The sequence below is a fragment of the Novosphingobium sp. 1529 genome (assembly GCF_040544855.1).
In the GTDB taxonomy this organism is placed as follows: Bacteria; Pseudomonadota; Alphaproteobacteria; order Sphingomonadales; family Sphingomonadaceae; genus Novosphingobium; species Novosphingobium capsulatum.
This window is the reverse complement of sequence record NZ_JBEPKW010000001.1, coordinates 512,213-972,188: the sequence shown is the minus strand read 5'-3', so window position 1 is coordinate 972,188 and position 459,976 is coordinate 512,213. Positions and strand designations below refer to the sequence as shown.

General features: G+C 65.9%; 407 protein-coding genes, 4 tRNA genes and 1 riboswitch (2 of these 412 cut by a window edge). Of the genes, 248 read left to right on the top strand and 163 right to left on the bottom strand.

The features are described 5' to 3' along the window. Positions 1–926, top strand: partial view of a type III polyketide synthase gene (locus tag ABIC78_RS04370; protein WP_169041088.1) — the 3' portion only. Its footprint begins 124 nt before the window's first position; the window shows 926 of its 1,050 coding nt (coding positions 125–1,050); its start codon lies beyond the left edge, outside the window; the stop codon is at positions 924–926. Continuing rightward, positions 923–1,426: an isoprenylcysteine carboxyl methyltransferase family protein gene (locus ABIC78_RS04365; protein ID WP_169041089.1), complete on the top strand. Its 504-nt coding sequence runs from the start codon at positions 923–925 to the stop codon at positions 1,424–1,426. Before ABIC78_RS04370 ends, ABIC78_RS04365 begins: the two co-directional genes overlap by 4 nt. On the opposite strand, the gene ABIC78_RS04360 is transcribed toward ABIC78_RS04365, so the two are convergent. From ABIC78_RS04360 to ABIC78_RS04350, 3 genes are all read right to left on the bottom strand, one after another. Then, entirely contained in the window at positions 1,416–1,679 is a 264-nt protein-coding gene (locus ABIC78_RS04360; protein WP_028657822.1) for a hypothetical protein, read from the bottom strand. The two genes, ABIC78_RS04365 and ABIC78_RS04360, sit on opposite strands and share 11 nt — an antisense overlap. A 74-nt stretch (positions 1,680–1,753) precedes the next feature. Continuing rightward, positions 1,754–1,933 (bottom strand): SANT/Myb-like DNA-binding domain-containing protein, encoded by a 180-nt coding sequence (locus tag ABIC78_RS04355; RefSeq protein ID WP_054130888.1) that lies wholly within the window; start codon positions 1,931–1,933, stop codon positions 1,754–1,756. 706 nt (positions 1,934–2,639) lie between these two features. Next, the gene (locus tag ABIC78_RS04350; RefSeq protein WP_054130610.1) at positions 2,640–3,806 is read right to left on the bottom strand and encodes an aminotransferase class I/II-fold pyridoxal phosphate-dependent enzyme; all 1,167 of its coding nucleotides are present in this window, start codon (positions 3,804–3,806) and stop codon (positions 2,640–2,642) included. A gap of 95 nt (positions 3,807–3,901) precedes the next feature. Between ABIC78_RS04350 and ABIC78_RS04345 the strand changes: the two genes are divergently transcribed. Beyond that, on the top strand, positions 3,902–5,647 hold the full coding sequence (locus tag ABIC78_RS04345) for an amidohydrolase (protein ID WP_054130609.1): 1,746 nt from the start codon (positions 3,902–3,904) through the stop codon (positions 5,645–5,647). Between the two features lie 31 nt (positions 5,648–5,678). On the opposite strand, the gene ABIC78_RS04340 is transcribed toward ABIC78_RS04345, so the two are convergent. From ABIC78_RS04340 to ABIC78_RS04310, 7 genes are all read right to left on the bottom strand, one after another. Beyond that, on the bottom strand, positions 5,679–6,224 hold the full coding sequence (locus ABIC78_RS04340) for a hypothetical protein (RefSeq protein ID WP_054130608.1): 546 nt from the start codon (positions 6,222–6,224) through the stop codon (positions 5,679–5,681). Positions 6,225–6,235: 11 nt separating this feature from the next. Next, positions 6,236–6,784 carry a methylamine dehydrogenase light chain gene (locus tag ABIC78_RS04335; RefSeq protein WP_022676185.1) on the bottom strand — a complete coding sequence of 183 codons (549 nt, stop codon included), beginning with the start codon at positions 6,782–6,784 and terminating at the stop codon, positions 6,236–6,238. A 37-nt stretch (positions 6,785–6,821) separates the two neighbouring features. Beyond that, positions 6,822–7,424 (bottom strand): thioredoxin domain-containing protein, encoded by a 603-nt coding sequence (locus tag ABIC78_RS04330; RefSeq protein ID WP_062786331.1) that lies wholly within the window; start codon positions 7,422–7,424, stop codon positions 6,822–6,824. A gap of 6 nt (positions 7,425–7,430) precedes the next feature. Further along, positions 7,431–8,009, bottom strand: coding sequence for a MauE/DoxX family redox-associated membrane protein (locus ABIC78_RS04325; protein ID WP_231627517.1), 579 nt, complete (start codon positions 8,007–8,009; stop codon positions 7,431–7,433). Further along, positions 8,006–9,208 (bottom strand): amine dehydrogenase large subunit, encoded by a 1,203-nt coding sequence (locus tag ABIC78_RS04320; RefSeq protein WP_054130606.1) that lies wholly within the window; start codon positions 9,206–9,208, stop codon positions 8,006–8,008. The genes ABIC78_RS04325 and ABIC78_RS04320 overlap by 4 nt, the downstream gene beginning before the upstream one ends. Before the next feature lie 178 nt (positions 9,209–9,386). Beyond that, complete coding sequence (locus ABIC78_RS04315) at positions 9,387–10,073, bottom strand: TetR/AcrR family transcriptional regulator (RefSeq protein WP_054130605.1); 687 nt, start codon at positions 10,071–10,073, stop codon at positions 9,387–9,389. Positions 10,074–10,213: 140 nt separating this feature from the next. Next, positions 10,214–12,637, bottom strand: coding sequence for a TonB-dependent receptor (locus tag ABIC78_RS04310; RefSeq protein WP_171794709.1), 2,424 nt, complete (start codon positions 12,635–12,637; stop codon positions 10,214–10,216). A gap of 497 nt (positions 12,638–13,134) precedes the next feature. Here ABIC78_RS04310 and ABIC78_RS04305 point away from each other — a divergent pair, with 497 nt between their 5' ends. After that, positions 13,135–15,240, top strand: a complete 2,106-nt coding sequence (locus tag ABIC78_RS04305) for a tetratricopeptide repeat-containing sulfotransferase family protein (protein WP_354488000.1) — start codon at positions 13,135–13,137, stop codon at positions 15,238–15,240. A gap of 21 nt (positions 15,241–15,261) precedes the next feature. On the opposite strand, the gene ABIC78_RS04300 is transcribed toward ABIC78_RS04305, so the two are convergent. Then, on the bottom strand, positions 15,262–15,702 hold the full coding sequence (locus ABIC78_RS04300; RefSeq protein ID WP_169041095.1) for an organic hydroperoxide resistance protein: 441 nt from the start codon (positions 15,700–15,702) through the stop codon (positions 15,262–15,264). 196 nt (positions 15,703–15,898) lie between these two features. On the opposite strand from ABIC78_RS04300, the gene ABIC78_RS04295 reads away from it, so the two are divergent. Continuing rightward, a complete protein-coding gene (locus ABIC78_RS04295) occupies positions 15,899–16,366 on the top strand; it encodes a MarR family winged helix-turn-helix transcriptional regulator (RefSeq protein ID WP_054130885.1) in 468 nt (155 codons plus the stop codon). A 66-nt stretch (positions 16,367–16,432) separates the two neighbouring features. Here the strand turns inward: ABIC78_RS04295 and ABIC78_RS04290 are convergent, their stop codons facing one another. Beyond that, the gene (locus ABIC78_RS04290) at positions 16,433–17,857 is read right to left on the bottom strand and encodes an aldehyde dehydrogenase family protein (protein ID WP_169041096.1); all 1,425 of its coding nucleotides are present in this window, start codon (positions 17,855–17,857) and stop codon (positions 16,433–16,435) included. Between the two features lie 150 nt (positions 17,858–18,007). Then, positions 18,008–18,157: a lmo0937 family membrane protein gene (locus ABIC78_RS04285; RefSeq protein ID WP_022676155.1), complete on the bottom strand. Its 150-nt coding sequence runs from the start codon at positions 18,155–18,157 to the stop codon at positions 18,008–18,010. 199 nt (positions 18,158–18,356) lie between these two features. Here ABIC78_RS04285 and ABIC78_RS04280 point away from each other — a divergent pair, with 199 nt between their 5' ends. Next, positions 18,357–20,648, top strand: coding sequence for a putative bifunctional diguanylate cyclase/phosphodiesterase (locus ABIC78_RS04280; RefSeq protein ID WP_051146316.1), 2,292 nt, complete (start codon positions 18,357–18,359; stop codon positions 20,646–20,648). A 287-nt stretch (positions 20,649–20,935) separates the two neighbouring features. Here ABIC78_RS04280 and ABIC78_RS04275 read toward each other — a convergent pair whose 3' ends face one another. From ABIC78_RS04275 to ABIC78_RS04255, 5 genes are all read right to left on the bottom strand, one after another. Continuing rightward, positions 20,936–21,454: a CHAP domain-containing protein gene (locus tag ABIC78_RS04275; RefSeq protein WP_022676153.1), complete on the bottom strand. Its 519-nt coding sequence runs from the start codon at positions 21,452–21,454 to the stop codon at positions 20,936–20,938. 205 nt (positions 21,455–21,659) lie between these two features. Beyond that, positions 21,660–23,069, bottom strand: coding sequence for a type I glutamate--ammonia ligase (glnA, locus tag ABIC78_RS04270; protein ID WP_022676152.1), 1,410 nt, complete (start codon positions 23,067–23,069; stop codon positions 21,660–21,662). Between the two features lie 160 nt (positions 23,070–23,229). Continuing rightward, on the bottom strand, positions 23,230–23,568 hold the full coding sequence (locus ABIC78_RS04265) for a P-II family nitrogen regulator (protein ID WP_022676151.1): 339 nt from the start codon (positions 23,566–23,568) through the stop codon (positions 23,230–23,232). A gap of 292 nt (positions 23,569–23,860) precedes the next feature. Then, entirely contained in the window at positions 23,861–24,691 is an 831-nt protein-coding gene (gene map, locus ABIC78_RS04260; RefSeq protein WP_054130601.1) for a type I methionyl aminopeptidase, read from the bottom strand. Positions 24,692–24,973: 282 nt separating this feature from the next. Further along, on the bottom strand, positions 24,974–25,834 hold the full coding sequence (locus ABIC78_RS04255; protein ID WP_354487995.1) for a PdaC/SigV domain-containing protein: 861 nt from the start codon (positions 25,832–25,834) through the stop codon (positions 24,974–24,976). 56 nt (positions 25,835–25,890) lie between these two features. Here ABIC78_RS04255 and ABIC78_RS04250 point away from each other — a divergent pair, with 56 nt between their 5' ends. The 3 genes from ABIC78_RS04250 to argC all read left to right on the top strand — a co-directional run bounded on the left by ABIC78_RS04250 (position 25,891) and on the right by argC (position 28,665). After that, positions 25,891–27,288 carry a leucyl aminopeptidase family protein gene (locus ABIC78_RS04250; RefSeq protein ID WP_054130599.1) on the top strand — a complete coding sequence of 466 codons (1,398 nt, stop codon included), beginning with the start codon at positions 25,891–25,893 and terminating at the stop codon, positions 27,286–27,288. Positions 27,289–27,370: 82 nt separating this feature from the next. Continuing rightward, positions 27,371–27,739 carry an SH3 domain-containing protein gene (locus tag ABIC78_RS04245; RefSeq protein ID WP_054130598.1) on the top strand — a complete coding sequence of 123 codons (369 nt, stop codon included), beginning with the start codon at positions 27,371–27,373 and terminating at the stop codon, positions 27,737–27,739. Continuing rightward, positions 27,736–28,665 (top strand): N-acetyl-gamma-glutamyl-phosphate reductase, encoded by a 930-nt coding sequence (gene argC / locus ABIC78_RS04240; protein ID WP_054130597.1) that lies wholly within the window; start codon positions 27,736–27,738, stop codon positions 28,663–28,665. Before ABIC78_RS04245 ends, argC begins: the two co-directional genes overlap by 4 nt. A 75-nt stretch (positions 28,666–28,740) precedes the next feature. On the opposite strand, the gene ABIC78_RS04235 is transcribed toward argC, so the two are convergent. Next, a complete protein-coding gene (locus tag ABIC78_RS04235; RefSeq protein ID WP_022674665.1) occupies positions 28,741–29,046 on the bottom strand; it encodes a 2Fe-2S iron-sulfur cluster-binding protein in 306 nt (101 codons plus the stop codon). 127 nt (positions 29,047–29,173) lie between these two features. Here ABIC78_RS04235 and ABIC78_RS04230 point away from each other — a divergent pair, with 127 nt between their 5' ends. From ABIC78_RS04230 to ABIC78_RS04080, 31 genes are all read left to right on the top strand, one after another. Continuing rightward, entirely contained in the window at positions 29,174–29,791 is a 618-nt protein-coding gene (locus tag ABIC78_RS04230; RefSeq protein WP_022674666.1) for a DNA-3-methyladenine glycosylase family protein, read from the top strand. Then, positions 29,788–30,591, top strand: coding sequence for an SDR family oxidoreductase (locus ABIC78_RS04225; RefSeq protein WP_054130596.1), 804 nt, complete (start codon positions 29,788–29,790; stop codon positions 30,589–30,591). The genes ABIC78_RS04230 and ABIC78_RS04225 overlap by 4 nt, the downstream gene beginning before the upstream one ends. Before the next feature lie 4 nt (positions 30,592–30,595). Continuing rightward, the gene (ccmA, locus tag ABIC78_RS04220) at positions 30,596–31,210 is read left to right on the top strand and encodes a heme ABC exporter ATP-binding protein CcmA (RefSeq protein ID WP_054130595.1); all 615 of its coding nucleotides are present in this window, start codon (positions 30,596–30,598) and stop codon (positions 31,208–31,210) included. Beyond that, entirely contained in the window at positions 31,207–31,869 is a 663-nt protein-coding gene (gene ccmB, locus ABIC78_RS04215; RefSeq protein ID WP_054130594.1) for a heme exporter protein CcmB, read from the top strand. Before ccmA ends, ccmB begins: the two co-directional genes overlap by 4 nt. A gap of 62 nt (positions 31,870–31,931) precedes the next feature. Then, on the top strand, positions 31,932–32,930 hold the full coding sequence (locus ABIC78_RS04210) for a cysteine synthase A (protein ID WP_022676166.1): 999 nt from the start codon (positions 31,932–31,934) through the stop codon (positions 32,928–32,930). Between the two features lie 29 nt (positions 32,931–32,959). Next, entirely contained in the window at positions 32,960–33,295 is a 336-nt protein-coding gene (locus ABIC78_RS04205; protein WP_233253890.1) for a hypothetical protein, read from the top strand. Positions 33,296–33,696: 401 nt separating this feature from the next. Continuing rightward, on the top strand, positions 33,697–34,197 hold the full coding sequence (locus ABIC78_RS04200; protein WP_022676168.1) for a division/cell wall cluster transcriptional repressor MraZ: 501 nt from the start codon (positions 33,697–33,699) through the stop codon (positions 34,195–34,197). Further along, positions 34,194–35,198 carry a 16S rRNA (cytosine(1402)-N(4))-methyltransferase RsmH gene (gene rsmH, locus ABIC78_RS04195; RefSeq protein ID WP_231627515.1) on the top strand — a complete coding sequence of 335 codons (1,005 nt, stop codon included), beginning with the start codon at positions 34,194–34,196 and terminating at the stop codon, positions 35,196–35,198. The genes ABIC78_RS04200 and rsmH overlap by 4 nt, the downstream gene beginning before the upstream one ends. After that, the gene (locus ABIC78_RS04190) at positions 35,195–35,992 is read left to right on the top strand and encodes a hypothetical protein (protein WP_171794707.1); all 798 of its coding nucleotides are present in this window, start codon (positions 35,195–35,197) and stop codon (positions 35,990–35,992) included. The genes rsmH and ABIC78_RS04190 overlap by 4 nt, the downstream gene beginning before the upstream one ends. Further along, the gene (locus ABIC78_RS04185; RefSeq protein ID WP_107715874.1) at positions 35,989–37,728 is read left to right on the top strand and encodes a peptidoglycan D,D-transpeptidase FtsI family protein; all 1,740 of its coding nucleotides are present in this window, start codon (positions 35,989–35,991) and stop codon (positions 37,726–37,728) included. Before ABIC78_RS04190 ends, ABIC78_RS04185 begins: the two co-directional genes overlap by 4 nt. Beyond that, entirely contained in the window at positions 37,725–39,191 is a 1,467-nt protein-coding gene (locus ABIC78_RS04180; protein ID WP_171794706.1) for a UDP-N-acetylmuramoyl-L-alanyl-D-glutamate--2,6-diaminopimelate ligase, read from the top strand. Before ABIC78_RS04185 ends, ABIC78_RS04180 begins: the two co-directional genes overlap by 4 nt. Beyond that, positions 39,188–40,693, top strand: a complete 1,506-nt coding sequence (locus ABIC78_RS04175) for a UDP-N-acetylmuramoyl-tripeptide--D-alanyl-D-alanine ligase (protein ID WP_354487988.1) — start codon at positions 39,188–39,190, stop codon at positions 40,691–40,693. Before ABIC78_RS04180 ends, ABIC78_RS04175 begins: the two co-directional genes overlap by 4 nt. Further along, positions 40,694–41,758: a phospho-N-acetylmuramoyl-pentapeptide-transferase gene (mraY, locus tag ABIC78_RS04170; protein ID WP_022675968.1), complete on the top strand. Its 1,065-nt coding sequence runs from the start codon at positions 40,694–40,696 to the stop codon at positions 41,756–41,758. It begins immediately after the preceding gene. Next, positions 41,755–43,050 carry a UDP-N-acetylmuramoyl-L-alanine--D-glutamate ligase gene (murD, locus tag ABIC78_RS04165; protein WP_171794704.1) on the top strand — a complete coding sequence of 432 codons (1,296 nt, stop codon included), beginning with the start codon at positions 41,755–41,757 and terminating at the stop codon, positions 43,048–43,050. The genes mraY and murD overlap by 4 nt, the downstream gene beginning before the upstream one ends. Before the next feature lie 80 nt (positions 43,051–43,130). Continuing rightward, positions 43,131–44,282 carry an FtsW/RodA/SpoVE family cell cycle protein gene (locus tag ABIC78_RS04160; protein ID WP_028657776.1) on the top strand — a complete coding sequence of 384 codons (1,152 nt, stop codon included), beginning with the start codon at positions 43,131–43,133 and terminating at the stop codon, positions 44,280–44,282. Continuing rightward, complete coding sequence (gene murG, locus ABIC78_RS04155) at positions 44,279–45,481, top strand: undecaprenyldiphospho-muramoylpentapeptide beta-N-acetylglucosaminyltransferase (protein ID WP_171794703.1); 1,203 nt, start codon at positions 44,279–44,281, stop codon at positions 45,479–45,481. The genes ABIC78_RS04160 and murG overlap by 4 nt, the downstream gene beginning before the upstream one ends. Further along, the gene (gene murC, locus ABIC78_RS04150; protein ID WP_022675972.1) at positions 45,478–46,902 is read left to right on the top strand and encodes a UDP-N-acetylmuramate--L-alanine ligase; all 1,425 of its coding nucleotides are present in this window, start codon (positions 45,478–45,480) and stop codon (positions 46,900–46,902) included. The genes murG and murC overlap by 4 nt, the downstream gene beginning before the upstream one ends. Before the next feature lie 101 nt (positions 46,903–47,003). Next, entirely contained in the window at positions 47,004–47,912 is a 909-nt protein-coding gene (gene murB, locus ABIC78_RS04145) for a UDP-N-acetylmuramate dehydrogenase (protein WP_502915624.1), read from the top strand. Further along, positions 47,909–48,874, top strand: coding sequence for a D-alanine--D-alanine ligase (locus ABIC78_RS04140; RefSeq protein WP_354487984.1), 966 nt, complete (start codon positions 47,909–47,911; stop codon positions 48,872–48,874). The genes murB and ABIC78_RS04140 overlap by 4 nt, the downstream gene beginning before the upstream one ends. Positions 48,875–48,876: 2 nt before the next feature. Further along, on the top strand, positions 48,877–49,818 hold the full coding sequence (locus ABIC78_RS04135) for a cell division protein FtsQ/DivIB (RefSeq protein ID WP_054130586.1): 942 nt from the start codon (positions 48,877–48,879) through the stop codon (positions 49,816–49,818). A 7-nt stretch (positions 49,819–49,825) separates the two neighbouring features. Beyond that, on the top strand, positions 49,826–51,109 hold the full coding sequence (gene ftsA, locus ABIC78_RS04130; protein WP_054130585.1) for a cell division protein FtsA: 1,284 nt from the start codon (positions 49,826–49,828) through the stop codon (positions 51,107–51,109). Positions 51,110–51,327: 218 nt separating this feature from the next. Continuing rightward, the gene (gene ftsZ, locus ABIC78_RS04125; protein WP_054130584.1) at positions 51,328–52,791 is read left to right on the top strand and encodes a cell division protein FtsZ; all 1,464 of its coding nucleotides are present in this window, start codon (positions 51,328–51,330) and stop codon (positions 52,789–52,791) included. Between the two features lie 153 nt (positions 52,792–52,944). After that, positions 52,945–55,002 (top strand): SPOR domain-containing protein, encoded by a 2,058-nt coding sequence (locus tag ABIC78_RS04120; protein WP_171794701.1) that lies wholly within the window; start codon positions 52,945–52,947, stop codon positions 55,000–55,002. A gap of 214 nt (positions 55,003–55,216) precedes the next feature. Continuing rightward, positions 55,217–55,720: a type III secretion system chaperone family protein gene (locus ABIC78_RS04115; protein ID WP_028658410.1), complete on the top strand. Its 504-nt coding sequence runs from the start codon at positions 55,217–55,219 to the stop codon at positions 55,718–55,720. Positions 55,721–55,738: 18 nt separating this feature from the next. Further along, a complete protein-coding gene (locus ABIC78_RS04110) occupies positions 55,739–56,545 on the top strand; it encodes a pyrroline-5-carboxylate reductase family protein (protein WP_062786386.1) in 807 nt (268 codons plus the stop codon). A gap of 130 nt (positions 56,546–56,675) precedes the next feature. Then, positions 56,676–57,419 carry a Bax inhibitor-1/YccA family protein gene (locus ABIC78_RS04105; RefSeq protein WP_054130581.1) on the top strand — a complete coding sequence of 248 codons (744 nt, stop codon included), beginning with the start codon at positions 56,676–56,678 and terminating at the stop codon, positions 57,417–57,419. 226 nt (positions 57,420–57,645) lie between these two features. Beyond that, positions 57,646–58,422: a hypothetical protein gene (locus ABIC78_RS04100; RefSeq protein WP_171794700.1), complete on the top strand. Its 777-nt coding sequence runs from the start codon at positions 57,646–57,648 to the stop codon at positions 58,420–58,422. 103 nt (positions 58,423–58,525) lie between these two features. Then, positions 58,526–58,601, top strand: a tRNA-Ala gene (locus ABIC78_RS04095). Between the two features lie 179 nt (positions 58,602–58,780). Further along, positions 58,781–59,836 (top strand): GTPase ObgE, encoded by a 1,056-nt coding sequence (obgE, locus tag ABIC78_RS04090; RefSeq protein WP_028658298.1) that lies wholly within the window; start codon positions 58,781–58,783, stop codon positions 59,834–59,836. Positions 59,837–60,072: 236 nt separating this feature from the next. Further along, positions 60,073–61,206 carry a glutamate 5-kinase gene (gene proB, locus ABIC78_RS04085; RefSeq protein WP_171794261.1) on the top strand — a complete coding sequence of 378 codons (1,134 nt, stop codon included), beginning with the start codon at positions 60,073–60,075 and terminating at the stop codon, positions 61,204–61,206. 25 nt (positions 61,207–61,231) lie between these two features. After that, positions 61,232–62,167 carry an NAD-dependent epimerase/dehydratase family protein gene (locus tag ABIC78_RS04080; RefSeq protein WP_082349707.1) on the top strand — a complete coding sequence of 312 codons (936 nt, stop codon included), beginning with the start codon at positions 61,232–61,234 and terminating at the stop codon, positions 62,165–62,167. 18 nt (positions 62,168–62,185) lie between these two features. Here the strand turns inward: ABIC78_RS04080 and ABIC78_RS04075 are convergent, their stop codons facing one another. After that, positions 62,186–63,199: a Rieske 2Fe-2S domain-containing protein gene (locus tag ABIC78_RS04075; protein WP_354487979.1), complete on the bottom strand. Its 1,014-nt coding sequence runs from the start codon at positions 63,197–63,199 to the stop codon at positions 62,186–62,188. 59 nt (positions 63,200–63,258) lie between these two features. Between ABIC78_RS04075 and ABIC78_RS04070 the strand changes: the two genes are divergently transcribed. Next, positions 63,259–63,888: a TetR/AcrR family transcriptional regulator gene (locus ABIC78_RS04070; protein WP_216643474.1), complete on the top strand. Its 630-nt coding sequence runs from the start codon at positions 63,259–63,261 to the stop codon at positions 63,886–63,888. A gap of 19 nt (positions 63,889–63,907) precedes the next feature. Here the strand turns inward: ABIC78_RS04070 and ABIC78_RS04065 are convergent, their stop codons facing one another. The 6 genes from ABIC78_RS04065 to cobA all read right to left on the bottom strand — a co-directional run bounded on the left by ABIC78_RS04065 (position 63,908) and on the right by cobA (position 69,382). Next, the gene (locus ABIC78_RS04065) at positions 63,908–65,311 is read right to left on the bottom strand and encodes an MFS transporter (protein ID WP_197279193.1); all 1,404 of its coding nucleotides are present in this window, start codon (positions 65,309–65,311) and stop codon (positions 63,908–63,910) included. 123 nt (positions 65,312–65,434) lie between these two features. Beyond that, positions 65,435–66,235: a phosphoadenylyl-sulfate reductase gene (locus ABIC78_RS04060; protein ID WP_022674676.1), complete on the bottom strand. Its 801-nt coding sequence runs from the start codon at positions 66,233–66,235 to the stop codon at positions 65,435–65,437. Positions 66,236–66,239: 4 nt separating this feature from the next. After that, on the bottom strand, positions 66,240–66,680 hold the full coding sequence (locus ABIC78_RS04055; protein WP_054130576.1) for a DUF934 domain-containing protein: 441 nt from the start codon (positions 66,678–66,680) through the stop codon (positions 66,240–66,242). After that, positions 66,673–68,307, bottom strand: coding sequence for a nitrite/sulfite reductase (locus ABIC78_RS04050; RefSeq protein ID WP_022674674.1), 1,635 nt, complete (start codon positions 68,305–68,307; stop codon positions 66,673–66,675). Before ABIC78_RS04050 ends, ABIC78_RS04055 begins: the two co-directional genes overlap by 8 nt. A 2-nt stretch (positions 68,308–68,309) precedes the next feature. Next, positions 68,310–68,606, bottom strand: coding sequence for a DUF2849 domain-containing protein (locus ABIC78_RS04045; RefSeq protein WP_028657417.1), 297 nt, complete (start codon positions 68,604–68,606; stop codon positions 68,310–68,312). 8 nt (positions 68,607–68,614) lie between these two features. Beyond that, entirely contained in the window at positions 68,615–69,382 is a 768-nt protein-coding gene (gene cobA / locus ABIC78_RS04040; protein ID WP_054130575.1) for a uroporphyrinogen-III C-methyltransferase, read from the bottom strand. A gap of 167 nt (positions 69,383–69,549) precedes the next feature. On the opposite strand from cobA, the gene ABIC78_RS04035 reads away from it, so the two are divergent. The 9 genes from ABIC78_RS04035 (at position 69,550) to ABIC78_RS03995 (ending at position 76,489) form a co-directional block, all read left to right on the top strand. Then, complete coding sequence (locus tag ABIC78_RS04035) at positions 69,550–70,014, top strand: EF-hand domain-containing protein (RefSeq protein ID WP_054130574.1); 465 nt, start codon at positions 69,550–69,552, stop codon at positions 70,012–70,014. Between the two features lie 54 nt (positions 70,015–70,068). Then, entirely contained in the window at positions 70,069–70,626 is a 558-nt protein-coding gene (locus ABIC78_RS04030) for an RNA polymerase sigma factor (RefSeq protein ID WP_082349705.1), read from the top strand. Further along, positions 70,619–71,011 carry a hypothetical protein gene (locus tag ABIC78_RS04025; RefSeq protein ID WP_156306353.1) on the top strand — a complete coding sequence of 131 codons (393 nt, stop codon included), beginning with the start codon at positions 70,619–70,621 and terminating at the stop codon, positions 71,009–71,011. The genes ABIC78_RS04030 and ABIC78_RS04025 overlap by 8 nt, the downstream gene beginning before the upstream one ends. Then, positions 71,008–71,445, top strand: a complete 438-nt coding sequence (locus tag ABIC78_RS04020) for a periplasmic heavy metal sensor (protein ID WP_054130572.1) — start codon at positions 71,008–71,010, stop codon at positions 71,443–71,445. Before ABIC78_RS04025 ends, ABIC78_RS04020 begins: the two co-directional genes overlap by 4 nt. A gap of 98 nt (positions 71,446–71,543) precedes the next feature. Further along, a complete protein-coding gene (locus tag ABIC78_RS04015; RefSeq protein WP_171794696.1) occupies positions 71,544–73,037 on the top strand; it encodes a DUF1800 domain-containing protein in 1,494 nt (497 codons plus the stop codon). Between the two features lie 2 nt (positions 73,038–73,039). Next, complete coding sequence (locus ABIC78_RS04010) at positions 73,040–74,185, top strand: DUF1501 domain-containing protein (RefSeq protein ID WP_054130571.1); 1,146 nt, start codon at positions 73,040–73,042, stop codon at positions 74,183–74,185. A gap of 97 nt (positions 74,186–74,282) precedes the next feature. After that, positions 74,283–74,531, top strand: a complete 249-nt coding sequence (locus ABIC78_RS04005; RefSeq protein WP_022677932.1) for a GCG_CRPN prefix-to-repeats domain-containing protein — start codon at positions 74,283–74,285, stop codon at positions 74,529–74,531. Positions 74,532–74,688: 157 nt separating this feature from the next. Next, positions 74,689–75,021 (top strand): hypothetical protein, encoded by a 333-nt coding sequence (locus ABIC78_RS04000; RefSeq protein ID WP_054130570.1) that lies wholly within the window; start codon positions 74,689–74,691, stop codon positions 75,019–75,021. Between the two features lie 39 nt (positions 75,022–75,060). Further along, positions 75,061–75,149: riboswitch (Fluoride riboswitch) on the top strand. 38 nt (positions 75,150–75,187) lie between these two features. Beyond that, positions 75,188–76,489: a chloride channel protein gene (locus ABIC78_RS03995; RefSeq protein WP_354487968.1), complete on the top strand. Its 1,302-nt coding sequence runs from the start codon at positions 75,188–75,190 to the stop codon at positions 76,487–76,489. On the opposite strand, the gene ABIC78_RS03990 is transcribed toward ABIC78_RS03995, so the two are convergent. The 4 genes from ABIC78_RS03990 to ABIC78_RS03975 form a co-directional block, all read right to left on the bottom strand. Next, entirely contained in the window at positions 76,457–77,407 is a 951-nt protein-coding gene (locus tag ABIC78_RS03990) for a mechanosensitive ion channel family protein (RefSeq protein WP_054130568.1), read from the bottom strand. The genes ABIC78_RS03995 and ABIC78_RS03990 overlap by 33 nt on opposite strands. After that, positions 77,404–78,636, bottom strand: a complete 1,233-nt coding sequence (metC, locus tag ABIC78_RS03985) for a cystathionine beta-lyase (RefSeq protein ID WP_171794695.1) — start codon at positions 78,634–78,636, stop codon at positions 77,404–77,406. The genes ABIC78_RS03990 and metC overlap by 4 nt, the downstream gene beginning before the upstream one ends. 95 nt (positions 78,637–78,731) lie before the next feature. Further along, a complete protein-coding gene (sseA, locus tag ABIC78_RS03980) occupies positions 78,732–79,589 on the bottom strand; it encodes a 3-mercaptopyruvate sulfurtransferase (RefSeq protein ID WP_022675168.1) in 858 nt (285 codons plus the stop codon). A gap of 137 nt (positions 79,590–79,726) precedes the next feature. Further along, positions 79,727–81,073 carry a hypothetical protein gene (locus tag ABIC78_RS03975; RefSeq protein WP_171794694.1) on the bottom strand — a complete coding sequence of 449 codons (1,347 nt, stop codon included), beginning with the start codon at positions 81,071–81,073 and terminating at the stop codon, positions 79,727–79,729. Between the two features lie 130 nt (positions 81,074–81,203). Here ABIC78_RS03975 and queF point away from each other — a divergent pair, with 130 nt between their 5' ends. The 3 genes from queF (at position 81,204) to ABIC78_RS03960 (ending at position 82,501) form a co-directional block, all read left to right on the top strand. Then, a complete protein-coding gene (gene queF, locus ABIC78_RS03970) occupies positions 81,204–81,683 on the top strand; it encodes a preQ(1) synthase (RefSeq protein ID WP_054130565.1) in 480 nt (159 codons plus the stop codon). 214 nt (positions 81,684–81,897) lie between these two features. Next, complete coding sequence (locus ABIC78_RS03965; RefSeq protein ID WP_022678626.1) at positions 81,898–82,080, top strand: Flp family type IVb pilin; 183 nt, start codon at positions 81,898–81,900, stop codon at positions 82,078–82,080. A gap of 238 nt (positions 82,081–82,318) precedes the next feature. Beyond that, positions 82,319–82,501, top strand: coding sequence for a Flp family type IVb pilin (locus ABIC78_RS03960; protein WP_054130878.1), 183 nt, complete (start codon positions 82,319–82,321; stop codon positions 82,499–82,501). A 145-nt stretch (positions 82,502–82,646) separates the two neighbouring features. Here ABIC78_RS03960 and ABIC78_RS03955 read toward each other — a convergent pair whose 3' ends face one another. Continuing rightward, the gene (locus ABIC78_RS03955) at positions 82,647–83,696 is read right to left on the bottom strand and encodes an aldo/keto reductase (protein ID WP_171794693.1); all 1,050 of its coding nucleotides are present in this window, start codon (positions 83,694–83,696) and stop codon (positions 82,647–82,649) included. A gap of 240 nt (positions 83,697–83,936) precedes the next feature. Between ABIC78_RS03955 and ABIC78_RS03950 the strand changes: the two genes are divergently transcribed. Both ABIC78_RS03950 and ABIC78_RS03945 read left to right on the top strand, forming a co-directional pair. Next, on the top strand, positions 83,937–84,920 hold the full coding sequence (locus tag ABIC78_RS03950) for a GAF domain-containing protein (RefSeq protein ID WP_054130564.1): 984 nt from the start codon (positions 83,937–83,939) through the stop codon (positions 84,918–84,920). 187 nt (positions 84,921–85,107) lie between these two features. Then, complete coding sequence (locus ABIC78_RS03945; protein WP_054130563.1) at positions 85,108–85,551, top strand: c-type cytochrome; 444 nt, start codon at positions 85,108–85,110, stop codon at positions 85,549–85,551. 210 nt (positions 85,552–85,761) lie between these two features. On the opposite strand, the gene ABIC78_RS03940 is transcribed toward ABIC78_RS03945, so the two are convergent. From ABIC78_RS03940 to ABIC78_RS03920, 5 genes are all read right to left on the bottom strand, one after another. Continuing rightward, a complete protein-coding gene (locus ABIC78_RS03940) occupies positions 85,762–87,843 on the bottom strand; it encodes a glycoside hydrolase family 97 protein (protein WP_054130562.1) in 2,082 nt (693 codons plus the stop codon). Positions 87,844–87,850: 7 nt separating this feature from the next. Next, positions 87,851–89,476, bottom strand: coding sequence for an alpha-amylase family glycosyl hydrolase (locus ABIC78_RS03935; RefSeq protein ID WP_054130561.1), 1,626 nt, complete (start codon positions 89,474–89,476; stop codon positions 87,851–87,853). After that, positions 89,473–91,344, bottom strand: a complete 1,872-nt coding sequence (locus ABIC78_RS03930; protein WP_054130560.1) for an alpha-amylase family glycosyl hydrolase — start codon at positions 91,342–91,344, stop codon at positions 89,473–89,475. Before ABIC78_RS03930 ends, ABIC78_RS03935 begins: the two co-directional genes overlap by 4 nt. Next, positions 91,341–92,861, bottom strand: coding sequence for a tryptophan halogenase family protein (locus ABIC78_RS03925; RefSeq protein ID WP_354487962.1), 1,521 nt, complete (start codon positions 92,859–92,861; stop codon positions 91,341–91,343). Before ABIC78_RS03925 ends, ABIC78_RS03930 begins: the two co-directional genes overlap by 4 nt. A gap of 118 nt (positions 92,862–92,979) precedes the next feature. Next, entirely contained in the window at positions 92,980–95,811 is a 2,832-nt protein-coding gene (locus ABIC78_RS03920; protein WP_354487960.1) for a TonB-dependent receptor, read from the bottom strand. 384 nt (positions 95,812–96,195) lie between these two features. Here ABIC78_RS03920 and ABIC78_RS03915 point away from each other — a divergent pair, with 384 nt between their 5' ends. Further along, complete coding sequence (locus ABIC78_RS03915; RefSeq protein WP_022678614.1) at positions 96,196–97,230, top strand: LacI family DNA-binding transcriptional regulator; 1,035 nt, start codon at positions 96,196–96,198, stop codon at positions 97,228–97,230. Positions 97,231–97,438: 208 nt separating this feature from the next. Further along, positions 97,439–98,902, top strand: coding sequence for an MFS transporter (locus ABIC78_RS03910; RefSeq protein ID WP_354487957.1), 1,464 nt, complete (start codon positions 97,439–97,441; stop codon positions 98,900–98,902). Here ABIC78_RS03910 and ABIC78_RS03905 read toward each other — a convergent pair whose 3' ends face one another. The 3 genes from ABIC78_RS03905 to ABIC78_RS03895 form a co-directional block, all read right to left on the bottom strand. Then, a complete protein-coding gene (locus tag ABIC78_RS03905) occupies positions 98,903–99,985 on the bottom strand; it encodes a serine hydrolase domain-containing protein (RefSeq protein ID WP_354487955.1) in 1,083 nt (360 codons plus the stop codon). It lies immediately after the preceding gene. Positions 99,986–100,018: 33 nt separating this feature from the next. After that, positions 100,019–100,474: an Lrp/AsnC family transcriptional regulator gene (locus ABIC78_RS03900; RefSeq protein ID WP_354487953.1), complete on the bottom strand. Its 456-nt coding sequence runs from the start codon at positions 100,472–100,474 to the stop codon at positions 100,019–100,021. 68 nt (positions 100,475–100,542) lie between these two features. Next, positions 100,543–101,280 (bottom strand): DsbA family protein, encoded by a 738-nt coding sequence (locus ABIC78_RS03895; RefSeq protein WP_354487951.1) that lies wholly within the window; start codon positions 101,278–101,280, stop codon positions 100,543–100,545. Between the two features lie 164 nt (positions 101,281–101,444). Between ABIC78_RS03895 and modA the strand changes: the two genes are divergently transcribed. The 3 genes from modA to ABIC78_RS03880 are packed head-to-tail and all read left to right on the top strand — an operon-like array spanning position 101,445 to position 103,564. After that, positions 101,445–102,233, top strand: coding sequence for a molybdate ABC transporter substrate-binding protein (gene modA / locus ABIC78_RS03890; RefSeq protein ID WP_171794014.1), 789 nt, complete (start codon positions 101,445–101,447; stop codon positions 102,231–102,233). A 10-nt stretch (positions 102,234–102,243) separates the two neighbouring features. Then, positions 102,244–102,936: a molybdate ABC transporter permease subunit gene (gene modB / locus ABIC78_RS03885; RefSeq protein ID WP_354488129.1), complete on the top strand. Its 693-nt coding sequence runs from the start codon at positions 102,244–102,246 to the stop codon at positions 102,934–102,936. Further along, positions 102,926–103,564: an ATP-binding cassette domain-containing protein gene (locus tag ABIC78_RS03880; RefSeq protein WP_354487949.1), complete on the top strand. Its 639-nt coding sequence runs from the start codon at positions 102,926–102,928 to the stop codon at positions 103,562–103,564. The genes modB and ABIC78_RS03880 overlap by 11 nt, the downstream gene beginning before the upstream one ends. A gap of 59 nt (positions 103,565–103,623) precedes the next feature. Here ABIC78_RS03880 and ABIC78_RS03875 read toward each other — a convergent pair whose 3' ends face one another. After that, the gene (locus ABIC78_RS03875; RefSeq protein WP_354488127.1) at positions 103,624–105,579 is read right to left on the bottom strand and encodes a potassium transporter Kup; all 1,956 of its coding nucleotides are present in this window, start codon (positions 105,577–105,579) and stop codon (positions 103,624–103,626) included. A gap of 158 nt (positions 105,580–105,737) precedes the next feature. Between ABIC78_RS03875 and ABIC78_RS03870 the strand changes: the two genes are divergently transcribed. From ABIC78_RS03870 to ABIC78_RS03860, 3 genes are all read left to right on the top strand, one after another. Beyond that, positions 105,738–107,282: a DUF4118 domain-containing protein gene (locus ABIC78_RS03870; RefSeq protein ID WP_354487947.1), complete on the top strand. Its 1,545-nt coding sequence runs from the start codon at positions 105,738–105,740 to the stop codon at positions 107,280–107,282. After that, positions 107,279–107,998 (top strand): response regulator, encoded by a 720-nt coding sequence (locus ABIC78_RS03865; protein WP_354487945.1) that lies wholly within the window; start codon positions 107,279–107,281, stop codon positions 107,996–107,998. The genes ABIC78_RS03870 and ABIC78_RS03865 overlap by 4 nt, the downstream gene beginning before the upstream one ends. 118 nt (positions 107,999–108,116) lie before the next feature. Next, positions 108,117–109,634: a methyl-accepting chemotaxis protein gene (locus ABIC78_RS03860; RefSeq protein WP_354487943.1), complete on the top strand. Its 1,518-nt coding sequence runs from the start codon at positions 108,117–108,119 to the stop codon at positions 109,632–109,634. Between the two features lie 28 nt (positions 109,635–109,662). Here the strand turns inward: ABIC78_RS03860 and ABIC78_RS03855 are convergent, their stop codons facing one another. The 5 genes from ABIC78_RS03855 to ABIC78_RS03835 form a co-directional block, all read right to left on the bottom strand. After that, positions 109,663–111,189, bottom strand: a complete 1,527-nt coding sequence (locus ABIC78_RS03855) for a TolC family protein (RefSeq protein WP_354487941.1) — start codon at positions 111,187–111,189, stop codon at positions 109,663–109,665. Between the two features lie 116 nt (positions 111,190–111,305). Next, complete coding sequence (locus ABIC78_RS03850; RefSeq protein ID WP_171795744.1) at positions 111,306–112,658, bottom strand: HlyD family type I secretion periplasmic adaptor subunit; 1,353 nt, start codon at positions 112,656–112,658, stop codon at positions 111,306–111,308. Continuing rightward, positions 112,655–114,379 (bottom strand): type I secretion system permease/ATPase, encoded by a 1,725-nt coding sequence (locus tag ABIC78_RS03845; RefSeq protein ID WP_354487939.1) that lies wholly within the window; start codon positions 114,377–114,379, stop codon positions 112,655–112,657. Before ABIC78_RS03845 ends, ABIC78_RS03850 begins: the two co-directional genes overlap by 4 nt. 134 nt (positions 114,380–114,513) lie before the next feature. Beyond that, a complete protein-coding gene (locus ABIC78_RS03840) occupies positions 114,514–115,497 on the bottom strand; it encodes a sensor histidine kinase (RefSeq protein ID WP_022674795.1) in 984 nt (327 codons plus the stop codon). Between the two features lie 128 nt (positions 115,498–115,625). Next, on the bottom strand, positions 115,626–116,000 hold the full coding sequence (locus tag ABIC78_RS03835) for a hypothetical protein (RefSeq protein ID WP_354487936.1): 375 nt from the start codon (positions 115,998–116,000) through the stop codon (positions 115,626–115,628). Positions 116,001–116,206: 206 nt separating this feature from the next. Here ABIC78_RS03835 and ABIC78_RS03830 point away from each other — a divergent pair, with 206 nt between their 5' ends. Continuing rightward, entirely contained in the window at positions 116,207–116,614 is a 408-nt protein-coding gene (locus tag ABIC78_RS03830) for a protocatechuate 4,5-dioxygenase subunit alpha (RefSeq protein ID WP_197279213.1), read from the top strand. Further along, positions 116,611–117,456: a class III extradiol dioxygenase family protein gene (locus ABIC78_RS03825; protein ID WP_022674798.1), complete on the top strand. Its 846-nt coding sequence runs from the start codon at positions 116,611–116,613 to the stop codon at positions 117,454–117,456. Before ABIC78_RS03830 ends, ABIC78_RS03825 begins: the two co-directional genes overlap by 4 nt. Before the next feature lie 114 nt (positions 117,457–117,570). On the opposite strand, the gene ABIC78_RS03820 is transcribed toward ABIC78_RS03825, so the two are convergent. After that, positions 117,571–118,197, bottom strand: a complete 627-nt coding sequence (locus ABIC78_RS03820) for a response regulator (protein WP_022674799.1) — start codon at positions 118,195–118,197, stop codon at positions 117,571–117,573. 13 nt (positions 118,198–118,210) lie between these two features. Continuing rightward, entirely contained in the window at positions 118,211–119,872 is a 1,662-nt protein-coding gene (locus tag ABIC78_RS03815; RefSeq protein ID WP_354487933.1) for a sensor histidine kinase, read from the bottom strand. Positions 119,873–120,110: 238 nt separating this feature from the next. Here ABIC78_RS03815 and ABIC78_RS03810 point away from each other — a divergent pair, with 238 nt between their 5' ends. The 4 genes from ABIC78_RS03810 to ABIC78_RS03795 all read left to right on the top strand — a co-directional run bounded on the left by ABIC78_RS03810 (position 120,111) and on the right by ABIC78_RS03795 (position 122,183). After that, a complete protein-coding gene (locus ABIC78_RS03810; protein WP_171795749.1) occupies positions 120,111–120,659 on the top strand; it encodes a helix-turn-helix transcriptional regulator in 549 nt (182 codons plus the stop codon). Positions 120,660–120,725: 66 nt separating this feature from the next. After that, complete coding sequence (locus tag ABIC78_RS03805; RefSeq protein WP_231627512.1) at positions 120,726–121,124, top strand: hypothetical protein; 399 nt, start codon at positions 120,726–120,728, stop codon at positions 121,122–121,124. A 38-nt stretch (positions 121,125–121,162) separates the two neighbouring features. Next, a complete protein-coding gene (locus ABIC78_RS03800; RefSeq protein WP_022675070.1) occupies positions 121,163–121,609 on the top strand; it encodes a hypothetical protein in 447 nt (148 codons plus the stop codon). A gap of 91 nt (positions 121,610–121,700) precedes the next feature. Beyond that, positions 121,701–122,183, top strand: coding sequence for a MarR family winged helix-turn-helix transcriptional regulator (locus ABIC78_RS03795; RefSeq protein ID WP_233250899.1), 483 nt, complete (start codon positions 121,701–121,703; stop codon positions 122,181–122,183). 71 nt (positions 122,184–122,254) lie between these two features. Here ABIC78_RS03795 and ABIC78_RS03790 read toward each other — a convergent pair whose 3' ends face one another. Next, positions 122,255–122,938, bottom strand: a complete 684-nt coding sequence (locus ABIC78_RS03790; protein ID WP_054130542.1) for an energy transducer TonB — start codon at positions 122,936–122,938, stop codon at positions 122,255–122,257. Between the two features lie 519 nt (positions 122,939–123,457). Here ABIC78_RS03790 and rpsL point away from each other — a divergent pair. The 41 genes from rpsL (at position 123,458) to ABIC78_RS03585 (ending at position 153,069) form a co-directional block, all read left to right on the top strand. After that, positions 123,458–123,829: a 30S ribosomal protein S12 gene (gene rpsL, locus ABIC78_RS03785; RefSeq protein ID WP_022675067.1), complete on the top strand. Its 372-nt coding sequence runs from the start codon at positions 123,458–123,460 to the stop codon at positions 123,827–123,829. Positions 123,830–123,934: 105 nt separating this feature from the next. Next, positions 123,935–124,405, top strand: a complete 471-nt coding sequence (gene rpsG, locus ABIC78_RS03780) for a 30S ribosomal protein S7 (RefSeq protein WP_022675066.1) — start codon at positions 123,935–123,937, stop codon at positions 124,403–124,405. A 104-nt stretch (positions 124,406–124,509) separates the two neighbouring features. Next, positions 124,510–126,582 (top strand): elongation factor G, encoded by a 2,073-nt coding sequence (fusA, locus tag ABIC78_RS03775; RefSeq protein ID WP_028657518.1) that lies wholly within the window; start codon positions 124,510–124,512, stop codon positions 126,580–126,582. Between the two features lie 89 nt (positions 126,583–126,671). After that, complete coding sequence (tuf, locus tag ABIC78_RS03770) at positions 126,672–127,862, top strand: elongation factor Tu (protein ID WP_022675064.1); 1,191 nt, start codon at positions 126,672–126,674, stop codon at positions 127,860–127,862. A gap of 146 nt (positions 127,863–128,008) precedes the next feature. After that, positions 128,009–128,320: a 30S ribosomal protein S10 gene (gene rpsJ / locus ABIC78_RS03765; RefSeq protein ID WP_011444906.1), complete on the top strand. Its 312-nt coding sequence runs from the start codon at positions 128,009–128,011 to the stop codon at positions 128,318–128,320. A gap of 329 nt (positions 128,321–128,649) precedes the next feature. Further along, the gene (rplC, locus tag ABIC78_RS03760) at positions 128,650–129,375 is read left to right on the top strand and encodes a 50S ribosomal protein L3 (RefSeq protein ID WP_022675063.1); all 726 of its coding nucleotides are present in this window, start codon (positions 128,650–128,652) and stop codon (positions 129,373–129,375) included. A 3-nt stretch (positions 129,376–129,378) separates the two neighbouring features. Then, positions 129,379–130,002, top strand: a complete 624-nt coding sequence (gene rplD / locus ABIC78_RS03755; RefSeq protein ID WP_022675062.1) for a 50S ribosomal protein L4 — start codon at positions 129,379–129,381, stop codon at positions 130,000–130,002. Then, complete coding sequence (locus ABIC78_RS03750; RefSeq protein WP_022675061.1) at positions 129,995–130,300, top strand: 50S ribosomal protein L23; 306 nt, start codon at positions 129,995–129,997, stop codon at positions 130,298–130,300. Before rplD ends, ABIC78_RS03750 begins: the two co-directional genes overlap by 8 nt. 16 nt (positions 130,301–130,316) lie before the next feature. After that, positions 130,317–131,153 (top strand): 50S ribosomal protein L2, encoded by an 837-nt coding sequence (gene rplB, locus ABIC78_RS03745; protein ID WP_022675060.1) that lies wholly within the window; start codon positions 130,317–130,319, stop codon positions 131,151–131,153. 6 nt (positions 131,154–131,159) lie between these two features. After that, the gene (gene rpsS, locus ABIC78_RS03740; RefSeq protein WP_022675059.1) at positions 131,160–131,438 is read left to right on the top strand and encodes a 30S ribosomal protein S19; all 279 of its coding nucleotides are present in this window, start codon (positions 131,160–131,162) and stop codon (positions 131,436–131,438) included. After that, on the top strand, positions 131,438–131,815 hold the full coding sequence (gene rplV, locus ABIC78_RS03735; protein ID WP_022675058.1) for a 50S ribosomal protein L22: 378 nt from the start codon (positions 131,438–131,440) through the stop codon (positions 131,813–131,815). Before rpsS ends, rplV begins: the two co-directional genes overlap by 1 nt. 3 nt (positions 131,816–131,818) lie before the next feature. Beyond that, complete coding sequence (gene rpsC / locus ABIC78_RS03730) at positions 131,819–132,514, top strand: 30S ribosomal protein S3 (protein WP_022675057.1); 696 nt, start codon at positions 131,819–131,821, stop codon at positions 132,512–132,514. A gap of 22 nt (positions 132,515–132,536) precedes the next feature. After that, positions 132,537–132,971 carry a 50S ribosomal protein L16 gene (gene rplP, locus ABIC78_RS03725; RefSeq protein ID WP_022675056.1) on the top strand — a complete coding sequence of 145 codons (435 nt, stop codon included), beginning with the start codon at positions 132,537–132,539 and terminating at the stop codon, positions 132,969–132,971. Between the two features lie 9 nt (positions 132,972–132,980). Beyond that, positions 132,981–133,187 (top strand): 50S ribosomal protein L29, encoded by a 207-nt coding sequence (gene rpmC / locus ABIC78_RS03720; protein ID WP_022675055.1) that lies wholly within the window; start codon positions 132,981–132,983, stop codon positions 133,185–133,187. An 11-nt stretch (positions 133,188–133,198) separates the two neighbouring features. Next, the gene (gene rpsQ, locus ABIC78_RS03715; protein ID WP_022675054.1) at positions 133,199–133,468 is read left to right on the top strand and encodes a 30S ribosomal protein S17; all 270 of its coding nucleotides are present in this window, start codon (positions 133,199–133,201) and stop codon (positions 133,466–133,468) included. Positions 133,469–133,556: 88 nt separating this feature from the next. Further along, the gene (rplN, locus tag ABIC78_RS03710; protein ID WP_022675053.1) at positions 133,557–133,925 is read left to right on the top strand and encodes a 50S ribosomal protein L14; all 369 of its coding nucleotides are present in this window, start codon (positions 133,557–133,559) and stop codon (positions 133,923–133,925) included. Further along, complete coding sequence (gene rplX, locus ABIC78_RS03705; protein WP_022675052.1) at positions 133,925–134,242, top strand: 50S ribosomal protein L24; 318 nt, start codon at positions 133,925–133,927, stop codon at positions 134,240–134,242. The genes rplN and rplX overlap by 1 nt, the downstream gene beginning before the upstream one ends. Then, a complete protein-coding gene (rplE, locus tag ABIC78_RS03700; RefSeq protein ID WP_022675051.1) occupies positions 134,235–134,816 on the top strand; it encodes a 50S ribosomal protein L5 in 582 nt (193 codons plus the stop codon). The genes rplX and rplE overlap by 8 nt, the downstream gene beginning before the upstream one ends. A 28-nt stretch (positions 134,817–134,844) precedes the next feature. Then, positions 134,845–135,150, top strand: coding sequence for a 30S ribosomal protein S14 (gene rpsN, locus ABIC78_RS03695; protein ID WP_022675050.1), 306 nt, complete (start codon positions 134,845–134,847; stop codon positions 135,148–135,150). Positions 135,151–135,162: 12 nt separating this feature from the next. Next, positions 135,163–135,558, top strand: coding sequence for a 30S ribosomal protein S8 (gene rpsH, locus ABIC78_RS03690; protein WP_022675049.1), 396 nt, complete (start codon positions 135,163–135,165; stop codon positions 135,556–135,558). Beyond that, a complete protein-coding gene (gene rplF, locus ABIC78_RS03685) occupies positions 135,558–136,091 on the top strand; it encodes a 50S ribosomal protein L6 (RefSeq protein WP_054130540.1) in 534 nt (177 codons plus the stop codon). Before rpsH ends, rplF begins: the two co-directional genes overlap by 1 nt. Then, entirely contained in the window at positions 136,091–136,441 is a 351-nt protein-coding gene (gene rplR, locus ABIC78_RS03680; RefSeq protein ID WP_022675047.1) for a 50S ribosomal protein L18, read from the top strand. The genes rplF and rplR overlap by 1 nt, the downstream gene beginning before the upstream one ends. Positions 136,442–136,443: 2 nt before the next feature. After that, positions 136,444–137,163 carry a 30S ribosomal protein S5 gene (gene rpsE, locus ABIC78_RS03675; protein ID WP_022675046.1) on the top strand — a complete coding sequence of 240 codons (720 nt, stop codon included), beginning with the start codon at positions 136,444–136,446 and terminating at the stop codon, positions 137,161–137,163. Positions 137,164–137,169: 6 nt separating this feature from the next. After that, positions 137,170–137,346 (top strand): 50S ribosomal protein L30, encoded by a 177-nt coding sequence (gene rpmD, locus ABIC78_RS03670; protein WP_022675045.1) that lies wholly within the window; start codon positions 137,170–137,172, stop codon positions 137,344–137,346. A gap of 281 nt (positions 137,347–137,627) precedes the next feature. Next, a complete protein-coding gene (gene rplO, locus ABIC78_RS03665; RefSeq protein ID WP_168351692.1) occupies positions 137,628–138,107 on the top strand; it encodes a 50S ribosomal protein L15 in 480 nt (159 codons plus the stop codon). A gap of 189 nt (positions 138,108–138,296) precedes the next feature. Continuing rightward, complete coding sequence (secY, locus tag ABIC78_RS03660) at positions 138,297–139,664, top strand: preprotein translocase subunit SecY (protein WP_054130538.1); 1,368 nt, start codon at positions 138,297–138,299, stop codon at positions 139,662–139,664. A 32-nt stretch (positions 139,665–139,696) separates the two neighbouring features. Then, positions 139,697–140,341 carry an adenylate kinase gene (locus ABIC78_RS03655; protein WP_022675042.1) on the top strand — a complete coding sequence of 215 codons (645 nt, stop codon included), beginning with the start codon at positions 139,697–139,699 and terminating at the stop codon, positions 140,339–140,341. Positions 140,342–140,445: 104 nt separating this feature from the next. Beyond that, positions 140,446–141,480 (top strand): SRPBCC family protein, encoded by a 1,035-nt coding sequence (locus ABIC78_RS03650; protein WP_354487919.1) that lies wholly within the window; start codon positions 140,446–140,448, stop codon positions 141,478–141,480. Positions 141,481–141,818: 338 nt separating this feature from the next. Then, positions 141,819–142,187 carry a 30S ribosomal protein S13 gene (gene rpsM, locus ABIC78_RS03645; RefSeq protein ID WP_022675075.1) on the top strand — a complete coding sequence of 123 codons (369 nt, stop codon included), beginning with the start codon at positions 141,819–141,821 and terminating at the stop codon, positions 142,185–142,187. Between the two features lie 57 nt (positions 142,188–142,244). Continuing rightward, complete coding sequence (rpsK, locus tag ABIC78_RS03640) at positions 142,245–142,634, top strand: 30S ribosomal protein S11 (RefSeq protein WP_008065643.1); 390 nt, start codon at positions 142,245–142,247, stop codon at positions 142,632–142,634. A gap of 121 nt (positions 142,635–142,755) precedes the next feature. Next, positions 142,756–143,817: a DNA-directed RNA polymerase subunit alpha gene (locus ABIC78_RS03635; RefSeq protein WP_022675076.1), complete on the top strand. Its 1,062-nt coding sequence runs from the start codon at positions 142,756–142,758 to the stop codon at positions 143,815–143,817. Positions 143,818–143,969: 152 nt separating this feature from the next. Beyond that, positions 143,970–144,395 (top strand): 50S ribosomal protein L17, encoded by a 426-nt coding sequence (rplQ, locus tag ABIC78_RS03630; RefSeq protein ID WP_022675077.1) that lies wholly within the window; start codon positions 143,970–143,972, stop codon positions 144,393–144,395. 202 nt (positions 144,396–144,597) lie between these two features. Beyond that, a complete protein-coding gene (locus tag ABIC78_RS03625; protein ID WP_354487916.1) occupies positions 144,598–144,972 on the top strand; it encodes a hypothetical protein in 375 nt (124 codons plus the stop codon). Between the two features lie 80 nt (positions 144,973–145,052). Continuing rightward, positions 145,053–147,224 carry a prolyl oligopeptidase family serine peptidase gene (locus ABIC78_RS03620; protein ID WP_354487914.1) on the top strand — a complete coding sequence of 724 codons (2,172 nt, stop codon included), beginning with the start codon at positions 145,053–145,055 and terminating at the stop codon, positions 147,222–147,224. Positions 147,225–147,288: 64 nt separating this feature from the next. After that, positions 147,289–149,607, top strand: coding sequence for a prolyl oligopeptidase family serine peptidase (locus tag ABIC78_RS03615; protein WP_354487912.1), 2,319 nt, complete (start codon positions 147,289–147,291; stop codon positions 149,605–149,607). 67 nt (positions 149,608–149,674) lie between these two features. Beyond that, positions 149,675–149,998 (top strand): DUF1476 domain-containing protein, encoded by a 324-nt coding sequence (locus ABIC78_RS03610; protein ID WP_022675081.1) that lies wholly within the window; start codon positions 149,675–149,677, stop codon positions 149,996–149,998. Next, entirely contained in the window at positions 149,998–150,231 is a 234-nt protein-coding gene (locus tag ABIC78_RS03605; RefSeq protein ID WP_354487910.1) for a BolA/IbaG family iron-sulfur metabolism protein, read from the top strand. Before ABIC78_RS03610 ends, ABIC78_RS03605 begins: the two co-directional genes overlap by 1 nt. 25 nt (positions 150,232–150,256) lie before the next feature. Next, positions 150,257–150,580, top strand: coding sequence for a Grx4 family monothiol glutaredoxin (gene grxD, locus ABIC78_RS03600; RefSeq protein WP_022675083.1), 324 nt, complete (start codon positions 150,257–150,259; stop codon positions 150,578–150,580). Between the two features lie 334 nt (positions 150,581–150,914). Then, entirely contained in the window at positions 150,915–151,736 is an 822-nt protein-coding gene (locus ABIC78_RS03595) for an NUDIX domain-containing protein (protein ID WP_354487907.1), read from the top strand. A 226-nt stretch (positions 151,737–151,962) separates the two neighbouring features. Continuing rightward, on the top strand, positions 151,963–152,163 hold the full coding sequence (locus ABIC78_RS03590) for a hypothetical protein (RefSeq protein WP_354487905.1): 201 nt from the start codon (positions 151,963–151,965) through the stop codon (positions 152,161–152,163). A 135-nt stretch (positions 152,164–152,298) separates the two neighbouring features. Then, the gene (locus ABIC78_RS03585) at positions 152,299–153,069 is read left to right on the top strand and encodes a sugar transferase (protein WP_354487903.1); all 771 of its coding nucleotides are present in this window, start codon (positions 152,299–152,301) and stop codon (positions 153,067–153,069) included. 121 nt (positions 153,070–153,190) lie between these two features. Here the strand turns inward: ABIC78_RS03585 and ABIC78_RS03580 are convergent, their stop codons facing one another. After that, entirely contained in the window at positions 153,191–153,337 is a 147-nt protein-coding gene (locus tag ABIC78_RS03580) for a hypothetical protein (RefSeq protein ID WP_157088941.1), read from the bottom strand. Between the two features lie 762 nt (positions 153,338–154,099). Between ABIC78_RS03580 and ABIC78_RS03575 the strand changes: the two genes are divergently transcribed. The 4 genes from ABIC78_RS03575 to ABIC78_RS03560 all read left to right on the top strand — a co-directional run bounded on the left by ABIC78_RS03575 (position 154,100) and on the right by ABIC78_RS03560 (position 158,068). Continuing rightward, a complete protein-coding gene (locus ABIC78_RS03575; RefSeq protein WP_354487901.1) occupies positions 154,100–154,969 on the top strand; it encodes a glycosyltransferase family 2 protein in 870 nt (289 codons plus the stop codon). Between the two features lie 4 nt (positions 154,970–154,973). Next, entirely contained in the window at positions 154,974–156,077 is a 1,104-nt protein-coding gene (locus tag ABIC78_RS03570) for a glycosyltransferase family 4 protein (RefSeq protein ID WP_354487899.1), read from the top strand. 8 nt (positions 156,078–156,085) lie between these two features. Then, complete coding sequence (locus ABIC78_RS03565; protein ID WP_354487897.1) at positions 156,086–157,582, top strand: oligosaccharide flippase family protein; 1,497 nt, start codon at positions 156,086–156,088, stop codon at positions 157,580–157,582. A gap of 93 nt (positions 157,583–157,675) precedes the next feature. Then, complete coding sequence (locus ABIC78_RS03560; RefSeq protein WP_354487895.1) at positions 157,676–158,068, top strand: DUF4279 domain-containing protein; 393 nt, start codon at positions 157,676–157,678, stop codon at positions 158,066–158,068. A 105-nt stretch (positions 158,069–158,173) separates the two neighbouring features. Here ABIC78_RS03560 and ABIC78_RS03555 read toward each other — a convergent pair whose 3' ends face one another. The 4 genes from ABIC78_RS03555 to ABIC78_RS03540 all read right to left on the bottom strand — a co-directional run bounded on the left by ABIC78_RS03555 (position 158,174) and on the right by ABIC78_RS03540 (position 162,163). Next, a complete protein-coding gene (locus tag ABIC78_RS03555; RefSeq protein ID WP_354487893.1) occupies positions 158,174–159,643 on the bottom strand; it encodes a S41 family peptidase in 1,470 nt (489 codons plus the stop codon). 111 nt (positions 159,644–159,754) lie between these two features. Next, a complete protein-coding gene (locus ABIC78_RS03550) occupies positions 159,755–160,297 on the bottom strand; it encodes a hypothetical protein (RefSeq protein ID WP_354487891.1) in 543 nt (180 codons plus the stop codon). A gap of 191 nt (positions 160,298–160,488) precedes the next feature. Then, positions 160,489–161,103 carry a hypothetical protein gene (locus ABIC78_RS03545; RefSeq protein WP_171797951.1) on the bottom strand — a complete coding sequence of 205 codons (615 nt, stop codon included), beginning with the start codon at positions 161,101–161,103 and terminating at the stop codon, positions 160,489–160,491. Between the two features lie 70 nt (positions 161,104–161,173). Next, positions 161,174–162,163, bottom strand: a complete 990-nt coding sequence (locus tag ABIC78_RS03540; protein WP_354487889.1) for a sterol desaturase family protein — start codon at positions 162,161–162,163, stop codon at positions 161,174–161,176. A 301-nt stretch (positions 162,164–162,464) separates the two neighbouring features. Here ABIC78_RS03540 and ABIC78_RS03535 point away from each other — a divergent pair, with 301 nt between their 5' ends. After that, complete coding sequence (locus ABIC78_RS03535) at positions 162,465–163,244, top strand: SDR family oxidoreductase (protein ID WP_062785407.1); 780 nt, start codon at positions 162,465–162,467, stop codon at positions 163,242–163,244. Positions 163,245–163,295: 51 nt separating this feature from the next. On the opposite strand, the gene ABIC78_RS03530 is transcribed toward ABIC78_RS03535, so the two are convergent. Continuing rightward, positions 163,296–165,170 (bottom strand): ABC-F family ATP-binding cassette domain-containing protein, encoded by a 1,875-nt coding sequence (locus ABIC78_RS03530; protein ID WP_171793996.1) that lies wholly within the window; start codon positions 165,168–165,170, stop codon positions 163,296–163,298. Between the two features lie 27 nt (positions 165,171–165,197). Next, positions 165,198–166,013: an SDR family oxidoreductase gene (locus ABIC78_RS03525; RefSeq protein ID WP_022674727.1), complete on the bottom strand. Its 816-nt coding sequence runs from the start codon at positions 166,011–166,013 to the stop codon at positions 165,198–165,200. A 191-nt stretch (positions 166,014–166,204) separates the two neighbouring features. Here ABIC78_RS03525 and ABIC78_RS03520 point away from each other — a divergent pair, with 191 nt between their 5' ends. The 4 genes from ABIC78_RS03520 to mdoH all read left to right on the top strand — a co-directional run bounded on the left by ABIC78_RS03520 (position 166,205) and on the right by mdoH (position 172,027). Further along, positions 166,205–167,329, top strand: coding sequence for a hypothetical protein (locus tag ABIC78_RS03520; protein WP_354487886.1), 1,125 nt, complete (start codon positions 166,205–166,207; stop codon positions 167,327–167,329). After that, positions 167,311–168,510 carry an efflux RND transporter periplasmic adaptor subunit gene (locus tag ABIC78_RS03515; RefSeq protein ID WP_354487885.1) on the top strand — a complete coding sequence of 400 codons (1,200 nt, stop codon included), beginning with the start codon at positions 167,311–167,313 and terminating at the stop codon, positions 168,508–168,510. The genes ABIC78_RS03520 and ABIC78_RS03515 overlap by 19 nt, the downstream gene beginning before the upstream one ends. Positions 168,511–168,593: 83 nt before the next feature. Beyond that, positions 168,594–170,144, top strand: a complete 1,551-nt coding sequence (locus ABIC78_RS03510; protein WP_354487883.1) for a glucan biosynthesis protein — start codon at positions 168,594–168,596, stop codon at positions 170,142–170,144. Further along, on the top strand, positions 170,141–172,027 hold the full coding sequence (gene mdoH, locus ABIC78_RS03505; protein WP_354487881.1) for a glucans biosynthesis glucosyltransferase MdoH: 1,887 nt from the start codon (positions 170,141–170,143) through the stop codon (positions 172,025–172,027). Before ABIC78_RS03510 ends, mdoH begins: the two co-directional genes overlap by 4 nt. A 433-nt stretch (positions 172,028–172,460) precedes the next feature. Here the strand turns inward: mdoH and ABIC78_RS03500 are convergent, their stop codons facing one another. The 4 genes from ABIC78_RS03500 to ABIC78_RS03485 form a co-directional block, all read right to left on the bottom strand. Then, the gene (locus ABIC78_RS03500; protein ID WP_354487879.1) at positions 172,461–173,969 is read right to left on the bottom strand and encodes a hypothetical protein; all 1,509 of its coding nucleotides are present in this window, start codon (positions 173,967–173,969) and stop codon (positions 172,461–172,463) included. A 49-nt stretch (positions 173,970–174,018) separates the two neighbouring features. Then, on the bottom strand, positions 174,019–174,729 hold the full coding sequence (locus tag ABIC78_RS03495; RefSeq protein WP_168351711.1) for an acyltransferase: 711 nt from the start codon (positions 174,727–174,729) through the stop codon (positions 174,019–174,021). A 65-nt stretch (positions 174,730–174,794) separates the two neighbouring features. Beyond that, positions 174,795–175,832, bottom strand: coding sequence for a glycosyltransferase (locus ABIC78_RS03490; protein ID WP_354488125.1), 1,038 nt, complete (start codon positions 175,830–175,832; stop codon positions 174,795–174,797). 259 nt (positions 175,833–176,091) lie between these two features. Further along, positions 176,092–178,296 carry a GumC family protein gene (locus tag ABIC78_RS03485; RefSeq protein WP_062785417.1) on the bottom strand — a complete coding sequence of 735 codons (2,205 nt, stop codon included), beginning with the start codon at positions 178,294–178,296 and terminating at the stop codon, positions 176,092–176,094. 490 nt (positions 178,297–178,786) lie between these two features. Here ABIC78_RS03485 and ABIC78_RS03480 point away from each other — a divergent pair, with 490 nt between their 5' ends. Further along, the gene (locus ABIC78_RS03480) at positions 178,787–179,413 is read left to right on the top strand and encodes a polysaccharide biosynthesis/export family protein (protein ID WP_233250895.1); all 627 of its coding nucleotides are present in this window, start codon (positions 178,787–178,789) and stop codon (positions 179,411–179,413) included. Between the two features lie 132 nt (positions 179,414–179,545). Here ABIC78_RS03480 and ABIC78_RS03475 read toward each other — a convergent pair whose 3' ends face one another. The 5 genes from ABIC78_RS03475 to hutI all read right to left on the bottom strand — a co-directional run bounded on the left by ABIC78_RS03475 (position 179,546) and on the right by hutI (position 185,878). Further along, positions 179,546–180,505 (bottom strand): transferrin-binding protein-like solute binding protein, encoded by a 960-nt coding sequence (locus ABIC78_RS03475; protein ID WP_354487876.1) that lies wholly within the window; start codon positions 180,503–180,505, stop codon positions 179,546–179,548. A gap of 168 nt (positions 180,506–180,673) precedes the next feature. Then, entirely contained in the window at positions 180,674–182,341 is a 1,668-nt protein-coding gene (gene hutU / locus ABIC78_RS03470; RefSeq protein ID WP_354487874.1) for a urocanate hydratase, read from the bottom strand. A gap of 2 nt (positions 182,342–182,343) precedes the next feature. Continuing rightward, positions 182,344–183,138, bottom strand: a complete 795-nt coding sequence (gene hutG, locus ABIC78_RS03465) for an N-formylglutamate deformylase (protein WP_354487872.1) — start codon at positions 183,136–183,138, stop codon at positions 182,344–182,346. Beyond that, on the bottom strand, positions 183,138–184,667 hold the full coding sequence (hutH, locus tag ABIC78_RS03460; protein WP_354487870.1) for a histidine ammonia-lyase: 1,530 nt from the start codon (positions 184,665–184,667) through the stop codon (positions 183,138–183,140). The genes hutG and hutH overlap by 1 nt, the downstream gene beginning before the upstream one ends. Next, a complete protein-coding gene (gene hutI, locus ABIC78_RS03455) occupies positions 184,664–185,878 on the bottom strand; it encodes an imidazolonepropionase (protein WP_354487868.1) in 1,215 nt (404 codons plus the stop codon). The genes hutH and hutI overlap by 4 nt, the downstream gene beginning before the upstream one ends. Before the next feature lie 63 nt (positions 185,879–185,941). On the opposite strand from hutI, the gene ABIC78_RS03450 reads away from it, so the two are divergent. Next, the gene (locus tag ABIC78_RS03450) at positions 185,942–187,315 is read left to right on the top strand and encodes a formimidoylglutamate deiminase (RefSeq protein WP_354487866.1); all 1,374 of its coding nucleotides are present in this window, start codon (positions 185,942–185,944) and stop codon (positions 187,313–187,315) included. Positions 187,316–187,322: 7 nt separating this feature from the next. On the opposite strand, the gene ABIC78_RS03445 is transcribed toward ABIC78_RS03450, so the two are convergent. From ABIC78_RS03445 to ABIC78_RS03430, 4 genes are all read right to left on the bottom strand, one after another. Then, positions 187,323–187,724 carry a hypothetical protein gene (locus tag ABIC78_RS03445; protein ID WP_354487864.1) on the bottom strand — a complete coding sequence of 134 codons (402 nt, stop codon included), beginning with the start codon at positions 187,722–187,724 and terminating at the stop codon, positions 187,323–187,325. 84 nt (positions 187,725–187,808) lie between these two features. Then, a tRNA-Asn gene (locus tag ABIC78_RS03440) sits at positions 187,809–187,883 on the bottom strand. A gap of 54 nt (positions 187,884–187,937) precedes the next feature. Further along, positions 187,938–188,012: transfer RNA gene (locus tag ABIC78_RS03435), tRNA-Asn, on the bottom strand. Between the two features lie 99 nt (positions 188,013–188,111). Continuing rightward, positions 188,112–188,915 (bottom strand): NAD kinase, encoded by an 804-nt coding sequence (locus tag ABIC78_RS03430; protein ID WP_043609077.1) that lies wholly within the window; start codon positions 188,913–188,915, stop codon positions 188,112–188,114. Positions 188,916–189,160: 245 nt separating this feature from the next. Between ABIC78_RS03430 and ABIC78_RS03425 the strand changes: the two genes are divergently transcribed. Then, positions 189,161–190,441, top strand: a complete 1,281-nt coding sequence (locus ABIC78_RS03425; RefSeq protein ID WP_354487862.1) for an EAL domain-containing protein — start codon at positions 189,161–189,163, stop codon at positions 190,439–190,441. A gap of 20 nt (positions 190,442–190,461) precedes the next feature. On the opposite strand, the gene ABIC78_RS03420 is transcribed toward ABIC78_RS03425, so the two are convergent. From ABIC78_RS03420 to ABIC78_RS03410, 3 genes are all read right to left on the bottom strand, one after another. After that, entirely contained in the window at positions 190,462–191,046 is a 585-nt protein-coding gene (locus ABIC78_RS03420; protein WP_354487860.1) for an outer membrane protein, read from the bottom strand. 250 nt (positions 191,047–191,296) lie between these two features. Next, complete coding sequence (gene mfd / locus ABIC78_RS03415) at positions 191,297–194,800, bottom strand: transcription-repair coupling factor (RefSeq protein WP_354487858.1); 3,504 nt, start codon at positions 194,798–194,800, stop codon at positions 191,297–191,299. Positions 194,801–194,969: 169 nt separating this feature from the next. Beyond that, positions 194,970–195,269, bottom strand: coding sequence for an FAD assembly factor SdhE (locus ABIC78_RS03410; RefSeq protein ID WP_062785435.1), 300 nt, complete (start codon positions 195,267–195,269; stop codon positions 194,970–194,972). Between the two features lie 64 nt (positions 195,270–195,333). Between ABIC78_RS03410 and recG the strand changes: the two genes are divergently transcribed. From recG to ABIC78_RS03395, 3 genes are all read left to right on the top strand, one after another. Then, on the top strand, positions 195,334–197,391 hold the full coding sequence (recG, locus tag ABIC78_RS03405; protein WP_354487856.1) for an ATP-dependent DNA helicase RecG: 2,058 nt from the start codon (positions 195,334–195,336) through the stop codon (positions 197,389–197,391). Positions 197,392–197,562: 171 nt separating this feature from the next. Beyond that, positions 197,563–200,232, top strand: coding sequence for a TonB-dependent receptor (locus ABIC78_RS03400; protein ID WP_354487854.1), 2,670 nt, complete (start codon positions 197,563–197,565; stop codon positions 200,230–200,232). 113 nt (positions 200,233–200,345) lie between these two features. After that, on the top strand, positions 200,346–200,750 hold the full coding sequence (locus ABIC78_RS03395; RefSeq protein ID WP_354487852.1) for a DoxX family protein: 405 nt from the start codon (positions 200,346–200,348) through the stop codon (positions 200,748–200,750). Between the two features lie 101 nt (positions 200,751–200,851). On the opposite strand, the gene ABIC78_RS03390 is transcribed toward ABIC78_RS03395, so the two are convergent. The 3 genes from ABIC78_RS03390 to ABIC78_RS03380 are packed head-to-tail and all read right to left on the bottom strand — an operon-like array spanning position 200,852 to position 205,455. Beyond that, positions 200,852–201,976 (bottom strand): glycoside hydrolase family 53 protein, encoded by a 1,125-nt coding sequence (locus ABIC78_RS03390; RefSeq protein WP_354487850.1) that lies wholly within the window; start codon positions 201,974–201,976, stop codon positions 200,852–200,854. A 20-nt stretch (positions 201,977–201,996) separates the two neighbouring features. Next, a complete protein-coding gene (gene galA, locus ABIC78_RS03385) occupies positions 201,997–204,516 on the bottom strand; it encodes a beta-galactosidase GalA (protein WP_354487848.1) in 2,520 nt (839 codons plus the stop codon). A 3-nt stretch (positions 204,517–204,519) separates the two neighbouring features. Continuing rightward, complete coding sequence (locus ABIC78_RS03380; RefSeq protein ID WP_354487846.1) at positions 204,520–205,455, bottom strand: Gfo/Idh/MocA family protein; 936 nt, start codon at positions 205,453–205,455, stop codon at positions 204,520–204,522. 249 nt (positions 205,456–205,704) lie between these two features. On the opposite strand from ABIC78_RS03380, the gene ABIC78_RS03375 reads away from it, so the two are divergent. Together ABIC78_RS03375 and ABIC78_RS03370 are read left to right on the top strand one after the other, a co-directional pair. Continuing rightward, the gene (locus ABIC78_RS03375) at positions 205,705–207,432 is read left to right on the top strand and encodes an IlvD/Edd family dehydratase (protein ID WP_502915635.1); all 1,728 of its coding nucleotides are present in this window, start codon (positions 205,705–205,707) and stop codon (positions 207,430–207,432) included. Continuing rightward, positions 207,419–208,324, top strand: coding sequence for an SMP-30/gluconolactonase/LRE family protein (locus ABIC78_RS03370; protein WP_354487844.1), 906 nt, complete (start codon positions 207,419–207,421; stop codon positions 208,322–208,324). The genes ABIC78_RS03375 and ABIC78_RS03370 overlap by 14 nt, the downstream gene beginning before the upstream one ends. Before the next feature lie 18 nt (positions 208,325–208,342). Here the strand turns inward: ABIC78_RS03370 and ABIC78_RS03365 are convergent, their stop codons facing one another. After that, entirely contained in the window at positions 208,343–209,104 is a 762-nt protein-coding gene (locus tag ABIC78_RS03365) for a FadR/GntR family transcriptional regulator (RefSeq protein WP_171794366.1), read from the bottom strand. A 65-nt stretch (positions 209,105–209,169) separates the two neighbouring features. Here ABIC78_RS03365 and ABIC78_RS03360 point away from each other — a divergent pair, with 65 nt between their 5' ends. The 3 genes from ABIC78_RS03360 to ABIC78_RS03350 are packed head-to-tail and all read left to right on the top strand — an operon-like array spanning position 209,170 to position 212,276. Further along, positions 209,170–210,759 (top strand): sodium/sugar symporter, encoded by a 1,590-nt coding sequence (locus ABIC78_RS03360; RefSeq protein ID WP_354487842.1) that lies wholly within the window; start codon positions 209,170–209,172, stop codon positions 210,757–210,759. Then, positions 210,743–211,636 (top strand): 2-dehydro-3-deoxygalactonokinase, encoded by an 894-nt coding sequence (locus ABIC78_RS03355; RefSeq protein ID WP_107715800.1) that lies wholly within the window; start codon positions 210,743–210,745, stop codon positions 211,634–211,636. The genes ABIC78_RS03360 and ABIC78_RS03355 overlap by 17 nt, the downstream gene beginning before the upstream one ends. A 31-nt stretch (positions 211,637–211,667) precedes the next feature. Next, complete coding sequence (locus ABIC78_RS03350) at positions 211,668–212,276, top strand: 2-dehydro-3-deoxy-6-phosphogalactonate aldolase (RefSeq protein ID WP_028657614.1); 609 nt, start codon at positions 211,668–211,670, stop codon at positions 212,274–212,276. 214 nt (positions 212,277–212,490) lie between these two features. Here ABIC78_RS03350 and ABIC78_RS03345 read toward each other — a convergent pair whose 3' ends face one another. Beyond that, the gene (locus tag ABIC78_RS03345; RefSeq protein WP_354487840.1) at positions 212,491–214,824 is read right to left on the bottom strand and encodes a TonB-dependent receptor; all 2,334 of its coding nucleotides are present in this window, start codon (positions 214,822–214,824) and stop codon (positions 212,491–212,493) included. Between the two features lie 348 nt (positions 214,825–215,172). Here ABIC78_RS03345 and ABIC78_RS03340 point away from each other — a divergent pair, with 348 nt between their 5' ends. After that, positions 215,173–216,258, top strand: a complete 1,086-nt coding sequence (locus ABIC78_RS03340; RefSeq protein WP_354487839.1) for a TauD/TfdA family dioxygenase — start codon at positions 215,173–215,175, stop codon at positions 216,256–216,258. A gap of 170 nt (positions 216,259–216,428) precedes the next feature. Here the strand turns inward: ABIC78_RS03340 and ABIC78_RS03335 are convergent, their stop codons facing one another. From ABIC78_RS03335 to ABIC78_RS03320, 4 genes are read right to left on the bottom strand one after another with little or no spacing between them, the layout of a single operon-like run. Further along, the gene (locus ABIC78_RS03335) at positions 216,429–217,631 is read right to left on the bottom strand and encodes an MFS transporter (protein ID WP_354487838.1); all 1,203 of its coding nucleotides are present in this window, start codon (positions 217,629–217,631) and stop codon (positions 216,429–216,431) included. Next, entirely contained in the window at positions 217,628–218,443 is an 816-nt protein-coding gene (locus ABIC78_RS03330; protein WP_169048979.1) for a TauD/TfdA dioxygenase family protein, read from the bottom strand. Before ABIC78_RS03330 ends, ABIC78_RS03335 begins: the two co-directional genes overlap by 4 nt. A 17-nt stretch (positions 218,444–218,460) precedes the next feature. Then, on the bottom strand, positions 218,461–219,834 hold the full coding sequence (locus ABIC78_RS03325) for an amidohydrolase family protein (protein WP_354487836.1): 1,374 nt from the start codon (positions 219,832–219,834) through the stop codon (positions 218,461–218,463). Position 219,835: 1 nt separating this feature from the next. Further along, positions 219,836–220,654 carry a DODA-type extradiol aromatic ring-opening family dioxygenase gene (locus tag ABIC78_RS03320; RefSeq protein WP_354487834.1) on the bottom strand — a complete coding sequence of 273 codons (819 nt, stop codon included), beginning with the start codon at positions 220,652–220,654 and terminating at the stop codon, positions 219,836–219,838. Between the two features lie 319 nt (positions 220,655–220,973). Here ABIC78_RS03320 and ABIC78_RS03315 point away from each other — a divergent pair, with 319 nt between their 5' ends. Beyond that, positions 220,974–222,242, top strand: coding sequence for an MFS transporter (locus ABIC78_RS03315; protein WP_354487832.1), 1,269 nt, complete (start codon positions 220,974–220,976; stop codon positions 222,240–222,242). Then, positions 222,242–223,138: a ribokinase gene (locus tag ABIC78_RS03310; protein WP_354487830.1), complete on the top strand. Its 897-nt coding sequence runs from the start codon at positions 222,242–222,244 to the stop codon at positions 223,136–223,138. Before ABIC78_RS03315 ends, ABIC78_RS03310 begins: the two co-directional genes overlap by 1 nt. 173 nt (positions 223,139–223,311) lie before the next feature. On the opposite strand, the gene ABIC78_RS03305 is transcribed toward ABIC78_RS03310, so the two are convergent. Continuing rightward, positions 223,312–224,403 carry an acetamidase/formamidase family protein gene (locus ABIC78_RS03305; protein WP_354487828.1) on the bottom strand — a complete coding sequence of 364 codons (1,092 nt, stop codon included), beginning with the start codon at positions 224,401–224,403 and terminating at the stop codon, positions 223,312–223,314. A gap of 200 nt (positions 224,404–224,603) precedes the next feature. On the opposite strand from ABIC78_RS03305, the gene ABIC78_RS03300 reads away from it, so the two are divergent. The 3 genes from ABIC78_RS03300 to ABIC78_RS03290 all read left to right on the top strand — a co-directional run bounded on the left by ABIC78_RS03300 (position 224,604) and on the right by ABIC78_RS03290 (position 228,924). Continuing rightward, the gene (locus ABIC78_RS03300) at positions 224,604–225,089 is read left to right on the top strand and encodes a VOC family protein (RefSeq protein WP_107715791.1); all 486 of its coding nucleotides are present in this window, start codon (positions 224,604–224,606) and stop codon (positions 225,087–225,089) included. Positions 225,090–225,274: 185 nt separating this feature from the next. Next, positions 225,275–226,465 carry an aromatic ring-hydroxylating oxygenase subunit alpha gene (locus ABIC78_RS03295; protein WP_022676433.1) on the top strand — a complete coding sequence of 397 codons (1,191 nt, stop codon included), beginning with the start codon at positions 225,275–225,277 and terminating at the stop codon, positions 226,463–226,465. Positions 226,466–226,593: 128 nt separating this feature from the next. Then, positions 226,594–228,924, top strand: coding sequence for an acetamidase/formamidase family protein (locus tag ABIC78_RS03290; protein ID WP_354487825.1), 2,331 nt, complete (start codon positions 226,594–226,596; stop codon positions 228,922–228,924). Between the two features lie 145 nt (positions 228,925–229,069). On the opposite strand, the gene ABIC78_RS03285 is transcribed toward ABIC78_RS03290, so the two are convergent. Then, on the bottom strand, positions 229,070–229,912 hold the full coding sequence (locus ABIC78_RS03285; RefSeq protein WP_054130856.1) for an oxidoreductase: 843 nt from the start codon (positions 229,910–229,912) through the stop codon (positions 229,070–229,072). A 218-nt stretch (positions 229,913–230,130) separates the two neighbouring features. Between ABIC78_RS03285 and ABIC78_RS03280 the strand changes: the two genes are divergently transcribed. From ABIC78_RS03280 to ABIC78_RS03265, 4 genes are read left to right on the top strand one after another with little or no spacing between them, the layout of a single operon-like run. Next, positions 230,131–231,261: an LLM class flavin-dependent oxidoreductase gene (locus ABIC78_RS03280; RefSeq protein ID WP_107715788.1), complete on the top strand. Its 1,131-nt coding sequence runs from the start codon at positions 230,131–230,133 to the stop codon at positions 231,259–231,261. Beyond that, positions 231,254–231,928, top strand: a complete 675-nt coding sequence (locus tag ABIC78_RS03275; RefSeq protein WP_354487822.1) for a cysteine hydrolase family protein — start codon at positions 231,254–231,256, stop codon at positions 231,926–231,928. The genes ABIC78_RS03280 and ABIC78_RS03275 overlap by 8 nt, the downstream gene beginning before the upstream one ends. Then, entirely contained in the window at positions 231,925–233,334 is a 1,410-nt protein-coding gene (locus ABIC78_RS03270) for an amidohydrolase family protein (protein ID WP_354487820.1), read from the top strand. Before ABIC78_RS03275 ends, ABIC78_RS03270 begins: the two co-directional genes overlap by 4 nt. A gap of 56 nt (positions 233,335–233,390) precedes the next feature. Then, entirely contained in the window at positions 233,391–234,602 is a 1,212-nt protein-coding gene (locus ABIC78_RS03265) for an MFS transporter (protein ID WP_354487818.1), read from the top strand. A 101-nt stretch (positions 234,603–234,703) separates the two neighbouring features. Here the strand turns inward: ABIC78_RS03265 and ABIC78_RS03260 are convergent, their stop codons facing one another. The 5 genes from ABIC78_RS03260 to rpsA form a co-directional block, all read right to left on the bottom strand. After that, positions 234,704–235,165: an Lrp/AsnC family transcriptional regulator gene (locus ABIC78_RS03260; protein ID WP_354487816.1), complete on the bottom strand. Its 462-nt coding sequence runs from the start codon at positions 235,163–235,165 to the stop codon at positions 234,704–234,706. Between the two features lie 8 nt (positions 235,166–235,173). Beyond that, a complete protein-coding gene (locus ABIC78_RS03255; RefSeq protein ID WP_022676426.1) occupies positions 235,174–236,199 on the bottom strand; it encodes a LacI family DNA-binding transcriptional regulator in 1,026 nt (341 codons plus the stop codon). A gap of 28 nt (positions 236,200–236,227) precedes the next feature. Beyond that, on the bottom strand, positions 236,228–236,989 hold the full coding sequence (gloB, locus tag ABIC78_RS03250) for a hydroxyacylglutathione hydrolase (RefSeq protein WP_354487813.1): 762 nt from the start codon (positions 236,987–236,989) through the stop codon (positions 236,228–236,230). An 86-nt stretch (positions 236,990–237,075) separates the two neighbouring features. After that, positions 237,076–237,651 carry a biliverdin-producing heme oxygenase gene (locus tag ABIC78_RS03245; protein WP_354487811.1) on the bottom strand — a complete coding sequence of 192 codons (576 nt, stop codon included), beginning with the start codon at positions 237,649–237,651 and terminating at the stop codon, positions 237,076–237,078. Between the two features lie 279 nt (positions 237,652–237,930). Further along, positions 237,931–239,631: a 30S ribosomal protein S1 gene (gene rpsA / locus ABIC78_RS03240; RefSeq protein WP_022676423.1), complete on the bottom strand. Its 1,701-nt coding sequence runs from the start codon at positions 239,629–239,631 to the stop codon at positions 237,931–237,933. 301 nt (positions 239,632–239,932) lie between these two features. On the opposite strand from rpsA, the gene ABIC78_RS03235 reads away from it, so the two are divergent. After that, the gene (locus tag ABIC78_RS03235) at positions 239,933–240,478 is read left to right on the top strand and encodes a GNAT family N-acetyltransferase (RefSeq protein ID WP_354487808.1); all 546 of its coding nucleotides are present in this window, start codon (positions 239,933–239,935) and stop codon (positions 240,476–240,478) included. Between the two features lie 52 nt (positions 240,479–240,530). Here the strand turns inward: ABIC78_RS03235 and ABIC78_RS03230 are convergent, their stop codons facing one another. After that, complete coding sequence (locus ABIC78_RS03230) at positions 240,531–241,961, bottom strand: glutamate ligase domain-containing protein (protein ID WP_354487806.1); 1,431 nt, start codon at positions 241,959–241,961, stop codon at positions 240,531–240,533. A 461-nt stretch (positions 241,962–242,422) separates the two neighbouring features. Between ABIC78_RS03230 and ABIC78_RS03225 the strand changes: the two genes are divergently transcribed. The 6 genes from ABIC78_RS03225 (at position 242,423) to ABIC78_RS03200 (ending at position 248,664) form a co-directional block, all read left to right on the top strand. Then, positions 242,423–243,256: an LD-carboxypeptidase gene (locus ABIC78_RS03225; RefSeq protein WP_354487804.1), complete on the top strand. Its 834-nt coding sequence runs from the start codon at positions 242,423–242,425 to the stop codon at positions 243,254–243,256. A 32-nt stretch (positions 243,257–243,288) separates the two neighbouring features. Next, complete coding sequence (gene fabD, locus ABIC78_RS03220) at positions 243,289–244,227, top strand: ACP S-malonyltransferase (protein ID WP_354487802.1); 939 nt, start codon at positions 243,289–243,291, stop codon at positions 244,225–244,227. 164 nt (positions 244,228–244,391) lie between these two features. Next, positions 244,392–245,156, top strand: coding sequence for a 3-oxoacyl-[acyl-carrier-protein] reductase (gene fabG, locus ABIC78_RS03215; RefSeq protein WP_169041136.1), 765 nt, complete (start codon positions 244,392–244,394; stop codon positions 245,154–245,156). Next, positions 245,156–245,686, top strand: a complete 531-nt coding sequence (locus ABIC78_RS03210) for a hypothetical protein (protein ID WP_354487800.1) — start codon at positions 245,156–245,158, stop codon at positions 245,684–245,686. The genes fabG and ABIC78_RS03210 overlap by 1 nt, the downstream gene beginning before the upstream one ends. A 241-nt stretch (positions 245,687–245,927) precedes the next feature. After that, positions 245,928–247,046: a DNA polymerase III subunit beta gene (dnaN, locus tag ABIC78_RS03205; RefSeq protein WP_054130484.1), complete on the top strand. Its 1,119-nt coding sequence runs from the start codon at positions 245,928–245,930 to the stop codon at positions 247,044–247,046. Positions 247,047–247,230: 184 nt separating this feature from the next. Further along, positions 247,231–248,664: a globin-coupled sensor protein gene (locus ABIC78_RS03200; protein ID WP_354487797.1), complete on the top strand. Its 1,434-nt coding sequence runs from the start codon at positions 247,231–247,233 to the stop codon at positions 248,662–248,664. Positions 248,665–248,681: 17 nt separating this feature from the next. Here ABIC78_RS03200 and ABIC78_RS03195 read toward each other — a convergent pair whose 3' ends face one another. Next, the gene (locus ABIC78_RS03195; RefSeq protein WP_231627500.1) at positions 248,682–249,482 is read right to left on the bottom strand and encodes an alpha/beta fold hydrolase; all 801 of its coding nucleotides are present in this window, start codon (positions 249,480–249,482) and stop codon (positions 248,682–248,684) included. Positions 249,483–249,677: 195 nt separating this feature from the next. On the opposite strand from ABIC78_RS03195, the gene ABIC78_RS03190 reads away from it, so the two are divergent. From ABIC78_RS03190 to ABIC78_RS03180, 3 genes are all read left to right on the top strand, one after another. Next, positions 249,678–252,350, top strand: coding sequence for an EAL domain-containing protein (locus ABIC78_RS03190; protein ID WP_022676412.1), 2,673 nt, complete (start codon positions 249,678–249,680; stop codon positions 252,348–252,350). 206 nt (positions 252,351–252,556) lie between these two features. Next, the gene (gene lepA / locus ABIC78_RS03185) at positions 252,557–254,359 is read left to right on the top strand and encodes a translation elongation factor 4 (protein ID WP_022676411.1); all 1,803 of its coding nucleotides are present in this window, start codon (positions 252,557–252,559) and stop codon (positions 254,357–254,359) included. A 93-nt stretch (positions 254,360–254,452) separates the two neighbouring features. After that, a complete protein-coding gene (locus ABIC78_RS03180) occupies positions 254,453–256,066 on the top strand; it encodes a mechanosensitive ion channel family protein (protein WP_354487794.1) in 1,614 nt (537 codons plus the stop codon). Here the strand turns inward: ABIC78_RS03180 and ABIC78_RS03175 are convergent, their stop codons facing one another. Beyond that, the gene (locus ABIC78_RS03175; RefSeq protein ID WP_354487792.1) at positions 256,067–257,635 is read right to left on the bottom strand and encodes an ABC1 kinase family protein; all 1,569 of its coding nucleotides are present in this window, start codon (positions 257,633–257,635) and stop codon (positions 256,067–256,069) included. An 83-nt stretch (positions 257,636–257,718) separates the two neighbouring features. Here ABIC78_RS03175 and ABIC78_RS03170 point away from each other — a divergent pair, with 83 nt between their 5' ends. The 6 genes from ABIC78_RS03170 to ABIC78_RS03145 all read left to right on the top strand — a co-directional run bounded on the left by ABIC78_RS03170 (position 257,719) and on the right by ABIC78_RS03145 (position 263,920). Continuing rightward, a complete protein-coding gene (locus tag ABIC78_RS03170) occupies positions 257,719–258,645 on the top strand; it encodes a CmcJ/NvfI family oxidoreductase (RefSeq protein ID WP_022676408.1) in 927 nt (308 codons plus the stop codon). Positions 258,646–258,811: 166 nt separating this feature from the next. Next, a complete protein-coding gene (cysD, locus tag ABIC78_RS03165) occupies positions 258,812–259,729 on the top strand; it encodes a sulfate adenylyltransferase subunit CysD (protein WP_022676407.1) in 918 nt (305 codons plus the stop codon). Next, positions 259,729–261,648, top strand: coding sequence for a sulfate adenylyltransferase subunit CysN (gene cysN / locus ABIC78_RS03160; RefSeq protein ID WP_354487789.1), 1,920 nt, complete (start codon positions 259,729–259,731; stop codon positions 261,646–261,648). The genes cysD and cysN overlap by 1 nt, the downstream gene beginning before the upstream one ends. 23 nt (positions 261,649–261,671) lie before the next feature. Then, on the top strand, positions 261,672–262,406 hold the full coding sequence (locus tag ABIC78_RS03155; protein ID WP_107716667.1) for a 3'(2'),5'-bisphosphate nucleotidase CysQ: 735 nt from the start codon (positions 261,672–261,674) through the stop codon (positions 262,404–262,406). Between the two features lie 38 nt (positions 262,407–262,444). Then, complete coding sequence (locus ABIC78_RS03150; protein ID WP_022676404.1) at positions 262,445–262,936, top strand: flavin reductase family protein; 492 nt, start codon at positions 262,445–262,447, stop codon at positions 262,934–262,936. 285 nt (positions 262,937–263,221) lie between these two features. Beyond that, positions 263,222–263,920, top strand: a complete 699-nt coding sequence (locus ABIC78_RS03145; protein ID WP_022676403.1) for a Crp/Fnr family transcriptional regulator — start codon at positions 263,222–263,224, stop codon at positions 263,918–263,920. Between the two features lie 101 nt (positions 263,921–264,021). Here the strand turns inward: ABIC78_RS03145 and ABIC78_RS03140 are convergent, their stop codons facing one another. Beyond that, positions 264,022–264,810, bottom strand: coding sequence for a PPC domain-containing protein (locus tag ABIC78_RS03140; RefSeq protein WP_082209120.1), 789 nt, complete (start codon positions 264,808–264,810; stop codon positions 264,022–264,024). A gap of 267 nt (positions 264,811–265,077) precedes the next feature. Beyond that, entirely contained in the window at positions 265,078–265,770 is a 693-nt protein-coding gene (locus ABIC78_RS03135; RefSeq protein WP_054130475.1) for an OmpW/AlkL family protein, read from the bottom strand. 259 nt (positions 265,771–266,029) lie between these two features. Between ABIC78_RS03135 and ccoN the strand changes: the two genes are divergently transcribed. From ccoN to ABIC78_RS03075, 12 genes are all read left to right on the top strand, one after another. Further along, positions 266,030–267,682, top strand: a complete 1,653-nt coding sequence (gene ccoN, locus ABIC78_RS03130) for a cytochrome-c oxidase, cbb3-type subunit I (protein ID WP_354487785.1) — start codon at positions 266,030–266,032, stop codon at positions 267,680–267,682. Between the two features lie 28 nt (positions 267,683–267,710). After that, complete coding sequence (ccoO, locus tag ABIC78_RS03125) at positions 267,711–268,457, top strand: cytochrome-c oxidase, cbb3-type subunit II (protein WP_022676399.1); 747 nt, start codon at positions 267,711–267,713, stop codon at positions 268,455–268,457. Continuing rightward, on the top strand, positions 268,454–268,615 hold the full coding sequence (locus tag ABIC78_RS03120) for a CcoQ/FixQ family Cbb3-type cytochrome c oxidase assembly chaperone (RefSeq protein WP_022676398.1): 162 nt from the start codon (positions 268,454–268,456) through the stop codon (positions 268,613–268,615). Before ccoO ends, ABIC78_RS03120 begins: the two co-directional genes overlap by 4 nt. Continuing rightward, positions 268,608–269,534 (top strand): cytochrome-c oxidase, cbb3-type subunit III, encoded by a 927-nt coding sequence (gene ccoP / locus ABIC78_RS03115; protein ID WP_169041142.1) that lies wholly within the window; start codon positions 268,608–268,610, stop codon positions 269,532–269,534. The genes ABIC78_RS03120 and ccoP overlap by 8 nt, the downstream gene beginning before the upstream one ends. A gap of 8 nt (positions 269,535–269,542) precedes the next feature. After that, on the top strand, positions 269,543–271,051 hold the full coding sequence (ccoG, locus tag ABIC78_RS03110) for a cytochrome c oxidase accessory protein CcoG (protein WP_354487782.1): 1,509 nt from the start codon (positions 269,543–269,545) through the stop codon (positions 271,049–271,051). Positions 271,052–271,066: 15 nt separating this feature from the next. Then, complete coding sequence (locus tag ABIC78_RS03105; RefSeq protein ID WP_354487780.1) at positions 271,067–271,564, top strand: FixH family protein; 498 nt, start codon at positions 271,067–271,069, stop codon at positions 271,562–271,564. Next, positions 271,561–273,711, top strand: a complete 2,151-nt coding sequence (locus tag ABIC78_RS03100; protein ID WP_502915620.1) for a heavy metal translocating P-type ATPase — start codon at positions 271,561–271,563, stop codon at positions 273,709–273,711. The genes ABIC78_RS03105 and ABIC78_RS03100 overlap by 4 nt, the downstream gene beginning before the upstream one ends. Further along, on the top strand, positions 273,708–273,869 hold the full coding sequence (gene ccoS, locus ABIC78_RS03095; protein ID WP_062785522.1) for a cbb3-type cytochrome oxidase assembly protein CcoS: 162 nt from the start codon (positions 273,708–273,710) through the stop codon (positions 273,867–273,869). Before ABIC78_RS03100 ends, ccoS begins: the two co-directional genes overlap by 4 nt. Continuing rightward, positions 273,866–274,159: a hypothetical protein gene (locus ABIC78_RS03090; protein ID WP_107716663.1), complete on the top strand. Its 294-nt coding sequence runs from the start codon at positions 273,866–273,868 to the stop codon at positions 274,157–274,159. The genes ccoS and ABIC78_RS03090 overlap by 4 nt, the downstream gene beginning before the upstream one ends. Before the next feature lie 52 nt (positions 274,160–274,211). Then, positions 274,212–275,552 carry an oxygen-independent coproporphyrinogen III oxidase gene (hemN, locus tag ABIC78_RS03085; protein WP_354488119.1) on the top strand — a complete coding sequence of 447 codons (1,341 nt, stop codon included), beginning with the start codon at positions 274,212–274,214 and terminating at the stop codon, positions 275,550–275,552. Between the two features lie 139 nt (positions 275,553–275,691). After that, complete coding sequence (gene eda, locus ABIC78_RS03080; RefSeq protein WP_022674609.1) at positions 275,692–276,309, top strand: bifunctional 4-hydroxy-2-oxoglutarate aldolase/2-dehydro-3-deoxy-phosphogluconate aldolase; 618 nt, start codon at positions 275,692–275,694, stop codon at positions 276,307–276,309. A gap of 87 nt (positions 276,310–276,396) precedes the next feature. Beyond that, entirely contained in the window at positions 276,397–279,183 is a 2,787-nt protein-coding gene (locus ABIC78_RS03075; RefSeq protein WP_354487777.1) for a phosphoenolpyruvate carboxylase, read from the top strand. A gap of 12 nt (positions 279,184–279,195) precedes the next feature. Here the strand turns inward: ABIC78_RS03075 and ABIC78_RS03070 are convergent, their stop codons facing one another. From ABIC78_RS03070 to ABIC78_RS03060, 3 genes are all read right to left on the bottom strand, one after another. Further along, a complete protein-coding gene (locus ABIC78_RS03070; RefSeq protein ID WP_354487775.1) occupies positions 279,196–281,046 on the bottom strand; it encodes an FUSC family protein in 1,851 nt (616 codons plus the stop codon). A 73-nt stretch (positions 281,047–281,119) separates the two neighbouring features. Then, entirely contained in the window at positions 281,120–282,235 is a 1,116-nt protein-coding gene (locus ABIC78_RS03065; protein ID WP_354487773.1) for a potassium channel family protein, read from the bottom strand. Between the two features lie 62 nt (positions 282,236–282,297). Then, positions 282,298–282,885, bottom strand: a complete 588-nt coding sequence (locus ABIC78_RS03060; RefSeq protein ID WP_022677308.1) for a TetR/AcrR family transcriptional regulator — start codon at positions 282,883–282,885, stop codon at positions 282,298–282,300. A 180-nt stretch (positions 282,886–283,065) separates the two neighbouring features. Between ABIC78_RS03060 and ABIC78_RS03055 the strand changes: the two genes are divergently transcribed. Next, positions 283,066–286,494 (top strand): acyl-[ACP]--phospholipid O-acyltransferase, encoded by a 3,429-nt coding sequence (locus tag ABIC78_RS03055; protein WP_354487771.1) that lies wholly within the window; start codon positions 283,066–283,068, stop codon positions 286,492–286,494. Positions 286,495–286,600: 106 nt separating this feature from the next. Then, positions 286,601–287,248, top strand: coding sequence for a YceI family protein (locus tag ABIC78_RS03050; protein ID WP_169049012.1), 648 nt, complete (start codon positions 286,601–286,603; stop codon positions 287,246–287,248). Between the two features lie 59 nt (positions 287,249–287,307). On the opposite strand, the gene ABIC78_RS03045 is transcribed toward ABIC78_RS03050, so the two are convergent. From ABIC78_RS03045 to pdeM, 3 genes are all read right to left on the bottom strand, one after another. Then, a complete protein-coding gene (locus ABIC78_RS03045; protein WP_354487769.1) occupies positions 287,308–289,026 on the bottom strand; it encodes a hypothetical protein in 1,719 nt (572 codons plus the stop codon). A gap of 208 nt (positions 289,027–289,234) precedes the next feature. Beyond that, positions 289,235–289,759, bottom strand: a complete 525-nt coding sequence (infC, locus tag ABIC78_RS03040) for a translation initiation factor IF-3 (RefSeq protein WP_022677304.1) — start codon at positions 289,757–289,759, stop codon at positions 289,235–289,237. A gap of 143 nt (positions 289,760–289,902) precedes the next feature. Next, complete coding sequence (gene pdeM / locus ABIC78_RS03035; protein ID WP_354487766.1) at positions 289,903–290,610, bottom strand: ligase-associated DNA damage response endonuclease PdeM; 708 nt, start codon at positions 290,608–290,610, stop codon at positions 289,903–289,905. A gap of 74 nt (positions 290,611–290,684) precedes the next feature. Between pdeM and hemF the strand changes: the two genes are divergently transcribed. From hemF to ABIC78_RS03010, 5 genes are all read left to right on the top strand, one after another. Continuing rightward, a complete protein-coding gene (gene hemF / locus ABIC78_RS03030; RefSeq protein WP_169041149.1) occupies positions 290,685–291,548 on the top strand; it encodes an oxygen-dependent coproporphyrinogen oxidase in 864 nt (287 codons plus the stop codon). 4 nt (positions 291,549–291,552) lie between these two features. Then, positions 291,553–292,182: a GNAT family N-acetyltransferase gene (locus ABIC78_RS03025; RefSeq protein ID WP_354487764.1), complete on the top strand. Its 630-nt coding sequence runs from the start codon at positions 291,553–291,555 to the stop codon at positions 292,180–292,182. A gap of 329 nt (positions 292,183–292,511) precedes the next feature. Continuing rightward, positions 292,512–293,438, top strand: coding sequence for an HTH domain-containing protein (locus ABIC78_RS03020; protein ID WP_354487762.1), 927 nt, complete (start codon positions 292,512–292,514; stop codon positions 293,436–293,438). 80 nt (positions 293,439–293,518) lie between these two features. Then, positions 293,519–294,925: a hypothetical protein gene (locus tag ABIC78_RS03015; RefSeq protein WP_354487760.1), complete on the top strand. Its 1,407-nt coding sequence runs from the start codon at positions 293,519–293,521 to the stop codon at positions 294,923–294,925. 224 nt (positions 294,926–295,149) lie between these two features. After that, positions 295,150–297,240 carry a RelA/SpoT family protein gene (locus tag ABIC78_RS03010; RefSeq protein ID WP_054130459.1) on the top strand — a complete coding sequence of 697 codons (2,091 nt, stop codon included), beginning with the start codon at positions 295,150–295,152 and terminating at the stop codon, positions 297,238–297,240. 23 nt (positions 297,241–297,263) lie between these two features. Here ABIC78_RS03010 and ABIC78_RS03005 read toward each other — a convergent pair whose 3' ends face one another. Further along, positions 297,264–298,205 (bottom strand): peptidylprolyl isomerase, encoded by a 942-nt coding sequence (locus ABIC78_RS03005; RefSeq protein WP_354487758.1) that lies wholly within the window; start codon positions 298,203–298,205, stop codon positions 297,264–297,266. Between the two features lie 75 nt (positions 298,206–298,280). Here ABIC78_RS03005 and ABIC78_RS03000 point away from each other — a divergent pair. From ABIC78_RS03000 to ABIC78_RS02950, 10 genes are all read left to right on the top strand, one after another. Then, positions 298,281–298,371 (top strand) — tRNA-Ser (locus tag ABIC78_RS03000). Positions 298,372–298,557: 186 nt separating this feature from the next. Next, the gene (locus tag ABIC78_RS02995; protein ID WP_354487756.1) at positions 298,558–299,817 is read left to right on the top strand and encodes a tyrosine-type recombinase/integrase; all 1,260 of its coding nucleotides are present in this window, start codon (positions 298,558–298,560) and stop codon (positions 299,815–299,817) included. A gap of 464 nt (positions 299,818–300,281) precedes the next feature. Next, the gene (locus ABIC78_RS02985; RefSeq protein ID WP_022677295.1) at positions 300,282–301,181 is read left to right on the top strand and encodes a LysR family transcriptional regulator; all 900 of its coding nucleotides are present in this window, start codon (positions 300,282–300,284) and stop codon (positions 301,179–301,181) included. Between the two features lie 425 nt (positions 301,182–301,606). Continuing rightward, positions 301,607–303,742 (top strand): TonB-dependent receptor, encoded by a 2,136-nt coding sequence (locus ABIC78_RS02980; RefSeq protein WP_158271894.1) that lies wholly within the window; start codon positions 301,607–301,609, stop codon positions 303,740–303,742. A gap of 17 nt (positions 303,743–303,759) precedes the next feature. Next, positions 303,760–305,292: a dienelactone hydrolase family protein gene (locus tag ABIC78_RS02975; RefSeq protein ID WP_354487753.1), complete on the top strand. Its 1,533-nt coding sequence runs from the start codon at positions 303,760–303,762 to the stop codon at positions 305,290–305,292. 5 nt (positions 305,293–305,297) lie between these two features. Next, the gene (locus ABIC78_RS02970) at positions 305,298–306,596 is read left to right on the top strand and encodes an alpha/beta hydrolase (protein ID WP_354487751.1); all 1,299 of its coding nucleotides are present in this window, start codon (positions 305,298–305,300) and stop codon (positions 306,594–306,596) included. Beyond that, positions 306,593–307,675, top strand: a complete 1,083-nt coding sequence (locus ABIC78_RS02965; protein WP_237741076.1) for a hypothetical protein — start codon at positions 306,593–306,595, stop codon at positions 307,673–307,675. Before ABIC78_RS02970 ends, ABIC78_RS02965 begins: the two co-directional genes overlap by 4 nt. Before the next feature lies 1 nt (position 307,676). Then, complete coding sequence (locus tag ABIC78_RS02960; protein ID WP_354487749.1) at positions 307,677–308,858, top strand: cytochrome P450; 1,182 nt, start codon at positions 307,677–307,679, stop codon at positions 308,856–308,858. A gap of 43 nt (positions 308,859–308,901) precedes the next feature. Then, the gene (locus ABIC78_RS02955; RefSeq protein WP_168351762.1) at positions 308,902–309,903 is read left to right on the top strand and encodes a LacI family DNA-binding transcriptional regulator; all 1,002 of its coding nucleotides are present in this window, start codon (positions 308,902–308,904) and stop codon (positions 309,901–309,903) included. Between the two features lie 146 nt (positions 309,904–310,049). Further along, the gene (locus ABIC78_RS02950) at positions 310,050–310,388 is read left to right on the top strand and encodes a hypothetical protein (protein ID WP_354487746.1); all 339 of its coding nucleotides are present in this window, start codon (positions 310,050–310,052) and stop codon (positions 310,386–310,388) included. Positions 310,389–310,409: 21 nt separating this feature from the next. Here ABIC78_RS02950 and ABIC78_RS02945 read toward each other — a convergent pair whose 3' ends face one another. Genes ABIC78_RS02945 through ABIC78_RS02925 form a run of 5 tightly spaced genes read right to left on the bottom strand, consistent with a single transcriptional unit; the run spans position 310,410 to position 312,981 of the window. After that, positions 310,410–310,856, bottom strand: a complete 447-nt coding sequence (locus ABIC78_RS02945) for a PepSY domain-containing protein (RefSeq protein ID WP_054130451.1) — start codon at positions 310,854–310,856, stop codon at positions 310,410–310,412. Continuing rightward, positions 310,742–311,146, bottom strand: coding sequence for a PepSY domain-containing protein (locus tag ABIC78_RS02940; RefSeq protein WP_231627489.1), 405 nt, complete (start codon positions 311,144–311,146; stop codon positions 310,742–310,744). The genes ABIC78_RS02945 and ABIC78_RS02940 overlap by 115 nt, the downstream gene beginning before the upstream one ends. Continuing rightward, the gene (locus ABIC78_RS02935) at positions 311,143–311,727 is read right to left on the bottom strand and encodes a hypothetical protein (protein WP_354487744.1); all 585 of its coding nucleotides are present in this window, start codon (positions 311,725–311,727) and stop codon (positions 311,143–311,145) included. The genes ABIC78_RS02940 and ABIC78_RS02935 overlap by 4 nt, the downstream gene beginning before the upstream one ends. Further along, positions 311,724–312,413, bottom strand: a complete 690-nt coding sequence (locus ABIC78_RS02930) for a TonB-dependent receptor domain-containing protein (protein ID WP_354487742.1) — start codon at positions 312,411–312,413, stop codon at positions 311,724–311,726. Before ABIC78_RS02930 ends, ABIC78_RS02935 begins: the two co-directional genes overlap by 4 nt. 43 nt (positions 312,414–312,456) lie before the next feature. Further along, positions 312,457–312,981, bottom strand: coding sequence for a hypothetical protein (locus ABIC78_RS02925; protein WP_354487740.1), 525 nt, complete (start codon positions 312,979–312,981; stop codon positions 312,457–312,459). A gap of 241 nt (positions 312,982–313,222) precedes the next feature. Between ABIC78_RS02925 and ABIC78_RS02920 the strand changes: the two genes are divergently transcribed. Then, on the top strand, positions 313,223–313,972 hold the full coding sequence (locus ABIC78_RS02920; protein WP_354487738.1) for a FadR/GntR family transcriptional regulator: 750 nt from the start codon (positions 313,223–313,225) through the stop codon (positions 313,970–313,972). Next, positions 313,962–315,038 carry a hypothetical protein gene (locus tag ABIC78_RS02915; protein ID WP_354487736.1) on the top strand — a complete coding sequence of 359 codons (1,077 nt, stop codon included), beginning with the start codon at positions 313,962–313,964 and terminating at the stop codon, positions 315,036–315,038. The genes ABIC78_RS02920 and ABIC78_RS02915 overlap by 11 nt, the downstream gene beginning before the upstream one ends. Before the next feature lie 24 nt (positions 315,039–315,062). Here the strand turns inward: ABIC78_RS02915 and ABIC78_RS02910 are convergent, their stop codons facing one another. From ABIC78_RS02910 to ABIC78_RS02880, 7 genes are read right to left on the bottom strand one after another with little or no spacing between them, the layout of a single operon-like run. Next, on the bottom strand, positions 315,063–317,138 hold the full coding sequence (locus ABIC78_RS02910) for a beta-galactosidase (protein ID WP_354487734.1): 2,076 nt from the start codon (positions 317,136–317,138) through the stop codon (positions 315,063–315,065). 31 nt (positions 317,139–317,169) lie between these two features. Further along, the gene (locus tag ABIC78_RS02905; RefSeq protein WP_354487732.1) at positions 317,170–318,222 is read right to left on the bottom strand and encodes a Gfo/Idh/MocA family protein; all 1,053 of its coding nucleotides are present in this window, start codon (positions 318,220–318,222) and stop codon (positions 317,170–317,172) included. Then, positions 318,219–319,412, bottom strand: coding sequence for an extracellular solute-binding protein (locus ABIC78_RS02900; protein WP_354487730.1), 1,194 nt, complete (start codon positions 319,410–319,412; stop codon positions 318,219–318,221). The genes ABIC78_RS02905 and ABIC78_RS02900 overlap by 4 nt, the downstream gene beginning before the upstream one ends. After that, complete coding sequence (locus ABIC78_RS02895) at positions 319,412–320,521, bottom strand: ABC transporter permease (RefSeq protein ID WP_168351767.1); 1,110 nt, start codon at positions 320,519–320,521, stop codon at positions 319,412–319,414. Before ABIC78_RS02895 ends, ABIC78_RS02900 begins: the two co-directional genes overlap by 1 nt. Then, positions 320,518–322,026: a sugar ABC transporter ATP-binding protein gene (locus tag ABIC78_RS02890; RefSeq protein ID WP_354487727.1), complete on the bottom strand. Its 1,509-nt coding sequence runs from the start codon at positions 322,024–322,026 to the stop codon at positions 320,518–320,520. Before ABIC78_RS02890 ends, ABIC78_RS02895 begins: the two co-directional genes overlap by 4 nt. Further along, complete coding sequence (locus tag ABIC78_RS02885; protein ID WP_354487725.1) at positions 322,023–323,033, bottom strand: sugar ABC transporter substrate-binding protein; 1,011 nt, start codon at positions 323,031–323,033, stop codon at positions 322,023–322,025. The genes ABIC78_RS02890 and ABIC78_RS02885 overlap by 4 nt, the downstream gene beginning before the upstream one ends. A 4-nt stretch (positions 323,034–323,037) precedes the next feature. Beyond that, on the bottom strand, positions 323,038–323,490 hold the full coding sequence (locus tag ABIC78_RS02880; RefSeq protein WP_354487723.1) for a MaoC family dehydratase: 453 nt from the start codon (positions 323,488–323,490) through the stop codon (positions 323,038–323,040). A gap of 120 nt (positions 323,491–323,610) precedes the next feature. On the opposite strand from ABIC78_RS02880, the gene ABIC78_RS02875 reads away from it, so the two are divergent. From ABIC78_RS02875 to ABIC78_RS02855, 5 genes are all read left to right on the top strand, one after another. Then, positions 323,611–324,726 (top strand): type 2 periplasmic-binding domain-containing protein, encoded by a 1,116-nt coding sequence (locus tag ABIC78_RS02875; RefSeq protein ID WP_354487721.1) that lies wholly within the window; start codon positions 323,611–323,613, stop codon positions 324,724–324,726. A 122-nt stretch (positions 324,727–324,848) separates the two neighbouring features. Then, entirely contained in the window at positions 324,849–326,450 is a 1,602-nt protein-coding gene (locus ABIC78_RS02870) for an alpha-L-fucosidase (RefSeq protein WP_354487719.1), read from the top strand. Positions 326,451–326,507: 57 nt separating this feature from the next. Next, positions 326,508–329,102: a TonB-dependent receptor gene (locus ABIC78_RS02865; RefSeq protein WP_054130438.1), complete on the top strand. Its 2,595-nt coding sequence runs from the start codon at positions 326,508–326,510 to the stop codon at positions 329,100–329,102. A gap of 66 nt (positions 329,103–329,168) precedes the next feature. Then, positions 329,169–332,645: a glycosyl hydrolase gene (locus ABIC78_RS02860; protein ID WP_354487717.1), complete on the top strand. Its 3,477-nt coding sequence runs from the start codon at positions 329,169–329,171 to the stop codon at positions 332,643–332,645. Next, complete coding sequence (locus tag ABIC78_RS02855; RefSeq protein WP_354487715.1) at positions 332,645–335,443, top strand: family 78 glycoside hydrolase catalytic domain; 2,799 nt, start codon at positions 332,645–332,647, stop codon at positions 335,441–335,443. Before ABIC78_RS02860 ends, ABIC78_RS02855 begins: the two co-directional genes overlap by 1 nt. A gap of 21 nt (positions 335,444–335,464) precedes the next feature. Here the strand turns inward: ABIC78_RS02855 and ABIC78_RS02850 are convergent, their stop codons facing one another. Continuing rightward, positions 335,465–336,682, bottom strand: coding sequence for an SGNH/GDSL hydrolase family protein (locus ABIC78_RS02850; protein ID WP_354487713.1), 1,218 nt, complete (start codon positions 336,680–336,682; stop codon positions 335,465–335,467). An 8-nt stretch (positions 336,683–336,690) separates the two neighbouring features. Then, on the bottom strand, positions 336,691–337,656 hold the full coding sequence (locus tag ABIC78_RS02845) for an IclR family transcriptional regulator (protein ID WP_054130434.1): 966 nt from the start codon (positions 337,654–337,656) through the stop codon (positions 336,691–336,693). A 213-nt stretch (positions 337,657–337,869) separates the two neighbouring features. On the opposite strand from ABIC78_RS02845, the gene ABIC78_RS02840 reads away from it, so the two are divergent. The 3 genes from ABIC78_RS02840 (at position 337,870) to ABIC78_RS02830 (ending at position 339,583) form a co-directional block, all read left to right on the top strand. Beyond that, positions 337,870–339,069 carry a CaiB/BaiF CoA transferase family protein gene (locus ABIC78_RS02840; RefSeq protein ID WP_253941606.1) on the top strand — a complete coding sequence of 400 codons (1,200 nt, stop codon included), beginning with the start codon at positions 337,870–337,872 and terminating at the stop codon, positions 339,067–339,069. 4 nt (positions 339,070–339,073) lie between these two features. Then, complete coding sequence (locus ABIC78_RS02835; protein ID WP_022678519.1) at positions 339,074–339,349, top strand: hypothetical protein; 276 nt, start codon at positions 339,074–339,076, stop codon at positions 339,347–339,349. 78 nt (positions 339,350–339,427) lie between these two features. Then, positions 339,428–339,583, top strand: a complete 156-nt coding sequence (locus ABIC78_RS02830) for a hypothetical protein (RefSeq protein ID WP_156306329.1) — start codon at positions 339,428–339,430, stop codon at positions 339,581–339,583. Positions 339,584–340,059: 476 nt separating this feature from the next. Here the strand turns inward: ABIC78_RS02830 and ABIC78_RS02825 are convergent, their stop codons facing one another. Next, positions 340,060–341,004, bottom strand: coding sequence for a LysR family transcriptional regulator (locus ABIC78_RS02825; RefSeq protein ID WP_231627483.1), 945 nt, complete (start codon positions 341,002–341,004; stop codon positions 340,060–340,062). Positions 341,005–341,257: 253 nt separating this feature from the next. Here ABIC78_RS02825 and ABIC78_RS02820 point away from each other — a divergent pair, with 253 nt between their 5' ends. Continuing rightward, positions 341,258–342,622 carry an aminotransferase gene (locus tag ABIC78_RS02820; protein WP_022678521.1) on the top strand — a complete coding sequence of 455 codons (1,365 nt, stop codon included), beginning with the start codon at positions 341,258–341,260 and terminating at the stop codon, positions 342,620–342,622. Positions 342,623–342,711: 89 nt separating this feature from the next. Next, positions 342,712–343,899: an MFS transporter gene (locus tag ABIC78_RS02815; RefSeq protein WP_354487709.1), complete on the top strand. Its 1,188-nt coding sequence runs from the start codon at positions 342,712–342,714 to the stop codon at positions 343,897–343,899. A gap of 124 nt (positions 343,900–344,023) precedes the next feature. Here ABIC78_RS02815 and ABIC78_RS02810 read toward each other — a convergent pair whose 3' ends face one another. Beyond that, on the bottom strand, positions 344,024–344,827 hold the full coding sequence (locus tag ABIC78_RS02810) for an SDR family NAD(P)-dependent oxidoreductase (protein ID WP_168351776.1): 804 nt from the start codon (positions 344,825–344,827) through the stop codon (positions 344,024–344,026). 34 nt (positions 344,828–344,861) lie between these two features. Then, the gene (locus tag ABIC78_RS02805; RefSeq protein WP_022678524.1) at positions 344,862–345,632 is read right to left on the bottom strand and encodes a 2-keto-4-pentenoate hydratase; all 771 of its coding nucleotides are present in this window, start codon (positions 345,630–345,632) and stop codon (positions 344,862–344,864) included. 209 nt (positions 345,633–345,841) lie between these two features. On the opposite strand from ABIC78_RS02805, the gene ABIC78_RS02800 reads away from it, so the two are divergent. The 14 genes from ABIC78_RS02800 (at position 345,842) to ABIC78_RS02735 (ending at position 359,174) form a co-directional block, all read left to right on the top strand. Further along, positions 345,842–347,368, top strand: coding sequence for an aldehyde dehydrogenase family protein (locus ABIC78_RS02800; RefSeq protein WP_354487706.1), 1,527 nt, complete (start codon positions 345,842–345,844; stop codon positions 347,366–347,368). Between the two features lie 62 nt (positions 347,369–347,430). Next, positions 347,431–348,465: a WD40/YVTN/BNR-like repeat-containing protein gene (locus ABIC78_RS02795; RefSeq protein WP_171794636.1), complete on the top strand. Its 1,035-nt coding sequence runs from the start codon at positions 347,431–347,433 to the stop codon at positions 348,463–348,465. Next, the gene (locus tag ABIC78_RS02790; protein WP_354487704.1) at positions 348,452–348,931 is read left to right on the top strand and encodes a VOC family protein; all 480 of its coding nucleotides are present in this window, start codon (positions 348,452–348,454) and stop codon (positions 348,929–348,931) included. The genes ABIC78_RS02795 and ABIC78_RS02790 overlap by 14 nt, the downstream gene beginning before the upstream one ends. Positions 348,932–348,993: 62 nt before the next feature. Next, on the top strand, positions 348,994–349,599 hold the full coding sequence (locus ABIC78_RS02785) for an amino acid synthesis family protein (protein ID WP_022678528.1): 606 nt from the start codon (positions 348,994–348,996) through the stop codon (positions 349,597–349,599). Positions 349,600–349,601: 2 nt separating this feature from the next. After that, positions 349,602–350,534 carry an alpha/beta fold hydrolase gene (locus ABIC78_RS02780; RefSeq protein WP_054130428.1) on the top strand — a complete coding sequence of 311 codons (933 nt, stop codon included), beginning with the start codon at positions 349,602–349,604 and terminating at the stop codon, positions 350,532–350,534. Between the two features lies 1 nt (position 350,535). Beyond that, positions 350,536–352,140, top strand: a complete 1,605-nt coding sequence (locus ABIC78_RS02775; protein WP_354487701.1) for an acetolactate synthase large subunit — start codon at positions 350,536–350,538, stop codon at positions 352,138–352,140. Next, positions 352,137–352,925 (top strand): SDR family NAD(P)-dependent oxidoreductase, encoded by a 789-nt coding sequence (locus ABIC78_RS02770; RefSeq protein WP_022678531.1) that lies wholly within the window; start codon positions 352,137–352,139, stop codon positions 352,923–352,925. The genes ABIC78_RS02775 and ABIC78_RS02770 overlap by 4 nt, the downstream gene beginning before the upstream one ends. A gap of 26 nt (positions 352,926–352,951) precedes the next feature. Beyond that, complete coding sequence (locus ABIC78_RS02765) at positions 352,952–353,521, top strand: cytochrome b (RefSeq protein WP_054130425.1); 570 nt, start codon at positions 352,952–352,954, stop codon at positions 353,519–353,521. Between the two features lie 26 nt (positions 353,522–353,547). After that, entirely contained in the window at positions 353,548–354,975 is a 1,428-nt protein-coding gene (locus ABIC78_RS02760) for an NAD-dependent succinate-semialdehyde dehydrogenase (protein WP_054130424.1), read from the top strand. Between the two features lies 1 nt (position 354,976). Continuing rightward, complete coding sequence (locus tag ABIC78_RS02755) at positions 354,977–355,414, top strand: carboxymuconolactone decarboxylase family protein (protein WP_168351782.1); 438 nt, start codon at positions 354,977–354,979, stop codon at positions 355,412–355,414. Positions 355,415–355,561: 147 nt separating this feature from the next. Then, positions 355,562–357,628: a TonB-dependent receptor gene (locus ABIC78_RS02750; protein ID WP_354487698.1), complete on the top strand. Its 2,067-nt coding sequence runs from the start codon at positions 355,562–355,564 to the stop codon at positions 357,626–357,628. 124 nt (positions 357,629–357,752) lie between these two features. Then, complete coding sequence (locus ABIC78_RS02745) at positions 357,753–358,217, top strand: DUF6644 family protein (RefSeq protein ID WP_022678536.1); 465 nt, start codon at positions 357,753–357,755, stop codon at positions 358,215–358,217. Between the two features lie 53 nt (positions 358,218–358,270). Further along, on the top strand, positions 358,271–358,774 hold the full coding sequence (locus tag ABIC78_RS02740) for a DUF6644 family protein (protein ID WP_354487696.1): 504 nt from the start codon (positions 358,271–358,273) through the stop codon (positions 358,772–358,774). A 25-nt stretch (positions 358,775–358,799) separates the two neighbouring features. Continuing rightward, on the top strand, positions 358,800–359,174 hold the full coding sequence (locus tag ABIC78_RS02735; RefSeq protein ID WP_022678538.1) for a DUF6152 family protein: 375 nt from the start codon (positions 358,800–358,802) through the stop codon (positions 359,172–359,174). 55 nt (positions 359,175–359,229) lie between these two features. On the opposite strand, the gene ABIC78_RS02730 is transcribed toward ABIC78_RS02735, so the two are convergent. Further along, a complete protein-coding gene (locus ABIC78_RS02730) occupies positions 359,230–360,729 on the bottom strand; it encodes an aldehyde dehydrogenase family protein (RefSeq protein WP_354487694.1) in 1,500 nt (499 codons plus the stop codon). 31 nt (positions 360,730–360,760) lie between these two features. Next, positions 360,761–362,215, bottom strand: a complete 1,455-nt coding sequence (locus tag ABIC78_RS02725) for an APC family permease (protein WP_354487692.1) — start codon at positions 362,213–362,215, stop codon at positions 360,761–360,763. Positions 362,216–362,421: 206 nt separating this feature from the next. Here ABIC78_RS02725 and ABIC78_RS02720 point away from each other — a divergent pair, with 206 nt between their 5' ends. Beyond that, entirely contained in the window at positions 362,422–362,988 is a 567-nt protein-coding gene (locus ABIC78_RS02720) for a Cif family virulence factor (protein WP_133726792.1), read from the top strand. A gap of 25 nt (positions 362,989–363,013) precedes the next feature. Here ABIC78_RS02720 and ABIC78_RS02715 read toward each other — a convergent pair whose 3' ends face one another. The 7 genes from ABIC78_RS02715 to ABIC78_RS02685 all read right to left on the bottom strand — a co-directional run bounded on the left by ABIC78_RS02715 (position 363,014) and on the right by ABIC78_RS02685 (position 370,892). Beyond that, a complete protein-coding gene (locus ABIC78_RS02715) occupies positions 363,014–363,796 on the bottom strand; it encodes a cyclase family protein (protein WP_171793513.1) in 783 nt (260 codons plus the stop codon). Continuing rightward, on the bottom strand, positions 363,793–365,049 hold the full coding sequence (locus tag ABIC78_RS02710) for an SDR family oxidoreductase (RefSeq protein ID WP_354487689.1): 1,257 nt from the start codon (positions 365,047–365,049) through the stop codon (positions 363,793–363,795). The genes ABIC78_RS02715 and ABIC78_RS02710 overlap by 4 nt, the downstream gene beginning before the upstream one ends. After that, entirely contained in the window at positions 365,046–366,227 is a 1,182-nt protein-coding gene (locus ABIC78_RS02705; protein WP_309805202.1) for a thiolase family protein, read from the bottom strand. The genes ABIC78_RS02710 and ABIC78_RS02705 overlap by 4 nt, the downstream gene beginning before the upstream one ends. After that, positions 366,224–367,867 (bottom strand): AMP-binding protein, encoded by a 1,644-nt coding sequence (locus ABIC78_RS02700; RefSeq protein WP_354487686.1) that lies wholly within the window; start codon positions 367,865–367,867, stop codon positions 366,224–366,226. The genes ABIC78_RS02705 and ABIC78_RS02700 overlap by 4 nt, the downstream gene beginning before the upstream one ends. Positions 367,868–367,907: 40 nt before the next feature. Further along, the gene (locus tag ABIC78_RS02695) at positions 367,908–369,179 is read right to left on the bottom strand and encodes an NAD(P)/FAD-dependent oxidoreductase (RefSeq protein WP_231627479.1); all 1,272 of its coding nucleotides are present in this window, start codon (positions 369,177–369,179) and stop codon (positions 367,908–367,910) included. A gap of 35 nt (positions 369,180–369,214) precedes the next feature. Beyond that, entirely contained in the window at positions 369,215–369,637 is a 423-nt protein-coding gene (locus ABIC78_RS02690; protein ID WP_022678547.1) for a Rid family hydrolase, read from the bottom strand. A 67-nt stretch (positions 369,638–369,704) separates the two neighbouring features. Then, a complete protein-coding gene (locus ABIC78_RS02685; RefSeq protein ID WP_354487684.1) occupies positions 369,705–370,892 on the bottom strand; it encodes an ornithine cyclodeaminase family protein in 1,188 nt (395 codons plus the stop codon). Between the two features lie 135 nt (positions 370,893–371,027). Here ABIC78_RS02685 and ABIC78_RS02680 point away from each other — a divergent pair, with 135 nt between their 5' ends. Beyond that, entirely contained in the window at positions 371,028–372,137 is a 1,110-nt protein-coding gene (locus ABIC78_RS02680) for an AraC family transcriptional regulator (RefSeq protein ID WP_354487683.1), read from the top strand. Positions 372,138–372,164: 27 nt separating this feature from the next. Here ABIC78_RS02680 and ABIC78_RS02675 read toward each other — a convergent pair whose 3' ends face one another. The 6 genes from ABIC78_RS02675 to ABIC78_RS02650 form a co-directional block, all read right to left on the bottom strand. Beyond that, positions 372,165–372,614: a MarR family winged helix-turn-helix transcriptional regulator gene (locus tag ABIC78_RS02675; protein ID WP_107716619.1), complete on the bottom strand. Its 450-nt coding sequence runs from the start codon at positions 372,612–372,614 to the stop codon at positions 372,165–372,167. A gap of 116 nt (positions 372,615–372,730) precedes the next feature. Then, complete coding sequence (locus ABIC78_RS02670; protein ID WP_354487681.1) at positions 372,731–374,299, bottom strand: indolepyruvate oxidoreductase subunit beta family protein; 1,569 nt, start codon at positions 374,297–374,299, stop codon at positions 372,731–372,733. Beyond that, positions 374,299–376,473 (bottom strand): thiamine pyrophosphate-dependent enzyme, encoded by a 2,175-nt coding sequence (locus tag ABIC78_RS02665; protein ID WP_354487679.1) that lies wholly within the window; start codon positions 376,471–376,473, stop codon positions 374,299–374,301. The genes ABIC78_RS02670 and ABIC78_RS02665 overlap by 1 nt, the downstream gene beginning before the upstream one ends. 81 nt (positions 376,474–376,554) lie before the next feature. Further along, positions 376,555–377,874, bottom strand: coding sequence for a glycoside hydrolase family 183 protein (locus ABIC78_RS02660; RefSeq protein WP_354487677.1), 1,320 nt, complete (start codon positions 377,872–377,874; stop codon positions 376,555–376,557). A gap of 75 nt (positions 377,875–377,949) precedes the next feature. Next, positions 377,950–378,756, bottom strand: a complete 807-nt coding sequence (locus tag ABIC78_RS02655; RefSeq protein WP_354487675.1) for a hypothetical protein — start codon at positions 378,754–378,756, stop codon at positions 377,950–377,952. 89 nt (positions 378,757–378,845) lie between these two features. Continuing rightward, on the bottom strand, positions 378,846–379,226 hold the full coding sequence (locus ABIC78_RS02650) for a DUF6152 family protein (protein ID WP_168351794.1): 381 nt from the start codon (positions 379,224–379,226) through the stop codon (positions 378,846–378,848). A 331-nt stretch (positions 379,227–379,557) separates the two neighbouring features. Between ABIC78_RS02650 and ABIC78_RS02645 the strand changes: the two genes are divergently transcribed. Then, positions 379,558–380,931, top strand: a complete 1,374-nt coding sequence (locus ABIC78_RS02645; protein ID WP_354487673.1) for a hypothetical protein — start codon at positions 379,558–379,560, stop codon at positions 380,929–380,931. A 102-nt stretch (positions 380,932–381,033) separates the two neighbouring features. Continuing rightward, positions 381,034–382,521 (top strand): serine hydrolase domain-containing protein, encoded by a 1,488-nt coding sequence (locus tag ABIC78_RS02640; RefSeq protein ID WP_354487671.1) that lies wholly within the window; start codon positions 381,034–381,036, stop codon positions 382,519–382,521. 11 nt (positions 382,522–382,532) lie between these two features. On the opposite strand, the gene ABIC78_RS02635 is transcribed toward ABIC78_RS02640, so the two are convergent. Further along, positions 382,533–383,180: a flavin reductase family protein gene (locus tag ABIC78_RS02635; RefSeq protein WP_354487669.1), complete on the bottom strand. Its 648-nt coding sequence runs from the start codon at positions 383,178–383,180 to the stop codon at positions 382,533–382,535. Beyond that, the gene (locus tag ABIC78_RS02630; protein ID WP_354487667.1) at positions 383,177–384,154 is read right to left on the bottom strand and encodes a carbon-nitrogen hydrolase family protein; all 978 of its coding nucleotides are present in this window, start codon (positions 384,152–384,154) and stop codon (positions 383,177–383,179) included. Before ABIC78_RS02630 ends, ABIC78_RS02635 begins: the two co-directional genes overlap by 4 nt. Positions 384,155–384,283: 129 nt before the next feature. On the opposite strand from ABIC78_RS02630, the gene ABIC78_RS02625 reads away from it, so the two are divergent. Then, positions 384,284–385,411, top strand: coding sequence for a cupin domain-containing protein (locus tag ABIC78_RS02625; protein ID WP_169049057.1), 1,128 nt, complete (start codon positions 384,284–384,286; stop codon positions 385,409–385,411). Positions 385,412–385,439: 28 nt separating this feature from the next. Further along, positions 385,440–386,360 (top strand): fumarylacetoacetate hydrolase family protein, encoded by a 921-nt coding sequence (locus ABIC78_RS02620; protein WP_354487665.1) that lies wholly within the window; start codon positions 385,440–385,442, stop codon positions 386,358–386,360. Positions 386,361–386,411: 51 nt separating this feature from the next. On the opposite strand, the gene ABIC78_RS02615 is transcribed toward ABIC78_RS02620, so the two are convergent. From ABIC78_RS02615 to ABIC78_RS02605, 3 genes are all read right to left on the bottom strand, one after another. Further along, a complete protein-coding gene (locus ABIC78_RS02615; protein ID WP_022678563.1) occupies positions 386,412–386,831 on the bottom strand; it encodes an acyl-CoA thioesterase in 420 nt (139 codons plus the stop codon). After that, entirely contained in the window at positions 386,828–387,364 is a 537-nt protein-coding gene (locus ABIC78_RS02610) for a MarR family winged helix-turn-helix transcriptional regulator (RefSeq protein ID WP_022678564.1), read from the bottom strand. Before ABIC78_RS02610 ends, ABIC78_RS02615 begins: the two co-directional genes overlap by 4 nt. A gap of 93 nt (positions 387,365–387,457) precedes the next feature. Then, a complete protein-coding gene (locus tag ABIC78_RS02605; protein WP_354487662.1) occupies positions 387,458–388,684 on the bottom strand; it encodes a helix-turn-helix domain-containing protein in 1,227 nt (408 codons plus the stop codon). A 645-nt stretch (positions 388,685–389,329) separates the two neighbouring features. Here ABIC78_RS02605 and ABIC78_RS02600 point away from each other — a divergent pair. Next, positions 389,330–391,750, top strand: coding sequence for a TonB-dependent receptor (locus tag ABIC78_RS02600; RefSeq protein WP_168351803.1), 2,421 nt, complete (start codon positions 389,330–389,332; stop codon positions 391,748–391,750). Continuing rightward, the gene (locus ABIC78_RS02595; protein WP_179563189.1) at positions 391,750–392,529 is read left to right on the top strand and encodes a hypothetical protein; all 780 of its coding nucleotides are present in this window, start codon (positions 391,750–391,752) and stop codon (positions 392,527–392,529) included. The genes ABIC78_RS02600 and ABIC78_RS02595 overlap by 1 nt, the downstream gene beginning before the upstream one ends. A 147-nt stretch (positions 392,530–392,676) precedes the next feature. Here ABIC78_RS02595 and ABIC78_RS02590 read toward each other — a convergent pair whose 3' ends face one another. Both ABIC78_RS02590 and ABIC78_RS02585 read right to left on the bottom strand, forming a co-directional pair. Beyond that, on the bottom strand, positions 392,677–393,258 hold the full coding sequence (locus ABIC78_RS02590) for a cytochrome c (protein WP_354487659.1): 582 nt from the start codon (positions 393,256–393,258) through the stop codon (positions 392,677–392,679). Positions 393,259–393,480: 222 nt separating this feature from the next. Then, positions 393,481–394,695, bottom strand: coding sequence for an acyl-CoA dehydrogenase family protein (locus tag ABIC78_RS02585; protein ID WP_354487657.1), 1,215 nt, complete (start codon positions 394,693–394,695; stop codon positions 393,481–393,483). Positions 394,696–395,040: 345 nt separating this feature from the next. Here ABIC78_RS02585 and ABIC78_RS02580 point away from each other — a divergent pair, with 345 nt between their 5' ends. The 3 genes from ABIC78_RS02580 (at position 395,041) to ABIC78_RS02570 (ending at position 399,916) form a co-directional block, all read left to right on the top strand. Beyond that, positions 395,041–397,473, top strand: a complete 2,433-nt coding sequence (locus ABIC78_RS02580) for a TonB-dependent receptor (protein WP_354487655.1) — start codon at positions 395,041–395,043, stop codon at positions 397,471–397,473. Continuing rightward, entirely contained in the window at positions 397,470–399,077 is a 1,608-nt protein-coding gene (locus ABIC78_RS02575; RefSeq protein WP_354487653.1) for an alpha/beta hydrolase domain-containing protein, read from the top strand. The genes ABIC78_RS02580 and ABIC78_RS02575 overlap by 4 nt, the downstream gene beginning before the upstream one ends. 491 nt (positions 399,078–399,568) lie before the next feature. Beyond that, entirely contained in the window at positions 399,569–399,916 is a 348-nt protein-coding gene (locus ABIC78_RS02570) for a DNA-3-methyladenine glycosylase I (protein WP_354487651.1), read from the top strand. A gap of 113 nt (positions 399,917–400,029) precedes the next feature. Here ABIC78_RS02570 and ABIC78_RS02565 read toward each other — a convergent pair whose 3' ends face one another. The 7 genes from ABIC78_RS02565 to ABIC78_RS02535 all read right to left on the bottom strand — a co-directional run bounded on the left by ABIC78_RS02565 (position 400,030) and on the right by ABIC78_RS02535 (position 405,065). After that, positions 400,030–400,509 carry a group I truncated hemoglobin gene (locus tag ABIC78_RS02565; RefSeq protein WP_054130404.1) on the bottom strand — a complete coding sequence of 160 codons (480 nt, stop codon included), beginning with the start codon at positions 400,507–400,509 and terminating at the stop codon, positions 400,030–400,032. Positions 400,510–400,537: 28 nt separating this feature from the next. Next, complete coding sequence (locus ABIC78_RS02560; RefSeq protein ID WP_157088954.1) at positions 400,538–401,542, bottom strand: DUF3034 family protein; 1,005 nt, start codon at positions 401,540–401,542, stop codon at positions 400,538–400,540. Positions 401,543–401,720: 178 nt separating this feature from the next. Then, the gene (locus tag ABIC78_RS02555; RefSeq protein ID WP_022675877.1) at positions 401,721–402,281 is read right to left on the bottom strand and encodes a fasciclin domain-containing protein; all 561 of its coding nucleotides are present in this window, start codon (positions 402,279–402,281) and stop codon (positions 401,721–401,723) included. 287 nt (positions 402,282–402,568) lie between these two features. Further along, entirely contained in the window at positions 402,569–403,279 is a 711-nt protein-coding gene (locus tag ABIC78_RS02550) for an anti-sigma factor (protein WP_354487648.1), read from the bottom strand. Continuing rightward, a complete protein-coding gene (locus tag ABIC78_RS02545; RefSeq protein WP_354487646.1) occupies positions 403,266–403,799 on the bottom strand; it encodes a sigma-70 family RNA polymerase sigma factor in 534 nt (177 codons plus the stop codon). Before ABIC78_RS02545 ends, ABIC78_RS02550 begins: the two co-directional genes overlap by 14 nt. Before the next feature lie 165 nt (positions 403,800–403,964). After that, a complete protein-coding gene (locus tag ABIC78_RS02540; protein ID WP_354487644.1) occupies positions 403,965–404,705 on the bottom strand; it encodes an EthD domain-containing protein in 741 nt (246 codons plus the stop codon). Positions 404,706–404,804: 99 nt separating this feature from the next. Next, positions 404,805–405,065, bottom strand: coding sequence for a hypothetical protein (locus ABIC78_RS02535; RefSeq protein WP_354487642.1), 261 nt, complete (start codon positions 405,063–405,065; stop codon positions 404,805–404,807). Between the two features lie 38 nt (positions 405,066–405,103). On the opposite strand from ABIC78_RS02535, the gene ABIC78_RS02530 reads away from it, so the two are divergent. The 7 genes from ABIC78_RS02530 (at position 405,104) to ABIC78_RS02500 (ending at position 414,239) form a co-directional block, all read left to right on the top strand. Further along, positions 405,104–407,557, top strand: coding sequence for a TonB-dependent receptor (locus tag ABIC78_RS02530; protein ID WP_354487640.1), 2,454 nt, complete (start codon positions 405,104–405,106; stop codon positions 407,555–407,557). Between the two features lie 117 nt (positions 407,558–407,674). Next, positions 407,675–408,796 carry an FAD-dependent monooxygenase gene (locus ABIC78_RS02525; RefSeq protein ID WP_354487638.1) on the top strand — a complete coding sequence of 374 codons (1,122 nt, stop codon included), beginning with the start codon at positions 407,675–407,677 and terminating at the stop codon, positions 408,794–408,796. A 79-nt stretch (positions 408,797–408,875) separates the two neighbouring features. Then, positions 408,876–409,832, top strand: a complete 957-nt coding sequence (locus tag ABIC78_RS02520; protein WP_354487636.1) for a LysR family transcriptional regulator — start codon at positions 408,876–408,878, stop codon at positions 409,830–409,832. Positions 409,833–409,985: 153 nt separating this feature from the next. Next, complete coding sequence (locus tag ABIC78_RS02515; RefSeq protein ID WP_169049070.1) at positions 409,986–410,981, top strand: ornithine cyclodeaminase family protein; 996 nt, start codon at positions 409,986–409,988, stop codon at positions 410,979–410,981. Between the two features lie 4 nt (positions 410,982–410,985). Continuing rightward, positions 410,986–411,996 (top strand): dihydrodipicolinate synthase family protein, encoded by a 1,011-nt coding sequence (locus ABIC78_RS02510; RefSeq protein WP_354487633.1) that lies wholly within the window; start codon positions 410,986–410,988, stop codon positions 411,994–411,996. Between the two features lie 11 nt (positions 411,997–412,007). Next, a complete protein-coding gene (locus ABIC78_RS02505; protein ID WP_354487631.1) occupies positions 412,008–413,477 on the top strand; it encodes an NAD-dependent succinate-semialdehyde dehydrogenase in 1,470 nt (489 codons plus the stop codon). Between the two features lie 105 nt (positions 413,478–413,582). Then, positions 413,583–414,239 carry a FadR/GntR family transcriptional regulator gene (locus ABIC78_RS02500; protein ID WP_171795846.1) on the top strand — a complete coding sequence of 219 codons (657 nt, stop codon included), beginning with the start codon at positions 413,583–413,585 and terminating at the stop codon, positions 414,237–414,239. 36 nt (positions 414,240–414,275) lie between these two features. On the opposite strand, the gene ABIC78_RS02495 is transcribed toward ABIC78_RS02500, so the two are convergent. The 4 genes from ABIC78_RS02495 to ABIC78_RS02480 form a co-directional block, all read right to left on the bottom strand. Next, the gene (locus tag ABIC78_RS02495; protein ID WP_354487628.1) at positions 414,276–415,826 is read right to left on the bottom strand and encodes an FAD-binding oxidoreductase; all 1,551 of its coding nucleotides are present in this window, start codon (positions 415,824–415,826) and stop codon (positions 414,276–414,278) included. Further along, a complete protein-coding gene (locus ABIC78_RS02490) occupies positions 415,823–416,314 on the bottom strand; it encodes a hypothetical protein (protein WP_309805227.1) in 492 nt (163 codons plus the stop codon). Before ABIC78_RS02490 ends, ABIC78_RS02495 begins: the two co-directional genes overlap by 4 nt. Continuing rightward, positions 416,311–416,709, bottom strand: a complete 399-nt coding sequence (locus ABIC78_RS02485) for a c-type cytochrome (protein WP_354487626.1) — start codon at positions 416,707–416,709, stop codon at positions 416,311–416,313. Before ABIC78_RS02485 ends, ABIC78_RS02490 begins: the two co-directional genes overlap by 4 nt. A 157-nt stretch (positions 416,710–416,866) precedes the next feature. Then, positions 416,867–417,955, bottom strand: coding sequence for a Rieske 2Fe-2S domain-containing protein (locus ABIC78_RS02480; RefSeq protein ID WP_354487624.1), 1,089 nt, complete (start codon positions 417,953–417,955; stop codon positions 416,867–416,869). A gap of 101 nt (positions 417,956–418,056) precedes the next feature. Between ABIC78_RS02480 and ABIC78_RS02475 the strand changes: the two genes are divergently transcribed. After that, a complete protein-coding gene (locus ABIC78_RS02475) occupies positions 418,057–418,986 on the top strand; it encodes a LysR family transcriptional regulator (RefSeq protein WP_354487622.1) in 930 nt (309 codons plus the stop codon). Positions 418,987–419,011: 25 nt separating this feature from the next. Here the strand turns inward: ABIC78_RS02475 and ABIC78_RS02470 are convergent, their stop codons facing one another. After that, a complete protein-coding gene (locus ABIC78_RS02470) occupies positions 419,012–420,031 on the bottom strand; it encodes a helix-turn-helix domain-containing protein (protein ID WP_354487620.1) in 1,020 nt (339 codons plus the stop codon). A 91-nt stretch (positions 420,032–420,122) separates the two neighbouring features. On the opposite strand from ABIC78_RS02470, the gene ABIC78_RS02465 reads away from it, so the two are divergent. After that, on the top strand, positions 420,123–421,142 hold the full coding sequence (locus ABIC78_RS02465) for a Rieske 2Fe-2S domain-containing protein (RefSeq protein WP_169049078.1): 1,020 nt from the start codon (positions 420,123–420,125) through the stop codon (positions 421,140–421,142). Between the two features lie 26 nt (positions 421,143–421,168). Here ABIC78_RS02465 and ABIC78_RS02460 read toward each other — a convergent pair whose 3' ends face one another. Continuing rightward, a complete protein-coding gene (locus tag ABIC78_RS02460) occupies positions 421,169–422,113 on the bottom strand; it encodes a LysR family transcriptional regulator (RefSeq protein ID WP_171795853.1) in 945 nt (314 codons plus the stop codon). A gap of 99 nt (positions 422,114–422,212) precedes the next feature. Between ABIC78_RS02460 and ABIC78_RS02455 the strand changes: the two genes are divergently transcribed. Next, a complete protein-coding gene (locus ABIC78_RS02455) occupies positions 422,213–423,262 on the top strand; it encodes a Rieske 2Fe-2S domain-containing protein (RefSeq protein ID WP_354487617.1) in 1,050 nt (349 codons plus the stop codon). An 87-nt stretch (positions 423,263–423,349) separates the two neighbouring features. On the opposite strand, the gene ABIC78_RS02450 is transcribed toward ABIC78_RS02455, so the two are convergent. Further along, the gene (locus tag ABIC78_RS02450; RefSeq protein ID WP_158271890.1) at positions 423,350–423,754 is read right to left on the bottom strand and encodes a DoxX family membrane protein; all 405 of its coding nucleotides are present in this window, start codon (positions 423,752–423,754) and stop codon (positions 423,350–423,352) included. A 44-nt stretch (positions 423,755–423,798) separates the two neighbouring features. Then, positions 423,799–425,898: a TonB-dependent receptor gene (locus ABIC78_RS02445; RefSeq protein ID WP_022677571.1), complete on the bottom strand. Its 2,100-nt coding sequence runs from the start codon at positions 425,896–425,898 to the stop codon at positions 423,799–423,801. Between the two features lie 418 nt (positions 425,899–426,316). On the opposite strand from ABIC78_RS02445, the gene ABIC78_RS02440 reads away from it, so the two are divergent. From ABIC78_RS02440 to ABIC78_RS02430, 3 genes are all read left to right on the top strand, one after another. Further along, the gene (locus ABIC78_RS02440) at positions 426,317–427,369 is read left to right on the top strand and encodes a Rieske 2Fe-2S domain-containing protein (protein WP_022677572.1); all 1,053 of its coding nucleotides are present in this window, start codon (positions 426,317–426,319) and stop codon (positions 427,367–427,369) included. Beyond that, complete coding sequence (locus ABIC78_RS02435) at positions 427,366–428,448, top strand: amidohydrolase family protein (protein ID WP_354487614.1); 1,083 nt, start codon at positions 427,366–427,368, stop codon at positions 428,446–428,448. Before ABIC78_RS02440 ends, ABIC78_RS02435 begins: the two co-directional genes overlap by 4 nt. Before the next feature lie 128 nt (positions 428,449–428,576). Next, a complete protein-coding gene (locus tag ABIC78_RS02430; RefSeq protein WP_354487612.1) occupies positions 428,577–430,973 on the top strand; it encodes a TonB-dependent receptor in 2,397 nt (798 codons plus the stop codon). A 13-nt stretch (positions 430,974–430,986) separates the two neighbouring features. Here ABIC78_RS02430 and ABIC78_RS02425 read toward each other — a convergent pair whose 3' ends face one another. Continuing rightward, positions 430,987–431,931 carry a LysR family transcriptional regulator gene (locus tag ABIC78_RS02425; protein WP_354487610.1) on the bottom strand — a complete coding sequence of 315 codons (945 nt, stop codon included), beginning with the start codon at positions 431,929–431,931 and terminating at the stop codon, positions 430,987–430,989. Between the two features lie 146 nt (positions 431,932–432,077). Between ABIC78_RS02425 and ABIC78_RS02420 the strand changes: the two genes are divergently transcribed. From ABIC78_RS02420 to ABIC78_RS02410, 3 genes are all read left to right on the top strand, one after another. After that, positions 432,078–433,016, top strand: coding sequence for a VOC family protein (locus tag ABIC78_RS02420; RefSeq protein WP_082209229.1), 939 nt, complete (start codon positions 432,078–432,080; stop codon positions 433,014–433,016). A gap of 38 nt (positions 433,017–433,054) precedes the next feature. Further along, on the top strand, positions 433,055–434,131 hold the full coding sequence (locus ABIC78_RS02415) for a fumarylacetoacetate hydrolase family protein (protein WP_054130384.1): 1,077 nt from the start codon (positions 433,055–433,057) through the stop codon (positions 434,129–434,131). A gap of 252 nt (positions 434,132–434,383) precedes the next feature. Then, positions 434,384–434,836, top strand: a complete 453-nt coding sequence (locus ABIC78_RS02410) for an Lrp/AsnC family transcriptional regulator (protein WP_022677578.1) — start codon at positions 434,384–434,386, stop codon at positions 434,834–434,836. Positions 434,837–434,870: 34 nt separating this feature from the next. On the opposite strand, the gene ABIC78_RS02405 is transcribed toward ABIC78_RS02410, so the two are convergent. Continuing rightward, positions 434,871–437,210 carry a thiamine pyrophosphate-binding protein gene (locus tag ABIC78_RS02405; RefSeq protein WP_354487607.1) on the bottom strand — a complete coding sequence of 780 codons (2,340 nt, stop codon included), beginning with the start codon at positions 437,208–437,210 and terminating at the stop codon, positions 434,871–434,873. A gap of 342 nt (positions 437,211–437,552) precedes the next feature. On the opposite strand from ABIC78_RS02405, the gene ABIC78_RS02400 reads away from it, so the two are divergent. Both ABIC78_RS02400 and sigJ read left to right on the top strand, forming a co-directional pair. Beyond that, positions 437,553–438,005, top strand: coding sequence for a carboxymuconolactone decarboxylase family protein (locus ABIC78_RS02400; RefSeq protein ID WP_028658206.1), 453 nt, complete (start codon positions 437,553–437,555; stop codon positions 438,003–438,005). Further along, positions 438,002–438,844 (top strand): RNA polymerase sigma factor SigJ, encoded by an 843-nt coding sequence (sigJ, locus tag ABIC78_RS02395; protein ID WP_354487605.1) that lies wholly within the window; start codon positions 438,002–438,004, stop codon positions 438,842–438,844. The genes ABIC78_RS02400 and sigJ overlap by 4 nt, the downstream gene beginning before the upstream one ends. A 66-nt stretch (positions 438,845–438,910) precedes the next feature. Here sigJ and ABIC78_RS02390 read toward each other — a convergent pair whose 3' ends face one another. Then, positions 438,911–439,666, bottom strand: a complete 756-nt coding sequence (locus ABIC78_RS02390; RefSeq protein WP_354487603.1) for an SDR family NAD(P)-dependent oxidoreductase — start codon at positions 439,664–439,666, stop codon at positions 438,911–438,913. A gap of 121 nt (positions 439,667–439,787) precedes the next feature. On the opposite strand from ABIC78_RS02390, the gene ABIC78_RS02385 reads away from it, so the two are divergent. The 7 genes from ABIC78_RS02385 to ABIC78_RS02355 all read left to right on the top strand — a co-directional run bounded on the left by ABIC78_RS02385 (position 439,788) and on the right by ABIC78_RS02355 (position 451,045). Then, the gene (locus ABIC78_RS02385) at positions 439,788–440,675 is read left to right on the top strand and encodes a LysR substrate-binding domain-containing protein (RefSeq protein WP_022677583.1); all 888 of its coding nucleotides are present in this window, start codon (positions 439,788–439,790) and stop codon (positions 440,673–440,675) included. A gap of 93 nt (positions 440,676–440,768) precedes the next feature. Further along, entirely contained in the window at positions 440,769–441,665 is an 897-nt protein-coding gene (locus ABIC78_RS02380) for an ABC transporter ATP-binding protein (protein ID WP_354487601.1), read from the top strand. Between the two features lie 20 nt (positions 441,666–441,685). Further along, positions 441,686–445,279: an aminopeptidase gene (locus tag ABIC78_RS02375; RefSeq protein ID WP_354487599.1), complete on the top strand. Its 3,594-nt coding sequence runs from the start codon at positions 441,686–441,688 to the stop codon at positions 445,277–445,279. Positions 445,280–445,426: 147 nt separating this feature from the next. Then, positions 445,427–446,041, top strand: coding sequence for a hypothetical protein (locus tag ABIC78_RS02370; RefSeq protein ID WP_354487597.1), 615 nt, complete (start codon positions 445,427–445,429; stop codon positions 446,039–446,041). Between the two features lie 87 nt (positions 446,042–446,128). Beyond that, a complete protein-coding gene (locus ABIC78_RS02365; protein WP_354487595.1) occupies positions 446,129–446,341 on the top strand; it encodes a hypothetical protein in 213 nt (70 codons plus the stop codon). Between the two features lie 158 nt (positions 446,342–446,499). Continuing rightward, entirely contained in the window at positions 446,500–448,644 is a 2,145-nt protein-coding gene (locus ABIC78_RS02360) for a catalase (RefSeq protein WP_354487593.1), read from the top strand. Between the two features lie 121 nt (positions 448,645–448,765). Further along, complete coding sequence (locus tag ABIC78_RS02355) at positions 448,766–451,045, top strand: FdhF/YdeP family oxidoreductase (protein ID WP_354487591.1); 2,280 nt, start codon at positions 448,766–448,768, stop codon at positions 451,043–451,045. Between the two features lie 21 nt (positions 451,046–451,066). Here the strand turns inward: ABIC78_RS02355 and ABIC78_RS02350 are convergent, their stop codons facing one another. The 4 genes from ABIC78_RS02350 to ABIC78_RS02335 are packed head-to-tail and all read right to left on the bottom strand — an operon-like array spanning position 451,067 to position 455,926. Beyond that, positions 451,067–452,164, bottom strand: a complete 1,098-nt coding sequence (locus ABIC78_RS02350) for a catalase family protein (RefSeq protein WP_354487589.1) — start codon at positions 452,162–452,164, stop codon at positions 451,067–451,069. A gap of 14 nt (positions 452,165–452,178) precedes the next feature. Next, positions 452,179–454,431, bottom strand: coding sequence for a molybdopterin cofactor-binding domain-containing protein (locus tag ABIC78_RS02345; protein ID WP_354487587.1), 2,253 nt, complete (start codon positions 454,429–454,431; stop codon positions 452,179–452,181). A gap of 5 nt (positions 454,432–454,436) precedes the next feature. Then, positions 454,437–455,408, bottom strand: coding sequence for an FAD binding domain-containing protein (locus ABIC78_RS02340; RefSeq protein WP_054130376.1), 972 nt, complete (start codon positions 455,406–455,408; stop codon positions 454,437–454,439). After that, complete coding sequence (locus tag ABIC78_RS02335; RefSeq protein ID WP_054130375.1) at positions 455,405–455,926, bottom strand: 2Fe-2S iron-sulfur cluster-binding protein; 522 nt, start codon at positions 455,924–455,926, stop codon at positions 455,405–455,407. Before ABIC78_RS02335 ends, ABIC78_RS02340 begins: the two co-directional genes overlap by 4 nt. Positions 455,927–456,074: 148 nt before the next feature. Between ABIC78_RS02335 and ABIC78_RS02330 the strand changes: the two genes are divergently transcribed. Further along, positions 456,075–457,469, top strand: coding sequence for a nicotinate phosphoribosyltransferase (locus ABIC78_RS02330; RefSeq protein WP_054130374.1), 1,395 nt, complete (start codon positions 456,075–456,077; stop codon positions 457,467–457,469). 114 nt (positions 457,470–457,583) lie between these two features. On the opposite strand, the gene ABIC78_RS02325 is transcribed toward ABIC78_RS02330, so the two are convergent. The 3 genes from ABIC78_RS02325 to ABIC78_RS02315 form a co-directional block, all read right to left on the bottom strand. Then, positions 457,584–457,868, bottom strand: a complete 285-nt coding sequence (locus tag ABIC78_RS02325; RefSeq protein WP_133726790.1) for a hypothetical protein — start codon at positions 457,866–457,868, stop codon at positions 457,584–457,586. 92 nt (positions 457,869–457,960) lie between these two features. Beyond that, positions 457,961–459,265 carry a nicotinate phosphoribosyltransferase gene (gene pncB, locus ABIC78_RS02320; protein ID WP_054130373.1) on the bottom strand — a complete coding sequence of 435 codons (1,305 nt, stop codon included), beginning with the start codon at positions 459,263–459,265 and terminating at the stop codon, positions 457,961–457,963. Positions 459,266–459,343: 78 nt separating this feature from the next. Then, positions 459,344–459,976: the end of an aldehyde dehydrogenase (NADP(+)) gene (locus ABIC78_RS02315; RefSeq protein WP_374709427.1), read on the bottom strand. 921 nt of this gene lie beyond the right edge of the window; the window shows 633 of its 1,554 coding nt (coding positions 922–1,554); its start codon lies off the right edge, out of view; the stop codon is at positions 459,344–459,346.

The window sequence follows — 459,976 nt, the reverse complement described above, 5'->3', positions numbered from 1 at the left end:
CTGCGGTCTATACCAACGCTGGCGTCCACACCCGCCAACTGGCGCGGCCGGTGGCCTGGTATCGCCAGGAACGCAGCTTTGCCGAACGCAGCGCGGTCTATCTCGAGGTGGCGCTCGATCTGTGGGTCGCGGCGGCCGAACGGGCCTTGGCCGAGGCCGATCTGCGTGCCGACCAGGTGGATACGATCGTGACGGTATCGTCCACCGGCATCGCCACGCCCAGCCTTGAGGCGCGGGCCATGGCGCACGTGCCGTTCCGCACCGATGTGGTGCGCGTGCCGGTGTTCGGCCTGGGCTGCGCCGGGGGCACCACCGGGCTGGGCCTGGCCAGCAAGCTGGCCCGCGCCGCGCCGGGATCGCATGTGCTGTTCGTGACGGTGGAACTGTGCAGCATGGCCTTGCGCACCGACCGGGCGGACAAGGCCGATATCGTGTCGACCGCGCTGTTCGGCGATGGCGCGGCGGCCTGCGTGCTGCGCAGCGGCGAGGGCGGCTTTGCGCAGATTACCGCCAGCGCCGAAAAGACCTGGCCCGATACGCTCGACATCATGGGCTGGCAGGCAGAGCCAACCGGCCTGGGCGTCGTGCTCAATCGGGCCATTCCCGCCTTTGCCCGGCAGGAAATGCGCCAGGCGATGGAGGAGATGCTTGCCCCGCAAGGCTTGCGGATCGAGGACGTTGACCGCTTCATCTGCCATCCCGGTGGAGCCAAGGTGGTCGATGCATTGGAAAGCGCCCTTGCTCTGAACCAGGGCGCACTGGTCAAGGAGCGCGAGGTTTTGCGGGATCACGGCAATATGTCTGCACCAACGGTGCTGTTCGTGCTGGATCGCTATCGGCAAGAGGGGCTGCCGCCGCTTTGCGTGATGAGCGCGCTGGGGCCGGGGTTTACCGCGTCGTCGCTCACGCTGCGGTGTGCGGCATGAACGCGGCCTATGCCATCATGGCCTTTGTCACGCTGCAACGCCTGAGCGAGCTGGTGATCGCGCGGCGCAACACCGCGCGGCTGATGGCGGCCGGGGCGCGCGAAGTGGGCGCCAATCACTATCCGGTGATGGTTGCCATGCACACCGCATGGCTGGCGGTCTTGTGGTTCACGGTGGGTGACCGCCCGATCTTTCTGCCGCTGCTGGCGGTATTTGCCGTGCTGCAGCTGATGCGGGTGTGGGTGCTGGCCACGCTGGGCCCGCGCTGGACCACGCGCATTATCGTCACGCGTGACGCACCGCTGGTAAAGCGTGGGCCGTTCCGTTTCGTGCGCCACCCCAACTATATGGTGGTGACCGCCGAAATCGCGGTGTTGCCGTTAACGTTTGGCCTGGTGTGGGTGGCGCTGCTGTTTACCGTGCTCAACGCCGCCATGCTGACGGTGCGGATCAGGGCGGAGAACAGCGCGCTCTACGGCAACGCCGGAATCAGCGCTTAGCGGCCGCCTGGCGTTCTGCGCGGATGCGCAGCATCGCGGCGTGGCACACGGGGGAAGTCTCATTGATCTTGGCGATCATGCAGGCTTCCACCTTCTTGCGGCTCAACGATTTCATCTCGGCCGGGCACAGCCGCCGCGCTTCCTGCACGCAGGCCTTCTTGCCGGGATCAGCCTCGGCCAAAGCGGGCGTCTGGCTCATGCCGATCAGCATGGCACCAAGACCCAGAATAACGCTGGCAGCACGTGCATTCATGAACGGTTTCCTTGCAAACAGGGTGCGGTTGCGACGGCCCACCGTATTGATTGGACTGCCTGAACCCAAGCTTGTCAACGCAGCTTGGCAATGCTCAGGCCATCGGCCTTGGCCCGGTCCTTGACCGATTCCTCGGTGCGGGTGAGCGCCTTGGCAATGGATTTGAGGCCCATGCCCTTTTTGGCGAGGGTGTGAAGCTTCTGGAGTTCAGCAGGAGTCCAGGGCTGGCGATGACGTTCGAACTTTTCGGCCATGGCCGCGCGGTAGGGCATGGCGGCGCCGCTGTCCAAGGAAACGGCAAGCCAGATAAAACGGGGGCCGGCATCGCTGCCGGCCCCCAATGCGCCTGTGGCCGATTGATTCGGCGTTGTGTTCGGCCAGAGCCAACGGGCTGCGGGCGGGGGCCGTTCAGGGCACGAAGCCCCTGGGCCGTCGGCGGCATCTGGCAAGGCCAGGCGGCGCCAAAGCTCCCGTGCGTGGTCCGTATCGCCCGCTCGGGGAAGAGCGAGGCCCGACCTGCTGCGCAACGCCGCTTGCGGGCGGCATCACGGGCGTGGCCTTTGCCTCGAAGCACCGCTCCCACGCGCGCCGATCATGAACGCACGGGACGGACCCCGCCGGGGCAAAGGACAGGCATATGGTGGTTGCGAAACAGTTCCAGGCCGCGTGTCCAGACACCAGCCAAGGCGGAATTGCTGCGCACAAAACCATTGCCGCAAGCCCCCTCGCGGGCGCCGTCACACCCGCTCACCATGCCGTGAAGGCACGAGCGGACATGGCCGGTGTTCCGTTTGGCAAAAGGCTTGCACTTCAAGAAAATAGCGCCGTAAATCATCGGCTTGTACCAGCTGATCGGCGGCACGTTTTCCTGTCGATAAAGGGATGCTGCGCCTGTCTTTCGAGTCGCGCAAGAGGGAATTTTGCGGATGGTTTGACAGGCGGGACGAGCGGTTCAACCTGTCACAAACCATCGCGCCACGCGGCGAGCTTTCCCACGGCGGCGCGCAGCATGGGCGGCGGCTTGCAGTGGCACAGCCGCACGATATGGCGCGGCGCGGGCGGGCCTTCCCACAGCGCGGAAAGCGGAATGGTTGCCACGCCCGCTTCGGCGACGGCGCGCGTGGCGAAGGTGCGATCATCCAGGGGCACGCCGCTCTGCGCCAGATCGATGCACGAAAACCAGGTGGCGCTGCCGGGCAGGGTGGCAAAGCCATGGTGGGCCAGCGCTTCCAGCAGCGCCTGGCGCGATGCCGCCCAATCGGCCACCTGGGCATCGATCAGCGCATCATCGGTCAGCCCTTCTGCCACGGCCCATTGCAGCATCGGCGGCGTGGTAAACGTCAGGAACTGGTGCGCGCGCGCAACCACCGTGGCCAGTGCCGGATCGGCCACGAGCCAGCCCACCTTCCACCCCGTGGCGCCAAAGATCTTGCCGGCCGATCCCACCTTGATCGTGCGCGCGGCCATGCCCGGCTCTGCCATCAGCGAGGCATGGCGCAGGCCATCGAACCGCACCACCTCCCACACCTCGTCACAGATGGCGATCAGGTTGGCGGAAACGCAGAGCTGCGCCAGCGCCGTCCGCTCTGCCGCGCTGGTCACCGTACCGGTGGGATTGAGCGGATCGTTGAGGATCAGCGCGCGGGTGCGCGGCGTGATCGCGGCGCGCAGCGCATCGATCGGCATGGCCCAATCGGGCGGCGCCAGGCCCACGAACACCGGCACCCCGCCAGCGCGGCGCACCAGCGGGGCATAGGCGTCATAGGCCGGCGCCAGCACGAGCACCTGGTCTCCGGCGCGGACAGTGGCAAGGATCGCCGCTGCCACCGCCTCCGTCGCGCCCGACGTAACGATGGCATGCTCGCGGCCCAGGGCCAGGCCCTGCCGCCGGGCATAGAACGCGGCGACCGCATCGCGCAGTTCGGGCACGCCGGCCATCGGGGGATATTGCTGCGATCGTTCCGCCATGGCCCGCGCGGCGGCTTGCGCCAGGGCGAGCGGCGGCGGGCCATCGGGAAAGCCCTGGCCGAGGTTGATCGCGCCATGCTCCCGCGCGAGGGCCGACATCGCCTCGAAAATCGTGGTGGGCATGGTGGCATAGAGCGGGTTCAGCGGAGGCGCGGTCATCCAGCGATCTTAGGCACCCGATGCGCCGACGCAAAGCCCGTTGCACTGAGATCACAATTTGCTAGCCTCTTTCAGGCGAACCGGGGGGCAAGGCAATGCGCAAGGCTTGGCAGGCAGGCGTGGCGGGATTGGCACTGGTGCTGTGCGGCGCCAGTGGGGCGCAGGCGCGCCAGATGGCAGACCTGATCCTGCACAATGGCCAGGTGCTGACGGTGGACAAGCGTTTTGCCGTGGCGTCGGCTGTGGTGGTGCGCGGCGATCGTATTGTTGCGGTGGGCGGGGAAGGGCTGCTCAAGCGCTTTGCGGCGCGCGATGTGGTCGATCTCAAAGGCCGCACCCTGATGCCCGGCTTCATCGATACGCATCTGCATCCCGCGCCGATCAAGCCCAGCGACATTGCCGTGGCCAGCGCCACCAGCATGGCACAGGTGCAGGCCATGCTGCGCGACAAGGCCCGCGCGCTGGGGCCAGGGCAATGGATCACCGGCTATGGCTGGCAGGAAGCCAACCTGGCGGAAAAGCGCAACATAACCCGTGCCGATCTCGATGCGGCCGTGCCTGACAATCCCGTGCTGCTGGTGCGCGCCGGATCGCATTCGGCCGTGGCCAACAGCCTGGCGCTGAAGCTGGCAGGGATCGACCGCAACACGCCCGATCCCGCCGGTGGGCTGATCGAGCATGATGCCAGTGGCGAGCCCAACGGTATCATCCGCGAAAGCTATGGCGCGGTGCTGCGCCTGATCCCCCAGCCCGGCTGGGACGTGATGAAGCCGGCAACGGTCACCTGGCTCCGCTCCATCCTGGCGCTGGGCATAACCAGTTTCCACGATGCCAGCGGATCGATCGACGACGAGCCCTATGGTGCGGGCGGCCCGGCGCCCGGCGAGCAGGGGCTGGACCTGCTGGGCGCGGGAATGACCTTTCGCCGCGCGCGCGAACTCTATGCGGAAATGGGTGACCGCCTGCCGCGCGTGACCATGTACATCAGCTATCCCGGCGCCGCGCGGCTCAAGGCCTTCCCGCATCACACCGGTTATGGTGACAATCATGTGCGCCTGGGCGCGATTGGCGAGAACGCGGTGGACGGCGGCTTTACCGGCCCCACCGCGTGGCTGCTGGCCGATTACAAGGGGCAGCCTGGCTTTCGCGGCAAGGGCCGCTTCACCGACGCGCAGCTTCAGGAGATGGTCGATACCGCGGCCGCGGCCGGCTGGCAGATGGGCCTCCACTGCATTGGCGACGCGGCCATCGTGCAGACCGTCAATGCCTATGACATGGCGCTCAAACGCCTGGCGGCGCAGGGCAAGATGCCGGCTGACCACCGCTGGTTCACCGATCATTTTACGATCATGCCGCCCGATGCCACGATGCAGACTATGGCGCGCGACAAGGTGATGATCGCCCAGCAGCCCAATTTTCTCTACAACCTGGAAGACCGCTACACCCAGGTGCTGGACGATTGGCGTCTGGCGCATAACAATGCGGTGGCCACGCCGGTAAAGAAATTCGGCCTGTTCATGGCCTTTGGTAGCGACAACCTGCCGGTGGGGCCGCTCGTCGGCCTCTATGCCGCGATCACCCGCAAGGGGCCCAGCGGCGTGGTGCACGGCGCGGAAGAAGCCGTTTCACGTGCCGAGGCGATTCGCATGTACACCGCCAATGGCGCCTATCTGTCTTGGGAAGAAAGTCAGAAGGGCACGCTGGAACCCGGCAAGCTGGCCGACATGATCGTGCTGCCGTTCGATCCGCTGACCGCGCCACCCGAAGCCCTGCTCAAGGGCAAGGTGGATATGACGTTCGTGGGTGGCAAGCTGGTCTACGACAGCCGCCTGCGTCGCTGACGGGCATCGGCCCTGCGCCGATCGGCGCGAGTCAGTGCGCCGTCGCGGGATTGTAGCCAGGATAGAGCAGCTTGATATCCTGCGGGGCATGGCACTGCTTTACCGCAGTCGTGGCATGGCGCAGCCGCTCTGCGGTGAGCGAGGCGTTGGACAGCGCATGCTGGCGCTCGCGGCCCACTTCATCGGCGGTAAACGGACGGGTGCCGGCCGGCACGCTATGCCCGCCCAGCACGAAGACCACATAGTTCATCAGATCGGCCAGCTCGGCATTGTCGCGGATGCGGCTGTGCGCGACGTTGGGCAGGCGCAGCAGATAGGCACGGCTATCGGGCGTGCACATGAACCAGCCGACGCGGCCCAGCAGTTCGGGCAGTTGCGCCGGCACCGTGCTGCCGTTCACGCCGTGGCAGCCGCCGCAATTCTCGATATAATCCACCCGCGCCTGGTTGGGATCTTCCATCACCGGTTGCGCTAGAGCGGGGGCGGGCGCGGCATCGTGCGCGGCGCTCAGCCGCGTGGCGAGGCTGGCGCTGAGCAATGCCGTGGCCGCCAGCAGGGAAAGACGCGCGATCTTCATGGCCGCTGCGCTCAGGCCGCGCCGACCAGCACGGCGGTGGAGCAGTGGTATTCCATGCTCTGCGTACCGAAGCACCAGATGATATCGTTGTTGAGCTGCGGCACATAGATCTGCGTTTCGCGGTCGGCATTGTCGCAATTGCACTTGTTGCAATAGGATTTACCGCAGCAATCGCGATAGGCGATCAGGTACGACTTGCCGTCTTCGGGATTGACGCAGGTGCCCACCCACGACACCGGCGAGGGTTCGGCCCCGGCCGGGCAGGTGTGTACCCCGCCGCCGCAGCAGGTGCACAGCGCGCCGTCGATCGCGCAATAGCGCCAGTAATCGCACTTGGTATTGTCAGTTACCTGCGCGCCACGGGCAAAGGTGGTCTTCGCCTCTGGCCCGCGATCGGGCTTGGCCGGCGCGGCATTGGCGCGGCTGACCGGCAGCACGGGGAATAGCGGCGCGGCTACCAGTGCGGTGCCGAGCCGGGCCAGAATGCCCCGGCGCGACGTGCCGCCGGCAAAGCGCCGCAAGACCTTTTCGCCCAGGCTGTCAGCATCGAAATGGATCATGATCGTTGCCCCTAGAACTCTTCTCGTAGCGTTTGCGTCAGGCCACCGCGCCATGCATGCGGGCGACATAGTCCTGCACCGAGTGAACCCCCATTTCGTGGGCAATCACCAGGCTTTCGAGGTGCTCGCGGCTGTTGACCAGCCCCTTGGACAGGACCACGCCCTGGTCATCGAGCAGCACGGCAAAGGGCAGCTTGCCCACGGCAAAGGCCTGGCCCACTTCCGGCCCATTGACGAAGGGATAGGCTTCCAGGCCATGGCGGGCGATCATCTCGCGCTGAGCGTCCACCGTATCGTCGCCCACGAAGGTCAGCGCCACGCGCTCGTCGCGGGCGAAGGACTTGGCCATGGGGATCAGGTTCTTGCACAGCGGGCAAGAGGCCGAAACGAACATCAGCAGGCGCAGCGGCGTGCCCGGGGCCGCGCCGCCCACGCTGATCGCCGCGCCATCGAGCGTGTGGCTGGCCACGGCCTGGCTGGCCGCACCCACCGCCGGGCCGCCCGCCGTGGTCAGCGCGCCGGCCGGGGCCACGCGCATGTGCAGCACGCCCACCTGGCGGGCCAGGGCCAGCAGCGCCACCACCAGCAGTGCGATGATCACCCAGGAAATGCCTTGTGAAACGATCAGAGCCGTCATCATCGCCCGCTACCCTTTTCGCGCCGGGGCCAGCGGAGAACCCGCCAGGGCCACGATCGCATTGAACAATTGCACCAACAGAAACAGCACGATTCCCCCAGCCGCGCCCAGCAGCCAGGCCTGCCCCGGCAGTGGCGCCGTGGCCAAGGCCGGCAGCAGCAGCGCGGCTAGCACCACGTTGCGCATGACCAGCGGCCAGGCCAGCGGCTGGCGCAGCGCGGCATGGCCGCAGCCGCAATCGATATGCCCACGCCCGCGCCGCAGGTTGACCGCCATGGCCCAGGCGAAAATGCCCAGCAGCAGCGCGGCAACGGCGGCTGCTGGCGGCGTCATCAGGCCAGACAGCAGCCAAGCGCCCAGGATCAGTTCTGCCACGGGTAGGGCGCTGGCCACAGGCGCCACCAGGGCCGGCGGCAAGAGGCGGTAATTGGCGATCACGCCGGGTAGCAAAACCCGATGGCGCAGCTTGCCCGCTGCCGCAGTAAGGAACACCAGCCCCACGCCCACCGTGGCAATGCGCCCGGTCAGCGCCACGGCCATCAGGCCGATCGCCGCAGAGGCCGCATCCGGGGCGCCGAGCGCGATCACTGCGGCTGCGCCACCGTGATCACACCATTGCCGGCATGATCCAGCTTCCACGCCTGCTTGCCGGTGGCCAGGTCATAGACGTAGACCGTCTCGTCCTCGCCAGCAAAGACCAGGTGGGGGGCGGCTTCCTGCGTCACGGCAATCATGCGCGGTTCGCCGGGCACGGCCATGCGCTTGACCACCTTGTGGCTGGCCAGGTCGAGCTGCCACACTTCGCTCGCGCCGGCTTTGTGCGACCAGAACTCGCCCATGTGCATCAGGATATAGACCTGGCCGGTGGCGCGGTGCAGGGCCATCTGTTGCACCCCGCCCGGATACCAGTTGACCTGGTTGGGCGCGGCCGATCCGGCCGGCACGCCGGCGGCTTCCTGCAAAGAGAACGGCGCGGCAATCACCGGCTTGGCCCCCAGCGTAGCGGTATAGACCTTGCCGGTATAGCTCAGCATCACGATCTGGTTGTGCCCGCGATCGACTTCGAAATTGTCGAAGATCGGATCGTCGGTGGCGGAAAAGAACGGATCGCTGCGGGTGATCTGGCTTTTCCCGCCGGCCAGGCTCAACGTGGCGAGCGAGCCATCGGAGCACAGCGCCGACAGGCCCACGCCGGGCACCGGAACCAGGCTGGCGCAGCCGGGCAGTTCCACCGTCTTGACGAACTTGCGCGCCGTCAGATCGATCACGTTGACCGACGAGGCCGGGCTCATGTTGTAGACATAGCCGAACTTGCCATCGGGGCTGACCACGAAATTGTTCATCCGGCCGCCCACCAGCAGCCGGCCCGGCATGGCAATATCTGCCTGAAGCTTGAGATCGACGCTGTCGAACACCGAGACATAGTCCTGCCGCGTTCCGCGCAGGCCCTTGGTCCACAAGGTGGACGACACGTAATAGAACTTGCCCGCAGGATCGAGCGCCAGGTCGGTCAACTGCGGGGTTTCGACGTGGCCGATCAGCTTGCCACTGACGGTATCGTAGATGACCGAGGAATTGGACGTGAACCCGCCGTTGATGAAGAACCAGCTGGTCTTGGGCGGCGTCAACTGCGCCACGTCAGACTGTTCGGGTTCCACCGACGCGATCGGTGCGGCGACCGGGGCCGCCATGGCCGACGGCGCCAGCGCCCCAGGCAGGCCGCCGGCCAGCGCCACGGCCAGTGTTGCAGTTGCGAGAAAACGCCCCTTGATGGCAGCAAACGTCATCGTGGCCGGCCCCTGTTCGAATGTGACAGCCCGTGGTGATCGCGGCATTGGCAAGGGCGCGAAGGACCGGGTGTTTGCCCGAGTCCGGCATGCCCCCACATGCCATTGCGATCACAAGTTTTGACGAATGTCCTATTTCAGTCAAGCGACATTCGCAGGTGCCGCAAAACTTTTCTCGCTATCTGGCATCACATGGATCGCGGGTGGGCATGCCCAGCCCGGCAATGTCGTCCGGGGTGATGGTACAGGCCAGTTCCACCAGCGCCTTGCCGGCGATTGCGATGAACGCCGGCATGCGATCGGCCCAGGGCTTGCGATAGCCGAGAAAGGGTGTCGCCCCTTCCATCGAGGCGCTGATGTAGAGCGCCACGGTCTGGGTTTCGGCCGCAGACAGCGCGGGGTTCAGCGCGCTGACATATTCGCAGATAACCCCGTGGACGCGGGCATAGAACTGCGCCACCCGCTCTGCCACCACGGCGTTGTGGTTGGCCATGGCCCACAGTTCGGTAAACAGGCGCGTGGTGCGCATGCCGGCAATATCTTCCAGGCACAGCGCGATCACCCGGCGCAGCCGCTCCTGCGCGGTAAGGCCGGGCTGGCGCACCTCGTTATCGAGTACCTTGTCATAGCTTTCCAGCATGTCGTCGAGCATGAGCTGGACCAGCATTTCCTTGCGCGGGAAATGATAGCTGACATTGCCCACCTTCATCCCGCATTCGGCGGCGATACGGCGCACGGTGAACTGCGCGGCGCCTTCCTCGATCAGCACCTTGTGCGCGGCCTTGACGATGGCTTCGGCCGTGGCCGCGCCACGGGCATAGCCACCGGGACGCGGGGTGGTGATGGCACGGTCTGCTGGTGTCATTCCCGCCAGGCTACCACGGGCAGAGCGAAACGGCCAGTTGTCCGTGGCAGCTGCGCCGGCAGATAAAACGACCCCCGCCGCGCCGGGGCGCGACGGGGGCAAGGGTGGAAAGTGCTCTGGCGGTTGGCGAGAGCGCCGCGTCAATAGCGCATGGAATATTTCAGCCCGAAATACTGAGGCTTGATCGGCATGGTGCGCGAAGAGCCCGAGCAGTATTCGATCGCGCAGAACGTGTTCTTGGACAGCTCGCCACGGCGATCGAACACGTTTTCGATGAAGGCCGTCAGCGTCCAGTTGTCCTTCGATACGCCGGTGGAGAAATCGAAGCTGACGAAGCCCGGCGTGTTGCCCAAGAGGCTGTTCTTGTAGGTGTCGAGGTTGGAGGTCGACAGCGTCTGGGCGTGCATGGTCACTTGCGCGAAATCGTTGAGCGAGCCCAGATCGCCTTCATACCGCGCCGAAAGCTGGCCCTTGAAGCGGGGCTGGCGCGGCAGGCGCGTGCCCTTGGCGGCGGCGATCTCGTCTGGCTTGCCGGTGCAATCGCTGATCGGGGTGAGGGTGGCAGGGTCGAGCACGCAGAAATCCTGCGTCAGCTTGGCATCGTTGTATGACCCGGAACCGCTGATCGTGAACTGCCCGAGCTTGAGATCGAAATCGGATTCGATGCCGAACACTCGCGCCGCACCAGCATTGACCGTGCCGCCGTTGCCGAAATATCCCAACGGGATGACGGTGTATTGCACACCGGTCCACTTTTCATAATAGACCGCCGCGTTCCAGCGCAGCTTGTTGTTCCAGCTGGTCTTGACGCCCACTTCGTAATTGGCCAGCCGATCGGCCTTGTAAGTGCCCATCTCTGGCAACTGGTTGGTGCCGCCAGGGCGGAACCCGGTGGAATAGGTGGCATAGACCATCTTGTCGGACGTGACCTGCCAGGTCACGCTCACCTTATGGGTTTCGCCGGTCTCGTTGTAGGCCGGCTTGTTGTTGTTGACGCAGGAAAACCGCTGGTCGGCCGGGAACGGCACGGTACAGCCAAGTTTAAGCGCCTGGCTGGCGACGCCGCTGAATCCATAGACCGAGTTGTTGGCCTTGAACACGCGGATGCCGCCGGTCACCTTGATCTGCGAGGTGATCGGCACGGTGCCTTCGGCAAACACCGCATAGTCGCGGAATCGCTGGTTGAGATCCTGGTTGTAGAACGCGTCGCGTTTGATCGCCGGGTTCCACTGGCAGCCATCGGCGCATGAGGTGGCGAGGTCGATCTGGCTCAGGCCGGGGATCTGGTAATCGTCGTCCTGGGCCATCTTCTGGAACTGGAAGAAGCCGCCTACGGTCAGGTCGAAACCCCATTCCTTGGGCACCGAAAGGCGCAGTTCCTGCGTCACCTTGGTCTGGGTCAGGCGGCCGATATAGGACTGCGTCGGGTTGATGAAGTTGCCGCTCTTGTCACGGAACTTGAGATAGTTTTCATAGCCCGGACCAAGCTGGTCATAGTGGACCGAGTAATAGGTATAGTCACTGGTATTGTGAATCTTGCGGCGGAAATAGCCCGACGAAGACACCAGGTCGAAATCGCCGATCTTGCCCTGGATCGTCAGCGAGGCCTGGACCCACTTGTCGATATTCTCGGTCGGGCTGTAATCGTGCACCTGCAGATCGCCGACGCGCGGATCATAGTTGAAGAAGCCCTTGGCATCGAGATACTGATAGGTGACGGAAGGATAGAGCTTCCAGTCGCCCGCCTCGATCGTGGCATTGACGCGACCGCCATAGCTATCGACCGGGTTGTAGTTCTTCTGCACCAGCGTGGCGTTGTCCACGGTATAGGTCGTGTTGGGATCATCATCGCCCAACTGATAGGTGTACGTGCCGTGGGTGTTGTCGATGTAGCCGCCCTCGTGATCGTAGAAGCCCATCATGCGCACGGCGATGTGCTCGTTCACCGGGATGTTGACGAAGCCTTCGACCATCGCGCCGGCCGCGCCCTTGCCATAGGCATCGACCTGGACATCGGTGCCGGCCTCGAACTTGCCGATCTTGGCCTTGTTGGTGATGATGCGCAGCGTACCCGCCAGCGAGCCGGCGCCATAGAGCGTCCCTTGCGGGCCCGACAGCGCCTCGACCCGCTCGATATCGTAGATGTGCACTTCGGGCATCCGCCCCGGCTGCGAAATCGGCACGTCATCGAGATAGGTGCCGCTGGTCGACAGTGCGCCACCATCCACGGCAATGCCGCGGAAATAGACTTCGCTCTGCCCTGGCCCGAGCCCGGAAAAGCTGACCGAGGGCAGCATGCTGGCGTAATCGGCAAACGTGCTGACCTGGTGCTGTTCCAGCTTTTCCGCGCCCAGCGCCTGGATCGAGATCGGCACCTTCTGCACGCTTTCGGCCTTGCGCGTGGCGGTGACCACGATTTCGCCAAGGCCGCCGGTGCCATTGTCTGCAGCGGCCGCATCGGGGGCCGGGGCGGGCGCTGGTGCCGACTGGGCCAAGGCCGCAACCGGCAGCGCCATGCTGGAAAGGACGGTCGAGGCGCCGAGAATACCCAGTGCACGCCTCATCTGCGACCGTTGTTCAAACACCATTGTTCATGCCCCCTGATGGCCTGAAGTTCTTTTTCTGCCGTCTTCCTGCGAACGCTTGTTTTTATGATTGTCGTTTGGTGATGATCTTGGCGGCGGTGTTGTAATTATGCCGCTTTTTGTGCAGTCGCCGTGCCGATTTGCGCACCGGTGCGATCAAACCCTTGTGGCGCCCGATTGCCGTGGCGCGCCATGCCGCTAACAGCGCGAGTGATCTGCGGCATTGCAGCGCAGCGATTGCAAGCTGTTGATTCTACACAATAGTGCCGCGATGCGGCGCGGTCTCAATCACTATCTTGTTGCGGATAGTGCCAGCAAAACGCCGGCTGTCAACAAAATTCAGCGATCTGGCATCGCAGATTGTGCAGGCGATTGAGCCGGCCTGGGGGAGGAGCTGTTCGCAGTTGCGTAATCGCGCGGGCATGTCATGTTTCCGGTCATGGTGATCGGGGCAAAACCGCAAGGCAGGATCTGTGATGGCAAATGACGTGGCCGGCCGGCATGGCGTGGGAACCGCACCTGCTGATGCGGGTGGTTCGGCCAGCGGAACGGTTGATGCAGCGCTGGGCCATGCGGCCCGCCTGATGGCGCGCCAGCCGGCGCTGGCCCTGGCCCAGGCGCGCGAGATCCTGCGCGCGGTGCCGGGCCACCCTCACGCCCTCCTGCTCGAAGGCCAGGCCCTGCGCGTGCTGGGCCACCTGGCCGAGGCGCGCAGCGTGCTTGCTGCGCTGGTGGCGAGCCAGCCGCGCGCGGCAGCTGCGGCGGCCGAACTGGGGCTGACGCTTGCTGCCTTGGGCGAAGACGCCGCAGCGATGGCGCAATTGCGCCGGGCCGTGGCGCTCAAGCCTGATCTGGCCCATGTCTGGCAGGCGCTCGCCACGCTGCTGCGCGCCAGCGGTGACGAAGCCGACGCCGGCCAGGCCGAAGTTGCCGGTATCGAGGCTGCGGCCAAGGACCCCGTGCTGCTGCGGGCCGCCCTGGCCATGGGAGAAGGGCGGCTGGACGAGGCGGAAACCCATGTCCGCGCGCGTCTGGCGATGATCCCCACCGATCCGGCGGCGCTGCGCCTGCTGGGCGAGGTGCTGTGGCGGCAGGGAGAGATCGAGGCGGCGCTGCCGCTGCTGCGTGCCGCCGTGGCGCGCGCGCCGGCGTTCGTGGCGGCACGCGAATTGCTGGTGCGCATCCTGGCGATGGGGCCCGATGTGGCCGAGGCGCTGGACCATGCCAGCCGCCTGGTGGCCGATGACCCCGAGCATGGCGGCCATGCCATGCTCAAGGCCTCTTTGCTGGTGCGCATCGGTGACCAGGAGGGCGCGCGCGATCTTTACCGGGCGATCCTGGCGCGCGATCCGGGGCGACCACGGGTGTGGCTCAATCTCGGCCACGTGGAAAAGACCATCGGCAACCAGGCCGCCGCGATCGAGGCCTATCGCCGCGCCGCTGCGCTCGATCCGGCAACGGGAGAGGCGTGGTGGAGCCTGGCCAACCTCAAGACCGTGCGACTGGAACAGGCCGATATCGCCGCGATGCGCGCGGCCCTGCCTCACGATGCTGTGGGGGATGAGCGTGCCGAAGATGTGGCGCAGATGCACTTTGCCCTGGGCAAGGCCTTTGAAGACCTGAGCCGCGACGATCCCGCCGCTGCCGAAAGCGCCTTTGCCCATTATGCGCGCGGCAATGCCCTGCGCCGCAGCGTGCTGGATTATGATCCAGCGCGCACCGCCGCCGCGGTCGATCGCCATGCCGCCCTGTTCACGCCCGCCTTTTTGGCAGAGCGGGCCGGCTGGGGCTGCCCGGCCGCCGATCCCATCTTCGTGGTGGGCTTGCCGCGCAGCGGATCGACGCTGGTGGAGCAGATCCTGGCCAGCCATTCGCAGATCGAGGGCACGATGGAACTGCCCGACATGATGCTGATTGCCGACCGCCTGCAATCACGGGTGGATGCCAATGACGGCGAAGGGGGCGAGTTTGCCGACATGGCAGCGCTGCTCGCCGCGCTTGGACCGGACGATTGCCGCCGGATGGGCGAGGAATATATCGAGCGCACGCGCATCCACCGCAAGACCGATCGTCCCTACTTCGTCGACAAGATGCCCAACAATTGGCAGCATGTGGGGCTGATCCGCCTGATCCTGCCCAATGCGACGGTGATCGATGCGCGGCGCCATCCGCTGGGCTGCTGCTTTTCCGGGTGGAAGCAGTATTTCGCCCGCGGCCAGGTGTTCAGCTATGACCTGAGCGAGATCGGCCACTATTACGCCGCCTATGTGCGGCAGATGGCTGCGTTCGATCGCGCGATACCCGGCGCGGTGCACCGTGTGATTTATGAAGCAATGGTGGCCGATACGCCGGGCCAGGTGCGGGCCTTGCTGGGTGCGGTGGGGGTGCCGTTCGAAGAAGGTTGCCTGGCGTTCTGGCAAAATCGCCGCGCGGTGCGCACCGCCAGTTCGGAGCAGGTACGCCAGCCGATCTATACCGATGCGGTGGAGCACTGGAAGCGGTTCGAGCCCTGGCTCGATCCGCTGCGCGCGGCGCTTGGCCCGGTGCTCGACAGCTATCCCGACGTGCCGGCGGGATGGTGACCCCGCCGGCCGCCGTGCACATCAGGCGACGCTGAGCGTCACATCGATGTTGCCGCGCGTGGCGTGGCTGTAGGGGCAGATTTCATCGGCCTTGGCCACCAGCGCTTCGGCTGCGGCGCGGTCTACACCGGGCAGGTGCACGGTCAGGGCCACGGTCAGGCCAAAGCCGCCATCGCTGCGCGGGCCGATGCCGACGGCCGAATCCACCGCGATGTCAGCCGGAACGCGGGGCAGGGCCTTGTCCTGGCTGGCGGCGAACTTCATCGCGCCGATAAAGCAGGCGGCATAGCCGGCGGCGAACAGCTGTTCGGGGTTGTTGCCGGCGCCATTGCCACCCAGTTCCTTGGGAGTGGCCAGCGTAACGTCGAGGCCATTGTTCACGCCGTCTTCGGCAATCGTGGCGCGGCCATCGCGGCCACCAGTGGCCTTGGCATGGGCGGTGTAAAGCGGCTTGATCGACATGACAGAGTTCCTTTCGCGGTTTAATATCGAAAACGATTAAATCGTGTGCGATTTAAATAGGTGAGTCGCGCGGAAAGGTCAAGCACTTGCGATTTGATCGCACGCGATTTATCTTGTCGATATGGAACAGACCCCGTCAGACCCGCTCGATACCGCGCTTTCCGGCCCCCAGGCGGCTGCCGAGCTGGCGGCACAGATGGCGGCCGGCGGAGCACCCTTGGCCACCGGCACGGCTGACAAACCCTTTGCCAACATGCTGTGCTTTTCGGTCTATGCGGCGCAACTGGCGTTCAACCGGCTCTACAAGCAGCTGCTGGCGCCCCACGGCCTGACCTATCTGCAATATCTGGTGCTGGTGGCCCTGGCCCAGGCGGAAGACCGCACCGTGGGCGAACTGGGCGAAGTCCTGTTCCTGGAATCCAACACGCTCACGCCGCTGCTCAAGCGGATGGAGGCTGCCGGGCTGGTGGTGCGCCGGCGTGACGCGGAGGATGAGCGCGTGGTTCGCGTGGCGCTCGCTCCGGCCGGCGCAGAGGTGGTGGCCCAGGTGGAATGCGTGCCGCTCGATGTGCTGTCCGCGCTCGACATGCCCTTGGGCGATTTGCAGCAGATGAAGGCGGCGATCGACCGGCTGGGCAGCGAACTGCGCAAGTCCACCACCTGAAATCGCCGGCCGGTGTTGGCATGGCCAGAGCCGCACGATCACGCGTGGCTCTGGCCGGAATGCAGATTACGCAGGCAAGCCGCTGATCGCCTTCATTTCCATGAAGTCCTTCAGGCCATAGAGCCCGCCTTCACGGCCATTGCCCGATTGCTTGTATCCGCCGAACGGGGCGCCGGGGGTGGGGCCCCAGTTGTTGATCGCCACCATGCCGGCGCGCAGGGCGGGAACCACGTCTGCCGCCTTGGCCGGATCGCCGGTGATGCAGGCCGAAAGGCCATAGCTGGTGTCGTTGGCGATCTCGATCGCCTCGTCCAGGCTGTCATAGGGGATGATCGTGGCCACCGGGCCAAAGATCTCTTCCTTGGCAATGCGCATGTCCGGCGTGACATTGGAAAACAGCGTGGGCGCAATGTAATAGCCACGGTTGACCTCGGCCGGCAGGTCAGGGCCGCCGCATTCCAGCGTGGCGCCTTCGTCGATCGCCGACTGGATCAGGTCGCGGATCTTGTCGTGCTGCGCCTTGTTGACCACCGGGCCGAGGTGGCTGCCTTCCTCCAGTGGGTTGCCGACCTTGGCGGCGGAATACATTGCCTTGACGAACGCGGCGGCCTCGGCCTGGCGTTCACGCGGGACAAGGATGCGCGTGGGGGAGATGCAGCTTTGCCCCGAATTGACCAGCGGGCCAGAGGCGGTCGCCGGCAGCTGGCTGGCAAAATCGGCATCGGGCAGCACGAGGTTGGGCGACTTGCCACCCAGTTCCTGGTGCACGCGCTTGACCGTGTCGGCCGCCGCCTTGGCCACCATGATGCCGGCGCGGGTTGAGCCGGTGAAGCTGACCATGTCGATATCGGGATGGCTGCTGATCGCCGTGCCCACACCGGGGCCATCGCCCTGAACCAGGTTGAACACGCCTGCCGGCACGCCGGCGGCGTCCATGATTTCAGCGAGAATGGCGGCGCAGGTGGGGCATTCTTCCGAAGGCTTGAGCACCATGGTGTTGCCGGCGGCCAGAGCTGGCGCCACTTTGAGCGCGATCTGGTTAAGCGGCCAGTTCCATGGGGTGATCAGGCCGACCACGCCGATCGGCTCGTGGGCCACCTTGAAGGCGCCATTGTCTTCCACGAACTGGAAGTTCTTGAGGGCCGCGATGGTCCCCATGAAGCCACCGATTCCGGCGCCAACCTGGGCCGTGCTGGCAAAGCTCAACGGCGCGCCCATTTCCTCGGCCATGGCGTGGGCCAGATCGGGGATGCGCTTCTTGTATTCCGCAACGACGCGGTCGAGCAGCGCAAGGCGCTCTTCGCGAGTCGTCCGGCTGAAGGTCTTGAAGGCGCGGCGCGCGGCAGCCACGGCGGTGTCGACATCTGCAGCAGTGCCGAGCGTGATCGCGGCGCAGGGTTCTTCCGTCGCCGGGTTGATCACCTCGTGGCGGCGGCCGCCCTGGCTGTTGACCCATTGGCCATCGATATAATGCTGAAGGCGTTCGCGCATCGCGCTTCTCCAATCAATAAGTTAGGTAAGCTAACTTTTAGGGAGCGCAGGCGGCGATGGCAAGCGGAGGTATTGTGCAGAATGGATAGGGTTTCGCGCCGTGCACGACCAAACGGTTGTGCACGGCGTGAAACCCGAAACGCGCGTCCGTTAGACGGTTCGGCGGCCGGTAAACAGCTGCACCAGACCGATGATCAGGGCGAGCACCAGCAGAATGTGGATGACGCCGGCGGTCACCTTGAAGGCGAAGACGCCCAGCGCCCAAAGCACGAGCAGAACGAGAGCGATGGTCAAAAGCATGGCGGGGCTCCTGGAACGGGTGGCGCCCCGCCTGTGGCGGTGGCGCGGATTGGCATCCTTGTGTGGCTGGTAAACGGTGCACCAAAGGGCTGGTTCCCGAATTTGAAAATCGCCGGGAATAGGCGATTCACCGTAGGTCTGGGGCGGGCGCTAACCATTTATTGGTAATATTCCTCCACGCTTCCCAAGTGGTTGGTGCGTGACGCGCCAGATCCACGGGCCGGGGGACACGAGGTTGAGCGAGGAACAGCGCACGGGCTGGATTGTCGGTGCCACGTTCGCGGCACTGCTGGCCCTGTCGGGCGCGCTAATGGCAGCGCTCAATCATTCCATCCATGTGGCCGATGCCTTTACCCGCAAGGATGAGCGCGAGATGGTCGCGCGCTATCTCGATACGCGGGTGCGTACGGTAATCATCGGCCAGACCGGGCAACTGGTGTGGGATGATTCGGTCCAGCATGCCGTGCGGCACACTGATCTGCCATGGATGGACCGCGAACTGGGCGTGTTCCCGTGGACCAACCAGGGCGCCGAAGAGACCATGCTGGTCGAACCCAACGGCACGCTGGTGCGCGGCTGGCGGCATGGCCAGGTGATGCCCGACTATCCCTATGCCAAGGCGCGCTGGCAGGTGGAATCGGTTTTGTCCCAGGCGCGCAGCAACCGCCGCGTCTATGGCCAGGTGGCGCAGTTTCGCCGCGTGGGCGGGGCGCTGTGGCCGTTCGATGCGCGCGGCGCGCCGCTTTCACGGTGGGGGTCGTCGCTGGTTTGGCATGACGGCCGGCTGATGCTGTTGACCGCCGCGGCCATCGTACCCGATCGGAACTATGCCTTGCTCACGACCGAGCCGCGCTATCTCGTTTCGCTGCGCCTGGTCGATGATCGCGTGCTGCACGCGCTGGCGGCCGATCTGCTGCTGCCCGATTTTCACTTCGTGCGCACGCTGCCGCCGCTGAGCACGGTCAATTCCCTGCCGCGCTTCAGCGCCGATGGCACGCGGGTGGGCTTCTTCGTGTGGACCCCGCAATTGCCTGGGCCAGCCATCTGGCGTGGCACGGCGCCGCTGCTCGCCACCTGGATTTTCCTGTTCCTGGCGGTGTTGGCCGGTGGCGTGATGATCGTGCGGCGTATGCGCGCCACCACGCAGCATCTGCAGTTGAGCGAAGCCCAGGCGCAATACAACGCACTGCATGATCCCATGTCTGGCCTGGCCAATCGCCTGCACTTTGCCGAACGCCTGCGCGAGGAACTGGCCGATGCCAACCGCCAGCGTCAGGCGGGCGGCCAGGGCGACGTGTTCGTGGGCTATATCGATCTCGATGCGTTCAAGACCGTGAACGACACGATGGGGCACCATGTGGGCGACGAACTGGTCACCCAGGTGGCGCAGCGCCTGCGCGACGGATTGCTGCAGACTGATCTCATCGCACGGTTTGGCGGCGACGAGTTCGTGGTTCTGCGGCGCACCACGGGCGGGCTGGGTGCGGCCAATGCGCTGGGGCGGCAGATCGTGGGCCTGATGGCCGATCCGTTCATCATCGCCGGGCACAGCCTGGGCGTGACATGCTCATGCGGGATCAGCTGGGGGCCGGGGCAAACCGACGATGCCGCCGAACTGCTGCGCCGTGCCGACATTGCGCTCTATCGGGCCAAGCAGGGCGGCCGCGCGCGCTATCGCTGCTATACCAACGGCATGGACGCCACCGAGCGGCTGGCGCGCGAACTGGAGCTGGAACTGCGCCGCGCCATCGCCAACGACGAACTGGAGGCGCACTTCCAGCCGATCGTCGATCTCGCCACGTGGCAGATCGAAGGGTTCGAGGCGCTGTTGCGCTGGCCGCACCCCGAGCGCGGCGATATCGGGCCGGGCGTGTTCGTGCCGATTGCCGAACAATCCGGGCTGATGGTGCCGCTGGGCACCTGGATGCTGCGCCGTGTGTTCATGCAGTGCCGGCACTGGCCTGCCGCCGATATCTCGATCAATCTTTCGCCGATCCAGATCATGGCCCAGGGCTTTATCGAAACGATCGCGGCGTTGGTGCAGGAAACCGGCATCTCGCCGCAGCGAGTGATCCTGGAAGTGACCGAGGGCGTAATGCTCGATCGCAGCGACCATGTGGCGCAAACGCTCACGACGCTTCAGGACATGGGCTTCCGCATCGCGCTCGATGATTTCGGCATCGGCTATTCCTCGCTGAGCTACCTGCGCTCGTTCCAGTTCGACCGCATCAAGATCGATCGCTCGTTCGTGCAGAACATCGAAAGCGACCTCGATGCGCAATCGATCCTGGGGGCAATCGTCGCGCTGGGGCAGACCCTGCGCATGAAAGTGGTGGCCGAAGGGGTGGAAACCGAGCTGCAACGCCGCCTGGTCCACGCCGCCGGGTGCGAGTTCGTGCAAGGGCATCTGTTCTGGCCCGCGCTGCCGGCCGATCAGGCCTGCGCTCTTTTGGCCCGCAACGCCGCCCAGCACATGCAGCAGGCGATCTGACACCCCGGATCCTTCCTCACACCGTGGGGGAGGTGGCGGACCGCAGGTCCGTCGGAGGGGGAGTGCAGACCATGCGCTTTTCTGTGCCAAGGGCCAGTGGCTGGCGCAGAATAGCGGGACCCCGGATCAAGTCCGGGGTGACGGTAAGTGTCTAGCGCCTATGTGAATTTCGTCACCCTGGGCCTGATCCGGGGTTCCGCTGCTTGATCGTTCCACACCCAACACCCCGGCCAACAAAAAACCGCCCGAAACGGGCGGCTTTGTTGCTTCGGCGTAGCGCGGAGCGTTCAGCCCTGCGCCTTGTCCACCATGGCCAGTTCGATCGCGGCGGTCTGGGTAACCGGGGCGGCGCTGGCGGGGGCGCCGTGGGGGTAGATGAAGCCGAAGGCGGGCGAGGGGCGCATGCCGAGCGATTGGGTCGGGCCGTACCATACGCGCACTTCCGACCAGTCACCAGCGGCCGACACGTCAACCGCCATCACGCCGCGTTCGACCATGCCAGGGCGCGACCAGTTGGCATGGTTGATCATCACGTGGCGGGCATCGACCACCTTGCTGACCACGGCGACGTGGCCATAGGGCATGGAGTGTGAAGCGCGGAATGCGAGGACGGCACCGGCCTTGGGCTCTTGCCCGCGGGCATAAGTGCCAGCCGCATTGCCCCACCAATCGCGCGCATTGCCCGAAAGCTGAACGTCGGAAACCTGGCGGGCATAGGTCACGCACTGGAGCCGGGCATGGGCCACGTTCGGCAGTGCAGCAAGCGAAGCGAAGGCGGCCAGGGCGGTGAGTGCGGTGCGAAGCATGGCCTGCACCTTAGGGTTTGCGGCGGATTCTGGAACCGGGGGTTCCCACGCTTCACCGCTCGCGCCGGGCCGTTTATCCTGCATTCATCCTGGCTGTGGATAACTTTTGCAATGCAGCATGGCGGACACGAAAAACGCCCGGACCGCTTGGGTCCGGGCGTCTGTCTTTCGTGCCTGCCGCATCGCTGCGGCAAGGCCAACTCGCTTACGAGCTGTAGTACATGTCGAATTCGACGGCCGAAGGCGTGGTTTCCCAACGGAACACTTCGGGCCACTTGAGTTCGATGTAGCTTTCGATCTGGTCCTTGGTGAACACGCCGCCATCGAGCAGGAAGTCGTGGTCAGCGGCCAGCGAGTCCAGCGCTTCGCGCAGCGAACCGCACACGGTCGGCACGGCGGCGAGTTCGGCCGGCGGCAGATCGTAGAGGTTCTTGTCCATGGCTTCGCCCGGGTGGATCTTGTTCTTGATCCCGTCGAGGCCAGCCATCAGCAGCGCGGCATAGGCGAGGTAGGGGTTGGCCATCGCGTCGGGGAAACGGAATTCCACGCGCTTGGCCTTGGCGCCGGCGCCATAGGGGATGCGGCACGAGGCTGAACGGTTGCGGGCCGAATAGGCCAGCAGCACCGGCGCTTCATAACCCGGCACCAGGCGCTTGTAGCTGTTGGTGGTGGGGTTGGTGAACGCGTTCAGCGCCTTGGCGTGCTTGATCACGCCACCGATGAAGTACAGGCACATGTCCGACAGGCCGGCATAGCCATTGCCAGCGAACAGGGGCTTGCCCGAATCCCAGATCGAGATGTGGGTGTGCATGCCCGAGCCGTTGTCCTTCATGATCGGCTTGGGCATGAACGTGGCCGTCTTGCCATAGGCCTGCGCGACCTGCTGCACGACGTACTTGTAGATCTGCATGCGGTCGGCCGTCTGCACCAGGGTGCCGAAGGTCAGGCCCAGTTCGTGCTGCGCGGCGGCCACTTCGTGGTGGTGCTTGTCGCAGGGCAGGCCCATTTCGAGCATGGTCGAAACCATTTCGCCGCGGATGTCGACGCAGCTGTCGACCGGGGCAACGGGGAAGTAGCCACCCTTGGCACGCGGACGGTGCGCCAGGTTGCCGGCTTCGTAGTCCTTGTTCGAGTTGGTCGGCAGCTCGATGTCGTCGATCTTGAAGCCGTTGCCGTCATAGCCGTCATAGAACTTGACGTCGTCGAACAGGAAGAATTCCGCTTCCGGGCCGACATAGACGGTGTCACCGATGCCGGTCGACTTGAGGAAGGCTTCGGCGCGCTTGGCGGTCGAACGCGGATCGCGCGAATAGAGTTCGCCGGTCGACGGTTCGACGATGTCGCAGTTGATGATCAGCATCGGCGTGGCCGAGAACGGATCGACATAGACCGAGTCGAGGTCGGGCTTGAGGATCATGTCCGACTCGTTGATGGCCTTCCAGCCTTCGATCGACGAGCCGTCGAACATCAGGCCGTCTTCCAGTTCGTCTTCGCCCAGGACCGACGACACCATGGTGAGGTGCTGCCACTTGCCCTTGGGGTCGGTGAAGCGGAGATCAACCCACTCGATTTCCTCTTCCTTGATACGGGCGAGGATGTCCTTTGCACTTGCCATCGCTGGTCCTTCTGTTTGCCCGCTGGATAAAGACGCGGGCTTCAGGGGTGGTTGGAAAAGGAGGCCGCCCGTCCCAAGGCCACCCCCGCTTCACCCGCCGCACCGCCGGTCTGCCCTCCACCCAGGGTGGAGACCAGGCGCACGCTGCGGCGAAATTCGTTCAGATCGCGTCGTTGTCGCGTTCGCCGGTGCGGATGCGCAGGGCGCTTTCGATGGGGATCACGAAGATCTTGCCATCGCCGATGCGGCCGGTCTGTGCAGCAGCCGCCACGGCTTCCACCACGCGCTCCACCAGGGCGTCGGCCACGACGACCTCGAGCTTCACCTTGGGCAGGAAATCGACGACGTATTCCGCGCCGCGATAGAGCTCGGTATGGCCCTTCTGGCGGCCGAAACCCTTGGCTTCGGTCACGGTGATGCCCGAAACGCCGATTTCGTGCAGCGCTTCCTTCACTTCGTCGAGCTTGAAGGGTTTGATGATCGCTTCGATCTTCTTCACCGGTTCCTGACCCCTGCACCTGATGCCGCGCTGCACCACGCAAGTGTGGGCAGGCGCATGTTCCTCGTGTCCGCAGACCCGATCCTAACAAGAATCGTGCCACTGTTAAGCACAGTGCCCTAGGCCATTGCCGCCCGGTGCGAAAGCGGGAAATTCAGGGGGAAAGAAAGAATGCAACCCAACCCTGTGCAAAATCATGCGGGTTGTTGCGCAGATGCGACGGAAAAATGCTTAAATAAAAGGCAGGGGTTGCCTGTTTTTTGGGCAGCCCCTGCCTGTGCAGCGCAGCGGATCAGGCGGCGTAGGGCGGCTTGTGCAGGCCTTTGGGGCTGGTGGTGAAAATCTCGCAGCCGTCTTCGGTGATGCCGATCGAATGTTCGAACTGAGCAGACAGCGAACGGTCGCGCGTCACGGCCGTCCAGCCATCGTCGAGGATTTTCACGGCGGGCTTGCCCAGATTGATCATCGGTTCGATCGTGAAGAACATGCCGGGCTTGAGCACCGGGCCAGTGCCGGCGCGCGCGGCGTGCACCACTTCGGGCGCATCGTGGAACAGGCGGCCCAGGCCGTGCCCGCAGAAATCGCGAACCACGCCATAGCGCTGCTTTTCGGCATGGGCCTGGATCGCCGCGCCGATATCGCCCAGCCGCGCGCCGGGCTTGGCCTGCTCGATGCCGATCATTAGACACTCATAGGTCACGTCGACCAGGCGGCGCGCCTTCAACGGCACGTCACCAACCAGATACATCCGGCTGGTATCGCCGTGCCAGCCATCGAGCAGCGGCGTCACGTCGATATTGACGATGTCGCCGTCCTTGAAGGTCTTGTCCGACGGAATGCCGTGGCACACCACATGGTTTATCGAGATGCAGCACGAATGCGCATAGCCGCGATAGCCCAGCGTCGCCGGCACCGCGCCGGCGTCGAGCGTCATCTGCCGCACGACATCGTCGATGGCGGCAGTGGTCACGCCGGGCTGCACCAGCGGCGCCACGGCATCAAGGATTTCGGCCGCCAGGCGCCCGGCCTTGCGCATGCCCTCGAACCCGGCGGGGCCATGGAGCTTGATCGTTCCGTCGCGCAGGACGGTTTCGGTGTCGTCTACGGTCACATATTCGGTCATCGCCACGATATAGCGGGGCGCGCGCGAAATTGCGAGGTTGGATCGTGCGGCGCAGGCTGCCCAGCTGGCAGGATATCTTCACACGAAGGCACGAAGATGGCATTTCGCTACGTGGCTTTGTGCGCGAAGATCGCATGAGGCTGGCAAAGCAGATAGCTGGACCCCGGATCAAGTCCGGGGTGACGAAGAAAAAATCACCATAAAGACTATCGTCACCCCGGACTTGATCCGGGGTCCAGCTTCTTTGTCGGCGCAACAAACCCCGTAGTCGCGAGCCGCACTTTACTGCACAGCAAAAGCCCCGCGCCATTCCGGCTTCACGGCCGCCAGCACCGCCGGCGTGACCGGCAGCGTCACTTCATACGATCCCTCGGCATAAGGCCCGGCTTCATAGGGCGCGATCAGGAAGCCGATGCGGTCGAACGCCTTCTTGCCGCGCGAGCCCAGGATCACCGTCTGCGCCAAGGGATCGACGCAGGCGTCAAAGCCACTGTCGCCGCCCAGGCTGGCATGGCCGCCGCGCTTCTTGGCGCGTTGCGCGTCCAGTGCCTTGCAGAAATCGGCGTGGATCGCGCCGGTGAGCGCGGCGCGGGCGGTGAACAGGTCTAGCGCATTGCGGGCCTGGCCGGCGCGCTTGTCCCACAGGATCGCGGCATAGCCATAGTTGGGATGGGCGCCGCCGCTGTCGTTGCCGACCAGGCTCGACAGGCTGAGCCAATCGGGCAAGTCGGCGACAACCTGCCATTCCTGCCAATGGCCAAAGGCATGGAACGGATACTTGTCGCGCGCCGCTTCCTTCTGCCCCTGCTCGGCATCGTGCTTGAGCGTGGCGCGCTGGGCGGCCTCGTCTGCCGCCAGGCGGGCGCGCAGGGCGGGCTGGGCATCGGCCGCAGCAGGCCAGGAATAGCTGAATTCATAGGCATCGGTGCTTTCCTTCACCGCATGCCCGGCGGTGGAAGATTGCGTCGCCTGGGCGCTGGCGTGGCTGGTGGTGGCGCTGGCCGTGGTCGTGGTCGTGTCAGGCGGCGCGGCCTGGCTGGCCGGGGCGGGCGTTGCCGGCTGGCGGTTGCAGGCGGCAAGCATGGCCAGGGTCATCAGGGCAGGCAGCAGGGCAGAGTGGCGGGGGGCTGGCATAAGGGGCATCGCGGGGCATTTTCCTCTCGATCTTGGCGCCGTCCTGCGCCAAGGTCTGGTCCAAGATGACCGACAAGAACGCGTTGATCCAGCCCGATCGCGACCAGAGCGCGATTGCCCTGCACATTGTCGACAAGGCAGGCCTGCCCGATTGGCTGCGCGCCCGCAGCGGCCAGGCGCGTGCCCTGCTGACGGCACAAGCCTTTGCTGGCGCTGCCGGCGAGGTGGCCGTCGTGCCCGAGGGGGATGGCGATGGCTGGATCGCGGTGGCGGGCGTCGCCGATCGCGCCAAGCTCGGCACCTGGTGCCTGGCCCGCGCGGCAGAGCGGCTGCCTGCCGGCACCTATCGCCTGGCCGGCGTGGGCGATGCTGCCCCCGCGCTGCATGGGTGGGTCACCGCGCAATACCGGTTCGATCGCTATCGCAGCCAGGGCAGCGAGCCCGGCCCGCGCGTGCTGCTGACCAGCGCGGTGCGCGCCCTGCCGCTGGCCCTGGCCGAAGCGGCGGCGGTCACCATGGTGCGTGATCTGGTCAATACCCCCGCCGAAGACATGGGCCCGGCGCAATTGGAGGCCGAAGCCCGCGCCCTGGCCAAGGCGCACCACGCCACGATCCATGTGATTGCCGGCGACGTGCTGGAGCGGGACTATCCGATGGTCCATGCGGTGGGCCGCGCCGCCGCGCGCAGCCACGCCCCGCGCCTGATCGAGCTGGAATGGGGGAACCCCAGCCATCCCCGCGTGGCCGTGGTGGGCAAGGGCGTGTGCTTTGATTCCGGCGGCCTCGATATCAAGCCCGCTTCGGGCATGGCGCTGATGAAAAAGGATATGGGCGGCGCGGCCCATGCCCTGGCGCTGGCCGGGCTGATCATGGGGCAAAACCTGCCGGTGCGGTTGCATCTGCTGGTCCCGGCAGTGGAAAATGCCATTTCCGGCAACGCTTTCCGTCCGGGAGACATTCTGCGCACGCGCCAGGGCTTGAGCGTGGAAGTGACCAACACCGATGCCGAAGGGCGCCTGGTGCTGGGCGACGCGCTGACCCGTGCGAGCGAGGCCAAGCCCGAACTGGTGATCGACTTTGCCACGCTGACCGGCGCAGCGCGGGTGGCACTGGGCCCCGATCTGCCGGCGATGTTTGCCCGGCGCGACGAGACGGCGCAGGCTCTGCTCGCCGCCGGGATCGGGCGCGATGATCCGTGCTGGCAGTTGCCGCTGCACGATGCCTATCGCGAGTGGCTGAAATCCGATGTCGCCGATCTGCAGAATTCGCCCAGCAATGGTTTTGCCGGGGCCAGCGTGGCGGCGCTGTTCCTCGATCGCTTTGTCGGCGAGGGGATCGATTGGCTGCATTTCGATACCTTTGCCTGGCGCCCGGTGGGCAAGCCGGGCCGGCCCAAGGGTGGTGAAGCGCTGGGCCTGCGCGCGGCCTGGGGCCTGCTGCAGGGGCGCTACGCGGCGGGCTGAACGCGGCGCGGATGGCGCAAAACTTGAATCCCGGGGCAAGGGCGGCTAAGCGCGCGCCTTTGCGAATGTCCGGGAACCCGCCTTGTCTGCCGAATCCGATCTTGCCCTTGTCGTTTCCCCGGCCGTAGCGCCCGAGGGAGAACTGGCTCTGTCCGGCCCTTCGGCCAAGGTCGATCCGCTGCGCCTGCCGGTTCGTGGCGATCTGGCGCATGTCCGCCTGGCTGGCCGCGTCTTCGTGCCGCACTATGCCGTGCCGATGCCGCACCGCGTGGTCGCTGAAACGGCCCTGCTCAAGGCCGGGCGCAGCGATGCCGAGGCCATCGCGCAACTGCCGGCGGGCGAAACCTTTGCCGTGCTCGACATGGCCGGCGGCTGGGCCTGGGGCCAGGCATCGGATGAAGGCGGCCTGGTGGGCTATGTGCCGCTTTCTGCGCTGGAGTTGGTAGCATGACCACGCAGGTTTTCATCGATGGCGCTGCCGGCACGACCGGCCTGGAAATTGCCGAGCGGCTCGCCGGGCGTAGCGAATTTGCGCTGATCACGCTGGACGAAGCCCGCCGCAAGGATGATGGCGCCCGGGCCGAGGCGATCAACGCCGCCGACGTGGTGATCTTGTGCCTGCCCGACGATGCCGCGCGCGCGGCCGTGGCGATGGTCGCCAACGATACCACGCGCGTGATCGATGCCTCCACCGCGCACCGCGTGGCCGAAGGCTGGACTTATGGCCTGCCCGAAGTGGTCGGTCGCGATGCCGTGGCCAATGCGCGCCGCGTGTCCAATCCCGGCTGTTATCCCACCGGCTTCATCGCCCTGGTCGCGCCGCTGGTGCGCGCTGGCCTGCTGCCGGCCAACTGGCCCTATGTGGTGCACGCCGTTTCGGGCTATTCGGGTGGCGGCAAGGCGCTGATCGCCCGGTTCGAAGACGATACCGATATTGCCTGGCGCGGCTATGGCCTGGCCTTCGGGCACAAGCACGTGCCGGAAATGACTGCCTATGCCGGTCTTTCGGTCGCTCCGCTGTTCAGCCCGGCGGTGGTGCCGGCGCTGCGCGGCATGGTGGTGGAAGTGCCACTGTCATTGCAAGCGATGCCCGGCGCCGGTTCGGCAGAGGCGATGTTCGCGGCGCTGGACGCGTTCTATGCCGGCAGCCCGATCGTCAGCGTCAAGCACGGCGCGCCGGCCGAGGGCGAGTTCCTGATGCGCCGCAGCGCCCAGGCGTGGGACGGCCTCGCGCTGAGCGTGATTGGCAGCAAGGATGGCACCCAGGTGCGCCTCGTCGCCCAGCTCGACAATCTGGGCAAGGGCGCCAGCGGCGCGGCGGTGCAGACGCTCAATCTGATGGCAGGCCTACCGGAAACCGCGGGTCTGTCGCTGTAATTCGCGATCCTCATCCGCAAAAAAAGGCGCCGGAGCGATGCCCCGGCGCCTTTTTTTGCGTCAACGCGCGAAAGATCAGTCTTCCGGCGCGATGGTGACCTTGAGGCCATCGACGACCGGCAGCTGGCACGACAGGCGCGACGTGGCGGTGCGGTGGTCCGAGCTGTCGAGCAGGTCGTTCTCGTCTTCGCTCATCGTCGGCAGCGCGTCGGCGCCATCATCGACATAGACATGGCACGTGGCGCACGAGCAGCACCCGCCGCACAGGGCAAGCAATTCGTCAAAGCCGTTATCGCGGATGGCTTCCATCACGGTAAGGCCGCTATCCACTTCGATGGCCTTTTCGGCACCGGCACGATCGACGACAACAAGCTTCGGCATTGTCTAAAGCTCCTCATGGTGGGCGGGATTCGCATCGATCTCTGTTCGCCCTTCGTCCCGGCTGCTAATGCCCTGGGAAAATATTGGCCAGAAAAATTTGAGCATGTGCGAAGGGATGCAGCGCCGAATGGGACTTTCTAACCAGGCGATCACGGCGGGACTGGATCATCTCGCCACGCAGAACCCGGCTTTTGCCGCAGCTTTGGCCAAAGTCGGCTATCCCGAACCGCGCATTCGCGAAACCGGCTACCGTACGCTGCTGCGCACCATCGTCGGGCAGCAGGTGAGCGTGGCGGCAGCCGCATCGGTGTGGGCGCGGCTCGAAGCGCTGCTGGGTCCCGACATGCCGCCGGCCGATCTGCTCGCGGCCGATTTCGATGCGCTGCGCAGCTGTGGCCTGTCTCGCCAGAAGCAGGGCTATGCCCGCTCGCTGTGCGAACTGGTGGTATCGGGCGCGCTCGATCTGGCGGCCTTGCCCGATGATGATGAGGCGGCCATTGCCCAACTGGTGCAGATCAAGGGCGTGGGCCGCTGGTCTGCCGAAATCTATTTGCTGTTTGCCGAAGGACGGCCCGATATCTGGCCAGCAGGAGACCTTGCCGTGCAGGTTGGCCTGGGCAAGTTGCTGGGCCTGCCGGAACGGCCGAGCGAGAAGGAAACGCGCGCCCTGGCCGAGCCCTGGCGCCCGCATCGCGGCGCCCTCGCGCTGTTTACCTGGCATTGCTATGCCAATCCCGCGCTATGACGAAATGCATCTTCGTCACCGGTGGCGCGTCGGGCATCGGCCGGGCCATCGCCATCCGCTTCGCCCGGGAAGGCTGGTTTGTGGCGCTGGCCGATGTCGATAGCGCCGGCATGGCCCAGACCGGTGCGCTGCTGCCGGCCGGGCGCTGGTCAGCTCACCTGCTCGACGTGCGCGATGCCGCTGGGTGGGACATTGCCTTGGGCTTGGCCGCAGCGGCAGGGGGCGGCGTGATCCATGTCGTCGCCAACAACGCCGGCGTGCCGCTGGGCGGCGCCTTGGCGCAGTGCACGGTGGACGAAATCGAACGGGTGATCGCGATCAACCTGACCGGCGCCACGCTGGGCGCACGGGCGGCCTATCCCTGGCTCAAGGCGGCCGCGGGGCAGGGCGCCTGCCTGCTCAACACCGCCAGCGCGGCTGCGCTCTATGGCACGCCGGGCACGTCGGTCTATGCTGCCACCAAGGCGGGCCTGCGCGCGCTGACCGAGGCGCTCGACGCCGAATGGGCGGGCGATGGGATTGCCGTGCGCAGCCTCATGCCTGGCTTCATCGCCACGCCGCTGCTCGAACACGCACCCAATGCCGCCACGCCCGGCACGATCACAGACGCAGTGGTGCGCCAGGGGTTGGAGATCGGCACGCCCGATGCCGTGGCTGAGGCGGCGTGGCAGGCGGTGCATGGGCCGCGCCTGCATATGCTGGTCGGCCCCACGGCGGGGCGCCTGGCCTTTGCCGCGCGCTGGCTGCCGGGCACGCTGCGCCGCCGGTTGCGGCGGGGCGGTGGCACGGCTACGGCTTGATCACATGACCGCGCCCCATCTTGCCGCCCATGACCTTGCCTGTCGGCGTGGCGATCGCGTGTTGTTTCGCGGCGTGGGCTTTGCGCTGGAAGCGGGACAGGCGCTGCATCTGGCCGGCGCCAATGGCATCGGTAAATCCAGCTTGATCCGCATCCTGGCGGGGCTGATGCGGCCCTTTGCCGGCAGCGTGGAGCGCGCTGGCAACGTCGCCCTGGTCGACGAGCGGCTCGCGCTCGATCCGCATCAGCCGCTGGGCCGGGCGCTGGCGTTCTGGCATGCGATCGATCGCACCGTGCCCACGCGGGATGATCCCTTCGGCCTGGCTGATCTGGCCGATGTGCCGGTGCGCTATCTTTCCACCGGGCAGAAGAAGCGCGCCGCGCTGGCGCGCCTGGCTGCGGCGCAGGCGCCGATCTGGCTGCTCGACGAACCGCTCAATGGCCTCGACACGGCCTGGGCGGCCAGGGCCCAAGCCGCGATCGAGGCGCACCGTGCCGCGGGGGGCCTGGTGATCATCGCCTCGCACCAGCCGCTGGCGCTGGCCGGGGTGCAGACCCTGGCCATGGCCGATCACGTGCCCGCGCTACAAAGCGATGATGGCGATGGAGACTGGGCATGATCGCGCGCATCTGGCCGATCTTCCGCCGTGATCTGGCGCTGCTGCTGCGCGGCGCGCAGGGGCGGGGCGGGGCTGCGCTGCCGCTGCTGTTCTTCCTGGCCGTGGCGATGCTCTATCCCTTTGCCGTGGGGCCGGATGCGCGCCTGCTGGCTCGCACCGGGGCTGGCGTGATCTGGGTCGCGGCGCTGCTGGCCGCGATCCTGCCGCTTGATCGGCTGGTAGAGCCCGATGTCGAAGCCGGGCTGTTCGATCAGTGGGCGTTGCGCGGCCTGTCGGAAGAAGTGCTGCTGATGGTGCGGATCGTGGCGCACTGGATCAGCTTTGGCGTGCCGCTGCTCCTGGCAGCGCCCGTGGCAGCCGGGCTGCTCTCGCTCGATGCCGGGCAACTGGCCATGGTCGAATGGGGTCTGCTGCTCGGCACGCCGGGGCTTGCGGCGATTGGCGTGACGATCGCCGCGCTCACTGCCGGCCTGCGCGCCGGTGCGGCGCTGGGCGGGCTGCTGGCCATTCCGCTGACGGTGCCGCTGCTGATTTTCGGGGCTGGTTCGCTGCAACCGGGAGGTGAGGGCGGGCTCGGCCTGCTGGCGGCGTGCAGCCTGGTAGCGCTGGCCGTGGCGCCGTTTGCCGGGGCAGCGGCGATCCGGGCGGCGCGCGAATAGCTTTGCCGGCCCCAAGCGCAATTGGGTTGCCGTTTGCGTCATGGCGCCTTACCTCGCAAGGCATGACTGCTTCCGCGATCGTCCCTGACAGCCTCTCCTTGATCGGCAACACTCCGCTCGTGCGCCTGGCCGGCCCGAGCGAGGCGGCTGGCGCCGAAATCTATGGCAAGTGCGAATTTGCCAACCCCGGTGCCTCGGTCAAGGATCGCGCCGCGTTGTGGATCGTGCGCGATGCCGAGGAACGCGGCGCGCTGCAGCCGGGCGGCACCATCGTCGAAGGTACGGCGGGCAACACCGGCATCGGCCTGGCGCTGGTCGCCAATGCGCTGGGCTACAAAAGCGTGATCGTCATGCCCGAGACGCAGTCGCGCGAAAAGATGGATACGCTGCGCGCGCTGCGGGCCGAGCTTGTGCTGGTGCCGGCGGCGCCCTTTTCCAATCCCAACCATTTCGTCCACACCTCGCGCCGCATTGCCGAGGAAACCGAAGGCGCGATCTGGGCCAACCAGTTCGACAACATTGCCAACCGCCGCGCCCATATCGAAAGCACTGCGCCCGAAATCTGGGCGCAGATGGATGGCCGCGTCGATGGGTTCATCTGCGCGGCGGGCACCGGTGGCACGATCGCCGGCACCGGCATGGGCCTCAAGGCCTTTGACGAAAAGATCACCGTGGGCCTGGCTGATCCCCACGGCGCTGCGCTCTACAACTATTACGCCCATGGCGAACTCAAGGCCGAAGGGTCTTCTGTCGCCGAAGGCATCGGCCAGGGCCGCATCACCGCGAACCTGGAAGGCGCGCCGATCGATACCCAGTTCCGCATTTCCGACCAGGAAGGGCTTTATTGGGTCGAGCGCCTCTTGGCCGAGGAAGGGCTGTGCCTGGGCCTGTCGAGCGGGATCAACGTGGCAGGCGCAGTGGCGCTAGCCAAGCAACTCGGCCCTGGCGCGCGGGTAGCCACGATCCTGTGCGATACCGGCTTCCGCTATCTCTCGTCGCTCTACAATCCCGAATGGCTGCGCGCCAAGGGGCTGCCCATCTTCCCGTGGCTTGAGCAATAAGCTATAGCCGCGCGATGGCGCTGTTCCGATTGCATCGCGAACGCAAGTTGACCCCGTTCGGGGCCGCATCGGCTGCGCCGATCGCGCCGGTGCATCATGTCCCGCTTTCGCCCCGTGAACTGCGCGCGCAGGCGGTCTATCGCCTGCAAGTGGGGCTGTTTGGCCTGGGCGGGATCATCCTGCTGATCAGCCTGGCCAATGTCGTCATGGAGCGGGTGACCCTGGCCAACCGCGCGGCCGCACTCGATCCCACGGTGGAAGCGAGCGCCACGGCCGCCAACGACCCGCTGGTCGACATGGGCGTGGCCCCCGAACTGCCGGTGGGCGCCGCCCCCGCGCAACAGAACCCCAGCCAGCAGCACTGATCCGCCGCACTGCGGATTGCCCCCAGGTGGCAAATCCGCCCTGTTCGGGGAAAGCACGGGCCAAACCGCCGATCATTCCCGTTCGTTCACGGGAAAGCGCGGGAAAAACCATCTCCATTACGGGCGTGATTCGGAAACTGGCGGGATTCCAAGGGCTTCAATGTGAAACATAAAGTGAACATATCTATGGTTAAGCGTAAAATACCATAAAAAACCTCAATCGAATCAGCTTCTGACCGTTCTTTCCCGCAATTTCCCCTTTTCGCCCGGGGCGTCCCGCGATAGCATGGCGCCATCGGGACAAACTTTCATGTCGCATCCGTGGGGGATGGTTCGGCTGGTGTGCGCACATCAGCCGTCGACGGGGAGCTTTTGTCCGGCGGGCAAGGTGGTGACGGGACGTGGCGGGAGCACCGTCAAACTATTGGGGGCAGGGCTTCTCGCCGCGTGGCGAGAAGAACCGCTTCGTCCTGCCCGCAGACTTCCGCGCCACCGTGAAAGACGCTTCGCAGGGCCAGCGCCTGCTTTGCCTCGATCGCCATCACAAGTTCCCCTGCCTCACCGGTTTCGGGCTGTCCCGCGTGGAAACCTTTCCCGCCCGCATTGCCCGGGAAGAGGAAATGGCCTTCAAGCGCGGCGACGACTTTGACCCTGACACCCGTGCCGCCCAGCTTTATGGTTTCCTGCGTGCCAGCTTTGACGAATCCGGTCGTTTCATCCTGCCCGATCACCTGGGGGAGCAGGCCAGCGTGAACGACGCGCTCTATTTCCATGGCGGCGGGGAATTTTTCACCATCTGGGCACCCGAGGTGCTGTTCACGATGGACAGCGGCTGGGACAGCGCCAAGGCGACCTGCCGCGCGCTGATGGCCGAAGCCGCGCAAAAGGCGAAGCGCAAGTGAGCGCGCAGTTGCCCACCGACCTGCCGCCCTCGGCAGCTGTGCCCGCGCAGGCCCCGCACATTCCCGTGCTGCTCGATGAAGTGATCGCCGCGCTGGCGCCGCGGCCGGGCGAGGTGATCGTCGACGGCACGTTCGGTGCGGGCGGCTATACCCGCGCGATCCTGGCTCAGGGCGCTACGGTCCACGCCTTTGATCGCGATCCCGATGCGATCACCGCTGGCCGCCTATGGCCCGAAACCCAGGGCGCCGCGCCCACCCTCGTGCTCCATCCGCGCCGGTTTTCGGAAATGGCCACCGCCCTGGCCGAAGCCGGGGTGGGCCAGGTGCAGGGCGTGGTGCTCGATATCGGGGTCAGCTCGATGCAGCTTGACCAGCGCGAGCGTGGCTTTGCCTTTTCCAGCGATGGCCCGCTCGATATGCGCATGTCGCAGGACGGGATGAGCGCGGCCGATTTCCTGAACGAGGCCGACGAGGCCGAGATCGCCGATGTGCTTTATATCTACGGCGAAGAGCGGCAATCGCGCCGCGTCGCCCGCGCCGTGGTCGCGGCGCGCCCGCTGACCACCACCGGGCAGTTTGCCGCCGTGGTGCGCAAGGCGCTGGGGTATCGCCCGGGGGCGGCCAAGGATCCGGCCACGCGCAGCTTCCAGGCGGTGCGCATTCACGTGAACGGCGAACTGGATGAGTTGCGCGCCGCGCTCGATGCGGCAGAGCGCCTGCTGGCGCCGGGCGGGCGGCTGGCCGTGGTCAGCTTCCACAGCCTGGAAGACCGCATCGTCAAACAGTTCCTGCGCGAGGCGGCGGGCGCCACGCCTGCGGGCTCGCGCCATCTGCCGCCCCAGGCGCAAGCCTTTGCGGCCGTGTTCGAAAAGCCATCGGCGGCGATCCGCCCTGGCCCGGAAGAAGAGGCGCGCAATCCGCGCGCCAGGTCTGCCACCTTGCGCTGGGCGGTGCGAACCGCTGCCCCGGCGCGCGCGCTTGCGGGGAACCTGTCGGCATGATCCTGTCTGCTCAACGCCTGCGTTCGATCGGTTGGCTCGCCCTGCTTGCAGTGTGCGGCGCGCTGGTCATGATCCTGTCGTTCCGGGTCAATGCCCTGCGCAGCCAGGTGCATCGGGCCGAGGGCCAGATCGTGGCGCTCAAGCAGCAGAAGATGTACCTGGAAACCGAGTTCGAAACGCGCGCCAACCAGCAGCAGCTCAAGGCGTGGAACGATCTTGAATTCGGCTATGTCGCCCCGGTCGCCGGGCAGTATCTGGAAAACGAACGCCAGCTGGCAGTGTTGAGCAAGCCTGCCGAACCTGATGCACCCGCCCCGATTCGCGTGGCCACGGTGGATGACAGCGTGATTGCCGCTGCCGCGTTCCCGGCGCTGTCGGGCGATCATCCGACGGTGCGGCCGCTGTCGGAAACGCACGAGGCGGAAAGCGATGATGCTGGCGCCGGCAAGCCGCGCAGCCGCCCGCTCGACCATGCCCAGGCAACCGCCACGCTGGCCGAAAAGCTCGGTACGCTGCATGCGGCCAGCACCCATACGGTGGCGGCGCGCGACGAAAAGCGCGAAAAGCACGACAAGACCACCGCCAAGCACACGGCAGGTGTGGAGAAGACCGCGTCCAAGGCTTCCCGCGAGGCCGCCGCGCGGACTAAGGCTGGCACCAAGTCTGCCCGGGCAGACGCCAGGGATGGTAAAGGCGGCAAGGACAAGGCGAAGGCCAAGGCCAAGCCGCCGGTCAAGACTGCGCAAAAGAGTGCCCGCGGGGATCGCAAGACAGGAGTGAAGACGAGCCGGTGAACCAGCTTACCGCCTCGGCCGCCATCGCCACCGGCCGCGTCCAGCTGGCCAGCGTGCGCCAGCGTTCGCTGGTCACTGCCAAGGTTCGCGTCCTGGTGGTCGCGGTGGGCTTTGTCTTCCTGACGCTGACGGCGCTGGTGCGCCTGACGCAGCTGGGCCTGTTCGAACAGGCGCCCGATCGCCGCTCGCTGGCCGAGGCGCTGCTGCCCCCGCGTGGCGAGATCACCGATCGCAACGGCGTGCCGCTGGCCCGCGCGTTCCCGTCCTATTCGCTGTGGTTCAATCCCAAGGCGCTGGGCGAAAAGGGCAATCCCCTGGTCAAGACGCCCGAGGAAGTGGCCCGCGCCTTGATGCAGATCTTTCCCGATGCCGATTACAAGGATCTGGTGGCGCGGCTGAAATCGGGCAAGGGCAGCTATCTGCGCAAGCGCGTACTGCCCGAGGAAGCCAACCGTGTGTTCGCGCTGGGCGAACCGGCGCTGGAATTCCCGCGCGAGAACCAGCGGTATTATCCGCAAGGCTCGCTCGCGGCCAACGTGCTGGGCTATGTCGATGAAGAGGGCAAGGGCCACGTCGGGATGGAGCAGGTGCTCGAACCCCGCCTGCTCGATCCGGCGCAGCGCGGCACCCCGGTGGAACTCTCGCTCGATTCGCGCGCCCAGGGCGCGCTGGAAGACGAGCTGCTGCGCGGCATGCAGGAAAGCAATGCCAAGGGCGCGGCCGGCATCGTGCTAGACGTCGATAGCGGCGAAGTGATCGCGCTCGCCTCGCTGCCTTCGTTCAACCCCAATCGGTCAGACCGCGCATTCAACGACCTGGTGTTCAACCGCGTGTCGAACCAGGTGTACGAGCTTGGCTCTACGTTCAAGCCGATCACGATTGCCGCAGCGATCGATGCCGGCGTCGTCACCGACCTGTCGGTGCGTTATCCGACCGCGCCGCTGCACATTGCCGGGCGCACCATCCACGACAGCCACAACTTCGGCGCCTCGCTAAACGTGCCCGAGGCGCTGATCCACTCGTCGAACATCGTGACCGCGCAAGTGGCCGACAAGCTGGGCGGCCCGCTGCTGAGGCAGACGATGATGGCGCTGCACATGAACCAGCGCCCCACGATCGAGCTGCCGGCGCGCGGTTTCCCGCTGTGGCCGCACGGCGAAAACAAGGCTGGCGACTGGAGCCGGATCACCACCATGACGGTCAGCTATGGCCACGGCATCGCCGTCACGCCGCTGCACTTGGCCTGCGCCTATGCCGCGCTGGTCAATGGCGGCATCTGGCGCCCGGCCACGTTGTTCAAGGTCGATCCGGCGCACATTCCCGCCGGCACCCGCGTGTTCAAGGCATCGACCAGCGCGCGCATCCGCCAGTTGCTGCGCATGATCGTGGCCGATGGCACGGGCCGCAAGGCCGATGCCTCGGGCTTCCGCGTGGGCGGCAAGACCGGCTCGGCCGAAAAGCCCGGCAATGGCGGCTATCGCAAGACCTCGCTGGTCGCGACCTTTGCGGCCGCGTTCCCGATGGACAAGCCGCGCTATGTGGTCATCGCCATGCTCGATGAACCGCAGGGCACGGCGGCCACCTCGGGCCAGCGCACCGCAGCCTGGAACGCGGCGCCGATCGTGGGCCGCGTGGTGCCGCGCATTGGGCCGCTGCTGGGCGTGGTGCCCGACGGCAGCCGCGACGTGGATATTTCGGATCTTTCGCCGTTGATCGGCAGTGGAGAAGGTGAATGAAGCTGGGTGTGCTGGCACGGTCTGCCGGCGTGGCGCTGCCCGAGGCAGCCGCTGACATCAACGTAACCGGCTTTGCCATCGACAACCGCAAGGTGGCGCCGGGCACGGTGTTTGGCGCCTTTGCCGGCGCGCAGGTGAATGGCGAAGACTTCATTCCCGCCGCCATCGCCGCTGGCGCCGTCGCGGTGGTCGCCCGGCCAGAGGCGCGCGTCGAAGGCGCCGTGCACATCGCCGATGCCAACCCGCGCCGCTTGTTTGCGCATCTCGCCGCGCCGTTCTTTGCCCCGGTACCCGAAACCGTGGTGGCCGTCACCGGCACCAACGGCAAGACCTCGACCGTGGAAATGACGCGCCAGCTGTGGCGCATGGCCGGCCATCCGGCCGCCTCGATCGGCACGCTGGGCGTCACCACCGCCGATGAAAGCGTCTCTACCGGACTGACCACGCCCGATATCGTCACGTTCCTCGCCAACATGCATGGCCTGGCCCGCGAAGGGGTGAGCCACGTTGCCTATGAGGCGTCGAGCCATGGCCTGTCGCAGTTCCGCAACGAAGGGCTGCGCGTGGTGGCGGGCGGCTTTACCAACCTGAGCCGCGACCATCTCGATTACCACGAGACCATGGACGCCTATTTCGCGGCCAAGATGCGCCTGTTCGACGAAGTGGTGGCCGATGGCGGCACGGCGGTGGTCTGGGCCGACGATACCTGGAGCGACAAGGCCCTGGCCCATGTCGCCGCGCGCGGCCTCAAGGCGCTGACCGTGGGCGAAAAAGGCGAGGCGATCCGCCTGGCTGGCCGCACGCCGACGCAGCTGGGCCAGGTGCTGGAACTGGTGCACGATGGCGCCGCGCGCAAGGTCACGCTGCCGCTGATCGGCGCCTATCAGGCAGCCAACGCGCTGGTGGCGGCCGGGCTGGTCATCGCCAGCGGCGGGGCGGCGGCGGCAACGCTCGATGCGCTGGCGCGCCTGCAGCCGGTGCGCGGCCGGCTGGAACGCGCGGCGATCAACCGCGCCGGGGCGCCGGTCTATATCGACTATGCCCACACCCCCGACGCGATCGAGGCGGCGATTGCCGCGCTGCGCCCGCATGTCGGCGCGCGGCTGATTACCGTGATCGGTGCGGGCGGCGATCGCGATACCGGCAAGCGCGCGCCGATGGGCGCGGCGGCCTGCGCCGGGTCTGATCTGGTGATCGTGACCGATGACAATCCCCGTGGCGAAGATCCCGCCGCGATCCGCGCCGCCGTGATGGCCGGGTGCGATGGCCGCGCCGTGGAAGTGGCTGATCGCCGCGCCGCGATTGCCCATGCCGTGGGCCAGGCGGGCAAGGGGGATATCGTGCTGGTGGCCGGCAAGGGCCACGAACAGGGACAGATCGTGGGGCGTGGTGAAGCCATGCGGGTGCTGCCGTTCGATGACGTGCAGGTGGCCCGTGAATGCGTGGGAGAGATAACCGGATGACCGCAGCCGCCGCCCTGATCGATTGGCCGCTTGAGGCCGAGGACGACACCCCGCTGGCCCTGTGGACAGCGCAGGAGATCGCGGCGGCAACCGGCGGCAAGGCCTCTGTCGCGTTTGCCGTGGGCGGCGTGGCGTTTGACAGCCGCGAGGTGATGGAGGGCGACCTGTTCCTCGCGCTGCGCGGCGAAAGCGCCGATGGCCACCGCTTTGTCACCGGCGCATTCGGCAAGGGTGCTGCCGCTGCGGTGGTGGAGCATTCGGTGCTGCATCCGCATGTGCTGGTTGACGATACCACCGCCGCGCTCGATGCCCTGGGCCGTGCGGCGCGTGCGCGTCTGGCGCCCGAAGCGCGGGTGATCGGGGTGACCGGATCGGCCGGCAAGACCTCGGTCAAGGAAGCGCTGTTTGCCGCGCTCGATCGCGGCAGCCGGGGGCGGGCGCATCGCTCGGTCAAAAGCTACAACAACCACGTCGGCGTGCCGCTCAGCCTGGCGCGCATGCCGGCGCGCACCCAGTTCGGCGTGTTCGAGATGGGCATGAACCATGCCGGAGAGCTTTCGGCGCTGACGCAGCTGGTGCGGCCGCACGTTGCCATCGTCACCACCATCGCGCCCGCGCATATCGGCCACTTTAGCGGCGAGGAAGCCATCGCCGATGCCAAGGGCGAAATCTTCGAAGGGCTGGCGCCGGGCGGTATCGCCATCATCCCGGCCGACAGCCCGCATTATGAACGCCTGCGCGCCAAGGCGGCCCAGCATGCCGGCGTGATCATCGCCTTCGGCCGTGCGGCCCATGCCGATGTGCGCCTGCTCGATGTGGTGCCGGCGCCTGGCGGTGGCTCGCTCGTCACGGCCGACCTGGGTGGTTTCGGCGAAGGCGGTGGCAAGTTGTGCTATACCGTGGCGCAGCCGGGCGATCACTGGGTGATCAATTCGCTGGCCGTGATGGCCGCCGTGCGCGCCGTCGGTGGAGACCTGGGTGCGGCCGGCCTGGCGCTGGCGGAAATGGCCGGGCTTGCCGGGCGCGGCGCACGCCATCAGGTGGCTGCCGATGGCGGCGATGGCAGCGGCACCGCGCTGGTGATCGACGAAAGCTATAATGCCAATCCTGCCTCGATGGCCGTAACGCTCGCGGGCCTGGGCGCCACGCCTGCGGCGCGGCGCATCGCTGTGCTGGGCGCGATGCGTGAATTGGGCGCCGATGAAGATCGCTATCACGCCGAGCTGGCTGGGCCTGTGCTGGCCGCCGGCATTGCCCATGCCGTGCTGGTTGGCCCCGAAATGGCGGCATTGGCCGCCGCATTGGGGAAAAGCGAGGGAGCCGCGCTTGCAGCGCCCCTGCAAGTCGATCATGTGCAAACGAGTGCCGAGGCAGCAGACGTGCTGGCGCGGATCGGCATTGCGGGCGGGGACGCCATCCTCGTAAAAGGTTCGAATTCGGTTGGTCTGGGCGCGCTGGTTGACCTGTTGGGGTCAGGGCGCTGGCCTGACAAGGAACGGTGAATGCTCTATCTCCTGGCTCACTGGCTGCATTATGAAGGCCTGACCAATCTCTTTCGCTATCAGTCGTTCCGGGCCGGGGCGTCGCTGCTGACCGCGCTGTTGATCGGGCTGATGATCGGGCCGCGCTTCATCAACATGCTGCGCATGCGCCAGGGCAAGGGCCAGCCGATCCGCGAGGATGGGCCGCAAAGCCACCTGGCCAAGCGCGGCACGCCGACCATGGGCGGGCTGATGATCGTGACGGCGCTGGTGCTGGGTCTGCTGCTGTGGATGGACCTGTCGAGCCGCTATGTCTGGGCCTGTCTGATCGTCACGCTCGGTTTTGGCCTGATCGGCTTCATGGACGATTACGACAAGGTCACCAAATATGCCCACCAGGGCGTGCCGGCCAAAGTGCGCCTGCTGCTGGAATTCGTGATCGCCGGGATCGCCGCATGGTTGGTCGTGACCGAAACCAATCTCTACGTGCCGGTGTTCAGCAACCTCTATATCCCGCTTGGGCCGTTCTATTTCGTGTTCGCCGCGTTTGTCATCGTGGGCGCGGGCAATGCTGTGAACCTGACCGACGGGCTCGATGGGCTGGCGATCATGCCGGTGATCATCGCCTGCGGCACCTTTGCAATCATTGCCTATCTGGCTGGCCGCGCCGACTATGCCCATTACCTGGGCATTCCCCATGTGCCGGGCGCGGGCGAACTGGCGATCTATTGCGCCGCCGTCATGGGCGCGGGCCTGGCGTTCCTGTGGTTCAATGCGCCGCCGGCCGCGGTGTTCATGGGCGATACCGGCAGCCTGGCGCTGGGCGGCACGCTGGGCGTAATCGCGGTGGCTGCGCACCATGAAATCGTGCTGGCGATAGTCGGCGGGCTGTTCGTGATGGAAGCCGTTTCGGTGATCGTGCAGGTCTTCGTCTACAAGCGCACAGGCAAGCGCGTGTTCCGCATGGCCCCGATCCACCACCATTTCGAGCAGCTGGGCTGGAAGGAATCGACTGTGGTGATCCGCTTCTGGATCGTCTCGATCGTGCTGGCGCTGCTTGGCCTTGCCACACTGAAGGTGCGATGATCGTCTCGCCTGCCTTTGCTGGAAAAAAGTATGCCGTGCTCGGCCTGGCGCGCTCGGGCATGGCCACGGTGGAATGCCTGCTGGCCAGCGGCGCACTGGTCACCGCGTGGGACGCGCGCGAGGAACCGCGCGCCGCGCTGGAAGGGCGCGTGACCTTGGCCGATCCGCTGGCGATCGACCTGGCTGGTTTTGCCGGGATCGTGGTTTCGCCCGGCGTGCCGCTCAACCGCCATCCGATCGCCGCCCATGCCCGCGCCGCTGGCGTGCCAGTAATCGGCGATATCGAACTGTTTGCCCAGGCGCGCGGCGATCTGCCGCCGCACCGTGTTGTGGCGATCACCGGCACCAACGGCAAATCCACCACCACGGCGCTGACCCATCATCTGTTGCAGCAGGCTGGCGTACCTACGCTGATGGGCGGGAATATCGGCAAGCCGATCCTGGAACAGCAGCCGCTGCCCGCTGGCGGCGTCTATGTGCTGGAACTGTCGAGCTATCAGATCGACCTGACGCAGCGGCTTGATGCCGATGTCGCGATCCTGCTCAATCTCAGCCCCGATCACCTCGATCGTTACGACGGCTATGATGGCTATGTCGCGTCCAAGGCGCGGCTGTTTGGCATGCAGGCGCCGGGCCACCTCGCGCTGGTGGACATGCGGGCAGAGCTTGACGACGACGTGCTGCGCTTTGCCCCGGAAGGCGCCAACTTCACATTCATCAACGCGATCGATCTGCCCGGCGATCCGGCGCAGTGGCCATCGCTGCAAGGCCCGCACAACCGCGCCAATGCCGCCGCTGCGGTGGGCGCGGCGCGCTATCTCGGGCTGGACGAGCCGACGATCGAGGCGGGCCTCGCCAGCTTTGTCGGTTTGCCCCACCGCATGGAACGCGTGGCGCAAAAGGATGGCGTGCTGTTCGTGAACGACAGCAAGGCCACCAATCCGGCTTCCACCGCGCCGGCGCTGGCCGCGTTCCCGCGCATCCACTGGATCGTCGGCGGCCTGCCCAAGGGCGATGACCTGGACGAATGCGCGCCGCATTTCAGCCATGTCGTGCGCGCCTATACCATTGGCGAGGCGGGCCCGCGCTTTGCCGAAATCCTGGAGCCGGTCTTGCCGGTGACGCGGGCCGAAATGCTGGGCGATGCCGTGCGCGCCGCCATGGCCCAGGCCGTGCCGGGCGATGTGATCATGCTCTCGCCGGCCTGTGCCAGTTTCGACCAGTTCCGCGATTTCGAGGCGCGCGGCGAATGCTTCCGCCAGATCGTCGCCGCTCTCACGGCAGGGAACTGACCGGCATGGCTTCCGGCGGCCCCGTCCTGCCCCCGGCATCGGGCACCGCGCCTGCCGCCACGGCGGCTTCGGCCTCGGCGATGCAGCGCTTCCGGCGCACGCGGCGCAGCGAACTGGTGATCTGGTGGCGCGAGATCGATCGCGTGCTGCTGGGCCTGATCCTGGTCTTGATGATCGTGGGCGCGATTGCCGTGGCCGCGGCCTCTCCGGCCAGCGCGCATCGCCTCTCCACTCATCAAAAGGCACTGGGCGATCTCTATTTCTTCTGGCGCCAGCTGGAAATGCAGGGGCTTGGCCTGCTTGGCATGTTTGCAGTGTCGCTGCTGCCCAAGGATACCGCGCGGCGCGCGGCGATCATGCTCGCGGGCGTGATGGTCGTGGCCCTTATCCTGGTGCCGATCATGGGCACCGAGGTAAAGGGCGCCAAACGCTGGGTGCTGGGCATCCAGCCATCCGAATTCCTCAAGCCTGGCTTTGCCATTGCCGTCGCGTGGATCCTGTCGTGGAAAGTGCGCGATCCGCACATGCCGGTGATCCGCCTGTCGATGGTGCCGATGCTGGTGGTGGCGGTGCTGCTGATGGCGCAGCCCGATTTCGGCTCTACCGTGCTGTTTGCCGGGGTGTGGTTCGTGCTCGTGCTGCTGTCGGGCCTACCGCTGGCGCGGGTGGGCTGGGCGATGGGCGGGGCAATCGTGGCGGTGATCCTGGCCTATCTCTTCTATCCCAACGCCACGCACCGCATCGACAACTTCCTGTCGGGCGGGGCAGAGTTCGACCAGGTGGACCTGGCCATGCGCACGCTGGTGGCCGGCGGGTGGAGCGGCACTGGCCTGTGGCTGGGTGCGCGCAAGAACGCGCTGCCCGAGGCGCACACCGACTATATCTTTTCGGTGATTGGGGAAGAGTTCGGCCTGATCTCCTGCGCCATCGTGGTGATCCTCTATTGCGCCATCGTGCTGCGGGTGCTGCTGCGCCTGGTGGACGAGGAAGACCTGTTCACCGTGCTGGCAGCCACCGGCCTGACCGCGCAATTGGCGGGGCAGGCGTTCATCAACATCCTGGTCAACCTGCAACTGTTCCCGTCCAAGGGGATGACGCTGCCACTGATCAGCTATGGCGGTTCGTCCACCATCGCGCTGTTGCTGGGTGTCGGTTTCCTGCTCGCCATCACGCGCCGCAACCCCTATCTGACGCGCGAAACCTTCCATCTGGGCGAATTGACGCGCAAATGACTGCACAACCTCAACCCGGCGCATCGCGCCACTTCGTGCTGGCCGCTGGCGGCACGGGCGGCCACCTGATTCCCGCCTTTGCCCTGGCTACCGAACTGCATGCGCGTGGCCATCACGTGGCGCTGATCACCGATGCGCGCGGCGCCAAGATTCCCGGCAAGCCCGATTTCCTTACCGCCCATGTGCTGCCCGCCGGGCGCCTGGGCAAGAACCCGGTTGCCCTGCTCAAGGGCCTGCGCGCGATCTGGCAGGGCCGCTCGATGGCGCTGCGCTTGTTCGAAAGCTTTGCGCCGTCGTGCGTGATCGGCTTTGGCGGCTACCCGGCGCTGCCCGCCCTGCTGGCGGCGCGTGCGGCGCGCATTCCCACGGTGATCCACGAACAGAACGCCGTGCTGGGCCGGGTTAACCGCTACTTGGCCAAGGGCGTCGATGCCATCGCCACCGCCTATCCCGAGGTGGATCGCCTCGATCCGCGCTGGTGGGGTAAGGTACACCTGGTGGGCAATCCGGTGCGCCCGGAAGTGCTGGCTCTGCGCGGCGAGCCGTTCCCGGAATTTTCGGAAGACAGCCTGTTCCGCGTGCTGGTGACCGGGGGCAGCCAGGGCGCGTCGGTGCTGGCTCAGGTCGTGCCCGATGGCCTGGCCATGCTGCCGCCCGCGCTGCGCCACCGCCTGCAAGTGACGCAGCAGTGCCGCCCCGAAGACCTGGAAGCCGTGCGCGCGCGCTATGCCGCGCATGAAATTCCCGCCGAACTGGGCACCTATTTCGAAGACATGGCGAGCCGGCTCGCCGGCGCCCACCTGTTCGTCGGCCGCGCTGGCGCATCGACCATTGCCGAGCTTACCGCCGTGGGCCGCCCGGCGATCCTGGTGCCGCTGCCGATCGCCACGGACGATCACCAGGCCGCCAACACCCGCGAAATGGTCAAGGCCGGCGGTGCCCGCGCGATCCGCCAGCCGGGCTTCACGCCCAAGGAGCTGGCCAAGCAGATCCAGGCCATGGCGATGAACCCTGTGGGGCTGGCCAACGCTGCCCATGCCGCGTGGAACTGCGGCTTGCCGCGCGCGGTGGAAGACCTCGCTGATCTGGTCGAAGGGTTTGGCGGGGCGCCGCTGATGGATGTGATCCGGGTTGACGGCAAGGCGGCCGCCCCGGCAACGGCTGGCGGCGAAGCGCTGGCTTTGGAGAATGAAGCATGAAGGGTGTCGGCGTCGAAATCGGCACGATCCATTTCGTCGGCATCGGCGGCATCGGCATGTCGGGCATTGCCGAAGTGATGCACAACATGGGCTATGCCGTGCAGGGGTCAGACATGGCGGAAAGCTATGTCGTCGAAGGACTGCGCGCGCGCGGCATCCCGGTGATGATCGGCCAGTGCACGGAAAACGTCGCCAATGCCCAGGTGGTGGTGACCTCCACTGCGGTGAAGCGCGACAATCCCGAAGTGGTGGCCGCGCTGGAAGCGCGCATTCCCGTGGTGCGCCGCGCGGAAATGCTGGCTGAACTGATGCGCCTGAAAAACACCGTCGCGGTGGCGGGCACGCATGGCAAGACCACGACTACGTCGCTGGTGGCCTGCCTGCTCGATGCTGGCGGCGTCGATCCCACGGTGATCAACGGCGGCATCATCAACTCCTACGGCTCCAACGCCCGCCTGGGTGACAGCGACTGGATGGTGGTGGAGGCCGACGAGAGCGATGGCTCGTTCTTGCGGCTCGATGGCACGATCGCGGTGGTCACCAACATCGATCCCGAGCATCTCGATCACTATGGCTCGTTCGAGAAGGTCAAGCGTGCCTTTGTCGAATTCATCGAGAACGTGCCGTTCTATGGCGCGGCGATGCTGTGCATCGACCATCCCGAAGTGCAGGCGATCATCCCGCAGGTGCGCGATCGCCGCGTGGTGACCTATGGCTTTTCCGCCCAGGCCGACGTGCGCGGCGAAGGCGTGACGCCCGAACCGGGCGGCAACCGCTTCACCGCCGTGCTGCGCCAGCGCGATGGCTCGTTCCAGCGGATCGAAGACATTCACCTGCCGATGCCCGGCCGCCACAATGTGCAGAACGCGCTGGCCGCGATTGCCGTGGCGGTGGAAATGGGCGTGCCGCACGATCTGGTGCGCACCGGCTTTGCCAAGTTTGGCGGGGTCAAGCGCCGCTTTACCAAGGTGGGCGAGGTTGCCGTGCCCGGTGGCGAGGTGGCGGTGATCGATGACTATGGCCATCACCCGGTGGAAATCCGCGCCGTGCTGGCTGCCGCGCGTGAAGGCGTGCGCGGGCGTGTGATCGCCGTGGTCCAGCCGCACCGCTTCACCCGCCTGCGTGACCACATGGAAGATTTCCAGGGCGCGTTCAACGATGCCGACGTGGTCTATGCGGCGCCTGTCTATCCCGCCGGCGAACAGCCGATCGAGGGCGTGGACAGCGCCGCCATGGTCGAAGGCGTCAAGGCGCGCGGCCACCGCAGCGCGCATCTGATCGCCGGGCCGGAAGCCTTGGCCGCCGAACTGGCGCCGCAGCTTCAGGCTGGCGACATGGTCGTGTGCCTGGGGGCTGGCGATATCACCAAGTGGGCGGCCGGCCTGGCGCCGGCGATCGTGGCGTTGCGGGGTGAGGGGTGATGGCGGGCAAGGCCTCTCACCACCCCCAAACCCCCTCCTCTGAAGAGGAGGGGGCTTCCAATGCCAATCCCCCCCTCCTCTTCAGAGGAGAGGGCCGGGGAGTGGTGGAAGCCACACCCGAGCTTCGCGGCAAGCTCACCCCAAACGCCCCGCTCGCCCCGCTGGTGTGGTTCAAGTCTGGCGGCACCGCCGACTGGCTCTTTGAGCCCAAGGACGTGGCCGATCTGCAGGCGTTCCTGGCGGCACTCGATCCGCAAGTGCCGGTCATGGCGCTGGGCCTGGGTTCCAACCTCATCGTGCGCGATGGTGGGGTGCCGGGCGTGGTGGTGCGCCTGGGCAAGCCCTTTGCCAAAGTCATGGCGATCGATGCTGTCACGCTCGATTGCGGGGGCGGCGCCTCGGGCATCCTGGTATCGTCCACCGCGCGTGATGCGGGGATTGCCGGCCTTGAATTCCTGCGCTCGATCCCCGGCACGGTTGGCGGCTTCGTGCGGATGAACGGTGGCGCCTATGGCCGCGAGGTCAAGGACATCCTGGTCGATTGCGACGTGGTGATGCGCACTGGCGAACTGGCGCGTCTGCCGGTGGCAGAGCTGGGCTATGCCTATCGCCATTCCGAGCTGACCGATGGCAACATTGTGGTTTCGGCGCGTTTTCGCGGGCAGCCGGGCGAGCCCGAGGCGATCCAGGCCGAGATGGACCGCATTTCCGCCGCGCGCGAGGCAAGCCAGCCGCTGCGCAGCAAGACCGGCGGGTCCACGTTCAAGAACCCCGATGGGCATAAGGCCTGGGCGCTGGTCGATGCCGCCGGGTGCCGTGGCCTGACCCTGGGCGGCGCACAGGTGAGCGAAAAGCACACCAACTTCCTGATCAACACCGGTACCGCCACCAGCGCCGAGATCGAGGCGCTGGGTGAAGATGTGCGGGCCCGTGTGAAACAGACACAAGGCGTGGAGTTGCAGTGGGAAATCAAGCGGGTGGGCCGAATCAAGCACGAGAATCTGCCATGAGTGATCTGCCCCGGCTTAATGTGGCGGTGCTGATGGGCGGCTGGTCGAGCGAGCGGCCCGTCTCGTTGACCAGCGGCGAAGGCGTGGCCGGTGCGCTTGAGGCGCGCGGGCACACCGTTACGCGGATCGACATGGGCCGCGACGTGGCGCTGCGCCTGGCCGAGGCTGCGCCCGACGTGGTGTTCAACGCGCTGCACGGCACGCCCGGTGAAGATGGCACGGTGCAGGGCATGATGGACCTGATGGGGCTGACCTATACCCATTCGGGCTTGGCCACCTCGGTCATCGCCATCGACAAGGAACTGACCAAGCAGGCCCTTGTGCCCCACGGCATTCCCATGCCCGGCGGCCGCGTGGTCAAGACCGCAGAACTCTACAGCCACGATCCGCTGCCCCGGCCCTATGTGTTGAAGCCGGTCAACGAAGGATCGTCGGTCGGCGTGGCGATCGTCACCGCCGAAGGCAACTATGGCAATCCGATTAGCCCGGATGCGCGCGGCCCCTGGCAGGAGTTCGATGAACTGCTGGCCGAGCCGTTCATCCGTGGCCGCGAACTGACCACGGCGGTGCTGGGCGACCAGGCGCTGATGGTCACCGAGCTCAAGCCCAAGACCGGCTTCTACGATTTCGACGCCAAGTATACCGACGGGTTGACCGAGCATGTCTGCCCCGCCGAAATCCCCGATGATATCGCCCAGGCGTGCAAGGACATTGCCTTGCGCGCGCACAAGCTGCTGGGTTGCAAGGGCACCAGCCGTTCCGATTTCCGCTGGGACGATGAGCGCGGGGTAGAGGGGCTGTTCCTGCTGGAGGTGAACACCCAGCCGGGTATGACTCCGCTCAGCCTCGTGCCCGAACAGGCGCGCCACCTGGGCATGGACTATCCCGACCTGGTCGAGGCGATCCTGGCCGAGGCGATCAAGGATGCGGCCGCGGCCAAGACCAGAAAGGGGGCTGGCTGACCATGGCGCAGACGATCCGGCGTGGTGGCAAGGGCGTGCGGCGGGTGGCCGCGCAGCGCGGGGCCAAGGCCAAGGTGCAGACGGCGCGCAAGCAGACCGGCTCTGCCATCGGCCATGTCATGCGCGTGCAGCCGTTCAGCGAGGAAACGCTGCACCGGATCTTGTTGACCGTGATCCTGGGCACCGCGGCCGTCGCGGTGTGGACCGTGGCCAATATCGCCGGGGTTCCCGCCCTGATGGAAAGCGAAGTGGCGCGCCTGTCCCATGGCGCGGGTTTTGATGTGAAGCGGGTGGAAGTGCGCGGGGTCAAGCGCATGAACGAGCTGACCATCTATGAAAAGGTGCTGGGCCAGCGCGACCAGGCGATGTCGCGGGTGGACGTGGCGGCCCTGCGCGAAACGCTGCTCGGCCTGCCGTGGGTCAAGGATGCGCGCGTATCGCGCCAGTTGCCCGATACCCTGGTGGTCGACGTGGTGGAGCGCACCCCGCACGGTGTGCTGCGCAAGGGCGACCAGTTGATGCTGATCGACGAAACCGGCCACGAACTTGAGCCGGTGAGCCCGGCCCGCGCCAAGGGCATGTTCGTGCTGTCGGGCGATGGCGCCGCCGCGCGGGTGCCCGATCTCAACCACCTGCTCGATGCCGCGCCCGCGCTCAAGCCACAGGTGGCCGAGGCCGAATGGATCGGCAACCGCCGCTGGAACCTGACGTTCAAGACCGGCCAGGTGCTGGCCCTGCCCGAAGGCGCCGACGAATCGGCCGCCGCGCTGCTCGAATTTGCGCGCATGGACGGGGTCAATCGCCTGCTCGGAGGCAAGGTGGCGAGCTTTGACATGCGCGCCAAGGACCGCACCTATCTGCTGGTGCCCGGCCATGCTGACGAGCTGGCCCAGGAACAGCGCGACAAGGCCAAGGCCAAGGCCGCCGCCAAGGCGAAGGACTGAACCGCCCGTGGCTGCACCCCGCATCACCAAGGTCTTTGCCGCCGTCAATCTTGGCTCGTTCCGCACCTCGGCGATGATCGCTGGCCTGTCCGAAGCGGGCGAACTGGTCGTGCTCGGCTCGGGCCACCGCGCCTCGCAAGGGATCAAGCGCGGCTATGTGGTCGATATGCTGGCCGCGACCCATTCGGTGCGCGACGCGATCGAGCGCGCCGAAAAGATGGCCAATACTTCGGTCACCCAGGTATTGGTCGGCTGTGCCGGCGCGGGCTTGGCCAGTTCCACCGCGCAGGTCGAGGTGGAGATCGGCGGCCGGCGGATCGAGGATGATGACATCCAGCACCTGCTGGTGGCCGCGCGTGATGTGATCCAGCCCGATGGCCGCACCGTGCTGCATGCCCAGCCGGCGCATTATACGCTCGATGGCGCGCATGGCGTGCCCAATCCCAAAGGGTTGCATGCCGATCGCCTGGCGGTGGATATCCACGTCATGCTCGCCGATGGCGCGCCGATCCGCAACATCCGCGAAACGGTGGAGAACGCGCACCTCAAGGTGGATGGCGTGGTGGCAGCGCCGGTCGCGGCCGGGCTTGCCTGCCTGATGCCGGAAGAGCGTGATCTGGGCGTGGCTCTCGTCGATTTCGGTGCCGAGGTGACCACCGTGTCGGTCCATGCCGGGGGCATGCTGCTGGGCATGCAGGTGCTCCCGTTCGGCTCGGGCGACATCACCGATGCCGTCGCCTCGGCCTTTGGCATTCGCCGTTATCAGGCAGAGCGCCTCAAGTGCATGTCGGGTTCGGCCATTGCCAGCCCGGCCGACCATCGCGAGATGATTCCCGTCAATGCCCCCGGCGATCCGGAAGGGGCAGGGCCAGTGGCGCGCCATGCCGATGACAAGAACCGGATTCCCCGTGCCGAGCTGATTTCGGTGATCACCCAGCAACTTGGCCACTTCACTGACGAACTGGGTCGCTGCCTCAAGGCCATGGGCTTTACCGGCACGCGCGGACAGCAGGTGGTGCTCACCGGTGGGGGTGCACAGTTGCCGGGCCTGGCCGACTATGCCCAGTCGGCGCTGGGGCGGCCGGTGCGCATCGGCGCGCCGCCGGCCATGCTGGGCCTGCCGCAGGGCCATGCCACGCCCAGTTCCTCCACGCTGGTGGGCCTGGTGCTGCACGCAGCGTCCGATCCGATCGATATCCGCAAGTTGACGATGGCAGCGCAAGGCGGCGGCTCGGCCACGTTGTGGGGCTGGGGGCGGCGGATCGTGCGCGCGCTCAAGGAATATTTTTAACGGTTATGGCACCGATCCCGGCCTTTCGTCGCACGAAGCAACCGGATCGGCTGATTTCGGCGCGAAATAGGCGATCGATCTTGTGGAAAAGCGCCGATCGCCTTTGATTCGATGAAACGTTCCGTGCCAAAGCTGGAAAATCCGCATTTCGGCCGTTCCGGCCTCCGACCCGTCCCAACCGCCCGACCCGCAAGGGCCAACCCGTAAGGGAGACCGACATGAGCATCAACATCGGACCGCCGGCCATCGACGAGCTTCGGCCCCGTATCACGGTGATCGGGGTGGGCGGCGCAGGCGGCAACGCCATCGCCAACATGATCGGTGCCAATATCGAAGGCGTCGACTTCGTCGTGTGCAACACCGATGCGCAGGCGCTGAACAACTCGATCGCGGAAAACCGCATCCAGCTTGGGCCGGCGATTACGCAGGGCCTCGGTGCCGGCGCCCGCCCCGAAGTGGGCCGCGCCGCCGCCGAAGAAACCCTGCCCGAGCTTGAGCGCATTCTCGATGGCGTGCACATGGTGTTCATCGCTGCCGGCATGGGCGGCGGCACCGGCACTGGCGCTGCGCCGGTGATTGCCGAGGCAGCGCGCCGCAAGGGCGTGCTCACCGTGGGCGTGGTCAGCAAGCCGTTCCTGTTCGAAGGCACGCGCCGCATGCGCTCGGCCGAAACCGGCATCGAGGAACTGCAAAAGCACGTCGATACGCTGATCGTCATTCCCAACCAGAACCTGTTCCTGGTCGCCAAGGCGGAAACGACCTTCAAGGAAGCGTTCCAGCTGGCCGACGAAGTGCTCCAGCAGGGCGTGCGCTCGATCACCGACCTGATGATCATGCCTGGCCTGATCAACCTCGACTTTGCCGACGTGCGCTCGGTCATGGGGGAAATGGGCAAGGCGATGATGGGCACGGGTGAGGGCGAAGGCCCCAACCGCGCGCTCGAAGCGGCCGAACGCGCCATTGCCAATCCGCTGCTCGATGGCGTGTCGATGCAGGGCGCCAAGGGCGTGATCATTTCGATCATCGGCGGCGACGACATGAAGCTGCTGGAAGTGGACGAAGCGGCCAACCACATCCGCGAACTGGTCGATCCCAATGCCAACATCATCTGGGGTTCGGCGTTCAATCCCGATCTCAACGGCAAGATCCGCGTTTCGGTGGTGGCCACCGGCATCGAACAGAGCATGGAGCAGGCCGAACAGGCTGCCCGCCCGGTGAATCTGCCCGGCGGCACGCGTGGCCCGGCCTTTACCCCGGCCGCCGCGCCGCGTCCGGCGATCGCCATGCCCACCGCGCCGCAGGCACCTGCCGCCGCCACGCCGCCGCCCGCAGCCCCGGCCACGCCGCCGGCTGCCCCGGCCCAGGCCTGGGCGCCCGAGCCGGAAGCAACGCCGCCGGCTGATGATCCGCTGGACCTGACGTTCGATCTCGGTGCCGATCCGGCCCAGGACTATACCATCGATCCGGCGCCGGCTGAGCCCACGCCGCGCCTTGGCCTTGGCGCCGGGGCCGAGCCGGAACGCCCGACCCCGCGCGTTGGCGGTGGGGCAGGTGGCAGCACGTTGTTCGAACGCATGGCCAATCTCTCGCGCGGAGCGGCCCGCACGGAAGACGCGGAAGAGAGCGAGGATTCCGCCTCGCTCAGCATCCCGCGCTTCCTGGGTCGCCAGAACAACCAGTGATCGGCGCGGGCGGTCGTCGGTGATGACCGTTCGCTGCCCTGCCATTTTCACGATGCCATCTTCCCGATGCCGTCATCAGGCCGCCACTTTCCCCAGCGAGAGTGGCGGCTTGTTGTTCTGGCTTAAGACGCAATAGACTAAGGCGGCGCCACGATGACATTCCAGACTTTCCCCGCTCGCCCGAATCAGCTTCGCGGCGCCGCGCGCACCGCCCTGGCGCTTGCCCTGCTGGTCGGCGCAACCGCGCCAGTGCTGGCGCAGGATCTTTCGCAGATGCCGCAGCAATCGGTGCTCGATACGCCGGCCAGCCGCACTGCCCGCCCGGTCGCGCGCCCGGTGGCGCCGCTGCCAATGGTATCGAGCCCGGTGGTGCAACCGCTGCCCACCACCAGAGCCGCCCCGGTCGAGACCGGCAGCGTGTCGCGCCCGGTGGTGCAGCCGCTGCCAACCGGCGACGGGCAGACGCTTGATGCCGCGCTCGCCCGCCTGGCGCGCGATCCGCGCAACGCCGATGCGCTGCTCGATGCCGGCAATGCCGCGATGGCGCTGGGTGACGTGGATGCGGCGCTCGGCTTCCTGCGCCGCGCTGACGAGGTTTCACCGGGCAATGGCCGCATTAAGGCGCAGATCGGCAAGGCAATGCTGCGCCACAACGATCCCGTTGCCGCGATCCGCGCCTTTGATGATGCAGAGCGGGCCGGGGCCGATCAGGCCGCCATGGCCGGCGATCGCGGCCTGGCGCACGATCTGGTGGGCGATAACGCCATGGCGCAGCGCTATTACCAGCAGGCCCTGGCGCGCGCGCCGGATGCCGAAGTTACCCGCCGCCTAGCCTTGAGCCTGGCGATCGGTGGGGATCGCGCCGGTGCCGAGCGGGTGCTGGCGCCCCAGATCGCGCAGTCCGATCGCGCCGCCTGGCGTGTGCGCACGTTCATCCTCGCCATTGCCGGCCAGCCTGACGAGGCCGTGACGGTGGCCAATGCCTCCATGCCGCCGCAACTGGCCGCCGGCATCGCCCCCTATCTGCGCTATCTGACGCGGCTGACCCCGGCGCAGCAGGCCGCCGCCGCCAATTTCGGGCGCTTCCCGCGTGCAGCCGATATCGGCCGCGATGACCCGCAGATCGTGCAATACGCGCAGAGCCATCCGCGCCAGGCGCCGGTCTTGCTGGCCCAGGCCGCCCCGGCCGCGCCGGCAGCCGCCACGCCGGTGATCCGCCGTGATCGTCGCGGACGCATTATCCCGACACCTGCGCCAAGCACTTCGGCGCCGACCCAACTGGCGCAGAACAGCGTGGCGCAGCCCTTGCCGAGCATTCCCACGGCGACCCGCCCTGCCGCCGCGCCGGTGACATCTGCGCCAGCCCCGGCGCCCAGCTATCCGCCAGCGCCCACGCCCAGCTATTCGCCGGCGCCTGCGCCCACACCGGCCATTGTCCTGCCGCCGGTTCCCGCGGCCCGGCCCGTGCCCAGCGCACCGGCCTATACCCCGCCCGCACCGGTGCAGACGGCCATGGCGCAGCCCGCCGCATCGCCGCTGCCCGCGCCGCAAACCCTGGCGCAAGCGCAACCGCAGCCCCAGCCGACCTCGCCAGCACCGGCCCAACTGGCGCCTACTCCCGCGCCGCAGCCAGTGCCGGCTGGCGCGGCGCCTTCGCCCGATGGCTTTGCCACGCTCTTTGCCGGCTTTACCGCCCCCGCCGAAGAACAGCAGCGCCCCACCGTGGCGGTCGATATCGCCGCGATCCAGGCGGCCAACGAACGTGCGGCGGCCGAACGCGCCGCGATCGAGGCGCGCAAGGCGGCCGAGGCCAAGAAGCTGGCCGACGCCAGGAAGGCCGCTGCCGAAAAGAAGGCGGCCGCTGAAAAGAAGCTGGCCGATGCCAAGAAGGCCGAGGAAGCGCGCAAGGCCAAGGAAGAGGCCAAGCGCCTCGCTGCCAATCCGGCACGCACCTGGGTGCAGGTCCTGACCGGCGGCAACCGCGCCAAGATGGGCAAGGAATGGGCCGGGCTTCAGGCCAAGGCGCCCGAACTGCACGGGCGCAAGGCATACGTCACATCGTGGAACCGGGTCTATCGCCTGGTCACCGGGCCGTTCCCGAGCGATGCCGCCGCGCAGGAATTCGTGGCCAAGCTCAAGGCCAAGGGCGTCGGCGCGTTCCAGTTCGACAGCCCCGCCGGCCAGGCCATGGACAGCGTTTCGGCCAAGTGATTCTGCCGCGCCTGCCCCGGATCGTGATGCCGGGGTGGGCGTGGCGGCGCTTGTCCACAAGTTTTGCACAGCGTTGTCGAGTTTTGCCCAAGGCTGGGCTAACGGTCGATTGTCGGCGGCCAATCGCTCCGCGATGGAACGAATGGAAACCACGGTCGCTGGTTAAGGCGCTGGCATTCTCGCTGGCATGGGCACCGTGTGAGGGGGCGTGATGATGCGAACCGGCCACGACGACAGCGACCGCGACGACGCCGCGCCGGTAGACATGCTCGCCTCGCTGTTCGAAGCGCGCGGCTGGCCCTGCGAATTCGTGTCGGACGACGAGATCCATGGCGAAGTGCAGGGCTCCTGGGCCACGTACCAGTTGCGCTGCATCTGGCGCCCCGAAGACCATGTGCTGCAAATCCTCTCGCTGCCCGATATCCGCGTGCCCGATGACAAGCGTGGCGCGATGTTCGAGGTCATGGCGCTGATCAACGAGCAGGTCTGGCTGGGGCATTTCGATATCTGGTCCAACGGCAGCGTGCTGCTTTACCGCCACGGGCTGATGCTGGGCGACGATGGCCTGCTCAGCCTGCACCAGGCGCAGGTGGCGATCGAAGCGGCGGTGGACGAATGCGATCGTTTCTATCCCGCCTTCCAGTTCATCCTGTGGGGTGACAAGAGCCCGGCCGATGCGCTGGCCAGCGCGCTGGTCGATGCCGCCGGCGAAGCCTGAATTCGGAGCCATTTGCTGATGACCTATTCCTTCCTCCAGTTCGGCTGTGGCAACATGGGCGGCGCGATGCTGACCGGCTGGCTCGCCAGCGGCATTGCCCCGGCGGCCTTTACCGTGGTCGATCCGCATCTGCCCCAGGCGCCGGCTGGCGTGCGCCTGCTGCGCACCGCGCCGACCGGCGAAGCGCCGCCCCGTTTCGTGCTGCTGGGCTTCAAGCCGCAGGGCCTTGCCGCCGCCACGCCGGCGATCACGCCGCTGGTGGGGCAGGGCACGATCGTGCTGTCGATCCTGGCGGGCGTCGACCTCGCCACTTTGCGCGCGCGGTTTCCGCAGGCTGGGGCCGTGGTGCGGGTCATGCCCAACCTGGCGGCGGCCCTGGGCAAGTCGCCCATCGCGCTGGTGGGTGATGGCGACGCGGCGATCAATGCCGAAGTCACGCAGCTGATGGCCCCGCTCGGCACCGCCGAATGGCTTTCTGACGAGGCGGAGATGGACCTGGTTACCGCGCTGGCTGGTTCGGGCCCGGCGTTCATCTATCGCGTCATCGATGCCCTGGCGGCCGGTGCTGCCGATCTCGGCCTGCCGCGTGCGCAGGCCGATCGCCTGGCATTGGCCATGGTCGATGGCGCCGCGGCGCTGGCCGCTGCGTCGGAGCATGGCCCGGGCGAACTGGCCCGCCGCGTTGCCAGTCCGGGTGGCACCACGCAAAAGGGGCTCGACGTGCTCGATGCCGATGATCGGCTTGCCAGCCTGATGCGCGATACGCTGCGCGCGGCCCGCGATCGCAGCGCGGAAATGACCGAGGAAGCCCGCGCCGCCGGCTGATCGGCGGGCACTGCCCGGGAATACATTTTGTCACATTTTCCGGGCACCGGTTTCGCTTGAAAGCGGGGCGCGGAAGGCCGATATTGCCGGCATGGGCGATTTTTGCCCGCAATGGAGAAAGTGCAAGCACATGGCAAACTGGAACGATCCTCGGCCCTCGCAGACGGGCTTCGGCGCGTCTCCGAGCCTGTCGGGCGCCTATGGCCGTGGCGACGTGTTTGACGCCGGCCTGCGCCGCTACATGCTTTCGATCTACAACTACATGGCCTCGGGCGTCTTGCTGTCGGGCATCGTCGCACTGGTGTTCGCCACCAGCGGCATGGCCGCCGCCGTGTTCGGCACCCCGCTGCGCTGGGTTGTCGCACTGGCGCCGCTCGCGTTCGTCATGGTCATGAGCTTTGGCATCAACAAGATTTCCACCGGGACGCTCAAGGCGCTGTTCTGGGCGTTCAGCGTGACCATGGGTCTGTCGCTGTCGTCGATCTTCTTCGTCTATACTGGCGCATCGATCGCGGCCACGTTCTTTGCCACCGCCGGCGCTTTTGCGGGTCTGAGCCTGTTTGGCTACACCACGCGCAAGAGCCTGTCAGGCATGGGCACGTTCCTGATCATGGGCCTGTTCGGCCTGATCATCGCCTCGGTGATCAATCTGTTCCTGGCCTCGCCGGGCCTGGCCTGGGGCATCAGCTTCCTCGGCGTGCTGATCTTTGCCGGTCTGACGGCGTATGACACGCAGCGCCTCAAGGAGCAGTATGCCTATGTGGCGGGTACGGCCATGGCCGAAAAGGTCGTGGTGATGGGCGCGCTGACGCTCTACCTCGACTTCATCAACATGTTCACCTCGCTTTTGCAACTGATGGGCGATCGTCGCTGATCACCCCATTGCCTGCCCGGCGGGGAATACGGTAGATTGCGTGCCCGGCAACCTTTTTGGTTGTCGGGCATTTTCCTTTCCGGGAAAGCAGGTTACCAATTTCAGTCAGCTTTCAGAAAGGTTTGGCGCTCCACCAAAGGGCGCCACGCACGTGATCCGGGGTCTATCCATGGTGGGAATGCCGCGCGCCAGCGCCAATAACGTTTCGAAAATTCATGAGGGGGATATGGCCATGTCGCATGCGCGCCACTCTGCGCGGCCCACGCGGGCGCTTGCCTATGTATTGACTGCCGCGCTCGGCCTGGTCCTTGCTGGGTGTGCGGCCAAGGCCCCGCCGCCACCCCCACCGCCGCCCCCGCCACCGCCTCCCAAGGTCGTGATCGTGCCGGCGCGGCCGATGCCGCCCAATGGCGCCAGCGCCAACCTGACGGTGCCGCCGCTGGCCGCCACCGGCCTGCGGGAATCGGTGAATCGCAACATCACGCCCGCGCAGATGGTGTGGAACCTGCGCTCGGCCTACAACGTTGCCGCGCTCAACTGCACTGGCCCGCGCCATGTCGAGCTGTTGCCGCTCTATCGCACGTTCCTAAAGTCGCAGGCCAAGGGCCTCGACAAGGCCAATCGCACTGTCGACCAGGAATTCAAGGCCAAGTTCGGCAGCAAGTTCATCGCCCCGCGCGAGCAGTACATGACCGCAGTTTACAATCATTACGCCCTTCCGGCGACGATGGGTGATTTTTGCGATGCAACGCTGGCGGTGGCGCGCGATGGCGCCGCTGTGCCCGCTGCCGAACTCGAAGCCTTTGCGGTGCGCAGCCTGCCCAACATCGAAATCGTGTTCGATGCGTTCTATCGCCGATATGACCAGTATCGTACCGATCTGGCTATCTGGCAGGCACAATATGGTGGTGCCCAGCCTGGCTCCACTATCGTGATTCCAACCGTTGCCAGCGACAACTCGACCAGCGGGACACCAACTACGCAGGCAACGGGCGCGCTCTAAAAAATATCACTTTTGCTCTTGGCGCCGCCATGGCTCTGCGCTAATGGCGGCGCTCCCGAAGCACGGGGCGCCTTGGTGGCCCTGCTTTGGACGATACTGGAACGGGGCCGTAGCTCAGCTGGGAGAGCGCGTCGTTCGCAATGACGAGGTCAGGGGTTCGATCCCCCTCGGCTCCACCAGTATAAAATTGAACGGATCGGTTCCATTTCCGGTCCCCATGCTCGCCAGCCTGCTGCCAGCCTGAATTCCGACGCGCCATCAGCCGACGGGCCGGGTGGGCAAAGCGGGCCTTGGCGCAATCGGCGTTTGCTGCAAAGGCGCCGGCTGCGCCCATTCAGGACTGCCGGACGCCAACGCCATGCACTTTCTCGATCAGGCCAAGATCTTCATCCGCTCAGGGCAGGGTGGCCCCGGCGCGGTCAGCTTCCGGCGCGAGAAGTATGTCGAATACGGCGGCCCCGATGGCGGCGATGGCGGCAAGGGTGGCGACATCATTTTCGAGGCGGTGACCGGCCTCAATACCCTGATCGATTTCCGCTATACCCAGCACTTCAAGGCCCAGCGCGGCCACGGCGGCGCCGGCAAGAACCGCACGGGCGCGGGTGGCAACGATCTGGTGATCAAGGTGCCGCTCGGTACCCAGGTGCTGGACGATGACCGCGAAACCGTGCTGGCCGACCTGACCGAAGTGGGCCAGCGCGTTGTCCTGCTGCGCGGCGGCGACGGCGGGCGCGGCAACCTGTCGTTCAAATCCTCGACCAACCGCGCGCCGCGCCAGTGCGGGCCGGGCTGGCCGGGTGACGAGATGTATGTCTGGCTGCGGCTCAAGCTGCTGGCCGATGCCGGGCTGGTGGGCCTGCCCAATGCCGGCAAGTCTACCTTCATCAACCAGATCACCAATACCAAGGCCAAGGTAGGCGATTATGCCTTTACCACCACGCGGCCGCAGTTGGGCGTGGTGCGGCACCGCGCGCGCGAATTCGTGCTGGCCGATATTCCTGGCCTGATCGCGGGTGCAGCAGAAGGCGCGGGCATTGGCGATCGCTTCCTGGGCCATATCGAGCGCTGCCGCGTGCTGATCCACCTGATCGACATTCACGGCACCGATCCGGCCGAGGCGCTGGCGATCGTCGAAGAGGAACTGGCTGCCTATGGCGCCGGGTTGGAAGACAAGCCCCGCGTGGTGGCGCTCAACAAGATCGACCTGGTCGATGCCGAACTGGTCCGCGCCTTTTCGCGCGAGCTGATCGAGGCGGGCGCCGCGCGCGTGTTCCCGATTTCGGGCGCAACGGGCAGCGGCATGGATGATCTGCTCGATGCCGTGCTCGATTACCTGCCGGCCGCTACCACCACAGAGCGGCCGACCGGCGAAGTGGAAGACGAGGCCGACGCCAAGCCGTGGTCGCCGATTTGAGGCTTGTTTTTGCAGCTTTTCATCAGTTGCTTTAGGGTTCCACCACCCCCAAACCCCCTCCTCTAAAGAGGATGGGGCTTTCCATCTTACTTCTCCCCATCCTCTTTAGAGGAGGGGGTTGGGGGTGCTGCGATGCCATGCGCATCCTGGCGGAAAACACCCCCGCGCCAAAGCGTGTCACAATTCCTTCAAGCGCCCTTCACCTGCCCGATCATTTGGCCTAAGCCGCGCCGATTATGCGCATTGCCCAGCTGTCTCACCTCGCCGATCCTGCCGTGTGCCCGCGCCTTGTCATCAAGGTCGGCTCGGCGCTGCTGGTGGGTAAGGACGGACAGCCGCGCCGCGCCTGGCTGACGGCGCTGGTGGCCGAAATCGCTGCCGCCCGCGCTGCCGGGCAGCAGGTGATCGTGGTGTCTTCGGGCGCGATTGCGCTGGGTGCGCGCAAGCTGGGCCTGGCCAAGGGCGGGCGCGGCAGCCTGGCCGATGCCCAGGCCAGCGCCTCTGTCGGGCAGATCGCGCTGGCGGGCCTGTGGGCCGAACTCTTGGCCAGCCATGGGATCACGGCGGCGCAGATCCTGCTGACGCTGGAAGACCTGGAAGATCGCCGCCGCTATCTCAATGTCACGGCCACGCTGGGGCGGCTGCTGGCGGCTGGCGCGGTGCCGGTGATCAATGAAAACGATTCGGTCGCCACGCAGGAAATCCGCTTTGGTGACAACGATCGCCTCGCCGCGCGTGTGGGCCAGGCAGCTGCGGCGCAAGGCGTGCTGCTCTTGTCGGATATCGACGGGCTGTATGACCGCGATCCGCGCTTGCCCGATGCGGTGCGCATTCCGGTGGTGCAGGGTGTCACGCCGGAAATCCATGCCATGGCCACGGGCGGATCGTCGTCCGGCCTGGGATCGGGCGGCATGACATCGAAGCTGCAGGCGGCCGAGATTGCCGAAATGGCCGGCATGGCCCTGGCGATCATCGATGGCCAGCCGGTTTCGCCGATCGCTGCGGCCTTTGGCGCCACGCGTGGCACGCTGTTCGTGCCGCGCCGCCGCCACACCGCGCGCAAGGCCTGGCTGGGCGGGCGCCTGCGCATGCGCGGCACGGTGACGGTCGATGCCGGCGCAGCGGCGGCCCTGGCGCGCGGGTCCAGCCTGCTCGCTGCCGGCGTCACCGCGATCGACGGCGATTTCGCGCGGGGCGATGCCGTTGCCGTGATTGGCCCGGATGGGCAGACCCTGGCGCGTGGCCTGGCGGAATACGACGCGGCAGAGGCGGCGCGGCTGCTGGGCCATCCCTCGTCCGCGCACGAGGCGATCCTGGGCTACGCGCCGCGCTCCGCGTTGATCCACCGGGACCAGATGGTGCTGTTGTGAGGTTGCCGGTGTCGAGGATCGGCGCATGATGGCGCTTCGCCAAAGACCGGGGGAATTGCTGGCGGTGACCGGTGCCACCGGGTTCGTCGGCCAGGCCCTGCTGGAGCAGGCGGCGCGCGCCGGGATGGATGTGCGCGCGCTGACGCGCCGCCCGCAACCCGCCCGCGAGGGCATCGAATGGGTCCAGGGCGATCTGCACGATACCGCCGCGCTCAAGCGGCTGGTGCATCGTGCCGGGGTGGTGCTGCACATTGCCGGGGTGGTGAACGCGCCGGACGAGGCCGGGTTTCACACCGGCAACGTCACTGGCACGCTCAACGTCGTCAACGCTGCACTGGCGGGCGGGGTGGAACGCTTCGTCCACGTCTCGTCGCTCTCTGCGCGCGAGCCGCAGCTGTCCGTCTATGGCGCCAGCAAGCGCAAGGGCGAGATGATCGTGCGCGCCTCGAGCCTGGATTGGACCGTGGTGCGCCCGCCGGCGGTCTATGGCCCGCGCGACACCGAGATGTTCGAGCTGTTCAAGCTGGCGCGCAAGGGCATCGTGCCGCTGCCGCCCGAAGGCCGCGCCTCGATCATCCATGTGAACGACCTGGCGCGCCTGCTGATCGCGCTGGTGCCCGGTGGCGAGGACGTCACCAGCCAGACGTTCGAGCCAGACGATGGCACGCCTGGCGGGTGGAGCCATACCGACCTGGCCCGCGCCATTGGCCTCGCCATGGGCAAGCGGGTCAAGCCGCTGCCGCTGCCGCGCGGCGTGCTGGAATGGGCGGCCAAGGCCGATCGCTGGGCCCGCAAGGACAAGGCCAAGCTCACGCTCGATCGCGTGGGCTATATGTGCCACCCCGACTGGACGGTGAGCGATGGCGCCCGCCCGCCCGCCAGCCTGTGGGAGCCGCAGGTGGAAACCACGCTGGGTCTCCACGCAACGGCCGCATGGTACAAGGAAGAGGGCTGGCTGTAAGACGCCGGTCCGGTTGCGTTATGCGGGCTGTAGGGCAGGTTCGGCTGCCTCGCGCTTGCGCAACTGCATCATGCGGCGGCGCACCCGCACCGCGCCGGCATCAGACGCCAGGATCAGCGGCCGCGCCGCCCAGAACTCCTGTCCATCGAGGCCGGCTTCGGCAGCCTGGATCATCGGCTCATCCTCTTCGAGGAAGACCTTGAGTGCCATGGCCTTGGCGGCATCGCCCGGTTCGCGGGTATAGAAATAGTGCGAGGTAGTGGCCGTTGCCGGCGTGATGATGTGCGGGTTGGCCATCGGCGGGACCAGCGGCTGGCCGGTGTCGCCGCGTGTGAGTTCGATGAACAGCGCCATGGATGCCGGCGCGTGCCAGCGGATGTGCATCTTCTGGTCGGTATTGGTGCCGGGCGGCAGCATGGGCTTGGCCCATTCCGGCGCCTTGGCATCGACCATGTCCCACTTGTTCCAGATGCCGCCGGTATCATCGGTTTCGACGCTGTGCTTGCCGCCGAACAGCGAGCCATTCACGCCGAAGGTTTCGACATGCAGGAATTCTGCGTGGCTCAGGTCCATCAGGTTATCGGTGATGAATTGATAGCCTGCATCCATCAGCAGGCTTTCACACACCACCTCCGCCCCGTCGGTCACGAAAGAAAAATCGGGAATGAGCGCAGGGTCGGCGAGCGCCGCATCGCCCGGCCAGAACCACAAGGCACCGTGCCGCGCCACGATCGGGCGCGTGGCCACCTGGGCATCGGGGACGGCGGTGGCAAAGGGCGTATGCGCGCAGCGGCCGTCGGCGTCAAAGCCCAGGCCGTGATAACCGCATTGCAGCATGTCGCCCACGCGCTTGCCCCGGCTGAGCGGCACGAAGCGATGCGGGCAGCGATCGGCCAGCATGGCATAGCTGCCATCGCCCAGACGATAGATCGCCCAAGGGGCATCGAGCAGGCGGCGGGCGAGCACGCCATCATCGGGCACCTCGTTTTCCCAAGCCGCCATATACCAGAGGTTGCGCACGTAATCAGACATGGCCAAGCTCTCCCGCTATCGAATTAAACAAACCTGTTGGTTTCTTTATGGCAAGGACGATGACGACGCAAGCCGCCCGACCGATTCGCAGCCGCAAGCCCGAAGCCGTGCGCGAGCGCATTCTTGATGCCGCGCAGGCCGAGTTCATGGCGCATGGCTTTGCCGCGGCCAGCACCAACCGCATTCTGGAGCGCTTTGCCGGGTCCAAGCCCACGATGTTCCGGTATTTTCCCACCAAGCGGGCGATGTTTGGCGGTGTGGTGCAGCGCATTGCCGCGCGCTGGCGCAGCGCGATTGATCCGGCCGGCATCACGGCGGATGATCCGCAGGGCTGGCTGCAGGCATTCGGGCTGTTGGCGCTGGCGTGGATCACCAGCGACGAGAATATTTTCGTGGGTCGCATGGCGGTGGCTGAAGGCGCGGAATTTCCCGAGGTGTCGGAACTGTATCGGCGCGAAGCGGTGGAGCCAATCGAGGCTACGCTGGCCGATCGGCTCAGCGCCTGGGCGCACGCCGGTTTGATCACCACGGCAGACCCGGCGCGCGATGCGCTGGCGTTCCTCGACCTGACGTTGGCCGGTCAGGTCAGCCGGCTGCTCTATGGCGCGCCACGGCCCGATCCTGCCGCCTTGGCCGCGCATGTTGGCTATTGCGTCACGCTGTTCCTGAACGGGCGGATGGCGCGATAGGGCTGCGCTTCCATGCGCGTTATCCCGTGGTCAGCGTTCGTCCGGCCTCGTGCGGCAGTTTCAGCGCGCTGATCACGCCGCCGAGCGAGAGCACGGCCATGGCAATGAACGCGAAGCGATAGTCCGCGCCCTGGCCGTTCAGCCCAACCGCGCCGGCGAGAGCATCGCCTGCGTGCACGCTCATCGCTGCCGCGGTCACGCCGGCGGCGGCGCCCAGTTGCAGGATGGTGTTGAACAGGCCGTTGGCATCGCCCATCGCGGTGCGGTCCACATCGGCAAAGGCCAGGGTGGAAAGCGACGAAAACTGGAGCGAGCGGGCCAAGCCGTTGACGAACAGCAAGGCCGCCACCAGCACCGCCGGTGAATGCGGGCCGATCGCCGAAAGCGAGAGCAGCGAGGCAGCGCAGATCACGCCGTTGATCGTTAGCACGTTGCGATGGCCAAAGCGGCGCAGGATGCGTTCGACCAAGGCCTTCATCGTGATGTCGCCGGAAAACAGCGCGACCACGAACAGGCCGGCATGCACCGCGCCATAGCCGAAACCGGCCTGCATCATCAGCGGCAACAGGAACGGCACTGCGCCGATCGCCATGCGGCTAAGCGATCCGCCGCTGACCGCCGCGCGGAACGATGGGATCTTGAGCGCGCCTAGATCCAGCAGCGGATTCGGGCTGCGGCGCAAGTGGGCCATCGTGATCGTCAGCATCGCAAGCCCGGCACACACCAGGCCCAGGCCCAAAGCATCGATCCGCCGGGCGCTATGCTCCAGGCCGATCTGCAAGGCGAACACGCCGACGGCGGTGAGCGCAAAGCCGGTCCAGTCAAACCGGCGGCGCGGGCCGCGTACGTCGGGGATCAGCCACAGCGCCGCGAGCAGGGCGAGGACGCCCAGCGGCACGTTGAAATAGAAGATCCAGCGCCAGCCCAGGTGCTCGGTAATGAAGCCGCCCACTGGCGGGCCGACCACTGGCGCGAACAGCGCGGGCCAGATCAGCGCCGAAAGCGTGGCGATAAGCTGGTCGCGCGGGGTGTGGCGCATCACCACCAGACGCCCCACCGGCGTCATCATCGCGCCGCCGATCCCCTGGAGCACGCGCAGGGCCACGAATTCCGGCACCGATTGCGCCTGCCCACACAGCGCCGATGCCACCGTGAAGATCGCGATCGCGGTCACGAAGATACGGCGCGAGCCAAAGCGATCGGCCAGCCAGCTGCTCGCGGGGATCAGCACGCCGAGTGCGAGCATGTAGGCCGAAATGCCGATGTCGAGCGCGACGGCCGATGTACCGAAGGTGCGCGCCATCGAGGGCAGCGCGGTGGTGAGGATCGTCCCGTCGAGGATTTCCATGAACAGCGCGCCGGTGACCAGCCACATGATCAGGCGGCGGCGCAGCGGGGTGATCGGGGCGATCTCGTCAGTCAAGGGCAGGGCTTTCCGGGCAAGCGGGACTGGCCTGCCTTGACGAAAGCGCGCGCCCGGATCAACCCTGCAGGACCGATCAAATTTTGCACGGAACCATAAGGAAACCGCAGGCTTGGGCGCGGGTCAGAACACCGGTTCGTAGCCGGGGGGCAGCTCGCTGCCGTCGCCGTCATCCGTGCTGCCAGGCACATGGATGCCGCATTCGGTCTTGTCCCACCCCTTCCAGCGGCCCGAGCGCGGGTCTTCACCCGGTGCCACCTTGCTGGTGCAGGGGGCGCAGCCGATCGAGGGATAGCCTTGCGCCACCAGTGGGTGATGCGGCAGGCCATGGACGGTGAAATAGGCGTCCAGCGCGTCCTTGGTCCAGCTGGCGAGCGGATTGATCTTGAGGCGGCCAACTGCGTCGCTGCTGTCCAGCTCGAAGCGGGGCAGGCCAGCGCGGGTGGACGACTGGAAGCCCTTGCGCCCGGTGATCGTGGCATCCAGGCCCGCCATGGCCTTGGCCAGCGGGATCACCTTGCGGATTTCGCAGCAGCCATCCGGGTCCCACGACCAGCGCAGGCCCGCTTCGTCCTTCTTGGCCACCGTGGCGGCATCGGGTTCCAGCACGACCAGGTTGGTCAGCCCGAGTTGCGCTACCAGGGCATCGCGATAGGCCAGCGTTTCGGGAAAATGCTTATGCGTGTCGAGGAACAGCACCGGGGTTGCCGGATCGACCTGCGCCACCAGATGCAGCAGCACGGCGCTTTCCGCGCCAAAGCTGGAGACCACGGCCACGCGCCCCGCCAGCCCTTCGCCCAGCACGGCCGCCAGCATATCCTGCGTGGAGGCGTCAGCGAACCGCGCGTTGAGCGCGGCTACCTCAGCCGCGGTAAAGCGCGGGCCAAGGTCGAGCGTGTCGGGGGTGCGGGCGGGGCTGGCCATGGCTTCAGGCTTTCGCGGCCGGGTGGCGCGCGGCCCAGATCGGGGCGCGGCCATCGACGGTCTGCTGATAGACTTCCGGCCAGGTGGCAAAGGCGGCTTCGGCCGCCTCGGCACTGATCGGCTTGTCAGGGGCAAAGGAATCGAACCCGCAGCGGCGCATGTGCGAAAGCTGATCGATCAGCACATCGCCCACCGCGCGCAGTTCGCCGGTATAGCCGCGTTCGCGCAACGACCGCGCGGCGGAATAGCCCCGGCCATCGGCGAACGAGGGGAAATTCACCTCGATCAGGGCAATGCGCTCCAGGTGCGGCAACAGCGCCAGGGCATCGTCGCCCGGCTCGATGCGCACGGCGGTGGCATTGCTCTGCGCGGCAAAGGCATCCACCGTCACGGCGGGGTCACCCACGGGCTCGTCGGTGCGATAGCGCAGCACGGTCTCAACCATAGATCGCCTCCTTGAACGGGGCCATGCCGATGCGGCGATAGGTATCGAGGAAGCGCTCCGCCCCCTCGCGGCGGGCGAGATAGACGTCCGTCACCTTTTCGATGGCATCGACCACGCCGTCTTCGGAAAAGCCCGGGCCGGTGATCGTGCCGAGCGAGGTGTCGGCGCTTTCAGCCCCACCGAGCAGCAGCTGGTAGTTTTCCACGCCCTTGCGATCCACCCCCAGGATGCCGATGTGGCCGGCGTGGTGGTGCCCGCAGGCATTGATGCAGCCTGAAATCTTGAGCTTGAGTTCACCCAAGGTCCGCTGGCGGCCGATATCGGCAAAGCGATCGGTGATCTTCTGCGCCAGCGGCAGCGAGCGGGCATTGGCCAGCGCGCAGTAATCGAGGCCGGGGCAGGCGATGATGTCGGTGATGAGATCGAGGTTGGGCGTGGCCAGGCCCGCCGCATCCAGCGCCTGCCACACGCGATAGAGATCGGCCTTCTTCACATGCGGCAGCACGATGTTCTGCGCGTGGCTGACGCGCAGTTCATCGAGGCTGTAATCACGCGCGAGATCGGCCATCAGGCGGATCTGGTCGGCCGTGGCATCGCCCGGAATGCCGCCCACCGGCTTGAGGCTGATCGTGACGATCGCATAGCCCGCCTGCTTGTGGGTGTGCACGTTCTGATCGACCCACAGCGCGAAATCGGGATCGCTGCGATCGAGATCGTCAGACAGCCCGCTTTCAAGACCGGGATCGGCGAACATCGCCTTGATCCGCTCCAGCTCGGCCGGCGGCGGTTCGAGGCCCAGGGTAAGGATGTGGGCGAATTCTTCCTGCACCTGGCGGCTGTATTCGGCGACGCCGATTTCGTGGACCAGGATCTTGATCCGCGCCTTGTACTTGTTGTCGCGCCGGCCGTGACGGTTGTAGACGCGCAGCGCCGCTTCGAGGAAGCTGATCATCTGCAGCGCGGGCACGAATTCGGCGATGCACGGCGCGATCATTGGGGTGCGGCCCATGCCGCCGCCGGCAAAGAACTTGCAGCCGATTTCGCCGGCCTCGTTCTTGACGATCTGGATGCCGATATCGTGCAGGCGCATCGCGGCGCGGTCGGTCTCGCTGGCGATGATCGCCACCTTGAACTTGCGCGGCAGGTAATCGAATTCCGGGTGGAACGTCGACCACTGGCGCAGCAGTTCGGCATAGGGGCGCGGATCGGCCACTTCATCGGCGGCGGCGCCGGCAAAGTGATCGGCCGTGGTGTTGCGGATGCAGTTGCCGCTGGTCTGGATCGCGTGCAGCTGCACCTTGGCCAGATCGGCCAGGATATCGGGCGCATCGGCCAGCTTGATCCAGTTGTACTGGATGTTCTGCCGCGTGGTGAAGTGGCCATAGCCACGGTCATACTTATCGGCAATGTCGCCCAGCACGCGCATCTGCGTGGAATTGAGCGTGCCATAGGGCACCGCCACGCGCAGCATATAGGCGTGCAGCTGGAGGTAGAGCCCGTTCTTGAGGCGCAGCGGCTTGAACTGGTCTTCGGTCAGTTCACCCGACAGGCGGCGTGCCACCTGGCCGCGAAATTCGGCCACGCGCGCATCGACCATCGCCTGGTCGTGTTGATCGTATTGATACATGGTCAGATTACCCAGCTGCCGGCCTGCGGATCGGCAGGCTTGAGCGAAAGATCGAGGCGCACGGTGGGCCCCAGCGCGCGGATGCGGTCCTTGATGTGGGCCGGGCGTACCGCGCCGTCGGCGGCCACTGCATCGATCACGTGCGTGTCGGTCACCACCTGCTTGGCGTTTTCGCGGGCGATGATCGCGTCGGCATCGTGGGTTACCGCCACGGCATTGTCGACATGGCGCGACCAGCCTTCGCCGGTCCACCAGATCACGTCACCCGTGCGCAAGTCGTTGCCCGTGATGATCTTGATCTTCTCGCTCATCGGGCTGCCTCCACAACCGCTTGCAATTCCATGATGTCTCCCCGTGCGGTCACTTCGCCGATGACGATCAGTGCCGGACTCTTGATGCGTTCGCGCTCGACCAGGTCGGCCAGCCCCGCCAGCGCGCCCCTTACCACGCGCATCTGCGGGCGCGAGGCATTTTCGATCACCGCCACCGGCATCGTCGGGGCCAGGCCATCGGCCATCAGCTTTTCGGCGATGGCGGCGGCTGTGGCCACGCCCATGTAGATCACCAGGGTGCGGCCAACGCCAGCCAGGCCCGCCCAGTTCTGATCCGACAGGCCCTTGCACTGCCCGGCCACGAACGAGACGATCGAGGCATTCTCGCGATGGGTCAGCGGGATCTGTGCCGAAGCGGCTGCGCCCAGTGCGGCGCTGACCCCAGGCACCACCTGCACCGGCACGCCGGCGGCGTGGCAGGCCTCTGCCTCTTCCCCGCCGCGTCCGAAAATGAACGGATCGCCGCCCTTGAGGCGCACGACATCGTGCCCGGCCAGTGCCTCTGCCACCAGCAGGGCGTTGATGTCTTCCTGCCGCATGGTGTGGCGCGCGCGCTGCTTGGCCACCGACACGAAGCGGGCGCCGCGCGGGGCCATGGCCAGCACGGCCGGATCGACCAGGCCATCGTGCACCACGACCTTGGCCTTCATCAGCAGGCGCGCGGCGCGCAGCGTGAGCAGGTCGGGATCACCGGGGCCGGCGCCGACCAGAAACACGGTTCCGGGGAGGGGGGCATGACTCATGCTGGGGCATGTGGGCGCAGCGGCGCCATCGTGCCAGCGAGAATCGATTGGGCGGGGGCTAGGTCAGCTTTAGCGCGAACATTCTTGCTTCCTCTTCGGCATTTGCAGCGGGGTGCGACGGAATTCGCGTCATGCCCCGTTAAAGGGCCAGGCTCGATGGAGGTCTTATGAAAACACTTGGCTTGGCATCCCTGTTCCTGGCGCTCACCCCGGCGATGCCGGCCTTGGCGCAGGACACCACCCAATCCCCGCCACCTGCTGGCCAGGGCGTGACCCGCGATGCCTTTGTCGCGCGGCAGATGGGGCGGATCATGGCCGCCGATACCGATGGCGATGGCCGCGTGAGCAAGGCGGAACTGACCGCGATGATGGCCGGCCGGGGCGACCCCGACCGGCAGTTCACGCGCATGGACAGCAATGGCGATGGCTATCTCGACAAGGCGGAAATCACCGCTGCCCTGACCGAGCGCTTCAACCGCATGGACCGCAATGGCGATGGCGTGTTGACGCCGGACGAGCGCATGCGGCCCGGTGAAGGCATGCGGGGTGGCGGCATGCGCGGTGGTGCCGGTGGCCAGGAAGGCATGGGCGACCACGGCATGCAGGGTGACGGGCAGCAAAACCCGTCCTGAGGCTGATGCCGCCGTGCCCACCATCTTCGGGACACCGGCCTGCGAGGCCCTGGCTTGAGCGAGGCAGATCCCGACGCCGCATTGCTGGCGCGGATGGCCCAGGGCGAGGATGGCGCGGTGCGCCAGTTCGTCGGGGCCAAGCTGCCGCGCCTGCTGGCCCTGGCGAGCCGCCTGCTGCACGATCGGCACGAGGCCGAGGACGTGGCGCAGGAAGTGTTCGTGCGGGCCTGGCGACAGGCAGGGCGGTGGCGCCCGGGGCAGGCGCGGTTCGATACCTGGCTGCATCTCGTCACGCTCAACCTGTGTCGCGATCGGATGCGGCGGCGGCGCGGCGTGGTGGTGGCAGAGCCGCCCGAGCAGGCCGACACCGCGCCGCTGGCCGATGCGGCACTGGCCGCCCAAGCCCAGGCGCGCGCGGTGGCCGATGCGGTGGCGGCCTTGCCCGAACGGCAGCGCGAGGCGATCGTGCTGGTCCATTACCAGGAACTGGGCAATATCGAGGCGGCCGCCGTGCTGGGGGTGAGCGTGGAGGCATTGGAAAGTCTGCTGTCGCGCGGCCGCCGCGCATTGCGGCAGCGCTTTGCGCAAGAGGAAGGGGCCGATCATGACTGAACCGATGAGCCCGGAGCGCTTTGCCGCGCTGGCGCAGGCCTATGGCGGGATCGACCGCTGGCCCGCAGAGCTGCGTACCGCGGGCTGGCACCTGGCTGCAGCCGATCCCGCTTGTGCGCAAGCGCTGGCCCAGGCCGAGGCGCTGGACTTTAAACTGGCTGCCTGGACGGTGGCGCCACCCACGCCGGCCTTGCGCCAGCGCATGGTGGCACGGCGGCGGCGCGGCTGGATCGTGCGGGCGCGGCTGTGGTGGTCGGCGATCGGCGTGGGCACGGTGCTGGCCGGGGCCGTGGCCGGGCTCGGCGCTGCGGTGGTGATTGGGCCAGACCGCGTGGCGCCGCGCCTGGATGCCAGCGTGTTTGAAAGCGCGGGGGAAGAAGGATGAAGGCATCCCCGCGCCTGCGTGTGCTGCTGGCCGGCTCGATCCTGCTCAACGCCTTTTTGCTGGCGGGCGCGGGCGCGGCTTGGTGGAGCATGCACAACCAGCATCCGGCGATCGGCATGGGCGCCTTGCGCGTGCCGGGGGCGGAACTCGCGCCCGAACAGCGCCGTGGCCTGCGCCAGGTGGTGCGCCAGGCGCGCGCAGAGGTGCGCCCGCAGGTGGATGGCAACCGCGCGCTGCGCCGCCAGATCGCCGCGCTGCTGCGCGCGCCGGTGGTGGATCAGCCGGCGCTGCTGGCCCAGCTTGAACGCCTGCGCGCGGGCGATGCCATGGTGCGCGCCCACGTGGAAATGCAGGTGGTGCCCTATGTGGCCGGCCTGCCGCAGGCCGATCGCAACCGTATCGCCGATCGGCTGGAGCCCAAGAGCGGGAAATAAGCTGCGTTACATCGCCAGCGACGGAATCGGCCGGTCGCTGCGTTCAAGCCCGCGACGAAGGAACGGAAAAAAGGGTTTCCGTTTCAAAGGGCTTTGCCATGGTCTCGGAACAACCCCTGTCTCCTGCCGCAATTGCGCTCAACCGCTTTGGCTTGGGCGCTACGCCCGATGCCGCAAGCGCGGCGGCGCTCGCCGATCCGCACGGCTGGTTGATCGCGCAGTTCGATCACTTCGATGTCACGCCGCCGGCCTGGGCCGCGCTGGCCGACGCCCGCGCGCTGCTTTCTGCCTATCAGGAACAGCAGCGGGCCTTGCGCCAGGCCCGTGCCGCAGCGCCGGCCCCAGCACCAGTTCCTGTAGCCACAACCCCGCTGCCGGCTGGCCCGGTCATCGCTGCCACGGTGCCGATGGCGGGAAAGCCGGCGCGCACGCCAGAGCAGAAGCAGGCCCGCCGCGATCTGGGCGAAGATATCCATGCGCTCTATCGCCAGGGCGTGCAGGCGCGGGCGCAAAGCGCGCTGGAAACGCAGGCGCCGTTCGTGGAGCGGCTGGTGCATTTCTGGTCCAACCATTTCTGCGTGTCGGTCGACAACCTGCCGGTCACCGCGCTGGCCGCCTCGTTTGAACGGGACGCCATCCGCCCCCATGTGCTGGGCCGCTTTGAAGACATGCTGCTGGCGGTAGAGCGCCACCCGGCGATGCTGCTCTATCTCAACCAGAACCAGTCGATCGGGCCCAACAGCCCGGCGGCGCTGCGGGCGCGCGCCAAGGGTGGCGCCGATCGCCAGCGCGGCCTCAATGAGAACCTGGCACGCGAGATCATGGAACTGCATACCCTGGGCGTGCGCAGCGGTTATAGCCAGGCTGACGTCACCGAATTTGCCCGCACGCTGACGGGGTGGACCGTGGGCGGGATCAACGATGATGCGCCGGGCGATTTCGCGTTCCATCCCCAACAGCACGAACCCGGCACCCGCACGATCGTGGGCAAGACCTATGCCCAGACCGGGGTGGACCAGGCGCGGGCCGTGCTGGTCGATCTGGCCCATGCGCCGGCCACGGCCAGCCACGTCGCCACCAAGTTGGCCCGTCACTTTGCCGGCGACGTGCCGCCCCAGGCGCTGGTCGATCGGTTGGCCGATGCCTTTGCCCGCAGCCGGGGCGATCTGCCCACGCTCTATCGCGCGCTGGTGGCCAGCCCCGAACCGTGGGAGCCGCGCCCGCTCAAGGCCAAGACCCCGTGGGAGTGGACGATATCGTCGTTGCGCGCGCTGGGGGTGGGAGACATCGGCACGCTGCAGGTGGCCACGATCACCCAGCAACTGGGCCAGCCGGTGTGGAAGCCGGGCTCTCCCGCCGGGTGGGACGATACGGCCGCCAGCTGGATCGCGCCTGATGCGCTGATGCGGCGGGTGGAATTTGCCCAGCGCTTGGCTGGCCCCCGCGCCGCGCAGATCGATGCCCGCCAGCGTGCGCCGCAAGTGCTGCCCGGCGGGCTGTCTGCGGCAACGGCCGAACAGATCGCCCATGCCGAAAGCCCGGCCAGCGCGCTGGCGCTGATGCTCGTCTCGCCCGATTTCCTGCGGAGGTAACCATGCTCCATCGCCGAAACTTTCTTCACCTTGCCGGCGGTGCTGCCGGCAGCCTGCTCGTGGCACCGGGCATGGTCCTGGCTGCAGCCGAGACCGAACGCCGCTTTGTCTTCGTGATCCAGCGTGGTGCGGCCGATGGCCTCAACATCGTCGTGCCCTATGCCGATCCCGGCTATGCCCGGCTGCGTGGCGCGCTGGCGATCGATCCGGCGGCGGCGACGCGGCTGGACGGCACCTTTGCCCTGCATCCCGCGCTCAAGGAAACGGCGGCGATGTATGCCCGTGGCCAGGCGCTGTTCGTGCATGCGGTGGCCTCGCCCTATCGCGACCGCTCGCATTTCGATGGGCAGAACGTGCTCGAAACCGGGGGCAGCCAGCCCTATCAGGCGCGCGATGGCTGGCTCAACCGCCTGGTGGCCATGCTGCCCCGCGCGAGCGATTCGGCGATCGCGATTGCGTCCACTGTGCCGCCGGCGCTGCGCGGGCCGGTGCAGGTAACCTCTTATGCGCCGTCCGGGCTGCCCGGTCCGACCGATGACCTGATGACGCGGGTGGGCGCGCTCTATGCGCCAGACCGCCAATTGCAGGCAGCTTGGAGCGCGGCGCTCGATACGCGCAAGCTCGCCCAAGGCAGCGGTGCGCGGCAAGATCCCGCTTCGCTGGGCAAGCTGACCGCCACGTTCCTGACCAAGCCGCACGGGCCGCGCATCGCCATGCTGGAAACCGAAGGATGGGATACCCACAGCGGGCAGGACGGCCGCTTGGCCACGCAGCTGCGCGGGCTCGATACGCTGCTGGCGGCGCTGCGCGACGGGATGGGCCCGGCCTGGGCGCAAACCACCGTGCTGGTTGCCACCGAATTTGGCCGCACCGCAGCGGCCAATGGCACGGGCGGCACCGACCATGGCACGGCCTCGGTCGCCTGGGTGCTGGGCGGCGGCGTCAAAGGCGGGCGCGTGGTGGCCGATTGGCCGGGGCTGGGCAATGGCCAGCTCTATGAAGGGCGCGATCTGGCACCCACCAGCCAGCTTGACGCGCTGCTGGCCGGTGTTGCCGCCGAAAGCCTCGCCCTCGATCCGGCGCAAGTGGCGCGGCGCCTGTTTCCGCTGGCCGGCGCGCCACGGCCAATGACTGGCTTGTTGGTCTAAATTTGCGACGAACCGACAGACGGAAACATCGGCCGCCATCGTTCAAGTAATGTCAGGCAACGATGAACAGCCTGCAGCAACGATAAGTGAGGTCGATATGAAAAAGATCCTGCTGAGCGTGGCGATCGCCACGGCTGCACTCGCCACTGCGGCGCCGGCGATGGCGCGCGATGGTTGTGGTGGCGGATGGTATCGCGCCTATGATGGCCGCTGCTATCCCATGGGGCGCACGGTCGTGGTCGAACGCCCGGTCTTTGGCGGCTATTACGGCCATGGCTATTGGGGTGGTCGTCCCTATTGGGGATACCACCATTACTGGCATCGTGGCTGGGGTCACCGCTGGTGATGATCGCGGCAGGGGCCTTGATGGCCCCTGCCGACTACCTCTTGCCCCGGCTGCGGCGTCTATCGGGCGAGGGCAGCGGTTGATCGAACGCCCGGTGTGTCGATCGGACCGGCCGGGCACAGCGATCCTTTACGCCCGACTCAAGGAAGCCACGCCGATGCTCGTTCCCCGCCATGCCCTGCCGCTGGCTTTGCTGATAGCCATGGGCGGCGCGCTGGCCGGATGCCACCATGATGGCACGCCCGATGCAGCGGCGAACGGGACCACCATTGGCGGCGATTATCGCCTGGAAGGCAAACGCACGTTTCGCGGCATGATCGGCGGCAATGCTACTGTCGCGGCTGGCGCCGATGTCACCGTTGCCGGTATGATCGGCGGAGACCTGATCGTGGAGCAGGGAGCCCGGGTGACGGTCAAGGGCCTGGTCGGCGGCCGCATCATCAACAACGGCGGCCAGGTCGACGTGCGCGGCGCCGTGGGCGGGGCGTAATTCCGCAATCTTGACGGAACTCGCCGCGCACGGCATAGGCGCGGCCAAGGCGATGGATTTCCGCCGGGCATTTTGCCGAACCGCCTGCCGCGCCAAACGGCGCCAGGGCTGATGATTCCTACCTGAAACCAAGCTGCCCGACCGGGCACATGCAACAGGAGGAATCGTGCGCGCTTTTTTCACCCGTTCGTTCGTTACGCCGGCCCGCATCCGCTTTGTGCTGGCGCTCCTGGCCATGGCGCTTGCCGTGGGCACGGCCTGTGCCGGCTTTCTCTGGTCGCTTGATGCGGTCACGCGGCTGCGCTTTGCCGCGCCCTGGCTGCTTTATGGCCTGCCGCTGTGTGGCCTTGCGGTGGCCTGGCTGTATCGCCGCTTTGGCGCGCGGGCAGAGGGCGGCAACAATTTGATCCTCGATGAAATTCACGAACCCGGCGGCGGGGTGCCGCTGGCCATGGCGCCGCTCGTGCTGATCGGCACGGTGGCCACGCATCTGTTCGGCGGATCGGCCGGGCGTGAAGGCACCGCAGTGCAGCTGGGCGGCAGCCTGGCGCATGGCCTGGTCGATCGCCTGGGCCTGACCGGCAAGGCCCGGCGCCTGCTGCTGATGGGCGGGGTGGCGGCCGGCTTTGGCGCGGTGTTCGGCACGCCGCTGGCCGGTGCGGTCTTCGCGATCGAGGTGCTGGCGCTGGGCGGGCTCGACCTGGCTGCCCTGGTGCCGTGCCTGGTGGCGGCGCTGGTGGGTGATTTCGGCTGCCGGCTGTGGGGTGCGCACCACACGCTCTATCCCCACATCAGCCTGCCACAGACCGATCCCGCCGGTTTTGCCGTCCTCCTCGCCAAGGCCGCGCTGCTCGGCCTTGCCAGCGGCGTGGTGGCGCGCCTGTTTGCCGAGGCGAACCATGGCGTTGCCGATCTCTACAAGCGTTTTGTTGCCATTCCGCTGGCGCGGCCGGTGATCGGCGGCGTGCTGGTCATCGGCTTGACGTTTGCGTTCGGCACGCAGGACTATCTCGGGTTGGGTGTGCTGTCGGCCCATCCCGGCGCGCCCACGCTGCCGGGCTTTTTCGTGGCTGGCCCTGATCGGTGGAGCTGGCTGATCAAGCTGGTGTTCACCGTTGCCACGCTCAGCGCCGGGTTCAAGGGTGGGGAAGTGACCCCGCTGTTCTTCATCGGCGCCGGTCTGGGCAGTGCGCTGTCGCTTGTGCTGGGCCTGCCGGTGCCGCTCGCCGCCGCAGTGGGCATGGTGGCGCTGTTCGGCGCGGCGGCCAACACGCCGGTGGCCTGCGCGGTGATGGGCCTGGAACTGTTCGGGGTCGATGCCGCCCCTGCGCTGATCGTGGCGTGTGTGGCGGGCTATCTCGCCTCGGGCCATGGCGGCATCTATCTGTCGCAGCGGATCGCCCGGCCCAAGTGGCCGCGCCGCAGCGGCGGGGCATCACTGCGGGCGGTGCGGCACGTCTGGCTCTGACGCCGGGCCGGCGCCCAGCACCGCGCGCAGGCCGGCGGTATCGCGCAGGCGCACTTCCTGCTGCGGATAGGGCACTTCCACGCCGTGTTCCTGGAACAGCTGCCACAGCGCGCGCAGCACCTGGCTGCGCACGTTGCCGGTGCCATCCTGCGGGTCTTCGATCGTCACATAGATCGCCATGTCGATGCCGCTGGCACCCAGCGCGGTCATCGCCACCGATGGCCCCGGATCGCTCAGCACGCGCGGCGCGGCGCGGGCGGCCTGCAGCATCAGCTTTTCCGCCATGTCGATATCGGTGCCATAGGCCACGCTGACCGGGATGGTCAGCACGATCTGGGTGTTGGAATAGGACCAGTTTTCGACCTGGGTGGTCATGAGGATTTCGTTGGGAATCAGGTATTCGCGGTTGTCACGCGTGGCCACCGACACGGCGCGGATGCCGATCTTGCGCACCTGGCCCACGGTGCTGCCCTTGCCATCGTTGATCGCGATGACGTCTCCGGGCTTGATCGACCGATCCATCAGCAGGATTAGCCCGGCAATCAGGTTGCCGAAGGTCTTCTGCAGGCCAAAGCCGATGGCCAGGCCAAAGGCACCGGAAAACACCGTCAGCGCGGTGAAGTTGATCCCGAGAAGGTCAATGCCCATGAAGAACGCCAGCGCCCAGACCATGAGCGAGACGATCTTTTCGCCCAAGACCTGCTGCACCGGATCGAGACTGGTGGCGCGGGCAAAGAAATAGCGGGCCAGCCGGCTGCCCAGCCGGGCCAGCATGAACATGGCAAAGACCACCAGCACCATCTTGCCGGCGTTGAACACCGAGATGTGGTAGTGCCCCACGTCAAACCCGAGATCGTCGAGCGACTGGAGGAAATCGCCGACCTGGCGGTGCGTCTTGTGGCTGACCCAGCTGCTCATCGTGCCGCCGCCCAGGCAGCCAGCGCCTGTTCCAGATCGGCAATCAGATCGTCGGCATCTTCCAGGCCGATGGCCAGGCGCACGGCAAAGCGATCGGCCGCGTCCATGTCGGGCCGGGGCCAGGGGCTGGCGGTGCGGATCGCGGCGGGATCGACGGGCGTGGCCAGGCTTTCAAAACCGCCAAAGCTGTAGCCGATGCCGAACAGAGCCAGCGCATCGATCAAGGCATCGCGTGCCTTGGCCGTGCCGCCCTTGAGCACGAAGCTGAACAGCCCGCAGCCGCCGGTGAAATCGCGGCGCCAATGATCATGGCCCGGCGAGCCCGGCAGCATCGGGCACAGCACGCGCGCCACTTCGGGCCGGGTATCGAGCCACTGTGCCACGCGCAGCGCGGCAGCGGTGGCGGCATCGAGGCGCAGCGCCATGGTGCGCAGGCCGCGCAGCATGATCGCGGCATCGTCTGGCGAAACGACCAGGCCCAGGTTCTGGCAGCGCAGGCGCAGCTTGCCATACCAGTGCGCGCCAGCCGTGGCGCTGCCCATCACCACGTCGGAATGGCCGCTGACATGCTTGGTCAGCGACGTGATGCTGATATCTGCGCCATGGGTCAGCGGGGCAAAGCCCAAGGGAGAGGCCCAGGTATTGTCCACCAGCACAGCTAGCCCCTGCGCCTTGGCCGCAGCGATCAGCGCGGGCATGTCGGGCACTTCCATGGTCAGGCTGCCTGGCGCTTCCAGCAGCACGGCCTTGGCGCCAGGACACAGCGCGGCAAAGGCGGCGGTGTCCATGGGATCGAACCAGATCGTCTTCACGCCGAAATCGGCCAGCAGGCCGCGCGCCATGGCGCGGCTGGGCTCATAGGCATTGTCGGTGAGCAGCAGCGTGTCGCCCGGCCGCAGCACGGTGAGCAGCGCGCCGCAGATCGCGCTGACGCCCGAGGGATAAAGCACGGTGCCGCCGCCCTCTGCGCCCGGTTCCAGCCCGGTCAATGCTTCGGCCAGGGCCCATTGCGTGGGCGCACCGCGCCGGCCGTAATAGAAATGCCCGTCGGCGTTGCCGGGGTGGCCGCGCAGGGCAGCCATATCGGGATAGAGGTGCGTGCTGGCGCGCCACACCGGCGGGTTGACCACCGCGCCGGGCTGGCCGGGCGTGCCGGTCCATTCCGGCCGGCGCCCGGCGGCAACGATACGGGTGGCGGTCTTGAGCGGCTTGTCGGAAGGGGCAGTCATGCCCGCGTGCAAAGCACAGATGCGCCCATTCCGAAAGCCTGCAAACAGATGCGCCGCGCCCGGCAGATCAATGCAACGCGATCAATCTACGCCGGTCAATCTACCAGGCAGGTGGCCGGGCCGGTTTCCTTGGGCGTGGCGGGATCGGCGCCCCATTCGCTCCAGCTGCCATCATATAGCGCCACGTCGGTCTTGCCGAGCAGGTGCAGGGCAAAGATCACGACATTGGCCGTCATCCCCGAACCGCAGCTGGCGATGACCGGGCGATCGAGATCGACTCCGGCGTCGGCAAAGGCGGCGCGCAGGCCATCGGGCTTTTTCCAGGTGCCATCAGCAGCGAACAGGCTGGCATAGGGCACGTTGCGCGCGCCGGGAATGTGGCCGCTGGCCAGCGCCGGGTTGGTTTCCTTGACATCGCCGGTAAAGCGGCCGGCGCCGCGCGCATCGACCAGCTGTTCGGCATGGCTGGACAGGTTGTCGAGCACTTGCGCCTTAGAACGCAGCGCGCTCAGGTCGCTCCACGCGGTGAAATGACGGTGGCGCAGGGTTTCGCGCCCTTGGGCGCAGGGGCGCCCTTCGGCCTTCCACTTGGCGATCCCGCCATCGAGCAGCGCCACGTTCTGCGCGCCGAACAGCGTCAGCAGGAACCAGGCACGGGTGGACGATTTGATCGGGCTGTCATCGTAAAGCACGATGCGGCTGCCATCGCCCAGGCCCAGGCTTTGCATGCGGCTGGCGAACTTTTCCGCCGGGGGCAGCGTGTTGGGCAGGCCGGTGGCGTTGTCCACCAGGTTGCCCAGATCCATGAAGACAGTGCCAGGAATGTGGCACGCCTCATACTCCAGCGCGGCATCGCGCTTGTGTTCGGGCAAAAAGCAACTGGCATCGACGATGCGCAGATCGCTCGCACCCATCTCGTTGGCGAGCCATTGGGTGGAGACCAGCGGTTCCATGAATTTCTCCTGCCTGCGTGCGACCCGTCTGGCGCGGGTTGATTTTGGACGCTGAACTTAATCCTGCGGGGCGATGGCGTCGATTGCAAAAATAGCCAATCGACGCCCCGTTTCGTTTCACTTTTCGCCGCAGCCTCTCACAGTGCAGGCAGGGGCATGGGCCGCTGATCGAGCGTTTCGAATACGCGTGGCCCCTGATCGAGGCGAAAGGGTTGCAGCCGCGCGGCCGGATCGCCCGGCGCGGCCGGCTGGCCGACCAGGAACGCGGCATGGGCATGGGCCGCGCCGCCATCGTCCTCGCGCGTGGCCCAGACGCCAGCGCGCACGATCGGCACGAACAACTGCGCGGCGCCGGCGCGAATCGTCAGGATGGTGGACAGCGGCAGGCGCATTTCGGCCGGCACCGTCACGCTCTGGCCCGGCTCCAGCCGGGCAATCGTGCGCAGCGGCGGCAGTTCCGGCCCGGCCAGGCCCAGTTGCTCGTCCATCGGGCGCGAGGCATGGGCCGAGGTCATGTCGCCCGACAGGGCCAGATCGGTCAGCGCGTGGGGGGCATGGTTGGTCAGCACCAGTCGGCACGAGAGCGTGGCGTTGACCAGCGTGGCGCTGAGGCGGTCAGCGTGCAACGCCACATCCAGCCCGCGCGGCAGACCCGGCGGGGGAAGATCGCCGGGCGGCGTTTCGACCGGCGGCACCGGCGCGGGACGCGGCGCTGGGCGATAGGGCGCGGGCGGCGGCGCAACCGGCACTGGTGCATCGATTACCGGTTCGGGCGCCGTTGTGTCCGCTGCGCGACGACGGCGCCGGGCAAACAGCACGATTACCACAGCCAGCGCGGCGATCCCGGCGGCCCAGGGCCACCAGGCGTTTTCGCTGCTGCTTGCGCCGGTGTCCGGTGCGGGGGTGTCGCTGGCAAGCGGCGTCGGTTCGCTGGTGGTGCTGGCATCGGGCAGCGGGGTTGCTGGCGGTAGATCGGGCGTCGGGCTGGCTGCGGGAGACGGCGTGGCACTGGGCGTTGCGGTGTCCTGCGGCAGGGGGACGAGGCGGGGGGCTGGTGCTGGCGCTGCCGCTGCCGCGGGGGTTTCTGCGCGTGTGGCAGGCCGGCGCGTGGGCGTGGCCGCGGCGCGGCTGGGCTTGGCCTGTGGCAAGGTGATGACTGTGGGCGCGGTGGTTGGCGCTGTGGGCAGCAGGTTCGATCCCGCCGGGGCCGCCGGCTTGATCACCGGGGCAGGGCTGGGAGAATTGAGCGTGGGCAGCGTGGGCGCGGGCACGGCCGGGGTAATCGGCTGGGTGGTGGCCGGTTGGCCCGTAGCCGCCGCCGTTTGGGCCTGGGCCTGTGCCGGGACCAAAGCAGCCGGTGCCGCGATGAGCAGGGCCGATGCCGATAGGGCCGACGCCAGCAGGGCGGCGCGCGGTGATCCGGTTGCCGATGAACGTGAGAGGAAAATGCCGCGCATGGCCTGGCCTGAACTGCCTCGTTTCATGATGTGTCGCACTGGCCGGATACGGCCGGATGGCGTTGAATAGTGCCTGAACGGGAGGGCGCAAGCCGCCGGGTTGCGTCATCGCCGGGTTTCGGTGCATGGCGCGCGCAACAGAAAGGATTTTCCCGCCATGTCAGATCCCCATCGTCCGGCTTCCGGCCATCCGGCCCCGCTGCACCTGGGCCAGACCAGCGCCCTGCCGGCATCGCCCGAGGAAGCGGTGCTGGACTATGTGCCCAATCCGCGTGCCGGCACGCTCTATCTCGTGCGGTTTGCCGCGCCGGAATTCACCTCGCTGTGCCCGGTCACCGGCCAGCCCGATTTTGCCCACCTGGTGATCGACTATGCGCCGGGCGAAACCATCGTCGAATCCAAGTCGCTCAAGCTTTTCCTCGGTGCGTTCCGCAACCATAACGGCTTTCATGAAGACGTGACCGTGGGCATTGGCCAGCGCCTGTTCGACGAGATGAAGCCGCAGTGGCTGCGCATCGGCGGTTACTGGTATCCGCGCGGCGGCATTCCGATCGATGTGTTCTGGCAATCCGGCCCGCCGCCCGCAGCCCTGTGGCTGCCCGACCAGGGCGTGCCGGGCTATCGCGGGCGCGGCTGAAGACACAGGCGCCTTGCCACGGATGGACGCAAAAGGGGCGATTCGGCCCCTTTTGTTTTGCATGACTGTCACGCGCGGGACCCGTTAACCATCAAGATGTCAGGTTGAAGTGGTTTTATCCGCACGGATACAGCAGGTTGCGACCATCATTTACCATTGCTTAGGATGCTTTTGCCAAAAACGCGGCAGGGGGCCGGAAACAGGAGACTTGGATATGACCTTTTTCCGCCAGCTGATTACCGACACCGAAGGCGCCACCGCCATCGAATATGGCCTGATTGCCGCCCTCATCTCCGTTGCCGCGATCACCGCCATGGGGACGCTCGGCAACTCGCTGTCCAACACGTTCAATTTCGTGTCGAACGACATGAACAACGCCTCTGACGGTCACCTCTAAGGCGCCAGCGGAACGGCCGTGATCGGCCGGGCCAGGCCTGTGCACGGTTTGGGGTAACCGTGCACAGGCTGTGCTGCCTGCGTGGCCGGCAACCCCTTTTCAAAAAATTAAGGCTATTACTGACCGAAAGTTAGTGTTTCGGCCGGTTCAGCTACGCAAAAATGCGTAGGCCATTTACCATTGGTTAGGGGGAGTTTGCCAAAAGAGCAGCGGGGTTACTCAAACAGGAGACTTGGACATGACCTTCTTCCGCAAGCTCATCAAGGACACCGAAGGCGCCACCGCCATCGAATACGGCCTGATCGCTGCTCTCATCGCTGTTGCCGCCATCACCGCCATGGGCGCGCTGGGCAACTCGCTTGGCAACACTTTCAACCTCGTGTCGAACGACATGAACAACGCTTCGGACGGCAAGCTCTAAGGCTTGATCCTGGCGCGATCGCCCGGGCCACGCCGATGCGGCGGCCGGGGCGGTCCCCAGGTCTGCGACGGTCGCCAGCGATCGGGGCGCAGACCATCCACGGTAGAGGGAAAGGGGGGCGGAAACGCCCCCCTTTCTTTTTGTGTCACGGGCAGGGATCGGGCAGCACGGCGTGCACCGCCTCGATCGCGGCCAGTGCTTCGGGCGGCAGCGTCACATCGGCACTGGCCACGGCCAGCGCCAGCTGTTCCGGCGTGGTGGCGCCAATGATGTTCGCTGCCACGAACGGGCGGCTGTTGACATAGGCCAGCGCCAGGGTGGCGGGATCGAGGCCAAAGGCATGGGCGATGGCGACATAGCGCGCGATCGCAGCGTTGGCATTGAGCGTGTCGTAGCGGGTGAACTGGTTGGCCACGTCGCGCCGCGATCCAGGGGGAATCACCCCGCCCAGATACTTGCCGGTGAGATTGCCCGCTGCCAGCGGCGAATAGGCCAGCAGCGGCACGTTTTCGCGCAGCGCCACTTCGGCCAGGCTGCCTTCGAACAGGCGATTGACCAGGTTGTAGGCATTCTGGATCGAGGCCACGCGCGGCAGGCCCTTGTCGCGCGAGAGACGAAGATACTCACCCACACCCCATGCCGTTTCGTTCGACACACCGATGTGGCGCACTTTGCCGGCCTTGACCAGTTCGCCCAGCGTATCGAGCGTTTCCTCCAGCGGGGTGAGATCCTCTCGGTCCTCCACCTGCGCCAGCCCGCGCGCGCCGAACATCGGCACATGGCGTTCGGGCCAGTGGACCTGGTAGAGATCGATATGGTCGGTGCGCAGGCGTGCCAGGCTGCCGTCGATCGCCGAGAGGATATTGCGGCGATCGAGCTTGTTGTCGCCGCCACGGAACTTGCGCACCATGTCGCGCGCCGGGCCGGCCACCTTGGTGGCCAGGGTCACCTTCTCACGCTTGCCGGGCTGGGCCAGCCAGGTGCCGATATATTCCTCGGTGCGGCCGATCGTGTCGTTGTGGAACGGCGTGACCGGATAGGCCTCGGCCGTGTCGACGAAATTGACGCCGTGGTCGATCGCGTAATCGAGCTGCGCGTGCGCCTCTGCTTCCGTGTTCTGCGACCCATAGGTCATCGTGCCCAGGCAGATCAGGCTGACATCAAGGCCGGTCGTGCCAAGTTTGCGGGTTTGCAAGGGATTGCTCCATTCGTTGCGGCTTGCGCCTTCTTGCCGATGAATTGCGCAAATGCACATGAGGATTTTTCATCGGCCGAATGGCCAATGGGCAAGGGCCAAAATGCCTTGCAAATGGAAGCAATGGAGCCAGATAAAACCGCCGCACGAGGAGCCATGCCGCACAAACGCCGGCGCCGGCCCGCGTCTGCAGCAGGCGCACCACGATGCGGCGCCACAGCCGATGGAGAGGCACAGGCCATGGCCGTTTTGCAACCCAGTCTCGATCCCGATCCCGATCACGCCGCACGGGTGTTGAATGCGGTGCAATCCTCGCGCGCGGCGGTTTCGGCGGTGGCGGCATCGTGGTGCCGATCGGCGCTGCACCATGGGCTTGATCCGGCTGCGCCGCGCAGCGTGGCAGAGCGGTTGGGCGGGGCCGAACTCAAGGCCCTGCGCGCCGGCAATGGCGAATTGCTGGCGGTAGCGGCGCCGGTGCTCGATCGGCTGTTTGGCAGCGTGGGCCTGGCGGGCGCCTGTGTGCTGATTGCCGATACCGGCGGCGTGGTGCTGGATTGGCGGGCGGGTGATGCTGACGCCAGCCGGTTCGAGGAACTGGGCCTGGCGCCCGGGGCATCGTGGGCCGAGGCCGCCCAGGGCACCAATGGCATCGGCACCTGCCTGGTGGAAGGCCGCGCCGTGACGATCCACCGTGACGAGCATTTTGCCAGCCGCAACGTGGGCGTAAGCTGCATGGATGCGCCGATTTTCGATGCCGAGGGGCGGCTTATCGCCGCGCTAGACATCTCATCGGCGCGCGGCGACCATGATCGCGCGATGGCCGCGCTGATCGCCGCGCTGGTGCAGGACGCCGCCCGGCATATCGAGCGTGACCTGTTCTGTCGCCGCTATGCCGCTGCCCGCATCGTGCTGGCCGGCACCGATCCGGCCGCCCGCGGGCATGCCCTGCTGGCGGTGGACCGCGACGATCTGGTGATCGGTGCCACGCGCGCGGCGCGGCAGCATTTCCGCCTGGGCTCGGGCACGGCGATCTGCCCGCGTCCCCTGGGTGAGTTCCTCGGCGATGGCCAGCCCGCCAGCTTTGACGATGGCGATCGCGCGGTGCTGCGCCAGGCGCTGGCACGGGCCGGCGGCAACGTGAGCAGCGCCGCGCGCCTGCTCGGCATCGGCCGCGCCACGTTCTATCGCCGAATGGAGCGAGTCGGCCTGTCGCTGCGCCACTGACGAATCACGTCTCGCGTCGCTGTCGAACGCAGTTCCGCCGCGTTGCGCTGGCCATTTTGTGTGCGGTGGACGCTGCCTTGTGCAATTTTTTTGCGGCGTCGCCGCGCGCAATGCAATTTGTGCAACTGCCCGACGCGGGACAAATTGCCATATCGTGCCGTGCACCTGGGCCGATTAGACGATCGCCATGATCCGCACCCGCCTTGTTGCCGTCGCGCTTGCTGCGCTTGCCGTTTCTGCCTGCGGCGGGGACAAGACCCACGATGCACGCCTGGCCAAGGCAGGCCCCAACCCATCGCTGGCCGCGCTGATGAACGTGGCCGATCCGCAGATCGGGGATCGCAAGGCCGCTGCGTGCAAGGCCTGCCATACATTTGATGCCGGCGCGCCGGACATGGCCGGGCCCAACCTGCATGGCGTCTATGGCCAGCAAATGGGCCGAAACCGCCCCAGCTTTGGCTATTCCGCCGCGTTGCGCGATGCCGGCGGCAAGTGGGACGATGCCACGCTCGATGCCTGGCTGAAGAACCCGCAGGCGGTGGTGCCGCACACCGCGATGATGTTCGGTGGCATTTCCGACCCGCTCAACCGGGCAGACGTGATTGCCTATCTGCGGTCTCAGGCGCGCTGACCCATTTTACTCGTCACCCTGAACTTCAGGGTGACGAGGATGGCATGCTGCTCATGATGGCGGGAAGGTAATCGCATACGAAGCCACGAACGCACGAAGGAGTTTTTGTCATACCTTCTTCGTGCCTTCGTGGCTTCGTGTGGAAAAATGCACAGCATCCTCGGCACCCAACCCTCTCCCCCGAAAGGGAGAGGGCTTTTTGTGCGGCGTTTACTTGCCGGGATGCAGGCGGATGGCGGCGCCGCCGCCCGGCGCCAGCCACAGGTCGAGGGTGTCGCCCTTTTTCACGGTCTTGGTGTCATAGGCGATCTTGTGGCGCGCGTCGGTTTCATAGGTCGCGCCTTCGCCGTCCTTGTAGATCGTGGCGGTGTAGGTCTTGCCCGGATCGAGCATGTCGAAATGCAGCGTCACGGTGCGCGCGGTGGCATCGTTGACGCCGCCGGCGTACCAGTCGTCGCTCTTGCGGTCCTTGCGCGCAAAGATCGCGTATTCGCCCACTTCGCCTGCGATCAGGTGGCTTTCCGACCAATCGGCCGGCACCTGGCGGATGAAGGCCAGTTCCTTGGGATGGGCGGCCAGCGTTTCGATGAAATCGGCCGCCATCTGGATCGGCGAATAGATCGCCAGGTACAGGCCAAGCTGCTTGGCCAGGGTGGACGCCAGCGGCGCATGCTTGGCGCCTTCCAGGCTCAGTACGCCCGGCGTGAAGTCCATCGGGCCTGAGAGCATGCGGGTATAGACCAGCGTCGGCTCATGGCTCGGCCCGTTGGCGAACTGGCCCCAGGCGTTGTATTCCATGCCGCGCGCGCCTTCGCGGTCGATCCAGTTGGGATAGGTGCGGCGCAGGCCGGTATCCTTGACCGGTTCGTGGGCATCGATCGCGATGTGATACTTGGCCGCGGTTTCCACCACTTTGAGATGGTGTTCCACCTGCCGCTGGCCATCGTGATAGGCCATGGCATAAGTATCGGGGGTGGCGCCCGGGGCGCGGATACCGCCGGCGTCGGCCACATAGCCGGTCTTGACCGAATGCACGCCGAGCGCGGCATACATCTTCATCGCATCGTCAAGCTGGGCTTCGTAATTGGCGATGTTGCCGCCGGTTTCGTGATGGCCGATCAGTTCCACGCCCTTCTTGCGGGCATAGTCGGTAACCGCCTTGATATCGAAATCGGGCGTCGCCTGGGTATAGCTGAAATCCTTGCCATTGCCGAACCAGTTGCCGTTCCAACCCTTGTCCCAGCCTTCGACCAGCACGCCGCCAAAGCCGTTCTTGGCGGCGAAATCGATGTATTGCTTGGTGCGGGCCGTGGTGGCGCCATGGTTGGGCCCTTCCGCCCAGGTCCAGTCGCCGCGGATCATGCCCCACCAGATGCCGATGTACTTCATCGGCTTGACCCAGCTGACATCGCCCAGCTTGTTGGGTTCGTTGAGGTTCAGCTCCAGATCGTTTTCGACCAGGCCGGCGGCGTTGTCGGCAATGCGGATCGTGCGCCAGGGGGTGTTGAACGGCAGGTCACGCGTCACCTTGGGGCCGCCCGGATTGGGCGAAAGGGTGGAGCGGAAGCTGGTGCCGTCGATCCGCTTGAACCACATCGCCGAATAATCGACCAGCGCGGCTTCGTGGAACGCCAGGTGCGTGCCATCGGCCAGCTTCATGGTGATCGGCGTGTGCGCAGTCGAAACGCCATCGATCGGGGTCTTTTGATAGACCTGCTCATAGCGATTCCACTCGCCACCGGGAATCCACCAGGCCGCGCCGTTCTGCGCCAGGTTGAACTCGGTCAGCTCGTCGGCGATCTTCATCGTCGTCATCGCGGCCTGGCTGGGCAGTTCATAGCGCAGGCCGAAGCCATCGTTGAACAGGCGGAAGCGCACGTTCATTTCGCGGCCGCCCCATTCGGGCACCTGCTTGAACTTGACCAGCAGCTCGGTGTGGTTGTCGGTCACGTAGCGGCGCTCGCCCCAGGGCTGTTCCCAGGTGCTGGGCGCGGGCTTGCTGGCTTCGCTGCCGATGATGTGGTTGCCGCGCACCATGGTGGGGCCGTCGGTCAGGATGAAGCCGAGCGAGGACGCGCCGATCAGGAGCTTGCCCTTGCGCGACAGGCTGTAGGTGGGGCGGCCATCGCCATCGATCGCCACGGTCAGCACCAGGCTGCCATCGGGCGAGGCGGCGGTGATCGGGCCATCGTTGACCGCGCCGGGGACAGTGGCGATCTGGGCCAGCGCCGGAAGCGGGGCGCACGCGAGGGTCAGCGCCAGCGGCGCTGCGAGACGGGTGAGAACGGACATTGGGGGGTCAGATCCTCTCTTCGATAATCAGGGCGGCAAAGCCGGGCAGATAGCCCAGGCTCGCATCGTTTTCGGCGACCAGCACCATGCCATCCTGGGCCACATCCTGCGGCCAGGCGACGGGCTGGTTGCCCATGTTGATCACCACCAGCAGCGACTGGCTGGCAAACTGGCGCCGCGCCACAAGCAGGCTGGCATCGGCGTGCAGCACGGCAAAGCTGCCGTGGCGCAGCGCCGGGGTATCGCGCCGCAGGTGCAGCAGGCGGGTGGTAAGCGCCAGCAGCGATGCCGGATCAGCTTCTTGCCGATCGACTGCGCGCGCGAGGTTCTCCTCGCCCAGAGGCAGCCAGGGGGCAGGGCCGGCGGTAAACCCGCCCATCGCGCTTTGCGCCTGCCAGGGCAGCGGGGTGCGGGCGCCATCGCGCGACAGCGTCAGCGGCCAGTTGGCGATCGCTTCGGGGTCTTGCAACTGCTCGAACGGGATATCCACTTGCGTGAGGCCCAGTTCCTCGCCCTGATAGACGATGATGTTGCCGCGCAGGGCGGCAAACAGCACGGCCTTCATCCGGGCATAGGCATCGCGCGCCTCGGGCGTGGCCCAGCGCGACAGCGCGCGCGGCGCATCGTGGTTTTCAAAGGCCCAGCTCGGCCAGCCGATGCCCGGTTCGTCCGGCCACTTGGCCAGCACATCGCGCACCATCACCGGCGTGATCTGCGGGGCATAGAGGAAATCAAAGCCATAGGCGCTGTTGAGACGCGCCGCGCCGGCGGTATATTCCTTCATCTCGGTTTCGGCGAGATCGCCGCCCACTTCTGCCACGGTGAACACCGCGCCATAGCTGTCGCACAGGCTGCGCAGCCGCTCGATGAACGTGATGATGCCGGGGTGCGACTGGTTGTAGATCTTGAGCTGGTAATCGAACGGGCGGGTGCGGCGGCGGCCATCCTCGGGCGCGGGCGGATTGTCGCGCAGCGTGGGGTCGTGCATCAGGAAGTTGAGCGCATCGATGCGGAAGCCATCAACCCCGCGATCGAGCCAGAACTTCATCACCCCCAGCAGCGCTTCCTGCACGGCAGGATTGTGCGCGTTGATCTGCGGCTGCTCGGCCAGGAAATTGTGCAGGTAATACTGGCAACGCCGTGCGTCCCAGCGCCAGGCCGGGCCGCCGAACACCGACTGCCAGTTCGACGGCGGCGAGCCATCGGGCTTGGGATCGGCCCAGACATACCAATCGGCGTGCGGATTGTCGCGGCTCTGGCGGCTTTCCACAAACCACGGGTGCAGGTCAGACGTGTGGGCATAGACCTGGTCGATCGTGACCTTGAGGCCCAGTTCGTGCGCGCGTGCCACCAGGGCATCGAAATCGTCGAGCGTGCCGAACACCGGATCGACATCGCAATAGTCCGACACGTCATAGCCGAAATCGCGCATCGGTGACTTGAAGAACGGCGAGATCCAGATGGCATCGGCGCCCAGCCGCGCGACGTGCTCGAGCCGGGCGGTGATGCCGGCCAGATCGCCCACCCCATCGCCATTGGAATCGGCAAAGCTGCGCGGATAGATCTGGTAGATCGCCGCACCGTGCCACCAGGGCAGGTCTTGGGCGGAAGACGGGGGCGTATGCTGGGTCATTGGCCTTGCTTGGGAGAAGAAGAGGAAAGGACGCGGCAGACAGCGCTGCCGTATGCGGGCAAGTCAAGCACGATCGAGCCGGGCGCGGCCACCATGGCCGGGCATTGGCCAAGCAGGCTTTCCAGCCGCCGGGCACTGGTGCCGATCGTGCTGGCCGCCTTGATCGGCTGGCCAGAGGTGTTGAATGCGATGAGATATTCGGCGCCCGTTACAGGATCGAACCGTGATACGCTGAACAGGCCGGGCTTTTCGCCATAGCTGCGCGTCAGCTGCGCCCCCCGCGCCAGCGCCGGGTGCGCGGCGCGCAGCGCGTTGAGCCGGGCGATCAGCGTGTAGAGCGGATGTGCGGGGTTGAAATTGTCCTGCGCCGTGGTGCGCGTGGTGCCCAGCAATGGCTGGTCGTTGTAGCTGGCCACCTTGCTGGCGAACATATCCTGGCGGGCGGCCTGGTCGTTGCCGTGGCCGATCATGCCCTGTTCGTCGCCATAATAGACCACCGGGCTGCCGCGCAGGGTCAGAAGCATGGTATGGGCCAGCGCGGTGCGGGCCAGCAGTTCGTCCTGGCCGATGCCGGGGCGATCATGCTCGACCAGCCAGGCAAAGCGGCCGATATCGTGGTTGTCGATGAAGGTCGGCTGGGCCAGTGCCGCCTTGTCACCGCCTTGATAGAGCACGTCGCCGTCGAACAGGTCGGCCAGGACATCGGTGCCCTTGTCCTGCGCCAGCACCGCACGCACGGCAGCGTGGAAGGCAAAGTCGAGCACGTGGGGATAGCCGTCGCGCCGGGTGAAACGGGCGATATAGCCGTTGTCAGGGTTTTCCCGCGCCACTTCGCCAAAAATGGTAAAGTTGGGAATGCCTTCGCCCCGTGCGACCGCTTCCATTGCCGGAATGAACACCTGCCAGAAGCCGGGATCGACATGGCGCGCGGTATCGATGCGATAGCCGTCGACGTGGAACTTGCGGATCCAATCACCATAGATGGCGATCATCCCGGCGCGCACGCGCGGATTTTCGGTGAACACATCGTCAAGCCCCCCGAAATCGCCGAACCGGCTATTTTCGCCGCTGAACGTGCTGTCACCGCGATTGTGGTAATAGATCGGATCGTTGAGCCAGTCGGGCACCTTCACATGTTCTTCCCCCTTGGGAATGAACGGGGTGTAGGCATAGGATGGATCGGTCAACGCCTTGAAATTGGCGGGGCTGGAATCGCTGTCACCGGCAAAGCCGGGATTGATCGCCGGGCCAGCCAAACCGCCCTTGCGGCTGTAGGGATAGTTGGCCTTGTCGCGATAGGGGGCGGCCGCGCCAGCCGGCACTTCGCGATACTGGATCACGTCGGCGGTGTGGTTGACGACGATATCCATATAGACCTTGAGGCCGCGCGCGTGCGCCGCATTCACCAGCGCGGCAAATTCGGCATTGGTGCCGAAGTGCGGATCAACCTGGGTGAAATCGGTGATCCAATAGCCGTGATAGCCTGCGCTTTCCTGCCCCGGCGCGCCCTGGACGGCCTTGTTCTTGAAGATCGGGCCAACCCACAGCGCGGTAAAGCCCATGCCCTTGATATAGTCGAGCTTGGCGATCAGGCCCTTGATGTCGCCACCATGGTAGAAGCCCTTGTCCGCCGGATCGAAGCCCGACTGCAGGCGCCCGCCGGCAATGCCGCCGGCGTCGTTGGCGGTGTCGCCATTGGCAAAGCGATCGGGCAGCACGAAATAGATCGATTCCCCTGCTGCGGGCCGTGCCGCCACGGCCGACGCCGTCGGAACAGCGGCTGGAACGGGGGCTGGGGCGGCCATGGCCGGGGCGAGTGCGGTGGTGACCAGGGCCGCGGCAAGGGCACTGGCAAGGCGGGCTTTCATGCGACAAGTCCTTTGGGGGAAGGCGCCGCGCAATGGCGGGCGATATAGTCGGCGTGGGTGGGATAGGCCGCCACCTCGCGGGAAAACAGCGCGTGCAGCGTATCGAGCCAGCCGGCCAGGTCCGCTTCGGAAACCGCCTCGGCGAGGGCATGGCTGGTGGCCGGGATGATGCCCTGGCCGACCAAGACCTGGAGCCAGCCCACTTCGCTGAACAGGTCTGACTGATCGCGGAAGAGGTGGCCCGCGCTTTGGAACAGGGCGATCTTTTCTGCCAGGCTGGCGGGCAGGGGCAGGTTGCGACAGGCCTGCCAGAACGGCTCTTCACGCTGGTTGGCCCAGTAATGCAGCACGATGAAATCGCGGATGCGCGCCATCTCGTCGGCAAACTGGCGGTTGAACGTGTCGCGCACGGCGGCAGCGGGGCGGCAGGTCGGGCCGAACGTCATGATCCGGGCGATCATCGACTGGATCAGATGGATCGAGGTGGATTCCAGCGGTTCGAGGAACCCACTGGCCAGCCCCATGGCAATGACATTGTGCGACCAGGCTTGCTGGCGGCAGCCCGTGGTGAAGCGGATCACGCGCGGCTCAGCCAGCGGCGCGCCATCGAGATTGGCAAGCAGGCCAGCCGTCGCTTCATCGTCTGACAGGAACGCATCGCAATAGACGCGGCCATTGCCGGTGCGGTGCTGCAACGGGATGCGCCATTGCCAGCCCACGCCGTGGGCGGTGGAGCGGGTATAGGGGGTGAGCGGCGCAGCGCTGGCGCAGGGCACGGCCACGGCGCGGTTGGCCGGCAACAGGTGCGACCAATCATCGAACCCCACGCCCAGCGTGTCGCCGATGAGCAAGGCGCGCAGGCCCGAGCAATCGATGAACAGATCGCCAGCGATCATGCGGCCATCGGCCAGGCGCACGGCCGTGACATCGCCGCTGGCGCCGTCACGATCAACCGCCACGATCAGGCCTTCCTCGCGGATCACGCCCTTGGCCTGGGCATAGCGGCGCAGATAGGCGGCATAGAGGCCGGCATCGAAATGGAAGGCGTGCGGCATCTGCGGCACGTTGCGGTTGGTCAGCGGTGCGCCATCGTGCATCTTGCCCGCGCGGGCGGCCAGATCGTTGACGCTGTAATCGCCCAGTGGACGGGCCAGGCCAAGGCGATGCGCGCGCGACCAGAAATGGCGGAAGGCGCCCAGGCCAATATCGCGGCCGACATCGCCAAAGGCGTGAAGATAACTGTGCCCGGGGCGCAGCCAGCCGGCAAATTCGATGCCCAGCTTGAACGTGGCGCCGGTGGCGCGAATGAAATCGGTTTCGTCGATGCCCAACGCCTGGTTGAACATGCGGATCTGGGGAATGGTGGCCTCGCCCACGCCGATCGTGCCGATCGCGTCGCTTTCCACCAGGGTAATGCGGGTGTTCTCGCCCAGGAAATGGCCCAATGCGGCCGCACACATCCAGCCTGCCGTGCCACCGCCAACAATGGTGATCGAACGTGCTACTTGGCTGTCCATGGCCCTGTGCCCCCCGCAGGAAAGGATCGGGCGCGCAAACAGCGCCCTGCAATCCAATGCAATCGTGTCATGGCGGCGGCAGACGGTCCAGCCTGGACCGCCTGCCGCCTGAGGGAACTTACAGCTTGTAGCTCAGCGTCAGGTAGAAATCGCGACCATAGCGCTGGTAGTCGATCACCTGGCGCGGATCATTGTTCTGGTAGGTGATGAACGGACGATCGGTCAGGTTCTTGGCCTGGAACATCACGGCCAGACCGGCAAAGCGCGAACCAGGCTGGAATTCATACCCGATCTGTGCGTCGAGAATGCCTTCCGACTTGGCGGTGCGGTAGGTCGGGTTGGCCGAGAGGCCAGCCACTTCAGCCAGGAAGCTGGAGCGGAAGCGGTAGTTGGCGCGCGCCTGGAAACCGGCCTTTTCATAATAGACCGAACCGTTGGCCACCCAATCCGACAGGCCGGGCAGGGTGATCGGCGCATCCGGGGCCTTGGCAAACACGATGCGGCTGTCGGTATAGCTGGCCGAAGCGAAGATGCCGAAGCCATCGAGCGCTGAGGAGAACATGCCGAACGGCAGCGACGCGGTGACTTCCGCACCCTTGACCGAACCCTTGCCGGTGTTGCCGGGCGAGGCGACCGGGCCGATGGTGGTGCCGATCTGATCGCGGATGCTGGCCGGCAGATTGGCGACAACCGCCTTGAAGTCATAGGGATAGGAGTTGTTGGGATCGACGAAATCGGTCAGGCGCTTGTAATAGAGCGCTGCCGAAACATAGCCACCCTTGGCGAAGTAATGCTCGGCCGAAAGATCGAGGTTGGCCGACTTGTAGGGGCGCAGCGCCGCGTTGCCGCCGTTGGAGCTGAACAGCGGGCGGGTGGGATCGGTCGAGCCCAGATTGGCCGTGTTGACCGAGAATTCCTGGTTGACGCGTTCCTGGTCAAGACGCGGGCGCACCATGGTGAGCGAGCCGGCGAGCTTGAGGTAGGTGGCCGGGGCCACTTCCAGGGCGAAAGCGGCGCTGGGCAGCACGTTCCAATACTTCGCGCCGCCCGTTGCCGGGGTCACGATCACGGCGCCGGTCGTGCTGTCGAAGTTCGAGAGCGAACCGGTCGAGCTTTGATCGGTATAGATACCCTGGACGCCCACGGTGCCGGTCAGGCGCTTGCCGCCCACGTTGCCATCCAGGTTGACCATGGCATAGCCGGTCCAGACCTTTTCGGTCACCGAGTTGTCGCGCACCAGCGAGACCGGACGGTTGTCATACACCGAGTTGTACGCGTTGTTGTACAGGTACATCGGATCGAGCGCGAGCATGCGCGGCACGCCGAGGTAGGCGAGCGGAACGGTGCCGATGATCGCGGCCTGCGGGATCGGGGCAAAAGTGGTGGTGCCGCTGCCCGGGGTGCAGCCGGTGCCGCCGCCCTTGGGGCACAGGAAGTACGACGTGAACGCCGAGGTCTTCTTGCGATAGCTGTAGTTGGCGCCCACTTCCCAGCCCTTGAGCAGGCCGCCTTGGGCGAATTCGCCATCAAGGCTGGCGCGCAGCGAGGCGAGATCGTCCTTGAAGCTGGGCTTGTTGAGGAAGCCGGCCTGCACCACGGCCGTGGTGCCGTTGTAGCCCCAGCCGCGCGGATCGGTGATGCCGAAGTTGGCGGCATTGCCATAGTCGAGCGTGGGCACGATATCGAACGTGCCGTTGCCGTTCTGCGAGATGTGCAGCGTGTCGCGCGCGCCGGCGTTGATGTAGCCGGTGCCCGAATAGTTTTCGAGCAGGAAGTCGGTGCGCTTGGCGTGGCTGTAGCTGGCATCCACCGTCAGGTGCATCGTGTCGCCCAGGCCGATCACGTTGTTCCAGCCGATCGACAGGTTGTCTGCCTTGCGCTGGTTGTAATCGTTGCGCATCACGGCCTTGACATTGCTGATCGTCGCGTCGGTGACGAAGCCGTTGTTCACCTTGTAGCCCGGCTGGATCACCGTGGTGTCACCACCGCCCAGGCCCGACCAATCGGGGAAGATCGGGAATTCGATGCCGCGCAGGTGCTGCGTTTCCTTGAAGTGCGAATAGAGCACGTCGAGCGTCGAATGCCAGTTGTCGTTCGGCTGGTATTCCAGCGTGGCAACCGCGCCATAGCGGTCCAGCATGTTGGACTGCACATAGGGCTTGGCACCGCCCAGCATCAGGGTCTTGCCATCGGCCAGGGTGGGGAAGCCCCAGGCGTTGTAGCGTTCATCCTGCGACGGGGCCGAGGTGGCCGAAACGCCGATGGCGATGCCAAAGGTGTCATCGGCAAACTTGTCGACGTAGGTGGCCGAGGCGCGATAGCCGTAGCGCTTGCCGTCCGGGTTGAGCTTCTGCATGCCGTTCATCTGGCCGCGCAGCTGGACCGCGATGACGCGGTTGGCCTGGGCGAGCGGGCGCAGCATGCGCAGGTCGACCGTGCCGGAAATGCCCGCCGCGATCAGCGAGGGATCGGCGGCCTTGTGAACCACCACGTTCTTGAAGAATTCCGACGGATACTGGTCATATTCGACGCCGCGGTTGTCACCCACGGTGACCTGCTCGCGGCCGTTGAGCAGCGTGGTCGAGAAATCCGGGCCAAGGCCGCGGATCGACAGGCGCTGGTCGCGCCCTTCGAGGCGCTGTGCGGTCACGCCGGGCAGGCGGGCCAGCGAATCCGCGATCGACACGTCGGGCAGCTTGCCGATGTCTTCGGCCGAAACCGCTTCGACGATGGCGATGGAGTTGCGCTTGATCGAGGCCGAGGCATTGAGCGAGGCGCGGATGCCCGAAACCACGATGGCGCCCTGTTCGGGCGTGGCATCGGCAGCGGCCTGAGGAGCCTGCGGTGCCGGGGTTTCCTGGGCGAGGGCCGGGCTGCTGCCGGCCAGAACGGTCGCCAGCGCGACCAGCGAGCAGCGCAAGCCGCCCGCAGAAACTGCGTGATGTGCCATGATACCTTCCACTCCCCCAGCCGGCCTGCAGCCGGCTACGAACCTTGTTGGCGTGCCCATCGCCAAGGCGGCGATCGGCTGAATGCGCGACACCCGCCAGGTGCGTCATCCCGTCATGCGGGGATGTGACACCTGGTTCCACCGGATCTCGCTTGGTTTCAAATTACGCCGAAGCGGGCCGCGAGCGAATATGGCATACGTATACCATGCATTGTGTATGTCTTCGCGAATGCGGAAAAATCCATTGTATTACATATGTATAGGCCAATGCATCATGCATTTGGATAGGCATTTTATCCGGGATCGTTGCATAATTTTGTTCTTATGCATAAGAATGGTAGCGATAATGCAGTCGCGAATCTCGGCTGAAGGGGAGAGTCGGCCATGGGGCGCAAGCCATCCAACAAGCCCACCAGCTTTGAAATTGCCTATCTTGCCGGGGTGTCGCAGCCCACGGTCAGCCGTGCCTTGCGTGGCAGCAAGTCCGTCAGCAAGGCCACGCGCGAAAAGATCGAGGCGATCGCCCGGCAGTTGAACTACACGGTCGACAAGAACGCCTCTTCGCTGCGCACGCAGCGCTCCAACACGCTGGCGCTGCTGTTCTTCGAAGACCCGACGCCCGATGAATCCAACATCAACCCGTTCTTCCTGTCGATGCTGGGATCGATCACGCGGCATTGCGCGGCCAAGGGGCTGGATCTGCTGGTATCGTTCCAGAAGCTGGAGGATGACTGGCACCGCCGCTATCAGGAAAGCCACAGGGCCGACGGGCTGATCTTGCTCGGTTATGGCGACTACACCCTGTATGAAAGCCGCCTGCGCCAGTTGGTCAAGGCGGGCACGCATTTCGTGCGCTGGGGATCGGTCGATCAAGGCACGATCGGTGCCACGGTGGGATCGGACAATTTCGGCGCTGGGCGCCTGGCGGGCGAGCATCTGATTGCGCGCGGCCGGCGGCGCATTGCCTTCCTGGGCCAGGCAGACAGCCATTATCCCGAATTCGAGCAGCGCCACGCCGGCCTGCTGCGCGCGCTGGCCGCCGCCGGGCTATCGCAAGATCCGGAATTGGTGGTCGATGCCATCAGTTCCGAGGAATCCGGCCATGGCGCGGCACGCGTGCTGCTGTCACGCGGGGTGCCGTTCGATGCGATCTTTGCCGCAAGCGACCTGATCGCGATCGGCGCGCAGCGCGTGCTCGCCGATGCCGGGCTGGCGGTGCCTGGCGACGTGGCGCTGGTCGGCTTTGACGACATTCCCGCCGCCGGTTTTGCCAATCCCCCGCTCACCACCGTGGTGCAGGATATCCGCCTGGCGGGCGAGGCGCTGGTGGAATCCGTGCTGGCCCAGATCGAAGAACGCATTCCCCCGCCTGCGATCCTGCCCACCCGGCTGGTGGTGCGGGCGAGCACGGGGGGATAGGCTTGGTCAAGGTCCGGCACCACCCACCGACCCCCTCCTCTAAAGAGGATGGGTAGAACGCGTCGAAAAGCCCCATCCTCTTTAGAGGAGGGGGTTGGGGGTGGTGGAAGCCTTGAGCAAAGCCATCAACGCATAGCATTCGTATGCATCTCGCCCCGCCGCCAACTCTGGCGCATCGCGCCTGTCTAGAAAATAGAGAGAGGACGCCATGAACACGCCGCAAAAGCCCGCGCAGACGTTCTGGGGGCTGTGGAACACGAGCTTTGGCTTTTTCGGCATCCAGCTGGCCTTTGCGCTGCAGAATGCCAATGTCAGCCGCATTTTCCAGGCGCTGGGCAGCAAGGTGGACGACCTGGCGTTCCTGTGGATCGCCGGGCCGGTAACCGGCCTGGTGGTGCAGCCGCTGATCGGGCATTGGTCCGATCGCACCTGGGGCCGTTTTGGCCGGCGCCGGCCCTATTTCGTGGCCGGGGCGGTGCTGGCGGCGCTGGCACTGCTGGGCCTGCCCAATACCCCGCTGCTGATCGCGGCGGCGCTGTTCCTCTGGCTGCTCGATGCCTCGCTCAATGTGGCGATGGAGCCATTCCGCGCCTTTGTGGGAGACATGACCCCGCCGCACCAGCGCGCGCAGGGGTTTGCCCTGCAAACCTGGTTCATCGGGGCTGGCGCGGTGCTGGGCAGCCTGGCCCCGGCGGCCTTCAACGCCCTGGGCATTGCCAATACCGCGCCCGAAGGGGTGATCCCGCCCTCGGTGCGCTACAGCTTTTACCTGGGCGCATTCGCGATGGTGGCGGCCGTGGCCTGGACGGCGCTGCGCGTGCGCGAATACAGCCCCGCGGAGATGGCCGCCTTTGCCGACGAGCCGGAAGCAGCAGCCGAGCACGAGCCGCTGGTCTATCCGGCGCGCGGACCCTTGTGGATGCTGGGCGGCGCGGCGCTGCTGGGCCTGGTCCTGGCACTGGGGCTGGACAAGCAGTTGCTGGTGCTGGGTGGCGGCCTGGTGGCGTTCGGCCTGTTGCAGGTCGTCGTGCGGGCGCGGGCCAGCACCGGCACGCTGGCCCAGGTGATTAGTGATCTGGCGCAGATGCCGCGTGCCATGCGGCAATTGGCCCTGGCGCAGTTCTTCACCTGGGTGGCGCTGTTCATCCTGTGGATCTACACCACGCCGGTCGTCACGCGCGAGGTGTTCCACGCCACCGATACCAGCGGTGCGGCCTATAATGCCGGGGCCGACTGGGTGGGCGTGATGTTTGCGTTCTACAACGGGGTGGCCGCGCTGGCAGCGTTTGCCCTGCCGGTGCTGGCGCGGCGGATTGGCAACGTGCGCACGCATATGGTCGGCCTGGGGGCAGGGGCGCTGGCATTCCTGCTGCTGCTGGTGATCCGCGATGCGCACCTGTTGCTGCTGCCGATGGCGCTGGTCGGCGTGGCCTGGGCCTCGATCCTGGGGATGCCTTACGTGATCCTGACGCGGGTGTTGCCGCCACGCAAGTTCGGCATCTACATCGGCCTGTTCAACCTGTTCATCGTGATCCCGCAACTGATCGTGGCCACGGCCATGGGCGGGGTGATGCGCAGCTTTTTCCCCGATCAGCCCAAGTGGACGATGCTGGTGGCGGCGGTGGTCATGGCCGGCGCAGTGATCGCCATGGCCCGCGTGGAAGAAGACTGATCAGGCGCGCAGTGCGGCCTCGAGCGGGGCCGCCAGGCGCTGGTGATCGCCCCAGTTGGTCGCCAGCGCCCTGACGCCCTCGGGCCGCACCAGCACCTGGGCGGTCCACAGGTTGTTGCTGCCATCGTGCCACAGGCTGCCGTCTGCCCGCACGACCCAGCCCAGCGCATAGCTGCCGCCAAACGGCGGGGTGTGCAGACGCTCCCAGGTTTCGCTGCGTAGCATGACGGCGCGGGTGCGGTGCGCATCGAGAAACGCCAGCATGGCAGCGATCGGCGCATGCAGCCGTGCGGCGGGCCCGGCCACGGCGGGATTGTCAGTTGGCGGCACGCCTGGCGGATGGGGTACGCCGTGTTCTCCTGGCCACCACGCGTGGCCCACCGGCTGGTCGAGCAAGCCCGGCGTTCCCGGCGCGCCAAAGCCGGCGCCAGCCATGCCAAGCGGCCCGAGCAGGCGCTGCAGCAACAGCGCTTCCCACGGCGCGCCGCACGCCGCCTCCAGCATGGCGGCGGCGGCCACATAATTGCGGTTGGAATAGATGAACCGGGCGCCCGGCGGTGCCTCTGGCGCGCGCGCCATGGTCATGCGCGTCAGCGCGAGGCGGCTGGCGCGGGGATCGGCTTCCTCGGCCGGAAAGGCGTCCATCTCGGTATCAACGTCAAGCCGGGCAAAGCCGCTGGTGTGCGACAGCAGGTGCAGCAGAGTAACTCCGCGCCACGGCGCTGCGGCGGCATCGGCCAGGCCCAGCCGCGCCACGAGTTGCTCGTCCCAGGCCAGCTCGCCCGCTTCCACCGCCAGTGCGATCAGCGTGGCCGTAACCGGCTTGGTGATGGACCCCCAGTGCCAGCTGTCGCCAGGCGCCACCGGCACATCGTTGCCCAGCATGCGACGCCCGGCGCAGGCCTCTCCACTGTCAGCCAGCGTTTCCCGCCAGCCCGCTGCCAGGGCCGGCACATCCAGCCGGCGGCGCAGGCGCGCGGCGGCATCCGTGCTGCGGGGAAAAGCAGGCGCAGCGGCCAGGGCGCGGCTTGACCAGGCAAGTCCAGCCAAAAGCCCGATCACCCCGCGCCGCGTCACGATCATTGCGCCGCCAAGGCCGGACCGAACCGCGCGCGGTTACCCCAGGGCATAGCCGTTCCACGCCTTGATCGGGCGGATGACAAAGCTGGTGTGCATGGTGCTGACGCCGGGCAGGCGGGCCAGGCAATCGCGGTGCAGGCGATCGTAATCGGCCATGTCATGCGCGGCGATGCGCAGGCGGTAATCCGCCACGCCCGAGATCAGATAGCATTCGAGGATTTCGGTGGAATCGAGCGTGGCCCGTTCGAACCGCTCCATCGCTTCGCGGCTCTGGCTTTCCAGCGTGATGTCGATCAGGGCATGCAGATTGAGGCCGATCTTGCTGGCATCGACCCGCGCGCCATAGCCGGTGATCGCACCGCTCTCTTCCAGCGCGCGCATGCGGCGGTGGCAGGCAGAGCTGGAAAGCCCCACCCGATCGGCCAGTTGTGCCAGCGAACTTTGCGAATCTGCCTGCAACGCGGCCAGCAGCTTGCGATCTATGCGGTCCATCAACGCCGTCTAGCGCAAAATCTTCGCGGATAAAGCCAGATTCGCGGGAAGCCTTGGCTCGTTTCGGATCAAAGCGAATAATCCGCTGGCGGCGCACCGTGCCGCTTGCTGCGCGATGCTATCAGGGTGATCGCCTGGTCGAGCGTTTCACCATCGATCGCGCCATCGACCATGATCGTCTCGCCCGTCAGGTTGTTGCGCACGGCCACGGCCGGCGTGCCCTGCACAGTGGCGCGTTCGGCCGCATCGCCTTCGGCGGCGACGCGGCCCAAGGTTTCATCGCTGCGCAGGCAGGCATCAAGTTTGGCGCCATCGGCCGCGCCATCCTGCTTGGCCAGGGCAACCACGGCCGGGCGCCCACCTTCCAGGCCGCGGCCATTGCCGCCGGTGCGGGCAAAGTAATCGTTGAGAAAGCGATAGAATGCGGCCGCGCCGCCCTGGTCGGCCACGCACAGCGCGGCCATGCTGCCCAGCACCGCCGGTGCGCCGTGGAAGGGCAGGGGCAGCATGCGGATCGCCAGGTTGGCCTTGCCCTTGGCGCGTTCGATCGCGGCATCGGGCACGCCGGCAAACTGCTTGCAATAGGGGCATTCCGGATCGGACCAGACCACCACGCTGATCGGCGCCTGCGCCGGCCCGGCCAAGCGGTCCTGCGCCAGCAGCGCGCCCACATCGGGCACGGTGCGCCACGGCGCGGGAATATCGGGTGTCTGCACGGCGGCCTGCGCCATGGCCGGCGCGGCCAGCAGGGGGGCAGAGGCCGTGATCGTTGCCGCCAGGGCGATCGCCCAGAACTGTGCGCGCATTCCTGTTCCTTGTCCTTTGCAAACTTTGGCCGTGCTGTTGCGCAATCCGGTGCGGGCGGCAAGCCTTGCCGTGCGGGCAGTGCACGCTTTGCATTTCGCGGCGGCTGGCTGTAGGGCAGCTGAATATATCCCGCCAAATACAGCCTGCGGGCTGCGGAGTTGCCATGGCCCGCCTTGTGCTTCGTCTTCTTGCCCTGTGTTGCCTTGTTGCGGCCGCCTTCCTGCCGGCTGCAGCGCCGGCCGCGGAAAATTCCGGTGGCCGCGGGCCGCTGGTGCTGGCAGCGGCCAGCCTGCAGGAATCGATGAATGCGGCGGCCGACCGCTGGGCAGCGCTGGGCCATCCGCGCCCGGTGCTGTCGTTCGCGGCCTCTTCGGCCCTGGCCCGCCAGATCGAGGCGCACGCCCCGGCAGACCTGTTCGTGTCGGCCGATGAAGACTGGATGGATGATGTCGCCCGTGCCGGTCTTGTCGCCCCGCGCACGCGCGCGCGGCTGGTGACCAATGCCCTGGTTATCGTGGCGCCGGCCGGCAGCCCGCTGCGGCTTTATCCGGCGCCCGGCTTTGCGCTGATGCAGGCGCTGGCCGGTGGAAAACTGGCGATGGGCGATCCTGCTGCCGTGCCGGCTGGCCGCTATGGCAAGGCCGCGCTGGAGCGGTTGGGCGTGTGGAACCAGGTGCAGGGCCAGGTGGCGCGCGCGGAAAATGTGCGGGCGGCCCTGGCGCTGGTCGCCCATGGCGCCGCGCCGCTGGGCGTGGTCTATGCCACTGATGCCCGCGCCGAACCGGGGGTGAAAGTAGTCGGCGTGTTCCCGGCCGGCAGCCACGCGCCGATCACTTATCCGGTGGCGCGGCTGACCGCGTCCACCCATCCCGACGCCGAAGCATTCCGCCGCTTCCTGCTCTCCGCCGAAGGCAAGGCGATCTTCCGCCGCTTCGGCTTTGTCGCGCACTGAGCCGCGCGTGCTGCTTTCCGCGCAAGAATGGGGCGTGGTCGCGCTATCGGCCAAGGTGAGCGGGGTGGCGATCCTGGGCGTGCTGCCGCTGGCGTTCGCGCTGGCCTGGGCGCTGGCACGGGGGCGGTTTCGCGGGCGTGTGCTGCTTGATGCGCTGGTGCATCTGCCCCTGGTGCTGCCGCCGGTGGTCATCGGCTGGATGCTGCTGGTGGCGTTCGCCCCGGCCGGCCCGATGGGTGCTTGGCTGTGGCGCCTGTTTGGCGTGACGCTGCTGTTCCGCTGGACCGGCGCGGCGCTGGCTGCCGCGATCATGGCGCTGCCGCTGATGGTGCGGGCGATCCGCCTGTCGCTCGAGGCGGTCGATCCCCGCCTGGAACAGGCCGCGCGCGCACTCGGCGCCGGGCCATGGGCCACGTTCTGGCGCGTGACGCTGCCGCTGTGCGCGCCGGGCATAGTGGCCGGCGCGGTGTTGGGCTTTGCCCGCTCGCTGGGCGAATTCGGCGCGACCATCACCTTTGTGTCCAACATCCCCGGCGAAACCCAGACGCTGCCGCTGGCGATCTATGCCGCGTTGCAGGTGCCCGGCAGCGATGCCACGGTCTGGCGCCTGGCCGGGGTGGCGGTGCTACTGTCGGTCCTGGCACTGGTCGCCTCGGAACTGCTCGCGCGTCGGCAGGGGGGAAAGGGCGCGCATGTCCTTTGACCCGGCCCCATCCTTTGACATCGACGTGGTGCTGGCGCGGGGGCAGCGCGAATTTCCCGTGCGGGTGGCAGGTGGCGGCGGCATCACCGCGCTTGTCGGGCCATCGGGGCAGGGCAAGACCAGCACGCTCGATGCCGTGGCCGGCCTGCTGCGCCCGCTTTCGGGCCATATCGCGGTGGGCGGCACAGTGCTGTTCGATGCAGCGCGGGGAATAGACCTGCCGCCCGAACGGCGCGCGGCCGGCTATGTGTTTCAGGATCTGCGCCTGTTTCCGCACCTGAGCGTGGCGGACAACCTGCTGTTCGGCTGGCGCCAGGCCGCGCCCGAACGACGCACGCTGGCGCTGGACGAAGTGGCCGGTTTTCTAGATATCACGCCCTTGCTGGCGCGCCGGCCGCACACGCTTTCGGGCGGCGAGGCGCAGCGCGTGGCGATCGGCCGCGCGCTGCTGTCGGGCCCGCGCTTTCTCTTGATGGACGAGCCGCTGACCGCGCTCGATCCGGCGCGGCGCGAGGGCGTGATCGCGCTGATCGCCCGCATCCGCGATGCCTTTGCCCTGCCGGTCCTGCTGGTATCGCACCAGCAGGACGAGGTGGCACGGCTGGCCGATGCGGTCGTGGAAATCTAGAGCATTTTCAAGGCAGGTGGAATCACCTGCCGACTCGGAAAATGCGGCAAATCAAAAGGCTAGATTTCCAGCTGGCTGCCCAGTTCGATCACGCGGTTGGTGGGCAGGCGGAAGAACTGCATCGGGCTTTCCGAATTGCGCACCATCCAGGCAAACAGCTTTTCCCGCCAGATCGCCATGCCCGGCCGCTTGGACGCGATCAGCGTCTGCCGCGCCAGGAAATAGCTGGTTTCCATCGGCTTGAATGGACCGGCCGCGCGCGTTTCGGCGGCGAGTTCGGCGGGAATGTCGGCCTCGTCCATAAAGCCGGTGCGGATGATCATGCGGTAGAAGCCATGGCCCATGTCTTCCACCTCGCGCCGCTTGTGATCGGGCACGTGCGGCACCCCGGCGGTCATCACGGTCAGAACCACGACGCGTTCGTGCAGGATGTGGTTGTGCTTGAGATTGTGCAGCAGCGCCGGCGGAATGCCTTCAACGGTAGAGGCCATGAACACCGCCGTGCCCTTGACCCGGCGCACGCGTTCGCACACCGAACCCAGGAACAGCTCGAACGGCATGGCATCTTCGGCGAGGCGTTCGCGCACGATGCGCCGGCCGGTGGCCCAGGTGGTGAGCGCGGTGAACGTGATCGCCGCGACCATCAGCGGGAACCAGCCGCCATCGGGGATCTTGGTGGCGTTCGATGCGAAATAGGCGCCATCGATCACCAGGAACGTGCCGGTAACGATCCCGGCCACCAGCGGATGCCATTTCCACACGGCAAAGGTCAGCACGCCCAGCATGCAGGCGGTAATGAACATCGTCCCGGTCACCGCGATGCCATAGGCCGAAGCCAGGTTGCTCGACGTGCGGAACGCCAGCACCAGCAGGATGACCATGACCAGCAAGACCCAGTTGACGAACGGCACATAGACCTGGCCGGCCGCGCTGGCGCTCGTATGCAGAATGCGGATGCGCGGCAGGAAGCCCAGTTGCACCGCCTGCTGCGAGACCGAAAACGCGCCCGAGATCACCGCCTGGCTGGCGATCACCGTGGCCAGCGTCGCCAGGATGACCAGCGGCAGGCGCGCCCAATCCGGCGCCATCAGGAAGAACGGATTCTCCACCAGGGCCGGGTTGCGCAGCAACAGCGCCGATTGCCCGGCATAGTTGATGAGCAGGCACGGAAACGCCACCCACAGCCACGCCACCATGATCGCGCGGCGGCCGAAATGGCCCATATCGGCATAGAGCGCCTCTGCCCCGGTCACAGCCAGCACGACAGAACCCAGCGCCAGGAATGCCAGCAGCGGATCGAGCGTGAAGAACTTGACGGCGTACCAGGGATTGGCTGCCAGCAGGATTTCCGGCGCGCGGGCAATGCCGTTCAGGCCGAGCAGCGCGATGACCAGGAAATAGACCAGCATCACCGGGCCAAACAGCTTGCCCACCGCCGCCGTCCCGCGCGACTGGATGGCAAACAGGCCGATGAGGATCGCAATCGAGATCGGCAGCACCACCTCGGCAAAGGCCGGGTGCACCACGGTCAGCCCTTCGACTGCCGACAGCACCGACACCGCCGGCGTGATGATCGCGTCGCCATAGAACAGCGCCGTCGCCACGATGCCCAGCACCACGGTGAAGGCGGTCCATCGCCCCGGCTTGAGCTGGCGCCCGATCAGCGCGAGCAGCGCCAGGCTGCCGCCTTCGCCCTTGTTGTCGGCCCGCAGGATCACGAAGACGTACTTGACCGTGACGATCAGCGTCATCGTCCAGAACATCAGCGAGAGCACGCCAAAGATATGATCGGCATCCACCGCCAAACGGTGGTGGCCGATGAAGCTTTCCTTCAGCGAATAGAGCGGCGAGGTGCCGATATCGCCAAACACCACGCCGATCGCGCCCACGGCGAGGGGCACAAGGCCCTGCGCCTCGTGGCCCTCATGATGATCGACTCCGGCGGTGTCAGCGGCGGGGGAAGCGTCAGCAGCGGCAGCGGCAGGCGTGGATTCGGGCGCGCCCGGATAGGACATGGCGGTCATGCCGGCGCCGCTACGCCCGGCAATATCCCGATGCGACGAAATTTATGCATTCTTTACGCGACCACCCGCCCATCTCGTCGCGCCGGCATGACACGGTGCGACAGCCTTGGCTCTCGACAGAGGGGGCCCTGCTGCGGCATCCGGGTGGCATGACACTGGCCCTTGCCCATCGTATCGCACCTGCGCCCGGCGCTGACGGGGACGGTGGGCTGGTCGCCGGCCTGCTGGCCACCGCGGCGCTGATCGGGCTGGCCAGCCTGGTCGGCATGACGCTGCTGGCGCGGGGGGATGTGGCTGATATCGGCCTGCTCTATCTGGTGCCGGTCATGTTTGCCGCGATCCGCCTCGGTCTGCGGCCGGGGCTCGCGGCGGGGCTGCTTTCGTCGCTGTGTTATAACTATTTCTTTATTCCGCCGCGTTTCACGCTGGCGGTGGCCGATCCCTCGCACCTCATCACGCTGGTCATCCTGCTGGGCGTGGCGCTGGTGGGCAGCCACATGGCGGCGCGCCTGCGTCACCAGGCTTCGCTGGCGCAGGCGCAGGCCGGGCGCGACGCGCTGTTGGCCGGGTTTGCCGGGCGCTTGATGGGGGTGACGCGGCGCGACGCGCTGTGGGCCTTGCTGGCCGAAGAAGTGGCCCGCCAGTTTGGCCTGCGCGTGCTGGTGGCGGCAGCCGATGCCCAGGGCATCGCCACGCTGGTGGCCGCGCACCCCGCGCACGATCGCCTCGACCTGCTGGAGGCGGCTGCCGCGCAATGGTGCCTCGACAGCGGGCGCTCGGCCGGGCCGGGCGGACAAGTGCCCACCGCGTCGGAGTGGTTGTTCCTGCCGGTGCCGGGCGGCCAGGGCCCGCTGGCCGTCGTCGGGGTGGGCAATCCCGATGGCGAGCTGCCGCTGCACGGCGGGCAGACTCCGCTGCTGGAAAGCCTCTTGGCCCAGGCCGGTCTTGCCTTGGCGCGGATTGCCCTGGAAGAGGAAAAGCTGGCCCTGGGCCGCGTGCAAGAGCGCGAGCGGCTGCGCAGTGCCCTGCTGTCGTCGATCGGCCACGATCTGCGCACCCCGCTCACCACCGTGCTGGGCACGCTGCGCGCGCTGCGCCCACTGACCCCAGAGCAGGCGGCCGCCTTGGCCAGCGCGCGCGGCGAGGCAGAGCGGCTCGACCGGTTCGTCGCCAACCTGATCGAGATGGTGCGCCTGGAAATCGGCGCCTTGCAGCGCGATCCTGAACCGGTTGACCTGGCCGAGGCGTGTGACGCGGCACTCGATCATCTCGCGCCAGGCGGCCTGGTCGGCCCGCTGGAACTGGTCGTGCCCGAAGACCTGCCGCTGGTCTTGGCCGATCCACGCCTGCTGCACCATTGCCTGATCAACCTGATCGACAATGCCGTGCGCCATGGCGGCAACGGCGGCATTCGGATAGAGGCGCTGGCTGATCCGCAGGGCGGGGTGGAACTGGCGGTCTGCGATCGTGGGCCCGGCCTGCCGCCGGGCGAAGAGGAGCGCATTTTCGGCATGTTCACGCGGCTTGAAGGATCAGACCGGCAAGGCGGCACGGGGCTGGGCCTTGCCATCGTCAAGGGCTTTGCCGAGGCGATGGGCCTTTCCGTGACGGCCGCCAATCGCCCGGGCGGCGGTGCGCGCTTCGCCCTGCATGTGCCGCCCGCGCTGGTGCGGCCTGTGGCCGTTCCGGCGTGAGCGGCACGACAGAACCGGCTGGCCCCGGCGTGCTCATCGTCGATGATGATCCGGCGATCCGCGCGCTGTTGCGCCAGACGCTGGCCCAAGCCGGTTATGGCGTAAGCGAGGCCGCCACGGCGACCCAGGCCCTGGCCCAGCGCGCCGCACAGGCGCCCGATCTGGCGCTGCTCGATCTCGGGCTGCCCGATCGCGATGGCCTGGAAATCCTGCCGCAACTGGTGGCGGCGGGCCTTGCCGTGGTGGTGCTGTCCGCGCGCGATGCCACCGCGGAAAAGGTTGCCGCGCTCGATCTGGGCGCCAGCGATTATGTCACCAAGCCATTCGATCCCGAAGAAATCCTGGCGCGCGTGCGCACCGCGCTGCGCCATCGCGCGCGGCTGGCTGGCGTACCGGGCGGGCAGGCGGTCTTGCGCTTTGCCGATGTGGAGATCGACCTCGCCGCGCGGCAGGTGCGCAAGGCCGGGGCAGAGGTGCACCTTGCCCCCAAGGAATATGCGTTCCTGGCCGAACTGGCAGGCAACGCCGGCCGCGTGGTGACGCATGCGCAATTGCTGCGCACGATCTGGGGGCCGGGGCACGAGACAGACGTGGAATATCTGCGCGTGGCGGCGCGCGGCATCCGGCGCAAATTGGAAAGCGATCGCCCGCCCGGCCACTCGGCGCTGCGCAACAAACCAGGCATCGGCTATCGCCTCGATCTGGCGCGCGGCTAACCCGAACCTGCACCACCCCCACGCAGGTTTACGTGGCCCCGGCTTAAACGCCATTTGAGCACGCCGATGATAGCGCCTGTCCCGGTCAATTCCGCCACCAGGACCGGGGAAAGATTGCATGTTCAAAAGGCGCGTTGTCGTTCCACTCGAAACCCGTTTCGCGCAGGCGGTGTTCGAGCAGGCGGCCGATGGCTTCCTGCTGATGCAGAATGGCCGGTTTACCCTGTGCAACGCTGCCGCGGAGCGCGTCTATCAGCGCCCCCGGCACGATATCATCGGCGCCTCGCCCGACATGCTGGCCGCGCCCTGCCAGATGGATGGCCGCCCCACGGCCGAGCACGTGGTGGAACGGATTGCCGAGGCGCAGCGCAACGGCTTTGCTCGCTTCGAGTGGCTCAACCTCGACGGCAATGGCCAGCCGTTGCGCATGCTGGTGACGCTGACGCCATTGATCATCGATGGCGGCGATGCCTTGATGATCCAGGTGCAAAGCCAGGCCGAAACTTCTGCCGTGGTCGATGCCCTGCGTGAGGGGCTGGAGCGGCTGGCCGGTGGCGATCTCGATTGCCGGCTGACCCGCGCGTTCCGCCACGATTACGAATGCCTGCGCACCGCGTTCAATTCGGCGGTCGATGCGATGGCCGGGGCCATGCGCTCGGTCGGCGGGATTGCCGAACAGGTGGCCAATGGCTCGGCCGAAATTCTCGCCGGGTCCGAAGATCTTTCCACCCGTACCGAACAGCAGGCCGCCGCCGTGGAAGAGGCCGCCGCCGCGCTGCGCCAGATCAACGAAAGCGTGCAGAAATCGGTGCAAGAGGCGGGCAACGCCAGCACCATGGTGCAAACGACGCTGGATGAGGCCCGCCAATCGGGCGACGTGGTGGGCCGCGCGATCGAGGCGATGGCGACGATTGAGAAATCGTCCCAGGAAATTGCCGAGATCGTGGGCGTGATCGATGCGATTGCGTTCCAGACCAACCTGTTGGCGCTCAACGCCGGGGTCGAGGCGGCGCGTGCCGGCGATGCCGGCAAGGGCTTTGCCGTGGTGGCGAGCGAGGTGCGCGCCCTGGCGCAGCGGGCGGGCGATGCCGCGCGCGATATCCGCGCCCGCATCGGCAGCTCCACCGAACAGGTTTCCAACGGCGTCGCGCTCGTCACCGCCACGGGTGACGCGCTGGAGCGGATTGCGGCCAGCGTCGGCGAAATCAACGACGTGATGCAGCGGATCAACGGCACGTCGAGCAACCAGGCGACAACCCTGGGTCAGATCAATGCCACCGTGCGCGATGTCGATTCGATCACCCAGCAGAACGCCGCCATGGCCGAGGAGGCCACGGCCACAGCCCGCAATCTGGCCGACCAGGCCAACGTGATGGCACGCGAACTGGCCAAGTTCCGCTTTGCCGGTAACCAGGCCACGGCCCGCGCCACGCCCGCGCCGCGTCCGGCAGTTGCGCTTCGACCGGCGGCAACGGAAGCAAAACCCCGGCTGGCGCCGGCTGCGGCGGCGGTTGCATCAGTGCCATCAGTGCCGCCTGCGCCAGTCCCCGCGCCCGCGCCCCGGCCGCGGCCATCGGCTGCCCCACGCAGTTCCGGCAATGCGGCTGTGGCGGAGGATGACTGGTCCGAATTTTGAGCGGCTTCAACGCCAGCAGCGGCATCCTTCAGTCTACGCCACGCGACAGCTCTGCCGCCGGCGTCAGCGTACGCATCGCCGGATCGCGCGCAGAGCGGGGAGGTGCGCTGCCTTCCACCAGGCCGTCAAGCGCGCGCACGGCGTCGGTTACGAGCGGCACATCGGCCTTGCCGGCCACGCGCCAGGCATCGCCCTGCGCATCGCGACGCGGGCCATCGGGCAGGAGCCAGGCGGCATCGAGTGCGCCTAGCGCGGCCAGTACCTGCACCTTGGCAAGATAGGCGCCGGCCACCCCATCGTTGTAGGCGCTGCGCGCCTGAAGCAGTTCGCGTGCCAGTTGGAGCACGTCGAGCGTGGTGAACATGCCCGCCCGCTCTTGCAGCACGGCGCCATCATAGGCGTTTTGCGCAGAGGCCACCGCCTTGGCGAGAGTGTCGATCGCGGCGGTCTGGGCCTGCCAATCGTTCCATGCGCCGGCAAGGGCCGCGCGATTTTCGCGCAAGGTGGCGTCCATCAGGCGCCAATCGGCATCATTGGCCGCTTGCGCGGCGTGCACGCGCGCGACGCGCTCGCCACTGTCAAACAGAGGGCCAGACAGCGTGACCACGCCCTTGATCTCGGTCTGGCGCAAGGTATCGGAATAGTTGGAAAAGCCGGCCGAGTAGGGCAGCAGGGCTGCCGTCCCCTGGAAATCGACGCGCGGGCGGCGCTCCGCTCTGGCCGCTTCCACGCTGGCGCGCGAGGCGCGTTCGCGTTCCTGCGCGGCGTGGATCAGCGGGTTATGCGTTTCGGCATAGGCATAGGCTTCTTCCAGATCGGCCACCGGCAATTGCAGCGGCGGTGGCGCGGCCAGGTCGCCCGGCCGCGTGCCGATCATGCGCAGGAATGCAGCCTCGGCCGTGCCGGCGTCGCGCTGCGCGGCAAGCAATTGCACGCGGCCCAGTTCCACCCTGGTTTCTACCTGCTGGATATCGGTGGCCGTCACCTCGTGCGCGGCCAGGCGCGCGCGATTGTCGGTCAATTCGCGGGTCAGCGCGGCCAGGTTGTCTGCAGCGATGGCCACGGCCGTGCGGGTGCGGCGCAGGCCGACAAAGGCATCGGCCGCATCGAGCAGGGCCTGCTGTTCAGCCGATTGCAGCACGGCCTGCTGATAGGCGGCCTGGGCGCGTGCGCCGCGTTCGTTGGCAAACGACCGGCCAAAGCTGAACAAGGGTTGGGTCAACACGGCCGTGGCGGTAGATGTCCAACCGCTGCGGCCCAGAAACACGCCCTTGGCAATTTCGAACCGGTCGCGCGTCCAGCCATAGGTCAGGGCATAGTCCAGCTTGGGGCCATAGGCGGCGCGTGCCTGTGCCACGCCCCAGGCGCTGCTCTGCGTGCTGCTGCGCTGGGCCAGCAGGGCCGGCGATGTCCAATAGGCATAGCGCAGGGCATCGGTCAGCGTGGAAACCGGCCGGCCTGACAGCGCGCCTTCGGCGATGTCTGCTGGGGTTTCGGGCGGCAGGCCGGCGCTGCGATCGATATCGACCGCCTCCTCCGCCCGAGCGGTGGGCATAAGCAGGGCCAGCGCGGCCGTGGCGCAGGCCCAGTGCAGGTTTAGGTGCAGGCGTGACCGGCGCACGCAGACGGGGCGCAGATGGCGCAGGGCAGAGCAAATGGCGGAAATCCCCCTCAATTGTCGCGGAAAGCGCGCATGAACTGGTCACGCAGCGGCTTGGTGACATAGGACAGCAGCGACCGGTTGCCGGTCTCGATATAGGTTTCGGCGGGCATCCCGCTGCGCAGCGCCAGCCCCTCACGCGCCACGGCCGCCTGGTCCACCGCAATGCGCACGGTGTAATAGGCCTGGCGCGTTTCCTGGTTGTCTGTCCGATCGGTGGCGACATAGATCACCCGGCCGGGAATTTCCGGGGTCGCGGCGCGGTTGAACGCGGAAAACCGCACCCGCGCCGCCTGGCCCACGCGCACCTGGTCGATATCGGTGGGGCTGACCGAAGCTTCGACGACCATGACATCGTGATCGGGCACGATTTCCATGATCGGCTCGGCTGGCCGTACGACATCGCCGATCGCGGCAAAGGCAATCTTTTCGATCGTGCCGGAATAGGGCGCGCGGATTTCGCTGCGGTCCTTCTGGTCCGATGCGCTGACCTTGCGCAGCTGCTGCTGGTTGAGCGCGGTATTGACCTGGGCCAGATCGGTGCCGGCCTGGACGCGGCGGGTCTGCACCGTCTGGATCGATTGCTCCTGCGCTTCGGTAATGCGGGCGCGGGTCTGGGCGATCTGCGCCTGCAACTGCGCCACTTGCCCGTCAATATCCACGGCCGTGCGTTCCAGCTGGTTCAGGCGGTTGATCGTGACCAGTTGCTTGTCCCACAGGTCGCGCACGCCCTGGCGTTCGGGCTCGATCAGGTGGCGTTGCTGGCGCAGGGCATCGATCTGCGCCTGAAGCCCGGTGATCTGCTGGTTGTATTGCGCCACGCGCGCGGCGAGCTGGGCGCGCAACTGACCTTCTTCGGTCTGGCGCATGGCGAACAGGTGCTGTTCGTCGGCCATGGCCTTGGCCGCACTGGGGTTGCCCGCTCGCAACAGGTCGGCCGGAAAGACCACCTGGCCCAGGCCCAGCCGCTCTGCTTCCAGCCTGGCTTTCTGCGCCAGCAGCTGTTCCACGGTGAGGTTGGAATAAGTGGCATCGGCGCCGGTCACGCGGTCATCCAGCCGCATCAGCAGTTCACCCTGGCGCACATGCTGGCCATTGATCACCGCGATCGTGGTGATGACGCCGCCGGTGGGATGGGCAATGCGCTTGACCCTGCTTTCCACACCCACCTGGCCACCGCCGATCACCGCGCCACCGATCGGCACGATCGCGGCCAAGGCAAACAGCAGGGCCATCAGCCCGGCCAAGGCGAAGACCAGCCGTACCAGCAGGCGCGGCGCGTGGGGGCGCGGCGTGGTGGGTTGGTCGATCCACAGCGTTGGCAGCAACTGCCTGACAGCGTCGGGAGAGAGTGGGGCGTTCATCGCGCGGCCTCCTTCGCCAGGTGGCCGGCGGCCGGCGGCGCGGCGGTGGTTTCGTTGGCTGGCAAGGTGCGCTGCATCACGGCGTCGCGTTCGCCAAAATCGACAAGGCGGCCATTCTGCATCACGGCGACATGGCTGATCGGGCCGAGCGTGGCCGGGCGGTGGGTGATCATGATCACGATGCCACCCCGCTGGCGCATGTCCATCACTGCGCGGTTGAGCGCGGCATCACCCACGGCATCAAGGTTGGAATTCGCCTCGTCCAGGATCAGCAGATGGGGATTGCCATAGAGCGCGCGGGCCAGGCCCACCCGCTGGCGCTGCCCGGCGGATAGCTCGCTGCCCCCGGCGGAAACCTGGGTGTCATAGCCATCGGGAAGCGCCAGGATCGCCTCGTGCAGGCTGGCAGCGCGCGCCGCGGCCATCACCCCGTCGGACGTTGCGGCCGGATCGAACCGGGCGATGTTCTGGCCCACCGTGCCATCGATCAGATCGACCGTTTGCGGCACATAGCCAAAGGCACTGCCCAGCGCTTCGGCATCCCACTGGTCGGGCGTGGCGCCATCCAGCCGCACCTCACCACGCTGCGGTTTCCAGATGCCCAGGATGCCACGCACCAGCGTCGTCTTGCCCGCGGCGCTCGGCCCGATCACGGCCAGGGCCTGCCCCGGTTGCAGCGACAGCGACACGCCCTGCACGGTGAAGCGTTGCGTTCCCGGTGGCGCTACCCACAGATCGCGCAGGGCCAGTTCCCCGTGCGGGCGATCGAGTGTCACCTGGCGTTCGGGCGGACTGCGGAACGTGGTGATCGCCTGGACGATCCGGCCCCAACCGCTGCGTGCGGCCACCAGCCCTTTCCAGTTGGCAATCGCGGAATCGACCGGCGCCAGGGCGCGCCCCGAGAGTACCGAGGATGCCAGGATCACGCCACCGCTGGCCTTGTCATCGATGACCAACAGCGCGCCCACGGTCAGGATGATCGATTGCAGCAGCATGCGGAACGTGCGGCTGGCCCCACCCAGGCGCGAAACGGTGCGCGCCAGTGCCGATTGCGCGGCAATGAACTGGCTTTCCCAACCAGAGGTGCGCGACACGAGGCGATCCTGCATGCCCATGGCAAAGGCGGATTCGGCAAAGCGGATTTCGGACAGCGTGGCGGCGCTGCGCTGCCCGGTGATCATCGCCAACTCGCGCGAGGCGGTTTGCGTGCGGCGGTTGGACAGCAGCGCCAGCACCGCCATCACCATGACGCCGGCCAGCGCGGTCAGCCCCAGCCACCAGTGCAGTGCGGCCAGCACCACCAGGAACATCACCACCCAGGGCAGGTCGATCAGCGCAACCGGGCCGGCGCCAGCCAGAAACGTGTGCACCGCGTCCAGGTCGCGGGCAAACTGCAGGCCATCGCCCTTGTCCGGCCCCGCGCGCAGCGGGCGGGCGACCGTGGCATAGTGGACAGCACCGAACAGATCATCGTGCACGCCATTGGCAACGCCCAGCAGCGCCTCTGCCCGAATTGCCTCGAAAACCGCTTGAAATACGTAGATCAGCACCAGCATGACAAACAGCCCCACCAAGGTGGGAATGCTTCGGCTGGGCAGAACCGAATCGTAAACCAGCATCATGTAGCCCGACCCGGCAAAGACCAGGACGTTCAACAGCAGGCTGGCCACGGCGACCAATCCAAGATTTCCGCGATATCTGCGCAGGAACAGGCGCAGCATTTGCCGATCCACGTTGTAACACCCCCACAAGGCCCTTGTTGCCTTGCGGGTATAGCAGTGTGGCATCAGGCCATTCCGGCAGATGCTTCCGGCTCGGAACTATAACGCTGTGATCAGGCCCGTTACGTGGCGTTTCAGGCGGCTTCTGCCGCCGTGCAGGCGCGGGCGCCAACGATCAGCATCTCACACCAGACCCCGCGCGGATCGAACATGAGATCGACCGCTTCGAGCCCCGGCTGCGCGCGCAGCAGGTGCGATCCCGTGCCCTGGTGGGCGGGTGGGCTGACCAGGGGCCCACCCGATTCCTTCCACAGCAGGTAGAGCCGGTCACCATCGGGTGCCAGGAACCAGCGCAGATCGACCCAGCCGGCGGGATCGGACAGCGCGCCGTGCTTGATCGCATTGGTGCACAGCTCGTGCACCGCCATGATCAGCGGAATGCAGCTTGGCTCGGGCACTGTGCAGGGAGTGCCGCTCAGGCGGATGCGTGATCCCTGGCCGAAGGGGCCGATAGTGCGCTCGATCAGTTCGGGAAGATGCCCTTCGGCTTCGGTGCCGATGCGCAGCAGGTCGCTGGCCTTGGCCAGGCTGTCCAGGCGGTGGGAAAACTCGCGGAAGAAATCGAGCGGGTTTTCGGCACGTGGCCCACGCGCCGACAGGGCCTGGATTATCGACAGCAGGTTGCGGCAACGGTGGCGCAATTCGCGGTTGAAGGTGTCCTGCTGGCGGTTGACGGCGTCAAGTTCGCGCACCGTGGTGCGCGCCACTATCGCCATGCCCATGACCAGGACCACGCAGGCGGCGCCCACCAGCAGCGACACGAGCGGCCGACCGTGCCAGGCGATGCCCATGATCGATCCGGCAAACAGCCACTGCGCCACGGCAAACGAGCCGAACACGGCCAGCATGGCAAAACCCTGTTCCAGCAGCAGCGCGGCGATCAGCACCGTGGGCCAGAACGCGAGGAACGGCATCACCGCAGGTTGCGGCTCTATCACCAGGCGCAGGAGCGACGGCACGAACACCAGAAGGGCGCACAGGATCGCCTGTTGCAGTGCGCTGCGCTGCCGGATCAGCGCGGCGCGCATCATGCCGGAAACCCCGGTCAGAACTTTCATCTGCGCCCCTTTGACCCTGGCCGCGCCAGGCGAATCCCTGCGGCGGGTCTTTGTAAAACAGTGTTAACGCCATTGCCGGCGAACCGCAGCCCTTTTTCCGTTTGCGCCGGGCCAATTGGCCCAAATAACTAGGGCTGGCGGGGGCGGGACAGCCTTAATGCGGCCTCGATCTCCAGCAGGCTGCAGAGCAAGGCGCGCTCTTCCAGGCCAAGCGCCTGGCTGCGTTGCAGCGTGGTGCGGCACAGTGCGAGCAGGCTGGCGGGATGCCGCGCGAGCGTGGCGCGGAATGCGTCCAACGAGGGCGGCGCGGTAGGCAGATCTGCTGGCAGCCCGGCCGGAACGATCAAGGCGTCTTCGGGGGCGGCGGCGGCGCGCAGGCGCCACAGGACGGCAACCGCGCGGTCCACCATAGCGCGCACCAGATCGCCTGCCGCCTCTCCCGATGCGCGGGCTTTGAGTTTCTGGCGATAGCGGCGTTGCCGTTCGGCATTGGTCAGGGCCATGACCCTGCCTAGACGGGGTTTGGCAAGGCTTGAAAAGCCCGGTCAGCCCCTTGCGTAACCATCCCTATCGATGGCTCCTGCACCCACTATCCCGCGCTTTTGCCGCTTTTGACATGCGTCAAGGAGGCGGCGCGCGGCTGGGCTATCTTGCACAGGTGGCCCGATCCGTCACCGGACCAGGGCGGATGGGCATGGAGGATGCAGCGATGACCAATCCTGAAAGTATGGCACTGCGGCGTGGGATCGCCGGCACGCTGCTGTTCGATGGTGAACTCGCCAGCCGCGGTTTCGAACTGAATGCCATGTGCTTTTCATTCAACGACACGGCCAATCGCGCCGCATTCCTGGCCGACGAAGACGCCTACTGCCGGCGCTATAACCTTACGCCCGAACAGCGCGATGCGGTGGCGCGGCGCGATGTGCTGGCGATGATCGAGGCAGGTGGCAATGTCTATTACCTGGCCAAGCTGGCGGGCATTTTTGGCCTCAACGTGCAAGATCTCGGCGCCTTGCAAACCGGCATGAGCGTGGCCGAATTCAAGCAATACCTGCTTGACCAGGGCGAGGCCGCGGGCTGCGCCCCGGCCAGCAATGACGTGGGAGTGGCGGCATGAGCGCGCAGATCATCGGTGGCTATTTCAGCAGCCACGTTCCCGGCATCGGCGGCGCGATTGCGCGCGGCGCCCAGGCAGAGCCCTATTGGAAGCCGTTCTTCGATGGCTATCCACCGGTGCGCACGTGGCTGGCGCAGGCGCGCCCGGACGTGGCCATTGTGTTCTACAACGATCATGGGCTCAACTTCTTCCTCGATGCCATGCCCACGTTCGCGGTGGGCGCAGCGGCGGCCTATCCCAACGAGGATGAAGGCTGGGGCCTGCCGGTTTACAAGACTTTCCAAGGCGATCCCGGGCTTTCCTGGCACATTATCGAGGAACTGGTCGGCAGCGGGTTCGACATCACGATGTGCCAGAAGATGAAGGTCGACCATGCCCTGTCGATCCCGTTCGAGCTCGCCTATCCCGACGTGGCGGCCTGGCCGGTGAAGATCGTGCCGATTGCGATAAACACCGTGCAATACCCGCTACCCTCGCCGCAGCGCTGCTATGATCTGGGCCGTGCCGTGCACCGCGCGTTGCAATCCTGGCAGGATGATACACGCGTGGTGGTGATCGGATCGGGCGGCCTGTCGCATCAGCTGGATGGCGCGCGCGCTGGGTTCATCAATGCCGACTATGACCGCTTCTGCCTCGATCACCTGGCCAACGATCCCGAGGCGCTGTTGCGCCATTCGACGGAAGAGGTTGCCGCGATTGCCGGCACGCAAGGGGTGGAGATCGTCAACTGGATCGCTGCGCGTGGCGCGCTGGGCCAGGGGCCGCATGCCGAAGTGACGCGGAATTATCACATCCCGATCAGCAATACGGCCGCAGCAACGCTGGTGTTGACCCCGACCTGACAGCTTGGCAGGTTTGGCCCGTGCCCGTGGCATACGGGCCGATAGGCCGGCGCGTCTTCCTGGGGGGGAGGGCGCGCCGGTTCTCTTTGGAAGCCCTCGCGGTGGTCTACGGCCTTAGTCTGCCATGTCGTTGACGGCCATCAGGGCCAGCTCGGTGCGGTTGTCGATGCCCAGCTTCTGGTACATGGCGTGAAGGTAAACCTTCACGGTGCCTTCGCCGATATTCAGTTCCGCGCCGATATCGCGATTGCGCATGCCGCGCGCCACCAGGCGGGCGATGCGCCGCTCGCGTGGGTTCAGGCGATCGAGCGGCCCGGTGCCCTCGGGATGAAGCGACAGGTCAAGCGCGCGCTGCAGAAGGTCTGCCGAAATGGCCCGTTCGCCTTCCTCCACCTTGGCCAGCACATCGATCAGTTCATCGCCGGCGCCATCCTTGGAGACGATGCCCTCGACGCCCGCGCGCATCACCGCCAGCAGATTGCGATCGGTCAGCTCGGCAGTCAGCAGCACGACCCGCCGCCGATCGCCCCGGGCCCGCAGCGTTTCGAGCACCTGGACCCCGTTCATGCCGGGCATGTTGATATCCAGCACGACGATTTCGGGATCGTGGGTGGCGATCGCGTCCAGCGTTTCCTCGCCGCTGGCCGTGGCGGCGACCACTTTGAAGCGGCTGTCGCGCAGCACGGCGGCAACGCCGGCGCGGATAAAGCCGTGGTCGTCAGCAACAAGGATCGTGGTCATGCCTTCAGGCCTGTCATGCATTGATGCGGGTGGGCACTTCGATATCGAGGCGGGCGCCCGGGCGCAGATGGTTGTTGGAATGTTCGGCGATGCGCACGCGGCCACCCAGTGCCGCCACGCGCTCGGTGATCGAGCGCGGCTGGCACAACTGGCCCGCCCCTGGAAAGCCAACCCCGTCGTCTGCAATCGTAACGGTCAGGGTGGACCCGTCGTGGTGGAGCGAAATCATCACTTCGCTGCACTGGCCATGTCGAGCGGCATTGGCAACAGCCTCGCGCACCATTTGTCGCAACTCATAGGCAAGATGGATCGGCACCGGCAGCGGGCCGGTCTGTCCGTCAAAGCGGATCTGGACGCGCCAGTGGGCCGACATTTCCTCGACCAGGCTGCGCAATTCCTCGGTCACGTCGGCAGCGCGATCACCGTCCTCGCCGCGGCGCAGCCGGTCGATCATTACGCGCAACTGCGCCTGCTCGCGGCGCAGCGCTTCCTTCATCGCCACGATTTCGCCCTCAGGGTCCTTGCCGTCGCGCAGGCGGCGACGCAGCGCCTCGAGCCGGAACATCGTGCCGGCCAGGAACTGTACGACGCTGTCGTGAAGGTCGCGCGCCAGGGCATTGCGCACTTCGGCCACGGCCGAGCTCTTGGCCAGGGTGGCCATTTCCTCGCGGTCGAGCGCCAGGCCGATCTCGCGCACCAGGGCGCTCATCCACGGCAGGTCGTCCACCGCCATGGCGGGAATGCCCCAGACCAGCAGCTGCCCCTGGCTGGAAACAGAACTGAACGTGGCAAGAATGCCTTCGTTGACGCCGCAGATCTCGGCCAGCGGAATGGCGGCAGTGCTGCGCTCGATCACCAACTGGTGCTCCGCCGGCAGGCCGATGCGGCGCGCGCGCTGGCGATCGAACAGGGTGGGCGGGGCAGGCATGGCCAGGGCCGTGGACAGGGCGCTCGGGCCCTGGCGCTCGCTCGTAACGCGGCCATCGTCCTCGATCAGCAGATCGATCCAGGGCTCGTCACCCCAGGCCACCGCAAGAGCCGCGCCGCGTGCCCCCATGGTGAGGCAGGCCTGGCGCAAGGCGCTGGCCAACACGCGGTTGCGGCGCGCGCCGGGCGGGCCGGCTGGTTCGGGCAGAGTCACCACGCGCCGCCCGCGCTGGCGGCTGGCCAGCCACAGCATCAGCATCGACACCACGACCATGCAGATCAGCCCACGCACGAAGCGCAGCGGATCGGGGGCGGCCCCGCCAAGCGTCAGCATCCCGGCCGGCACGATCGCGGCAAAGAACAGGCCCATGCCGGTCGTCGCCACGCCGATCGTGCCCCAGCGCACCAGGGCAACCAGCAGCAGAAACGTGCCGAACACCAGAAACGGCCCGGTCAGCACGCCTTGCGGGCGCTCGGTAAAATAGATCGCGCCGGCAAATGCCACGAAATCGATCACCTGCGCGGCCGGGGCCAGGCGGCAATCATACCACCAATCCGTCCAGGCCGCGCAGGCGAGGACGATGACCCAGAAGACATAGCCACCAGCCAGTATCCGGGTGATGCCGGGATTGCGCAGCGCCACATCGGGAGCGAACACGATACCCGCCATGAACATCGCGGCCATCGTCAGCCGGCACAACGCCAATACCTTGCCGCTGCGCCGCGCATACATGTGACGGATCTCCAAGCCTGCGGCCTCCCTATGGGAAAAGATATGTGGCGCCCTGTGCGGATATGCAATCGGATTGCGCTCCCGGCGGGTGGGCTTTTACGTTAACCATTGTTACAGGGGGCTATGCCATCGACCATGCTTGCCGGTTCATGAATACCGATACGGGGCGCCGACCTGACGCGGCGCTGATTCGCATCCTGTGGGATGCGGGCTGGCATGCACTTGGCGCTGCGGATAGGATGGGAGGCAAGTCATGACCGGATCGCCTTCCTCTTCCTCGCCGCTTGATGCGTTGACGGCCAAGCAGCGCGAGGTGCTGAACCTTCTGATCCAGCACAAGACCTCGAAGGAGATATCCCGGATACTGGGTATCTCGCCCTATACGGTCGATCAGCGCATTCTGCTGGCACGGGGCAAGCTGGGCGTCACCTCGCGCAGCGAAGTGGCTCAGGCATATAGGCTTTTGCTGGAAGAAACCGGGTCTGCCGGGGTATCCGTAAAACCCGTATATGGTTCGCAGGATGTCGCCAAGGTCATCATTCCGACGCACAAGGACAGCGAAGGACAAGACGAGCCCGAAGCCCCGGTAGACGAAGGTGGCGATGATGGGGATCATCCCACCACGCAAGCGTCCGCCACCATGGACCAAGGGTATCATCGTGTCCTTCCGGAGATGTTCGACGGACCTTACGGGACGCTGATGCGACTGGGGGCAACGGCCCTTATCGCGATGGTCCTGATCCTCACCGTCCTGGGTGGGCTGACGATGTTCTCGCAGTTGTCCAGGATCGTGGATCGTTAACCTGTCGGATCTCCTCCGCATCAACATGGGGACGGCACCGGTGGTGTCGTGTGGAGGCAGATGACGATGACCAATACCAAGCACAACAATACGGTTCGGGCCGCGGTGGCTGGCGCGATGACGCCCGCGGTGGCGCAACTGCGCGTAACCCGCGATCTGCACGAGGCGGAAGCGGCGCTGGACGAGGCGCTGATCCGCCAGGCCAACCTGCTTTCGTCGATGGTGTCTGCGCGGCGTGAGGCGGGGCTGCCGCCGTTCCTCGGGCAGGATGCGCTGATGCGCCTGCTCAAGAGCCAGCAGGCGATGGTCGATGCGGGTGGCGAATTGGCGCGCGTGCACGGCCGGCTCAGTGCCATTGCGGCCGAAACCATGGGCGGCAATGACGAATGCCCCAAGACCGCGACGCTGGTCGATCCGGCCGATGCGTCCGGTGGGGTGATGGCGCCCCTGGCGCACGCAGCCTGACCTTGTCTCCGGCATGGGTATGGAGGATGTGACGGCCGATGCTCTCGCTCTGGCTACCTCGCATTCTCCTGGCCTGCGCCGTTCTGTTCGCCGCCCGCAAGGGCGGCGAACCTGAACAGTCGGTGGCGGCGATCCTGCTCGCGACATTCGCGCTCGACGTTGCCAACCACGCAATCTTCGGAGATCCCGCATGGTTTGCGGTCAATCCCGGTCACCTGGTGATCGATCTTTGGGCGTTCATCGTCCTGCTGTGGGTGGCCTTGCGCGCCAACCGCGCCTGGCCATTGGCCGTCAGCGCGGCGCAGGCGCTGGTCGTGCTCGGCCACGCCGCCAAGTTGTGGGAGCTGGCCATGGTGCGCAAGGCGTACTGGGTGATGACGCAGGTTCCCTTCTCGTTGCAACTGCTGTTGCTGATCTTTGGCACGGCCGCGCACATGCACCGCGCGCGCCGGCTGGGCGACTATCATGGCTGGCGGCTGACCTGATCGCTGCAGCCATGCTGACTCCAGCGGGGAGGGCGGCATGACGGTGCGATCGATGCGAGCCGCCGCGCGCCGAAGTGATGGAGTGCAGGGCATGACCTTTCGAAACGAGCAGATCATGGCAGCAGCACCCACTGCCGGTGTGCCGCGCCCGGCCATCCCGGCGCCAGCGCTGGCGATGGCTCGCGAAGTCTATGCCGCGCGGCGGCGGCGCGAACGGTTCCTGGCGGCAGACCTGTTTGGCGAGCCAACCTGGGATATCCTGCTCGACCTGTTCATCGCCGCGGCAGAGGCGCGCCGCGTGCCCACGACCAGCGCCTGTATCGGCGCCAACGTTCCGCCCACCACGGCGCTGCGCTGGCTGCGCATCCTGGAAGCGCGCGGCCTGGTGGAGCGCGAGGACGATGGTCGCGATGGCCGGCGCACGTTCGTGTGCCTGACCGCGCGCGGCCTGGCGGCGATGACCGATCTCATGCTCAACTGGCAGGCAGCGATGGGTGCAGTCGCGCAGTCCACGCTCGCAACTGACCAGCCACGCCCGGCGCCGGCCTTTTCCTTTGAAATGACTGCTGACTGAAGGCCAGTCTGGCAGGCGTGTATCAAAGCCCGGCTGCGTGCAGCCGGGCTTTGCTGTCTCAGCGCTAGGCCCTATTCATCCAGCTCCCAGCGGATCGAGCCGAGGTAGATGCCCGTGGTGGCCGCGCCACTAGCATCGGTAGCGACGGCGAACCGCGCCCGGCTGGCGATGCGTGCGCAGGCCGTAGCGTCCAGCAGGTCGTGCCCGCTGCTGGCGGTGATCGCGCAATCGGCGACGCGGCCGTCGCGGCCGATCGTTAGCCGAAACCGGGTCACGCCGGTCCAGCCCTCGCGCACCGCCTGGCCAGGATAATCGTTGCGCGTGACCCAGTCGCCGGGATTGCCCTTGGGTGTGGCGCGCTGTGGGGTGGCCTGGGGCTGCGGTTCGGGCGGCGGCGGGAAGAAGGGCTCGGTTGGCCGGATCACCACGGGTCCGTCGTCGATCTGCGGCAGCGTACTCGGGCCAGTTTGGGGCAGCGGATTGGCCGGGGCCAGCTTGTCGATGACCGGCGGCGTGGTGTCGATATGCGTGGGCGCGGTTGGCGGCGGCTTGCGCACGGGCGTCGTGGTTGGTTTGGGCGGCGGGGGTGGTACATAGGTCCAGTTGTTCCCCTGCAGGGTGTGGTGGATCACGGCCGTGATCGCGCCGCCCGCGAACGTGGTGAGGAGTGCGGCGCCCACCCCCAGATGGAGCAGGCCGACCGCAAGGCCGATGCGCAGCGAAGGACGACGGGCAGTCTGATCGACGTAAGCCATGCGTTTCTCCTCTCAGCCATGTACCGGCGGCCTGATTGTGCCTGCCGGGCAACGCTTGCGCGCTCCAAGCGCGTGGGGCGGGCGTTGCAAGGGTGATGGTATCACATGCCTCGTCGTGACAAAGTGAAATCTCAACCGCGTTGGTAGTAATTGTGTCGTGGCGCCTGCCTTGACCGGATCGGCCCTTTGGCGTAGGGGCGCACTCGTTCCGGTATGCATTTGCGTGCTGCCGGCCAGTTAAAGAGCTGAACATTGCCGGTGCGCATGGGGCTGCAAGTGGCGGTAATCCGCCATGGGTGGCCCTTTTCCCTTTGGGTTGGATCTTGCCGAATCGGCAAGGGCGCCTGCCGGGATGCCAGCCGTCAAAGTAACCCGGTGCCGTTGGCCTGGGTGGAGTGTTTTCGGCTCATTCGATGCGTCATGCGCTGCGGCCTCGTGCTGCGCAGTGCCGACCCATTGCATGAGGCGTCTTTCCTTCACCTGTTCCGGCGTTGCCATAACCAAGGTGAAGAGTACTTCATGCCTACGATCAACCAGCTGATCCGCAAGGGTCGCGTCCCGCAGAAGGCCAAGAGCAAGGTCCCTGCGATGGAGCAGAACCCGCAGAAGCGCGGCGTTTGCACCCGCGTCTACACGACCACCCCGAAGAAGCCGAACTCGGCTCTCCGCAAGGTCGCCAAGATCCGTCTGACCAACAGCCGCGAAGTCATTTCGTACATTCCCGGCGAAGGCCACAACCTGCAGGAACACTCCGTGGTGCTGATCCGCGGCGGCCGTGTGCGCGACCTTCCCGGCGTGCGCTACCACGTGCTGCGCGGCGTGCTCGACACGCAGGGCGTTAAGGACCGCAAGCAGAGCCGTTCGAAGTACGGCGCCAAGCGTCCGAAGTAATGGTGGCCGCAAGCGCGGCTGGTGGGGGCAGGTGATGCTCCGCCAGGCTGCCTTGCCGGAATGAGCGGCTGGCCTTGAAGCTGGCCCGATCAGAAGGAATTCAACATGTCACGTCGTCGTCGTCCGGAAAAGCGGGTCATCCTGCCCGATCCGAAGTTCGGTGATCAGGTTCTGTCGAAGTTCATGAACAACCTCATGCTCGATGGTAAGAAGTCGGTTGCCGAAAGCATCGTCTATGGCGCTCTCGACACCATGCAGACCCGTGCCAAGGCTGACCCGGTTCAGCTGTTCCACGATGCGCTGAACAACGTGAAGCCGCACATCGAAGTGCGTTCGCGCCGCGTTGGTGGTGCCACCTACCAGGTTCCCGTGGAAGTGCGCCCCGAGCGCGCCCAGGCCCTGGCGATTCGCTGGCTGATCACGGCCGCCCGCAACCGTTCGGAAACCACCATGTCGGCCCGCCTGTCGGCTGAACTGCTGGATGCCGCCAACAACCGTGGCAACGCCGTGAAGAAGCGCGAAGACACCCACCGCATGGCCGACGCCAACCGCGCGTTCAGCCACTACCGCTGGTAAGCTTCCGAAAAACTGGTCACGTGGCCGTCTTCAAACGGTCACAGCAGTAACCATATGGGGTGGGCTGGAGCAATCCGGCCCTTCCCGAACCCAAGGAACACACCATGGCCCGCAGCCATCCGCTCGAGCGTTACCGCAACATCGGTATCATGGCGCACATCGACGCCGGCAAGACGACGACGACCGAGCGCATCCTTTACTACACCGGCAAGTCCTACAAGATCGGCGAAGTGCACGACGGCGCTGCGACGATGGACTGGATGGAACAGGAACAGGAACGCGGCATCACGATCACGTCGGCCGCGACGACCTGCTTCTGGAACGACCACCGCATCAACATCATCGACACCCCCGGCCACGTCGACTTCACCATCGAAGTCGAACGTTCGCTGCGCGTGCTCGACGGTGCGGTTGCGTGCTTCGACGGCGTTGCCGGCGTTGAGCCGCAGTCGGAAACCGTGTGGCGCCAGGCCGACAAGTACGGCGTGCCGCGCATGTGCTTCATCAACAAGCTCGACCGCACCGGCGCCAACTTCAAGTACTGCGTGCAGTCGATCATCGACCGTCTCGGTGCCAAGCCTGCCGTGCTCTACATTCCGATCGGTCTCGAAGCCGATCTGAAGGGCCTGGTCGACCTGGTCAACAACCGCGCGATCATCTGGAAGGACGAATCGCTCGGCGCCGAATTCTTCTACGAAGAAATCCCGGCTGACCTGGCTGATGAAGCCGCGATCTACCGTTCGGAACTGATCGAACTCGCCGTCGAACAGGACGACGAGGCGATGGAAGCCTATCTCGAAGGCAACGAGCCCGACGCCGAAACGCTCAAGAAGCTGATCCGCAAGGGTACGCTGAACCACTCGTTCGTGCCGGTGTGCTGCGGCTCGGCGTTCAAGAACAAGGGCGTGCAGCCCCTGCTCGACGCCGTGGTCGACTACCTGCCTTCGCCGCTCGACATTGAAGACGTCCAGGGCGTCAAGGTCGACAGCGACGAGAAGGACAGCCGTCCGCCCAAGGACGACGCGCCGTTCTCGGCGCTGGCGTTCAAGGTCATGAACGACCCGTTCGTCGGCTCGCTCACCTTCATCCGCATCTATTCGGGTACGCTCACCAAGGGCACCTACCTGAACTCGGTGAAGCAGAAGAAGGAAAAGGTCGGCCGCATGCTCGAAATGCATGCCAACGACCGTAAGGACGTCGACGAAGCGTTCGCTGGCGACATCATCGCGCTGGCCGGCATGAAGGAAACCACCACGGGCGACACGCTCTGCGCCGAACGCGCGCCGATCGTGCTCGAACGCATGGAATTCCCCGAGCCGGTTATCGAACTGTCGGTGGAGCCCAAGACCAAGGCCGACCAGGAAAAGATGGGCATCGCGCTCAATCGCCTGTCTGCCGAAGATCCCTCGTTCCGCGTCTCGACCGATCACGAATCGGGTCAGACGATCATCAAGGGCATGGGCGAACTGCACCTCGACATCATCGTCGATCGCATGCGTCGCGAATTCAAGGTGGAAGCCAACGTGGGCGCGCCCCAGGTGGCCTACCGCGAATACCTCGCCAAGCCGGTGGACCTCGACTACACGCACAAGAAGCAGTCGGGTGGTACCGGTCAGTTCGGCCGCGTGAAGGTCAAGATCACGCCGGGCGAACGCGGTTCGGGCATCATCTTCAAGGATGAAATCAAGGGCGGTAATATTCCCAAGGAATATATCCCCGCGATTGAAAAGGGCATGCGCGAAACGGCAGCCACCGGTTCGCTGGTTGGCTTCCCGATCATCGACTTCGAAATCTTGCTCTACGACGGTGCATACCACGACGTCGACTCGTCGGCCTTGGCCTTCGAAATCGCCGGTCGCGGTGCCATGCGTGAAGCGGCCCAGAAGTCGGGCATCAAGCTGCTCGAGCCGATCATGAGCGTCGAGGTCGTGACCCCTGAGGAATTCATGGGTGACGTGATCGGCGACTTGAACTCGCGTCGTGGCCAGATCCAGGGTACCGACAGCCGGGGCAACGCCCAGGTCGTCGACGCCATGGTGCCGCTCGCGAACATGTTCGGCTACGTGAACCAGCTGCGTTCTTTCACGCAGGGTCGCGCGCAGTACACCATGCAGTTCTCTCACTATGACGAAGTTCCGGCGAATGTCGCGGCTGAGGTCAAGGAGAAGCTTGCCTGATCACTCTGATCAGGCTAGGGGCGGCGCCTGATTCCGTCGGGTGCCGTACCCCGCAGAATTCACAGACAAGCGAATAGAAGGTTTGAACAATGGCCAAGGCTAAGTTTGAGCGGAACAAGCCGCACTGCAACATCGGCACCATCGGTCACGTTGACCATGGCAAGACCACGCTGACCGCAGCGATCACCAAGGTCCTCGCCGAAACCGGCGGCGCGACGTTCACGGACTACGCGAACATCGACAAGGCTCCTGAAGAGCGCGAACGCGGCATCACCATCTCGACTGCACACGTCGAGTATGAAACTGCCAACCGTCACTACGCGCACGTCGACTGCCCGGGTCACGCTGACTATGTGAAGAACATGATCACCGGTGCCGCCCAGATGGACGGCGCGATCCTGGTCGTGAACGCTGCTGACGGCCCGATGCCGCAGACCCGCGAGCACATCCTGCTCGCCCGCCAGGTCGGCGTGCCGGCTCTGGTCGTGTACATGAACAAGGTCGACCAGGTTGACGACGAGGAAATCCTCGAACTCGTCGAACTGGAAGTTCGTGAACTGCTCTCGTCGTACGACTTCCCGGGCGACGATATTCCGATCGTCAAGGGTTCGGCTCTCGCCGCTCTCGAAGGCCGCGACGACAACATCGGCAAGAACTCGATCACCGAGCTGATGGCCGCTGTCGACAGCTACATCCCGCAGCCGCCGCGTCCGACCGACAAGCCCTTCCTGATGCCCGTCGAAGACGTGTTCTCGATCTCGGGTCGCGGCACCGTGGTGACCGGTCGTATCGAAACCGGCATCGTCAAGGTGGGTGAAGAAGTCGAAATCATCGGCCTCAAGGACACCCAGAAGACCACCGTCACCGGCGTGGAAATGTTCCGCAAGCTGCTCGACCAGGGTGAAGCTGGCGACAACGTCGGCGCCCTGATCCGTGGCATCAAGCGTGAAGAAGTCGAGCGTGGCCAGGTTCTCGCCAAGCCGGGTTCGGTGACGCCGCACACCGAATTCGCCGCCGAAGTCTACGTGCTGTCGAAGGACGAAGGTGGCCGTCACACGCCGTTCTTCGCCAACTACCGCCCGCAGTTCTACTTCCGCACCACCGACGTCACCGGTGAAGTGGTTCTCCCCGAAGGCACCGAAATGGTGATGCCGGGCGACAACCTCACCCTGTCGGTCAAGCTGATCGCGCCGATCGCCATGGACGAAGGTCTTCGCTTCGCCATTCGCGAAGGCGGCCGGACCGTCGGTTCGGGGGTTGTCAGCAAGATCACGAAGTAATATAGGCGCCGGACCGGCGGGAGATTCGCTCTCCCGCCGGACGGTCTTTTTGATCAGTCGCCCCGCTTTCTCCCCATCCATCGGGAGGGGATCAGAGGGTAGGGCGGCTGGTTTTTGTTTTCGCTCTTTCGCATCGGTAAACGGACATGGAAGCCCAGAACATCCGCATTCGCCTCAAGGCCTTCGATCATCGCGTACTGGACCAGGCCACTGGTGAAATCGCGGACACCGCCCGCCGCACCGGCGCCCTGATTCGTGGTCCCATTCCGCTGCCGACCCGCATCGAGAAGTTCTGCGTCAACCGCGGTCCGCACATCGACAAGAAGTCGCGCGAACAGTTTGAAGTCCGCACCTACAAGCGCCTGCTTGACATCGTGCAGCCCAACGCTGCCACTGTCGACGCGCTGATGAAGCTGGACCTCGCTGCCGGCGTGAACGTCGAGATCAAGCTGGCCTGATGCCAGCGCCCTGGCCCCGCCCCCACATGCGTGGCGGGCAGGGCGGCTTGACCGAGCCTCATCGGTTTCCAGTTTTGGGTCACTTGTGATCCATCATCTCTTCCGGCCCTGAGGCTGGCTTGGCGGAAAATTCGTTCTGCCGCGACAAAAGGGATACCTCCGGCCTCCTGCCGCTGCCTTCGGGCGCGGCGCCAAGGGTCGGGAAAGCGTCCCCCGTTCGCTCCTGTTCAGGCAGGGGCACTCAGCCCGGACGGGGCATGCTTCTTATACGGGCTGAACACGCCTTTGGGGGATGGGCCCTCGAAGGCCTCTGTGAGGAGTATGAGATCATGCGCACCGGCGTGATCGCGAAGAAGGTGGGTATGACCCGCCTGTTCCAGGAAGATGGTCGGCACGTGCCGGTCACCGTCCTTTCGCTTGAAGATTGCCAGGTGGTTTCGGTCCGCACTGCCGAACGTGACGGTTACGTCGCGCTTCAGCTGGGTGCTGGCGAAGCCAAGCAGAAGAACGTTGCCAAGCCGCAGCGCGAGCACTTCGCCAAGGCAGAAGTGCCGCTGAAGATGCAGGTCGCCGAGTTCCGCGTCGCTGATGACGCGCTGCTCGATGTCGGTGCCAGCATCGCCGCTTCGCACTTCGTTGCTGGCCAGTACGTGGACATCACCGGCCACACCCAGGGCAAGGGCTTTGCCGGCGCCATGAAGCGTTGGGGCTTCGGCGGTATGCGCGCCACGCACGGCGTGTCGATCTCGCACCGTGCCCACGGTTCGACCGGTAACCGCCAGGATCCGGGTCGCGTCTTCAAGAACAAGAAGATGGCCGGCCACATGGGCGACCGTCAGCGCACCCAGCAGAACCTCGAAATCGTTCGCACCGACGATGCGCGCGGCCTGATCTTCGTCAAGGGCTCGGTCCCTGGCGCGAAGAACGGCTGGCTGCTCGTTCGTGACGCGGTCAAGGTCGATCGCCACGCGCAGGCGCCTTATCCCGCTGGTCTCAAGGCCGCCAACACCAACGAACAGGCCGCTCCCGAAGCCGCCGATGGCCAGGAGGGCTAAGTCGTGAAGGTTCAAGTCCTCAATCTGGACGGTTCGGCCGCCGGCGACGTGGAACTCGCAGATGACGTGTTCGGTCTCGAACCGCGCGCCGACATCCTGCACCGCGTTGTGACCTGGCAGCTGGAAAACCGTCGTGGCACGGCCCGTGGCGCTCGCGAGCGTTCGGACGTTGCCCGCACCGGCAAGAAGTTCGGCCGTCAGAAGGGTGGTGGTACCGCTCGTCACGGCGACCGCAAGGCCCCGATCTTCATCGGCGGTGGCAAGGCCCATGGTCCGCGCGTTCGTGACTTCAGCGTTTCGCTGAACAAGAAGGTGCGCGCTCTCGGTCTCAAGATGGCGCTCTCGTCCAAGGCCCAGAACGGCCTGGTCGTGATCGACAGCCTGGAACTGACCGACGCCAAGACCAAGGCGCTGGCCGGTACGCTGGCCAAGGCCGGCTTCGGCAAGAAGGTGCTCGTCGTGGATGGTGAGCAGGTCAACGAGGGCTTTGCCCGCGCGGCCCGCAACATCGTCGGCGTCAACGTGCTCCCCGCCATCGGCGCCAACGTCTACGACATCCTGAAGCATGATACGCTGGTGCTGACGCGCGCCGCGGTCGAGAAGCTGGAGGCGCGTTTCAATGGCTAAGGACGCAATCGACACGCGTCACTATGACGTGATCGTGGCTCCCCACATCACCGAAAAGGCGACGCTGCTGAGCGAAAACAATGCCGTGGTCTTCAAGGTTGCCGAAAAGGCGACCAAGCCGGAGATCAAGGCGGCGGTGGAAGCCCTCTTCAATGTCACGGTCACCAAGGTGAACACGCTGACCCAGAAGGGGAAGACCAAGCGCTGGAAGGGCAAGCCCTACAAGCGCACCGACGTCAAGAAGGCTGTCGTGACCCTGGCCGCGGGCCAGTCGATCGACGTCACCAGCGGTATCTGAGGCGAAGGCATAGACCATGGCACTCAAGAGCTATAACCCGACCAGCCCCGCACGCCGCGGCCTGGTCCTCGTCGACAAGTCGGCTCTGTGGAAGGGCAAGCCTGTCAAGGCTTTGACCGAAGGCAAGAGCAAGACCGGCGGCCGCAACAACAAGGGCCACGTGACCAGCCGCGGTATCGCGGGCGGCCACAAGCAGAAGTACCGCTTCATCGACTTCAAGCGTCGTAAGTGGGACATGCCGGCCACTGTCGAGCGTCTGGAATACGATCCCAACCGCACCGCGTTCATCGCCCTCGTCACGTACGAAGACGGTGAGCAGGCCTACATCCTGGCGCCGCAGCGCCTGGCCGTGGGCGACGTGGTGGTTGCCGGTGAGAAGACCGACGTGAAGCCTGGCAATGCGATGCTCCTGTCGCAGATGCCGGTTGGTACCATCATCCACAACGTGGAAATGAAGCCGGGCAAGGGCGGTCAGATCGCCCGTTCGGCCGGTACCTACGTCCAGCTCGTCGGTCGTGACCGCGGCATGGTGATCGTTCGCCTGAACTCGGGCGAGCAGCGCTACCTGCGTGGCGACTGCATGGGCACCGTCGGCGCCGTGTCGAACCCCGACAACTCGAACCAGAATCTTGCCAAGGCCGGTCGTAACCGCTGGCTTGGCCGTCGTCCGTTGACGCGCGGTGTGGCAAAGAACCCGGTCGACCACCCGCACGGTGGTGGTGAAGGCCGCACCTCGGGTGGCCGTCATCCGGTCACTCCGTGGGGCAAGCCGACCAAGGGCGCCCGCACCCGTCACAACAAGAAGACGGACAAGTTCATCATTCGTTCGCGCCACGCGAAGAAGAAGAGGTAAGACCCCATGGCACGTTCCGTCTGGAAGGGCCCCTTCGTCGACCTGCACCTCCTGAAGAAGGCCGAAGTGGCCCAGGATGCTGGCAGCCGCGCTGGCCCCATCAAGACCTGGTCGCGTCGTTCGACCATCATCCCGCAGTTCGTTGGTCTGACGTTCAACGTCTACAACGGGCAGAAGTTCATCCCCGTCTCCGTGAGCGAAGAGATGGTCGGCCACAAGCTTGGTGAATTTGCGCCGACGCGCAACTTCCCCGGCCACGCCGCTGACAAGAAGGGTAAGCGCTGATGAGCAAGTCTGCTGCTCCCCGCCGGGTCGGTGACAAGGAAGCTCTGGCCGTCAACACGAACATTCGTGGTTCGGCCCAGAAGCTCAACCTGGTTGCTGCCCTGATCCGCGGCATGAAGGCTGAAGACGCCCTCAATGTCCTGTCCTTCTCGAAGAAGGCCATGGCGGTTGACGCCCGCAAGGTGCTCGCTTCGGCGATCGCCAACGCGGAAAACAACCACAACCTGGACGTCGACGCGCTCGTCGTGGCGGAAGCCTCGGTTGGCAAGTCGATCACGATGAAGCGCTTCCACACCCGTGGTCGTGGCAAGTCGACCCGCATCCTGAAGCCGTTCTCGCGCCTTCGGATCGTCGTCCGTGAAGTCGAGGAGGCCTGAGCCATGGGTCACAAGTCGAACCCCATCGGTCTGCGTCTGCAGATCAACCGCACCTGGGACAGCCGCTGGTACGCCGAAGGGCGCAACTACCAGCAGCTGCTGAAGGAAGACCTTCAGATCCGCAAGTTCATCGTCGAGAGCCTGCCGCAGGCAGCGATCTCGAAGGTGGTGATCGAGCGTCCGGCCAAGCTGTGCCGCATCTCGATCTACGCGGCCCGTCCGGGTGTGATCATCGGCAAGAAGGGTGCGGACATTGAAAAGCTCCGCGCCAAGCTTGCCAAGCTGACCAACAGCGACGTGAAGCTGAACATCGTTGAAATCCGCAAGCCGGAAATCGATGCCAAGCTCGTTGCCCAGGGCATTGCCGACCAGCTCGTCCGTCGCGTGGCGTTCCGCCGTGCGATGAAGCGCGCTGTTCAGTCCGCGCTGCGTCTTGGTGCCGAAGGCATCAAGATCACCTGCGGTGGCCGTCTCGGCGGGGCGGAAATCGCCCGCGTCGAATGGTACCGTGAAGGTCGCGTTCCGCTGCACACCCTGCGCGCGCACATCGACTACGCCGAAGCCGAAGCCCACACCGCCTACGGCGTGATCGGCATCAAGACCTGGATCTTCAAGGGCGAGATCCTGGGTCATGACCCGCTGGCGCAGGACCGCCTGATGCTTGAGGCACAGACCTCTGGCGTCCGTCCGGCGCGCTGAGGCTTGAGGATAGGCTAGCACCATGCTGCAACCCAAGAAGACCAAGTTCCGCAAGGCGTTCAAGGGCCGTCTCCACGGCAACGCCAAGGGCGGCACCGACCTCAACTTCGGCTCCTATGGCCTCAAGGCCATGGAACCGGAGCGGGTCACCGCTCGTCAGATCGAAGCGGCTCGCCGCGCGATCACCCGCCACATCAAGCGCCAGGGCCGTCTCTGGATCCGCATCTTCCCTGACCTTCCGGTGACCAAGAAGCCGGCAGAAGTCCGTCAGGGTAAGGGCAAGGGTTCGGTGGAATACTGGGCTGCCCGCGTGAAGCCCGGCAAGATCCTGTTCGAGCTCGATGGCGTCGCCGGCCCCCTGGCCGCCGAAGCTTTCAGCCGCGCTGCGATGAAGCTGCCGATCAAGACCAAGGTTGTGGCTCGCCTCGGCGATACCTCGCACCTTGGTGGCGAGTAAGGAGTAGGAATGATGGCTAAGTTCGAAGACCTCCGCGTCAAGAGCGACGACCAGCTTACTGCTGACCTCGCCGAGCTGAAGCGCGAACAGTTCAACCTGCGCTTCCAGGCGGCGACCAGCCAGCTGGAGCGTCCGGCGCGCATCAAGGAAGTGCGCCGCGACATCGCGCGGATCAAGACCTTGCAGGGCGAGCGTGCTCGCACTGCCAAGGCTTAAGGAGACACACGATGCCCAAGCGTATCCTGATCGGGACCGTGGTTTCCGACAAGACCGACAAGACCGTGGTCGTGAAGGTCGAGCGCAAGGTGAAGCACCCGCTGTACGGGAAGATCATCCGTCGCTCGAAGAAGTATCACGCCCACGATGAGGCGAATGCCTTCAAGACCGGCGAGACGGTGCGGATCGAAGAGACCTCGCCGTACTCCAAGCTCAAGACCTGGAAGGTTATCGACCGGGTTCTGGCTGGGAAGACCGCCGCGATCGAAGCGGACGTTTGACAAAACGTCCGTTCTCGGTCTTAGGGAGCGTCACGTTTTTGGAACTGCCGGACTGGTTCCGGCAAGCCAGTGAGAAGGAACCGGATCAATGATCCAGATGCAATCCAATCTCGACGTCGCGGACAACAGCGGCGCTAAGCGCGTCCAGTGCATCAAGGTGCTGGGCGGGTCTAAGCGTCGTACCGCAAGCGTCGGCGACATCATCGTGGTGTCGGTGAAGGAGGCGCAGCCCCGCGCCCGTGTCAAGAAGGGCGACGTCCATCGTGCGGTTATCGTGCGCACCAAGAAGGACGTTCGTCGTCCCGATGGCAGCGTGATCCGCTTCGACGGCAACGCTGCTGTGCTCGTCGGCAAGAACGAAGAGCCCATCGGCACCCGTATCTTCGGCCCCGTGGTGCGCGAACTGCGCGGCAAGGGCTTCATGAAGATCATCTCTCTTGCTCCGGAGGTGCTGTAATGGCTGCCGCCAAGATCAAGAAGGGCGATAACGTCGTCGTTCGCACGGGCAAGGACAAGGGCCGTACCGGCACCGTCCTCCAGGTTCTTCCCAAGGAAGACAAGGTCATCGTGGCCGGCGTGAACGTCGCTGCCCGTCACCGCAAGCCCAGCCAGCAGAACCCGCAGGGTGGCATCGATCGCTTTGAAGCGCCGATGCACATCTCGAAGGTTGCCGTGGCCGACAAGGATGGCAAGCCCACCCGCGTCCGCTTCGAAACCCGCGATGGCAAGAAGGTTCGCGTGGCCGTCAAGTCCGGGGAGGCCATCGATGGCTGACAAGTACACTCCGCGCCTCAAGGGCAAGTACGACGCTGAAATCGCAGCCGCGATGAAGGCGAAGTTCGGCTACAAGAACGACATGGAAATTCCGCGGATCGACAAGATCACGCTGAACATGGGCGTTGGCGAAGCGAGCCAGGACAAGAAGAAGGTCCAGACCGCTGCAGCCGAAATGGAACTGATCGCTGGCCAGAAGCCGGTGATCACCAAGGCCAAGAAGTCGATCGCGCAGTTCAAGCTGCGCGAAGGCATGCCGATCGGTTGCAAGGTTACCCTGCGCCGTGAACGCATGTACGAATTCCTTGACCGCCTGATCACCATCGCAATGCCCCGCATTCGCGACTTCCGGGGCCTGAACCCGAAGTCGTTTGACGGCCGTGGCAACTATGCGATGGGTCTCAAGGAACAGATCATTTTCCCTGAGATCAGCTACGATCAGATCGACAAGGTGCGCGGTCTCGACATCATCGTGACCACCACCGCCAAGACCGACGACGAGGCACGTGAACTGCTTCGCCTGTTCGGTTTCCCGTTCCCGCAGGAAGCCGCCGAACAGGCGCAGGCCGCCTGAAGCCAGTCATAGGAAAGAGCTTAAGTCCATGGCGAAACTGAGTTCGATCAACAAGAACGAGCGTCGTAAGAAGCTCGTTGAAAAGTTTGCGGCCAAGTACGCTGCGCTCAAGGCCCAGGCCGACGATGAATCGCTCGAAGAAACCGAGCGCCTCATTGCCCGCCTGAAGATGGCCGAGCTGCCGCGTAACGCGAATCCCACGCGTGTCCGCAACCGTTGCAACACCACCGGCCGCCCGCGTGGCTACTACCGCAAGTTCGGTCTCTGCCGCATCGAACTGCGCGATCTCGCCAACAAGGGGCTCATCCCCGGCGTGACGAAGTCGAGCTGGTAAGGAGCCTCTACGATGGCATTGACCGACCCCCTGGGTGACATGCTCACCCGCATCCGCAATGGCCAGCAGGCGAAGAAGGACTCGGTCCTCTCGCCCGCTTCCAAGCTGCGTGCACACGTTCTCGAAGTTCTTCAGCGCGAAGGCTATATCCGCGGCTTCAGCGAAGACGCCACTGGCGTTCACCCGCAGCTGCGCATCGAGCTGAAGTACTTCGAAGGCCAGCCTGCGATCAAGCATGTGGCCCGCGTCTCCAAGCCTGGCCGCCGCGTCTACTCGGGTTCCAAGGAACTCCCGGTTGTGCGCAATGGCCTGGGCATCACCATCGTCTCGACGCCGAAGGGCGTGCTTTCGGATGCCGAAGCACGTGCTGCCAACGTCGGTGGCGAAGTGCTGGCGGAGGTGTTCTGATGAGCCGCATCGGCAAAAGGCCGGTGGCGATCCCGAGTGGCGTCACCGCTGACATCGCGAACGGCGTGCTGACCGTGAAGGGCCCCAAGGGTACCCTCACGCTCTCGCTCGTCGACGAGATCAACTACGCCGTCGAAGACGGTGCGATCTCGGTGCAGCCTGCCAACGATACCAAGCGCGCTCGCGCGTTCTGGGGCATGCAGCGCACGCTCGTTTCCAACCTCGTTACCGGCGTGACCGAAGGCTATACCAAGGTCCTTCTGATCACCGGCGTCGGCTACCGTGCCAATTCTCAGGGCAAGAACCTGAAGTTGCAGCTCGGCTACAGCCACGACGTCGATTTCGCCGTGCCGGAAGGCATCGAGATCAAGACCCCGGATAACACCACGGTCGAAATCTCGGGTATCGACAAGCAGAAGGTCGGCCAGGTTGCGGCCGAAATTCGCCGCTGGCGCAAGCCCGAGCCCTACAAGGGCAAGGGTATCAAGTACCGTGGCGAGTTCATCTTCCGCAAGGAAGGGAAGAAGAAGTAATGGCCAAGCTGTCTCTCTTCGATCGCCGCCGTCGCCGCGTCCGCACTGCCCTCAAGGCACGTGCTGGCGGTCGTCCGCGTCTCTCCGTGCATCGCACGGGCCGTCACATCTACGCGCAGATCATCGACGATGCTGCCGGCCGTACCCTGGCCGCCGCTTCCTCGCTGGTGAAGGGCGAGAAGTCGATCGGCGCCAATGTCGACGCTGCTGTCCTGGTGGGCAAGCAGATCGCCGAACGGGCCAAGGAAGCCGGTGTCACCACCGTCGTCTTCGACCGTGGCGGTTACCTGTTCCATGGCCGCGTCAAGGCGCTGGCTGATGCTGCCCGTGAAGGCGGCCTGGAGTTCTGATCATGGCTGACGAAACCAACCTGCAGGGCGATGCCGCTGCCCCCGTCGAACAGACCGGTGGCGAGCAGCGCGAAGGTCGCGGTCGCGGTCGTGGCCGTGGCGGTGAGCGTGGCGAACGCGGTGAACGTGGCGGCCGTGGCCGTCGCGACGACCGTCGTGGCCGCAACAACAATGACGAGGACCAGGGTGAAGAGCTGATCGAAAAGCTCGTTCACATCAACCGCGTCTCCAAGACCGTGAAGGGCGGCAAGCGCTTCGGCTTTGCGGCTCTGGTCGTGGTCGGCGATGGCAAGGGTCGCGTTGGCTTCGGTCACGGCAAGGCCCGCGAAGTGCCGGAAGCCATCACCAAGGCCACTGCTTCTGCCAAGAAGAAGATGGTTCGCGTTCCGCTCAAGGAAGGCCGCACCCTTCACCACGACGGCAAGGGCCGTTTCGGTGCAGGCAAGGTCAATGTGCGTTCGGCCCCGGCCGGTACGGGCATCATCGCGGGCGGCCCGATGCGCGCCGTCTTCGAAAGCCTGGGTGTGCACGACGTGGTGACCAAGTCGGTCGGTACGTCGAACCCGTACAACATGATCCGCGCCACCTTCGACGCGCTGCAGGACCAGACTTCGCCGAAGTCTGTTGCCCAGCGTCGCGGCAAGAAGGTCGCTGATCTGCTCGGTCGTGGTGGTGCTTCGCAGGTCGAAGCCGAAGCCGCTGCCGAAGCCATCGCGGAGTAATCGGTCATGGCTACGATCAAGATCAAGCAGATCGGTTCGCCGATTCGTCGCCCGGAACATCAGAAGAAGATTCTGATCGGCCTGGGCTTGGGCAAGATGAACCGCGTGGTTGAAGTGGAAGATACCGCTGAAACCCGTGGCGCCATTGCCAAGCTGCCGCACATGGTGGCCGTGGTCGACTGACCATAGCCCTCTGAGCAGAGCTTTCAGAAAAGCCCCGCGCATCGCCTGGTGCGCGGGGCTTTTCGTTTGGCGTTCCGGGGGAAGGGGCTTGGACAAGCTCAGCCCGAACGGCAGTTGCACCAAATTCCCACCCCGTTCGCCCTGAGTCTGTCGAAGGGCGCAAGCGCAAGCGCGCTGCCATCCGATCAAGAGTCGTCCTCTGGGGGGTGACAAGCTGGCCCCAACCCACTAAGGGCGCCTCTTCCTATCAGCGCGACTCAAAGCGAAAGCGAGTGCATCTCATGAAGCTTAACCAGATTTCCGACAATGGCGGCGCCCGCAAGGGCCGCATGCGCGTGGGCCGTGGCATCGGCTCGGGCAAGGGCAAGACCGCTGGCCGCGGCCAGAAGGGTGCCAAGGCGCGCTCGGGCGTTTCGATCAACGGGTTTGAAGGCGGTCAGATGCCGCTGCACATGCGCATCCCGAAGCGCGGCTTCAACAACATCTTCGCCAAGGACTATGCCGAAGTGAACCTGGGCATGATCCAGAAGTTCATCGACGCCGGCAAGCTCGATGCTTCGGGCGTGGTCGATCACGCGGCGCTCAAGGCTGCTGGCCTGGCCCGTGGCGGCAAGCACGGCGTGCGTCTGCTCGCCAAGGGCGAACTGACCACCAAGGTCAGCTTCAAGGTTGCCGGTGCCTCCAAGGGTGCCGTGGCCGCGGTGGAAAAGCTGGGTGGCGCGGTTGAAGTGACCGTGGCCAAGGCTGCCGCCGAAGCCTGAGACCTTTTAATTATCGCGTAAAACGGGCGCGGGGGTTATTGCATCCCTGCGCCCGTCCTATATGGCCCGTACAGTATTGAACGCACCATATTGACGCGCAGCCCGCCGGGCGGGGCCTGACACATCCGAAGCGAATTTCGCGATCGGGCGTCGGCCGGACCGGGCCACAGCAAGGCTTGATACCCGACCATGGCATCCCGCGCCGATAACATCGCCAGCAATCTCAACCTGTCGAACTTCTCGAAGGCGACCGAACTGAAGAACCGCATCTGGTTCACGGTCGGTGCGCTGATCGTGTTCCGCTTCTTGAGCTTCGTGCCGTTGCCCGGCGTGAACCCGCTGATCCTCGAAACGCTCTACAATCAGACGCGCGGCGGGATCCTGGATATCTTCAACGCCTTTTCGGGCGGTTCGCTCCAGCGCATGAGCCTCATCGCGCTGGGCGTGATGCCCTACATCACGGCCTCGATCGTGGTGCAGCTGGCCGCCTCGCTTCACCCCGCGCTCGCCGCCCTCAAGAAGGAAGGCGAAAGCGGCCGCAAGAAGCTCAACCAGTACACCCGCTATGGCGCCGTGTTCCTTACCGCGGTGCAGGGCTATGCGATCGCTACCGGGCTTGAAGCCTATGGCGCTTCGAGCGGTATCCAGGCGGTTGTGCTGCCCGGCTTCCTGTTCCGCGTTACCGCTGTGATCAGCCTGATCGGCGGCACCATGTTCCTGCTGTGGCTGGGTGAGCAAATCACCGCGCGCGGCATCGGCAACGGCACCTCGCTGATCATCATGGCCGGTATCGTCGCGCAGATGCCCAAGTTCGTGGGCAACCTGTTCGAACAGGGTCGCTCGGGTCAGCTCAATGGCTTCGTGATTGCGGGCGTGATCGCGCTGATCCTCGGGGTCGTCGTGCTGATCTGCTTCTTCGAACGCGCCACGCGCCGCTTGCTGATCCAGTATCCCAAGCGCGCCACGCAGCGCGGCATGATGGCCGCCGATCGCAGCCACCTGCCGCTCAAGCTCAACACCGCCGGCGTGATCCCACCGATCTTTGCCAGCTCGCTGCTGCTGCTGCCGCTGACCATTACCCAGTTCGCCGGCAAGTCGATCTCGCCCGATACGACCACGGGCAAGATCATCATCGGCCTCAACCAGTACCTGGGCCACGGCAAGCCGCTGTATATGCTCCTCTATGCCCTGGGCATCGTGTTCTTCAGCTTTTTCTACACCGCCGTGGTGTTCAACCCGGAAGAAACGGCCGAGAACCTCAAGCGCAATGGCGGCTTCATCCCCGGCATCCGCCCCGGCAAGAACACCGAGAAGTATCTCGATTACGTGCTGACGCGCATCACCGTGCTGGGCGCCGCCTATATCACCTTCGTGTGCGTCATCCCGGAATGGATCATGTCCGAGACAGGGATGGGCACGCTGTTCTTCGGTGGCACCAGCTTGCTGATTGTGGTCAACGTCACGGTTGATACGATCACCCAGATCCAGTCGCACCTGCTGGCGCACCAGTATGGCGACCTGATCAAAAAGGCCAAGCTGAAGGGCCGACTGCGCTGATCGCGCAGGTGTCGAAGAGGGGGACTGCCAAAGTGAATATCATTCTTCTCGGCCCGCCGGGCGCTGGCAAGGGCACCCAGGCCCAACGCCTGGTCGAACGCCATGGCCTCAAGCAGCTTTCCACCGGCGATATGCTGCGCGCCGCCGTCAAGGCCGGCACGCCGGTTGGCCTCAAGGCCAAGGCCGTGATGGAAGCGGGCCAGCTGGTCTCTGACGAGATCGTCTCGGCGCTGATCGGTGACGAACTCGATGCTATGGGCGCCGGTACCGGGGCTATCTTCGATGGTTATCCGCGCACCGCTGCCCAGGCCGAATCGCTTGATGCGATCCTCGCCAGCCGTGGCCGCAAGCTGGATCACGTGATCGAGTTGGATGTGAACGAAGACGCCTTGGTCGAGCGGATTACCGGCCGCTATACCTGCGCCACCTGTGGCAAGGGCTATCACGACACGTTCGAGCAGCCCAAGGTTGCTGGCACCTGCGACAAGTGCGGTGGCCACGAATTCAAGCGCCGTCCTGACGACAACGAGGAAACCGTGCGCACGCGCATGGCCGAGTATCGTGCTAAGACGGCGCCGATTTTGCCGATCTATGAAGCGCGCGGCATCGTGGCGCGCGTGGACGGCATGGCGGACATGGATGCCGTGACCGCCTCGATCGAGGCGATTCTGGCTTAAAGCACCCAGGCTTTCCGACTATCGTGGGAAGCTTGGCAACGTTGCGGCGAAAAGGAGTGTGCCCAGTGCGATCACGGCTTTCAAGCAGGGTCGCGGGACTGCTTTTGGCCGCCGTGGCGGGCAACGCGGCTTTGGCCGTGCCCGCCCATGCCGAGATCGTTGCGCGCGATGACAATGGCTTTGTCATTCGCCAGACGGTCGACGTTGGCGCTTCTACAGCCGAGGCCTGGCGCGCACTGGTCAAGCCGGCGACCTGGTGGTCCAGCGAGCACACGTTTTCCGGGGAAGCGGCGAACCTGACGCTCGATCCGGTGCCGGGCGGCTGTTTCTGTGAAAAGCTGCCAGCGAGCAAGCAAGGCGGGGCAGGGGCCCTGGCCGGCGGCGTCCAGCACATGCGCGTGGTCTATGTCGAGCCGGGGCGCGCGCTGCGCATGACCGGCGCGCTGGGGCCATTGCAAAGTGAGGCCGTGCTCGGCTCCATGACGATCACGCTGAAGGCGGGTGATCGCGGTACGCGCATTCTCATCGAATATGTCGTCGGCGGCTACATGCGCTATCGCATGGATCAGATCGCACCGGCGGTCGATCGCATGCTGGGGCAGCAGATCGCCGGCCTGGCCGACAAGCTGGGCGGCGCGCTGGCCGGCGATGGCGCCGTGCCGATCATTACCCCCAAGGCCCCGGCTGACCGTTCTGACAACGGCGACTCGGCACCGGTCTCGCGCAACGCACCGCAGGGCCCGTCGCTCGACCCCGATGGCGCGCCGGTCAGCAGCCGTCCGCTCGGCACCCTGCGTGGTCTGCCCAGCCTGCCGCCGGGCCCGGCGCGCAGCCGCACCACGGCGCCAGCCGTTGCCGACGATGACGGGCTGGTCGTTTCCGACGACACCCCTGCGCCAGCAGCGGCCAGGGCCCCTTCGGCCAAGCCCGCTGTGGCCAAGGCAGCACCAGGCAAGGCGGCAGCGGCCAAGTCCGCCAAAAAGCCGGCGCCGGCCAGGGCCACTCCGGCCAAGCCCGCGCCCGCCAAGCCCAAGCCTGCGGCCCAGCCCGCGGGGGCCTCGCCGCGTGATGAAGCGACCGCGCAAAAGGACGCGCAGGCCGCATTCGACGCTGCCATGGGGCCGGGCAGCGATCACTGACAAGACGTGCCGGCACGGCACGGGCGGGATCACGCCCGCGCGCGAATCGTGCTTTGCGACGCGGCGCTTGTGGCGTATAAGGACGATGTCACCAAAGCTGGCCCCCGTGCTCATGGAGGGGCGCACGTTCACCCGTCTGCGTGGGGAACGTGCCCTTTGTGGTTGACCTTTCCCTGCAAAAAGCTTAAGCGCGCCTTTCACTCGAACGAGAAGGGTCATTTGAAGTCCGGGGCAAGTGCTTGCGCGGGCTGCAATTTGGCGTTTTTTGGCGGGTGTTGTCGCGATGAGATAGGGCGCCAATTTCGATTCGGCGCTCTGTGGAGCAAACGGAGAAACAAGTGGCTCGTATTGCCGGGGTCAATATCCCCACCAACAAGCGCGTGATCGTGGCGCTGACCTACATTCATGGCATTGGCTCGTTCAAGGCCCGCCAGATCGCCGACAAGCTCGGCATCGATCACGCCCGTCGCGTTCAGGATCTGTCGGACGCCGAAGTGCTCCAGATCCGTGAAGCGATCGACGCTGAACACACCGTGGAAGGCGATCTGCGTCGCGAAACCGCGATGAACATCAAGCGTCTGATGGACCTGGCCTGCTATCGTGGCCTGCGTCACCGCAAGGGCCTGCCGGTTCGTGGCCAGCGCACGCACACCAATGCGCGCACCCGCAAGGGCAAGGCCAAGCCGATCGCCGGCAAGAAGAAGTAAGATCAGGCCTTTCAGGCTTTAGATCTTCCCAACGGTTTCTCGACAGGAATTCAGCACATGGCACGCGAACCTCAGCGCATTAAGCGCCGCGAGCGCAAGAACATCACCAGCGGTGTTGCGCACGTTAACGCCAGCTTCAACAACACCATGATCACCATCACCGATGCCCAGGGCAACGCCATTTCGTGGTCGTCTGCCGGGATGATGGGCTTCAAGGGCAGCCGCAAGTCGACCCCGTACGCCGCTCAGGTGGCTGCGGACGACGCCGGCAAGAAGGCCGCCGAACACGGCGTGCGCACCCTTGAAGTGGAAGTGAAGGGTCCGGGTTCGGGCCGCGAAAGCGCCCTGCGCGCTCTGCAGGCGGTGGGTTTCACCATCACTGCGATCCGCGATGTGACCCCGATCCCGCACAACGGCGTGCGTCCTTCCAAGCGCCGTCGCGTCTGACCTGCCCTTTGGCGAGTGGCGCGCGAGGTACCACGCGCGCCACACCCGCCCAATATCTTGACCGGTTGCGGCTTCCTTCTGGCCGACTGCCGGCGCTCTCGAAAAACCCTAGGGGAATTCCATGACTGTCAACATCAAGAACTGGCAGGAACTGAAGAAGCCCAACAATCTCGACATCAAGCCCGGTCACGATCCGAAGCGTCGCGCGACTTTCGTTGCCGAACCGCTTGAGCGTGGCTTTGGTCTTACCCTCGGCAATGCGCTGCGCCGGGTGCTGCTCTCTTCGCTTCAGGGGGCTGCGGTTACGTCGATCAAGATCGAGAACGTGCTGCACGAATTCTCGTCGCTTGCCGGCGTGCGTGAAGACGTCACCGACATCGTGCTCAACGTCAAGCAGATCGCGCTCAAGATGCAGGGCGAAGGCCCCAAGCGTCTTCAGCTTTCCGCGATCGGGCCGGGCGAAGTCAAGGCCGGCGATATCGCCGTGACCGGCGACATTGAGGTGATGAACAAGGATCTGGTGATCTGCCATCTGGATGAAGGCGCGACCTTCAACATGGAACTCACCTGCGACACCGGCAAGGGCTATGTCCCGGCCGTGTCGAACCGCCCGGTGGATGCACCGATCGGTCTGATCCCGGTGGACTCGCTCTACTCGCCCGTGCGTCAGGTGTCCTACAAGGTGGACAACGCCCGCATCGGCCAGGAGCTTGACTACGACAAGCTCAGCCTTTCGGTCGAAACCGATGGCACCGTCACCCCGGAAGACGCCGTGGCTTATGCTGCGCGCATCCTTCAGGATCAGCTGGCGCTGTTCGTCCACTTCGACGACCAGGTGCCGACCGGCCACGTGCCGTCGCTGGCCGGCGTTGCCGCCCATGCGCCGGAAGAAAGCGACGCCAACCAGCTCAACCGCTACCTCCTCAAGAAGGTGGACGAGCTGGAACTGTCGGTGCGTTCGGCCAACTGCCTGAAGAACGACAACATCATCTACATCGGCGACCTGGTCCAGAAGACCGAGGCCGAGATGCTCCGCACGCCGAACTTCGGCCGCAAGTCGCTCAACGAGATCAAGGAAGTGCTCTCGTCGATGGGTCTGCGCCTCGGCATGGACATCCCTGGCTGGCCGCCGGAAAACATCGAGGAAATGGCCAAGAAGCTCGAGCAGGAACTGCTCGGCTGATTGGGTGGGCAGGGCCGGCACGGAACGCTTTTCCGTACCGGCCTGGCCGCAGCACAGCGCTGCAACCTCGCAAGGAAAGGGAACGGGCTGCCCCTCAAGTCGGCCTGGATCGGGGTACCTCACACGGCCCCCCTACAAACGGAGAATGAGTTATGCGTCATAAGCTGGGCCAGCGTAAGCTGGGTCGTACCTCGTCGCACCGTATTGCGCTGCTGCGCAATCTGGCCGCCGCGCTGATCAAGCACGAGCAGATCACCACCACCACGCCCAAGGCGAAGGAACTGCGTCCCTACGTCGAAAAGCTGATCACGCTGGCCAAGCATGGTGGCCTGTCGAACCGCCGCCTTGCCCACGCCCGTCTGCTTGACGAAGCGCAGGAAAAGAAGCTGTTCGAAGTTCTGGCCGCGCGCTACGCCGACCGTGAAGGTGGCTACACCCGCATCATCAAGGCCGGCTACCGCGCCTCGGACGCCGCCCCGATCGCCGTGATCGAGCTGGTGGACCGTGACACGTCGGCCAAGGGCCTCGATTCGGGTCCGGTGCTGACTGCCGACGAAGACGAACTCGAAAACGCCTGATTGGGCGGGGCATCGCGCCCCACCATCGGACGAACCGGATGACGGGCGGGGCCGCAAGGCTCCGCCCGTTTTTCGTGCGTTGTGATAGGCTTGCCCGCCCGCTGGCTCCAGCATAGAACGGCCCCATGATCGTATGGCGTTTGGTCAAGGCCGGGGAACACGCGTTGGACGGGGCAGGAACGCTGCGCTTTGGCGGGCGCTATTGTTCGCCCGGGCACCGCATCGTGCATTTGCCAGCGAGGCCGGCCTCGCCGTGCTGGTACAGCAACGCTATCTGGCAGAGCCGGCAGAAACCTGCGAAACGCCGTTCGATCTGGGGTGGACGGAGATTGCCGCCGTGCTCGAACGTGTGCCCGATGGCCTTGATCGCGCCGACACGATTGCGTTTGTCGATGCCTGGGCGAACTCTGGGCGGGGGCTCTTGCTTGCCGTGCGCTCGGCCGTGCTGCCAGAGGCCGACGTCATCCTGATGAACGCCGATCATCCCGCAGCAGGCACAGTGCCACCTCTGACAGTGCGGCCGTTCCGCTTTGCCCAGTGCCTGCATCGCCCGCCGATGCTGGGCCGCTATTCCTGATCGTTGCAAAGTCTGTTGCACTGGGGCGATCCTGCGGTAGTTTCTGGCGAAACCACCCCCCGTCTTGTCAGGATATCGCAATGAAGAACCGCTTGTGGCTGGCCATGGCCGCCCCGCTTGCGCTTGCCACCCCGGTTGCGTTTGCCCAGACGCCGCCCACCCTTGCCAAGGACCAGGCCATGCCGTCACTGCCGCCCTATCCCGCCAGCCCGCAAGTGCCGCTGGTGGAGGACCATTTCGGTGAAAAGGTGTCCGATCCCTGGCGCTGGCTGGAAGCCGACGTGCGCACCGATGCCAAGGTGGCGGCCTGGGTCCAGGCGCAAAGCGCCTATACCGCAGCCTATCTCAAGCAGTTGCCCGAGCGTGCCGCGCTGGAAAAGCGGATGAAGGCGCTGATCGATTACGAACGGTTTGGCCTGCCGCAGCGCCGTGGCGCTTCGGTCTTCTACAGCTGGAACAGCGGCTTGATGAACCAGTCGCAGCTGCTGGTGCGCCCTGCCGATGCGCCGGTGGGCACCAAGGGACGGGTACTGCTCGATCCCAATACCTGGGCCAAGGATGGCGCCACTGCGCTCGATGCCTGGGCGGCATCGGATGACGGGCGCCTGCTGGCCTATTCGGTGCAGGATGGCGGTTCGGATTGGCGGACGGTGAAGTTTGTCGGCGTGGCCGACGGCAAGCCGCTGGCCGACGAACTCAAGTGGGTGAAGTTTTCCGGCCTGGCCTGGCTGGGCAACGATGCGCTGCTCTATTCCCGCTTTGCCGAGCCAAAGGAAGGCCAGGCCTTCCAGGCGCTGAACTATAACCAGACGGTGTGGCTCCACCGCCTGGGCACGCCGCAAAGCGCCGATCAGCCGGTGTTCGCGACGCCCGAGCTGCCCAAGCGCGGCCACGGCGCCAGCGTTTCGAGCGATGGGCGCTGGGTGGTGATCACCAGCAGCGAGGGCACCGATCCGGTCAACACCGTGCACGTTGCGCGCGTCACCAACGGCAAGATTGGGCCGGTTACCGCACTGATCCCCGATCTCAAGGCGCAATGGGATTTCGTCGATGGCGTGGGCGATCAGCTGTGGTTCGTGTCGGGCGATGGCGCCCCGCTCAAGAAGATCGTGCGGGTCGATCTGTCGGGCAGCACGCCGCGCTTCGATACCGTGGTGCCCGAAAGCAAGGACAACCTCGAATCCGTCGGCATTGCCGGCAACCGCCTGTTCGCCAGCTATATCCACGATGCCAAGAGCCAGGTCCTGGCGTTCGATCTTGATGGCAAGCCGGCCGGTGCGGTCAGCCTGCCCGGCATCGGCAGCGCCTCGGGCCTGAGCGGCCGGCCCGGCGATCGCCATGCCTATCTCTCGTTCAGCAGCTTTACCCAGCCTGCCACGGTGCTGGCGCTCGATCCCGCCACGGCGAAAACCACCCCGTGGGAGCCGGTGCACCTGACGTTCGATCCGGCCGATTTCCGGGTGGAGCAGGTGTTCTATCCCAGCAAGGACGGCACCAAGGTGCCGATGTTCATCGTCCGCCGCAAGGATGCCAAGGGCCCGCTGCCCACGCTGCTCTATGGCTATGGCGGCTTCAATGTGGCGCTTACCCCATGGTTTTCCGCCGGTTTCATGACCTGGATCGACAGCGGCGGCGCCTTTGCCCTGGCAAACCTACGCGGCGGCGGGGAATATGGCGATGCGTGGCACGATGCCGGCCGGCGCGACAAGAAGCAGAACGTGTTCGACGATTTCATTGCCGCAGGCGAATGGCTGATCGCCAATGGCGTGACGCCGCGCCATGGCCTGGCGATCGAGGGTGGCTCCAACGGTGGCCTGCTGATCGGCGCGGTGACCAACCAGCGGCCCGATCTGTTTTCGGCGGCCAGCCCTGCCGTGGGCGTGATGGACATGCTGCGCTTCGACCAGTTCACCGCCGGGCGCTATTGGGTGGATGACTATGGCTATCCCGAAAAGGAAGCCGATTGGCGCGTGCTGCGCCGCTATTCCCCCTATCACAACGTGCGCTCGGGCGTGGACTATCCCGCCATCCTGGTGACCACCGCCGACACCGACGATCGCGTCGTGCCGGGGCACAGCTTCAAATATACTGCGGCGCTGCAGACCGCCGCGATCGGGCCCAAGCCGCACCTGATCCGCATCGAGACGCGCGCTGGCCATGGTTCGGGCAAGCCGATCGACAAGCAGATCGAGGAAACCGCCGATGTGCAGGCGTTCTTGGCCCATTTCACCGGGCTGACGCCGCGCCCCTGAAGTCTATCTTTGACCGTGCAATCTCTGGCGCCGTCGCTGTGCTGGTGCTAGAGATTTCCGAACAATGACAAGGTTTGGGACAGGATGGCGCAAGGCGCTGCTGGCGGGAACGCTGGCTGGGCTGGTGGCGGGTGGTGGCCAAGCCACCGCCGCCACCGCGCCTGCCCCTGCGCCCTTGGCCGATGGCGCCGTGGAAGGCGCGGTTGACGTTGTCCGCAGTGAGCATGCCGGCACCTCCAGCCACACCCCGCTAACCCCCACCATGGCCCCGGGGGCCAGCCTGATCCTGTCCCGCGAACTCTATCCCTTGGCCCGGCGCGACGCGGTGGTCGACAAGCCGTTTGGCCAGGCCGTGGCCGATCCGTGGCGCTGGCTCGAAGCCGATCTGCGCACCAGCCCGGAGGTGGCAGATTGGGTGGCCCGCGAAAACCGCCTGAGCGGCGCGTTCCTCAAGGCTTTGCCGGCCCGTGCCGATTTTGCCGCGCGCATCCGGAGCTTGCTCGATTATCCGCGCGTGTCCTTGCCGCGCAAGGCAGGGCGCAGCTACTTCTATTTGCGCAACACCGGCTTGCAGAACCAGTCCCTGCTTTATGTGCAGGACGGTGACAGCGGAACGCCGCGCCTGCTGATCGATCCCAATGGCTGGTCGGGCGATGGGACAGAAGCGCTAGACCTGTGGGTGCCTTCGCGCAGCGGGCGCTTTCTGGCGTTCGGCCGCCAGCGTGATGGCAGCGATTGGCGCACGCTGGGCGTGGTCGATGCGCGCAATGGCCACATGCTCGATGATCGCCTGGAATGGGCCAACGATACGCTGATCGGGTGGCTGGGCGACGAAGGCTTCCTCTATTCGCGCTATCCCGCGCCGGCCCAGGGGCAGGCCTATCGCGCGGTGCTGGCGGGCAAGGCCGTGTGGTTTCACCGCGTGGGCACGCCGCAAGCGGCCGATGAACTGGTCTTTGCCACGCCCGATCATCCCGAATGGGGGCACAAGGCCTTCGTCACCTCGGACGGCCGCTGGGCGGTCATCACCACCGAGGCCAGCACCGATGCGCGCCGCATGGTCCACCTGGTCGATCTGCGCGGCGATGGCTGGCGGCGCGGCGATTGGCGCGTGCTGCCGCTCGTTACCGATTTCGCTCACGAATGGAAGCCGATCGAGGGGCTGGGCGATCGGTTGTGGTTCATCACCAATTCCGGTGCGCCCAATGGCATGGTCGCCGAACTTGATCTGGCCAATGCCGCGCCGCGCTGGCGGGTGATCGTGCCCGAACGCAGCCAGAGCCTGTCCGGCGGCAATGTGGTGGGGGACCGGTTGATCCTGTCCTATCAGCACGATGGCGCCACCACCGCCGTGGTCACCGATCTGCGCGGCAAGCCGGCGCGGGCGATCACACTCAATGGCATCGGCGTCGCGTCGGGCTTTGCCGGGCGGCCGGGTGACAACGAAACGTTCTATCAGTTTTCCAGCTTCAACCTGCCGCCCACGATCTTTCGCCTGAATCTGAAAACCGGGCAGGCGACGCCGTTTGCCCAGCCGCGCCTGTCGTTCGATCCGGCAGACTATGTGGTGGAACAGCGCCGCTATCGCTCCAAGGATGGCACGATGGTGCCGCTCTATCTGGTGCGCAGCCGCCGTGCCGCGCTCGCCGGGCAGGCGCTGCCGACGCTGCTCTATGGCTACGGCGGGTTCGATGTGGCGCTCACGCCGGGGTGGTCGCCGGTGCGCATGGCGTGGATCGCCGCCGGTGGCGCTTTTGCCTTGGCCAACATTCGCGGTGGCGGCGAATTTGGCGAGGCGTGGCACGATGGCGGCCGGCTTGCCGCCAAGCAGAACAGCTTCGATGATTTCATCGCCGCGGGCGAATATCTCATCGCCCAGGGCATCACGCCCAAGGGTGGCCTGGCAATCCAGGGCAGTTCCAATGGCGGCTTGCTGGTGGGCGCGGTGGTCAATCAGCGGCCCGATCTGTTTGCCGCGGCCAACCCCGATGTCGGGGTGATGGACATGCTGCGCTTTGACCAGTTCACCGCCGGCCGGTTCTGGATGGATGACTATGGCAATCCTGCCCGTGCGGCCGATTGGCAAGTGCTGCGCGCCTATTCGCCTTATCACAACATCCGCGCTGGCGTGCGCTATCCCGCTATCCTGGTAACCACCGCCGATACCGACGATCGCGTTGTGCCCGCACACAGCTTCAAATATGCCGCCGCGCTGCAGGCGGCCGATATCGGCCCGCTGCCGCATCTCTTGCGGGTGGAGCAGGGCGCCGGCCATGGTGGCGGCAAGAGCGTCGACAAGGTGATTGCTGGCGGCGCGGATGTGCTGGCGTTCCTGGCGGCCTATACCGGCCTGTCGCCCGATCTGGCGGCACCATCGCCATAGGTTCCCCTTGCAGGGCGGGCAGTGGCTGACTATCCGCAAAGGTGGGACCACAACGGGATCGACCACAATGACCATGTTCGATGATCGCGAGCGCGCGTTCGAAGCCAAGTTCGCCCACGACGAGGAAATGCTGTTCCGCGTGCATGCCCGTCGCAACCGTTTGCTGGGGCAGTGGGCGGCCGAGCGCATGAAGCTCACCCAGGCGGAGGCGGAAGCCTATGCCAAGTCGGTGGTTCACACCGATTTCGAGGAAGCCGGGGACGAAGACGTGGTGCGCAAGCTGCTGGGTGATCTGATCGCTGCTGGCGTCGATGTCAGCGAGGAAGAAATCCGCACCGCGCTCGATGCCAAGGCCGTTGACGCGCGCCGCCAGCTGATGGGCGAAGTCTGATGGCGATGGCCGCTGCCGAGATCGAGGCGATGATCCGCGCCGCTCTGCCCGATGCAGAGGTGACGATTACCGATCTCGCCGGGGATGGTGATCACTATGCCGCGCATGTCGTTTCGCCCGCCTTTGCCGGGATGAGCCGCGTGGCGCAGCACAAGGCGGTCTATGCCGCACTCGGTGGCCGCATGGGCGACGTGCTTCATGCCTTGCAACTGACCACCGCTGCCCCCAAATAAGGGGCCGAAAGGAACTGATCCCACCATGTCTACCGAGCAGCGCATCGACGAAATCGTCAAGGGCAACGACGTTGTCCTGTTCATGAAGGGTACGCCGCTGTTCCCGCAATGCGGCTTTTCCAGCCGTGCCGTGGCGATCCTCGAACACCTCGGCGTGGAATATGCCAGCGTCGATGTCTTGCAGGACATGGAAATCCGTCAGGGCATCAAGTCCTATTCCGATTGGCCCACGATTCCCCAGCTCTATGTGAAGGGTGAGTTCGTTGGCGGTTCGGACATCATGATGGAAATGTACGAAGCGGGCGAACTGGCCCAGCTGATGGAAGAGGCCGAGGTAAAGCCGGCCTGACGGTGCCGCCCCCGGCACGCGATGGCCGGGGCGCAACCTGCTGAACAACGCGGTTTCCTGATCGGGAGGCCGCGTTTTTTCGTGGTATCCTACGGTGTTGGTAACCCCGGGGGAGGCGGAGCCGGGGAGACTTGGGGTGTCCGGCTCCGCCTCTCGAAGAAAGAAGTCTTCGGGGTATGCAAAATAAAGCACAGACCGTGCCAGTTTCCGTAAGGGCCATCTTTCAGGGGGATGCCCACAGCCCTTGCATGGCGCCGCGCTGGCCAATTGTAAAATATGCCGACGGTTCTTGCGGGCACTTGGCAAGGCTCGCCAGCAACCGCATGGTGGCGCGATGTCCGATACGCACCATGCCTCTGAACCGACCGACACTGCCCTGGGAGAACCAGCCGCCACGCTGATCGTGTTTCGCAAGGGCGCGGCAGGCGCGCCGGCGCAGATCCTGCTGGTGGAGCGTTCGGCCCAGTTGCGTTTTGCCGGCGGCGCCACGGTGTTTCCCGGTGGCAAGGTGGATGCGGCCGATCATGCCTTGGTCGCGAAAGGGCCTGGCTGGGCATCCGGGCTGGATGCAGATGATGCCGCCGCGCGCGTGGCCGCCGTGCGTGAAACGCTGGAAGAAACCGGATTGCTCGTGGGCCTGGCGCCTGCCCGGCTGGATGCCGCCGCGCTCGATGCGTCGGGCGCGCAGCAGGCCCGGGCGATCTTGGCGCAGGCTGGGAGCATGGCGCCGGTGCTGGCGCACTTTGGCTGGCAGCTGGATCCTGCCGCCCTGGTGCCATGGGCGCGCTGGTGGCCGCGGGGGAAGCCGGGGCGCGTGTTCGACACGCGGTTCTATCTGGCTGACCTTGGCAGTGGCATGGTCGACCTTGCAGTGGATCGTACCGAAAACTGCCATCTGTTCTGGGCCAGCGCGGCAGAGGCGCTGGCTGCCGCCGCGCGGGGTGACCTTCGCGTCATCTTTCCCACCCGGCGCAATCTTGAACGCCTGGCCCTGTTCGACGATTTCGCCACGGCCAGCCAGCATGCCGCAGCCCATCCCGTGGTGCCGATCGTGCCGCAAACCGTTATGCGCGATGGGGAGCCGTGGCTGGCCATTCCCGATGGCCATGGCTATCCCGTGCTGGGGGAACCCTTGGCCGAGGCGCACCGCGCCTGACTGGCGCCCGGCGCACTTGCATCCACATTCGAGAATATCCGGCGGCGTCAAATCGCCAAATCGGATAAGGGAATTTCCTGAGGGCAATACGTATACCCCCCGATGCCCGGGCGCAGGTGGCAGTAATCTGGTGGGCGTAAAACCCGGGTGGAGGTAATCCCCCATGCCCGTTTTACAGCCGCGTCACAGCATCCTGCCCGATCCGCCACCGGCCGATGATGCCCCGGTGCCACGGCTCGTGTCTGGTGAGGAAGAGCCTGTTTTTTCACCCGTTCATGCGTTGCAGCAAGAACTGTTGCCGCTGGCGCAGGGCAATGCTCAGGCAGCGGACACGCTTTATCCGCTGTGGCTGCGGGTGGCGATCATTGGTGGCTCTTCGGCGTTCGCCTGGGCACTGATTATCTGGGGCGTGTTGCGCCTTCACTAGGTGATTCGCCGTCGCTGCGTCAGCTAACGAACCATCTCGGCTGTATCGCTCGCTGACGGCATCTGCGGGCTGTTCCTATCATCCCTGCCATGGACGCCGGATATGCGGCGTCGCCCGGTGTGGGGACCAGCTCAGGTGAATCATCAACACAACGTCGCTGCGCGACCCGAGGGTGTCCGCAATTCCGCCGGCACCTGGCATGGGCCATCGCTTGCTTTCACCCCCGATCTTTCCACGGCGCCGCGTGCAGCGCGGGCGCGCTGGCGCCACCCTGCGTCCGATCCGCGTATCGCGCGGGCAGAGGCGTGGACGCGCGCGATCGACGTGATCATGGCCTTTGGCGCACTTGTCGTGTTTCTTCCGCTCATGCTCGCCATCGCCGCGCTTGTGCGGTTTTCAGATGGCGGCCCGGTGTTGTTCCGCCATCGCCGGGTGGGAGCAGGCGGGCGTCACTTCGCCTGCCTCAAGTTTCGCTCGATGTGCGTGGATGCCGATGCGCGGCTGCGCCATGTCCTGGAAACCGATCCTGCCGCGCGTGCCGAATGGGAAGCGACGCACAAACTGCAAAACGATCCCCGGATCACGGCGGTTGGGCGGTTGCTGCGCAAGAGCAGCCTGGATGAACTGCCCCAGCTCATCAACGTTCTGCGTGGGGATATGAGCTTGGTGGGGCCGCGGCCGATCGTTGATGCCGAAGTCGTGCGCTATGGGCGCCATTTTGCCGCCTATTGCGCGGTGCGGCCGGGGGTAACCGGCCTGTGGCAGGTGGCGCGCCGCCACGATACCACGTATCGCCGCCGCGTGGCCTGTGACCGGCTCTATCGCCGCGCCCGCTCGTTGCGGCTCTATTTCCGCATCCTGATCCTGACAGTGCCGAGCGTAATTCTGGCGCGCGGCGCGTATTGACGGATTGGGCAAGCTGATCGTTTAACGGAAAACGCAAACGGGAGAGGCACCGGCTGGTGCTTCTCCCGTCACGCGTAAGTAAACGACAGCAACCAAGAACGCTTGGTGAATTATGTTCTGATCAAAAGATGAGCAGCGCCAGTCCGATCCAGAAAACTTGGCTCAACGCCAAGCCGATCAGCAGTCCCTTGGCGGCGGCGGTGCCTTCGCCAGCAGGGGCATCATGGAACGAGACGAAACCATCTTCGCGGAAAGACTGAGTAGACATCCTGCAACCCTTTTAACCAGTGTTCTTGGCCTTGGCGGCAGCAACCGCTGTTACCAAATTTAAACGCGTTTCAGGGCCAGCTTGTTCCCGCTTCGCTCCTGTTGACACGGCCGTTGATAAGGGCGTTTTTCCCGTCCCGCCTGACCGTCCTGCATAGGCTTTTCATAGCAGCGATTGGTTGTAAACCCGTGAATACCACCGTTTTTACGCACGATTGCAGCGCAACAGGTCCGCTGTTGCGTCGCACGGGGCGGCCGTAGGTATGACGACTTTGGTTCTTGCTGCGCTGCACCCGGTCTGCGTTGCACTGCAACGTTGATGATGGTTTGACAGCGCAGCCAAGGCGAATGGCGCGCGCGCGTGCCGACATGTCGGCTTTGCTGTCGTTAAACTGAAACAAAAACAGCGGTCTGACGGGAGGCTCGGAGGGTTGTTGAGATCGCATCAGTTGCGCTGGGCCGAGGCACAGGTGCGACCGGCTGCAAAACACCGCGCCGTAACGCCAGTGGTGTCGATTTTGCCGGTGCGAAGATGCCGAAATGGCACCATGGCGTGGCAAACCCGTAGCAGGCGAAGAGCCGATTTCTTGCACTGCAAAAATGCAATTTTTTCGATGAATTGCGCCGACGTGCCGATTTTGCCCGGCTCCCGCCCTACAATCCACGCGGCTTAGTCTCTCGGTAACGGAGCCAACGCGCGTGGACCGGCTGCATCGCGGTCTTACGACGTAGGGGAAATCCACCAGGGGGACCGCGTCAGAGCATGCTGCGAATCCATGTTGCCATCGCCACCGTTGGCCGCGCCAGCCTGGCGCGCCAGACGATCGATCTTCTTGCCGGGCAATCGCGGCAGCCCGATGGCGTAATCGTCGTCGGCGCGGCGCCAACCGATCTTGCCGGTATCGCGGATAGCCCGCTGACGCCCGAACTGGCCTTGGCCGAACGTGGCCTGTGCCGCCAGCGCAACCACGCGCTCGATTTGCTCGCGGGCCGGACCGACGTGGTGATCTTCTTCGATGATGATTTCGTAGCCGCGCCCGATTACCTGGCGGCGGTCGAACGCCTGTTTCTCGCCCACCCCGATGTGGCCGGGATCACCGGCAATCTGGTAGGTGATGGTGTGCGCCACGGCGGCTATGGCATTGCCCAGGCCCAGGCGATGATCGCCGCGCAGACCCTGCTGCTCGATCCTGCGATCATCCCGCGCGAGGCTCTCTATGGCTGCAACATGGCGCTGCGCATGGCCCATGTCGGCAATCTGCGCTTTGACGAGGCGCTGCCGCTGTATGGCTGGCAGGAGGACATCGATTTCACCATGCGCCTGTCCCGGCACGGGCGGCTGGTATCCACCGGGCTGGTTTCGGGCGTGCACCTGGGGGTGAAGGGCGGGCGCACCTCGGGCCGGCGCCTGGGCTATTCGCAGGTGGCCAACATCGTCTACCTGCGCCGCAAGGGCACCATGCCCGGCCCGCTCGGGCGCAAGCTGCTGTGGCGCAATGTCCTGGCCAACCTGCTGCGTGCGCCGTTTCCCGAGCCCCATGTCGATCGCTGGGGACGCCTGCGCGGCAATGCCCTGGCGCTGGCGGACCTGTGGCGCGGGCGGATCGATCCGCGCAAGATCGAAAGCATGTAATCCGGTGCGAACGATCGCATTCAATGGCAAGTTTCGCGCCGGCAAGCACAATGGGGTGTGGCGCGTTTCGGATCGCCTGATCCGCGAGGTGGACAGCCTGCTGGCCGCCATGTCCTCCGCTGCTCGCCCTGATGTGCGGCTGATCGTGCCCGCCGGGTGCCCGGCGGCCGATCCCTATGAGGCCATCCGGGTGGAGGAAGACGTGCATGGCCCCAGCCAAAGCTGGGAGCAGCGCCGCCTGCCCGCGCTGGCGCGGGGCAGCCTGCTGGTCAACCTCGCCAACCTGGCGCCGGTGCTGCATCGACCCAAAATTACCATGCTGCACGATGCGCAGTTCTGCCGGCCAGACTGTTCCTATCCCTGGCGCCAGCGCATGGGCTATCGCCTCCTGGCGCCGCTCATGGCCCGGTCCAGCAACCTGGTGCTCACCGTGTCTGACTATTCGCGCCGCGATCTGGCCGGATATGGCGTGATCGGCGCCGGGCGCGTGGAAATCGTCCACAACGGCGCTGATCATATCCTTGAAGTGGCGCCCGATCCTGCCGCCCTGCCGCGTCTGGGCCTGGCGCCGGGCGAATACCTGCTGATGTTTGGCAGCGTAAAGGCCTACAAGAACAATGCCGTGGTATTCGAAGCCCTCGAACTGGCCAATGCCGCACACTGTGCTGGGCAGGGTTGGCCACCGCGCCGGCTGGTCATCGTTGGGCCAGGGCGTGAGGCATTGCTGGCGGCGGGCCTGCGTCCCCCCGCTGATGCCGTATTCGCCGGGGGCTGCGACGATGCGGCGCTGCGCGCGCTGTATGAAGGCGCCCAGGCGCTGCTTTTTCCTTCGCGGACAGAGGGGTTTGGCCTGCCGCCGGTTGAGGCCATGCTGTGCCGCTGCCCGGTCATTGCCGCGCCCTGTGGCGCCGTGCCCGAAGTATGCGGCGCGGCGGCCTTGATGGCCGATCCCGATGATCCCACGGCCTGGCTGGATCAGATCGCCGCGCTGGAACAGGCCGACACGCGCGCCACGATGGTGGCGGCCGGGCTGGCCCGCGCTGGCCGCTACACCTGGGCAGGCGCAGGGCGCACGCTGCTCGATCTGTTGATCGCCTGCGCGGTATGAGGCGGACGATGAACGAGGCTTTGCCACCGCCCATCCACCGCAGCTTGGCTGTGCGGATCGCGGCGTGGTGGCGCGGGGGCAGCTTCACGGCAGTGATTGCCATGTCGGCGCGGGCAAGCAGCCAGTTGGCGCTGCTCGGCGTGACGCTGGTGGCCACGCGCACCCTGGCACCGGCCGATTTCGGCGTATTCGCGATTGCCGCCGCGTTCCTCACGCTCTCGCGTACCATGCTCTACACTGGGCCATTCGAATACGTGCTCAAGGCGCCCGAGGCAGACAGCGCCGCCGTCGCCAGCGCGGGCCTTGTCGCCAACGTCATCGTCGCGCTGGGCTGGGTACTCCTGCTGTGCGGCTGTGGCCTGGCCGCGCCGTTCGTGTTTCGCGGTTCGGGCGTGGCCCTGCTGCTGTTCTGCCTTGCCCCGTCCAACCTGCTGGCGGCCCTGGCTGGTTGGGAAGAGGCCATGCTGCTGCGCGGCCAGCAGGTGCGCCGCTATTACGCGATTACCGTGATCACGGAAATTGCCGCTGGCCTGGGCGCGGCGGCTTTGCTGATCATGGGCTGGGGCCTGTGGGCGCTGGTGGTGCAGGTCTATGCCCGGCTGGCGATCTTCATCGTCGCCTATCGTGCCGTTCTCTTGCTTCCCCGCCTGGCCGGGCCTTCCGCGCAGGAAACCTGGCGCGTGCTGGCGTGGTCGTGGAGCCGGTATGGTTCTGTCATGGTCGGTTTCCTGGCCAACTACAGCGGAGACCTGCTGCTGGGCGCGGTGTTTTCGCCGGCGGCCTCGGGCCTTTATCGTGCCGGCAATCGCGTGGTTTCCGCGCTCGCCGATATGTTCGTGCAGCCGGCCGGGCTGCTGGTCACCACCGGCCTTGCGGCAGAGCGGGCGCGGGGCAGGGCGGGCGATGGCAGCTGGTTGCGCCTCTCTGGGCTGTTCGGCGCGCTGTGCTGGCCGGCGCTGGCAGGGCTTGCCGTTGTCGCTGACGAGATTGCCCCGGTCATGCTGGGGCCGGCCTGGGCCGGTGCAGGGCCGATCATCGCGGTGTTCTGCGTGGCGCGCATGGCGGCCTTGCCGATTGCGGTGGCCTCGGCCGTGCTGGTGATCGAGGATCGGCAGCATCGGGTGCTGTGGGTCCAGTCCGTGGCAGCGGTTGCCACGGCCGCGCTCACGCTGGCGCTGGCCAGCCATGGTCCGATCGCGGCGGCCCTGGCCACCACGCTGGTCGCACTGGGCTGGGCGCTCGCCCTGGGCGTGGCGGCATGGCAGGCGCGTCCCTTGGCCGGCGCGGCGCTGGGCGATCTGGCGCGGCTGGTGCTGTGGCCCACGCTTGCCACGCTCGGCTTGGCCCGGGGCGCGCGCCTGGTGGCGCTGCACTGGCACCTCAACCCCGGGCAAACGCTGTCCGTGGTCATCCCCGTAGGCCTTGTTGGCTGGGCGCTCTCGCTCCATGCGGTGCGGCGGCCCTTCCGCGCTGGCCTCGCCGCGCTGTCTGACCGCCAGGCCTGAGGCGACGTGGGCAAAATTCGAATGCCCGGGATCGCGCAAAGTTGATCATAGGGCGGGCTTTCTCTCGCGCCCGAAAGCAGACATAATCGCGACATGCTCACGCTCGCCATCACCGGCTTTGAGGCCGAACCGCAAGCCGTATCGGATACTATCGGGCTGGCCCCTACCTCAACTGCTATTAAAGGGCAGATTGGCAAGAGCGGGCGTCCATGCAAATTCAATGGCTGGTGGATCGATGTTCACCCCGATCGCTTGAATGACGGCGCTAGTCATGCGGAGGCTGTATCGACCATAGTTGATCTTCTTCGAGGCAAAGAAGCCGCCTTCCAGCGGCTTATTGCTGAGGTGAAGCCAAAAATAATCACGCTCTATGGCGCGATCTACTTCAACACCAACGCTCAATGTGGATTATGGTTGGACCCCGCCTACATGGCGGTGATGGCCTCTTGCGGAGTGGGCTGGGGTGTCGATCTATTCGCAGAATAGGATCGCGGATCGCACCCGTCCGTCTTTCTCACCCCAAAGCCGACCGTCTCCTACCCACCAGTTTTAGTCATTCCCGAACCGCCGATTTTGCCTACGCGCCCTCATTCACGCCGTGGCGATCCACGCGGCGGCAGCCTGCATCACGGGGTCAGTCCTGGCAGCGATGGTGGCGGCGGTTTGCGGTACCAGATGATCGGGCATGATGCCGGCGTCGGGCTGCGGCGTCGGCGGGAAATAGCCGATCAGCGGCAGGTCGAACTCGATGCCGCTGCCTGGCAGGCGCGTGAAGAAGAAGCCTCCGCCATTGGTGCCACGGCGGTTGCCGCCGGTCGGCTCGCCAAACAGGGTGATCTTGCCGCTGGCGCGCGCCGCGCTGATAAATCCGAACGTGGCTGAACTGTTGGCCGGGCCGATCAGCGCGGCCACCGGCACGGTCAACCGCTTGGCATCGGGCCGGACCGGTTGCGGCGCATGGGTTTGCGGCAAGCTGATCCAGCCGTGGCCCAGGTCGGCCCCGCCTTCGCCAATGTGGCGATAGCTGTCGTCCCACGTCGAAACATGATCGGCGAGGCTGGCGGGCACGGTGCGAAATCGCACGCGGCTGCTGAATGGCCAGTTCATGACATCGCGATCGACCAGGCGCGCCAGGATCTGATCGCCGCAATCATCCCCGCCTTCGTTGCGACGGATATCGATGATCAGGCCGCGGGCGTGCGCGGCATCGTCAAGCCGGTCTGCCAGCCAGCTGCGCCAATTCCATTTGCTGTTCCACATCCCCCAGTCGGGCATGGTCAGCACGGCAATGCCATCACTGCGCACCTGATAGCTCCAGCGCGGCTCGTCGCTGCTGGCGGGTAAGCGGATCATGGTGGCGCGCCGGGCAGCAAGGCCGATCGCGGGCACCTCGATCCGGGTGCGGCGCCCATCGGGCAGGATGGCGTCGAGCGCGTGGCGCCCGGTTGCGGGTGGCAGCAGCAGGCCCTGGAACACGTCGAAGGTTTCGATAGTGGCGTTGCCACGAACACCGAGCAAAGAGCGGCGCTTGGCGTCGTTGTGCCCATCGGCGCGGACATAGGGCATGAGCCGGGCCAGGATCTGCCCGCTCGGCACCCCGTTCACCGCGGTGATTTGCGTGCCACGCGGCAATACCCCGGTGCCGGTGTGATCGGCGGTGACGACCATGGCCGCGCCGATCCATTCGAAATGAAACGGCAGCCGCGTCGGCCGGTCGAACAGCGCCTTGGCCACGGCATCTGACTGGTTGAAGAAATTGGCATAGCTGTGCCCGCAGCGCAGCGTCGCCAGCAGTCGTGACAAGGCAAGATAGCACCGATCAAGATTGCCCGCGTCCAGCCCCGCGCCATAATCCTGCGCGAACCGGTCAAGGTTCCGGGCCAGTTCTGCGGGAGAAAGATAGCGGTCGCGGCCGGGATGGATCGCCAATGCCGCGCGCAACACGGCCATATCGGCTCCCAGAGGGGCCTGTGCCGCGTGGGCCTGCGCCGCGTGGGCAGATGGCGCGGGGCACAAGGGCAGCGCCGCCAAGCCCGCCAGCACGCTGCGGCGCTCCATCATATGCTTCCCCTCAGCCAGTCATGATCGTGCGTCGGGTGTACCGGATTTTTACGGGGGTGTCTGCGCCGGTGTCTGCCCTCGCACGCGGCACGCCCATTTGGGCAGGCGCGATCAGGGCGTTGCTGGTTTTGCGGGCGCGGGCGACTGTCCCACGATAAAGCGCGCGACAAGGCGGCGCGTGGTGGCGACCGGAACACCTACTTTGTTCGTAACTACTGCCAATTTTCCGCTTCCGGCCAGGGTTTTGCAAGCGGCCCTGGCGAGCGGCGGAGAGAGGATTTCGGTTGCCAGGGGCTGTGTCTTGGGGGCGGCCACGCATGCGCCGGGCGTGCCGTCTGCCGCCACGAACTGGGCGACCGCCACACGCGCGCGATCCGCTATTCCGGCTGGCAAGCGGGCGACGTAAACGTCCAGATCGACCTGGTCTGGGTTCTTGGCGTTGGTCAAGTTGTCGATCGTATAGCTGATCCAGGTGCGATAGACCCCATAGACTGGCTGACCTTCGGCATCGCGCGCTGGTTCAAAGCGCGCGCGCCGTTTGATCAACGCGCATGTCACGGCCGCGGGGGGCTTCTCGGCAAAGCCAGGCCCATGCACAAAGCCGATCATGCGGCAGGATTCGGTTAGGCCAGCGGGGTTGACCACCACCTCCATGTTGACCATCGCGCTTTGCAGGGCCTGTGTCATGCGGCTTGGATAATCGTCGGCCGTGACAACTCTTTCGCCGTGGATCAGATCTGGCGCGGCGAGGCCAAGCGCAAGTGCAGCAAGCAAAACTGGCATCCACGCTCTCCACTGGAACCATGCCCAGTGTTATGCCGTTATGGCGCCCTTGCCAACGGCGCCTATTCGCCCAGCAATTGCTTGCGCAGACGGGTCTTCACCAGTTTCGCCTCAAGGATGCGGCCGATCACATAGAGCACGGCGAAGAAGCTGGCAAAGACATAGGCCGATGTCGGGGAGTAGCGATCGCCCTTGCGGTCGGGCTTCTTGCCGTCCTTGTCAGGCGCGGGGGCGCCCAGGGCCTTGTCGATGGGGTTCATCGGCAGGACGCGGTCCTTGCTGGCGTCTTTCTTCTTGTCGGCCTTGGCCTTTTCCGCCGCTTCGGCCGCCGGTTTCTGCCAATGACCAACCGCGATGGTCAGTTGGGCAAAGGCCAGGAACAGCAGAGGTGCCAGAAAGCACAGCAGGAGCGCGCGGCTGATCAGGTGATAGCGCAGCACCAGGCCGGCGCTGCCCTGTTCCACCTGCAGCACGCCGTTTTCGAACACGGCCAGCTTGTCTTGCGCGGCGGGATCAACCTTGCTGAAGCGCAGGGCATCGGCGGCGCGCTGCTGGCTGGTGCCGGGTTGGCGCAACAGCGGTTGCAGCTTGGCAAAGGCTTCGTCGCCGGTCTGGCCGGCGGGCAGGTCCAGGCTGCCGCGCACATGCCAGATCCAATCGATGAAGCGCAGGTTCACAGGTGTTTTCCGGTGGGCGTCATGGGGTGCGGTGCCGGCGAAGGAGGCGGTGCTGCTGCTCATCCCCACGTTACTCGGCCGGAACGGCGGTGGTGGTGGCGGGGCGGGCGAACTTCGCCTTGATCGTGCGCCAGCCATCGGTGAACGGGTAGGTCATCTGTTCGCGAATGCTCATGCGGCGGCCGCCTTCCATGCCCAGCAGTTCGGCTTCACCATCGACGCAGGTGCCGAACATGCGATCGATGAAGATATAAGTATTGGTAAAGTTGCTGCGGCTGGCCTCAAAGTCCTGAGAATGGTGCAGGCTGTGATGTTCGGTAGTGTGGAACAGGAAGCGCCACCAGCGCGGCGAATTGAACCGCACGTTGATGTGTTGATAGCTGCCCACCGCCATGCCGATGGCCCCGGCCAAAAGGAACGCGCGCGGCACGAAATCGAAGAAGCCACCCACGCCCAAGCCGATCAGGAACAGCTCGACCGGATTGCCCACCGCGCCCTTGTTGATGTTGAGCTGGGTGATGTAGTGGTGCACCGAATGGGGCAGCCACAGCGGATACCAGTTGTGCATGCCACGGTGCATCCAGTATTGCCCGAAATCGAAAATGAACGAAATCAGGAAGGCCTGCACCAATATCGGCAGCGTGATGAACCAGTTGAACTTGTCCAAGTGCAAGGCGTCCTGGATCGCGCCGACCATCACGTCCGAACCAATGAAGCCATCGACCAGGCGTAATACAGTGTAACCCAGGCCAACATAGAACAAGTCGGTGGTGACTTCCTTCCACGTCAGCTGCCAGCTTTCGTGGCGGGGAAAGAAGAACTCCATCGCCATCAGCAAGACACGAAAGCCGATGCCGATGCCAATCGCGGTGGATGCCTTGGCGATCGAGTTCGGCGCATAGTACCAGAACAGGATCATCGCGAAGAGCACGGTAGGCTGAAACCAGGTGAAGAACAGGCGCTTGAACGGGCCGCCTTCCACCCGTGGCACGTTTTCCCAGCCCACCGTCACCGGTGCCTGGGTGCCTATCCGCCGCTTGCCGACCAGAACGCCTTCCATAAGCCTGACCTCGTAATACTTGGGTACCCGGTCTAGTAATACTAATTGAAGACATGGTAATACGGATAGAATGCTTCGTCTATACCATATTGCACCTGCTTATTGCCTAAATCACCCGGTAAAACCGGCATTTCGGCCGATTTGCGGGCCAGGCGATGGTGCGATGCACCGCGAGGCGCGGGTGGCCGCAGCAGCGCTGGCGACAAGCCAGCCCGATTCGCGACAGGAAATGAACTTGCCTCCACGGCGTTTCCCGCTCAGACCGACGCCCCCCGAGGGGCAGAGAAAGGGCAAGGCGATCATGCCAAGGTTGCAGGACAAGACATGTGTGGTCACCGGCGCTGCCAGCGGCATTGGCCTGGCCATCGCCAGGCAGTTTCACGCCGAGGGGGCACAGGTGATCCTGACCGATTGCGACACCGCTGCCGGCAGTGCTGCGGCCGCCGCGATCGGCTGCCGGTTCGTCGCGCTCGATGTGCGGGACGAGGCCGCCTGGGCCGCGCTCGCCATGCAGGCGCCAGTGATCGATGTGTTGGTCAACAATGCCGGGGTCACCGGGTTCGAGCATGGCGCCGTGGCGCATGATCCCGAACACGCCAGCCTGGCCGACTGGCGGGCGGTCCATGCCGTCAACCTTGATGGCACGTTCCTGGGCTGTCGCTATGCCATCGGCGCGATGAAGGGGCAGGGCAAGGGCTCGATCATCAATATCTCGTCGCGCTCGGGCCTGGTCGGCATCCCTTTTGCCGCCGCCTATGCCGCGTCAAAGGCGGCGGTGCGCAATCACACTAAGTCGGTGGCGCTCTATTGCGCGCAGGCCGGCTGGCAAATCCGCTGCAATTCGATCCATCCCGGTGCGATCCTGACCCCGCTGTGGGAGCCGATGCTGGGCACCGGCCCCGATCGCGACGCGCGCATGCGGGCGCTCGTCGCCGATACCCCGCTCAAGCGCTTTGGCACGCCCGAGGAAGTGGCAGCGCTCGCCGTGATGCTCGCCAGCGACGAGGCAACCTATGTGACCGGCGCGGAATTCAACATCGATGGCGGCCTTCTCGCCGGATCGGCGGCGACACCGGGGTGAGGTGGCAATGGGCGATCGGGATGGATACCACCCCGATCAATGCCCCGTGCCTCACCCGTCGACCTGTTCGCTCCACGCCAGCCACTGCGCTTCCACGCGGGCGAGTTCGGCTTCCAGGTCTTCGCGCAGCTTGCCCATGGCGCCCAGGTTCATGCCCTTGAGCTGCCCGGTTGCCTTGGCCGGATCGGCGAGGGCGGCATCGATGTCGGCGATGCGGGCCTGCAGCTTGGCCATGTCCTTTTCGGCCTTGGCAATCTGCTTGCCCAGCTCGCGGCGCGCCTGCCATGCCGCCTGGGTGGCAGCCTTCTCCGCCTCGGTCTTGGGGCTCGCGGCTGGCTTGGCAGCGGCATCAGCCTTGGGCTGGTTCCGGCCCAGCACGAAGTCGATGTAATCCTCCATGCTGCCATCATAGGGCACGGCTGCCCCGTCATCGACCAGCACCAGGCGGTCTGCGGTCAATTCCACCATGTGGCGGTCGTGGCTGATCAGGATGACTGCACCCTGATAGGCGTTGAGCGCCTGGACCAGCGCCTCGCGCGCATCGACATCAAGGTGGTTGGTCGGTTCGTCGAGGATCAGCAGGTGCGGCGCATCGCGGGTGACGAGCGCCAGGGCGAGCCGCGCGCGTTCCCCGCCTGAAAGGCGCGAAACTTCGGTCGTCGCCTTGTTGCCGGAAAAGCCGAACCGACCCAGCTGGGCGCGCACGGCGGCCTGGGTCTTGCCCTCCATGGCGCGGGTCATGTGCAGCAGCGGGGTGTCGCTGCCGGCCAGTTCTTCCACCTGGTATTGCGTGAAATAGCCGATGGCGAGCTTGCCCGAGGTGGTCATGCCGCCTTCCATCGCCGGCAATTGCCCGGCGAGCAGGCGCGCCAGCGTGGTCTTGCCGTTGCCGTTGCGGCCCAACAGGGCAATGCGATCATCCGGATCGATGCGCAGATTCAGCCGCTTGAGGATCGGCTGGCCGGGGGCATAGCCCACCGCCGCCATGTCCAGCGTAATGAGCGGCGGGCGCAGTTCATCGGGGCTGGGGAAATCGAACGTCAGGCTGGGGTCTTCCAGCATGGCCACCACCGGCTGCATCTTGGCCAGCATCTTGGCGCGCGATTGCGCCTGCTTGGCGGTAGAGGCGCGGGCGCTGTTGCGGCGGACATAGTCTTCCAGCTTGGCGCGCTGGCTGGCCTGGGCGGCCTGGGCCGCGGCGGCCTGCGCCGCGCGTTCGGCGCGCTGCCGCTCGAAACTGTCATAGCCGCCGGGATAGAGCGTGACCTTGCCGCCCTGCAGATGCAGGATATTGTCCACCACGTTGTTGAGCAGGTCGCGCTCGTGGCTGATCACGATTAGCGTGCCAGGATAGCTGCGCAGGAAATTCTCCAGCCACAGCGTTGCTTCCAGGTCGAGGTGGTTGGACGGTTCGTCGAGCAGCAGCACGTCGGGCTGCGAAAACAGCAACGAGGCCAGCGCCACGCGCATTTTCCAGCCGCCCGAAAAGCTGTCGAGCGGGTTGGCCTGCATCGCTTCGTCAAAGCCAAGGCCGATGAGGATGCGCGCCGCCCGCGCCGGGGCGGTGTAGGCGTCGATGGCGATCAGCCGCTCGTGCACGTCGGCCAGGCGGTCGGGGTCGGTGCAGGTGTCTGCCTCGATCAGCAGCGCGGCGCGCTCGGTATCGGCGGCCAGGACGGATTCAAACGGTGTGGCCGTACCGGTGGGCGCTTCCTGCGCGATATAGCCCAGGCGTGCGCGGCGCGGCATGTCCACGCTGCCTTCGTCAGGCTCGATCTCGCCGATCAGCACTTTCATCAGCGTGGATTTGCCCGCGCCGTTGCGCCCGATCAGGCCGACGCGTGCGCCGGTGGGAACGGTGGCCGAGGCGCGATCGATGATGGTGCGGCCGCCCAGGCGCACGGTGATGCCGGAAATGGTGAGCATGCCCGTGCGCCTAGCCGGCTGCGCCCGTCAGAACAAGCCGCGATAGGCGCCGCCATCGAGCGTCAGGCACTGGCCCGAGATATAGCCGGCCTGCGCCGCGCACAGAAAGGCGCAGGCATCGCCGAATTCGTGCGGCTGGCCCACCCGGCCCGAGGGACCACGCGCACCGATGCGGGCATAGGCCTGTTCCAGCGTGATGCCCTCCTGCGCCACCTGCTGCTGCGCCAGCGAGGCCAGGCGATCGGTGTCGAACGGGCCGGGCAACAGGTTGTTGACCGTCACGTTGTCGGCCACGCAATCGAACTGCAAGACCTTGGCCATGGCCATCAACCCGGCGCGCGCCGAAACCGACAGGCCCATCTCGGGCGCCGGCATCAGCACCTGGGCCGAGGTGATGTTGACGATGCGGCCAAACTTGCGCGCCCGCATGCCGCCCACCACCGCCTTGATCAGCGCCAGCGGGCTCAGCATGTTGGCATGCAGCGCTGCCAGGAAGTCGGCCTCTTCCAGCATGTCGAGCTTGCCGGGGCGCGGGCCGTGGTTGTTGTTGACCAGGATATCGGGATCGGGGCAGGCCGCGAGCAGCGCGGCGCGCCCTTCTGCCGTGTCGAGATCGCCCACCACCGCCATAACGCTGGCGCCGGTTTCGCGGGCGATCCGCGCTTGCGCCGCCTCAAGCCGGGCGGCGTCACGCCCGTTGATCCACACTTGCGCCCCTTCGCGCGCCAGGGCCGTGGCGCAGGCCAGGCCCAACCCTTTGGATGACGCGCAAACCATTGCCTTGCGCCCGTTGATGCCCAGATCCATCGCCAGTTCCTTGTGCCGGGCAGGGGGCTTGGCCACGCCTGCCGATTGGCGCTTTGCTCTATCGTAAACAGCGTGGGGAACAAGCCGGGGCGATGATGCGTTCGCACAGCAGCCCAACCGCCCCATCCTTGCGCCGAAATGCGGGATACGGCTGCGGCGATCCGCCCTTCGCCCGTCATTCGATTGCCACACGGTGATATTTTGCTAATCGCCAGCCGGTGTTCTGCGTGAAACCATCCCATCCTGGCCGCGGGGTAGCAGCCCTGGCCCTTGCGCTGGCCTGTGCGGCCTGCGCCGTGCCCGCGCCGCGCGTGGTCGATCCCGGCCTGGCCCCGGCAGACGACGTGCGCGCCGACGCCACCCCATGGTGGACCCAGGCGGGTGACCCGGTGCTGGCCCAGGTCATTGCCCAGGGCCTGGCGCATGATGCGCGCCTCGCCTGCGATGCCTGGCAGTTGCAGGCGCAGGCCGATCGCCTCGCGGCGCGGCGCCGTCATCTTGGCGGACGGCTTACCGGCTTAATGGCCACAGAGCGCGTGGCCGATGGCGTGGCACCCGGCGTCTATGCCCATGCCGCGCTGGTCAATCGCCGCGCTGCCGCCATGGCCGAGGCCTATCTTGCCGTGCGCCTGGCCCAGGCGCGCCTGGCCGCAAGGCGCAGCGCTGCCGCGCCTTGGCAGGACAACACCGAAATCGCCCGCTTCCGCCGCGAGGCCGGGCTAGTTTCGGCGATCGACGGCGCGCTGGGCGGCGTGATGGTCGATCTCGATGCCGATGCCGTGACCCAGGCCGAAACCGATGTATCGCAGGCCATGGCGCACCTGGCAGAGGAAACCGGCCTTGCAGGCGATGCGCTGGTTGCGCTGATGGGGCAGGGCGGCGCCGTGCCCGCGCTGAACGATATCGTCGCGCCCGATACCCGCCGCGCTGGCGTGATGCTGGTGCGCCAGGAGCAGGGCCAGGCGGTGGTTGCCGGCACGACCTCGGTCGATCAGGCGCGCGCCGCCCTGGCCAGCGCCACGGCGGCCAATGCCGAAGACATGGATAGCGCGGCCAAGGCGTTGGAGGCGGCGCGCCAACTTGCCCAGGCGAGTGCACGCACCCTGGCGCAGGCCGATCGCACCGTGCGCGATGCCCGCGCCGGCTATCGCGCTGGCGCTGAACCCTTTGCCACGCTCTATGTGGCCGAAGCCTCTGCGCTGGCTGCTGGTGAGGCCGATGCCACGGCGCGGGCCGGGCTGGCGCGCGCGCAGGTGCGGCTGTGGACAGCCCATGGCCTGGGCTGGACCGCCGCCGATCTTGCCCCGGCGGCTCCGGCCCAGGCGCCGTCGCAATGCTCGGCAACGCCATGACCGACGGCGATCTCGATGCCTTTCTCGGCGCCCGCCCGCGCGCCGGGCTGGCGCGCTGGGGCATGGTCCTGGCGCTACTGGTGGCCGGCGTGGCGGCGTTCTGGCTGCTGCTGCGCTTTGTCGACGGGCCGGACATGCCATATTACAGTGTGCCACTGGAACGCGGCAGCCTGACTCCGGTGATGAGCGCGAGCGGAACCCTGCACGCGGAGGACGAAGTGATCCTGCGCGCCCCCGAAGGCGGCGTGGTGCACAGCCTGCTCGGGCCGGGCGATGGCGTGGTCCGCACCGGCCAGCCGATCGCCGTGCTCGATACCGCGCCGCTGCAGGCCGCGCTCGCCAGTGCGGAGGCCACGCGCGCGGCGGCCGAAGGCACGCTGCTGGCGGCCCAGTCTGATCTCGATGGCGCCCGTGCCCGGCTCGATCGTTATGAGGGCGTGTGGCGCAAGTCTGGCGGCCGGGTGCCTTCGGTGAACGAAATGGACGGCGCGCGCGCCGAACTTTCGCGCACGGCAGCGGCCCTTGCCAGCGCCACGGCGGCCCTGGCCAAGGCGCGCAACGATGAAGTCCTGGCCCGGCGGCAGCTGGCCGATGGCACGATCCGCGCGCCGTTCGATGGCGTGGTGGTCTCGCGCGCGGTGGCGCCGGGGCAACTCGTGGCGCCGGGCACGCCGCTGCTGTCGCTCGCCACCGGGCTCGATCGCCTGGTGGTGACGGTGCCGCTGCCGACTGCCGACGCCCAGCGGCTGGCCACCAATGCCCGCGCTCACGTGCTGTTGGCCGGCATGGCCGACAAGGTGCGCACCGCGCGGCTGGTGCGGATCGATCCCACCGACGATACGCGCGGTCTCGATCGCCTGGCGGTCTTCGCGCTCGATCCGCCGGCTGCCAGCGACGGCGCCATGGTGCAGTTGCGCCCTGGCATGGCGGCCACGGTGGAAATCGACCTGCCCGCGCGCGAAAACGTGTTGCTCGTGCCCAATGCGGCCTTGGGGTTCACGCCCGAAGGCGTGCCACCGCGCACCGGGACGATCTATATCCTGTCGGCAGACAACCAGCCGCGCCAGGTGGCAGTGGCCACCGGTGCCAGCGACGGCAAGCGCACCGAGATCTTGGCGAGCGGGCTGGAGCCCGGCGTTCAGGTGATCATCGGGCGGCGCGCTGGCCCGCCCAAGCCGTGACAGGACGAAACCCAGGCGGGGCAGGCCGTGGAACAGACCGGCTTTCCGCCGAAACCGAACGACGGGGGCTGCGTTAGGCAGGCATGATCGATCCTTCCAACCCTTCCGATGCCGCTGCCGGCGCGGCCGTGTCGCGCCGCGGTTTTTCCACGATGGCGCTTACCCTGGCAGGCCTGGCGGCGCTGCCGGCGCGGCTTTTGGCCCAGGGCGCGGCGGGCAATTTCGGCCCGGCCCAGCCATTTTCATGGGATATCCTGGTGGCCGCCGCCCAGGCTTCCGCGCGCCGCCCTTATGCGGCCCGCACCGCCTCGCGCCGGGCCGCGCCGACATTCGATGATGCTGCCCGGCTGACCTATGGCGAGGCACAAAGCCTGCCGGGCCACGTGCGGCTCTTTCCCACCCGGCTGGAAACCGCGCCCTTTGCCGTGGGCATCAACGTGGTTTCCGCCGGCCAGGCGCGCCCGCTGATCAACACCCAAGGGCTGTTCGGCGCGGCGCAGAATGTCGATCCCGCCGGCTTTCGCGTGATGCATGCCGATGGCCATGGCGATTGGCTGGCGTTCCTGGGCGCATCCTATTTCCGCGCGGCGGGCGAGAAAGACCAGTACGGCCTTTCGGCGCGGGGCATTGCCGTCGATACCGGCACAATGCCCGGGGCGGAGGAATTTCCCGAATTTACCGCGTTCTGGATCGAGGATCTGGGCGGGCCGGAAGGGCGCCAGCGCCTCGTGATCCATGCCCTGCTTGAGGGGCCGTCGCTGACTGGGGCCTATGCCTTCGATACCCGCCAGACCGAGGCGGGCGTGGTGCAAGAGGTGAAATCGGCGCTGTTCCTGCGTAAGGACGTGGCGCGGCTGGGTATCGCGCCGATGACCAGCATGTTCTGCTTTGACGAGGCGACCAAGATGGATCGCCGCGACTGGCGGCCCGAGGTGCACGATTCCGACGGCCTGGCCATCTGGATGGCCGATGGTGAGCGGATCTGGCGCCCGCTGGAAAACCCGCCAGAGCCGCGCACCAACACCTTTCGCGCCAACTCCCTGCGTGGCTTTGCCCTGGTCCAGCGGGATCAGGCGTTCGATCACTATCAGGATGACCTGGCGTTCTATGATCGCCGGCCATCTTTGTGGGTAGAGCCGCAGGGTGATTGGGGCGCGGGTGCGGTTGTGCTCTATGCCTTTTCGACGATCTCGGAAAACGTCGACAATGTGGCGGCTTTCTGGCTCAGCGATCGGCCGGCCAAGGCCGGCCAGCGCCAGGATTTTGCCTATCGGCTGACCTGGACCAACCGCGATCTGGCCGCCAATGCCAATGCCCGCTGCATCAAGGTGTTTGCCGGGCCGGGCGGCGTACCGGGCGGTGATCCGATCCCCGGTGCCACACGCTATGTCCTCGATTTCCAGGGCGATGCGCTTGCCGGCCTTACCCGCAGCAGCGGTGTCACGGCCGAGTTGGACCTGCCGCCAGAGGCCGTGCTGCACAAGGCGGTCGGCCCGGTCGCCGGGCGCGACAAGCAATGGCGCGTCACGCTCGATATCAAAACGCAGGGGCTCGCCGCCCGTGAATTCCGCTTGTTCTTGAAGCGCGGCGGCGGTGCGCTCAGTGAAACCGTGATCAAGGCGATCCAGCCATGACGAACCGCGCCGTGCCAGCCGGCCAGCCGCCGCTGCTCCCGGCCGAAGCGCCGCTTGACATGCCGGTGCAGCGCCTGTTCGGCAATGCGCCGGCGCGGCGCGAGGTGGAAACGCGCCCTCACGGCTTGCTGGTCAAGCGCTGGCTGCTCATCGCGCTGACGGCGGTGCTGGGCCTTGCTGCGTCGAGCGAGGTGCGCGTCGCCTTTTCGCGCGATGGTCTCAATGCCATCGAGGTGGCACTGCTGGTGTTCTTCGTGCCGCTGTTCAGCTGGGTGGCGTTTGGCTTTGTCAGCTCGACCATCGGCTTCATTCAGCTGATCAGCGGCGCGCATCCCGGCTTTGTCCCGGTGCCATCACCCGCCGCCAGCCTGGCGCATCGCACTGCCGTGCTGATGCCGGTCTATAACGAAGATGTCGACGCGGTGTTCGCCCGGGTAGAGGCCATGGCCTATGCGATCGATCGGTCGGGCGGGGCGCCGTGGATCGATTTCTTCGTGCTCAGCGATTCCAGCGCCCTCCATGGCAAACGCGAAGAGGCCGCATGGGCCGAACTGGCCGCGCGGGCGCCGATCGCCATCTATTATCGCCGCCGCGAGGAAAATACCGCGCGCAAGCCCGGCAACATTGCCGAATGGGTCCGCCGCTTTGGCGCCGCTTATGAAAACATGCTCGTGCTTGATGCCGACAGCGTGATGACCGGCGCCGCTATCGTTGGCCTGGCCTCGCTGATGGAGGCGCGGCCTTCGATCGGCCTGCTCCAGACCGTGCCGATGATCACCAATGCGCGCACTCTGTTCCAGCGCTGGATGCAGTTTGCCAGCGAGGCCTATGGCCCGATCGCATCGGCCGGGCTGCTGTGGTGGAGCGGGGCAGAGGCCAATTTCTGGGGCCACAACGCCATCGTGCGCACCCGCGCCTTTGCCGAAAGCTGTGGCCTACCCGATCTGCCGGGCAAGCCGCCATTCGGCGGGCATATCCTCAGCCACGATATGGTCGAATCCGCGCTGCTGCGGCGGCGCGGCTGGGCCGTGCACATGGTGATGATCGGTGGCAGCTATGAAGAATATCCCCCCACCATCGTCGATCATGCGCTGCGCGACCGCCGCTGGATGCAGGGCAATCTGCAGCATTTGCGCCTGATCGGTGCCTCGGGCCTCGCGAGCACCAGCCGCTTGCACCTGCTGATCGGCGCCTCTGCCTATCTTACTTCGCCGGGCTGGCTGCTGCTGCTGCTCGCCACGATCGCCCAGGTGGCCATGGCGCGCATCGGCGGCGGGATTGAAGGCAGTGTCCTGATGACCGTGCCGCCGGGCGTGCTGGCGCTTACCGTGCTGCTGCTGTTCGGGCCAAAGGTGATGGGCCTGGTGTGGATCCTCGCCGACGCACGGCGCTGCGCAGCCTTTGGCGGGCCGTGGCGCGCGCTCCGCTCCGTCCTTGTCGAACTGGTGCTGTCCACCCTGTTTGCGCCGGTGTCGATGCTCTTGCAGATCAAGGCATTGCTCGGGCTGCTGCTCGGCATTCCCTCGCAATGGAACGCGCAGAACCGCGATGCCCAGGCCATTGCCGTGCGCGCGATCTTGCCGGCAATGCGCGACCATATCCTGCTCGGCCTGGCGTTTGCCGCCACCGTCTGGCTCGATCCCGTCACCGCGCTGTGGCTCTCGCCGATCACGCTGGGCCTGTTGACCGCCCCCTGGCTGGTCAGCCTCACCTCGCGCGAGGATTTGGGCGAAGCCGCCGCCCGTCGCGGCCTGTTCCGCGTCCCCGCCCGCACCATGCGCGTCGGTCGCGCCGAAGTGCCCGATCCAGCGGCCGAGGCCGCGCCTGGTGGCATGGGATCGGCGCAAGCGCAGCCGGTTTCGGCGAAGGCGCTGGGTGCCTGAGGGGCGGGGTAGTGTTGTGGGTGTTTGGGGCGGCGAAGGGGCTGTGTGCGGTGCGCTGAAGTCAAAACGTATCAGCAAGCAATCACTACGTCAGAAGTTTAACGATTAGTCGTAGCTACATTGCGCAAGAAAGATGGCTGGACGCCGGATCAAGTCCGGGGTGATGTAGATTTCAAGCCATAAATCGACTTACCGTCACCCCGGACTTGATCCGGGGTCCAGCTGTTCTGCTTGTACAAAACGCCAGCATGTCCTCAAATAAGCGCAAGCTGTCGTTTGAATTTGTTCACCAACCCAGTGCGCGATGGTGCAGTGCGACTGGTGTCTGCCAATCGGTCAGTTGACCGCGCCGCCTTCTTCTCCTTGTATGGCGATCGTCGGGCACAGCGCTCGCCCGCTGCGCCGTTAATTCCGCCCGCTAAGCCGATACCCCTCACTCGGCCGGCTGCGTCGAAAACGCCGGCTCGGGCATGGCGCTGCCCAACGCCATCGCGGGGGAAAGCTGCAAGGGGGGCAGGCGGCGCACCGAGCCGCGCCATGGGGTCAGGCGGGGCACGATCGGGCGCAGGGCCAAGGCGGCGCCGGTGAGGATGGCAAAGTCCGTTCCCGGGTCGCAGGTGGGAGAGGACAGCGAGGCGACCACGGCATCGACCACTGCCGCCCAGGCGCAGGCCGCGCCGGTCGACAGCGCCATGTCGGGCGAGGGGACATAGGTGGACAGCCGCGTGGGTTTGAACGCGCTGATCATGTGCACGATCATCGCCGTCGCGCCGATCAGGCCGGTGCAGCCCAGCACGGCGGTTGCCAGGCTAGACGAGCGGAAGCTGCCCGGCCCAATGCCGATGCCATGCGTGGCGACAAAGGCATGCCAGCCCTGCCAGGCCCAGAAGCCGCGCTGTTCGCCAGACAGCGATTGGCCCTTGTCCACCGTCATGTGGCGCAGTAGTTCCGTGGCATCGTTGACCAGAACCGGGTGGGCGATCATCAGTCCGGTGATCAACACGATCATGGCCAGGCCCGCGCCGGCAATGATCAGGGCCCGATCGGCCGGCATCGCGCCTGGCAATAGCAAGCTGCGCCCCAGCACCAGCGCGCCATAGATGCCCAGGCCGACATAGGCCGTGGTTGCCGTACTGCACAGCAGCGCCGCTGCCAGCACGAAGGCCGCCGGACCGGTATAGCGGCTGTCTACCCGGCGCATCCAGCATTCGAACAGGAACACGAACCAGTTGATCCCAAACCAGGCAAATCCCGATGCCTCTGGCCACAGCCCGGCCATGCGCACGAACCCGCGATAGCTGTGATCGAGCTGGGCATAAGACCCGTTGCGGAACAGGGCGAGCAGGCTGTCCACCGGCGTGCCCTTGGCCGCCACGCTGAGAAAGCCGATCAGGCCGTGGACCAGGCCAGCGATCGCCATGGTGCGCACAAACACGTGGCGCCCACGCTCCTTGCTGCACACCACGTGCGCGGCAATCGCGGTCAGCAGGGTGCCGACGAGATAGACCGTGGTGGTGATGTTCTGGGTGGAAAAGCTCAATGGGCGGGTGGAATAGATATAGGCGCGCATGGAGATATAGCGTGCTTCCACCTTGCCGCGCATCGGGGTCACGTCAATCTGCCCGGCAAACAGGCGCGGGCCGATAAATGCCAGCACCGCGCCATAGAGAATGAACGTCGCCAGCCAGATATTGGCCCGCGCCGCCTGGCCCACCGCCATGCCATTCCCAGCACCGGGCACCAGCAGGCGCAGCGCCATGAACACCAGGGCAAACTGCACCGGCGGGATCGACGACCCGCCCAGCATCGGCAGTACGATCGCGGCCGAGCCGCCAAACAGCGTCGAGACCAAGAGGAATGCGAACATCGCCTCGATCGATCCGGCAAGGAACAGGCTGAGGCCCAACAGCACCTGGATCGCGCCGATGAAGGTCAATTGCATCGCAGGCTCCGCACAAGCAGGACGATAGAAACGGAAGAGAACGGCGCTATCATGGCCGGATGAAATCGGGCGCGCAGCGCACTGCCTTGGCAAAGCTGGCCGGATTGCCGCGCCACACCTGGGCGGCGGGAATATCCTGGGTCACCACTGCGCCGGCGGCAACCACGGCATGATCACCGATAGTCACGCCCGGCAGTACGATCACCCCGCGCCCCAGCCACACATTGCGGCCCAGCCGGATCGGCGCCACGCGCACGCCATCGCCCTGGTGCACCGGGTGGTGGTTGGTGTCGCACAGCACGCAATCGGGGCCGATGCGGCAATGCGGGCCGATCTCGATCGCACTGTGGCAGATCAATTGCACCCCGGCGTTAAGAAAGGCGCGATCCGCCAGCGTGACCAGCGCGCCGCGTGCCACTTCGATGCGCACCGGCGCCACGTCACCACGCAGGTTGACCCGCGCGCCGATGCGGATCTGGCCCTTGCCGATTAGGCGCGGACGATGGCCGTGCACGAAAAAGCGGTGCCCGGGCACTATGCCGCGCCGCCGCAATGCTAGTCGCGTGGCAAGCGTGGCTAGCCGGTTGCGCGGCTGGAGCGCGGTGAACCAGCGGGCCAGTCGGCCGCTGGGGCCAACCACGGGCGGCGCATCGACCGCAGCACGCGGCGTAGTTTGCCAGTCTTGCGGGCCTGCCGCAGGGGGGAGTGGCAAGGCCGGGGCGTGACGATCTGTCGAAGCGGGGGCGAGATGCGTGGCCATGGGTATCCCCTGGTCAGAAAGTGGCAGACGGTTTCACAAGCACGATGACGTTGGGACGCCGCGCCCTATTCCAGCGCATGCAACAGCCCCTGGTCGAACCGGTCGGGCGCAAAGCGGCGGGCATCGGCCATGGCCGCGGCAGGATCAAAATGCGGCAACCATGCTTCCATCGCCTTCACCCCGGCGATCAGCGAGTCCACGCTTTGGCTGGCAAAGAACTGGCCCGTCAGGTCTTGCGTCACGCTGTCGAGCGCGCCGCCCCCGGCATAGGCGAGCACGGGCCGCCCCGAGGCGATCACCTCCACCGGCACGATGCCGAAATCCTCTTCCGCCGGAAACACCAGCGCACGACACTGCGCATAGGCACGCCGCAGCGCGGGAAAGGGCAGGCGCGGCAGGATGGTGATGTTGGGCCCGGCACGGCGGCGCATGGCGGCGGCCAGCGGACCATCGCCCACCATCACCAGCGGCAGGCCCAGCGCGTTGAAAGCGTCGATCGCCAGGTCGGGCCGCTTGTAGGGCACCATCTGCCCTACCCAGAGATAGGCCGGCCCCACCGCATCGGCGCGATCGAACAGATCGATCTCTACCGGCGGGTGCACCACATCGGCCTCTCGGCGCCAGGCCTTGGCAATGCGCCGCTGGATAAAGCGCGAATTGGCCACGATGCGATCCACCCGCGCGGCCGAGCTGGCATCCCAGGCGCGCAGGCGGTGGCACAGCAGCGGCATCATTGCCCGGCTGACCATCCCGGCGGCATCGCGATAATCGTGATAATGGTCCCACAGATAGCGCATGGGCGAATGAACGTAGCTGAGATGCAGGGCATCGGGCGCCGTGATCACGCCCTTGGCCGGCCCGCTTTCGCTGCTGATCACCAGGTCATAGCCGCGCAGGTCCAACTGCTCGAGCGCCATGGGCATGAGCGGCAGATAGCTTTGATAATGCCGCCGCGCACCTGGCAGATGCTGGATGAAGCTGGTCGTTACCTTGTGGCGGCGGATCGTGTCGGAAACAGCTGTCGGGTCGTACACGTGGGTGAAGATATCGGCTTGCGGAAACAGGTGCAGCAAGCGCTCCAGCACCCGCTCCCCGCCGCGCATCGTCACCAGCCAGTAATGCACGATGGCCACGCGGGCAAAGCGGCGGCGTGGGTCTGCGCTTGGATGGACCGCTGGGATCGCCGTGCGCTCTGGCTTGGCGGGCAGTACCAGCTGCGCACTATGGTCTTCGGGCCGCCGCGCCGTTTCCGGCACATGCAGTGGCAAAGCCGGCACGTCGGCCGTGCCTGCTGCGCCCGGCGCGGTAACAGCCACCGCCGTGTCCGCAGGCGCAGTGGATCGGTCCGCCGAGCGCCGCCGCTCAGGCATAATAGCTCTCGTAACTGCGGTAGAATGCGGTTTCGCCGTAGTCGAAGCGCGGCTGCTTGCGCATGTCCACGCGGGTGAGGGCGACGCCGGCCAATTGCACGCGGTCGATCGGCAACAGGCGCAGCGCGGCGCGCAGGGCCTGCTCCGGTGTCTTGCGCCAGCGCACCACGAAGACCGAGGCATCGGCCTTGCCCAGCAAGAGGCGGGCGTCAGCGATCGGCAGCACCGGCGCGGTGTCGATGATCACCGCATCGAACCGCTCGCGCGCCGTGGCGAGCAGGCGATCCATTTCGACCCCGGTCATCAGTTCCGCGCGATCACCCGCCTCGGCGCAGAGCGGCAGGATCGAGAGACCCGTGCCAGGATCGACAACCAGCGCATCGTCGAGGCTGGCCGTGCCGTGCAGCACTTCCATCAGGCCAGGGCGCCCTTCGCCCCCGCGCAGGAACCGGCTGACGCCCTGGTGGCGCAGATCCCCGTCGATCAGCAGGATGCGGTCACCTGCCGCCGCCATGGAGCGCGCCAGGCAGATCGACGTGGTGGTCTTGCCTTCCTCGGGCAGGGCAGAGGTGATCGCAATGATCCGCGCCTCGGTGGTGTTCATCGCGATCGAGGCGCGCAGCGAGCGGAAGCTTTCGGCAAAGACCGAACGCGGATCTTCCAGCAGGGCGCTGGCCGGCACCCGCTCCCCGCGCCGTGCCACCGATTGCAGTGTGGGAATGGCGCACAGATAGCGCACGCCCATGCGCTCTTCGATATCCTCACCCGTGGTCAGGCCGGTGAAGGTCATTTCCGCCAGGAACGCGGCGGCGATGCCAAGCCCGGTGCCCAGCGCCACGGCCAGCACCCCGTTGATCAGGATGTGTGGGCTGTTGGGATGGCGCGGAACATCGGCGCGGTGCAGCATGTCGGCATCGGCCTGCTCGGTGCCTTCGCGCGCGGTCAGTTCCTTGAAGCGGTTGAGATAGCTTTCATAAAGCGCGTTGGAGGTTTCGGCGCGCTTCTGCAGGTCGTCGAGCCCCACTTGCGCCGCGTTGTTCTGCGCCAGTGCCCCGCGCGAGGCATCGAGCGAACCGGCAAGCGAAGCCAGGCGTTGCTGCGATACCCGGGCCTTGGCTTCGAGGCTGGCCATCACGCGTTGGGTTTCGGCGGCGATTTGCCGGTTCACGGCATCAAGCTGCGCCTTGGAGCGCAGCACTTCGGGATGCTGTGGGCCATAGCGTGATGACATGGCGGCAAATTCGGCGGCAAGGCTGGCTTGCTGTGCGCGCATCTGGCCGATCACCGGCGAGAGCGAGGCTTCGCCCACGCCGCCGCTGCCACCGGCCTGCAACTGGCGCTGCGCCGCTTCCAGGCGGGCGGCATCCTCGCTCGCCTGTGCACGGGCAGCGGTCACTTCCTGGTTGTACGACGAGATTTCCTGCTCGGTCAGCGTGCCCTGCGTGGTGCTGAGCAGGTTGTGCGCGATGCGATATCGTTGCACCGTCGCACTATCGGCCAGCGCCTGTTGGCGCAGTTGTTCCAGCCGGTTGGCGATCACCCCGGTGGTTTCGCGCGCGCCGCTGCGCTTGTTCTCCAGCGCGCCCAGCGTGTATTGCTCGGCAAAGGCGTTGGCGATGCGCGCGGCTTCCTGCGGGTCGCTGCTTTCAAACGTGATGGCGATGCCATAGGTCGTGCCGATGCGCTGCGCCGCCACGTTCTTGGCCAGGTAGGCAATGGCCGCCTCGCGCGCGCTTTGCGGGGCGCCGGCAGATTTTGTGTTGGCGGCTTTCCCTTCGTCTGGCGATGGGGCAAAGCGCGGATCGTGCGCCAGGCCCAGGGCATCGGCAACAGCGGCCGTGTTGGTTTCCGAGGTGATTACCGAAACCTGCGTATCGACAAAGCTCTCGCTGGGGATGGCCGGCTGGTCCGTCCGGTCGTTGGTGCTGGTTGGGGCAACGGGCTGCAACTTGCTGTTGAGCGTGACTTCGGCGCGGGCCTGGTAGGTGCGCGGCTGCAGCGCCGTGATCACCATGCCGATTGCCAGCACGCCCAGCAACACGCCCAGGAACACGCCGATGCGCCGGCGGAACATGGCCATCAGCCGCCGCAGATCGATGCGGTCGGTTGCCGCCGCGCTGTTGGCCCGCGGCTCGGCCGGCGTGGCCGGCACGATGCCGGCTGGCGCGCGATAAAAGTCGATTGCGGTGTTCACCATTGCCCCCTTCGGCCAAGTCAAGCTCTGCACCCGGCGCGCAGGGCGGCGGCGCGATTGGCGCCCCAGGCCTTGCCCGCTCCCGGTATGACCTCAGCCTGTGGCGGTTCGCCCGCGCAAGGAAGGCCAAGCATATCCGCAGCGGAGCAATAGCGAGGCACCGCTTGGCACCCCTTGCAGCCGGCTGATCCGGGCCCAGGAGAGGGGTGCGGCGGGTGGCGCAGGCCGGGTGGCAATCGCGCCGTCGGCTATCGGTAAATCCGCGTATGGCACCGGAAAAATGCGTAGGATTTGCCCGCATATACGGCGCGCTGGCCGGTTCCGCCCGACGGCCATCGATTAGGTATGGCCAAGCCCGCCGCCCGGCCCAACCGGCGATTCCGATCGTTCCGGAAAGCCTCCAAGTCGGAGTTTTCATCCCGGGCCGCTGCATTGTCTTCGCAAGGGCGCGGCATAGAACAACCGGGAAACGAACGCACACGGAGGGTGTAACGTGATTCCCCATATCGATCATGGTCTCTCGCGCCATGCTGCCATGGCCCGGGCGGCCCGGCCCGCCATGCTGGCGGCCGTGCTGGGCTTCGCCCTGTTGTTGCCGGGGTGCGCGGGCACCACGGCGCAGCCGCTATCGGCGGTGGACCGCGCCACCGGCTTGGCGGGCTATCGGGTGGGCGCAGGTGACAAGCTGCGCATCACCGTGTTCAACGAGCCGACGCTGACCGGCGAATACAACGTCACCTCCACCGGGGCCGTGGCCTTTCCCCTCATCGGCGTGGTCCAGGCGGGAAACCACACCATCGACGACGTAACGCACGAGATTACCGGTCGGCTGGCGGGCGCTTATGTCAACGATCCGCGCGTTAGTGTGGAAGTGCTCAACTACCGCCCGTTCTATATTCTGGGAGAGGTGAACAAGCCGGGAGAATATCCCTATGCCTCGGGCATGACGGTGGAGCAGGCCATCGCCAAGGCTGGCGGATTTACCTATCGCGCCAACGAAAAGACGGCATTCCTGCGGCGGCAGACGACTTCGGCCGAACACAGCGTATCGCTGCGCAGCGGCGCGCCAGTGGCGGTTTTGCCCGGCGACACGATCCGCGTCGGTGAGCGCTATTTCTGAAGCGGACCATCTGACCACAACGCCGTGCCACCCCGGCCGGCCGGATCGTCGCGCCGGCGCTTGGGCCAGAGCAGACGATCCGGGGCGGTCTCGCGCTGGAGGACGGCTGTGGAGTGCAGCGTGGGGGAGGGGCTACTTCTTCGCGCCGACCACGGCCCCGACGATGGAAATGTCGCCGGGTGATACGCTGGCGCCGGCATAAGGATCAGGATTGTGGCCCTTGATCGCGAACGTATAACCCATCTCTGCCGCTGATGGCCCGAAGAAGGCACCTTTGAATGCGCCGCTGACAAAGTAGTTGGTGCCGCTGGTGAACGTACCGGCAAACTGGTCTTTCGCGATCGTGCCGCTGCCGCTGTAGACGCCTGCGCTGCCTTCGGTGGGATTCCCGACCGCGCGGAGGGACAGGCCGGTGCTGACCGTGCCCTGGGCGAAATCGGCCGTGAACGTTGCCGTCCCGGTGAGGTCGCTCAGTGTGGCCGGGGCATAGTTGTATGCCAGCATCGTGCCCGAAACGGTGGTGGCATAGGTGGCCGAACCGCTGGTGGGCATGCCCTTGCTGCCCGACATTTCGCCAAACACGTAATAGCGGATGTCGGTCTGGTCGGCGCTGGCGTCGACGTGGGTCCATTTGCCAAAGCTGGTGTAGCTCAGGCTGACGGGGGCGGTTGCCGTATTGCCCGGCTGCGCATTGCCATACAGCGTCAGGCTGTCGCCACCTTTGTTGAAACTGGTGGTATAGTCGCTCGACGGCATCTTGTCGGCCGCGGTGAAGCTGGCCGATGTGCTGCCCGCCTGCACGGTATAGGTTCCCGTCGCGGCGTCATAGGCGATTGTCGTGGCCGCGTTGACGCTTGCCGTGGTGGCGGGCGTCACTGCCAGTGGCTTGCTGAACTGGCTGCCGAATTGGCCGCTGCTCAGGCTGCCGGTGTAGGTTTGCGTGGCCGTTGCGGCGGAAAACGTGCCCGAGGTGCTCTGCGGAAAAGGCTTGCTGGCCGATACGGAATTGACCGGGCCATCACCGCCGCAGGCTGCGAGCAATCCGCATGCCAGTGGAACAGCCATGCGAATGGTGCGAATTGTATATGCCATCGTTTCGATCGGTCCCGCAAAAGTTGTCTTGCGTGCCGCTGTTACAATAGATTTCCTGACGCGTATCCAAATATTTAGGATCATATCGGGGGGAATGGTCTGTCCCCGCCGGATCGGCCGTCACGCGGTCAGCGCGCCGGTTCCGGCGGGGATCGACCAGCGGCTGGATCAGCCCAGAATGCCGGGCAGGTCCAACCCCTTTTCGCGGGCGCAATCCTGGGCGATGGCATAGCCGGCATCAGCATGGCGCATCACGCCGGTGGCCGGGTCGTTCCACAGCACGCGTTCCAGGCGGCGCGCTGCCTCTGGCGTGCCGTCAGCCACGATCACCATGCCCGAATGCTGGGAATAGCCCATGCCCACGCCGCCGCCGTGGTGCAGCGACACCCAGGTGGCGCCGCTGGCGGTGTTGAGCAGGGCATTGAGCAGCGGCCAATCCGACACGGCATCCGATCCATCGAGCATGGCCTCGGTCTCGCGGTTGGGGCTGGCGACCGATCCGCTGTCGAGGTGATCGCGGCCGATCACCACCGGCGCCTTGAGTTCGCCCTTGGCGACCATCTCGTTGAACGCCAGGCCCAGGCGGTGGCGGTCCCCCAGGCCCACCCAGCAGATCCGCGCCGGCAGGCCCTGGAAGTGGATACGCTCGCGCGCCATGTCCAGCCAGTTGTGCAAATGGGCGTTGTCGGGCAGCAGCTCCTTCACCTTCTGGTCGGTCTTGTAGATGTCTTCCGGGTCACCCGACAGCGCCGCCCAGCGGAACGGGCCGATCCCCCGGCAGAACAGCGGGCGGATGTAGGCCGGCACAAACCCGGGGAAATCAAACGCGTTTTCAACGCCTTCGTCAAAAGCCACCTGGCGGATGTTGTTGCCATAGTCGGTGGTGGGCACGCCGCGCGCCTGAAATTCCAGCAAGGCGCGCACGTGCGTGGCCATACTGGCGCGTGCGGCCTTGGCAACGCTTTCCGGCTCGCGCTCGCGCTTGTCGATCCATTCCGCCACGGTCCATCCGGCGGGCAGATAGCCGTTGATGGGATCGTGCGCGCTGGTCTGGTCGGTCAATAGGTCGGGCAGGATGCCGGCGTCGAGCATCTGGGGCAGGATTTCGGCGGCATTGCCGATTAGGCCCACCGACACCGGCTTCTTGTCGGCGCAGGACTGGCGGATGATGGCCATCGCCTCGTCCAGGGTTTCGGCGGCGTGATCGAGGTATCCGGTGCGCAGGCGCATCTCGATCCGGCTACGCTGGCATTCGATCGCCAGGCACGATGCGCCGGCCATGACCGCGGCTAGCGGCTGCGCACCACCCATGCCGCCCAGGCCCGCCGTCAGCAGCCATTTGCCGGAAAGATCGCCACCATGGTGCTGGCGCCCCATTTCGACGAAGGTTTCGTACGTGCCCTGGACGATGCCCTGGGTGCCGATATAGATCCACGAGCCGGCGGTCATCTGGCCATACATGGCCAGGCCCTTGCGATCGAGCTCGTTGAAATGCTCCCAATTGGCCCATTCCGGCACCAGGTTGGAATTGGCGATCAGCACGCGCGGCGCATCGGCGTGGGTGCGGAACACGCCCACCGGCTTGCCCGATTGCACCAGCAGGGTCTGATCATCTTCCAGGCGGCGCAGGGTTTCGACGATCTTGTCATAGCTTTCCCAATCGCGCGCGGCGCGGCCGATCCCGCCATAGACGACCAGTTCCTCGGGCCGTTCGGCCACATCGGGATGCAGGTTGTTCATCAGCATGCGCAGCGGCGCTTCGGTCAGCCAGGATTTGGCGGTCAGGTCCGTGCCCGTGGCGGGGCGGATCACGCGGCTGTTGTCCAAACGGGTCATCGTCATTCTCCAGCAAAGGCAAGGCAGGCGCTGAGCACGCGCTTCAGGATGGGTTGCAGGTGGGCAAGGCGCCGTGGATCGGGGCGGGGCGGCCAGTTTTCCGCCGTGGGCTCCGCCGGTTCCGCCAAATAGCCGCGCATCGCCAGTTCCATCTGCACGGCGTGGATGCCGCGCGCGGGATCGCCATGGTGGCGCGTGGTCCAGCCGCCTTTGAAGCGGCCGTTGACCACGTGGCTTTCGCCGCTGGCGGCGCAGACGGTGGCAACGGCTGATTCCAGCTCTGGCGCGCAAGAGCGGCCATCGTTGGTGCCGATGTTGAACAGCGGCAGTTCCCCGGGAAACAGGCGGGGCACGCGGCTGCGGATCGAATGCGCATCATAGAGCACCACGCGCGGGTGAATGGAACGAAGCCGTTCCATTTCGGTCGCCAACGCGGCGTGATAGGGCGCGTGCCAGGTTTCGCGGCGGTGGGCGATTTCGCCCTCCGCCAGCGGGGCATGGATCAGCGGTTCGCCATCGAACGTGGTTTCCGGGCACAGGCCGGTGGTGGCCATGCCGGGATAGAGCGAGGCACCCGAAGGATCGCGGTTAGCATCGATCACGCTGCGCGAGATGCGCGTGGCAACCAGCGTGGCGTCGAGATCGCGGGCAAAGTCATAGACTTCGCCGATCCACCAATCGGTATCGCGCCGGGCCAGCCATTCCGAGCCGAAGGCGCACCCGGCCAGATTGGTGCCGCCGTGGGGAAAGGCCACGATAAGCGGTGCGGCGCCGCGCTGGATGGTGAGCCAGTCCATCAGCCCAGCACCGGCAGTTGCAGCGGGCACGCCGCCAGCACGGCACCGCGCTCGACCATGCCACGCGCGACGGCAATGTCGGGTGCAAAATGGCGGTCTTCGACCAGAGCAGGCACCACGCCGCGCAACATGGCGCGCACCGCTTCCAGCGCGTCGCTTGACCGCAACGGCGCGTGAAATTCGATGCCCTGCACGGCGGCGAGCAGTTCGAGGCCGAGGATCGCATCGAGGTTGCCCGCCATGTCGAGCAGGCGCCGCGCGCCGTGGGCGGCCATCGACACGTGGTCTTCCTGGTTGGCCGACGTGGGAATGGAATCGACGCTGCACGGCGCGGCGCGCTGTTTGTTTTCCGAAACCAGGGCTGCGGCCGTTACTTGCGGGATCATGAAGCCGGAATGCAGCCCCGGCAGCGGGGTGAGGAAGGCAGGCAGGCCCGACAGCGCGGGATCGACCAGCATGGCCAGGCGCCGCTCCGACAGCGAGCCGATTTCGGCCAGCGCCAGGGCGATCATGTCGGCGGCAAAGGCCACTGGCTCGGCATGGAAGTTACCGCCCGACAGCGCTTCATCGGCATCGGGGAAAATCAACGGATTGTCGGTGACGCCGTTGGCCTCGATTTCCAGCGTGCGCGCGGCCTGGCGCAGCACGTCGAGCGCGGCGCCCATCACTTGGGGCTGGCAGCGCAGGCAATAGGGATCCTGCACGCGCGGATCATCCACCGCGTGGCTGGCGCGGATGGCACTGCCGGCCATCAGCGCGCGCAAGGTGGCGGCGGTTTCGATCTGCCCGCCATGGCCGCGCAGGGCATGGATGCGATGGTCGAACGGAGTATCGGTGCCGCGCGCCGCCTCAGTCGACAGGGCGCCGGTGACCAGGCCGGTGGCGAGCAGGCGTTCGGCCGCAAATAGCCCGGCCAGCGCGTTGGCCGTGGAAAACTGCGTGCCGTTGAGCAGCGCCAGGCCTTCCTTGGGCCCCAGCGCGACCGGCGTCAGGCCATGATCGGCCAGCGCCTGGGCCGCGGGCACGGCAATGCCATCCACGAAAATCTCGCCAACGCCCAGCATCGTGGCGGTCATGTGCGAAAGCGGGGCAAGATCGCCGCTGGCACCCACCGAACCCTGGCACGGCACCACCGGCACCAGGCCGCGCGCCAGCATGTCTGCCAGCAAGCGCACGGTGGCCACCTGCACGCCCGAGGCGCCCTGCGCCAGGCTGGCGAGCTTGAGCGCCATCATCAGCCGCACCACAGGCACGGGGGAGGGCGCACCGGTGCCGGCGGCATGGCTGAGCACGATATTGCGTTGCAGGGCGGCCAGGTCTTCATCGGCGATGCGCACGCTGGCAAGTTTGCCAAAGCCGGTGTTGATGCCATAGACGGCATCGCCCTTGGCCAGGATGCGCGCGACGGCCGCCGCGCTGGCCGCGATCGCGCCCCAGGCATCATCATGCAGCACAACATCGGCGCCACCGTGGATCGCGCGCCAATCGGCCAACGTGGCCGCGCCAGGGGTGAGGACGATTTGTGTCATTTTCCACTCCAGATGCGGGCATGGAGCGGCGCTGCGCCCATCCCGTGAACAAGATCAGCCGGGCGCGCGATATTCCAGATTGCGAGGTCTGCGCGCTGGCCAGGCACAAGCTGGCCCAGCGTGCCGGCCAGGCCCAGCGCGCGGGCGGCATGGACCGTGGCACCGGCCAGGCATTCGTCCACCGTCAGGCCGAACAGCGTGGCGCCCATGTTCATCGCCAGCAGCAGCGCGGTGAGCGGCGAAGTGCCTGGGTTGCAATCCGTGGCGATGGCCATGGGCACGCTGGCGGCGCGCAGCGCGGCGATCGGCGGCTTGATGGTTTCGCGCATGAAATAGAACGCGCCGGGCAGCAGCACCGCCACGGTGCCAGCTCGCGCCATCGCGGCGATGCCATCGGCGTCAAGGTGTTCGAGATGATCGGCGCAGAGCGCGCCGTGGCTGGCGGCCAGTGCCGCGCCGCCCAGGTTGGAAAGCTGTTCGGCATGCAGCCGCACCGGCAGGCCGAGCGCGCGGGCCGCGCGGAACAGGCGATCGACCTGTGCCGGCGAAAAGGCAATGCCTTCGCAAAAGGCATCGACCGCATCGACCAGCCCCTCTGCCGCCAGGGTGGGCAGCCAATCGTCGGCCAGTCGCGCGATATAGCCATCGGCATTTCCGGCCCATTCGGGCGGCAACGCGTGGGCACCTAGGAACGTGGTGACGATGCGCACCGGCCGCACCTGGCCCAGTTGCCGCGCGGCCAGCAGCATCGCGCGTTCGGCTTCGAGCGTCAGGCCATAGCCCGATTTGATTTCGACGCTGGTAACCCCATGCGCCAAAAGGGCGTCGAGGCGCGGCAGCGCGGCCCGAACCAGATCATCGACACTGGCCCCGCGCGTGGCGCGCACCGTGGCCATGATCCCGCCGCCAGCGCGGGCGATATCCTGATAGGTGGCACCGGCCAGCCGGGCTTCCCATTCGTCGGAACGGTTGCCGGCAAAGACCAGGTGGGTGTGCGCATCGATCAGGCCTGGGGTGATCCAGCGTCCCTGGCAATCGACCGTTGCGTCTGCCTCTAGCGCCGGCGCCGCAGCGGCCGGCCCGGCATAGACGATAACCCCGTCGCGCGCGGCGATCATGCCGTTTTCGATGCGGCCCAGCGCGTCTGCGTCGGGGCCTTTCCCCGCCATCGTGACAAGGTGCGCATTGGTCCAGATCGTGTCGCAGCGCATGCTGGGTTGGTCCTTGCCGGGGGTGCGATAATGTATATACATAATCACGCAAGGAGCGTGACGATGCAAGCGGATTCTCAAACCCTGTTCTTCGATGCGGCCTGGCTGGGCACAGGGTGGGCGCGCGATGTGCGGGTGACCTTGGCTGACGGGCAGATCGCAGCAATCGCGGCCGATCAGGCCCCGCGCGCCGGAGAGACGCGGCACGGCTGGGCCATGCCGGGCCTGCCCAATCTGCACAGCCACGCCTTTCAGCGCGCCATGGCTGGCCTGGCTGAACGCGCCGGGCCGGGCGCAGACAGTTTCTGGACCTGGCGCGAGGCGATGTATCGCTTTGTCGGGCAGGTCACGCCCGAAGACCTGCTGGCCATTGCCGCGCAGGCGCAGGTGGAAATGCTGGAAACCGGCTTTACCCGCGTGGGCGAATTTCATTACCTACACCACGATGCGGGCGGCCGGCCTTTTGCCGATCCGGCGCAGATGAGCGCCGCTGTGGTTGCTGCCGCGCAGGAAACCGGCATCGGCCTGACGCTGCTGCCCGTGCTCTACAGCCATTCCGGGTTCGGCGGGCAGCCGCCCAGCGCCGGGCAGGCGCGGTTCATCACCGATCTTGATGGCTTTGCCCGCCTGGTTGAGGCGGCGCGCGGCCATGCTGCGGCTTTGCCCGATGCGGTGGTGGGCGTGGCGCCGCACAGCCTGCGCGCGGTCACGCTGGACCAGTTGGCGCAGGTGAGCGCGCTGGCCGAGGGTGGGCCGATCCACATCCACATTGCCGAGCAAGTAAAGGAAGTGGACGATTGCCTGGCCTGGAGCGGGCAGCGCCCGGTGGAACTGCTGCTCGACCGTACGCGTGTGGATGCGCAATGGTGCCTGGTCCATGCCACGCACATGACGCCAGCCGAAACGCTGGCCCTGGCGCGCAGCGGCGCGGTGGCGGGGCTATGCCCGATTACCGAGGCGAACCTGGGTGATGGGCTATTTCCCGCTGGCGCCTTTCTGGCCGCTGGTGGACGGATCGGTGTGGGCAGCGATTCCAACGTGCGGATCGATGCGGCCGAAGAACTGCGCCTGCTGGAATATGGCCAGCGCCTGGACCAGCGCGGCCGGGCCGTGCTGGTGCAAGGGCCGGGCGCCTCGACCGGGGAAACGCTGCTGCGCGCCTGCCTTGCCGGCGGGGCGCAAGCGCTGGGACAGACACATGCGGGCCTGGCGGTGGGCTCGCCTGCCGATTTCGTTACGCTTGATTCCGCCCATCCCGCTCTGGCGGGCCACAGGCCGGAAAGTGCAATTGACGCCTGGATCTTTGCCGGCGGCAGCCGCCTGGTCGATGGCGTGTGGCGCAGGGGTCGGCAGGTGGTGCAGGGCGGACGCCACATTGCCCGGGCCGCGATTGCAGCGCGCTATCGCGCCACGATGACCGCGCTGCTGCGCGGGTAAAGCCCGGTCAGCGGCCTGCGCGCGGGGTGACGCGCGCCAGGCGGGTGACCGGGCGCGCGATGTTGTCGTGGCTATCCAGTAACAGCACGTCGCGCTTGCCGGTGCGGCGCACCAGCCGTGTTTGCTGCGCAGCCGGGCCCTGCCAATCGAGCACATAGAGCGTCGCATCAGGATCGCTTTTCCAGCCGCGTTCGGTGTTGAGATCGCCCTCGCGCACATGGCCGTGCAGGCGCAGCCGATAGCGCGTGCCATGATCTTCAAAGCGGATCGGCCGGCCATCGGGGCCGAGGCCGGCGAACACCGCATAGGCCGGCTGCGCAGGGCTGCTTGGATGGGCCGGCGCGGCGTGCGCGGCGAGGGGCGTTGCGACAAGCACGGCAAACGCGATGGCGGCGGGGCGAAGGAACATGGCGGCGATAGTGTCCGGCAATGGAAATGACCGCCGCAGCATGATGCGATCCTGGGCCGGCCGCAATATCCAGTGCTGGAAGGGTGGCTCCCTGAGTAGGATTCGAACCTACGGCCGCTCGATTAACAGTCGAGAGCTCTACCGCTGAGCTATCAGGGAACAGGCCCGGCGTGGCCGGGACAAGGCGGTGTTCTGCCATATGGCAGAAGAAGATGGCTCCCTGAGTAGGATTCGAACCTACGGCCGCTCGATTAACAGTCGAGAGCTCTACCGCTGAGCTATCAGGGAGCAGTCCCGGTTGCCCAGGACAGGTGCGCGCTAATAGCACTCATTTCGTGCATGGCAACCCGCCGCCGGGCAAATTTTTCCACAGCGCGCGCTGTGCGATCAACTCATGAACTGTTCGGCAAAGATGCGTTCGTCCAGGCTGCGGCCGCGATCGAACAGCAGGGTGAGCTGATGCTCGCGCCAGGCGCTTACGCGCACTTCGCTGATATCGCGCACCTCTTTCTGGTCGGCCACGACAAGCACCGGCCGCTTGACCGATTCGAGCACGCGAAACACGATTTCGGCGGTATCGGGCAGGATGGCCCCGCGCCAGCGACGGGGGCGGAACGGGCTGATCGGGGTGAGCGCCAGGATATTGGCGCCCAGCGGCAGGATCGGGCCATTGGCGGACAGGTTATAGGCGGTGGAGCCGGCCGGCGTTGCCACCAGCACGCCATCGCACGACAGTTCGGGAATGCGGGTCTTGCCGTTGACCACCACTTCCAGCTTGGCGGTCTGGCGGGTTTCGCGCAGCAGCGACACTTCGTTGATGGCATAGCAGCTTTGCGTTTCGCCGCTGGCGGTGGTCGCGTCCATGCGCAGTGGGCTGATCGCCACGGGACGGGCGCGGGCGATGCGCTCTTCCAGCGTGCGGCTGCTCTTGTGCTTGTTCATCAGAAAGCCAACGGTGCCCAGGTTCAGGCCATAGGCGGGCAGCACGCGATCGAAATCGAGCATGTAGTGCAGCACCTGCAGCATGTAGCCATCGCCGCCCAGCACGACGACCGCCTCTGCCTCGGCGAACGGCACCCAATCGCGGCTTTTCTTGAGCACGGCTGCTTCTGCCTGCGCCCGATCGGTGGGAGACGCCAGCAGCGCGAGCTTTTCATATGTGGCACTGTTTGCCGAACCGATCGCAGCCATTGTCACCCATTCCCGGCCGCAGGAATCGCGGCGCATGTCGCTTTCGCCGCAGTGGCGCGGCAAAGCTGGGGGCGTGATATGGGGCGCCCCATAATGGCGCAACGCGAAAATGTCCCAGGTGTGCCCGGGGGCAGACAGCCGGCGCGTGGCTCTGCTAGGGCGAGGGGAAGATGACCATGCCTGCCAGCCCTGATTTGCCGCCTGTTCTCCCTGCCATCGCCCCTCCCCCTGGGCAGGACGGCTTGATGCAAGACGGCTTAACCGGGCTGGCCACGGCCGCGCAGGCGCGCAACTGGCTTGATCGGGCGGGCGCGCAGGGATCGGTGCAGGCCATGCTGATCGGCCTCAACCGGTTCCAGGCGGTGAACCTGGCCTTCGGCCATGGCGGCGGCGATCGCGTGCTGGCCGAAGTGGCGCGGCGCATTGCCCATTTCGCCGCCGAGGAACTGGCGCCGGGCGAGGGCGGCGATGAGCCGCCGCTGGTGGCGCGGGTTTCGGGTGGAGAGTTTCTTGTCGCTTCGGCCAGCCGCCTCAGCCGCGAACGCTGGCAGGTTCTCGCCCAGGGGTTGGGCCGCAGCATTGCCCGGCCGCTGGCGCTGGGCGGCGATGCTGTGCGGCTGCTGCCGCGCATCGCGTTGCTGCGCGGCCAGGCATTGGAGGGCGGCAGCGCGCTGCTCGATCGGCTGGACCAGGCCCTGGCGCAACTCATGGTGGGCGGGGCGCGGCGCCTGGCCTGGGCCGATGGCCGCCACCGCGCGCGCGGGCGCAGTGTCGCCCGGCTTGAGGCAGACCTGATCGGCGCGCTGCACCGGCAAGAGATCGCCGTGCTCTATCAGCCGCAGTTTCGCGTGGGCGATGGCATGCTGGCCGGGGCCGAGGCGCTGGCGCGGTGGGAGCATCCTGGCCTCGGGCGGATCGGCGCGGAAACGCTGTTTGCCGTGGCCGAGCGGGCCGACCAGATGGCGCCGCTATCGCATGCGATTGCCAGTACGGCGCTGGCCGGGGCCCATGCCTGGCCCGCGCCGCTGCGCCTGTCGCTGAACGTGACGGCCGAGGATTTTGCCTTGCCCGATTTCGCGCCGGCTCTTTTGGCGCGCGCCGATGCGGCCGGCTTTGCCCCCGATCGGTTGACGATCGAGATTACCGAACAGACCCTGATTGCCGATTTCGATGCGTGTGCGGCGGCGCTGCGCACGCTGGCGGCACGCGGCGTGGCGGTGGCGCTCGATGATTTCGGCACCGGCTTTTCCAACTTCCGCACGCTCAAGGCGCTGCCGCTCGATACGCTCAAGCTCGATCGCTCGTTGGTGCGCGATGTGGCGCACGATGACCGCGATCGCGCGATCCTGGCCGCGATGGTGGCCATGGCTCGGGCGCTGTCACTCAGCGTCGTGGCCGAAGGAGTGGAAAACGATGCGCAGCTGGCCGTGCTGGCGCAGGAGGGTGTGGATCTGTTCCAGGGCTTCCTGCGGGCCGGGCCACTGGATGGCGCGGCGATGGCGCGCCTGGCGTCCGGGGCGCCGTAACAGCGCCCCGGCACAACCGATCAGAAGCGCGTGACGAGCGCGGCAACGACCTGATGACGACGCACCGAAATGCCGGTGTTCTGGCCTTCGATGTAGGTGTGGCCATAGTCGGAATAGCGATATTCAACGCGGGCCACGATCGGCTGGCTCACGGCCACTTCCACGCCGCCGCCCAGACGGAAACCGCCGTTGTTGAAGCCATAGCCGGTGTTGCCATAGTCAAGGTGCAGGCGGGCGTTGGTGTAGCCGCCCTTGGCATAGACCGAAACCTGCGGGTTGACGGCATAGGCCGCGCGCACGCCGGCATAGAGGTCACGGCCGGCCTTCAGCGCCACGGTGCCATCGCTTTCCTTGACGGTCGAACCATCGGCTTCCAGTTCAACGCCCACGCTGCCCTGGCCCATGGCATAGTCATAGCCGGCGACGACGCCGTAGACGAAGCCGTCCTTGCTGCCCTTGTCGCCCTGAACGGCCAGGGTCACGTGATCGTAACCACCAACAACGCCAACGGTGAAGCCGCTGTGATTGGCAACTTCCTGGGCCATCGCGGGAGCGGCGCAAGCAAAAGCAGCCGTGGCGGCGCCAAGGGCAAAGATGTTCTTCATTGTGGTATCGTCCTGCAATGTGATTTTTTGGTGCTGACAACATCACCGGGATGTGATCGCCCCGTGCCGATAGTTTTTGTCTGGCAGGATGGTCAACGCATGGTCATGATATGCAGGGATTTGTAACACTATGTGTGGCATAAAAGCCGCATGAACACGATTGCTGCCGGGTTTGCCGGCTCGGTGGTTGGAAAATCTGCATTTTTGCCCGCCGCTGCGGTCTTGGCAGCGGACGCGGTCATCAACGCGGTCAGGCGGCTTTCTTGGCCGCCCGCCGCGCGATGGTGGAAAGCCCCTTGGTCAGTTGCACCAGGCCGTTCAACCGCCCTTGCGCATCGCCCCAGGCGCGCTGGATCACCAGCTTGTTGTCAGGGCGCAGCTTGGCCGTGCCCTTGAGCCGCTCGACATAGGCGATCAGCCCCATGGGATCGGGGAAATCGTCGTTGTGGAACGAGACGAGCACGCCCTTTGGCCCCACGTCGATCTTGGCAATGCGCGCCTCGATCGCCTGGCGCTTGACCTCGATCAGCTGCAGCAGGTTCTGCGTGGGCTGCGGCAGTGGGCCGAAACGGTCGATCATTTCGGCCGCCAGCGCTTCCACCGCATCGGCGCCTTCGGCGTCGTTCATGCGGCGATAGAGCGCCATGCGCACGGCCAGGTCGGGCACGTATTCTTCCGGGATCATGATCGGCGCATCCAGCGTGATCTGCGGGCTGAGCGCGTCGCGTTCGCGCGCCATGCCGATATCGCCAGCCTTGGCCGCCAGGATCGCATCTTCCAGCATCGACTGGTAAAGCTCGAAGCCCACTTCCTTGATATGGCCGGATTGTTCGTCACCTAGCAGGTTGCCGGCGCCACGCAGATCGAGATCGTGGCTGGCCAGCTGGAACCCGGCGCCCAATGAATCCAGATCGCCCAGCACTTTCAGGCGCTTTTCCGCCACTTCCGACAGGGCCTGGTCTTCGGGATAGGTGAGATAGGCATAGGCGCGCAGCTTGCCCCGGCCGACGCGGCCGCGCAGCTGATAGAGCTGCGCCAGGCCAAAGCGATCGGCGCGGTGCAACACGATGGTATTGGCGCTGGGGATGTCGATGCCGCTTTCGATGATCGTGGTCGAGAGCAGCACTTCGTACTTCTTTTCGTAGAAGGCGCTCATGCGGTCTTCCACCTCGGTCGGGCTCATCTGCCCGTGCGCGGTGACAAAGCGGATTTCCGGCACGTTGAGGCGCAGCCAGTCTTCCACTTCGGCCATGTCGGCAATGCGCGGCACGACGATGAAGCTCTGCCCGCCGCGCTGGTGTTCGCGCATCAACGCCTCGCGCATGGTCACATCGTCCCATGGCATCACATAAGTGCGCACCGCCAGGCGATCGACCGGCGGGGTCTGGATAGTGGACAATTCGCGCAGGCCCGACATCGCCATCTGCAGGGTGCGCGGGATCGGCGTGGCGGTGAGCGTGAGGACGTGGACGTCGGTCTTGAGCTCCTTGAGCTTTTCCTTGTGCGTCACGCCAAAGCGCTGTTCCTCGTCGACGATGACCAGGCCCAGGCGCTTGAATTCCACCGACTTGGACAAAAGCGCGTGGGTGCCCACGACGATATCGACCGTGCCAGCGGTGAGGCCGGCGCGGGTTTCGGCGGCTTCCTTAGCCGGCACCAGGCGCGAGAGGCGCCCGATCTGGATGGGAAAGCCGGAAAAGCGCTCGACGAAATTGGCATAGTGCTGGCGCGCCAGCAGGGTCGTTGGCGCGATTACCGCCACCTGGTGCCCGGCCATGGCGGCCACGAACGCGGCACGCAGTGCCACCTCGGTCTTGCCAAAGCCCACGTCGCCGCAGACCAGACGGTCCATCGGCTTGCCTTCGGCCATGTCGCCCAGCACGTCGTCGATGGCGCGGTCCTGGTCCTCGGTCTCTTCCCATGGGAAGCGATCAACGAATGGGCCATAGCTGGCGGGATCGACCGCCAGGACATCGGCCTGGCGCAGCGCGCGCAGCGCGGCCGTTGCCATAAGCTGCCCGGCCATTTCCAGGATGCGCTCGCGCATGCGCGCCTTGCGCCGTTGCCAGCCTTCGCCGCCCAGCTTGTCGAGCGCGACGTTCTCGCTTTCGGCGCCATAGCGCGAGAGCACGTCGAGGTTTTCGACCGGGATATAGAGCTTGTCACCGCCGGCATAAGTCAGCTGCACGCAATCGTGCGGGCTCTTGCCCACGGTGATCGCTTCCAGCCCTTCATAGCGGCCGATGCCATGGTCCATGTGGACGACAAGGTCACCCGGAATCAGCGCGGAAAGCTCGGCCAGGAAGGCATCGGCGTCCTTGCGCTTCTTCTTGCGGCGCACCAGGCGGTCGCCCAGGATGTCCTGCTCGGTCAGCAGTTCCAGGGTATCGTTGGCAAAGCCCTGTTCCAGCGGCAGGACCACGGCCACCGGGCGGCCGCTGGCAGCCAGGCCCAGCGCTTCCTGCCAGGTGTCGGCCAGGGCCGGGGCCTGCTTACCCGCTTCGGCCAGCAGGGAGGCCAGCCGCGCGCGCGATCCGGTGGTATAGGCCGCGACGATCGGCTTGCGTCCGCGCGTGCCCAGTGCGGCGAGATGCTTGGCCGCCGCTTCATAGATATTGACGCCCTGGGCGCGATCGGGGGTGAAATCGCGCGCGCTGGCAAAGCCGAAGTCGATGACGCTGGCGCTTTCCGGCTCGGCAAAGATGGTGGCGCGGTGCACTGGCCAGCCGGCCAGCGCGCGATCGAGTTCCTCGCGCGTCAGATAGAGCGCGTCGGGCTTCAACGGGCGATAGGTGCCCGATTGACGCGCCGCTGCCTCTGTCCGGGCGGCATAGTAATCGGCAATGTCGTCCAGCCGGCTTTCGGCGGCCTTGGCCGCGCCAGCATCGAGCACGACGAGATCGCCTTCGCCAAGGTGATCGAACAGCGTGACCATGCGCTCTTCGAACAGCGGCAGCCAATGCTCCATGCCGGCCAGGCGCCGCCCTTCGCTGACGGCCTGGTACAGCGCATCGCTGGTGGCATTGGCGCCAAAGATTTCGCGATAGCGGCTGCGGAACCGCTTGATCGAGGTTTCATCGAGCAGCGCCTCGCTGGCGGGCAGCAGCAGATGGGTTTCCACCGGCTGCACCGAACGCTGCGTGCTGGGGTCGAACAGGCGCAACGTTTCCAGCTCGTCGCCGAAGAAGTCGAGGCGCAGCCCGTGATCGAGCCCGGTGGGATAGATATCGAAGATCGAGCCGCGCACGGCGTATTCGCCGGCATCGACCACGGTGTCGGTGCGCGAATAGCCCTGGCGTTGCAGCAGGGCGATCAGGCTTTCGCGGCCGATTTCCACGCCCGGCGTGAGCAGGCGGGTGGATTCGCGGATGCGGAACGGGGAAAGCGTGCGCTGGAGCACCGCGTTGATCGTGGTGACCAGCAGTTGCGGCCGGCTGTCGCGCTTGTGCTGCAGCTTTTGCAGCGCCGCCAGCCGCCGCGCGCTGATCGACAGGGCGGGAGATGCGCGATCGAACGGCAGGCAATCCCAGGCCGGGAAATCGATCACATCGAGTTCGGGGGCAAAGAACGCGGCGCTTTCCACCACCGCGCGTAGGGCGGCATCGTCAGGCGTGATGAACACGCAGCGGCCCTGCGCTTTCGCGGCTGCCGCGGCGCGGGCGAGGTCGGCCATGACCAGCGGCTGGGCACCGCGCGCCACGCTGGCAAGCGTCAGCGGGCTGCGGGCGGAAAGAATGCGGGTCAGGTCTGGCATGGGCGGTTCTTTAAAGCGTGCGTTGCGTGCGCGCCCTTCGACAAGCTCAGGGCGAACGGAGGTTGGTATGCGGGGCGGGGACAAGCTCAGCCCGAACGGACAAAACACGAAGCATTGCAATAACGTTCCGTTCGCCCTGAGCTTGTCGAAGGGCGGGAAACGCAACCCCTCAGCGCGGAATCTCCACGTAGTCCAGCTGGCGCATGCGGTCCATCAACGGCCCGGCATATTCCTCCGGCACCGACAGCGTGCCCAGCGCCCAGCCCAGGATATCGACGTCTTCCTCGTCCATCAGGGTTTCGAACCACACGGCCTCGGCTTCGCCCCACTGGCTGTGGAAACGGTCGAAGAAGCAGCCGATCATGTAATCGGCCTCGCGCGTGCCGCGGTGCCAGGCACGGAATTTCATGCGGCGCAGGCGCGCGTCGTCCAGCTGCGGGGAGTCGGGAGTCGCGGTCGTTTCGGTCATGACGGCTGCGGGTAAGCCAGCTTGCCCCATGGCGCAACGGCCCGATGGTGATTATGGAGCCGCCATGCGCCCTGATCTGCTCAATCCCCTGTTTGCCGAGGCCACCAGCCTGAAGGGCGTGGGTGCCGGCCTTGCCCGCCCGCTCGACAAGCTGGGGCTGACGCGGGTGCGCGATTTCCTTTACCATCTGCCCGATCGTTTCGTGCAGCGGCGCGCCGTGGCCACGCTCGACGAGGCCGCACTGGGCGAGCAGATCATCGTGGCGCTGACCGTGCGCGAGCATCGCCAGCCAGCCGGGCGCGGGCCGTTTCGGGTGATCGCCGAAGACAGCGTGGGCAACTATGTGTCGATCACCTATTTCGGGCGCGCGGCCTATACCGCGAAAAAGGCGCTGCCGGTGGGCGAGAAGCGCTGGGTGGCCGGGCGGCTCGACCAATATGGCCAGACCTGGCAGATCGTTCACCCCGACCATGTCAGCGAAGACAGCGCCGGCTTGCAGGGCCACCTGACCGAAGCGGTCTATCCTCTATCGGAAGGGTTGACGCAGGGGCGCATTGCCAGCCTGGTGCACCAGGCGCTGGGCCAGGCGCCGCGCCTGCCCGAATGGATCGAGCCGGGCTTGCTGGCGCGCGAGGAGTGGCCGGCCTGGCACGAAGCACTGGCCCGCACCCACCAGGCGCCCGACAAGCGCGCCAAGGACCGGCTGGCCTATGACGAGCTGTTTGCCAATGCCCTGGCGCTGATGCTGGTGCGCGCGGCCAACCGCAGCCGGGCGGGCCAGCCGCTGCACGGCGATGGCCACTTGCGCGCCAAGCTCAACCTGCCGTTTACGCTGACCGGCGCGCAAAGCCGGGCCATTGCCGAAATCGAAAGCGACATGGCCCAGGGCAGCCCGATGCTGCGCCTGCTGCAGGGCGATGTCGGCTCGGGCAAGACGGCCGTGGCGCTGCACGCCATGCTGGTGGCGGTGGAAGCCGGCGGGCAGGCGGCCTTGCTGGCGCCGACCGAAATCCTGGCGCGCCAGCATGCCGATACGCTGGCCAAGATGGCGCGCGGGACGGGCGTGAACATCGCGCTGCTCACCGGGCGCGACAAGGGCCGCGCGCGCGAAGCGCTGCTGATGAACCTGCTCGATGGCGGGATCGACATTCTGGTGGGCACCCACGCGATCTTTCAGGACAGCGTCGCCTATCGCAACCTGGCGCTGGTGGTGATCGACGAGCAGCACCGCTTTGGCGTGGGGCAGCGCCTGATGCTCACGCAAAAGGCACGGCGCACGCCGCACTGCCTGGCGATGACCGCCACCCCGATCCCGCGCACGCTGACCCTGGCGCAATACGGCGAGATGGAAGTGTCGCGGCTGGATGAAATGCCGCCCGGCCGCCAGGCGATCGACACGCGCGTGGTGGCGCAGGAACGCCTGGCCGATGTGATCGACGGGATCGGCCGCCACATTGCCGCCGGGCACCAGGCCTATTGGGTGTGCCCCATGGTGCGCGAGGCAGAGAACGAGGATCTCGCCGCCGCCGAGGCGCGCCACGCCATGCTGGCCGAGCGTTTTGGCGAGCGCGTGGTCATGGTTCATGGCCAGATGCGGCCCGAGGCCAAGGACGCGGCGATGGAGCGGTTTGCCAGCGGAGAGGCGAGCCTCTTGGTCGCAACGACCGTGATCGAGGTGGGCGTCGACGTGCCCAATGCCACGCTGATGGTGATCGAACAGGCTGAACGCTTTGGCCTGGCACAGCTGCACCAGCTGCGTGGGCGTGTGGGGCGCGGCAGCCAGAAATCCACCTGCCTGCTGCTGCGTGGCGACATGGTGAGCAAGGTGGGCCGCGAGCGGTTGGCGCTGATGCGTGAAACCCAGGATGGGTTCCTGCTGGCCGAGGAAGACTTGCGCCTGCGCGGTGGCGGTGAACTGCTCGGCACGCGGCAATCGGGCGACACGCCGTTTCGCGTCGCTGATTTCGAGCAGATCGCCAACCTGCTGCCGATCGCGCACGACGATGCGCGCCTGCTGATGGAGCGCGATGGCGGGCTGTCTTCCCCGCGCGGAGAAGCAGCGCGGGTGCTGCTCTATCTGTTCGAGCGCGATTGGGGCGTGCAGCTGCTGCGCGGCGGCTGAACCGCGGCGGATCGCGGCTTTCGCTAAGATTCCAGAGCATTCCAAGCTGTTGCCAGCCGGCAACACTCTGCGGTCATTGCCCGGCCAGCGGCAACATGCCTTGACAGCCTGCGCATACGAATCCTATTTATCGTATAAATAAGACTTCACTGTTTTCCGGGAGGGGCTTTCATGCATCTCGATTTCCGTCGTGTTCTGTGTGCAACCAGCGTGCTGGCGCTGGCCGTGGGTTCCAACGCCGCATTTGCGCAATCGGCTGACAGCGTTGCCGCGCCGCAGGCCGCTGCTGAGGCCGCGTCCGATCAGGCGATCGTCGTCACCGGCCTGCGCGCCTCGTTGCGCGATGCGCTCAATGCCAAGCGCAACACCGCCGTGGTGGCCGAAACCATCAGTTCCAAGGACATCGGCGTTCTACCCGATGTGACCATCGCCGATTCGCTGGGCCGCCTGCCGGGCGTGACCGCCACGCGCGATCGCGGCAATGCCAGCCAGGCCGCAGTGCGCGGCCTTGGCCCGCGCCTGGTGCTGGGCCTGATCAACGGCCGCGAAGTGGCCTCGTCAGAGCCCGACCGCAACGTGCGCTGGGAAATCTACCCGTCCGAAATCGTCTCGTCGGTGGCCGTGTACAAGGGCCAGAGCGCCAACTTCATCGCCGGTGGCGTGGCCGCGACGATCGACATCCAGACGATCAAGCCGCTGGACTATCACGGCCCGGCGCTGACCGTGCGCGGTGGGGCGATCTACAACGATGGCGGCAAGGACATCCCCGGCTATTCCGGCCTCGGTGCGCGTGGCAGCGCGCAATATGTCGGCAAGCTGACCGACAATCTCGGCCTGGTGCTGGGCGGCACCTACCAGCGGCAGAAGAACGGCTTCGAAAGCTTCCAGGGCTGGGGCTATAACACGCCCGACACCGGCACGCCGCCGACCGATGCCAGCGGCAACAAGATCAACGCCCCCTGGGGTGCCCAGTCCGAAGTCAAGGGCCTGACCGAAACCCGCTGGAGCACCACCGCCGCGTTGCAGTGGAAGCCGGGTTCCTATTGGGACATCACGCTCGACGGCCTCTATTCCAACATCAAGATCAACGAAAACCAGGCGCAGCAGTGGTACGGCCGGTCCAACGGCTGGGGCGACTGGGGCGGCAATTTCGGGCAGCCGGGCGATATCTATCAGCCGGGCAACTATACGCTGGCTGGCAACACGGTGACGGGCGCCACGCTCAACAACTATTCCTCGGTCACCAACGTGTTCGGCAAATACACCGAAGACAAGACGCTGTTCGTCTCGGGCCTCAACGCCAAGTACGATGATGGCACGTGGTCGGTGAAGACCGACGTTTCCTATTCCAGCGCCAAGCGCAACAACCTCTATCGCTCGGTTGCGACGGAATTCTATCCGTCGAGCACGACCTTTGCCACCGGCGCAGGCCAGGTGCCGTCGCTCTCGGTCAGCGGTGCCAATGTTGGCGACACGTCTGCCCAGACGGTGCAGAGCTATTACCCCGGTCTCTATGACGGGCCGCAGCGCCTGCACGATGACCTGGGCGCCGGGCAGATCGATATTCGCCGCGCCGTCAACAGCGGCTGGCTGGCAGGCGTGGGCGTGGGCCTGCGCTATTCCAACCGGGTCAAGAGCCTGGCCTATGGCAGCGGCAGCGTGGGCACGATCGGCGGTGGCAACGTCACCCTCAACGCCGCTGACCTGACCGCGTTCAATGTGCGCAATTTCAGTGTGCCGACCATGGTCTATGGCAATTTCGACACGATCGCCGCGCAGTCGGTGGTCTATACCCCAGGTGCCGATGATCCCACCAAGGGTTGGCGCGTGCGCGAGGACGACATGGAAGGCTATGTCATGGCCGACCTTGGCGGCAACGGCTTTTCGGGCAATGTCGGCGTGCGCTTTGTCGATGTGGTTACGCATAGCACGGCAGCCGGTTCGAGCACGTCGTGGGATCCGAACGCTAACAACGGCAGTGGCGCCAATGTCACCACGATTTTCCCGATCCAGGGCAACAGCCACTATTTCCGCGCGCTGCCCAGCATCAACCTGAACTTCGAACTGACCGACACGCTCAAGCTGCGCGTTGCCGCCGCGCGCGTCATCTCGCGTCCGCCGCTCGATGAACTGCGCGCCAACCGCATCCTGTCGGTCTATCCGCCGCAGCTGACCGGCAGCGCCGGCAATCCCACCTTGCGCCCGTTCATGGCGACGCAGGGTGACATCTCGGCGGAATGGTACTTCCACAAGGATGCCATGCTGGCCGTGGCCGGCTATTACAAGGATGTCGATACCAACATCGGCTATACCCAGACCACCCAGAACATCGGTGGCGCCGATTACCTGATCACCGGCCCGGCCAACGGCAAGGGCGGCTATATCGCCGGCGTGGAAACCACGTTGCAGATGCCGTTCTACTTCATCCCCGGCCTCGACAAGTTCGGTATCTATGCCAACGCCGCCTTCGTGAAGTCTGACCTCAAGGAACTGGCGCCCAAGGCCAATCCGTTCCCGGCGGTGGGGCTGGCCGATTTCACCGGCGAGTTCGACCTGTGGTATTCGGATCATGGCATCGATGCGCGCCTGGCGCTCAAGCATCATAGCCCGTTCACGGTGATCTATGGCTGGGATGCCTCGCAGCTGACGCGGCTGGACAGCGAAACCACGCTGGGTGCCAGCATCGGCTACAGCATCACCAAGAACATCTCGGTGCGGGTCCAGGCCAACAACCTGACCAACCAGGTGGCGCGCTTCTACTGGAACAACGATCCCAACCAGATCGCCCGCTATGAAAAGTATGGCCGCAGCTATCTCGCTGATGTGACCGTGCGCTATTGATCGTTTCAGGGCGGTTCGATCCTCTCCCCGAACCGCCCTCAACCTGCCAAGGCGCCGCAGCGATGCGGCGCCCTTTTTCTTGGCGCTGCGCCGGTGCCATGCAACAAGCGGGCATGACCCGTCGCATCGTGCGTATCCTGCTTGGCCTGCTCTATTTTGCTGCAGGTGTGCTGCACCTGGCGCTGCCCGCGCCGTTCCTCAAGATCACGCCTGCCTGGGTGCCACTGGCGCCGCTGGTGATCACGCTGACCGGGCTGGCCGAACTGGCCGGCAGCGTGGCGCTGGTGCAGGGCCATAGCCCCGCCTTGCGCCGCGCCGCGGGCTGGGGCCTGGCGGTCTATGCGCTGTGCGTGTGGCCGGCCAATGTGAACCATATGCTGATGGACCTGGCGCGGCCCGATCATGGCCTGGGCCTGGCGTATCACATCCCGCGCATGCTGGCGCAGCCCGTGCTGATCTGGGCCGCGCTGTGGGCTGGCGGGGTGGTGGGCCGCCACCACATTCCCGTAAAACGCTGAAAAAAGCCCCCTCCTCTTCAGAGGAGGGGGTTGGGGGTGGTGCGAAACCTGGCGCAACTGCCCAAAACAAGCGGGACCCCGGATCACGTCCGGGGTGACGATCACGGCTTGGCTTGCGGCCGGTACGTTTTCCCCAGCCAGTCGAACGCGGGCAGCGCTTCGTGGCGCTTGATGTCGAACATCGCGGCGTTTTCCCAGCTCGATCCCGTGCCCCAGCGCGTCTTGCAGCGGGTGGAAACCCAGTCCGGCGCCCAATAGACAACGCCGTTGCCGCCATTGTTCACCACGGTCTGCGTCACGTCTTGCAGGTACTTGAGCTGGCCCTTGGGACTGACCGGATAGCCCGGGATGGCGCTGTCTGAGCCGAGCAGGTTGGTCGTGTCGTCGGCATGGTCGTCGGAAAAGGCATAGGCGGTTTCCACCACCCACACTTGCGCGCCATAGCGGCGGTGCGCGGCATCGATCACCTTGCCCAGGCCGGAAAGGTTATAGGTCGACCACTTGGAATAATAGCTGATGCCGATGATGTCATAGTCGAGCACGCCAGCCGCGGTGGCGGCGTCGAACCAGGGGATGATGTTCTCGGGCTGGGCGATGTGCAGCATCACCTGGATCGGCTTGCCGTGGGCCTTGGCGCTTTCGCGCACGGCGCTGATCCCGGCATTGAGCAGGCGGGCGTTGCGCGTCCAGTCGATCGGCTGGTCCTTGACGCCCCCTTGCACGGCCGCGTTGGTCTCGTTGCCCACCTGGACCATTTCCGGCAGCTGCCCGGCCGCCGCCAGCTTGTCCAGCACCTCGCGCGTATAGTCGTGCAGCGCCTTGACCTGGGCATCGGTAGGCAGGTTCGCCCAGGCGGCCGGGGCGGGCTGCTTGTCGCCATCGGCCCAATCGTCGGAATAGTGGAAGTCTAGCAGCACGTTGAGGCCGGCGGCATGGGCGCGCGTGATCGTTTTTAGCACATCGTCGTAGGTGCTGTACTGCGTCCATGTCGGAGTGTGCCACAGCCGCACCCGCATGACATTGCCGCCATGCTGCTTGAGCACCACGAAGGGATCGGCCGGCTTGCCGTGCTCAAGGAAGCGGGCGCCGCAGGCTTCCATCTCGTTGGTGAACGACAGGTCTGCCCCGAGGTAGAGCGGCGGGGTGGGCGCGGCCAGCGCAGGACTCGCCAGCGCAAGGGCAAGGGCAGTGGCGGCGGCGCTGCGGGCGTTGCGCAGGAAGGTCATGGAACGAGGTGCCTTTCGCATCAGGCGTGAAAGAACAGGTCGAGGCTCGCCGGTGCAAGGCCAACGGCCGTGGCGCTCAACCGCGCGCCGCCGGCGGCGCCGGCGCTTTGCACCAGGGCCTGGGCCAGGCCATTGAACGCGCGCCGCGCATCGCCCTTGTCTGGTTCGGTCGAGGTGGGGTTGCCATTGCCCAGCCCGATGATCCGCGCCGCGCCGCTCAGGGAAAAGTCGAGCGCGGTATCGGCGGTGGGCACCAGGTTTCCGGCCGCATCGATCACCTCGACCCGCACGGCGGCGGTGTCCCCGCCATCGGCGGCCAGGCGGGTGCGATCGGCTGAAAGGCGCAGCGCGGCGGGGCGGCCTGCCGTCACCCGGCTGTCGCGGGCGGCAAGCCGGCCCTGATTATAGCCGCGCGCCTCGATCCGGCCGGGGGCATAGGGCACGCTCCAGGCAAGGTGGCCGTTCTGCGGCATCGCCTTGCGGCCCAGCGAGCGGCCATTGAGCAGCAGTTCCACCTCGGCGCAGTTGCCGTGGACCCACACCTCGATCGGCTGTCCTTCGCGGCCGGCCCAGTTCCAGTGCGGCAAGAGGTGCACCAGCGGCGCGTCCCGGCGCCACCAGGCGCGGTAGTAGTAATAGTTGTCCTTGGGGAAACCGCACAGGTCCATCGCCCCGAAATAGCTCGAAACGCTGGGGAACTGGGCATAGGGCGTGGGCTCGCCGCGATAGTCGAAGCCGGTCCAGATAAAGCCGCCGGCAATGCCGGGTTCGGCCGCTACGATCTGCCACCATTCCTCGGCCGTGCTGGCCCACCACGGATGCTCGGTATCATAGGCACGCACCACGTGGGCGGCGGCATCGTTGGCATAGGCGCCGCGCGTGGCCACGGTGCTGGCGGTCTCGGTGCCGATCACCGGCTTGCCGGGGTGGCGCTGGCGCCACGCCGGGATCTTGTCGGTGCGATAGTTGAAACCCACCACATCGACGGCATCGGCCGCGCCGCCGTCCCAGCCCTTGTCCATCGCCTGGGTGGTCAGCCGCGTGGGATCGAGCTGCTTGCAGCGCGCCACCAGCTGCGCGGAAATGCGGCGGCCCCGCTCGGTGCCCTGGTGGCCTTCCTCGTTGCCCACCGACCACAGGATGATCGCCGGGTGGTTGCGCGAGGACAGGATCATGCGATCGAGTTCGTCCATCGCCTCGGGATTGGTGGTGTTGAGGCGGGTTTCGGCGACCATCATCATGCCGGTCGCATCGCAGATATCGAGCAATGCCTGTGCCGGCGGATTGTGCGCGCTGCGCCAGGCGTTGGCGCCCATGCTTTGCGTCTGCGCCACGCGCCAGGCATGCAGCGCGTCGGGAATGGCCGTGCCCACGCCGGCGTGATCCTGGTGGTTGCACACGCCCAGCAGCTTGACCGGCTTGCCGTTGACCGCAAAGCCGTGCGTGCCATCGAAGGACAGCGTGCGAATGCCAAAGCGGGTCTGGGTGCGGTCAACCTCCTGGCCATCGACCAGCACGCTGGTTTCCAGGGTATAGAGCTGCGGCGTTTCCGGCGACCACAGCTGCGGCGCGGGCAGGGCCAGCGCTTGGTCCAGCGTGGTCTGCGCGCCTGGCGCCAGCGCAATAGCCGGTTGCGCGGCGATCGCCGCCACTTCGCGGCCATCGGGGCCCAGCACGCGGTGGCGCAGTTGTGCAGCCCCTGCCACCTCGGCCGCATTGGCCAGCGTGGTGGCGATGGCAACCTGCGCTCCGGTGCCATCGACCGTGCTGCGCACGCAAGTGCCCCATTGCGGCACGTGGATCGGCGCGGCGCTGACCAGGTCGACATGGCGATAGATGCCCGCGCCTTCATAGAACCAGCCTTCGCCAAGGCTGGCATCGACGCGCAGGGTCAACTGGTTGGGGCCGCCATCGTAATCGAGGAAATCGGCGATATCGACGCGGAACGGGGCATAGCCCGAGGCGCTGCCGCCCGCTTCGTAGCCGTTGACGAAGACCTTGCAGTCACGAAACACGCCGTCGAATTCCAGCCATATGGCGCGGCCCCGCTCCACTAGACCGCCGCCTGCGCCAACCGGCAGCTTGCAGCGATACCAGCCCACGCTGTTCTGCGGGAAATCGCGGCCGATCGCGCGAAAGCCATGGCCGGCCGCCATGTCTTCCTTGTCCTTGGGCACCGGCGCCTTGGGCGGGGCATAGGGCAGCTCCACCGCCCAATCATGCGGCACGCGCACGCTGGTCCAGGCGCTGTCATCGAAATCGGCCTGGGTGGCGGGCGAGACATCGAAGCCCGGCTTGGCATAGGTGCGCTGATAGCGGCCGAAATCGAAATCGCGCTCCATGTCTGACGCATGGCCCAGGGCAAAGCGCCAGCCATCGGCCAGGCGCACGCGCCGCCGGGGCGAGGCAGCCGTGCCAGCAGGCGGCGTGGTGAGCGCTGTCCTGACCGTGGTGGCCAGCGCTGGCGTTGCGCTAGTGGCAAGGCCGGCGAGGCCCAGGGCAAGGGCCGTGCGGCGGTCGGTCGAAGGTGAGATGGTCATGGCTTAGAACTCGAAATCAGGGCCGGTGGTCACGGTGCCGAGCAACAGGGCATCGGCCACCAGCGAGAGCGGCCGGGCATCGGCATCGCTTTCCCGCCGCGTGATCAGATCGGCAAAGCGGCGATAGATCCGGGCATATTCATCGTTGGCGGATTCCTGGTGCAGCGTGCCGTCGATTTCCAGGCGATGCCCGCCATCGCGCAGCACCAGTTCGCCATCAGGCGTGCTGACCACGATATCCCATTGCTGGTGGCCAGGGTGCAGGATCGACAGATCGGCAATGATCGGTGCGCCGGTGCTGCAGCGCATGTCCACCTGCGCATCGGTGGGCGCGCCGCGATTGGCCGGTACGTCCATCCGCGCGCCTTCCACGCAAATGCCCGAGGGCAGGATTTCGGTCAGGATCGAAAAGGCGTTGATCGCCGGATCGAACACGCCAAAGCCGCCCTTGGACAGCAGCCAGTCCTGCCCGGGGTGCCATTTGCGCACGTCTTCGCGCCAGGTGATGTGCACCGCACTGATGCTGCGGGTGGCGAGCCAGGCGCGTGCGGCCTCGACCACTTCGCTCTCGCGCGAATGCCATGCGGCATAGAGCGTGACGCCGGCGCGCGTGGCCAGTTGCTCCAGCGCTTGCGCCTGGGTCGGGGCGGCCGCTGGCGGCTTTTCCAGCAGCACGTCGAGCCCGGCGGCGATGGCCGCGCGCGCCAGCGGCACGCGCACAGCGGGCGGCGTGCATAGCGCCACGGCATCGAGCTTGCCCGCTTCGCCGGCCAGCATTTCCGCCAGCCCGGCATAACCGCGCACCCCGTCAAGCCGATGAACCGGATCGGCCACCGCGACCAGATCGAACCGGGAATTGCCCGCAATCGCGGGGAGATGCTGGTCGCAGGCGATCTTGCCCAGGCCCACCAGGCCAAGGCGGATCGGAGGGTATGACATTCCAGGTTCCTCGCAAGCTTATGGGGTGGCTCTTTACATTTATCATATATATATGGTTAGAGAGGTCAATGGGCGGGGATTGCAGAACAAAAGCCTGCATCCTGCCCCGGCCGAAGGCACGAAAAGGAGCGGCTTCAAGTGGGCAATGAGCAGACGGAACAGGGCAACGCCGCAGGCAGCGACGCCGGGAAGCGCGGCTTTCGCGCCTTGCGTTCGCGGGCGTGGTTCAACAATCCCGAATCGGCCGACATGACCGCGCTCTACCTGGAACGCTACCTCAACTACGGCCTGACCATCGAGGAACTGCAATCCGATCGGCCGATCATCGGCATTGCCCAGACCGGCAGCGATCTTTCCCCGTGCAACCGCCACCACCTCGTGCTCGCCAGCCGCGTGCGCGACGGCATTCGCGAGGCGGGCGGCATTCCCATTGAATTTCCGCTGCACCCGATCCAGGAAACCGGCAAGCGGCCCACCGCCGGCCTCGATCGCAACCTGGCCTATCTGGGTCTGGTAGAAGTGCTGTTCGGCTATCCGCTCGATGGCGTGGTGCTGACGATCGGCTGCGACAAGACCACGCCGGCGGCCTTGATGGCGGCGGCCACGGTCAACATTCCCGCGATTGCGCTCTCGGTCGGGCCAATGCTCAATGGCTGGCACGAGGGCAAGCGGACGGGCAGCGGCACGATCGTGTGGAAAGCGCGCGAAATGCTGTCCAAGGGGGAGATCGATTTCAAAGGCTTCATCGAACTGGTGGCAAGTTCTGCGCCCTCCACCGGCTATTGCAACACCATGGGCACCGCCACCACGATGAATTCGCTGGCCGAGGCGCTGGGCATGAGCCTGCCCGGCTCGGCCGCGATCCCCGCGCCGCACCGCGATCGCCAGGAATGCGCCTATTACACCGGCAAGCAGATCGTGGAGATGGTGGCCGCTGATCGCAAGCCGTCGGACATTCTCACCCGCAGTGCCTTTCTCAACGCCATTCGCGTCAATTCCGCGATCGGCGGATCGACCAATGCGCCGATCCATCTCAACGCCATTGCCCGCCACGTGGGCGTGGAACTGACGCTGGAAGACTGGGAAAACCATGGCGCCGACATTCCCCTGCTGGTGAACCTGCAACCCTCGGGCGAATATCTGGGCGAAGACTATTTCCGCGCCGGCGGCGTGCCGGCGGTAATGGGTGAACTGGCCCGCGCCGGCTTGCTCGACGGCGCCGCGCTGACTGCCAATGGCAAGAGCGTGGCCGACAACGTGGCCCACGTGAAGATTGCCGACGAGGATGTGATCCGCCCGTTCGATCGCCCGCTCAAGCCGGCGGCGGGTCTCACCGTGCTGGGCGGCAACCTGTTCGATGCTGCTGTCATGAAGAAAAGCGTGATCAGCGACCAGTTCCGCGCACGCTATCTGTCGAACCCCGATGATCCCGAGGCATTCGAAGGCCAGGTCTTCGTGTTCGACGGGCCGGAAGACTATCACGCGCGGATCGATGATCCCGCGCTCGGCATCGATGAACGCGCGATCCTGGTGATCCGTGGTGCCGGGCCGATCGGCTATCCGGGCGGGGCAGAGGTGGTCAACATGCGCCCGCCCGCCGCGCTGATCCGCGCCGGGATCGATGCGCTGCCATGCCTGGGTGACGGGCGCCAATCGGGCACCAGCGGCAGTCCTTCCATCCTCAATGCCAGCCCCGAGGCGGCGGTGGGCGGCGGCCTGGCGCTGTTGCGCGATGGCGATCGCATCCGCGTCGACCTCAAGACCCGCAGCGTCAACCTGCTGGTCAGCGATGCCGAACTGGCCGCGCGCCGCGCGGCCCTTGCAGCCGAGCCGTTCCGCTTTCCCGAAGACCAGACGCCATGGCAGGCGATCAGCCGCAAGATCACCGGGCAGTTTGCCGGCGGCGCGGTGATCGAGGATGCCGTGCGCTTCCAGAAGGTCGCCCAGGTCTATGGAGTGCCGCGTGACAGCCACTGATCAAGGCACCGATCAAGCCACCATCCAGGTCGTGCCGGTCGCCCGTGTGGGTGCTATCCACGGGCATGACCTGCTGGGTGAAGGACTGATGTGGTCCGATCGGCAGCAGGCGCTGTTCTGGGTCGATATCATCGGCCAGCGCATCAACCGGCTGGACCTGGACAGCGGCATCGTGGCCGAATGGGACGTGCCCGACATGATCGGCTGGGTGCTGGAACGCGAAGGCGGCCCCGGCTTCATCGCCGGGCTGCGCAGCGGCTTTGCCACGATCACGCTCGACCCGTTTTCCTGCGTGCCGATCGGCGCGCCCGAGCCCGATCTGCCGCGCAACCGCATGAACGATGCCATGGTCTGCCCGCAGGGCTGCATCTGGGCCGGCACGATGAACATGGACGGGGAAACCCCGACCGGCAATTTCTACCGGCTCGATCACGATCTGTCGTGGACGCGGGTGGACAGCGGCTATCGCATCGCCAACGGGCCGGTGCTGTCGGCCGATGGGCAGTGGCTCTATCACACGGACAGCGCGCTCGGGCGCGTCTATCGCTTTGCCTTCCACGGCAACGGCACGCTGGGCCCGCGCGAGGTGTTCCTCGATTTTCCCGATGCCTGGGGTTCGCCCGACGGCATGACGATCGACAGCGACGGGGGCCTGTGGATCGCGCAATGGGGGGCAGGCAGCGTCAGCCGCTTCCTGGCTGACGGCACCCGCACCCATTGTGTTGCGCTGCCCGCCAGCCAGATCACCAACCTGGCCTTTGCCGGGCCAAGCCGCGATCGCCTGTTCGTCACCTCTGCCGCCGATGGGGTGGACGAGCCGGCTGGTGGCGCCCTGTTCGAGATCGTCGGCAGCGGCTTTCGCGGCTGCCCCACGCCCCGGTTCGGGGGCTGAGCGGCGGCGATGTGGGTATCAGGCCAGCGCTTCCTCGTTCAGGCGAATGGCATCGAGCGCGTCCTCGATGATCACGCGCATGCGGGCTTGCGCGGTCTGTCCATCGCGCGCCAGGATCGCCTCCATCACCGCCTCGTGCGCGGCAAGATCGGCGCTGCGCCCGACAATGCGGTTGGTATAGCGGATCGAGGTCTTGAGCGCGGTCGACACCACATCGCGGAACTGGCCGAAGAACGGATTGCCCGACGCCTTGAGAATGGCGACGTGGAAGGCAACGTCGGCTTCCAGCACATCGTCCTGCCCCGCATCGGCGGCGCGCATGCGGGCAAAGCCGGCACGGATCAGCGCCAGGCCATCCTCGGTCGCCTCGCGCGCGGCCAGTGCCGCCGCAGCCGGCTCGATCGCCACGCGCAGCTGGCCGAAATGGGTAAGCAGGTCGATCGAAAAGCGGCGCTCGAGCATCCAGCGCAGCACGTCGGGATCGAACAGGTTCCACTGGCTGTCGGGCTGGATGATCGTGCCCTGGCGCGGCCGCGCGCTGACCAGGCCCTTGGCCGTCAGCATCTTGACCGCCTCACGCGTGACAGAGCGGCTGACGCCGTGCGCTTCAGACAACTCCGCCTCGGTCGGAAACGGCCGATCGGCATAGGCGCCGCCCACGATCAGCAGGCCCAGGCGATCGAGCAGACCGTAGGTGAGATTGCGGCCGAGCGCGTCGCGTGCTTCGAGCGGTTGGAATGCCACGGATATCCCTTCACGATGGGGTGCTTTTTTAATCATATAAATAGACGCGGATCAGGATTGGCAAGGCCAAATCCCGCGCAAACGACCAGAGAGGGCGGGAAATGAGCCTATCGACACTCGATGCCACCGTGGTGGCGGCCTATGCCGTGTTCATCTTCGCGCTGGCCCAATGGGTCAGCCGCAAGAAGGCCGGGCACGAAACCGACACGACCGACTACTTCCTCGCGTCCAAATCGCTGCCGTGGTGGGCGATCGGCGCCTCGCTGATCGCGGCCAATATCTCGGCCGAACAGATCGTCGGCATGGCCGGGTCGGGCTATGCGATCGGCCTTGCCATCGCCTCGTACGAATGGATGGCTGCGGCCACGCTGCTGCTGGTCGCCAAGTATTTCCTGCCGATCTTCCTCGCGAACGGCATCTATACCATGCCGCAGTTCCTCGAACAGCGCTTTGGCCCGACGATCCGCACGGTCATGGCGGTGTTCTGGCTGGTGCTCTATGTCTTCGTGAACCTCACCTCGATCATCTGGCTCGGCTCGGTGGCGGTAATGCAGGTGGCCGGCGTCAACCAGGACGTGGCGCTGGCGGGGCTGGGCATCTTCGCTTTGCTCTATCAGCTGCGTGGCGGGCTCAAGGCCGTGGCGCTGACCGATATCGTGCAGGTGACGCTGCTGGTGCTGGGCGGGCTGGTGATCGCCTGGCTCACCCTGGGGCAGATCGGCCAGCTCTATGGCGATGGGCCGGGTATCCTCTCGGGCTTCAAGGCGCTGGTGCAGCAGGCGCCCGAGCATTTCCACATGATCCTCTCGGCCAATGATCCGCACTACAAGGATCTGCCGGGCCTGTCGGTGATCATCGGCGGGATGTGGATCGCCAACCTGTCATACTGGGGATGCAACCAGTACATCATCCAGCGCGCGCTGGCCGCCAAGAGCCTGCCCGAAGCGCAGCGCGGCATGGTCTTTGCCGGTTTCCTCAAGCTGATCATGCCGATCATCATCGTGCTGCCCGGGATTGCTGCCGTGCTGCTGGCGCCCAACCTCGCCAAGCCCGACGAAGCCTATCCGGCGATGATGCGCATGTTGCCGCCGGGCCTGCTCGGCCTGGTCTTCGCCGCGCTGGTCGCCGCGATCATCGCCTCGACCGCCAGCAAGATCAACTCGATCGCCACGATCTTCACGCTCGATATCTATGCCCGCTTTGCCAAGGGGCAGCAGAGCGAGAAGAAGCTGGTGACGGTGGGCCGCGTGGCGGCGGCCCTGGCGGTGGTGATCGCCATCCTCACCGCGCGGCCGCTGCTCGGCGGGCTCGACCAGGCGTTCCAGTACATCCAGGAGTTCTCGGGCTTCGTCACGCCGGGGATCACAGTGATCTTCCTGCTCGGCCTGTTCTGGCCCCGCGCGACAGAGGCGGGCGCGCTGACCGGCGCGGTGGCCTCGGTGCTGCTCAGCCTGGTGTTCCGCTTTGGCGGGATTGCTGCGCTCGAGGCAGTGCCGTTCATGAACCGCATGGCGATCATCTTCGTGATTTCGCTGCTCTTGGCCATGGGGGTTTCGCTCGCGCGCCCGCAGGTGCAACAAGGCGAGGGCATCCGCAAGGAAGCGCACCTGTTCCGCACCAGCGCCGGCTTCAACGCCGCCGCCGTGGCGATCCTGGCGATCCTGGTGGCCCTCTATGCCTATTGGTGGTGATTTGACCGTGAACGACCGTTTCCTTGCTATCGATTGGGGCACCACCAATCGCCGTGTCTATCTGCTCGATCGCGCGGGTAGCGTGTTGGAGACCTTTCGCGACGATCGCGGCGTGCTGGCGGTTGGGCCGGGCGGCTTTGCCGATGAAGTGGCCGCGATCCGCGCGCGGATGGGCGATTGGCCGGTGGTTGCCGCCGGCATGGTCGGCTCGCAGCGCGGCTGGGCGCTGGTGCCCTATCTGCCATGCCCGGCGGGCGCGGATCAGATTGCCGGCGCGCTGCATGAAGTGGCGCCGCGCACGTGGATCGTCCCGGGCCTGTCTGACCCGCGCGGCGATGTGATGCGTGGCGAGGAAGTGCAACTGCTCGGCGCCGTACACGCCGGGCTCGCGCCCGCCGACGCGCTGCTGTGCCAGCCCGGCACGCACTGCAAGTGGGCGCGCATGGTTGATGGCGCGGTGGCCAGCTTTTCCACCAGCATGACCGGCGAAATGTTTGCCCTGCTCAAGCAGCACAGCCTTCTCGCCGAATTCCTGGGCGGGCCGGTGGCCGACGGCCCGGCGTTCCGCGCCGGGGTAGCAGCCAGCGCCGACCCGGCCTTGCTGACGGCGCTGTTCGGCGTGCGGGCAGCGGCCCTGCTGGGCCTGCGCGCGGTGGAAGACAGCGCCGCGCACGCCTCGGGCCTGCTCATCGGCAGTGATGTGCGCGGGGCAGGCGTGACCGCGGGCAGCGATGTCTATCTCCTTGCCGATCCGATGCTCGGCGCGCTTTACACCGCAGCCATTGCCCAATGCGGCGGCCGCGCCCACCTTGTTGACAGCCATGCCGCGTTCGTTGCCGGCATCGCCCAGATCTGGAGCCTTGTTCGTGACCGCTGACCACACCGCCGCCGATCGTTTCGCCCAGGCCATGCGCCATTGCCCGCTCGTGGCGATCCTGCGCGGGGTGCGCCCTGACGAGATCGAGGCCATGGCCGATGTTCTGGTCGAGGCCGGCTTTGCCATGATCGAAGTGCCGCTCAATTCGCCCGATCCGCTGGTGTCGATCGAAAAGATCGCCCACCGCTATGGCAGCAACGTGCTGGTTGGGGCGGGCACTGTGCTCAATGTGGACCAGGTGGATGCGGTGCGCGATGCCGGCGGTACGCTGGTGGTTTCGCCCAACGTCAACCCGGCGGTGATCGCGCGCAGCGTGGCGCACGACATGGTGTCGCTGCCCGGCTATGCCACGCCGACCGAGGCCTTTGCCGCGCTCGACGCCGGCGCCCACGGTCTCAAGCTGTTTCCCGCTGAGGCCGCGAGCCCCGCCGTGCTCAAGGCGCAACTGGCAGTGATCCCGCGCCATGTGCCGGTGCTGGCCGTGGGCGGCGTCACGCCGGAAAACCTGTCAGACTGGATGGCGGCGGGTGCGGCCGGTGGGGGCCTGGGCTCGGCGCTCTACAAGGCCGGGCGCAGCGCGGAAGACGTGGCCAAGGCAGCCAAGGCCTTTGTGCGCGAAGTGCACCGCCTGATCGACTGAGCGATCCTCGGTCTTATCTGAACCAACTCGTCACCCCGGACTTGATCCGGGGTCCCGCTTTCTTTTGTTCCTTGCGCTTGGATCAAGAACAGCGGGACCCCGGGGCAAACCCGGGGTGACGATGGTTTGTGGATTGGGGTTGCTTGCCACCCGCACAAAAAAACGGCAGCGCGGTGTGTGAACCGCGCTGCCGGCAAGGTGGAAACGACGCGTCTTAGAACTTGTAGCCGACCGTGGCAAACACTTGGCGCGGCGGAATGTATTCCACGCTGGTGGTGCCCGAACCATAAGGATCGGCGAACTTGTTGCTGACCCCGGCCTTGTCGGTGATGTTGGTGCCCGTGACCGAGAAGGTGAAGGGCGAGGCATCGGGCTGATACTGGATCATCAGGTTGCCGATGGTGTAGGACGGCACCGTGTCGAACTGCGGCACATTGAAGATGCGCGAGTTGAACTTGCCGCGATAGATCACTTCGCCGCGCAGCATCAGCTCGCCCGGGCCAACCGGCGCGGTATAGGTCGCGGCAAAGCTGCCCTGCACACCCGGCAGCTTGGGGATCTTCTTGCCGTTGGTATTGGTGGACGCGGCGATCACCGCGGCAATCACACGCGGATCGTAATACCACCCGGCGGGATAACCCAGCGCAGCATAGGTCGTGGCGCGGATATCCTGCGCGGTCTGCTTATCGATCGTGTAATAGTCGCCGTGGAACTTGCCTTCGGCCAGCGCGAGAGTGCCGTCAAAGCGCAGTTGCTTGGTCGGCGCCCAGGTGGTTTCGAACTCCACGCCATAGGTCTGCGCACGCGGAATGTTGGCCGTGCCACCGGCAAAGGGCACCGGGTCTTCGGCAGTGAACTGGAAATCCTTGTACCAGTAGTAATAGCCCGCCACGTTGAGGCGCAGGGTCTTGTCGAAGAACTCGTTCTTCGAACCCACTTCGGCCGCCCAGACGGTTTCCTTGGCGTAGGTGCTCTTTACGAAGATCGAATTGCCCGCGAACGTGACGCCGCTGGGCTTGTAGCCCTTTGACCCGGTGACATAGAGCATGTTGTTGGGCGTGACTTGGTATTGCACGCTGACCTTGCCGGTCAGCGCATCGCTGGTCGCGATGCGTTCGGGCACGGTGGCGAAATACTGCACCGGCTGGGCCGAGATCTTGTCCCAGCTGTAGCGCGCGCCGGCGATCAGATCGAGTGCGTCGGTAGCGTGGAAGATCGCCTGGCCATACCCGGCCCACGAGGTGTGCTGGTAGGGGCTGTCGGTCTGGAACGACACGGCCTGGCCGGTGGCCGGATCGGTGGAAAAGCCGCCGGTGGTGTATTCCATGATGTTCTGCAGCGCATGCTGGCGCAGGTAGAACCCGCCGACGACCCATTCGAGCGATTTGTTGGGCGTGGACGAGGCAGAGACTTCCTGCGTCCAGGTGCTGCTCATGTCCTGCCACTTGACGATGTTGTCGTGATAGTTGGCATAGATGAAGCGGTCGTTGTCACCCGACTGGTTCTTGTTGAGATACTGGTAGGCGGTCACCGACTTGAGCACGACCTTGTCATCGATCGTCTGCGCGATCGAGAGGTAGGCCATGCGAGTCTTGGTCACGTACTTGCCGCCAAAATCTTGGCTGACCACGCGGGGATCGGCATTGGGATCGGCGATGTAGGTGGTGCTGCCGGCGGCCGGATCGGTGCTGCACAGCAGGCACTTTTGCAGCGCCGCATTGTGGCTGGCATCAAACGACTGGGCCGAAAGCGTCACGCTGGTATCGGGGCTGGGCTGCCACAGCAGGGAGACGTGGCCGCCGATATTGTTGGCATCGTCGAGCGGATACTTGGCATAGCCGGGCACGCCCACGGCATAGCCATAGCCATCATGGCGCAGGTATTGCACCGTGCCGCGCAGCGCCAGCGTTTCGGCAATCGGCACGTTCAAGGTGCCCATGGCGCGCACATAGTTGTAGTTGCCATAGCTGAGCTGCGCTTCGCCAGTATATTCGCCGAGCACGGGCTTGCGCGTGATCACGTTGACCGCGCCGCCGGTAGACGTCTGGCCGAACACCGTGCCTTGCGGGCCGCGCAGCACTTCCACGTGATCCACATCGAGCAGATCCTGGTTCAGCGCGACGACGTGGGCGATATAGACCCCGTCGATATGAAACGCGACGCCGGGCTGCGAATTGGGGTTCTGCGCGGTTTCATACCCGACGCCGCGAATGGCGATGACGCGTTCGTTGCCCTCGCTCTTGGTCACGGTGAGGCCGGGAACGAAGCCGTTGAGATCGGCCAGTTCGGTGGCGTTGCGCTGGCGCAGCGCGTCGGCCGAAACGGTACTGATCGCGATCGGTGCGGTTTGCAGGTTCACTTCCCGCTTTTCACCGTTGACCACGATGGTGCCGAGCGGGCTGCCATCGGCGTCGACCATCGGATCGGCGGCCGGAGCAGGCGCCGTTTCGGCGGCGGATGCGCTGGCCGCATCGGCGGCGCGGGCAGAGGTGGCGGCAAGCGCCAGGAGCGATGCAGTGGCAGTGAGCAGGACGGATGACGGGCGCATGGGTTTCCCCCCTCGAGAAATGCTTTTCATCGCTTTCAGACAGCCTCCCGGCTGTATGTTCTCCCTGAACCTGGCCTTCGTTATGGCCGGCCTTTTTGTCGTGCCCCAGCATCGGTGTTCAACCGCCCTGCGGTCTTGCGTGGCAACGCACGAATAGTTGACCGATCCGCGATGCAGCAAGCCCCATGTTGCGATGCAAGGTGCCCAAAGGACCGATGATGTCGGATGACGCGGGCGGTGCCGGTCCAAATCTCTTGCGCGCCAGGTCAAGACATGGCGCAGTGCATGATGGCACATGCGTTTTTGTCAGATGCTTTCGCGCCGCTGCAAAGGAACCAAGCCTTGTCCGTGATCACGCCTTCCGCCCCCGTGCTATCCCCCATCACCAGCCGCGCCGCCTGGCGTGGCGACCGGCTGAGCCAGGGGCAGGACTGGGTCTTTGAACTGTCGGCCGCGCAGATTGCCGAACTGGAAACGCTGGGCGCGCGCTTCATGGCCGACGATCCCGATCTGCGCACGGTGCAGGCGCAGGACTATCCGCTGGTGGAAACTGCCCAGGCTTGCGAGGAATGGCGTCAGGAAGTGGATTTCGGGCGCGGCTTCGTGCTGGTGCGGGGCCTGCGTGCAGAACTCTATTCCGATGCGCTGTCCTGTGCGATCTATTACATTCTTGGCCTGCACATGGGCGATCCCATCCGCCAGAACGAGATGGGTGACCTGATCGACCATGTCTATGCCACGTCTGACAAGACGATGGACGATCCCACCGCGCTTTCGTCCAAGGTGCGCGACAAGCTGGTCTATCACTCTGACAGCTCAGATATCGTCGCGCTGATGTGTCTGCGCGGGGCGCGGGAAGGGGGGCTTTCGTGCCTGGTTTCGGGCGCGGAAATCTACAATGAGATCCTGCGCCGCCGCCCCGATCTCGCGCCCCTGCTGTTCGAGCCGTTCCACTGGGACTGGCGCCGCCAGGATCATGAAGCCCCGGCCGATACCTATACCTCGCCGATCGTCAGCCTGGAGGATGGCGTGTTCAGCATGTATGCCGGCTCGCTCTATATCCTTACCGCGCAGGAATATCCCGGCGTGCCGCAGTTGACCGAGGACCAGATCGAGGTGCTGCGCCTGTTCGACGAGATCACCTATGAAGAAGGCATGGCGATCGAGATGGATTTCCGGCCCGGCGATATCCAGTGGCTGTCGAACTACGCCGCGCTGCATGCGCGCACCACATTCTGGGATTGGCCCGAACCGCAGCGCAAGCGCCACCTGCTGCGCCTGTGGCTGTCGAGCAAGGGCGCGCGCCCGGTGGTCGAAGGCTTTGGCAAGAACGGCGTGGTGCAGCACCGTGCCGCCCCGCGCGATGGCGCGGCCGAACATCCCGATGCGCATTTCGATGTGCGCGGCATGGCAGTGCCGCGGCTGATTTCCTGAACCAATTTTTGGCGCACAAAAACAGCCCGGTGGAGCGATCCGCCGGGCTGTTTTGTTGGCAGGTCAGAGATCGAAAACCAGACAAACAGGCATTGCCTAACCGTCACCCCGGACTTGATCCGGGGTCCCGCTTCTTTTCTCGGCCTAAGACAGAAAAGCGGGATCCCGGGTCAAGCCCGGGATGACGGGGTCTCTATAGGTTTGGCACGGTGCAAGACCCCCGCCGCCACTGCCACTGGCACGCATGACGCGCCCAGCAGCCATATCGCGCCGGCATAGCTGCCGGTCCACTGCGCCAGTACCCCGGCCAGGCCCGGCCCTAACGCGGCAAGGCCGGCGAGCGTCCAGCATAGCGCCAGGCCGGCCGTGCCGGTTTCGTGCCCGAACCATTCCATAAGCAGTACCGTGACCGCCATGGCGACAAGGGCCGAGCCCACGCCGAACAGCGGCACAAAGCCCCAGTTGACCATCAGCGCACCGCCTTGAGCCAGGGCGCCCATGCCCAACGCCGTGGCCAACAGCGACAGCGCCAGCAACCGCACCGCGCGGACATGGCGCAGGGCAAAGCCGGCAAGGCCCGTGCCCAGCGCGCCAAGCAGGCCTTGCAGCGCGAGCACCCGCGCCACGGCGCCCGCGTTCCATCCCAGCGCCGGGGAAAGATGCGCCGGCGCAACGCTGAGCGCGGTCATGATCACGGCTTGCGAAAGAACCATGGCACTGGCGAGCACGGCAAAGCGCGGGCCCAGCAGCGGCCGCCACCAGCCTGCCGCGCGCGGGGCATCGGGCAAGGCAGGCGCCGGCGGATCGCGCAGCACGGTCAGCAGCAGCACCGCCAAGATCAGCGCCAGCGCGCAAGTGCCGCGCCAATAGCCCAGGCCATCGGCGATCAGTTCCTGGCCCAGCGCCGGCCCGGCGGCATTGCCGAGCGCGCCGATCATCAGATAGAGGCCCAGCACGCGATTGGTGCGAGGGCCCGACCAGCCCGCGATCATCGCATAGGCCGGGGTATTGGCGAGCAGGGAAAAGCCTGCGCCCGCCAGCGCCATCGCCGGCAGCAGCAGGGCAAGGCCGCTGGCAAGGCCCGCCAGCGCGAGGCCGGCGGCCATGACCAGCGCGCCGCCGGTCATCGTCAGGCGCCCGCCGATCCGCGTGATCAGCCACACCGGCAGCGTGGCCCCGGCGCTGGCCCCCACGATCACCATGGTAAAGGCTGCGCCCAGCGCGGCGGGCCCCAGGTGCAGGGCCTGGCCCGTGGCAAACAGCGCCAGCCCCATGCCGGCAAAGACGATGCCCTGGCCGAGGAAGAGCGCCAGCGACACGGCCAGCGCCACCACGCCTTCACGCGCGGTGAAGGCGTGGTGGCCGGCGCTCATTCCGGCTTTTCGCCCAGGATCTGCACGCGATAGCCCGAGCGGACTTGCGGGAAATAGTCCCAGATCGCCGAATGCTGCGCACAGCGGTTGTCCCAGAACGCGATCGAATGCGGCTGCCAGCGAAAGCGGCACTGGAACATCGGATGCTGCACGTGTTCATAGAGGTAGGTCAGGATCGCGCGGCTCTCGATCGCGGGCACGCCCTCGATATGGGTGGTGAAGCCACGGTTCACATAGATGCACTTCTTGCCCGTCACCGGGTGGGTGCGGATCACGGGATGGCTGTGGCGCGGCAGCTTCATGCCTTCGGGCGTGATCCCGCCAAAGCCGACCACGGCATCGTGCACGGCGGTCAACCCCGAAAGATAGGCCTTCATCCGGTCAGACAGCGCGTCATAGGCGGCATACATGTTGGAAAACACGGTATCGCCGCCGACGGGCGGCATGGTGTGGAGATAGAGGATCGAGCCCATCGGCGGCGCTTCGTCGCAGCTCATGTCGGAATGCCAGTCTTCGCCGGCCACGAACGTGCTGTTTTCATCGGCGTGGATGATCGTCACTTCCGGGTGGCCGGGCACCTGCCAGGGCGCGGTGCTGGGCGCGATGTGCACGCCGCCGAAATAGTTGGCCAGGCGGATATGGTCTTCGTGGGCGATCGGCTGATCGCGGAAGAACAACACCAGCCGATCGGCCATGGCGGCTTTCAGCTCGGCCACCTGCGCGTCGGGCAGGGGCTGGGTCAGATCGAGGCCAAACACTTCCCCGCCGATCGCCGGGGTCACATTACGTACCGTTATCGTTTCATAGGCCATGGGAATGCTTGCCTTTGTCAAAGGATCGGCCAGGCCATGCGCAGGGGCAGGCCCGACCTGGAAACCAGCGCTTGCGCGGCGTCTTGCGCCTGCGCCAGCAGTTGTTCTTCATCGATAGTGGTGCAGCGCCCAGCGTCTACCACGCGGCGGCCATCGACCCACACGCTATGCACGCCGCGCCCATCGGCAGACCACACCAGTTGTTGCACCGGGTTGTGCAGCGGCATCCATTCCGGGCGGCGGGTATCGTGCAGCACCAGGTCTGCCCGTGCGCCCACGGCCAGCGTGCCCACCTGCCCTTCCAGGCCCATGGCGCGCGCGCCGTTGACGGTGAGTATTTCCAGCGCGCTTTCGGCCGGGAACAGCGCAGTGTCGCCGCGCGCATCCTTCCACAGGCCGGCCATCAGGCGGGCAGAGGGCATCAGATCATGCCGATCGCCGCCATCGGTGCCGATCGCGATGTTGACGCCAGCGGCGGCCATTTCGGGAAACAGCCCGCGCGTGGTGGCCTGATAGCCGCCTTTGAGCGAGGCTTCCGGGCAATGCACCACATGCGTGCCGCTTTGTGCCAGCAGGGCCACTTCGCGTTCGTCGACATGCACCATGTGGACCAGCGCCAGGTGATCGCCCAACACGCCCAGGTCAGCCAGCCATTCCACCGGGCGCTTGCCGGTGTTGGCCAGATACCATTCCGGGTCACCGGCGGCGGGCGCCATGTGCGCGCAAATGCGCAGGTTTTTCTCGCGCGCGATGGCCGTGGCCGCCTGCCACAGCTCGGCAGTATTGGTCATGTGCCCGACCAGCAGCGGCCAGGCGGCGATCAGGCGTCCGTCATCGGGCCAGGCAGCCAGATCGGCGCCAAACGCGTCGAGCGCGGCCTGGGTCAGCGCGGCCTGGTCCTCGCCAGGAGCAAACGCCCGGTCCATGCACCAGCGGCCGATGCGTCCGCGAATGCCTGTGCCCTCCAGCGCCTGGGCCACGGCCTCGAACGCGATCAGCGTGCCGGCTTCGAGGAACGTGGTCGTGCCGGTCTTGAGCATGGCCAGCACGGCCAGCCGCGCGGCGATTGCCTGTTCCTGCGGGGTATGCCCTTGATAGAGCGGGATCACCCATTGGTTGAGCCCTTCGTCAAAGGGCAGCGCCTCGGGCAGGAAATTGCGGATCAGGGTTTCGGTCAGATGCACGTGGGCATTGACGAAGCCGGGCGTGGCAACAAAACCGCGCGCATCGATCACCTCGCGCGGCGCAACCATGCCGGCCACCTCTGCGCTTGGCCCCACCGCCACGATGCGGCCCTGTGCCATGGCAACCGCGCCATCGCGGATCACGCGGCGCTGCGCGTCCATCGTCACCAGCATGGCGCCGGTGACCAGGGTATCGACTGCCTGCATCCTAGCCGAACCGGAAGGCAGAGATATCGGCCATCATCACGTTGTCGGTGAAGTCGCGCTGGCCCGGCGCATCGGCGGCGGCACCTGCTGCCACCATCAGCGGGATGAGATGTTCCTCGCGCGGGTGGCTTTGCAGGCCGGCCGGCGCGCTGGCCCACTGGCGCAAGGCTTGCCAGCGCTGTTCGGGCGGGCTTTCGATCGCCTGGGTAAGCCAGGCATCGAACGTGGCCGAAGGCTGCGTGGCGGCCGGCGAAAAGAACGCGCGCATGTTGTGGAAGCTCATGCCCGAACCCACGATCAGCACGCCTTCGTCGCGCAGCGCGGAAAGGGCGCGGCCGCAGCGCAGGTGCTCCTCGGGATCGAGATCGCGCTTGAGCGACAGCGGCACCACGGGAATATCGGCCTCAGGCGTGACCAGCAGAAACGGGATGAACACCCCGTGGTCGAACCCGCGCGTGGCATCGCTGCGTGCCGGCAGCCCTTCGGCCTGGATCAGTGCCACGATCCGCTCGGCCAAGGCGGGCGCGCCGGGCGCCGGAAACTTCAGTTCATAAGTGTGCGGCGGAAAGCCATAGTAATCATAGATCATGCCCGGCGCGGGCGCGGAAGCGACGGTAAACGCGTCTTCCTCCCAATGCCCGGATATCACCACGATGCCCTTGGGTTTTTCCGGCAGGCTCGCGATCAGGCCCTTGAGATAGCCGGCGGTCTTGTCCCAGGCGTCGGCCGGCCCACCCATTGCGCGCCAGTCCATGAAAAAGCAGGGGCCGCCGCCATGGGGAATGAACAGGCTGGGCATCCGGGTGGCGGAATCGGGCATGAGGTCGCTTGGCTCCTTGCGCATCGGCACTATCGTGGCATCGTCGTTCCGGGCTTTGCCCCGAAAGGTCCGCTCGATGATGGCACGCTGATCGGCCTCGACCTAGCGGGGCAGGGGTTCCCCGTCTTGACGGCCCGCGCAAGCAATTTTGCAAGGCGCGCGTGTTGCCAGGCCAAGTGCATGATAAACAGGTCTTGGTGGCGCTGCCAAATTGATGCCGGGCGCCCTCGTTGTTGCGAGCGGGCCTCCATGCTTGGCAAGCGCGCCGGCGTGGGGTCTGATAGCCGCGCCATTCACTATCCGGGACTCGCCGCGCACCATGCCTTCTGCGCCCAGCTATCAGGCGGCCAAGGTCGCCATCGCCGCCACCATCGCCAACACCTTGTGCATGACCGCGGCGATTTCCGCCACGATCGGCGTGTTTCTGGTGCCGATCGCACAGGATTTCGGCTGGCCGCGCGCCGGTGTTTCGGGCGTGCTCGGGCTGATTTCGGTGATCAGCGCGATCAGCTATCCGCTGATCGGCCGCGCGATGGACCGGTTTGGCGCGCGCTGGCTGCTGCTGGCGGGCAATCTCGGCCTGGCGGTGGGCATCCTGCTGGTGTCGCGCGCCGATGGCACGATGCTCGATTTCTACTGGCGCTTCGCCGTGGTCGGGCTGTTCGGCACCATGGCGGCCACAGGCATGGTCAGCAAGGTGGTGTCGAACTGGTTCGATGCACGGCGCGGGCTGATGCTGGGGATTACGGCGGGCGTGGGCAATGGCCTGGGCGCCACGATCATGCCAATCGTGGCCGGCGTGGTCCTGTCCAGCCATGGCTGGCGCATGGGCTATGTGGTGATCGGGCTGATCGTGGCGCTGGCCGCGCCGTTCATCGCGCTATGGATGCGCGATGCGCCACCCGCTGCGGCCAGTGATAGCCATGCCATATCCCCGCTCGCCAGCGGCATGAGCCTGGGCCAGGCCGCGCGCACCGGTACATTCTGGCTGATGCTGGTGGCGGTGGCGGCCGGCGCCGGCGGGATGACCGCGATGTTCACCCATGTCGTGCCGATCCTCATGGGCCATGGTGTGTCGCTGGCGCAGGCCACCGGCGTGGTGGTGGTCTTTGCCCTGGTCACGGCGGGCTGGCAGGTGGTGACCGGCGGGCTGCTCGATCGCTTTCGCACCCCGCGCCTGATCCTGCCGATGTATGCCAGCGCCATGGCCGGCATGCTGATCCTGCAGTTTTCCACCGGCAGCCTGGCGATCATCACCGCCGGCGCACTGCTCGGCATCGGCATGGGGGCGGAATATGCCGCGCTGTCCTACTTCGTCTCGCGCTATTTCGGGCTGCGCCACTTCGGCACGATCGTCGGCGCGTTCTATGCGGTTGTCGCGTTCATCCAAGGCGTGGCGCCGATGCTGATGGACATGAGCTTTGACCGCAGCGGCTCTTATGTCGTGGCGACGCTCGCCATCGTCGGCGCGTTGGCGCTGGGCATGGCGCTGCTCGCGCTGTTGCCGCATCCCGATCGCTTTGCTGTCAGCGCGCCCGGCGCGCGCCTGGCCACAGACCGCGCCACGGGCGATCTGGTGCTCGCCTGATGGCAGTCGTCGTTTTCGGATCGATCAACCGCGATCTGGTCATGCGCGTGCCGCACCTGCCGCGCGCCGGGGAAACGGTTGCGGCCACCAGCTATGACCTGCTGCCCGGCGGCAAGGGCGCCAACCAGGCAGTCGCCGCCGCACGCCAGGGCGTGCCCACGGTGATGCTGGGCGCGGTGGGCGATGATGCCCATGGCGTGGCGATGCTCGATGCCCTGGCCCAGGCCGGCGTGGGCACCGGCGCAGTGGCGCGGCTGCCTGGCCCAACCGGGCTTGCGCATGTCTTCGTGTCTGACGCGGGCGAGAACCAGATCGTGATCGTGGCGGGCGCCAATGCCGCGCTTCCCGCACCGACAGACTTTCCCGCCGGCGCTGCTCTGGCCGTGGCCCAAGCCGAAGTGCCGGCTGAGGCCGTGGCCCGCTTTCTGACCCTGGCGCGCGAGGGCGGCGCACGCACGCTTTACAACGCCGCGCCGGCCACGGCCGAAGGGCGCGCGATCCTGCCGCTGGCCGATATCCTGGTGGTCAATGAAACCGAACTGGCGTTCTTCCTGGGCGAAGGCGTGCCGGAGGGAGACATCGCCCTGGCGGGGGCCGCGCGCCGGCTGATGGCGCGCGCGGGGCAATGGGTGATCGTTACCCTGGGCGGCGCCGGCGTGCTGGCCGAAGGACCGGACGGCACGATCCGCCTGCCTGCGCGGGCCGTGCCGGTGGTGGATACGACCGGCGCGGGTGATACCTTCTGCGGCGTGCTGGCCGCGCGGCTGGCGGAAGGTGAAACCATGGCCCACGCGCTGACTGTGGCGGTGGTTGCGGCCGGAATCTCGGTGCAGCGCCTAGGTGCCGCCGCCTCGATGCCCACGCGGGCAGAGGTGGACGCGGGCCTGGGCGGATAGGGCGCGCAAGGGCGGGGGCTTCGACAGGCTCAGCCCGAACGGTGGTCAGGAATTGGCTCTCCCCATTCGCCCTGAGCCTGTCGAAGGGCGTTGGCACGTCACCCAAATCCACGCGCGAAAAGCGCCGGAAAGCCAAGGCTCTCCGGCGCTTCCCGTGCGACCCTTGGCAGGGCTTACTGTGGGTCTTTGGCCACGCCCTTGGCGGGGAACATGTCGCGGTTGATCCGCGCGTGCACGCCCAGCGTGCCGTCCACCACCTGGGTCACGCCGAAATCGGCGGCCACGCTCATCAGCGAATAGGCATCGTTCTTCGACAGGCCGACTTGTTCACTCAGCAAGTGGAGCATGTCGAGCGAGGCATTCTTCATCGCCGCATCCAGGTCTTCGCCAAAGCCGTGGACGATCCAGTGCTTGGGCGTTTCCAGCAGCGGCGAGGGGAAATCGAAATCCTTGCGCAGGATGATCTGGAACAGGCAGTTGAGCGAGCTTTCGATCGCCGTGCCGGAAATCTCGCCGTCACCCTGGCTGACATGCGGATCGCCGATGGAAAAGAGGCCGCCCTTGACCTGGCACTTGTAATACATCGTCGCGCCCGCGCCGATGCGCCAGTTGTCGATGTTGCCGCCATGCAGGCCGGGGGGAATCGTGCTGACCGGCTCGTTCACCGCCGGGGCCACGCCGGCGGTGCCCAGGTGCGGGCGGGCAGGGATGGTCACGCCGGGCAAGGCGGGCTGGCGATCGCACACCGGGCAGCTGGTGATCGTGCCAGGCACAAGGTACTTCCCAGGAAAATCATAGGCATAAAGCGCGCTGGCGGTTTGCGTGGTGGGATCGAGCTGGTAGATCGTCACGCGCTCCTTCTCGTCGAACTCCTGATAGAGGTGGCCCCAGTTGGCCGCGAGGTTGGAGCCATAGTTGTTGCGTGGCACCATCTGGAGATAGCGCACCTCCAGCATGTCTCCCGGCTCGGCGCCTTCGACAAAGATCGGCCCGGTCATGATGTGCACGCCCGGCGCGCGGGTGGTGGGATCGATCTGGGTGAAGATCTGCTCCACGCCTTCGTCGAACATCAGTTCGGGCGCATCGCCGGCATGGTGGGTGATCGCTTCGGCATGCACCAGATCGCCGCTCTTGATTGTCAGGGCCGGCTTGATCGTGGGCGAGAAATAGCCCCAGTGCACGGTCTCGGGCGTGGCTTTCAGATAGTGCAGGGCGCCGGGCGCCGTAGCCGTCCGCTGCTGACCGTGGGTGCAGACCAAACTCATGCGTGTGCCTCGTTTCGATGGGTATCAGGACGCCTTGGTTGTCGGGCCAATGCTGCGCTGCGGTCTTGTTTGCGCGCGCCCTATGACTTGGCCGCGCCGCGCACGGATCAACAATCGGTGCGCGCAGGTCCAAGCCGGGCGGGGCCGCGCCTTGCCACAAGGTGGCTATTGACCCTGCTGGCCAAGGAAAGGCGCTGCCAATGCCCAACACCCTGATTTTCGTCGATATGCCTGCCGATGACCCGGCCGCCGCAGCCCGATTCTATGCCGAGGTGTTCGGCTGGCAGAACGATGAAAAGCCGGCCGGGGTCTATCACCGCATGGTGCCGGGCGGGCAGTTCAAGAACCCCGATGGCAGCGACAGCGCGATCGGCAACTTGCACCTGGGCATCTTTGCCGCAGCCAATGCCCGCCCGCACCCAGAACCCGCCGGTGTTGCCCCGCGCGATCTGGCGAGCGACGGGCGCAAGCCGCGCATCTGGATCCTGATCAGCGACGATGACAGTGCCGATCGCATCCTGGCCGCGGCGGAGGAACGCGGCGCCACGATCCTGTGGCGCAACCACTATTGGTCCACTTTCAACGGCTATAACCACGCGTTCCAGGATCCGTGGGGCAACGAAATCCTGCTGTGGGGCAAGGCAGGGACCGATCCGCAGGTGCCCGCAGACTTTACCCGCGAATGAAGGCGGCGGCGGGGGTGCCAATCCCCCGCCATTTGTGTTCCTCATTATTGTTGCGGCGCAGCATGGCTTGGCGCAGACTGCGCAGCACCCCACGCTCAACAATTCGTGCTGCCCGGCTCAAGACCAGCGGCCTGCGACACCGCTAAACAGAGCTTCGATCCAGCCCGTTTCAGGAGTTTGCGCCCGTGACCCTCGTTACCGACAGCTTCATCCGCTCGCTTGAGAGTTCGGCGACCGACCTCGCCGAGGCGGAGACCCTGCCGCCCGAGTGCTATACCAGCGCGGAATTCTATGCGTTCGAGAAAGAGGCGCTCTACAACCACGAATGGCTGTGCGTGGGCCGCGCCGATTGGGTGGCCAAGCCGGGCGACTATTTCTCCACCCGCGTGATTGGCGAGCCGATCCTGGTATCGCGCACGCTGGATGGGGAAATCCGCGCGATGTCGGCCGTGTGCCAGCACCGCGCGATGCTGGTGGCCGAAGGGCACGGCAATGCACGCGGTTTCCTGTGCCCCTATCACCACTGGAGCTATAACCTGGATGGCAAGCTGGTCGCCGCCCCGGCGATGAGCAAGACCTGCAATTTCGACAAGGCGCAATACAGCCTGCCGACCTTCAAGGTGGAACTGTGGAACGGCTTCATCTTCATCAACTTTGATGCCGATGCCGCCCCGCTGGCGCCGCGCCTGACGGCGGTGGCCGAGGCCATTGCCGGCTATGACCTGGCCGGGGCCGAAGGGCCGCGTCCCGATCCGGCACCCACGCTGCCGTGGAACTGGAAGGTCATGTTCGAAAACAACAACGATGGCTATCATGCCAGCCGGCTGCACCATGGCCCGCTGCACGATTTCGTGCCATCGGGCCTGGCGGTGTTTCCCGATAGCGATCCGGCCGATGGCGGCTTCCTGCGCTTCAACGGCACGCTGCACGCCGATGCCAGCTTCAACGCCACGCAAAAGGCGGTGCTGCCGGTGTTCCCCGGCCTGTCTGACGAAGCGCGCATGCGCATGACCTTTGCCAACATCCCGCCCACGCTCAGCCTGGTGATGATGAGCGACATGGTGATCTACCTGATCCTGCGGCCCAATGGCCCGGAATCGCTGGAGATGGACACCGGCTTCCTGTTTGCGCCGGGCGCGATGGCCGACCCCGCCTTTGATCACAAGCTCGACATGAATATCCGCGCCTCGGGCCATATCATCGCGCAGGATCTGCATGTCGATGAGCTGGTGCAGCAGGGCCTGCGCTCGCGCTTTGCCCCGCGCGGCCGCTATTCCTGGCAGGAAGGCGCGCAAGGCCAGTTCAACAAGTGGCTGGTGCACCGCTATCGCGCCACCCACCAGCGCCTGGCAGCCCGGGAAATGACCCAGGCCTGACCCGATCCGGGGCACGTTTTGTTTGCGGTGCAGCATTGCGTGTCATCACAGATGGCGTAAGGTGGTTGCCAGGCCGGCAACCATAAGCCGCGCCGCCATCAGGGTCGCTCAACCTAGGGGGCAAGCCGTTGCGCTTTACCACCAATGCCTACCCGCGCGAGCAGCGCCAGGACGCCTGGCGTTTTGCGCTGCAGCGTGTCAGCCTCGAAGTGCTTGGCACTGCTGAGGAACTCTATGGCGAGCTGGTAAGCTTTACCAGCGGCCAGGGCATCCAGTTCGTGCGCGTGACCGGCAATGGCCAGCGCCTGGCGATCGATATGGCCCAGGATGCGCCCAGCTTCTGGCTGGTGCTGCTGCTCGAAGGGCGGCTGAGCGCGACCCAGGGCACCACCGCGATCGAGCTGTCCGAAGGGGACATTCTCTATGGCGGCGGTTCTGCCCGCACGCAGATCGACCTGAACGGCGAACACCGCTTTCTGCTGGTCAAGGTGCCCCACGCGCTGCCCGCGCTGCGTTCGCGTTCGGCCCTGCCATCACAGATCAGCAACCTGATTGCCGACGAGGCGATCGGCCGCATGCTTTCGGCGCTGCTGCGCTCAGTCGCCGATACCATCGTCGATGTGTCGGATGACCAGATCCGCCCGGTCGAACTGGCACTCCCCGAATTCATCGCCGCCACGCTGCTCGACAAGGCGCCGGTCAAGGAACTGGGCGGCGCGGCTGGGGCGCGCGCAGCGATCCTCGAACGGGTGTTCCAGTCGATCGAGATGCGCCTGTCCGATCCCAACCTGTCGATCCACCAGATTGCGGCAGAGCATCGCATTTCCCCGCGCTATCTCCAGAAACTGTTCGAAAGCGCGGGCGAAAGCTTTAGCCAGTTCGTGAAATTCCGCCGGCTGGAACGCTGCCGGCTGGACCTGGGCAGCCCGCTGCACGCGCAGCGCTCCATTTCCGAAATCCTCTTTCAGTGGGGGTTCAACGACAGCGCCAGCTTCAGCCGCGCATTCCGCGAACGCTATGGCATGAGCCCGCGCGAATACCGCAAGGTCGGCGCCCTGCCGGACGAGGCGATCGAGGCACCCCGGCGCGGGCGGCCCAGCGCGCAAAAGGATGCCCGGCCCGAAGAACGCGAGGAAACGCCAGCCGCGACCACGCTCGATCCGGCGGTAGAGGCCGATGGCCTGGTCGAGGACGTGCAGGTCGATGCAGCGCCCGGCGTGCGCCATCATGTGTTGCCGGTGCGCCCCGACACGATCCACTGGGGCTATTTCAGCAAGCATCTGAAACCCGCGCTGGAAGTCTGCTCGGGCGATTATGTCACCGTCGAAACGCTGACCCACCACGCCAACGATGACGCCGAACGCATGATCCATGGCGATCCGGCGGCAGAGGCGGTCTATCGCTGGACAGCCGAGGGCAAGGTGGTGGATCGGCGCGGGGCAGGGCCGCTCGATGCCTCGGTGCTGGGGCGTGGGCCGGGCGAGGGCTTTGGCGTGCATATCTGCACCGGCCCGATCGCCATTTCGGGGGCAGAGCCGGGCGACGTGGTGCAGGTGCGCATCCTCGATATCGATCCGCGCCCCAGCCGCAACCCGCGCTTTGCCGGGCGCGCCTTTGGCAGCAACGTGGCCGCCTATTGGGGATTTCACTATGCCGAACTGATCACGGAGCCGAAGCCGCGCGAAGTGATCACCATTTACGAGATCGAAAAGGGCGCCGGGCTGCCGCTGGCGCACGCGGTCTACAACTATCGCTGGACGCCGCAGAAAGACCCCTCGGGCGTGATCCACCCGATGTACGATTACCCCGGCGTGCCGGTGGACCCGGAAACGATCGAAAAGAACTTCAACGTGCTGCGCGATATCGAGATACCGGTGCGGCCGCATTTCGGCGTGGTGGCGCTCGCGCCGGCCCATGCCGATCTGGTCGATTCGGTGCCGCCGGCCAATTTCGGCGGCAATATCGACAACTGGCGCCTGGGGCCGGGGGCGAGTGTGTTCCTGCCGGTGGCAGTGCCTGGCGGCCTCTTGTCGCTGGGCGATCCCCACGCCAGCCAGGGCGATGGCGAACTGTGCGGCACGGCGATCGAATGCTCGATGACCGCCGTGATCCAGGTGATCCTGCACAAGGCCAAGGGCGCGCCGGCCCACGTGCGCGAGCTGGATTATCCGATGATCGAGACGCCCAGCGAATATGTGATCCTGGGCTTTTCCAACCCCGATTACCTGCGCGACCTGGGCGGCAAGGCGCAGAGCGAGGTTTACAAGCGATCATCGATCGATGCCGCAATGCGCGACGCTTTCCGCAAGGCGCGGCGCTTCCTGATGACCATCCGCGACCTGACCGAGGACGAGGCGATCTCGCTGCTCTCGGTTGGCGTCGATTTCGGGATCAGCCAGGTCGCCAACGGCAACTGGGGTGTGCATGCGGTGATCCGCAAGGCGCTGTTCACCAGCTGATCGAGGCGTTGCGGTGCGCTTCAAGGAAGCGGGACCCCGGATCAAGTCCGGGGTGACGTGGAAAGACATTCTTTCAGGCATCGTCACCCCGGACTTGATCCGGGGTCCCGCTATTTGCCGTCACAACGTTGCGATACCCGCTCGATCAGGGGGTCAGCACCGGCTCCGCCGCAATCGCCAGCGTATAGCCCTGCCAGCGATCGAATTGCCCAGCCAGTTCGCCCAATTCGTGTTCGGCATAGTGCAGCGCGTCGTCACCCAGCAGCAGCACCAGCGGTGGCTCGGGCTCATCCAGCGCGGCCAGGATTGCTTGCGCGGCCAGCGTGGGGCATCCTGGCTCGTTGCCGTGCTTGTCCTGCAGGATCTGGCGCGCAAGGTGGGCCGTGCCGGCATAATCGGCGATGACTGGATCGGCGCCGGGCAGGCGTTCGGCGGAAAAGGCGGTGCGCAATCCGCCGGGCGCCACATTGGTCACCTTGATGCCGAGCGGCGCCACTTCCTGCGCCAGGGTGCGGCCGATGCATTCCAGCGCAAACTTGGTGGCGCCATAGATCGCCGTGCCATGCCAGGCCGCCAGGCCCGAAACCGAGGTGATGTTGACGATGTGCCCGGCGCGGCGGGCGCGCATGGCGGGAAGCGCGGCCTTGATCACCGCCATCGGGCCGAACACGTTGACATCGAACAGCGCGCGCGCATCGGCCAGGCTGGTTTCCTCCACCGCGCCGGTAAAGCCGCGCCCAGCGTTGTTGACCACGTAATCAAGCGGGCCAACCAGTCCTTGCGCGGTGCGGATCACCACCTGCACGGCGGCTTCGTCGGTCACGTCCAGCTTCATCGCATGGGCGCGGCCGGGGGCAAGGGCAGTGAACATTTCCGCGTCGGCCTGCGCGCGCACTGTGCCTACCACGGCATCGCCACGCCCCAGCGCGGCGCGGGCCAGGGCCAGACCCAGGCCCGAACTGACGCCGGTGATGAACCAGTTTGCCATGCGCATTCCTTCTGTTGGTTTGCGCCAGGGCTAGTTGGATGTGGCGGGCGCGTCTTGCCGTGGCGCGCATGGATTTGTGCGCCAGCGTGGCAGTTCGTGCGCTGCACAAACCTTCGTGCGCGTGGTGACAAGATGCGCGGGCCAAGCCGCCCTAGCTTGCCCGTGATCCCAACCCGCGCCACACATCCTGTTCATCACTGCAAAATCACGGACCAGCCATGACCGAACCCACTACCACGGTTGCGCATTTCGGCCTTCCTTCCGACAGCGGCGGGCGCGACATCGGCATCTTCATGCCGATGGCCAACGGCGGCTGGATCATTTCAAAGAATTCGCCGCGGCTCGATGGCTCCTACGGCTATAACCTGGAAGTGGCCAAGCTGGCCGATGCCATGGGGCTGGATTTCATCATGGCGATGGCCAAGTTCAAGGGCTATGGCGGCGAGATCCAGCACTGGGAATCCTCGCTCGACAGCCCGCTGATGATGGCCGGCCTGGCCCAGGCGACCAGCCGTGTGAAAGTCTGGGCGACGATCCACACCCTGCTGCAAAACCCGGCGGTGGCGGCCAAGATGATCGCCACGCTCGATCAGATCAGCGGGGGCCGCGCCGGGCTCAACGTGGTGACCGGCGCCTACAAGGGCGAATTTGCCCAGATGGGTGCCTGGCCCGAGGGCGTCGACCATGACGAGCGCTATGTCCTGGCCACCGAGTGGATCGAGAACATCAAGCGGCTGTGGAGCGAAGACCGGGTCACCGCCCATGGCAAGTATTTCACGCTGGACGATTGCACGTCGTGGCCCAAGCCGCAGCAGCGCCCGTTCCTGGTCTGCGCCGGCACGTCCAAGGCCGGCGTGCGCTTTACCGCCGAGCACATGGACGCGCTGTTCCTGGCGGGCAACAACCTGGACGAACTGATTGCCAACACGCACAAGGCCAAGGCTGGCGCGTTGGAACTGGGCCATGCCATCCGCACCTATTCGATGATGATCCTGGTCATTGGCGAAACCGATGCCGAGGCCGAGGCCATGGTGCAATCCTATCGCGATGGGCTGGATGAAGAGACGCTGTGGGGCATGATGCGCGCCTATGGCATGCTCGACGCGGAAATCGGCAAGGAGAACGATTTCACCCGCAAGGCGCGATCGGCGCTGATGGCCCCGCATGTGGCTGGCTCGCCCGAGACGGTCCTCGCGCAGCTGACGGAAATCTTTGAAAAGACTGCGCTTGACGGGCTGATGCTGATCTTCCCCGATTACCTGACGATGCTGCCGGTCTTTGCCGAAAAGATCCTGCCCGTTCTGCGCGCGCGCTTTCCCGGCAAGATCAAGGAGGCGATCGATGCCTGAGCTGGCGGCCCAGACCGTGATCGATCCGGCCACCGCCTTGCCGCACGTGGCCCAGCCAGGCGCGATGATCGCGCCGGCGCGCACCGCGCTGGTGGTGGTCGATGTGCAGGTCGATTTCGCCGCGCCGCATGGCGTGGTCGCCGGTTATGGCGCAGACATGACCGAATCTGACAAGGCGGTCGACCGCATTGAGGACCTCATCGCCGCAGCCCGCGCGGCTGGCGTCACCGTGGCCTTCATGCGGGTGATGACCCGGCCGGAAAGCGACAGCCAAGCGCTGAAAACCTGGATGGCCAGGCGCGGCTCTCCCGGCGGCGAGGCGATCTGCCGGATCGGCAGCGGCGGCGAGGATTACTGGCGCGTCGCGCCCCGGCCAGGGGATATCGAGATTGCCAAGCTGGCCTATTCCAGCTTCCACGGCACCGACCTTGATATGCAACTGCGTGCGCGCGGCATCGATACCATGGTGATGACCGGGCTGACGACGGACTGCTGCGTCGATTCCACCACGCGCGATGCGTTTCATCGCAATTACCACACCTTTGTGGTGTCCGATGCCTGCGCTGCGGCCGAGCCTGATCTGCATGTGCATGCGCTCAAGGCCATGGCGCAGCATTGTTCGCTGCTGACGACCAGCGCCGCCGTGGTCGAGGCGTGGCGCGCATGAGCCCTGACGGGGACGGCCCGATCGCCGCCGATTTCGTGATCCGCAATGCGTGGATCGTGACGATGGATGCAGCGCGGCAGATCTGGCGCGATGGCGCGATGGCCGTGGCGGGCGATCGCATCGTGGCGGTGGGCCCCACCGCGCAGGTCATGGCTCAGGTTACCGCGCGCGACGTGATCGATGGCAGCCGCTTCGTGCTGACGCCGGGGCTGGTCAATTGCCACGTGCACATCACTGGCGAGCCGATCACGCGCGGCTATGTGCCCGATGACACCGATTGGCGCACCAACGTGTTCGATTGGCTGATCCCCACCTATCTGGCGCAGACCCCGGCCGAGGAACAGCTTGCCGCCACGCTGGCCTCGGTGGAAATGCTCAAGAACGGGGTGACCACGTTCATCGAGGCCGGCACGATCCTGGATCTGCCCGCCGTGATGGAGGCGGTCGATGCCGTGGGCATTCGCGGCCGGCTGGGGCAATGGATTCAGGATCGCGCCTTTGCGCCCACGGACGATCAGCCCACGCTGACACGCGATGCGATTGCCCGGCTCGAGGCGCAACTCGATCGCTGGCCGGTGGCCGATGACAAGCGCCTGGCGGCCTGGGGCTGCCTGGTAGGGCACAACACCGCCACCGACGACCTGTGGCGCGCGGCAACGGCCATGGTGCGCGAACGCGGTCTGGGCATCACCGCGCACATGAGCGCCGACCCGGCCGATCCCGACTATTACCTCGCCACCACCGGCAAGCGCGCCTTGCTCCATCTGGAAGAGCTGGGCGCGCTGGGCGATCACCTGTCACTCACGCACATGATCCACCTCGATTATGCCGAGGTGGCCGCCGTGGCGCGCAGCGGCATGCGGGTGACGCACTGCCCGCTCACCGCGATGAAGGGCGGCTATGGCGTGACCAGCCATGGCAAGTTCCCTGAAATGCAGGCGGCGGGCGTGCCGATCCAGCTGGGCACCGATGGCAACAACAATGGCAATATCGCCGATCTGATGCGCGCGATGTATCTGCTCGCCGGCCTGTTCAAGGATGCGCGGCGCGATGGCGATCTGTTCCCCGCGCATGCCGTGCTGGAATGCGCCACGCTGCATGGCGCGGCGGCGGCGGGCCTGGCTGGCACGGTCGGCGCTCTGGTGCCGGGCATGAAGGCCGATTTCGTGGCGCACGATCGCAACCGCCCGGAATGGACGCCGCTGCTCAACGTGATCAACCAGCTCGTCTGGTCGGCCGATGGACGCGGCGTGCACAGCGTGTGGGTGGACGGGCAGCGCCTGGTCGACAATTATCGGATGACGAACGTGGATGAAGAAGCGCTCTATGCCCAGATTCAGGATGCCGCGCCGGGCCTGATCGCGCGCGCCGGCAAGACGATCCCTTGCGCCTGGCCGGTGGCTTGACCATGTCGGGTCGGGCAACCCAGCCAGGCACGGGTATCACCACGGGCACCAAGCCGATGCGTATCGTCATTCTGGGCGCGTTCGCCGCGCTCTATTTTCTGTTGATGGCTTCCACGTTCAATTCGTTGGGCCAGGTTCTGCCGATGATCGTGGCTGATCTGCATTTTACCTGGGCGCAGGCGGGCATGGGCTTTACCGTGCTGGGGATTGCCTGCGGGGCGGCCTCGATGCTGCCGGCGGCTGTCATCCGCCGCCATGGCGTGGCGGTTACGCTGCTGATCGGCATGGTGCAGCTTATCGCCGGATTTGCCGCGCTGGCCTGGATGCAGGGCGTGTGGATGTATCTGCTCGCCACGCTGCTCTTGGGGCTGGGCTTCTGCTTTTGCGGGTCGATCGCGGCGGTCGATGCCATTGGCAATGCCTTTGACCGCAAGCGCTCCACGGCCATCGGCCTCTATTTTACCGCTGGCAACCTGGGGGCGGTGGCCGGGCCGATCACCTTCTTCGCGATCCATTCGGCCACGGGCAGCTGGCGCCTCTATTGGCTGGCCTGTGCCGCCGGCGCGCTGGTGCTGGGCCTGTTCGCGGCGGCGGTGTGCGGCCGCTATGAACGCCGCGTCGGCGTGGTCCACGGCCCGGCCGATGAAGCGCCGCCTCCGCCCGAAGGCTGGACGGCGCGCGCCGCGCTGGCTTCATGGCAGTTCTGGATCGTGGTGCTGGCCTATACTGCGTGCCTGTTGATCAACACCACCGTGCACAGCTTTGCCTATCAGCACATGCTGGAACACCGCGTGGCGCCGGGCGTGGCCACCGGGTTCATTTCGGCGGCGGCCTTTGTGGCGGCCGTGGCAGCGGCGCTCGCCGGTTTTGCCGGTCAGCGGGTTGATGCCCGCGCACTTACCGTGGTGGCGCTGGTGGGATCGGCATTTTCCTCGCTCGCGCTGATCCTGCCGCTGGGCACTGCCGCGCTGGGCTTTTTTGCACTAACCTTTGGCATCGGCATCGGGGTTTCCACCGTGGGCACGGCCCTGTTGCTGCGCGGCTGGTTCGGCGGGCGCGCCGCGCTGGAGCTTTATTCGGTGATGACCGTGGTTTCGACCTCGGCCGCGATCGGGCCCAGCATTGGTGGGCACCTGCACGATACCATGGGCAGCTTCGTGCCCAATTTTGCCGGGCAGGCGCTGATCGGTCTGGTCGTCGCGCTGGTGGTGGGGCTGGCCCGCCGCCCGGTGCCGCGCGCGGCGGCGGGGGATGCGGTGCTGGCGTGATGATGCAAAAGCGGGACCCCGGGTCGAGCCCGGGGTGACGTACATTCTTGACCTGTTAGACTTTTCGTCACCCCGGACTTGATCCGGGGTCCCGCTTTTTCCTAAGCGCCGTGCTCGATGATCGTTTCCATCGCCACATAGGTCGATGTGCTCGCCACGTTGGGCAGGCTCGAAATCCGCTCTCCCAGCACGCGGCGATAGGCCAGGATATCGGCCGTGCGGATCTTGAGCAGATAATCGAAATGGCTGGCGATCATGTGGCATTCCTCCACCTCCTCCACCTGGAGGACGGCGCGGCGGAACGCGTCGAGCGCCTTTTCGCGGGTGTCTGACAGCTTGACCTGGGTAAACGCGATATGCGCCAGGCCCAGCTTGTGCGGATCGACCACGGCGCGAAAGCCACGGATGACGCCATCGGCCATCAGCCGCTTGAGCCGCGCCTGGCATGGCGTCTTGCTCAAGCCCACGCGGCGCGCGAGTTCGTTGATGCTCAGCCGCCCATCGACACGCAGTTCTTCCACGATCTTGAGGTCGATGCGGTCAAGCGGAGCCGGCTCTGTCATCGGGCTGCTCAGGGCCTGGTTGAGCCGCGCACGACCAGGCGCACAGGCACGCGCCGCGCCGTGGCCGTCTCGCCCGAAATCATCGCCAGCAGCCGATCGACCAGCAGCGAGCCGGCCACCTCGAAATCGGATTCCACCGTGGTGAGCGGCGGCGTGGACCAGGCACCGGCACGCACGCCATCGAACCCGACGATGCCGATCTGATCGGGCACGACCAGCCCGCGCCCGGCCAGTTCCTTGAGCGCGCCCAGCGCGATCTCGTCGCTGACGCCAAAGATCGCATCGAACGGACGCCCGCTTTCGATCAGGGCCACGGCGGCACGGCGGCCTTGCTCTTCGCGCGGCAGGCCACGCTCGATGCGCTGGAGCACCGGCTCCAGCCCGGCGCTTTCCATCGCTGCGGCATAGCCGTCATAGCGTTCCTTGAACTGCCGCTGTGGCGAGGTTTCCGAACCCAGGCACACGATATGGCGATAGCCGCGCACCAGCATGTGGCGCGTGGCCAGTGTTGCCCCGGCGTGGTTGTCGCTGCGCACCCAAGGGAAATCGTCCTGCGTCGCGCCCCAGCACACCCAGTGGCTGCCCTGGGGCAGGGCGCCGAAATAGTCCCAGGCGGCGGTGTTTTCGCTGGTGCCGATCACGATCATGCCGTCAGCCTTGCGGCGTTCCTGGTAATGGCCCCAGAAATTTTCCGGGCTGTCCTGAAACGCCACCAGAACCTCGAACCCGCGCGCGGCGGCCGCGGCGCAGGTGCTGCCCAGCAGGGCATAGTAGAACGGGTTGAGATCCTTGCGATCCTGCCCCGGCCGGCAGACCATGACGACAGCCAGCGTGCCGGTCTTGCCCCGGCGCAGCCGCGCGGCGTTTTCGTCCACCTGATAGTTGAGCTTGCGCGCCGCCTCCATCACCCGCTGGCGGGTGGGCGCGCTGATCGACGGGTCACCGGCCAGCGCGCGGCTGACGGTGGACTGGCTGACGCCGGCCGCTTCGGCCACGTCGAAACTGGTTACACGGGTGAGGCGCTTTTCGGCCATGGATCAAGGTCTCTTTCGCGTGCAACAGTCAGCGGAAGCTGTCCTTGGCCGCGCGCAAGGCGGCAAAGGTGGCAACGGCGTCGCCGCCGCCCCAGCGGGATTGCAGGACGGGATCGTCGGCGCGCAGGAAGGGGTTGGTGGCCAGCTCGCGCGCCAGCGAGGTGGGCACAGTGGGCAGGCCCTGCGCGCGCCGCGCCGTGACGTCCTGCGCATAGTCGGCCAGCGCGGCATTGTCGGGATCGGCATGCACGGCAAAGCGGGCGTTGCTGGCGGTATATTCGTGCGCGCAGTAAACCAGCGTTTCAGCGGGCAGCGCCTTGAGGCGCGTGAGGCTCGCCCAGAACTGGGGCGCGGTACCTTCAAACATGCGCCCGCAGCCCAGCGCAAACAGCGCGTCGCCGACAAACGCCAGGCCGGCATCGGGCAGGTGATAGGCGACATGGCCCAGCGTGTGCCCACCCACGGCCAGCACCTGCACCACGTGATCGCCCAGGCGCACGGTGTCGCCGCCATCCACAGCGCGGTCGACGCCCGCGATCTTGGCGGTTTCCTGGGCCGGCGCGCTGATCGTGCAGCCAGTGGCGGCCTTGATCGCCGCGTTGCCGCCGGCATGATCGGCATGCCAGTGGGTGTTCCAGATCTGCGTGATCTGCCACCCGCGCGCGGCCGCCTCGGCCAGATAGCGATCGGCATCGGGAGTATCGATGCACACGGTTTCGCCGCTCGCGCTGTCATGCACGAGGTAGCCATAGTTGTCAGACAGGCAGGGAAACTGGTGAACTTCGATCATCGCCCTCGCTCCTCGCGTTCCCTCATAGCGGAAATGCTGCAAAGCAAAAGACGGCAAACGGCGGTTAACCGGCGCAGCGGCACTGCTCAGTCGATGCGGGCCAGGCGCGCGACATGGGCAAAGGCCTGGCGCGCCCCGGCAATCGCCTCGGCTTCCTGCCCAGCATCGAGCGGCACGGCATCGAGCGCGTCGGTAAAATCGCGCCAATGCGCGGCCGGTCCGGCGCCCCACGACGCCAAGTGGCGGGCGCCGAATGGGTCGGAGAGGCCGATGCGCATGACCAGCTTGCGCAGCACTGCCGCGCCCAGGTTCGATCCCTCGGCCACATAGAGCCAGCCGAGCGCAGCGGCAAACGCAGGCTGTGATGCGCAGGGCTGAGATGCCGACGCATCAAGGCCCAGATCGGCCATGTCCTGGATGACCAGCGGCAGCCGGCAGCGGTCTGCCAGGCCGGGCAGGACAGCCTGCAGCGCGGCATCGCCATAGAGCGGCGCGACCGTGCGGTGAAAGCCCAGTTGCATGGCCAGGAAGCTGGCATAGCCTTCGCGGCTGGCAAAACTTTCCCGTGCCATCAGCGCCGCATCCAGCGCCGCATGCACATCGCGCGTCGCCTCGCGCAGGCGCTGGGCGCGGCCGGGATGGGGCGTGGTGGGTGGGGGCATGGTGGGTTCTGCTTATCGTAATGGCTAAATTTGGCTTGGGCTCGTCACCCCGGGCTTGACCCGGGGTCCCGCTGCATCTTGATCCGGCGCGCCCAGTTCCCAAAAAGCGGGACCCCGGATCAAGTCCGGGGTGACGAAAGGGGAAGCTGCTTCGAGGAGAAGCGTAGTTCACCTGGCACCAAAACGCCACCGCATGAAAAAACCCGCCCGGCGTGGTGCCAGGCGGGCTTTTTCGGTCTCTCGGTTGGCAGGGGCCGCATGACCCCCGCCAGGCCGGGATCAGCCGCGAGCCTTGAGGGCTTCGCCGAGGATGTCGCCGAGCGAAGCGCCCGAGTCCGACGAACCGTACTGTTCCACCGCTTCCTTTTCTTCGGCCAGCTGACGGGCCTTGATCGAGAAGTTGGGCTTCTTGGAACGGTCGAAGCCGGTGACCATGGCGTCGATCTTCTGGCCAACCTGGAAGCGGTCGGGACGCTGTTCGTCACGATCGCGGCCCAGGTCCGAACGCTTGATGAAGCCGGTCGCGCCGTCTTCGCCAGCCTGCACTTCGAGGCCGCCATCGCGGACTTCGAGGACAGTGACGGTGACGACTTCGCCGCGACGCAGCGAGCCCGAGGTGGCAACGCCGCCAGCAGCCGGAGCGCCCTTTTCGAGCTGCTTCATGCCGAGCGAGATGCGCTCCTTGTCGACATCGACGTCGAGGACCACGGCCTTGACCTGCTCACCCTTGCGGTGAAGGGCAAGGGCGTCTTCACCCGAGATGCCCCAGGCGATGTCGGACATGTGAACCATGCCGTCCACGTCGCCATCCAGGCCGATGAACAGACCGAATTCGGTGGCGTTCTTGACTTCGCCTTCCACGATCGAACCGACCGGGTGCTTTTCGGCAAAGCCTTCCCAGGGGTTCTGCTGCGCCTGCTTGAGGCCCAGGCTGATGCGGCGCTTGTCGCTGTCGACTTCCAGCACCATGACGTCGACTTCCTGGCTCGTCGAAACGATCTTGCCGGGGTGGACGTTCTTCTTGGTCCAGGACATTTCGGAAACGTGGACCAGGCCTTCGATGCCCGGTTCCAGCTCCACGAAGGCGCCGTATTCGGTGATGTTGGTGACGGTGCCGCGCAGCTTGGCGCCAACCGGGTACTTGGCGGCAACGCCATCCCACGGATCGCTTTCCAGCTGCTTCATGCCCAGCGAGATGCGCTGCGTGTCCTGGTTGATGCGGATGATCTGGACGCGCACGGTGTCGCCGATGGCGATCACTTCGCTCGGGTGGTTGACGCGCTTGTAGCTCATGTCGGTGACATGGAGCAGGCCGTCGATGCCGCCGAGGTCAACGAACGCACCGTAGTCGGTGATGTTCTTGACGACGCCGTCGATGATCTGGCCTTCCTTGAGGTTCTGGATCAGGCCCGAGCGCTGTTCGGCGCGGGTTTCTTCCAGAACGGCGCGGCGCGACACGACGATGTTGCCACGGCGGCGATCCATCTTGAGGATCTGGAACGGCTGCGGCATGTCCATCAGCGGGGTCACGTCGCGCACGGGGCGGATGTCGACCTGCGAGCCGGGCAGGAAGGCCACGGCGCCGTCGAGGTCGACGGTGAAGCCACCCTTCACGCGGCCGAAGATCACGCCTTCAACGCGCTTGCCTTCGCCGAATTCGGATTCGAGCTTGTCCCAGGCGGCTTCGCGGCGGGCGCGGTCGCGGCTGAGCATGGCTTCGCCTTCGGCGTTCTCGACGCGGTCGACGAACACTTCGACTTCGTCGCCGACCTTGAGGCCGTGCGGCTGGCCGGGAGCGGCGAATTCGCGCAGGGCCACGCGGCCTTCGCTCTTCAGGCCCACGTCGATGACGGCCTTGTCGTTTTCGATGGCGGTAACGGTGCCCTTGACGACGCGGCCTTCAAAGCCACCGCTGGCGCCAGCGCCAAGCGATTCGTCAAGCAGCGCGGCGAAATCGTCGCGCGTCGGGTTGGTCGACATGAAAAAGTCTTCCTGATATCGATGTTTCCGGCCAGGCGGTTGGTTCCGCCGGTCTTTTCTCCATCACCTGCCCCATGCAGGATGATGGGCCAAAAGGGCCGATCCGCCCATGCGGGCCGGATGCCCGCGCAGGCATTCTTGTCCCTCTCGGGAAAGAACTTGGCGCGCTTAGGCCTGCCCCCAGTGAAATGCAAGCAAAACCGCGTGTTTTGCAAATGCCCGCTTTGCGCAAGGTCAAGGTGATCGGCGTGCGGGCAGACTAGGGATTGCCCATCCAATCCGCACGACGGGAGTTGCCGCAATGACTGCCACCCAAACACCGCCCCCCCTGGCTGCCCTGGCCCGCGCCGCCACCGTTGTCACCCGCCACGGTGTGACCTTGAGCGTGCGGCAGGCCTTTGCCGAAGACGAAGATGCGCTGGCCGCGTTTTTCGATGCCGTGCTGCCCGAAGACCGCCGCTTTCGCTTTCTTGCAGCTGCCGGCCATCTCGACCACCAGCGCCTGTTGCCGCTGACGCGGGTGGACCATTGGCGCACCGAAAGCTTCCTGGCGTTTGACCAGGCGAGCGGCGATCTGGTGGCTTCGGGCATGCTGGCCTGCGATGCGGCGATGGAAACCGGTGAAGTGGCGGTTTCGGTGCGCGGCGATTTTCGCGGGCAGGGCGTGGGCTGGGCGATGCTCGACCTCTTGGCCCACGAAGGCGAACGGCGCGGGCTGGACCGCGTGATCGCGATTGAGGACCGTGCCAATCAGGCCGCGATCGACCTGGAAAAGGACTATGGCTTCATCGCCCATGGCGTCGAGGGCGATCCGCACCTGGTCATGCTGGAAAAGCGGCTGGGGTAATATGTAGCGCGTGCCCCCGGCCTGGCTGGGGGGCACGCACCGGTCCATGCGATCAGGTAAGGCTGCCAAGCACGTCGCGGGCAAAGGCGGACAGCGTATCGTCGCGCGCGCCCATGATCACGATCCGGTCTCCCGGACGGGCGAGGGCCGCCAGCCGCTGGCCGGCCTCGGCGCGCTCCGCCACGTGTTCGGCCTGGCCGCCATGCGCGTTGACCAGGCCGACGATGCGCTCTGAACCTTGCGCGCGATCCACCGTGCCGCCGAAATAGACCGGGTCGGTCAGGATCACTTGATCCCCGGCGCTCAAGCGCGTGGCCAGCACTTCGGCCAGTTCCGCGCCCATCTGGCGCAGCGGGCCATAGCCGTGCGGCTGGAACAGCGCGAGCACGCGGCCGGGATGGGCCTTGAGCGTTGCGAGGGTGGCGGCAACCTTTTCCGGGTTGTGGCCAAAATCATCAATCACCGTCACGCCGCTGGCGCTGGTGCCGACGATGTCGAACCGGCGGGCGAGCCCGGCGTAACCGCTCAGGGCCGCCACCGCCTCGCCCAGCGGCAGGCCCGCCGCATCGGCTCCGGCCAGAGCGGCCAAGGCATTGGCCAGGTTGTGCCGGCCCGGAACGGCCAGCGTGATATCGTGCTGCGCGCCACTGCGCCGGTCGATCACCGTGGCGGCAATGCGGGTCGGGCTTTCCACCACGCTGGCGGGCACGACCCCGATCATTGCGGTATCGGCAAAGCCGAAGGTGACCGTGGCCCGCGCGCGGTGGGCCAGGGCCATGCTTTCCGCGTCATCGGCATTGATCACCGCCGTGCTTGCCATGGCGAGGAAATTGCCAAACAAATCGCGCAGTTCTTCCAGACTCTTGTGATCGAGACTGACGTTGTTGAGCACGGCGATCTGCGGGCGATAGAGCGCGATCGAGCCGTCGCTTTCATCGACTTCCGAAACGAACAGCCCGCCCTGGCCCACGCGGGCCGAGGCAAAGGGCGCGTCAGGCGTGGCAAAGTTCTTCATCACCGCGCCATTCATGATCGTGGGATCGCGGCCCAAAGCCGTGAGCATCCAGCCGATCATGCCAGTGACGGTGGACTTGCCGCTGGTGCCGCCCACGGCAATGCCGATCGGCGCGGCGTTGAACAGGCGGGCCAGCAATTGCGCGCGGGTGAAGCGCGGGCAGCCGAGGTCGCGAGCGCGCACCACTTCGGGCACGGTGTCTTCCACCGCAGCTGAGGCAACGAGCGCCTGATCGGCCGAGGTGATGCCGCTGCCGTCTTGCGGGAACAAGGCAAAGCCCAGGCTTTCCAGCCAGGCGAACTTTTCGGGCGTGCGGCCCTGGTCGCGGCTGCGATCAGACCCGGCCACTTGCGCGCCCGCACCCTTGAGGATCAGCGCCAGGGGCAACATGCCCGATCCGCCGATGCCGCAAAAGAACCAGGGATGGGCAGTTAGCGCGCCATCTGGCGCAGGTGCAGTGTGGGCCATGGGCACAGGGCACTACAGCAATCAGGGGGCGTGGCAAGATCGCTGCGACAGGTTTGCCCCGCTGCCGGGTCTGGCCGCAGCAGCGCAGGGACGAAAAGGCTGGCCGGAGCCGGGCGCACGGGGCGCGGGGTTCGGCCAGGCTCTTTTCCGGGCCAGGCTTGAGGGCGCGAGGGCAAGGTCGGAGCCAGTGCCACGGCAAGCGTCGGCATCGGTTCGGCCAAGCCCGTTTCGCCCGACGCCTGGTCCGCGATGCGGTCAAAGGCGCAAGGTGTGACAGCACCGGAGCGGCCCACGCCCGGCAAGCCATGATCGCTTGCCAAGGTGCCCGTTCGGCCCCGTCATGCCCTCTAACGCGGCTCGCGCGGAAACCTTTCCCGAAAATCGCGTCCTAAGTATTTGGGCAAGGTTTGGGTAACCATGTGTGATGGACGAACCCCGGCGCAGGCGATAACATCGCGCCCATGTTGCGCGTTGCTGTCTGTGCCCCGTCCGCCCCGTTCGATAGCGCCGATGCCGGGCGGATTGCCGCTCTGGTGGCAGACTATGCCGGCCTTGATATCCACTTTCACGAGCAATGTTTCGCCCAAAGCGGCCATTTTGCCGGCACGGACCAGCAGCGCCGCGACGCCTTCGTGGAATGTGCCAACGATCCCGGGTTTGACGCGGTGTGGTTTGCGCGCGGCGGCTATGGCGCGGGGCGGATCGCGCAGGACGCCATCGGCCTGTTGGCAGCGGCGGCGCAGAACAAGGCCTATCTCGGCTATTCGGATGGCGGGGTGATGCTCGCCGCGCTCTATCGCGCCAAAGTGGGCCGCCCGGTCCATGCGCCGATGCCGGCCGATGTGCGGCGCGATGGCGGCGAGGCGGCGGTGCGCCGCACGCTCGCCTGGCTGGCGGGGGACGCCACCGGGCTGGAGCCGACAATCCCGACGGCAGAGCCCGTGGCAGCATTCAACCTCATGACCCTGTCGATGATCATGGGCACGCCGGTCATGCCTGATCTGGCCGGGCATGTGGTGATGGTGGAAGAAGTGAGCGAATACGATTATGCCGTCGATCGCCTGCTGTTTCATGTCAGTGCCGGGCTGGCGTCCATGAAGGTGGCCGGCCTGCGGCTTGGCCGTGTGACACAGGTGCCTGAAAACGATAGACCTTTTGGCGTCGGGGTAGAGGATATGGCGCGGCATTGGTGCGCGCGCACTGGCCTGCCTTACCTCGGCCGCGCGGATATCGGGCATGATGGCGATAATCGCATCGTGCCGTTCGGGCTTGCAGGAACCCCGTCGGGCCAATAGGGCGCGCGCCAGTTTTCAGGAGGCATCGATCAATGCGGGCATTCGTTTTTCCGGGGCAGGGCAGCCAGAAGGTGGGCATGGGCGCCGAGCTTGCCGCCGCCAGCCTGGCCGCGCGCGAAGTGTTCGAGGAAGTGGACGACGCGCTCGGCCAGAAGCTGTTCCAGATCATGACCCAGGGCCCCGATGATGCGCTGACCCTGACGGAAAATGCCCAGCCCGCGATCATGGCCCATGCCATCGCCGTGCTGCGCGTGCTGGAAAAGGAAGGCGGCATCCAGCTGGCCGACAAGGCCGATTTCGTGGCCGGGCACAGCCTGGGCGAATATACCGCGTTGTGCGCTGCCGGTGCGTTTTCGCTGGCCGATACCGCCCGCCTACTCAAGCTGCGCGGGCAATCGATGCAGGCCGCCGTGCCGGTGGGCGAAGGCGCGATGTGCGCACTGCTTGGCGCCGATATCGACAAGGCCACCGCGCTGGCCGAAGCCGCTGCGCAGGGTGAAGTCTGCACTGTGGCCAACGACAACGATCCCACCCAGGTGGTTCTTTCCGGGCACAAGGGCGCGATCGAGCGCGCGGTGGCGCTGGTCAAGGAGCATGGCATCAAGCGCGGCGTGCTGCTGCCGGTGTCGGCCCCGTTCCACTGCCCGCTGATGCAGCCGGCCGCCGATGCCATGGCCCAGGCGCTGGCCGCCACGCCGCCCCAGGCCTTTCGCGTGCCGCTGTTTGCCAATGTCACCGCCGCGATCGTCACTGATCCGGCGCAGGTGCAGCAACTGCTGGTCGAACAGGTCACCGGCCGCGTGCGCTGGCGCGAAAGCGCGATCGCGATGAAGGACGCCGGCGTCGAGGCGTTCGTCGAACTGGGCGGCAAGGTGCTGGCACCGATGATCACCCGCTCGGCCGGGGCCGATCTCTCCGTCACCAGCGTGATCACCATGGCCGACATCGAAGCCCTGGCCAAGGATCTCTGAGCGCGCCGACCTTCTTCTCGCCAACGTTCTGCCCATCGTCACCCCGGACTTGATCCGGGGTCCCGCTTGGGTCCACCGTGCTGCCGATGCAGTGTAGGACCCCGGATCAAGTCCGGGGTGACGGTGAAAAAAGCCAGCGGCCAATATTTCGTGGAGCCAAGATTATGGAAAACCGTCTTTTTGACCTGACCGGCATGACTGCCCTGGTTACCGGCGCTGCTGGTGGCATCGGTTCGGCGATAAGTCATGCGCTGGCCCGCCAGGGGGCGCGGCTGGCGCTTTCGGGGACCAACCCGGCCAAGCTGCGCGCGTTTCGGGAAGAGCTGAACGAGACCTATGGTCACGATCACGTCGAAGTGACCTGCGACCTGTCGAACGCCGAACAGGTGGAAAAGCTGGTGCCTGCCGCGCTCGACACGCTGGGCAAGATCGACATCCTGGTCAACAACGCCGGCATCACGCGCGACAACTTGGCGATGCGGATGAAGGACGAGGAATGGGACGCGGTGATCCGCGTGAACCTGGAAGCGGCGTTCCGCCTGATGCGCAGTGCCACCAAGCCGATGATGAAGGCCCGCTTTGGCCGCATCATCTCGGTTACCAGCGTGGTCGGCGCCACCGGCAATCCCGGCCAGGTGAACTATGCCGCAGCCAAGGCGGGCCTTGTCGGCATGTCCAAGAGCCTGGCGCAGGAACTGGCCAGCCGCAACGTCACGGTCAACTGCGTGGCACCCGGCTTCATCCGCACCGCGATGACCGATGTGCTTCCCGATGCGCAGAAGGACGCGCTCAATGGCCGCATTCCGATGGGCCGCATGGGCGAAGGCCAGGATATCGGCGCGGCGGTGGCCTATCTCGCCAGCAAGGAAGCCGGCTACGTCACCGGGCAGACGCTGCACGTGAACGGCGGCATGGCGATGTTCGCCTGATGCGCGGCGGGTGGGTGATGGCCTTGGTGGCGGCTGGGCTGGCGGTGCCGGCCGCAGCCTTGGCGCGCCCGCCCGAAACGCTGGCCTGCGCGATCAAGGCTGCGCCCGAGGGGCTGGACCAGAAGGTGGCCGATGCCATCCTGACGCCCGGCACCCCCGCGGCCAATGCCACGCAGGCCGATCTGCGCGCGATCACCGATGCCTGCGCGGCCGACCAGTTGCTCAATGACAAGCAGCGCGATGCCTATTTCAGCTATACCTGGGGCCGCATGGGACGCGATGCGCTCGATGGCCGCCTGGCGGCGCTGGGCATCGCCTCGGCGCTGATCGACCGGGCGCTGGATATCGGGCCTGGCAATACCAACAACCCGGCCGACAAGGTGACGCCAGGCGATCTGCGCATCGTGAGCGAGGCGCTGGACAAGGCCGGCAAGCCCCCGGCTAGCGTGACTGCGCAGGGCTGGCAATTGATCACCGGCTGGATCGTTGCCACCGCCTTGATGTTCGATGGACAGCGCGATCTGGACTGAAACGACATTTTTTTCGAGTTTTCGGGTCATTTATGCACAGTTTCACTTGGGCCATGCAAGGGGAGCCTTGCCCAAGGGGCACTCCACGCTAAGAAAGGTGGTCCGAAACGCAACGCTGCTGGCTGTGATTCCATGGCCTTCTGGTGTGCAGCCAACCCGGACGGCGCCTGTCCGTCCAGTCCGGCCTGTTTCAGATCGGTTCTGAAGCAGCCGGGTTACGAGACTGGGGATCGAGACGAGAATGAAGGCGACCATTGAACGCGCGACTCTTCTGCGCTGCCTGTCCCACGTCCAGTCGGTTGTCGAACGCCGCAACACCATTCCCATCCTGTCGAACGTGCTGATCGAGGCTTCGGCCGACAATTCGGTGCGCCTGATGGCCACGGACCTTGATCTGCAGATCGTGGAATCGATGCCGGCGGTTTCGGTGGAAGGGCCGGGCGCGATCACGGTTTCGGCGCACCTGCTGTTCGACATCGCGCGCAAGCTGCCCGATGGCTCGCAAGTGAGCCTGGAAACCACCGACAACCGCATGGTGGTCAAGGCCGGGCGCAGCCGTTTCCAGCTGCCCACGCTGCCGCGCGACGATTTCCCGGTGATCGTCGAAGGCGATCTGCCGACCAGCTTTGAAATTCCCGCGCGCGTGCTGGCCGAACTGATCGACCGCACCCGCTTTGCCATCTCCACCGAGGAAACCCGTTACTACCTCAACGGGATTTTCTTCCACGTGGCCGATGAAGTGCTCAAAGCGGCCGCCACCGATGGCCACCGCCTGGCCCGCTACACCCTGACGCGCCCCGAAGGCGCCGAGGGCATGCCCGACGTGATCGTGCCGCGCAAATGCGTGGGCGAACTGCGCAAGCTTTTGGAAGAAGTGCTCGATACCAATGTGCTGCTCGATCTGTCGGCCAGCAAGGTGCGCTTTACCCTGGGCGGCGAACACGGCGTGGTGCTGACCAGCAAGCTGATCGACGGCACGTTCCCCGATTACAGCCGCGTGATCCCCACCGCCAACGACAAGCTGCTCAAGCTTGATCCGCGCAGCTTCTATGAAGGCGTTGACCGCGTGGCGACGATCGCCACCGAAAAGACGCGCGCGGTGAAGATGGCGCTGGAAACCGACCGCGTGACGCTGTCGGTCACCAGCCCGGACAACGGCACCGCGGCTGAAGAACTGCCGGCAGATTACACTGCGCAAGGCTTCGAGATCGGCTTCAACGCCAACTATCTCAAGGACATCCTCAGCCAGATCGACGGCGACACGGTGGAACTGCACCTGGCCGATGCCGGCGCGCCGACGCTGATCCGCAAGGATGACAAGTCGCCCGCGCTCTATGTGCTGATGCCGATGCGCGTCTGACGCGGGGCAGGCCAGCCTGGCAACATACCAAAGGGGCGCGATCGGCCAGGCTGATCGCGCCCCTTTCGCGTTTCGGCAACGCGGGCGGCTGCCGGCACTTCGGGCAAATCCCTATATGCCTTTTCAGCGGTCTTGATCGCCCTGCGCCTATGCCTGTCGCATCGGAGTTAGACAGGTAGATCCCATGGCGCTTACCCAGCAGGACGTTGACCGCAAGCTGACGTTCTTCAACATCAGCAGTGATGACGTGGCCCGGTTTGGCCAGATTGCCGGCGCCATGGACGGGCTGGCTCCGCCGGCGCTGGAACGGCTGTATGATCGCATTGCCTTGACGCCGGAAACGGCGCGCTTCTTCCCCTCGCGCGCCGCAATGTCCCATGCCCGGGACAAGCAGATCGAGCATTGGGGCAGCATGTTCAGCGGCATGCCCGGCATGGCCTATGCCGAACGCGCCCAGCGCATCGGGGATGTTCACGCGCGAATCGGGCTGGAGCCGGGCTGGTATATCGGTGCCTATGCCTCGGTGCTGGACGAGGTGATCGTGCGGTTTCTGGGGCGCGGCCTGGGCAAGCTGGGCAGCCGCCGCGCCAAGGCCGTGGCCACGCTGGTGAAGATGGCGCTGCTCGACATGGAAGTGGCGCTGTCTGCCTATTTCGAGGCCGAAGATGCCAAGCGCCAGGCAGTGGTTACCCAGGTGGGCCACACCGTGCGCAAGATGACCGAGGGCGATTTCACCGTGGCGCTGACTGGTCTGCCCGAAGCCTATGCCGCGCTGGAAGCAGACCTGGAAACGATGCGCAAGAAAGTGAGCGGCGCGCTGGGCGCAGTGTCGCAGACATCGCGCGCGGTCGATACCGGCGCCAAGGAAATTCGCGAGGCTTCGGACGATCTTGCCCGGCGGACAGAGCAGCAGGCAGCCTCGCTCGAAGAAGCCTCGGCCTCGATCACCACGCTGGCGGGCACGGTGGGCAAGACGGCCGAAGAAGCGACCCAACTGCATTCGGCGGTGCAGGACGCCCATGGTGACGCGCGGCAGGGCGGCGGCGTGCTGGAAGAAGCGGTGCAGGCGATGAACGACATTCACCGCTCTGCCGCCGAGATCGGCAAGATCATCGCGGTGATCGATGGCATCGCCTTTCAGACCAATCTGCTGGCGCTCAACGCCGGGGTGGAAGCGGCGCGGGCGGGTGATGCCGGGCGCGGCTTTGCCGTGGTGGCCAACGAAGTGCGCGCGCTGGCGCAGCGATCGGCCGAGGCGGCGCTCGATATCAAGAAGCTGATCGGCGAAAGCTCTGTCCAGGTGGAACGCGGCGTGACGCTGGTGGACCAGACTGGCGAAACGTTCGAGCGGATCGTCAGCCGGGTGGGCGCGATTGCCGACGTGGCCAGCAACATTGCCGAGGGCGCCAGGGCACAGGCCGCGAATATCCGGCAGATTCAGGCCACGGTCAACGAACTGGACCTGATGACCCAGCAGAACGCCGCGATGGTGGAAGAAGCGACGGCGGCATCACGCAGCCTGGCTGGAGAGGCCGATCGCATGGCCGATCTCGTGGGCCATTTCCGCGTGGAAGGCCTGGTGCCGCACCAGGCCAAGGCGACGCGGCGCGCGGCCTGACGCGGCGCAGAGGCCCGTTACGCCGCGTCGAGAAATCCGCGCAGCGTGGCGGCAAAGCCTTCGGGATCGGCGAGCATGAACAAGTGCCCGCCGCCCTTGAACATTTCCAGCCGGCTGCCGGGGATGGCGCCGTGCAGGAACTGGGCATTGGCCGGCGGGATCAGCTGGTCTTCCTCGTCATGCATGACCAGCGTGGGCAGGGCCAGCAGCGGCAGGAACGGTGCGCTGCTCCAGGTGGAAAAAGCGGCCAACTGGCAAGCCCAGCCGACCGGCGAGGGCGGCATGGCCGCATTGAGCGACACGGCCTGGTGGCCCCCGCCATTGTACAGCGAGGCAAGGTTGCGCTGCAGGGTGCGCGCCACGGTATATTCGCGCGGATCTGCCATGTGGCTCATGATCGCGGGATTGCCGGGCACCATCGCGGCCCCGGCGGCCGTGGCCGCCAGCGCCAGCCGGCCGATGCGAGCGCGATGCTGGAACGCGAACTGCTGCGCCACGGCGCCGCCCCAGCTGATGCCCAGCACGTCTACCGCATCGAGATGCAGGCGATCGAGCAGCGCGGCCAGCGTGAGCGCGATGCACGGCATGGTATAGGGAATGATCGGATCGGGTGACTTGCCGATGCCCGGCATATCGAAACTGATGATCCGGCGGCAGGGCAGGGCGCGAACCACCGGTTCGAGCAACTCCATGTTCATGCCGATGCCGCCCAGCAGCACCAGCGGACGCGCACCTTGGGCGCCGACATGCCACTGGCCAAGGCGCAGGCGCCGGCCAGCAACGCCAACCATCGAAAAATCAGCGGTAAAACTCGCCACGATCCCGTCATCTCCTGCCGGGTGCATGGCGCCTGTGCGCCGGCAATCCCGCCAACGTTCGCCCTGATAAAGTCCCACCCACGTCCGGCACGCCGCCTAGCAGGTTCATTACGGAGGTAAAAGTGGGCAGATTTCGTGTCGCTTCGTCAGGCCTGCTTAACGGTTTTTCAAAGCCGTTCGGGCATGCGGGTAACCATGGCAGACGTATCCGGGGCAGAGCAGATCGAAATCGAAGCGCGGGGCGAGGAGCGCCGTGACTTTGCACGCACGCAGCGGCGGCGCGAACGCGTGCCGGCCAGCCACGCGCCAAACCCGCGGATGGCCAACCGTTTGATCGCGCGCGAATGGCCGCAGATCGCAGCGCCGATGGCGGTGGGCCTTGCCGGGCTGGCGCTGCTTAACGGGGTGATTCCCGATGGCATCGTGGTGTCGGTGGGAATCACCGCGGTCATGCTGGCGTTGCTCGGCGCGCTGGCGGTGCGGGTGGAAAACGCCGGAATCGTCGGCACCGCGCCGCGCATGCTGCTGATGGCGCTGGCCGTGGGCATGCCGATGTTTCTGTTTGGCGCGGCGGTGGGCCACTGGGCCGAGATCGGCGCCGTGCCGTGGTTGCAGGGGCTGGCCCTGCTGGTCACCGTGTCGCTGCTCGCCACCGTGTTCGAAAGCGGGCAACTGGCCAGCGTGCTGGTGGCGCAAGTGGCGATCTGGGCCGGGGTGGCCTGTGCGGCCAACCGCCTGGGCGGGCTGGTCACGCTGGGTATTGGCCTGGCCGTGGCGGTGGCAGCCTATTTCCGCCAGCGCGAAATCGAAGCGCGCGCGCGCGAGCAGATGGAGATCGAAACGCGCATCCAGACCCGCGCGCAGGAGATTCTGGCCGATTACGAGGAAACCGGCCAAGGATGGTTCTGGGAAACCGATCGGCGTGGCCAGATCACCTATCTTTCGCGCCCGGTCGCCCAGATCCTGGGGCGCGGCGTGGAAGAACTGATCGGCCGGCCGTTTCCCGAACTGTTCAACCTGGCCGACCAGGCCGGCGAGGGTGAGCGCACGCTGGCGTTTCATCTTTCGGCGCGGTCGAGTTTTTCCGAACTGGCCGTGCGCGCGGCAACCGACATGGAAGAGCGCTGGTGGCAGATCAATGGCCGCCCGACCTATGACACGTTCAACAATTTCCAGGGCTTTCGCGGCTCGGGCACCGATCTGACCGAAAAGCGCCGCTCGGCCGAGCATGCTTCGCGCCTGGCGCAATTCGATTCGCTCACCGGCCTGTCGAATCGCCTGCGCATGTCGCAGACGCTGGAAAAGATCCTGGTAGCGCCGCAGGTGCAGCACCGTGCCTGCGCGGTGTTTCTGCTCGATCTCGACCGGTTCAAGCAGGTGAACGATACGCTGGGCCATCCGGCCGGCGATGCGCTGCTCAAGCAGGTGGCGCAGCGGCTGGAAGGCGTGATCGGCAATGTCGGCCGCGTCGGGCGCCTGGGCGGCGACGAGTTCCAGGTGATCATGCCCGGCAAGATCGAGCGCGACCATCTGGCCTACCTTGCCAACCAGGTGATCGAGCAGCTTTCCGCGCCCTATGCCATCGACGGCAACCGCGTGATGATCGGCGCATCGGTGGGCATTGCCATTGCCCCCGATGATGGGGTGACCAGCGAGGCGCTGATTCGCAACGCCGATCTGGCGCTCTATGCCGCCAAGGACGGCGGGCGCGGGCGCTATCACTTCTATGCCGCAGACCTGCACAGCGATGCCGAGGAACGGCGCCAGCTGGAAGAGGAATTGCGCGATGCGGTGGCCCATGGTGGGCTGGAGCTGTATTACCAGCCGGTGGTGCAGACCGCGACCGAACGGATTACCGGGTTTGAAGCCCTGCTGCGCTGGCACCATCCCCAGCACGGCTTCATTTCGCCGGCCAAGTTCATTCCCATTGCCGAAGATACCGGCCTGATCGCCGCGATCGGCGAATGGGCGCTGCGCACCGCCTGCCAGGATCTGGCGCAGTGGCCGCAGGACGTGCGCGTGGCGGTCAACGTCTCGCCCCTGCAGTTTGCCAATCCGGCGCTGCCCACGATCGTCACCTCTGCCCTGGCCCATGCCGGGGTGGAGCCCGAGCGGCTGGAGCTGGAAATCACCGAAAGCGTGTTCCTCAACAATGACGAGGGCACCGACCAGATGTTCAAGCAGCTGAAATCGATCGGCGTGCGCCTGGCGCTCGACGATTTCGGCACCGGCTATTCCTCGCTGGGCTATCTGCGCTCTGCCCCGTTCGACAAGATCAAGATCGACCAGTCGTTCGTGCGCGGGGCGACCCAGCCGGGCAGCCGCAACGGCGCGATCATCGCCTCGATCGTCAGCCTGGCCGAAGCGCTGGGCATGGAAACCACGGCAGAGGGCGTGGAAACGCTGGACGAGCTGGACCTGGTGCGCATGCTTGGGTGCAGCCATGTGCAGGGCTATATCTATGAACGGCCGCTCTCGGCGGTCAACGCCGCGGCGCGGCTTTCGACTGGGCTGGTGGCCGTGGCCCAGGGGCCGCGCTCGGCCCGTGCCAGCCGCCAGTCGATGCTGCGCAAGGTCGTGCTGGAAAATGCCGGGCACAAATACAACGGCATGGTGCGCAACATCTCGATGACCGGCGCCCTGATCGAGGGACTGTGGAATGTGCCGGAAGGCACGGTGTTTCGCATCCAGCTTGCCGATGGCCACGTTGTCACCGGTACGTGCCGGTGGAGCAACGATGATCGCATGGGCGTGGAATTTGCCGCCCCGCTCAAGGCCGATGACGATGGCCGCATTGCCGTGGTCCAGGTGCGCACGCCCGCGTTGGCGCCGGTGCTGGAGCGGCCCTTGCAGCGCAAGGTGGGGTGAGGGGCTTTGGGCCCTGACATGCCCTCCCCAAACCCCTCCCGCAGGCGGGAGGGGCTTTAGCGGCTTGCTCCCTTCCGCTTAGTTCTTGCTCCCCTCCCGCGTGCGGGAGGGGCTGGGGGAGGGCATGTTGGCCAACCTGAAAACCCCCGCCGAAACTGCCCATCGCGCCTGATGACAGCGCGCAGCGGGCCTGCTAACGGCGGCGCATGACCGACCTCGCGCTGATCCGCAATTTTTCCATCATTGCCCACATCGACCATGGCAAGTCCACCCTGGCCGACCGCCTGATCCAATACACCGGCGGCCTGGCCGAGCGCGAGATGACCGCGCAGGTGCTCGACAACATGGACATCGAGCGCGAGCGCGGGATCACCATCAAGGCACAGACCGTGCGCCTGGATTACAAGGGCAAGGATGGGCAGACCTATCAGCTCAACCTGATGGACACGCCCGGCCACGTCGACTTTGCCTATGAAGTGAGCCGCAGCCTGGCCGCGTGCGAAGGCGCGCTGCTGGTGGTGGACGCAGCCCAGGGCGTGGAAGCACAGACCCTGGCCAACGTCTATCAGTCGATCGAGCACGACCACGAGATCGTGCCGGTGATCAACAAGATCGATCTTCCCGCCGCCGAGCCGGAAAAGGTGAAGCACGAGATCGAGGAAGTGATCGGGATCGACGCCAGCCAGGCCGTGCTGGCGAGCGCCAAGGCCGGCATCGGCATCGAGGAAGTGCTCGACGCCGTGGTGGCGCGCATTCCCCCGCCGGGCGGCGATCGCAATGCGCCGTTGAAGGCCATGCTGGTCGATTCCTGGTACGACCCCTATCTCGGCGTGGTCATCCTGGTGCGCGTGATCGACGGGGTGATCAAGAAGGGCTTGCAGGTCAAGTTCATGGCAGGCGGCACCGAGCACCTGATCGATCGCGTCGGCTGCATGCGCCCCAAGATCGAGCAACTGGCAGAACTCGGGCCGGGCGAGATCGGCTTTATCACCGCGCAGATCAAGGAAGTGGCGCAGGCCCGCGTCGGTGACACGATCACCACGGTCAAGGGCGGCGCCAGCGAAGCGCTGCCGGGCTTCAAGGAAGTGCAGCCGGTGGTGTTCTGCGGGCTGTTCCCGGTCGATGCCGCCGATTTTGAAAAGCTGCGCGATTCGATCGGCAAGCTGCGGCTGAACGATGCCTCGTTCAGCTTTGAAATGGAAACCAGCGCGGCGCTGGGCTTTGGTTTCCGCTGCGGGTTCCTGGGCCTGTTGCACCTGGAAATCATCCAGGAGCGCCTGAGCCGCGAATACGATCTCGACCTTATCACCACGGCGCCGTCGGTGGTCTATCGTCTGACCATGACCGATGGCTCGCACATGGAACTGCACAACCCGGCCGACATGCCCGATGTTGTGAAGATCGACACCATGGAAGAGCCGTGGATCAAGGCGACGATCTATACGCCCGACGAATACCTCGGTTCGATCCTCAAGCTGTGCCAGGATCGCCGTGGTATCCAGACCGGGCTGACCTATGTCGGCGGGCGCGCGCAGGTGAACTATGAACTGCCGCTCAACGAAGTGGTGTTCGATTTCTACGATCGCCTCAAGTCGATCAGCCGTGGCTATGCCAGCTTCGACTACGAGCAGATCGGCCTGCGCGAGGGCGACCTCGTCAAGATGAACATCCTGGTCAACAACGAGCCGGTCGACGCCTTGAGCATGATCGTGCACCGCAGCCAGGCCGATGCGCGCGGGCGCGGGCTGTGCGAGCGGTTGAAGGACCTGATCCCGCGCCATCTGTTCAAGATTCCGATCCAGGCCGCGATCGGCGCCAAGGTGATTGCGCGCGAAACCATTGCCGCGATGCGCAAGGACGTGACTGCCAAGTGCTATGGCGGTGACATCAGCCGCAAGAAGAAGCTTCTGGAAAAGCAGAAGGAAGGCAAGAAGCGCATGCGCGAATACGGCAACGTGCAGATTCCGCAGGAAGCCTTCATCGCCGCGCTGCGCATGGGCGAGGAATAGGGGCGTATCTGCCGCGGGCCGGGGAACCGAACCGCGCGCTATCCGGTTACGTTGGGTGGGAGCGTTCGCTCCTGCAGCAATACCGGAGGCCCTTTGCTCATCGTTCGCCTGTTCCGATTTGCCCTGATCGCGCTGTTGCTGGGCGTGGCTCCATTGGCCCACGCGCAGTTGACGCCTGCGGCAGCGTCTAGCCCGGCCGCACCCAGTGATCCGTATGGGCGCGAAACCCCGCGATCAGCGGTAGCTGGCCTGATCCAGGCGCTGGCTGGCCGCGATTACGAACGTGCGGCACATTTCATGTCGGTGCGGCTGGACAATCCGCGCCTGGCCAATGGCGCCGAAGAACTGGCGCGGCGGTTGCAGGTGCTGCTCGACAAGGGTGGTACGCTGCGCGCGTTTGGCGCCCTGTCGAACGATGCCGTGGGCGATCTCAACGACGATCTGCCGTTCAACCGTGAGCAGGTTGGCACAATGCGGGTGGGCGATCAAAAGGTGCCGGTCTTGCTGGCGAGCAGCCAGCAGGGCCAGGTGGTGGTCTGGCGTGTTGCCCCTGAAACCTTGCAGATTTTGGCCAAAGCCGACGTGCCGCGCGACGCACCGGTGGCGAGCACCAACCCGGATAGCTGGATGGTCGGCGGTGCGCCGATCGGCGATTGGGCGCTGCTGCTGGGCCTGGCGGCGGCCAGCTTTGCCGCGTTTCGTTTGCTGGCCGCGCTGATCCTGCTGGTGGTGCGGCGGTTGATCCCGCAGTTCCAGGATAGCGCGGTCTATCGCTTCCTGGCAGCGGCCTTGCCACCGCTCAGCCTGTTTCTGTCGATCATGATCTTCTTCATGTGGGCCAACCGCCTGCCCGTGGCGATCGTCGCCCGGCAGACGCTGCTGCGCTATGGCGGCACGGTGGGCCTGGTCGCGCTGGTGTGGTTTGCGCTGCGCCTGATCGATGCCATTGCCGAACTGGCAACTCGGCGCCTGCGCCATCACCAGCGGCGCCAAGTGATCTCGGTGGTCAACCTGCTGCGGCGCGGGGCCAAGCTGTTGCTGCTGGCGTTCACGGTGGTGGGTGTTCTTGATACGTTTGGTATCAATGTTACTACAGGTATTGCGGCGCTGGGCATTGGCGGCATCGCCTTGGCGTTGGGCGCGCAAAAGACGGTCGAGAACCTGGTCGGCAGTGTCACGGTCATTGCCGATCAGCCGGTGCAGGTCGGGGATTTCTGCAAGGTTGGCGATGTTTCGGGCACGGTGGAAGACGTGGGCATCCGTTCCACGCGCATCCGCACCAACGACCGCACCTTGGTGACCATTCCCAACGGTGATTTTGCCGCGCGGCAGATCGAGAACTTTGCCACGCGCGACCGCTTCCTGTTCAATCCCACCATCGGCATCGCCTATGGCCTGCCGGTCGCCAAGGTGCGCGAGGCGGTGGACATCGTGCGGCAAACCCTGCTCGACCACGATGGCGTGCTCAACGATGGCGTGCGCGCCACGTTCACCAACTTTGCCGACACGGCGCTGACCATCGACGTGTGGTCTTACCTGGCGGGGCCGGATTACAACGCGGCGATGGCGGTGCGGCAGGACGTGCTGCTGACAATTATGGAGCAGTTCGAGGCGGCCGGCATCGTGCTGGCGCAGCCGACGCGCTCGGTCATGGTCCAGGGCGGCATGCCGTTGCCTGCTGCCGAAGTGCCGCCGAGCGCGGCGTGATCACCCGATCAGGCGGGATGCCACCACAGCCACGGCGACCAGCACCCCCGCACCCCAGATCGCGCGCGTAAGCGGACGGACCAGGGCGGCCCATTGCGGGGCCGGTTCGATCGGCGCCGGCGGCTCGGTCAAGCGCTGGACCCCGGCGCGCAACAGGCGCGGTGCCTCATTGCCGAGATGGGCCAGTTCCAGCCCCAGCGCGCGCAGGATCGGTTGCCAGTGATCGGGCGACAGCCGCGCGGCAACCAGGCGAAGGGTAGATCGGCGCAGCGCGGCGGACAGTTCGAACCCAGGTTCGATCCGGCTGAGCACGCCATCGATCGTGACCAGCGCCTTGAAGATCAGCAACAGGTCTGACGGCATGACGATGCCGGTTTCGCGCAGCAAGGGCAGGAAATCGGCGACCATTGGCGCCAGGCGCAGGCTCTCGCCGCCGTGGGTTTCGACCAGGCGGCGCGCCGCGGCGGCTACGGCTGATGCCGGCGCGCTGCCGCTTTCATCCCAGGTGGTGAGCACATCGGCCATGGCGGCATCGTCGCGCGCGACGAGCGCCTGGGTAAAGCGGATGAACTCCTCGCGCCGGCGGGGCGAAACCTGGCCAACCAGGCCCAGATCGAGCAGGGCAATGGCATTGCCGGGCAGGCAGCGCAGGTTGCCGGGATGCGGGTCGCCATGGAAGCGGCCGTTGATCAGCACCATGTCCAGCACGACATCAGCACCTAGCGCGGCAATGCTGGCCGGATCGATACCGGCGTCGCGCAAAGCCTGGCTGCTGGTGGGGGCAACGCCGGCCACGAAATCCATCACCAGCACGCTTTCGCTGCTGAGCGGCCAATGGATCGTGGGCACGACCACGCGCGGATTGCGTGCAAAATCGGCGCGCAGCCTGTCGGCATTGCGCCCTTCCACCGTGAAATCGAGTTCCTGGCGCAAGGCATCGGCGAGTTCCGCCGCCATCGCCCCGGCGCGCAACTGCCGCGCCTGGGCATTGGTGCGCTCGGCCAGGGCAGCGGCACCCGCGATCAGGCGCAGGTCCGCCAGCATAGGGCCAGTGATGCCGGGCCGGCGAATCTTGACGGCAACCGGGGTGCCATCGGGCAGCGTCGCCCGGTGCACCTGCGCCATCGAGGCGGCGGCTAGCGGGGTTTCATCGAACGTGGCAAAGCACGTTTCCAGTGGTGCACCCAGCGCCTGCTCAAGATCGGGGCGCAGCGCGGCGAAGGGCAGCGTGGGGGCCTGACTTTGCAACTGCTCCAGTTCTGCGATCCATGGCGCGGGCAGAAGATCGGCGCGCGTCGCCAGGATTTGCCCCAGCTTGATCCAGGCCGGGCCCAGTTCCTCCAGCGCCAGGCGCACCCGGCGCGGCGTGGTGGCGGGATCGCCGTCGGGCGTCTCTGCCGCGCCGCTGCCAGGCATGAAGCGTGCCGCCAGCCAGCCGAGCCCGTGGCGGGCAAGAATGCGGGTGATATCGGCAAGGCGGGCGCTGTCGGCCGCGCGGCCAGGGAAGGGCAGGGTCATGCCAGCCAAGGTAGGGTGGCGATTGCCGCGCGCAACCTTGGGGTGCGGCATGGCTGGACTCACTCGCTAACAATTGTTAGGTTGACGAACAAGTAGGGTGCGCCAGATCGCCCTGCGGTGCGAGAGGATCTGCCATGGATGCCGCGTTGCATGCCCGCCCCGATGTGTTCGACCCGATCGAGGAAACGGCGCGCCAGGCGCCGGCGATGATCCGCTATCTGGGGGAGGGGGATTTCGTCACCCGCCGCTATGTCAGCCAGGGGGCCGAGATCAACACTGGCACTTACACCGATCACGCCGTGGTGGTGCGCGATGGCATGCCGCTGCGCGATCACTTCGCGCTCGATACCCATGGTTTCATGCTGGGCCAGCACCGTTCGGCGGTGAATGACTTTCACGATGCCGCGATGGTTGACGCGCTGTACCTGGCAGAGGTGGAAGCCCTGGTAGCGCAGTTGTGCGGGGCCAATCGCGTGGCCGCGCAAGGCTGGATGATCCGCACCTCGGCCGATCTTTCTGCCCGCGCACGGGAAAAGGTTGCCAATTATCAGCACAATGGCGGCATCCAGCCGCCTGCGGGCGAAGCGCACGTGGACTACAATCGGCCCACGGCGCGGCGCGCGGCCCGGCGCATGCACGACCAGCGCTTTGCCGATCAGGGCGGCTATTCCCGCGCGATCTGCTTTTCGCTGTGGCGCACGTTTTCCCCAGGGCCGCAGGATTGGCCGCTGGCGGTGTGCGACGGGCGCAGCGTGGGTGAGGCGGAAACCGCATCTAATACCCTGTTCGTGGTAGATGAATTTCCCGAAGGCGACGCGCTGACCGCGCCGGTGGCGGGAGAGGAAAACATGATCGCGGCGACCATCTTCCGCTATTCGCCCGCGCATCGCTGGTGGTATTTTGCCAATATGGCGGCCGATGACGTGCTGCTGTTCAAGTTCAACGACAGCGACGAGAGCGTGACCTGGCGCTGCCCGCACACTGCCTTCCACGATACCAGCCTGCCCGATCCGCGCGTTCGCAGCAGTATCGAGGTGCGTTGCATCGCCTATTTCGACTGACGTTTGGCTGGGGGTGTGTGCCAACATTCCCTCCCCCGGCCCCTCCCGCAGGCGGGAGGGAAGGTTTGTGATCCAGTGCAACGCGTTTGTGACCAAAGTTTGGCTTGGGGGCGCTTAACCAATTCGCCCTGTCATTCCACGCGCGGCCTGTGCCAAAGGCGGCGCCATGACCAGCCCATCGCTCACCCATCTCCAGCGCCTTGAAGCCGAGGCGATCCACATCATGCGCGAAGTCGTGGCCGAGGCACAGGCGCCGGTCATGCTCTATTCGGTGGGCAAGGACAGCGCGGTGATGCTGCATCTGGCGCGCAAGGCGTTCTATCCCGCGCCGCCGCCGTTTCCGCTGTTGCACGTCGATACCACCTGGAAATTCCAGGACATGTATGCTCTGCGCGATCGCATGGCGCGCGAAAGCGGGATGGACCTGCTGGTCTATCAGAACCCCGAAGCCCAGGCGCGCGGCATCAATCCGTTCGATCACGGCGCGCTCCACACCGATATGTGGAAGACCGAGGGCCTCAAGCAGGCGCTCGACCTCTATGGCTTTGACGCGGCGTTTGGCGGCGCCCGGCGCGACGAGGAAAAGAGCCGGGCCAAGGAGCGCATCTTTTCGTTCCGCACCGCCAGCCATGGCTGGGACCCCAAGAACCAGCGGCCCGAGCTTTGGAACCTCTATAACGCCCGCAAGAACAAGGGCGAGAGCATCCGCGTCTTTCCGATCAGCAACTGGACCGAGCTGGACATCTGGCAATACATCCACCTCAACGACGTGCCGATCGTGCCGCTCTATTTTGCCGCGGTGCGCCCGACCTATGAATGGGACGGGCAGCTGTTCATGGCCGATGATATCCCGCGCCTGGAAAAGGTCTTGGGCTATCGGCCCGAGATCGTCGAGCGCTCCATCCGCTTCCGCACGCTGGGCTGTTTCCCGCTTACCGGCGCGGTGGAAAGCAGCGCGGCGACGTTGCCCGAAGTGATCCAGGAAACCCTGCTGACCACCACCAGCGAGCGCCAGGGCCGCGTGATCGACAAGGATGCTGGCGGCGCCGGCATGGAAGTGAAGAAGCAGCAGGGGTATTTCTGATGACCGATCCGGTTTACGTCACCGATGCCCTGATCGCGCAGGATATCGACGCCTATCTCGATACCCATCAGCACAAGACCATGCTGCGCTTCATCACCTGCGGGTCGGTGGACGATGGCAAGTCCACGCTGATCGGGCGGCTGCTCTATGATTCCAAGATGATCTTTGAAGATCAGCTGGCGGCGCTGGAAAACGACAGCAAGAAGGTGGGCACTCAAGGCCAGGCGATCGATTTCGCGCTGCTGGTCGATGGGCTTGCGGCAGAGCGGGAGCAGGGCATCACGATCGACGTGGCCTATCGCTTCTTCAACACCGAAAAGCGCAAGTTCATCGTCGCCGATTGCCCCGGGCACGAACAATACACCCGCAACATGGTGACCGGCGCTTCTACCGCCGATCTGGCAGTCATCCTGATCGATGCGCGCAAGGGCGTGCTGGTACAGACCCGGCGCCATTCCTACCTCTGCCATCTCCTGGGCATCCGCAACATCGTGCTCGCGGTCAACAAGATGGACCTGGTCGATTACAGCCAGGCGCGCTTTGACGAGATAGTGGCCGAGTATCGCGCTTTTGCCAGCAGCATCGGCATCGAGGCGTTCACCGCGCTGCCGATCTCGGGCTTTGCCGGCGACAACGTGACGGCGCTTTCGGCCAGTACGCCCTGGTACACCGGGCCCTCGCTGATTGCCCACCTGGAAACCGTTCCGGTGCGCGGGGCCGACGATCTGGCACGGCCGTTCCGCATGCCGGTGCAATGGGTCAATCGCCCGAACCTGGATTTCCGGGGCTTTTCCGGCCTGATTTCCAGCGGCAGCGTCAAGCCGGGCGATACCGTGCGTGTGCTGCCTTCGGGCAAGACCAGCACCGTGGCGCGGATCGTCACGCTGGAAGGCGATCTGGACCAGGCGCAGGCCGGCCAAGCCGTGACCCTGACGCTGGCCGATGAAATCGACTGCTCGCGCGGGGACGTGATCGCCCTGGCCGACAATCCGCCCGAGGCGGCCGACCAGTTCGAAGCGACGCTGGTGTGGATGGCTGATGAAGCCTTGACGCCCGGCCGTGCCTATTGGCTCAAGCTGGGGACACAGACCGTTTCGGCCACGGTGCGGGCGCCCGAATATGTCGTGAACGTCAACACGATGGAGCGCCTGGCGGCCAAGACGCTGGAACTCAACGCCATCGGCGTGGCTGAGGTGGTGACCGACAAGGCGCTGGTGTTCGAACCCTATGCGCAAAGCCGCACGCTGGGCGGGTTTATCCTGATCGACAAGATCACCAACGCCACGGTCGGCGCCGGCATGCTCAATTTCAGCCTGCGCCGCGCCCAGAACGTGCACTGGCAGGCGCTGGACGTGACGCGCAAGGCGCATGCCGCGCTCAAGATGCAGGAACCGGCGGTGCTGTGGTTTACTGGGCTGTCCGGCTCGGGCAAATCGACCATTGCCAACCTGGTGGAAAAGAAGCTGCATGCCCTGGGCAAGCACACGTTCCTGCTCGATGGCGACAATGTCCGCCATGGCCTGAACAAGGACCTGGGCTTTACCGACGCCGACCGCATCGAGAACATCCGCCGCGTGGGCGAAGTGGCCAAGCTGATGACCGATGCCGGCCTGATCGTGCTGACCGCGTTCATCAGCCCGTTCCGCGCCGAGCGCGAACTGGTGCGCAGCCTGCTGCCGGCGGGTGAGTTCGTCGAGGTGTTCATCGACACCCCCCTGGAAGAGGCGGAAAAGCGTGACGTGAAGGGCCTGTATAAAAAGGCGCGCAGCGGACAGCTCAAGAACTTCACCGGGATCGACAGCCCTTATGAACGGCCCGAAAATCCCGAAATCCGGGTGGACACCACGCGCGAAAGCCCCGAAGACGCCGCCGAGCGGATCGTGGAGCGGGTGATCGGCGCGTGGATGCCGGTGATCTGACCGGATCGCAGGGGGGAAGGCGAATGGACGATCTGGCGCTGGCGCGGCATCTGGCCGCTGAGGCGGGGCGCATCCTCATGGATTTGCGCGCCGCCGGCACGCACGAGGGCAAGGCGCTGGGCTGTGAAGGCGATGCGCGGGCCAATGCCTTTCTCATGGCGCAGATCGCGCAGCACCGTCCCGACGATGGCGTGCTGAGCGAGGAAACGGCCGACACGCCGGCGCGCCTGGGCAAAAGCCGCGTGTGGATCATCGATCCGCTGGACGGCACGCGCGAATATGGCGAAGGCCGCGCCGACTGGGCGGTGCACGTGGGCCTGGCGATCGATGGCAAGGCCGTGCTGGGCGCGGTGGCGTTGCCGGGAGAGGACCTCGTGCTCGACAGCGGCGGGGTGGGCGTGATGCCCGCCATGGCCGCCGTGCCGCGGCTGCTGGTCAGCCGGTCGCGCCCCGCGCATGAAGCGGTGGAAGTGGCCCGCGCGATTGGCGGCGAACTGCTGCCGATGGGTAGTGCCGGGGCCAAAGCCATGGCCGTGGTGCGCGGCCAGGCGGAAATCTATCTGCATTCGGGCGGTCAGTATGAATGGGACAACTGCGCGCCCGTGGCCGTGGCGGCCGGCGCTGGCCTGCATGTCTCGCGCATCGACGGCGCGCCGCTGGTCTACAACAACGCCGATACCTGGCTGCCCGATGTTTTGATCTGTCGGCCTGAATGGGCCGACAGGGTGCTTGAGGAAGTTGCCCGGATCGGCGATTGACGCAGCGCAGCGATAACTTTGACCCAGGCGAGGACCCCATGATCGATCCCAAGCATTTCCGCACCGTTCTGGGCGCTTACCCCACCGGCGTTTGCGTGATCACCTCGGTCGACGAGGCGGGCGTGCGCACGGGCCTGGTGGTCGGTTCGTTCACGTCGATTTCGCTTGATCCGCCGCTGGTGGGCTTTTTCCCTGACAAGCGATCGAGTTCCTGGCCGCGGATTGCCGCCACCGGACGGTTTTGCGTCAATGTGCTGGGCGCCGACCAGCTGGACCTGTGCCGCCGCTTTGCCGCCCGCGCCGACGACAAGTTTGCCGAACTGGCCCATGGCCACACGCCGTCCGGGCAGCCGCTGCTCGACAATGCGCTCGCCTGGATCGACTGCCGCATCGAGCGGGTGGACGATATCGGCGATCACTGGCTGGTGGTCGGTGCGGTTGAGGCGCTGGATGCGCGGGCCGGGGGAACGCCGCTGCTGTTTTTCCGTGGCCAGTATCACGATGCGGTAGAGATCGCCCAGGGCGTGTGATTGCCCGCGCACGGCCACCAATTTGCGCCATTTCCGCGCTAATTGTGGCGTGGTTGACGCGGATCAAAGCGGACCCCACGCGATCGGCCTAGACCGGAAATCGCCGAAGGGAACAGGTCTTTCCAACCCGGACAGCCTGTTCGTTTCGCGTGATTTCTCCCCAACTCGGGCGGCATGCCTTGCTTGCCGCCCCCCTTTTCGTTGGGGTGGCCTTATCACACTTTGGTCTAATAAGGCCGTGTCTTGTCATTGTCTTGGCGCGCGCAAGATGGTAATTGCACGGCCATGTCTTCTTGCGAAACCTGCGTCGTCCGCAACCGGGCCATCTGTGCCGGACTCGACAATCAGGAGATTGTCGCGCTCAATGCCATTGGGCGCCGCCGCAGCGTGTCTGCTGGGGAGCCGTTGATCTGGGAAGACGACGATTCGCTGCTGGTCGCCAATGTGATAGATGGCGTGCTCAAGCTGACGACGAGCACCGAGGATGGTCGCGAGCAGATCGTGGGCGTGGCCTATCCGTCCGACTTCATCGGGCGCCCGTTCGGTCAGACGAGCAAGGCCAGTGTCGTGGCGCTGACCGATGCGCGGGTCTGCGTGTTCTCGCGCAATGATTTCGATCGCTTTGCCCGCAGCCATCCCGAGCTGGAGCACAAGCTGCTGGAGCGCACCCTGGCCGAGCTTGATCGCACGCGGTCGTGGATGATGCTGCTGGGCCGCAAGACCGCGCCGGAAAAGATCGCGACGTTCCTGCTGGAAATGTCGGATCGCTTGGCCGAAACCGGCTGTACCCCGATCACGCGCGGCCCGGCCAAGCGCTTTACCCTGCCGTTCTCGCGCCAGCAGGTGGCCGACGTGCTGGGCCTGACGATCGAGACCGTCAGCCGCCAGTTCACCAAGCTCAAGAACGAGGGCGTGATCGACCTGCCGGCGCGCCGCGACGTGGAAATTCTCAATCGCGCCTCGCTGGTGGCGCTCGCCGGCTGATCCAGCCGGCGCGCCGATCACACGATCAGCGGGCGATGTGGTAAACCGGACAGCGCCTCGCGCCGATCCGGCCACCACATGCCAGTGATTTGCGTGGCCGATCAGCTTTCCGGCATGGCCGCAGCGCGCAGCGCATAGGCGCCGGTCTCGCCATTGTTCGCGCTGGTCACGCGGACGATATAATCGCCTTCCGTATCTGGCGTGAATGCAATGAATGCATTCTTGCCGCCGCCGCTGTCATCATCCTGGGTGATCGGCTGGTCGGTCGTCTTGCCTTGCGCATCGAAGATCTGCAGCACCGGGTCGATCGCGTCGCTCTTCAGGAAGAACAGCATGGTCTGGCCGCTGTTGACGTGGAAGATGAACTCGTCCTCGTACTTGCCGCGGATTTCGCCATCAGACGCTTCCAGCGTGCCGCCATAGGTTTCCAGGCGCAGTGCGGTGGTGCTTTGCGGCTTGGCCTTGATCGGGGCGGGCAGGGGGCGCACCTCGCGCAAGGTCAGCTTGTAGTCCGCGCCGGGCTTGGCGCCGTCCACGGCCTTGACGCGGACGCGATAGGTGCCGCTGCGCGTCGGGGAAAAATCGAGCAGCGCGTTGTTGCCTTCGCCGCCGTCATCATCGTCGGCGATCACTTCGGCATCGGGATCGGTCAGCGTCATGGCCGGATCGAACGCCTCGGAATCCACGCCGATTTCGTAGCGCTTGCCCGCAGTCAACTGGATCGGATAGCTGGCATAGATTTCGCCATCGCGGGGATTGCGGCGATCGAGCTTGCCGGCATAGGTAATCGCCTGCGCACGCTGCGCCAAAGCCTGTTCCACGCCACCGCTCTCACCGGCCAGCATGAGCCCGAGGGCGATGAGGATTTTCCGTTTAGCCTTGGCAGCCATGTATGTCGTCTCCTGCTTGCGATGGGGGCGGGCCGTCGCATTGGGCCAGAGGGGCCGGCAGCCGGACCACCCGCCTGATTTAGCATATTCTATTTATTTGAAATTTTTTGTGACGGAGACGGTCGTCTGTCAAGGCTGCGGCGCACCCACGGACGTGGCTGGCGCACATGAAAACGGGCGGGCCGATGCCAGGGGATCCCAGACCCTGGACCGACCCGCCCGCTGGCCCTGCATACGACGGATATGCAGGGCTATCGGTGCAAAGGCTTAAAAGCGGTAGGCGACGCCGGCGCTGAGCACCCACGGGTCCATGCGGTGGCGGGTGGTGAGCGCTTCGGTGCCGTTGGCGGTGTAGAAGTGCGCGGTCGTGCTGATCCAATACTTCTTGGCATCGAGCGTGAGGCCAAGACCGGTCTTGGTGATCGGAATATCGATGCCGCCCTGGACCACGACACCAGCATCGTTGTCGAGCTTTACCCGCGTGGCACCCAGGGTCTGGGCGGTCGCGCCGGCGCGTTCGTCGATATAGAAGAACCAGGCCCCACCGGCGCCGACATAGGGCTTGATGCCGCCCGGCAGGGTGAGGTGATACTTGGCCGTGACAGTGGCCGGCAGGATCAGCGCGTGATCGACCAGCGCAGCCCCGGCGAGCGAGCCCGCCCCGGTGACGTGGTGCGCGGTAAAGCAGCAGATCGTTTCGACCGAGACATTGGGCAGGGCGAAGTATTCGATCGCCAGCGTGGGGGTGAAGCTGTTGTTGCTCGCGTCGGTCTGCGCGCCGGCGGGCAGGCCGATCAGATCCTTGCGCACCGCGGTGATCTTGCCATCGGCCAGAACCGAGGTGGCCAGCACCTTGACCTGCCACTTGCCGGCCGGTGCCTCGTCGGCCGCCAGCGCGGGAGAAGCGAACGCCAGCGCCAGGGCGGCGGCACCAAGAGCTTTGCCAAGAACCTTTTTCATCACGCGTTTCCTAGTCAGATGCAGCATGCACCGCTGCAGGCTGCGCCACTGCAGGCGGCCTGCCCCTCGCAGGCTCCGTTCCCTCTGGCGTGGCACCGTCAATGGCGGGCGGCGCGATTCGCTACATTGACGCAACGCAAAAAAGCGCAAGTTCCCAACAATTCGTTCACCGCACAGGTTATTTGACTCGTATCAATGTGAAAGACCGGCAATCGGCGCAGGGGCACAATCTGTAGTTTGGCATGGAAGGGAAGGGTCCATGGAACAGGTTCTGTTGCGCGCCGGCCTATGGTTTGGCGCGCTTGTCCTGGCGGTGGTTGCCTGTGCTCTGGCAGTTGACCAGGGTTTTGCGATTCATATGGCGATCTTCGGGATCGCCGCCGCCATCGCGCTGTGGGTTACCATCAGCGGCAAGAACGTCGACAATGCAGTGCGCGGCATCCTGCGCATGCCCGATCAGGGCCGCTATGACGACGATGTGATTCGCTGGGGCGTCATCGCCACGGTTTTCTGGGGCATTGCCGGATTTACCGCCGGCCTGTGGATCGCGCTGGAGCTGACCTGGCCCCAGCTCAACCTCGGGCTGGAGTGGATCAACTTCGGCCGCCTGCGCCCGCTGCACACCTCGGCGGTCATTTTCGCTTTCGGAGGCAATGCGCTGATCGCCACGTCGTTCTACGTCGTGCAGCGCACCTGCCGGGCGAGGCTGGCCTTCCCCGGCCTCGCCCGTTTCGTGTTCTGGGGTTATCAGCTGTTCATCGTCATCGCGGCGACCGGTTATCTGCTGGGCATTACCCAGGGCAAGGAATATGCCGAACCGGAATGGTACACCGACCTGTGGCTGACCATCGTCTGGGTGGCCTATCTGGCGGTCTTCGTCGGCACGATCATCAAGCGCCATGAGCCGCACATCTATGTGGCCAACTGGTTCTACCTCTCGTTCATCCTGACCGTGGCGATGCTGCACATCGTCAACAACCTCAACATTCCCGTCAGCCTGTTCGGATCACGGTCCTACCCGGTCTTTGCCGGGGTGCAGGGGGCGCTGGTGCAGTGGTGGTATGGCCACAACGCCGTGGGCTTCTTCCTGACCGCCGGTTTCCTGGGCATGATGTATTACTTCGTGCCCAAGCAGGCCGAACGCCCGGTCTATTCCTATCGGCTGTCGATCATCCACTTCTGGGCGCTGATCTTCCTCTATATCTGGGCTGGCCCGCACCACCTGCACTATACCGCGCTGCCCGATTGGGCGCAGACGCTGGGCATGGTCTTCTCGGTCATGCTGTGGATGCCGAGCTGGGGCGGCATGATCAACGGCCTGATGACGCTCAATGGCGCTTGGGACAAGATCCGCACCGACCCGATCATGCGCATGCTGGTGATGAGCCTGGCTTTTTACGGCATGAGCACGTTCGAAGGCCCGATGATGAGCGTGAAGAGCGTCAACTCGCTCTCGCACTATACCGACTGGACCATCGGCCACGTGCATTCCGGCGCGCTCGGCTGGAACGGTATGGTGACATTCGGCGCGCTCTATTACCTCGTGCCGCGCCTGTGGAACCGCGAGCGGCTCTATTCGCTGCGCATGGTCAACTGGCACTTCTGGTGCGCCACGCTGGGCATCGTGTTCTATGCCGCCTCGATGTGGGTGGCGGGGATCACCCAAGGGCTGATGTGGCGCGAATACGGGCCTGACGGCTATCTGGTGAACAGCTTTGCCGAAACCGTGGCTGCGCTGCACCCGATGTATGCCCTGCGTGCCTTTGGTGGCCTGCTCTACCTGAGCGGTGGGGTGATCATGGTGATCAACATCACCAAGACGATCCTGGGCCAGTATCGCACCGAAGCCCCCATGCACGATGCCGCATTCGATCCCGCCAAGGATCGCCCCATCGTGGCCCAGCCGGCCTGACCGCCCGCGAGATAAGGAAACTCGAACAATGTCCAGCATTGTTGAGCGTCACAAGACGCTGGAGCGCAATGTCACCCTGCTGGCAGTCCTTGCCTTTGCCGCGGTGACGATCGGCGGGATCGTGGAAATCGCCCCGCTGTTCTGGATCGACAACACCATCGAGAAGGTGGAGGGGATGCGCCCCTACACCCCGCTGGAGCAGGCCGGCCGCGACATCTACGTGCGCGAGGGCTGCTATGTCTGCCATAGCCAGATGATCCGCCCGTTCCGCGACGAGACCGAACGCTATGGCCATTACAGCCTGGCGGCGGAATCGATGTACGATCACCCGTTCCAGTGGGGATCGAAGCGCACCGGGCCGGACCTGGCCCGCGTGGGCGGCAAGTATTCGGATGAATGGCATGTCCAGCATCTGAAAGACCCGCGCTCGGTCGTGCCGGAATCGATCATGCCGACCTATCAGTTCCTGGCCGGGCGCCCGCTCAACCAGGGCGACATGACGGCAGAGCTGCAAACGCTCTACACCACCGGCGTTCCCTATACGAAGGACCAGATCGCCAAGGCCAACGACGACCTCAAGGCCCAGGCCGACCCGGAAAACGCCACCGAGTTCAAGAAGCGCTGGCCCAAGGCCCAGGTGCGCGACTTCGATGGCGATCCCACCAAGCTGACGGAGATGGATGCGCTGGTCGCCTATCTCCAGATGCTGGGCACGTTGGTGGATGTGAATGCGCCTGCTGCCCAGGAAGACCTGGCCAAGGAGAAGGGGCGATGAGCACGTATGACGCGCTGCGCCATTTTGCCGACAGCTGGGCGCTGGTGGTGATGGGCGCGATTTTCCTGGCCCTGTGCATCTGGCCGTTCCGCCGCGGGGGCAAGTCCTCCGGCAGGGAAGCGGCCAACTCGATCTTCACGGAGGATCACGATGGCTGACAAGCGCATCGACGAGCCCACCGGCGTTGAAACCGTCGGACACGAATGGGACGGCATCGAAGAACTCAACACGCCCTTGCCGCGCTGGTGGCTGTGGACGTTTTACGCCACGATCGTTTTCGCGATCGGCTATGTGGTGGTCTATCCGGCTATCCCCGGCCGCCATGCGGCAACCGCGGGCACGCTGGGCTGGACCAGCCGTGGCGCGCTGGACAAGGACCTGAAGGCGGCCGACGCCGCCCGGGCCCAGACCCGCGCGGCGATTGCGGCGACGCCGGTGGAAAAACTGGCGGACAATCCGCAACTGCTGCGCGCCGCGATCGAGGGCGGGGCTGCCGCGTTCAAGCAGAACTGCGTGCAGTGCCATGGCGCGGGCGCGGCCGGCTCCAAGGGCTATCCCAACCTCAACGATGACGACTGGCTGTGGGGCGGCGATATCGCCACGATCCACCAGACGCTGGAACACGGCATCCGCTATCCCGGTGACGAGCAGACCCGCGTGAGCCAGATGCCCGCATTTGGCAAGGATGGCATCCTGACCGCCGCCCAGGTGCAGGACGTGGTCAGCCACGTGCGCGTGATCAGCGGGCAGGACAAGCCCAATGCTTCGTCCACGCGCGGTGCCCAGATCTTTGCCGACAACTGCAGCGTGTGCCACGGCGCCAATGGCGAGGGTAACCGCACGGTGGGCGCGCCGCGCCTCAATGACAAGATCTGGCTCTATGGTGGCGATCGCGCCACGCTGACGCAGACCGTCACCTATGCCCGCCAGGGCGTGATGCCGGCATGGGGACAGCGGCTGGACCCGGTCACCATCAAGATGCTGGCCGCCTACGTCCACTCGCGCGGGGGCGGGGAAGCCCTTCCACCTGCAGCGCCTGAGGCGCCGGCAACGGCCGCCGTTGCCCAAGCAAGGTAACCCAGACCATGCCCGCTGATCCCAAGCTCAAGCTGGTAGCCTCCACCCCCGCGCCGCAAGGCGGGGGTGGGGCACCCCACGAACCATCGCTCTATGCCCGGCGCGAACCTGTTTGCCCGAGCAAGATCGATGGGCGGTTCCGGCGCTTCAAATGGGCCGTCATGGCGTTTTGCCTGGCAGTCTATTGGGGCACGCCGTGGCTGCGCTGGGATCGCGGGCCCTGGGCGCCTCACCAGGCGGTGCTGATCGACCTGGCACATCGCCGGTTCTACATGTTCGGCATCGAAATCTGGCCGCACGAGTTCTATTTCGTGGCCGGGCTATTGATCATGGCGGGCATCGGCCTGTTCCTGGTCACATCGGCGGTGGGCCGGGCGTGGTGCGGCTATGCCTGCCCGCAGACGGTGTGGACCGATCTGTTCCAGCATGTTGACCGCCTGATCGATGGCGATCGCAACGCGCAGCTGGCGCTGGACCGCGCGCCGTGGACGGCGCGCAAGGTGACCAAGCGTGTGGCCAAGTGGGCCATATTCTTGGGCCTGAGCTTTGCCACCGGCGGGGCGTGGATTTTCTATTTCGCCGACGCGCCCACGCTCCAGCGCGAATTCTGGACCGGCACTGCGCCGGGCGTCGCCTATGGCTGCGTCGCCGTGCTCACGTTCACCACGTTCTGGCTGGGCGGATTCATGCGCGAGCAGGTGTGCGTCTATATGTGCCCCTGGCCACGCATCCAGTCGGCCATGCTCGACGAAAAGTCGCTGATCGTAACCTACAAGGATTGGCGTGGCGAGCCGCGCGGGTCGCTCAAGCAGGCCAAGCGCCTGCCTGGCGCAGTGGGCGACTGCATCGACTGCAAGCAGTGCGTGGCGGTGTGCCCCACCGGGATCGACATTCGCGAAGGCGCGCAGATTGGCTGCATCACCTGCGGCCTGTGCATCGATGCCTGCGACCGGGTGATGGGCCAGGTCGGCCGCGCGCGCGGCCTCATTGACTATTGCACGCTCGATGATGCCGAACACGAGCGGCGCGGCGGGGCCGCCAAGCCGTTGATCCGCGCGATCTTCCGCCCGCGCACGCTGGTCTACCTGGGCCTGTGGGGTGGGATCGGTCTGGCGCTGCTGTTCATGCTGGGCCAGCGCACCCGGCTCGACCTGTCGGTCGCGCGCGATCGCAACCCTGAATTCGTCCAGCTTTCCAACGGTTCGGTGCGCAATGGCTTCACCGTCAAGCTGCGCAACATGGAAGACCGGCCGCGCCAGGTCGTGCTGTCGCTCGATGGCTTGCCGCAAGGCGCGATCTATAGCGACGAGATGGACGCAGCCGCGGCGCGGCCCGCGCTGGGCTTCACCGTGCCGGCCGATACCACGCAGCGCCTGCGCATCTATGCCGTGGTGCCCGGCGGCGCCGCGCGCGAGCGGCATTTCACCTTCCGCCTCTCTGCCCAGGCCCGGCCCGGTGAACAGCCGGCGCAAGATGCCGTGAAAACCGAATTTTCCGCCCCCGGCGACACCGACTAGCAAGGAGCACAGCCGATGACCCAGCATCGTCTTCCGCAGGATGCCATGCCCGTTACACGCGTGGCCCGCCCGTTTACTGGCCGCCATATGGCCGCGATCCTGATCACGTTCTTTGGCGTGGTCATCATCGTCAACGTGGTCATGGCGCGGCTTGCCCTGTCAACGTTCGGCGGGGTGGTGGTGGAAAATTCCTATGTCGCCAGTCAGAACTTCAACCGCTGGCTGGGCGAGGCACGCAGCGAAAAGGCACTGGGCTTTGCCGGCAGCATCGCGCGCGACGAGACTGGCGCGCTCGCCGTGGTGCTGAACGATGCGCAGGGCCGTGCGATTGCCGGGGCGGCGGTGACCGCGCTGGCCGAACATCCGCTGGGCCTGCGTGATGACCTGGCGCTCAGCCTGAAAGAAACGGCGCCGGGCCATTATCGCGCCGCGCTGCCTGGCGGGCGCTGGCGCATCAAGCTCAAGGTCATGCAGCATGGCGCCACATGGCGCATGATGGGCGACGTGGGATGACCCGCGCCGCCCAGACCCTGGCGCCGGCCGATGCCATGGCACCGGCACCGCTGCACACCGCGTTGTCGGTGCCGGGCATGCATTGCGGCGGCTGCATGGGCAAGGTGGAGCAGGCGCTGGCCGCCGTGCCCGGCGTGGTCGCCGCGCGCGCCAATCTCACTGCGCGCAGCGTCGGCGTCGATCACGTGGCGGGGGTGGCCGTGCCCGATCTGGTGGCGGCGCTGGCGGCCACCGGCTTTGCCGCGCAGCCGCGCGCCACGGTGCTGGAACAGGCGCCTTCTGCCGTGCGGCCACTGCTGGCACCGCTGGCCGTGGCGGCGTTTGCCTGCATGAACGTGATGCTGCTGTCGGTCAGCGTGTGGTCGGGGGCCGATGGCGCGACGCGCGATCTGTTCCACTGGCTTTCGGCGCTGATCGGGGTGCCGGCGATTGCCTATGCCGGACGGCCGTTCTTTGCCTCGGCATGGGGCGCCTTGAAGCACGGGCGCACCAACATGGATGTGCCGATCTCCATCGGCGTGACGCTGGCCACCGCGCTGTCGTTCTATGAAACCGTGACTCACGGGGCAGAGGCGTGGTTCGATGGCACGCTGATGTTGTTGCTGTTCCTGCTGGCCGGGCGCGCGCTGGATGCGATGATGCGCGATCGCGCGCGGGCCGGGGTGGATGCCCTGCTGCGCCAGGCCGCGCCGGGGGCCATGGTGGTGGCCGCCGATGGCACGCCCGCTTGGCTGGCGGCAACAGACCTGGCGCCGGGCATGATCATGCGCGTGGCCGCCGGAGAGCGGCTGGCTGCCGATGGTGTGATCCTGCGCGGGGCGAGCCGGCTCGACCGTTCGCTGCTGACCGGTGAAAGCGCTGCCGTTGCCGCCAAGGTGGGTGACCTGGTGCTGGCCGGCACGCTGAATGAAGAGGCGCCGCTCGACGTGGAAGTGCGCGCGATCGGCGAGGATACCGCCCTGGCCGAGATCGCCCGCCTGATGGAGACGGCCGGTCAATCACGCTCGCGCTATGTGCGGATCGCCGATCGGGCTTCGCGCCTCTATGCCCCGGCGGTGCACAGCCTTGCGGCGCTGACCTTTGTCGGCTGGATGCTGGCCGGAGCCGGGCTGTACAAGGCGCTGGTGATTGCCATCGCCGTGCTGATCATCACCTGCCCCTGCGCGCTGGGGCTGGCGGTGCCGGTGGCGCAGGTGGTCGCGGCGGGCGCGCTGATGAAGCGTGGCGTGCTGATCAAGGACGGCTCGGCGCTGGAACGGCTGGCCGAAGTGAACCGCATGCTGATCGACAAGACCGGCACGCTGACCCTGGGGCGCCCGGTGCCCGACGCCAGCGCACTCGATGCCTTGACGCCACAGGAAGCCGGCGTCGCGCTGGCGCTGGCCAGCCACAGCCGCCATCCGCTGTCGCTGGGCCTGGCTGAGGCTTTGGCCGCGCGCGGGGTAAAGGCGGCGCCGCTCAGCGAGGTGGAGGAAGTGCCCGGACGCGGGGTGACCGCGCTGTGGCAGGGCATTGCCGTGTCGCTGGGCCGGCCATCCTCGCCCGCCGGCGGCATGGCGGCGGCGCTGGCGCTGGGGGCTGATCCCGTGCGCCTGATCGGCTTTGCCGACTGCCTGCGGCCCGATGCCCAGGCCGCGCTGGCGGCCCTGCGGCGTCAGGGGCTGGAAGCCTCGATCCTGTCGGGCGACAATGCCCAGGCGGTGGCCCATGTGGCGCGGGAAACCGGATTGACCGCGCAGGCCAGTGCCTCTCCGCAAGACAAGCATGACGCGATCGCGCGGCTGACGGCCGGCGGGCGCCGGGTGCTGATGGTGGGCGATGGGCTCAACGATGGCCCGGCGCTGGCGGCGGCCCATGCCTCGATCGCGCCGGGCACGGCCAGCGACGTGGGGCGCCAGGCCGCTGACGTGGTCTTTACCGGCACCTCGCTCATGGCGCTGCCGCGCTGCGTTGCCATGGCCCGCGCCACGATGCGGGTGGTGCGCCAGAACTTTGCCCTGGCGATTGCCTATAACCTCCTTGCCGTGCCGCTGGCGATGGCGGGGCTGGTTACGCCACTGATCGCGGCGGTCGCGATGTCGACCTCCTCGCTGATCGTCGTGGCCAATTCCCTGCGGCTGTCGTGGGTGGGGAGAGACGTGGCATGACCTCTATCGCGGTTCTCATTCCGATCGCGCTGGGCATGGGCCTGATCGGGCTTTGCGCGTTTTTCTGGGCCCTGCGGCGCGGGCAGTTCGTCGACCTGGATGGCGCGGCGGCGCGCATCCTGATCGACGAGGCCGACGAAGCGGATCGGCAGCCATGACCCGGCGCGGCCGCCTGTGGCTGGTCACGCCGGCCTGCGCGCTGGCGGTGCTGCGGCTGGTGCTGCCGGCACCCGCGCTGGCGCAGGTGGGCGGTGGCAGTGCCTTTGCCGTGCCGATCTGCGGCGAGGCGGGCCATGTCCTGGTGATCCGCATTCCCGGCCAAGGCCAGCAGCGCAAGCCCCAGGGCGATGGCACCGCGCCGTGTTGCGCGATTTGCCATAGCGCAATGCGCAAGCGCGCCACGGGCGATAGCTGCTGTGGCGAGGAGGACGATGACGATGTCGCTTGAAGCAGGCCCAGCTGCCCAGATGAACACCGCCGTTGCCGCGATTGCCGGGGCGATGCCGCCGCAATCGGGCGAGCGATTCGATGATTGGACCTGGTATCCCGAACTGCTGGCGCGGCCGGTGCCGCGCTATACCAGCTATCCCACAGCGGCCGAATTTGCCGACGCCGATCTGGCCGATGCGCAAGCGCGGGCGCTGGGCCTGCTGCGCGGGCCGGTCTCGCTCTATCTGCATATCCCCTATTGCCAGGAAATCTGCTGGTATTGCGGCTGCAACACCGGTGCTGCCAACCGCAGCCAGCGCCTTGCCGCCTATCTCGGCGCGCTTCACCGCGAGATCGAGATGGTGGCCCAGCTGATCGGGCCGCAGGCGCGGATCACGCGGATCGCCTTTGGCGGGGGCAGCCCCAACGCAATTTCACCCACCGATTTCGTGCGGCTGATCGATACGCTCACGCTCAATTTCCGCCTGGCGCGCCCGGTCATCTCGCTTGAACTCGATCCGCGCAGCCTCATGCCGCAATGGTTCACCGCGATCGCCGGGATCGGCGTGATCAAAGCGAGCCTGGGCGTGCAGACTTTCGATCCGCGCGTGCAGGCGGCGATCGGCCGCGTGCAGCCGCAGGACGACATTGCCCGCGCGATGGATGGCCTGCGCGGGGCCGGGGTGGATTCGATCAATTTCGACCTGATGTATGGTCTGCCCCATCAGGACGAGGCCGTGCTCGACCAGACGCTCGACACCGCCATTGCCATGGCGCCCGATCGCGTTGCGCTGTTCGGCTATGCCCATGTGCCGCACGTGGTGCCGCGCCAGCGGCGGATCGACGTGGCCGCGCTGCCGGGCCAGCGCACCCGCTTTGCCATGGCCGCGCAAGGATCGGCGCGGCTACGCGCGGCGGGCTATGACGCGATCGGGTTCGATCACTTTGCCCTGCCGGATGATGACCTGGCCAAGTCACGCCGCAATGGCACGCTGCGCCGCAACTTCCAGGGCTTTACCGACGATAGCGCCGGCGCGCTGATCGGCCTTGGCGCCTCGTCGGTCGGGGTCTTTCCCGGCCTGCTGGTGCAAAACGAAAAGAATGCCGGGCGCTATCGCCAGCAGCTGGAAAGCGGGCGCCTTGCTGGCACGCGCGGCGTGGTCCAGACGGTGCAGGACCAGCGCCGCGCGGCGGTGATCGAGACGCTGCTGTGCCAGGAGGCGGTAGACCTGCCGGCCGACCTGCTGGACGAAGCGCGCGACGGCCTGGCGCCGTTCGTGGCCCGCGGCCTGGCACGTATCGAGGGGCAGCGCCTGGTCCTGGCACCACACAGCGCGCCCTATCACCGCTCCATCGCCGTGCTGTTCGATGCCTATCGCGGCGGCGGGCACCAGTTCAGTTCTGCGGTGTGACTGAAACACGGGGCAGCCAAGCCGCTGGCGCGGTTTTTGCCACACTTTGAGGAAATAGCTATGCGCCCGGTCTGTTAGCGGGTGCACAACCGCGCGTTGAGGGGCTAGGCTTTTCTCCTGCCAAATGCGGGGAGAGTTCATGAAGCCGATCGAAGCCATCATGCGCACGGCGCCTGTCATTCCGGTGCTGGTGATCGATGATGTGGCCCATGCCCTGCCGGTCGCCCGCGCCCTGGTGGCCGGCGGCTTGCGCGTTCTGGAAGTCACGCTGCGCACGCCTGCCGCGCTCGAGGCGATTACGGCGATGAAAAGCGTTGAAGGCGCCATCGTCGGCGCCGGCACGGTGACCAATCCCGATGAACTCAAGGCCGCGATCGACGCCGGCGCCGAGTTCATCGTGTCGCCCGGCCTTACTGATCGCCTGGGCCAGGCGGCGGTGGATGCGGGTATTCCGTTCCTGCCCGGCACGGCCTGCGCCGCCGATATCATGCGCGGCCTTGACCTGGGGCTGACGCATTTCAAGTTCTTCCCGGCGTCCACCTCGGGCGGGTTGCCTGCGCTCAAGGCGCTGGCCGCGCCGTTCTATCAGGCGCGCTTCTGCCCCACCGGCGGGATCAGCGCGGCAACTGCCCCCGAATGGCTGGCGTTTGATCGCGTGCTGTGCGTGGGCGGCAGCTGGGTCGTGCCCAAGGGCGCGCCGGACGAGGCCGAGATCGAGCGCCTGGCGCACGAGGCCTCGGCCCTCGCGAAGGGCTGAGGGGCCCAGGCGCGGGTGGCGGGCAGGAAAGTTCGCTCGACAGGAAAGCCGGATGGCGCAGCAAGGCCAGCAGGGGGGAAACGGCAGATGAAGACCGTCGCAAAGCTTAGGGACCGTTTGCGCAAGCTGCATGAACGGACGTCTGAAACGCCGCTGTTCAATCCGGTTTTCCAGCTGAGCCACGATCTGTCGCGCGATCTGGAAACCGGCGCCCTGTCGCTCGACGACATGGAAGGCCTGGTGGCCGAGCTGGAATGCGAGGCCTTGCAAAGCCGCGCTGGACGCCTGCGCCGCTTGGTGGCGCCCACCGATCCGCAGGAAAACCTGTCACGCATCGCGGCCCTGCTGGACGAGGAAGACGGCTTCAGCCAGTTCCGCGCCCGCTGGGAAAAGCCGCTGCTGCACGGCGTGTTTACCGCCCATCCCACGTTCCTGCTCAACCCGGCGCAGGCCGATGCCGTGGCCACCGCCGCGCTGGCCGACGATCCGCTGGCCTCCACGGTCTGCGCGCTGCCGGCCCACGGCCCCAAGATCACGCTGGAATTCGAACACCTTGAGGTGTGCAACGCGATCGAGCGGGCCGGCCGCGCGCGCGACCGCATCAACGCCACGCTGCTCTCGCACGCCCGCCAGCGCTGGCCGGGCCGCTGGCTCGATTTCCGCCCGCTGCCGTTCCGCTTTGCCACCTGGGTCGGCTATGACATGGATGGCCGCACCGACATCGGCTGGCACACCTCGATCGCGTTCCGCCTGCGCGAAAAGGCACGGCGCCTGGGCACCTATCGTGCCAGCCTGGCTGGCCTGGCGCCCGATCATGCGCTGATCGCCACGCTTGATGCGGCGCAGATCCATGCCTCTGACATGGCGGAGCTGTTTTCCCGCCCGCTCGATACGCCCGAAGCGCTGGCCGCTGCCGCCAACCGCATGACGGCCGACGATCCGGCCAAGCTGCTGAGCCTGACGCCGCTGATCGAGACGCTCGAAGCCGATGCGGCCGGGGCCGAGGATGGCGATCTGGCGGTGGGCCTGGCCACCCTGGCCGGCGCCATGCGCGCCGATGGCCTGGGCATGGGGTGGATCCACTTCCGCGTGAATTCCTCGCAGCTTCACAATGCCTTGCGCCGCCGGATTGACCCGGAAGGCACGCTCGACATCGCCAGCAAGAGCGCGATCTCGCGGCTGCGCGAGCTGCTGGCCGAGGTCAAGCCGCTGCGCGTCAACTTTGCCGCGCTGGCGATCGAGACCAGCACCGCGATCCGCCAGTTCCTGGCGATGGCGCAGATCCTGCACCATATCGATGCCGATGCGCCGATCCGCATGCTGATCGCCGAATGCGAACAGCCGCAGACCGTGCTGGCCGCGCTCTATTTCGCCAAGCTGTTCGGCATCGATGACAAGGTCGACGTTTCGCCCTTGTTCGAAACCGAAACCGCGCTGGAACATGGCGGCCGCTTCCTCGAAGCGCTGCTGGCCGAAGAAGCCTATCGCGATTACGTGCGCCGCCGCGGCCGCGTGTCGATCCAGACCGGCTTTTCCGACGCCGGGCGCTTTATCGGCCAGCTGCCGGCCGCGCTCGCGATCGAGCGCCTGCAAGGCCGCCTGGCTGAAGCGATGACCAACAACGGGCTGGCCGATGTGGCCGCCCTGGTGTTTGACACCCACGGCGAATCCATGGGGCGCGGCGCGCATCCCGCCGGCTTTGCCGATCGCCTGACCTGGCCGCTCAGCCGCTGGGCGCGCCGCCGCTTTGCCAAGGCGGGCATCGCGCTGGAAGCCGAAGCCAGTTTCCAAGGCGGCGATGGCTATCTGTTCTTCCGCAACGACGAACTGGCGCTGGCCACGCTGGCCCGCATCGCCGAAGCCGAAGTGGCGTTCACGGCGCCGGCATCGCGCGATCCGTTCTATGATCGCACCGATCTCAGCCTCGATTTCTATCGCGCGATCCGCCGCGTGCAGCGCGATCACCTGAAAAGCGCGACTTATGCCCGCGCGGTGACCGCGTTCGGCCTGGGCATGCTGACGCCCACGGGCAGCCGCGTCTCGCGCCGCCAGTCCGACATTTCGGCTGACCGCTCGATGAGCCTGCGCCAGATCCGCGCGATCCCGCACAACGCCATCCTGCAGCAGATCGGCTATCCGGTGAACGTGATCGCCGGCGCGGGCACGGCGGCTGGTGACGAGATGGAGGCGATTGCCGAACTCCTCGGCCAGTCTGACCGGGGCAACCAACTGGTGCGCCTGCTGCGCGCGGCCAATGGCCTGGCCTCGATCAAGACGGTGGCCGCCTATGGCGAGCTGTTCAATTCCGCCTATTGGGCCAGCCGGCCCTATCGCGGCACTGAAACCGCGCTGGAAGCAGCGTGCATGGCCCTGGCCGAATACCTGACCAAGGACGATCGTTCGGGCGTGTTCCGCCGCCTGACCTCGCGCCTGCGGGTGGACTGGATGAAGCTGCACCGCCTGCTCGCGTTGGTGCCGGGCATGCCCTCCGGGCGCGATCCGGTGGTCGATGCCGAGCGGCGCAATATCGGCCTGCTACAGGCCGTGCGCCTGTCGCTGCTGATGCACATGTTCCTGCGCGCGGTGCAGGTGCCGCCGTTCTCCCGTTCCAACGACGTGAGCCGCGACGACGTGCTGGAAATGGTGCTGTCGCTGCGCGTGGACGATGCACTGGCGCAGTTGCGCCGGGCCTATCCGGTGGCGATGCCGCACGTGGCCGATTTCAGCGTGGACGAGCCGAGCGACTTTCCCGATCATGAGGGCGAAGATTATGGCGCGATCCGCGCCCGCTTCATCGACCCGATCGAGCGGGCCCACGCGCTCAACCTGCGCGTGGCCGTGGCCGTGGCCAACTACTTCGGCGCCCACGGCTAAGCCGCGCAGAGCTTAAACGCTGCGGTTTTCGCCCAGGCGGCGGTGCCAGGCCATCGCCGCCGCGCCCGCCAGCATGCGCAAGGTGCCCAGTCCCTGGGCATGGGCCATCGCGCCGCTGGTGCGGTTGATCAGGCCACCCAGATCGTGCAGCGCGGTTTCGGCCTCGATGCTGGCGAGGCCAGCCGCTCGACGCACCGTTTCGATCTCGGCAAAGGGGCGGGCGGCGCTGACCGCGTCGAAATAGGCGCGGTTGGCGGCAATGCCTTCGGCGATGCGCCCGGGCAAGGACGCGCCGAAATCGGGCCACAGCAGGAAGACCGCGAGCAGGGCCGCCAGGCTGCCGATGACATTGTCGATCATCCGCGCCGCGGCAATGCCTTCGCCGGGATGGAGCATGGCCGTGACAATCACGAACAGCATCGTCAGGAACACGACGAACACGGTATAATTCACCGCGCGCAGGGCAATCGCCACGCCGGCCAGCAGCGTGGCGAGGCAGGCGAGTGGCACGGTTTCCGCCCCGCCGAGCAGCAGCAGGGCCGAGGCGAAGAGCCCGCCCAGCACACTGCCCAAAATGCGTTCGAGGCAGCGCGCCCAGGTGACGCGAACCCCGCCTTGCAGGACGACGACGACCGCCATCGCTGCCCAATAGGGATAGCCCAGTCCAAAGGTGAGCGCGGCGGCATAGACCGCCACCAGCCCGGCGGTCTGCCGCAGGGCCTGTTGCACCGCCGCGCGCGACAGGGGGCGGGCGCGCAGCACACCGCCCGCTGACGGCAGCGGTGCGGCGGGTGGGACGGGGGCGGCAAAGGCCTGGGCCATGGCCAGGGTGCAGCCGGCGCATAGGTCATCGCGCAGCCCGCAGGCCAGGGCGTGCAGGCGGCGCAGTGCCCAGGGCAGGGCGGCAGGTTCCGCGATGCCGGGCGGCATGGCGCGGTCGTGCATCCAGGCGAGCAGCGCGGTGCGGCAGGCCCGCGCCACGGCCAGCCGCTCGCGCGCCGCACCGACCTGCTCGATAAAGCCCTGGTCCAGTGCGATCAGCGCGCCAAACAGGGTTTCGGCCGTGGCCAGCGCCTGGTGATGGGGGGCAAGGCCGGTGGTCTGTACGGCATAGCGATCGAGCAGGCTGCGCAGCCGCTCTACCGCCAGGCGCACGGTGCGGCGATGCTCGGCATGTTCGCTGTGCCAGGCGCCATCGCGGTGCGGGCCCTCACCCAGGCTGACGAGGCTTTCGGCCATGTCGAGCAGGCGCACGATCACGGCATCGCTGGCGCGCACCAGCGGGCGCAGCGCATCGATCGGCCAGAGCAGCGTGATCAGCAGAAAGGCCCATGTCGCCCCGGCGAGAAAGGCCAAGGCCTGCGCGCCGGCGAGGTGCAGCCCCTGCGGAAAGCCCACGGCGACCACTGCCACCACGCCGAGCAGCGTGCCGAGCAACCCGCCATAGGCAATGCGCCCGCAGGCCAGCAGCACGGCAAACACCAGGATGGGCCCCAATAGCAGTCCCGCCATGGGCCAGAGCGCGGCGAGCGCACTGCCGGCAAAGGCCATGGCCGTGCCCGCGCCCAGGAACGTGCCCAGCATGCGCCGCCGCACCGCATCGGGTGCCGGGGCATCGCACAGGCAGGTCCAGAATGCCGCGAAGACCGACCAGCCCAGCACGGATAGCCCGCTGGCCAGAGCCAGCGTCAGCGGCGCGCCCACCGCCAGCGCGGCGCGCAGCCCCTCGGCCAGGTCGAAATGCTCGGGGACAAGCCCGAACGAGCGCAGTTCGAGCCGCCGTGCCACCCAGCGCAGCATGCTGTCGGGGCGGCGCCTCATGACTGGCCGCGTGGCAAGAGGGGCGGGGGCGGGATCGGACATGGCAGAGCCGCGCTCCTGCCCAGCGCCACGGGGCGCAGCAATTGCCATTCTTGCATTCGCAGTTGCGCCGCGTTCATCGCACCAGGGTGCGGCCGTGCTTCACCGGTCGGGCCGGAGCGTGGAACACGGCGCCAGCCGAAAGGCGGCTGCCGCGCACGACCAGCAGGATGCGGTCGCCGGCCTCGATCCGCACGTCTTCGCCGGGGTGCTGGATCTGCTGGCCACCGGCGCGATCGATCTGGACGATGAAATAGGCGCCGTTGCCGCGCCGCTCTGCCTCGCCCACGCTGGCGCCGGTCAGCGCGCCCTTGGCCGGGCAGGTCACCACTTCCAGGTCCAGCCCGAAATCGTGCAGCTTGCGCTTTACATCGCCCATCGGGCTGTTTTCCCCCATCGCCGCACCGGTGGCGGGATAGAGGATCAACTCGGTGATGCGCTCGGCCCCGATGTGGGTGGGCAGCACGACCTTGTCTGCGCCGGCGTGGAACAGCTTGCTTTCGGTGGACGGCGCCTCGCCCCGGGCGATGATCTGCACGGCGGGATTGAGATTGCGGGCCGAGAGGGTGATGAACACGTTGGCGGCATCGTCGGGTAGCACCGTGGCCAGAACCTTGGCCCGGGTGATGCCGGCTTCCTTGAGCGTTTCTTCCAGCGTCGCCTCTCCCACCAGGGTCAGGCAGCCATGGCTGCGCGCTTCTTCGGCCTTGGCGGGGGAGCGTTCCAGCACGAGGAACGGGTGGCCTGCTTCGGCCAGGGCCTTGGCCAGTTGCACGCCGATGCGGCCATAACCGCAGATGATGGTGTGCCCGTTCAGACGTTCGATTTCGGTGTGCATGCGATCAAGCCCCAGAAGGCGGCGGAACTGGAACAGGGTGAAGACCTGGACGAGCGCGCCGGTCAGCACGATCATCCCGGTGCAGCCCAGCACGATCGTCATCGTCGTCCACAGCCGCAGGAACGTGCCATCGATCGGCCGCACTTCGCCATAGCCGACCGAAAAGATCGTCAGCAGCACCATGTAGGCGGCATCGCCCAGCGGCCAGCCGGCGCGGACATAGCCCATCGTCGACACCGCAAACAGCGCCACGACATAAAGCAGCGTGCCCGCCAGCAGCCGCAAAGGTGAACCCAGCACGCTGTTGGCGCCATGCGAGAATGCCGATTCGCTGCCCTGCCTGATGTCTGCCATTGCCCCCGTCCGGCCTGGAGTGTGGCGGGCGATCATGGTGCTGTCCAGCGCGCGGGCGCCACTCAGTGCGCGCTGATGGCGTCTTCCACGCGGGCGAGGGCGGCAGCAAGCGGATCGGTTTCACCCAGCAGGCGGAACGTGCCGTTGAGCGCGAAGAAGCAGTGACCGTGCACCGTTGCCAAGAGCGAGCGCGCCAAGGGCTGGGCCTCTGCCCGCCGGGCGGGGGGCAGGGCGGCGGCCACTTCGCGCACCACGACATCGGTGATCGCGGTGACGCGGGCGGTGTAATCGGGTGGCGGCACCTCGTTTTCCGGCAGGCGGAAATCGTAGAGCGCGGTCCAGGCGTGGCGATGGTGGCTGGCAAAATCGAAATAGGCGGCGATCGCCTGGGCCAGGCGGTTTTCGCTTTGCCCCGCCAGCCGATCTTCCAGCGCGGCGCGCCACAGATCGAGCGTGTGGCCATTGATGGCCAGCATCAGCGCATCCAGGCTGCCCATGACGTTGTAGATCGTACCAATCGAATAGCCGATGCGCTTGGCCACCTCGCGCGCGGAAAAGCGGGCAAAGCCCACTTCGGAAAGCTGGCGATGCCCCTCGCGCACGATCATGGCGTGCAGCTCTTCGCGGGTATGATCTGATCGGCGGCCCATGCCGACTGCTTTAACCGAGAAAATGAACACCGTCTAATTATTTAATTGAACGATGTATAATTCTGTGGGAGGTACTGGGCCACCGCCGGTGAGTCGCGGCGTGAACGGGTAACATTCGGCAATCCTTAAGCTGTTGCCGGCCAAGCACGGGCCGGGGCAGCGCAGACGGGGTAAAGGCGCATGGCGAAATCTGATATCGGGCTGTTGGGCACACGCCGGTTCGGGCCGATTTTCGTGGTGCAGTTCCTGGGCGCGTTCAACGACAACCTGTTGAAATTCGCGCTGCTGTTTCTGGCCAACTTCGGCCTCTACGCCGCCGCGCCCGACAAGGCCAAGATGCTGGCGGCAGTGGCCACCGGCCTGTTCATCCTGCCCTATTTCCTGTTTTCCGCGCTGGCCGGGCAACTGGCCGATGGCATGGACAAGGCGCGCCTGGTGCGCTGGATAAAGGGGGCCGAACTTGCGATAATGGCGGTGGCCATGGCCGGTTTCTGGCTGCTCTCGGTGCCGCTGCTGCTGGCCGCGCTGTTCCTGATGGGGCTGCATTCCACGCTGTTTGGCCCGGTCAAGTATTCGATCCTGCCCCAGCATTTGCGCGGGGACGAGATCATGGGCGGCACCGGCCTGATCGAGGGCGGCACGTTCCTGGCCATTCTTGGCGGGCAATTGCTGGCCGGGGTGATGCCCTCGCATCTGGCGGGCTTGGCGCTGACCGCGCTGGCGCTGGTGGGCTTCCTGGCGAGCCTGGCCGTGCCGGCGGCGCCCGCAGGCCGCTCGGTCGAGCGGCTGGACTGGAACCTGTGGCGCGGCACCATGGCCATTCTCGACGATGCCCGCGCCATTCGCCCGGTGTGGGGCGCGATCCTGGGCACCAGCTGGTTCTTTGCCGCCGGCGCCGTGCTGGTTTCGGAATTTGCCCCGCTGGTCAGCGGCACGCTGGCGGCGCGCCAAGACGTTGCCACGCTGTTCCTGATTGTGTTCTCGCTGGCGATCGCGGCCGGTTCGGTCTGCGTCAACCTGCTGCTCAAGGGCGAAGTATCGGCGCGGTGGGTGCCGCTTTCCGCGCTGGGCCTGGCGGCCGGACTGATCGACCTGTGGATTGCCGCCAGCGGCTTTTCGGTGGAAGTGGCCGGTGCCTCGATCGGGCAGTTCCTGGCGACCGACGGGGCCTGGCACATTCTGATTGACCTGGGCGTGATCGCCTTTTCCGGCGGCATGTTCATCGTGCCGCTGTACGCCATCATCCAGGTGAAAAGCCCGGTGGAGCAGTGCTCGCGCCTGATCGCGGCCAACAACGTGGTCAATGCCGCGCTCACCGTGGCGGTGGTGCTGGTCGTGGCTGGCCTGCTGGCGCTGGGCGTGGACGTGCCCGATCTGATCGGCGTGCTGGGCTTTGCCACGCTCGCCGTGGCGCTGGCCAGCGTGTGGCTGCTGCCCGAAACGCTGTTCAAGGACGTGATCCGCCTGACGCTCAAGGTGCTCTATCGCGTAGAGGTGCAGGGCCTTGAACACATGCCGCGCGCGGGCGAGGGGGCGGTGGTGGTGGTCAACCACCTGTCGTTCCTGGATGGCGTGCTGCTCGGCGCGTTCCTGCCGGGCAAGCCAACCTTTGCCGTCCACACCGCGATCGCCAAGTCTTGGTGGATCCAGCCGTTCCTCAAGCTGTTCAAGGCCTTTCCGGTCGATCCCACCAATCCCATGGCGGCCAAGGCGATGGTGCGCACGGTGCGCGATGGCGCGTGCCTGGTGATCTTTCCCGAAGGCCGCATCACGGTGACCGGCGCCTTGATGAAAGTGTTCGACGGGCCGGGGATGGTGGCCGACAAGGCCAATGCGCCGATCATCCCGGTGCGCCTGGATGGCCCGCAGTTCTCGCCGTTTTCCTATCTCAAGGGCAAAGTAAAGCTGCGCTGGTTCCCCAAGGTTTCGCTCACCGTGCTGCCGCCGCGCCGCTTTGCCATCGACGGTGAGATGACGGCGCGCGCCCGCCGGGCCGAGGCAGGCCGCCGCCTCTATGACGAGATGAGCGGCATGATCTTTGCCACGTCAGACACGCAGACCACGCTGTTTGCCGCCCTGGCCGAGGCGCGCCGCCTGCATGGCGGCAAGACCCGCGTGCTCGAAGACATCAAGCGCGTGGCGCTCAGCTATGACAAGCTGCTGGTGGGCGCTGGCCTCCTCGGCAAGCGGTTGGACCAGGGCACGGCCGTGGGCGAGGCGGTGGGCCTTCTGATGCCCAACGTCAACGGCGCGATGGCGGCGTTCTTTGCCCTGCAGGCGATCGGCCGCGTGCCGGCAATGCTCAATTTCACCGTGGGCGCGGCGGCCATGCGTTCGGCCTGTGCCACGGCGGCGGTGCGCACGGTGGTGACAGCGCGCGCGTTCGTGGCCCAGGCCAAGCTGGAAGAGGTGATTGCCGCGCTGGAAAGCGATGGCATCACCGTGCGCTATCTCGAGGATATCGGGGCCACCATCGGCGCGGGCGAAAAGCTCTGGGCGCTGTTGCGGGTTGGCCGGCTGGCCCGCGCCCATGCGCGGCGGCGGATCGATGCGGACGCGGCGGCGGTGATTCTGTTCACCAGCGGGTCGGAAGGGCTGCCCAAGGGCGTCGTGCTGTCGCACCGCAACCTGCTGGCCAACTGTGCCCAGCTTTCGGCGCGGATCGATTTCAACAGTGCCGATGTGGTGCTCAACGCGCTGCCGGTGTTCCACTCGTTCGGGCTGACCGGCGGCACGCTGCTGCCGCTGCTTAACGGCATTCGCGTGGTGATGTATCCCAGCCCGCTGCACTATCGCATCGTGCCGGCGCTCGCCTATGACGCCAATGCCACGATCATGTTCGGCACCGATACGTTCCTGGCCGGCTATGCCCGCATGGCCCATACCTATGATTTCTATGCGCTGCGCTATGTCTTTGCCGGGGCGGAAAAGGTGAAGGACGAAACCCGGCGTACCTGGGCCGACAAGTTCGGCCTGCGCATCCTTGAAGGCTATGGCGCCACCGAGTGTGCGCCGGTGATCGCGGTCAACACGCCGATGCACTTCCGCGCCGGCACCGTCGGCCGCCTGCTGCCCGGGATCGAGACGCGACTGGAGCCGGTGCCCGGCATTGCCGAAGGGGCGCGCCTTTATGTGCGCGGGCCCAATGTCATGGCTGGCTATTTCCTGCCCGCGCAGCCTGCCGCGTTGCAACCGCCAGCGGATGGTTGGCACGATACCGGCGATATCGTCACCATCGATGCCGAAGGATTCGTCACCATTCGCGGCCGGGCCAAGCGCTTTGCCAAGATCGGCGGCGAGATGGTGTCCTTGCCGGCGGTGGAGGCGCTGGCGGGCGGGCTGTGGCCGCAGGGTTCCCATGCCGTGGTCACTCGCCCCGATGCGCGCAAGGGAGAGCAACTGGTGCTGTTCACCACCCAGGCCGATGCCACCTTGCGCGCCTTGCAGCAGTGGGGGCGGCAACAAGGCGCGGCAGAGTTGGCCATTCCGCGCGAAATCCGCGTGCTGGAGGCTTTGCCGGTGCTGGGAACGGGCAAGGTGGATTACGTAACGCTGGGCGAATGGGCCGTGCAGGGGGCGGCGCTGTCAGAGGATGAGGAGCACGTCTGAATATGGCGCCGCCGGCCTTGCCTGCCGGCCGGTGCATACATCAGGCAGTCAGGATGGCTTTGGCACAGCCACGGGCCATCCACCCCCGCTGGGAGAAGCATGTGCCATGACGTGCCGCAATCGCATTGCCCTTGTCCTGGCCCTTGCCAGTTCCGCCGCAGTGTTGCCCGGCAGCCTGGCGCTGGCCCAAGCACCTGCCGCCGCCGTGGCTGCCCCGGCCTTGCCGGCCATGCTGCAAAGCCTGCCAGCCGGGCGCTATGTCGTCGACCCGGCGCAGACGGTGGCGCGGTTCAAAGTGCGCTATCTGGGCGTCAACCATGTGGAGGGCACCGTGCCCGGCGCCAGTGGCACGATCATGCTCGATCCGGCCAACCTCGAAACCATGGCGCTCGACGTGGTGATGCCCGCCACGGCCATCGCCACGCAAGACGGCACGTTTGACGATGAACTCAAAGGCCCCGGCCTGTTCGACGTGGCGCATTATCCCACGATCCGCTTTCTGGGCCGCAGGCTGGTGCCGACCGGACCGAACGCCGCGCGGATCGAGGGGGAAGTGACGATGCACGGCGTCACCCGCCCCTTGCTGCTCGATGCGACCTTTGCCGATCCGGCAGGCGCCGCGCCCGGTGCGGGCCTCGCGGTCAATGCTTCGGGCGTGGTACACCGCTCCGAATTCGGGATGACCAAATTTGCCCCGTTCGTGAGTGACGACGTGCGCATCACGATCACCGCCGTGCTCAACCGCGCCGGCTAGGCCCTGCTAGCCCTGCGCGCAGCGCCGGTGGGGCGGCTGCGGCAGGGCTAGCAAGGGGGTCAACCCGGGTGGCCGCCCTCGTGGTGGGCGCGGGCGGCCATGGCGCGTTCCTGTTCGGCCTGATGCTGCGCGGCCATTTGCGCCTGGTGCTGGGCCTGTGCCTGGGCACGCTGCGCCTGCATCTGCTGGGCGCGGGCCATAGCTTCCTCGCGATGCTGCGCCGCTTGCGCCTGCGCCTGTTCGCGGGCCTGGGCTTGGGCCTGGCGTTGCTGGGCCATTTCCTGCGCGCGCTGCTGCTGCATCTGCCGCTGCTGCGCTTGCTGTGCCATGGCGCGTTGTTGGGCCTGGGCGTGCTCAGCCTGCATTGCCTGCGCGCGCTGGGCTTGCTCTTGCGCCCGTTGCGCCTGGGCTTGGGCACGCTGGGCCTGCGCCGCAGCCTGATGCTGTGCGGCCATCTGCTGTTCCTGCGCGCGACGGGCCTGCTGCTGTTGCATCATCTGCGCGCGCTGGTTTGCCGCGCGGGCGGCTGCCTGTTGCTGGGCCTGCTGCTGGGCCATGCGCTGCATCTGTGCGTGCTGCATCGCTGCCTGCTGCATCGAGGCATGTTGCATGGCCGCTTGCTGCGCGCGCTGTTGCGCCACCTGCATCTGGGCGCGCTGCATGGCGGCCTGCTGCGACTGCTGTTGCGCGCGCTGTTGTGCAAAGAGCTGCTGCTGCTGGCGCTGCTGCATGAACTGCTGTTGCTGTTGCTGCATCGCTGCCTGCTGGCGCGCGCGCTGGAATGCGGCCTGCTGGGCCATGGCCTGTTGCTGCTGGGCAAAGGCCGCCTGCTGGCGCTGCTGCTCCTGCCGCTGGCGATCGTTGCCGAACCAGTTGGAGAACCAGCCATACGGCCGCTGCTGCGGCGGGGGCGGTGGCGGGCTATAGACCACCGGGCGCGGCGGGGGCGCCATGAAGCCAACCTGCTGCCACGCGGCAAACTGCTGTGCTTCCATCGCGCGGCGCTGGGCTTCCTGTTGCCACTGCGCGCGCTCCTGCGCCTCGTGTTCCTGGTGATAGGCCTGCCATTCGGCCTGCTGGGCCATGTCTTGCGACCACTGCGCCTGCTGCGCCGCGATTTCCGCGCGGCGCGCGGCCCAGTTGGCGGCAATCACGCCGCGATGCTCGCGCTCTTGCGACAGCTGCGCCAGATAGGCCGCGCGATCATAATAGCGCGAGGCGTAATCGACGCGAGTTTCATAATCGTCGGGCGGCAGCAGATCGCCGCGATCGTCATAGACGGCAACCAGCTGTGGCCCCGAATAGGCATAGCTGTATTGCGGATCGCGCACGAGGTAGGGCGTATCGGAATCCGCCTGGTAGTAATAATAGCGATAGCCGCCATCGACCGGCTCGGCATAGCGGCGATCGCCCAGGCTGGTCTGCCACACCCAGGGATTTACCCCGCCATCGTCATAGGAATAATCCGGCGGGGCATCGCCGATCGCGCGGGTCACCCCTTCGGCGCGATCGAGATAGGCATAGGCATCGCGCTGGTTGGCGACGCGCGCCACGCGCACCCGGTTCTGGATCGGCAGGGCCTGTACCGCTGGGGCCGGGGCCATGGCCGTGGCCGCGCCGGCCTGCAGCGGCACCGCCGCGGGCAGCGCGGGCAGGCCATTGCTGGCCTGGGCGGATGGATCAGCGTCGGGTGTGGAGGCGGAATGGTTGCAGGCGGCAACGCCCAGGGCCAACGCGCTGGCCGCGGCGATGCTTATCGTCTTGCGAAATGTCAGCATGGCGTGTCACTTTCGTTGCGCGTCCCGGCATAACCCATGGGCGGCCTTGCCTGAACCGGCGGTGGCGGCCCTGTTCATCGCCGCCTAACGCACGCCTGCCTGTCATGATCCGCAACAAATCCTGCGTTGCTGCCACGAAAATCGCGCCCACGAAAAAGGGCGCACCCGGCGGGCGCGCCCTTTTTCATCAAGCCGAGGCTGGAACGGTTCAGCCCTTGGGGGCGAGCACCATCAGCATCTGGCGGCCTTCCATGCGGGGGAAGGCTTCGATCTTGGCGATTTCGGCCACATCTTCCTGCACGCGCTTGAGCAGGTTCATGCCCAGCTGCTGATGCGAAAGCTCGCGGCCACGGAAACGCAGCGTCACCTTCACCTTGTCGCCATCCTCGATGAAGCGATGCACGTTGCGCATCTTCACGTCATAGTCGTGATCATCGATATTCGGACGCATCTTGATCTCCTTGATCTCCTGCGTCTTCTGGCTCTTGCGGGCAAGGTTGGCCTTTTTCTGCGCCTCGTAGCGGAACTTGCCCACGTCGAGGAACTTGCACACCGGCGGATCGGCGTTGGGCGAGACTTCAACCAGGTCCAAGCCGACTTCGGCTGCCTGGTCGATCGCTTCACGCGTGTACATCACGCCAAGATTCTCGCCGTTTTCATCGATCACGCGCACCTTGGGCACGTTGATCATCTGGTTGAAGCGAGGGCCGCTCTTGACGGGGGGCGCCAACATGCGCCGGGGTGGGGGAGCTATAGTGCTATCTCCTGATGTTGATCCGGGTGCGAGTCATGGAAAGGACTCAAGGCGCGCTCATATCACAACAGCGCCGCAGATAAAGAGCCTTCGGGCATATCTGGGCGGCCGGGCGCCTGCTTTCAAGCCGCAGCGGCCTGCCATAGTGGGAAATGGGCCACACGCGCCGCCGTGGGCACCAGCGCGGTAATGCTGCGCGCCGGTTGCATCGCCTTGAGCAGCGCGGGATGCGCGGCATCCAGGCCCCCGGTCAGCGCGCCGAACGCGGGCAGGATCAGCTTGCGCTCGCTCATCACCGCGCAAGGCCGGCTGACCGTGCGGCCACGCGCCGCCACGCGCAGGCGCGGGTGAAAGTGGCCCGACAGTTCCGGTGCGGCTTCCTGCCCATGCGCCTCGTGCCGCAGCATCACGCCGCGCACCATCACCTCGCGCAGCATCGTGCCGCCGATCAGGTCATCGGCCGGGGCACCGTCTTTCTCGTCATGGTTTCCGGTGATCCACACCCAGTCCACTACGCGCACCAGCGCGGCCAGCCGCTCTGCCGCGCCAGGGTCAAGCCGCGTCGGGCCATGGGCATCGTGGAAATTGTCGCCCAGGCAGAACACCCGCCGCGCCCCGGTATGCCGCACCAGCGTGGCCAGCCGATCGAGCGTTTCGCGGCTGTCATAGGGGGGCAGCATCTGCCCGGTGCGCGCAAACCAGCTGGCCTTTTCCAGGTGAAGATCGGCCACCAGCAGGGCCTGCTCCTCTGGCCAGGCCAGCGCCCGCGCCGGGCCGAGCAGCCACTCCTGGCCGGCAAACTGAAAGGGGGCGAACGAAAGGGGAACCATGCCTTCCCCTTGCCGCAGGCCCGCCGATTTGGCAAGCGGTTGGCTTGGGCGCTGGCTGGCCCATGGGAGATGGCATGACCGACTGGACACCCCACACCGCACGCGCCCGCGCCTGGTTCGAATCGCTGCGCGACCAGATCTGTGCCGCATTCGAAAGCATCGAGCGCGAGGCCGGCAGCGACGCCCGCTTTACCTATACCCCATGGAACCGCGAGCACGAGGGCGAGCCGGTGGAAAACGGCGGCGGCGGCGTGCAGGGCCTGATGAAAGGCAAGGTGTTCGAAAAGGTCGGCGTCAACGTCTCCACCGTGCAGGGCGCGTTCAGCCCGGAATTTGCCCGCACCATCAACGGCGCCGATCCCGATAATCCGGGCTTTACCGCCACCGGCATCAGCCTGGTAGCGCACATGGCCAATCCGCATGTGCCCGCCGTGCACATGAACACCCGCTTCCTCACTACGCGCAAGGCCTGGTTCGGCGGTGGCGGCGATCTCAATCCGCCGCTGCCCTATGACCAGGATACTGCCGATTTCCACGCCCGCTTCCAGGCGGCCTGCGACGCGCACGATCCGGCCTATTACCCGCGCTTCAAGGCCTGGGCCGATGACTATTTCTATATCCCCCACCGCAAGGTGCACCGCGGCGTGGGCGGCATTTTCTACGATCACCTCGAATGCGCCGACGACGCCGGGTTCGACGCCAACCTGGCCTTTACCCAGGCGGTGGGCGAGGCATTCCTCGACATCTATCCGCGCCTGGTGCGGCGGCGGATGAACCAGGATTTCACCGCGGCAGACGAATTGCAGATGCTGGAATGGCGCGGCCGCTATGCCGAATTCAACCTGGTGCACGATCGCGGCACACTGTTCGGCCTCAAGACCGGCGGCAATATCGACGCCATCCTGATGAGCCTGCCGCCCCGCGCGGTGTGGAGCTGACGCCATGGCCATTGCCGAAACGGGCGCCCCGCTGGCCAGCGGGTTTCACGCCCTGGCGCCGGGCGACCTGGCGGCGGTGGTAACCGCGCTCGAGATGCGCAGCCCGCCGCCCAGCCTCAAACGCCTGGTGCCCGAGGCCGACGTGCCGCTGCAATTGGTGCGCTGGAAAGCGCCAGACCCGGCCAAGTACCGCCTGCTCTATCGCCGCGTTGGCGCCAAATGGCTGTGGTGGTCGCGCCTGGCGCTGGACGACGCGGCGCTCACCGCGATCGTCCACGATCCCCAGGTCGAAGTCTATGCCGTGGCCGACCGCGCCGGGGTGGAAGTGGGCATGCTGGAGCTGGATTTCCGCCAGGCCGGCGAAGCGGAAATCGCCTTCTTCGGCCTGATCCCCGGCGCCACCGGCAAAGGCTTCGGCAAATGGCTGATGCGCCGCGCCCTGCAAAAGGCCTGGAGCCACGACAGCGTGGCGCGGGTGTGGGTGCACACCTGCACGCTGGACGGTCACCAGGCGCTGCCGTTCTACATGGCGCAGGGGTTCGTGCCTTACGCGCGCTTCGTCGAAGTCTTCCCCGACCCGCGCGGGCGGGGGCTGCTTGGGGATGAGGCGCCGCAGGTGCCGGTTTTGGGGTGAGGGACTGGGAATTCGATAGGCTACCCCCGGAATTCACTGTCCCCGGAATTTCATTTGACCGAAATGCAGACATGAGCCGGATGACTAAGGGGGAAATCCGCCAGGCCGCACAGGGAACCGGAAGTGAGAGAACGTCATTTGGTGATGCGGGAGCGTGAAAGGACCGGCTATGGTGAGGCACTGGTGTTGTGGACACGGTTTTTACCGGTTAAGCTCCAAAACATCCGTGGTCACCATCCCGGATTCGGAGAGTCCGTTGTCTACCGTCGTTCGTTCTCAGGTTGTATCGTGATGGAGACGACCATCTCCGTGCGGCTTGCATAGCTAACATGGACGCGTATCTTACCCTTGCCGAAGATGTGCTTCGCCGAGTGAGGCGTCCGTTGAGCGCGCACCAAATACTGCGGTCGGCTTACGAGCATGGCATGGCGCCCCCGCATCTTCGTGGACTCACACAGCACAAGACCCTTGGTGCGCGATTAAGCGAGGATATTCTCCACCAAAGGGAGGCAAGCCGCTTCTACCGCACAGCGCCGGGCCGCTTTTTGCTGCGAGAACTGGCTGATGACGAAACGATTCCTGAAGAGTTGCGAAGGCCTATCGTCGCCCGGCGGCGGCGTAGAAATCTTGCACAGAAGCGGTCGCTGGCTTTTCATCGCAGTGAACTAGAGAACGCTCGGCGCGGTTTGTATGCGATAGACACCTCCGCCATTTTAAATCTGATCGAGCACGGCAGTTTTCACTATGCAACCAGCGCGCCGCAGCGCGGCTTGGACGAGGTGGTGGTTTGGGCATTCATGCTTGTAATTCGCTCGGGTTGCGTCTTAACTTATCGGCAGGGACATTATCGCGAGAATCGAGATACTTTCATGCATCGTCGAACGATCGGGTTCTACACACCAGTGATTGATGACGATCTGAGCCTTTTCGAGCGCACAGACCATGGAATTGTAAGCAGTGGCGTAAAGGCGTTGGCAACTGATCTCGATCTTCAAGAACGAGAGTTGTGGCCGCTACTCAGCGAGCGATCGAGGCTTGAGGCGTTTCTGTACCCTGAAAGCCATCTATCCAGCGATCTTCTCGCTGTCGTTGCTTTCTCATGTCCCGACTGGCTAGACCCCATAAGTAAGCGACTCGCCATCAACGATCTTGAGTGGTTAGACTTACGGTCGCCACCGAATCACTGCGAAGACTTTGACCCTTGGTCACAGGCGATCCTATCTGAAGCGCGCCACTTGGCGATGGCATCAGGTTAACCGTGGCAGGGGGGGCGCGGACAAAAAGAAGGCGCACTCGAATAACGCCGCAAGAAGCTGCCTTTATCGAGGCGGCCCTGATGGCCGATTCCCCCGTCGTTCGTAAGCAAGGCCTTCAACGACTTTGCAGCCTATATCGGCAGGGGGGGCGGCTGGCCGCGCCAAGAGCGATGAAGGCGCTGATCCTCACGTCGTTGGTCGATCGTGACAGCAAGGTGCGTCGATGGTCGTTTAATGCGCTCGCTCAATTAGGTGAAGCCGCTGACGTTCCATTGATGATAGGCCCTTGGAAAGATAACCGGAATGATCCAGAAATTTTTGAGGCCGGGCTTACCACGCTTGCCAACTTACTTTCCAAGGATGACCTGCTTGTAATCCTCAAAGAGGCTGAGGTTTGCTTAGACGCCAGCGCTTTGATGGCGCTGGGTCAGCAAACCGATGGATTTCGGGCAGAGCTGGCCGCAGTCCGCCTAGATATCGATCAAGCTACTCACGGCCAATTGCGGTCTGCGACGTTGTTGATCGGGTTGAAGAAGGCTCCAAATACGCTCTTCTCGGGAAGGTTCCCAGTCTCAGATGTGATTGGTGATCTGAACCTGCATCCTGATCCAATCGTGTCGCAGTATTCCTTTTGGGCAACCGTCGAGCATCCTGACCTTGGCCTAGACCATGTTCGCGTGCCTCCATCACAATTCTCGCAACTGCCCCCGAATGTCCAGGGCTGGGCTTACCGGACTCTCACCAAGGATGGCTCGAAAGCCATAGCGCATTATGATGCTATCGTTGAAGCATCTGAGAGCGTACATCCTGAGGTGAGGGAGGGTGTTGCGATCGGCTTGCGTGACATTTACTACGACTCGCTGGACGTCACGGTCGCCGACTGGTTTGTTGATGAACGCGATCCTGCCGTGCGCGATCGGTTGCTTGAGCACATGGCAACCCACGTCACCAAAAGCTCTGCTTACTATGAAGAAGTGATGAAAGCTTACCGGGACGCTGCAGGTGGGTCGGTGTTACGGTCACGGCTGGAAGCAGCGAACCGGGACGACGCTGTATCGCTGGAGATGCGCCGCATAACATTTCAAATGAACGATCCCGACTTATTCGCTAGCATGATGAGGCCGACGATGAATACGCAAAACTTTAATGGACCGGTAAACGCCGGCGGTATCTCAAACTCTGGCATTGGAAATAGTGGCTCGGTTCAGATTGTATCGGCGGCGGAAGCGCAGGCAAAGGTAAAACCATTGCTGGAGCAACTGAGGCAGGAATTGGAAGCGGCGAATGCGCCGGAGGGCTCTGCTCACGGCATTGCGATTGTGAACGAAGCAATCGCCTCACCGACGAAGAGCAAGGTTGAAACGGTGGTCGGCTGGCTGAAGAACGTCAAGGAAGGCGGCGACGTGATTGCAGGCTTGGGTGCTTTGGCTATATCATCCTATGATAAGATTGCTCCGCTTGTGCATCACTTACCGAGCTTTTCGTAGGAATAGGGGGCAGTATGATGTATGTAGTCTGCGCTCGGCGCACGTCTCGCGGGCGTCAGCGGTAAGTATCGGCCTGTCTAGCCCAGGGCGGCGCTTACGATCTGAGGTCGCTACCCCAGCCGACCACGTGGCCCTCTCCCACACCTCCGATCACACTCATCGCCAAAATTCCCCAGCCTTTCCCCTTGCCCTAGGCCGCATTTTTCCCCCATTTAGGGCGGGTAATGCTCCGCCAATATGAACTTGTCGAACGTGTGCTGGCCTATGCTCCCCAGGCGGACGAGGCCATGCTCAACCGTGCCTATGTCTATACCGTGCAGAAGCACGGGACGCAGAAGCGTGCCAGCGGGGATCCCTATTTCTCCCACCCGGTGGAGGTGGCGGGCCTGATGACCGAGCTCAAGCTCGATCAGGAAACCATCGTTACCGCCCTGCTCCACGATACGGTGGAGGATACCCTCGCCACGGTGGACGAGATCGAGCGGCTGTTCGGGCCCGATGTGGCGCGGCTGGTCGATGGGGTGACCAAGCTTTCCAAGATCGAGACGATGACGGAAAGCGAGCGCGCGGCCGAAAACCTGCGCAAGTTCCTCCTCGCCATGAGCGAGGATCTGCGCGTGCTGCTGGTCAAGCTGGCCGACCGGCTGCACAACATGCGCACCTTGCATTTCATCAAGAGCGAGGACAAGCGCCGCCGCATCGCGCGTGAGACGATGGAAATCTATGCCCCGCTCGCCCAGCGCGTGGGCATGTATGAATATATGCGGGAAATGCAGCTGCTTGCGTTCGAGCAGCTGGAGCCCGAGGCCTATGCCACGATCACCGGCCGCCTGGCCGCCATCCGCAGCGAGGGCGGGGGCGAGGTGGGGGACATTGCCCTGTCGATCAAGCAGGCCCTGGCCGAGGCGGGCCTGCGCGTGGAAGTGGCCGGCCGCGAAAAGCATCCCTATTCGATCTGGAAGAAGATGGCCGAGCGGCATGTGTCGTTCGAACAGATTTCCGACATCATGGCGTTTCGCGTGCTGGTTGACGATGTGGGCGATTGCTACAAGGCGCTGGGCGTGTTGCACCAGACCTGGCAAATGATCCCCGGGCGGTTCAAGGACTATATCTCCACGCCCAAGATCAACGGCTATAAAAGCCTGCATACCTCGCTGATCTACAACAACGCGCGCCGGGTGGAGGTGCAGCTCAAGACGCGCGAGATGCACCATCGCAACGAATATGGTCTGGCCGCGCACTGGGCCTACAAGCAGGGTGGGGAGCCCGATGGCCAGGTTGGCTGGCTGCGCGACCTTGTCGAAATTCTTGACGCCAGCCACGATCCTGACGAGCTGCTGGAAAACACCAAGATGGCGATCTACCAGGATCGTATCTTTGCCTTCACTCCCAAGGGCGCGCTGTTCCAGCTGCCCAAGGGCGCCACGCCGATCGACTTTGCCTTTGCCGTGCACACCAACCTGGGCGGGGCGGCGGTGGGCGCCAAGATCAACGGCCGCCATGTGCCGCTGCGCACGCCGCTGGGCAATGGTGACGTGGTGGAAATCATCAAGAGCCGCAATTCCGAGCCGCAACTGTCGTGGCTGGGCTTTGCCGTGACGGGCAAGGCGCGCGCCGCCATCCGCCGCGCCGTGCGGCAAAAGGAACGCGCCGAAGTGGCCCTGATCGGCCGCAAGCTCTATGAGGAAATCACCGAGCGGCTGCCGACCCAAGTGGGCAAGAAAGCCCTGGCCGATGCGATCAAACGCCTGAAATTCAACAGTGAAGAAGACCTCATGGTGGCGATCGGCTCGGCCAAGCTGGACGATCGCCAGGTGATGGAAGCGCTGGTGCCCGGCAGCACCGCCAACCTGCCCAACCCGGAGGATTGGCCGCGCCAGCAGCGCGCCATCGCCGTGCGCGGCCTGACGCCGGGCATGGCGTTCAAGCTGGCCGAATGCTGCCACCCGGTGCCCGGCGATCGCATCGTCGGCCTGCGCCGCCCGGGCAAGGGCGTGGAAGTGCACGCGATCGATTGCGAGAAGCTGGCCGATGGTGTGGACGCCGACTGGATCGACCTGTCGTGGGACAAGCGCACCGATGGTGCGGTAGGCCGCTTGCGCGCCGAGCTGTATAACCGCCCTGGTACACTGGCCGAAATGGCGGGGATATTTGCCAAAAACCACGCCAACGTGGTCAACCTGGAAATGACTCAGCGCGAAAACCCGTTCCACACCTATCTGGTCGATCTGGAGGTGCGCGATCTGGCGCACCTTACCCGCATCGTCAGCGCCTTGCGCGCCAGCGATGCGGTGGCCCAGGCCGACCGGATCTAGGCCATTTACGGACTAACAGCGCGTCACGGCTTCTGGCGGATGGGCACCGGCACGTTGCAGATGTCCACCCCGCCGGCCGGGCGCACGTAGAACGGGTCGCGCCGGTTGGCACGGGCATCGGCATAGCGGGCAAAGCTGGCGCTGGCGGTGGACAGATACTGCCACGTCGGCAGGCCCGGTACCGCATCGCCCAGCCGCACGCGCTGGATCGGCGTGCGCTCGGCGGCCTGGCGATAGAAGCCCATCTCACCTTTGCCGCGCGGCAGGCTGGATAGCCATTCCATTCCGGCAATCACCCGGCCGACCACCGCGATGTTGCGATCAAGCTGGCGCGGCGCATCGCCGATCACGGCATAAAGCTCGGCCCCGCTGCCGGCGTCGGGCGGCATGTCGCGCCCCACGCCCACCGTGCCATAGCAGTGCACCGGCCAGGTCTCGGGCGCTTCGCCCGGGCCCATGGCAATCGGCCAGCCGTGATAGAACCGGGCCTGGGCGGCATAGATGCCATCGGCAATGCGCGGTCCCTCCAGCGCCGGCGCGGCCCCGGCGGTAAGGGTATAGGCGCCCTGCGACACGCTCAGCAGCGAGGAGGGCAGGGGCCGCGCCTTGGCCTTGTCCTCCGCATCAGGATCGCCCCACTGCACCACATAGCCATCCTGCACGCGGTTAATCGCCGTGCCATCCCACCAGTGCGCCGTGGCCAGCTTGCGGATATTGCCCACCCAGCCTTGCGACCAGGGCGCTGGCATCAACTGGATAACCACCTGCCGCGCGGCGCCGTCGGCCGCCGGCGCCAGGTCCATCACCAGCAGATCGGCAGGCGCGATCGCCACCCAATCGGCCGCCGGCGCCGCGCTCACGATCTCGGTCGGGCTGAGCGGAACCGGGGGCGCAGGCGGCTGTGCCTGTGCATAACTTGCAGCCGTAATGGCCAGGATCAGCGAGGCAGCGGGGCGGATCAACATTTTGCCGTTGTGATCACCAAACCGCCCTTGCGCAACCCCACACGGGCGGCTAGGGGGGCGCCTTCCAGTGCATGCGGAGCGGTGGCCGAGTGGTCGAAGGCGCTCGCCTGGAAAGTGAGTATACGTCAAAAGCGTATCGAGGGTTCGAATCCCTCCCGCTCCGCCATATGCCCCCTCCGGCAGCACGCTGGGCCACCCTAAGATACGATCCAAAGTACGGAAAAAGAAGCGTTTTTTCTGAACTCCTCATTTTTGCTGGGTAAGCCGTCGAAGCGCGAAGTGTGGGCTGGAGTGTGGGCTAGCGCAGGGACGGCCGGTTTGAAACCGGGCCCTCCGGTGATAGATTCCGGGCATGGGAAAGCTCACCAACTCCATGGTCAACGCATTGACCGAACCTGGTCGCTATGCTGATGGTGAAGGGTTGTATCTGCGCATCTCGCCGGCCGGTGGCAGGAGATGGGTGCTGCGGATTCAGATCCATCACACACGCAACGACATTACCATCGGCGACGCTCGACACATTTCACTTAAGAACGCGCGCCTCGAAGCGGCCGCTCTGCGTGCACAAGTTGCAAAGGGCGGCGATCCCGCTGAGGAGCGGCGCAAGGCCAAGAAAAAGATCTCTCGGTTCGAGGAGGCAGCCCGGCGGGCCCATGCCGAGATGTGCAAGGGCTGGAAAAACGGCAAGCACCAGCAGCAGTGGATCAAGACCCTGGAACTCTATGCCTTTCCCAAGCTGGGCAAGCGCACGGTCGACAAGATCGATGGGCCGATGATCCGCGACGTTTTGGCTGAAATCTGGCTGGATATTCCCGAAACCGCGCGCCGCGTGCGGCAGCGGATCGGTGCGGTGCTGGACTGGTGCTATGCCAAGGGTCTGCGCGACAGCGAAGCGCCGATGCGCTCGCTCGCGCGCGGCTTGCCCCGCCAACCCAAGCGCAAGGGGCATTTTGCCGCGCTGCCCCATTTCGAGGTCCCGGCCTTTCTGGATACCCTGCGCGCCAAGCCGATGAGTGCCGGCACGCTGGCACTGGAACTGTTGATCCTCACTGCGGTCCGTTTGGGCGAGGTCCGGCATGCGCTGTGGTCGGAAGTGGATGATGACCTGACGATCTGGACCATTCCGGCCGAGCGCATGAAGATGGGGGGCGAGCATATCGTCCCGCTGTCGCGCCAGGCGGCCGATGTGCTGCGGCGTGCCAGGCACTTGTCGATCGACGACAATCCATACATCTTTCCTGGCCCGGTTTCGGGTGCGGCCCTGACGGACATGGCGTTGCTCGAACTGGTGCGCGGCATGGACGTGCCTGTGACGGTCCATGGCTTTCGCTCGAGCTTTCGCGACTGGGTCGCGGATGAAGCCGACACGGCCGATGAAGTGGCCGAATCTTGCCTTGCGCATTCCGTCGGCAACAAGACCAAGGCAGCCTACCTGCGCACGGACTTCTTCCGCAAGCGGCGCGCGGTGATGCAACTCTGGGCGGACCACTGCCTGCCGCCGGCCCGTATCGTGGCCATGCCGGCGCAGCCTGTCGCGACGATCCAGCAGACGCCCGTGCCTGTCCGCAATGCGGCGACGCTCCCACCATTGCGGCGGCATGCCTATCGTTGACGCTGTGTCGGATCTGCCATCGCCGGATGCGGTCGAGAGTGGTGGTTGGTGGGCGGCGCCGTGTCTGCGGTGGTGAATTGCTGGGAGAGGGAAGGGGGATTTGGGGGGCTGAAGCCCCCCGGGAGCCAGGGCATGGCGGTCCGCCCTGTTTGCCTGGATGGCCGTGGCGCCCGTGTCGTCGGCAAGCTTGGCGGCGGCATCGCGTGATCCGGCATAAGGTGAAAGCCACTGAGGCCGCACCCTCGCTGAACCGGCGGACGATGGCGGCACCGATGCCACGGCTGCCGCCAAGCACGAGAACATTCTTTCCGATAAAGTCGTTCATGTCAGCCTCCTCTGGATGGGAGCAGCGGGACCGGCCCTGAAGAGGCAGGCCGGCGCGCTGTCTGGACGGGAAGATGCCGATCGGGCAGCGTTCGCACCAGCTATCCAATTCTGGTTTTGAACGACGGGAAAACCGAACAATGATGAAGCTCGACGGCATTACAGCCTTCGTCGCCACGGTTGACCAAACCTCGATCAGTGCCGCAGCGCGACGCCTTGGACTGGCAAAATCGGTGGTCAGCGAGAGGCTGGCAGAGTTGGAGAGGGCGCTGGGGGCAACGTTGCTCCAGCGTTCCACCCGGCGCCTGACCTTGACCAGCGCGGGCGAAGCGTTCTTGCCGCGTGCGCAACGCATCCTGCGCGAAATGGAGGAAGCCGCAGCAGAGATCGACGCGAGGAGCGGCAAGCTGGCCGGGCCGCTGCGCATATCGGCGCCCGTGGGCTTTGGCATTCTTCACCTGGGGCCGGCGATTGCCCGCTTCCTGCAGGAGCACCCGGGGATCGAGATGTCTCTCGACCTGGACGATCGCTTTGTCGACGCGGCGACCGGCGGGTTCGATGCCGTCCTGCGACACGGCGCCATCGGCGATGGCCGCCTGATCGCGCGACGGCTGGCGACCAGTCGACGCCTTCTGGTGGCTGCGCCTTCCTATCTTGCGGAGCATGGCAAGCCCACTTCGCTGACGGAGCTGGAAGGTCACACGGCCATTCTTTACGCCAACAGGTCAGGTGACTGGCGCTTCGCTGCGGGGTCTGGCTGGACTGTCGTGCGGCCGCGAGCGGCGCTGCGGGTCAACAACGGGATCGTGATGCGCGATGCCGTCTTGGCCGGCCTTGGGCTTGCCATGTTGCCGACATTCTTCCTGCACCAGGAAATCAAGACCGGGGCCCTGATCGAAGTGGACATAGGCTGGCCTGCGGAAGGCGCGGAACTTTTCCTGACATATCCGCGCGATCATGGTGCCGCGAGCAAGATACGCGCGTTCGGGGACAGTCTGCGCCGTAGCTTTGGCGATCCGCCCTACTGGGAGCAGCCCTGATTGCGCATCGGTTATTCCGTTTGCGTGAGGCCCATCGGCAAGATCCGGCGTGGCGGGGTCGTCCCTTCAGGCTTTCCTCATGTAAACGCTTACTCCGAAATTTGCCGAGTGCGACGTCATTTAATCCACGGACGGTGTCGGCTGGGGCTGATGTTGGTTACGTTGGCAATTTGGCTGGCGTGATACGCTGTTTGCCCCATTTCGAGCGGACATACCGATCTTGATGGGGTCGGTTCCGAACGGTCCCTCATGAATGAAAGCGCTTGCATAAAAGGCGGGAACGGGGCTATGCGGTGCTTCAGGGCGCGCAAGGCCTGTGCGGACCCAGATGCAAAATCAGAATGCGGGCCAGCTTCATGCGCCGGGCAGTGTCCGATATCGGGAGAGGGGTATCCAATATGAGGTATAAGCACTGGATCGCAGGCGTGTTGCTTGCTGGAACGTCGGCTCCTGCATTTGCGCAGGCCGAAGGCAGTGGTGCGGCCGCCGACGAAGGCGCGGCTGCCCCCGGCATCGTGGTGACCGCCGAGCGCCGCAGCCAGAGCGCGCTTTCCACGCCGATTTCCGTCGTGGCGCTCAATGCCGACATGCTGAAGGCCCGTGGCGTGAGCGATATCAACAGCTTGCAATCGCAGGTTCCGTCGCTGAGCTTTGCTGACTACGGCAACGTCAAGTTCGTCAACATTCGGGGTGTCGGCATTTCCGAAGGGGCGCCGAACCAGTCGGTTGGCGTGGCGATCCATTGGGATGGCACCTATGTCGCCCGCGAATTCGTCTACGGGGACTCGTTCTTCGATGTTGCCAGCGTGGAAGTGTTGCGCGGCCCGCAGGGCACTTACACGGGCCAGAATGCCAGCGGCGGCGCGATCTACATCAGTTCGGTGCGGCCCGATTTCAACGGAACCAGCGGCTTTGGTAGCGTCACGTTGGGCAATATCGGCCGCAAGCAGGTCGAGGCAGGCGTCACCACGCAGTTGAGCGACAAGCTGGCCGTCCGCCTGTCGGGCCAGGTCGAGCGGCGCGGTTCGGCGTTCACCAACCTGGGGCCGACCGGGGCGGCGCAGCCCGTGCGCTATGGCAACCAGCCGGGCAACCTCAGCCGTTTCCTGGGCCGCGCCCAACTGCTCTACAAGCCGATCGATGACCTGGACCTGCTGCTGATCCACCAATACAGCGACCGGCGGACCGATGGCCTGCCCACGCAGAGCTTTGCCCAGGCCCCGGTGGGCAATCGCACGATCGCCTATGACACCGACCAGGCGCTCAACACCATGTACAACCGCACCACGGCGGTGCTCAACTACAGCGGCATCGATGCGTTCAAGGTGCGCGTGCTGGGCACCTATCAAACGACCGACCAGCTCTCGGTGCGCGACAACGATTATTCCACCGCTGCCACCGGAACGTCGAGCAAGATCACCATTCACGATCGCTATTACACGGGCGAAATCGATCTGATCTCTCCTGACAATCGCCCGTTCACCTGGACGGCCGGCGCGACCATGCTCAATTATCGCCAGCCGGCCTTTACCGTGCCGAACATCGCCAAGGGCGCGCCATACGAGCAGAGCCTGACTATCTTCACCGATGCACGGCGGCGCAACGAGGCCGTCTTTGCCGAAGTCGGCTACAAGCTGGGCAATGGCTTGGAAATCAAGGCCGGCGGCCGCTACAGCTGGGACCACGTGGGCTTCATCGACAGCTACATTGCCCCGGCCGGCCCTTCGGGCTTCCGCATCCCCCTCAATCCCGGCATTCGCGACTTTTCCGAGTTCACCGGCCGCGTCGCGCTCAACTGGCAGATCGATCCCAGGCTGTTCATCTATGGCACGATCAGCAAGGGCTACAAGCCGGGAGGGACGACGCCGTTTGGCATCAACTACGATGCCGAGCGCGTCATCAACTATGAAACCGGCGTCAAGGGACGCCTGTTCGATGATCACCTGACCGCTTCGGTCAGCGGCTTCTACATGACATACCAGAATTTCCAGGCGACCTACGCGGCCGACATCAACAATCCCGCGACCGCGATCACCCGCAACGTCAACGGCACCAGGATCAAGGGTGTGGAAGGGCAGTTCGACCTGAAGGTGGGGGGCTTTGCGGCCGATGCGTCCTTCTCGGTGCTGGATGCAAAATATGGCCAGTTCGAGATTGTCCAGCCTGCGGGCCTGTTCGGCAATGGGCTGCCGGCACAGCCCGAACTGATCAACCTTGCCGGGCGCACCATTCCCTTTGCTGCCAAGTTTTCGGGCGCGGCGGGCGTGTCCTACGTCTTCGCCCTGGGCAAGGGCTCGCTGACCCCGTCGGCCCGCATCAGCTACCAGGGCGCACAATGGGTCAACTTCTTCCAGGCGCCCTATAACCGTCTCCCCGCCCGGACGCTGGTTGGCGCGCGCCTCACCTACAAGGCGTCCGACAACTGGTCGCTGGCAGCCTATGTCGATAACCTGCTGGACAACAATTACATTGCCAGTGTCGACCAGGTTACCGACGGCATCGGGTCCTATATCCTGGGGCAACCGCGCGAGTTTGGCGCAACACTGTCGTTCCGGTTCTGATCGTGAAAGTCCCCTCCATGAACAGCGTTTTGCGCAAACCCGGTCTGCTTCGTCTCCTCGCGGCGGGCCTGCTGCTTGCGGGAGCGAACGACGCGGTGCTGGCGCAGTCGGCGGTGCCGGGTGCGGCTGCGGCCGCCAATTCAACCGCGGTCGTGCGGCGCTTGCCGCTGTTCGTGGGGGGCACCACGCTGCAAAGTTGGATGCGGATCGATCCCGCGCTGTTCGACTTCCCCGGCCTTGGCACGGTCCTGACCGGAAAGGGCGGTCTTGCCGCAGGGGAAGCCGCCGCGCGCGCGCAGATCGAAAGCGGCCGGTACCAGGTCTTGCACCTTCAACCGGATCACCTAGTGGACGGCAAGGGCCAACTGGAAGCCACGCGCAACGCCGCGGATCGGCTGGCCCGGGCGGCGCAGGGGGCGGGGCTGAAGGTGGTCCTTGCACGGCCGCTCGGCCTTGCGGCCGGCGCGTCGCGCGATGACGAGGCGTTGGCGCAGTGGATGCAGGATGCCGCCCTGGCACGCGGGTATCGCTATGCGGATTACAACCACATCGATTTCCATCCCGAGATCAAGGTGGATTCGCCGGCACGGCTCGCGCTGGTCAGCAACACCGTACGCGGCGCGCTCGACGCGGCGTTTCGCGCGGTGCCCGGGTTGAGCGACGAGGCCGTCCTTCAGCGTGAACGCGAACACCTCAACGGCCTGCCCGACGAGCCAGGCAGCGGCCCTTATCCCGCGATCCGCGCGATCGAGCCCGCCTTGCCCGGCGCCGTGCTCTACCGCCCGGCAAATCTGGCTCTTTTCGAGCAGGCCAGGCTGCCGGTGCTGATCTTCGGCAACGGCGGCTGCATGGCCGATGCCAGCAACGCGCGCCGGCTGCTGACCGAAATTGCCTCGCACGGCTATGTCGTGATCGTGCCCGGTGCCATGCTGGAGGGCCCGGGCGGCTTGCGCAACTATCCGCAAGGCGCCGTCCTGGCGCCCGATCGCCCCGGCCAAGGCGTAAGCCCGGCAGACATGACCCGCGCCCTCGATTGGGCCAGCGCCGATGCCGCCGGCAATGGCGGCTGGGCCCGCTATGTCGACAAGGCACGGATCGGGGTTGCCGGTTGGTCGTGCGGCGGCTTGCTTGCGCTGAGCCTCTCGACCGATCCGCGCATCCGCGCCACGATCGTGTTCGATTCCGGGCTTTTCCCGGCGGGTGGTGCCGGCATGCCGGGCGTGGCGGTGGACAAGAGCCTGCTGGACCGGTTGCATGCGCCGATATTGTACATGTTGGGTGGCATGACCGACGTGGCCTATACCAATGGCACCGATGATTTCGCCCGGATCCGTTCGGTTCCCGCGGTGCTGGTGAGCCGCGACGTCGGGCATTCGGGCACTTTTTTCGAACAGCGCGGCGGGCTTTGGGCCATCGTTGCCCGGCACTGGCTCGATTGGCAGCTCAAGGGCGAGCGTGCCGCCAGCGCGGCGTTTGTCGGCGCGGATTGTCGGCTGTGCCGCGATCCCGACTGGACCGTTAGCCGCAACCTCCGGGTGGTGGCGCCATGAAAGCCATGGCCACCCTTGCCATGGCCATGGTCATGGCGCCGACCTCCGGTGTCGCCCCGGCCCAACCGGTACCGTCCACCGACCCGGTTCCTGCCGACGTGCAGGTGCTTTCGGGCACGCTGCCTGGCGGCGGGCGGTGGCACGCGATGGTTTCCGGGCATTGGAACGGTACGTTGCTCGTCTGGGGGCGGGGGTACGAACCGCAGGCGGCGTTGCCGGATCCGGCGCCCGCTGGGTTGCGTGACACGCTGCTGGCGCGGGGATACGCGCTTTTGGCATCGGATTATGCGTCGGGCGGATGGTCGCTGGCGCAGGCCGTACCGGCGCAGCGCGCTGCCATTGCTGCCTTTGCCGCCCAGCATGGGGCCCCGCGTCGCACCATCGCCTGGGGGGCTTCGATGGGCAGCCTCGTCACCATTGCCTTGGCCGAGCAGACCCGCGGCGGACCCGATCGTATCGATGGCGCGGTGGCGCTGTGCCCGTCCATCGGCGGCGCTGTCGGCATGATGAACATGGCTCTGGATGGCGCCTTTGCCTTTCGCACCTTGCAGGCGCCGGGCGACGGCATCGTGTTGACGGGCGTTGCCGACGATGCGGCCAACAGCATGCGGGTGCGCGATGCGGTCAAGGCCGCCATGGCGACACCGCAGGGGCGGGCGCGGCTGGCGCTGGCCGGTGTGCTGGGCGGCATGCCCGGATGGACCGCGCCCGATCAGCCGGAACCGCGCGCCGACGATGCCGATGCCCAGGCTGCCAACATCGCGGCGACCTTTGCGATGGCGGTGTTCCCGCCGCGCCACGACCAGGAAACCCGCGCCGGTGGGGCGTTTTCTTGGAACACGCAGGTGTCCTATCCCCGTCAACTGGCGCTTTCGGGGCGCCGTGCATTCGTGGCCAAGCTCTACGCGCAGGCCGGCTTGAACCTCGATGCGGATCTGGCCCGCCTCGATGCGGCGCCGCGCATCCCGGCCAAGCCGGCAGCGGTGGCTTACATTATGCAGCACTACACACCCGACGCGCGCCCACGCGTGCCGGTCGTCTCGCTCCAGGCCGAGGGGGACGGCATCACGTCGCCGTCCTTGCAGCAGGCCTATGTCGACGCGGCCAGGCCTGCGATGGTCAAGGGCCTGTGGTATCGCGGTGCCGGCCATTGCCGGTTCCCGCCCGAGGCGCTGCTGGGCGCGCTGTCGACCTTGGAGGCGCGGCTCGACCGCGCGCGCTGGGTTGTGCCGAAAGGCCCGTTCGTTGCCCATCGCCCGGCACCGATGCTCCGCCCGTGCCTGCGAGGAAAACCCTGCCGATGACCAGGCCTGCTCAATCTGCGCCCACCTCCGCGACCGGCGGCATGCCGATGGAACTGCTGCTGCTGGGCTATCTCCTGTCCTATCTGCCCAGCATCATGCTGACGCGGTATCTCGCGACAACGTCGATCGTGGCCCTGGGACGTCCGCTCACCGGACTCGAACTCCTGCCCGGCTCGCTGATGCTCAACCTGGTGATGACTTATGCCTTCATCTGGCTGTCTGGCTGGCATCGGCAGGCCAACCGCCTGGCAATCGGTCGTTGGAGCGTGCCGTTTCCCCGCCGTGCGACGTTCCTTTCGGGGCTGGCGACCTCGCTGGTGCTGTTTACCGTGCCGTTGTCGCTGACGTTCAAGGGCGTCAGCATCCCGTTCATCCAGCTGATCATGCGCGGTGACATTCTGATCCTGGCCCCGCTGGTCGACGTGCTGTTCGGGCGCCGCGTGCGGTGGTGGAGCTGGCTGGCCCTGGCCATGGTTGCATTCGCCCTGGTGATCACCCTGACCGATCGGGGTGGGCTGCGGCTGCCTCCTCTCGCGGTGCTGACCGTGGTGCTTTACACGCTTGGCTATTTCCTGCGCCTGGTGGTGATGACGCGGGTGGGCAAGACCGGCGATCCACAAACGGTCAGGGCCTATTTCGTCGAAGAAAAGATCATCGCGCTGCCCATGTCACTGGTGGCCCTGGCGGCCATTTCCACGCTCGGCCTGGGTGGACAGGCCGATGAACTGGCGCGTGGGTTCATCGGCATCTGGCGCCTGGGCGTGATCTGGCCGCTGGTGGGCATGGGCGTGACGCTCACCGCCGTGTCCATCCTGTCGATTCTCATCCTGCTGGACCCACGCGAGAATTCCTACTGCGTCCCGCTGGAGCGGGCGGCCAGCCTGATCGCGGGTGTCGTGGCGGCGCTGCTGCTCGCCTGGATCTGGGGCATGCCGGTGCCACGCCCTGCAGAATTGGCCGGTGCGGCGATCCTGATTGCCGCGATCGCCCTGCTTTCGCTCGCCCCCCGCCTTTCCGCCCGTGCCGCGCACGGCGTCATGCCTGCGCGCGCCATGGCCAGCCCTGACAAGGACCACTGAGATGACCGCAATCCCGTCGGACTTCGATCCCGAGGCGCCCGAGGATTTCGACAGCGCCCATCGCGAATATGCCCGGCTGCGCCGGGAATGTCCGGTGGCCCATACGGACGGGCTTGGAGGTTTCTGGGCGCTCAGCCGCTATGAGGATGTGCGCCGCGTTGCCAGTGATTGGGCTTCGTTCTCCACCGAAACGCAGAACGTGATCCCGAAGGTGGCGTTCACCGGCCGGCGCCCGCCATTGCACCTCGATCCGCCCGAACACACGCCTTTCCGCCAGGCGCTCAATCCCTTGCTGTCGCAGGACAAGGTGCGTCGCCTCGAAGCCGATACCCGGCGCTTTGCACGCGAAATGCTGGCGCCGATGGTGGCGCGCGGTGGTGGCGACATCTGCACCGATTTTTCCTCGTTCTTGCCGGTGCGGGTGTTCGGCCTGTGGATGCGCATGCCGCCCCAATGGCTCGATACGCTGCATGATGACGGGCGTGCTTTCGTTCTGGCCGTACATCGCAACGAGCCGGAACTGATGAAGGCCACCAGCCTGCGCCTTTACGACATGGCGCGTGATCTGGTGCGGCTGCGGCGCGAGGCGCCCGAAGACCCTGCGATCGACCCGACGAGCGCCCTGCTTGCCGCTGTCCACGGCGGGCAATCCTTGCCAGAAGACCTGCTGATCGGGGCCGTGCGCCAGGTCTTGGTGGTCGGCATCGTAGCCCCGATGGTGCTGGTCGGAAGCATGGCGGTGCACCTGGCACGCGACCAGGAATTGCAGGCGCAGTTGCGCGCAGACCCGGCGCTGGTCCCCGCCGCCGTCGAGGAATTCCTGCGGCTCTACACACCCTATCGCGGGTTTGCCCGTACCGCCGTCAACGACACGGTGGTGGGTGCGCGCGCGATCAAGGCCAACGATGCCATCGCGCTGCTATACTGCTCCGCCAATCGCGACGAGGCGATCTTCCCCGATGGCGACCGCTTCGTGCTTGATCGCCCCAACATTGCCGAGCATCTTGCATTTGGCCGTGGACCTCACAACTGTCCGGGGCTGCACCTGGGGCGCATGGAACTGTGCGTGGCGCTGGGCGAACTGCTGGCTGCCACGCCGGGTGGTTTTACGCTCGACGGGCCGATCACGTTGAGCCGCTGGCCAGAAATCGGGCCACTCACTGTGCCGTTGCGGTTTGGATGAGAACGCTTGCATCTTTCCGGCAAATTCGGAAAGGGTGGCAACCATGGTCCGTCCTTCCACGCGCAATCCCAAACTCGATGATGTCGCCGCGCGGGCCGGAGTATCAACGGCCACGGTCAGCCGCTTCCTCAACAACCCGGACATCGTGGCTGCCGGCACTGCGGTGCGAATCCGTGCCGCGATCGAGGAAATGCAATACGTACCCAATCTTCTGGCGGGAGGATTGGCGTCGTCGCGCTCCAAGATGGTTGCGGTGCTGATCCCCCATTTGGTGGACTCGTTGTTCGACCGCACGATTGAGACCATGGTGGAGGAATTGAACGCCGGCGGCACCATGGTCATGCTAGCCTTGACCGGGACAGCGGCGGGCCGCACCGAAGCGATGATCCGGGCCGCCATGGGCCGCCAGGTGGACGCGATCGTCTCGACTGCGCCCCTCAGCGCCGAAACCACGGCGCTCATACAGCATTTTCCGGGCCTCTTTGTCCAGATCTGGGATCTTCCGGCGGAACCACCGGGCATCGCGGTCGGTTTTTCCCACGTCGAGATCGGGCATGACCTTGCGCGCTTCATCTATGAACGCGGCTATCGCCGGCCGGCGCTGGTCTCGGCAGAACTGGGCCGGGCCCGCCTGCGCCGCGATGGCTTCGTACAAGGATGGGAAGCGCACAGCGACACGCCGGTCAAGGAAATCGCGGTCGACAGTCCTTCCCGCTTTGGCCACGCCAGACGTGTCTTTGCAGAATTGCGCCGGCAGCCGGAACGCCCCGATGTGGTCGTCTGTGGCTCGGACTCGCTGGCCCAAGGCATCATCGTGGAAGCCAATGCCGCAGGCCTGAAGGTTCCTGATCAGCTTGCTGTCGTCGGTTTCGGCAATGCCAGCGTTGCCAGTGACATGCGCCCGACAATCACGACCGTCGAAATCGACGGGGCGCAGATTGCGCGCGAGGTCAATGCCGCGGTGCGGAGCCATGTCTCGGGCGTGGCGCCGAAACAGCGTTCGGTGAACGTAGGATTTCGCATCATTGCCCGCGAGAGCGCTTGATTGGATACCCGTTCTGAGGGGGCAAAAGGCCGCAGGTCCCTGGTTGCGGCGCCAGCGCCTAAGCCCAACCGGCCGCGGTGCCGGCCTGCCGCCGGGTACGCGCCTTGCGTTTGGCGCGTTGGCGTGCCCACCAGAACCACAGGCCGGTGATCGCGAAGAAGGGCAGGCCAAGCCAAGCTGGTGACGAACAGCGCGATCTGTCCCGCCCTGCCAAAAAAGGCGCCGCGATGAATCTCGAACATGCTCGCCAGGATCTGCCGGCCCGGCTTGCCACCCGGCTCGCCTTGCCGGGCGATCTCGCCACCACGCCACCGGCGGCGCAGGAGACGCTTGCTGCGGTGCCGGATTGGCGGGCCGCCTCGCTGTTTGCCTCACCCCGACACACCGGCAGAGCGGATCAGCCAACGCCAGGCGTCACAGCGGATGCGCTTCCGGCGGGCCTGCGCAACAGCCTCTATCCAAACGCAACAGGCAGCCAGCCATGATCGCGCTGCCCAACGCCAGCGCTATGTCGGCATGGCCAAAGGGCTGCGATGCTGCGCATCGAGCCGCAATCGATCCCCGCGATAGAGCAGCAGCGCCAGCGCCGCGACGATCAGCGTGCTCAGCCCGAGCAGGGCACCGGTGAGCGCCAGGGTGGCGTGGAATGGCAAGGCCCACACGCCCAGGCGGTTGTGCCAGTCGGCCTCGGCCAGGCGCCGCGATCCGCCCAGGCGCAAGTGGAACGCATCGCGCACCACGCGCGGATGGGCGAGCACCCCGGAGACGAGCGAAGACAGCAGGGCCACGCCGGTCAGCCCGACCAGGAACCCGCCCCAGCTTCGCGGCAGATGCAGGTTCACAGGCAGGTGCAGCAGGAAATCGCTCCAGCGCGCACTGAGCGGTGCAAGCGTGCCGTCGCCGGCCACGGCCCAGGTCTGGTCGGCGCGATTGCCGCGATAGGCCAGCAGCACCGCGCCGTGAGCGACAAGGTGGCGCCGGGCGGCGCGACTTGTGCAGCCTGGGCGAGGGCGTGGCAGGCGGCGGCGTCGGCCAGCGTGGCAACCACCGGCGCGCGCGGCACTTCCCAGTGTTGCCAATCGGGCGTGAAGACGGTCAGCGTGCCGGTCAGGCAGACGAGATAGATCACCCCGGCAAAGGCGAGGCCCAGCGCGCCATGGCCGCTCAAAGCGGCGCGCACGGTTTCGGGCGAGAGCGGCCAGCGCCACGCCTTGCCGTTCCTGGTGTTCCGGTCGCTGCTCATGCCGCATCGCCCAGCGCCGCGATGCCGAGGCCGAGCAGGCTGGTGCCGACCAGCATCGCCAGCGCGCGCAGCAGGCGGCGGTCGGCCAGCGTCCAGGTCATGGCGAGGCCCCACAGCACGGGCGTGGCGAGGCCGCTCAGGACAATGCGGGTGCGCGGATCGCCGGGCGGGTAGACTGCCAGGCACAGGGCCAGGGCCAGTGCCGCGACCATGCCGAGCGGCCCGGCGAGCAGCACGCGCAAGACCCCGCGCCATAGCCGGGCGCGCTGCTCCAGCGGTTCGGGGGCGGCATCGCCCATGCCCATGCTGGCCTCGCCACGCGGCGCGCGCGCGGGCTGGCGTTGCACGCGGCCTTGCCAGACCACGGCGAGCGCGCCGGCTGCCTGCATCGTTGCCGCCAGTGCCAGCCCCTTGACCGGGCCGATCGCCAGCATGGCCAGCACGGTGGCACCGCTCATCACCAGCCACCCGCCCGCCACCAGCGGCGCGATCATGCCCTGGCGATGGCGCCATGAACGCCGCAGCAGCGCCGCGCCGAACGCACCGGTGAGCGCCAGGGCCAGTCCCGCCAGCGCGATCACCAGTGCAGCCCCGCGCCGACGCCGAAGGTCTGCGGGTCACCCAGCACCGCGATATGCGCGGCGGCATAGTTGTATTGCTGATACTTGGCATTCAGCAGGTTGCGCGCGAACACGAACAGGTTCCAGTGGTCGGCCTGGTAACCCACCTGCCCGTTGACCACAGTGCGCACGCCGACGCGGTTGGCGGCCTGGTTCTGGCTCGATCCGCCGGAGCGATAGGCGCGCTGCACGGTGAATGCGGTGGTCAGGTCCGGCGTCCAGTCCATGCTGACCCCGGCCTTGGGCAGGAAGGCATGGAACGTGCGGGTGTTGGCGGCCATCGGCGCATTGGCATCGTCGACCAAGCCGAGCACCCCGGCGTTGACGGCGGAGACCAGCGGGGCATAGCGGGTGCCCAGGAAATCGGTGGCGGGCAGCGTGTCGGTGAAGGTCGTTTGCGTTTCCGCGGCATAGCGATTGCGCTCGCGATCGAGGCCGAAGCCGCCGATCAGGGTCAGGCGGTCGGCCACGCGCCAGCGCGCGTCGCCAAACAGCGCCATGGTCTCGACCCGCTCCGGCTGCGAAGCGGCATAGGCAACCGGGATGACCGGCAGCACCTGGGCATAGGCAGTGGCGATCGTGGCGGCGCTCGTCGCCCTCACGTAGGGCGTGAGCAGGTTGGTGATCGTGCCGGTGGGCGTGGTCACGTTGATCTGGCTGCGCGCGGTCAGCCCGCCGGTGCGGCGATAGTCATGCGCCGAGCAGGGCGCTGAGCCGGTCGCCTTCGTAATTGACGCGAAGTTCCTGCGTCAGGGTCTTGAAGCGATAGAGATTGTTGATCGTCGAGAGATTGGCCGCCGTGTTGTCGGAGTCGGCCACCGATTGCACGCGGGAGCGGTTCCACGACGTCGCGCTTGACAGCTTGAGGCCGTCGGCCAGCGGTACGCTCAGCCGGAACAGGGCGATGTCGCTGGCCACCCAGCCGCGATTGGGCTGGTCAGCGGTGGAGGTGCGGTTGTCATAGTAATCGGGCACGTCGGTGAGGGCATAGACATCCTGGATCGACAGCAGGGTTTCGCGGTTGATCTTTTCCGGCGTCGTCACGGCGATGCTGGTGGGCGTGTGCTGAAGCGTGCGCGCGGCCTTTTCGCCGGTCACGACGATCTCGCCCGGCGCAATCGTCCGCGGCGACTCGGCGTCTTCGGCGTGCAGGCCAGTAGAAGCGAGGAGCGCGGCGAGGGCACTTCCGGCGAGCAAGGCGTGAAATCGGGTCAAATGCGGAGCCTCCCTGTTACGGGACTGCAACTGGCATAAAAGGTAATGAGAGGCAATCGCATTAGCGGGAGGAATGGCAATTTCGTCTGTTGGGTGAGGTTTGGCATAAAATCATATAATAATATAAAATGACTATTCAGGTTTGCGCGTTCTGCGTAAAACTATCGCCATGGCGATTCCCGGTTTCCTGTCTGCCTCGGCCCCATCCGGCCCGCTTCTGTCCGCTCATGGCCGATCCGCCATGGCCGGTGGCGCGCGGCAGCCGGGCTTGCGCAACAGCCATGATCGCGTGGTCCATGGCATCGGCCGCGCGATCGTCGCCGGCGCGTTTGCGCAAGGAGGCACGCTGCCGAGCGAAGAATTGCTGCTGGAGCGCTTCGCGGTGTCTCGCACGGTGCTGCGCGAAGCGTTCAAGACGCTGGCGGCCAAGGGCCTGGTCGTGGCGCGCACGCGCGTGGGCATGCGGGTCTGTCCGCGTCAGCAGTGGAACCTGTTCGATGCCGACGTGCTGGCCTGGCACGTGGGCGAAGGCGTTGAAAGCCGCCTGCGCGAGGAACTGGCCGATTTCCGCCTGGCGATGGAGCCGGCCGCCGCCGCCCTGGCAGCGCGCCATGCCACGCCCGCGCAGATCGCGCAGATGTGCGGGCTGATCGCCGCGATGGGTGAGCCGGGCCTGTCTCGGCTGGATTTCGCAAGGGCGGACCTCGCCCTGCATAAGCTGATCGGCCAGGCTTCGGGCAATCGCCTGATGGCCGGGACCGAAGCGGTGATCGAAACGGCGCTGTTCGCCGCGTTCACCCTGAGTTCGCCGGTAGACGATGCGGCAGAGCACCAGGCCAGCCTGCGCGGCCATGCGGCCATCGTCGAAGCGATTGCCGCGCGCGACGGCGTTGCCGCCGCAGAGGCGGTGTGTGGCGTGATCCGCCACGGCCAACAGAGAATCGACGCTGTCGAACAGCGCGAAGGGGAGATCAGGAACCATGAAGGATAGTCTTTCCCGCCGGGCCATGCTGGCGGGTTCGTCGGCTGCGGCCGGCACTTTGCTGTTGCCCGGCAACGCCCTGGCCAATGGGCATGGCGCGAGCGATCCGGTCGCGCCGTTCCGCACGCCCTACAAGCTCGGTCGGCTGATCCTCGGCGGCTCGAAGGTGGCGGGCAGTTTTGACGAAAAGGCCGTCGATTGCCCGTTCGTGTTCCGCCACGAGGGCCGCTTCTACCTGACGTACGTGGGCTTTGACGGCACCGGCTACCAGACGGGCATCGCCGTGTCCGACGATCTGGTGAACTGGCAGCGGCAGGGCGTGATCCTGGCGCGCGATCCCAGCGATCCGGTCACCCGCTTCAACGTCGCCTCGGCCTCGATCCTGCGGGAAACCGAGATGTATGCGCCCGGCGAACTGATCCGGGTGAACGGCGAATATGTCTGCGCCTGGCACGCTTATCCCAGTCCGGGATACGAGGAAGGACCGGCGGTGATCGGCCTGGCGTTCAGCCGCGATCTGCGCACCTGGCGGCGCGGGCCGCCGATCCTGCGCGCGCAAGATGGCGCGGCGTGGGAGCGGGGCGGGCTCTACAAGCCCTACCTCGTTAAGCACGGCAACCAGTTCCTGCTCTATTACAACGCCAAGACCGCCGAGAAGGACTGGCACGAGCAGACCGGCGTGGCGGTGTCCACCGATCTCAAGACCTGGCGCCGCCATCCGGGCAACCCGATCCTGCGCAACGGCGCACCGCCCGCGCCGGACTCCCGCTTTGCCAGCGATCCGGTGGTGATGACGCATCAGGGGCGCTGGGCGATGTTCTACTTCGGCCTGTCGGGCACCGACTACAAGGCGCGCGACCTGCTCGCGCTGGGCCGCGATCCGTTCACGTTCCACAAGGTGGACGAAGTGATGATCGATGTCGGCAAGCCCGGCTCGGTCGACGATGGATATGCCCACAAGCCCTCGGTGATTTTCTGGAAGGGGGACCTCTACCACTTCTACACGGCGGTCAGCGGCCCCTATCCCAATGATGTGCGGGGAATTTCGGTCTGCCGGTCGCGCCCCTGGAACTGATCGAACGGGGTGGCGGCGCAGCCCTCAGGGCAACTCCGCCACCAGCACGCCATGCCCGCCGATCTGTCCGCCCGGTGCCGCGCCGATCAGCGGCCGGGCGCCGGCCGGCAGGGCCAGGGCGCGCGCTTCATCGCCATGGTTGATCGCGATCAGCAGGGTGCGGCCCTGGCCGCGTCGCAGCCCGATTTCCACGTCCGCCGCTGTGCCCGGCAACACCGGGGTAACCCCGGCCTGGGGCACCAGGCGCGCAGCGAGGCGTGACAGCGCCTCCGGCTCCAGCCAGGCGCCGACATAGACGATCCGCCCGCGCCCGACCTGGCGGGAGACGACCGCCGCCTTGCCATCGAGCCAGCCGCCGGGCTGGCGATAGCGCGCCAGGATCTCGGTTTCCGGTGCATCGGGCACCAGCGCCTCGGCCCAGATGGCGGCCTTGCCCTCGCCCAGCGGGCCGGTGATCGCCACGGTGCCGTCCTGCACATAGAATTGCTCGACATGCGCGCCCAGCAGCGTGCGCAGCGGCCCAGGCTGGCGCGCGGCCCACAGCGCGTTGGCATCGTCCTTCTGCCCGGTGCGCGGGCCGAGTACGAGCGTGCCGCCGTTCTGCACATAGGCGGCCAGGTGCTGCGCCTGGGCAGCGGTCAAGACGTTGAGACTGGGGGCAACCACCAGCTTGTAGCGCGCCAGGTCGGCTTCGGGCGCGACCACGGCGGCGCCTTGCGCGGCGAGGCGGAACGGGCGGTAGAAGTCGGTGAACTGGCGCACCGGGTCGAAATCCTTGTGCATCCGTTGCAGGTCGATCGCCCAGCGACTGTCGTAGGAAAACAGGAAGGCCATGTCTGCCACCGGCTCCGTGCCGGCCAGCGCGGCCGAGGCCTTGGCCAGTTCGCCGCCCAGTCCAGCAATTTCGGCAAAGATCGGCGCGGGCGTACCGTCTGCGGCCAGCAGCGTGCCATAGTTGGTTTCCTGGCCATTGGGCGCGGGGCGGAATTCCCAATAGAGAATGGCATCGGCGCCGTGCTGCACGGCCTGCCAGCCCATTTCGCGCACTTGGCCCGGGCGCATCGCGCGGTTGACCGGCGCCCAGTCGATCCGCCCGGCCTGGGTTTCCATCAGCCAGAAATTCTTCTGCTTGTAGCCGCGCACGAGATCGTGATCGGCACCATTGGCGATCCAGTCCGGCTCGGCATCCTGGATATAATTGTCCCAGGCGGCGATATCGAGCCCTTGGTGCAGCGCGAAATGATCGAACCCGTCGTTCCAGAACATCGTGTTGGTGGTGATGAACTGGTGCGGATTGGCCAACGCGCGGATCGCGTCGGCCTGGTTCATCACATAGCTGGTCCAGGTGCTGGTGAGGAAATGGCGGTAATCGAGCAGCAGGCCGGGATTCTGCTGCCCACCCAGGTGCATCGGCACCTGGTCGAAACGCTGGTAGGTCTGGCTCCAATAGGCGGTGGCCCAGCGCTGGTTGAGCGTGTCGATCGTGCCATAGCGCTGCGCGAGGAACGCATGCCACAGCCGCGCGGCTTCGGCATCGAACGAGGGCAGGCCGATCTCGTTGTCGATCTGCCAGCCAATCACGGCGGGGTTGTGGCCATAGCGGCGGGCCATTTCCGTGGCGATGCGCCGGGCAAACTGGCGGTAGCGGGCGCTGGCGAACGAGAAGTGGCGGCGCCCGCCATGGCCGGCGCGGCTGCCGTCTTCGTCCACGCGCAGGATTTCGGGATAGCGCTCGCTCATCCAGATCGGCGGGGCGGCGGTGGGCGTGCCCAGCACCACGCGCATGCCGTGCCGCGCGGCAGCGGCGATCGCGCGATCGAGCCAGGCGAAATCGAACCGGCCTTCCTCCGGCTCCATCCGGCTCCAGGCGAATTCGGCGATGCGCACGGTGTTGATATGGGCCTGCTGCATCAGCGCCAGGTCGGTGTCCCAGCGCGCTTCGGGCCATTGTTCGGGATACCAGGCGGTGCCAAAGGCAATGCCCGGCGCGGCCGTCGCCTGCATCGGTGTCGGTGCCGAAGCGGCCAGGGCCGGCAGGGCCGTGGCGCTGGCCGAAAGGCAGAGGCAAAGCGCCAGGGCGCGGCGGGAAAAGCGCATCATGGAAAGTCCCCTTGCAGGCGGAAGCCGCCGATCAGTCTTGCGGGATGGGAAAGGCGCGCGCGCGCGCGGCGGCATAGCAGGCCTCGACCAGCGCCATGGTCTGCCAGGCATCGTCCACGTGCGTGGCGAGATGGGTGTCCTCGCCGCTGGCGAAGCGCTGGAGATTGCACATCGGGCCGAGGAACGCGTCGGGAAACCAGTGCCCTTGCAGCGGCACCTGCTGCCACTCGCCGCCGCGCCGCACGATCCACAGCTCGTCCGGCTCACCCACCGGATAGTCGAGCAACAGGCCAAGCTTGACCAGCGCGGCGCCTTCGGTGCCTTCCACGCGAAAGCTGGCATCCTGGAACTGGCGCGCGAAATCGTGGTGGTGGTTGATCGACAGCGTGACGCGCAAGGGCGCCGGGTAATCGAGCAGGATCGTGGTGCGGGTATCGGCCAGCGGGCTGCCGGGATAGCCGAAGCTGCGTGCAAAGACGCCGCTCGGGTTGCCGGCCAAGGCGCGGATCGTGTCGAGATAATGGATCGAGTGGGACACGATCTCCACGCGCGGATTGGGGATCAGGTGCGGAAAGAGGTGCCAAGGCGTGGCCAGGTTGAGATGCACCTCGATCTCCAGCAGCGTGCCGAGATCGCCGCGCGCCAGGCAATCGGCCAGCGCCAGCATCATCGGCGAATAGCGCAACTGGAAATTGACCGCTGCGGTGTGTCCGCGCGCATGCACCGCGTTGCGGATGGCGCGCGCGGCATCGAGATCAAGGCCCATCGGCTTTTGCAGCAGCACGCTGGCGCCGCGTGGCAATGCTTCCAGGATGGCAAGATGCGCCACCGGCGGCGCGGCCACGTCGAACACCGCATCGGCTTTTGCCGCATCGGCCAGCGTGGGGAAGACGGTGCCAATGCCGAACGCATCGGCCAGGGCGCGGGCGCGGTCCTGATCGGGATCGTAGACGCCGTAGACCGGCAGGTCGGCCTTGCGATAGGCGGGCAGATGCGCGTCGTGGGCAATGCCGCCGGTGCCGATCAGCACGATCGGACGGGGCTGGGCGGGGTGGTCCCAGGCCTGGCGCAGCGGGGCGGTCATGCCAGTGCCTCCGCCTGGCGCTGGGCTTGCGCCAGCAGGTCCGCCGTGGTCTGCTCGCCGGTCACCGCCTGGCCCAGCACATCGTCGATGATGTGCGAAAAATCGGCCAGGCGCGTGGTGTGCGGCAGCGCGCGCGCGGACTGGTGCAGCCAGTCGAGGCGGTGGTAATAGGGGATGGCGGCATTGACCGCCGGATCCGCCCAAGTCGAGCGGCGCGTGCCGATGGCACCATGGGTGGTGGTCAGGCGGTCCATCTCGGGCCGGGTGCAATGGCGCAGGAAGTCCCAGGCGAGATCGCAGTGCCTGCTGCCACTGCCGATGCCCAGCACCCAGAACACGTTGAGCGATACCGTGCCACCGCCCTCGCCAGCGGGCAGCGGCGCCACGTCCACCAATCCGCGCACGGCGCTGTCGGGCGCGGTATCGGCATAGGCGGCAAAGCCGAACCAGTTGGCCATCATGGCCACATGTCCGGCGGCGAACAGCATGCCCGATTGCACGCTGTCGGTCTCGCGCGCGCCCGGCGCGATGGCCTGTGTGTCGCGCGCCAGCGTGCGCAGGAAATCGAGCGCCGCATGGGCCTGCGGCGAGGCGAAATCGGGCCGGCCGGCGGGCGTGAAAGGCTCTCCGCCGCGCGACCAGATGTGGATGCAGAAATCGTAGAACCCGTTGTGGCCATCGGGAAACAGCGCCAGCACCGTGCCGCTGACGCCGCTGGCCGGATCGTGCAGGCGGCGGGCGGCGGCGTGGTATTCCTCCCAGGTGCCGGGCACGGCCAGGTCGGCAGCGGCCAGCAGATCCTTGCGATAGACCAGGCATTCCGGGCCATCGTGATAGGGCAGGCCCCAGACGCCGCCGGCGAAGGCCTGCATGGTGGTCAGCGAAGGGCTCCAGCCGTGGGGATAGTCGCTGGCCGGCCGCTGCGCGAGCAGAGGCGCCAGATCGGCCAGTTGCCCCATGGCCTGGGCCTGCGCCAGCCAGTCGGTGCACAGGAACGCGATGTCATAGTCGCCGCGCGCCAGGCCGCCTTGCGCAATCGCCTTGTGGTGCAGCGTGTTGAGATCGAGCACGTCCAGCTCGATCCGGGCAGAAACGCCGGTGTGCCGCACGAAATCGGCGAACTGGGCGGCAATGGCGCTTTCGAATGGTGCGAATTCGCGCACCGCGATGCGCAGGACGGTTTCGGTCATCATGTTTCCCCGCGCTTGCGGTTGCCCAGGGTGTAGATCGCGGCGGCAACGATGATCACCGCGCCTTCGATGATGCCCTGGTAGTTGGCTCCCAGGTTCAGGATGTTGAACCCGTTGGTCAGCGTAAACAGGATCAGCGCCCCGGCAACGGTCTTGATCACGCTGCCTGCTCCGCCATAGAGCGACGTGCCGCCCAGGATCGCCGCGGCGATCACGGTCAGTTCCGCGCCCTGCATGGCCGTGGGGTTGATCGCGCCCAGGCGCGAGCCGAACAGCGCCCCGGCAAAGCCCGCCGCTAGGCTGGAGAGGATGAACACGCCGAGCCGATAGGCGCGCACGTTGATGCCCGAAAGGCGCGCCGCCTCGGCATTGCCGCCTACCGCCTGGATACGCCGGCCGAGCACGGTCCGCTCCATCACGAACCAGGCGGCGGTCGTGAACAGCAGCAGATAGATGACGGGTGCCGCCACGGTGAAGCGCGGGCCGACCAGGCCGGCCAGCGCCAGCAGCCCCAGGCCGCCCAGCGCCGGAGCAGGCGCCAGGCGTAGCGTCGCGATCGCCAGCGCCACGGCACCGAGTGCGAGGAGCGGCCAGAACAGCGGCACCCGCGCGCTTTCGAACGCCAGCATTTGCGCCAGCACCTGCGGGTCTTCGACCATCAGCGAGCGCCCGTCGGTGACCACCAGGACCAGCCCGCGCACCGCCGTAAGCGTGCCGAGCGTGACGATGAAAGCGTTGATCCCGACGAATTCGACGATCACGCCATTGAGAATGCCGATCATCGCCGCCGTGCACAGCGCGCAGAGCAGCGCGGGAACGAAGCCGATCTGCCCGGCCAGCCCGACCAGCACTGCCGCCGCAAGGGCCGCAACCGATGCCACGCTGAGATCAAACGCGCCGGTGATCAGCATGATCGTCATCGCCACGGCCATGATCCCGACGAGCGAGGCTTGATAGGCGATGTTACCCAGGTTCGCCGGCGCCAGATAGGGCGGCAGGCCGCGGCTGGCAGCGAGCGCCGCCAGAATGCCGAGCAGCGCCAGCAGCGCATAGAATACGCCGGCCTGGCGCAGGCCCAGGCTTTGCCGCCAGGGGATTGAGGCGATCATGCAGGAACTCCATCGCAAGCCGGTGCGCTGCCGCTGGCCAAAAGGGTAAGGTCGATCTCGCTGCTGGTGGCCGGGTCCACGTCGGCCACCACGGCGCCTTCGCGCAGCACCAGGATGCGGTCGCTCAGCGCCAGCAGTTCGGCGAAATCCGAAGAGACCAGCACGATCGCCAGCCCTTCGTCGGCCAGGCGCCGCACCTGTTCGAGAATGTCGACCCGCGCGCCGATGTCGATGCCGGCGGTCGGTTCGTCCAGCAGCAGGACGCGGGTCTGGTCGGTGAGCCACTTGGCCAGCACCACTTTCTGCGCATTGCCGCCCGAAAGGGTGCCGACCGGGCGCTGCGCGTCTTCGGTCTTGATCGCCAGGGCGGCAATCGCGGCCTCGGCCTCTTGCCGTTCGGTGGCGTGATCGATCAGCCAGCCCCGGCGGGGCAGGGCGATGTTTTCGGCCACGCTGAATCCGGCCACAAAGCCCTGGCGCTTGCGATCTTCGGGCACCAGCGCCAGCCCGGCGGCGACGGCGCTGCCGGTATTGGTCACCACGCCCGGCCCCAGCACCGGCGTGCCATCGACCAGCACCGCGCCGCGCGCGCAGGGATCGGCGCCGAACAGGGCGTGCAGCAGCTCGCTGCGCCCGGCGCCGAGCATGCCCGCCAGGCCCAGGATTTCGCCGGCGCGCAGATCGAACGAGATTGGCGCCAGGCCAGCCGGGGATGCCAGATCGCGCACCGCCAGGCGGACGGTTTCGCCGATGCGGCGCGCCCGGCGGGTCAGCCGCGCCACCGCGCGTCCGCTGATCGCGGCGGCCAAAGCGGCTTCGTCGAGGTCTTCGGTGCGGCGGTGAAGCACGTCACGCCCGTCGCGCAGGATCGTCACGCGGTCGGTCAGTGCCAGGATCTCGTCGAGAAAGTGAGAGACGAACACGATCGCCTTGCCTTCCTGGTGGGCTAGGCGGCGCACCACGTCATAGACCGCCTGGCGGTCCTGCGCGGCGAGCGAGGCGGTCGGCTCGTCCATCACCAGCACTTGTGCGCCATCGAGCAGCGCCTGCGCCAGGCTGACCATCTGCCGCGCGCCGATCGGCAGGTCGGCCACCAGGGCATCGAGCGGGAAGGGATTGCCCAGTTGCGCCACGACCGCTTCGGCGCGTGCGCGCTGTTGGCCATCGCGGCGCTGCCAGCCCGGCGCGCCGAGCAGGAGGTTGTCCAGCGCCGACAGCGTCGGCACCAGCGGGATGTGCTGGTACAGCGTGGAAACCCCGCCGCGCCGTGCGTCTGCCGGCCGCCGCCAGCGCACCGGGGCGCCGCGCCACAGGATCGCGCCTTCGGTGGCCGTGGTCGCGCCCGAGAGAATGCCGATCAGGGTGGACTTGCCCGCGCCGTTGGCGCCGAGCAGGCCATGCACTTCACCGGCGCGGATTTCCAGCGAGGCGTCTACCAGCGCCTGCGTGCCGTTGGGATAGCGCTTGGCGATGTGCCGCAGCGCGAGCAGGGGCAGGGCGGTCACCATTGGCCAGTGCACCGTTGCGCGCTGGCGCGCGTCACTGCCGGGATCGGGTAGGTGAGGAAGCGCGGCGTGCCTGGTGCGGGCGGATGGGCCAGCGCGCGGAAAGCCAGCGCGCCGAGCGCTTCGGGCTGGAAGCAGACGGTGCCGTCGATCGCCCCGGCCTTGAGCGAGGCCATGGCCAGGCGCGAACCGCCCACGCCGATCAGCCGGGCATGCGATCCGGCCGCGCGCACGGCGCGGGCGCAGCCGATCACCATGTCGTCCGCCTGGTTGAAGAACAGGTCGATGCGCGGGTCGGCTGCCAGCATGTTCTGGCAGGCGGCCTCGCCCCCGTCCGGTGTCCAGTTGCCGGGCTGTGCGGCCACGATGGTGTCGCGCCGGCCGCTGGCGGCAAGGCCGGCGATAAAGCCACGCGTGCGCTGTTCCACTTCGGGAAATCCGGCGGCCCCTTCGACAATTGCGATCCGCGCGGGACGGTCGGCGGGCAGCAGTTGCGCGGCGAGTGTGCCGGCGGCGCGGCCGGCGGCGACTTCGTCTTGCGAAACCAGCGCGGCCAGGCCGGGATAGACATCCTGCACCGCGCGCGTGCGCGGGTCGCCCACCAGCGCGGCCACCGCCACCACCGGCACGCCGGCGGCCTGGGCGCGCTTGACCCAGCCTTGTGCCACGATCGAATCCAGCGGCATGATCGCCACGCCGCGCGGGTGCTGCGCGATCAGGTCATCGATGTCGTTGGCCTGCTTCTGGATATTGGCCTTGCCGTCCACCACCAGGCCTTCGGCACCGGCTTCGCGCGCGGCCTGGCGAAAGCCCTTGGCGATCGCGGCGGCAAAGGGAAAGCTCAGGCCCACGGTCGATAGCGCATAGCGCGGCGCGCCGGGTGGCAGCGGGGCGCCGGCGGCGGCAGCCCCATCGCTGCCGTGGCGCGCCAGCGCAACGAGCGAGAGGCTGCCCACGGCCACGACCAGGGTGGCGGCCAGCAGGGGAAGGGGGCGGATCGGGCGCATTGCGTCAGGCCGCCGCCGAACGGCGATCGACCAGGTAGAGATGCTCGCAGGCGAGCACGGTTTCCTCGCGCTGGTTGCGGATGTCCACCGTCTCGGTCACCACGCCCTGGGCGGTCCGCTTGGGATGGTCGCGCTTGTCGGCAATGCGGGTGATCGTGGTGATCGTGTCGCCGATGTGCACCGGGCGGATGAAGCGCAGGCGATCATAGCCATAGGACATGGCGCGCCGGTTGATCACCGTTGCGGTGAGGCCGATGCCGATGCTGAACACCAGCGTGCCGTGGGCGATGCGCTGGCCAATCTCCTGCGTGGCGCACCAATCCGCATCCATGTGATGCGGAAAAAAGTCTCCGGTGTGGCCTGCATGCACGACGAAATCGGTCTCGGTAATAGTTCGGCCAAAACTTCGCCGTTCCGATCCAAGAACATAGTCTTCGAAAAACTGTTCGATGATCATCGCAGATACCTCTCCGAAAAATCTGCAATAGTATTTTTATATGATTTATATTATTGCTAAGCTGTGATGATCCCGGAGTCAACCGGTGTTGTTCGCCGCGCAGGCAAGAAGGAGGATGGGATGAGCGAGACGACCTTGAAGGGCATGACGTGGGATCACCCGCGCGGTTACGAGCCGCTGGTGGCCGCTTCGCGCGAGTGGGCGCGGCTCACCGGAACGGCGATCGAGTGGGAGCGGCGCTCGCTCCAGGCGTTCGAAACCCATCCGGTGGAAGACCTTGCCCGCGCCTATGACCTGGTGGTGATCGATCATCCCCACGTCGGCATTGCCGCGCAGTCGGGCGCGCTGCTGCCGTTCGCGGGCGGCGATGCCGATGCTGCGGCCGGCAGCGTTGGCGGATCGTATGAAAGCTATGCCTGGGATGGCCGGCAATGGGCGCTGCCGATCGACGCGGCGGCACAGGTCCAGGCCTGGGTGCCTGGTCGCCTGCCCACTCCGCTGCGCGATTGGGGCAGCGTGCTGCGCCACGCGGAGGCTGGCGGCATCGGCCTGCCGCTGCGCGCGCCGCACAGCCTGATGAGCCTGATGACCTTGTGCGGCCTGATGGGCCTGGAGCTGTGCCCGGCGCCGCGCGTGCTGTTTCCCGATGCGGCGGCCGTCGCGGTGAAGCGGCTTTACGCCTTGGCCGAACGCGCTGCCCCAGGCGCGGCCGAAAGCGATCCGATCGCCGTGCTCGAAGCGATGGCCCGCGCGGATTCGCCGCTGGTCGCCGCGCCTTTGATCTATGGCTATGTCAGTTATGCGCAGGACGGGTTTCGGCCAGTGCGGCTGGCGTTCGCCGACCTGGCTCCATGGCAGGTCAGCGCGCCGCGCGGTTCGGTGCTGGGCGGCACCGGCATTGCCGTCTCGCGCCTCGGCCGCGATCCGGAGGGCGCCATGGCCTTTGCCCGCTGGCTCGCCAGTGGCCCAGTGCAGACCGGTATCGTTGCGGCAAATGGCGGGCAACCGGCCCACGCCCAGGCCTGGGCCGACATACCGACCAATGCTGCCACCAGCGACTTCTACCGCGCGACTCGTGCCACGCTGGACCACGCGTGGATTCGCCCGCGCCACGCCGGCTACATGCCGTTCCAGGACGAGGCCTCGGGCCTGATCCTGGCCGCCATTGCGCGCCAAATGCCTGCGGAATCGCTGGTTTCCACGCTCAACCGGGCCTTTGCCGCGAGCGTTCCGTAACGATTGGCAACGCACCAAAGTGTGTTTGTTAAAAAACATCTTGTTCATATACGAACAATCTGCCACATAGTCTACAGCCCTCGCAGAGGGGCGACGAAAGGATTGAGGATATGGCTGCGGCCATGAAAAGCCTGTCTTGCATCATGCTGGCCTGCGCTCTTGCTGGAGGGACAGCCCTGGCCGCACCCGCCGGTGCGCAGCCCGGCATCTCGTCCGATCCCAAGGCTGCCGCCGCGCAGATCGCCCGGATGGATCGTGAGGTCGCCGGGGGGCGGTTCAAGGCGGACTGGTCCTCTCTGGCCAACTATCGCGTGCCGGAATGGTACCGCGACGCCAAGTTCGGGATATTCGTCCATTGGGGCGTCTATGCGGTGCCGGCCTCGGGCAGCGAATGGTACTCGCGCAACATGTATGTGCCGGTCCACGCCGATTTCGTGCACCAGCGCGCGACCTATGGCGATCAATCCGTCGCCGGCTACAAGGACTTCATTCCCCAGTTCCGCGGCCAGCGCTTCGATCCGGCGGCGTGGATGGCCTTGTTCAAGCGTGCCGGCGCGCGCTACGTCGTGCCGGTGGCCGAGCATTGCGACGGCTTCTCGATGTACGGCTCGGCGATCAACCGCTGGAATGCCGTGGCGATGGGGCCGCAGCGCGACGTGGTGGGCGAGATTGCCAAGGCCGCCCGCGCCGCCAACCTGCATTTCGGCCTGTCTTCACACCGCGCCGAACACTGGTGGTGGTATGGCCAGGCGCCTGCCGGCAGCGACGTGTGGAACCCGGCCTATGCCGATCTCTATGGTCCGGCCTCGCCGCGCACCCTGCCGGGCAGCGATGCCAGCGCGGAGCCCGATCCCAACCATCTCGAACAGTGGAACCCGCCGTCCAAGGCCTTTCTTGACGATTGGCTCGCGCGCACGGGCGAAGTGATCGAGAAGTACAATCCTGAATTCGTCTATCTCGACTGGTGGATCAACCAGCCCGCCTTCGCGCCTTACTTGCAGCGTCTTGCCGCCTATTACTATGACAGCGCGGCACGGCGCGGGGTCGGCCCGGTGCTGGCCTATAAGGAAGAGGCGTTTCCCGCTGGTTCGGCGCTGTTCGATATCGAGCGCGGCCGGCTCGATGCGCTGCGCCTGCTGCCCTGGCAGACCGATACCTCGGTCAGCATCAACAGTTGGGGCTATGTCGAGAACGACAAGTATCGCACCGCTGCCAGCCTGGTGGCGACGCTGGCCGATGTCGTTTCGAAGAACGGCAACCTGCTGCTCAACGTCGGGCCCAAGGCCGATGGCACGATCCCGGCCGAAGCGGCCAGGGTGCTCGACGAAATCGGCGGCTGGCTGTCGGTCAATGGCGAGGCGATCTACGGCACGCGGCCGTGGGTGATGTTCGGGGAAGGACCCACGCGCAACGCGGTCGGCTCGCTCAAGGAAGGGGGCGATCCCACCTATACCCCGGCCGACATCCGCTTCACCACGCGCGACGGGCGGCTCTACGCGCTGGGTCTGGCCCATCCGGCCGACGGCACGGTGCGCATCGGCGTGCTCTATGCCGGCAATCCCTATGCGCCGCCGGTCAAGGCCGTGCATCTGCTCGGCAGCACTGCGCCGCTCGCCTGGCGCCAGGAGAAGGATGGCCTGCATGTCACGCTGCCGGCCACCGGCGCCAAGGCCGACATGCCCTATGCGCTGCGCATCGAGTTTTCGCCCCCGAACAAGACGTGACGGGGCACTTGCACACCACAAGCTGACACAAGTTTGGGATAATGGGGAGGTTTAGCAATGAAGAACGTGGGAGCCTATCTCTGCACCGCCGCGCTCGGTGCCCTGGTCATGCCGGCGGGCTCCGCCCTGGCGCAGACCGCGCCGGCAGCGGCCAAGGCGACGACTGACGCCAAGGATGAAACCGTTGCCGACGCCATCGTCGTCAGCGGGGTCCGCGCCAGCTTGCGCAGCGCGCAGGATCGCAAGGCCAATGCCAGCCAGATCGTGGATTCGATCGTGGCCGAGGATATCGGCAAGCTGCCCGACCAGAACACCACCGATGCGCTGCAGCGCGTGACGGGCGTGCAGATCGAGCGCGACTATGGCGAAGGGTCGACCGTCTACGTGCGCGGCCTGGCCCAAGTGAACACCACGCTCAACGGCCGCGAGATCTTCACCGCGCAAGGCGCCCGTGGCCTCAACCTCCAGGATATTCCGGCCGAACTGCTCGCCGGGCTGGATGTCTACAAGTCGCCCTCGGCCAACCAGATCGAAGGTGGCCTGGGTGGCCTGATTGACTTGCGCACGCGCCGGCCGCTCGATTTCAAGGGCCTGACCGTGGCCGGCAACATCCGCGGCATCTATTCCGACCTGGCCAAGGAACTGACCCCGGCCGTCTCGGGCCTGATCGCCGATCGCTGGGACACCGGCGCGGGTGAGATCGGCGCGCTGGTCAGCGTGTCGTACCAGGAGCGCAAGTTCCGCTCAGACCTGATTTCCACCGGCACCCCGGCCAGCAGCACCACGATCGTGCCCGGCCAGACGGTGGTCGCTCCCAACGGCGCCTATGACGTGACGCCCTATGGCGATCGCCGCCGCCTGGGCATCAGCGGCACCTTGCAGTGGAAGCCCACGCCCAACCTCGAAATCTATTTCGAAGGCCAGTACGCGCGCTTCAACAACCTCAACGACAACTACGGCGCTTCAGTTGGCCTGGGTGGCTTGACCGCAGAGCCGGGCGCGACGGTGGCCGCCAATGGCGACGTGACCAAGGCGACCTATCTCAACGCCCCGCTCACCGTACTGTCTTATGCCTATGACACGCGCGACCGGATGACCCAGTTTGCCGGGGGCGGCAAGTGGACCAACGACAAGCTGACCGTGTCCACCGACATCAGCTATACCAAGGCCACCGGCAGCGTGGTGTTCAACAGCGGCTTCACCGGCGCCACGATCCCGCGCTTCTCGGTGGACAACACCGCGTTCGTGCCGGGTTCGAGCGCCAATGGCTATGACCTGCTGAGCCAGTCGAACACCAACTTCCAGTTCCTGCTCTACCAGGGCACGCAGAACAAGGCGGACCAGTTCGCCGGCACGCTGGATGCGTCCTATGCGGTGGACAGCGGCTTCCTCAAGTCGATCGACGTCGGCTTCCGCTACGGCAACCGCACGGCGCAATCCAACCAGACCAGCTTCTTCCTGTTCAGCGGCGCGCCCGGCACCGCTGCGCCCTCGATCCTGGCTGCCAACCCGGCCAGCGATTTCTTCAGCAAGTCTTCGCGCGGTACGCCGCTGCTGTCTAACTACCTGGTCATTCCCGTGCCGCTGCTGCGCGATCATCTGAGCGAAGTGCAGACCGCGCTGGGCTTTGACGCCACCGATCCGGTGAACGGGCCGCTGGCGTTCTATCGCGTCAGCGAAAAGACCACCGCGCTCTATGCCATGGCGCGCTTCGGCTCGCCCAGCGGGCTGGTCGATGGCAATGTCGGGTTGCGCTATGTCCACACCCAGACCGCGCTCAACGGCAACCGCACGCTTTCGGGCGGCGGCGTCGGGCCGATCCAGGTCAATTCCAGCTACGACGACTTCCTGCCTTCGGCCAACATCCGCTTCAACCTGACCGACAAGCTCAAGCTGCGTCTGGCCGCGTCCAAGGTCGTCACCCGCCCGAACTTCAGCGATCTTTCGCCGTCGCTGACGCTCAATTCGGTGCAGCAGAACGGGTCGGCCGGCAATCCCTACCTCAAGCCGCTCAAGGCCGACCAGCTCGACGCGTCGCTGGAATACTACTTCGCGCGCGGCAGCTCGATCTATGGTGCGCTGTTCTACAAGAAGGTGCGCAACTTCATCTCGGTCAATCCCTCGGTCGAGGTCTACGACGGCATCACCTATACGATCAGCCGCCCGGACAACAACCAGGGCGGGGAGATCAAGGGCGCCGAAGTGGGGTATCAGCAGTTCTTCGATTTCCTGCCCGGCGCGCTGTCGGGCCTGGGGATCCAGGCGAACTATACCTACGTGGACAGCAAGACGACCTCTTCGATCGTCGGCCAGACCACCCCGCTCCAGGGCTTGTCGAAGCACACCTACAACCTGGTGGGGATGTACGAGAAGTACGGCGTTTCGGCCCGCGTCGCCTACAACTGGCGCAGCACCTACTTCGACAGCACCTATCTGTTCAACGGGGTGGGGCAGCCGAGCTTCCGCCGCGGCTATGGCTGGCTGGCCGCTTCGCTCAGCTATGACGTGACGCCCAACGTCACGATCAGCCTGGAAGGCAACAACCTGACGCGCGTGATCCGCCGGTCCTATTACAACAACATGGATACCCGGCCGCACGAAACCCAAATCGACGATCGCCAGATCATCTTCGGGGTTCGCTTCAAGTTGTGATGCCTCCGCGCATCGGGCAGGCTGGCATCCGGCCGGCCCGATGCGCGGCCCAGACAAAGGCCTGCCATGCCGTCCAAGCGTGACTTCGATGCTGTATTTCCGGGCCTGATGGTGGATCGCCGCTCGGCCCTGCTGGGCGGATCGGCGGCACTGTTGTGCACGGGCACCGCGCCTGGCACCGGCCACGCCGCGACGGTCGATCCGCAAGCGAGCGCCTGGGGCGAGGCATTCGACCGCCCTCCGCCCGAGGCCGGACCGGGTGTCTACTGGTACTGGCTCGATGGCGCAGTCAGCGCGGCCGGGATCACGGCCGATCTTGAAGGCATGCACGCCAACGGCATCACCACGGCGATGGTCTTTGCCATTGGCGCCTCGGCCAAGCCGCCGCTGGTCGATCCGCCGGCCGATGCACTCACGCCGCAATGGTGGGGCCTGATCGATCACGCCGTGGCCGAGGCGGAGCGGCTGGGGATTACGCTGTCGCTCAACATCTGCGATGGCTGGGCTACGGCGAGCGGCCCCTGGATCACGCCCGACCTGTCGATGCAGGTGCTGACCTGGTCCGACACGCGCGCCACGGCCGGGCAGGGCGCGATCCGCCTGGCCACCCCGCCGATGCGGCGCAACTGGTATCGCGACGTGGCGGTGCTGGCATTTCCCTGGCCGGAAGCGCTGGACGAGACGAGCGCACGGCGCCATCCGCGCGTTTCCACCACCTTGCCGCTGGCCGGGCCACCGCTCGCGCGCCTGCTCGATCCCGGCAACGACCAGGACGTGTTCGACACCACCCAGGCCGGCCAGATCGACGTGGCTTTCGACCAGCCGTTCACGCTGCGCTCAGTCACCGTGCGCACGCCGTCGCCCTGGGGCTATTCCCCCGGCGTCTATCGCGCGGCCAATGCGCTGCGCGTGGAAGCAAGCGAGGATGGCGTCACGTTCCGTCCCGTTGGCCGGCTGGAATATCCCCAGCATGGCTGGCAGACCGACCTGACCACGCTGACCCACGCCTTGCCCGAAACCACCGCGCGCGTGTTCCGCTTCGTGCACGAGCCGCAGGCGCCCGGCCCCTATTTCGAGAATTACGATTTCGGGCAGGACGTGCGCCTGCGCCTGTTCAGCCTGGAGCTTTCGTCCCGGCCGGAAATCCACCAGATCGTGGGCAAGACGGCGGCGCAATGGTCGATCAGCCGCCGCACCGATGCGCGCGACGTGCCCGATGCGGTCTGCGTCGATCCGGCCAAGGTGCTCGACCTGACCGACAGGCTGGCGGCCGATGGCACGCTCGACTGGACTCCACCGCCCGGCCGCTGGCGCATCCTGCGCCTGGGCCACACCAGCAATGGCCGCGAGAACTCCGCCGCCGGGGGTGCGCAGGGGCTGGAAGTCGATCGCTTCAACGCGGCGGCAGTGACCATGCAGTTCGATCGCTGGTTCGGCGCCGCGCTCGATCGCATCGGCCCGGCGCGCGCGGGCAAAGTGTTGAACACGGTGCATGTCGATAGCTGGGAAGCCAGCGGGCAAAACTGGACGGCGGATTTTCCTGCCCGGTTCCAGGCCTTGCGCGGCTATGCCCTGCGCGTCTGGCTGCCGGTGCTGGCCGGCGTGCCGGTCGGCAGCGCAGAGCAGAGCGAGGCGATACTGCACGATTTCCGGCAGACCGTGGCCGATCTTACGCAAAGCGCGTTCTTCGAAACCATCGCGCGCCTGGCCCATGCACGCGGCTGCCGCTTCAGCGGGGAGCCGGCCAGCCCGACCTATGCCGTGGACGGCTTGCGCTGGGCAGAGGCGACCGATGTGCCGATGGGCGAATTCTGGCTGCGCACGCCGCGCAACGACAAGCCGACCGATGTGGCCGATGCGGTTTCGGGCGGGCGCATCTATGGCAAGCGGATCATTGCCACGGAAAGCTTCACCGAGAACGACATTCTCTGGGACGAGCACCCCGCGATGCTCAAGCCCTTGGGCGATCGGCACTATTGCCGGGGCATCAACCGCTTCATGCTGCACGTCTATACCGCGCAGCCGTTTCTCGATCGCGCGCCGGGGCTGACGCTCAACGGTATCGGCACGATGTTCAGCCGCACCCAGACCTGGTGGAGCCAGGCGCGCGGCTGGTTCGATTACCTGCGCCGCTGCCAGGCGGTGTTACAACGCGGCCTGCCAGTGAGCGACGTGGCGGTGTTCACCGGGGAAGACATTCCCAACCGCGCGCTCTTGCCGCACCAGTTGGACGCGCCATTGCCGGCCGGCGTGGCCTATGACTCGATCAACCGCGATGCGCTGGTGCGCCTGGCGCGGGTGGAGCAGGGCGCGATCGTACTGCCCGGCGGCATGCGCTATCGCCTGCTCGTGCTGCGCGCGGGAGCGCGCTATTCCAGCGGCTTCCTCGCCGCACTCGAACGCCTGGTGCGGGCGGGCGCCACGGTGCTGGCACCGCCGCCGCTTGGTGCCGTCGGGCGAGAGGCCGATCCCGCGGCGTTCGTTGCACAGTGCCGCCGGCTCTGGCCGGATGACGGACGTCAGGGCGAAACCCGGCTGGGCGCCGGGCGCGTGGTCTGGGGGCAAAGCCCTGCGCATGTGCTGGCCAGCCTGGGGATCGCGGGCGATCTTCTGGCGAGCGATGCGGCGGGGCTCGAATGGACTCATCGCCGCGAGGCGGGGGTCGATGTCTATTTCCTAGCCAACACCGGCGGTGCCGCGCTCGATACCGAAGTATCCTTGCGCGTGACCGCGCGCGCCGTGGCGCTGTGGGATGCGCTGGAAGGGCAGCGCCTGCCGGCACCCGCCTGGCGGAATGTCGCCAGGCGCACGGTCCTGCCGCTGCGCCTGGCGCCGGGGGAAAGCCGGTTCATCGCTCTGAGCGACGGCGGCGTGGCACCGCATCTCGCACAGGCCCATCTCGCGGCCGGGCAAAGCCTGGAATGGCGCGGTGAGCGACTGGTCATGGCCGGGGCTGGAGAAGCTCGGCTGCTGCGCAGCGACGGGCGCCGCCTGGCACCGGTGGCGCCGGCCATGACCCCGGCAATCGAACTCGACCAGCCCTGGACGCTCAGCTTTGCCGGCTGGCGCGCCCCGCCCGAGCGGCTGACGCTGAAGCAGCCCGCGCTGTGGAGCGACCTTGCCCCCGATCGCGTGCGCTTCCATGCCGGATCGGGCACCTATGCCACGCAGATCGACCTGCCGCGCCACCTGCTGGTGCGCGATATCCGCCTGATGCTCGATCTGGGCGCAGTGCATGCCATGGCCGAAGTCGCGGTCAACGGGCGCTTGGCCGGCCGGCGCTGGATTGCACCCTTCCGGCTGGACATCACCGCATTCTTGCGGCCGGGATGCAACACGATCGCCATCACCGTCACCAACACCTGGCACAACCGCCTGGTGGGCGATCGCGTCTTGCCCGAAGCGGAGCGGGTTGCCTGGGTCTATCCCAAGCTGCGCGGCACCAAGGACTGGCTGCCGGCCCGCGATGCGCCGCTGCTGCCGGCGGGCCTGGCCGGTCCGGTCCGGATCGTGGCTAAGCCACTTGTGGACATTCCGGTCTAATGAGGCTGGACCGTCGCACCGCGCTGGCCGCGATCGGCGCGACGCCACTGGTGGCCGGCGCCGGCAGGGCGCATTCTCTGCCACCGGGTGATCTGCTGGCGCAAGACTTGCGCGTGGAAGGGGTGGCCGAGCCCGCGGGGCTCGACCTGCTGCGTCCGCGCTTTTCCTGGGGCCTTGCCGCGCGCGATCCAAGCGCGCGCGGCCTGGTGCAGCGCGGGTTCGAACTGATCGGCGGCACCGATCGCGCCCGCGTGGCTGCTGGCCAGGGCGCCCGCTGGGCCGGATCGCCCGCCGCCGGCGGGCAGACTCTGGTGGTGCCGACAGCGGACTTGGCGCTCGACAGCCACCGCCGCTATTGGTGGGCGGTCCGCATATTCGATGCGGCGGGGCGGCCGGGCGCCTGGAGCGCGCCCGCCGCGTTCCTCACCGGGGTGCTCGAGCTGGCGCGCTGGCCCGACCGCTGGATCGCGGCGGAGCCCGACCCGGTTCTACCGCCGCACCGTCAGGGGCAGGCGAGCCCAGCCATGGTGCCCGCCCGGCCGCTGCCGATCCTGCGTCGGCCCTTGCGCCTGGCGTCGCCGCCGCGCCGGGCCGTGCTGTCGGTCTGCGGCTTGGGCCAATATCGCCTGGCGATCAACGGGCAGGCCGTGGGGTATGCGGCGCTGACGCCGGGGTGGACCAACTACCGCCGCCGCGCGCTTTATGACACGCACGATGTCACGGCCCTGCTGCACGCTGGCGACAATGTCCTGGCGCTGATGCTGGGCAACGGCATGTACAATGTAGAGGCCAAGGAGGGCCGCTACACCAAGTTCCTCGACAGCTTCGGCCGGCCCAAGGCGATTCTGGCGATGACCATCGAGCATGCCGATGGCCGGATCGAGCACATTGCCAGCGATGGGCAATGGCGTTGGCGGGAAGGGCCGATCCGCTTTTCCTCGATCTATGGCGGCGAGGACTGGGACGCGCGCCTGGTGCCGCCCGCTTGGATGGAACCTGGCTACGACGATCGCGACTGGCAGCCGGTAGTGGCCGTGCCGGGGCCGGGCGGGATGCTCCGCGCCGGGCTGGTGCCGCCGGTGGTCGCCGCGCGCACTCTGGAGCCGGTGGCGATCACGGCCGTGGCGCCCGATGTGCTGCTGGTCGATTTCGGCGTCAACTTCGCCGGTCGGCCCCGCCTGATGATCGAGGCGCCGGCCGGTGCCTCGCTGACCATCCTGCCGGGCGAGACGCTGGACGAACAGGGCCGGGTCAGCCAGCGCAGCTTCAACGCCGGGCCGGGCAACCGCGTGGCGTTTACCCACGTCAGCACCGGGAGCGGGGTCGAAGCGTTCGAGCCGCTGTTCAGCTATCACGGCTTTCGCTGGCTGGAATTGCGCGGCCTGCTGCGCGCCGCGATCCATGCGGTCGAAGGCGTGGTGCTCCACGCCGATCTTGCGCGCGTCGGCCGGTTCCAGGCCGATGATCCCTTGCTCAACGCCATCCATGGGCTGATCGACCAGGCCGTGACCAGCAACATGGTTTCGGTCCTCACCGATTGCCCGCACCGCGAAAAGCTGGGCTGGCTGGAACAGACCTATCTCAACGCGCCCACCGTGCTCTACAACCGCGATGCCGCGCCGCTTTATGACAAGTTGGTGCACGACATCGCCGAGGCGCAGCAGGCCAATGGCATGGTGCCGGGCATCGCGCCGGAATATGTCGCCTTCCAGGACGAGCAGGGGCAGGACCAGGTCTGGCGCAATTCCCCCGAATGGGGCGCGGCGGCGGTGCTGGCACCCTGGGCGGCCTATCGCTTTTGCGGCGACGCCACCGTGCTGGTGGCGGCCTGGCCGGCGGCGCAACGCTATTGCGCCTATCTTGCGCAGCGGGCGCGGGATGGCATCGTCGATTTCGGCATGGGCGATTGGTACGATGTCGGCCCCAACGATCCGGGCGAGGCGCAACTGACCTCGCGCGCGCTGGTCGGCACGGCCACTTATATTGCCTGCTTGCAGACGATGGCCAAGATCGCCGCGCGGATCGGGGCGGTTGCGGATTACGCCGCGCTGGCGGTGCAGGTTACGCAGCATTTCAACGCGCGCTTTCTCGATCCCGCCACCGGCCGCTACGAACGGGGCAGCCAGACGGCGCAAGCCATGCCGCTGGCGCTCGGCCTGGTGCCCCAGGCGCAGCGTGCCGCGGCGCTCGACCGGCTGATCGCGGCGATTCGGCGCGAAGGCAATGGCGTTACCGCCGGGGACATCGGCTATCGCTACGTGCTGGAGGCGCTGGCTGCGGCCGGGCGTGACGATGTGATCCTGGCCATGCTGCGGGTGCGCGATCGCCCCGGCTATGCCCTGCAACTGGCGCGCGGGGCCACCGCGCTGACCGAGGCGTGGGACGCCAATCCCACCAAGTCGCTCAACCATTTCATGCTCGGCCATGCCGAGGACTGGTTCTATCGGCGCCTGGGCGGGCTGGACATCGATCACGCGCGAGGCGGGGACGCGGCCTTGCGCCTCGCGCCGCAGATGCCGGCCGATATCCCGGCGGCCGAGGCCAGCTATCGCCTGCGCGAGGGCGTTCTGTCCTGCGCCTGGCGACGCGAGGCAGGCCACCTCGCCGTGACCGTTTCCGTGCCGCCGGGGCGCCAGGCGCGGCTGGTCTTGCCGGGGCTGCCCGCCAGCGACTGGCGCGAACAGGGCCTGGCCCCGGCGCGCGTGCCGGGCGTGCTCGGTTTCGCGCGCGAGGAGGCCGGCCAGGCCATCACGCTCGGCTCCGGCCACTATCGCTGGACCGCCCGCGACGCTGGTTGAGTACGCGGGCGGTTCGCGGCATCAGCGACGGGGCGCTTCGAACAGGCTGGGCGAAACGGCGGCCGCCAGGGCGGCATAGCCGGCATCGTTGGGGTGGAGATGGTCGCCCGGCTCCAGACGGGGATTGATCCGCGCCGGGTCGGCGGGATCGGCCGCCGCCTTCTCGAAATCGATCACTCCGTCGAACAGCCCGCCGGTGTGGATGAAGGCGTTCACCGCCTGGCGCATCGCCTCGCCCTCCGGCGTGAAATAGACCGCGCCCTTGTAGGGCAGGATCGTCGCGCCGATCACTTTCACCCCGCGCGCATGGGCGCGGGTCACGATCTGGCGATAGGCCTCGATCACCTGCGCGGCGGTCACGTCGCTGTCGGGCTTGTTCCACCACCCGATGTCGTTGATGCCTTCCAGCAGCACGATATGCGTGACCCCGCTGACCGCCAGGGCGTCGCGGTCCAGCCGCGCCAGGGCGGGCAGGCCAAAGCCTTCGTGCAACAGGCGGTTGCCACTCATCCCCGCATTGACTACGCTCCATCCGCGATAGCGCGTATCGGCGGCAAGCCGCTTGGCGAACTGTTGGGGCCAGCTCATGTCCTTGCCGGGGGTGGAGGCGGCGCCTTCGGTGATCGAATCCCCGAACGCCACGATCACCGGGCCGCGCTGGGGCCGCGCCACTTCCACTTGCGACACCACCGCCGGGCCGCGCAGCGGGCGAGCGCCGGCCATGGACGCAGCCGCCAGTTGCTCGCCGGGCGCCACCACCAGATCGCCATGATGCGCGGCGGGCATCGCGCTGTCCTTGTAATAGACCGAGATCGCCAGGTGTTGCAGCGCCTCGATTGGCAGCGGCACGGCATCGCTGAGCAGCGGCGCGCCGGTTGGAATCCAGGCTTCCGCGCCGCCGGCAAAGGTTACCGCGCGGTCGCTGCCCGGCACCAGGCGTCCGTCTGCATCGACCAGCGCCACGTGCACCCCGGCGATCCGCACCGGAGCGATGCCCAGCTCGTTGGTCAGCTTGAGGCGGATGGCATTGCCAGCGGTGTCCACGCGCAGGATCTGGCGCACCGTCTGGTTGGCAAAGATCGCCGGGGTGCCGCCCGGCTGGCCGGCAATCGGCGCGAACGGCGCGCTGAACCAGCCGGCCGCCCAGTTGCCATTCCCGTCGCCAGCCGCAGGCGGACTGGCCGCCATCAGCAGGGGTGCCCCAAGCAGGGCGAGCGCGGCGATGGGCCTGGCAATCATGATCTCTCCTATTTTGTGGTCTTGCGGGTTCTTGCCGGCTTGGCCGGGGCAGGGGTGTCCACCGCGCTACCCAGCGGCCCACTGTCCAGCCCCAGGCCGGCGGCCTGGCTGATGGCGGCGGCCGTGCGTTGCAGCGGTTCGAGCAGCGGATCGAGCCGCGCGTCGCCATTGGCGTCAATCAGCGTGGCGATGGTCAGCGCGGCGTTGAGCGGCGCGCCCGGCGTGCCCACCAGCACGCCGATATCCGCCCCGCCCAGGAAGCGCTCGCCCAGCGAGCGGGCATGGCCGCGCGCGCGCACGTCGTCGATGCGGGCGAGCAGATCCTGCCGTGCGGCCGGCGCCATCGCCTGCCATTCGCGCGAATGCCCCAGCCAGGCATCAAACGCGGCGGGCGCCAGGCCGGCGAGCAGCAGGCGCCCCGAATTGGTGCGCAGCGGCGAATGGGTGGAGCCGACTTCCACCGACAGGCGGAACGGGTTGGGGCTCTCTTCCTGGGTGAGCACGAGCACCTGGTTGCCTTGCAACACGGTCAGGTGGCAGCTTTCGCGCACGTCGTCGGACAGCGCGCGCATCAGCGGGCGCGCCGCCGCGATCAGCGTTTCATAGGGCGAGTGAATGCGCGCGAGCTGGAACAGCTTGAGCGTCAGCGCATAGCCGCCGTTGGTCGGGTCGCGCCGCACATAGCCGCGCCCTTCCAGGCAGGCGAGCATGCGGAACAGTTCGCCCGGCTGGCGGTTGAGCGCGCGCGCCAGTTGCGATTGCGTCATCGGCACGGCCTGGTCGGCCAGGTACTCGACGATATCGAGGCCCTTTTCCAGCGCCGGCACGGCATACTTCCGGCGGCGCTCGTCGCTCGACAGGATGCTGTCCGCCAGCATGCCCTCTGACCGCCCGTCGAGCGGGCCGTCGCCCAGGTCCGGCATGTCCGGCGCAGGGCTGTCTGCCTGGGTGGCTGATTCGGGGCGCGCATCCATGTTCTGTCCTTCCGCGGCTGGTCTGGCGATCGGGCGGCTTGCGTAACCCATGGCGGCGCGAAGTGCCATCATCGCCTGCCGCTTTGCCCGCCAGCACGGGCGCGCGCCGGGCTGGCCGGGGTGATAGCGGAAGAGGCGCGTGGAATTTGCATTGATTGTTTATATAGAGAATGTATGTTAGCCTGTAAACAATGAGTGATGTGGAGGACGGGATTGGAACAGCGGCTTATCCGCACGGATTCGGCAACGGACACAGCGTCGTCTGCGGCCAGTCCCGGCCCCCTGTCCGATCTGCTGGTGCTCGACATGGCCCAGTTCCTCGCCGGCCCTTCGGCCGCGCTGCAACTGGCCGATCTGGGTGCGCGCGTGATCAAGATCGAGCGGCCGCAGAGCGGTGACCTTTGCCGCGATCTTTATCTGAGCGATACCGACATCGCCGGCGATTCCACGCTGTTCCACGCGATCAACCGCAACAAGGAAAGCCTGGCGGTCGATCTCAAGGACGCGGGCCAGCTTGCGGAACTGCGCCGCCTGGTCGCGCGGGCCGACGTGATCATCCAGAACTTCCGCCCCGGCGTGATCGAGCGGCTGGGGCTGGGCTATGAAGACGTCAAGGCGATCAATCCCGGCCTGGTCTATGCCAGCGTCTCGGGCTTTGGCAGTGCCGGCCCCTGGGCCAAGCTGCCGGGCCAGGATCTGCTCGCCCAGGCGCGCTCGGGCGTGATGTGGCTGACCGGCAGTGCCGACCATGGGCCGATGCCGATCGGGCTTTCGGTGGCAGACATGCTGGCCGGCCATGTTCTGGCCAAGGGCATCCTGGCCTTGCTGGTCCGCCGCGCGCGCACCGGGCTGGGGGGGCGGGTGGAAACCAGCCTGCTCGAAGTGCTGGTCGATTTCCAGTTCGAGCTGCTGACCACTTATCTCAACGATGGCCGCCGCCCCCCGACGCGCGCCGCCGCCCATGGCGCCAATGCCTATCTTGCTGCGCCCTATGGCGTCTATCGCACAGCAGATGGGCATCTTGCCCTGGCGATGACGCCGCTCGCCCGGATCGGCGAATTGCTTGATCTGCCGGGCCTGAGCGAGAGCGGTAACGGCTTTGACGGGCGCGACGCGCTGCTTGACCGCATCGCGCAGCGCCTGGCCACGCGCACCACGCAGGAATGGCTGGCCGTGCTGGAGCCGGCCGGCATCTGGACCGCGGCCGTGCTCGATTGGGAGCAATTGTTGGAGGCCGAAAGCTTCCGCGCGCTCGACATGCTGCAATCGATCGGCGGCCGGGGCCGCAGCATTCTCACCACCGCCAGCCCGATGCGAATCGATGGGCAAAGGCCGGCTTCGGCGCGCGGTGCCCCGCGCGTGGGCGAGCACAGCGCCGCCATCGCCGCCGAATTCGGCCTGGCACTGGCCTGAGGCGATGCGCGCCCGCACTTGCCTTAGCGCCTTGGCGCTGCTGCTCACCACAGCGGCCAGTGCCCAGACGATCAGGGCCCAGCCGCCCGGCCGGCAAGCGCCCGCCTTGCCACGGATCGCGGCGCCGCATGGCCGCCCGGCGCTGTTCGTCGACGGCGCGCCGTTCCTTGTGCTGGGGGCGCAGGCCAACAATTCCTCCAACCATGCCAGCGTCTTGCCGCAAGTGTGGCAGACGGTGGAGCAATTGGGCGCCAACACCCTGGAAATGCCGGTGGCCTGAGCCCGGGCCGAGCCGCGCGAGGGGCAGTTCGATTTCGCCTTTGTCGATACGCTGCTGGCCCAGGCGCGCCAGCACCGCGTGCGCCTGGTGCTGCTGTGGTTCGGCGCGTTCAAGAACGGCGGGCCGGGTTATACGCCGGTCTGGGTCAGGGCCGATCTCGCGCGGTTTCCGCGCAAGCTCGATGCGCAGGGGCGTCCGCTCGCCGCTCCGCCAGCGTTCCCTGATTTTGCTTGATACGATTCAAGCGCGGTCCTCGCTTTCCATAGCCGTCCCCGATAGCGCGCTTGCAGGAAGCCGAACGCGACGGGACAATTCGCTCGAAAGTGCTGGCCTAGTGTCGTCAGCCTTTTCTCAGCAGGTCATCCAGGACCGCGTTGTGTAACGTGGTATCAGCCAGAGGCCAGTTCAGCTTTCCGTTCTCGTCCTGCAATTGCCTAACCGACGGACATCGGAAACCTCCGTGGCGTCGCACTTTGCCTTGCGCACGAGGGACTTTTGGCGGGGCAGGTCACGGCCTTCACCAAATGGCTCCCTCGACGCAATTGCGAAACGATGATCGCTCAATGCCCTGGCGGAGCGAGGAGCTGTTGCCGCACTGAACTCCATGCGCTGGCGGAAACGCAGATACGCCAGATCAGGCCGCTTTGTCAGGTGTCGCTCGGCCTGCGATAGGGTGGTGTCTTCCTCGCGGCCGCCGATCGGCGCGGTGATCAGATCGCAGTCGCCAGCCCCAACATCGGCGCGGCGGCGCCCTCTTCCTGATCGGCCATCTCTGCGCGCACGAAATCGACGAAAGCGCGCACCTTGGACAACGCGTAGTTGCCGCGTGGGAATACCACATGCAGTGGAATCCGCTCGTTCACGAGGTCGGGCAGCAAGACCTCGAGGCGGCGGGCGGCGATGTCGTCCTCGACGAGGAAGCGCGGCAGGTAGCTGATGCCCAGGCCCTCGAGCGTGGCCTCGCGTGCCATTCGTACCGAGTTGCTGGTGAGCGGTCCGCGGTTGACGGCAACGGTGGTGTCTTCCGACAGGCGCCACTCGCCAACCTTGGAGATATGCGTTTCGACGATGCAGGTGTGCACCTTGAGGTCGTTGGCGGCCGAGGGGCGCCCGGCGCGGTCGAGGTACGAGCGCGCGGCGACGAGTGCCATGGGATAGCTGCGCAACTGCACCGATTCCAGGCTGGAATCAAAGGTGTCACCCATCCAGAACACCACGTCGAAGCGGCCCTTGAGCAGGTCCACCTTGCTGTCCGACAGGTTCACGAACAGCCGCACGTCAGGATAGGTCTGGAGGAAGCGCGGCAGGATCGTGGTGAGATCGAACAGCGAGGATACCACCGGTGCGTTGACCTTGAGCTCGCCACGCGGCTTGGAGAGCATCCCGGTCATCACCTGGTTGGCTTCGTTGACTTCCTCGACGATGCGGGCGCAGCGCGCATACATCTCGCGTCCCGCCGGTGTCAGTGTCACCGAGCGTGTGGTGCGGTCGAGCAGGCGCACGCCGATGCTCTGCTCAAGCTTGGCAATCTGGCGGCTGACTGCGGCCTTGGAATACCCCAGCATCGTGGCAGCGCTGGAAAAGCCCCCCGTGCTGACCACCGCAGCGAACGACATCATCGCCATCACGTTTCCAAGATCGGGTCTGTCGTCCATGCCTGCTCCCTCTGCCACACGCGTGCCCGGGTCAATGTATCCCGTCACCGTCACGGGCACGTTGGCCCACCATAGCGATCCCGGCGCGGCCTGTCTGCACCTGCTGCGTGCAATTGTTGTTTAAACGAAAAAGATATCTCAAATTCAGTATTACTGTTGCGTTTATGAAGCCTTTCGGCGAGGACGTGCTACGCCACATGGGCGCTTGATTCGCGGCGCGGACCGCGCAAGACGCAGACAAGGGAGAAATTCGATGGTCAGCCAGCTTTCCCAAGCGGCCCTGCGCGACCAGCGCAGCCAATTCCACCCGTTCACCGCGATCACCGATCTTATGGCCGAAGGGCCCACGGTCATGGAAAGTGGTTCCGGCATCCACGTGCGTGACGTTGATGGACGCGAATACATCGACGGGATGGCCGGCCTGTGGTGCGTCAACCTGGGCTATGGGCGCCGCGAAATCACCGAGGCGATCGCCCGGCAGAGCGAGCGCCTGTCATTCTTCCACACGTTCAACGGCATGAGCAGCGACGTCGTCGCCGAATGCGCCGAGGCCCTGCTGCAACGCGCGCCGGTGCCGATGTCGCGGGTGTTCTTCGGTGCCTCGGGCAGCGATGCCAACGAAACCCAGCTCAAGCTCGTGTGGTATTACAACAACCTGCGCGGCAAGCCCGAGAAGAAGAAGATCATCGCGCGCTGGAACGCCTACCACGGTTCCGGTGTGGCCACGGCAAGTCTCACCGGGCTGCCGGGCATGCACACGCTGTTTGACCTGCCCAAGGGCCCGATCCTGCACGTCAGCGCGCCCTACTACTATCGCAAGGCGCCCGAGGGCATGACCGAGCGCGCGTTCTCGCAGCAGCTTGCCCAGGAACTCGAGGATCTGATCGAGCGTGAAGGCGCCGACACCATTGCCGCGTTCTTTGCCGAGGCAGTGATGGGCGCTGGTGGGTTGATTCCGCCGCCCGAAGGCTATTTCGAGGCGATCTGCCCTATCCTCAAGAAGCACGACATCCTGCTCGTCGCCGACGAAGTGGTATCTGGCTTTGGTCGTCTCGGCACCTACTGGGGCAGCCAGACCTATGGCTACGAGCCCGACCTCATCACCTCGGCCAAGGGTGTGACCTCGGGCTACTTTCCGATGTCGGTCTGCTACATCTCGCCAAAGGTCTGGGACGTGATCGAGAGCGAGGCAGGCAAGGCCGGGCTTTTCGGCCACGGCTATACCTATTCGGCGCACCCGGTCGGCGCGGCCGCCGCGCTCGCCGCGCTCAAGCTGATCGATGAGCTCAAGGTGGTGGACAACGTCGCCGACGTTGGGCCCTACATGCTCCAGGCGTTGCGCGACCGGCTTGGTCAGCACGCCCATGTTGGCGATATTCGCGGCAAGGGACTGATGCTGGGAATCGAACTGGTGCACGATCGCGGCACCAAGGAAGCGCTGCCCATGGCCAACCGCACCGGTCGCCAGGTGCTCAAGGCTGCAGCCAATCGCGGGCTGATCACCCGCGCGCTGGGTGATACCCTGGTCTTTGCCCCGCCATTGGTGATCACCCGCGCCGATGCCGATGCTATCGTCGATCGCTTCGGTGCTGCGGTGGAGGACGTGTTGCCCGGCTGAACCCAAAGACCAACCCGGCGCGGGCGGTGGTGCATGGTTTGATGCATTGCCGCTCGCGGCGCGGTTCCACGTCGTCCAGGGAGGGGCAGATGGAATTCAACACCGCAATCGAGGGCATGGCGCAGGCCGAACGCGGCACGCGCCGGTTGACCCCGGCGGGGCAGATCAGCGCGGTGCTGGTCGGGCTGATCGGCGCCTTCGTGATTTTCGTGACGCCCGGCTTTCTGGCGGTAATCGCGCAAAAGACCGGGTTCGACAACGACCAGCTCGGCTATCTCGCTGCGTTCGACATCAACGCGATGGGCGTGACCATCGGCCTCAGTACGTTCCTTTTGGCGCGGGTGCCCTGGCGTCTTGCCGTGAGCATCGGCCTGGCGCTGGTGATCGCCGGCAATATCCTGACCGCGCTGGCCACGGGTTTTGCCGGGATGGCCGCAGCGCGTGTGGTGGCGGGAGCGGGCGAGGGGATTGCGGTGGGCTTTGCCTTTGCCGCGCTTGGCCGCGCCGCCAACCCGGACCGCGCATTCTCGATCTATCTCGTGGTTGGCGCGCTGTGTAGCTCGGCGCTGCTCTACAGCCTGCCCGCCCTGCAGGCGGCGGTCTCACCCGCGACGTTGTTCCTCGCCAATGCGCTGGTCGTGGTGCCAGTGGCGTTGGGCGTACGCTGGTTCCCCGAAGGCAGCATCGACGAAACCGACATCTTTGCCGTGGCCGGCCGGCTCGACATGCGGCTGGCGAGCGGGGCCCTGCTTGGGGTCTTTCTGTTCTTCTTCGCGCTGGGGGCGATGTGGAGCTATTCCGAGCGGATCGGCATGGCCCACGCCATTGCGCCTGGAGTGATCGCCACTGGTCTTTCGATCGGCACGATGGCGGGCGTCGCCGGCGCTGCACTTGCCGGCATGCTGCCGCGCCGGTGGGGCCGGGTGTGGCCGTTGCTGCTGAGTGGCGCGGCGGGTGTCATCAGCTTCCTGATGTTTGACGGGCGGGTCGAGGCGACCGGCTTCGTGGTGGCAGTCGTACTGTTGCAGTTCTGCTGGAACTTTGCGCAGCCATTGCTGTCGGGCATCTGTGCCGAGGCGTGCCTGCGCGGGCGGGTGGTATGCGCAATGGGCTCTATCCAGACATTCGGCACTGGCCTTGGCCCTGCAGCGGCCGCCGCCACGCTGGCCAGCGGCTCGTTCGCACCGATGATCTATGCCAACAGCGCGATTCTGGCGGCGAGCATTGCCGTTACCGTGCTGACCATTCGCGCTGAGCGGCGGCGGCGCCCTGCTTGATGAGCCATAGGCCTGCTGGGCAATCGGCGGCTCGGCCGCGCGGCTTTATTTCGGCGGCGTAATCGAGTGAAGCTGGGTGGGGGTGCGGCGACAGGCCGCACCCCGCATCCTTATCGCTGCTGCATCAGAGGAACACCGCGCGCGATAGGCCGCCGTCCACCGCGATCGATTCGCCGGTGATGCCGCTGCCCAATTGCGAGCACAGGAACACGATCGGGTCGGCCACTTCGGCTACTTCGAGCATACGCTTTAACGCAGCGGGGCCGGCGGCCTCGCGCTCGACGATGGCCTCGAACGTGGTGCCTTCCTCGGCCGCCATCTCGGCAAACCATTCCTCGATATGTTCGGTGCGGGTAACGCCCGGATGGATGATGTTGACGGTGATGCCGTCGCGTCCCACCTCGTCAGAGAGCGTCTTGGTGAAGTGGACCAGCGCCGTGTTGCGCATGCCCGACAGCGCCTCGGTGCAGCGCGCCGTCAGACCGCCGACGTTGACGATGCGGCCCCACCCGGCCTTGCGCATATGTGGCACGCAGGCTTTTGCCGCCCGGAAATAGCCGAACAGCTTGGTGTTGAGATCAAGCATCAGCGCGTCCTCGTCGGCCAGCTCGATCGCGTTGCGCACCAAGCCGCCTGGTGCTGCGGCGCAGTTGACGAGGATATGCACACCGCCAAAGCGCGCCACGGCGGCCGCGACGAGTGCCTGGACCGACTCCCACGAGGTTGTGTCGGTGGGCACGGCAATGATCTCGCCGCCGGTCGATTCGCGCAGTTCGGCTGCGGCCGCTTCGAGCTTGGTGGCAGTACGCGCCGCGATCACCACTTTGGCGCCGGCCAGCGCCAGCTTACGCGCGGTTTCCTTGCCGATACCCACGCCGCCCCCGGTGATGACGGCGACCTTGCCCGCAAGGCCCAGTTCCAGGTTCATGTTCGATCTCCTCGTGAAATGCATGATGATGGGATCAGGCGGACAAGACCACCCTGGCGATCCCGGCTTGGTCGAATGCGGCGACGATCGTGTCGCCGCGATGGATTTCCGTAACCCCGGTACAGCTACCGGCCGCCACGAGTTGCTCGGCGCGCAGCCCGCCCTCGCCATGGGCACAGAGCCAGTTGGCGAGCCAAACCAGCGCATCGAGCGGATCGCCCATGACGCGATCGGTCGATCCCGCCACCGGTGCATCCGCGTCGATCGTGAGCGTAACCGGCATGGCGGCAAAGCGCGCTTCCCAGCCCGTCGCGAGACGGTCGCCCAGTACCAGGCCATAGCCCATGACGTTGTCTGCGATCAGCAGGCCGAGCGGCAGGTCACTGTGTTCGAAGCGGGTGCGCACGATCTCGATGCCGGCCCACACGCCCTTGAGCGCGGCGGCAACCTCGGCGCGCGTGTAGGCCTTTGCGCGCGGTGGCAAATCCTCGCCCAGTTCGAATACCAGCTCGGCCTCGGCGAACATCTCGTCGCCGCAAAAATCGATGGTGCCGTGGTTGCAGAAGATGTCGCTGGCGCGCAGCCGGCCCACTGCTGGTTCGTGTGCGCCATGGGCCATGCGGGCACCCTCGCTGGTCAGCCCCAGCTTCCACACCATCACCGGCAGCGTCAGCGCCACATGGACGGCGCGCTGCGCGGCATAGGCCTGGGCCACCGGCACGTCATCGGCAGGCACTGCGGCAGGGCTGGTGGAGCGGCGCGCGGCAAGCAGGGCCTGCGCCAGCGAAAGGTCGCCTATCGGCATGGAGTTCTCCCGGGGCGGTCGGACTCGTTTTGCCGCCGCCGCTTCATTGTCGCGCATATGCAACAACAAACTTTGAAAATCTAGTATTGTTTACGCAATGAAGTTGGGTTAGCTCACGTCCAAGCCGGATTCGCCTGGTTGGTCACCACGCCGCTGCGGGTCTGCTGCATCACACTATCGCCGCGAGAGGCGAGACCGAGGGGAGTATCATGTCCAGCCAGCCCACCGCCCCCATCGCCGAGACCGCACGCCAGACGGCAGACCGCCTGGCCGCCGCCCTCGCGCCCGCTCCGCGCGGCCTCATCATCGATGGGCGCGCAGTGCCTGCGCTTTCCGGCAAGACCTTTGCCACCGAGAATCCGGCGACGGGCCGGGCGATCTGCCAGGTTGCCGAGGGCGGGGCGGCCGACGTCGATGTCGCTGTCGCGGCTGCGCGCCGCGCGCTGGTCAATCCTGCGTGGGCGGGGATGAGCGCCTACGATCGCGGGCAGTTGCTCTATCGCCTGGCCGACCTGATCGAGCGCGAGGCCGACGAACTGGCGGTGCTGGAATGCATCGACAACGGCAAGCCCGCCTCGCTGACGCGCTGGGTCGAGATCGAGGGTTCGATCAAGACGTTCCGCTATTTTGCGGGTTGGACCACCAAGTTCGGCGGAGAGACGCTGCCGGTTTCGCCGCGCAGCGGGGCGCGCATCCTCAATTACACCGCGCGCGAGCCGGTCGGCGTGTGCGGTCTGATCGTGCCGTGGAACTATCCGATGTCGATGGCGGCATGGAAGGTGGCGCCCGCGCTTGCGGCGGGCTGCACCGTCATCCTCAAGCCCGCCGAGCAGACGCCACTGACCGCGTTGCGCCTGGCCGAGCTGGCGCTCGAAGCGGGCATTCCGGCGGGCGTGTTCAACGTCATCACCGGCTTTGGCGAAGCCGGTGCGGCGCTGGTCGCGCATCCCGGCGTGGACAAGGTGGCCTTCACCGGATCGACTGAGGTGGGCAAGGCGATCGTGCGCGGCGCAACCGGCAACCTCAAGAAGGTCAGCCTTGAACTGGGCGGCAAGTCGCCGCAGATCGTGTTGCCCGATGCCGATCTTGGCGCCGCCGCAGCCTCAATCGCGGCGGGCATCTTCTTCAACCAGGGCCAGACCTGTACTGCCGGCTCGCGCCTCTATGCCCACGCCGCGATCCACGACGAACTGCTCGATCGCGTCGCCGCCGAGGCCGCCAAACTGACGATCGGCAACGGCCTTGATGCGGGCGTGAACTTCGGGCCGCTGGTCTCGCAGGAGCAGTGGGACCGCGTGGCTTCCTATGTCGAGATCGGCCAGGCAGAGGGCGCCGAGGTGATGATCGGCGGTGGCCGGCCTGCCGCCCATGGCGAGGGCTTCTTCTTTGAACCGACAATCCTGCGCGGCGCCGGGCGCGACATGCGCGTGGTGCGCGAGGAAATCTTCGGCCCGGTGCTGAGCGCGCTGTCATGGAGCGATGCCGACGACTTGGTGGCACAGGCCAACGATTCCGACTTCGGCCTTTCGGCGGGCATCTGGACCAACGACATCCGCCAGGGCCACCGCCTTGCCGCGGCCGTCAAGGCCGGCACTGTCTGGGTCAACTGCTTCAACATGGTCGATAACGCCACCCCGTTCGGCGGCTTCAAGCAGTCGGGCTGGGGCCGCGAGCACGGGCGCCAGGCCATGGAGCTCTACAGCGAGACCAAGAGCGTGTGGGTCAACCTCAGCTGAGCAGAGGTTCAGCTCCACCCGCGCGCTGCGTCAATTTCACGTCTTCAATCAGGGAACCGACCATGGGCAAGACTCTCATCGTGAGCACCGACGGCCAGGCCGTCATGCGCAGCCACGACAACGGCAAGTCGTGGTATCGCATCAACATTGGCCAGGATCTGGAATACGACGATCGCGTACGCTGCCTCTTGGTCGACCCGCGCAATTCCGACGGTATCTTTGCCGGAGCGGAAAAGGGGCTGTTCTACAGCGCCGACTGCGGCGTGCACTGGAGCCGCATCGACTGCGCGCTGAACGGTCTTGCCGTGTGGAAGCTGGTGGTCAGCGAGAGCAATCCACTGGTGATGTATGCCGGCACTGGCGCTCCGTCGCTGGCGATCTTCTTCCGTTCGCGCGATGGCGGGCAGACCTGGGAGCGCACCAGCCTGGAAATGCCCGAGTTCTGCGCCGGGGTTAACCGCCCACGCATGCTGGCGCTGGCGGTCGATCCGCGCGATGCCGACGACGTCTGGGCGGGTATCGAGGAAGGTGGCCTCTATCGCAGTCGCGACGGCGGCGACAGCTGGACGCGCATCGATAGCACGTGGTCCGAATTCGGTGGCAACTCCGACCTGCACGACATCATGATCCTGCCGCAGGACGACGGAAGCACCGTCCACCTCGCGCTGACGGTTATCGCCCTCTACCGCTCGACCGACGGTGGCCAGACCTGGACGCGTCAGCCGGCCAAGGAGACCTGGGGCCTGCGCTATTCGCGTGTGCTGTTGCGCCGTCCAGGCAGCAACCGCCAACTGGCCGTGGGAATCGGCGATGGCACCCCAGGCACGACGGCGGCGATCCTGCTGTCTGACGATGCCGGCGAAACCTGGACCAGGGCCGCGCTCGATCATCCGTCGAACTCGTGCATGTGGGCGTTTGGCTCGCATCCCAGCGATCCCGATTTCCAACTCGCCGCGAGCAAGTTCGGCTATCTCTACCGCAGCGTTGACGGCGGCCGCACCTGGGCCAAGGAATGGCGCGAGTTCAACGAGATTACCGGCCTCGCCTGGCTGCCGTCCGTTCCCTCCGACCTGGGGTTGCCGCATGTCACGCATTAACGTCGCGCGGATCGCGCATATCGTTTTGTTCGTAAAGGATCCCGAGGCCTCTGCCCGCTGGTATGCCGAGATCCTCAACATGAAGATCACGGCGCGCGCCGGCGATGGGCCGTACAAGGGTGGGGTGTTCCTCAGCTTTGGCCTGAGCGATCACGACATCGCGCTTTTCCCGGCGGCGGCCGATACCGCCATCGGCAAGGAGGCCAAGGGCCGCGAGTTCGAGCACATCGGCCTGGCCATGGCCGGGTGCAACATGGAAGACCTGCGCGCCAACTACGCCTTCTTCCGCGAGCGCGGCGTCGAGATTGCCGAAATCCTCGATCATGGCGTTTCGGTGGGCATCTATTTCTATGATCCCGATGGCCACATGCTCGAGGTGTTTTGCCAGAACGTCCCGCTCGAGGGCGGCGCGTCGCAGGCCGAGCTCAACCGTAACGAAGGCCAGGCGAACCCGATCACACTGTGACCGCAGCGGCCGAGACCTGAACCGGGCGATGCCCGCAGACACAAAAATCCAGGGGAGTTGTCATGACCAGATACGCCGCCAACTTTGGCGCCTTCCACATTCGCAAGTGGTTCACCCAGGTCGAGGAAATCCTTGCAGGTGAGACTGGTGCCGCCGCCGACGGCGCGCCGCTGATCAAGTACATGATCGGTGCGTGCATCAAGAACCCCTATGCCGGCAACTATGTCGAGGATCTCTCGGCGTGGATCGAGGCTTCCCCGGTGCTCGGCGTGGAATTCGGGCGGCGTATCAATGCGCTGACGGGCGGGGCGCCGATCGAAAGCTATGGCAAGGCGATCCTCGTGGGTATCGATGGCGAATACGAGCACGGCAACGCGCTGCTCACCAATCCGGCGGCGAACCCGATCCGCGATGCGCTGGGCGGAGGGGCCTCGTGGGTGCCCTCTACCGGCAAGCGTGGGGTGCCCGGAACCATTCTTGACGTACCGTTCGGCCACAAGGACGCGCTCTATGTGCGTTCGCACTACGACACGATGAGCGTCTCGTTCGACGATGCGCCCAACCGTGACGAAGTGATCGTGTGCTGGGTCTTCGCCACGCGCGGCCGCCTCAACGCGCGGCTCGGCGGGCTGCGTGCCGAAGACGCCGAAGGCAACGGGCTGACCTGACCATGACGGCGGATCTCATCCTGGACGATGCGCCGCCCGCGCCGGTGGCGCTGCTGCCTGGCGAGCGCATCCGGCGCGTCGCGCGCGGTGGCGTGTCGCTGTGCGTGCGCGAATGGGGCGATGCCCAGGCCCCCGCGATCGTGCTGCTACACGGTCTGCGCGGCTATTCGGGGACCTGGCGCCCGCTCGCCGCGGCGCTGGCTGACCGCTATCGCCTGATCGCTTTCGACGCGCGCGGGCGTGGTGAAAGCGACTGGGACGAGGGCCGCAACTATTACACCGATGCCTACCTCGCCGATCTCGAGGCGGTCGTGGCCGAAGCCGGTCTCGATCGTTTCGTGCTGGTCGGGCATTCGATGGGCGGCACCACCGCCTATGCCTATGCCGCGCGGCACCCGGCACGCCTTCACGCGCTGGTGGTCGAAGACATTACCGCCGGCTCGTCTGTCGGTGGTGCCGGGTTCGAGCGCATCGTCGCGGAAATGAAGGCACTGCCTGTGCGCTTTGCCGACTGGGCCGAGGCGCGCGCCTATTGGCGCCGGTTGCGGCCCAACGTGGGCGAGGCGGCGATCGAGGAACGGTTGTGGGAAAGCATGACTGCCGACCCGGCAGGCGGGGTGCGCTGGCGTTATGATGCCGAAGGCATCGCCGCCACGCGCATCGCGCCCGATCCCGCCCGCGTGATCGACCTTTGGCCGGTGATCGCCGCGATCCGCGTGCCCACGCTGGTGATCCGCGGCGGACGTTCAGACTTTTGCAGCCTTGAGGCGGTGCGCCGGCTCGAAGCGCAAAACTCGCATCTGGCCCATGCCAGCGTGGACGGTGCCTCGCACTATGTCCACGACGATGCCCCCGAGGCGTTCCGTCGCCTGGTCGAGGGTTTCCTCGCCGGCGTTACGGTGCGCGCGCACGAGGACCACGATGATGGCCAATGACATGCCTGCCGCACCTGCACTATCCGACGATGCGGTGATCCGCACGGGGGCAGATACGCTGTTCGACGCGCTCCACGCTGGCGGTGCGCGTATCTGCTTTGCCAATCCCGGCACCACCGAGATGACCATGGTCACCGCGCTGGCCCGCCATGGTGGCATCCGCCCGGTACTCAGCCTGTTCGAGGGCGTGTGCACCGGCGCGGCAGACGGCTATGCGCGCGTATCGGGCCAGGTGCCGCTGACGCTGCTGCATCTTGGCCCCGGATTTGCCAACGGCATCGCCAACCTGCACAACGCCCGGCGTGCCGGTTCGCGCATCGTCAACATCATCGGTGATCATGCCACCTGGCACCTGCCTTATGACGCGCCGCTGACCTCGGACATCACATCGCTGGCATCGCCAGTCTCGCGCCAGGTGATCCGCATGGCCGAGCCTGGTGCCATCGCGCACGATGTCGCCACTGCCTTTGCCGCGACGCGGGTGGCCGAGGGCGGTGCGGCGACGCTGATCGTGCCGACCGACGTGATCGATGCGCGCGAGGAACACCAGGATGCGCTGCCCGGCAGCGCCACGGTTGCCCCATGGCAGGGCACGCGGGTAGATGACGCGGCGGTTGCCGCCGCCGCTGCCGCACTGGAAAGCGATCAGGGCGCCATCGTGCTGCTGGGCGGCAATGCCCTGACCGAGGCGGGCGTGCGCGCAGGTGCCGTACTCGCCGCGCGGCTTGGCGGCCGCCTGCTGATGGAACCCTATCCGGGCATCGTGACCCTGGGCGGTGATCTGCCTGCGGTCGAGCGGCAGGCCTATTTCCCCGACGACGTGATCGCGCAAATGGGCACGGCCCGCGTCGTGCTGGCCGGCGCGCGCATGCCGATCAGCTATTTCGGCTATGAAGGCTGGCCCAGCCAGCTGGTTGCAGAGGCCAGTCTGGTGCGCCTGGCCGGGCCGGAGCACGATGCGATCGACGCGCTGGTGCGCCTGGGTGCGGCGCTGGGCGTAACGGGTCCGGCTGGCGCCCAGCCGTTCACGCCGGCCACTGCCAGTGCCAATGACCCCACTGCTGCGCTGACGCCGGCGGGCGTGGTCGAGGAACTGCTGGTGCAACTGCCCGAACATGCGATCATCTCGCTCGAGGGCTCGACCTTGGGTGGGCCCTGGCTGCGCAACGCGCATCGCGCGCGCCGGCATCGTGTGATGACCAACACGGGCGGCGCGATCGGCCAGGGGATGCCCTGTGCAGTGGGGGCGGCGCTCGCTGCGCCAGAAGCGCGCGTGGTTTCGCTCCAGTCGGACGGTAGCGCACAATATACGCTCCAGGCCCTGTGGACGATGGCGCGCGAGAAGCTGCCGGTGACGGTGATCCTCGCGGCCAATCACCGCTACGCCATTCTCCAGACCGAACTGGTGCGCGCCAACGCGCCGCTGGGCGATGCCATGATCGAGGCGCTGACGCTGCTGGACAAGCCAAAGGTGGATTGGGTTTCGCTGGCGCGTGGCTATGGCGTGGAGGCGGTGCGCGTCACGACCTGCGGCGAACTGGCCGAGGCACTGGCGCAGGGGCTCGCGCTCGACGGGCCGATGCTGATCCAGGCTGAGTTGCCATGAGCGCTGCGGCAGTGGGTTCCGGGCCGCCCGTGGCGATTGTCACCGGCGGCAGTGGCGGAATGGCACCGGGGATCGTGCGCGGCCTGCAGGGCGCCGGGTTTGCCGTGGTCATTACGGCGCGCGATGCGGGGCGGCTTGCGGCTGCGGCCGATGCGATCGGTGGCGATTGCCTCGCACTTGCGTCGGACGCGCGCGATCCAGCCTCCATCGAAGGCCTCGTCGCCGCCGTCCTTGCGCGGCATGGTCGGATCGATGTGCTGGTCAATGCCGCCGCCAGTTCCACCCCGATCGGTGGGGCGATCGAGACCGTCGATGTGGCCGCACTGATTGCCGATCTTGACGTCAAGGTGGGCGGCTATCTCCGCTATGCTCAGGCGGTCGTGCCAGCCATGAAGCGGCAGGGGCGGGGCCATATCGTCAATATCGGCGGGCTGACCGGCCGGTCGAGCGACACCTTGAGCGGCCTGCGCAACGCGGCGGTCTCGCACCTGACCAAGGTCTTGTCCGACGAGCTTGGCCCGGGTGGTATCACCGTCAATGCGGTGCACCCCGGCATTGTCCGCACGCCGCACCTGGCCGAGCTGTTTGCCGAAATGGCCCACACCGAAAACACCACGCCCGCCGCGATCGAGGCGCGCTTCGTTGCCGAGATACCCACGCGCACGATCCTGACGCCCGATGATGTCGGCGCGCTGGTGGCGATGCTGGCGGTTGCCGCGCGGCCGACCATTACCGGCCAGTCGCTGACCATCGATGGCGGCTATTCGCGCGGTATCTTCCTGTGAGCGCGCGTGCGGGCAAGGAGAGGGCGATGCGCGATGAAACCGGCGGGGCGCGTACCCGCTATCCGCTGTCGATGCGCCTGCTGCACTGGCTGCGCGCCATATTGATCATCGGCATGATCTGGTCGGGCTGGTTCATGACCGGCCTGCCTGACGAGGCGACGGCCAAGTTCGCGGTGTTCTATCCCAATCACAAGCAGTTCGGCGTCCTGGTCTGGCTGCTCGCGCTGGTCCACCTGGGCCTGCGCTACCAGCACCGCCGCCACCTGCCGCACCCGCCGGTGGGGCTCAGGCCCTGGGAGCGGGTGCTTTCGCATCTGGTCCACCGTGCGATCATGGTGCTGACGTTGCTGACCCCGCTGCTGGGCTATGCGATGTCGGCCAGCTTTACCCAGAGTGATGGCGTGCCCTTCTTCGGGCTGGGTCAGGTACCTGAACTGTTGCCCAAGAACGACAAGGCCTTCGCGCTGTTCGACACGCTGCACGGGTGGAGTGCCTATACGCTCGCCGTGCTCGTGGTGCTTCACGTGGCTGGCGCGCTCAAGCACCGGCTGCACGATCGCGGCGGCGATACCGACGTGCTCGCACGGATGGTGTGATCGCCCCTTCAACGAAAGATCCTGCCATGACCAACCCTGTCCACCACCTGCTGCATCCCGACGCCTTCGATGCGGCGGGCCTGGCCGTGACCAATCCGGCCGATGGCAGCATCGTCGCCACGGTGCGCCGCTATGACGTGGCTGCACTCACCGCGATCGTCGAGGCCGCTGACGCCGCGCGCCATGCCTGGGCGGCGCGCACCGCCAAGGAACGCAGCGACGTGCTGCGCGCCTGGTTCAACGCGATGGTGGAAAACGCCGAGGCGCTGGCGCTGTTGATGACGCTTGAAAGCGGCAAGCCGCTCGAGGAGTCGCGTGGCGAGGTGCGCTATGGTGCGGGTTACATCGAATGGTTCTCCGAAGAGGCGCGTCGCGCCTATGGCGAGGTGATCCCCAGTTTTGCGCCGGGCAAACGCGTGCTGACGCTGCGCCAGCCGGTGGGGACGTGCGCGGCGATCACCCCGTGGAACTTCCCGCTGGCGATGATCACCCGCAAGGTCGCGCCGGCACTGGCAGCAGGCTGCTCGATCGTGGTCAAGCCGGCTGAGGCTACACCGCTGTCCGCGCTCGCGCTGGAGGCGCTGGCCCACCGCGCCGGGGTGCCGCGCGACCTGTTTCGCGTGGCCCCGGCCGTGCGTTCGTCAGAGGCGGGGGACCTGTTCTGCAGCCATCCGCTGGTGCGCAAGATCAGCTTCACCGGCTCGACCGAGGTGGGCAAGGTCATCATGGCCAAGGCTGCTGCCCAGGTGAAGCGGCTCAGCCTTGAGTTGGGCGGCAATGCGCCCTTCGTGGTGTTCGACGATGCCGACATTGGGCGCGCGGTTGACGGTGCCATGGCCTCGCGCTTCCGCAACGCCGGGCAGACCTGCGTCTGTGCCAACCGCTTCCTGGTGCAGGATGGCGTGCACGATGCCTTTGTCGCTGCGCTCACCGCGCGGGTCGATGCCTTGCGCGTGGCCGATGGGCAGGCTGTGCCGGGTGCGATGGGTTCCCTGATCGATGGCAAGGCGGTCACCCGCGTAGCCGGGTTGGTCGAGGCCGCAGTGGGCGAGGGCGCGCGCGAGGTCAGCCACGGGCACGATGGCCCCGCGCGCGGTGCCTTTCATCGTCCGGTGGTGCTGGCGGGGGTGACCCCGGCCATGGCCATCGCGCACGAGGAAATATTCGGCCCGGTAGCGCCGGTCATCCGCTTTACCGACGAGGCTGACGCGCTGCGCATCGCCAACGATACGCCGTTCGGCCTTGCCGCCTATGTCTATACCGCCGATGTTGCACGCCAGTGGCGCATGATGGAGGGCCTCGAATACGGCATGGTCGGGGTGAACGACGGATTGATCTCGAGCGAGGTGGCACCGTTCGGCGGGGTGAAGGAATCAGGCTTCGGCCGCGAAGGATCGAGCCACGGCCTCGCTGATTACATGTCCATCAAGTACTGCCTCGTCGGTGGTTTGTAATATGGGGAAGGACTCCCCGGACCCTCTGGCCGACGGCACCGACGATCCGGCCTTCGTGCGCGGTCTGGCGCTGCGCAAGGAAGTGCTCGGTGCGGCCTATGTCGAGCAGGCTATGGCCGATGCGGACGATTTCTCGCGCCCGATGCAGGCATTGTCGACGCGCTGGTGCTGGGGGGAGACCTGGTCGCGCCCAGGGCTTACCCGCCGCGAGCGCAGCCTGCTCAACCTCGGCATGATCAGCGCACTCAATCGCCCGCACGAGCTGCGGCTCCACGTCAAGGCGGCACTGCGCAACGGCCTGACGCGCGAGGAGATTCGCGAGGCCCTGCTCCAGGTGGCTGTCTATTGCGGCGTGCCCGCTGGCATCGATGCCACCCGTATCGCGCGCGAAGCCATCGCCGAATATGACGCCGAGGTCACCACCGCTGCCGCGCAATAGGGTCGGCTTTCGACCCCGTGTAACGGCACCTTGGGTAACCGTTGCGCGCAGCCGTTGCGGGGCGCTGCGCCAACCGTCGCGTAACTTGTGCGGGCCGGGCCGCTGCGCTTCCTCCTTTGTCGAAGAACAGACGAGGGAGGAAGCGCCATGCGCCGCACATCGATCATGCTTGCCGCCATCAGTGCACTGGCGCTTGCCACTGGCACGGTCCGCGCCGCCGAACCTGCCGCCGCTTCGCCCGATGCGCCGCCGCAAATCGTGGTCACCGCCTCGACGCAGGACGTGCTCGGCACCGCCACCACATCGAGTGAGGGCGCGATCACCCGCCAGGAAATCCAACGCCGGCCGGCCTATCGCGTCGGGCAGTACCTGGAGGCGATCCCCGGTTTGTCGGTCACCTCGCACAGCGGCGAGGGCAAGGCCAACCAGTACCTCCTGCGCGGGTTCAACCTCGACCACGGCACTGACTTTGCCACCTTCGTCGATGGCATGCCGGTCAACCAGCGCACCCACGCGCACGGCCAGGGTTATACCGATCTCAACTTCCTCATGCCCGAACTGTTTGGCGGGATCGCCTTTACCAAGGGGCCCTATTTCGCCGCTGCCGGGGACTTTGCCGCCGTGGGATCAGCGCGGCTGAGCCTGGTCGACAGCTTGCCGCCCACACTCTCGCTCTCCGCCGGCACGGTCGGCGATCGCCGCGTATTCGCGGGCGGATCGGTGGCCCTGCGCGGGGGCACCACACTGCTTGGGGCGGGGGAATACTTCCACCTCGATGGCCCATGGGACAACCCTGATAACCTGCGCCGCTTCAACGGGGTGGTGCGCCTCTCGCACGGCACTGCCGAGGATGGGTGGTCAGCCACGGCAATGGCCTATTCGGGGCGCTGGAATGCCACCACCGACCAGCCCCTGCGCGCGGTGGAGCAGGGCTTGATTGGGCGCTTTGGTTCGCTCGATCCCAGCGATGGGGGGATATCGCAGCGCATGTCGCTGTCGCTGCGCTACGCCCGGCCCTTGTCCAGCGCCGACCAGCTCACCACCGAGATCTATGGCGTGCGCCAGCATCTGACGCTGTGGAGCAACTTCACCCATTACCTCGATGACCCGGTCAACGGCGACCAGCACGCGCAGAACGATCGTCGCTGGATCGCGGGCGGCAGCCTGGCACTGGCGCACCGCTTTGCCACCGTCGGGATCGACCAGACCCTGACCCTCGGGATTGATGGACGCTTTGATGCGATCCGCGTCGATCTGGCGCACACCCGCCGCCGCGCGGTGCTGAGCACCGATCGCGACGACCAAGTCGAGGAGGCAAGCCTTGGCGCTTATGCAGAACACAAGGCGCAATGGCTTTCTTGGCTGCGCACCGTGCTTGGCCTGCGCGTCGATAGCTTCCACGTGGCCGACCACGACCTGGTGCGTCCTGAGCGCGGGCATGAGCATGCCGCGCTGTGGCAGCCCAAGGGCAGCGTAATCCTCGGCCCTTGGGCGCGGACCGAGTTCTACGTCTCGGCGGGGCGCGGCTTTCATTCCAACGATGGCCGCGCCGGCCTCGTCACCGCAGACGATGGCAGTACCAGCCTGGTGCGCCCACCACTGCTGGTCGGCGCCACCAGCATGGAGGCGGGGTTGCGCAGCAATCTCATGCGCCAGCTGACGCTTGCGGCCACCGTGTTCCAGATCGATTTCGCCTCCGAACTGACCTATTCGGCCGATGCCGGGCAAACCGAGGCGGGCCGGCCCAGCCGGCGTCGCGGCCTGGAACTGAGCGCCCAGTACCGCCCGCTGCCCTGGCTCGAACTCAATTCCAACCTCGCATTCAGCCATGCGCGCTATCGCGATGGTGCCCCGGCCACCCGCTTTATCGAGGATGCGCCCGGATTCATCGGTGCCGCTGGCATGCTGGTCGACAATCTCGGGCCTTGGTCGGGCGCGCTCACCTGGCGGCGGCTCGGCCCGCATCCGCTGACCGAGGACAACAGCCAACGCTCGCCTGGCTATGGCGAGATCAACCTTTCGGCGGGCTATCAACTGACGCCGCGCGTCAACCTGCGTGCCGATATCTATAACCTGCTCGGCAGCCGCGACGATGCGGCAGACTACTACTACGTCAGCCGGCTGCCCGGCGAGCCTGCCGCCGGCGTGGCCGGAATCAACGCCCATCCGCTGGAACCGCGTTCGCTGCGCGTGACGCTTTCGGCCACGCTGTGACGGCGTTGCACGCGCTCTGTTCCGGTATTGCAACGGTTTCGAACGTCCCGGCGCCCAGCCTGACGGCTAGGGCGGGGGAATAAATAGACCTGAACATCCACGCATCAAGGGGAGACCTTGCGCCATGTCCATCCAAACCTTCGGCGATTGGCTCTATGCCACGCCGATCTCGACCACGTTCCGCGAGACGACGTGGATCATCCCCACGGTGCAGAGCGTGCATATCCTGGCGATCGCGGTGGTCGTGGGCTCGGCCCTGGTCTCGGAACTGCGCCTCGCCGGCGTGCTCGCTACTGACGAGAGCCCCGCGCGCGTGGTTCGGCGCTATTTGCCGTGGATATGGTCGGCGCTGGTCGTGCTGCTGGCCAGTGGCACGCTGCTGATCGTGGCCGAGCCGGCGCGTACTCTGGGCAATACGGTGTTCTGGGCCAAGATGGCGCTGGTGCTGCTGGCCTTCCTTGCCACGCTGCTGCTGCGCCGCCCGCTGCTGCGCGACGATGCGCGGCCTGCGGCCAAGACGGTGGCATGGCTGCTGCTGGTGGTGTGGAGCGCGGTCATCTTCTGTGGCCGCTTCATCGCCTACACCTGAACGGCGCCCCGTCACCGTCACGACCAAACAGCACAACCGGGGGAGCCCAACCCATGACCCTGCAAACCACGCTGCAAAGCATCTATGACCTGCCGCTTTCTAACGCCATTCGCGAGAACGCCAACGCCTTCCCGGTGCTCGAATCGCTGCATGTGATGGCGATCACGCTCGTCTTCGGCACGATCCTAATCGTTGACCTGCGGCTCGTCGGCTATGCCGCGCACCGGCGCAGCGCCAATCGCCTGATCACTGAACTGCTGCCTTTCACATGGGGCGCTTTCGTCGTCGCGATCATCACCGGCAGCCTGCTCTTTGCGTCCAACGCGGTGGCCTATGCCGCCAATACCGAGTTCCGGCTCAAGCTGCTGGCGATCGTGGCGGCCGGCATCAACATGGCGATCTTCCACGCCACCACCCAGCGCACGATCGCGCAGTGGGACGAGACCGCAGCGCCGCCCTCTGCCGCGCGTGCCGCCGGCGTGTTGTCGCTGGTGCTGTGGACGCTGGTGATCTTCCTTGGCCGCTGGATCGGCTTCACCCTCGATGTGCTGTTCTGAAACCCACTCCCAGGAGCGTCTGCCCGTGACCCCAACTCTTCGCACGATCATCCTTGCCGCCTCGGCCGCTGTGACAGCGCTGGCTCCGGCCGGATCGGCCCTGGCCCACCATTCGTTCGCGATGTTCGACCAGACCAAGCAGGTTGAACTGCGCGGTGTCATGGTGAGCAAGTTCACCTGGACCAACCCCCATGCTTTCGTCGTCGCGCAGTCGGGCGGGACGACCTATGCACTCGAGTGCAGCAGCCCCAACCTGATGACCCATGCTGGCTGGAGCTTTTCGACGCTCAAGGCGGGTGACCAGGTTGATATCGTGTTCTACCCGCTGCGCAACGGCAAGCCGGGGGGCATGCTCAAGACCGTCAAGCTGCCGGGCGGCAAAGTGTTGAGCGGCTGGTAAGCGCAGCCCGCAACCCGGCCTGCCCTCCGGGTGGCGGGGTTGCGGGTGGGCGATTTTAGAATCCCGCCCTGGCCCGATCCAGCCGAAGGCATACCGCGCGCGGTTCGGTGAAGGCCTGCAGCGCCTCGCTGCCGAACTCGCGGCCTACGCCTGACAGCTTGCTGCCGCCGAACGGCATCGCCAGGTCGAGAACGTTGTGCGTGTTGATCCACACCGTTCCCGCGTCGATCCGCTCAGCCAGGAGGTGGGCCGTATCGATGTCCTGCGTCCACACGCTGGCGGCCAGACCATAGGGCGTGTCGTTGGCAATGCGGACGATGTCGGCGCGATCAGTGATTTTCACCGCGCACACCACTGGCCCGAAGATTTCCTCGCGCATCACGCTCATCCCGGCCTCTACCCCGGCGAGCACGGTCGGCCGATAGAACCAGCCCGGACCGCTGGGTATGGCAGCGCCTTCCAGCGGATGCGCGCCTTCGGCAAGCCCCGCTTCGACCAGCGCGGCCACGCGATCACGCTGGCGGGCGGAAATCAGCGGTCCCATCTGCGTCTCGGCAGAAAATGGCGAGCCCAGGCGTAGGTCGCGTGCGATGCGGCAGACCCCGTCGATCACCGCGTCATGGACTGGCGCCTCGACCAGCAGGCGCGAGCCAGCGGTGCAGATCTGCCCCGAATTGGCGAAGATTGCGGCTGCCGCGCCCGGGATCGCGCGATCGAGATCGGCATCGGCCAGCACGATCGTGGGAGACTTGCCCCCCATTTCGAGCGTGACGCGCTTCATCGTGCGGGCCGCCTGGGTCAGGATCGCCTGCCCGGTGGCGTTTGAGCCGGTGAACGCGATCTTGCGCACTAGGGGATGCGCCACCAGCGGGACGCCGACGGCGGCGCCGGTGCCGGTGACGATGTTCACCGCCCCGGCCGGAAAGCCCGCCTCGAGAATCAGCTCACCCAGCCGCATTGCGGTGAGCGAGGTTTCCTCTGACGGCTTGAGCACCACCGTGCAGCCGAACGCGATGGCCGGCGCGATCTTCTGGATTGCCTGGCCGATCGGGAAGTTCCACGGCGTGATGCCCGCTACCACGCCGACGGGGCGGCGCTGGGTGAACGCGTGGTAGAGCGCCGCCTCCTCGACCAAGGGCGAATGCGTGACGGTCTCCCCCGCGATCTTCGAAGCCCAACCGGCGAAATAGCGCAGCCCATCGATGGTGAACTGCAGGTCGATTGCCTGCGTCACCGCGAGCAGCTTGCCGCTGTCGAGCGTTTCGAGCGCGGCGAGATCGTCCCGCTCGCGCTCGACCAGCAGGGCCAGCCGCTCGAGCAGGCGGCCGCGGTCGAGCGGGCGCATCGACTGCCAGGCTGCGCTTTCGAAGCAGCGATGCGCGGCGCCGACCGCACGATCCACGTCGGCGATGTCGCAGCCCGGCAGCTGCATGATCACCCGCCCGGTGGCCGGATCGATCGCATCGAATGGGGCGGCAGTGCCGAGCGGCTCGACCAGTGCCCCGTCGATCAGCAGTCTACCGGTCGGGAGAGTGGGGGAGAAGGGTGCGGTCATGGGTGGCTCCGAACGGAGAAGAGGGGCACGGTCATTCGCCAACCGGGCCTTCGACGTGGGTGGACCCGACGCCGGCATAAATCGCCGGGCGGCAGCGCCGGAGGTAGGTACCATGGGCGAGGCCTGCGGCGGCGATGGCGATGAACAGCAGCGGCAGGCGGTTGATCACCGGCAACGTGGTGCCGGTCAGCGTGGCGTAGTTGGCCAGCGACAGCCACGTCGCCACGGCGATGATCACCCCGCTCAGTAGCGGGGCCAGGGTCTTGCCCGCCGAATATTCGCCGCGCCGCGCGAAGAACAGCGGGATCGCCAGCGAGGTGGCAGTGAGCAGGATCTCGAGACCCACTGCACCCATCGACGACAGGCTGGTGGCGAGCGAGAGCAGCGGGTCGAGCCCGGCCAAGGCGAACAGCGCGATCACCAGCGCGAGTATCCCGGCGAGCGCGAGGCAGGCCATGTAGGGTGAGCCGTGGCGCGGGTGAACGCGGCCGAGCACGGCGGGGATCAGCCCATCGCGCGCGAGAGCGAAAAAATAGCGCGCGATGTTGTTGAAGAAGCCCAGTGCGGCGGCGAACAGGCTGGTGATCGTCAAGAGGCTGAGCGCGTCACGCCCGAATTGGCCGAGCGTGCGAAACGCGATGCCCGAGACGAGGTGGCCGGGATCGGCAGCTGCCACTGCCTTGATCTGTGCCGGGCCTACCGCCAGCACCAGGCACCACGATGACAGCACGTAGAAGGTGCCCAGTACCAGCACTGCGCCATAGGTAGCGCGCGGGATGGTCACGGCGCGGTTGCGCGCTTCTTCCTGATAGATTGCGGTCGCTTCAAAGCCGATGCAGCCGTTGATGGCATAGATGACGGCGATGCCAAGGCCGGGCGCAAAGATCGTCGCGGGGGCAAAGCTGCCGAAATCGAGCCCGGCCCAGCCGCGTTGCCACAGGATCAGCGCGTCGATCACGGCGATGAGCCCTACCTCGAGCAGCAGTGCCGCGGTCAGCACCTTGGCCGCCATCGTGATCCTGTGATACCCGAGCCAGGCGATCGCTGCGATGCTGGCGGCCGCCCATAGCACCCACGAGGTGGCGATGCCGGTCAGTGTAGCGAACAGATCGGCAGCGAAATAGCTCATCGCTCCCAGCACCGACGCGGCGGCACAGGTGTAGGCGACTACGGCCGTATAGGCCGCAGCGATGCCGGCCTCCTTGTTGAGGCTCGCGGCAATATAGGCATAGAACGCGCCCGCATTGCGCACGTGCGGGATGATCCGCACATAACCGACCGCGAACAGCAGCATGACCGCGCACATCGCGAGTTGCGCGCCGGGCATCCCGGCGCCGTTGCCGAAGGCGAAGGCGAGGGGGATAATTCCGGCCAGCACACCCATCGGTGCGGCGCAGGCGAGGATCATGAAAATGATGTCGCCGGTCCCCAACATGCCGGAGAACAGGCCGGGCTCGGCGGCGGCGTCTTGGTCGGATCTATGCATGAATGCTCGATTGTGGGGGGCGGGGTGCATCGCCAGCACCCGATGATGCAACACTGGCAGGTTTGCCACCACACGGTATTGCACTTGCGCCGGGATACCTTGTATTTTCGGCCAGGCCCCCGGTGCACAGGGCCTGCCTGCTTGCCAGCAAGGCAGCATTGGGCAAGCCTGTGCCGATCACGACCATGATCAGGGAAGCCCCGCCGATGACGACCATGACGCCGACGTTCACGCGCCGGAAATCAGCCCGGGCCGCCGCGCTTGCAGCACTCGCGCTCGTGCTGGCCGCCGTGCCCGCGCAGGCAGCAGATACCACCGTTGCGGCATCGCCCCCTGCCGCAGAAACGGCGCCTGATCCGGCTGTCGCCGCCGCTGTGATGCAGACCGTGCACCACTATGTTGACAGCCTTAACCGAGGCGACAACGCCGGCGTCATCGCCAGCTGCGCACGCGAAGCCGCGATTGTCGACGAGTTTGCACCGTACGAGTGGCACGGCGCCGATACTTGCGCCCACTGGCTGGCTGCGCTCACCGCGCACAACGCCGCCATCGGGCTGACCAAGGGCGTCAACACGCTGCGCAAGCCCCGCCGTGTCGACGTGACGGGGGATCGCGCCTACGTCGTCGTCCCGGCCGACTTCCGGTATACCCTCGGCGGCCAGCAAGGTGCCGAGGTCGACGCCACGTTCACCGTGGCGCTGCACAAGGAAGCCGCTGGCTGGCGCATCACCGGCTGGGCCTGGTCTCGCCCCGAGTTCGACTTCGACTATTGAAGGCAGCGGGCGGGTTTGCCCCCGCTCATGCCTCCGGCATTAGCGCGATGACGCGCAGCGGGCTGCCCGAGCCGCCCTTGATCTTGAGCGGGGCGGCCACGATCACGCTGCCGAAAGTCGGCAACTGGTCGAGGTTGGTCAGGCACTGTAGCCCGAAACGGCCATTGCCGTGGAGGATCGAATGGGCGGGCAGCGGTTCGGCAAAGTGGCTGGCCTGCCCGGCATCGGTGCCGACCGTCTCCACGCCCAGGCCCACGCAGTCGCGCGCGTGGACGAGGAAGCGCATCGCATCGGCATCGGGGCCAGGCGAATGCGCGCCATCATCCTGCAGGTTGAGATAGGCGAGGGTGCCCACACGCTTGGACCAGTCGCTGCGCAGCAGGATCCAATGGCGCGGCGGGATAGCGCCGTGTCGGGCCTCCCAATCCTCGAGGAAGGCGCGTGTCACCACGAAGTCGGCGTCGGCGGCGGCCGCGGCGCTGATATCGATCACCACGGCGGGATAGACGAAATCGCGCGCCGCGACTGCGTCGACCGTGCCATGCGGTACGTCGCGCCCGGTGATCCAGTGCGCCGGCGCATCGAAATGCGTGCCAGTGTGCTCGTTCATGGTGATCCGGTTCCAATACCATGCGGGCCCATCGGCATCGTAGCGGGAGACCGTCTCCATCCGGAACGGCTCGCATTGCCCGAACTCGGACGGCAAAACGATCACCGGGAAATCGGACGACAGGGTATTGGCCAGATCGACCACGCGGATCGCCCCGCTGGCAAGCTGTGCGACAAGATCGGTAAGCAGCGACGTCATGGTTGGGTCTCCCTGGCAAAGAGGGCCGGATCGTCGAGCCAGCGGCGCATTGCCTCGCGCGCCACCTCGCCCACGCAGGTTTGCTCGCGTCCCTGTGCCAGCGCGTCGAGCACGGCGGCGGCAAGGCGCGCGGGCGCTACCTTGGGCGGGGGCAGTGCTTGGTGGTCGGCATCGTCGGTCGGCCCGGTGAACACTTCCAGGACGCGCACGCCGGTGCTGCGCATCTCGTGGCGAAAACTTTGCAGCAGCGAGAGGCGCGCAGCCTCGGCGGCGGCAAATCCAGCATGGCCGGCATCGCCCGCCAGCGCCTTGACCGACAGCACATCGAGAAACGCGCCGCTGGGCCGGCCGGCAAGGATTGGCGCCGTCGCTTGCGCCAGGCGCGCGAGCCCCATTGCCGAAACCTCGAGCGCGCGGTGGTGGCCCAGGAGATTGCCGTCGTGGCTCACCCCCCCGGCGCGCACATGGCGCGCGGTGTTGATGACGATGTCGAGCGGACCGCCGATCCGGCTTATCGTCTCGGCAACCGAGACAGGATCGGTCACATCGAGTGGAAGCGGCTGGACCCCGGGCAGGCCCAGGACGGGATCGTGCGCATCACGCACCGGCGCGGGGCCGGGCAGGCCGGCAACCACCAGGCGTGCGCCAGCGGCGGCAAGTGCGCCGACCAGCGCGCGGCCAACCGGCTGGCGGGCATCGCTGACGAGGACAGTTGCCCCTGCCACTGGCACCACGAAGGTGCGTCCCTGGGGATCGGCGGACATGCTGGTGGCTCCTTGTTCCGGCTGTGGCGGGTGTGCGGCATCGCTGGGAAGGGCGAACAGCGCAGCATTGCCGCCACGATCGAGCATCAGCCGCATCGTGACGCGCGCGCCGGGCTCCAGCCCCCGTGCAAGGTGCGCGAGCACGACCGGGCCGGCATCGAGCTGGATCGAGCCCATGTGCCAAGGCAGACGATCGCGGAAATAGGGATCGGTCGAAACGCGGATCACGGTGTTGGCAAGCACGCGTCCGCCGGTCGGCTGGTCATGCCAGGCCAGTGTGCCCCAGCACCGTGGGCAGGCGTCGCGTGGGGGATAGGTCGCTGTACCGCATACGGTGCAGGCCTGAAGCACGAAGCGGCCCTGCGCGGCCTGTGCGGCCATCGCCTGCATCGCGCGGCTGCGCGCGCCCGGCGCTACGGGATGCAATTGCGGCCGCGCCAGCGGATCGCGCGGTGCGGGCGGCGGCAGCGGATTGCGCGGCGTCGTCATAGCGCCTCGATCACGGCAGCGGCGGTGCACACGCCGCGATCATAATTGACCAGCCCAAAGCCCGATATTGCCGCACGCCGGGCACCGGGCACCTGCGCGCCGAGCGGGCAGTGCAGGATCTGGCGCAGGCCCTCGGTCAGGTTCTGGTACCCGCCCGCAGCGCCCGCCTGCCCTGCGGAAAGCTGCCCGCCGTTGGTGTTGAGTGGCAGCGTGCCGTCGATGCCGAAGTGCGTCTCGCGCAGGAATCGCGCAATCGTGCCCGGCGGGCAGAAACCGAGGTCCTCCAGTTGCATCGCCACGATCACCGGATAGTCGTCATAAGCCTGAAGGCAGTCGATATCCCCGGGCCCGATCCCGGCCATCGCCCACAACTCGTCGACATCCATCGCCCAGCCGCCACGCCGCTGCACCAGATCGTCGGGATAGGCATTGTGGCGCTCGATCGTGGCCATGATCCGCGCCGCCGGCCAGCCGCGCGCGGCAGCGATTTCTGGGGTGGTGACGACGAAGGCTTCGGCGCCGGCGCAGGGCATCACGCAATCGAACAGGTGCACCGGATCGGCGATCGGGCGCGCGGCGAGGTAGGTTTCAAGGTCGAGCGGGCTGCGTTGCAACGCCAGTGGGTTCGAGCCGGCATTGGCGCGCTGGGCGAGGCAGATGCGGCCGAAATCGGCGCGCGTAACGCCGTGTTCGTGCATGTAGGCCTGCGTGATCAGCGCGAACGTCGCGTTCGGGCCGCCAAAGCCATAGGGATACACAGCATCCTGCGAAAAGCGCGAAAACGTGGCGAGGGTGTGGCGGAAGCTGTCGATCTGGTTGGTATCAGCCGCGACGCAGGCGACGATGGCGGCATCGCCGCACTGCACCGCGCGCGCGGCGCGGCGCAGTGCCATGACCCCGCTCGCCCCGCCGGTGGGTACATGGTCGAGCCAGCGTGGCATGAGGCCGAGATGCTGGACGAGGCCGACGGCGGTATCCGGGCCGGCCGAGAAACTCGAGAAACTGAAACCGTCGAGATCACGCGGGCCGAGCGCTGTTTCCCGCGCCAGCGCGCGCAGCGCCGCGCCGGCCCAGCCGTGAGCCGGCTCGCTCGAAAAGCGCTGATAGGGCACGGTGATGGGGGCGGCCACCACCACGCCGTCGTAGGCCATGCGCGAGCGTTTGGTGGAGCTGCTCATCCCTGCCGCCTCTTGAGCGCGCGGGTATCGAAGAACGCGCCACGCGCCATGTGCGCCCCCACTTCCTCCTTGAGGGCGGCACGCAGGATCTTTTCGGTCGGCGTGCGCGGCAGCGCATCGACGAAGCCGATCCAGCCCGGCACCTTGTAGTAGGCCATCTGGCCCAGTGCCCAGGTGGCGATATCGCGTGCAAGGTGCTCAGTGGGTAGCTGCTCGGTCTTGTCTGTCCCGGCGCGGGCAGGGGCATCGAGCACGATCAGCGCGGCCACCTCGTCGCCGCGCACCGGGTCGGGCGTGGCCGCCACCGCCACCTGGCGCACGTGAGGATGGCGCGCAAGGATCGTCTCGACCTCCACCGCCGCGATGTTCTCCCCCGAGCGGCGGATCACGTTTTTCTTGCGATCGACGAAATGCAGGTCACCGTCGGCGTCGCGCGCGACGATATCGCCGGTGTGGAACCACCCCCCGGCCCAGGCCTCGGCAGTGGCCGCAGGGTTGGCGAGGTATTCGCGGAAGAACCCATAAGCGGGATCGGGCCCGGCGCGGCGCACCAACAGTTCGCCAGGTACGTCGATATCGACATCGTCGCCGGCGTCGTCGGCGATGCGGATCTCGAGGCTGGAATCGGGCCGGCCGAAGCACGCGGTGCCCACCTTGCGCGGCTCGCGGTGCGCGCTGATCACGCCGCCGCTACCCGTCTCGGTCATCGCCCAGGCCTCGATCAGCGGGAAGCCGAAGCGCCGCTCGAACGTGCCGTGCAGGGCCGCCGGAGCTCCGGCACCGAAGCCGAAGCGCACACTATGTTCGCGGTCGGCCGGGCTCTCGGGCGTCTTCATCAGCATCGCCGGCATCACGCCCAGGTAGTGCAGGCAGGTAGCGCGGCTGCGCTGCACCGAATCCCACCAGGTCGAGGGATGGAAGCGGTCGAGCACGGTGAGGCAGCCGCCCAGCGTAATCATCGCCATCAGCGAGACGGCCAATGCGTTCATGTGGAACATGGGCAGCGGTGTAAGCATCCGCTCTGCGCCGGCGTGCAGCGCGATGAGGCCGCCAGTGTCCCGATACCAGTCTCCCGAATGCAGGAAGTAGCTGTTGGGCAGAACGCAGCCCTTGGGTTGCCCGGTCGTGCCAGAAGTATAGAGCAGCGCCGCCTCGCGCGCGGAATCGGGATCGGCCGGCAGTTGCGCCAGTGGCAGCAATGGACGGACGGGCGCGTCTGGGGTGACGGGAACCATCGCGCTGCCGACCGCCAGCGCGGCGCGCGCAACGTCGGCATGGCGGCCGGGGGCGACGAATGCGGCGCTCATGCCCGAGTGTGCGATAAGATATTCGAGTTCGGCCTGGCGCAAGTCGGGGTTGATCGGCACGATCGACGCGCCAAGGCTGTTGGCTGCGAGGAACAACTCGATAAAGTCGGGCCGGTTGTCGAGCAGCAGCCCCACGCGCGTGCTCGTGCCGAAGCCGGCGGCGGCCAGCGCGACCTGGCGGCGCAGCACGCGATCGAGCATCGTCGCGTAGGTGATCTCGCCAGCCGCGATGCCGTAGATATGCGCCGTTTCGGGCAGCACGTTGAGAAAGGGCTTGTCGAACCAGCGCGTCGCCGCGGCGGAAAAGCGCGAAAAGACGGTCTCTTTGCTCACGGCGTTGTCCTGTGCGGAGTGCGGGGTTGCGGGCTGGCCATCAGAATCGCTCGAGACGGTAGGGGGTGGGATCGAGGAACGGCGTCTCGCCCATGGCGAGGTCTGCGGCGAGGCGGCCCGCCGCTGGGCCGGTGCCGAAGCCGTGCCCTGAAAAGCCGGTGGCCAGTGTCAGGCCGGGCAGTTGCGCGACATTGTCGATCACCGGCAGCGAGTCCGGCGTCACATCGATCATCCCGCCCCACGCCTGCGCCACGCGTGCGTTGGCAAAGACAGGCCATGCCGCAACAAGGTTGCGCATGGCTTCTGCGTTGAGCGCCTGGTTCACCGGCGGATCGATCGTGCGCAGCCGCTCGAACGGCGAGACAGCGTCGGCGCGCCAGCGCCGGGGCAGGGCGAGATCGGCGAAGAAGTCTCGCCCGAACGATAGGCGCAGGTTTTTCCACTGCGCGATCAGCGTGGGCAGGTACTTCATGCCGATCAGCAGGTGGTCGAGCGTCAGCGGTGCGAACAGCGCGCCGCGCTGCGTGATGGTATAGCCCCCGTCGAGCCGCTTGCGGAACGAGAAGTCAGCCGCGCCGACCGCGCTGTCGGTCGGCCCGTCCATCGGCGCGGTGCGCAACACCGACGCCACCAGCGGCAAGGTCAGCAGGCGCACACCATGATTGGCGAGGAAACGGCGCGACCACACGCCGCCTGCCAGCACGACATGGTCGCAGGCAATCGCGCCACGCTCGGTCACCACGCCGCGCACCGCGCCGGCACTGGTCTCCAGCGTGCGCACGGCGCAGTTTTCCACGATCACGGCCCCGTGCGCCAGGGCTGCGCGCGCGATCGCGCTGGATGCGAGCGTCGGTTCGGCGCGGGCGTCGGACGGGGTCGCGATGCCGCCGGCCCAGCGCCCGGTACTGCCGGGGATCGCCTGCGCTACTTCGGCCCCGGTCAGCATCCGGCTGTCCAGGCCCGCGCCGCGCACGGCTTTGAGCCAGCCCTCGTAGGCGGCCAATTCCGCATCGGTCCGCGCGACATAAGTGATCCCGGCCTGCCGAAAGCCACAATCCTCGCCGATGCGCGCGGGCATCTGCTGCCACATCCGCTCGGCGGCGATGGCCATCGGCAGATCGGGCACCGCGCGCATGACCTTGCGCACCCAGCCAAGGTTGCGCGACGATTGCTCGCCGGCGATGCTGCCCTTCTCCAGCACCACCACCGGCACGCCGCGCTCGGCCAGCGTCAGCGCGGTGGACAGGCCGACGATACCGCCGCCGATCACCACGACCGATGTGCTGCCGGGAAAGCGCTCCGATGTCGTCACGGGGGTTATTGCGGGGCCCATCGCTGTTGGTCCGCTCAGAGACTGATCTGCAGTTCGCGCACGGCGCCCTTCGACGCGCCGCGCCAGGCGGTGACCTCGATCTCCACCTTGTATTCAGCCGCGCCAAGCGGCGGGCAGGTCATCGTCAGCGTAGGGTTGATGCCGCGCATGCGCGCGCCATAGGCGGTCATCACTGCCAGCACGTCCTTGGGAAACTGCACGAAGACCCGCGCGGCGACCACGTCTTCGAGGCAGGCATCGACCGCAGCGAGCGCGGCGGCGATGTTGTCGAGCACCTGGTTGGTCTGATCGGCCAGGTTCGCCGGGATTTCCTTGGTCTGCGGGTTGCGTCCGGCGGTATTGGACACGAAAATCAGATCGCCTACGGCCACGAGGCGGGAATAGCTGCCGTGCTCCTCGAACTTGTTGCCGGTCTTGAGCTTGATGACGTCGGGCATGGAATGTCTTTCGCGGGAGGAGGATTTCAGGGGGACGGGGGGCGGCGGTTTTGAGCGCTGCCTGGTCTCAGCGCAGGACGGGTTCGTCCCACAGGGTCAGGCGCGTGCCGATTCCCTGGGCCAGCGCGCGGCGATAGACGTGCGTTCCCCAGGCCACGTCCTCCACCGCCATGCCGCCGATGGAGAGCATGATGATTTCGTCGGCATCGCGCCGGCCGGGCGCTGCGCCTGCTACGATCGCGCTGAGATCTTCGAGCGACGTGGCCGCGACCCGGCCTTCATCGACGAGGTCAAACCAGCGCACGCCTACCGCCGGGATGATGCGGTGCATCGGGCGCGGCAGTTCCTCGCGGTAAGCCTCGTAAAGCCCGGTGAAATCGAGCACCTTGCGGATCTCGGGCGCTTCCATGCCGGCATCGATGCTGCACGGCGCAGGCATCGACAGGAACGTGCCCGGGCTGACCCATTCGCGCCGCACTGTGGGATAGCGGGCGGGATCGCCGGTCGGCACCGAGGCGCAGAACGTCGCGATGTCGGACTCGCGCACGACTTCTTCATCGGTGGCGACCACACGCACCGAAAGCTGCGGGAAGCGCGCCTCGGCCCAGGTGCGGAATGCCGCCAGGTTGGCCTCGCCGCGCCCCTTGATCTTGACCGTGTCGATTGCTGGGCACGTGGCCATGAACGCCTCGAGCGAGGTGCGTGCCATCACGCCGGGCCCGACGATGCCGACCACGCGCGAATCCGGCCGGGCGAGGTGGCGCGCGCCCACGCCGGGGATCGCACCGGTGCGGTAGGCCGAGAGCAGGTTGGCCGACATGTAGGCCAGCGGGGCGCCAGTATCGGCATCATTGAGCACGAACGTGAGGATCGAGCGCGGTAGGCCCTTGTCGCGGTTGGCGACGTTGGAGCCATACCATTTCATCCCCGCCGTGCCGAAGCGGCCGCCAAGATAGGCCGGCATCGCCATGAAGCGGCGGTCGGTGGTGGGCTTGGGCATCGCGGGAAAGGGCGAATCCTCGGGAAAGACGATCACCGCGCCGTGCTGGTTGTTGTTGCCACCGGCCATGCGATAGTCGCCATGGTGCAGCAGGTGGAACATCTCCTCCATCGCATCGACGCAGGCGGGCATGTCGGTCACCCCGGCGCGGATCATGTCGGGTTCGGACAGATAGAGGAAATCGACACGCGGCAGAGCTGGCGCCGTGGATGGGGCGGCCGCCGCCGTGAGGGTGTCGGTGAACAGGTCAGGCACGCAGATTTCCCATCGTTTGCTTGGGTGCCGGCGTAGTGCGCCAGGATGCTGCCGGTCTGGTTGAGCGCGGGCCTTGCGACAATTGCAGGCGGGGATTGACGCATTGCAGAATCGGCCACACACATGCGCCCCGTGATGGCAGACCCCGATCTTCCCCCGTCCGGCCTTGCGGCCGATCATGCCGCTGCAGGCCTTCCGCCCGATATCGCGGGCCGCGCTGGCCAAGCCACCATCCGCCTGCTGTTCCTGACGGCGCTGTTCGCCGCGCTGGAGGATGTGGGCAAGCGCATCGACCCGCTGCTGCGCGAACACGGCATGTTCCGCGCCCAGCTTGAGACACCCTACGAAACCGTGCCTTTGCACCGCTATGTTGCCCTGCTCGAGGCGGCGGCCGCGCGCTTCGATCGGCCAGCACTGGGGCTGGCGATGGGCGCGGCCTTTGGGCTTGCCGACCTTGGCCCGTTCTACGCGCTGCTGCGCGCGGCCGGCTCGTTGCGCGGCGCGCTCGATTACCTCGTGTTGTTTCAGTCGCGCCTGCAAACGCGCACGCTGTTCGACAGCCGCCGCGACGCCGAGACCACCACCTATAGCTACCGCATCGAGGACTCGGCGATCTGGCCGCGCGTGCAGGATGCCGAGTTTGCCCTGGCAAGCTACGTGACTCTCATCCGCCAGCTCACCCACGCGCGGTGGACACCCGTTGCGGTGCACCTGGAGCACGCGGTGACAGGACGTGAGGCCGCGCTGGCGCAGGCCTTCCGTGCACCGGTACATGGCAACCAGGTGACCAATGCGCTGGTGCTGCGCAACGAAGACCTTGATCGCCCGCTGCCGAGCGCCGTGCCGGCCGAGGACCGCAAGCTGCGCACGATCCTCGAATGGCACTTGCTGGCTTTGATGGGCCCCGAGGCGACCCCGGCAGAAAGTTTCGTTGAGTTGACGCGCGACATCATCGGGCGCTGGCTGGGCCGAACCCACGTCGATTGCGCGTCGGTTGCTGCGGAGATGAAGCTGTCGGAACGCTCGCTGCGCCGCCGCCTGGCCGAGGAAGGCACCTCGTTCCGCAACCTGCTGCAACAAGCCCGCCAGGCCCGCGCGCAGACGATGCTGGGCAAGTCGGGTATCTCGTTGACCGTCGCGGCCGAACAGCTCGGCTACGCCGATACCGCCGCTTTCTCGCGCGCGTTCAAGGAATGGACGGGGATTTCACCGGGTCGCTTCCTGCGCCGGGATGAAGAGGGGTAGGGACAGGCGCGGGCGGTTGCTGGCCGCTCAGTCCTCGCTGCGCAGGTTGGCGGTCATCGCAGCGAGCACGCGGCGGCATGTTTCGAGGTCGGCCGCGGGGATGTTTCGCGCCAGGGTTGCGGCATGCTCTTCCATGCGCGGCCAAGCTGCCACGAGTGCGGCGCGGCCGGCGGCGGTAAGCACGATCTCGCGCCTGCGCTGGTCGCCCGGCGGGGTGCGCCGCTCGACAAGGCCCGCCGCGACCATCGCCTCTACGGTGCGGCTGGCGGTGGACTGGTCGGCAAAGGTGCGCGCGGCGATTTCGTTGATGGTGAGGCCGTCCTCGATGTGCAGCACCGAGAGCGTACGCACCAGCACGAGGCTGAGCCCGCTGGCAGCCAGACGCCGGGCCTGTGCGGCCTGGCCCAGGTTGGCGAGGCGGTTGATCGCATAGCCAAGATTGGCCTCGAGGTCTTCGGGGCGGGTGGGAAGGCTCATGCCAGCGCCACAGCGATCCGGCCGAGCGCTACAGATCGGGCAGGGGTTGAATGGGCGGGCGCTTCAGTCATGGTCGCCGGCTATTATCGCGACCGGGGCGGCGCAGGCAAGCCGGCTCATGCCGCTACGGCAGCTCCCATGAACGAGGCGATCGTGCGGATCAGCCCGTCGAGATCCTTGTCCTCGCCATCGCGCACCGCCGTCTCACGCAGGCGGCGGGCCCAGTCGGCCGCGTCATCGCGCCCGGCGAGGGTCTCGATCGTGGCGATCACGCGGTCAAACTTGGACAGTCCGCGCGCGTGGGTGTCGGAATAGCCTTTTACCAGGCGGCGGCAGCGCAGCACCTCGACCCCCAGTGCGTAGTCGCTTGCCACCAGCCGCATGGCCAGCGCCAGCCACGCGTCGCGGTGCGCCACTTCCTGGCGGTGGCGCAGCGAGCCGCGTCGCAGCCGCCTGAGGCCGGCGACCGTGTAGAGCGTAAGGAACCACCCGATTGAATAGGTGCGCACGCGCCGCCCCTTGCTGATGCGCCGGTCGATCGCGCGGTAGAGCCGGGGGCGGCGCATCAGCCAGTCGGCCAGCGGCGCAGGCAGGATGCCGGCGACCTCTTCCAGCCGTGGGTGCATGTATTCGGTAGTCTGGAGCAGCGTGCCTGGCGCGGCGTTCGCTTCGGCGGCGATGCGGGCATGGCGGCCACTGCGTGTCTTGAGATCGGCGACGCGCACGATGTCATCATAGGCCATGGCCTGGGCGAGATATTTGGCCGCCTCGCGGGTGAAGGCATGGTCGCGCTCTGCTCCTCCGGCGGCAAGATCCACCGTGTGGAGCTGCTCGAGCAGCCCGCAATAGTCGCGTCCATAGGCAGGGTCCTGGAAGTCCACCACCTTGGCGAGGCCGGCGCGCGCCATCGCATGAACGCCGGGAGGCAGCCGCTCGATCAGCCGTGACGCAAGCGGGCCGCAGTGCGCGTCAACGGGCGCGGGTTCGGGGCTGGCGACTGCCAAAGCTGGGGACGGTGCCTCTTCCCCGGCAGCGCGGGCAAACGCTGCATCGAACGTGCGGATCGAGGCGGCCACGCCTTTGCCATCGGCGGCAATCACCGCGTGATAGGCCTCGCGCGCGAAGGGCAGTACGCCGCTGCCCGCCAGCGCGCCGAACAGCGCGGAGGAAATGACGCTGCCGTTGGCGACGGCGAGCGCGTTCATGTCGAAGACGATGCGCGCACGCGCGGTGGCACCGATCGCCTCGTGGACCACGCCGCTGTCGGCGATGCCGTCGCCCGGCGCGCTCTTCTCTCCGATCGACAGCGCGCGGTGGTACGAGGCGATCAGCGTGGTGCGCCCCGGCGTGACGATGCCGCGCAGGATCGAGCGGCCCGCCTCCATGAATTCCGACGCCAGCACCACGTCGACATCGCCCGGCGTGGGCATCTGCGCCAGCACCGGCTTGCGACCGCCACGCATAGGCATCATCTCGACATAATAGATCGTGGCGCCGGTGCGCTGCGCCACACCGGGCACCGAGGTGGATTGCGCCACCCAGCCCGCCGCCTCGGCCAGCGCGACAATCCAGCTCGTCAGCACGCCACCGCCCTGGCCGCCCATGGCAACGATGGCGATGGCGATGGGGCGTTCGGTGGCCTCACCGGCGGGGGCAAGCGGCAGGCGCAGAATTTCGGTCGGCATCATGCGGCTCCGGCAAGGGGACGCGCACGGTCGCGGCGCGCCTGGAGGTAGGTGATAAGGCCCATGGCGACACGCGCGCGGGCGCGGTCCCACCAGGTTGGGTTGTGGATCACGTCGGCGCGATAGAACGAGGGGCACAGCACCGCCGCCTCGGACACTTCGCCGCAGTTGCCGCAGCCCACACACGTGTTATCGATCGTGACCACCGGATCATCGCGCAGCGGATCGTCCAGCTGTTTGACCGACAGCGATGGGCAGCCTGACAGGCGAATGCAGGCGTGGTCGCCGGTGCATATGTCCTCATCGACGCCGAAGCGCTCCTTGACCACACGCGTGCCGCTCCTAATCGCCTTGGCCACCTGCGGTTTCACCCGGCGCTGCTTGTTGAGCATGCATTCGGAACTGGCGATGATGACCTTGGGGCCTTCCTCTGGGGTGGTCAGCGCCTCGGTCAGTACTGCCTTCATCCGGCCGACGTCGTAGGTGCGATCGACCTCGCGTATCCACGTGGCGCCAATGCCCGCGACGGCTTTGGCGATCGGGTTGTTGGTCTTGCGGCTGGCGTTGCTGGCGCGCGACGAGAGGATGTCCTGCCCCCCGGTGGCCGAGGAATAGAAATTGTCGACGATCACGAACACGCCGTCGTGCTTGTTGAACACCGCGTTGCCGATCCCGCTGGTCAGGCCGTTGTGCCAGAAGCCACCGTCTCCCATCACCGCGATCGAACGCTTGCCCGTGGTCTTGCGTCCGAACGCTGCGGCCGAGGCGCCGCCGAGGCCGAACCCCATCGTGGTGTTGCCGATGTTGAATGGCGGCAGGATCGAGAACAGGTGGCAGCCGATGTCGGCCGAGACGTGGTGCGCGCCGCGTTCCTGGTCGACCAGCTTCATTGCGGCGAAGATGGGGCGCTCCGGGCAGCCGGTGCACAATCCTGGCGGACGCGCCGGCACCGTCTCGCGCAAGCGGGCCACGACCGGCAGGTCGAGGGCAGGGCGTGCATCGGGCAACGGCGGGCGATTGCCCAGCAGGCGTGGCGCCTCGGTTGCAAGGAATGCGTCAATGCCCGCAAGGATCGCCTGCACCGAATAGTCCCCTGCCATCGGCAGCACGTCCTTGCCGCGCACGCGGGTGGTCAGGCCTTGGCGATTGGCGATGGTGTTGACCGCCTGCTCGAGATAATCGGGCTGCCCTTCCTCGACCATCAGGATCGCCTTCTTGCCATTGGCAAAGGCAACGATCTCGCTGTCTATCAGTGGATAGGTGACGTTGAGTACGTAGAGCGGCACCCGCGTGTTGCCATAGGCATCGGAAAGCCCGAGGTACTGCAATGCGCGGATCACGTTGTTGTACATGCCACCTTGCAGCACGATCCCCACCGGCGGCGCCCCGTCTGAATCGTCCTCAGGGCCGAACCACTCGTTGAGGCGATTGTCGCGCACAAACGCGATCGCGGCTGGCAGGCGCTGCGCGATCTTCTCGTGTTCGTGGGCATAGGCCGCCGGAGGCAGCACGATCCGGTCGAGATCGCGCTGGGGATGGGCAAGCGCATCCTCGAGCGTGAAGGCGGGCGCCACGTTGTCCTTGCACACAAAGGTACCATGCATGTGGCACGTGCGCACGCGTACCTCGAGCATGACCGGGGTGTTCGACGCCTCGGACAGTTGGAAGCCCTTCTCGATCAGGTCGACGATGCAGGCATGGTCGGGGCGCGGGTCGAGCAGCCACATTTGCGATTTCATCGCGAATGCGTGGGTGCGTTCCTGCATGATCGAGGAACCTTCGCCGTAGTCCTCACCGATGATGACCATGGCTCCGCCAGTGACGCCGCCTGAGGCCAGGTTGGCGAGCGCGTCGGACGCGACGTTGGTGCCCACGGTCGATTTCCACGCCACCGCGCCGCGCAAGGGGTACATCACCGAGGCAGAGAGCATGGCCGCAGCGGTGGATTCGTTGGCCGAGCTTTGGAAGTTCACGCCCAACTCGCCAAGGATGTCCTGCGCATCGGCGAGGACGTCCATGAGGTGAGAGATCGGCGAGCCCTGATAGCCGCCAACATAGGCTACGCCCGCCTGGAGCAGGCCCTTGGTAATCGCGAGGATCGCTTCCCCACGAAATTCCTCGCCCGCCCCCAGCCGCAGATGCTCCACTTCACGTGCAAACGAACGCTCGGCCATTCCTGCTCTCCATATATATGCATGCGCATACATTTATATGGAGAGCAGGTCAATCGGTGTGATGTGCACGACCGCCGCCCGTCAGGCTGGGGCGAGGCGCAGATCGACGCGTTGGGCGTTGAACGAGAAGCCTGGCATGTACTGTTGCAGGAAGCGGGTCTCGATCGTGGCGCGCTCGGCAGGTGTACTGGCCTTGGCAAGGGCGGCATCGAGCAGCGCCTCGTCATGCCCAAAGGCGCGGATGCCGCGAAGGTCTGACCAAACCAGCCAGAAAGAGCGCCCATCGGCTGCGATCCAGCCCGGCGCGATCTGCGGGGCATAGGCGCGCGCGTGCTGGTCTCCGCCTGGGCACCAGGCTGCCTCCTCGTGGATCTGGCGCCATGGTCCCCAGGGGGCGTGCGCCACCCACAGCCCGAAATAGCTGGACCTGCCGAATTCTGTTCCGTCGGCCCCCACGCCAATGCCCGCGCTCGCCATCATGTAGACCCCGAGTGGGGCGTTGTAGACTACGCTGGGCAGCCAGCTTTCGACCACGAGGTCGCCGGGGAAGAGGTTGGCATGGTTGACCCAGCCGGGCGGAAAGCGGTGCACCGGGCGGCGTGCGGCAATGTCGGCCGACCAGATCGGCTGGCCCATGGCGTCCCGACCCGCAAAGAAGCGGTAGGCCGCGCGATCGGTCACGGCATCGACTGGCACGCGCAGCAATAGCAGATGGTTCATCCGCCCATCGGTGTTGCCATCGAGCCCATAGAGCATGAGCCAACCACCGGGAGCGGGGGGCTGCCCGCGCATCTGCTGGAGGAAGGTCAGCAGCGAAAGCGCACCGTCGGGCTCGTCGAAAAAAGTGAAGGGCCCGGGTCGCTGCTCGGCCCAGTCCTCCCACACCACGGGGGTAGTGCCGTCGCGGTTCCGCCAGGTAGTGCCGCCGTCGTCCGACAGGATCAGCTTGGCCCCGCGCCAGCGCTGCGGGCGATCCCGGGCGGCATCGTGCGTGGCGACGAACTGATAGATTCGCTGCCCGACCTGGATCACGCCGTGGCCATAATAGCGTGGCGCGTCGGGCCGGGCGTCGCGATCGAGATCGGGATAGCCCGGCAGCATGGCGAAGCGCGGCGCGGGCGGGTTGCCCGAAACGGTCCACAGCCGGGTGTTGTAGAAGGTGGTGGGCGGGTTGTTCCAGCCCGGCCCATCATTGACCACGACGAGCTGCGTGCCGTCAGGGCGCAGCGTCATCTTGTAGCCGTCGCCCAGGCCACCGAGGCGCACGATCGTGTCCTCGCGCCGTACCGCGCCGATGACCTGGCGGTGCGCCGGGTTCGCACTGGCCGGCGTGGGCAGGCCGGCCATGCCGGTGGCCAGGCTAGCCAGCGATCCTTGCAGGAACGTGCGCCGGTCACTCATCGTTTTGGGCTCCTCCGCCATGGAAATCCGGGCCAGCCGCGCGCGACCGGCCCGGCGGTGCAGACCCGCGACGGCCTACTTGATTTCGTCGGTGTCTTTCATCTCGACCGTGCCGTCGCTGGTCACCTTGAACAGCGGGTCCTCGCGGTCGCAGAAGTATTCCTGCATTTCGTAGGTGGGGTTGCGCTTGTACCCATAGGTGAAGCGATAGGGCTCGATCAGCATCTTGGGATCATCGATGGTGATCTGGTCTTCCATGAGATTCGGACCAGTGCGACGGATGCGCTCGGTGATCGTCATCTCGGCACTGTGCGGGATCTCGAAGAACCGCACGTCCTCCTTCACCCCACGCGTGGTCACGACAAGTGTGTCACCCTCCCAGCGGCCGGTGGCAAGACCGTAGAACGAGGGATTGATGTCATCGAGCGCGGGCTGTTGGCGGCCAAGGTAGATGCGCCGGGTCTGGGTGAGAAATTCGGCGAGCACGGTGACCCGGCCCGGCGTCTGGAGAATTTCGAGCGGAAAGATCGCGCCCATGATTGCCGGCATGCCTTCGGGCAGGCACTGCGTGCTGGGATCGACCAGCGGCTTGCCCGCCTTGAGTGCGGCATCGCGCTTGGCGCGCTGGGCCTTCCATTGGCTGGCATAGGGTTCGCGCAGTTTCGGCCCGTCGCCGGGCACCGGCAATTCACGGAACGTGTTCTCTTCGCCGGCGAAGGGATCGGGATAGAGCTCCCACACGCCGCTGATGTCGGGCTGCGCGTTGGCGGCGGCAGGTTTTGCCGGAGCAGGGCGGCTTGCATGGGCCGGTGCCGCAGTGGCACTGCCGGCGATCAGCGCGGCGGCGCAGGCGGCCAATAGGATGGAGGGGCGCAGGTGCATCGTGATCTCCCTGCGCGGCGCATCAAGCGCGCCGCGTCGTTGGCATTTTTGGTGTGGGCGCTGTGGTCGTCTCGAAAGCCGCGCCGGCCTTACCAGCCGCTCAGCGTGCGCCCGTCGGCGACCTTGATGGTCTTGAGCATGCCGCCGGGCTTGCCATTGCGAAGCGGGTAGAAGGCGATGTCCACCTTGTCGCCGGTCTTGAGCGTGTTGAACTTCCAGCCGACCTTGCTCATCATGTTCACGCTGCTGCATTCGAGCGCATAGCGCGTGACGGCGCCGCCCTCGTTGACATTGACCACCACGAAGGAATGCGGGTTGGTAAAGCGAAACTCGGCAACGGTGGCGCCGCGCTTGGTATCGATCCGGGTCTGGTCGAACATCGCGAAGGAATGGTGGGCAACAGCCGGGGTGGCGAGGGCCAGGGTGACGATGCCGACGAGAGCGGCGGTCGTCTTGCTGATCCGGATCATGGGTAAGCTCCTCTTGTGTGGCGTCTGGGCGCTGGGCGGGGCTGCCGGGCGGGCGGTGTGCATTTGGCTGGTTCAGCCCTTGTCCGCCCGCGTTTCGGCAACCGTGCAACCGGTAATGCAACGCTGGCGGACAGTGACGGCTCGCGCGACGGGATTACTGTTGTGAAACCGTTACAAGCACTGCATTCTGGGGCTGGCGGATCGGTATGACCGGCGCGCAATGGACTCCAGAATTCGCGCGAAGTTATTTCCAAATCGAAACAACAAGCGTATTTAAGCATGCATTGTTGCATTTTTTGAGAGGCCTGTGCCAGCGATTCCGCCCCCAGATATGCCACCCGATTCGCCCGCAGCGCCGCCCAAAGGTGGGCGCGAAGATGCCGTCGGTGACGGCAGCAATACCGGCTTCGGCGTGGCAGTGGCACGGATGCGCGATGCACTCGAACGCAGCCGATCGGACAAGCTGCTTGCGCTGTTCGACCATCTGGCGGCGCGGGCACGCGATGCCGCCGCCCCGTCCGAGGCGCAGATCGCTGCGGAGGTCTTTGCCGATGGACGCAGTGCAGCGCACCGCCCCGACGCCAACGTGCGGGTCTATGTCCACCGTCTGCGTCGTCTGATCGAGACCGAGTTTGCCCACGAACCGGGCCCTAGGCTGCACCTGCCGGTAGGCACCTATCGCCTGATGTTGGTCGATGCCGCAATGCCTGCACAGCATCAAGGCGCGATCACTGCGCAGCCGCCGGTTGTACTGCCCGGCACCGGCCCGACGCGACCCTGGGTGATAGCCCTCGTCGCCGTCCTGGCCGTGGTCGCTCTCGTGCTGGGCAGCGCGCTGGTGGTGCGCTGGCAGCGCGGGGCGGGTGACAGGCTCGACGGCACCGCGCCATGGTCGGCGTTGGCCGGGGCATCGCGACCGATCACCGTGGTGATGGGAGACTATTACTTCTTCGCCGAAACCCCCGCTTCGGGCATGCCGGCGCGCTTGGTTTGGGATCGCGCCGTCCCCACGCGCGAGGATCTGATCATTTTCCAGATGCTCAACCCCCAGACTGCCAGCGCCGTGACAGACCGCGATCAGCACTATGTTACCAGCGCGACGATGACGGCAGCGGCCACGATCCGTGCGGCGTTGCTGCGCGACCCGGCCTTCGCCCAGCGCCCGATCCGCCTGATCGCTGCCTCGCAGCTGACGCCCGACGTGCTCAAGGTTTCCGACGTGGTCTATGTCGGGCAGTTGAGCGGCATTGGCGCACTGCTGCGCGATCCGCTGGCGCAGGCCTCGGGCTTTCGCCTCGATGCCGGGCTCGACAGCTTGGTCGATGCGCAGGGCGGCAAGCCCTATCACAGCGACGGATTGGAACTGCGCGACCAACGCATCGCGCGGCGCGATTATGGCTACCTTGCCTGCCTGCCCGGCCCGGCTGGTAATACCGTGCTGGTGATCGCCGCGCTGCGCGATCCAGGCCTGCGGGAGATGGCGGATCTTGCCACCGATACAGGGCGGCTACGCGGCCTGCGGCACGGACGGATCGGGTGTGGCGGAGGGTTCGAGGCGCTGTTCCAGGTGCGCACGCTGGGCAATGCCAACCTGGGCGCGAGTCTGGTGGTCGATCGCCCCACCCGATCGCAGGGCATCTGGGACAACGCCGCCCCTGCGCCCGAGTATCACCCGATCGCGGCCACTACGGCCCCGGTACACTGAAACGACACGGCATGGCCACCAGATCGGGCGCGGCCGCATTCGCCGCGTTCGGGGCCGATTGCGCCATTGGGCCCGCCGTGGCCCGCGGGCATCGTGGGCAGCATGAACCAGACCCTGTTTCGCGGGCAAAGGCCCGTTCGTTTCAAGATGCACTCTCCCACCATCCCGGCGCTGCTGGTGCTGGCCGCGGCGGTTGCAGCGTTGGCGATCGTCCGGCCAAGCCGTGCCGAGACGTTCGCCACCCCTCTGGCCGCCGACGACCCCGTGGCGCGCGCGGTGGAGGCTGAACGCGCGCGTGGCGACGTGCCCGGCATCGCCATCGCCATCGTCAAGGACGGAGTGCCGCTGCGCGTCGAGGGCTTCGGTATCGCCAACCTTGAACATGGCGTGCCAGTGCATGCCGATACGCTGTTCAAGACCGGGGCGCTGGGCATGCAGTTCACCGCGGCCGGCGTGCTGCGGCTCGCCGAACAGGGCCGCCTCGATCTTGACCGATCGATCCGGGCAATCCTGCCCGAACTGCCCGCGCGCTGGCAGCCTGTCACAGTGCGGCAGATGCTGTCCCACACCTCCGGGTTGCCGGCGACGCCCAACGGTGATTTCCGCGTAGAATATACCGATGCGCAGATGCTCGACATCATCGCGCACGAAGATCTCAACTTCGCCGCTGGCACGCGCTGGCGGTTTGGCTATGTCGATTACGTGGTGCTGGGTCAGGCGATCCGGCGGATCACCGGGCGGCCCTATGCCGCCTACCTTGCCCAAGAAGTCTTTGCCCCTGCGGGCATGACGCGTGCGCGTGGGATCGACGAACTGGCGATCATCCCTGGCCGCGCCGCCGGCTACGAGCGCCGCGACGGACAGCTGCGCAACGCCGAATGGATCTCTGCCGCAGCCAATTCCACCGCCGATGGCTCGCTTTACCTTTCGGCGTTGGACTATGCCGCCTGGGCCGGGGCGATGAGTCGGGGCGCCGTGCTGTCGCCGCGGTCGTGGGCGCAAATGGGCGAGGCCGCACGCCTGCCCGGTGGCGCAACCTGTGGCTATGGCCTGGGCTGGTATGTCGATGGGGGCACCTGGTGGCATGGCGGCAGTTGGCAGGGTTTCCAGACATTTGCCATCCGCTATGGTGCGCAAGGTCTGACCGTGGCGGTACTCGCCAACGGCGAGGGCGCCGACGCCGAGACGCTGGCACGCCAGATCGCCGCGCTGACCGTGCCGGCGCTGGCCCGGCCAAAGGCAGAGCCGCTGCCCGACCGGGCGACCGCACCGGGGGCGGCGATGACCGCGCGGGTGCGCAAAGTGCTGGGCGCCATTGCGGAAAACCGCGTGGAGCCGGCTGCCTTCGCCCACTATGCCGCGCTCGATCTCAAGGAGATGGTGGGGCAATATGCCGGGGTGGTAGCGCCGCTTGGCCGGCTGGAGGCGCTCGCGCCCTTCGCGCACACCAGTGCCTGCGGCGGTCCGGCCTGGCGCTATCGCGCGCGCTTTGCCGGCGGAATTGTCGATGTGACGCTGGCGACGACGGCGGATGATCGCATCACGGACCTGGCGATCACGCCCGTCGCGGCGTGGGATGCGCCGCTCTGACCAATCCCGGCTCAGCCATCCGCGTGTAGTGCTCCATGCCATTCCGCCCAGGTCGGGCGTTCGAGCTGCAGCAGGTCGGTTGATCGGGCATACCAGCCGCCGCCATGCATGCGCGCGATAAGGTTCATCGCCAGTGTATCGACATGGAGCCGCGTGGGGTCAACGAGGTCGTCGCGGACGTGAAAGCGCACCACTTCGCCCAGCACGATCGTCGATGTACCCGCCTCGATCGCCTGGAACAGCCGGCATTCCATCGATACTGGTGCGCTGGCGATCCGCGGTGGGGCAATCGCGGTGCTGGCGGCGACGGCAACGCCTGCCGCGGCCAACTCGTCACAGTCGGGCGGGGCGTCGATGCAGGTGAAGTTCATTGCTGCGGCATCGTGTTCGGCCACCAGATTGACCACGAATTCGCGCGTGGTGAGGATGTTGTGTGCGCTGTCCTTGTGCGTGCCATCGGGGCGGCGCATCAGGCCGATCGCGACCAGAGGCGGTGCCGCACCCATCATGTTGAAGAAACTGTAGGGGGCGGCGTTGCGCACGCCTTGCGGAGATTGCGTGGTGAGCCAGGCGATCGGGCGCGGGGTGATCGCAGCGGCCATCAGCTTGTAGCGGGAGGGCGCGTCGAGATTGGTGAAATCGAACTGCATCGGCGTCATGCCCCAGGCAAAGCGGTTGAATCGGCGCGCTCGTTGGCGGGCCCGGTGTCGAAGCGGACCGGCTGCCGCGCGGTTGCATCGACATGCAGCGAGAACACGTCGGGGCGGGCGTAATGCCCGGCCACGTCGAAATCGAACTTGCCGCGGATCACCTCGTCGGGATCGATGTCGGCATAGAGGATGGTATCGGGCGTATAGTCGGGCCCGGCGAGCACGCGGCCCAGCGGCGAGACGATCATCGAACCGCCGCGCAACAGCACGGTTTCGGGGGCGTTGCCCAGCGTACAGTCGAAATCGGCCGGGTAGGCACCGCGCGTAATGTGCTGGCAGGCCGAGAGCACGTAAGCGCGGCCCTCCAGCGCGATGTGCTGCATCGAAGCTGGCCAGGTATCGCGGTCATCGGCCGTGGGGGCGCAGTAGAGCGTCACGCCCTGGCCGTACATCGCCATGCGCAGCATCGGCATGTAGTTTTCCCAGCAGATGACGGCGCCGATCCGGCCAAGCGGCGTGTCGATCACCGGCAGCGTCGAGCCGTCGCCAAAGCCCCAGATCAGGCGTTCGGCGCCCGTCGGCATGAGCTTGCGGTGCTTGCCCACCAACCCGCGTTCGCCGTCCAGGAACAGCGCGGTGCAATAGAGGGTGCCGCCGTCGCGCTCGATCACGCCGATCACCACAAAGGCGCCGGTCTCGCGTACTGCCTCGGCGAGAAGTGCGACCTCGGGGCCATCGAGCGCAATCGCGTTGGCGTGATAGCGGCGGTAATCCTCGCGTCCCTCGGGCCGGCGCAGACCCACGGGCGCGCCGAAAGTGGCCCCTTTGGGATAGCCGCCGATGAATGCCTCGGGAAAGACGACCAGCCGCGCGCCTTGGGCGGCTGCCTGCCGCACCCGCGCGGCCGCGCGTTCGGCCGAGGCCAGCGAATCATCGGGAACGGCGGCGGCCTGGACCACGGCGGCGCGAAACGGCTTTGTCATGCGGGGCTCCTCGGCAGGTGGCATTGCGCTGCAACTGATGGCTTGCCAGCGCCGCCGAAGCAAGATATTTTAAGCCTATAATAAATTTGTGGACGAGGCCCGGGCCTCGTTGGCGCGATGGAGAGTGCGGTGACTACCAAGGCATACGACAGCTATCGCGAGGATCGGATCGGCCGCGCCAACGTGGCAGACACACCCGAGCTGGTGGCCTACTACCGCCGGCTCGCGACGCTGGGTACAGGCGCGCTGTGGACGGTGGCCAACAAGATCGAGCCGTGGGAGCCTGCCTCGACCTCGCAACCCATGCTGTGGCGTTACCAAGATCTGCGCGCCGACGTGCTGCGAGCGCTCGATCTCGTTACCCCTGAGCAGGCGGGGCGTCGGGTGATCTATCTGGAAAATCCCGGGCGTCAGGATGTGGTCGCCGCCGTCGGTTGGCTCTATTCGGGGCTGCAGGTCATGAAGCCGGGCGAATGCGCGTCGTCGCACCGCCACAGCGCCTCGGCGCTGCGCTTCATCATGGAAGGCACTGGCGCGTTCACCAACGTCGACGGGCAGAAGATGACGCTGGGCGCAAACGACTTCGTGCTGACGCCCAACGGGACCTGGCACGAACATGGCGTGGCCGAGGATGGCAGCGTGTGCATCTGGCAGGATGGGCTCGACATCCCGCTGATGAACGCCCTCGAGGCAAACTTCTACGAGGTGCACCCCGACTTGTCCCAGGCGATGCGCTACCCGGTCGATGCCTCGGTCCATACCTGGGGCAACCCCGGGCTCAGGCCCTGGGGATCTACCTGGGAAAAACGCTATTCGCCGCTGCTCAAGTACGAATGGGCGCCCACCTACGAGGCGTTGCAGCGCTATGCCGCGGTGACCGACGGTTCTCCTTTTGACGGGGTGCTGATGGAATACGTCAATCCCGACACCGGTGGTCCGGTGATGATGACCATTGGTGCGCACATGCAGATGCTGCGTCCCGGCGAGCGCACGCGCGCGCATCGCCAGACGGGCAGCTTCGTCTACCAGTGCTGCAAAGGCAGCGGCTGGTCGATCATCAACGGCCGACGGTTCGACTGGAAGGAGCGCGACATTTTCGTGGTGCCCGCCTGGATGTACCACGAACATGCCAACGCCTCTGATCGTGAGGACGCCTGCCTCTTCGCATTCCACGACCTGCCGGTGATGCGTGCTCTGGGCCTCTATCGCGAAGAGGCCTTCGGAGACAACGGCGGCCACCAACCCCTCATCGCCTGATACGAACCGAACCCTGGAAGGAATTGCAATGAGACTGGTTACCTACCGCGCTACGGCGGAAGGCGAAGCGCGCCTTGGCGCCCTGGTGGGCGCCGAAGCGACATTGGTGCTCGATCTCGCCCGCTTTGGCGCGGCGCGCGGAGTGGATTTACCCTCGCGCATGCTTGATCTGATCGACCTCGGTCCTGGTGCGATTACTACGATCACGGGGCTGATTGCCGAGCAAGGCGACCTCTTCCCGCTGGGCACTGCGCTGCCACTTGCCAATGTGCGTCTACTCGCGCCGATCCCCCGCCCGCGCAAGAACGTGTTCGGCATCGGCCTCAACTATACCGAGCACGTCGCCGAAAGCGCGCGCTCGCTTGATACCTCCGCCGACCTGCCGCGCCAGCCAGTGATCTTCTCCAAGCCGCCTACCAGCGTGATCGGGCCGGACGAGCCGATCCGCCATGACGCTGCGATCACCCGTCAACTCGACTGGGAAGTGGAACTGGCCGCGATCATCGGCACCACCGCCCGCCGCGTGCGGCGCGAGGACGCACTGGCCCACGTGTTCGGCTACACCGTGTGCATCGACATGAGCGCGCGCGACTGCCGCCGTGCCGGGCAGTGGATCTATTCCAAGGGGCAGGATACCTACTGCCCGATGGGTCCGGTGGTCGTGACCGCCGACGAGATTCCCGATCCGCAGACGCTCGACCTGTGGCTGACTGTCAACGGTGTGGAAAAGCAGCGCAGCAACACTGCCTACATGCTGTTCAAGGTAGACGAACTGGTGGCGGACATCAGCCAGGGCATCACGCTCGAGCCCGGCGATATCATCGCCACCGGAACGCCTGCGGGTGTGGGGGCGGGCCGTGATCCACAGGAATGGGTCTGGCCGGGCGACACCATCGTTGCCTGCGTCGAAGGGATCGGCACGTTGCGCCACCCGGTGGTAGCAGCCTGACATGGCCGCATCAGTCCGCGCCCCGCCTGTACAAAGCGGGGCGCGGCCAGATCAGGCAGCAACCGGAGCTGTCCCGGTCATGCGCGCGCGGATATCGTCAGGCCACGGCGTGCTGCGCATCGCGGCAAGGTCGGTGCACACCAGCGTGACGCGGGCAATGAGGCGCGTTTCGCCGCCGCACGAGAACGTCAGCTCTAGCCGGCAGCTGCTGCGCCCGACATGGAGCGGGACCAGCGCGATATCGAGCATGTCGCCGAGCCGACTGGGGCTGTGGAATTCGGCCTCGAGACCTACGGTGGGCACGCCGATCCCGCGGATGTCGTGCAGTGCACGAAAATCGGCCCCGAGGCCCTGGGCGCACCAGTCCTCCACCGCGCCGTTGAGCATCTCGAAATAGCGCGGGTAGAAGACGATCCCGGCCGCATCGACATGTGCGAAGCGGACGAGGGCAGTGGTGGTGAAACGGGTCATGTCCGCTCTTCCAGGATGGCGCGCAATTCGCCAAGGCTGCGCACGAGCTGGTCTACCCGCTCGGCCGGGACATCGCGCAGCATCGCGGCGATCCAGGCGTGGTGCGCTGTGGCGAGGGTATCGAACTGGCGCTGGCCGGCGGGCGTGAGCGAGACGATCGCCGAACGTGCGTCGTGCGGGTCGGTGCGCGAGGCGACCAAGCCCTGGGCCTGCAACTGGCGCACGATTGCGGTCACGTTGCCGTTGGAGACTAGCAGCGCGCGCGACAACGCACTCATGCTCAGGCCCTCGGGCACGCGATCGAGGGCGGCGAGCACGTCGAAGCGGGGCAGGGTGGTATCGAACTGCTCATCGAACTTGCGGCGCAACTGCTTCTCGCCAATCTTGGCGCAGGCGAGCAGGCGCACCCACATGCGAAGCGTGGCTGATCCGGCGCCGGGCAATGGGGCGCGTGTCGCGGGGCCGCCGGCGGCGGTCAGATTGTCGGTGGCGGTGACTGCGGGCGGCTCGTTGCCCGGGGCAGGGGTTGGCATCAGATCTCCTCTTTCTTTAGGCTTAAAGCATAAAGGCCAAGCCGCCAAGTGGATCATGTGTGCCAACCGGCTGGGTGTATATTGCCTGCTTGCTCAGCGCAGTGCGCGCGCCAATAGCAGGCGGCGCGAAACGGCGATGCCGTCGCGTGTGTCGATGGCAAAGACCGCCTCGAAATGGGGGCGGTTGCCGGTATGCACCGCGATCTGGCCGAGCGCCTGCGCGCTGGTGGCCAGCCCGGCCAACTGGGCCGTGGCAACATCGCCCAAACCTGCAATCACCAACAGCGCTCGCCCGCCGGGGGCGGTCAGGCTGGCAAGATAACCATAGTCGGTGGTCACGGCATCGCGCACGCGCGGGGTGTTGTCGGGCGCGGGCAGCGAGGCTTGCCAGACGCGTGCCGCAGCGGGATCGACGATCGCGCCGGGTCGGTCGAAACGCAGGCTGCTGGCGGCCGCGAGCGGCGCAGCGAGCGTGCCCATGTCGGCAAGGTGGCCAACGTAGACGATGTCAGCGCCTTGCTGGAGCGCAGGCGTCAGCGCGGAGGCAGGCACGATCGAGGCACTTCGGCGCGTTCCAGTGGACTCGTGGGGGAGCGTCGCCTCGACGTTCCAGGCGGCGAGGGCGGTCGGCACCGGCGTGAAGTGCAGGTCGAAGTCATAGAGCCGGTAGAACTGGTCGGGATGGCTGCGGATGTGCTGTCCCAGTTCCTCGCGCGAGGCGATGCGCGGGTCTAGGATCATGCGCTGCACGTTGCGCTGGTCGCCGGTTTCGGCGGCGGCATAGGCGTCGCCGGCCACGACCAGCACAGGGACGCCTGCGCCGAGATTGCGCCACAGTGCGGTGTTGCGCAGCCGTTCATCGTCGGGCTCGCCACTTGCCCCCTGCGACCATGGCCATGCGTAAACCGCTAAACCGGCCGCGATGGTAAGGCAGCATAACGCCAACCCCAGCAGGGCCGGAACTGCGCCGGGCGGCATCCTTCGAAACCGCACCGGCGGCGGGGCGATGGCGGGCGCGCGGAGCGATGCTGTCTCGGCCAGGTCCGGTGCCGTAAAGCCTGCATTGGCCTGCGCGGCCTCGACCTCGGCAAGCACGAGGCGATATTCGCCCTTGGGAATGACGAGCCGCGCACCGGGCTGCCCGCGATAGTGGTCTTCAAGGCGTTTGCGCAGGCGGTGGACATAAACACGCACGCCGGAGTCGGCGGCTGCGTCGGTCGATTCGTCGCCGCCGAACACGGCATGCGCGATCTCGATTTCCTTGGGCGCGCGTGCATCGCCCGAACGCGCGGCAAGGTAGTCGAACAGGCGCAACTGCACGGCTGAGCGGCTGGCGGCGAGAACCGCGCGTACGCGGGCAATCTCTTCGGCAAGGCGTGCTGACGCATGGTCGCCCGTGTCACCGGCTTTTGGCGGGGGATTTGCGGGGTTCTCCACGATCCGGTCTCTCCCTCATGGCCGGGTTCATCCGCGGCGACCGACGCGACATCGCTGTTGCTTTACCTGCATCGTGATGAAAACGCCAAATTTTGATTTACTTTAAGGTTAAAACAAAGTCTATGATGCGGCCAGCCTCGCTCCTCAAGGCGATGGCGCCAGCCTCTCGCCTGGCCAGCTCGGCGGGCGGCGCGAATCAATCGCCCTCGCCGTATCCAATGCTAGGCAAACTGGTGATCATAACAAAACAAAATATCTGAAAAACTGATATTTGTATAAATTATGCAACAATTGGGTTGATTTGTTGGCGCTACCTCGGTTTTGGGCTGCGCCTGGAAACTGCAAAAAAGGGCAGTTGCCCTCATAAATCAGCAAGATCGAGCTAAACCCCTTTTGTTGCAAATAATCAACAAAACAAGCATATTGCCATATAATGTAAACTAGGTAACACTATCGGCCACTCATAAGAGCCTCACTCGCGATACTCCAACAAGGAGGCGCGTTCCGCTATCGGGGAGTAGCATTATCATGACAGATCGTTCCGTTGCCGCGCGTCGCGCGGCCCTCCTTCTTGCGTCTTCAACAATCATCGCCCCGCTGGCCGCGCTGGCACAGCAGGTCGGCGATGTTGCCACGCCGCCGGGCGCGACCGTGCCGCCCACCGACACGCCGAGCAGCGGCCAGGTGGGAGAAATCATCGTTACTGCCACGCGCAAGGCACAGTCGCTGAGCCGTGTGCCTGCCAGCGTGGTCGCCAAGACCAGCGCCGAACTCGACGCGCAGGGCGTACGTTCGATTGCCGATATCGCCCAGATCACCCCGGGGGTCTCGTTCGGCCAGACCGCGGTGCTCTATGGCACGGGCCAGACCACGATTGCGATCCGCGGCGTGGATTCCTCGTCGGGCATTCCCACCACCGGCGTCTATATCGACGATACCCCGGTGCAGACCCGCGTTGGCGTGAGCCCCTCGCTAAGCAATCCCTATCCGCAGGTCTTCGATCTCGAGCGCGTGGAAGTGCTGCGTGGGCCGCAGGGCACGCTGTTCGGCAGCGGGTCGGTGGGCGGCGCGCTGCGCTTCATCATGCCCAAGCCCAGCTATGATACGGTCTCGATGTACGACCGTGCCGAAGTGGCCACGACCAAGAACGGCGCCGAAAGCTATGAAGGCGGCGTGGCGGTGGGCGCGCCGATCATTACCGACAAGATCGGCTTCCGCGCCAGCGGCTGGATGCGTCACGACGGCGGTTACATCGATCGTCTCGATCGCACCACCAAGCAGGTGACGCAGAAGGACATCAACAGTTCGAATACGGTCTCGGCACGGCTGGCGGTGGGGGCGAAACCCACCGAGACGCTGACGATCACGCCTTCGATCTTCTACCAGTACCAGGACATCGCCGACGGGTCGCGGTTCGAGGTTGCGCAGTCCGACCTCTCGCGCGGGGACCAGCGGCTGAGCCTCAACACCAAGCCCGAGAGCCATTCCGACCGCTTCTATCTGCCTGCGCTCAAGGTCGAGCTGTCGCTGGGCGGGGCGACACTGGTGTCTGATACCTCGTACTTCCACCGTACCACGCGCACCCAGAGTGACGACGCCACGCTCAGCCTTTCGCTGTTCGGCAATATCGTCGGCACTATACCGGCCGAATTTGCCAACTACGCCCCGGGTACGGCCAGCAACACCAAGCAGACCGCGTTCACCCAGGAACTGCGTCTGCAGAATGACAACGCCAACGCGCGGTTCAACTGGATCATCGGCGCCTTCTACCAGCGCTCGTTCGTGCGCGACCAGTATGCTGGCAGCGATCCGCAACTGCTCGACGTGGTCAACTATAGTCAGCGGCAGGCTGGTGACCCGGAATATGCATCGCTCGCCGATGCTTATGGCGTCGATCTCTATCAGGGGCGCTACAGTGTGTTCCAGCGCAACACGCACCGCGATCGCCAGGCAGCAGTCTATGCCCAGGCGGACTACGAGATCGTGCCGCGGGTGAAGCTCACGCTGGGCGGCCGCTACACCATCGCCAACTACAAGTTCGAGGGCTTCACCGCAGGTCCGCTCTATACCACCGCCGGCCACACCGACAGCCTCGGCGTGACCAGCCGCACCTTCACGCCCCGGGCGGGCGTGTCGTTCCAGGCCGATCGCAACAACCTGTTCTATGTCAGTGCGGCCAAGGGCGTGCGCGGACCAGGGATCTCGCCGCCGGTCGGGTTGACCTGCGCTGCCGACGCCGCAGCGATCGGCTTTGATCCGCTGGCGTCGCAGACGCTCAAGCCCGACTCGATCTGGAGCTATGAAGCGGGGGCCAAGAACCGGCTGTTCGGCGGCAAGCTGGCGGTCGATGCCTCGGCCTATCACATCGACTGGAACAACGTGCAGACGCTGTTCTCGCTGCCGACCTGCTCGATCTACGCCGCGCTCAACCTGGGCAAGGCCAAGATCGACGGCTTTGATCTGTCGCTGGCCGCCAAGCCCATCCCGGCTCTGACGCTGGGTGCCTCGGTGGCCTATACCAATGCGCGCTATACCACCGCGATCCCGGGCCCCGGCGGCACCACGATCCGTCGCGCGGGCGAGCCTTTCGCGGTGGCCCCGTGGTCGCTGCAGCTCAATGCCGAGCTGGTCGAGCCGGTGGGATCGGTCGATGGCTACGCCCGTGCCGACTATTCCTATAGCAGCCACAACAACACGCCGATCGACACGAACTCCCCCCTGGTCGATCCCGCGCTGCCGCGTCCGCCCGCCACGTCGCAGCTCGACCTGCGCGCTGGGGGCCGGTTCAAGGCGGGCAAGGCTGATATCGACCTCAGCGTCTTCGTCAACAATGTCACCGACAGCCAGCCGATCTTGGGGCTCTACCATGATTCGCCGATATCGACCTGGTACCGCGCCGGCAGCTTCCGCCCGCGCACCATCGGCCTGACGCTGACGGCACGGCAGTGATGGCCTTCACTGCGGCACAGCGGCGCATCATCGCCACACTGGCAATCGCCGGGGCGCTCGTCGCCGGCCCGGCGATTGCATCCGCACCTGCGCAAGAGCCCGATATTTCGGGGGTGTGGAACCGCTATCCGCCCTATCCCGGCACGTTCTCGGGCCAGCCTGACCCGGCCGAGCTGCAGGTCGTGCCGCCGCCGCTGCGCGCACCATACCTCGCGCAGTGGCAGGCGATGGAGCAGCGCCGCGCCGCTGCAGATGCTGCCGGCAAGCCTTTGCCCACGCCGAGTTCGCAGTGCCTGCCCGAGGGCGTGCCTGGGATCATGGGCGCGCATTATGCGCTGCAGATCCTGCAGAACCCGGCATTGGGGCAGGTGACCGTGCTGGCCGAGTTCATGTCGCAGGTCCGGCGCATCTACCTTGACGAAGCGTTGCCGCCGGTGGAGGCGATCAACCCCGGCTATTTCGGTCGGTCGGTCGGACGCTGGGAAGGCGGTGTGCTTGTGGTGGAAACCGCCGGCGTGCGTGAGGATGTCCGCTATGAGGACATCCCACATTCGCCCGCGATGCATGTGGAGGAACGTCTGCACCTGCGGGCTGATGGCATCCTCGCCGACGATGTGACCATTACCGACCCACAGTACCTCACCGCACCCTATCGCTTCACCTTCCTCTACAAGCGCGAGCCGGCGAGCTACCGCATCGAAGAATATGTGTGTGATGGCGATCGCACCGTGGTGGGGACTGACGGCAGCCTTGAGATGAAAACCGAGTCCACGCCATGAGGGGCTACCCTGTCCACGCCGCCTAGCCTGCGCACGCAGGCATAGCGACGCGCACGGCGAAGTTCCGTGCGCGTCGCCTCTCTTCAGATCCTTCCCATCGGACCGCGCGGCTCCCTGCGGCCGCGTGGCCAAGAGCGCTTCGCAACCTCAGGTCTTGGGGCGCGGTGAGTTCGGATACCAATAGGTCACGTGGCAGGACTCGCAGCGATCATCGAGCGTGCCGCCCAGCTTCATCACGGCATCGACGTCGTGCCGGTCGATCGCCCGGACCATGTCGATCGCAACGTCGCGCGTGGCCGTCGCGAACTGGTCGAACTGCGCCGGGTTGGCGCGAATTGCCGCCTCGATTTGTGCCGGGGCCTGCTCGCCCAGTCCTGGGCGGGTGCCGGTGGGGGCGGCATGGCGCCCATCGAGCATGACCAGGTTCATTGCCTCTGCAAGAGTCACTGCGTGGCGGCGCACCGCCTGCCATTCCTCATCGCTGCGCGGCTGGTGGTGATCGACGCCGCTGGCCGTGGTGATCGTGCCTACCGCGTCCCACACCCCGTCAGCAGCGGGATCGACGGTGGAATCCATCAGTTCCTTGATCGAAACCACCGGCTGGATCGCCGCCGTACCAGATGTCGCCGCGCCCTTTGCCGTCCCGTTCGCGGTGTGGCTTGCAGCTTGGTCATCCCGCTGCCCGCTGCAGGCACAGGCGAGCAGCGCCAGCGCCGCCACTGACAGCATTCCCTGGCCCAACCGTCCGGCCCGTTTCACCCCGTCTATCACTTTCAATTCCTTCCTGCAGCGTATTGCCTGTCACCGCGATAGGGCAGGAGTGCAGCACGGCCGCGCGTGAAACGGTTGGGTTACGGTCACAGCAACGGGGGCAGGGCGCTGTCGGCCGCGACTATCAGGCGCGATCACCGCGCAAATGGCGCGCGGCGCCCCGCTGCGCGGGCCGCCTGGTTACAGGTCCATGCAATCGTTGTCGTAACCGAAGGCCATCGCGCCAACGTTGCGGGCATAGGGATAGGGATTGTTGGCAACATGTGCGCGGGCGCAATGGATGTCGAGGAACGCGCGCTGTACCTGATTGCCAGCGTAGATGGCCTTGCCGCCCGAAAACAGCATGAGCTGGTCGATCGCGGTAACGCAGCGGCTGACCATGGCGGTGGTGTGGTGGCCCAGTTCGGCGCGGCGTTCGATCGGCCAGTCGCCGCTGAGCGATCGCGCGTCAAGCTCGGCCAGGTCGCTGGCGAGACGCAGTTCCAGGTCGTTGAGGATCAGCTTCACCTCGGCCACGGCTTGCTGGATGGTAGTATCGGCCGCCAGGCGCGCACCCGAATAGGTGGCGCGCTTCTCGCGCGTGGCCCGCACGAAGATTTCGAGCGCGCGGCGCAGCGAACCGATCGACGTGGTCGAGACGGTGCGGTTGAACACCTGCGCGAAGGGAATGCGATAGAGCGGGCCCGGGTTGGCGGCATGGCCTGGGCAGTTCATCGCAAACATGTCTCGCTCACGGATCACGCGGTGCGCGGGCACGAATGCATCTTCGATCACGATGTCGTTGCTGCCTGTGGGGCACAGGCCCATCGTGTGCCAGGTATCGACGATCTGATAATCGGTGCGCGGCACCAGGAAGTTGTAGGGCTCGGGCGTGCCGTCTCCGTCGGGGGCGACCATGTTGGCGCCCAGGATCACCCAATCGCAGTGTTGCGATCCGCTGGAGAACTGCCAGCGCCCGCTGAAGCGGTAGCCACCTTCCACCGGCACGGCCTTGCCGGTTGGCATATAGGATGAACTGATCAGTACCGAGGGGTCCTTGCCCCAGACATCGTCTGCTGCCTGCGGATCGAACAGCGCCATCTGCCAGTTGTGCACGGCCACCACGCCATAGACCCACGCACTGCCCATGCAGCCTTCGGCCAGCGTCTTGGCAATCGTGCAATAGACTGCCGGCGAGAGTTCGAAGCCGCCGTACTTGCGCGGTTGCAGCACCTTGAAGAACCCGGCATCCTTGAAATCGCGGATCGTTTCGGCCGAAACTTGGCGGGCCGCAATCGCCTCCACCTCGCGCTCGCGCAAAACCGGCACCATGTCGCGTGCGCGCTGGACCAGCATGGCGGTAAGGTCATGCGCTTCGCGGGCGGCATCCATATGGGGGGCAACTGTAACGCTCATGACCGCTCTCTCCATTGGGGCTGTCGTGGGCCAGAACCGGCCTGATTCGACTTATGAGTTACAATAATTGTCGATTCGAGGTTATTTTCTCGATTGCGCAACAATGTCGCATATCTGCGATGAAGGTCAACCTTCCCGTTCGGTCAGGGCCATAGCAGGGGCTAAATTACCGACGCTGCGGGGATTCCCATGCGTGGAGGGGGCATTATAGACTGTTCCTTGAACGCAACAATAATAGGCTATTGCCATATACTGTAAACCGTGAGACACAAAGTCGCAGCAGGAACAACATTTGCGCGCGCACTCTAAAAGGAGGCGTGGATCGCTATGGGGAGTAGCAGTACCATGATCCGCCGTGACCATGCCGCGCGTCGCGTGGCCTATCTTCTTGCGTCGACGATGGCCGCAGCACCTGCACTGGCCATTGGCCAGCAGGCCGCCGACCCAGCCGCAGGGGCCGCCGCTGCGCCGGCAGCGCAAGCCAACGCCGGGGGGCTTGCTTCTGAAATTCTCGTGACCGCCAACAAGCGCAGCGAAAGTGTGCAGAAGGTGGCGATCTCGGTCAGCGCGTTTTCCGGCGAACAGGTCAAGCGCCTCGGTATCACCGACACCACCCAGATCACCCAGCAGATCCCCGCGCTGCGTGTCAACGCCTGGTCGCCCAACCTGACGATCTTCAGTCTGCGCGGCATCTCGCAGAACAATTTCACCGACAACCTAGAGGCTCCGGTCGCGGTCTACCAGGACAACGCCTATATCGCCTCGATGAACGCCGTGGCAGGGCAACTGTTCGACATCAAACGCGTCGAAGTGCTGCGCGGCCCCCAGGGGACGCTGTTCGGGCGCAACGCCACCGGCGGCCTGATCCATTACCTCAGCGAGGATGCCAGCCAGGACGCGCTCAACGGCTACGTCCAGGGCGAATATGGCAAGTTCAACGATCGCTCGCTCGAAGGCGCCATCGGGGCGCAGATCGTGCCGGGCGTACGTTTCCGCGCGGCGGGACGGGTCGAAAAGGCCGATGGCTACATCAAGTCGCGCAGCACGGATGCTACCGCGTTGGGTCTCGGCGTGTTGCCGGGCAGCGGGCAGGACCTCGGCGGCAAGAACGGCTGGGCCGCACGCCTCAACCTGCAGGTCGATCTTGCCCCCAAGGCCACGCTCAGCCTGTGGTACAAGCATTCCGAAGACAATCATGTTGCCACGGGCGGTTATGTCTTCGAGAACTGCGTCTATCTTGCCAACGGCTATTGCGACACCAACGCCGCTGGTCTTAGCGACAGCCGCAATGGGGTCATCAACGGCGTCACCTCGGCCCCGGCCTCGCCGTGGGAACACTTCGGCAACCGCAAGGGTGATCTCAACCGCGTAACCAACAGCTACCAGGGCCAGCTCGACTGGGACCTGGGCGGCGTCAGTCTCACCGCGATCACCAACTACCTGACGATGAACAAGGTCTATGCCGAAGACGGCGATGCCACGCCGCTCGATGTCGTCAACGTCGATACGCGCGTGCGCTTCCACCAGTTCTCGCAGGAATTGCGCTTCTCAGGCCATACCGGGCTGCTCAAGTGGCAGGCGGGCGGTTATTACCTCGACATGAAATACGACGGCGTCCACGGCGTTACAGGGGTGCCGATGATTTCACTGGCCGAACAAGCCAACGGCGGCTTTTCGTTCCCGACGGTCGACCAGTTCTATGTGCTGCGCTCCAAGAACTGGTCGCTGTTCGCGCAGGGTGACCTGCAACTGACCGACAAGTTTTCGGTCACGATCGGCGGGCGCTATTCCAAGGACCACAAGGCGATCGACTATACCGCGGTTCTGATCGACCCGACATACGCCCCGCAGCCCGACCCGCGCGTGTTGTTCACCGATCGTGACTTGGCGGCCGTGGTGCCGGGCGTCAACCGCATCAACTATGGCGACTGGGCTGCCCGCGTCTCGCTCAATTACCAGGCCACGCCCGACACGCTGTTGTTCGCGTCGTGGAATCGCGGCATCAAGGGTGGCAACTGGTCGCTGTCCTCGACGATCACCCCGCAAGATTTCCAGCATCGTCCCGAGACGCTCAACAGCCTCGAAGCCGGCTTCAAGACCAGCCTGCTCGGCCGCACGCTGCGCGTCAACGGCACGGTCTACCACTACTTCTACGAAGACTATCAGGCCTTCTCGCTGGCTGGCGGCGTGCCCCATGTTTACAACAGCAATGCCCATGCGACCGGGGCCGAACTGGAGTCGTTCTGGTCACCCTCGCGCCATGTCGATGGCGTGTTCGGCGCTACGTGGGAAACCTCGTCGGTCGACAGCATTCCCGGTACCGGTACCCAGTTTGGCCCGGTGCTGTTCCCCGGTGCGCCGGATTCGCAGTATTGCAAGAACCTGGGCAATGTGTTCCGCTGCGATTTCCCGCAGGCCGATATCAAGAATGCCAAGCTGCCCAATGCGCCGCGCTTCAGCTTCAATTACCTGCTGCGCTACAACCACGATATCGGCAGCGGCAACCTCGCCGTGCAGATCGACGGGGTGTGGTACGACAAGCAGTTCCTCGAGGTGACCAACGGCCTTGGCTCTTTGCAGCCTTCGTACAACATCACCAATGCCTCGCTGACCTGGCGCGACACGAGCACCGGCATCTCGCTGACTGCCTGGGGGCGCAACGTGTTCAACAAGGCCTATCGTGCCTATGCGCTCAACCTTGGCATTTTGGGCGTGACATCGATCTATGGCCCGCCGGTGACTTATGGCGCCACGCTGCGGGTGCCGTTCGGCAAATGAGGCGGCGCAGCGGCGACATGCGCGGGGCTATGCTGGCACTTGGCCTGATGTGTAGCCTGGCATGCGGCGCGCTTGCGGCCCTTGCTCCCACGGCAAGGGCCGCCCCCGCCGTTGCGCCGCTGCCCACCCCCGCATCGGCCACTGCGCCAGAGGCGGCGGCGATTACTCTGCCCGAGGCCATCCCGGTGCCCGACAGCGGCGCGCTGCCACTGTCTTCGGCGCGGCGGCCTGGCCCCGAGCATGCCGATCTTGCTGCAGCAGGGTATGAAGAGGCGGAATACTACCTCGTAGGGAAGGCCCCGGCGATCGACGCCGATGGCCATGTGCGCGTGGCGGCGGCGCCCTATATTACGCGCATCCTGGTGCGCCGCCCGGCTGACCCTGCGCGCTTCAACGGCACAGTGGTGATCGAGCCGTTCAGCTGGTTCGGCGCGCGTGCAGCTGGATGGATACTGACCCGCGCCTATCTCATGCGGCGCGGCTATGCCTTCGTCGCCTACACCCTCGACATCAATACCCCGCCTGCTGATCCCAAGTTCCCGCCGGTGCCGGGCGAGGTGGGCAATTCCGATCAGGCGCAGTACGGTGGCATCGTGAACCTCGAGTTCATGCGGCGCTTCGACTATGCACGCTATGCGCCGCTCGGCAGCTATTATGATCCGCAGCGGTTCCTGCGTGGTGGTGCGCCAGATCCGTTCCTGCCCCAGGCGCAGGGTATCGGTGCCGAACTGGCCCTGCTGCTGCGCACGCCGTCTGCTGCCGGGCCCATGGCGGGATTGGCAGTCCGCCGTGTCTACGTCGACAGTTGGGCGGTGCAGGCGCAGGTCTGGTTCGACTATCTCGACCAGGGGCGCCACCAGCAATGGCGCCGACCCGATGGCGGGCCGCTGATCGATGCCTACATGACCGGGCGGTTTTCCTATGGCGAAGTGGCCGGTGCGCCGCGCCGCATCCCGCGCGGATTACCCGACGATGTTCCTTTCGTGACTGTCTACAGCCAGTCCGAGACCGTACACGATGCGATCGAGCACATTGCACTGCCGCCGGACAGCGACCGGCCGATGTTGCGCTATGTCGAGGTGATGGGGACGCCGCACCTGCGTGCCGCCGATCTCGGCACTGGCGAGGTGGAGCCGCTGCCCAACCAGCGCGGCCATGGCAACGACCCACGCTGCCAGGCGATCTATGACGAGCCGGCCGAGTTGCCGTTCTCGGCGCTGCTCGATGCGATGGACCGCTGGGTGCGTACCGGCGCGCCGATGCCGCGCTATCCCCGCGTGGTACGCACCAGTAACGGCGTGCGGCGTGATCCGCGCACCCAGGCAATCGTGGGCGGCATGCGGCCGCCGTGGATCACCGTGCCGGCATTCGAATACTGGACCGACTTTGAGACTGGCTGCGGCACGGTGTATGATAGCAAGCGGGCCTTTTCTCCCGCGCTGATGCGCAAGCTCTACGGCTCCTACGCGCGCTATGCCCGCCGTTTTGCCGCCGCCACCCGCGCCGCAGTGGCCGCGGGCATCATCTTGCCGGAAGATGCCGCAGGTCTCGTTCCCCCCGCCGGGCCGGAAGCCTTCGGGCCCTCTGGCCCGGCGCCCCGTTGAGGCTCTTTCTCCTGGGCCCACGCAATGGCCAGCGTGTGCCACGGGACGCGATCGCGGATATTGCAGCATATGAGCACGCGCATCCGCGTGGCTTACCAGTTACGAAGCAGTGGCGTATCTTCGTGTCGCCGAAAAATCGCACAAGTGAACGATGGCATGGCTATTTGATATATTGTTCTTGTTCATCAGTCTTCGCCTGGCTTTTCTCAATCGGATCGACTGCCACGCCGGGAAAAGTGGGATGCATCTTGCAAATCCCCAAGGGCGAATATCGCCTGCAGTTGGTCAACGCGCCAAACGACGACGAGGATGCCAAAGCGCCCTCCAGTAAGCCCAGGCAGCCGGCAACGCGGAAATTTGTCTGGATCGTTCTCTGCTTATGCCTGGCGCTCCGTATAGCGTGATCTCGGTCATGGGGGACCCGGCTTTGTCGCAGATGATCAGGCTCGCGTCGGACGCCCGCGAACTCGATCTGCTGTTACGCGAAACACATGGCGCAAATTCCATTGACCCGCCATGAATTGGCAAGGTGTGCTTCGCGTCTCATAAACCCGTGTTGCTGCGAGCACGTGCACCAGATTAAAAGGCGCGCAGATTTATCGGGACATGCAAAACCGGGGGAGGACTTCGCCGCATTCTGCTGGTCCTTTACCGGCGGCGCACCGATCCTTGGTAGCGGCGAGAATTGGGTTGCCAGCACGCCCCTGTCCGAGACGATCTCCAAGGAACGCAAGCTGCGTGGCTTCAAATTTGTCGGCCTGACGATCACCTTTGCCTGGATGCAGGCGGTCGGTATCGTCAACGATCATGCACTCGGCTGCTTCCGGCGGCCATCATAGCCGTGTGAATAGCCCGGGCCGTAGCTGGGGTGTGGCGGCGGCCACAGGGGAGAATGCCGCCGCCACAATGGCCATGCGCGCAACCGTGATGGCTTTGCACATGGTCATCTGCATCACTTGGTGTTGTTTATGATGTCGCGGTGCATCGGGGCGAGCGCCGCGATCAGCCGGTTCTGGGCGTTGAAGGGAATGTGGCGCTTGTTCATCGCCACCTGCAATTCCTCTACCAGCGCATAGAAGCTGCCTTCGGAAACATTCATGCCGCGGTGGGCCTCGGCCATGGTCCGCCCGTCGTAGGTGCAGGGGCCGTGCATGATCACGCAGAACTGCTTGACCAGCAGATCCTTGATCCGCGCCTGATCGGCGTTGGCAAAGAACGGCCGCGTGCGCGGATTGGCCAGCCAACGGTTCATGGCATCATCCATCAGCGCGGTCAGGCCTTCCTTGCCGCCAAACGTTTCATAGAGATGCTCGTTCTGGGTGATGACCGGCAGGGTCGGATAGTGCGGCTTGACCGCCGGGTCAGCCACGGGCGGTTCGGCAGCAGCAGGTTGGGCGGCCATCAGGCCAGCGGCGAGAAGCATGGTGATCATCGGGAATGTCTCCGGAAGAATAGCAGCGTCAGAAGCCGACTTGCAGCGAAAGATAGGCGGCATGCTGGTTTTTGAGCGCGATATGGCCAAGATCGACGTACGCCGCCGTCAGCGACAGGTTACGGCCCAGGGCATAGGCGCCAAAGATGTCGTAGGCGGCGTCCTCGCGGAAGGAATCCCCGCCCAGCGCGCCTTGCAGGCGGTTTGATTTGGTGCGCACTTCGGCGCCGAAGGCCAGCTTGCGGGTAAGCAGATAAGCCGCCGAGGCTTCGAAGGTCGGCTTGTAGGCCTGGTCCTTGCCGCCAAGCCCGCCGAAGCCGAGAATGCCGTACTGGTTGGCCTTGGTCAGCCGCACGGTGGTGTTGACGAGCAGGTTCTTGTCCAGGAACAGCTTGGTGGCAGCGATGTAGAAATCGGTGCTCGATCGGCGCAGGCCAAGCGCGCCGCCCACCACGGTCTTGTCGTCATTGATCTTGTGCTGCACCCCCACCGAGATTTGCGGCACCAGCGTGTTCTGATCGAGCACCGCATCGCCGATCAGGCGGACCTTGGCGCCGATGATCGTCTGGCTGATGATGAAATCGTTGCCCAGACCGAGCGCCTTGCCGACATCGCGCAAATGAAAATTCTGCCGGCCGAGCGAAATCTCCAACCGGTTCTTGATGTTGGCCGAGGCGCCGAAGGCGACCAGCGCGAAATCCTCGGATTTTACGCCGGTGACGTAGGACTGGATGCCGAACTCGTCGCGCGTGCCATAGCCGCCGATCAGCGCCCAGGGCACCAGGCCGCCGCCGCCGGCCCCCTCGATCGTGGAGACGCCGCCGGTCAGCAGCAGGCGCCCGCCATTGCGAAATGGCACCAGCTCGTGCGACGCGTCGCCAGGCGATTGGGTGTCGCCGCCACCGCTATCGGCAGGTGCGGCGGTCTCGGCATCACCGGGTGCTGTCTCGGCAAACGCGGGGGCGCTGAGCGCGCAGATGGCCGCTCCCGCCAGAGCCGCCATCGCGGCCCGCGGAATATCGTTCAACCTCATGTTGTTCTACTCCACTGAAAATGCAGGATCATCCGTCCCGCGTTGCATCAGATACGGCGTGTGTGTGTTTGTGTTCGGTACGATGGGTGCGCGCGTTCGTGCCCCCCGGTGTGCTGTCGGGTTTGGGGGAAACGCGCACGTTTCCCCCGCCCCGTGATGCCCGCCTGGTGTGCGACCCTCAGGGCAACAGAACGGCGTCAATGACGTGGATCACGCCATTGCTTTGGTTGACGTCGGGAATAGTGACGGTGGCCATGCCGCCCTTGCTGTCGGTGATCATCAGCTTGCGGCCCATGGCGGTCACGGTCAGATCCTCGCCCTGTACGGTCTTGAGCATCGCCTTGCCGTGGCCTTGCATCACCTTCCGGCGCAGCGCCATCGCGCTGAGCTTGCCGGGCACGACATGGTAGGTCAGCACCGCGGTCAGTTGGTTCTTGTTTTCCGGCTTGAGCAACGTGGGCACGGTGTCGGCCGGCAGCTTGGCAAAGGCCGCATCGGTGGGCGCAAACACGGTGAACGGCCCAGGCCCTTGCAGCGTATCGACCAACCCGGCGGCCTTCACAGCCGCGACCAGGGTGGTGTGGTCCTTGGAATTGACCGCGTTCTGGATGATGTTCTTGGTGGGATACATCGGCGCGCCACCGACGGTGACCGGCGCGGCTGCGGCATAGAGAGCGGTCGCGCCGATGGGCAGCGTGCTGGCAGCAATAAGGGTGGTGAGGATCTTGAAAAGCTTCATGATCTTGTTCCTTTTGGGTTTCCGCACAACCACAGGCAATGCGGACGAATGCTGCATTCATTTCGACGGGTGCAGGGATAGTGGATGGCTTCCTGCCCCCGCCGATGCCGCAGCTACGCAAGGGGCCCGGCGCTTGGATGCACGCCCGGTGAAAAATTTTTTCGGGCAGGGCGGATTTTTGCGCTGATGGCGCGCGCAGCGACACTGCGAACCGGATCGCGCCCGTTTCGCTTCTGTCAGACTGGCGGGCGCGCAACCGTCGGTGCGCTCTCGCCTCTGTCATGCGCTCAGATTGTCTCGATAGTGCCGGTGGCGACGACAGGCCCGGTCGGCAGTGGGCCAGGCGCGCCGCCCATCGGCTCGATGCTGATCGCCAGCGTCTGCCCCGGCGCGAGCGCGCGTTGTGGCACGGTTTCGAGTGCCTGGCCGCCCGTTCGCTGCAACACGCCGAGCGAACGCGGCGTGCCCGAAGCATCGATCACCCACGCCTGCGCGTCATGCTGGTCAGGAATGGGCAGCGCGCCGGTGACATGCAGCCGTCCGGGCTTAATCCGTGCCAGCAGCGTGGCATGCGCCGTAGGGACATCGAGCGCAGCCACCAGGACCCCATCGCCGGTTGCATTGTCGACGGTGGCGGGACGAAGCAATACCAGGGCCAGCGCAGCCGCCGCGCCAAGGCCCAGCGCGCCAAACCCGACGGCAGCAGCGCGCCAGCGCGCCACTGCTCGTTGCGACAGGCTTGCCAGAGTGCCGCCGCCCTGCGCGCGAAGGGCCTGCTGCACGCGGCCGGCCAAGGCGGCTGGAGGCTCTACGGCAGGCCCGCGCACGGAAACCGCGGCAAAGTGATCGCGCCACAGTTCCACTTCGCGGGCAAACGCCGGTTCGGCAATCAGCCTGCGCCGGGCGGCGGCCAAGGCATCGCCTTCCAGCACGCCGAGCGCCAGCTCGCCAGCCAGCACCACATCCTCTTCGGACAGCACGGGATCAGTCCTCGGCATGGAGGCACTCCTTCAGCCGGGCAAGACTCCGCCGGATCCAGCTTTTCATCGTGCCCAGCGGCACGGCCATGGTGGTTGCCAGTTGCGCATAGGTCAGCCCGTGGAAAAAGGCCGCGCGGATGGCGCCAGACTGCGGCTCGCCCAACCGCTCGATGCACAGGTGCAGGCGGGCATCGCCTTCCGCTTCGATCAGGGCGGCTTCTGCCAGCGTGGCACAGTCGGCCATCTCGGGGACCATGTCGATCGCGACTGGCGCAGCACGCGGCTGGCGGCGCACGGCGTCGATCGCCCGGTTGCGCGCAATCGTCGCCATCCAGGTGATCGGGCTGGCCCGGCCCGGATCGAACGCGCCGGCACGGCGCCAGATGGTCAGGTAGACATCAACCAATACGTCCTCCGCGATCCCCCGATCAGGGCAGATACGCAGGACCACGCCGAATAGTTTCGCGCTGGTGCGGCGATAGAGTTCCGAGAAGCTCGGCTCGTCGCCTTCCGCCGCAGCCAGCAGAAGGGCGACCAATTCGGAACGCGGCAGAGCATCTGGTGCGGGGGAGGGCGGCATAGGACCGCTGGTCTAGCCGTTGAATGGCAGTGGACGCAACCGTGGCAAACAGGGAGGGGGCGGCGATCGCATTCGCGCGCCAAGTTCCCGCCCGCATTTGCCCGGTGGCCGATCGGATCGCGCCTATTGATCCATTCGCGGCGCCAGAATTTCCACCTCGCGGGTGAACAGGAAATAGCTGTAATCGCGGTGGAACAGCCCGCTGGCCAGCACGCTGCGTTCGTAGCGGCGGAAATTGGCCAGCGCGTCTTCCGGCGCCCAGATCGATACGAGCAGGGCCAGCGGTGGCTGATCTCCCCCGCCAAAATGGGCCGCCATCGCCGCGCCTGGCCCGCTGTCCTGCGGGTCGGAACGCGTCAGCCCACAGATCGCCGTGGCAAAGGCGGGGGCAGCAGCCAGCCCGGCTTCGTGCGCGGCCTGCCATCCTGCTTGGGCTTCGGCCGCGACCACGCCTTCGGCGCAAGTCAGCAGCATCATGATCTTCACCATGTTCGCGGCCGGGGCAGCCGGCGGCGGGACCAGTACGGTTTCGATGGTCAGCAAGGCCTGGTTGGTCGGCAATTCGGCAAAGTGCGCACCGTCCGGCGCAATCACGGTTCGGTTGTATTCGGCCGAAAAGGTTTCCGCCATGGCCTGGGGGCTGGTGAAGTAGAGTTCGGTCACGCTGTCGCGATGGAAAACGCCGACATGATCGGGCCGATCGCCTGACCCATAGGCCCCGTCGAACGCATGGTTCTGGACATAGCGGTGGAGTTGCAAGGGGTTGTCCGTTGCCAGCTTGCCGTGGACCTGCTCGATATAGGCGAGGTATTCGGTATGCGTCATGCCCGGCTTGCGCCGGACGGCGGCAACGATCTTGAGCATCCTACTCTCCCTTGAAGTGGCATTTCGCCGCTTGGCGCCGGGCCCGAACTTGCCATGCCGGCCTCGGGAGTAAAGCCGCTAGCGGCGATAGGTCCGTATTTATTCCATCAATACGAAGATTGGTTCGTGTTTATACACACATTGATGGCATCGATAATGCGCTATGCGTATCTTTCGTTTTTCGCCGCCTGCGATGCTGACTAGGTTTGCCGGCACAATGTCAGGAAAAACGCGGGTGAGCAGGAAGCCGGTCGGGCCGCTCAGGCGCAGCGGGCGCGGCGCGCCGCGTGCGACAGCATAAATGACAGGCGTTTGCAAATGGCGGAACAATGACATGCGCATCGGGGGCAGCCCGAGCACGATAAAAGCCAAAAACAGTCACGGAGAGGGAGGAAAACATGAAGCAGGGCATTCGTTCGGGTGCTTCAGCGCTGGCGATGATGGCCATGGCCGCGATGCCGCAGGTCTCGCATGCCGATGAGGCGGGCCAGCAATCTGGCACTGTCGGGCTCGAGGAAATCGTCGTGACCGCGCAGCGCAAGGCGGAGAGCGCGCAAAAGGCCGCGATCGCGATCAGCGTGGTTACGGCAGAAGCGTTGACAAAGGCGGGCGTTAACAGCGCGGCCACTCTCAATTCCGTGGCGCCTTCGCTGACCGTTGCCCAGGGTGGCGGCGCGACCACCAGCTATTTCGTGCGCGGCGTGGGCAATTTCACGAACAATGCCTACAGCGATCCGGCTGTCGCCTTTAACTATGACGGTGTCTACATCGGCCGCCCGACGTCGACCGGCAGCGCATTTTTCGACCTTGAGCGGATCGAAGTGCTCAAGGGCCCGCAAGGCACGCTGTACGGCCGCAATGCGACTGGCGGCGCGGTCAATGTGCTTCCCGCCAAGCCGGTGATCGGCAAGCTGATGGGCGCGGCCTCGCTGGGCTATGGCAACTTCAATGCCATCGACGGCGATGCCATGATCAACGTGCCGGTGGGCGACAACACGGCGGTCCGGCTGGCGGGCAAGGTCGTTGACAGCAAGGGCTACTATTCCGATGGCACGGGCAATACCAAGTCGCAGGCCCTGCGTGCGCAGATCCTGACGCAGCCCAGCGCGGCAGTGTCGCTCCGGTTGGCGGCGGACTGGGCGCACAACGGCGGCATGGGCGTGGGCGCCACGTATGATGGCCTTCTGAATTTCACGCCGGGTGCACCGGCTTCGGCCAATGCGCCGGCCAATTACACGTATGTTCCTGCAAATCTGGGCGCGTGGTCGGGCCTGCTGTCTCCCAAGGCCAGCGCATTTTTTGCAAACACCGTGATTGGCGGGTCGTTCATCTCTCCTGCCCCGCTCGACAAGCCGTTCATCAACGATACCAACTGGGGCGTTGAAGGCGAAGCCAACCTCGACACCAGCATTGGCAAGGTGACAACACTGCTGGCCTATCGCAAATCGACCCTGGACGACCTGTTCAACGGGGCGCCCAGTTTCCGCGGGGCACGAACCAAGGAAAGCAGCCATCAGTTCAGTGCCGAAGTGCGGCTTGCGGGCAAGCCGATCGGCCCGGTCGAATGGCTGATCGGCGGATTTTTCTATGACGAAAACGTCCAGGGCAACAGCACTTACAACCAGTATCTGGTGAGTTCCATCCAGAGCTACACCATCGGCACCAAGTCCTATGCCGGGTTTGGGCGGCTGGTATTCCATGCCACGGACCATTTCCGCCTGGTTGCCGGTGGACGCTATACGCGTGACGAAAAGCGCATCGATGGCCTGGCCAATACCCTGCTGGACCTGTGCACCAACGCGCCGCCGCCCGCCGGGAATGGCTGCTTTGGCGGCCCATCGGTGCCGACCGGCCTGACGCTGGCAGATATCGCCGCCCAGATCCCTGCGTCGCAATTGCCGGCGGGTTTCCCCACTGCGCCGGGTGATGTGCGTCCGTTTGGCAATGCCGGCAACATCCTGACTTATGCTCCGGTTGCGGTGAACAAGCCGCTCAACAACAACCGCTTCACCTATCGCCTGGCCGCAGAATACGATGTCGGGCCGCAATCCCTGGCCTATCTCAGCTACGAGACCGGCTATCGTTCTGGCGGCTTTGCCCTGGCCACGGGGCGTGAAACCTATGCGCCGGAATTCATCGATGCCTATACCGCCGGCATCAAGAACCGGCTCATGGGCAATCGCCTGCAAATCAACGTCGAGGCGTTCCTGTGGAAGTACCGCAACCAGCAGGTTTCACACTTCGGCTTCGGCAGCGATGGCCTGACGACCTATTTCACCACCAACGTCGGCAAGTCGACGATCAAGGGCGTGGACATCGATTTCCAGTTCAAGGCGACGCCGACCACGCTGCTTTTGGGTGACGTTCAGTATGTCGACAACACACTGGACCAGTTCACCTACAACGTGCCGCGTGGCGGCACCTCGCTGCCGCCGGCGGTAGGGTGCCCCTACGCCCCCGGCACCGAGGGTGGCCTGCCGGTCTACACGATTGACTGCAGCGGCAAGCCGGGGCTCAACTCCCCGCGCTGGTCGCTGAATGGCGGCATTCGCCAGGATGTCCCGCTGGGTGATTACACCCTGCAACTGTCGCTCGATGGCCTCTATCGCTCCAACCGGGTGATCGGCTTTGAATATCTCGCCCAGCACAACTCCGGCGACGATTTCACCGCTGATGCCTCGATCGCGTTCGGCCCACAGGACCAGCGCTGGCAACTGACGGCGTGGGTCCGCAATCTGACCGACAACAACGTCCGCATCCTGACGCAATACAACAACAACGTCGGCGGTGTGATCGCCACGTCCTATGCGCCGCCCCGCACCTATGGCGCGCGCGCATCGGTGAAGTTCTAAAGCTCAAAGCCGGGGAAGGGCGATCCTTTCCCGGCGCCCGGATGGCAAACCACGCTTGGCAGCGCCGGGCATCAAGACTTTCTGAATAGACTGCAGCCTCCCGACAAGGAACGTACTATGCCCAAGCAATTGAAAACCCTTGTCGTCGGTGGCGGCGTTGGCGGCATGGCCACCGCGATTGCCTTTGCCCAGCACGGCATCGTGGTCGATCTGGTGGATATCGATCCGCAGTGGAAGGTGCTGGGCGCTGGCATCACCATCACCGGGCCCACGCTGCGCGCGTTCAAGGCGCTCGACCTGCTGGACGAAGTGAGCACGGCTGCGGCCTTTTCCAAGAAGGTCGGGCTCTATACCCAGGCCGGTGATCTGATTGCCGAGCACGCGATGCCGCCGCTGGCCGCCGACCTTCCGGCCGCCGGTGGCATCTTGCGTCCGGTGCTGCACAACATCATGTCGAGCCGCACCCGCGCAGTGGGCACCGATGTGCGGCTGGGGGTGACGGTGGCATCGTTCACGCAGGATGCCGATGGCGTGGACGTGGTGTTCACCGATGGGTCGAACGGGCGCTATGACCTGGTGGTGGGGGCCGATGGCGCGTTTTCTGCCATGCGCGGGCTGCTGTTTCCCGATGCACCGCGCCCGCAATTCACCGGGCAGGGGTGCTGGCGCGTGCTGGCCGATCGGCCGGCGTGGCTGGACAGTGGCCGCATGTATTACGGCCCAGACCGCAAGGCCGGCGTGACGCCATGCTCGGCCGACAAGATGTACCTGTTCTGCAATACCCCGATGCCCGGCAACCCGCGGGTGGGTGCCGAGGAAGGGATCGCGATGCTGCGCGAGATTCTGGCTGGCTTTGGCGGCGTGATCGCCACTGTGCGCGACGATCTGGGGCCCGACAGCGCGTTCAACTATCGCCCGCTCGAGGCGATGCTGCTGCCGCGCCCCTGGGCCGTGGGCCGGGTCGGCCTGATCGGCGATGCCGCGCACGCGACCACGCCCCATCTTGCATCGGGCGCCGGTCTGGCGGTGGAAGACGGGTTGGTTCTGGCGCACGAAATGCTTGCGGCGGACAGCGTTGCGGCCGGGTGGCACGCTTTTGCAGAGCGCCGCTGGGAACGCAGCCGGCTGGTGGTGCAAACCAGCGTGCGGCTGGGCCAGATGGAGATCGACCGCGCCCCGTCTGCAGAGCAGACGCAGGTGTTTGGGGCCGCTGTTGCCGCGCTGGCGGAGCCGATCTGAACAGGGGAGGTGGTTCGGCAAGGCGCGACGCGTTAGTAGGCTTGGCGCAAAATGATGAAAAACGACCGGGAGATGTTCTATGCGGTTCGAGCGGCTCGATCTTAACCTGCTCGTGGCGCTCGATGCCCTGCTCACCGAACGTAGCGTGACGCTGGCGGCAGAGCGCCTGTGCCTGTCCCAGTCTGCCGCCTCCAGTTCCCTGGCGCGGCTGCGCGACTATTTCGGCGATGAGCTCATGGTGGTGCGTGGCCGCCAGATGACCCTGACCGTGCGTGGCGAGGAACTGCGCGAGCCAGTCCGCGCCGTGCTTGAGCAGATCCGCAACACGATCACGGTCGCTCCTGAATTTAACCCGTTGACCTGCGACCGCCAGATCAAGGTCGTGGGCTCGGACTATGTCACGCAGGTCCTGCTGGCCGACGTGCTGTGCGATCTCGAAACATCGGCGCCCAACATGCGGGTGGACATTCTCCCCCTGCATGATGCCCCGCACGAGGTGATCGAGCGGCAGCAGGCCGATCTCCTCGTCTCGCTCGACTATGCGCTGAGCCCTGATCATCCCAGTTGCCTGCTGTTCGAGGACGATCACGTGATGATTGGCTGGGACGAAAATCCCTTCATGCACAGCGAGATCACGCGCCAGTCCTACTTTGATGTGGGCCACGCCGTCGCCCGCTTCGGGCGCATGCGGGTGCCGGCTTTCGAGGACAGCTTCATGTCGCGGATGAAGCTGGCGCGCCGGGTGGAGGTGGTTGCGCCGACGTTTCTGGTGCTTCCCAAACTGGTGGTCGGCACCAGGCGGGTGGCGACAGTGATGCGCCGGCTGGCCGAGCAGATGGCGCGAAGCGAAGCGATCGTGCTGCGTGAGTTGCCCTTCGTGATGCCGCCCATCCGCGAGATGCTGCAATGGCATGTCGCCAGCGGCAACGACCTGGCATTGAACTGGCTGGTGGAACGCATCCGGGTGATGGCGTCGCGCGATCCTGCCAAGGCGCACCTTGCCGCAAGCAGCGCCGGACGCACCGCGTCGGGCTGATATCGCGAAAATTACAACATGGGGACGGTGTGCGGCGGCGCACGACCTTGGCTGACCTCTTTCGAATCAATTTATAAATTGACACGTTTCATTGATGTAATTAGCGCACCCAAAATGGCAATTCAGCCCGGTGCATCTTAGCAGGAGTCGTGCGTGAGCCTCAAAACCTTGATCCTGACCGATGCTGACGTGGGGGCCGCCTTTGACTGGGCTGCGGCCATTGCGGCGCTGCGTGACGCTTATGGCGTGGATGTAACCGATGCGCAGTTTCCCCCACGCTCGATGGCCCGTGGACAGGGCCTGTGGCTGCGCACGCTGTCTGGGGTGATGCCGGGGCAGAAGTACCTGGGGGCCAAGATGATCGCCGCGTCACCGCGCAATGCCTGCGCCTCTTACCTGATCCCGCTGTTCGACGGCGCGACGATGGCGCTTGAGGCGCTGATGGACGCTGCCTCGATCACCGGTCTGCGGACGGCGGCGACATCGGCGCTGGCCGCGCGCGAGCTACTCGATAAGCCGCAGCCCCGGGTTGCCGTGATCGGATCGGGCTTCGAAGCACGCACCCATCTTGAAGCACTGGCGCACTCCGGCCCGATCGGGGCGGTGGAGGTTTTCAGTCCGCGCGAAAGCAGCCGCGCTGCCTTTTGCGCGGCCCTGGCAGACAAGGGCGTTGCCGTAACAGCGGCCCACAGCGCGCAGGAGGCGGTGCAATCGGCCGACCTGGTGATCTGCGCTGCGCGTTCGCGCGATGAAAGCCCGACCTTGCGCGGCGCCTGGCTGCGTCCGGGGATGACCGTGGTGTCGATCGGATCGACCCTGCCGGAACAGCGCGAACTCGATCCCGAAGCTATCGAACGGGCCGATCTGATCGTGGCCGACATGGTCGAGGAAGTGGCGCACGACACGGGCGACATGATCGCGGCGAGCGCTGCCGGCGTTGCCTTTGCCGACAAGCTCGCCAGCCTGTCGGCCGTCGTGTCGGGCGCCCGCCCCGGGCGCACGTCACCCGATCAGATCATGCTCTACAAGTCGGTCGGCGCGGCGATCCAGGACCTGACCGTTGCCGCCATGTGCGTCGAACGCGCGCGGGCACTGGGCCTTGGCACCGAAATTCCGGCTCCTATTCAACCCGTTAACAAGGGGAAGTGAGATCATGCCCAGCTACACCAAGAGCGAAGCCCGCGCCTGGGCGCGCGAAAAGATGCTTGGCGTTGCCAACGTCACCATCCCGACGATGACCAACGACTTTGCCGGCCTGAATGAAAAGGCCGCGCGCCACGATATCGAGACGACCATTGCGCATGGCTTTGTCGGCACGCTGGCCTGTTCGGAAGTGGCCGTGACCATGGCCGAATACCAGCGCTTTGTCGAAGTGATGGTAGAGCAGTCCGCCGGGCGGATCTTCGTGGTCCACCACGCCGTGTTCAACACGCTGGAGGACAACATTGCGGCGGCAAAGCTGGCCCAGGCCGCGGGGGCAGAGCTGATCCTGCTGGGCTATCCGCCCTATTTCTTCCCCAAGTCGCTCGACGATATCTATGCCTATACCAAGGCGTTCTGTGATGCGACCGACCTGGCGGTCATGCTCTTCCCGATCCCGACCTGGGGTTTTTCGCGCCTGAGCCCGACCGACATGCCGATCGAACTGCTGCGCCGCCTGGTCGACGATTGCCCCAACGTGGTGTCGATCAAGGCCGAGGGTGGGGCGCCGTTCATCATGGGCGCGATCGAGGCGCAGCGCGCGTTCGGCAACGAAGTGGTGATCTCCTATCCGCTTGAGCATGAGTTCGTGCCGCTGGCCCAACTGATCGACGTGCCGTTTTGCGGCACCAACTTCTCGGCCTATTTCGGGCCCTGGCTGCCCAAGGTGTTTCAGCTTATCCGCGAAAAGCGCTTTGACGAGGCGACGGCCGAATTTCACCGTGTCGATCCTGCGCGTCGTGCGTTTGCCGGGGTTCCCCAGGCTGGGAATGGCCTGATCAACCGCATGATGTGGAAGTATGAAGCCTGGTTGCAGGGCTATAACGGTGGCCCGCTGCGCCATCCCACGGCGCGGGTTTACCAGCGCGACATGACCGCACTGCGCCGTGGGCAGGAAGTCGCTGGCCTCAATCCGACTACCGATGCCGACGAGCTGTTCTTCATCGGCCGCAACCCCTGCTGAAAGGCGTAACCATGGAACAACCGACCCCGCTTGCGCTGAACGACCCGTCGCTGCTTCGGCAGGCGATGCTGATCGACGGCGAATGGGTGCAGGCCGACGATGGCGCAACGTTCGATGTGCGCAATCCGGCGACCGACGCGCTCATCGCCCGCGTGCCCAAGGCTGGCGCGCAGGAAACGCGCCGTGCCATCGCGGCCGCTGCATCGGCCCTGCCGGCCTGGCGGGGTCTGCTGGCCAAGGAACGCGGCGCCATCCTGCGTAACCTGTTCGACCTGATGATCGAGAATATCGATGATCTTGCTCTGCTGATTACGTCCGAGCAAGGCAAACCGCTGAGTGAGGGGCGCGGCGAGGTGCTCTATGCCGCCAGCTTTATCGAGTGGTTTTCGGAAGAGGCGAAGCGCGTCAACGGCGCGATCATTCCGCAGAACATGCAGGGCCGCCGTATTCTGGTGCAAAAGGCGCCGGTGGGCGTGTTTGCCGCCATCACGCCGTGGAATTTCCCCGCGGCGATGTTGACGCGTAAGGCCGGGCCAGGCTGGGCCGCAGGCTGCACCGGGGTGATCAAGCCCGCCAGCCAGACCCCGTTGACCACGCTGGCGCTGGCCGTGCTGGCCGAGCGCGCGGGACTGCCCAAGGGTGTGTGCAACGTGGTGACCGGGTCTGCCGGGGCAATCGGGGGCGAGATCACTGCCAACCCCACCGTGCGCAAGCTGTCGTTCACCGGATCGACCGAGATCGGCGCGTTGCTGCTGCAACAATGCGCGCCGACCATCAAGCGCACCAGCATGGAACTGGGCGGGAATGCGCCGTTCATCGTGTTCGACGATGCCGACCTGGACGTGGCGGTCAAGGCGGCGCTGGTCGCCAAGTATCGCAACAGTGGCCAATCGTGCATCGGCGCGAACCGCTTTCTGGTCCAGGCCGGCGTCCACGATGCGTTCGCCCGGCGTCTGGCGGAGGAGACCGCCAAGCTCAAGGTGGCGGAAGGCACCCAGCCGGATGCGGCGATCGGCCCGCTGATCGACGCGGCCGCGCTCGCCAAGGTGGAGGAGCATATCGCCGATGCGGTGGCCAAGGGCGCCAGCGTGGCGGCGGGTGGCCGGCGCCACGCGCTGGGCGGCAATTTCTTCGAGCCGACGGTCCTGGTGAATGTGCCGCACGATGCGCAGATCTTTGGCGAGGAAACCTTTGGCCCGGTAGCGCCGGTGTTCCGCTTTGAAACCGAGGAACAGGCGATTGCCCTCGCCAACGATACCCCGTTCGGTCTTGCCGCCTATGTCTGTGCGCGCGATGCCGGGCGGATCTTCCGCGTGGTCGAAGGGCTGGAATTCGGGATGGTCGGCGTCAACGAAGGCCTGATCTCTACCGAGGTGGCCCCGTTCGGCGGGGTCAAGGCATCGGGGCTCGGGCGCGAGGGCTCCCAGGTCGGTATCGAGGAATACCTCGAAACCAAGTACGTGGCCCTGGGCGGGATTTGACAGCTGCCGCCCGCGCCTTTCCCGCGCCCGTGCTATTGATCGGCACGGGCGCATACCGCATGGGAGAGGCGTGGCGAAAGCAGCGACAGCGATGGGGAGTGCAGGGTGATCAAGGACGATCTGGTCCGTCTCAGGGCCCTTCTCGACCAGACGGTGGAGCGCGGCGAAGATCGCTTGCCGCCCGAGCCGAAGCTTAGCGACGAACTCGGCATCTCGCGCGGGCGGTTGCGTACCTTGCTCAAGCGGTTGGAAAGTGAAGGCGAGATCTGGCGCCATGTTGGCAAGGGCACCTTTGTTGGCCCGCGCAAGCTGATCGACAGCAATCCCGTTGCCGTCTCGTTCAGCGTCGACGATATCCTTCAGGCACGAACCGCGCTCGAGCCGCAACTCGCCGCGCTGGCCGCCATTCACAGCACCCCGGAGGACGTGGCAGAGATGGACGCCTGCCTTGCGGAGATGAAGCTCGCCCCATCCATGCTCCACTGGAAGCGACTGGACGAGCGGTTGCACCGCGCCATCGCGCAGGCGACCCGCAACAATCTGCTGCTCACGCTGTATGACACGCTGCGCACGCAAATGAAGTTCACGCTCGATAGCCGCATCGACCAGGTGTTTGGCGCCGAGCCAGGACCCAAGGCGGATACCGACAGCGAGCACGCCCAAGTGGTCGACGCGATCCGCCGGCACGACCCTGTTGGCGCCGAGACCTTGATGCGCGAGCACCTGTTCCAGCTGCGTGGCAAGCTGTTCGGTTTGCGCTGAGGGGCGATACGCCCCCCAGCGCAACGATCGATGTGTTCAGAGATGGATGCCTGACTTGCCCGGGGCGATGATGCCGTTGGGATCGAGCGCGCGCTTCAGCGTGCGGTTGACGTTCATCCGCACCGGACCCTGCAGGGCTGCGGCCGCGTCCATGAAGGCAATGTTGGTGCGATAGATGCCATAGCCGCGCTTGCCGAACTCGCTCATCAGGCGGGCAAAGCAATCGTGGGCGCGCTTGCGTTCATCGGGCGAAGACCTGTCGAACAGCAGGTCCATCACCGCGATCATGTTGCGCTGCTGCACCATGAAGCCGCCAAGGTAATCGAAGCCGAACTCGGCAAGGATCTGCTTGCCCAGCGTGATGATCGCGGTTGCGTCGGCACCGGTGGCGCGGGCAACCGGCGCGAACCAGGCCGATCCGCCGCCGCCGCGCCAGTTGTAGAGCCCGAATTCGTCGAGATCGAGTTCGCCGGCCATCAGCCGCTTGGCATGCTGCCAGGTGGGCTCGTCGCCCAATTCGCGGTCTGTCAGCAGCATCGCGCCGCTCTTGGCATAGGCCTGCTCTATCAGCGCCCAGTCTGCAGCGACCTGCGCTGCCGAGCCATAGAGCGCGGCCTGCATCACCCAGATGCCGAGATGATGATCCCGCGTGAATTGCGTGATCCATTCGTCGGTGACAGAGCCTTCGCCGGGAAAGACGTCGGCGCGCCGGGCTTTCATCGCGATCATGTAGAGCACGTGACCCACGACTGGTGTGTTGCGGATCACCCCGCGCAAGCTCAGGTCACGGGCAATCTCTACCGCGCGGGGCAGATCGCCGTGGTTGGGGAACGAGACCAGGAACGGCTTGTAAACCTCGGGCCGCGGCATCAGGCCCAGGCCCATCTTGGTAACCACGCCAAAGTTCGATTGGCTGAAAATCCCGTCGAGATAGGGACCATAGCCATAGCGGTTGGTCTGCCAGCTTTTGGCGCCCGCGATCGAGCCCATGCCGGTCCGCAGGATATCACCATTGGCAAGGACGACTTCCATGCCACAGGCGTGGGCGAAATGATCGCCATAGGGGGTATAGCCGATGCCGCGTTCAAGGATCTGGCCCACAGGGCCGACGATCGGGCCGGGGGCGGGCACGTCGATCCAATAGGGCAGGTCTTGCGCCTTGAGATGATCGAGCAGCGCGCGATAGGTCACGCCCGGTTCGACCAAGGCGGTGCCCAGTTCGCCATCGACCTCGATGATGCGGTTAAACCGCCTGAGATCGAGCACAACCGTGCCGCGCATGGCCGGCGCGGCGGTGCCATAGCCGAAGTTCTTGCCGGTGGAGACCGGCCAGACCGGAATCCGGTGGCGGTTGCAGATCGCCAGAATGGCCTGGATTTCGGGAACCGATGCCGGGGCGATCGCTGCCGAGGGCGCATGGTCTGCATCCTCGCCGGGGATCATGATCTTGTTGTAGGGCGCCAGGCGTTCTTCTTCGACGAACACATTGTCCTCGCCGATCGCCTTCCGGAACTCGGCGATGCCGGCCATGAAGCTGCGGCGATCGTGCCCGGGAGGAAGGACCGGCCTGGGGGAAACGACGGTCATCGCGAAATCTCCATTGCGCCTGCCAACAGCGAGCGGCCGGCGAGCGTTGCAGGTGTGGGCAGTTGCGGCGCGAAACCCAACGCCCTGTGCAGGGGAAGTGCAGCCTGGGGCGCCTGGAGGAGATCGGCCGCCCGTTCCAGTTCCAGGTACTGGTGCGCCCCGGAATCACGCAGGGCCACTTGCACCAGCAGGTGCGAGGAACTGGCGAGAAGGCTGAGAAACGCACCGCGCGGCCGCGCCAGCCGATCGGCGATCAGCGTCATCATGGTCTCGGGCTGCGTTGCCACCACGATTTCGGCCGGGCTGCCGGCCTGCTGGGCAAAGGCGCTGGCAAGCGATTGCAGCCAGGCCTGCGCCGCAGGTGCGTCGGTAAGGAGCAACAAGCCTGGCGTGGGCGGGGCGGCCATGGCCAGTGCGCTAGTGCTGGCTGCTGCCATGGCCGCGCCGGTGGTAGCGAGAAAGGCGCGGCGGCCAAGCGGAAGGGTCACTTGCTTTGCTCCAGCATGGCCGAGACGGCGGCAAGTTCTGCATCGCTGATTTCGGTCGGCCGGAATGCCGGCATGGCAAGCCCGCCATGCCGCACCATCAGGCGCACCACGGCGGGATCCAGCCCACGGTGCGTGATGGCCGGGCCAACCCCATGGTCGTGGCAATAGGCGCAGGTGCGCGCGTAGACCTGCACGCCCACCGGATCGCCTGTGCGGACCAGGGCGGAGACGACCGGAACGCCGCGATCAGCGGGCGCGGGAACCTGGCTGTTGCCGGGCGCACCGAACAAGACCAGGCCAGCGGCAGCCCAGGCCGGTGTCCCAATCAGCGCCAGCATGCGCGCCATGGGCAGCCGCCGCCGCGCAGGGCGAAGGCGGGTGCGGGTCTCTTTCATGCTTGGCCTCCCCCATCGGATGGTATTTCGGCCAGCGCTCCGGTGATGCAGGCGCGGCGCGATCTCGTTGTTGCGGCGTCATAACGCTGCGCCGCATGCGAGGTCGAATGACTATGCGTGAGGTCGCGCTATCGACCGCGTCGATGGCCGGCGCGCTTCAGCCTGCGCGCTCGGCGTTGACCATCGCCTGCACCAGCCGGCGCCCCTGGATGGCGGCCTGATCGGCCGATACGCTGAACTCCACCGCCTGATCATGATCGATGGCGCAGCGCGCCATCTGCTGGGTCGCCTCGACCATGGCGATGTCTTCGCCAAAGACGATGTCGGCCATGCCCCGCGTCGCTTCCACGTCGAACGGCTCGCCATGATCGCGGGCCATCGCCCAGTAATAGTGCGAGCGGGCGATCGACACCGGGGTGGTAAGGTGAACCATGCGGAGCGAGAAATGCGCCAGCCCGCCGTCTTCGGGTGCGGGATCGTGGATCGCGACCTCGGCATGGTGCGCGCCGGGTGAAAGCTGGGTGCCACGCGTGGTGCGATTGGCCAGTTTGCCGATCGGCTTGCCTGCCGGAGCGGCATAGACGGGAGCGAGCGGCTCCATGTCGTGCACCTGAACATAGCCGACGCGGCCGTCGCCCATCTCCACCTCTGGCGCGCGGTCCCACCCGCTGACCTGCAGCGAGTTTTTGTGCAGGAACGCGAAATGGGTGAGATCGAGGACGTTTTCCTTAAGCTGCATATAGTTGCCGTTAACCGACTTGTAGCCCCAGACGGTGTGCCAGGCAGGATCGGAAAGGTAGGCAAGGTCTGCCGGGATAAGGTTGGGATCGGCCTTTTCCACCTCTCCGGTCCAGATCCACACAAAGCCATAGCGCTCCACCGCCGGGAACGCGCGCACGCGAATGGCCGGTGGGGTGGTGGCCTGGCTGGGCACGCGGACGCACTGCCCGGATGGCGCGAACTGAAAGCCATGGTAGGGGCAGACCAGATCCGAGCCTTCGACATGGCCAAGATGCAGCGGTGCCCAGCGATGGGGGCAGCGGTTGTGCAGGGCCGAGACCACGCCCGCCTCGCTGCGATAGAGCGCAACCGGCATTTCGAGGATCCAGCGCAGGATCGGCTTGTCCGTCACCTCGCTGCCATGCGCGGCGACCCACCAGCTGTTGTTCGGCCAATTGCGCTCTGGTCCGGTGGTGCTGATGCCGTCACGCACGGGTTCGGGTGCGGTGGCGCTCGCATCGTCCATGATCTTCTCCCGTTTTGCTGTTGCGGACATCTTGGGTGTGCGTCATGTCTCAAGCAAATCGAAAGGTTTGAGGATAAATCCTCACCAAATCAGAGGATGGCATGCGCTTCAAAGGCCTGGATCTCAACCTGCTGGTGGCCCTCGAAGTGCTGCTGACCACACGTAGCATCACCGAGACGGCAAAGCGGATGAACTTGTCGCAACCCGCTGTCAGTGCAGCGCTTGGCCGTCTGCGGGATCATTTCGGCGATCCGTTGCTGGTGTTGAATGGCAAGCGCTTTCTGCCCACCACAACCGCCGAGACACTGCTGCCCCTGGTGCGGCAATTGCTGCGCGATGCCGAGACCATGCTGCAGGCTGGCCAGCGGTTCGAACCTGCCAGCAGCCAGCGCACCTTTCGCATCATCGCGTCCGACTACATGGCCGTGGTACTGCTCACCCGCGTGGCGGCGCGATTGGGCGAGGTGGCGCCGCATGTCTGCCTTGATATCATTCCTCCCTCGCAACAATCCGGGCTGGCGCTCGACAACGGACAGGTGGACTTGCTGATCGGGCCCGATGCCTTTGTGCTGGCGCGGTTTCCGTCAGAACTGCTGTTCGAAGAGCGGCACGTGATCGTCGGCTGCGCGAACAACCCGCTGTTCTCTGGACCGATTGCCATGGCTGACTATGCCGCTGCCGGGCATGTCGTCGCCACGTTCGGACCGAACCGCGAGGCTTCGTTTGCCGATCAGGTGATCGAGAAAATGGGAATCGAGCGTCGCATCGCGGTGACGACAAGTTCGTTCGCGTCGCTGCCGTGGTTCCTGGTCGGCACGCCGCGGCTTGCGCTCATGCATGGGCGCCTTGCCGCCTTCTTTGCGCGGATCGCCCCGCTTGCCGTGGCGGAGCCACCCTTTGCCATGCCCTTGCAGCAAGTTGTGATGCAGCACCACCCGGCGCGGAGGGGCGACATGGGCCTGCAATGGTTGACAGGCTTGATCCGCGACGAGGCGGCGGTGTGGACGGAGGATGGCAAGCCGGCAGGATAGCCCACCCGGCCGGGCTCGCCCCACATCACGCCCTGGCGATCGCATCATCCTTCGCCCGCTGTGCCTTGCGAAAGGCGAGCGGGCGCATGTTGTGAGCCTGGACGAACGCGTCCCGAAATGCCCGTTCCGAACGATAGCCACAGCGATCGGCCACATCGGTTATGGGCAGATCGGTGTTGCGCAACAAATCAGCCGCAGCATTGATGCGACACCCGGTGAGATAGCGAAAAGGTGTCGTGCCCGTCGCGCGTGCAAACACTTCGGCAAAGGCGGTACGAGACATGCCGGCCGCCTTGGCCATGTCGGCCAGGGTCCAGGCGTTTTCGGGGTGGCGTTGCAGCCGGCGCATCAGGCTGGCGAGCGCGCGGGAGCGGCCCTTGTCGAGGATGTCGCTCAACGCCGGGGCATTGGCGGCAAGGTGGGTGCGCAGGATCTGCGCCATGAGGAACTGCGAGGTCATCGTGCTGATCGCGGCAAACCCGTCTGACGGCTTGGCATTTTCTGCGTCAAGCATCTGCACAAGCGCCGCGGTCCAAAAACGCAGCCGCGTCTCGCTGTCGCGCGCGAGCAGCACCGCGGGGAGCGTTTTCTGCACGGGCGGTGTTCCCGCGCGGTGCGACAGGGTCATCGCGCTGCCGATGAGGACGCAGCCGACGGGGCCATCGCCCCAGGCAATATCGACCGGGCGTTCATAGCCCTCAAGCGAGGTCGGCGGTCCGGCATTGGCGTCCCAGACTTCGCCCATGTCCGCGTAGCTGGACACTCTGCCGCCAACAGCCAGCTGGGTAGGGGCGCCACCCAGTGCCATCACGGCATCGCCTGGCTCCAGCTTGATGGTTCGCCCATCGGGAAGACCGACGCGGCAATGCCCTTCTGCCACGATGAACATGTAGGGCATGCCGCTCATGACAAACCCCTTTCGCGCACGCAGCGTGAACCGGGTAAGCGAGGCGCCCACCAGCCGGAAATCCGCTAGCAGGCTGCTGGTGATCGAGGGTGCTGCAAAATCCGGACGGAGCAGCCGTTTTTCCGTACGCGTAACCATCACGGCCAGCATCCGAAGGATTTAGGCTCCACGCAACGAAAATCGTCTGGCGCGCGATCACGCCGTGCCCGTACAACAAGGGAGTGGGATAATGCCGTTCATCCGCGAGAGTTGGTATCCGGCAAGCTGGTCGTCGTCGCTTGGGGCAGAGCCGGTTGCCCGCACGTTTCTGGGCGAGGAGGTGGTGCTCTATCGCGATAGCCAGGGCACGGCGGTCGCCTTGTCCAATATCTGCCCCCACCGGTTTGCCGCCCTGGCCAAGGGCAAGCTGCATGGTGATGCCATTGCCTGCCCTTACCATGGCTTGCGGTTTGGCCCGGACGGGCGCTGCGTGCACAATCCACATGGACCGGCGACGGGCGCAATCCGGGTGCGGTCATACAGCCTGGTCGAACGCCATGGCATGGTGTGGATCTGGATGGGGCAGGCGGAAAATGCCGACCCTGCGAAAATCCCCGTGCTGTCGGCGCGCGAGGACGCGCAGTTTGACTGGGTGGAGGGCTACCTTCATGTCGAAGGCAATTACCAACTCGTCATCGACAACCTGCTGGACCTGACCCATGTCGAGTTCCTGCATCCATTCCTTGCAGACCCTTCGGACACGTTCCCCACGGAAGTGACCTGTCATGAAGAGGGAGAGCAGGTGGTTTCGCAGTACAACCGCCCCCAGTGCAAGCGCACGCCGCTGGTTGCAGGCCTGTGGAACGACGCGCCCGAGGTGATCAGCCTGCTGTCCGTCATGCGCTGGCAGGCACCAGCCAACCTCGTGCAACGCAATTGCTTTGACGTTGCCCAGCACGCCGACATGGCCAATGCCCATGTGCAGGTTCCGTTCTGCCACCTGCTGACGCCAGAGACGGAAACCACGACGCACTATTTCTGGGCGGGTGGCCGCAACCAGCTGCAGGGCGTGCCGGCCGTTTCCGAAGGATTCCGGCTGGGCGTCGAGGGCGCGTTCAAGAACGAGGACGAACCGATGATCGCGGATGTCCAGGGGCGCATGAAGGGACGCGAACTGTTCGACATGAAGCCCCTGCTGCTGCCGATCGACAAGTCAGCCGTGCTGGCGCGTCGGCGGGTGAGCGCCCTGTTGAAGGCAGAACTGGCGTAGCCCTGCACCTGCGCGCAGCAGCGGTCTTACCGCTTGTTGCGCGCAGGTGTTGCCGGCGAAGGGTCGCGATTGAGGAACAGTTCGCCGATCAGCGCTCTCAGCCACCGGTTCGACGGCTCGTCGTGGACGCGGCGGTGCCAGAATTGCTGAATGTTGATACGCGGCAGCGCGAGCGGCGGCGCGACCACCCGCAGCCGGGCCATGGTGGCGAATATCCCTGCCACTGCCGCTGGAACGGTGCTGATCAGTTCGGATTCGGCAACCAACAGGGGCACGCTCATGAAGTGCGGAGACTGGAGCTGCACGCGCCGCTCCAGCCCGTTGCGGCGCATCTCCTGCTCCACCAGTTCCTGGCTTCGCCCGGACTGCGCCACCACGATATGGCCCAGGCTCAGGAACGTATCGAGCGTCCAGCCCGGTCTGGCATGCGGGTGGTCAGCCGCGGCGATGCAGGCAAAGTCGTGATCGAACAGCTTTTGCGTCATGAAGTTGCTGCCGTTCAGATCGGGAAAATAGCCGAGCGCGAGATCGACTTTGCCCTCGGCCATCGCGGTCTCGAGTTCGATCGGCGTCATGGAACGGGACTGTAGCGTTGCCTGCGGCGCAAGCCGCGACAGCGCCGCCATCAGCCGCGGCAGAAAGATCAGTTCGCCGATGTCGGACGTGCTGATGACGAACCGGCGCTGGCAACTGGCCGGCTCGAATTTCCGTTCCGCCAGGACGTCGGTTTGCACACCGTCAAGCACGCGCCGGAGCGGCTCTTGCAGCCGTTCGGCCAGCGGCGTCAACTGCATCGTATTGCCGCAGCGGAGTAGCAGTTGATCCTTGAACTGCACCCGCAACTTGTTGAGCGAAAAGCTCACGTTGGGCTGGCTGACGCCCAGCCGCCTTGCCGCGGCGCTGACGCTGCGCTCTTCGATCAGCGCATCGAGAACCACGAGCAGATTGAGGTCAAAATCGCGTACGCTCATGGGTTATAAGATATCTGGATATCGGAAATAACGCCATACAGTGATGTGGATTTCCTCTTCCCTTGCTAGAACCGCGCGCATGATCCGGGAGAGCGTGCTGTGAGCCAATCCACATTCCTGAAGAACGTTTGGTATGCTGCGGGATGGAGTGCAGATCTGGTGCCCGGCGCCCGGATCGCGCGCACCATTTTGAACCGGCCGGTCGTGCTGTGGCGATCGGAGGAAGGCACGGCCAGCGCGCTTGAAGATCGCTGTGTCCACCGCGCCATGGCCCTGTCGGCCGGTGTCGTCACCGGCTCGCATCTGCGCTGTGCCTATCATGGCCTGGAATTTGCGGCGGACGGGCGCTGCGTGCGGATTCCGGCGCAGGATCGCATTCCCGAGACGGCGCGCGTGCGGCACTATCCGCTGGTCGAACGACAGGCTTTGATGTGGATCTGGATGGGCGATGCCGAACAGGCGGATCCTAGCCTGATTCCCGATTACCCTATTCACGAAGACGCCGGCTACGCCTGGCGTGGCGCGCACTTGCAGGTCAATGGCAACTGGCAGTTGCTGGTCGACAACCTGATGGACCTGTCACACTTGCCATACATTCACGCCCGCACGATCGGCGGCGATCCGGATCTCCACTTCCGCACGAAGACCAAGTCCGAGAAGCGTGGCCAGACAGTGCGGGTCACCCGGCTCATGCCCGATTCAGAGCCGCCGCCGACCTATGTCGACGCTGCCAATTTCCAGGGCAAGGTCGACCGTTGGCAGGAAGTCATCTTTGAACCCGTGTTCATTCGCATCCACACCGGCGCATGCGACGCGGGCACGGGGGCATATGACGGGCCGGATTACGGCGCCTTGGGCACGACGCGGTTTTCCATGCGCGGCTGCCACGCGATCACGCCTGAAACGGAAACGACCACGCATTACTTCTGGTCGATGGCGACCAATATTCTCGACAATGGCGTGCCGGACGAAGTGTTTGAACAGACCGCGCGCACGTTTCGCGAAGACCAGGAGGTCCTGGAACTGCAGCAGCGCCGGATGCTCGAGTGTCCCGACGAACCGCTGATTGACATCGCCAGCGACGTGGGTGGGCGCCATACGCGCCAGCTTATCGCGAACTTGCGGCGGGAAAACATCGGCATGGGGTGATAGCGCCGAAGCAGAACAGCCTGCACCAGGCGGGAGCGTCCCGCCCGGTGCAGGCATCCTGTGTAAAGCCTGTCAGAGCCTGGCCTGTCAGAGCCTCGAATTGCCGGGCCATGACCCGGCGAGCAGCAGCGCCCCGGTAATCGCCAGATCCTTGTAGAAAAAGAACATGTCCGGTCCGTGCCCATAGATCGGGTTGTGCATCAACCACGATACGGCAATGCTGTAGACCGCCAGGACCAGGGCGGGCCAGCGGCCGCCCATTCGGAACACCAGGGCAAGAGAGGCGATGACGGACACGGCCATGCCGATGGCCAGGCCAAGGGCAGGGGCGGGCACGCCCCTCGCAGTCATGTCGCTCAAGGTATCGGCATAGTGGGCGCTGGAAAGGTGATAGCGCGCCGCACCGATGAAAAACCATGCGATGATCGCCCGGCCGGCCAGGGAAATGCCATTTTCAAACCATGTTCCCTGCGGGTCGAGCACTCGCGGCATCAGGGGGTGTCCGGTCGCCGGACGTGCGGTGTCAGCGTGTTGCATCAGATGTGTACTCCGAAGCGCAGACCAAAGGTGCGAGGCGGCTCGATAATGCCGGTGGTTGGCGTGGCATCGCTGGAAGGCTGGGAAATCGCGTTGTAGCGGGCAGTATTCTCGATGTTTTTGACCCATGCAGCGACGGTCCAGCGCTTGTCGGCGGTGGTATAGGTCAGCGTGGCGTTCGACCGCGTATAGGCAGGCGAAAGCGTCTGCGGGTTGTGCGTATAGACTTCCCAATAGCTGCTTGAGAAATACAGATCACCCGCCAGCGCCAGGGTTGCGCCATTGCTGAAGTCCCAGATGTGGGTGTAATCGGCGTTAAGCGTGGTGGTGGGCGCCTGGGGCAAAGCCAGGCCACTACAGGCGCAGGCATTGCCGGCGCCAACCGCCGAGGCCGGAACATCGAAGTCCAGTCCGCGCGCGGATTCGAGGCCGAGGCCCAGGCCGAGCGTGTCGTGCACGGTAGCCTTGAAGCGCACGGTCAGGTCGTTGCCCACCATCTGTGCCGACTTGGCATTGACGATGATCAGGCCGCCGATCGCCTGGTTGAACGCGCTGACCTGGTAATCGGAAAAGGCGTAGTAATAGAGTTCGTCATTGATCTCGAGGCGGCCGCCCCAGAAGCGGTTTTTCGTGCCGACCGTGACCGCCTTGAGCGTTTGCGGCCGGAACGTCAGCGCCTTGCCGTTCGCGTCCACCGTGGGGACGAATCCGCCCTCGTTATAGCCGGTGGCAAAGTTGGCATAGACCATGTTGTCGCGCGAAATGTCATACTGCACGCCGACCCGGTAATCGACGTTGCTGGAGCTCAACGCGGTGGTAAACGTGGTGGGGAAACTCACGCCTGGCGCAGGCCCGAACCCGTTGACCCCGCCGCCGCTGCGCTTGTCGTATGAATAGCGGATGCCGCCGGTCAACTTCAGGCCGTCGTGCAGCGTGTACGTCGCCTGTCCGAACCCGGCATAGCTGACCGAATGCACGTTGAAATTCTGGGTGACCTGCGGATACCGGGCGGGGATGGGCGCCAGCGTGAGGATGCTGGTGGTCAAACCATCGTTGAGATAGGCATAGCCACCGGCAACCCAGTTCAGGTGCTCACCCTGGTGCGACAGCCGCAATTCATGGGTATATTGCGTGGCCGAGGGATCGAGTTCCAGCGTACCCGGACCGTTGTAGAAGTTCGAGCGGCTGCTGTAATGCAGGTAGGCCGGGATGTAGATCAGGCTGGTTCCACCGCCCAGGTCATATTCGAACTTGGCATGGACAAGATCATACCATGACTTGTTGAAGAAATTGGCCGCCGTGGGATCGACATTGAATTGCCAGGGGCTGGCATCAGACGGAAACTGCGCGCTGGGCGTGACCGGCTTGGGCGTCAAGCCCAGCCCGCCGCTGTGATAGTATTCACCCGAAAGGGTGACGGTCAAACGCTCCGTCGGCGTCATCTTGACCTTGAGCCGGCCAGCAATGCTCTTCTGATCGTTCAAGCCATTGCTGAGGTAGCCGTCGTGATCCTGGTAATCAAAGGCAGCGCGCACCGCGACATCGTCGCCGACCGGGACGTTGACGGCCCCCGTGGTGTGGATGAAATTGTAATTGCCGCCTTCGGCCATCATGTTGATGCCGAAGTTATGGGTGGGGTCTTTTGTCGAGATGTTGACCGCGCCGCCCGCGGCGTTGCGACCATAGAGCGTGCCCTGCGGGCCAGAGATCACTTCAACGTCGTTGAGGTCGAACAGTGCGCCACCGGTGATTTCGCGCGGCGCGTAGACTTCATCGATGTTCATCGCCACGGCCGGATCGGTGCTGTCGACGTCAAGGAAGGTGCCAACGCCGCGCAGATACACCTTGGTTGCGCCGCGTTCGGCCTGGAACTGTGCCGAAGGAACCAGGCTGGCGACGCCGCGGATATCGGTGATCCCGGCGGTGGTGAGGGCATCTTGGGAAAGCGCGGTCACTGCCGCGGGCGTGCCATGAAGCGGTTGGCTCTGCTTTTGCGCCGTCACGATGATTTCCGGCGTTGCCTGGGCAATCGGGGCGGCGCTGGTGGTGGCCTGTGGCGCCGCTTGCGCGTCATCCGCCAGGGCGGGGGTCGCCAACATGCACGCCGCATGCAAGGCCGTGGTGGTCAAAAGCAGTCGCTTCATAATGCCTCCTCTCAGATCCCCTTCTTTCGGTCGGTGCACGTCACACGGGGCACCTAGGGGGGTACGGGGCGGTTGATGACGGAGGCGGTGCATTCTCGTCAAATCAATAGATGCCGCATTAGCTATCGTTAAAAATTATACCTTGGGGTCGTGCAACGATGTGTGTCGGTGGTGCCGGTTCGCAGCATCCGCGCGCATTCTTGACGGTCGCTGGCGCTGCGCTGCCACCGACGAGCGGCGCCAGCCCAAGGCGAACACGCCGGTGGCATATCCATCATTTTGGCTGATAGAACGCCAATATATTATCGATTATATTTCCCAAACGCCTGCCTGTAGCGTCCCGCGCAAAGAATGCTGATGGGAGCGATCGAGGATGTATCCGTTTGGAAGTGATCGGCCTTTTGTGAAGAATCGCTGGTATATCGCCGCGTTCTCGGACGAGGTGAGCAGCCAGCCGCTCGCGCGCACGATCCTGGATATACCGCTCGCTCTTTATCGCACCACGCAGGGCAAGGTAGTGGCTATGTATGGCCTATGCCCGCATCGCTATTTCCCGCTGGCGAAAGGCAAGGTCGAAGGCGATGCACTGGTGTGCGGTTATCATGGCTTCGTGTTCGAGGCGGACGGCAAGTGCAGCGCCATCCCCTCGCAGGGCACCGGCGCCGGCTTTTGCCAACCGACCTACCGCATCGAGGAGCGCGGCCCGCTGTGCTGGATCTGGATGGGCGACGCCGCCGCGTGCGATCCGTCGCTGATCCCGCCCTACGCAGATTTCGGCCTTGGTGAGCCGGGGTGGCGCTACAGCTCGCAGAACCATTTCATCGTGAAGGCGCGCGCGCAGCTGATCATCGATAACCTGATGGATCTGACACATCTTCCCTACCTGCATTACCACGTCGCCGGTGGCGAGGCGATGAAGTCCATGCCCATGCGCGAGGAGCAGCGGGAGGAAAGCTATCGCCTGATCCGAACCGGCAAGCTGCCGTGGGGCGGCTTCCACGATCTGCTCTGGGGTGCGGAAAATCGCTATGAGGGCCTGGCCGACTGGGAATCGATCACCGATTTCTATGGGCCCGAGTTCATCCGCACCAACATGCCGCTATTCACCCGAATTCCGGGGCACGAAGAGGTGCCGGCGGCGCTTGGGCATTTGCACATCTTGCACGGAATCACCCCGGAAACAGCGAACAGCACGCACTATTTCGGCTTCGCCAACCGCAATTTCCGGCTCGATGATCCGGCGCTGGACGCGTTCCAGTTGGAGTCTGACAAAAAGATCCGGCAACAGGATATCGATGCGGTGGAAGCGATCGAGCCGCATGTCGATGCCGCCGCGCGGGTACAGCAGGAATTGCTGGCCAAGTCCGATGCGCCGGCGGTGAAAGTGCGCCGCCAGATTGCCCTCATGATGGAGGCCGAAGCATGAGCAACGGCACAACCCTGACGGCGTGTGGGCCGGAACGTGCCCCTATTCCTGTAGCGCAGCGCGGCCGGCATCTCGTGGTCGATCTGCATTGCCATTTGAACGTGGCGTCGGCCGAAGCGCTTGTACGCCGCGAGGTTCCCGATCTGCCCAACCCGTTCGCCTTCATGTCGGACGCGTCGAAGGCAACCAATGCAAAGCTGTTTGGCGCGATCGGGCGCAAGCTCAACGGGATCGACGAGCGCCTTGAGGACATGGATCGTCTGGGCGTCGACGTGCAGGCGATCAGTCCATCGCCAGGGCAATATTACTATGCCGTACCGCCGGAAGTCGGCCGCGAGGCCTCGCGGCTGATCAACGACGGCATGGCGGACGCGGCGGCCAAGCATCCCGACCGGCTGGTCGGCATGGGCACGGTACCGCTGCAGAACGTTGGCATGGCGGTGGAGGAATTGCGGCGCTGCGTGGGCGAACTGGGCCTGCGCGGCGTGGAAATCGGCTCCAACGTGGCGGGCAAGGAACTGGCTGACGCAGAATTCCGGCCGTTCTTTGCCGCGGCCGAGGAACTGGACGTGCTGGTGTTCCTGCATCCGCTGGGCTTTACCCACGGTTCCCGGCTGGCCGAGCATTACCTCGACAACATCATCGGCAATCCCCTGGAATCGACGATAGCGTTAAGCCACTTGATCTTTGGCGGCGTACTGGAAGCGCATGCCGGCCTGAAGCTGTGCGTCGCGCATGGTGGTGGGTATCTTCCTGCCTATTGGGGGCGCATGGATCACGCCTTCCGCGCCAGGGAAGACTGCCGCCAGTTCATTTCGCGAGAGCCATCGTCCTATCTGCGCAACGTCTGGCTCGACACCCTGGTGTTCGATCGCGACCAGCTCGACAGCCTGGTGCGCACCCATGGCGCCAGTCGCCTGTGCCTGGGCACCGATTATCCGTTCGATATGGGTGAGCCAGACCCGCTGGGTTTTCACGACCATTTGCCGGACGACATCAAGGCGCGCTTGCTCGGGCTGAATGCAGCGGACCTGCTCGGCTTGTCGGCGTGCCCCCACGGCTGCGCCCATCATACCTAGCGCAGCTCAATAAATTTCAGTGATATTAAACCGGCTAATTATTGATTGGACGGCGTTCTGCTGACGTGAAATTCCAGATGAAATAATCCGCCCTTGCACAAAAGGGCAGTAGCATCGGAGGGGAGAAGATGAAGTCGGGATATCTCATCGCGGCCAGTTGGCTTGCGCTTGCGCTTCCAAACGTGGCACTGGCTGACGAAGTGCGCAGCGATGGCGCACAAACTGCTGCGCCCAGCGTCGAAGAGATCATTGTGACCGCCCAGCGGCGCAACGAAAACCTGCAGAAAGCGGCCATCGCGGTGTCGGCAGTGACGGGGGATGCACTGCGCGCGTCTGGGATCACCCAGCCAACCGGGCTGACCAGCGTGGTACCCTCTCTGCAGGTTGCCCCCGCGGCTGGGCCTTATAACCTGTTTTACTTGCGCGGGGTTGGTAATTTCAACGGCAACGCGTTTTCCGATTCCGCCATCGCGTTCAATTTCGCCGGCGTCTACATCGGACGCCCGTCTGCCACGACCGGCTTTTTCTATGACCTTGACCGGATCGAGGTGGTCAAGGGGCCGCAAGGCACGCTCTATGGCCGCAACGCCACCGGTGGCGCGATCAACGTTTTGCCCAAGAAGCCTGAACTGGGCGTCTGGAGCGGATTTGGCGCGGTCGATGTGGGCAATTATTCGGCCGTGCGGCTCGATGCCGCACTGAATATTCCGCTGGGCGACAAGGCCGCCGCGCGCTTTGCCGTCGTGCGCGTCAAGCACGATGGCTACATGAACGACGGCACTGACGATCAGGATGACGTCGGCGTGCGTGGTTCCTTGCGGTTCGAGCCGACCAGCAATCTGCATATCGGCGTGGTGGCAGACTATTTCGACCAGGGCGGGCGCGGCGTTGGCATGACCCCGCTGTTGGCGCCGCAGGGAACCCCTGCCGCCACGATGATTTCGCCCGACAGCCGCATCGGCATCTATTCACCGCAAGGCCAGGCGTTTTACACCAGCCAGTGGGCCGGCACGCTCGGGCGGCCGTTCCAGGCTTTCGCCGCGAATTTCCAGCCTTTCCTGCGCAACCACTTCGTCGGCGTGTCAGCGACGGCGGAATGGCAAAGCGATCTGGGCACGCTGACGATTGTTCCTTCCTATCGAGAGGGGCATCTCAACTTCAACAGCTTCGTGCCCGGCTTCCAGGTCTATTCGGTGGAGCGCAACGCGCAGACGAGCGTCGAAGCACGCTTTGCCACGCCCGATGCCCTGCCGCTTCGGGCGCTGTTCGGGGCGTTTTACTACCATGATCACACCGACAGCCCCTATGGCGATTATGCGTCCAACTGGAACGCCCAGTATGACAAGAACACCTTGCTCAACACCACCAGCAAGGCGCTGTTCGGCCGGCTGACGTATGCGGTCACGCCTGCGCTGCGCCTGACCGTGGGCGGGCGACAAACCTGGGAAGACAAGGATTTCAGCGGCTCGCGCATATCGCTGACCCGCATTTGCACCGCCGCCTCGTGCCCGACGGCGCCTTCGCTGCCCTATGGGCCCACGGCGCCGGCGCTGGGCGCATTCCCCTCGGTCGTGGTGCCAGCACTGGGTGCTGCCCCTTATGGTGGCCTGCCCGATGTTGTCGGCAACCCCAACGTCATCCAGGCTGCCACGGTCTTTTCCAACAGCGAGAACAAATCGTTCAGCAAATTCACCTGGCGGGTCGGCGCTGACTGGGATCTGACGCCGCACAACCTGCTGTATGTCTCGTACGAAACCGGGTTCAAGGCCGGCGGCTTTTTCTACAGCCCGAACGGCGCCGGGGGGCAGTTCGCACCCGAGACGCTGGGCGCGCTGACGTTCGGATCGAAGAACCGTTTCTGGAACAACCGGATTCAGCTCAACCTGGAAGTGTTCCGCTGGAAATACAAAGACCAGCAGATCAGCCATCTGCTGACGATCGGCACCGTGCCCACTTTCGTGACCGAAAACGTCGGGCGGGCCACGTTCCAGGGCTTTGAAGTCGAGGGGCAATTCGCCGCGACCGCGTTCACCACGCTGCATGTCGACGCGCAATACCTCGACGCGAAATACGACCAGTTCACGTATCAGAGCCCGAACAGCAACGGCGGAGTCTTCAACGGCACATCCTGCCCGACGGCCGGATTTGCCAACAATGCCTACATCATCAACTGCAGCGGCATGCGGCCGGTCAATGCCCCGAAATGGACGCTTAACCTGGGTGTTGACCAGCGCGTTCCCGTCTCGGTCGGCGAATTCACGCTGAACGCCAAAGCGCATTACCAGACCGCGACGATGACCGGCATGGAATTCGCCCCGGTCGAACAGCAGGCGGCGTATTGGCTGGCCGATGCCCAGGTCAGCTTCAGCCCCAATATCCATGGGCTGACGTTTGGTGTCTACGTCAACAATATCTTCGACAAGACCCTGAAATCGCAATCATATCCAACGCCTGGCACGGCCTTTTACGCCACCACGCTGCGCCCGCCGCGCACCTATGGTGGGCGCGTGTCCTACAGCTTCTAGAAATTCGCGACCGTCATGGCGCAAGGGTGGGGGGAGCATCGCGCTTCCCCCACCCTTGCGTTTTTTCCGAGCAGCCGTTCTCGAGCATTTCCAGCATCCATTGCACGCCCGGATCGCTGTCGCGCACCTTGTGCCATTGCGCGATCTGGATCACGTCGGGAAACGGTGTCCAGGTCTCATGAATGGCAATGGGATAGAGCTTGGCGAAATGCTCGGCATAGCGCCGGTGCATGGTGGCCAGCCGGCGCGTTCCCACGATGCCGCGGCATAGATCGCCAAAGCTGGGCAGCAGCACTTCGACGCGGCGATCATGCGCCATTTTCGCGATATGCTGATCGGTGACGGAAGGGCGCCGGTCGGGGCCAAAAGTGGCAACCGCATGACCCGCGGCAAAGAACACCTCTTCACTGATTGTGCCATAATTTGCGTCGCGCCAACTGATGATCACGTCGGTGTCTCGCCACAACTCGCGGGTTGGATAGCGCGAGTTGGCATAGGGCTGCACGGTGATCACGAGATCGACCTCTGCACGCTCGAGCCGTTCGGTTGCGATGCCGCTGGGCGGAATGACTTCAAAAGTCACCAGGGGCGCAATGTGCGAGGCATGGGCGATGATATCGGCCAGGCTGATCGCATAGGCATAGTCCGAGGCCACGAGCAGGAAATGGCGGTTTGATGTCGCAGGATCAAAGTTACCTGCCCTGGTAATTTCGCCGCGAATTTGCAGCAACGCCCGTTTCACCGGGCCGGCAAGCGCCTCTGCCTTGGGCGTGGGGTGCATCTTGCGCCCGTGGAGCACCAGGAGATCATCCTGGAAATAGTCCCTTAGGCGGTTGAGTGCCCCGGTCACCGCAGGCTGGGTCAAATTCAGGCGCCGGGCTGCCGCCGAGACGTTCCTTTCCTCTGACAAGGCTTCAAACGCCACGAGCAGGTTGAGATCGAGACCATCAAATCGCATCCGCGAAACCTATCAGTGCAACCTATAGCTGACAACCGCGATATTCGATTGGACGGTAATTTCCCGATCGACGAAGATGCCCTGGTAAATTTCGTCACGTCTATAGCACGCCGCGAGCGTCAGAAGAAAATCCAGGGAGAACCCTAATGATGCTGCGAAAGCTGCACCATGTTACGTTTCATGTCAGTGATCTTGACGCGACAGAGCGGTTTGCAAACGACTTTGGCCTGCTGACGGTAGAAAAAGCTGGCCAAAGACTTGTCATGGCCACGCAGGGCGGCGATTCCTATTCTTATGTCGCCTATCAATCTGATGAACCCAAGTTCATCGGACTTGCGTTCGAGGTTGCCGACGAGGCCGATCTTGCCCAGGCCATTGCCGATCATGGCGCCAGCGATGTGGTCGAGATGGACCTGCCCGGTGGCGGTCGGTCCGTGTCGCTGTTTGACCCCAATGGCTTTCGGGTGGAACTGGTCCACGGAATTGCCAGCAAGCCCGCGCTGCAGTCCTATCCCGAGTGGCAGATGAACTCGCCCTTGGGCTATCCGCGCGCCGGGCGTTTCGAGCCCAAGCGCCCGCTGGCCCCGGCCAAGCTGTTTCGTCTGGGTCATATTGGCCTGTTCGTGCCGAGCTACCTGGCTACCCAGGCCTGGTACAAGGACGTGCTCGGGCTGATCCCCAGCGATGTCTATCACGTTCCGGGCCAGCCCCATGTCCAGATCGTCGGGTTCCTGCGCCTCGACCATGGTGAAGACCTGGTGGATCACCACAGCGTTGCCCTGATGCAGAGCATGGATGGGCGGGTCGACTGCCATCATATCAGCTTCGAAGCACAAGACTTCGAGGCGCAGTTCATGGCGCACCGCTACCTCGAAACCCAGGGGTACGAACTGGTCTGGGGCGTGGGGCGCCATCCCCACGGCAGCCATGTGTTCGACGTGTGGCGCGACCCTGACCGCAACCGCTTCGAGACGTTCAGCGACACCGATCGGTTGAAGAAGTCTGACGGCACGCGAATTCACAATATTCACGATGTCGAGATGGACGTGTGGCGCTCGGACCCGCCCGACCGTTATTTTGCCTGATCCCCAAAATATTCAAACGAAACGTTAGCGAGAAATCCATGTCTGATCATTCCTTTTTGAAGCCGCTGCCTGCCGCCCCCCAGCCCGAGGGCATCGATGATGTTACCGGCCTCGTGTCCGGTTCTTTCGGAATTGGCACGTTCCGTGATGGTGATGGCGCCGCGTTTCCCGGTGTCGTCGTGCCGGGCGGCGGCGTGTTCAGCCTTGCCGGCGAATATGCCGATACCCATGCCGTGTTCGAGGATTGGGCGCGCGCTTCCAACCTGGCCAACGATGTTGCGGCCAAGCAGGACCGCAAGGCGCACGATTATCGCGCGCTGACCATCCTGCCCGTTCTGGCCCATCCCAACATGCTGTGTGGCGGATCAAACTATCGCCAGCACGTGGCCGAGATGATGACCTTCAACAAGTTCAACCAGGACAAGCGTGGCGAAGGCGAAAGCGACGAGCAGTTCTTCCAGCGAAATCTGGCCGAAATCGATCGCCGCAGCCGCGAAGGCATGCCGTTCTTCTGGACCGGCCTGCATTCCTCGCTGTGCGGCCCGAATGACGACGTGCCGCTGCCGCTGATCGGCGAAAATCCCGACTGGGAACTGGAGTTCGGCGCGATCGTCGGCAAGACTGGCCGCTATGTCCGCCCGGAAGACGCCCACGAACTGATCGCTGCCTATGTCATGGTCAACGACCTGGGCACGGTGGACGAATTCCGCCGCGTCGATGTGCGCTTCATGTACGATTGGGTCAGCAAGCATCAGCCCAACTTCAAGCCGTTCGGCCCCTTTGCCGTACCCAAGGAGTTCGTCGATCGCTCGAAGGTGCAGATCCGCCTGAAGGTGAATGGCGAAATCCGGCAGGATTGGCCGATTTCCGACATGATTTTCCAACCGGAACAGATCCTGTCCTATGCCTCGGAACGCATTCGTCTGGTGCCGGGCGATCTGCTCATCACCGGTTCGCCGCCGGGGAACGGCGCGATGTGGGGCAATGCCTGGCTCAAGCCCGGCGATGTGATGGAAAGCGAGATCACCTACCTGGGCCGCCAGACCAACCATATCGTCGCCGAAGAGGTTGGCGACCGCACGCCAACCTACGGGCCCTTCATCACGGCCTGGTGATACCGGGCGCTGGTGCGACCCTGGATTGCGTGGCTGGCTTTCATGCAGCACGGGCCGCAAGGCGGCTCGGCTGGCCAGCCCGCAGTCCATCCCCGAACCGGTCGCGATCATCAGGACGCGCGGCCGGTAAGGGGGAGGGAGGGGCCTTCCAGGTAATAGCCCGAAATCTCAAAAATGCGGCAGCATCTTGCCGTTCAGGTCTATTTTTGGAACATCCATGCTCAATCATGGGCTGAGCATGGAATGACAATCATGGACCAGATCGATCGCCGCATTCTAAACGCCCTGCAAAGTGACGGGCGGATGACCAACCAGGATCTTTCCGAACAGGTTGGCCTCTCGCCCTCTCCGTGCCTGCGCCGTCTGCGCGCCCTGGAAAGCGACGGCGTGATCTTCCGCTATGTCGCGCTGGTCGATCCGATCTCGGTTGGCCTGCCGGTCACCGCTTTCATTCGCGTGCGGCTGGACCGGCAGGACGATCGCCATCTGGCCCAGTTCGAAGCGGCGGTGGCCTCTTTTCCCGAAGTCATGGAATGCTACCTGATGTCGGGCGATTGCGATTACCAGCTGCGCGCCCTGTTCGATTCACTGGGCGCCTTCGAGGATTTCCTGCGGCAGAAGCTGACGCGCATTGAGGGGGTCTCGCAGGTCACTACCAGCTTTGCGCTGCGGCCGGTGGTCTACAAGACCGCGCTGCCAATCTAGACCCTGTGGCTAGACGGCATCCTCGCTTGCCACGTCATTGCCCCAGAAACAGTTCTGCCGCGGCATCGATGACGGCTTCGCTGTTCAGCCGGTATTCGCGGTATAGATCGGGCAGATCGCCGGTCTGGCCAAACCGGTCGGTGCCGAGCGGGCTGACGCGCATGCCCTTTACGCCGCCAAGCCACGACAGCGCGCCGGGCGATCCGTCGATCAGCGTCACCAGGCCGGCGCCCGGCGCAAGCGGCGCCAGCAGGGTTTCGGCATGGCAGGGCGCTGGCGATCCGGTGGTCCAGCGTGTCGCGTGGCGTTCCGACCAGCCGCGATGCAACAGGTCGGGCGAAGTCACGTTGAGCAGGCCCAGGCCCGGGATATCATCGACCAGCTGTTCCCAGGCCGCGAGCGCTTCGGTGGCCACCACGCCGGTAAACACGATCGCCGCATCCGCGCCTTCTGCGGGGCGGCGCAGCCAGTAGCCGCCCTTCAAGGCGTCTTCCCGCCAGGTGTCATCTGTGCGCGTGATCTGCGGAATCGCGCGCGTGGTCAGGCGCAGATAGACCGAGCCGCCATCGACCTGCTGCATGTGATCGAACGCGAACGCCATCATCGCGGCCAGTTCATCGGCATAGGCCGGCTCGAAATAGGTGAGGTTGGGTTGTCCCATGCCGATCAGCGGGGTGTTGATCGATTGGTGCGCGCCGCCCTCTGCGGCCAGCGTCAGGCCCGATGGCGTTCCCACCAGCAGAAAGCGCGAGTCTGAATAGCAACCATAGTTGAGCGCATCGAGGCCGCGCGCAATGAACGGATCATAGACCGTGCCGACCGGCAGCAGGCGGGTGCCGAAATGCGGCGCGGCCAGGCCCAGCGACGCCAGCATGAGGAAGAAGTTGTTTTCGGCAATGCCCAGCTCGATGTGCTGGCCAGCAGCATGCTGCGCCCACTTCTGCGCCGAAGGGATCTTGGCCTTGTGGAACACGTCCGCCAGTTCCTGCCGCCGGAACAGCCCGCGCTGGTTGACGAAGGCGCCCAAGTTGGTCGTCTGCGTGACATCGGGGGCCGTGGTCACGATGCGATCGGCCAGTTCCTCGCCCGATTTCGCCAATTCGAGCAGGATGCGCCCGAACGCGGCCTGCGTCGATTGGTCGGCGCCCTCGGGGGCGGGTATCGCTGGAACGGGAACGGCAGGCGCAACCGGTTCAGCCTTGGTCCGGGCGATTGGCGAATTGGCCACGAAGGCCTTGAGATCGGTGGCGACATTGTCGCCGAGCGCGCCCCACGGCTCCCACTCGTTGCCCTCGGCAATGCCCAGGCTCAGGCGGAATTGCTCCATCTGCGCCGGGTTCATCATCCCCGAATGGTTGTCCTTGTGGCCGGCGAGCGGCAGCCCGTGGCCCTTGACCGTATAGGCGATGAACAGCGTGGGGCGATCGTCCTGCGCGGCGTCGAAGGCATCCATCAGGGTTTCGACACAATGGCCGCCCAGGTTGGTCATCAGCCGCGCCAGCTCGACATCGTCATAGCTGTCGAGCAGCGTCTTCACGTTGGGCTTGTGGCCAATGTCGGCCAGCAGCCGCTCGCGCCAGGCCGTGCCGCCCTGATAGGTCAGCGCCGCGAATTCGGCATTGGGGCAGCTGTCGATCCACTCTTCCAGCGCCTTGCCGCCCGGCCGCGCGAAGGCGGCCAGTTGCATCTTGCCATACTTGAGCGTGATGACGCGCCAGCCGCAGGTTTCGAAGATATCGTCGAAGCGGCGGAACATGCGATCGGCCGTGGTGGCGTCAAGCGACTGGCGATTGTAGTCCACGATCCACCAGCAGTTGCGCAGGTCGTGCTTGTAGCCCTCGATCAGGCATTCGTAGATATTGCCTTCATCGAGTTCAGCATCGCCCATCAGCGCGATCATGCGCCCGGCGTCTTCCTCGCGCAGTTGCCCATGCGCGATGAGATAATCCTGCACCAGGCTGCTGAAGGCCGTCACTGCCACGCCCAGGCCGACCGAGCCGGTGGAGAAATCGACCGGGATCTTGTCCTTGGTGCGGCTGGGATAGCTCTGCACGCCGCCCAGGCCGCGAAACCGCTCCATCCGCTCGCGCGTCTGGTTGCCCAGCAGATAGTGGATGGCGTGCAGCACCGGTCCGGCGTGCGGCTTTACCGCCACTTTATCCTGCGGACGCAGCGCATGGAAATAGAGCGCCGCCATGATCGCGGTGATCGACGAACAACTGGCCTGATGGCCACCCACTTTCAGGCCATCGCGCTTGGGACGCAGATGGTTGGCATTGTGGATCATCCACGACGAAAGCCACAACAGGCGCGTGTCGAGATGCTCCAGCGCGCTGATCGTGTCCTGCCGGGAAGGGGAAATCGTCGTGTCCATGAGCGTGTCCTGATGTGGAGCGACAGGTTCTAGCGCTGCTTGGCGGGGCATGTCCTTGCGAAAGGATTGCCCTTAAATCGTCTGAAATGGCAGGTTCTGCCAATATGCATTGTGATTGATAGGAAATATTGCCGTAATTTCGCCGATGCCATCGGAATGCTTCGGTATCGCGAGCGAGTTTAAGGGTATGGCGATTCCGCTCGGAAGCAGCACCTGGTCCGTCCCGCACGAAGGCCGCCAGCCTTTGCGTGTTTGCAGGTGGAGCAGTAAAATCCAGTGTCCATGTCACAAAGCGTGGAGCGGGTTCGTCATGATGGCATCCCTATCGAAAGGATGCTGACCATGACCCCGCGCCTCAATCTCTACACCGCCGCGCCCGACATTTTCAAAGCCTGGTTTGCCTATTCGCAGAAAGTGGCGGAATGCGGCCTGGAAAAGCCACTGCTCGAACTGGTGAAAATCCGCGCCTCGCAGATCAATGGCTGTGCCAATTGCCTGAATATTCACACGTCTGACGCGCGCAAGGCTGGCGAAACCGAGCAGCGCATCCATCTGGTGGCTGCATGGCGTGATGCGCCGTGCTACACCGATCGCGAACGCGCGGCGCTGGATTGGACCGAACACATGACGCAGATCGCGACCAGCCGCGCGCCCGATGCCGTCCATGCCGCTTTGGCTGCGCAGTTCACCCCGGCCGAGCAAGTGCAACTGACGCTGGCGATCGATGTGATCAACGGATGGAACCGCCTGGCGGTCGGTTTCAATTTCTATGCGCCGGAACTGGGCTGGAAATGAGCCAGACGGCGGGCGAGATCTTTGACGCGCAGCGATCCACCTTGCTGCGTGTTGCCTATCGCATGCTGGGCACGATTGCCGATGCCGAAGACGTGGTGCAGGATGCCTATGTGCGCTGGCAGGCGGTGGATCATGCAGAGGTGGCAGTGCCGGCCGCGTTTCTGCGCCGCATCGTCACGCGCCTGTGCCTCGATCACCTCAAATCGGCGCGAGTCCAGCGCGAAATCTATATCGGGCCGTGGCTGCCCGAACCGGCCGTGGATGACGCGCTCGATGACGATGTGACCCTGCCGCTGCTGCTGGCGCTCGAGCGGCTTTCCCCGCTCGAGCGGGCAGCCTTCCTGCTGCATGACGTGTTTGGAGAGCGGTTCGAGGATATCGCGCTGGTGCTGGATCGCGATGTGCCCGCCTGCCGCCAGCTTGCCAGCCGCGCGCGGGGGCATGTGCGCGATGCCCGGCCAAGGTTCCCGATCGATCACCAGCAGGGCAAGGCCATCGCCGCTGCCTTTTTCGAGGCATCGCAGAAGGGAGACATGGCGCAACTGAGCATGTTGCTGGCCCAGGACGTGCAGTTCCATGCAGATGGCGGCGGCAAGCGCCCCGCAGTGGCGCGTATCCTGCAAGGCGCCAGCGAATATCTGCGCGCCCAGGCGGCGCTGATACGGCTGCGCCGCGCCCCTTCCGAACTGGTGCGGTTCACCACGATCAACGGCCTGCCGGGTTTTATCACGAGAGAGCCCGATGGCTTGCTGCAGACCACGGCCCTGTTGGTGGAGGGCCGGCACATCCAGGCCATCTACGTCATCCGCAATCCCGACAAGCTGACGCGCGTGCATTGAGCCTTTGCCCCTTGCCCAAGCCGCGCGGGGCGCACCGCCAATTGCAGCGCGCCCCGCATTTGCGGTTCAGATCTGGGCCATGCCGCCATCGACGAACAGTTCGATGCCGTTGATGAAGCTTGCCTGGTCCGAAGCGAGGAACAAGACAGCCTTGGCGATTTCATCCGGTTGGCCAACCCGGCCGAGCGGAACTTGTCCTGCCATGAAATCGAGCAGGCCCTGCTGCGATGCCGCGTCTGGTCCTGCCAGTTCGACCAGTCCCGTCGTTTCGACCGGCCCCGGGCTGACGGCGTTGACGCGGATCTTGCGGTCCTTCAGGTCGAGCACCCAGTTTCGTGCGAAACTGCGCACCGCCGCCTTGGTCGCGGAATAGACACTGAACGCTGCGGTGCCGGTGATCGCCGCGGTCGAACTGGTAAGAACGACAGAAGCGCCATCGCGCAGCAAGGGTAGCGCTTTTTGTACGGTAAACAGCACGCCCTTCACATTGGTGTCGAAGGTTTGCTGATAATGTTCCTCGCTGATTGCGCCGAGCGGGGCGAAGCTGCCCCCGCCAGCATTGGCGAAGAGCGCGTCGATCTGGGCGTGCTGCTGTTGCACGGCATCGTAAAGGCGATCGATATCGGTAAGTTGGGACATATCGCCGCGCACGCCGGTAACCCGCCCGCCGATTGCCTTGACTGCCGCATCCAGCGCTTCCTGGCGGCGTCCGGTGATGAACACCGCTGCGCCAGCTGCTGCGAACGCCTGCGCCGTGGCCAATCCGATACCCGATGTGCCGCCGGTGACCACCACCACCTTGTTGTTGAAATCCTGTGCCATCTTTCATCTCCTGTTGGTTGGAGCGGCGCCATGCTGCGCCGGTGAAAAAGCACATAAGTGTGCAACGATATTGGCTGTAGTCAGCAAAATTGATACGTATCGTTGCATCAAAGGAACGCTGATGCGCGAAGACCTCAACGACTATGCCTACTTTGCCGAGGTGGTGGCGCATGGCGGCTTTGCCGCGGCGGGCCGTGCCCTGCGCGAACCCAAGTCAAAGTTGAGCCGCCGTGTCGCTGCTCTCGAAGCGCGGCTGGGCGTAAGGCTGATCGAGCGATCGAGCCGCCGCTTTCGCGTGACCGACGTCGGCCAGGCATTTTACGAACGCTGCCGTGCCATGATGACAGAGGCGCAGCAGGCCGTCGCCCTGGTGGCCGAGGCGCAGGCCGAACCGCATGGCCGCGTGCGCTTCAGTTGCCCGACCGGCCTGGTCGAGATCCTGTCGGATATTCTGCCCGGATTTCTCGCCCGCTATCCCCGCGTGCGCCTGCAGGTGATCGCCAGCGACCGCGCCGTCGACCTGATCGAAGAACGTATCGACCTTGCCTTGCGCGTCCGCGTGGCCTTGACCAGCGATGCGGCGCTGACGATGCGTTCGTTGGGCACCTCGGCACGTATCCTCGTGGCCGGCCGACAGCTGGCAGAAAGCATGGGCGCGGATCCAGCTGGGCTGGCCACGATGCCGACACTGGGCACTTCTGACGAAATTGGCGAGGTGGAATGGCAGCTGGAGCACATTGATGGCGCAACCCACCGCCTGCGGCACGAGCCCCGCATGACCTGCAGCGACTTTACCGCCGTGCGCGCCGCCGCGATCCGCAACCTGGGCGTGGCGCTGCTGCCCGATCACGTGTGTTCAGAGGCGCTGCGCCAGGGGCAACTGGTGCATGTCCTGCCGCAGTGGCGCGCGCAGATCGGTATCGTGCACCTGGTCTTCACCACCAGGCGGGGGTTGCCGCCAGCGGTGCGCGCGTTGATCGATCACCTCGCGGCGACCTTTCCCAAATGATCGACCAAGGCGTTCGTCGAGCGGTGTTTGCCAAGCGGCGGTGCCCTGCCTAGCCTGCCCCGGTTCGATCACGGCAGCAGGGCACATCAGATCATGCTTGAACTTCAGGGGGTTTCCCACGTCTATGGCAATGGCACGCGCGCGCTGGATGCCGTCAGCCTGACCATTCCCAAGGGCATGTTCGGGCTGCTCGGGCCCAATGGCGCGGGCAAGTCCACCCTGATGCGCACCATCGCCACGCTGCAAATCCCCACCAGCGGACGGATCATGTTCGACGGCATCGACGTGGTCGGCGATCCCCACGCGATCCGTGGACAGCTTGGCTATCTGCCGCAGGATTTCGGCGTCTATCCCCGCGTCAGCGCCTATGATCTGCTCGATCACATGGCCGTGCTCAAGGGTATCGCCGGGCGGGGCGAGCGGCGCGACACGGTCGAGACGCTGCTCGCCCAGGTCAACCTGTGGGACGTGCGGCGCAAGGCCGTGGCGGGGTATTCGGGCGGGATGCGGCAGCGCTTTGGCATTGCCCAGGCCCTGATCGGCAATCCCCGCCTGGTCATCGTCGATGAACCGACCGCCGGGCTCGATCCTGAAGAGCGCAACCGCTTCCTCAATCTGCTGGCCGAAATCGGCGAGAACGTGGTGGTGATCCTGTCGACCCACATCGTGGACGACGTGACCGACCTGTGCCCACGCATGGCGATCCTGGGGCAGGGGCAGATCCTGCTGGAAGGCGCGCCCACCGCCCTGATCGGCGCCCTGGCTGGCCAAGTGTGGGAGTGCGCGATCGACCGCGCCGATCTGCCCGCGATCAGCGCGGCGCACCGCGTCATCTCCACCCGCCTGCGTGGTGGCCGCACCGTGGTGCACGTGATTGCCGACACGGCGCCAGGAGAGGGCTTCACCGCCGTTCCCGGCGGGCTTGAGGATGTCTATTTCTCGACGCTGCTTGCCGCGCGCGCACCCGCGCCGGCGGCCGTCGTCGCCTGAGCGGGCAAGGGGGCATAGACATGCTTGGCCGCATCGCCGCGTTCGAAATCCGCTATCAGTTGCGCAGCCCGGTGTTCTGGGTAGTGTTCGCGCTGTTCTTCCTCCTCGCGTTTGGCGCCATGGCCTCGAGCCAGATCTCGATCGGCGGCACGCCCGACAATGCCTGGCAAAACGGCACGCTGTCCCTGGCGATGACCCAGGGTGTGATGACCATCTTTGCGCTGTTTTCCACCACGGCATTCGTCGCCAACGTGATCGTGCGCGATGATGACAGCGGCTTTGGCCCGCTGGTGCGGGCAACCTCGGTGCGCAAGGGCGATTACCTGTTCGGCCGCTTTGCCGGGGCCTATCTCGTCTCGCTGCTGGTCTTTGCCGCGGTGCCGCTGGGCAGCTTCGTCGGTTCGCTGATGCCCTGGCTCGATCCCGAAACGATCGGGCCCAACCGGCTCGGCACCTATCTGCGCCCCTTCGTGCTGGTGGCGATGCCCACGCTGTTGTGGAGTGCGGCGTTTTTCTTTGCCGTGGCCACGCTCACCCGCTCGATGATGGCAACCTATGTGGCGGTGGTGGCCAGCCTGCTGGTCTGGGGCGTGACGCGCGGCATCCTCTCCAGCCATCCCGATCTGCGCACGCTGGCGGCGCTCACCGATCCGTTCGGCGTTGTCGGCATCGCGCTCGAAACCCGCTATTGGACGCTGGCGGAAATCAACGCGCAGCCTTTTCCGTTTTCCGCGCTGATGATGGAAAACCGCGCCATCTGGCTCGCTGTCACGGTTGCAGCGCTGGCGCTGGCATGGTGGCGTTTCAGCTTTGCTACCCCGGCGGCGAGCAAGCGCCAGTTGCGGCGCGAAGCACGGCGCGCGCGCAAGCTTGCCGCTGCCACGCCCAACCGGGTAAGCCGGCTGCCCGATCCTGACCAGGCCCGCGCGCAATGGCCGCGCCTGATCGCGCGCATCACGTTCGAGGCGCGGATGATCCTGCGCAGCCCGGCGTTCCTGGTGCTGGTGGCCGTGGGCGCGATCAACGCGCTGGCGGCCTTGAGCTTCAGCGACAGCATGTATGGCAGCAAGAGCTATCCTGCCACGTTCCTGCAGATCATGGCGCTGCGCAGCGCGTTCACGCTGGGGCCGATCGTGATCGCCGGGTTCTATGCCGGCGAACTGGTCTGGCGTGATCGTGAGCGGCGGATCAGCGCGATCATCGATGCCAGCGCCTTGCCCAGCTGGGCCTTGCTGCTGCCCAAGGTGCTGGCGCTGGTGCTGGTGCTGTTCATCACCGTGGCGCTGGGCACGCTGGTGGGCATTGGCGTGCAACTGGCCAATGGCTTTACCGCGATCGCCCTGGGGCAATATCTGTGGTGGTACCTGGTGCCGACCACGGCCGATATGGTGTTGCTGGCCGGTCTGGCCGTGTTCCTTCAGGTGGTTTCGCCCAGCAAGTATGTCGGTTGGGGCTTGCTGCTGGTGTGGTTCGTGTTCGGCATCGTCGCCTCGGCGATGCATTGGGACCACCCGCTGTACCAATATGCCTCTAGCGTGCCCAATCCGCTGACCGACATCAACGGCGCGCGGGTGGGCTGGGCCACCAACTGGTGGCTGCGGCTCTATTCGGGGCTGCTGCTGGTGGCACTGATGGCGGCGGCGCACCTGCTGTGGCCGCGTGGTGCCAACGATGGCGTCGGCGCACGCAGCCGCCAGGCGCTGCGCCGGCTGCGCAGCCCAGCCGGCGGCCTGATCCTGGCCGCGCTGGCCGGCATGGCGGCAACCGGCGCCTGGCTCTATTATCAGATGGACGTGCGCAACCATTACGAAAACGGCGCGCAGCAGGAGATCGACGCGGCCAACCTCGAAAAGCTCTATGCCCGCTATGAATATGCGCCCGAGCCGAGCGTCACGCATATCGCGCTCAAGGTCCGCATCGATCCGGCCACGCTGCGGATGGATGCAGAGGGCACCTATGACCTGGTCAACAGCACCGGCGCGCCGCTGTCCACCGTGCACCTGATGCTGCCGCAGCACGATCGCGATGTCCTGGCGCTGACGATCGATGGCGCGCGGGTGAGCCATGACGATGATCGGCACCAGGTGCGCTTCTTCACGTTCGACCGCCCACTGGCGCCGGGCGCCACCACGCGGCTGCATTTCCGCGTGCGGCGCTGGCAGCAGGGTATCAACCCGCTGGGCGATGACACGCGCCTGCTGGCCAATGGCACGTTCCTCGATTCCAGCGAGATCGCGCCGACGATCGGCATCCAGCGCGCCGCCATGTTGAGCGATCCGGTCAAGCGCCGCGAACACGGGCTGCCGGCAGAGCACCGCATGCCCAAGCTGGAAGACCAGGGCGCGCGGCGGTTCAACTACATCGCCAACGCCAGCTGGGTGACGAGCGACATCACCGTCACCACCGCCGCCGACCAGGTGCCGCTGGCGCCGGGCGACAAGGTGGCCGATGCGGTGGCAGGCGGGCAGCGCACCGCGCGCTTTGTCTCGCGTGTGCCGATCCTCAACTTCTGGTCGATCCAGTCGGCCCGCTATGCGATCGACACCCGCGATGCCGATGGCGTGCAGGTCTCGATCTATTATGACCCGCACCACGCCTATAACGTCGCGCGCCTGCAACGCGCCGCCAGTGTGGCGCTGGGCTATTACCGCCGCAATTTTGGCCCCTATCAGTTCGGTTATGCCCGCATCGTCGAATTCCCCGGCTATGCCAGCTTTGCCCAGGCCTTTGCCGGCACGATGCCGTTTTCGGAATCGATCGGGTTCCTGGGTGATTTCAGCGATCCCGACAAGATCGACTACGCCACCTATGTCGCCGCGCACGAGTTGTCGCATCAGTACTGGGCCCACCAGGAAATCAGCGCGGAAATGCAGGGCGGGACAATGATGGTTGAAACGCTGGCGCAATATTCGGCGCTGATGGTGATGAAGCAGCTTTACGGGCCGGACAAGATCCGCCGCTTCCTGCGCTATGAACTCGATCGCTACCTTTCCTCGCGCGGGCGGGAAGCGGTGGAGGAAGTGCCGCTGGCCCGCGTGGAAGACCAGCCCTATATCCACTATCGCAAGGGCGCGGTCGCGCTCTACCTGCTGCAGGATCGCCTCGGCGAGGCGCGGGTCAATGCCATGCTGCGCCAGATATTGGCGCGCTATCGCTTTCAGGGGCCGCCTTATTCCACCTCGATGGATCTGGTGCGCGGCTTCCACGCGCTGGCGCGGACGCCGCAGGAACATGCGCTGGTGCGTGATCTTCTGGAAACCATCACGGTGTGGGATTTCAAGGCGGACAGCGCGAAAACCCAGCGCCGCGCCGATGGCACCTGGCAGACTACGCTGACGCTCAGCGCCAGCATGGCACGCGACGATGGCAAGGGCACCAGCACCCCTGTGCCACTCGATCAGGATGTCGACATTGGCCTGTTCACCGCGCAGCCGGGCGAGGGCGCCTTTGGCAAGGCCGATGTCATCACCATGGAGCGGCATCGCCTGCACGACGGCACCAGCAGGATTGTGCTGACCAGCCGCCGCAAGCCGGCCTATGCCGGGGTTGATCCCTACAACACGTTCATCGACCGCAAGAGCGATGACAATGTCATCGCCGTCACGGGCGGCTGATGATCACCTGTCGTCCCATGCCGCGCTTGCTGGCGCGGCGTGGGGCGCCACTGCTTCACAGCCCGTCGCATCGCCTTTGCTGCTTCATCGCGCGTTCAGCCCGATTGCGGAGATTTCCCGCGCAAACAAGCACAAGGAGCGATATCCATGCCAGGATTTCCCAAGTTTGTGATCGGTGCCGCAGCGTTGAGCGTAGCTGGTGCCTGCGCCGCCCAGGCTGCAACCAATGATCTGCACACGATGCTGGTGAACCTGCCCGATGGCACGGTGGCGCAGGTACAGTACCACGGCGCTGTCGCGCCGCGCATCGCGATCCAGCCGGTGGCCGCGATGGACGCTGGCGTTGATCCGGCTGCCGACGAGCAGGCCTTGATGGCGGCCGATCCCTTTGCCCACATGGCGCTGGTTTCGGCGATGCTCGATCAGCAGGCCGCCGCGATGATGCAGCAAGCCGCGCTGATGCAGCGCGCTGCCATGGCCCAGGGCACTGCCGCGCCGGCAGACGGCATGCCGGGCATGACGGTGGCGGGCATGACCAACCTGCCCAAGGGTGTGCACATGACTTATGTGTCGAGCACGACCGACGCTTCGGGCTGCACCCGCACGGTATCGTACAGCTCTGAAGGCGGCGCGCAGGCGGCCCCGCGCGTAACCCAGGCGGCGTCCGACAGTTGCAGCGCGGTGAAGCCCAATAGCCAGGCGATTCCCGCCAAGGCTGAGGCACCGGCCGTTCCCGCGCCCGCTGTCGGCCAGAAGGTCTGATCTGCTGCCAACTGACGCACGGCGTGGAACGATGGCCGCACGCAGGCGTTAAAGCCCTTGAATTTCCCCAGATCGAAAGGGCGCCCCGTGATTGGCAAGATCGTTTCCGCCGTGGTCGGCAAGAAGATTGCAGAGCGCACCGCCGGGATGAGCGAAGGCAGCGGTGCTCTGCTTGGCGTGGCTGCTGCCACCGTGCTGCGGCGCCTGGGCCCTGTGGGCTTTGTCGCGGCAGCAACCGGTGGTCTGCTGGCCAAGCGCTACATGGCCAAGCGCCAGGCGCGCCGCGCTCCCGCCGTTTAATGTGATACCCAAGCAAGCCCCCGTTCCGGCATCGGAACGGGGGTTTCGCTTTAATTGAACGTACCCGTTTCATTTTTGGCGTCTGCTGCCGGGCGAAGCCGTTTGCTGCTTTGTCCGGGCGACCGCGCGCGCCTGCCGCCGGTAAAAGGACTATGACCATGACCAAGCCCCCCAAGTCTTCGCCCGCGCAGAGCAATGCGCTGCATGATCATCAGCCCGGCGCCGGAAACGCAGGATACGAAACCCGCGCTGGCAGTGGCGGGGAAACCCATCAGGATGCAGCGGCGGGTGCCCCGGCCGATGGCTATCTGACCGACAACTTCGGCCATCGCCTGGCCGACAACCAGAACAGCCTCAAGGCCGGCGCACGCGGCCCGGCGCTGCTGGAAGACTTCATCCTGCGCGAAAAGATCTTCCACTTCGATCACGAGCGCATCCCCGAGCGCATCGTTCACGCGCGTGGATCGGGTGCGCACGGCGTGTTTGAAGTGACCCGTGCAATCCCCGAACTGACCAAGGCCGGGTTGTTCCAGGAAAAGGGCAAGACCTGCCCGGTGTTCGTGCGGTTTTCGACCGTGGCGGGTGGGGCCGGCTCGGTCGATACCCCGCGCGACGTGCGCGGCTTTGCCGTCAAGTTCTACACCGACGAAGGCAACTGGGATCTGGTTGGCAACAACATCCCGGTGTTCTTCATCCAGGATGCGATCAAGTTTCCCGACCTGATCCACTCGGTGAAGATGGAGGCCGATCGCGGCTATCCCCAGGCGGCGAGCGCGCATGACACGTTCTGGGATTTCGTCGGCCTGATGCCGGAATCCATGCACATGATCATGTGGGCGATGAGCGATCGCGCCATTCCGCGCACACTGCGCACGATGGAAGGGTTCGGCGTCCACACCTTCCGCCTGGTTGATGCCAAGGGCAAGGGCCGCTTCGTCAAGTTCCACTGGAAGCCGGTGCAGGGCCTGGAATCGCTGATCTGGGACGAAGCGGTCAAGATCGCCGGTGCCGATCCCGATTTCCACCGTCGTGACCTGTATGAAGCGATCGACAGCGGCGCCTATCCCGCCTGGGATCTGGGCGTGCAGGTGTTTGACGAGGAATGGGCGGCGAAGCAGCCCTATGACGTGCTCGACGCGACCAAGCTGGTGCCCGAAGAAGACGTGCCGGTGGAAATTGTTGGCCGCATGACTCTGAACCGCAATGTCGACAATTTCTTTGCCGAGACCGAGCAGGTGGCATTCCTGCCCACCAACGTTTTGCCTGGCATCGATTTTTCCAACGATCCGCTGCTCCAGGGCCGCCTGTTTTCCTACCTCGACACCCAGAAATCGCGCCTGGGCACGACCAATTTCCACCAGATCCCGATCAACGCGCCCAAGTGCCCGTTCCACAACATGCAGCGTGATGGCCTGATGCAGACGCTGGTGCCCACCGGCCGCGCCAATTACGAGCCCAACTCGCTGAATGAAGCGGGCGAAGCCAGCGGACCGCGGGCCGATCCGGATAGCGGGTTCACCTCGTTCCGGGAAAACGGCGAGCGCAACGATCCCACCGAAAAGCTGCGCGTGCGGCCCGAGCTTTTCGCCGATCACTATAGCCAAGCTGCGCTGTTCTTCCATTCGCAGACCGAAAGCGAGCAGGCGCATATCGCCTCAGCCCTCGTATTCGAACTGTCGAAGGTGAGCCTGGAGCACATCCGCAAGCGTGTGCTGTCGCGCCTGCGCAATGTGGACGAGGAACTGGCCAGCCGCGTGGCCAAGGGCCTGGCGATGGACCTGCCGGAAAAGGCACCCGCCGCGCGCGCGCCGACGGCGATGAAGCCGTCAGATGCGCTGTCGATCCAGAAGCAGGCCCGCAAGACCTTCGAAGGCCGCAAGGTGGGCATCCTGTTTGCGGACGGATCGGACAAGGCGGCGATCGACACGCTCAAGACGGACATTGAGGGTGCCGGCGGATCGGTATTCCTGGTGGCGCCGAAGGTGGGCGGCATTGCCGTCAAGGGTGGCACGCTCAAGGCCGATGGGCAGCTTGATGGTTCACCCTCGATCATGTTCGATGCCGTCGCCTCGGTCCTGATGCCCGAAGCGGCAGCCGAACTGGCGCGCCAGGGCGCGGCGGTGCAATGGTTCATGGACGCCTATGGCCATTGCAAGACGATTGCCCACTGCCCCGGCACCCAAGTGATCCTGGACAAGGCCGGTGTGGAAAAGGACGATGGCGTGGTGCCCAACGAAGACCTGATCAAGGTGGGGCCGGTGCGCCATTTTGCCCGCGAGCCAAAGGTCCGCGCCCTGGCTTGATCCCGCAAGCGGTAAAAGAGTGAAACGTTACCATCACCCTGGATCAAATCCGGGGTGATGGCCGTTGTGATTTCTTGAATTTTCATTGTGCCGCCGACCCTTTAGACAGGATGAGCCGATCATGACTGAGCCCCAGACCCCGGAAGCCAAGGCACAAGCGATCGAGGTGCCCGAAGCAGCCGGGGGATGGGGATCGCTGGAAGGGATTGCCGCCACCGAACTGTCGCAGCGGGCGGGCCCCGGCGCGCTGGAAACACTGGCGCATCTCAACAAGCCGGATGGCACGGCCTGCACCTCGTGCGCGTGGATCAAGCCGCCGACGCCGGCCAAGTTCGAGTTCTGCGAAAACGGCGCGAAGGCAACGCTATGGGACCTGACCAGCGCGCGCTGCACGCCCGAATTCTTTGAACAGCACACCGTCCGTTCGCTGTGGGGCCTGAGCGCCAATGAGCTTGAGCGCGAGGGCCGCCTGACCGAACCACTGCGCTATGATCCCGCGAGCGACCGCTACCTGCGCGCCAGCTGGGCAGAAGCCTTTGCCGCGATCGGCGCGCGGCTGCGCCAGATCGATCCTGCGGCGATGACGTTCTACGCCAGCGGCAAGGCGGCGCTCGAGCCGAGCTATCTCTACGCCGCATTCGCGCGCATGCTCGGGCACAACAACCTGCCCGACAGTTCCAACATGTGCCACGAGACCACCTCGGTCGGCCTCAAGAAGGTGATCGGATCGCCGGTGGGCACGTGCCAGCTGGAAGACCTGGAGCAGTGCGACGCGATCTTTTACTTGGGCCAAAATCCCGGCACCAATTCGCCGCGCATCCTCCATCCGCTGCAACAGGCGGTGAAGCGCGGCTGCAAGATCGTGACGTTCAACCCGCTCAAGGAAGCGGGGCTGGTCGAATTCGTCAATCCGCAAAGCCCGCTGGACATGCTGACGGGCAAGGCGACGCGGCTGAGCCATCTTTACCTGCAGGTGCGCCCTGGCGGCGATATCGCCGCGCTGATGGGCGTGTGCAAGCATGTGCTGGCGCGTGCCGAGCGGGAAGCGGGTTTGCTCGATCAAGGGTTTATCGACGCACATTGCCATGGTTTCGAGGCGTTCCGCGCCAAGCTCGATGCCACGGGATGGGACGCGCTGGAAGCCGCGAGCGGCGTGACCCGCGCCGAGATGGAAGCAGCCGGCGATGTCTATGCCGATGCCAAGGCGGTGATCGGTATCTATGGCATGGGGCTGACCCAGCAGGTGCACGGCAGCGAGGCGATCGGCATGCTGGTCAACCTGCTCCTGCTGCGCGGCAACATCGGGCGGCCGGGCGCAGGCTGCTCGCCCATTCGCGGCCATTCCAACGTGCAGGGCCAGCGCACCGTGGGCATTACCGAAAAGGTGGCCCTGGCGCCGGTGGAAACCTATCGCACCGCGCTGGGGCTGGAAACCCCGCCGCAGGATGGGCACAACACGGCCAAGTTCCTGGAAGCGCTGCAGGCCGGCAAGAACCGCGCCTATGTTGGATTGGGCGGCAACCTGGCCATGGCCGTGCCCGATCACGGCCAAATCCATGCCGCCTGGCGCGAGATGGACCTGACAGTGCACATCGCCACCCGGCTCAACCACACGCACCTGTTGCCGGGCAAGGAAAGCTGGATCCTGCCCTGCCTGGTCCGCTCGGAAGAGGATATCCAGGACAGCGGCAACCAGTTCGTCAGCATCGAGGACAGTTTCAGCCACATCTATAGCTCGATGGGCAAGCGCAAGCCGGCAAGCGAGCACCTGCTGAGCGAGACGGCGATCATCTGCGAACTGGCCAAGGCCAGCCTGCCGGAAAACCCGCGCTGGCAGTGGGATGCATGGCGCGGCGATTATGCGCGCATTCGCGATCTGATCGCGCGGACCTATCCCAAGGAGTTCTTCGACATGGACCGGCGCATGCATCAGCCCGGCGGGTTTTTCCGCGGCAACGATGCCCGCCGCCGGGTCTGGCATACCCAAAGCGGGCGGGCCGAGTTTACCGACCCCAGCGTACTCAACGCCGGCCCGCAGCATGAGGCAGACGATACGCTGCGCCTGGTCACGCTGCGGTCGAACGACCAGTTCAACACCACGGTCTATGGCATGAACGACCGGCTGCGCGGGCTTTCGGGAGAGCGCACGATCGCGTTGATGGCGCCGCAGGAAATCGCCCGGCTGGGCCTCGCCGAAGGGCAGCGCATCACCCTGGTGACGGCCGCCGATCCGGCCACGCGCCGTGCGGTGGGCGGGCTCAAGGTCGTGCCCTATGACCTGCCGGCGGGCACGGTGGCCGGCTATTTCCCCGAACTCAATGCCCTGGTGCCGCTGTCGCTGCGCGAAAAGCTGTCGGACACGCCGGCGTCCAAGGGTGTGCCGGTCAGGATCGAGGCCTGACCGGCCGCATTCCGGCCGCCGTCAGGCGGCCGGTTGGGATGCCGGCGCCTCGGCATGCGCCACGGGGCAGCCTTGCTGTGCTGCCACCCGGAAATCAGCCGAATGCCGATAGGCGCGCCGGCGCGCGCGGTTGATGCCGCCGAGCGGACGGTGCGCCTCCAGCCCGTTCCACGGCGAAAAGTGCAGGGTTTTATCGATCCGCTGCACTTTGTCGGCGCTCCAGCTGTCCTGCGGTTCCACCCGCAGCGTTGCCACCTGGACGAAGGGGGAAACGTCTTCGGGCCATTCCACGCTGGCATCTTCGACCGGCTGGCGATCGAGATCGCGCAGCAACTGCACTTCGAACGCCCATTCGCCGGTCAAGGTGGCGGCATCCTCGCGGATGGTTTCGCGCAGCCCATCGGGGCGGCCGCTGGTGTCGATTACTTTGCCAGACAGCGCAGTGAGCGCGGGCGAGAGCGGGCGCAGGCGGAACTTGGCAACGTGATCGCCATAGCGGAACGGGGTGGTGGAGAAATAGGTTTCGCCCAGCGGGTGAACCTGCGGCGCGCCACCCATGGCGGCAAGGGCGCTTGATTCCAGGCCAACCTTGCCCAGCGCACTGTTGATGAAGCCCAGCACCGTTGACAGCGCCACCTTGGCACCAGGCGCGCGATCAGTTGTGGCGGCCAGCAGTTTGAGCTTGCCGGCAAACTGATCGGCCCGCGCCGTCGCGAACACCGGGCCGTTGACGAACAGGAAGTCCTGCGCGTCCCCTTCCGCGGTTGGCAGGTAGGCCCCCGGCACCCCTTCCACTTTCAGTGCTAGGCCACGGGGCAGCACGACATTGTCATCCAGGATATCACCCGGATTGGTGGAGATGCGCAGCGCCGCGTCATAACGGCCTGCCTGGGCAAACAGCCCCTGGGCAAGCTCGGGCGGCAGGTTGGCATCGACGGTGAACGTGCCTTCGAACAGGCCGTGCGCCTTGGCATGAACCGCGCGCACCGGCCGGCCATAGTCCTGCGCCGTGGTTTCGAGGATATGATCGAACGACTTTTCCAACGAGGCGTCGGTTTCCGCTTCGTTGTCTTCGATCTGTTCGAGGTCAGCAGAGTAGGCGATGGGGGGATTGGTCATCGACGGTATTCCTTTCAAAGCGCAGTGTCTGCGCCGGAAGCGAACGGATCGGGCAGGGCGGGCAGGATCTTGTCGAGCGTGAGCGGGAAGCTGCGCACGCGCACGCCGCAGGCGTTGTAAACCGCGTTGGCAATGGCGCCGGCTGCGCCGCAAATGCCCAATTCGCCCACGCCCTTGGCCTGGAGCGGGCTGGCTGCGGCATCGCGTTCTTCCAGCAGGATCACCTCGATTGCCGGCACGTCGGCATGCACCGGCACGTGATATTCGGCCAGGTCATGGTTGACGAGGTGCCCGTCGCGGGTATCGAACGCCAGCTCCTCTGTCAGCGCGCTGCCGATGCCCCAGACCATGCCACCCAGGCATTGCGAGCGCGCGGTCTTGGCATTGAGCACGCGGCCAAAGCCAAACGCGCCGGTCATCCGCCGCACGCGCACCTCGCCGGTGAAGGCATGGACCGCCACCTCGGCAAAAAACGCGCCATAGCTGGCCTGCGAGAATGACTTTGCGGTCTTGCCCGGCTTGATCGTGCCGGTTTCCGCGATGTCTTCGCCGTTCAGCAGATCGCGCAGCGGGCGCGCCGGCGCGTCGCCGCCGCTGGCCATGCCGTCTTTCAGAACCAGCGCATCGGCGTCGCAACCCAGCGCCTTGGCCAGCTTGGCGCGGATCGCCTCGCAGGCATACATCACGGCCGAACCGGTGGAGATGGCGCCGAAGCTGCCGCCTGAACCGGCACCAGCGGGGTGCACGGTGTCGCCCAGCTTCACGTCAACGCGCGCCATCGGCAGGCCCAGCATTTCGCCGGCGATCTGGCCGAGGATGGCATAGGAACCGGTGCCGATATCGGTCTGGTCTGATTCCACCACCGCGCTGCCATCTGCCTTGAGTGTGACCTGGGCCTTGGCCGGAACCATCATGTTGACGCGCGCGGCGCTCGCCACGCCCATGCCGATCCACCAATCGCCGTCCCGCGTCTGGCAGGGGCTGTCCCGGCGCGCGCTCCACCCGAACGCGTCGGCCCCCTGTTCCAGCGCCTGTGTCAACATGCGCGACGAATAGGGCGTGCCGGCCACCGGAACTTCGGCCGGCAGATTGCGCTTGCGCAGTTCGATCGGATCAATGCCGATCTTCTCGGCCAGTTCGTCCATCGCCGCTTCGAGCACTTGCATGCCCACCGCTTCACCCGGCGCGCGCACCGATCCGGCGGTCATGCGACTGATCCGCGCCACTTCCACCTTTAGCAGGCGGTTTTCGCCGCCATAAAGGAACTCGGTTGCCTGGGTGACCGGCTCGGCAAACTTTTCCCCGGGCAGGTTGGATACCAGTGCTTCATGCCCCAGGCCGATCAACCGGCCGGCGGGATCGGCCGCCAGGCGCACACGCTGCCGCGTTTCGGAGCGGCGCATCACGGTCTGGAACACCTGTTGCCGGCTCATCACCACGCGCACCGGGCGGCCCAATTCACGCGCGGCCAGCGCGGCCGCGACCGCTTCATGGGTGATGCCCAGCTTGGAGCCGAAACCGCCACCAACATAGGGTGCGATGATCCGCACCTTGTCGGCCGAGAGGCCCAGGCAGTCGGCAATTTCCTTCACGTTGTAGGACAGCATCTGATAGCTGCCGTGCAGGATCAGGCTGTCGCCCTGCCATTGCGCGATCGTGGCGTGGGGCTCCATCGCGGCGCTGGCGTGGCCGGGGGTGTCGTATTCCACGTCGACGGAAAAGGCCGCGTCCTGCATTGCCTGGTCAAGGTCACCGCCCTCAACCGGCTTGCTGCTGGATGGCGCTTCCACCTTCACACCCGGCGCGGCCGGATCGAACGGCACGGGATCGCCGTCGGCGTCGGTATAGTCGATCGGCAGGGCCAGGGCAGCGTCGCGCGCCTGCTCAAAGGTTTGGGCCACCACCAGCGCCACGGGCTGGCCAAAGTATTCGACCTTCGCCGCATCCTGTTGCGGCGCCTTCGCCGCCATGCCCTGCGCCGGGCGCCGCGTCATCGCCGGATCGGCGATTACCGCAATCACGCCCTCGCGCGCGAGCACGGCGTCGCGGTCGATCCTGCTGACCTGGCCCTGGGAAATGCTGGCCAAGACCAGCACGCCTTCGACGCAGCCATCGATGCGCCATTCGGCGGCATAGGTCGCCGTGCCGCTGACCTTGAGCGGCCCTTCGGGACGATCGAGCGGCTGGCCGATCACGCCTTGACGCATATGGTCGAGCAGGTTGCGTTCGTCGGGCTGGTTATACATGTCTGACAGGGGGAGGTGCATGGTGTTCAACCCTTCGTCGCTTGGGCCAGCGTCGCGGCCAGGGCCCGCGCGGCAAGGGGGATCTTGAAATCGTTGGCGCCAAACCCGCGCGCCTGGCGCAGCAGGATTTCGGCCGCCTGGTCGAACAGCGCGGGCGAGGGCTTCTCCCCGATCAGCGCCGCTTCCACGGCGCTGTCACGCCACGGCACGGTGCCCAGGCTGCCAAAAGCCAGCGCGCAGCGCGCAATGCGGCCTTCGTCCATGGTCACGTCTGCCGCCACGGACAAGAGGGCAAAGGCATAGGACGCGCGGTCGCGCACCTTGCGATAGACTTGGATTCCGCCGGTCGGCGCGGGCAGGCGCACTGCCGTGATCAGCTCGCCGGGCTGCAGCACGTTGTCGCGCGTCGGGTCATCGCCCGGCTCGCGGTGGAACATCGCCAGCGGAATCTGGCGGGGGCCGAACGGGCCTTCGGTCAGGACCACGGCGTCAAGCGCGAGCAAGGCCACGGCCATGTCGCCGGGATAGGTGGCGATGCATGCATCGCTGGTGCCGAGCACGGCATGGATGCGGTTGAAACCGTCGCGCGCGGCGCAGCCGCTGCCGGGCGCGCGCTTGTTGCAGGCCTGCGTGGTATCATAGAAATAGCCGCAACGGGTACGCTGGCACAGGTTGCCGCCGGTGGTCGCGCGGTTGCGCAGCTGCGGGCTGGCGCCGGCCAGGATCGCCTGGGCCAGCAGTGGCCAATCCTGGCGCACGCGCATGTCTGCCGCACAATCGGCGTTGGTGACCAGCGCGCCGATGCGCAGGCCCGTGCCATCGGGCACAATGCTGTCGAGCCCGGTGCGGCGGATCGAGACGAGGCGCTCGGGCGTCGCCACCTGCAGCTTCATCAGATCAACCAGGTTGGTGCCGCCGGCAATCGCCGTCGCGCCCTGGCCCATGGCGCTGAGCGCGGCCGCTGCGTTTGCGGCATGATCGAGAGTGAAGGGCTTCATGCCAGCGCCTCCGCCCCGATGACTTCTTCCAGCGCGGCGATGATGTTGGAATAGGCACCGCAGCGGCAGAGGTTGCCGCTCATCCGCTCGCGCAGTTCTTCGGCGGTGGGGATGGGTCGGGCGGCCACATCGGCGCTGACCGCGCTGGGCCAGCCCTGGGCCAGTTCGGCCATCAGCGCTTTGGCCGAACAGATCTGGCCGGGCGTGCAATAGCCGCACTGATAGCCATCATGCGATACGAACGCCTTCTGCAGCGGGGCAAGCGCGTCGGGCGTGCCGATGCCCTCGATCGTTTCGATGCTGTCGCCGTCATGCAGCGCGGCCAGCGAAAGACAGGAATTGATGCGCTTGCCATCGACCAGCACGGTGCAAGCGCCGCACTGGCCATGATCACAGCCCTTCTTGGTGCCGGTCAGGCCCAGGTCGTGGCGCAGCCAATCGAGGAGAGTGCGGCGGGGGTCTTGGGGCAGCGTCTGCGGCTGGCCGTTGACGTGCGCGGTTGGCAAAGTGGGGGCCATGGCCGGAAGCGGTCCTCGTCTTGGGGGAGAATGTGCGGTTCGAACGCGCAACAGGCGGCAACGATCCTGCACCGGGCAGAAAGGGCAGCGGCAGCCGCGCGCGCAGGGCTTGCCGCGCGCGGCGTGGCGTGTGAGGGAAATTCCCATCATGACCAACCCGATCCTGGCCACCGACAGCTACAAGCACAGCCACTTTCGCCAATATCCACCCGAAGCGCGGGTGATCAGCGCCTATGTGGAGGCGCGGGCCGGTGGGGCGAGCGACGTGGTCCTGTTCCTGGGGCTGCAACCCTATCTGATCGATTACCTGGGCCGCGCGGTGACCGGGGCGGATATCGACGAGGCCGAGGCCGTATGCGCCGCGCACGGCGTGCCGTTCAACCGCGCTGGCTGGCAGGCGATCGTGGATGACCACGGCGGCCACCTGCCGCTGGAAATCCGCGCCTTGCCCGAAGGCAGCGTGGTGCCGGCGGGCGTGCCGCTGGTGCAGGTGGAAAATACCGATCCGCGCATGCCCTGGCTCACCACCTTTGTCGAAACCGCGCTGCTGCGGGCGGTTTGGTATCCCAGCACCGTCGCCACGATGAGCTGGCAATGCCGCCAGGTGATCCGCGCCGGGCTGGAGCGAACGAGCGAGGACGTTGACGGGCAATTGCCGTTCAAGCTCCACGATTTTGGCGCGCGCGGGGTGAGCAGCGGGGAAAGCGCCGGGCTGGGCGGCCTGGCGCACCTCGTCAACTTCCAGGGCACCGACACGATGGAAGGGCTGCTCGCCGCGCGCCGCTATTACGGGGCAGACATGGCCGGCTTTTCCATTCCGGCGGCTGAACACAGCACGATGACCAGCTGGGGCGAAGCGCGCGAGGCAGATGCCTATCGCACCATGCTGGACGCATTCGATGGCCCTGGGCGGCTGGTTGCCGTGGTATCCGACAGCTATGACCTGGACGCGGCAGTGCAAGACATCTGGGGCAGCACGCTGCGCGACCATGTTCTGGCCCGCCAGGGTACGCTGGTAGTGCGCCCCGACAGCGGCGATCCGATCGAAACCCCGCTGCGCACGATTGCCAAGCTATGGGATGCCTTTGGCGGCACGACCAACGCCAAGGGCTTTCGCGTGCTCGACCCCCATGTGCGGGTGATCCAGGGCGACGGCATGACCGCCGAAACCATCGGCCGGTTGATCGAGCGGCTGATCGCGGCAGGCTTTGCCATCGACAATATCGCCTTTGGCATGGGCGCCGGCCTGTTGCAGAAGGTCAACCGCGATACGCTGCGCTTTGCCATGAAAGCCAATGCCATGCTTGATGCGCACGGCGTGTGGCATGACGTGTTCAAGCATCCTGCCACCGATCCCGCCAAGGCCAGCAAGGCCGGGCGCCAGGCGGTGGTGCTGCGCGATGGCGCGATGGTCGCCGCGCGGCGCGATGCGGTGGCGCCCGGTGATGACCTGTTGGTGCCGGTGTGGCGCAATGGCGAAATGCTGGTGCGGCATACATTCGACGCCGTGCGCGCGCGGGCCAAGGCAGGATTGGGTGGGTAGCCGCTCATGCAAAAGATCAAGCGGGACCCCGGACTTGATCCGGGGACCAGCTATTCCGTTTGAAATAAGCAAGCGCATGCGGGCGCGTGGAACTCGCTCGTACGGTTTTGGAGCTTAGCGGTCAATTTCCGGTGCTGAAGCGCGACGACGGGCTCGCACTGGATGAATTACATAAAGGATTATGACAAGCAAGTTGGCTAGTCGCAGGGTCATTTCGAGCGGCTTTCCTACCGCGGATCGAACGACAAAGTGCATTGGGAAAAGAAATTGCCCGATGAACACGGCGCAGAGTGAAATGCCAATCGCAAATCTTGTGCTGCGCTTCCAAGAAAACCTGACGGAAAAATACAGAATCGCGAATAAAATGAATTGCGACATTGCGCCGAAGATATCGGTCATAACGTTTTTCCTGCGGCTGGAGAACCTATCCTAGCGCAGTTTGCAATCCACGCAACTGGCCGCATCCCAGCGCTCAAACGCCGCTCCATCGCTCACACGCTGATCGGCGCCGGCGCGAAGCCTTCGGTGCCGAAGACGCGCAGATAGCGGGCGATTTCGGCTGGATCGCCGGTGGCCTTGGCGGGGTTGTCCGATAGTTTGACTGCGGGGCGGCCATTGGCGCTGGTGACCTTGCAGACCAGCGAGATCGGTTCGAGCGCGGTATCGCCATCGGGGGCGCAGCCGCGGAAATCGTTGGTGAGATTGGTGCCCCAGCCAAAGCTCATCCGCACGCGGCCGTGGAAGTGGCGATAGGTCTGCTCGATCGTGTCCACGTCCATCCCGTCGGAAAAGATCAGCAGGCGCTGGCGCGGATCGACGCCGTGCGCCTGCCACCAGGCGATGATCTGCTCGCCAGCGGGAATGGGCGGCGCGCTGTCGGGGCGAAAGCCGGTCCAGCCGGCCAGCCAATCGGGCGCGTGGCGCAGGAACGCGGTGGTGCCAAAGGCATCGGGCAGGGCGATCAGCAGGTTACCGTTGTAATGCTGGCGCCATTCTTCCAGCACGCGATAGGGCGCGCGGGCGAGATCGGCATCGCTTTGCGCCAATGCCGCAGCAACCATCGGGAGTTCATGGGCATTGGTGCCGATCGCCTCGAGATCGGCGTCCATCGCCAGGAGCACGTTGGACGTGCCGATGAAGCGCTCGCCCAGGCCTTCTTTCAGCGCCTCGACGCACCAGCGTTGCCACAGGAAACCATGGCGCCGCCGCGTGCCGAAATCGGAAAGGACCAGATCGGGCAGGGTGCGCAGCCGCTCCACCTTGTTCCACAGCTTGGCCTTGGCGCGGGCATAGGTCACATCGAGCGCGAACTTGCCCTTGTCGCGCAGTGCCGCGCGCGAGCGCAGTTCGTTGATGATCGTCAGGGCGGGGATTTCCCACATCGTGGTGTGGGTCCACGGGCCGGCGAAATGCAGTTCGAACTGCCCATCGTGCCGGCGCAATTCGTATTCGGGCAGATGGAAATCAGCCAGCCATGCCAGAAAATCGGGGCCGAACATCTGCTGGCGGCCATAGAAGCTGTTGCCGGCCAGCCAGATCAGCTCTTTCTTGGTAAACCGCACGGTGCGCGCGTGATCGAGCTGCGCGCGCAGTTCCGCCTCGTCGATCACATCGGCCAGGCGCACGCTGGTGGTGCGGTTGATCAGCGAAAAGGTGGTGGCCACATCCGGGTGCACATGCCGGATCATCTGCAGCATCAGCAGCTTGTAGAAATCGGTATCGAGCAGGCTGCGCACGATCGGATCGAGCCGGAAATTGTGATCGTAAGTGCGCCGGGCAATGTCGGTAAACGTCATGCCCTGTCCATACGCCATTGTTCGCGCATGGGAAGATGCGCCTGCCCACCATGCTGTGCGGGCAGGCGCGGAACGTGGTCAGCTAAAGGTCTGGCGCGGCAGGCCCAGCGGGTTGGTGGCCTGCAGCGCGGCGGGCAGCAGCGCATCGGGCAGCGCCTGGTAGCAGACCGGGCGCAGGAAGCGGTGGATCGCCATGGCGCCAACCGAGGTGGTGCGCCCGTCGCTGGTGGCGGGGAACGGACCACCATGGACCATGGTGCGGCTCACTTCCACGCCGGTGGGCCAGCCGTTGGCCAGGATGCGGCCTACCTTGCGTTCCAGCACCGGGATGAGCGGGGCGGCCAGGGCATGGTCCGCCTCATCCAGGTGCAGCGTGGCGGTCAGCTGACCTTCCAGCGCTTCGAGCAGTTGGGCGGTCTGCTCGGTGCTTTGCGCACGGACCACCAGCGACGACGGGCCGAACACTTCCTCGGTCAACACGGGATTGGCGAGCAGGTGGGCGGCATCGACAGTGAGCAGGCGCGCGGCGCCCTGTTGCGCGTCGCCATCGCTGCCGGCGGCCACCACAGTCACGCCCTCGCTGCCGGAAAGCGTGGCGATCCCCTTGGCATAGGCCGCCGCGATCGCGCCGGTCAGCATGACCTGCGGTGCAACGCCGGCCAGCGCCTGCGCGGCCGAGGCGAGGAAGCGATCCAGATCGGGGCTGTCGAG

Coding starts and splice junctions, on each gene's coding strand:
- ABIC78_RS02590 (WP_354487659.1), bottom strand. CDS start 393,258: ATGCTGTCAGTGGCGGCGCTGGCGCTGCTCGCCTGTGCCTGCAGCGGG.
- ABIC78_RS02970 (WP_354487751.1), top strand. CDS start 305,298: ATGGCCACCCTTGCCATGGCCATGGTCATGGCGCCGACCTCCGGTGTC.
- ABIC78_RS02665 (WP_354487679.1), bottom strand. CDS start 376,473: ATGGCCGAGCGTTCGTTTGCACGTGAAGTGGAGCATCTGCGGCTGGGG.
- ABIC78_RS03105 (WP_354487780.1), top strand. CDS start 271,067: ATGACCCAGCATCGTCTTCCGCAGGATGCCATGCCCGTTACACGCGTG.
- cobA (WP_054130575.1), bottom strand. CDS start 69,382: ATGAGTCATGCCCCCCTCCCCGGAACCGTGTTTCTGGTCGGCGCCGGC.
- ABIC78_RS02670 (WP_354487681.1), bottom strand. CDS start 374,299: ATGCCGACCGAAATTCTGCGCCTGCCGCTTGCCCCCGCCGGTGAGGCC.
- ABIC78_RS03310 (WP_354487830.1), top strand. CDS start 222,242: ATGGCAGTCGTCGTTTTCGGATCGATCAACCGCGATCTGGTCATGCGC.
- ABIC78_RS04305 (WP_354488000.1), top strand. CDS start 13,135: ATGGCAAATGACGTGGCCGGCCGGCATGGCGTGGGAACCGCACCTGCT.
- ABIC78_RS02460 (WP_171795853.1), bottom strand. CDS start 422,113: ATGAGCGTACGCGATTTTGACCTCAATCTGCTCGTGGTTCTCGATGCG.
- ABIC78_RS04300 (WP_169041095.1), bottom strand. CDS start 15,702: ATGTCGATCAAGCCGCTTTACACCGCCCATGCCAAGGCCACTGGTGGC.
- rpsH (WP_022675049.1), top strand. CDS start 135,163: ATGGCATTGACCGACCCCCTGGGTGACATGCTCACCCGCATCCGCAAT.
- hutG (WP_354487872.1), bottom strand. CDS start 183,138: ATGGACTGGCTCACCATCCAGCGCGGCGCCGCACCGCTTATCGTGGCC.
- ABIC78_RS03230 (WP_354487806.1), bottom strand. CDS start 241,961: ATGGCCCACACTGCACCTGCGCCAGATGGCGCGCTAACTGCCCATCCC.
- ABIC78_RS03070 (WP_354487775.1), bottom strand. CDS start 281,046: ATGTCCGATCCCGCCCCCGCCCCTCTTGCCACGCGGCCAGTCATGAGG.
- ABIC78_RS03485 (WP_062785417.1), bottom strand. CDS start 178,296: ATGGTGAACACCGCAATCGACTTTTATCGCGCGCCAGCCGGCATCGTG.
- rplN (WP_022675053.1), top strand. CDS start 133,557: ATGATCCAGATGCAATCCAATCTCGACGTCGCGGACAACAGCGGCGCT.
- ABIC78_RS02820 (WP_022678521.1), top strand. CDS start 341,258: ATGGTCAGCCAGCTTTCCCAAGCGGCCCTGCGCGACCAGCGCAGCCAA.
- ABIC78_RS03900 (WP_354487953.1), bottom strand. CDS start 100,474: ATGGACCGCATAGATCGCAAGCTGCTGGCCGCGTTGCAGGCAGATTCG.
- ABIC78_RS03565 (WP_354487897.1), top strand. CDS start 156,086: ATGAACGAGGCTTTGCCACCGCCCATCCACCGCAGCTTGGCTGTGCGG.
- ABIC78_RS03820 (WP_022674799.1), bottom strand. CDS start 118,197: ATGACCACGATCCTTGTTGCTGACGACCACGGCTTTATCCGCGCCGGC.
- ABIC78_RS03245 (WP_354487811.1), bottom strand. CDS start 237,651: ATGCCCCCACCCACCACGCCCCATCCCGGCCGCGCCCAGCGCCTGCGC.
- hutH (WP_354487870.1), bottom strand. CDS start 184,667: ATGACACAAATCGTCCTCACCCCTGGCGCGGCCACGTTGGCCGATTGG.
- ABIC78_RS04360 (WP_028657822.1), bottom strand. CDS start 1,679: ATGAATGCACGTGCTGCCAGCGTTATTCTGGGTCTTGGTGCCATGCTG.
- ABIC78_RS03015 (WP_354487760.1), top strand. CDS start 293,519: ATGGCCGATTCCCCCGTCGTTCGTAAGCAAGGCCTTCAACGACTTTGC.
- rplE (WP_022675051.1), top strand. CDS start 134,235: ATGGCTGACAAGTACACTCCGCGCCTCAAGGGCAAGTACGACGCTGAA.
- ABIC78_RS02350 (WP_354487589.1), bottom strand. CDS start 452,164: ATGACCAATCCCCCCATCGCCTACTCTGCTGACCTCGAACAGATCGAA.
- ABIC78_RS03155 (WP_107716667.1), top strand. CDS start 261,672: ATGGACGATCTGGCGCTGGCGCGGCATCTGGCCGCTGAGGCGGGGCGC.
- ABIC78_RS04075 (WP_354487979.1), bottom strand. CDS start 63,199: ATGTCTGATTACGTGCGCAACCTCTGGTATATGGCGGCTTGGGAAAAC.
- ABIC78_RS02760 (WP_054130424.1), top strand. CDS start 353,548: ATGACCAACCCTGTCCACCACCTGCTGCATCCCGACGCCTTCGATGCG.
- ABIC78_RS02780 (WP_054130428.1), top strand. CDS start 349,602: ATGACGGCGGATCTCATCCTGGACGATGCGCCGCCCGCGCCGGTGGCG.
- ABIC78_RS03530 (WP_171793996.1), bottom strand. CDS start 165,170: ATGCTCACCATTTCCGGCATCACCGTGCGCCTGGGCGGCCGCACCATC.
- ABIC78_RS03255 (WP_022676426.1), bottom strand. CDS start 236,199: ATGGCCGAAAAGCGCCTCACCCGTGTAACCAGTTTCGACGTGGCCGAA.
- ABIC78_RS04335 (WP_022676185.1), bottom strand. CDS start 6,784: ATGATCCATTTCGATGCTGACAGCCTGGGCGAAAAGGTCTTGCGGCGC.
- ccoG (WP_354487782.1), top strand. CDS start 269,543: ATGCCCGCTGATCCCAAGCTCAAGCTGGTAGCCTCCACCCCCGCGCCG.
- ABIC78_RS04355 (WP_054130888.1), bottom strand. CDS start 1,933: ATGGCCGAAAAGTTCGAACGTCATCGCCAGCCCTGGACTCCTGCTGAA.
- ABIC78_RS03100 (WP_502915620.1), top strand. CDS start 271,561: ATGACCCGCGCCGCCCAGACCCTGGCGCCGGCCGATGCCATGGCACCG.
- ABIC78_RS03610 (WP_022675081.1), top strand. CDS start 149,675: ATGACCATGTTCGATGATCGCGAGCGCGCGTTCGAAGCCAAGTTCGCC.
- ABIC78_RS03120 (WP_022676398.1), top strand. CDS start 268,454: ATGAGCACGTATGACGCGCTGCGCCATTTTGCCGACAGCTGGGCGCTG.
- ABIC78_RS03225 (WP_354487804.1), top strand. CDS start 242,423: ATGTTGCGCGTTGCTGTCTGTGCCCCGTCCGCCCCGTTCGATAGCGCC.
- pdeM (WP_354487766.1), bottom strand. CDS start 290,610: ATGGTTCCCCTTTCGTTCGCCCCCTTTCAGTTTGCCGGCCAGGAGTGG.
- ABIC78_RS03045 (WP_354487769.1), bottom strand. CDS start 289,026: ATGCTGACATTTCGCAAGACGATAAGCATCGCCGCGGCCAGCGCGTTG.
- ABIC78_RS03495 (WP_168351711.1), bottom strand. CDS start 174,729: ATGGCCACGCATCTCGCCCCCGCTTCGACAGATCGTCACGCCCCGGCC.
- galA (WP_354487848.1), bottom strand. CDS start 204,516: ATGACCATCTCACCTTCGACCGACCGCCGCACGGCCCTTGCCCTGGGC.
- ccoN (WP_354487785.1), top strand. CDS start 266,030: ATGGAACAGGTTCTGTTGCGCGCCGGCCTATGGTTTGGCGCGCTTGTC.
- ABIC78_RS02360 (WP_354487593.1), top strand. CDS start 446,500: ATGACCAAGCCCCCCAAGTCTTCGCCCGCGCAGAGCAATGCGCTGCAT.
- hemF (WP_169041149.1), top strand. CDS start 290,685: ATGACCGACTGGACACCCCACACCGCACGCGCCCGCGCCTGGTTCGAA.
- ABIC78_RS03840 (WP_022674795.1), bottom strand. CDS start 115,497: ATGAAAGTTCTGACCGGGGTTTCCGGCATGATGCGCGCCGCGCTGATC.
- ABIC78_RS04230 (WP_022674666.1), top strand. CDS start 29,174: ATGGGACTTTCTAACCAGGCGATCACGGCGGGACTGGATCATCTCGCC.
- ABIC78_RS02580 (WP_354487655.1), top strand. CDS start 395,041: ATGATCCGCCGTGACCATGCCGCGCGTCGCGTGGCCTATCTTCTTGCG.
- tuf (WP_022675064.1), top strand. CDS start 126,672: ATGGCCAAGGCTAAGTTTGAGCGGAACAAGCCGCACTGCAACATCGGC.
- ABIC78_RS03800 (WP_022675070.1), top strand. CDS start 121,163: ATGCTCTCGCTCTGGCTACCTCGCATTCTCCTGGCCTGCGCCGTTCTG.
- ABIC78_RS03940 (WP_054130562.1), bottom strand. CDS start 87,843: ATGTCCGTTCTCACCCGTCTCGCAGCGCCGCTGGCGCTGACCCTCGCG.
- ABIC78_RS02865 (WP_054130438.1), top strand. CDS start 326,508: ATGAAGAACGTGGGAGCCTATCTCTGCACCGCCGCGCTCGGTGCCCTG.
- ABIC78_RS02850 (WP_354487713.1), bottom strand. CDS start 336,682: ATGATTGCCAGGCCCATCGCCGCGCTCGCCCTGCTTGGGGCACCCCTG.
- argC (WP_054130597.1), top strand. CDS start 27,736: ATGACCACGCAGGTTTTCATCGATGGCGCTGCCGGCACGACCGGCCTG.
- ABIC78_RS03280 (WP_107715788.1), top strand. CDS start 230,131: ATGACCGAACCCACTACCACGGTTGCGCATTTCGGCCTTCCTTCCGAC.
- ABIC78_RS03190 (WP_022676412.1), top strand. CDS start 249,678: ATGGCAGACGTATCCGGGGCAGAGCAGATCGAAATCGAAGCGCGGGGC.
- murC (WP_022675972.1), top strand. CDS start 45,478: ATGAAGGGTGTCGGCGTCGAAATCGGCACGATCCATTTCGTCGGCATC.
- eda (WP_022674609.1), top strand. CDS start 275,692: ATGAAGCCGATCGAAGCCATCATGCGCACGGCGCCTGTCATTCCGGTG.
- ABIC78_RS02630 (WP_354487667.1), bottom strand. CDS start 384,154: ATGACAAAGCCGTTTCGCGCCGCCGTGGTCCAGGCCGCCGCCGTTCCC.
- ABIC78_RS02775 (WP_354487701.1), top strand. CDS start 350,536: ATGCCTGCCGCACCTGCACTATCCGACGATGCGGTGATCCGCACGGGG.
- ABIC78_RS02405 (WP_354487607.1), bottom strand. CDS start 437,210: ATGGACACGACGATTTCCCCTTCCCGGCAGGACACGATCAGCGCGCTG.
- ABIC78_RS02885 (WP_354487725.1), bottom strand. CDS start 323,033: ATGCGCCCGATCCGCCCCCTTCCCCTGCTGGCCGCCACCCTGGTCGTG.
- ccoS (WP_062785522.1), top strand. CDS start 273,708: ATGACCTCTATCGCGGTTCTCATTCCGATCGCGCTGGGCATGGGCCTG.
- ABIC78_RS02720 (WP_133726792.1), top strand. CDS start 362,422: ATGACGACCATGACGCCGACGTTCACGCGCCGGAAATCAGCCCGGGCC.
- ABIC78_RS03175 (WP_354487792.1), bottom strand. CDS start 257,635: ATGCCGCACCCCAAGGTTGCGCGCGGCAATCGCCACCCTACCTTGGCT.
- glnA (WP_022676152.1), bottom strand. CDS start 23,069: ATGGCAAGTGCAAAGGACATCCTCGCCCGTATCAAGGAAGAGGAAATC.
- ABIC78_RS03965 (WP_022678626.1), top strand. CDS start 81,898: ATGACCTTTTTCCGCCAGCTGATTACCGACACCGAAGGCGCCACCGCC.
- ABIC78_RS04055 (WP_054130576.1), bottom strand. CDS start 66,680: ATGGTTGAGACCGTGCTGCGCTATCGCACCGACGAGCCCGTGGGTGAC.
- ABIC78_RS03615 (WP_354487912.1), top strand. CDS start 147,289: ATGACAAGGTTTGGGACAGGATGGCGCAAGGCGCTGCTGGCGGGAACG.
- ABIC78_RS04180 (WP_171794706.1), top strand. CDS start 37,725: ATGAAGCTGGGTGTGCTGGCACGGTCTGCCGGCGTGGCGCTGCCCGAG.
- ABIC78_RS04345 (WP_054130609.1), top strand. CDS start 3,902: ATGCGCAAGGCTTGGCAGGCAGGCGTGGCGGGATTGGCACTGGTGCTG.
- ABIC78_RS02505 (WP_354487631.1), top strand. CDS start 412,008: ATGGAACAACCGACCCCGCTTGCGCTGAACGACCCGTCGCTGCTTCGG.
- ccoO (WP_022676399.1), top strand. CDS start 267,711: ATGTCCAGCATTGTTGAGCGTCACAAGACGCTGGAGCGCAATGTCACC.
- ABIC78_RS02905 (WP_354487732.1), bottom strand. CDS start 318,222: ATGACCGCCCCGCTGCGCCAGGCCTGGGACCACCCCGCCCAGCCCCGT.
- ABIC78_RS02810 (WP_168351776.1), bottom strand. CDS start 344,827: ATGAACCTGGAACTGGGCCTTGCGGGCAAGGTCGCCGTCATCACCGGG.
- ABIC78_RS02475 (WP_354487622.1), top strand. CDS start 418,057: ATGCGCTTCAAAGGCCTGGATCTCAACCTGCTGGTGGCCCTCGAAGTG.
- ABIC78_RS03555 (WP_354487893.1), bottom strand. CDS start 159,643: ATGATGGAGCGCCGCAGCGTGCTGGCGGGCTTGGCGGCGCTGCCCTTG.
- ABIC78_RS02380 (WP_354487601.1), top strand. CDS start 440,769: ATGCTTGAACTTCAGGGGGTTTCCCACGTCTATGGCAATGGCACGCGC.
- ABIC78_RS02375 (WP_354487599.1), top strand. CDS start 441,686: ATGCTTGGCCGCATCGCCGCGTTCGAAATCCGCTATCAGTTGCGCAGC.
- ABIC78_RS03265 (WP_354487818.1), top strand. CDS start 233,391: ATGCGTATCGTCATTCTGGGCGCGTTCGCCGCGCTCTATTTTCTGTTG.
- ABIC78_RS02600 (WP_168351803.1), top strand. CDS start 389,330: ATGACAGATCGTTCCGTTGCCGCGCGTCGCGCGGCCCTCCTTCTTGCG.
- rpsL (WP_022675067.1), top strand. CDS start 123,458: ATGCCTACGATCAACCAGCTGATCCGCAAGGGTCGCGTCCCGCAGAAG.
- ABIC78_RS04025 (WP_156306353.1), top strand. CDS start 70,619: ATGACTGAACCGATGAGCCCGGAGCGCTTTGCCGCGCTGGCGCAGGCC.
- ABIC78_RS02750 (WP_354487698.1), top strand. CDS start 355,562: ATGCGCCGCACATCGATCATGCTTGCCGCCATCAGTGCACTGGCGCTT.
- ftsZ (WP_054130584.1), top strand. CDS start 51,328: ATGAGCATCAACATCGGACCGCCGGCCATCGACGAGCTTCGGCCCCGT.
- ABIC78_RS02480 (WP_354487624.1), bottom strand. CDS start 417,955: ATGGACGATGCGAGCGCCACCGCACCCGAACCCGTGCGTGACGGCATC.
- ABIC78_RS03825 (WP_022674798.1), top strand. CDS start 116,611: ATGAGCGCGCAGATCATCGGTGGCTATTTCAGCAGCCACGTTCCCGGC.
- modA (WP_171794014.1), top strand. CDS start 101,445: ATGGCCCGCCTTGTGCTTCGTCTTCTTGCCCTGTGTTGCCTTGTTGCG.
- ABIC78_RS04135 (WP_054130586.1), top strand. CDS start 48,877: ATGGCGCAGACGATCCGGCGTGGTGGCAAGGGCGTGCGGCGGGTGGCC.
- ABIC78_RS03540 (WP_354487889.1), bottom strand. CDS start 162,163: ATGGAAGGCGTTCTGGTCGGCAAGCGGCGGATAGGCACCCAGGCACCG.
- ABIC78_RS02815 (WP_354487709.1), top strand. CDS start 342,712: ATGGAATTCAACACCGCAATCGAGGGCATGGCGCAGGCCGAACGCGGC.
- ABIC78_RS03055 (WP_354487771.1), top strand. CDS start 283,066: ATGGCGAAATCTGATATCGGGCTGTTGGGCACACGCCGGTTCGGGCCG.
- ABIC78_RS02635 (WP_354487669.1), bottom strand. CDS start 383,180: ATGACGCCGATGCAGTTCGATTTCACCAATCTCGACGCGCCCTCCCGC.
- ABIC78_RS02800 (WP_354487706.1), top strand. CDS start 345,842: ATGTCCAGCCAGCCCACCGCCCCCATCGCCGAGACCGCACGCCAGACG.
- ABIC78_RS03490 (WP_354488125.1), bottom strand. CDS start 175,832: ATGCGCGGCGGGGAGCGGGTGCTGGAGCGCTTGCTGCACCTGTTTCCG.
- ABIC78_RS04070 (WP_216643474.1), top strand. CDS start 63,259: ATGACGACGCAAGCCGCCCGACCGATTCGCAGCCGCAAGCCCGAAGCC.
- ABIC78_RS03920 (WP_354487960.1), bottom strand. CDS start 95,811: ATGGCACATCACGCAGTTTCTGCGGGCGGCTTGCGCTGCTCGCTGGTC.
- ABIC78_RS02555 (WP_022675877.1), bottom strand. CDS start 402,281: ATGAAGCTTTTCAAGATCCTCACCACCCTTATTGCTGCCAGCACGCTG.
- ABIC78_RS04160 (WP_028657776.1), top strand. CDS start 43,131: ATGCAGCGCTTCCGGCGCACGCGGCGCAGCGAACTGGTGATCTGGTGG.
- pncB (WP_054130373.1), bottom strand. CDS start 459,265: ATGACGTTTACCGACATTGCCCGGCGCACTTACGATCACAATTTCCGG.
- ABIC78_RS02940 (WP_231627489.1), bottom strand. CDS start 311,146: ATGAGCAGCGACCGGAACACCAGGAACGGCAAGGCGTGGCGCTGGCCG.
- map (WP_054130601.1), bottom strand. CDS start 24,691: ATGACCGAATATGTGACCGTAGACGACACCGAAACCGTCCTGCGCGAC.
- ABIC78_RS03810 (WP_171795749.1), top strand. CDS start 120,111: ATGACCGGATCGCCTTCCTCTTCCTCGCCGCTTGATGCGTTGACGGCC.
- ccmA (WP_054130595.1), top strand. CDS start 30,596: ATGACCGCGCCCCATCTTGCCGCCCATGACCTTGCCTGTCGGCGTGGC.
- ABIC78_RS02960 (WP_354487749.1), top strand. CDS start 307,677: ATGACCGCAATCCCGTCGGACTTCGATCCCGAGGCGCCCGAGGATTTC.
- ABIC78_RS02470 (WP_354487620.1), bottom strand. CDS start 420,031: ATGGTTACGCGTACGGAAAAACGGCTGCTCCGTCCGGATTTTGCAGCA.
- ABIC78_RS04010 (WP_054130571.1), top strand. CDS start 73,040: ATGCTCCATCGCCGAAACTTTCTTCACCTTGCCGGCGGTGCTGCCGGC.
- rpmC (WP_022675055.1), top strand. CDS start 132,981: ATGATGGCTAAGTTCGAAGACCTCCGCGTCAAGAGCGACGACCAGCTT.
- ABIC78_RS03140 (WP_082209120.1), bottom strand. CDS start 264,810: ATGGCTGCCAAGGCTAAACGGAAAATCCTCATCGCCCTCGGGCTCATG.
- ABIC78_RS03090 (WP_107716663.1), top strand. CDS start 273,866: ATGACCCGGCGCGGCCGCCTGTGGCTGGTCACGCCGGCCTGCGCGCTG.
- ABIC78_RS03345 (WP_354487840.1), bottom strand. CDS start 214,824: ATGCGCCCGTCATCCGTCCTGCTCACTGCCACTGCATCGCTCCTGGCG.
- ABIC78_RS04295 (WP_054130885.1), top strand. CDS start 15,899: ATGGCGGCCGGCGGAGCACCCTTGGCCACCGGCACGGCTGACAAACCC.
- ABIC78_RS02715 (WP_171793513.1), bottom strand. CDS start 363,796: ATGACGTCGCTGCTTACCGATCTTGTCGCACAGCTTGCCAGCGGGGCG.
- rplF (WP_054130540.1), top strand. CDS start 135,558: ATGAGCCGCATCGGCAAAAGGCCGGTGGCGATCCCGAGTGGCGTCACC.
- ABIC78_RS03500 (WP_354487879.1), bottom strand. CDS start 173,969: ATGCAATTGACCTTCATCGGCGCGATCCAGGTGCTGTTGGGCCTCAGC.
- ABIC78_RS03210 (WP_354487800.1), top strand. CDS start 245,156: ATGCGCGGCGGGTGGGTGATGGCCTTGGTGGCGGCTGGGCTGGCGGTG.
- proB (WP_171794261.1), top strand. CDS start 60,073: ATGCGCATTGCCCAGCTGTCTCACCTCGCCGATCCTGCCGTGTGCCCG.
- ccmB (WP_054130594.1), top strand. CDS start 31,207: ATGATCGCGCGCATCTGGCCGATCTTCCGCCGTGATCTGGCGCTGCTG.
- ABIC78_RS02870 (WP_354487719.1), top strand. CDS start 324,849: ATGAAAAGCCTGTCTTGCATCATGCTGGCCTGCGCTCTTGCTGGAGGG.
- ABIC78_RS02655 (WP_354487675.1), bottom strand. CDS start 378,756: ATGCACCTGCGCCCCTCCATCCTATTGGCCGCCTGCGCCGCCGCGCTG.
- ABIC78_RS02415 (WP_054130384.1), top strand. CDS start 433,055: ATGTCTGATCATTCCTTTTTGAAGCCGCTGCCTGCCGCCCCCCAGCCC.
- ABIC78_RS03795 (WP_233250899.1), top strand. CDS start 121,701: ATGACCTTTCGAAACGAGCAGATCATGGCAGCAGCACCCACTGCCGGT.
- ABIC78_RS02705 (WP_309805202.1), bottom strand. CDS start 366,227: ATGAGCAGCTCCACCAAACGCTCGCGCATGGCCTACGACGGCGTGGTG.
- mraY (WP_022675968.1), top strand. CDS start 40,694: ATGCTCTATCTCCTGGCTCACTGGCTGCATTATGAAGGCCTGACCAAT.
- ABIC78_RS03075 (WP_354487777.1), top strand. CDS start 276,397: ATGAAGACCGTCGCAAAGCTTAGGGACCGTTTGCGCAAGCTGCATGAA.
- ABIC78_RS02330 (WP_054130374.1), top strand. CDS start 456,075: ATGACCAACCCGATCCTGGCCACCGACAGCTACAAGCACAGCCACTTT.
- ABIC78_RS03390 (WP_354487850.1), bottom strand. CDS start 201,976: ATGACCTTCCTGCGCAACGCCCGCAGCGCCGCCGCCACTGCCCTTGCC.
- ABIC78_RS02420 (WP_082209229.1), top strand. CDS start 432,078: ATGATGCTGCGAAAGCTGCACCATGTTACGTTTCATGTCAGTGATCTT.
- ABIC78_RS04365 (WP_169041089.1), top strand. CDS start 923: ATGAACGCGGCCTATGCCATCATGGCCTTTGTCACGCTGCAACGCCTG.
- ABIC78_RS02530 (WP_354487640.1), top strand. CDS start 405,104: ATGAAGCAGGGCATTCGTTCGGGTGCTTCAGCGCTGGCGATGATGGCC.
- ABIC78_RS02985 (WP_022677295.1), top strand. CDS start 300,282: ATGATGAAGCTCGACGGCATTACAGCCTTCGTCGCCACGGTTGACCAA.
- ccoP (WP_169041142.1), top strand. CDS start 268,608: ATGGCTGACAAGCGCATCGACGAGCCCACCGGCGTTGAAACCGTCGGA.
- ABIC78_RS03400 (WP_354487854.1), top strand. CDS start 197,563: ATGCATCTCGATTTCCGTCGTGTTCTGTGTGCAACCAGCGTGCTGGCG.
- rplC (WP_022675063.1), top strand. CDS start 128,650: ATGCGCACCGGCGTGATCGCGAAGAAGGTGGGTATGACCCGCCTGTTC.
- grxD (WP_022675083.1), top strand. CDS start 150,257: ATGTCTACCGAGCAGCGCATCGACGAAATCGTCAAGGGCAACGACGTT.
- ABIC78_RS02690 (WP_022678547.1), bottom strand. CDS start 369,637: ATGCCCGACGTCATCAAGCTCAAGACCGGCAACAAGTTCGAGGAGCAC.
- ABIC78_RS02400 (WP_028658206.1), top strand. CDS start 437,553: ATGACCCCGCGCCTCAATCTCTACACCGCCGCGCCCGACATTTTCAAA.
- ABIC78_RS04250 (WP_054130599.1), top strand. CDS start 25,891: ATGACCGACAAGAACGCGTTGATCCAGCCCGATCGCGACCAGAGCGCG.
- ABIC78_RS03420 (WP_354487860.1), bottom strand. CDS start 191,046: ATGAAGAACATCTTTGCCCTTGGCGCCGCCACGGCTGCTTTTGCTTGC.
- ABIC78_RS04115 (WP_028658410.1), top strand. CDS start 55,217: ATGCGAACCGGCCACGACGACAGCGACCGCGACGACGCCGCGCCGGTA.
- ABIC78_RS03270 (WP_354487820.1), top strand. CDS start 231,925: ATGAGCCCTGACGGGGACGGCCCGATCGCCGCCGATTTCGTGATCCGC.
- ABIC78_RS02860 (WP_354487717.1), top strand. CDS start 329,169: ATGCCGTCCAAGCGTGACTTCGATGCTGTATTTCCGGGCCTGATGGTG.
- ABIC78_RS02410 (WP_022677578.1), top strand. CDS start 434,384: ATGGACCAGATCGATCGCCGCATTCTAAACGCCCTGCAAAGTGACGGG.
- rplX (WP_022675052.1), top strand. CDS start 133,925: ATGGCTGCCGCCAAGATCAAGAAGGGCGATAACGTCGTCGTTCGCACG.
- ABIC78_RS03855 (WP_354487941.1), bottom strand. CDS start 111,189: ATGCCCACCGCTCGGGCGGAGGAGGCGGTCGATATCGATCGCAGCGCC.
- ABIC78_RS03335 (WP_354487838.1), bottom strand. CDS start 217,631: ATGAGCGCCGGCCACCACGCCTTCACCGCGCGTGAAGGCGTGGTGGCG.
- rplQ (WP_022675077.1), top strand. CDS start 143,970: ATGCGTCATAAGCTGGGCCAGCGTAAGCTGGGTCGTACCTCGTCGCAC.
- ABIC78_RS04110 (WP_062786386.1), top strand. CDS start 55,739: ATGACCTATTCCTTCCTCCAGTTCGGCTGTGGCAACATGGGCGGCGCG.
- ABIC78_RS04015 (WP_171794696.1), top strand. CDS start 71,544: ATGGTCTCGGAACAACCCCTGTCTCCTGCCGCAATTGCGCTCAACCGC.
- ABIC78_RS03135 (WP_054130475.1), bottom strand. CDS start 265,770: ATGAAAAAGGTTCTTGGCAAAGCTCTTGGTGCCGCCGCCCTGGCGCTG.
- ABIC78_RS02825 (WP_231627483.1), bottom strand. CDS start 341,004: ATGGACGACAGACCCGATCTTGGAAACGTGATGGCGATGATGTCGTTC.
- fabD (WP_354487802.1), top strand. CDS start 243,289: ATGCGGGCATTCGTTTTTCCGGGGCAGGGCAGCCAGAAGGTGGGCATG.
- ABIC78_RS04310 (WP_171794709.1), bottom strand. CDS start 12,637: ATGAGGCGTGCACTGGGTATTCTCGGCGCCTCGACCGTCCTTTCCAGC.
- secY (WP_054130538.1), top strand. CDS start 138,297: ATGGCATCCCGCGCCGATAACATCGCCAGCAATCTCAACCTGTCGAAC.
- ABIC78_RS02465 (WP_169049078.1), top strand. CDS start 420,123: ATGCCGTTCATCCGCGAGAGTTGGTATCCGGCAAGCTGGTCGTCGTCG.
- ABIC78_RS03875 (WP_354488127.1), bottom strand. CDS start 105,579: ATGTCCTATCCGGGCGCGCCCGAATCCACGCCTGCCGCTGCCGCTGCT.
- ABIC78_RS04140 (WP_354487984.1), top strand. CDS start 47,909: ATGAGTGATCTGCCCCGGCTTAATGTGGCGGTGCTGATGGGCGGCTGG.
- ABIC78_RS02675 (WP_107716619.1), bottom strand. CDS start 372,614: ATGAGCCTTCCCACCCGCCCCGAAGACCTCGAGGCCAATCTTGGCTAT.
- ABIC78_RS03960 (WP_054130878.1), top strand. CDS start 82,319: ATGACCTTCTTCCGCAAGCTCATCAAGGACACCGAAGGCGCCACCGCC.
- ABIC78_RS03450 (WP_354487866.1), top strand. CDS start 185,942: ATGCAAGCGGATTCTCAAACCCTGTTCTTCGATGCGGCCTGGCTGGGC.
- ABIC78_RS03835 (WP_354487936.1), bottom strand. CDS start 116,000: ATGGCCCTGACCAATGCCGAACGGCAACGCCGCTATCGCCAGAAACTC.
- ABIC78_RS04000 (WP_054130570.1), top strand. CDS start 74,689: ATGCTCGTTCCCCGCCATGCCCTGCCGCTGGCTTTGCTGATAGCCATG.
- ABIC78_RS03425 (WP_354487862.1), top strand. CDS start 189,161: ATGCAAGACGGCTTAACCGGGCTGGCCACGGCCGCGCAGGCGCGCAAC.
- murG (WP_171794703.1), top strand. CDS start 44,279: ATGACTGCACAACCTCAACCCGGCGCATCGCGCCACTTCGTGCTGGCC.
- rpsQ (WP_022675054.1), top strand. CDS start 133,199: ATGCCCAAGCGTATCCTGATCGGGACCGTGGTTTCCGACAAGACCGAC.
- ABIC78_RS02965 (WP_237741076.1), top strand. CDS start 306,593: ATGACCAGGCCTGCTCAATCTGCGCCCACCTCCGCGACCGGCGGCATG.
- lepA (WP_022676411.1), top strand. CDS start 252,557: ATGACCGACCTCGCGCTGATCCGCAATTTTTCCATCATTGCCCACATC.
- ABIC78_RS02725 (WP_354487692.1), bottom strand. CDS start 362,215: ATGCATAGATCCGACCAAGACGCCGCCGCCGAGCCCGGCCTGTTCTCC.
- ABIC78_RS03325 (WP_354487836.1), bottom strand. CDS start 219,834: ATGCAGGCAGTCGATACCCTGGTCACCGGCGCCATGCTGGTGACGATG.
- ABIC78_RS03380 (WP_354487846.1), bottom strand. CDS start 205,455: ATGTCATACCCTCCGATCCGCCTTGGCCTGGTGGGCCTGGGCAAGATC.
- recG (WP_354487856.1), top strand. CDS start 195,334: ATGCGCCCTGATCTGCTCAATCCCCTGTTTGCCGAGGCCACCAGCCTG.
- ABIC78_RS03200 (WP_354487797.1), top strand. CDS start 247,231: ATGGCGCTTACCCAGCAGGACGTTGACCGCAAGCTGACGTTCTTCAAC.
- ABIC78_RS04080 (WP_082349707.1), top strand. CDS start 61,232: ATGATGGCGCTTCGCCAAAGACCGGGGGAATTGCTGGCGGTGACCGGT.
- ABIC78_RS02875 (WP_354487721.1), top strand. CDS start 323,611: ATGAGCGAGACGACCTTGAAGGGCATGACGTGGGATCACCCGCGCGGT.
- mdoH (WP_354487881.1), top strand. CDS start 170,141: ATGACGAACCGCGCCGTGCCAGCCGGCCAGCCGCCGCTGCTCCCGGCC.
- ABIC78_RS03025 (WP_354487764.1), top strand. CDS start 291,553: ATGGCCATTGCCGAAACGGGCGCCCCGCTGGCCAGCGGGTTTCACGCC.
- ABIC78_RS04340 (WP_054130608.1), bottom strand. CDS start 6,224: ATGAAGATCGCGCGTCTTTCCCTGCTGGCGGCCACGGCATTGCTCAGC.
- ABIC78_RS04105 (WP_054130581.1), top strand. CDS start 56,676: ATGGCAAACTGGAACGATCCTCGGCCCTCGCAGACGGGCTTCGGCGCG.
- ABIC78_RS03905 (WP_354487955.1), bottom strand. CDS start 99,985: ATGATCGTGACGCGGCGCGGGGTGATCGGGCTTTTGGCTGGACTTGCC.
- ABIC78_RS02430 (WP_354487612.1), top strand. CDS start 428,577: ATGAAGTCGGGATATCTCATCGCGGCCAGTTGGCTTGCGCTTGCGCTT.
- ABIC78_RS03330 (WP_169048979.1), bottom strand. CDS start 218,443: ATGGCCTATGAAACGATAACGGTACGTAATGTGACCCCGGCGATCGGC.
- ABIC78_RS02525 (WP_354487638.1), top strand. CDS start 407,675: ATGCCCAAGCAATTGAAAACCCTTGTCGTCGGTGGCGGCGTTGGCGGC.
- cysN (WP_354487789.1), top strand. CDS start 259,729: ATGACCGATCCGGTTTACGTCACCGATGCCCTGATCGCGCAGGATATC.
- ABIC78_RS02540 (WP_354487644.1), bottom strand. CDS start 404,705: ATGCTCAAGATCGTTGCCGCCGTCCGGCGCAAGCCGGGCATGACGCAT.
- ABIC78_RS02835 (WP_022678519.1), top strand. CDS start 339,074: ATGCGCGCCCGCACTTGCCTTAGCGCCTTGGCGCTGCTGCTCACCACA.
- ABIC78_RS02640 (WP_354487671.1), top strand. CDS start 381,034: ATGAACCAGACCCTGTTTCGCGGGCAAAGGCCCGTTCGTTTCAAGATG.
- ABIC78_RS03620 (WP_354487914.1), top strand. CDS start 145,053: ATGAAGAACCGCTTGTGGCTGGCCATGGCCGCCCCGCTTGCGCTTGCC.
- ABIC78_RS03845 (WP_354487939.1), bottom strand. CDS start 114,379: ATGCTGCGCCTGTTCCTGCGCAGATATCGCGGAAATCTTGGATTGGTC.
- dnaN (WP_054130484.1), top strand. CDS start 245,928: ATGAAGGCGACCATTGAACGCGCGACTCTTCTGCGCTGCCTGTCCCAC.
- ABIC78_RS02765 (WP_054130425.1), top strand. CDS start 352,952: ATGCGCGATGAAACCGGCGGGGCGCGTACCCGCTATCCGCTGTCGATG.
- ABIC78_RS03580 (WP_157088941.1), bottom strand. CDS start 153,337: ATGTCTACTCAGTCTTTCCGCGAAGATGGTTTCGTCTCGTTCCATGAT.
- mfd (WP_354487858.1), bottom strand. CDS start 194,800: ATGCCAGACCTGACCCGCATTCTTTCCGCCCGCAGCCCGCTGACGCTT.
- ABIC78_RS04210 (WP_022676166.1), top strand. CDS start 31,932: ATGACTGCTTCCGCGATCGTCCCTGACAGCCTCTCCTTGATCGGCAAC.
- ABIC78_RS03260 (WP_354487816.1), bottom strand. CDS start 235,165: ATGACAGAGCCGGCTCCGCTTGACCGCATCGACCTCAAGATCGTGGAA.
- ABIC78_RS03560 (WP_354487895.1), top strand. CDS start 157,676: ATGCTCACGCTCGCCATCACCGGCTTTGAGGCCGAACCGCAAGCCGTA.
- cysD (WP_022676407.1), top strand. CDS start 258,812: ATGACCAGCCCATCGCTCACCCATCTCCAGCGCCTTGAAGCCGAGGCG.
- ABIC78_RS02785 (WP_022678528.1), top strand. CDS start 348,994: ATGACCAGATACGCCGCCAACTTTGGCGCCTTCCACATTCGCAAGTGG.
- hutI (WP_354487868.1), bottom strand. CDS start 185,878: ATGCGCTGCGACACGATCTGGACCAATGCGCACCTTGTCACGATGGCG.
- sigJ (WP_354487605.1), top strand. CDS start 438,002: ATGAGCCAGACGGCGGGCGAGATCTTTGACGCGCAGCGATCCACCTTG.
- rpsC (WP_022675057.1), top strand. CDS start 131,819: ATGGGTCACAAGTCGAACCCCATCGGTCTGCGTCTGCAGATCAACCGC.
- ABIC78_RS02565 (WP_054130404.1), bottom strand. CDS start 400,509: ATGATCACCATGCTTCTCGCCGCTGGCCTGATGGCCGCCCAACCTGCT.
- ABIC78_RS02570 (WP_354487651.1), top strand. CDS start 399,569: ATGGCGCAAATTCCATTGACCCGCCATGAATTGGCAAGGTGTGCTTCG.
- ABIC78_RS04100 (WP_171794700.1), top strand. CDS start 57,646: ATGGCCATGTCGCATGCGCGCCACTCTGCGCGGCCCACGCGGGCGCTT.
- ABIC78_RS03510 (WP_354487883.1), top strand. CDS start 168,594: ATGATCGATCCTTCCAACCCTTCCGATGCCGCTGCCGGCGCGGCCGTG.
- ABIC78_RS02955 (WP_168351762.1), top strand. CDS start 308,902: ATGGTCCGTCCTTCCACGCGCAATCCCAAACTCGATGATGTCGCCGCG.
- ABIC78_RS02485 (WP_354487626.1), bottom strand. CDS start 416,709: ATGAAAGAGACCCGCACCCGCCTTCGCCCTGCGCGGCGGCGGCTGCCC.
- sseA (WP_022675168.1), bottom strand. CDS start 79,589: ATGGAACCGCTGGTCTCCACCCAATGGCTCGCCAACGAGATGGGTGCG.
- ABIC78_RS03850 (WP_171795744.1), bottom strand. CDS start 112,658: ATGAACGCCCCACTCTCTCCCGACGCTGTCAGGCAGTTGCTGCCAACG.
- ABIC78_RS04320 (WP_054130606.1), bottom strand. CDS start 9,208: ATGACGTTTGCTGCCATCAAGGGGCGTTTTCTCGCAACTGCAACACTG.
- obgE (WP_028658298.1), top strand. CDS start 58,781: ATGCACTTTCTCGATCAGGCCAAGATCTTCATCCGCTCAGGGCAGGGT.
- rplO (WP_168351692.1), top strand. CDS start 137,628: ATGAAGCTTAACCAGATTTCCGACAATGGCGGCGCCCGCAAGGGCCGC.
- fusA (WP_028657518.1), top strand. CDS start 124,510: ATGGCCCGCAGCCATCCGCTCGAGCGTTACCGCAACATCGGTATCATG.
- ABIC78_RS02435 (WP_354487614.1), top strand. CDS start 427,366: ATGAGCAACGGCACAACCCTGACGGCGTGTGGGCCGGAACGTGCCCCT.
- ABIC78_RS03895 (WP_354487951.1), bottom strand. CDS start 101,280: ATGCGCGCACAGTTCTGGGCGATCGCCCTGGCGGCAACGATCACGGCC.
- infC (WP_022677304.1), bottom strand. CDS start 289,759: ATGTTGGCGCCCCCCGTCAAGAGCGGCCCTCGCTTCAACCAGATGATC.
- ABIC78_RS02335 (WP_054130375.1), bottom strand. CDS start 455,926: ATGGCCCCCACTTTGCCAACCGCGCACGTCAACGGCCAGCCGCAGACG.
- ABIC78_RS02560 (WP_157088954.1), bottom strand. CDS start 401,542: ATGAGGTTGAACGATATTCCGCGGGCCGCGATGGCGGCTCTGGCGGGA.
- rplP (WP_022675056.1), top strand. CDS start 132,537: ATGCTGCAACCCAAGAAGACCAAGTTCCGCAAGGCGTTCAAGGGCCGT.
- ABIC78_RS02445 (WP_022677571.1), bottom strand. CDS start 425,898: ATGTTGGCGACCCCCGCCCTGGCGGATGACGCGCAAGCGGCGCCACAG.
- ABIC78_RS02915 (WP_354487736.1), top strand. CDS start 313,962: ATGAAGGATAGTCTTTCCCGCCGGGCCATGCTGGCGGGTTCGTCGGCT.
- ABIC78_RS04190 (WP_171794707.1), top strand. CDS start 35,195: ATGATCCTGTCTGCTCAACGCCTGCGTTCGATCGGTTGGCTCGCCCTG.
- ABIC78_RS03880 (WP_354487949.1), top strand. CDS start 102,926: ATGTCCTTTGACCCGGCCCCATCCTTTGACATCGACGTGGTGCTGGCG.
- ABIC78_RS03975 (WP_171794694.1), bottom strand. CDS start 81,073: ATGAAACGAGGCAGTTCAGGCCAGGCCATGCGCGGCATTTTCCTCTCA.
- rpmD (WP_022675045.1), top strand. CDS start 137,170: ATGGCTACGATCAAGATCAAGCAGATCGGTTCGCCGATTCGTCGCCCG.
- ABIC78_RS02795 (WP_171794636.1), top strand. CDS start 347,431: ATGGGCAAGACTCTCATCGTGAGCACCGACGGCCAGGCCGTCATGCGC.
- ABIC78_RS03375 (WP_502915635.1), top strand. CDS start 205,705: ATGACCGCGCTCTACCTGGAACGCTACCTCAACTACGGCCTGACCATC.
- ABIC78_RS03535 (WP_062785407.1), top strand. CDS start 162,465: ATGCCAAGGTTGCAGGACAAGACATGTGTGGTCACCGGCGCTGCCAGC.
- fabG (WP_169041136.1), top strand. CDS start 244,392: ATGGAAAACCGTCTTTTTGACCTGACCGGCATGACTGCCCTGGTTACC.
- ABIC78_RS03410 (WP_062785435.1), bottom strand. CDS start 195,269: ATGACCGAAACGACCGCGACTCCCGACTCCCCGCAGCTGGACGACGCG.
- ABIC78_RS03360 (WP_354487842.1), top strand. CDS start 209,170: ATGAGCCTATCGACACTCGATGCCACCGTGGTGGCGGCCTATGCCGTG.
- ABIC78_RS03060 (WP_022677308.1), bottom strand. CDS start 282,885: ATGGGCCGCCGATCAGATCATACCCGCGAAGAGCTGCACGCCATGATC.
- ABIC78_RS02680 (WP_354487683.1), top strand. CDS start 371,028: ATGGCAGACCCCGATCTTCCCCCGTCCGGCCTTGCGGCCGATCATGCC.
- ABIC78_RS03595 (WP_354487907.1), top strand. CDS start 150,915: ATGTCCGATACGCACCATGCCTCTGAACCGACCGACACTGCCCTGGGA.
- ABIC78_RS02325 (WP_133726790.1), bottom strand. CDS start 457,868: ATGACCGATATCTTCGGCGCAATGTCGCAATTCATTTTATTCGCGATT.
- queF (WP_054130565.1), top strand. CDS start 81,204: ATGTCAGATCCCCATCGTCCGGCTTCCGGCCATCCGGCCCCGCTGCAC.
- ABIC78_RS02845 (WP_054130434.1), bottom strand. CDS start 337,656: ATGGATGCGCGCCCCGAATCAGCCACCCAGGCAGACAGCCCTGCGCCG.
- ABIC78_RS02920 (WP_354487738.1), top strand. CDS start 313,223: ATGGCCGGTGGCGCGCGGCAGCCGGGCTTGCGCAACAGCCATGATCGC.
- ABIC78_RS02745 (WP_022678536.1), top strand. CDS start 357,753: ATGTCCATCCAAACCTTCGGCGATTGGCTCTATGCCACGCCGATCTCG.
- ABIC78_RS03285 (WP_054130856.1), bottom strand. CDS start 229,912: ATGGCAAACTGGTTCATCACCGGCGTCAGTTCGGGCCTGGGTCTGGCC.
- metC (WP_171794695.1), bottom strand. CDS start 78,636: ATGACTGCCCCTTCCGACAAGCCGCTCAAGACCGCCACCCGTATCGTT.
- ABIC78_RS04285 (WP_022676155.1), bottom strand. CDS start 18,157: ATGCTTTTGACCATCGCTCTCGTTCTGCTCGTGCTTTGGGCGCTGGGC.
- rpsJ (WP_011444906.1), top strand. CDS start 128,009: ATGGAAGCCCAGAACATCCGCATTCGCCTCAAGGCCTTCGATCATCGC.
- ABIC78_RS02730 (WP_354487694.1), bottom strand. CDS start 360,729: ATGACCGCACCCTTCTCCCCCACTCTCCCGACCGGTAGACTGCTGATC.
- ABIC78_RS03930 (WP_054130560.1), bottom strand. CDS start 91,344: ATGAAAGCCCGCCTTGCCAGTGCCCTTGCCGCGGCCCTGGTCACCACC.
- ABIC78_RS03550 (WP_354487891.1), bottom strand. CDS start 160,297: ATGGAGGTGGTGGTCAACCCCGCTGGCCTAACCGAATCCTGCCGCATG.
- hutU (WP_354487874.1), bottom strand. CDS start 182,341: ATGACCCGTTTGGACAACAGCCGCGTGATCCGCCCCGCCACGGGCACG.
- ABIC78_RS02345 (WP_354487587.1), bottom strand. CDS start 454,431: ATGCACCTCCCCCTGTCAGACATGTATAACCAGCCCGACGAACGCAAC.
- ABIC78_RS02385 (WP_022677583.1), top strand. CDS start 439,788: ATGCGCGAAGACCTCAACGACTATGCCTACTTTGCCGAGGTGGTGGCG.
- ABIC78_RS03365 (WP_171794366.1), bottom strand. CDS start 209,104: ATGATTAAAAAAGCACCCCATCGTGAAGGGATATCCGTGGCATTCCAA.
- ABIC78_RS04290 (WP_169041096.1), bottom strand. CDS start 17,857: ATGCGCGAACGCCTTCAGCATTATATCGATGGCCAATGGGTCAACAGC.
- ABIC78_RS03635 (WP_022675076.1), top strand. CDS start 142,756: ATGACTGTCAACATCAAGAACTGGCAGGAACTGAAGAAGCCCAACAAT.
- ABIC78_RS03350 (WP_028657614.1), top strand. CDS start 211,668: ATGCGCCATTGCCCGCTCGTGGCGATCCTGCGCGGGGTGCGCCCTGAC.
- ABIC78_RS04020 (WP_054130572.1), top strand. CDS start 71,008: ATGAAGGCATCCCCGCGCCTGCGTGTGCTGCTGGCCGGCTCGATCCTG.
- ABIC78_RS02740 (WP_354487696.1), top strand. CDS start 358,271: ATGACCCTGCAAACCACGCTGCAAAGCATCTATGACCTGCCGCTTTCT.
- ABIC78_RS03860 (WP_354487943.1), top strand. CDS start 108,117: ATGTTCAAAAGGCGCGTTGTCGTTCCACTCGAAACCCGTTTCGCGCAG.
- ABIC78_RS04225 (WP_054130596.1), top strand. CDS start 29,788: ATGACGAAATGCATCTTCGTCACCGGTGGCGCGTCGGGCATCGGCCGG.
- ABIC78_RS03515 (WP_354487885.1), top strand. CDS start 167,311: ATGCTCGGCAACGCCATGACCGACGGCGATCTCGATGCCTTTCTCGGC.
- ABIC78_RS03320 (WP_354487834.1), bottom strand. CDS start 220,654: ATGCCCGATTCCGCCACCCGGATGCCCAGCCTGTTCATTCCCCATGGC.
- hemN (WP_354488119.1), top strand. CDS start 274,212: ATGCCGCCGCAATCGGGCGAGCGATTCGATGATTGGACCTGGTATCCC.
- ABIC78_RS03050 (WP_169049012.1), top strand. CDS start 286,601: ATGACGTGCCGCAATCGCATTGCCCTTGTCCTGGCCCTTGCCAGTTCC.
- ABIC78_RS02370 (WP_354487597.1), top strand. CDS start 445,427: ATGCCAGGATTTCCCAAGTTTGTGATCGGTGCCGCAGCGTTGAGCGTA.
- ABIC78_RS03830 (WP_197279213.1), top strand. CDS start 116,207: ATGACCAATCCTGAAAGTATGGCACTGCGGCGTGGGATCGCCGGCACG.
- ABIC78_RS04060 (WP_022674676.1), bottom strand. CDS start 66,235: ATGGCCAGCCCCGCCCGCACCCCCGACACGCTCGACCTTGGCCCGCGC.
- ABIC78_RS02805 (WP_022678524.1), bottom strand. CDS start 345,632: ATGCCGATAGGCGACCTTTCGCTGGCGCAGGCCCTGCTTGCCGCGCGC.
- ABIC78_RS02355 (WP_354487591.1), top strand. CDS start 448,766: ATGACTGAGCCCCAGACCCCGGAAGCCAAGGCACAAGCGATCGAGGTG.
- ABIC78_RS02975 (WP_354487753.1), top strand. CDS start 303,760: ATGAACAGCGTTTTGCGCAAACCCGGTCTGCTTCGTCTCCTCGCGGCG.
- ABIC78_RS02710 (WP_354487689.1), bottom strand. CDS start 365,049: ATGACGACGCCGCGCAATCCGCTGCCGCCGCCCGCACCGCGCGATCCG.
- ABIC78_RS02895 (WP_168351767.1), bottom strand. CDS start 320,521: ATGATCGCCTCAATCCCCTGGCGGCAAAGCCTGGGCCTGCGCCAGGCC.
- ABIC78_RS02855 (WP_354487715.1), top strand. CDS start 332,645: ATGAGGCTGGACCGTCGCACCGCGCTGGCCGCGATCGGCGCGACGCCA.
- ABIC78_RS03575 (WP_354487901.1), top strand. CDS start 154,100: ATGCTGCGAATCCATGTTGCCATCGCCACCGTTGGCCGCGCCAGCCTG.
- ABIC78_RS02650 (WP_168351794.1), bottom strand. CDS start 379,226: ATGATCCGGATCAGCAAGACGACCGCCGCTCTCGTCGGCATCGTCACC.
- ABIC78_RS04175 (WP_354487988.1), top strand. CDS start 39,188: ATGACCGCAGCCGCCGCCCTGATCGATTGGCCGCTTGAGGCCGAGGAC.
- ABIC78_RS02495 (WP_354487628.1), bottom strand. CDS start 415,826: ATGACCGTCGTTTCCCCCAGGCCGGTCCTTCCTCCCGGGCACGATCGC.
- ABIC78_RS03605 (WP_354487910.1), top strand. CDS start 149,998: ATGGCGATGGCCGCTGCCGAGATCGAGGCGATGATCCGCGCCGCTCTG.
- ABIC78_RS02610 (WP_022678564.1), bottom strand. CDS start 387,364: ATGCCAACCCCTGCCCCGGGCAACGAGCCGCCCGCAGTCACCGCCACC.
- ABIC78_RS03315 (WP_354487832.1), top strand. CDS start 220,974: ATGCCTTCTGCGCCCAGCTATCAGGCGGCCAAGGTCGCCATCGCCGCC.
- rpsN (WP_022675050.1), top strand. CDS start 134,845: ATGGCGAAACTGAGTTCGATCAACAAGAACGAGCGTCGTAAGAAGCTC.
- ABIC78_RS04350 (WP_054130610.1), bottom strand. CDS start 3,806: ATGACCGCGCCTCCGCTGAACCCGCTCTATGCCACCATGCCCACCACG.
- ABIC78_RS02450 (WP_158271890.1), bottom strand. CDS start 423,754: ATGCCGCGAGTGCTCGACCCGCAGGGAACATGGTTTGAAAATGGCATT.
- gloB (WP_354487813.1), bottom strand. CDS start 236,989: ATGATCGAAGTTCACCAGTTTCCCTGCCTGTCTGACAACTATGGCTAC.
- ABIC78_RS03395 (WP_354487852.1), top strand. CDS start 200,346: ATGACCCGTCGCATCGTGCGTATCCTGCTTGGCCTGCTCTATTTTGCT.
- ABIC78_RS03065 (WP_354487773.1), bottom strand. CDS start 282,235: ATGGCAGACATCAGGCAGGGCAGCGAATCGGCATTCTCGCATGGCGCC.
- rpsA (WP_022676423.1), bottom strand. CDS start 239,631: ATGTCGACCAACCCGACGCGCGACGATTTCGCCGCGCTGCTTGACGAA.
- ABIC78_RS04235 (WP_022674665.1), bottom strand. CDS start 29,046: ATGCCGAAGCTTGTTGTCGTCGATCGTGCCGGTGCCGAAAAGGCCATC.
- ABIC78_RS02510 (WP_354487633.1), top strand. CDS start 410,986: ATGCCCAGCTACACCAAGAGCGAAGCCCGCGCCTGGGCGCGCGAAAAG.
- rpsG (WP_022675066.1), top strand. CDS start 123,935: ATGTCACGTCGTCGTCGTCCGGAAAAGCGGGTCATCCTGCCCGATCCG.
- ABIC78_RS02900 (WP_354487730.1), bottom strand. CDS start 319,412: ATGACCGAAACCGTCCTGCGCATCGCGGTGCGCGAATTCGCACCATTC.
- ABIC78_RS02520 (WP_354487636.1), top strand. CDS start 408,876: ATGCGGTTCGAGCGGCTCGATCTTAACCTGCTCGTGGCGCTCGATGCC.
- ABIC78_RS04035 (WP_054130574.1), top strand. CDS start 69,550: ATGAAAACACTTGGCTTGGCATCCCTGTTCCTGGCGCTCACCCCGGCG.
- ABIC78_RS03300 (WP_107715791.1), top strand. CDS start 224,604: ATGCCCAACACCCTGATTTTCGTCGATATGCCTGCCGATGACCCGGCC.
- ABIC78_RS03950 (WP_054130564.1), top strand. CDS start 83,937: ATGGCCGTTTTGCAACCCAGTCTCGATCCCGATCCCGATCACGCCGCA.
- ABIC78_RS03235 (WP_354487808.1), top strand. CDS start 239,933: ATGACTGCCACCCAAACACCGCCCCCCCTGGCTGCCCTGGCCCGCGCC.
- ABIC78_RS04330 (WP_062786331.1), bottom strand. CDS start 7,424: ATGATGACGGCTCTGATCGTTTCACAAGGCATTTCCTGGGTGATCATC.
- rpsS (WP_022675059.1), top strand. CDS start 131,160: ATGGCACGTTCCGTCTGGAAGGGCCCCTTCGTCGACCTGCACCTCCTG.
- ABIC78_RS03170 (WP_022676408.1), top strand. CDS start 257,719: ATGGATGCCGCGTTGCATGCCCGCCCCGATGTGTTCGACCCGATCGAG.
- rpsE (WP_022675046.1), top strand. CDS start 136,444: ATGGCTGACGAAACCAACCTGCAGGGCGATGCCGCTGCCCCCGTCGAA.
- ABIC78_RS02425 (WP_354487610.1), bottom strand. CDS start 431,931: ATGCGATTTGATGGTCTCGATCTCAACCTGCTCGTGGCGTTTGAAGCC.
- ABIC78_RS02550 (WP_354487648.1), bottom strand. CDS start 403,279: ATGCCGAGGACTGATCCCGTGCTGTCCGAAGAGGATGTGGTGCTGGCT.
- ABIC78_RS02910 (WP_354487734.1), bottom strand. CDS start 317,138: ATGATGCGCTTTTCCCGCCGCGCCCTGGCGCTTTGCCTCTGCCTTTCG.
- ABIC78_RS03945 (WP_054130563.1), top strand. CDS start 85,108: ATGATCCGCACCCGCCTTGTTGCCGTCGCGCTTGCTGCGCTTGCCGTT.
- ABIC78_RS02880 (WP_354487723.1), bottom strand. CDS start 323,490: ATGATCATCGAACAGTTTTTCGAAGACTATGTTCTTGGATCGGAACGG.
- ABIC78_RS04005 (WP_022677932.1), top strand. CDS start 74,283: ATGAAAAAGATCCTGCTGAGCGTGGCGATCGCCACGGCTGCACTCGCC.
- ABIC78_RS03275 (WP_354487822.1), top strand. CDS start 231,254: ATGCCTGAGCTGGCGGCCCAGACCGTGATCGATCCGGCCACCGCCTTG.
- ABIC78_RS02660 (WP_354487677.1), bottom strand. CDS start 377,874: ATGAGTGACCGGCGCACGTTCCTGCAAGGATCGCTGGCTAGCCTGGCC.
- ABIC78_RS02615 (WP_022678563.1), bottom strand. CDS start 386,831: ATGACCCGTTTCACCACCACTGCCCTCGTCCGCTTCGCACATGTCGAT.
- rplR (WP_022675047.1), top strand. CDS start 136,091: ATGGCCAAGCTGTCTCTCTTCGATCGCCGCCGTCGCCGCGTCCGCACT.
- ABIC78_RS04255 (WP_354487995.1), bottom strand. CDS start 25,834: ATGCCCCTTATGCCAGCCCCCCGCCACTCTGCCCTGCTGCCTGCCCTG.
- ABIC78_RS02390 (WP_354487603.1), bottom strand. CDS start 439,666: ATGGCACAGGATTTCAACAACAAGGTGGTGGTGGTCACCGGCGGCACA.
- ABIC78_RS02440 (WP_022677572.1), top strand. CDS start 426,317: ATGTATCCGTTTGGAAGTGATCGGCCTTTTGTGAAGAATCGCTGGTAT.
- ABIC78_RS03010 (WP_054130459.1), top strand. CDS start 295,150: ATGCTCCGCCAATATGAACTTGTCGAACGTGTGCTGGCCTATGCTCCC.
- ABIC78_RS02340 (WP_054130376.1), bottom strand. CDS start 455,408: ATGAAGCCCTTCACTCTCGATCATGCCGCAAACGCAGCGGCCGCGCTC.
- ABIC78_RS03990 (WP_054130568.1), bottom strand. CDS start 77,407: ATGAGCAGCTGGGTCAGCCACAAGACGCACCGCCAGGTCGGCGATTTC.
- ABIC78_RS02645 (WP_354487673.1), top strand. CDS start 379,558: ATGCCACCCGATTCGCCCGCAGCGCCGCCCAAAGGTGGGCGCGAAGAT.
- ABIC78_RS04315 (WP_054130605.1), bottom strand. CDS start 10,073: ATGACACCAGCAGACCGTGCCATCACCACCCCGCGTCCCGGTGGCTAT.
- ABIC78_RS03355 (WP_107715800.1), top strand. CDS start 210,743: ATGCCTATTGGTGGTGATTTGACCGTGAACGACCGTTTCCTTGCTATC.
- ABIC78_RS02790 (WP_354487704.1), top strand. CDS start 348,452: ATGTCACGCATTAACGTCGCGCGGATCGCGCATATCGTTTTGTTCGTA.
- ABIC78_RS02770 (WP_022678531.1), top strand. CDS start 352,137: ATGAGCGCTGCGGCAGTGGGTTCCGGGCCGCCCGTGGCGATTGTCACC.
- ABIC78_RS03750 (WP_022675061.1), top strand. CDS start 129,995: ATGGCTAAGGACGCAATCGACACGCGTCACTATGACGTGATCGTGGCT.
- ABIC78_RS03870 (WP_354487947.1), top strand. CDS start 105,738: ATGACACTGGCCCTTGCCCATCGTATCGCACCTGCGCCCGGCGCTGAC.
- ABIC78_RS03430 (WP_043609077.1), bottom strand. CDS start 188,915: ATGGCTGCGATCGGTTCGGCAAACAGTGCCACATATGAAAAGCTCGCG.
- ABIC78_RS04120 (WP_171794701.1), top strand. CDS start 52,945: ATGACATTCCAGACTTTCCCCGCTCGCCCGAATCAGCTTCGCGGCGCC.
- ABIC78_RS03915 (WP_022678614.1), top strand. CDS start 96,196: ATGGGGCGCAAGCCATCCAACAAGCCCACCAGCTTTGAAATTGCCTAT.
- ABIC78_RS03145 (WP_022676403.1), top strand. CDS start 263,222: ATGTCTTCTTGCGAAACCTGCGTCGTCCGCAACCGGGCCATCTGTGCC.
- ABIC78_RS03805 (WP_231627512.1), top strand. CDS start 120,726: ATGACCAATACCAAGCACAACAATACGGTTCGGGCCGCGGTGGCTGGC.
- ABIC78_RS04275 (WP_022676153.1), bottom strand. CDS start 21,454: ATGCTTCGCACCGCACTCACCGCCCTGGCCGCCTTCGCTTCGCTTGCT.
- ABIC78_RS02755 (WP_168351782.1), top strand. CDS start 354,977: ATGGGGAAGGACTCCCCGGACCCTCTGGCCGACGGCACCGACGATCCG.
- ABIC78_RS02620 (WP_354487665.1), top strand. CDS start 385,440: ATGAGACTGGTTACCTACCGCGCTACGGCGGAAGGCGAAGCGCGCCTT.
- ABIC78_RS03445 (WP_354487864.1), bottom strand. CDS start 187,724: ATGTTCCTTCGCCCCGCCGCCATCGCGTTTGCCGTGCTTGTCGCAACG.
- ABIC78_RS02585 (WP_354487657.1), bottom strand. CDS start 394,695: ATGAGCGTTACAGTTGCCCCCCATATGGATGCCGCCCGCGAAGCGCAT.
- ABIC78_RS03790 (WP_054130542.1), bottom strand. CDS start 122,938: ATGGCTTACGTCGATCAGACTGCCCGTCGTCCTTCGCTGCGCATCGGC.
- rpsK (WP_008065643.1), top strand. CDS start 142,245: ATGGCACGCGAACCTCAGCGCATTAAGCGCCGCGAGCGCAAGAACATC.
- ABIC78_RS03020 (WP_354487762.1), top strand. CDS start 292,512: ATGGACGCGTATCTTACCCTTGCCGAAGATGTGCTTCGCCGAGTGAGG.
- ABIC78_RS03005 (WP_354487758.1), bottom strand. CDS start 298,205: ATGTTGATCCGCCCCGCTGCCTCGCTGATCCTGGCCATTACGGCTGCA.
- ABIC78_RS02595 (WP_179563189.1), top strand. CDS start 391,750: ATGGCCTTCACTGCGGCACAGCGGCGCATCATCGCCACACTGGCAATC.
- ABIC78_RS03935 (WP_054130561.1), bottom strand. CDS start 89,476: ATGACCCAGCATACGCCCCCGTCTTCCGCCCAAGACCTGCCCTGGTGG.
- rplV (WP_022675058.1), top strand. CDS start 131,438: ATGAGCAAGTCTGCTGCTCCCCGCCGGGTCGGTGACAAGGAAGCTCTG.
- ABIC78_RS04050 (WP_022674674.1), bottom strand. CDS start 68,307: ATGTATCAATACGATCAACACGACCAGGCGATGGTCGATGCGCGCGTG.
- ABIC78_RS03150 (WP_022676404.1), top strand. CDS start 262,445: ATGATCGATCCCAAGCATTTCCGCACCGTTCTGGGCGCTTACCCCACC.
- ABIC78_RS03305 (WP_354487828.1), bottom strand. CDS start 224,403: ATGAGTTTGGTCTGCACCCACGGTCAGCAGCGGACGGCTACGGCGCCC.
- ABIC78_RS02995 (WP_354487756.1), top strand. CDS start 298,558: ATGGGAAAGCTCACCAACTCCATGGTCAACGCATTGACCGAACCTGGT.
- murD (WP_171794704.1), top strand. CDS start 41,755: ATGATCGTCTCGCCTGCCTTTGCTGGAAAAAAGTATGCCGTGCTCGGC.
- ABIC78_RS03475 (WP_354487876.1), bottom strand. CDS start 180,505: ATGGCATATACAATTCGCACCATTCGCATGGCTGTTCCACTGGCATGC.
- rplB (WP_022675060.1), top strand. CDS start 130,317: ATGGCACTCAAGAGCTATAACCCGACCAGCCCCGCACGCCGCGGCCTG.
- ABIC78_RS03910 (WP_354487957.1), top strand. CDS start 97,439: ATGAACACGCCGCAAAAGCCCGCGCAGACGTTCTGGGGGCTGTGGAAC.
- ABIC78_RS03925 (WP_354487962.1), bottom strand. CDS start 92,861: ATGGACAGCCAAGTAGCACGTTCGATCACCATTGTTGGCGGTGGCACG.
- ABIC78_RS02575 (WP_354487653.1), top strand. CDS start 397,470: ATGAGGCGGCGCAGCGGCGACATGCGCGGGGCTATGCTGGCACTTGGC.